At 65.9% G+C, this 457,027-nt stretch carries 418 protein-coding genes, 2 tRNA genes, 2 pseudogenes, 3 riboswitches and 1 other annotated feature (2 of these 426 cut by a window edge); of the genes and pseudogenes, 205 read left to right on the top strand and 217 right to left on the bottom strand.

Annotated elements, in window-relative coordinates; translation table 11 throughout:
• The 4 genes in view from QTH91_RS15835 to QTH91_RS15850 are tightly spaced (at most 24 nt apart) and all read left to right on the top strand, a layout consistent with a single transcriptional unit that may run on beyond the window.
• Positions 1–508, top strand: the 3' portion of a protein-coding gene (locus tag QTH91_RS15835) for a CDP-alcohol phosphatidyltransferase family protein (protein ID WP_286661062.1). The gene continues 134 nt to the left of window position 1, outside the view; only the last 508 of its 642 coding nucleotides appear in the window; the start codon falls outside the window, past its left edge; the stop codon is at positions 506–508.
• Positions 509–513: 5 nt separating this feature from the next.
• Positions 514–1,137, top strand: a complete 624-nt coding sequence (locus tag QTH91_RS15840; RefSeq protein WP_286661063.1) for a histidine phosphatase family protein — start codon at positions 514–516, stop codon at positions 1,135–1,137.
• Positions 1,138–1,161: 24 nt separating this feature from the next.
• Entirely contained in the window at positions 1,162–2,136 is a 975-nt protein-coding gene (locus QTH91_RS15845) for a DnaJ C-terminal domain-containing protein (RefSeq protein WP_286661064.1), read from the top strand.
• An 18-nt stretch (positions 2,137–2,154) separates the two neighbouring features.
• Positions 2,155–2,481: a chaperone modulator CbpM gene (locus tag QTH91_RS15850; RefSeq protein WP_286661065.1), complete on the top strand. Its 327-nt coding sequence runs from the start codon at positions 2,155–2,157 to the stop codon at positions 2,479–2,481.
• 35 nt (positions 2,482–2,516) lie between these two features.
• On the opposite strand, the gene QTH91_RS15855 is transcribed toward QTH91_RS15850, so the two are convergent.
• The 5 genes from QTH91_RS15855 to QTH91_RS15875 all read right to left on the bottom strand — a co-directional run bounded on the left by QTH91_RS15855 (position 2,517) and on the right by QTH91_RS15875 (position 7,936).
• The gene (locus QTH91_RS15855; protein ID WP_286661066.1) at positions 2,517–2,702 is read right to left on the bottom strand and encodes a DUF3606 domain-containing protein; all 186 of its coding nucleotides are present in this window, start codon (positions 2,700–2,702) and stop codon (positions 2,517–2,519) included.
• A 60-nt stretch (positions 2,703–2,762) separates the two neighbouring features.
• Positions 2,763–3,662, bottom strand: a complete 900-nt coding sequence (gene mmsB / locus QTH91_RS15860) for a 3-hydroxyisobutyrate dehydrogenase (RefSeq protein WP_286661067.1) — start codon at positions 3,660–3,662, stop codon at positions 2,763–2,765.
• A gap of 45 nt (positions 3,663–3,707) precedes the next feature.
• Positions 3,708–4,823, bottom strand: coding sequence for an enoyl-CoA hydratase/isomerase family protein (locus QTH91_RS15865; protein WP_286661068.1), 1,116 nt, complete (start codon positions 4,821–4,823; stop codon positions 3,708–3,710).
• A gap of 15 nt (positions 4,824–4,838) precedes the next feature.
• Positions 4,839–5,993: an acyl-CoA dehydrogenase family protein gene (locus QTH91_RS15870; protein WP_286661069.1), complete on the bottom strand. Its 1,155-nt coding sequence runs from the start codon at positions 5,991–5,993 to the stop codon at positions 4,839–4,841.
• Positions 5,994–6,412: 419 nt separating this feature from the next.
• Complete coding sequence (locus tag QTH91_RS15875; RefSeq protein WP_286661070.1) at positions 6,413–7,936, bottom strand: CoA-acylating methylmalonate-semialdehyde dehydrogenase; 1,524 nt, start codon at positions 7,934–7,936, stop codon at positions 6,413–6,415.
• Between the two features lie 144 nt (positions 7,937–8,080).
• Between QTH91_RS15875 and QTH91_RS15880 the strand changes: the two genes are divergently transcribed.
• The 3 genes from QTH91_RS15880 to QTH91_RS15890 all read left to right on the top strand — a co-directional run bounded on the left by QTH91_RS15880 (position 8,081) and on the right by QTH91_RS15890 (position 12,097).
• Positions 8,081–8,971 (top strand): LysR family transcriptional regulator, encoded by an 891-nt coding sequence (locus tag QTH91_RS15880; protein WP_286661071.1) that lies wholly within the window; start codon positions 8,081–8,083, stop codon positions 8,969–8,971.
• A gap of 157 nt (positions 8,972–9,128) precedes the next feature.
• On the top strand, positions 9,129–11,228 hold the full coding sequence (locus tag QTH91_RS15885; RefSeq protein WP_286661072.1) for an AsmA family protein: 2,100 nt from the start codon (positions 9,129–9,131) through the stop codon (positions 11,226–11,228).
• Positions 11,229–11,374: 146 nt separating this feature from the next.
• Positions 11,375–12,097 carry a TIGR04325 family methyltransferase gene (locus tag QTH91_RS15890; RefSeq protein ID WP_286661073.1) on the top strand — a complete coding sequence of 241 codons (723 nt, stop codon included), beginning with the start codon at positions 11,375–11,377 and terminating at the stop codon, positions 12,095–12,097.
• A 28-nt stretch (positions 12,098–12,125) separates the two neighbouring features.
• Here QTH91_RS15890 and QTH91_RS15895 read toward each other — a convergent pair whose 3' ends face one another.
• Together QTH91_RS15895 and QTH91_RS15900 are read right to left on the bottom strand one after the other, a co-directional pair.
• Complete coding sequence (locus tag QTH91_RS15895; protein WP_286661074.1) at positions 12,126–14,144, bottom strand: hybrid sensor histidine kinase/response regulator; 2,019 nt, start codon at positions 14,142–14,144, stop codon at positions 12,126–12,128.
• A gap of 176 nt (positions 14,145–14,320) precedes the next feature.
• The gene (locus tag QTH91_RS15900; RefSeq protein ID WP_286661075.1) at positions 14,321–15,772 is read right to left on the bottom strand and encodes an aminotransferase-like domain-containing protein; all 1,452 of its coding nucleotides are present in this window, start codon (positions 15,770–15,772) and stop codon (positions 14,321–14,323) included.
• A 223-nt stretch (positions 15,773–15,995) separates the two neighbouring features.
• Between QTH91_RS15900 and QTH91_RS15905 the strand changes: the two genes are divergently transcribed.
• The gene (locus tag QTH91_RS15905; protein WP_286661076.1) at positions 15,996–16,415 is read left to right on the top strand and encodes a hypothetical protein; all 420 of its coding nucleotides are present in this window, start codon (positions 15,996–15,998) and stop codon (positions 16,413–16,415) included.
• An 85-nt stretch (positions 16,416–16,500) separates the two neighbouring features.
• Here QTH91_RS15905 and QTH91_RS15910 read toward each other — a convergent pair whose 3' ends face one another.
• Positions 16,501–16,971, bottom strand: coding sequence for a DUF421 domain-containing protein (locus QTH91_RS15910; protein ID WP_286661077.1), 471 nt, complete (start codon positions 16,969–16,971; stop codon positions 16,501–16,503).
• Positions 16,971–17,510 (bottom strand): hypothetical protein, encoded by a 540-nt coding sequence (locus QTH91_RS15915; protein WP_286661078.1) that lies wholly within the window; start codon positions 17,508–17,510, stop codon positions 16,971–16,973. Before QTH91_RS15915 ends, QTH91_RS15910 begins: the two co-directional genes overlap by 1 nt.
• A 173-nt stretch (positions 17,511–17,683) precedes the next feature.
• On the opposite strand from QTH91_RS15915, the gene QTH91_RS15920 reads away from it, so the two are divergent.
• Both QTH91_RS15920 and QTH91_RS15925 read left to right on the top strand, forming a co-directional pair.
• The gene (locus QTH91_RS15920; protein ID WP_286661592.1) at positions 17,684–19,036 is read left to right on the top strand and encodes a putative DNA modification/repair radical SAM protein; all 1,353 of its coding nucleotides are present in this window, start codon (positions 17,684–17,686) and stop codon (positions 19,034–19,036) included.
• Positions 19,037–19,052: 16 nt separating this feature from the next.
• Positions 19,053–20,534: a UdgX family uracil-DNA binding protein gene (locus tag QTH91_RS15925; protein ID WP_286661079.1), complete on the top strand. Its 1,482-nt coding sequence runs from the start codon at positions 19,053–19,055 to the stop codon at positions 20,532–20,534.
• A 38-nt stretch (positions 20,535–20,572) separates the two neighbouring features.
• Here the strand turns inward: QTH91_RS15925 and QTH91_RS15930 are convergent, their stop codons facing one another.
• Entirely contained in the window at positions 20,573–21,304 is a 732-nt protein-coding gene (locus tag QTH91_RS15930) for a Crp/Fnr family transcriptional regulator (RefSeq protein WP_286661080.1), read from the bottom strand.
• Between QTH91_RS15930 and QTH91_RS15935 the strand changes: the two genes are divergently transcribed.
• The 3 genes from QTH91_RS15935 to QTH91_RS15945 are packed head-to-tail and all read left to right on the top strand — an operon-like array spanning position 21,297 to position 22,362.
• Complete coding sequence (locus tag QTH91_RS15935) at positions 21,297–21,452, top strand: hypothetical protein (protein WP_286661081.1); 156 nt, start codon at positions 21,297–21,299, stop codon at positions 21,450–21,452. The genes QTH91_RS15930 and QTH91_RS15935 overlap by 8 nt on opposite strands.
• The gene (locus tag QTH91_RS15940) at positions 21,449–21,676 is read left to right on the top strand and encodes a DUF2934 domain-containing protein (protein WP_286661082.1); all 228 of its coding nucleotides are present in this window, start codon (positions 21,449–21,451) and stop codon (positions 21,674–21,676) included. The genes QTH91_RS15935 and QTH91_RS15940 overlap by 4 nt, the downstream gene beginning before the upstream one ends.
• On the top strand, positions 21,673–22,362 hold the full coding sequence (locus tag QTH91_RS15945) for a glycosyltransferase family 2 protein (RefSeq protein ID WP_286661083.1): 690 nt from the start codon (positions 21,673–21,675) through the stop codon (positions 22,360–22,362). The genes QTH91_RS15940 and QTH91_RS15945 overlap by 4 nt, the downstream gene beginning before the upstream one ends.
• Before the next feature lie 61 nt (positions 22,363–22,423).
• Here QTH91_RS15945 and QTH91_RS23075 read toward each other — a convergent pair.
• A pseudogene (locus QTH91_RS23075) lies at positions 22,424–22,600 on the bottom strand (helix-turn-helix transcriptional regulator); the annotation flags it as partial.
• A 307-nt stretch (positions 22,601–22,907) separates the two neighbouring features.
• Here QTH91_RS23075 and QTH91_RS15950 point away from each other — a divergent pair.
• Both QTH91_RS15950 and QTH91_RS15955 read left to right on the top strand, forming a co-directional pair.
• Positions 22,908–23,138 (top strand): hypothetical protein, encoded by a 231-nt coding sequence (locus QTH91_RS15950; RefSeq protein WP_286661084.1) that lies wholly within the window; start codon positions 22,908–22,910, stop codon positions 23,136–23,138.
• Positions 23,139–23,276: 138 nt separating this feature from the next.
• On the top strand, positions 23,277–23,546 hold the full coding sequence (locus tag QTH91_RS15955) for a hypothetical protein (protein WP_286661085.1): 270 nt from the start codon (positions 23,277–23,279) through the stop codon (positions 23,544–23,546).
• Positions 23,547–24,270: 724 nt separating this feature from the next.
• Here QTH91_RS15955 and QTH91_RS15960 read toward each other — a convergent pair.
• The gene (locus QTH91_RS15960; protein ID WP_286661086.1) at positions 24,271–24,711 is read right to left on the bottom strand and encodes a hypothetical protein; all 441 of its coding nucleotides are present in this window, start codon (positions 24,709–24,711) and stop codon (positions 24,271–24,273) included.
• A gap of 765 nt (positions 24,712–25,476) precedes the next feature.
• Here QTH91_RS15960 and QTH91_RS15965 point away from each other — a divergent pair.
• Positions 25,477–26,391, top strand: a complete 915-nt coding sequence (locus QTH91_RS15965) for a hypothetical protein (RefSeq protein WP_286661087.1) — start codon at positions 25,477–25,479, stop codon at positions 26,389–26,391.
• A 233-nt stretch (positions 26,392–26,624) separates the two neighbouring features.
• Here the strand turns inward: QTH91_RS15965 and QTH91_RS15970 are convergent.
• Positions 26,625–27,856, bottom strand: a protein-coding gene (locus tag QTH91_RS15970) for an IS3 family transposase (RefSeq protein ID WP_390367301.1) whose coding sequence is annotated in 2 segments (ribosomal slippage) — positions 26,625–27,565 and positions 27,565–27,856 — 1,233 coding nt in all. Because the reading frame shifts where the segments join, the coding sequence is not laid out codon by codon here.
• Positions 27,462–27,578: a sequence feature (AL1L pseudoknot), on the bottom strand. (Overlaps the previous gene by 117 nt.)
• A gap of 109 nt (positions 27,857–27,965) precedes the next feature.
• On the opposite strand from QTH91_RS15970, the gene QTH91_RS15975 reads away from it, so the two are divergent.
• Entirely contained in the window at positions 27,966–28,496 is a 531-nt protein-coding gene (locus QTH91_RS15975; protein ID WP_286661089.1) for a hypothetical protein, read from the top strand.
• An 82-nt stretch (positions 28,497–28,578) separates the two neighbouring features.
• Here QTH91_RS15975 and QTH91_RS15980 read toward each other — a convergent pair whose 3' ends face one another.
• Positions 28,579–29,199, bottom strand: coding sequence for a 3'-5' exonuclease (locus tag QTH91_RS15980; RefSeq protein WP_286661090.1), 621 nt, complete (start codon positions 29,197–29,199; stop codon positions 28,579–28,581).
• 53 nt (positions 29,200–29,252) lie between these two features.
• Here QTH91_RS15980 and QTH91_RS15985 point away from each other — a divergent pair, with 53 nt between their 5' ends.
• Positions 29,253–29,387 (top strand): DUF1214 domain-containing protein, encoded by a 135-nt coding sequence (locus QTH91_RS15985; RefSeq protein ID WP_286661593.1) that lies wholly within the window; start codon positions 29,253–29,255, stop codon positions 29,385–29,387.
• A gap of 356 nt (positions 29,388–29,743) precedes the next feature.
• Here the strand turns inward: QTH91_RS15985 and QTH91_RS15990 are convergent, their stop codons facing one another.
• From QTH91_RS15990 to bglX, 4 genes are all read right to left on the bottom strand, one after another.
• Positions 29,744–30,550, bottom strand: a complete 807-nt coding sequence (locus QTH91_RS15990; protein WP_286661091.1) for a metallophosphoesterase family protein — start codon at positions 30,548–30,550, stop codon at positions 29,744–29,746.
• Positions 30,547–31,506: a diacylglycerol/lipid kinase family protein gene (locus tag QTH91_RS15995; RefSeq protein WP_286661092.1), complete on the bottom strand. Its 960-nt coding sequence runs from the start codon at positions 31,504–31,506 to the stop codon at positions 30,547–30,549. The genes QTH91_RS15990 and QTH91_RS15995 overlap by 4 nt, the downstream gene beginning before the upstream one ends.
• Before the next feature lie 213 nt (positions 31,507–31,719).
• Positions 31,720–35,241 carry an autotransporter outer membrane beta-barrel domain-containing protein gene (locus QTH91_RS16000; RefSeq protein WP_286661093.1) on the bottom strand — a complete coding sequence of 1,174 codons (3,522 nt, stop codon included), beginning with the start codon at positions 35,239–35,241 and terminating at the stop codon, positions 31,720–31,722.
• 287 nt (positions 35,242–35,528) lie between these two features.
• The gene (gene bglX / locus QTH91_RS16005; protein ID WP_390367295.1) at positions 35,529–37,838 is read right to left on the bottom strand and encodes a beta-glucosidase BglX; all 2,310 of its coding nucleotides are present in this window, start codon (positions 37,836–37,838) and stop codon (positions 35,529–35,531) included.
• A 121-nt stretch (positions 37,839–37,959) separates the two neighbouring features.
• On the opposite strand from bglX, the gene QTH91_RS16010 reads away from it, so the two are divergent.
• Positions 37,960–39,627: a glucan biosynthesis protein G gene (locus QTH91_RS16010; protein WP_286661094.1), complete on the top strand. Its 1,668-nt coding sequence runs from the start codon at positions 37,960–37,962 to the stop codon at positions 39,625–39,627.
• Positions 39,628–39,666: 39 nt separating this feature from the next.
• Here QTH91_RS16010 and QTH91_RS16015 read toward each other — a convergent pair whose 3' ends face one another.
• The 7 genes from QTH91_RS16015 to QTH91_RS16045 all read right to left on the bottom strand — a co-directional run bounded on the left by QTH91_RS16015 (position 39,667) and on the right by QTH91_RS16045 (position 46,487).
• Entirely contained in the window at positions 39,667–40,218 is a 552-nt protein-coding gene (locus tag QTH91_RS16015) for a cytochrome b/b6 domain-containing protein (protein WP_286661095.1), read from the bottom strand.
• Positions 40,205–40,477: a PepSY domain-containing protein gene (locus QTH91_RS16020; RefSeq protein WP_286661096.1), complete on the bottom strand. Its 273-nt coding sequence runs from the start codon at positions 40,475–40,477 to the stop codon at positions 40,205–40,207. The genes QTH91_RS16015 and QTH91_RS16020 overlap by 14 nt, the downstream gene beginning before the upstream one ends.
• Before the next feature lie 42 nt (positions 40,478–40,519).
• A complete protein-coding gene (locus tag QTH91_RS16025; protein ID WP_286661097.1) occupies positions 40,520–41,203 on the bottom strand; it encodes a Fe2+-dependent dioxygenase in 684 nt (227 codons plus the stop codon).
• The gene (locus QTH91_RS16030) at positions 41,187–42,347 is read right to left on the bottom strand and encodes an alpha-hydroxy acid oxidase (RefSeq protein WP_286661098.1); all 1,161 of its coding nucleotides are present in this window, start codon (positions 42,345–42,347) and stop codon (positions 41,187–41,189) included. The genes QTH91_RS16025 and QTH91_RS16030 overlap by 17 nt, the downstream gene beginning before the upstream one ends.
• 71 nt (positions 42,348–42,418) lie before the next feature.
• Positions 42,419–44,797 carry a TonB-dependent receptor gene (locus QTH91_RS16035; RefSeq protein ID WP_286661099.1) on the bottom strand — a complete coding sequence of 793 codons (2,379 nt, stop codon included), beginning with the start codon at positions 44,795–44,797 and terminating at the stop codon, positions 42,419–42,421.
• A gap of 246 nt (positions 44,798–45,043) precedes the next feature.
• Positions 45,044–45,682 (bottom strand): CoA transferase subunit B, encoded by a 639-nt coding sequence (locus QTH91_RS16040; protein WP_286661100.1) that lies wholly within the window; start codon positions 45,680–45,682, stop codon positions 45,044–45,046.
• Between the two features lies 1 nt (position 45,683).
• Positions 45,684–46,487 carry a CoA transferase subunit A gene (locus tag QTH91_RS16045; RefSeq protein WP_286661101.1) on the bottom strand — a complete coding sequence of 268 codons (804 nt, stop codon included), beginning with the start codon at positions 46,485–46,487 and terminating at the stop codon, positions 45,684–45,686.
• Between the two features lie 91 nt (positions 46,488–46,578).
• Here QTH91_RS16045 and QTH91_RS16050 point away from each other — a divergent pair, with 91 nt between their 5' ends.
• Positions 46,579–47,145 carry a LuxR C-terminal-related transcriptional regulator gene (locus tag QTH91_RS16050; RefSeq protein ID WP_286661102.1) on the top strand — a complete coding sequence of 189 codons (567 nt, stop codon included), beginning with the start codon at positions 46,579–46,581 and terminating at the stop codon, positions 47,143–47,145.
• 21 nt (positions 47,146–47,166) lie between these two features.
• Here QTH91_RS16050 and QTH91_RS16055 read toward each other — a convergent pair whose 3' ends face one another.
• On the bottom strand, positions 47,167–47,568 hold the full coding sequence (locus QTH91_RS16055) for an FKBP-type peptidyl-prolyl cis-trans isomerase (protein ID WP_286661595.1): 402 nt from the start codon (positions 47,566–47,568) through the stop codon (positions 47,167–47,169).
• A 56-nt stretch (positions 47,569–47,624) separates the two neighbouring features.
• On the opposite strand from QTH91_RS16055, the gene QTH91_RS16060 reads away from it, so the two are divergent.
• The 5 genes from QTH91_RS16060 to QTH91_RS16080 all read left to right on the top strand — a co-directional run bounded on the left by QTH91_RS16060 (position 47,625) and on the right by QTH91_RS16080 (position 53,413).
• The gene (locus QTH91_RS16060; protein ID WP_286661103.1) at positions 47,625–49,022 is read left to right on the top strand and encodes an ethanolamine ammonia-lyase subunit EutB; all 1,398 of its coding nucleotides are present in this window, start codon (positions 47,625–47,627) and stop codon (positions 49,020–49,022) included.
• On the top strand, positions 49,019–49,867 hold the full coding sequence (gene eutC, locus QTH91_RS16065) for an ethanolamine ammonia-lyase subunit EutC (protein WP_286661104.1): 849 nt from the start codon (positions 49,019–49,021) through the stop codon (positions 49,865–49,867). Before QTH91_RS16060 ends, eutC begins: the two co-directional genes overlap by 4 nt.
• Positions 49,864–50,448 carry a peroxidase-related enzyme gene (locus QTH91_RS16070; RefSeq protein ID WP_286661105.1) on the top strand — a complete coding sequence of 195 codons (585 nt, stop codon included), beginning with the start codon at positions 49,864–49,866 and terminating at the stop codon, positions 50,446–50,448. The genes eutC and QTH91_RS16070 overlap by 4 nt, the downstream gene beginning before the upstream one ends.
• Positions 50,449–50,579: 131 nt before the next feature.
• Positions 50,580–51,197: a biliverdin-producing heme oxygenase gene (locus QTH91_RS16075; RefSeq protein WP_286661106.1), complete on the top strand. Its 618-nt coding sequence runs from the start codon at positions 50,580–50,582 to the stop codon at positions 51,195–51,197.
• On the top strand, positions 51,194–53,413 hold the full coding sequence (locus QTH91_RS16080; RefSeq protein WP_286661107.1) for an ATP-binding protein: 2,220 nt from the start codon (positions 51,194–51,196) through the stop codon (positions 53,411–53,413). The genes QTH91_RS16075 and QTH91_RS16080 overlap by 4 nt, the downstream gene beginning before the upstream one ends.
• Positions 53,414–53,428: 15 nt before the next feature.
• On the opposite strand, the gene QTH91_RS16085 is transcribed toward QTH91_RS16080, so the two are convergent.
• From QTH91_RS16085 to QTH91_RS16095, 3 genes are all read right to left on the bottom strand, one after another.
• Complete coding sequence (locus QTH91_RS16085; protein ID WP_286661108.1) at positions 53,429–53,974, bottom strand: phosphatase PAP2 family protein; 546 nt, start codon at positions 53,972–53,974, stop codon at positions 53,429–53,431.
• Between the two features lie 86 nt (positions 53,975–54,060).
• Positions 54,061–55,752: a phosphoethanolamine transferase gene (locus QTH91_RS16090; protein ID WP_286661596.1), complete on the bottom strand. Its 1,692-nt coding sequence runs from the start codon at positions 55,750–55,752 to the stop codon at positions 54,061–54,063.
• Between the two features lie 69 nt (positions 55,753–55,821).
• Complete coding sequence (locus QTH91_RS16095) at positions 55,822–56,520, bottom strand: phosphatase PAP2 family protein (protein WP_286661109.1); 699 nt, start codon at positions 56,518–56,520, stop codon at positions 55,822–55,824.
• Between the two features lie 107 nt (positions 56,521–56,627).
• On the opposite strand from QTH91_RS16095, the gene QTH91_RS16100 reads away from it, so the two are divergent.
• The 13 genes from QTH91_RS16100 to QTH91_RS16160 all read left to right on the top strand — a co-directional run bounded on the left by QTH91_RS16100 (position 56,628) and on the right by QTH91_RS16160 (position 70,225).
• Positions 56,628–57,299, top strand: coding sequence for a response regulator transcription factor (locus QTH91_RS16100; RefSeq protein ID WP_286661110.1), 672 nt, complete (start codon positions 56,628–56,630; stop codon positions 57,297–57,299).
• On the top strand, positions 57,299–58,654 hold the full coding sequence (locus QTH91_RS16105; protein WP_286661111.1) for an ATP-binding protein: 1,356 nt from the start codon (positions 57,299–57,301) through the stop codon (positions 58,652–58,654). Before QTH91_RS16100 ends, QTH91_RS16105 begins: the two co-directional genes overlap by 1 nt.
• Before the next feature lie 156 nt (positions 58,655–58,810).
• The gene (locus tag QTH91_RS16110; protein WP_286661112.1) at positions 58,811–60,511 is read left to right on the top strand and encodes an electron transfer flavoprotein-ubiquinone oxidoreductase; all 1,701 of its coding nucleotides are present in this window, start codon (positions 58,811–58,813) and stop codon (positions 60,509–60,511) included.
• Between the two features lie 20 nt (positions 60,512–60,531).
• Positions 60,532–61,917, top strand: coding sequence for a TAXI family TRAP transporter solute-binding subunit (locus QTH91_RS16115; RefSeq protein ID WP_286661113.1), 1,386 nt, complete (start codon positions 60,532–60,534; stop codon positions 61,915–61,917).
• Between the two features lie 120 nt (positions 61,918–62,037).
• Positions 62,038–63,015: a TRAP transporter substrate-binding protein gene (locus tag QTH91_RS16120; protein WP_286661114.1), complete on the top strand. Its 978-nt coding sequence runs from the start codon at positions 62,038–62,040 to the stop codon at positions 63,013–63,015.
• 91 nt (positions 63,016–63,106) lie between these two features.
• On the top strand, positions 63,107–63,601 hold the full coding sequence (locus QTH91_RS16125) for a TRAP transporter small permease (protein WP_286661115.1): 495 nt from the start codon (positions 63,107–63,109) through the stop codon (positions 63,599–63,601).
• The gene (locus QTH91_RS16130) at positions 63,598–64,875 is read left to right on the top strand and encodes a TRAP transporter large permease (protein WP_286661116.1); all 1,278 of its coding nucleotides are present in this window, start codon (positions 63,598–63,600) and stop codon (positions 64,873–64,875) included. The genes QTH91_RS16125 and QTH91_RS16130 overlap by 4 nt, the downstream gene beginning before the upstream one ends.
• A gap of 70 nt (positions 64,876–64,945) precedes the next feature.
• Complete coding sequence (locus tag QTH91_RS16135; protein WP_286661117.1) at positions 64,946–65,800, top strand: 3',5'-nucleoside bisphosphate phosphatase; 855 nt, start codon at positions 64,946–64,948, stop codon at positions 65,798–65,800.
• Positions 65,801–65,873: 73 nt separating this feature from the next.
• Complete coding sequence (locus tag QTH91_RS16140; protein WP_286661118.1) at positions 65,874–66,809, top strand: DMT family transporter; 936 nt, start codon at positions 65,874–65,876, stop codon at positions 66,807–66,809.
• 28 nt (positions 66,810–66,837) lie between these two features.
• Complete coding sequence (locus QTH91_RS16145) at positions 66,838–67,473, top strand: L-threonylcarbamoyladenylate synthase (protein ID WP_286661119.1); 636 nt, start codon at positions 66,838–66,840, stop codon at positions 67,471–67,473.
• Between the two features lie 21 nt (positions 67,474–67,494).
• Positions 67,495–68,166: a site-2 protease family protein gene (locus QTH91_RS16150; RefSeq protein WP_286661120.1), complete on the top strand. Its 672-nt coding sequence runs from the start codon at positions 67,495–67,497 to the stop codon at positions 68,164–68,166.
• A 31-nt stretch (positions 68,167–68,197) separates the two neighbouring features.
• Complete coding sequence (locus tag QTH91_RS16155) at positions 68,198–69,526, top strand: tryptophan--tRNA ligase (protein WP_286661121.1); 1,329 nt, start codon at positions 68,198–68,200, stop codon at positions 69,524–69,526.
• A 96-nt stretch (positions 69,527–69,622) separates the two neighbouring features.
• A complete protein-coding gene (locus tag QTH91_RS16160; protein ID WP_286661122.1) occupies positions 69,623–70,225 on the top strand; it encodes a response regulator transcription factor in 603 nt (200 codons plus the stop codon).
• 70 nt (positions 70,226–70,295) lie between these two features.
• Here the strand turns inward: QTH91_RS16160 and shkS are convergent, their stop codons facing one another.
• On the bottom strand, positions 70,296–71,735 hold the full coding sequence (gene shkS, locus QTH91_RS16165) for a surface-behavior sensor histidine kinase ShkS (protein ID WP_286661123.1): 1,440 nt from the start codon (positions 71,733–71,735) through the stop codon (positions 70,296–70,298).
• Position 71,736: 1 nt separating this feature from the next.
• Positions 71,737–72,999: a formylglycine-generating enzyme family protein gene (locus QTH91_RS16170; protein WP_390367293.1), complete on the bottom strand. Its 1,263-nt coding sequence runs from the start codon at positions 72,997–72,999 to the stop codon at positions 71,737–71,739.
• A gap of 95 nt (positions 73,000–73,094) precedes the next feature.
• On the opposite strand from QTH91_RS16170, the gene QTH91_RS16175 reads away from it, so the two are divergent.
• Genes QTH91_RS16175 through QTH91_RS16185 form a run of 3 tightly spaced genes read left to right on the top strand, consistent with a single transcriptional unit; the run spans position 73,095 to position 74,760 of the window.
• A complete protein-coding gene (locus QTH91_RS16175; protein WP_286661124.1) occupies positions 73,095–73,553 on the top strand; it encodes an ArsR/SmtB family transcription factor in 459 nt (152 codons plus the stop codon).
• Positions 73,445–73,951: an SRPBCC family protein gene (locus QTH91_RS16180; protein ID WP_286661125.1), complete on the top strand. Its 507-nt coding sequence runs from the start codon at positions 73,445–73,447 to the stop codon at positions 73,949–73,951. The genes QTH91_RS16175 and QTH91_RS16180 overlap by 109 nt, the downstream gene beginning before the upstream one ends.
• Positions 73,948–74,760 (top strand): DUF899 domain-containing protein, encoded by an 813-nt coding sequence (locus tag QTH91_RS16185; RefSeq protein WP_286661126.1) that lies wholly within the window; start codon positions 73,948–73,950, stop codon positions 74,758–74,760. The genes QTH91_RS16180 and QTH91_RS16185 overlap by 4 nt, the downstream gene beginning before the upstream one ends.
• Before the next feature lie 16 nt (positions 74,761–74,776).
• Here the strand turns inward: QTH91_RS16185 and QTH91_RS16190 are convergent, their stop codons facing one another.
• Positions 74,777–75,787 carry an aldo/keto reductase gene (locus QTH91_RS16190; protein WP_286661127.1) on the bottom strand — a complete coding sequence of 337 codons (1,011 nt, stop codon included), beginning with the start codon at positions 75,785–75,787 and terminating at the stop codon, positions 74,777–74,779.
• Between the two features lie 222 nt (positions 75,788–76,009).
• On the opposite strand from QTH91_RS16190, the gene QTH91_RS16195 reads away from it, so the two are divergent.
• Complete coding sequence (locus QTH91_RS16195; protein ID WP_286661128.1) at positions 76,010–77,509, top strand: nucleobase:cation symporter-2 family protein; 1,500 nt, start codon at positions 76,010–76,012, stop codon at positions 77,507–77,509.
• Positions 77,510–77,579: 70 nt separating this feature from the next.
• On the opposite strand, the gene QTH91_RS16200 is transcribed toward QTH91_RS16195, so the two are convergent.
• The 5 genes from QTH91_RS16200 to QTH91_RS16220 are packed head-to-tail and all read right to left on the bottom strand — an operon-like array spanning position 77,580 to position 80,096.
• Complete coding sequence (locus QTH91_RS16200) at positions 77,580–77,780, bottom strand: hypothetical protein (RefSeq protein WP_286661129.1); 201 nt, start codon at positions 77,778–77,780, stop codon at positions 77,580–77,582.
• Entirely contained in the window at positions 77,777–77,899 is a 123-nt protein-coding gene (locus tag QTH91_RS16205) for a hypothetical protein (RefSeq protein ID WP_286661130.1), read from the bottom strand. The genes QTH91_RS16200 and QTH91_RS16205 overlap by 4 nt, the downstream gene beginning before the upstream one ends.
• Positions 77,896–78,480, bottom strand: a complete 585-nt coding sequence (locus QTH91_RS16210; RefSeq protein ID WP_286661131.1) for a DNA-3-methyladenine glycosylase I — start codon at positions 78,478–78,480, stop codon at positions 77,896–77,898. Before QTH91_RS16210 ends, QTH91_RS16205 begins: the two co-directional genes overlap by 4 nt.
• Before the next feature lie 19 nt (positions 78,481–78,499).
• Entirely contained in the window at positions 78,500–79,357 is an 858-nt protein-coding gene (locus tag QTH91_RS16215; RefSeq protein WP_286661598.1) for an aldo/keto reductase, read from the bottom strand.
• A gap of 13 nt (positions 79,358–79,370) precedes the next feature.
• Entirely contained in the window at positions 79,371–80,096 is a 726-nt protein-coding gene (locus QTH91_RS16220; protein ID WP_286661132.1) for a transglutaminase-like domain-containing protein, read from the bottom strand.
• A gap of 84 nt (positions 80,097–80,180) precedes the next feature.
• Here QTH91_RS16220 and QTH91_RS16225 point away from each other — a divergent pair, with 84 nt between their 5' ends.
• Positions 80,181–81,332 (top strand): AI-2E family transporter, encoded by a 1,152-nt coding sequence (locus tag QTH91_RS16225; protein ID WP_286661133.1) that lies wholly within the window; start codon positions 80,181–80,183, stop codon positions 81,330–81,332.
• Here the strand turns inward: QTH91_RS16225 and QTH91_RS16230 are convergent.
• Both QTH91_RS16230 and QTH91_RS16235 read right to left on the bottom strand, forming a co-directional pair.
• Positions 81,280–81,675, bottom strand: coding sequence for an I78 family peptidase inhibitor (locus tag QTH91_RS16230; protein WP_286661134.1), 396 nt, complete (start codon positions 81,673–81,675; stop codon positions 81,280–81,282). The two genes, QTH91_RS16225 and QTH91_RS16230, sit on opposite strands and share 53 nt — an antisense overlap.
• A 39-nt stretch (positions 81,676–81,714) precedes the next feature.
• Positions 81,715–82,617 (bottom strand): LysR family transcriptional regulator, encoded by a 903-nt coding sequence (locus QTH91_RS16235; RefSeq protein WP_286661135.1) that lies wholly within the window; start codon positions 82,615–82,617, stop codon positions 81,715–81,717.
• A gap of 106 nt (positions 82,618–82,723) precedes the next feature.
• Between QTH91_RS16235 and hyi the strand changes: the two genes are divergently transcribed.
• The 6 genes from hyi (at position 82,724) to QTH91_RS16265 (ending at position 90,142) form a co-directional block, all read left to right on the top strand.
• Entirely contained in the window at positions 82,724–83,503 is a 780-nt protein-coding gene (hyi, locus tag QTH91_RS16240; protein ID WP_286661136.1) for a hydroxypyruvate isomerase, read from the top strand.
• Between the two features lie 57 nt (positions 83,504–83,560).
• Positions 83,561–84,463 carry a 2-hydroxy-3-oxopropionate reductase gene (locus QTH91_RS16245; RefSeq protein ID WP_286661137.1) on the top strand — a complete coding sequence of 301 codons (903 nt, stop codon included), beginning with the start codon at positions 83,561–83,563 and terminating at the stop codon, positions 84,461–84,463.
• Positions 84,464–84,630: 167 nt separating this feature from the next.
• Positions 84,631–86,943: an NADP-dependent malic enzyme gene (locus QTH91_RS16250; protein WP_286661138.1), complete on the top strand. Its 2,313-nt coding sequence runs from the start codon at positions 84,631–84,633 to the stop codon at positions 86,941–86,943.
• Between the two features lie 381 nt (positions 86,944–87,324).
• The gene (locus QTH91_RS16255; protein WP_286661599.1) at positions 87,325–88,353 is read left to right on the top strand and encodes an ABC transporter substrate-binding protein; all 1,029 of its coding nucleotides are present in this window, start codon (positions 87,325–87,327) and stop codon (positions 88,351–88,353) included.
• Positions 88,354–88,477: 124 nt separating this feature from the next.
• Entirely contained in the window at positions 88,478–89,338 is an 861-nt protein-coding gene (locus QTH91_RS16260; protein ID WP_286661139.1) for an ABC transporter ATP-binding protein, read from the top strand.
• Between the two features lie 36 nt (positions 89,339–89,374).
• Complete coding sequence (locus QTH91_RS16265; protein WP_286661140.1) at positions 89,375–90,142, top strand: ABC transporter permease; 768 nt, start codon at positions 89,375–89,377, stop codon at positions 90,140–90,142.
• 12 nt (positions 90,143–90,154) lie between these two features.
• On the opposite strand, the gene QTH91_RS16270 is transcribed toward QTH91_RS16265, so the two are convergent.
• Together QTH91_RS16270 and QTH91_RS16275 are read right to left on the bottom strand one after the other, a co-directional pair.
• Positions 90,155–92,455: a xanthine dehydrogenase family protein molybdopterin-binding subunit gene (locus QTH91_RS16270; RefSeq protein ID WP_390367292.1), complete on the bottom strand. Its 2,301-nt coding sequence runs from the start codon at positions 92,453–92,455 to the stop codon at positions 90,155–90,157.
• Between the two features lie 13 nt (positions 92,456–92,468).
• Positions 92,469–92,924, bottom strand: a complete 456-nt coding sequence (locus QTH91_RS16275; protein WP_286661141.1) for a (2Fe-2S)-binding protein — start codon at positions 92,922–92,924, stop codon at positions 92,469–92,471.
• Positions 92,925–93,076: 152 nt separating this feature from the next.
• Here QTH91_RS16275 and QTH91_RS16280 point away from each other — a divergent pair, with 152 nt between their 5' ends.
• The 4 genes from QTH91_RS16280 to QTH91_RS16295 all read left to right on the top strand — a co-directional run bounded on the left by QTH91_RS16280 (position 93,077) and on the right by QTH91_RS16295 (position 96,913).
• Positions 93,077–94,114, top strand: a complete 1,038-nt coding sequence (locus QTH91_RS16280; RefSeq protein WP_286661142.1) for a DUF2272 domain-containing protein — start codon at positions 93,077–93,079, stop codon at positions 94,112–94,114.
• 2 nt (positions 94,115–94,116) lie between these two features.
• A complete protein-coding gene (locus tag QTH91_RS16285; RefSeq protein ID WP_286661143.1) occupies positions 94,117–95,076 on the top strand; it encodes a pseudouridine-5'-phosphate glycosidase in 960 nt (319 codons plus the stop codon).
• Positions 95,073–96,281, top strand: coding sequence for a YbfB/YjiJ family MFS transporter (locus QTH91_RS16290; RefSeq protein ID WP_286661144.1), 1,209 nt, complete (start codon positions 95,073–95,075; stop codon positions 96,279–96,281). Before QTH91_RS16285 ends, QTH91_RS16290 begins: the two co-directional genes overlap by 4 nt.
• A 173-nt stretch (positions 96,282–96,454) precedes the next feature.
• Positions 96,455–96,913: a C40 family peptidase gene (locus QTH91_RS16295; RefSeq protein ID WP_286661601.1), complete on the top strand. Its 459-nt coding sequence runs from the start codon at positions 96,455–96,457 to the stop codon at positions 96,911–96,913.
• 30 nt (positions 96,914–96,943) lie between these two features.
• Here the strand turns inward: QTH91_RS16295 and QTH91_RS16300 are convergent, their stop codons facing one another.
• Positions 96,944–97,933, bottom strand: coding sequence for an isopenicillin N synthase family dioxygenase (locus QTH91_RS16300; protein ID WP_286661145.1), 990 nt, complete (start codon positions 97,931–97,933; stop codon positions 96,944–96,946).
• Positions 97,934–98,515: 582 nt separating this feature from the next.
• Here QTH91_RS16300 and QTH91_RS16305 point away from each other — a divergent pair.
• From QTH91_RS16305 to QTH91_RS16330, 6 genes are all read left to right on the top strand, one after another.
• Entirely contained in the window at positions 98,516–99,541 is a 1,026-nt protein-coding gene (locus tag QTH91_RS16305) for an ABC transporter substrate-binding protein (RefSeq protein ID WP_286661146.1), read from the top strand.
• Position 99,542: 1 nt separating this feature from the next.
• Positions 99,543–100,547 (top strand): isopenicillin N synthase family dioxygenase, encoded by a 1,005-nt coding sequence (locus QTH91_RS16310; RefSeq protein WP_286661147.1) that lies wholly within the window; start codon positions 99,543–99,545, stop codon positions 100,545–100,547.
• A gap of 75 nt (positions 100,548–100,622) precedes the next feature.
• A riboswitch (glycine riboswitch) is annotated at positions 100,623–100,724 on the top strand.
• A 16-nt stretch (positions 100,725–100,740) separates the two neighbouring features.
• Positions 100,741–100,856: riboswitch (glycine riboswitch) on the top strand.
• Between the two features lie 47 nt (positions 100,857–100,903).
• The gene (gcvT, locus tag QTH91_RS16315) at positions 100,904–102,067 is read left to right on the top strand and encodes a glycine cleavage system aminomethyltransferase GcvT (RefSeq protein ID WP_438273544.1); all 1,164 of its coding nucleotides are present in this window, start codon (positions 100,904–100,906) and stop codon (positions 102,065–102,067) included.
• An 81-nt stretch (positions 102,068–102,148) separates the two neighbouring features.
• Complete coding sequence (gene gcvH / locus QTH91_RS16320; RefSeq protein ID WP_286661148.1) at positions 102,149–102,517, top strand: glycine cleavage system protein GcvH; 369 nt, start codon at positions 102,149–102,151, stop codon at positions 102,515–102,517.
• Between the two features lie 57 nt (positions 102,518–102,574).
• Positions 102,575–105,475, top strand: coding sequence for an aminomethyl-transferring glycine dehydrogenase (gcvP, locus tag QTH91_RS16325; protein WP_390367451.1), 2,901 nt, complete (start codon positions 102,575–102,577; stop codon positions 105,473–105,475).
• Between the two features lie 111 nt (positions 105,476–105,586).
• Entirely contained in the window at positions 105,587–105,772 is a 186-nt protein-coding gene (locus tag QTH91_RS16330; RefSeq protein ID WP_286661150.1) for a hypothetical protein, read from the top strand.
• Here the strand turns inward: QTH91_RS16330 and QTH91_RS16335 are convergent.
• A complete protein-coding gene (locus tag QTH91_RS16335) occupies positions 105,754–106,938 on the bottom strand; it encodes an amylo-alpha-1,6-glucosidase (protein ID WP_286661151.1) in 1,185 nt (394 codons plus the stop codon). The genes QTH91_RS16330 and QTH91_RS16335 overlap by 19 nt on opposite strands.
• 80 nt (positions 106,939–107,018) lie before the next feature.
• Positions 107,019–108,230, bottom strand: coding sequence for a PQQ-dependent sugar dehydrogenase (locus QTH91_RS16340; RefSeq protein WP_286661152.1), 1,212 nt, complete (start codon positions 108,228–108,230; stop codon positions 107,019–107,021).
• A gap of 153 nt (positions 108,231–108,383) precedes the next feature.
• Between QTH91_RS16340 and QTH91_RS16345 the strand changes: the two genes are divergently transcribed.
• A complete protein-coding gene (locus QTH91_RS16345) occupies positions 108,384–109,295 on the top strand; it encodes a dienelactone hydrolase family protein (protein ID WP_286661153.1) in 912 nt (303 codons plus the stop codon).
• Between the two features lie 14 nt (positions 109,296–109,309).
• Here the strand turns inward: QTH91_RS16345 and QTH91_RS16350 are convergent, their stop codons facing one another.
• Positions 109,310–110,278 carry a Bug family tripartite tricarboxylate transporter substrate binding protein gene (locus QTH91_RS16350; RefSeq protein WP_286661154.1) on the bottom strand — a complete coding sequence of 323 codons (969 nt, stop codon included), beginning with the start codon at positions 110,276–110,278 and terminating at the stop codon, positions 109,310–109,312.
• 81 nt (positions 110,279–110,359) lie between these two features.
• On the opposite strand from QTH91_RS16350, the gene QTH91_RS16355 reads away from it, so the two are divergent.
• Positions 110,360–110,878 carry a MarR family winged helix-turn-helix transcriptional regulator gene (locus tag QTH91_RS16355; protein ID WP_286661155.1) on the top strand — a complete coding sequence of 173 codons (519 nt, stop codon included), beginning with the start codon at positions 110,360–110,362 and terminating at the stop codon, positions 110,876–110,878.
• 28 nt (positions 110,879–110,906) lie between these two features.
• Here the strand turns inward: QTH91_RS16355 and QTH91_RS16360 are convergent, their stop codons facing one another.
• The 5 genes from QTH91_RS16360 to mnmH all read right to left on the bottom strand — a co-directional run bounded on the left by QTH91_RS16360 (position 110,907) and on the right by mnmH (position 116,674).
• Entirely contained in the window at positions 110,907–111,710 is an 804-nt protein-coding gene (locus QTH91_RS16360; RefSeq protein ID WP_286661156.1) for a DUF2894 domain-containing protein, read from the bottom strand.
• Positions 111,703–112,359, bottom strand: a complete 657-nt coding sequence (locus tag QTH91_RS16365; RefSeq protein ID WP_286661157.1) for an OmpA family protein — start codon at positions 112,357–112,359, stop codon at positions 111,703–111,705. The genes QTH91_RS16360 and QTH91_RS16365 overlap by 8 nt, the downstream gene beginning before the upstream one ends.
• A complete protein-coding gene (locus QTH91_RS16370) occupies positions 112,356–114,692 on the bottom strand; it encodes a DUF802 domain-containing protein (RefSeq protein ID WP_286661158.1) in 2,337 nt (778 codons plus the stop codon). Before QTH91_RS16370 ends, QTH91_RS16365 begins: the two co-directional genes overlap by 4 nt.
• Entirely contained in the window at positions 114,689–115,540 is an 852-nt protein-coding gene (locus QTH91_RS16375) for a DUF3348 family protein (RefSeq protein WP_286661159.1), read from the bottom strand. The genes QTH91_RS16370 and QTH91_RS16375 overlap by 4 nt, the downstream gene beginning before the upstream one ends.
• A gap of 81 nt (positions 115,541–115,621) precedes the next feature.
• The gene (gene mnmH, locus QTH91_RS16380; protein WP_286661160.1) at positions 115,622–116,674 is read right to left on the bottom strand and encodes a tRNA 2-selenouridine(34) synthase MnmH; all 1,053 of its coding nucleotides are present in this window, start codon (positions 116,672–116,674) and stop codon (positions 115,622–115,624) included.
• Positions 116,675–116,761: 87 nt separating this feature from the next.
• On the opposite strand from mnmH, the gene selD reads away from it, so the two are divergent.
• Positions 116,762–117,817 (top strand): selenide, water dikinase SelD, encoded by a 1,056-nt coding sequence (gene selD / locus QTH91_RS16385; RefSeq protein WP_286661161.1) that lies wholly within the window; start codon positions 116,762–116,764, stop codon positions 117,815–117,817.
• A 15-nt stretch (positions 117,818–117,832) separates the two neighbouring features.
• Here selD and QTH91_RS16390 read toward each other — a convergent pair whose 3' ends face one another.
• The 4 genes from QTH91_RS16390 to QTH91_RS16405 form a co-directional block, all read right to left on the bottom strand.
• A complete protein-coding gene (locus tag QTH91_RS16390; protein WP_286661162.1) occupies positions 117,833–118,813 on the bottom strand; it encodes a DUF3014 domain-containing protein in 981 nt (326 codons plus the stop codon).
• 81 nt (positions 118,814–118,894) lie between these two features.
• Entirely contained in the window at positions 118,895–119,962 is a 1,068-nt protein-coding gene (locus tag QTH91_RS16395; protein ID WP_286661163.1) for an NAD(P)H-dependent flavin oxidoreductase, read from the bottom strand.
• Positions 119,963–119,966: 4 nt separating this feature from the next.
• Positions 119,967–120,647, bottom strand: coding sequence for a DsbA family oxidoreductase (locus QTH91_RS16400; RefSeq protein WP_286661164.1), 681 nt, complete (start codon positions 120,645–120,647; stop codon positions 119,967–119,969).
• A 45-nt stretch (positions 120,648–120,692) separates the two neighbouring features.
• Positions 120,693–121,904: a multidrug effflux MFS transporter gene (locus tag QTH91_RS16405; RefSeq protein ID WP_286661165.1), complete on the bottom strand. Its 1,212-nt coding sequence runs from the start codon at positions 121,902–121,904 to the stop codon at positions 120,693–120,695.
• Between the two features lie 194 nt (positions 121,905–122,098).
• On the opposite strand from QTH91_RS16405, the gene QTH91_RS16410 reads away from it, so the two are divergent.
• From QTH91_RS16410 to QTH91_RS16420, 3 genes are all read left to right on the top strand, one after another.
• The gene (locus QTH91_RS16410; RefSeq protein ID WP_286661166.1) at positions 122,099–122,605 is read left to right on the top strand and encodes a nucleoside deaminase; all 507 of its coding nucleotides are present in this window, start codon (positions 122,099–122,101) and stop codon (positions 122,603–122,605) included.
• The gene (locus QTH91_RS16415; RefSeq protein WP_286661167.1) at positions 122,605–123,441 is read left to right on the top strand and encodes an urease accessory protein UreD; all 837 of its coding nucleotides are present in this window, start codon (positions 122,605–122,607) and stop codon (positions 123,439–123,441) included. The genes QTH91_RS16410 and QTH91_RS16415 overlap by 1 nt, the downstream gene beginning before the upstream one ends.
• A gap of 125 nt (positions 123,442–123,566) precedes the next feature.
• Positions 123,567–124,082 carry a hypothetical protein gene (locus QTH91_RS16420; RefSeq protein ID WP_286661168.1) on the top strand — a complete coding sequence of 172 codons (516 nt, stop codon included), beginning with the start codon at positions 123,567–123,569 and terminating at the stop codon, positions 124,080–124,082.
• A gap of 21 nt (positions 124,083–124,103) precedes the next feature.
• Here the strand turns inward: QTH91_RS16420 and QTH91_RS16425 are convergent, their stop codons facing one another.
• On the bottom strand, positions 124,104–124,820 hold the full coding sequence (locus QTH91_RS16425; protein ID WP_286661169.1) for a TetR/AcrR family transcriptional regulator: 717 nt from the start codon (positions 124,818–124,820) through the stop codon (positions 124,104–124,106).
• A gap of 214 nt (positions 124,821–125,034) precedes the next feature.
• Between QTH91_RS16425 and QTH91_RS16430 the strand changes: the two genes are divergently transcribed.
• The 5 genes from QTH91_RS16430 (at position 125,035) to QTH91_RS16450 (ending at position 129,970) form a co-directional block, all read left to right on the top strand.
• On the top strand, positions 125,035–126,216 hold the full coding sequence (locus QTH91_RS16430) for a porin (protein WP_286661170.1): 1,182 nt from the start codon (positions 125,035–125,037) through the stop codon (positions 126,214–126,216).
• On the top strand, positions 126,216–126,617 hold the full coding sequence (locus QTH91_RS16435; RefSeq protein ID WP_286661171.1) for a c-type cytochrome: 402 nt from the start codon (positions 126,216–126,218) through the stop codon (positions 126,615–126,617). Before QTH91_RS16430 ends, QTH91_RS16435 begins: the two co-directional genes overlap by 1 nt.
• Positions 126,614–128,083: a D-arabinono-1,4-lactone oxidase gene (locus tag QTH91_RS16440; protein WP_286661172.1), complete on the top strand. Its 1,470-nt coding sequence runs from the start codon at positions 126,614–126,616 to the stop codon at positions 128,081–128,083. The genes QTH91_RS16435 and QTH91_RS16440 overlap by 4 nt, the downstream gene beginning before the upstream one ends.
• Positions 128,084–128,094: 11 nt before the next feature.
• Positions 128,095–129,357, top strand: coding sequence for a DSD1 family PLP-dependent enzyme (locus QTH91_RS16445; RefSeq protein ID WP_286661173.1), 1,263 nt, complete (start codon positions 128,095–128,097; stop codon positions 129,355–129,357).
• A 112-nt stretch (positions 129,358–129,469) separates the two neighbouring features.
• Positions 129,470–129,970 (top strand): Crp/Fnr family transcriptional regulator, encoded by a 501-nt coding sequence (locus QTH91_RS16450; RefSeq protein WP_286661174.1) that lies wholly within the window; start codon positions 129,470–129,472, stop codon positions 129,968–129,970.
• A 4-nt stretch (positions 129,971–129,974) separates the two neighbouring features.
• On the opposite strand, the gene QTH91_RS16455 is transcribed toward QTH91_RS16450, so the two are convergent.
• The 7 genes from QTH91_RS16455 to QTH91_RS16485 form a co-directional block, all read right to left on the bottom strand.
• The gene (locus tag QTH91_RS16455) at positions 129,975–130,229 is read right to left on the bottom strand and encodes an RNA-binding protein (protein WP_286661175.1); all 255 of its coding nucleotides are present in this window, start codon (positions 130,227–130,229) and stop codon (positions 129,975–129,977) included.
• A gap of 79 nt (positions 130,230–130,308) precedes the next feature.
• Positions 130,309–131,001, bottom strand: a complete 693-nt coding sequence (urtE, locus tag QTH91_RS16460) for an urea ABC transporter ATP-binding subunit UrtE (RefSeq protein ID WP_286661176.1) — start codon at positions 130,999–131,001, stop codon at positions 130,309–130,311.
• 6 nt (positions 131,002–131,007) lie between these two features.
• A complete protein-coding gene (urtD, locus tag QTH91_RS16465) occupies positions 131,008–131,883 on the bottom strand; it encodes an urea ABC transporter ATP-binding protein UrtD (RefSeq protein ID WP_286661177.1) in 876 nt (291 codons plus the stop codon).
• On the bottom strand, positions 131,880–133,145 hold the full coding sequence (urtC, locus tag QTH91_RS16470) for an urea ABC transporter permease subunit UrtC (protein ID WP_286661178.1): 1,266 nt from the start codon (positions 133,143–133,145) through the stop codon (positions 131,880–131,882). The genes urtD and urtC overlap by 4 nt, the downstream gene beginning before the upstream one ends.
• Positions 133,146–133,153: 8 nt before the next feature.
• Entirely contained in the window at positions 133,154–134,716 is a 1,563-nt protein-coding gene (gene urtB, locus QTH91_RS16475; RefSeq protein WP_286661603.1) for an urea ABC transporter permease subunit UrtB, read from the bottom strand.
• 243 nt (positions 134,717–134,959) lie between these two features.
• A complete protein-coding gene (gene urtA / locus QTH91_RS16480; RefSeq protein WP_286661179.1) occupies positions 134,960–136,231 on the bottom strand; it encodes an urea ABC transporter substrate-binding protein in 1,272 nt (423 codons plus the stop codon).
• Between the two features lie 128 nt (positions 136,232–136,359).
• Positions 136,360–137,418, bottom strand: coding sequence for an extracellular catalytic domain type 1 short-chain-length polyhydroxyalkanoate depolymerase (locus QTH91_RS16485; protein ID WP_286661180.1), 1,059 nt, complete (start codon positions 137,416–137,418; stop codon positions 136,360–136,362).
• 284 nt (positions 137,419–137,702) lie between these two features.
• On the opposite strand from QTH91_RS16485, the gene QTH91_RS16490 reads away from it, so the two are divergent.
• A complete protein-coding gene (locus QTH91_RS16490) occupies positions 137,703–138,356 on the top strand; it encodes a hypothetical protein (protein WP_286661181.1) in 654 nt (217 codons plus the stop codon).
• Here the strand turns inward: QTH91_RS16490 and ppk2 are convergent.
• Positions 138,353–139,270 carry a polyphosphate kinase 2 gene (ppk2, locus tag QTH91_RS16495; protein ID WP_286661182.1) on the bottom strand — a complete coding sequence of 306 codons (918 nt, stop codon included), beginning with the start codon at positions 139,268–139,270 and terminating at the stop codon, positions 138,353–138,355. The genes QTH91_RS16490 and ppk2 overlap by 4 nt on opposite strands.
• A gap of 120 nt (positions 139,271–139,390) precedes the next feature.
• On the opposite strand from ppk2, the gene arsC reads away from it, so the two are divergent.
• Positions 139,391–139,750 (top strand): arsenate reductase (glutaredoxin), encoded by a 360-nt coding sequence (gene arsC, locus QTH91_RS16500; protein ID WP_286661183.1) that lies wholly within the window; start codon positions 139,391–139,393, stop codon positions 139,748–139,750.
• Here the strand turns inward: arsC and QTH91_RS16505 are convergent.
• Complete coding sequence (locus QTH91_RS16505; RefSeq protein ID WP_286661184.1) at positions 139,747–140,943, bottom strand: MFS transporter; 1,197 nt, start codon at positions 140,941–140,943, stop codon at positions 139,747–139,749. The two genes, arsC and QTH91_RS16505, sit on opposite strands and share 4 nt — an antisense overlap.
• 16 nt (positions 140,944–140,959) lie before the next feature.
• On the bottom strand, positions 140,960–142,063 hold the full coding sequence (gene aroC / locus QTH91_RS16510) for a chorismate synthase (protein ID WP_286661185.1): 1,104 nt from the start codon (positions 142,061–142,063) through the stop codon (positions 140,960–140,962).
• 85 nt (positions 142,064–142,148) lie between these two features.
• On the opposite strand from aroC, the gene QTH91_RS16515 reads away from it, so the two are divergent.
• Positions 142,149–142,415, top strand: a complete 267-nt coding sequence (locus QTH91_RS16515) for a hypothetical protein (RefSeq protein ID WP_286661186.1) — start codon at positions 142,149–142,151, stop codon at positions 142,413–142,415.
• 12 nt (positions 142,416–142,427) lie between these two features.
• Here QTH91_RS16515 and QTH91_RS16520 read toward each other — a convergent pair whose 3' ends face one another.
• The 7 genes from QTH91_RS16520 to cyoA form a co-directional block, all read right to left on the bottom strand.
• Positions 142,428–142,991 (bottom strand): response regulator transcription factor, encoded by a 564-nt coding sequence (locus QTH91_RS16520; RefSeq protein WP_286661187.1) that lies wholly within the window; start codon positions 142,989–142,991, stop codon positions 142,428–142,430.
• Positions 142,975–144,312 (bottom strand): ATP-binding protein, encoded by a 1,338-nt coding sequence (locus QTH91_RS16525; protein ID WP_286661604.1) that lies wholly within the window; start codon positions 144,310–144,312, stop codon positions 142,975–142,977. Before QTH91_RS16525 ends, QTH91_RS16520 begins: the two co-directional genes overlap by 17 nt.
• Before the next feature lie 134 nt (positions 144,313–144,446).
• The gene (locus tag QTH91_RS16530; protein ID WP_390367288.1) at positions 144,447–145,250 is read right to left on the bottom strand and encodes an SURF1 family protein; all 804 of its coding nucleotides are present in this window, start codon (positions 145,248–145,250) and stop codon (positions 144,447–144,449) included.
• Positions 145,247–145,660, bottom strand: a complete 414-nt coding sequence (cyoD, locus tag QTH91_RS16535) for a cytochrome o ubiquinol oxidase subunit IV (RefSeq protein WP_286661188.1) — start codon at positions 145,658–145,660, stop codon at positions 145,247–145,249. Before cyoD ends, QTH91_RS16530 begins: the two co-directional genes overlap by 4 nt.
• Positions 145,661–145,688: 28 nt before the next feature.
• Complete coding sequence (gene cyoC, locus QTH91_RS16540) at positions 145,689–146,342, bottom strand: cytochrome o ubiquinol oxidase subunit III (RefSeq protein WP_286661189.1); 654 nt, start codon at positions 146,340–146,342, stop codon at positions 145,689–145,691.
• On the bottom strand, positions 146,335–148,341 hold the full coding sequence (gene cyoB, locus QTH91_RS16545; protein ID WP_286661190.1) for a cytochrome o ubiquinol oxidase subunit I: 2,007 nt from the start codon (positions 148,339–148,341) through the stop codon (positions 146,335–146,337). The genes cyoC and cyoB overlap by 8 nt, the downstream gene beginning before the upstream one ends.
• 2 nt (positions 148,342–148,343) lie before the next feature.
• Entirely contained in the window at positions 148,344–149,414 is a 1,071-nt protein-coding gene (gene cyoA / locus QTH91_RS16550) for a ubiquinol oxidase subunit II (protein WP_286661191.1), read from the bottom strand.
• A gap of 169 nt (positions 149,415–149,583) precedes the next feature.
• Between cyoA and QTH91_RS16555 the strand changes: the two genes are divergently transcribed.
• Positions 149,584–150,933 carry an MFS transporter gene (locus tag QTH91_RS16555; RefSeq protein ID WP_286661192.1) on the top strand — a complete coding sequence of 450 codons (1,350 nt, stop codon included), beginning with the start codon at positions 149,584–149,586 and terminating at the stop codon, positions 150,931–150,933.
• A gap of 75 nt (positions 150,934–151,008) precedes the next feature.
• Positions 151,009–151,539 (top strand): dihydrofolate reductase family protein, encoded by a 531-nt coding sequence (locus QTH91_RS16560; protein ID WP_286661193.1) that lies wholly within the window; start codon positions 151,009–151,011, stop codon positions 151,537–151,539.
• An 8-nt stretch (positions 151,540–151,547) separates the two neighbouring features.
• On the opposite strand, the gene QTH91_RS16565 is transcribed toward QTH91_RS16560, so the two are convergent.
• A complete protein-coding gene (locus tag QTH91_RS16565; protein WP_286661194.1) occupies positions 151,548–151,895 on the bottom strand; it encodes a hypothetical protein in 348 nt (115 codons plus the stop codon).
• A 109-nt stretch (positions 151,896–152,004) separates the two neighbouring features.
• Between QTH91_RS16565 and QTH91_RS16570 the strand changes: the two genes are divergently transcribed.
• Complete coding sequence (locus QTH91_RS16570) at positions 152,005–152,445, top strand: cupin domain-containing protein (RefSeq protein ID WP_286661195.1); 441 nt, start codon at positions 152,005–152,007, stop codon at positions 152,443–152,445.
• Here the strand turns inward: QTH91_RS16570 and cydX are convergent, their stop codons facing one another.
• The 5 genes from cydX to cydD are packed head-to-tail and all read right to left on the bottom strand — an operon-like array spanning position 152,446 to position 158,813.
• Positions 152,446–152,580: a cytochrome bd-I oxidase subunit CydX gene (cydX, locus tag QTH91_RS16575; RefSeq protein ID WP_286661196.1), complete on the bottom strand. Its 135-nt coding sequence runs from the start codon at positions 152,578–152,580 to the stop codon at positions 152,446–152,448.
• Between the two features lie 19 nt (positions 152,581–152,599).
• Positions 152,600–153,754 (bottom strand): cytochrome d ubiquinol oxidase subunit II, encoded by a 1,155-nt coding sequence (cydB, locus tag QTH91_RS16580; RefSeq protein WP_286661197.1) that lies wholly within the window; start codon positions 153,752–153,754, stop codon positions 152,600–152,602.
• Positions 153,755–153,766: 12 nt separating this feature from the next.
• Positions 153,767–155,365: a cytochrome ubiquinol oxidase subunit I gene (locus QTH91_RS16585; protein ID WP_286661198.1), complete on the bottom strand. Its 1,599-nt coding sequence runs from the start codon at positions 155,363–155,365 to the stop codon at positions 153,767–153,769.
• A gap of 26 nt (positions 155,366–155,391) precedes the next feature.
• Positions 155,392–157,095 carry an amino acid ABC transporter ATP-binding/permease protein gene (locus QTH91_RS16590; RefSeq protein ID WP_390367447.1) on the bottom strand — a complete coding sequence of 568 codons (1,704 nt, stop codon included), beginning with the start codon at positions 157,093–157,095 and terminating at the stop codon, positions 155,392–155,394.
• Positions 157,096–157,103: 8 nt separating this feature from the next.
• On the bottom strand, positions 157,104–158,813 hold the full coding sequence (gene cydD / locus QTH91_RS16595) for a thiol reductant ABC exporter subunit CydD (RefSeq protein ID WP_286661199.1): 1,710 nt from the start codon (positions 158,811–158,813) through the stop codon (positions 157,104–157,106).
• A 116-nt stretch (positions 158,814–158,929) separates the two neighbouring features.
• On the opposite strand from cydD, the gene QTH91_RS16600 reads away from it, so the two are divergent.
• Positions 158,930–159,532, top strand: coding sequence for a HupE/UreJ family protein (locus QTH91_RS16600; RefSeq protein WP_286661200.1), 603 nt, complete (start codon positions 158,930–158,932; stop codon positions 159,530–159,532).
• A gap of 104 nt (positions 159,533–159,636) precedes the next feature.
• Here QTH91_RS16600 and QTH91_RS16605 read toward each other — a convergent pair whose 3' ends face one another.
• The 5 genes from QTH91_RS16605 to QTH91_RS16625 form a co-directional block, all read right to left on the bottom strand.
• The gene (locus QTH91_RS16605) at positions 159,637–160,593 is read right to left on the bottom strand and encodes an NAD(P)H-dependent flavin oxidoreductase (protein WP_286661201.1); all 957 of its coding nucleotides are present in this window, start codon (positions 160,591–160,593) and stop codon (positions 159,637–159,639) included.
• Positions 160,594–160,647: 54 nt separating this feature from the next.
• A complete protein-coding gene (locus tag QTH91_RS16610; RefSeq protein ID WP_286661202.1) occupies positions 160,648–162,438 on the bottom strand; it encodes an acyl-CoA dehydrogenase in 1,791 nt (596 codons plus the stop codon).
• A 131-nt stretch (positions 162,439–162,569) separates the two neighbouring features.
• Positions 162,570–163,505, bottom strand: coding sequence for an electron transfer flavoprotein subunit alpha/FixB family protein (locus tag QTH91_RS16615; RefSeq protein WP_286661203.1), 936 nt, complete (start codon positions 163,503–163,505; stop codon positions 162,570–162,572).
• Between the two features lie 25 nt (positions 163,506–163,530).
• Positions 163,531–164,280: an electron transfer flavoprotein subunit beta/FixA family protein gene (locus tag QTH91_RS16620; RefSeq protein ID WP_286661204.1), complete on the bottom strand. Its 750-nt coding sequence runs from the start codon at positions 164,278–164,280 to the stop codon at positions 163,531–163,533.
• Between the two features lie 249 nt (positions 164,281–164,529).
• Positions 164,530–165,486 (bottom strand): histone deacetylase family protein, encoded by a 957-nt coding sequence (locus tag QTH91_RS16625; protein ID WP_286661205.1) that lies wholly within the window; start codon positions 165,484–165,486, stop codon positions 164,530–164,532.
• Between the two features lie 83 nt (positions 165,487–165,569).
• Between QTH91_RS16625 and QTH91_RS16630 the strand changes: the two genes are divergently transcribed.
• The 4 genes from QTH91_RS16630 to mltB are packed head-to-tail and all read left to right on the top strand — an operon-like array spanning position 165,570 to position 170,646.
• On the top strand, positions 165,570–166,490 hold the full coding sequence (locus QTH91_RS16630) for an AAA family ATPase (RefSeq protein WP_286661206.1): 921 nt from the start codon (positions 165,570–165,572) through the stop codon (positions 166,488–166,490).
• Positions 166,491–166,521: 31 nt separating this feature from the next.
• The gene (locus QTH91_RS16635; RefSeq protein ID WP_286661207.1) at positions 166,522–167,499 is read left to right on the top strand and encodes a DUF58 domain-containing protein; all 978 of its coding nucleotides are present in this window, start codon (positions 166,522–166,524) and stop codon (positions 167,497–167,499) included.
• Positions 167,493–169,499 carry a transglutaminase TgpA family protein gene (locus tag QTH91_RS16640; protein ID WP_286661208.1) on the top strand — a complete coding sequence of 669 codons (2,007 nt, stop codon included), beginning with the start codon at positions 167,493–167,495 and terminating at the stop codon, positions 169,497–169,499. The genes QTH91_RS16635 and QTH91_RS16640 overlap by 7 nt, the downstream gene beginning before the upstream one ends.
• A gap of 58 nt (positions 169,500–169,557) precedes the next feature.
• Positions 169,558–170,646, top strand: a complete 1,089-nt coding sequence (gene mltB, locus QTH91_RS16645) for a lytic murein transglycosylase B (RefSeq protein ID WP_286661209.1) — start codon at positions 169,558–169,560, stop codon at positions 170,644–170,646.
• Between the two features lie 16 nt (positions 170,647–170,662).
• Here mltB and QTH91_RS16650 read toward each other — a convergent pair whose 3' ends face one another.
• The 8 genes from QTH91_RS16650 to glpD form a co-directional block, all read right to left on the bottom strand.
• Positions 170,663–171,265: a histidine phosphatase family protein gene (locus QTH91_RS16650; RefSeq protein ID WP_286661210.1), complete on the bottom strand. Its 603-nt coding sequence runs from the start codon at positions 171,263–171,265 to the stop codon at positions 170,663–170,665.
• Positions 171,266–171,351: 86 nt separating this feature from the next.
• Positions 171,352–173,082, bottom strand: coding sequence for an ABC transporter substrate-binding protein (locus QTH91_RS16655; RefSeq protein ID WP_286661211.1), 1,731 nt, complete (start codon positions 173,080–173,082; stop codon positions 171,352–171,354).
• Positions 173,083–173,180: 98 nt separating this feature from the next.
• Positions 173,181–173,489: a DUF2160 domain-containing protein gene (locus tag QTH91_RS16660; protein ID WP_286661212.1), complete on the bottom strand. Its 309-nt coding sequence runs from the start codon at positions 173,487–173,489 to the stop codon at positions 173,181–173,183.
• Positions 173,489–174,304, bottom strand: coding sequence for a carbohydrate ABC transporter permease (locus tag QTH91_RS16665; protein ID WP_286661213.1), 816 nt, complete (start codon positions 174,302–174,304; stop codon positions 173,489–173,491). Before QTH91_RS16665 ends, QTH91_RS16660 begins: the two co-directional genes overlap by 1 nt.
• A complete protein-coding gene (locus QTH91_RS16670; RefSeq protein WP_286661214.1) occupies positions 174,301–175,194 on the bottom strand; it encodes a carbohydrate ABC transporter permease in 894 nt (297 codons plus the stop codon). Before QTH91_RS16670 ends, QTH91_RS16665 begins: the two co-directional genes overlap by 4 nt.
• Positions 175,195–175,209: 15 nt before the next feature.
• Positions 175,210–176,280, bottom strand: coding sequence for an ABC transporter ATP-binding protein (locus tag QTH91_RS16675; protein WP_286661215.1), 1,071 nt, complete (start codon positions 176,278–176,280; stop codon positions 175,210–175,212).
• 7 nt (positions 176,281–176,287) lie between these two features.
• Positions 176,288–177,376 (bottom strand): ABC transporter ATP-binding protein, encoded by a 1,089-nt coding sequence (locus QTH91_RS16680; RefSeq protein WP_286661216.1) that lies wholly within the window; start codon positions 177,374–177,376, stop codon positions 176,288–176,290.
• A gap of 30 nt (positions 177,377–177,406) precedes the next feature.
• Positions 177,407–179,017: a glycerol-3-phosphate dehydrogenase gene (glpD, locus tag QTH91_RS16685; protein WP_286661217.1), complete on the bottom strand. Its 1,611-nt coding sequence runs from the start codon at positions 179,015–179,017 to the stop codon at positions 177,407–177,409.
• 187 nt (positions 179,018–179,204) lie between these two features.
• On the opposite strand from glpD, the gene QTH91_RS16690 reads away from it, so the two are divergent.
• From QTH91_RS16690 to QTH91_RS16760, 15 genes are all read left to right on the top strand, one after another.
• Positions 179,205–179,981: a DeoR/GlpR family DNA-binding transcription regulator gene (locus QTH91_RS16690; RefSeq protein ID WP_286661218.1), complete on the top strand. Its 777-nt coding sequence runs from the start codon at positions 179,205–179,207 to the stop codon at positions 179,979–179,981.
• Complete coding sequence (gene glpK / locus QTH91_RS16695; protein ID WP_286661219.1) at positions 179,978–181,471, top strand: glycerol kinase GlpK; 1,494 nt, start codon at positions 179,978–179,980, stop codon at positions 181,469–181,471. The genes QTH91_RS16690 and glpK overlap by 4 nt, the downstream gene beginning before the upstream one ends.
• 13 nt (positions 181,472–181,484) lie before the next feature.
• Positions 181,485–182,417, top strand: coding sequence for an aldo/keto reductase (locus tag QTH91_RS16700; protein ID WP_286661220.1), 933 nt, complete (start codon positions 181,485–181,487; stop codon positions 182,415–182,417).
• Between the two features lie 19 nt (positions 182,418–182,436).
• Positions 182,437–183,081, top strand: coding sequence for a DUF6064 family protein (locus tag QTH91_RS16705; protein WP_286661221.1), 645 nt, complete (start codon positions 182,437–182,439; stop codon positions 183,079–183,081).
• Between the two features lie 149 nt (positions 183,082–183,230).
• Positions 183,231–185,450, top strand: a complete 2,220-nt coding sequence (locus QTH91_RS16710; protein ID WP_286661222.1) for a TonB-dependent hemoglobin/transferrin/lactoferrin family receptor — start codon at positions 183,231–183,233, stop codon at positions 185,448–185,450.
• Positions 185,451–185,462: 12 nt separating this feature from the next.
• Positions 185,463–186,518, top strand: a complete 1,056-nt coding sequence (locus QTH91_RS16715; RefSeq protein WP_286661223.1) for a hemin-degrading factor — start codon at positions 185,463–185,465, stop codon at positions 186,516–186,518.
• The gene (locus QTH91_RS16720; RefSeq protein ID WP_286661224.1) at positions 186,515–186,901 is read left to right on the top strand and encodes a VOC family protein; all 387 of its coding nucleotides are present in this window, start codon (positions 186,515–186,517) and stop codon (positions 186,899–186,901) included. Before QTH91_RS16715 ends, QTH91_RS16720 begins: the two co-directional genes overlap by 4 nt.
• Complete coding sequence (locus QTH91_RS16725; RefSeq protein ID WP_286661225.1) at positions 186,898–187,791, top strand: heme/hemin ABC transporter substrate-binding protein; 894 nt, start codon at positions 186,898–186,900, stop codon at positions 187,789–187,791. Before QTH91_RS16720 ends, QTH91_RS16725 begins: the two co-directional genes overlap by 4 nt.
• Positions 187,792–187,799: 8 nt before the next feature.
• Positions 187,800–188,843 (top strand): FecCD family ABC transporter permease, encoded by a 1,044-nt coding sequence (locus tag QTH91_RS16730; RefSeq protein ID WP_286661226.1) that lies wholly within the window; start codon positions 187,800–187,802, stop codon positions 188,841–188,843.
• Positions 188,840–189,622 (top strand): heme ABC transporter ATP-binding protein, encoded by a 783-nt coding sequence (locus tag QTH91_RS16735; protein WP_286661227.1) that lies wholly within the window; start codon positions 188,840–188,842, stop codon positions 189,620–189,622. Before QTH91_RS16730 ends, QTH91_RS16735 begins: the two co-directional genes overlap by 4 nt.
• A 99-nt stretch (positions 189,623–189,721) precedes the next feature.
• Positions 189,722–191,434, top strand: a complete 1,713-nt coding sequence (gene kdpA, locus QTH91_RS16740; protein ID WP_286661228.1) for a potassium-transporting ATPase subunit KdpA — start codon at positions 189,722–189,724, stop codon at positions 191,432–191,434.
• A gap of 23 nt (positions 191,435–191,457) precedes the next feature.
• Entirely contained in the window at positions 191,458–193,491 is a 2,034-nt protein-coding gene (gene kdpB, locus QTH91_RS16745; RefSeq protein ID WP_286661229.1) for a potassium-transporting ATPase subunit KdpB, read from the top strand.
• A 19-nt stretch (positions 193,492–193,510) separates the two neighbouring features.
• Positions 193,511–194,149: a potassium-transporting ATPase subunit KdpC gene (gene kdpC, locus QTH91_RS16750; protein WP_286661230.1), complete on the top strand. Its 639-nt coding sequence runs from the start codon at positions 193,511–193,513 to the stop codon at positions 194,147–194,149.
• Positions 194,150–194,158: 9 nt separating this feature from the next.
• Positions 194,159–196,894 (top strand): ATP-binding protein, encoded by a 2,736-nt coding sequence (locus QTH91_RS16755; RefSeq protein WP_286661231.1) that lies wholly within the window; start codon positions 194,159–194,161, stop codon positions 196,892–196,894.
• Positions 196,891–197,640, top strand: a complete 750-nt coding sequence (locus tag QTH91_RS16760) for a response regulator (protein WP_286661232.1) — start codon at positions 196,891–196,893, stop codon at positions 197,638–197,640. The genes QTH91_RS16755 and QTH91_RS16760 overlap by 4 nt, the downstream gene beginning before the upstream one ends.
• 18 nt (positions 197,641–197,658) lie before the next feature.
• Here the strand turns inward: QTH91_RS16760 and QTH91_RS16765 are convergent, their stop codons facing one another.
• From QTH91_RS16765 to QTH91_RS16775, 3 genes are read right to left on the bottom strand one after another with little or no spacing between them, the layout of a single operon-like run.
• Complete coding sequence (locus QTH91_RS16765) at positions 197,659–198,375, bottom strand: TFIIB-type zinc ribbon-containing protein (protein ID WP_286661233.1); 717 nt, start codon at positions 198,373–198,375, stop codon at positions 197,659–197,661.
• Positions 198,376–198,432: 57 nt separating this feature from the next.
• Positions 198,433–199,392, bottom strand: a complete 960-nt coding sequence (locus QTH91_RS16770) for an alpha-E domain-containing protein (RefSeq protein WP_286661234.1) — start codon at positions 199,390–199,392, stop codon at positions 198,433–198,435.
• A 24-nt stretch (positions 199,393–199,416) separates the two neighbouring features.
• Positions 199,417–200,934 (bottom strand): circularly permuted type 2 ATP-grasp protein, encoded by a 1,518-nt coding sequence (locus tag QTH91_RS16775; protein ID WP_286661235.1) that lies wholly within the window; start codon positions 200,932–200,934, stop codon positions 199,417–199,419.
• Positions 200,935–201,067: 133 nt separating this feature from the next.
• Between QTH91_RS16775 and QTH91_RS16780 the strand changes: the two genes are divergently transcribed.
• Complete coding sequence (locus QTH91_RS16780) at positions 201,068–207,070, top strand: alpha-2-macroglobulin family protein (RefSeq protein ID WP_286661236.1); 6,003 nt, start codon at positions 201,068–201,070, stop codon at positions 207,068–207,070.
• A gap of 32 nt (positions 207,071–207,102) precedes the next feature.
• Positions 207,103–209,292, top strand: a complete 2,190-nt coding sequence (gene pbpC / locus QTH91_RS16785) for a penicillin-binding protein 1C (protein WP_286661607.1) — start codon at positions 207,103–207,105, stop codon at positions 209,290–209,292.
• A 2-nt stretch (positions 209,293–209,294) separates the two neighbouring features.
• On the opposite strand, the gene QTH91_RS16790 is transcribed toward pbpC, so the two are convergent.
• The 6 genes from QTH91_RS16790 to QTH91_RS16815 form a co-directional block, all read right to left on the bottom strand.
• Positions 209,295–210,218 carry a glycosyltransferase gene (locus tag QTH91_RS16790; RefSeq protein WP_286661237.1) on the bottom strand — a complete coding sequence of 308 codons (924 nt, stop codon included), beginning with the start codon at positions 210,216–210,218 and terminating at the stop codon, positions 209,295–209,297.
• Positions 210,208–211,167, bottom strand: coding sequence for a glycosyltransferase (locus tag QTH91_RS16795; protein ID WP_286661238.1), 960 nt, complete (start codon positions 211,165–211,167; stop codon positions 210,208–210,210). The genes QTH91_RS16790 and QTH91_RS16795 overlap by 11 nt, the downstream gene beginning before the upstream one ends.
• Before the next feature lie 12 nt (positions 211,168–211,179).
• Positions 211,180–211,761 carry an acyltransferase gene (locus QTH91_RS16800; RefSeq protein ID WP_286661239.1) on the bottom strand — a complete coding sequence of 194 codons (582 nt, stop codon included), beginning with the start codon at positions 211,759–211,761 and terminating at the stop codon, positions 211,180–211,182.
• A gap of 72 nt (positions 211,762–211,833) precedes the next feature.
• Complete coding sequence (locus QTH91_RS16805) at positions 211,834–213,138, bottom strand: ABC transporter ATP-binding protein (RefSeq protein WP_286661240.1); 1,305 nt, start codon at positions 213,136–213,138, stop codon at positions 211,834–211,836.
• Positions 213,128–213,967 carry an ABC transporter permease gene (locus QTH91_RS16810; protein ID WP_286661241.1) on the bottom strand — a complete coding sequence of 280 codons (840 nt, stop codon included), beginning with the start codon at positions 213,965–213,967 and terminating at the stop codon, positions 213,128–213,130. The genes QTH91_RS16805 and QTH91_RS16810 overlap by 11 nt, the downstream gene beginning before the upstream one ends.
• Positions 213,968–214,094: 127 nt before the next feature.
• Entirely contained in the window at positions 214,095–216,545 is a 2,451-nt protein-coding gene (locus QTH91_RS16815) for a DNA internalization-related competence protein ComEC/Rec2 (protein ID WP_286661242.1), read from the bottom strand.
• 113 nt (positions 216,546–216,658) lie between these two features.
• Here QTH91_RS16815 and QTH91_RS16820 point away from each other — a divergent pair, with 113 nt between their 5' ends.
• The 4 genes from QTH91_RS16820 to QTH91_RS16835 all read left to right on the top strand — a co-directional run bounded on the left by QTH91_RS16820 (position 216,659) and on the right by QTH91_RS16835 (position 224,538).
• The gene (locus QTH91_RS16820) at positions 216,659–220,174 is read left to right on the top strand and encodes a transglutaminase family protein (RefSeq protein ID WP_286661243.1); all 3,516 of its coding nucleotides are present in this window, start codon (positions 216,659–216,661) and stop codon (positions 220,172–220,174) included.
• Positions 220,175–220,361: 187 nt separating this feature from the next.
• On the top strand, positions 220,362–223,073 hold the full coding sequence (locus QTH91_RS16825; protein ID WP_301334645.1) for a circularly permuted type 2 ATP-grasp protein: 2,712 nt from the start codon (positions 220,362–220,364) through the stop codon (positions 223,071–223,073).
• 10 nt (positions 223,074–223,083) lie between these two features.
• On the top strand, positions 223,084–224,013 hold the full coding sequence (locus QTH91_RS16830; protein ID WP_286661245.1) for a transglutaminase family protein: 930 nt from the start codon (positions 223,084–223,086) through the stop codon (positions 224,011–224,013).
• Positions 224,014–224,082: 69 nt separating this feature from the next.
• Positions 224,083–224,538 carry a RidA family protein gene (locus QTH91_RS16835; protein WP_286661246.1) on the top strand — a complete coding sequence of 152 codons (456 nt, stop codon included), beginning with the start codon at positions 224,083–224,085 and terminating at the stop codon, positions 224,536–224,538.
• Between the two features lie 44 nt (positions 224,539–224,582).
• Here QTH91_RS16835 and QTH91_RS16840 read toward each other — a convergent pair whose 3' ends face one another.
• The 5 genes from QTH91_RS16840 to QTH91_RS16860 all read right to left on the bottom strand — a co-directional run bounded on the left by QTH91_RS16840 (position 224,583) and on the right by QTH91_RS16860 (position 229,870).
• A complete protein-coding gene (locus QTH91_RS16840; RefSeq protein WP_286661247.1) occupies positions 224,583–225,428 on the bottom strand; it encodes a hypothetical protein in 846 nt (281 codons plus the stop codon).
• 77 nt (positions 225,429–225,505) lie between these two features.
• Positions 225,506–227,131 carry a GMC family oxidoreductase gene (locus tag QTH91_RS16845; protein ID WP_286661248.1) on the bottom strand — a complete coding sequence of 542 codons (1,626 nt, stop codon included), beginning with the start codon at positions 227,129–227,131 and terminating at the stop codon, positions 225,506–225,508.
• 49 nt (positions 227,132–227,180) lie between these two features.
• Entirely contained in the window at positions 227,181–228,191 is a 1,011-nt protein-coding gene (locus QTH91_RS16850) for an ABC transporter substrate-binding protein (protein ID WP_286661249.1), read from the bottom strand.
• A gap of 66 nt (positions 228,192–228,257) precedes the next feature.
• Entirely contained in the window at positions 228,258–229,091 is an 834-nt protein-coding gene (locus QTH91_RS16855) for an ABC transporter ATP-binding protein (RefSeq protein ID WP_390367444.1), read from the bottom strand.
• 11 nt (positions 229,092–229,102) lie between these two features.
• Complete coding sequence (locus tag QTH91_RS16860; RefSeq protein ID WP_286661251.1) at positions 229,103–229,870, bottom strand: ABC transporter permease; 768 nt, start codon at positions 229,868–229,870, stop codon at positions 229,103–229,105.
• Positions 229,871–229,971: 101 nt separating this feature from the next.
• Between QTH91_RS16860 and QTH91_RS16865 the strand changes: the two genes are divergently transcribed.
• Complete coding sequence (locus tag QTH91_RS16865) at positions 229,972–230,706, top strand: GntR family transcriptional regulator (RefSeq protein WP_286661252.1); 735 nt, start codon at positions 229,972–229,974, stop codon at positions 230,704–230,706.
• Complete coding sequence (locus QTH91_RS16870; RefSeq protein ID WP_286661253.1) at positions 230,703–231,881, top strand: mandelate racemase/muconate lactonizing enzyme family protein; 1,179 nt, start codon at positions 230,703–230,705, stop codon at positions 231,879–231,881. The genes QTH91_RS16865 and QTH91_RS16870 overlap by 4 nt, the downstream gene beginning before the upstream one ends.
• Before the next feature lie 12 nt (positions 231,882–231,893).
• On the opposite strand, the gene QTH91_RS16875 is transcribed toward QTH91_RS16870, so the two are convergent.
• From QTH91_RS16875 to QTH91_RS16905, 7 genes are all read right to left on the bottom strand, one after another.
• Positions 231,894–232,667, bottom strand: coding sequence for an ABC transporter permease (locus QTH91_RS16875; protein WP_286661254.1), 774 nt, complete (start codon positions 232,665–232,667; stop codon positions 231,894–231,896).
• A complete protein-coding gene (locus tag QTH91_RS16880; RefSeq protein ID WP_286661255.1) occupies positions 232,664–233,491 on the bottom strand; it encodes an ABC transporter ATP-binding protein in 828 nt (275 codons plus the stop codon). Before QTH91_RS16880 ends, QTH91_RS16875 begins: the two co-directional genes overlap by 4 nt.
• A gap of 7 nt (positions 233,492–233,498) precedes the next feature.
• Positions 233,499–234,497: an ABC transporter substrate-binding protein gene (locus tag QTH91_RS16885; RefSeq protein WP_286661256.1), complete on the bottom strand. Its 999-nt coding sequence runs from the start codon at positions 234,495–234,497 to the stop codon at positions 233,499–233,501.
• A 44-nt stretch (positions 234,498–234,541) separates the two neighbouring features.
• On the bottom strand, positions 234,542–235,339 hold the full coding sequence (locus tag QTH91_RS16890) for an alpha/beta fold hydrolase (protein WP_286661257.1): 798 nt from the start codon (positions 235,337–235,339) through the stop codon (positions 234,542–234,544).
• Positions 235,332–236,321 carry an isopenicillin N synthase family dioxygenase gene (locus QTH91_RS16895; RefSeq protein ID WP_286661258.1) on the bottom strand — a complete coding sequence of 330 codons (990 nt, stop codon included), beginning with the start codon at positions 236,319–236,321 and terminating at the stop codon, positions 235,332–235,334. Before QTH91_RS16895 ends, QTH91_RS16890 begins: the two co-directional genes overlap by 8 nt.
• Positions 236,322–236,474: 153 nt before the next feature.
• Positions 236,475–237,392 carry a LysR family transcriptional regulator gene (locus QTH91_RS16900; RefSeq protein WP_286661259.1) on the bottom strand — a complete coding sequence of 306 codons (918 nt, stop codon included), beginning with the start codon at positions 237,390–237,392 and terminating at the stop codon, positions 236,475–236,477.
• 41 nt (positions 237,393–237,433) lie between these two features.
• Positions 237,434–238,345 carry a LysR family transcriptional regulator gene (locus QTH91_RS16905; RefSeq protein ID WP_286661260.1) on the bottom strand — a complete coding sequence of 304 codons (912 nt, stop codon included), beginning with the start codon at positions 238,343–238,345 and terminating at the stop codon, positions 237,434–237,436.
• 353 nt (positions 238,346–238,698) lie between these two features.
• On the opposite strand from QTH91_RS16905, the gene QTH91_RS16910 reads away from it, so the two are divergent.
• Genes QTH91_RS16910 through QTH91_RS16920 form a run of 4 tightly spaced genes read left to right on the top strand, consistent with a single transcriptional unit; the run spans position 238,699 to position 241,151 of the window.
• Complete coding sequence (locus tag QTH91_RS16910; protein ID WP_286661261.1) at positions 238,699–239,721, top strand: porin; 1,023 nt, start codon at positions 238,699–238,701, stop codon at positions 239,719–239,721.
• Positions 239,722–239,771: 50 nt separating this feature from the next.
• The gene (locus QTH91_RS16915; RefSeq protein ID WP_286661262.1) at positions 239,772–240,749 is read left to right on the top strand and encodes an isopenicillin N synthase family dioxygenase; all 978 of its coding nucleotides are present in this window, start codon (positions 239,772–239,774) and stop codon (positions 240,747–240,749) included.
• Positions 240,736–240,981, top strand: coding sequence for a helix-turn-helix domain-containing protein (locus QTH91_RS23080; protein WP_368389470.1), 246 nt, complete (start codon positions 240,736–240,738; stop codon positions 240,979–240,981). The genes QTH91_RS16915 and QTH91_RS23080 overlap by 14 nt, the downstream gene beginning before the upstream one ends.
• On the top strand, positions 240,900–241,151 hold the full coding sequence (locus QTH91_RS16920; RefSeq protein WP_286661263.1) for a type 2 periplasmic-binding domain-containing protein: 252 nt from the start codon (positions 240,900–240,902) through the stop codon (positions 241,149–241,151). Before QTH91_RS23080 ends, QTH91_RS16920 begins: the two co-directional genes overlap by 82 nt.
• Before the next feature lie 10 nt (positions 241,152–241,161).
• Here QTH91_RS16920 and QTH91_RS16925 read toward each other — a convergent pair whose 3' ends face one another.
• Entirely contained in the window at positions 241,162–242,088 is a 927-nt protein-coding gene (locus QTH91_RS16925) for a LysR family transcriptional regulator (RefSeq protein ID WP_286661264.1), read from the bottom strand.
• A gap of 127 nt (positions 242,089–242,215) precedes the next feature.
• Here QTH91_RS16925 and QTH91_RS16930 point away from each other — a divergent pair, with 127 nt between their 5' ends.
• From QTH91_RS16930 to QTH91_RS16955, 6 genes are all read left to right on the top strand, one after another.
• Positions 242,216–243,205: a PDR/VanB family oxidoreductase gene (locus QTH91_RS16930; protein ID WP_286661265.1), complete on the top strand. Its 990-nt coding sequence runs from the start codon at positions 242,216–242,218 to the stop codon at positions 243,203–243,205.
• Between the two features lie 66 nt (positions 243,206–243,271).
• On the top strand, positions 243,272–244,027 hold the full coding sequence (locus QTH91_RS16935) for an SDR family NAD(P)-dependent oxidoreductase (RefSeq protein WP_286661266.1): 756 nt from the start codon (positions 243,272–243,274) through the stop codon (positions 244,025–244,027).
• Between the two features lie 23 nt (positions 244,028–244,050).
• Positions 244,051–245,109 (top strand): aromatic ring-hydroxylating dioxygenase subunit alpha, encoded by a 1,059-nt coding sequence (locus tag QTH91_RS16940; protein WP_286661267.1) that lies wholly within the window; start codon positions 244,051–244,053, stop codon positions 245,107–245,109.
• Entirely contained in the window at positions 245,106–245,948 is an 843-nt protein-coding gene (locus QTH91_RS16945; RefSeq protein WP_286661268.1) for an alpha/beta fold hydrolase, read from the top strand. Before QTH91_RS16940 ends, QTH91_RS16945 begins: the two co-directional genes overlap by 4 nt.
• A gap of 74 nt (positions 245,949–246,022) precedes the next feature.
• Positions 246,023–247,555, top strand: a complete 1,533-nt coding sequence (locus QTH91_RS16950) for a nucleobase:cation symporter-2 family protein (protein ID WP_286661608.1) — start codon at positions 246,023–246,025, stop codon at positions 247,553–247,555.
• A gap of 134 nt (positions 247,556–247,689) precedes the next feature.
• Positions 247,690–248,382: an AroM family protein gene (locus tag QTH91_RS16955; RefSeq protein WP_286661269.1), complete on the top strand. Its 693-nt coding sequence runs from the start codon at positions 247,690–247,692 to the stop codon at positions 248,380–248,382.
• Between the two features lie 18 nt (positions 248,383–248,400).
• On the opposite strand, the gene QTH91_RS16960 is transcribed toward QTH91_RS16955, so the two are convergent.
• Positions 248,401–249,198 (bottom strand): IclR family transcriptional regulator, encoded by a 798-nt coding sequence (locus tag QTH91_RS16960; protein WP_286661270.1) that lies wholly within the window; start codon positions 249,196–249,198, stop codon positions 248,401–248,403.
• 198 nt (positions 249,199–249,396) lie between these two features.
• On the opposite strand from QTH91_RS16960, the gene QTH91_RS16965 reads away from it, so the two are divergent.
• The 10 genes from QTH91_RS16965 (at position 249,397) to QTH91_RS17010 (ending at position 260,490) form a co-directional block, all read left to right on the top strand.
• On the top strand, positions 249,397–251,016 hold the full coding sequence (locus QTH91_RS16965; RefSeq protein ID WP_286661271.1) for an OPT/YSL family transporter: 1,620 nt from the start codon (positions 249,397–249,399) through the stop codon (positions 251,014–251,016).
• A gap of 27 nt (positions 251,017–251,043) precedes the next feature.
• On the top strand, positions 251,044–252,117 hold the full coding sequence (locus QTH91_RS16970; protein ID WP_286661272.1) for an S-methyl thiohydantoin desulfurase domain-containing protein: 1,074 nt from the start codon (positions 251,044–251,046) through the stop codon (positions 252,115–252,117).
• Complete coding sequence (locus tag QTH91_RS16975; protein WP_286661273.1) at positions 252,110–253,582, top strand: M20/M25/M40 family metallo-hydrolase; 1,473 nt, start codon at positions 252,110–252,112, stop codon at positions 253,580–253,582. Before QTH91_RS16970 ends, QTH91_RS16975 begins: the two co-directional genes overlap by 8 nt.
• 268 nt (positions 253,583–253,850) lie before the next feature.
• Positions 253,851–254,672 carry a creatininase family protein gene (locus tag QTH91_RS16980; RefSeq protein ID WP_286661274.1) on the top strand — a complete coding sequence of 274 codons (822 nt, stop codon included), beginning with the start codon at positions 253,851–253,853 and terminating at the stop codon, positions 254,670–254,672.
• 14 nt (positions 254,673–254,686) lie between these two features.
• On the top strand, positions 254,687–255,493 hold the full coding sequence (locus QTH91_RS16985; RefSeq protein ID WP_286661275.1) for an ABC transporter ATP-binding protein: 807 nt from the start codon (positions 254,687–254,689) through the stop codon (positions 255,491–255,493).
• Complete coding sequence (locus QTH91_RS16990; protein WP_286661276.1) at positions 255,471–256,355, top strand: ABC transporter permease; 885 nt, start codon at positions 255,471–255,473, stop codon at positions 256,353–256,355. Before QTH91_RS16985 ends, QTH91_RS16990 begins: the two co-directional genes overlap by 23 nt.
• The gene (locus tag QTH91_RS16995; RefSeq protein ID WP_286661277.1) at positions 256,355–257,746 is read left to right on the top strand and encodes an FAD-binding oxidoreductase; all 1,392 of its coding nucleotides are present in this window, start codon (positions 256,355–256,357) and stop codon (positions 257,744–257,746) included. Before QTH91_RS16990 ends, QTH91_RS16995 begins: the two co-directional genes overlap by 1 nt.
• 42 nt (positions 257,747–257,788) lie before the next feature.
• Positions 257,789–258,811, top strand: a complete 1,023-nt coding sequence (locus QTH91_RS17000; protein WP_286661278.1) for an ABC transporter substrate-binding protein — start codon at positions 257,789–257,791, stop codon at positions 258,809–258,811.
• 9 nt (positions 258,812–258,820) lie between these two features.
• A complete protein-coding gene (locus QTH91_RS17005; RefSeq protein WP_286661279.1) occupies positions 258,821–259,783 on the top strand; it encodes a PDR/VanB family oxidoreductase in 963 nt (320 codons plus the stop codon).
• 26 nt (positions 259,784–259,809) lie between these two features.
• On the top strand, positions 259,810–260,490 hold the full coding sequence (locus tag QTH91_RS17010) for a TetR family transcriptional regulator C-terminal domain-containing protein (RefSeq protein ID WP_286661280.1): 681 nt from the start codon (positions 259,810–259,812) through the stop codon (positions 260,488–260,490).
• Between the two features lie 21 nt (positions 260,491–260,511).
• Here QTH91_RS17010 and QTH91_RS17015 read toward each other — a convergent pair whose 3' ends face one another.
• The 12 genes from QTH91_RS17015 to QTH91_RS17070 form a co-directional block, all read right to left on the bottom strand.
• Positions 260,512–261,711: an amidohydrolase family protein gene (locus QTH91_RS17015; RefSeq protein ID WP_286661281.1), complete on the bottom strand. Its 1,200-nt coding sequence runs from the start codon at positions 261,709–261,711 to the stop codon at positions 260,512–260,514.
• 267 nt (positions 261,712–261,978) lie between these two features.
• On the bottom strand, positions 261,979–262,422 hold the full coding sequence (locus QTH91_RS17020; RefSeq protein ID WP_286661282.1) for a GFA family protein: 444 nt from the start codon (positions 262,420–262,422) through the stop codon (positions 261,979–261,981).
• 13 nt (positions 262,423–262,435) lie between these two features.
• Entirely contained in the window at positions 262,436–263,119 is a 684-nt protein-coding gene (locus QTH91_RS17025; RefSeq protein WP_286661283.1) for a hypothetical protein, read from the bottom strand.
• A 78-nt stretch (positions 263,120–263,197) separates the two neighbouring features.
• Positions 263,198–264,106 carry an NAD(P)-dependent oxidoreductase gene (locus QTH91_RS17030; protein ID WP_286661284.1) on the bottom strand — a complete coding sequence of 303 codons (909 nt, stop codon included), beginning with the start codon at positions 264,104–264,106 and terminating at the stop codon, positions 263,198–263,200.
• A gap of 34 nt (positions 264,107–264,140) precedes the next feature.
• The gene (locus QTH91_RS17035) at positions 264,141–265,205 is read right to left on the bottom strand and encodes a LacI family DNA-binding transcriptional regulator (protein ID WP_286661285.1); all 1,065 of its coding nucleotides are present in this window, start codon (positions 265,203–265,205) and stop codon (positions 264,141–264,143) included.
• A gap of 37 nt (positions 265,206–265,242) precedes the next feature.
• Complete coding sequence (locus QTH91_RS17040; RefSeq protein WP_286661286.1) at positions 265,243–266,223, bottom strand: 2-hydroxyacid dehydrogenase; 981 nt, start codon at positions 266,221–266,223, stop codon at positions 265,243–265,245.
• A gap of 1 nt (position 266,224) precedes the next feature.
• Entirely contained in the window at positions 266,225–267,181 is a 957-nt protein-coding gene (locus QTH91_RS17045) for a sugar kinase (RefSeq protein ID WP_286661287.1), read from the bottom strand.
• Positions 267,178–267,942, bottom strand: coding sequence for a sugar phosphate isomerase/epimerase family protein (locus tag QTH91_RS17050; RefSeq protein WP_286661288.1), 765 nt, complete (start codon positions 267,940–267,942; stop codon positions 267,178–267,180). Before QTH91_RS17050 ends, QTH91_RS17045 begins: the two co-directional genes overlap by 4 nt.
• A 69-nt stretch (positions 267,943–268,011) precedes the next feature.
• Positions 268,012–268,779 carry an amino acid ABC transporter ATP-binding protein gene (locus QTH91_RS17055; protein ID WP_286661289.1) on the bottom strand — a complete coding sequence of 256 codons (768 nt, stop codon included), beginning with the start codon at positions 268,777–268,779 and terminating at the stop codon, positions 268,012–268,014.
• Between the two features lie 19 nt (positions 268,780–268,798).
• Entirely contained in the window at positions 268,799–269,590 is a 792-nt protein-coding gene (locus QTH91_RS17060) for a transporter substrate-binding domain-containing protein (protein ID WP_286661290.1), read from the bottom strand.
• A 58-nt stretch (positions 269,591–269,648) separates the two neighbouring features.
• A complete protein-coding gene (locus QTH91_RS17065) occupies positions 269,649–270,302 on the bottom strand; it encodes an amino acid ABC transporter permease (RefSeq protein ID WP_286661291.1) in 654 nt (217 codons plus the stop codon).
• An 18-nt stretch (positions 270,303–270,320) separates the two neighbouring features.
• On the bottom strand, positions 270,321–270,992 hold the full coding sequence (locus tag QTH91_RS17070) for an amino acid ABC transporter permease (RefSeq protein WP_286661292.1): 672 nt from the start codon (positions 270,990–270,992) through the stop codon (positions 270,321–270,323).
• A 253-nt stretch (positions 270,993–271,245) separates the two neighbouring features.
• Here QTH91_RS17070 and QTH91_RS17075 point away from each other — a divergent pair, with 253 nt between their 5' ends.
• On the top strand, positions 271,246–272,913 hold the full coding sequence (locus tag QTH91_RS17075; RefSeq protein ID WP_286661609.1) for a magnesium transporter CorA family protein: 1,668 nt from the start codon (positions 271,246–271,248) through the stop codon (positions 272,911–272,913).
• Between the two features lie 351 nt (positions 272,914–273,264).
• Here the strand turns inward: QTH91_RS17075 and QTH91_RS17080 are convergent, their stop codons facing one another.
• Together QTH91_RS17080 and QTH91_RS17085 are read right to left on the bottom strand one after the other, a co-directional pair.
• Positions 273,265–273,843: a hypothetical protein gene (locus QTH91_RS17080; protein WP_286661293.1), complete on the bottom strand. Its 579-nt coding sequence runs from the start codon at positions 273,841–273,843 to the stop codon at positions 273,265–273,267.
• A gap of 5 nt (positions 273,844–273,848) precedes the next feature.
• Positions 273,849–274,832: a hypothetical protein gene (locus QTH91_RS17085; RefSeq protein ID WP_286661294.1), complete on the bottom strand. Its 984-nt coding sequence runs from the start codon at positions 274,830–274,832 to the stop codon at positions 273,849–273,851.
• A gap of 297 nt (positions 274,833–275,129) precedes the next feature.
• Between QTH91_RS17085 and QTH91_RS17090 the strand changes: the two genes are divergently transcribed.
• The 5 genes from QTH91_RS17090 to QTH91_RS17110 all read left to right on the top strand — a co-directional run bounded on the left by QTH91_RS17090 (position 275,130) and on the right by QTH91_RS17110 (position 281,030).
• Entirely contained in the window at positions 275,130–275,954 is an 825-nt protein-coding gene (locus QTH91_RS17090) for a hypothetical protein (RefSeq protein WP_286661295.1), read from the top strand.
• 601 nt (positions 275,955–276,555) lie between these two features.
• Complete coding sequence (locus tag QTH91_RS17095; protein WP_286661296.1) at positions 276,556–278,052, top strand: DUF7125 family protein; 1,497 nt, start codon at positions 276,556–276,558, stop codon at positions 278,050–278,052.
• Positions 278,053–278,062: 10 nt separating this feature from the next.
• Positions 278,063–279,796 carry a response regulator gene (locus QTH91_RS17100; protein ID WP_286661297.1) on the top strand — a complete coding sequence of 578 codons (1,734 nt, stop codon included), beginning with the start codon at positions 278,063–278,065 and terminating at the stop codon, positions 279,794–279,796.
• A gap of 97 nt (positions 279,797–279,893) precedes the next feature.
• Positions 279,894–280,697: an exodeoxyribonuclease III gene (locus QTH91_RS17105; RefSeq protein WP_286661298.1), complete on the top strand. Its 804-nt coding sequence runs from the start codon at positions 279,894–279,896 to the stop codon at positions 280,695–280,697.
• A 75-nt stretch (positions 280,698–280,772) separates the two neighbouring features.
• The gene (locus QTH91_RS17110) at positions 280,773–281,030 is read left to right on the top strand and encodes a hypothetical protein (protein ID WP_286661299.1); all 258 of its coding nucleotides are present in this window, start codon (positions 280,773–280,775) and stop codon (positions 281,028–281,030) included.
• A gap of 471 nt (positions 281,031–281,501) precedes the next feature.
• Here QTH91_RS17110 and QTH91_RS17115 read toward each other — a convergent pair whose 3' ends face one another.
• The 3 genes from QTH91_RS17115 to QTH91_RS17125 are packed head-to-tail and all read right to left on the bottom strand — an operon-like array spanning position 281,502 to position 285,453.
• Positions 281,502–282,623, bottom strand: coding sequence for an adenylate/guanylate cyclase domain-containing response regulator (locus tag QTH91_RS17115; RefSeq protein ID WP_286661300.1), 1,122 nt, complete (start codon positions 282,621–282,623; stop codon positions 281,502–281,504).
• Positions 282,620–282,997: a response regulator gene (locus QTH91_RS17120; protein WP_286661301.1), complete on the bottom strand. Its 378-nt coding sequence runs from the start codon at positions 282,995–282,997 to the stop codon at positions 282,620–282,622. The genes QTH91_RS17115 and QTH91_RS17120 overlap by 4 nt, the downstream gene beginning before the upstream one ends.
• Positions 282,994–285,453 carry an ATP-binding protein gene (locus QTH91_RS17125; RefSeq protein WP_286661302.1) on the bottom strand — a complete coding sequence of 820 codons (2,460 nt, stop codon included), beginning with the start codon at positions 285,451–285,453 and terminating at the stop codon, positions 282,994–282,996. Before QTH91_RS17125 ends, QTH91_RS17120 begins: the two co-directional genes overlap by 4 nt.
• Before the next feature lie 123 nt (positions 285,454–285,576).
• Between QTH91_RS17125 and QTH91_RS17130 the strand changes: the two genes are divergently transcribed.
• Positions 285,577–286,599, top strand: a complete 1,023-nt coding sequence (locus QTH91_RS17130) for an ABC transporter substrate-binding protein (RefSeq protein ID WP_286661303.1) — start codon at positions 285,577–285,579, stop codon at positions 286,597–286,599.
• Between the two features lie 46 nt (positions 286,600–286,645).
• Here QTH91_RS17130 and QTH91_RS17135 read toward each other — a convergent pair whose 3' ends face one another.
• The 3 genes from QTH91_RS17135 to QTH91_RS17145 form a co-directional block, all read right to left on the bottom strand.
• A complete protein-coding gene (locus tag QTH91_RS17135; RefSeq protein ID WP_286661304.1) occupies positions 286,646–286,918 on the bottom strand; it encodes a VF530 family protein in 273 nt (90 codons plus the stop codon).
• Between the two features lie 88 nt (positions 286,919–287,006).
• On the bottom strand, positions 287,007–287,915 hold the full coding sequence (locus QTH91_RS17140; RefSeq protein ID WP_286661305.1) for a hypothetical protein: 909 nt from the start codon (positions 287,913–287,915) through the stop codon (positions 287,007–287,009).
• Between the two features lie 65 nt (positions 287,916–287,980).
• The gene (locus QTH91_RS17145; protein ID WP_286661306.1) at positions 287,981–288,877 is read right to left on the bottom strand and encodes a LysR substrate-binding domain-containing protein; all 897 of its coding nucleotides are present in this window, start codon (positions 288,875–288,877) and stop codon (positions 287,981–287,983) included.
• 132 nt (positions 288,878–289,009) lie between these two features.
• Here QTH91_RS17145 and QTH91_RS17150 point away from each other — a divergent pair, with 132 nt between their 5' ends.
• The 8 genes from QTH91_RS17150 (at position 289,010) to QTH91_RS17185 (ending at position 295,687) form a co-directional block, all read left to right on the top strand.
• The gene (locus QTH91_RS17150) at positions 289,010–289,699 is read left to right on the top strand and encodes a substrate-binding domain-containing protein (protein WP_286661307.1); all 690 of its coding nucleotides are present in this window, start codon (positions 289,010–289,012) and stop codon (positions 289,697–289,699) included.
• Between the two features lie 32 nt (positions 289,700–289,731).
• Entirely contained in the window at positions 289,732–290,760 is a 1,029-nt protein-coding gene (locus QTH91_RS17155) for an amidohydrolase family protein (protein ID WP_286661308.1), read from the top strand.
• A gap of 2 nt (positions 290,761–290,762) precedes the next feature.
• Entirely contained in the window at positions 290,763–291,458 is a 696-nt protein-coding gene (ligK, locus tag QTH91_RS17160) for a 4-carboxy-4-hydroxy-2-oxoadipate aldolase/oxaloacetate decarboxylase (RefSeq protein WP_286661309.1), read from the top strand.
• A gap of 14 nt (positions 291,459–291,472) precedes the next feature.
• Positions 291,473–292,381, top strand: coding sequence for an amidohydrolase family protein (locus tag QTH91_RS17165; RefSeq protein ID WP_286661310.1), 909 nt, complete (start codon positions 291,473–291,475; stop codon positions 292,379–292,381).
• A 15-nt stretch (positions 292,382–292,396) separates the two neighbouring features.
• Positions 292,397–292,786: a protocatechuate 4,5-dioxygenase subunit alpha gene (gene ligA, locus QTH91_RS17170; RefSeq protein WP_286661311.1), complete on the top strand. Its 390-nt coding sequence runs from the start codon at positions 292,397–292,399 to the stop codon at positions 292,784–292,786.
• A complete protein-coding gene (locus QTH91_RS17175; RefSeq protein WP_286661312.1) occupies positions 292,786–293,640 on the top strand; it encodes a class III extradiol dioxygenase subunit beta in 855 nt (284 codons plus the stop codon). The genes ligA and QTH91_RS17175 overlap by 1 nt, the downstream gene beginning before the upstream one ends.
• On the top strand, positions 293,641–294,597 hold the full coding sequence (locus QTH91_RS17180) for a Gfo/Idh/MocA family oxidoreductase (protein WP_286661313.1): 957 nt from the start codon (positions 293,641–293,643) through the stop codon (positions 294,595–294,597).
• A 91-nt stretch (positions 294,598–294,688) separates the two neighbouring features.
• A complete protein-coding gene (locus tag QTH91_RS17185; RefSeq protein WP_286661314.1) occupies positions 294,689–295,687 on the top strand; it encodes an aldo/keto reductase in 999 nt (332 codons plus the stop codon).
• Between the two features lie 13 nt (positions 295,688–295,700).
• Here QTH91_RS17185 and QTH91_RS17190 read toward each other — a convergent pair whose 3' ends face one another.
• Positions 295,701–299,423 (bottom strand): patatin-like phospholipase domain-containing protein, encoded by a 3,723-nt coding sequence (locus tag QTH91_RS17190; protein WP_286661315.1) that lies wholly within the window; start codon positions 299,421–299,423, stop codon positions 295,701–295,703.
• A gap of 234 nt (positions 299,424–299,657) precedes the next feature.
• Here QTH91_RS17190 and QTH91_RS17195 point away from each other — a divergent pair, with 234 nt between their 5' ends.
• From QTH91_RS17195 to QTH91_RS17205, 3 genes are all read left to right on the top strand, one after another.
• Positions 299,658–301,145 carry a DUF1254 domain-containing protein gene (locus QTH91_RS17195; RefSeq protein ID WP_286661316.1) on the top strand — a complete coding sequence of 496 codons (1,488 nt, stop codon included), beginning with the start codon at positions 299,658–299,660 and terminating at the stop codon, positions 301,143–301,145.
• Between the two features lie 82 nt (positions 301,146–301,227).
• The gene (locus QTH91_RS17200; RefSeq protein ID WP_286661317.1) at positions 301,228–302,748 is read left to right on the top strand and encodes a DUF1254 domain-containing protein; all 1,521 of its coding nucleotides are present in this window, start codon (positions 301,228–301,230) and stop codon (positions 302,746–302,748) included.
• 50 nt (positions 302,749–302,798) lie between these two features.
• The gene (locus QTH91_RS17205; protein ID WP_286661318.1) at positions 302,799–303,845 is read left to right on the top strand and encodes a DUF1254 domain-containing protein; all 1,047 of its coding nucleotides are present in this window, start codon (positions 302,799–302,801) and stop codon (positions 303,843–303,845) included.
• A gap of 40 nt (positions 303,846–303,885) precedes the next feature.
• On the opposite strand, the gene QTH91_RS17210 is transcribed toward QTH91_RS17205, so the two are convergent.
• The 5 genes from QTH91_RS17210 to QTH91_RS17230 all read right to left on the bottom strand — a co-directional run bounded on the left by QTH91_RS17210 (position 303,886) and on the right by QTH91_RS17230 (position 309,073).
• Positions 303,886–305,256, bottom strand: a complete 1,371-nt coding sequence (locus tag QTH91_RS17210; protein ID WP_286661319.1) for a DUF1254 domain-containing protein — start codon at positions 305,254–305,256, stop codon at positions 303,886–303,888.
• 97 nt (positions 305,257–305,353) lie between these two features.
• Entirely contained in the window at positions 305,354–305,746 is a 393-nt protein-coding gene (locus QTH91_RS17215) for a hypothetical protein (protein ID WP_286661320.1), read from the bottom strand.
• A 143-nt stretch (positions 305,747–305,889) separates the two neighbouring features.
• The gene (locus tag QTH91_RS17220) at positions 305,890–307,551 is read right to left on the bottom strand and encodes a DUF6351 family protein (RefSeq protein WP_286661321.1); all 1,662 of its coding nucleotides are present in this window, start codon (positions 307,549–307,551) and stop codon (positions 305,890–305,892) included.
• 45 nt (positions 307,552–307,596) lie between these two features.
• Positions 307,597–308,568: a Bug family tripartite tricarboxylate transporter substrate binding protein gene (locus QTH91_RS17225; RefSeq protein ID WP_286661322.1), complete on the bottom strand. Its 972-nt coding sequence runs from the start codon at positions 308,566–308,568 to the stop codon at positions 307,597–307,599.
• 31 nt (positions 308,569–308,599) lie between these two features.
• A complete protein-coding gene (locus QTH91_RS17230) occupies positions 308,600–309,073 on the bottom strand; it encodes a DUF3237 domain-containing protein (RefSeq protein WP_286661323.1) in 474 nt (157 codons plus the stop codon).
• Positions 309,074–309,175: 102 nt separating this feature from the next.
• On the opposite strand from QTH91_RS17230, the gene QTH91_RS17235 reads away from it, so the two are divergent.
• Complete coding sequence (locus tag QTH91_RS17235) at positions 309,176–310,003, top strand: helix-turn-helix transcriptional regulator (protein ID WP_286661324.1); 828 nt, start codon at positions 309,176–309,178, stop codon at positions 310,001–310,003.
• On the opposite strand, the gene QTH91_RS17240 is transcribed toward QTH91_RS17235, so the two are convergent.
• Positions 310,000–311,298: a flavin-dependent oxidoreductase gene (locus tag QTH91_RS17240; protein WP_286661325.1), complete on the bottom strand. Its 1,299-nt coding sequence runs from the start codon at positions 311,296–311,298 to the stop codon at positions 310,000–310,002. The genes QTH91_RS17235 and QTH91_RS17240 overlap by 4 nt on opposite strands.
• A gap of 58 nt (positions 311,299–311,356) precedes the next feature.
• Between QTH91_RS17240 and QTH91_RS17245 the strand changes: the two genes are divergently transcribed.
• Genes QTH91_RS17245 through QTH91_RS17255 form a run of 3 tightly spaced genes read left to right on the top strand, consistent with a single transcriptional unit; the run spans position 311,357 to position 313,226 of the window.
• Positions 311,357–312,259, top strand: coding sequence for a DMT family transporter (locus QTH91_RS17245; protein ID WP_286661326.1), 903 nt, complete (start codon positions 311,357–311,359; stop codon positions 312,257–312,259).
• A 16-nt stretch (positions 312,260–312,275) separates the two neighbouring features.
• Positions 312,276–312,524 (top strand): oxidoreductase-like domain-containing protein, encoded by a 249-nt coding sequence (locus QTH91_RS17250; RefSeq protein WP_286661327.1) that lies wholly within the window; start codon positions 312,276–312,278, stop codon positions 312,522–312,524.
• 3 nt (positions 312,525–312,527) lie between these two features.
• Positions 312,528–313,226, top strand: coding sequence for a pseudouridine synthase (locus QTH91_RS17255; RefSeq protein WP_286661328.1), 699 nt, complete (start codon positions 312,528–312,530; stop codon positions 313,224–313,226).
• A gap of 43 nt (positions 313,227–313,269) precedes the next feature.
• On the opposite strand, the gene QTH91_RS17260 is transcribed toward QTH91_RS17255, so the two are convergent.
• The 3 genes from QTH91_RS17260 to QTH91_RS17270 all read right to left on the bottom strand — a co-directional run bounded on the left by QTH91_RS17260 (position 313,270) and on the right by QTH91_RS17270 (position 315,656).
• Positions 313,270–314,190 carry a DUF808 domain-containing protein gene (locus tag QTH91_RS17260; protein ID WP_286661329.1) on the bottom strand — a complete coding sequence of 307 codons (921 nt, stop codon included), beginning with the start codon at positions 314,188–314,190 and terminating at the stop codon, positions 313,270–313,272.
• An 18-nt stretch (positions 314,191–314,208) separates the two neighbouring features.
• Positions 314,209–315,027 carry a transporter gene (locus QTH91_RS17265; RefSeq protein ID WP_286661330.1) on the bottom strand — a complete coding sequence of 273 codons (819 nt, stop codon included), beginning with the start codon at positions 315,025–315,027 and terminating at the stop codon, positions 314,209–314,211.
• A gap of 110 nt (positions 315,028–315,137) precedes the next feature.
• Positions 315,138–315,656, bottom strand: coding sequence for a GNAT family N-acetyltransferase (locus QTH91_RS17270; RefSeq protein ID WP_286661331.1), 519 nt, complete (start codon positions 315,654–315,656; stop codon positions 315,138–315,140).
• A gap of 107 nt (positions 315,657–315,763) precedes the next feature.
• Between QTH91_RS17270 and QTH91_RS17275 the strand changes: the two genes are divergently transcribed.
• Positions 315,764–316,054, top strand: a complete 291-nt coding sequence (locus tag QTH91_RS17275) for a 2Fe-2S iron-sulfur cluster-binding protein (RefSeq protein WP_286661332.1) — start codon at positions 315,764–315,766, stop codon at positions 316,052–316,054.
• 5 nt (positions 316,055–316,059) lie between these two features.
• On the opposite strand, the gene QTH91_RS17280 is transcribed toward QTH91_RS17275, so the two are convergent.
• Complete coding sequence (locus QTH91_RS17280; protein WP_286661333.1) at positions 316,060–317,298, bottom strand: MFS transporter; 1,239 nt, start codon at positions 317,296–317,298, stop codon at positions 316,060–316,062.
• A gap of 159 nt (positions 317,299–317,457) precedes the next feature.
• On the opposite strand from QTH91_RS17280, the gene QTH91_RS17285 reads away from it, so the two are divergent.
• Positions 317,458–318,411, top strand: a complete 954-nt coding sequence (locus QTH91_RS17285) for a TAXI family TRAP transporter solute-binding subunit (protein WP_286661334.1) — start codon at positions 317,458–317,460, stop codon at positions 318,409–318,411.
• A 64-nt stretch (positions 318,412–318,475) separates the two neighbouring features.
• A complete protein-coding gene (locus QTH91_RS17290) occupies positions 318,476–320,689 on the top strand; it encodes a TRAP transporter permease (RefSeq protein WP_286661335.1) in 2,214 nt (737 codons plus the stop codon).
• 7 nt (positions 320,690–320,696) lie between these two features.
• Here QTH91_RS17290 and QTH91_RS17295 read toward each other — a convergent pair whose 3' ends face one another.
• Positions 320,697–321,719 (bottom strand): methionine synthase, encoded by a 1,023-nt coding sequence (locus QTH91_RS17295; protein ID WP_286661610.1) that lies wholly within the window; start codon positions 321,717–321,719, stop codon positions 320,697–320,699.
• A gap of 128 nt (positions 321,720–321,847) precedes the next feature.
• Between QTH91_RS17295 and trxC the strand changes: the two genes are divergently transcribed.
• Positions 321,848–322,288 carry a thioredoxin TrxC gene (gene trxC / locus QTH91_RS17300; protein ID WP_286661336.1) on the top strand — a complete coding sequence of 147 codons (441 nt, stop codon included), beginning with the start codon at positions 321,848–321,850 and terminating at the stop codon, positions 322,286–322,288.
• A 24-nt stretch (positions 322,289–322,312) separates the two neighbouring features.
• Here the strand turns inward: trxC and QTH91_RS17305 are convergent, their stop codons facing one another.
• The 6 genes from QTH91_RS17305 to QTH91_RS17330 all read right to left on the bottom strand — a co-directional run bounded on the left by QTH91_RS17305 (position 322,313) and on the right by QTH91_RS17330 (position 328,739).
• Positions 322,313–324,562, bottom strand: a complete 2,250-nt coding sequence (locus tag QTH91_RS17305; RefSeq protein WP_286661337.1) for a lactonase family protein — start codon at positions 324,560–324,562, stop codon at positions 322,313–322,315.
• 267 nt (positions 324,563–324,829) lie between these two features.
• Positions 324,830–326,056, bottom strand: coding sequence for a glycosyltransferase (locus QTH91_RS17310; protein WP_286661338.1), 1,227 nt, complete (start codon positions 326,054–326,056; stop codon positions 324,830–324,832).
• A 10-nt stretch (positions 326,057–326,066) separates the two neighbouring features.
• Positions 326,067–326,936, bottom strand: a complete 870-nt coding sequence (locus QTH91_RS17315; protein WP_286661339.1) for a UDP-2,3-diacylglucosamine diphosphatase — start codon at positions 326,934–326,936, stop codon at positions 326,067–326,069.
• Between the two features lie 75 nt (positions 326,937–327,011).
• Positions 327,012–328,061 carry a transporter gene (locus tag QTH91_RS17320; protein ID WP_390367258.1) on the bottom strand — a complete coding sequence of 350 codons (1,050 nt, stop codon included), beginning with the start codon at positions 328,059–328,061 and terminating at the stop codon, positions 327,012–327,014.
• 114 nt (positions 328,062–328,175) lie between these two features.
• Positions 328,176–328,427, bottom strand: a complete 252-nt coding sequence (locus QTH91_RS17325; protein WP_286661340.1) for a hypothetical protein — start codon at positions 328,425–328,427, stop codon at positions 328,176–328,178.
• Between the two features lie 183 nt (positions 328,428–328,610).
• On the bottom strand, positions 328,611–328,739 hold the full coding sequence (locus QTH91_RS17330; protein ID WP_286661341.1) for a hypothetical protein: 129 nt from the start codon (positions 328,737–328,739) through the stop codon (positions 328,611–328,613).
• A 126-nt stretch (positions 328,740–328,865) separates the two neighbouring features.
• On the opposite strand from QTH91_RS17330, the gene QTH91_RS17335 reads away from it, so the two are divergent.
• Positions 328,866–329,609: an RluA family pseudouridine synthase gene (locus QTH91_RS17335; protein WP_286661342.1), complete on the top strand. Its 744-nt coding sequence runs from the start codon at positions 328,866–328,868 to the stop codon at positions 329,607–329,609.
• Positions 329,610–329,626: 17 nt separating this feature from the next.
• Here QTH91_RS17335 and QTH91_RS17340 read toward each other — a convergent pair whose 3' ends face one another.
• The 3 genes and pseudogenes from QTH91_RS17340 to QTH91_RS23085 all read right to left on the bottom strand — a co-directional run.
• A complete protein-coding gene (locus QTH91_RS17340) occupies positions 329,627–331,042 on the bottom strand; it encodes an NADH:flavin oxidoreductase (protein WP_286661343.1) in 1,416 nt (471 codons plus the stop codon).
• Positions 331,043–331,052: 10 nt separating this feature from the next.
• On the bottom strand, positions 331,053–334,256 hold the full coding sequence (locus tag QTH91_RS17345) for an ATP-binding protein (RefSeq protein ID WP_286661344.1): 3,204 nt from the start codon (positions 334,254–334,256) through the stop codon (positions 331,053–331,055).
• 18 nt (positions 334,257–334,274) lie between these two features.
• A pseudogene (locus QTH91_RS23085) lies at positions 334,275–334,562 on the bottom strand (double zinc ribbon domain-containing protein); the annotation flags it as partial.
• Positions 334,563–334,648: 86 nt separating this feature from the next.
• On the opposite strand from QTH91_RS23085, the gene QTH91_RS17350 reads away from it, so the two are divergent.
• Genes QTH91_RS17350 through QTH91_RS17360 form a run of 3 tightly spaced genes read left to right on the top strand, consistent with a single transcriptional unit; the run spans position 334,649 to position 336,559 of the window.
• Positions 334,649–335,245: a DUF3455 domain-containing protein gene (locus QTH91_RS17350; protein ID WP_390367257.1), complete on the top strand. Its 597-nt coding sequence runs from the start codon at positions 334,649–334,651 to the stop codon at positions 335,243–335,245.
• 55 nt (positions 335,246–335,300) lie between these two features.
• A complete protein-coding gene (locus QTH91_RS17355) occupies positions 335,301–335,852 on the top strand; it encodes a sigma-70 family RNA polymerase sigma factor (protein WP_286661345.1) in 552 nt (183 codons plus the stop codon).
• Positions 335,852–336,559: an anti-sigma factor gene (locus QTH91_RS17360; protein ID WP_286661346.1), complete on the top strand. Its 708-nt coding sequence runs from the start codon at positions 335,852–335,854 to the stop codon at positions 336,557–336,559. Before QTH91_RS17355 ends, QTH91_RS17360 begins: the two co-directional genes overlap by 1 nt.
• A 19-nt stretch (positions 336,560–336,578) precedes the next feature.
• Here the strand turns inward: QTH91_RS17360 and QTH91_RS17365 are convergent, their stop codons facing one another.
• The 5 genes from QTH91_RS17365 to egtB all read right to left on the bottom strand — a co-directional run bounded on the left by QTH91_RS17365 (position 336,579) and on the right by egtB (position 340,502).
• Positions 336,579–337,016, bottom strand: a complete 438-nt coding sequence (locus QTH91_RS17365; protein WP_286661347.1) for a universal stress protein — start codon at positions 337,014–337,016, stop codon at positions 336,579–336,581.
• Between the two features lie 152 nt (positions 337,017–337,168).
• Positions 337,169–337,909, bottom strand: coding sequence for a 2OG-Fe dioxygenase family protein (locus QTH91_RS17370; RefSeq protein WP_286661348.1), 741 nt, complete (start codon positions 337,907–337,909; stop codon positions 337,169–337,171).
• Positions 337,910–337,917: 8 nt separating this feature from the next.
• Positions 337,918–338,199, bottom strand: a complete 282-nt coding sequence (locus QTH91_RS17375; protein WP_286661349.1) for a DUF427 domain-containing protein — start codon at positions 338,197–338,199, stop codon at positions 337,918–337,920.
• Between the two features lie 48 nt (positions 338,200–338,247).
• Positions 338,248–339,237 (bottom strand): L-histidine N(alpha)-methyltransferase, encoded by a 990-nt coding sequence (gene egtD, locus QTH91_RS17380; RefSeq protein WP_286661350.1) that lies wholly within the window; start codon positions 339,235–339,237, stop codon positions 338,248–338,250.
• Complete coding sequence (gene egtB, locus QTH91_RS17385; protein ID WP_286661351.1) at positions 339,234–340,502, bottom strand: ergothioneine biosynthesis protein EgtB; 1,269 nt, start codon at positions 340,500–340,502, stop codon at positions 339,234–339,236. Before egtB ends, egtD begins: the two co-directional genes overlap by 4 nt.
• A 128-nt stretch (positions 340,503–340,630) precedes the next feature.
• Between egtB and QTH91_RS17390 the strand changes: the two genes are divergently transcribed.
• A complete protein-coding gene (locus QTH91_RS17390; RefSeq protein ID WP_286661352.1) occupies positions 340,631–342,025 on the top strand; it encodes an NAD(P)/FAD-dependent oxidoreductase in 1,395 nt (464 codons plus the stop codon).
• A gap of 95 nt (positions 342,026–342,120) precedes the next feature.
• Entirely contained in the window at positions 342,121–342,420 is a 300-nt protein-coding gene (locus tag QTH91_RS17395; RefSeq protein ID WP_286661353.1) for a hypothetical protein, read from the top strand.
• 72 nt (positions 342,421–342,492) lie between these two features.
• Here QTH91_RS17395 and QTH91_RS17400 read toward each other — a convergent pair whose 3' ends face one another.
• The 4 genes from QTH91_RS17400 to QTH91_RS17415 all read right to left on the bottom strand — a co-directional run bounded on the left by QTH91_RS17400 (position 342,493) and on the right by QTH91_RS17415 (position 348,098).
• Positions 342,493–343,800, bottom strand: coding sequence for a TRAP transporter large permease (locus QTH91_RS17400; protein WP_286661354.1), 1,308 nt, complete (start codon positions 343,798–343,800; stop codon positions 342,493–342,495).
• Positions 343,801–343,827: 27 nt separating this feature from the next.
• Complete coding sequence (locus QTH91_RS17405) at positions 343,828–344,385, bottom strand: TRAP transporter small permease subunit (RefSeq protein ID WP_286661355.1); 558 nt, start codon at positions 344,383–344,385, stop codon at positions 343,828–343,830.
• Positions 344,375–345,379 (bottom strand): TRAP transporter substrate-binding protein DctP, encoded by a 1,005-nt coding sequence (gene dctP / locus QTH91_RS17410; RefSeq protein ID WP_286661356.1) that lies wholly within the window; start codon positions 345,377–345,379, stop codon positions 344,375–344,377. The genes QTH91_RS17405 and dctP overlap by 11 nt, the downstream gene beginning before the upstream one ends.
• Positions 345,380–345,560: 181 nt before the next feature.
• Positions 345,561–348,098 (bottom strand): mechanosensitive ion channel family protein, encoded by a 2,538-nt coding sequence (locus QTH91_RS17415; RefSeq protein WP_286661357.1) that lies wholly within the window; start codon positions 348,096–348,098, stop codon positions 345,561–345,563.
• Between the two features lie 115 nt (positions 348,099–348,213).
• On the opposite strand from QTH91_RS17415, the gene QTH91_RS17420 reads away from it, so the two are divergent.
• The gene (locus QTH91_RS17420) at positions 348,214–348,717 is read left to right on the top strand and encodes a flavodoxin family protein (RefSeq protein WP_286661358.1); all 504 of its coding nucleotides are present in this window, start codon (positions 348,214–348,216) and stop codon (positions 348,715–348,717) included.
• Positions 348,718–349,060: 343 nt separating this feature from the next.
• Positions 349,061–350,197: a PKD domain-containing protein gene (locus tag QTH91_RS17425; protein ID WP_286661359.1), complete on the top strand. Its 1,137-nt coding sequence runs from the start codon at positions 349,061–349,063 to the stop codon at positions 350,195–350,197.
• Positions 350,198–350,268: 71 nt separating this feature from the next.
• Here the strand turns inward: QTH91_RS17425 and QTH91_RS17430 are convergent, their stop codons facing one another.
• Positions 350,269–351,963 (bottom strand): long-chain fatty acid--CoA ligase, encoded by a 1,695-nt coding sequence (locus QTH91_RS17430; protein WP_286661360.1) that lies wholly within the window; start codon positions 351,961–351,963, stop codon positions 350,269–350,271.
• Positions 351,964–352,135: 172 nt separating this feature from the next.
• Between QTH91_RS17430 and QTH91_RS17435 the strand changes: the two genes are divergently transcribed.
• Genes QTH91_RS17435 through QTH91_RS17450 form a run of 4 tightly spaced genes read left to right on the top strand, consistent with a single transcriptional unit; the run spans position 352,136 to position 355,041 of the window.
• Complete coding sequence (locus tag QTH91_RS17435) at positions 352,136–352,936, top strand: transporter substrate-binding domain-containing protein (RefSeq protein WP_286661361.1); 801 nt, start codon at positions 352,136–352,138, stop codon at positions 352,934–352,936.
• A gap of 18 nt (positions 352,937–352,954) precedes the next feature.
• A complete protein-coding gene (locus QTH91_RS17440; protein WP_286661362.1) occupies positions 352,955–353,611 on the top strand; it encodes an amino acid ABC transporter permease in 657 nt (218 codons plus the stop codon).
• A 7-nt stretch (positions 353,612–353,618) separates the two neighbouring features.
• Entirely contained in the window at positions 353,619–354,272 is a 654-nt protein-coding gene (locus tag QTH91_RS17445; protein ID WP_286661363.1) for an amino acid ABC transporter permease, read from the top strand.
• Entirely contained in the window at positions 354,256–355,041 is a 786-nt protein-coding gene (locus tag QTH91_RS17450; RefSeq protein WP_286661364.1) for an amino acid ABC transporter ATP-binding protein, read from the top strand. The genes QTH91_RS17445 and QTH91_RS17450 overlap by 17 nt, the downstream gene beginning before the upstream one ends.
• Before the next feature lie 85 nt (positions 355,042–355,126).
• On the opposite strand, the gene QTH91_RS17455 is transcribed toward QTH91_RS17450, so the two are convergent.
• Positions 355,127–363,052: an autotransporter outer membrane beta-barrel domain-containing protein gene (locus QTH91_RS17455; RefSeq protein ID WP_286661365.1), complete on the bottom strand. Its 7,926-nt coding sequence runs from the start codon at positions 363,050–363,052 to the stop codon at positions 355,127–355,129.
• Between the two features lie 290 nt (positions 363,053–363,342).
• On the opposite strand from QTH91_RS17455, the gene QTH91_RS17460 reads away from it, so the two are divergent.
• The 4 genes from QTH91_RS17460 to QTH91_RS17475 all read left to right on the top strand — a co-directional run bounded on the left by QTH91_RS17460 (position 363,343) and on the right by QTH91_RS17475 (position 366,360).
• A complete protein-coding gene (locus tag QTH91_RS17460) occupies positions 363,343–364,380 on the top strand; it encodes a VWA domain-containing protein (protein WP_286661366.1) in 1,038 nt (345 codons plus the stop codon).
• A 69-nt stretch (positions 364,381–364,449) separates the two neighbouring features.
• Complete coding sequence (locus QTH91_RS17465; RefSeq protein ID WP_286661367.1) at positions 364,450–365,049, top strand: DUF1439 domain-containing protein; 600 nt, start codon at positions 364,450–364,452, stop codon at positions 365,047–365,049.
• Between the two features lie 40 nt (positions 365,050–365,089).
• Positions 365,090–366,073: a glycerophosphodiester phosphodiesterase gene (locus QTH91_RS17470; protein WP_286661368.1), complete on the top strand. Its 984-nt coding sequence runs from the start codon at positions 365,090–365,092 to the stop codon at positions 366,071–366,073.
• Entirely contained in the window at positions 366,070–366,360 is a 291-nt protein-coding gene (locus QTH91_RS17475; RefSeq protein WP_286661369.1) for a hypothetical protein, read from the top strand. Before QTH91_RS17470 ends, QTH91_RS17475 begins: the two co-directional genes overlap by 4 nt.
• A 5-nt stretch (positions 366,361–366,365) precedes the next feature.
• Here the strand turns inward: QTH91_RS17475 and QTH91_RS17480 are convergent, their stop codons facing one another.
• A complete protein-coding gene (locus QTH91_RS17480) occupies positions 366,366–366,839 on the bottom strand; it encodes a Cd(II)/Pb(II)-responsive transcriptional regulator (RefSeq protein ID WP_286661370.1) in 474 nt (157 codons plus the stop codon).
• A 66-nt stretch (positions 366,840–366,905) separates the two neighbouring features.
• Between QTH91_RS17480 and QTH91_RS17485 the strand changes: the two genes are divergently transcribed.
• The 6 genes from QTH91_RS17485 (at position 366,906) to QTH91_RS17510 (ending at position 374,328) form a co-directional block, all read left to right on the top strand.
• Positions 366,906–368,978, top strand: coding sequence for a heavy metal translocating P-type ATPase (locus QTH91_RS17485; protein ID WP_286661371.1), 2,073 nt, complete (start codon positions 366,906–366,908; stop codon positions 368,976–368,978).
• 43 nt (positions 368,979–369,021) lie between these two features.
• Complete coding sequence (locus QTH91_RS17490; RefSeq protein WP_286661372.1) at positions 369,022–370,053, top strand: P1 family peptidase; 1,032 nt, start codon at positions 369,022–369,024, stop codon at positions 370,051–370,053.
• Positions 370,054–370,079: 26 nt separating this feature from the next.
• Positions 370,080–371,426, top strand: a complete 1,347-nt coding sequence (locus tag QTH91_RS17495; protein ID WP_286661373.1) for a TAXI family TRAP transporter solute-binding subunit — start codon at positions 370,080–370,082, stop codon at positions 371,424–371,426.
• Complete coding sequence (locus tag QTH91_RS17500) at positions 371,423–372,817, top strand: threonine/serine exporter family protein (RefSeq protein WP_286661374.1); 1,395 nt, start codon at positions 371,423–371,425, stop codon at positions 372,815–372,817. Before QTH91_RS17495 ends, QTH91_RS17500 begins: the two co-directional genes overlap by 4 nt.
• Positions 372,818–372,914: 97 nt before the next feature.
• Positions 372,915–373,088: riboswitch (FMN riboswitch) on the top strand.
• Positions 373,089–373,196: 108 nt separating this feature from the next.
• Positions 373,197–373,706 (top strand): 6,7-dimethyl-8-ribityllumazine synthase, encoded by a 510-nt coding sequence (locus QTH91_RS17505; protein ID WP_286661375.1) that lies wholly within the window; start codon positions 373,197–373,199, stop codon positions 373,704–373,706.
• A gap of 64 nt (positions 373,707–373,770) precedes the next feature.
• A complete protein-coding gene (locus QTH91_RS17510) occupies positions 373,771–374,328 on the top strand; it encodes a DUF924 family protein (RefSeq protein WP_286661376.1) in 558 nt (185 codons plus the stop codon).
• Positions 374,329–374,359: 31 nt separating this feature from the next.
• Here the strand turns inward: QTH91_RS17510 and QTH91_RS17515 are convergent, their stop codons facing one another.
• Both QTH91_RS17515 and QTH91_RS17520 read right to left on the bottom strand, forming a co-directional pair.
• Entirely contained in the window at positions 374,360–374,581 is a 222-nt protein-coding gene (locus QTH91_RS17515) for a hypothetical protein (RefSeq protein ID WP_286661377.1), read from the bottom strand.
• Between the two features lie 184 nt (positions 374,582–374,765).
• Positions 374,766–375,998, bottom strand: a complete 1,233-nt coding sequence (locus QTH91_RS17520; protein WP_286661378.1) for an MFS transporter — start codon at positions 375,996–375,998, stop codon at positions 374,766–374,768.
• A 95-nt stretch (positions 375,999–376,093) separates the two neighbouring features.
• Here QTH91_RS17520 and QTH91_RS17525 point away from each other — a divergent pair, with 95 nt between their 5' ends.
• Positions 376,094–376,975, top strand: coding sequence for an AraC family transcriptional regulator (locus QTH91_RS17525; RefSeq protein WP_286661379.1), 882 nt, complete (start codon positions 376,094–376,096; stop codon positions 376,973–376,975).
• Positions 376,972–378,699: a SulP family inorganic anion transporter gene (locus QTH91_RS17530; protein WP_286661380.1), complete on the top strand. Its 1,728-nt coding sequence runs from the start codon at positions 376,972–376,974 to the stop codon at positions 378,697–378,699. Before QTH91_RS17525 ends, QTH91_RS17530 begins: the two co-directional genes overlap by 4 nt.
• A gap of 31 nt (positions 378,700–378,730) precedes the next feature.
• Here the strand turns inward: QTH91_RS17530 and arfB are convergent, their stop codons facing one another.
• The 3 genes from arfB to QTH91_RS17545 all read right to left on the bottom strand — a co-directional run bounded on the left by arfB (position 378,731) and on the right by QTH91_RS17545 (position 381,912).
• Positions 378,731–379,141 (bottom strand): alternative ribosome rescue aminoacyl-tRNA hydrolase ArfB, encoded by a 411-nt coding sequence (gene arfB / locus QTH91_RS17535; RefSeq protein WP_286661381.1) that lies wholly within the window; start codon positions 379,139–379,141, stop codon positions 378,731–378,733.
• A 15-nt stretch (positions 379,142–379,156) separates the two neighbouring features.
• A complete protein-coding gene (locus QTH91_RS17540) occupies positions 379,157–380,341 on the bottom strand; it encodes an acetyl-CoA C-acyltransferase family protein (protein WP_286661382.1) in 1,185 nt (394 codons plus the stop codon).
• 209 nt (positions 380,342–380,550) lie between these two features.
• Positions 380,551–381,912, bottom strand: a complete 1,362-nt coding sequence (locus QTH91_RS17545) for a sigma-54 interaction domain-containing protein (RefSeq protein WP_286661383.1) — start codon at positions 381,910–381,912, stop codon at positions 380,551–380,553.
• 263 nt (positions 381,913–382,175) lie between these two features.
• On the opposite strand from QTH91_RS17545, the gene QTH91_RS17550 reads away from it, so the two are divergent.
• Genes QTH91_RS17550 through QTH91_RS17565 form a run of 4 tightly spaced genes read left to right on the top strand, consistent with a single transcriptional unit; the run spans position 382,176 to position 385,819 of the window.
• Complete coding sequence (locus QTH91_RS17550; protein WP_286661384.1) at positions 382,176–382,361, top strand: YgaP family membrane protein; 186 nt, start codon at positions 382,176–382,178, stop codon at positions 382,359–382,361.
• 42 nt (positions 382,362–382,403) lie between these two features.
• On the top strand, positions 382,404–383,282 hold the full coding sequence (locus QTH91_RS17555) for an MBL fold metallo-hydrolase (RefSeq protein ID WP_286661613.1): 879 nt from the start codon (positions 382,404–382,406) through the stop codon (positions 383,280–383,282).
• A 37-nt stretch (positions 383,283–383,319) separates the two neighbouring features.
• Complete coding sequence (locus QTH91_RS17560; RefSeq protein WP_286661385.1) at positions 383,320–384,987, top strand: bifunctional protein tyrosine phosphatase family protein/NAD(P)/FAD-dependent oxidoreductase; 1,668 nt, start codon at positions 383,320–383,322, stop codon at positions 384,985–384,987.
• A 4-nt stretch (positions 384,988–384,991) separates the two neighbouring features.
• Positions 384,992–385,819 carry a sulfite exporter TauE/SafE family protein gene (locus QTH91_RS17565; RefSeq protein WP_286661386.1) on the top strand — a complete coding sequence of 276 codons (828 nt, stop codon included), beginning with the start codon at positions 384,992–384,994 and terminating at the stop codon, positions 385,817–385,819.
• A gap of 56 nt (positions 385,820–385,875) precedes the next feature.
• Here the strand turns inward: QTH91_RS17565 and QTH91_RS17570 are convergent, their stop codons facing one another.
• Together QTH91_RS17570 and clpB are read right to left on the bottom strand one after the other, a co-directional pair.
• Positions 385,876–386,217, bottom strand: coding sequence for a hypothetical protein (locus QTH91_RS17570; RefSeq protein ID WP_286661387.1), 342 nt, complete (start codon positions 386,215–386,217; stop codon positions 385,876–385,878).
• A 6-nt stretch (positions 386,218–386,223) separates the two neighbouring features.
• Positions 386,224–388,848 carry an ATP-dependent chaperone ClpB gene (gene clpB / locus QTH91_RS17575; RefSeq protein WP_286661388.1) on the bottom strand — a complete coding sequence of 875 codons (2,625 nt, stop codon included), beginning with the start codon at positions 388,846–388,848 and terminating at the stop codon, positions 386,224–386,226.
• Positions 388,849–389,020: 172 nt separating this feature from the next.
• Between clpB and QTH91_RS17580 the strand changes: the two genes are divergently transcribed.
• A complete protein-coding gene (locus QTH91_RS17580; RefSeq protein ID WP_286661389.1) occupies positions 389,021–390,022 on the top strand; it encodes a Bug family tripartite tricarboxylate transporter substrate binding protein in 1,002 nt (333 codons plus the stop codon).
• Positions 390,023–390,037: 15 nt separating this feature from the next.
• On the opposite strand, the gene QTH91_RS17585 is transcribed toward QTH91_RS17580, so the two are convergent.
• The 7 genes from QTH91_RS17585 to QTH91_RS17615 all read right to left on the bottom strand — a co-directional run bounded on the left by QTH91_RS17585 (position 390,038) and on the right by QTH91_RS17615 (position 396,683).
• Positions 390,038–390,517, bottom strand: a complete 480-nt coding sequence (locus tag QTH91_RS17585) for a molybdenum cofactor biosynthesis protein MoaE (RefSeq protein ID WP_286661390.1) — start codon at positions 390,515–390,517, stop codon at positions 390,038–390,040.
• 75 nt (positions 390,518–390,592) lie between these two features.
• Positions 390,593–390,844: a molybdopterin converting factor subunit 1 gene (gene moaD, locus QTH91_RS17590; protein WP_286661391.1), complete on the bottom strand. Its 252-nt coding sequence runs from the start codon at positions 390,842–390,844 to the stop codon at positions 390,593–390,595.
• A 2-nt stretch (positions 390,845–390,846) separates the two neighbouring features.
• Positions 390,847–392,109, bottom strand: coding sequence for a molybdopterin molybdotransferase MoeA (locus tag QTH91_RS17595; protein ID WP_286661392.1), 1,263 nt, complete (start codon positions 392,107–392,109; stop codon positions 390,847–390,849).
• Positions 392,102–392,647: a molybdopterin-guanine dinucleotide biosynthesis protein B gene (mobB, locus tag QTH91_RS17600; RefSeq protein ID WP_286661393.1), complete on the bottom strand. Its 546-nt coding sequence runs from the start codon at positions 392,645–392,647 to the stop codon at positions 392,102–392,104. The genes QTH91_RS17595 and mobB overlap by 8 nt, the downstream gene beginning before the upstream one ends.
• Positions 392,648–392,661: 14 nt before the next feature.
• A complete protein-coding gene (gene thrC / locus QTH91_RS17605; RefSeq protein WP_286661614.1) occupies positions 392,662–394,077 on the bottom strand; it encodes a threonine synthase in 1,416 nt (471 codons plus the stop codon).
• Positions 394,077–395,399, bottom strand: a complete 1,323-nt coding sequence (locus tag QTH91_RS17610; protein WP_286661394.1) for a homoserine dehydrogenase — start codon at positions 395,397–395,399, stop codon at positions 394,077–394,079. Before QTH91_RS17610 ends, thrC begins: the two co-directional genes overlap by 1 nt.
• A 57-nt stretch (positions 395,400–395,456) precedes the next feature.
• Positions 395,457–396,683 carry a pyridoxal phosphate-dependent aminotransferase gene (locus QTH91_RS17615; protein WP_286661395.1) on the bottom strand — a complete coding sequence of 409 codons (1,227 nt, stop codon included), beginning with the start codon at positions 396,681–396,683 and terminating at the stop codon, positions 395,457–395,459.
• 89 nt (positions 396,684–396,772) lie between these two features.
• Between QTH91_RS17615 and QTH91_RS17620 the strand changes: the two genes are divergently transcribed.
• The 6 genes from QTH91_RS17620 (at position 396,773) to QTH91_RS17645 (ending at position 401,704) form a co-directional block, all read left to right on the top strand.
• Positions 396,773–397,156: an Mth938-like domain-containing protein gene (locus QTH91_RS17620; RefSeq protein WP_286661396.1), complete on the top strand. Its 384-nt coding sequence runs from the start codon at positions 396,773–396,775 to the stop codon at positions 397,154–397,156.
• A gap of 211 nt (positions 397,157–397,367) precedes the next feature.
• Entirely contained in the window at positions 397,368–397,841 is a 474-nt protein-coding gene (locus QTH91_RS17625) for a peroxiredoxin (RefSeq protein WP_286661397.1), read from the top strand.
• Between the two features lie 215 nt (positions 397,842–398,056).
• Positions 398,057–399,868 carry a PhoH family protein gene (locus QTH91_RS17630; RefSeq protein ID WP_286661398.1) on the top strand — a complete coding sequence of 604 codons (1,812 nt, stop codon included), beginning with the start codon at positions 398,057–398,059 and terminating at the stop codon, positions 399,866–399,868.
• A 170-nt stretch (positions 399,869–400,038) separates the two neighbouring features.
• The gene (locus tag QTH91_RS17635) at positions 400,039–400,503 is read left to right on the top strand and encodes a GyrI-like domain-containing protein (RefSeq protein ID WP_286661399.1); all 465 of its coding nucleotides are present in this window, start codon (positions 400,039–400,041) and stop codon (positions 400,501–400,503) included.
• A gap of 29 nt (positions 400,504–400,532) precedes the next feature.
• Positions 400,533–400,907: a VOC family protein gene (locus tag QTH91_RS17640; protein WP_286661400.1), complete on the top strand. Its 375-nt coding sequence runs from the start codon at positions 400,533–400,535 to the stop codon at positions 400,905–400,907.
• 71 nt (positions 400,908–400,978) lie between these two features.
• The gene (locus QTH91_RS17645; RefSeq protein WP_286661401.1) at positions 400,979–401,704 is read left to right on the top strand and encodes a helix-turn-helix transcriptional regulator; all 726 of its coding nucleotides are present in this window, start codon (positions 400,979–400,981) and stop codon (positions 401,702–401,704) included.
• Between the two features lie 18 nt (positions 401,705–401,722).
• On the opposite strand, the gene dnaB is transcribed toward QTH91_RS17645, so the two are convergent.
• From dnaB to ppsA, 7 genes are all read right to left on the bottom strand, one after another.
• Entirely contained in the window at positions 401,723–403,126 is a 1,404-nt protein-coding gene (gene dnaB / locus QTH91_RS17650) for a replicative DNA helicase (protein ID WP_286661402.1), read from the bottom strand.
• 193 nt (positions 403,127–403,319) lie between these two features.
• Positions 403,320–403,772, bottom strand: a complete 453-nt coding sequence (gene rplI / locus QTH91_RS17655) for a 50S ribosomal protein L9 (protein ID WP_286661403.1) — start codon at positions 403,770–403,772, stop codon at positions 403,320–403,322.
• Between the two features lie 19 nt (positions 403,773–403,791).
• A complete protein-coding gene (gene rpsR, locus QTH91_RS17660; protein WP_286661404.1) occupies positions 403,792–404,073 on the bottom strand; it encodes a 30S ribosomal protein S18 in 282 nt (93 codons plus the stop codon).
• Positions 404,074–404,099: 26 nt separating this feature from the next.
• Positions 404,100–404,408, bottom strand: coding sequence for a primosomal replication protein N (gene priB, locus QTH91_RS17665; RefSeq protein WP_286661405.1), 309 nt, complete (start codon positions 404,406–404,408; stop codon positions 404,100–404,102).
• Entirely contained in the window at positions 404,408–404,785 is a 378-nt protein-coding gene (rpsF, locus tag QTH91_RS17670) for a 30S ribosomal protein S6 (RefSeq protein WP_286661406.1), read from the bottom strand. The genes priB and rpsF overlap by 1 nt, the downstream gene beginning before the upstream one ends.
• Positions 404,786–404,938: 153 nt before the next feature.
• Positions 404,939–405,418, bottom strand: coding sequence for a hypothetical protein (locus QTH91_RS17675; protein WP_286661407.1), 480 nt, complete (start codon positions 405,416–405,418; stop codon positions 404,939–404,941).
• 211 nt (positions 405,419–405,629) lie between these two features.
• The gene (gene ppsA, locus QTH91_RS17680; protein WP_286661408.1) at positions 405,630–408,023 is read right to left on the bottom strand and encodes a phosphoenolpyruvate synthase; all 2,394 of its coding nucleotides are present in this window, start codon (positions 408,021–408,023) and stop codon (positions 405,630–405,632) included.
• 215 nt (positions 408,024–408,238) lie between these two features.
• Between ppsA and ppsR the strand changes: the two genes are divergently transcribed.
• The gene (ppsR, locus tag QTH91_RS17685; protein ID WP_286661615.1) at positions 408,239–409,060 is read left to right on the top strand and encodes a posphoenolpyruvate synthetase regulatory kinase/phosphorylase PpsR; all 822 of its coding nucleotides are present in this window, start codon (positions 408,239–408,241) and stop codon (positions 409,058–409,060) included.
• 55 nt (positions 409,061–409,115) lie between these two features.
• Here ppsR and ahpF read toward each other — a convergent pair whose 3' ends face one another.
• Both ahpF and ahpC read right to left on the bottom strand, forming a co-directional pair.
• Positions 409,116–410,672, bottom strand: coding sequence for an alkyl hydroperoxide reductase subunit F (gene ahpF, locus QTH91_RS17690; protein WP_286661409.1), 1,557 nt, complete (start codon positions 410,670–410,672; stop codon positions 409,116–409,118).
• Between the two features lie 199 nt (positions 410,673–410,871).
• Positions 410,872–411,435 (bottom strand): alkyl hydroperoxide reductase subunit C, encoded by a 564-nt coding sequence (gene ahpC / locus QTH91_RS17695; protein ID WP_286661410.1) that lies wholly within the window; start codon positions 411,433–411,435, stop codon positions 410,872–410,874.
• A 268-nt stretch (positions 411,436–411,703) separates the two neighbouring features.
• Between ahpC and bfr the strand changes: the two genes are divergently transcribed.
• The 6 genes from bfr to hemP all read left to right on the top strand — a co-directional run bounded on the left by bfr (position 411,704) and on the right by hemP (position 414,954).
• The gene (bfr, locus tag QTH91_RS17700) at positions 411,704–412,180 is read left to right on the top strand and encodes a bacterioferritin (RefSeq protein ID WP_286661411.1); all 477 of its coding nucleotides are present in this window, start codon (positions 411,704–411,706) and stop codon (positions 412,178–412,180) included.
• 210 nt (positions 412,181–412,390) lie between these two features.
• Positions 412,391–412,660 (top strand): (2Fe-2S)-binding protein, encoded by a 270-nt coding sequence (locus tag QTH91_RS17705; RefSeq protein WP_286661412.1) that lies wholly within the window; start codon positions 412,391–412,393, stop codon positions 412,658–412,660.
• 104 nt (positions 412,661–412,764) lie between these two features.
• Positions 412,765–413,481 (top strand): energy transducer TonB, encoded by a 717-nt coding sequence (locus QTH91_RS17710; RefSeq protein ID WP_286661413.1) that lies wholly within the window; start codon positions 412,765–412,767, stop codon positions 413,479–413,481.
• A 23-nt stretch (positions 413,482–413,504) separates the two neighbouring features.
• Positions 413,505–414,230, top strand: coding sequence for a MotA/TolQ/ExbB proton channel family protein (locus tag QTH91_RS17715; protein WP_286661414.1), 726 nt, complete (start codon positions 413,505–413,507; stop codon positions 414,228–414,230).
• A 3-nt stretch (positions 414,231–414,233) separates the two neighbouring features.
• Complete coding sequence (locus tag QTH91_RS17720) at positions 414,234–414,650, top strand: ExbD/TolR family protein (protein ID WP_286661415.1); 417 nt, start codon at positions 414,234–414,236, stop codon at positions 414,648–414,650.
• A gap of 97 nt (positions 414,651–414,747) precedes the next feature.
• Positions 414,748–414,954: a hemin uptake protein HemP gene (hemP, locus tag QTH91_RS17725; RefSeq protein ID WP_286661416.1), complete on the top strand. Its 207-nt coding sequence runs from the start codon at positions 414,748–414,750 to the stop codon at positions 414,952–414,954.
• A 202-nt stretch (positions 414,955–415,156) separates the two neighbouring features.
• On the opposite strand, the gene QTH91_RS17730 is transcribed toward hemP, so the two are convergent.
• Positions 415,157–415,564 carry a GlcG/HbpS family heme-binding protein gene (locus tag QTH91_RS17730; RefSeq protein ID WP_286661417.1) on the bottom strand — a complete coding sequence of 136 codons (408 nt, stop codon included), beginning with the start codon at positions 415,562–415,564 and terminating at the stop codon, positions 415,157–415,159.
• Positions 415,565–415,762: 198 nt separating this feature from the next.
• Between QTH91_RS17730 and QTH91_RS17735 the strand changes: the two genes are divergently transcribed.
• Entirely contained in the window at positions 415,763–416,464 is a 702-nt protein-coding gene (locus tag QTH91_RS17735) for a Bax inhibitor-1/YccA family protein (RefSeq protein WP_286661418.1), read from the top strand.
• Between the two features lie 84 nt (positions 416,465–416,548).
• On the opposite strand, the gene rlmD is transcribed toward QTH91_RS17735, so the two are convergent.
• The 4 genes from rlmD to surE all read right to left on the bottom strand — a co-directional run bounded on the left by rlmD (position 416,549) and on the right by surE (position 420,617).
• Positions 416,549–418,009: a 23S rRNA (uracil(1939)-C(5))-methyltransferase RlmD gene (rlmD, locus tag QTH91_RS17740; protein WP_286661419.1), complete on the bottom strand. Its 1,461-nt coding sequence runs from the start codon at positions 418,007–418,009 to the stop codon at positions 416,549–416,551.
• A 73-nt stretch (positions 418,010–418,082) separates the two neighbouring features.
• A complete protein-coding gene (locus tag QTH91_RS17745) occupies positions 418,083–418,982 on the bottom strand; it encodes a peptidoglycan DD-metalloendopeptidase family protein (protein WP_286661420.1) in 900 nt (299 codons plus the stop codon).
• 10 nt (positions 418,983–418,992) lie between these two features.
• Positions 418,993–419,841, bottom strand: coding sequence for a protein-L-isoaspartate(D-aspartate) O-methyltransferase (locus QTH91_RS17750; protein WP_390367255.1), 849 nt, complete (start codon positions 419,839–419,841; stop codon positions 418,993–418,995).
• Positions 419,838–420,617 (bottom strand): 5'/3'-nucleotidase SurE, encoded by a 780-nt coding sequence (gene surE / locus QTH91_RS17755; RefSeq protein WP_286661421.1) that lies wholly within the window; start codon positions 420,615–420,617, stop codon positions 419,838–419,840. Before surE ends, QTH91_RS17750 begins: the two co-directional genes overlap by 4 nt.
• Before the next feature lie 126 nt (positions 420,618–420,743).
• Here surE and QTH91_RS17760 point away from each other — a divergent pair, with 126 nt between their 5' ends.
• Positions 420,744–421,730 (top strand): NADPH:quinone oxidoreductase family protein, encoded by a 987-nt coding sequence (locus QTH91_RS17760; RefSeq protein ID WP_286661422.1) that lies wholly within the window; start codon positions 420,744–420,746, stop codon positions 421,728–421,730.
• A 64-nt stretch (positions 421,731–421,794) separates the two neighbouring features.
• On the opposite strand, the gene QTH91_RS17765 is transcribed toward QTH91_RS17760, so the two are convergent.
• The 7 genes from QTH91_RS17765 to QTH91_RS17795 form a co-directional block, all read right to left on the bottom strand.
• Entirely contained in the window at positions 421,795–422,130 is a 336-nt protein-coding gene (locus tag QTH91_RS17765; RefSeq protein ID WP_286661423.1) for an H-NS histone family protein, read from the bottom strand.
• 151 nt (positions 422,131–422,281) lie between these two features.
• A complete protein-coding gene (locus QTH91_RS17770; RefSeq protein WP_286661424.1) occupies positions 422,282–423,718 on the bottom strand; it encodes an amidase in 1,437 nt (478 codons plus the stop codon).
• A gap of 9 nt (positions 423,719–423,727) precedes the next feature.
• Positions 423,728–425,710 carry an acetyl/propionyl/methylcrotonyl-CoA carboxylase subunit alpha gene (locus QTH91_RS17775; protein ID WP_286661425.1) on the bottom strand — a complete coding sequence of 661 codons (1,983 nt, stop codon included), beginning with the start codon at positions 425,708–425,710 and terminating at the stop codon, positions 423,728–423,730.
• Positions 425,711–425,735: 25 nt separating this feature from the next.
• Positions 425,736–427,358 carry an acyl-CoA carboxylase subunit beta gene (locus QTH91_RS17780; RefSeq protein ID WP_286661426.1) on the bottom strand — a complete coding sequence of 541 codons (1,623 nt, stop codon included), beginning with the start codon at positions 427,356–427,358 and terminating at the stop codon, positions 425,736–425,738.
• Positions 427,359–427,430: 72 nt separating this feature from the next.
• Positions 427,431–428,291: a phosphatidylglycerol lysyltransferase domain-containing protein gene (locus QTH91_RS17785; RefSeq protein WP_286661427.1), complete on the bottom strand. Its 861-nt coding sequence runs from the start codon at positions 428,289–428,291 to the stop codon at positions 427,431–427,433.
• A gap of 5 nt (positions 428,292–428,296) precedes the next feature.
• Positions 428,297–429,106 (bottom strand): TIGR03084 family metal-binding protein, encoded by an 810-nt coding sequence (locus QTH91_RS17790; RefSeq protein ID WP_286661428.1) that lies wholly within the window; start codon positions 429,104–429,106, stop codon positions 428,297–428,299.
• 18 nt (positions 429,107–429,124) lie between these two features.
• Positions 429,125–430,300, bottom strand: a complete 1,176-nt coding sequence (locus QTH91_RS17795) for an acyl-CoA dehydrogenase family protein (RefSeq protein ID WP_286661429.1) — start codon at positions 430,298–430,300, stop codon at positions 429,125–429,127.
• A gap of 118 nt (positions 430,301–430,418) precedes the next feature.
• Between QTH91_RS17795 and QTH91_RS17800 the strand changes: the two genes are divergently transcribed.
• From QTH91_RS17800 to mddA, 4 genes are all read left to right on the top strand, one after another.
• Positions 430,419–432,230, top strand: a complete 1,812-nt coding sequence (locus QTH91_RS17800) for an acyclic terpene utilization AtuA family protein (protein WP_286661430.1) — start codon at positions 430,419–430,421, stop codon at positions 432,228–432,230.
• Positions 432,231–432,318: 88 nt separating this feature from the next.
• The gene (locus QTH91_RS17805; RefSeq protein WP_286661431.1) at positions 432,319–433,026 is read left to right on the top strand and encodes a TetR/AcrR family transcriptional regulator; all 708 of its coding nucleotides are present in this window, start codon (positions 432,319–432,321) and stop codon (positions 433,024–433,026) included.
• On the top strand, positions 433,023–435,200 hold the full coding sequence (locus tag QTH91_RS17810; RefSeq protein WP_286661432.1) for an alpha/beta hydrolase: 2,178 nt from the start codon (positions 433,023–433,025) through the stop codon (positions 435,198–435,200). The genes QTH91_RS17805 and QTH91_RS17810 overlap by 4 nt, the downstream gene beginning before the upstream one ends.
• Positions 435,201–435,350: 150 nt before the next feature.
• A complete protein-coding gene (gene mddA, locus QTH91_RS17815; protein ID WP_286661433.1) occupies positions 435,351–436,109 on the top strand; it encodes a methanethiol S-methyltransferase in 759 nt (252 codons plus the stop codon).
• Positions 436,110–436,152: 43 nt separating this feature from the next.
• Here the strand turns inward: mddA and QTH91_RS17820 are convergent.
• The 6 genes from QTH91_RS17820 to QTH91_RS17845 form a co-directional block, all read right to left on the bottom strand.
• Positions 436,153–436,228: transfer RNA gene (locus QTH91_RS17820), tRNA-His, on the bottom strand.
• A gap of 58 nt (positions 436,229–436,286) precedes the next feature.
• Positions 436,287–438,200, bottom strand: a complete 1,914-nt coding sequence (locus tag QTH91_RS17825; protein WP_286661434.1) for a SurA N-terminal domain-containing protein — start codon at positions 438,198–438,200, stop codon at positions 436,287–436,289.
• Between the two features lie 104 nt (positions 438,201–438,304).
• A tRNA-Val gene (locus tag QTH91_RS17830) sits at positions 438,305–438,380 on the bottom strand.
• A gap of 19 nt (positions 438,381–438,399) precedes the next feature.
• The gene (locus QTH91_RS17835) at positions 438,400–438,672 is read right to left on the bottom strand and encodes an HU family DNA-binding protein (RefSeq protein WP_286661617.1); all 273 of its coding nucleotides are present in this window, start codon (positions 438,670–438,672) and stop codon (positions 438,400–438,402) included.
• Between the two features lie 329 nt (positions 438,673–439,001).
• Entirely contained in the window at positions 439,002–440,099 is a 1,098-nt protein-coding gene (locus QTH91_RS17840) for a tartrate dehydrogenase (protein ID WP_286661435.1), read from the bottom strand.
• Entirely contained in the window at positions 440,096–441,004 is a 909-nt protein-coding gene (locus QTH91_RS17845; RefSeq protein ID WP_286661436.1) for an alpha/beta fold hydrolase, read from the bottom strand. The genes QTH91_RS17840 and QTH91_RS17845 overlap by 4 nt, the downstream gene beginning before the upstream one ends.
• Before the next feature lie 59 nt (positions 441,005–441,063).
• Between QTH91_RS17845 and QTH91_RS17850 the strand changes: the two genes are divergently transcribed.
• On the top strand, positions 441,064–441,999 hold the full coding sequence (locus QTH91_RS17850; RefSeq protein WP_286661618.1) for a LysR substrate-binding domain-containing protein: 936 nt from the start codon (positions 441,064–441,066) through the stop codon (positions 441,997–441,999).
• Between the two features lie 20 nt (positions 442,000–442,019).
• Here QTH91_RS17850 and QTH91_RS17855 read toward each other — a convergent pair whose 3' ends face one another.
• From QTH91_RS17855 to uvrC, 3 genes are read right to left on the bottom strand one after another with little or no spacing between them, the layout of a single operon-like run.
• Positions 442,020–442,922, bottom strand: coding sequence for a DMT family transporter (locus QTH91_RS17855; protein ID WP_286661437.1), 903 nt, complete (start codon positions 442,920–442,922; stop codon positions 442,020–442,022).
• Positions 442,919–443,485 (bottom strand): CDP-diacylglycerol--glycerol-3-phosphate 3-phosphatidyltransferase, encoded by a 567-nt coding sequence (gene pgsA, locus QTH91_RS17860; protein WP_286661438.1) that lies wholly within the window; start codon positions 443,483–443,485, stop codon positions 442,919–442,921. Before pgsA ends, QTH91_RS17855 begins: the two co-directional genes overlap by 4 nt.
• A gap of 36 nt (positions 443,486–443,521) precedes the next feature.
• A complete protein-coding gene (uvrC, locus tag QTH91_RS17865; RefSeq protein WP_286661439.1) occupies positions 443,522–445,456 on the bottom strand; it encodes an excinuclease ABC subunit UvrC in 1,935 nt (644 codons plus the stop codon).
• A gap of 70 nt (positions 445,457–445,526) precedes the next feature.
• On the opposite strand from uvrC, the gene earP reads away from it, so the two are divergent.
• The 3 genes from earP to QTH91_RS17880 all read left to right on the top strand — a co-directional run bounded on the left by earP (position 445,527) and on the right by QTH91_RS17880 (position 448,385).
• The gene (gene earP, locus QTH91_RS17870; protein WP_286661440.1) at positions 445,527–446,624 is read left to right on the top strand and encodes an elongation factor P maturation arginine rhamnosyltransferase EarP; all 1,098 of its coding nucleotides are present in this window, start codon (positions 445,527–445,529) and stop codon (positions 446,622–446,624) included.
• Positions 446,625–446,797: 173 nt separating this feature from the next.
• Positions 446,798–447,352, top strand: coding sequence for an elongation factor P (gene efp, locus QTH91_RS17875; RefSeq protein WP_286661441.1), 555 nt, complete (start codon positions 446,798–446,800; stop codon positions 447,350–447,352).
• A gap of 169 nt (positions 447,353–447,521) precedes the next feature.
• Positions 447,522–448,385, top strand: a complete 864-nt coding sequence (locus QTH91_RS17880) for an LOG family protein (protein ID WP_286661619.1) — start codon at positions 447,522–447,524, stop codon at positions 448,383–448,385.
• Here the strand turns inward: QTH91_RS17880 and QTH91_RS17885 are convergent.
• The 5 genes from QTH91_RS17885 to pncB all read right to left on the bottom strand — a co-directional run bounded on the left by QTH91_RS17885 (position 448,373) and on the right by pncB (position 454,876).
• Complete coding sequence (locus QTH91_RS17885; RefSeq protein ID WP_286661442.1) at positions 448,373–449,572, bottom strand: MFS transporter; 1,200 nt, start codon at positions 449,570–449,572, stop codon at positions 448,373–448,375. The genes QTH91_RS17880 and QTH91_RS17885 overlap by 13 nt on opposite strands.
• A 55-nt stretch (positions 449,573–449,627) precedes the next feature.
• Complete coding sequence (locus QTH91_RS17890; RefSeq protein ID WP_286661620.1) at positions 449,628–450,968, bottom strand: DNA recombination protein RmuC; 1,341 nt, start codon at positions 450,966–450,968, stop codon at positions 449,628–449,630.
• Between the two features lie 328 nt (positions 450,969–451,296).
• Positions 451,297–452,292, bottom strand: coding sequence for a 2-hydroxyacid dehydrogenase (locus QTH91_RS17895; RefSeq protein WP_286661443.1), 996 nt, complete (start codon positions 452,290–452,292; stop codon positions 451,297–451,299).
• Between the two features lie 6 nt (positions 452,293–452,298).
• On the bottom strand, positions 452,299–453,636 hold the full coding sequence (locus QTH91_RS17900; RefSeq protein WP_286661444.1) for a sodium:proton antiporter: 1,338 nt from the start codon (positions 453,634–453,636) through the stop codon (positions 452,299–452,301).
• Between the two features lie 19 nt (positions 453,637–453,655).
• On the bottom strand, positions 453,656–454,876 hold the full coding sequence (gene pncB, locus QTH91_RS17905; protein WP_286661445.1) for a nicotinate phosphoribosyltransferase: 1,221 nt from the start codon (positions 454,874–454,876) through the stop codon (positions 453,656–453,658).
• Positions 454,877–455,049: 173 nt separating this feature from the next.
• Here pncB and QTH91_RS17910 point away from each other — a divergent pair, with 173 nt between their 5' ends.
• Positions 455,050–455,271, top strand: coding sequence for a CsbD family protein (locus QTH91_RS17910; protein WP_286661446.1), 222 nt, complete (start codon positions 455,050–455,052; stop codon positions 455,269–455,271).
• Positions 455,272–455,327: 56 nt separating this feature from the next.
• Positions 455,328–455,726: a hypothetical protein gene (locus QTH91_RS17915; RefSeq protein WP_286661447.1), complete on the top strand. Its 399-nt coding sequence runs from the start codon at positions 455,328–455,330 to the stop codon at positions 455,724–455,726.
• 79 nt (positions 455,727–455,805) lie between these two features.
• On the opposite strand, the gene QTH91_RS17920 is transcribed toward QTH91_RS17915, so the two are convergent.
• Positions 455,806–456,246 carry an acyl-CoA thioesterase gene (locus QTH91_RS17920; RefSeq protein ID WP_286661448.1) on the bottom strand — a complete coding sequence of 147 codons (441 nt, stop codon included), beginning with the start codon at positions 456,244–456,246 and terminating at the stop codon, positions 455,806–455,808.
• Positions 456,247–456,568: 322 nt separating this feature from the next.
• Here QTH91_RS17920 and QTH91_RS17925 point away from each other — a divergent pair, with 322 nt between their 5' ends.
• Positions 456,569–457,027, top strand: partial view of a phasin family protein gene (locus tag QTH91_RS17925; RefSeq protein WP_286661621.1) — the 5' portion only. It continues 96 nt past the right edge of the window; only the first 459 of its 555 coding nucleotides appear in the window; its start codon is at positions 456,569–456,571; its stop codon lies off the right edge, out of view.

Below are 457,027 nucleotides of genomic sequence, written 5' to 3' on the forward strand. Positions count from 1 at the left end.
TGCGAATCGCTCGGTCGATCTTTTCCTTTGGGCCGCTGCCCTCGCGCCGGCCGCTTTCGTGTTCGACGTGTTCGATGGCCGCATCGCCCGCTGGCGCCAGACGCACTCGGCGCTCGGGCGTGAGCTCGATTCGCTGGCGGACGTGATCTCCTTCGGCGTGATGCCCGCCGCGCTCGCCTACGCAGCCGGCCTGGACGGTGGCTGGGACGCCGTGGTGCTCATCTATTTCGTCTGCTGCGGCGTGAGCCGCCTGGCGCGCTACAACGTGACGGCGGAGTCGCTCTCCGGTGGCAGCGACAAGGTCAAGTACTTCGAGGGCACGCCCATCCCGACGAGCGTGGTGCTGGTGGGTGTGCTGGCGCTGGCGGCATGGCAGCAGCGCATCGGCGATGCCGTCTGGCTGGGCGCCATGCAGATCGGCCCGTGGGTGCTGCATCCGCTTGTGCTGATGTTCGCGCTTTCGGGAACGCTGATGATCAGCAAGACCTTGCGCATCCCCAAGCTCTGAGCATCATGGCCAACGGACTCGATCAGCTTCTGGCGCTGGGCGCCGGCCTGCCTCTGGCGCCCCAGTGCGAGCGCTTCTACTTTCTGCGCCACGGGCAGACGGCCCGCAATCTGGCGCGCATCTTCCAGGCGCCCGAAGAGCCGCTCAACGACACCGGACTGGCCCAGGCGCGCTCGGCCGCCGAAGCACTCGCCCGTGAAACCATTGCCGCGATCCTGTGCAGCGATGCGGTCCGCGCGCGACAGACGGCGGACATCGTCGCGGCGCCGCACGGCCTGACGCCCGTTGCGAGCGAGGCGCTGCGCGAGCGCAATTTCGGCGCACTCATCGGCACCTCGTCGGCGCAGATCGACTGGGCCTGCATGCCGCAGGACGGCGAGACGCTCGCCGACTTCATGCAGCGCAAGAACATCGCGCTGGCCGATGCGCTCGGGCTGCCCGGCCCGGTGCTGGTGGTGGCCCATGGCGGTTCGCTGTTCGCACTGGCCGCCATGCTGGGCGTGCCGGTCGGCATGGACCTGCTGGCCAATGCACGGCCCTTGCGATTCACACGCTGCGGCCCCACCTGGGAGATCGAGGCCTTGTCGCCTCCTTCGTATCAGGCCGCGGACGGCGCGGCCATCGCCTGACCGATCACACCGGACACACCCACAATGGACTTCAAGGACTACTACCAGGCCTTGGGCGTCGAACGCAGCGCCTCAGAGGACGAGGTTCGCAAGGCTTACCGAAAACTTGCGCGCAAATACCACCCGGACGTCAGCAAGGAGCCGGATGCCGAGGTGCGCATGCGCGAGGTGAACGAAGCCTATGACGTGCTGCGCGACAAGGAAAAGCGCTCGGCCTACGACGCGCTGGCCGACCGCGTTGCGCAGGGCTACGGTGCCGGCGCGCAAGCCGGTGGCTTCCAGCCGCCGCCAGGCTGGGACGAAGGCTTCGAGTTCCATCAGCGATCCGGCAGGGGCGGCCCGGCCGACGATGCCGAGTTCAGCGAGTTCTTCTCCTCGCTGTTCGGCCAGGCCCAGCGTCGCGGCGCAGCCCGCCAGAACTTCCGCGCGCGCGGCGAGGACCACCATGCGGCCATCGAGATCTCGCTGGAAGACGCCCTCAAGGGCGCAGAGCGCGAGATCACGCTGCGCGCCATGGAGCTTGACGCGCAGGGCCAGCCGCAGTTCGTGCCGCGCACGCTGCAGGTCAAGATTCCTCCCGGCGTCGGGCCGGGCCAGTACATCCGGCTGGCCGGACAGGGCATGCCCGGCCACGGCGGCGAGCCGGCCGGCGACCTGTACCTCGAAGTGCGCATCGCGCCGCACAAGCTGTACCGCGTGGAAGGCCGAGACCTGTACATGACGCTGCCGGTGACGCCCAGCGAAGCGGCGCTCGGCGCCCAGGCCAAGGTGCCCACGCCCGCCGGCGGTGTCGTCGAGGTCTCGGTGCCGAAGAACGCCCGCAACGGCCTCAAGCTGCGACTCAAGGGTCGCGGGCTGGCCGGCAAGACGCCGGGCGATCTCTACCTGCTGATCGACATCGTCCTGCCGCCTGCCGACAGCGACGCGGTGCGCCAGGCCTACGAGGCGTTGGCCAGCGCCAGCGCACGCTTCGATCCGCGCAGCCATCTGGGCGTCTGATAAACGCGAGAGCAAGCCATGGTCACCATCAAGCACAGCTTTACCGCCACCGTCGTCGATGACCGGGGCGTCCTGGTCGCCGAAGAACTGGCGCATGCATGCGGCGCCGAGGTCGAATGGGTGGTCGAATTGGTCGAGATCGGACTGCTGCAGGCCGAAAGCGACGCTTCATCGCCCGCGCAATGGCGCTTTGCCAGCAGCGCCTTGCAATGCGCCCTGGAGGCGCGCCGCCTGCAGCGCGACTTCGGCGTCGGCGTCGATGCGGCGGCGCTCATCATCGACCTGCAGCGCGAGATTCGCCGCCTGAAGGCGGTGGTGCACAGCGAAGGAATTCATCTGCGCTGAAGCCGGCGACGGCGTACCGGCTGGCGTCTGCCTGGTCAGGAGCGGGATTCGGCAAGCCACTCCCGCACCGCCGTCACATGGTCGCCCACCTCGGCGAGCGCCTGGTGCAACTGCGAGTCCGTGCAGCCCAGTTGCGCGCACCAGTATTTCAACTCGATCGGGTCCATGCCATTGATTCGCCCCGGGTCGAGCGGGTGGAAGGTCTTCGGGTCCTCGTTCATGGAAGTTCTCCTTCGAGATGGCCGCAGGATACGCCCGCAGCCGGGACCTGACTGTTGACCTTACGCAGGCTTTTGCAGCGACTTCAGCACGCTCGAGAAATCCAGCGCGCCATGTCCCGCAAGGCTGTGCGCCGCATACAGGTTGCGCGCCAGCCCGCCGAGCGGCGTCGCGGCCTTCACGGCCATGGCGTTTTCCTGCGCGAGGCCCAGGTCCTTGAGCATGAGGTCGGTGCCGAAGCCGCCGGCGTAGTTCTTCGATGCGGGCGCAGTCTCCATCACGCCGGGCATGGGGTTGTATTTTTCCAGCGCCCAGTTGCCGCCCGAGCTGCGGCGCATGATCTCCGACAGCACCTTGGGATCGAGCCCGTTGGCCACGCCCAATGCCAGCGCCTCGCTGGTGCCGATCATGAGGATGCCCAGCAGCATGTTGTTGCAGATCTTGGCGGTCTGCCCGGCCCCGGCTTCGCCGGCATGAAAGATGTTGGCGCCCATCTTTTCCAGCACGGGCCGGGCGCGCTCCAGATCGGCCGGGGCGCCGCCCACCATGAAGGTCAGCGTGCCGGCGATGGCACCGCCGGTGCCACCCGAAACCGGCGCATCGATCATCGCGATGCCGCGTGCCGCCGCTGCTTGCGCCACCTTGCGCGACGTGGCCGCGGCGATGGTGCTGCTGTCGATCAGGAGCGCGCCGGCGCGAATGTGCTCCAGCAGTCCGGCCTTGCCTTCGCCGCCCAGGAACAGCGCTTCCACGTGCGCGCTGGCCGGCAGCATGCTCACCACGATCTCGGCATCGGCCACCGCCGCCTGAGCCGACGCCGCGATGGCCACACCGTCGGCCGCCAGCTTTTCGCAGGCGGAAGCCGACAGGTCGAAGGCGGCAACGTGGTGGCCGGCCTTGTGCAGGTTCAGCGCCATCGGGCCACCCATGTTGCCCAGGCCGATGAAGGCGATCTTGCTCATGTCTTTGTCTCCGTTGAAGTCTTTGTCTTGAAGTGAAGGCGCCGCTCAGGGCAGCACGGCCAGTTCGTCCGGCATCTCGCCGCGCACGCGAAGGTGGTCCCGCACGAACTCCGGCGTGATGTCTTCCAGCCGTGCGGGCTTCCATTGCGGATTGCGGTCCTTGTCGATCAGCACCGCGCGGATGCCTTCGGCGAAATCGTGGTGCGCGCAAAAGCCAAGCGACGCCCAGTACTCGAGCCGGAACACTTCGGCCAGCGACATGTGCAGCACGCGCTGCCAGAGCGCGAAGGTGACGGCGGCCGACGAAGGAGCGCCCTTCGAAAAGGCCTGCGCCGCGTTCTGCAGCCATGCGTCTTCACTCTTGAAATCGCGCAGCCTGTGCGCGATGTCGAGCAGGTCTTCGCCGGCCATGAGGGACTGGATGGTGTCGTAGTGCTCGCGCAGCCTGGAAGCCGGCTGCGTCGCGCCCTCGCCCGCACGCGCCAGCAGGCGCGAGAGTTCGGCTCGGTCGGGCGCCGATTCACCCTTCCAGCTTGTCTGGGCAATGGCAGCGAACACGTCGCCCTTGGCTGCCTGCGGCACCAGGTGATCGGCCAGGCCGACGAACAGCGCGTCGGCCGCGTTGATCTGCGCCGCCGTCAGCGCCAGGAAGAGGCCCGTACGGCCAGGCATGCGGCGCAGGAACCAACTGCCGCCCACGTCGGGGTACAGGCCGATGTTGATCTCGGGCATGGCCACGCGGCTGCCTTCGGTCACCACCCGGTGCGAGCAGCCGGCCATCAGCCCCACGCCCCCGCCCATGACGATGCCGTGGCCCCAGCACAGGAGCGGCTTGGGATAGGTGTGGATGAGGTAGTCGAGCTCGTATTCCTCGCGGAAGAAGTCTTCGGCGTAGGTGTTGCGCTCGGCGCCGCATTCGCGCAGCGTGGTGTAGAGCTGGCGCAGGTCGCCGCCCGCGCAGAAGGCTTTTTCGCCCGCGGCCTGCAGCATCACGCCGGCAATGCCGGTGTCGTTGGCCCAGGCGTTGAGCTTGGGCCACAGAAGGCGAACCATGTCGACGGACAGCGCATTGAGCGCGGCCGGCGCATTGAGGGTGGCGATGCCGAAGCGGTGGCCGCTGGCGGTGTGGATTTCTTCGAAGAGAACGACGGATTCAGTCATTGAGAAAGCATTGGGTCATCGGATGTCGGCATCGCCTTCGAGCAGCTTGCGCGCGACGATGACGCGCATGATCTCGTTGGTGCCTTCCAGGATCTGGTGCACCCGAGTGTCGCGCACCAGTCGTTCGAGCGGGAACTCGCCCAGGTAGCCATAGCCGCCGTGCAGTTGCAGCGCGTCGTTGCACACACCAAAGCCCGCATCGGTGGCGAAGCGCTTGGCCATGGCGCAATAGGTGCTGGCGTCGGCATGGCCGGCGTCGAGCTTGCTGGCGGCCAGCCGCACCATTTGGCGCGCGGCCACGAGCTCGGTGGCCATGTCGGCCAGCTTGAACTGCAGGGCCTGGAAGCTGGCGAGCGGTTTGCCGAATTGCTGGCGCTCGTGCAGATAGCGGCGAGCGGCGTCGAGCGCGCCCTGCGCCGCGCCGACCGAGCAGGTCGCGATGTTGATGCGCCCCCCGTCCAAGCCCTTCATGGCGATCTTGAAGCCTTCGCCTTCGCTGCCCAGCAGGTGATCGGCCGGCACACGCACGTTGTCGAAGCTGATGGTGCGGGTGGGCTGGCTGTTCCAGCCCATCTTGTGTTCCTTCTTGCCGTAGCTGATTCCGGGCGCATCGGCAGGCACCGCGAAGGCCGAGATGCCGCCCGCGCCGCCCCCACCGGTTCGGGCCATGAGCACGAGCACGTCGGTGGAGCCGGCGCCGGAGATGAAAGCCTTGCCGCCGTTGATGACGTATTCGGCGCCTTGCAGTTCGGCGCGGGTCTTGAGCGAACCGGCGTCGGAGCCCGCGCCGGGCTCGGTCAGGCAGTAGGAGGCGAGCTTGCGGCCGCTGGTGAGGTCTTCGCCCCAGCGCTCTGCCACCGCGTCGGTCGCCCAGGTGCCGAGCATCCAGGTGGCCATGTTGTGGATGGTGATGAAGGCGGTGGTGGAAGGATCGACCGCGGCCATCTCCTCGAACACCAGCGCGGAATCCAGTCTTGGCAAGCCGAGCCCGCCGATGCGCTCGGGGGCATAGAGGCCGCAGAAGCCGAGTTCGCCGGCCTTGGCGATGGCATCCTTGGGGAAGATGGCCTCGGCATCCCACTGCGCGGCATGCGGGGCGAACTCCTGTTGTGCGAAGGCCCTGGCGGTGTCGGCGAAGGCGCGTTGGTCTTCGGTGAGTTCAAAGTCCATGTCTTGTTGTCTTCGGTTGGCGAGTGGCTTGGGCTCTAGCGTGGCGCGTGCGTGGCGCGTGCGTGGCGCGTGCGTGGCGCGTGCGTGGCAGGGGATTGCCGTGGCGGGCTCATACGCGGGTGGTCGATGCCGAAAGCATCGACGCCGCTGCGGTGCTCGGCTTCGGGGGCTGCATCGCGGAACTCACTCCGCGAGCTGCGCCCGCTGCGTTCAGACATGAGTCAGAGGTTGAAGCGCGCAAGATGCTCTTGCACGCATGCCCCCGAAGCCTGCGCTTCTCGCCACCCGCGAAATCACCCACCACGGCAATCCCCTGCCACGCGTCAAGCGAGTGTCGCATCCGGCCGCCGAGCGACCGAGGCGCGTACAGCGGAAGCAGGCCTGGGCTTTCCCGCACAACGCAGCTCCCGCAACGAGCCTTACTTCAGGCTGATCGTCGTGTTCACCCCGTGCGACACGGTCGAATCGTCGAACCAGCGCTGCGTGACCGTCTTGGTCTGCGTGTAGAACAGCACCACCTGCTTGCCGTAGGGGCCCAGGTCGCCCAGCTTGGAGGCCCGCGAACCGGTGAACGAGAACATGGGCACCGGCACCGGGATCGGCACGTTGATCCCCACCTGGCCCACGTCGATGTCTTCCTGGAACTTGCGCGCCGCCGCGCCCGACTGCGTGAAGATCGCCGTGCCGTTGCCGTTGGGGTTGGCGTTGATGAGTTCGATCGCTTCGTCGATGTGCTCGGCGCCCACCAGGCACAGCACCGGCCCGAAGATCTCCTGCTCGTAGATCGACATGCCCGGCTTCACGTCGGCGAAGATGGTCGGTCCGACAAAGTTGCCCTTCTCGTAGCCCGGCACGGTCGGCTTGCGGCCATCGAGGGCCAGGGTCGCACCTTCGCTCACGCCGCGATCGATGAAGCCCGAAACCCGATCGTGGGCCGCGCAAGAAACCAGCGGCCCCACGTCCACGCCCTTGTCCACGCCCGCGCCCACCTTCAGCGTCTTGGCCTTGGCCACCAGGTCGGGCACCCAGTTGCGCGCCTCACCCACCAGCACCGCCACCGACACCGCCATGCAGCGCTGCCCCGCCGCGCCGAAGGCCGCACCGGCCAATGCATTGAGCGTCTGCTCCTTGTTGGCGTCGGGCATCACGATGGCGTGGTTCTTGGCGCCCATCATGCATTGCACCCGCTTGCCGGCCAGCGACGCGCGGTTGTAGACCAGCGTGCCGACCTTGGTCGAACCCACGAAACTGATCGCCTTGATGTCCTGGTGATCGCAGATCGCGTTGACCACCGACTCGCCGCCGTGCACGACGTTGAGCACGCCCGGCGGAATGCCGGCTTCGAGCGCGAGCTCGCAAAGGCGCATGGTCACCATCGGGTCCTGCTCGGAAGGCTTGAGCACGAAGGTGTTGCCGCAGGCGATCGCCATCGGGAACATCCACAGCGGAATCATGGCCGGGAAGTTGAACGGCGTGATGCCCGCGCACACGCCCAGCGGCTGCAGCACGGAATAGGTGTCGACGCCGTTGGCCACGTTGTTGGCCAGCTCGCCCAGTTGCAGGTTGCCGATGCCGGCGGCGTGCTCCACCACTTCCAGGCCGCGGAACACGTCGCCTTCGGCGTCAGGCAAGGTCTTGCCCTGTTCTGCGGTGAGGATCGCGGCCAGCTCACTCATGTTTTCGCGGATGAGCTGCTGGTACTTGAGGAACACGCGCGAGCGCGCGCCGATGGGCGTCTTGCGCCAGGTCTTGAAGGCCTCCTTGGCGCTGGCGACGGCGGCGTTCACCTCGTCCTCGGTGGCAAAGGGCACACGGGCCAGCACTTCCTGCGTGGCCGGGTTGACGATGTCGCGCCATTCGCTGGTCTTCGACTCGACGAACTGGCCGCCGATCAAGAGCTTGACGGTGGCGACCTGCGCCTTGGGGGTGGTGGTGGCGTCCATGAAATTTGTCTCCGGAACAGTTCGGTGTGATGCGTGCGCGCAAAGAGGGAAAGCACACGGCAGGCAAGCATCGTAGCTTTGCAGATTTGCCATAACAATACCCAAATGTGCATCATTGATCTGCAAATTTGCAGACACTCGACCATGGACTGGGACAACCTGCGGTACTTCCTCGAACTCGCGCGCGCGGGCACGCTTGTGAGCGCGGCACGCCGGCTTGGGGTGGACCACACCACCGTGGCGCGGCGAATCCAGGCGCTGGAAAAGGAAATGGACAGCGCCCTCTTCTCGCGCGAAGCCGGCGGCCACCGGCTGACCGAAGCCGGCCGCCGGCTGCAGCCGCAGGTGGAAGCCATGGAGCAGGCGTTTCGCGCGGTCGAAAGCGCCGCGCCGCACACCCCCGATGCGGGCCTGTCGGGTCTGGTGCGCATCGGTGCGACCGAGGGCTTCGGGACGGCGATCCTCGCGCCGCACCTGGCGCGCTTCGCGCAGGCGCATCCCAAGCTGGTGATCGACCTGCTTGCCATGCCCCGGCTGGTGCACCTGTCTCGGCGCGAGGCCGACATCGTCATCTCGCTCGAACGTCCGGCGCGCGGGCCGGTGCTCGTCACGCGGCTGACCGACTACACGCTGCGTCTCTACGCCGCGCACGAGTACCTGGCGGAGCGCCCGCCCATCGCAAGCCGCGAAGACCTGCGCGGCCACAGCTTCATCAGCTACGTCGACGACCTGCTGTTCAGCAAGGAACTGCAATACCTGGACGAACTGCATCGCCCCGACGCCTTTGCGCTGCGCAGCACCAGCGTGCTTGCGCAGCACCGGGCCGTGGCAGCCGGTGCGGGCATTGCGGTCCTGCCCGCCTTCCTGGGCGACGAGGACCCTCGCCTGCAGACCCTGCTGCCCGAGCAGGCGCATTTCACGCGCACCTTCTGGATGTCCATGCCGGCCGAAGCCAAGCAGTTGAGCCGCATGCAGGCGGTCTGGGCGTTCCTGCGCCAGATCGCCGCCGACGAGCGTGAACGCCTGCTGAAGTAGTGATGGCCGGCGCCTTCAAAAGGCGCACATGCAGGCGGGAAAGTCGCGCCTCGGCCGGCGCGTGAACGTCCTACAGACACCGCCTGGCCCCTCGTGGAGGATCGACCACAAAGGCGAGGAACGCGGGCCGTACAGCTTCACGTTCCGACTCTTCGACATGAACCCAGCCAGCCCAGAAGCCCAGCCGGCGGTCGCCCCCGATCCGGCCGCCCCACCAAAGCCAGCCATGCGTCCCCGCTGGCAGCGGGTCACGCTGGCCGTGATGCTCACGCTGGTGCTGCTTGTTGCCACCTTCTTCGTGGTGGCCGCCACCTTCGATTGGAACCGTGCGCGCCCGTGGATCGAACAGCGGGTGAGCGAGGCCACCGGCCGCAGCCTGAAGATCAACGGCGACCTGCAATTGCAATGGACGCGCGGCGGCAAGGACCAAGGCGGCTGGCGCTCATGGGTGCCATGGCCGCATCTCAAGGCCCATAATCTTCAGTTCGGGAATGCCCAGTGGAGCGAGTCGGGCAAGAACATGGCCGAGCTGAGTTCGCTCAGCATCTCGCTCAATCCGCTGCCCCTCATGCGGCGCACGATCCTGATCACCGAACTGGAGCTGGACGGGCCCCAGGTGGTGTTGGAGCGCCAGGCCGATGGCCGCAACAACTGGACCTTCGATACGCCGCCCAAGGATGCTTCCAAAACGGGCAGTGGCAAGCCCTGGGGATTCGAGGTCGAGCGGTTGATCCTGAAAAAGGGCGGTCTGCGTTACGACGACGACAAGCTCAGGATGGACTTCAACCTCGCGCTCGACACCATCGACGACGCGGGCGCCGGGCCCTACGGCGTTCGCTGGAAGCTGGACGGCACCTATCGCCAGGCCAAGCTCGAAGGCGAAGGCCAGGCCGGGCAGGTGCTGGACCTCACCGACAGGGACACGCCCTTCCCCATTCAGGCCAAGGTTCGCGCCGGCCGCACGCGCGCGCAGGTCGAAGGCACGCTGCTGCGCCCGACTTCGCTCGCCGGCATGGACCTGAAGCTGCAGCTGTCGGGCCAGAGCATGGCCGATCTCTACGAGCTGACCGGCGTCACCCTGCCTAAGACCGCGCCCTACACAACCCAGGGCCGCCTTGTCGGTCGGCTGGCCGACGGCAACCAGAAGAGCTGGACCTATCGCGACTTCACCGGAAAGATGGGTTCCAGCGACATTGCCGGCACGCTCGAATACCTCATGCGTGAGCCGCGGCCGCTGCTGCGCGGCAAGGTGCGATCCAAGCTTCTTCGCTTCGACGACCTGGGTCCGTTGATCGGCGCAGGCCCGTCGAGCACCCAGTCGGAGTTCGAGGAAAAGAAGGAGAAGCAGCCTGGCAACCGCGTGTTGCCGGTGGCCGACTTCGACACCGACAGTTGGGGGGCGATGGACGCGGATGTGGTGGTCGACGGCGATCGCATCGTGCGCGACGAAGACCTGCCGATCAATTCGCTGCATGCCAAGCTCAACCTCGACAACAAGGTGCTTTCGCTCAAGCCGCTCAACTTCGGCGTGGCCGGCGGGACGCTGGGCTCGGACATCCAGCTGGACGCGCGCAGCGGGACCATCGCGGCCGACACGCGCATGCGCATCCGCGCCCTGCAGCTGTCCAAGCTGTTCCCAAAACTGGAGGACACCAAGGGCAGCCTGGGTCAGCTCAACGGCAGCATCGCGCTTTCAGGCAAGGGCAACGACATCGCGACCATGCTCGGCGGTGCCGATGGCGAGGTGAAGGCCCTGGTCAGCAAGGGCACGCTGAGCAAGTTCGTGCTCGAAGCGATGGGCCTGAACATCGGCAGCGTGGTCATGACACGCCTGTTCGGCGACGAGCAGATCCAGCTCAACTGCCTGGCCGCCCGTTTCGACGTGAAGGACGGCTTGATGCGCACCGATGCCTTCGTGCTCGATACGAGCGAGTCGCGCGTGGAGATCAAGGGCACCGTCAGCCTCAAGACCGAGGAAATGAACCTGGACATGGTGCCCACCAACAAGAAGCTGCGCCTGCTTTCGCTGCGCGCGCCACTGCACGTGCGCGGCAACTTCGCCGATCCGGCGGTCAGCATCGACGCGCCCACGGTCGCACTCAAGCTCGGCGCCGCCGCCGCCCTGGCTGCCGCGGCGCCCATTGCGGCGCTCGTGCCGCTGACGAGCCTGAACCTGGGCGACGACGAGGAGTTCACTGGCTGCCGAGACCTGCTGCGCGCGGCCGCCGGTAGCGCCCAGGCGCCCAAGGCACGCTGATCTTCGGGCCGCCTACTCCAAACGACCAGTAGGAACAAAGCGCTACATGTGATTACATTTCTTGACGGCATTTGCCGTTTCGAGGAGTGGTGGTGTTCGCAAGTCTCCAGACAGCCCGCGACAAGGCGGCCTACGAAAAGAAGTTCATGACCAACATTGAAGAGAACCTGTTCATGGGTTCCTTCAAGTCGTTCGACGATGCGCGCCAGAACGTGCCCGCCTCCCACGCGGGCGGCTACGACAACGCGGCGGGCGCCAAGACCATGTACAGCCACCAGATCTACAACTGGGACTACCCGGCCCTGTTCTGGATCGGCGACTCGATTCACCGCGGCATGCGGCGCATCTTCGACCTCGGCGGGCACGTGGGGATCAAGTTCTACGCCTTCGGGCGCGTGCTGGACTTTCCGGCGGACCTGAGCTGGACGGTGTGCGACGTGCCCGGCGTGGCGCAAACCGGCCGCGAGCTGGCGGCCGAGCGTGGGGCGGGCCCCAAGCTGCGCTTCTGTACCGACTGGCGCGAGGCGGACGGCACCGACGTGCTGCTCATCTCGGGCGCCCTGCAGTACCTGCCCACCACCCTGGGCGAAATCCTCCAGGGCCTGGCGCGCAAGCCGCGCCGCGTCATCCTCAACACGACCGCCATGCACGGTCAGCGGACCATCTTCACCCACAACAGCATCGGCATCGGCATCTGCCCCTACCGCATCCAGTTGCAGGACGAGATCCAGCAGGACCTGGTGCAGGCCGGCTACCGGCGCAAGGATTCCTGGATCAACGAAGGCAAGCCGATCCAGGTGCCCTTCGTCGAAGGTGGAGATGGCGCCTATTACGGCGGCATGTGCTTCGACCTGAAAGCGCCGGACTGATCGGCGCGAGCCACCGCACCGCCGGGCATCACGAGGTCGGGGGCACGGGCGCAGCGGAGGGTGTGCGCGCCTCCAGCACCCGCTCGAGGGTGCGATGGATCTCTTCCGGGTCCGCCGGCTTGATCAGGTGGCCCGAGAATCCTGCGCGCATGGTGCGCTGCATGTCCGCCACCGAGCCGTAGCCGCTGAGCGCGACGACCGGCAGTCGCGGGCTCAACGCCCGCCCGATTTCCACGCCGCTGCCGTCCGGCAGGCCGAGGTCCGTGAGCACCACATCGAACGGATGCTCGTCGGCCAGCGCCAGCGCCGCACCCACGCTGCCGGCATGCCTGACCCGGTAGCCATAGTCTTCCAGCGCCATGATCATCAGCGGTGCCGCGTCCATGTTGTCTTCCACCAGCAGCACCCGGGCGCCTGGCCCGGCGGAACGGGGCGCGGCGGTGGCCGGCGCCGTGATGGCCGGCAGCTGCTCCACGCTCAACAACGGCAGCTCGAGCGTGAAGGTGGCGCCGCGCCCGATGCCTTCGCTGGCGACGCGCAGATCGCCGCCATGCTCGGCCACAAGCAGACGCGAGACCGAAAGCCCCAGCCCAAGCCCGCCGTAGCGCTTGGTGACCGACGAGTCGGCCTGCTCGAAGGCGTCGAAGATGCGATCGAGCGCCTCAGGATCGATGCCGATGCCCTTGTCCACACATTCGAGGCGGTAGCGCTGGCCATCGATGTTCGAGCGCAGTTCGATGCTTCCGCCGGTCTCGCTGAACTTGTGGGCGTTGCGCAGCAGCGCCAGCACCACCTGCCGGATGCGCACCGGATCGGCGCGCACCGTTGCCGGCTGCGCGCACAGGGCCACCTTCAGGCGCATGCCCTTGGCGTCGATCTGCTCGCGCATGTCTTCGACCACGTCACGCACGCAGTCGTTGACATCGATCGGCGCGAGACGCAGCCGCAGCTTGCCGCTGGAGATGTCGGACAGGTCGAGCAGGTCGTCGACCAGCCGCGTCTCCAGCGCAACACTGCGGCGAATCTTCGGCACCAGGTCGGCATAGCGCTGAGGCACCTTGGCGACGTTGGACAGGAGCTGCGCCGCCACCGAAATCGCCGTGAGCGGGTTGCGCAGCTCGTGCGAGAGCACCGCCATGAACCGATCCTTGGCGGCATTGGCGCGCTCGGATTCCTCGCGCGCACGGTCGGCAGCGATCTTGGCCTGGCGCAGCCGCTGCTGGTCCTCGTACCTCGCCGTGGTGTCGCGGGCGATGTGGCAATAGCCGCGCAGCGCCGCGCCGTCTGGATCGAAAAGCGGCGTCAGCAGACATTCGATCCAGGCCGGCTCTCCGCTCTTGCGGAAGACCCAGCCCTCGCGTTCCACGCGCCCATCGGTCCGGGCCTTGTGCAGCAGCCCGTCGAAGTCGATGCCCAGGGGTTCGCCCTCCAGAAGCAGATCGAGCCGGCGCCCCAGCGCCTCCGGGGCGGCATGGCCGAACATCTGCACGGCGCCCTGGTTCCAGCTGGTGGCGCAGCCGCCGGCGTCGAGCAGGATGACGGCGTACTCCTGCAGCGACTCGATCACGCGCGCGAACACGGTGTTGACCTCGTGCAGCTCGCGCTGCGCGTCTAGGCGGGAGTGCCGCTCGCCGGCTTCTTGCAAAGCGCGGCGCACGGCGGGTGCAAGGCGATGCAGCCGCTGCTTGCTGACGTAATCCGTGGCGCCCGCTTTCAGCAGATCGACCACGCTCTCTTCCTCGACCATGGAGGCGGAAAGAAAGATGAAGGGCAGTTGCGGGTCGTGCTCGCGCACGATGCGCAGCACCTCCTCCCCCGAGCCACCCCGCAGTTGCAATGCCGAAAGCACCAGGGACCATGGCCCCTGCCGATGCAACGCGTCGTGCAGTGCCACGCAATCCTCCACCACGGTGGATTGAGCGGACGGAAATTCCAGATTGAGTGACTGAAGCACCAGTGCGGTATCCGCGGCGGCAGGATCGTCGAGCACCAGTACGCGGTGCGCAGCGCTTTCGCGCGGACGGGGGGCGGCAAGCGCTTCAGACATTGCCGCACCGTATGCGCCGCAAGCGCTGCAAAGCGGAAGTCGGCATGACCCCTGAGACGTGTTGGACGCAGCTGATGTTTCGCACCGTTTTATTGTGTTTCACCTCCCTGCGCCGCTGCGTCAGCGCTGCGCGCCAACAGTGACAGCGCAGGCACTACGACGGCGTAGTCTGGTTCCTACGCTGTTGCGGTGGTTTCATTCATCGCGCAGGTCGTCGTCAAGGCTGTCGCGAGTTGGCCCACAGTCTGCATCGCCGACGCAAAGCGCGGATCGCCAGCGTGGCCATAGTTCAGGCGCAGGCAATGCCTGGCGCGATGGTCAGTGAAAAAGAGCGGTCCCGGTGCCAAGCTGATGCAGCGCTCGCGCGCCAGCGCATGCAGCTTGATGGTGTCCACGCTCTCGGGCAGTTCGAGCCAGAGCAGATAGCCGCCCTGAGGCACTGACACGCGCGTTCCGGGGGGAAAGTGGGTCTGCACCGCCTCCATGGCGATGGCCAGATAGCGCGTCAGCGCCGCGCGAAGGCGCCGCAGATGTCGATCGTAGCCACCACGGTCAAGATAGGCGGCGATGGCCGCCTCTGACGGAATCGCCGGCGAGAGGGTATACATGAGGCGCATCTGCTCGATCTTCCCGGCGAAGCGCCCGCCGGCAACCCAGCCCACGCGGTAGCCTGGTGCCAAGCACTTGGAGAAGGAGCCGCAATGGATCACGAGTCCTTTGCTGTCCAAAGCCTTGGCCGGCAGCGGCTTCTTTGCGCCGAAGTAGAGCTCGGCATAGACGTCGTCTTCGATCAGCGGGATCTCGTGCTCTGCGAGGAGTGCAACCAGTGCCTTCTTGCGGTCATCGGGCATAAGACTTCCCAGGGGATTCTGGAAATTCGTCATGAGCCAACAGGCCGCCACGCGCTGACATTTCAATGCTTCGGACAGGGCATCGATGTCGATGCCCCAGGTCGGAGAGGTCGCGACCTCGAGCGCGCGCAATCGCAGTCGATCGAGCGCCTGCAGCGCGGCGTAGAAGGTGGGTGACTCCACCACCACCATGTCGCCCGGCTTCGTGACCGCCTGCAGACTCAGGTTCAGCCCCTCCATCGCCCCGTTGGTCAGTACCACTTCAGTGGGAGCGACGACCATGCCATCCATCGCGTAGCGCAATACGATGTGGCGGCGCAGCGACTCGTTGCCCGGCGCGAGATCCTCCACCAGGCGCCATGGATCAAAGTCACGCATTTCGGTCCCGAGGTGTGCCGCCAATCGTGTAAGCGGGCACAGCGTCGGGCTCAGGAAGGCCGAGCCGAGCGGCACGAACTCGCGGCGGCTCAGCGAACCGACCAGCTCGAAGACCAACTGGCCAATGTCCACGAACTTTGCCTTTCCGTTGGGCTTTGAATCGTCGGGCGCTTCCAGTCCAGCCTTGGCAGGATCTCCTTTGACGTAGTAGCCGGAGCGCGGGCGCGCCTCGATGAGGCCCCGTGTCTCGAGTAGGTAATAGGCTTCGAAAATGGTGGTCCGGCTGAGTCCGCGGGCCGCACTCGCGGCCCGCACCGAGGACAGTCGATCGCCAGGCCGCAGCATTCCCGAGCGGATCAGCTCGGCAATCTCGTCCGCATAGCGCTCATAGAGGTTCATGGCGTCACGGACGCGAGGGCCAGGGAGCCAGCTCCATGCACAAGGCGCCGGCTAAATGCGCCCAACGTGTTCCGGTTCGGGCAACGGTACTCCAATTCGCACTGAGTGCCACCGATGACCCTGGTGGCGACGCATCTGGCCCGGTCGATTTCGTCCCGATCTGACTCTGTTCGGTGAGCGCGCGTTTGCGAACAATGGTGGGCACAACCGAACTCTTGGCCAGATGAATACAAACGAAGCGCTGGAGCTCGAACGGGCTATCCACCAGATCCAACTGATCCTCCAATCCCGGTACCGTGACCACGAATACACGCCATGGGCCGGACCCACGGGGCTCGGCGAACTTCCGCCGACGGACAAAGAGATGGCCATCCACATGGTCGAAGCAGCCAACGAGGCATCTCGGGAGCGAGTCGCGACCCACTTTGTTCTGACGTCCTCCACCATCCTCCTCGGAGTGGCCCAGCGCCTCATGAGCGCGCCGAGCTATCTTTCGCCGAAGGACCGCGCGGCGCGCATGCGGCAACTGACCGACGATCTCCGCACCGGAGCACGGACCGCGTATCGCGCCGGGCTGATGCTGCTCGACGTGGATCCGTGCCTGCCGCCATCCGCCGATGGAGCGAAGTCGTCCAACGCCTGACGATTCGGCCGATCGGCTCCTTTGGGGAACGTGCCGGACGCGCAATCGGCGCGTCCCCGGTCATGGTCGGCTCCTGCCCGACGCGTCAATCTTTTTCAGCAAGCTCGCCCCGCGGCGGATCGCGCTTGATGAAGCTGATCTTGCCGTTGGGTTCGAGCATCGCCCACGCCACATCTTCGAGCCGCGCGATGCCCGCCAACCGCATCTCGGACTCGATCTCCATGCGCGTCAATCGATCGCGGCGACGGTTGTCATCGAGCACCTTGCCGTGGCGCACGATGACGCGCGGCTCTCCTTCAAGCACCCTGGCGGCCCTGGGCGACAGGTACGACAGCCAACTGAGCACCAGGCCCCACAGTGCAAAGGTGCCCACGGCCAGGGTGGCGCCCGTCAGGCTGAAGTCGTTTTGCGTCACCCCCTGCTGGATCAGGTCTCCGATGACGACCATCACGATGAACTCGAACGGCGTCATCTGACCAAGCTCGCGCTTGCCCAGCAGCCGCACCAGCAGATAGAGCACGGCAAACATCGCTGTGGCGCGCAGGACGATTTCCATCAGGGCATCACCCTCAGTTCGCGACGGCTGGCGGCGATCAAGCGGCCGTCGTCGAGCACTCGTATGTCGCCGGCCAAGCGTCCGAAGAAGCGTGGGTTGATCTGCGCGTCCACCTTGAAGATCAACGCTTCACCCTGGGCGAGCGCATCGAAGCCGAATCGGATGCGCCCGTCCTTGAAGGTCTCGCTGTCGGCAGCTGGCACCATCGAATTGATCGTGGTCTCGGTCCACAGGTGCGGATCCACCTCGATCTGCAGCCGCGAGATGTCCGTATTGGCATGCACCTCGATGAGCGCTTCGTACAGGTCGCCAGTGCTGACGACTGTCGGCATCGCCACGCTCAAGTCCACGGCGCCCGTGGCGTGACTGCGCTCGGGCCAGGGCTTGCCCAGCCATCCCGAAGCGCCGAGGCCCACCACCGCAAGCAGGACAAGCAGCGACAGCGGGCTGGCGTGGCGTGCAATGGCGCTGCCGGTCCGCAGATGGGCCGGATCGATGCCGTCCGGCATGGCGCCGGGAGTTTCGTTGGGAGCAGACACGTTTCTTCTCTGGCGAAGAGATGCACAGCACAAGCGTTGTGCAGTTTCGGCACGACCGCTTGGCGGCGCATGTCGTCCGTTGTCGCCGGCACGTGTCCGCTGCTGGCGACAGGCTGACTTCGCCGTCTAAGGCGCCAGAGAAAGATACTGTATATACTTACAGTACCATGGCGTTGTCGATCCTTCGCAAGCTGTCCATCCTGGCGGACGCCGCCAAATACGACGCGTCGTGTGCATCGTCGGGCGCCCAACCGCGCAACTCCCGTGATCAGAAGGGCATTGGCTCCACCAACGGTTGCGGCATCTGCCACAGCTATGCGCCCGACGGCCGGTGCATTTCGCTGCTGAAGGTGCTGCTGACCAACTGGTGCATCTACGACTGCCTCTATTGCGTGAATCGCGAGTCCAGCAACGTGGAGCGCGCCCGCTTTTCCGTGGAAGAGGTGGTGCAGCTCACCTTGGACTTCTATCGCCGCAATCTCATCGAGGGCCTGTTCCTGAGTTCGGGAATCATCCAGACGCCCGACTACACGATGGAGCAACTGATCGAAGTCGCGCGCCGACTGCGCGAGGACCATCAGTTCCGTGGCTATATCCACCTCAAGACCATTCCCGACGCGAGCGCTGATCTGATCGCGCGCGCCGGCCTTCACGCGGACCGCCTGAGCATCAACATCGAGCTGCCGACGCAGGCCTCGCTCGTGCAGTTGGCTCCGCAAAAAGATGTGGGCGGCATCAAGCGCTCCATGGCGCGCATCCGCCTTCAGCTCGACGACGCCAAAGAGGCACAAAAGAACGCCCGGCATACCCGTTCCATGCCCGGGGCACCCGCCGCGCGACCGGCGCCTGCTCGCTTCGCCCCCGCTGGGCAAAGCACGCAGATGATCGTGGGCGCCGACGCGTCGGACGACCGCGTCATTCTTCGCACCAGCGTGACCCTCTATCGAAGCTATGGGCTCCGACGCGTCTACTACAGCGCCTTCAGCCCCATTCCGCATGCGAGCGCGCTGCTGCCCGGCCGCGCCGCGCCGTTGATGCGCGAGCACCGCCTCTACCAGGCCGACTGGCTCATGCGCCACTACGGATTTCAAGAGCAAGAGCTGGTCACCGACGCGGGCCTGCTGCCTCTGAACATGGACCCGAAGCTGGCCTGGGCGCTCGCTCATCCCGAGTGGTTTCCGGTCGACCTGAACCGCGCGCCGAGAGAAACGCTGCTGCGCGTGCCCGGGCTGGGCACACGCTCGGTCGAGCGCTTGCTGAAAGCGCGCAGCCTGCGCCAGGTGCGCAAGTCGGACGTCTTGCGCCTGGGTGCTCCGGGCGCGCGCATCCTGGCCTTCGTCGCGCTGCCCGATCACCGACCTGGCAATGACGCAGCCCGCCTGCTCGAAGCGGCCATGCGCAGCAAGGCGCCGGGGCCATCGTCGCGGGTCGCAGCGGCCGCGCAGCAGGGCGATCTTTTCGAGACGGCCGCCCCTGCGGACATGCCTGCCCCGGCCGCGCTTGCGGGCGAGCCTGTCCTGGCGTGACTTCGGTTGCGGCACCATGACCGAAAGCTGCTCGCCCGTGCAGGGGCACGACGATTTCGAAGTCTTCCTCGCACGCTTGCGCGATGCCTTGCATCGCGGGCTGGAACCTGGCGAAGTGTCTTGGGAACGGTCTGCGCAGACCTCCTTGCTGGACGAAGCCGACAGCGCGCCGGCCGCCATCGACGCTGCTGCCGAACGAGCACGGCCGGTGCTGCGACTGCCGCGCGGATTCATCGAGCTGCTGCGCGTGGCGATGCTTCACGAAGGCGCTGACCGCTTCCATGCGGCTCACACACTGGCTGTAGCCATCCTTCAGGACCGCCGCGCATGGAGCGACGTATTGCGGGGCGATCGCCTGCAACTCGAGCGCATGGCGCGAGAGGTTCGCCGCGAGATTCACAAGATGCACGCCTTCGTCCGATTTCGGCCGATGAACGACGACGACGGCGAATGCTTCGTCGCCTGGTTCGAGCCCACGCATCGCATCGTGCGGGCGGCCGCGCCCTTCTTCGTCGACCGCTTCGCTGCCATGAGGTGGGCGATCCTCACTCCGCAAGAGAGCGTGCATTGGGACCGGCGCGAATTGCGCTTCGGCCCAGCGGCAAGGCGTGCCGATGCGCCCGGGCCGGATGGTGGAGAGGCTTTGTGGATCGAGTACTACCGCAGCATCTTCAATCCCGCACGCGCCAACCTGACGATGATGCGCCGCGAGATGCCCGTGCGCTTCTGGCGCAACCTGCCGGAAGCCGCGCAGATTTCTTCACTTCTTCGTGAAGCCCAATCGCGCGCGACGGACATGCAATCACAGGTCACACCGCCGCGCGAACGACGAGCCGGCCAGCGCGGCTGCGGCCAAGACGATCCTGCACTGCTGCAAGCACCTGCCGGCGACGGCCCGACCGAGCGGCTGGCCGTGCTGGCCCGTCGTGCAGCCGGCTGCGAAGCGTGCCCTTTTTCTGCGGATGCAACGCAGACCGTCTGGGGCGAAGGCGCGGCTCATGCGGCACTCATGCTCGTGGGCGAACAGCCCGGCGACCAGGAAGACCTGGCCGGCCGGCCCTTCGTCGGACCGGCCGGGCAACTTCTTCGGCGCGCCATTGCGCAGTTGGGGTGGCCGGCCGACCAGATCTACCTGACCAACGCCGTCAAGCACTTCAAGTACGAATGGCGCGGCAAGCGGCGCATCCACAAGACGGCCGCGCAACGCGAGGCGCTGGCGTGTGCGGATTGGTTGGAAGCCGAGATCGACGCCGTCCGACCACGTGCGCTGGTGGCACTGGGTCGCACCGCGTTGACCAGCCTGATGGGGCGCCCCCTCAGCATCGAGGAACATGCAGGGCAATGGCTGAGACGCAGGGTCGATGGGCTGCCGGTCTACGTCATGCCGCATCCGGCGGCGGTCCTGCGTGCGGGCGATGCCGACTCAGGCACGCGGGAGGCCGAGTGGACCCGCCTTCTCGCAGGCGCCGGCCAGGCCCTGCGAGCCGACGGCGACTGAGCAGTTCGCACCACCCCGCCGAATCGAACGGCAGCGAATCAGGCGCATGCGCGCGATGCGATCTCGGGCGCAAGGTAGAGATAAGCCGGATCGAATTTGGCGACCCTGACCAGTTCCTTGAGATTGAGTATCCGCACCCGCGAGGCACGAACCTCGCACAGTTGCGCCTCGCGCAACTCCCTCAGCACACGATTCACATGCACATTGGTCAGCGCGCAGACCTGCCCCAAGTCCGCCTGAGTCATTGGTAGCGCGAACTCGGCTCCATCGGAAGCGCCGATGGCCAGCAGGCGCGCATTGGTTTCGCACAGGAAATGCGCGACCCGTTCGACGGCGGTGAGGCTTGCCAGCCGATAGATCCACTGTCGATGCATGGCCGCGTCGAGCAGGGTCAGGAACCAGAGTCGGCGTGCGAGCGTTGCATCTTCTACCTGGATCTGTTTAAGCGCCGCATGCGTGAACAGGGCGATCTTCACGTCCGTCAGCGCGCCGACATCGTGATCGAGGCGCTTCAGGACGTAGGCGTGCAGGTCCACGAAGTCGCCGGGCACGTGCATCGCAACCAGATGGCGCTTGCCATCGACTGCATCCACATGCCGCGTCATCAGGCCCTCTACGAGCAAGGTGCTCACTTCGACCGGTGAGCCCTGGCGCACCACGATCTGCCCGGCTGCATAGGTGCGCGTGAACGAGATGCTGCTTTCGAGGGTGTCGCGCTCGGCGTCCGAGAGCTCGGTGTTTCGAAGACGAAGCACATTGCGAGTGAGCATGGTCGAGCCCTTGCTTGGGATGGTGCGCGAGAAGTGCGCCGCCCGCATTAATGTGAATCAAAGTCTGAAAGATATTTCGCTCTGCCATCGCAAAGGGATCGTGTCCTACGTGGCGGCCGCCACGGCCATCCCAATCTTCGATGCATGAAGACACCTCAAGAAACGCCGAGCGAGCCTCGCACAGATACAGCGTCGACCCACGAGGATCGCGTCCGTCGCGCGGCCTACGAGTTGGCTGAACGCCGCGGCTTCGCGCCGGGGTACGAGCTTGAGGATTGGCTTGCGGCAGAAAAGCAAGTTCTCGGCGATTCGGCCGTGGACGAAACCGGAGTGCCGACGCAAGGCAGCGGCGAGCAAAAGGGCAATCCGTGATCGGGGTCGTCGTCCCCGCCCACAACGAGGCAGCGCTGGTGATCGATTGCATCGACGCGGTCGTTGCTGCGGCCCGGCATCCCGACCTGGGCGGCGAGCCCGTTGAAATCGTTGTCGTGCTCGACGCCTGTTCAGACGGCACGGCGGACATCGTGGCTAGCATGCCGGTGAGCGCGATCGAGGTGCAGGTGCGCAACGTCGGTGCCGCACGTGCGCAAGGGGCGATGCGCCTGCTTGAGCGCGGCGCTCGTTGGCTTGCCTTCACGGATGCGGATACGCAGGTTGCGCCCGATTGGCTCGTGCAGCAACTTCAACTCGACGCCGAAGTCGTTTGCGGAACGGTGGCCGTCAATGACTGGTCGGAGCACGCGCCCCACGAACGGCGGATGGAAGAGCACTTTCGGGCGACCTACTCCGATGCGGATGGTCATCGCCATGTGCATGGGGCCAATCTGGGCATCAGTGCCGCTGCCTATCGACTGGTGGGCGGATTTTCTGCGCTTGCATCCAGCGAAGATGTGGCACTGGTCCAGGCATTGCAGGCCGCCGGGGTCCAAGTCGCCTGGAGTGCCGCGCCGCGCGTGTACACCAGCGCGAGGCGCCGCGCACGTGCGCCTTCCGGCTTTGCCGCGGCACTTTGCGCAGCAGCCGAGGCGTTCGCCATTCCGGCGATGGCCGTGAAGTAGCGGGCTCTGGCTGCGGCGAAAGTCCGGAATCCGGTTGCATCGACCTCCCACGGCGCCTGAAGGAACCGGGGCCGAGGCCAGCATGCCGCGTGAACGCACGATTGAAAGCCGCCTCGGATTGGTATCCGACGTCCTCCGCGATTTCGCCGATGCTCCCGTCGACTTGAATCAGTAGGGTGGCGGCGCGCTCCATGCGCAGCCGCGTGAGCAGGAGGATAGGCGTCGTACCGCTCAATCTTGCGAACGCGCGCCAAGGGAATTGCGCTGCGCACCCGCAGCACCCAGCACCGACTGAACACCGATCCGGTGCCGGTGCGAAGGCTGATTGGCAATATCGTCTCCAATGCCATCAAGTTCCATCTCGATTCTGAATCGCTGAGCCAGAACGCCCAACTGCGCGGGCTCAACTCACTGGCAGCTCACGGCCATGAGCGGACGTTAACTTTGGTGACGAAGCCCACATGTACAACGTCAGGATGTATTTGGCAGAAGCGGTTGCGAGCTTGGAGGTAGAGGGGCCATACAAGCCCCACGACAAGCACGCCATGCTGATCTTCATTCGCCAAGCGGTTGAGTCGGAGCATGACTGGAAACTTGCGGAGGCTGGTGCAGCCAGCGCCGGATGGGTGGACGTTGTGCTAAAGAGGGCGGGCACGCTTGAGAGCGAGAACCTGAACGGGAGAGATCAACAGTTTCGAGATGCCTTTGAATCCGCTATGCAAGGAAGGTGCGGACTTGTTGTGTATCGCGACCCGATTCCCGAAGGCGACGCCTAGCGGCCAACAGCGGACTTCCAGCGCAAGCACACGTTACACACACCCTTCGGTATCGTGGTTCGCTACCTGGTTAGTTCTCGCTTCCAGAGGCAAGGCCCCCAGGTTACTTTCGCGGGCAGCAACCCTCTACGGACCTCGATGCTACTCTTCAACTATTCGACCGCCGTGCTGTTCTGGGTACTGCTTGCGCTAGTGCCCTTGGGGGTCACCGTCGCGTATGTGAGTGCAGCACCCCGCGACCTGTCCGTCGTGCAGCGGTTCACTACATCCACGCATGGCGCTGCACTATCTGCGCTCGGGCTCGCAGCACTGCTCGTCAGCATCCTCGGAACTCCGCAGCAATCGAACTGGGACGTCTTCGGTCCGATGTGCTTTCTCCCTCTCGTTCTGATGGCCTATTCGCTTTGATTGCCAGCCGCATGCTTCGCGCCGCTAGGAATTTCGAAGACGGGCCAATCACGTAGTCGCACTGGCAGGTCACCCGGCTCGGGGCCTGCGAAGGTAGGCACATCGGGAATGTCTAGAGGGGCTCAACCTACGGACGCAGTCCCGTCAAACTCTGCCTGTCCTCAGTGCGCAAGGGCGCCTCTTCCGTGCATGCAGAGCGATTTGCTTCCAGGTGGGTTAGCAAACTAGCGTCATCTGCTGCGCTATCAGGAAGCAGCAAACGAGTCCACGCCTAGAAAACCGACCGAGGACTCACGCAAACGCGCGCCTACCTATTGCTTCGAAGGGGGCCTCGGCGGCTGAATGAGGCAAACAGCGTAGGTAACTAGAAAGCAGACCCCGGCTGCGAACATGCCGTAGCTCGCTGCCGCCATGTAAAGGACAAAAGGCGAAGGCAAGGCCCCCATTACCGTTCTAGTCAGAACGACAACGTAGAAGGCAGTGGCTGCTAAGAACAGACCCGCAGCACTTCGACACAGCCACGGCGCATTCCTGTAGAGGGTTCGCGGATTCGGCGGGTCAACAATCATCAACAGAAACGTGACTACCACAGCCATCACTCCTGCAGTTAGGCCTATCTGTGTGAGAGGGCCCTCAAACCGCTTTATTGGGGGCATGAGTACGGGGATGAGGGCTGATGCCAACGACACAACCCCCTTGATACCCTTTAGTACCACTGCGGCTCCTACTTCGTGTCGGATGTTGTGACGTACCGAAAGCCTTGCACTATCGCCCCGTCTTTGTCTAGGGCAAGGACGGACCGGTATTGAATTAACTTCTCTTTCGCGGGGTTCAAGAGCTCATACTGCACTTCGCGCGCATACTTCGCACTCGAGCGAATCAGGATGAAGGCTTCATCCGAACTACCTTTGAGCCTGAGGAATTCCTGGGCACGTTTGGCGTCCTCTTTGGCAATTTTCACTCGGCTCATCAGTGCGGCTCCAGAGACGATTTCGACCTGATTCGGCAGCTTATTAGCCTTTGCGTGGAAGTCCTTGACTAAGGCCTCCCGAGTTGCTTGGCTGTACTTTGCGAGCTCGAGAATCAAGCTGCCAACGGACTCCTCCCATTTGACGCTGTAGTACTCCGTAGGCCCTTCGCCTTTGAGCACAACTTCAACGGTCACGACCTCGTCGGGAAGGTCACGCTCTGTGGGCAGTGTGGCTTCGTTAGCGTCAACAAGTGCCTTGTATATTTTGCTAGTGAACGTCCCTGCGGGAGCCGGGTACTGGCCTTGCGCCCAATAGGTGGACGGGAGCTTGGTCCATCCCGATGGGAGAGCAATGTCCGATGACGCAGTCCGCCACTGCCCCGGGCCTTCCAGCCGAGCCCTGTCGCAAGTGGTAGGCCTTTGGGGCTTGAGGATGCTGTTCAACAAGAACTGCTCCCACCCATATGCGAGGTTCACTTTGCCGCGATTGCAGATTTCGTACACCAGCGCTGGTTGTCCTCTACTCAGGTCAACCGCTGAGAGATAAGCGAACTTTTGGTCTTTGCTCGCGCCCTCAGACTCGCCGCTGTACGGCTTTGGGTCAGAGGAAGCCGCCGGCGCTTGGTTCGGAGGCTCGGCTGCCGGGGAATGCAGGGCAATGAGTGCCAGGGCAGACAAGAGCACGCCAAGTCGAAGCATCCCGAACCTCCAGTCCCGCAAAGTTGGACCGATACGATTGTCGTACAGCGATTGACTTTCAACCAGCGGCGCAGTGAATCCGTCTGGTTCTGGAAGCGGCCCCCCGGCCCAAAGCTATCCGTGCGGGTGAGCACGTACCTTGTGCTTCTGCTTAGGTCATCAACTAGGGGGATGACGACACCGAAATCAGGCAAAACACTCGAAACCGTTTGCGGGTTAGCAGGCTCATGCCTCACGGCTACTTGACCGCGAAGGAGAAGAATGAAGTTTCGAGTCCCCCTCTACCTCGTTCTCGTCGCCATACTGGTTACCGCAGCAGGATGCAGCGCGCCGAGACCGAAACTGACTTACGCCGCGCTACCCGACGGTGGAACGCCCGGCGCCGGCTTTCCGTTCGTTGTTCCTCGTACCGCAGTGAGAGTTGCTCCAAGCTTTGATAAGGGTGGCGCATTGGAAGGCGTGAATCTCACCCCGGTGCCCATGGCGGGCGCAGATGACGGGAAGACACCCCTTCCGGCTTTCGTTGCGACGGATAGCAGCACCGGCGGTTGGGCTTTTGCCCCCACGACACTAAGTTCAGTCAAGTACGTGGACGAACTTATAGTGAGCGAGATTGGCACGCAGGTCACCGACAACCGAAAGGATGTACTTGGCGTGCTGGTTACCGCCGCTAGCCTGGGAGGCGCATTTGCACTCACGAAAGATTCGAAGAAGTGCGATGGCACTACACCACTGAAGCCATTCGTCATTGAGGCAACGCATACTGAAGCAGGTGCTCCAGCCAAGGATGTCGAATGCTGGGGCTACTCGGTCACGTTGGCCAAGTTCAATCCCGTGGCTCGCAAGCGGTTCGACGTCAAGGAAATTGCTTCGATAGGAACAGTGGAGTGGTTCCCTATCGCGGCTTGCAAGAGCTACGTTGTCAGCGTGTACCCCTGCGCTGACAAGAGCTGCAAGACGCCAATGTCGGACAAGCAAGTATTCGTGACTACGCTGCCGCTTTCGGATGGAACGCAATATCAACGAGTGCCGTTGCCCGCAAAGGGAAAGATTACGCTGCACACGGACTTTTGCGGCGCAGACACCACCGATGAAGCCGGAGCAACGGACAGCGATTGGAGCTTGCTCAAGCAGTTCCTGAGCGATGTCAAATCCGAGAAGGAAAAGGCGAAGTAGCCAAGAAGGCGTGTTCCAGAGCTTCGGGTCGGCTGAGTGTCACAGCTACCCGAATCTTTGGGCAGAACTCCTGGGCCCCTCAAACTGACCTATGGATGGAGGAAACCATGCAGGCGTCAATGTCTCGGTCGCTTTGTCTTACCGTGACCATGTTGCTCGTCGGATGCAGTACGACAACGGAAATGCCGCAGGACTGAATCGCCCCGGGATTCGCGGAGGCTATTTGGTTTAAGTCAGGCCACCGCCTCGGTGTTCTGACTGGCGAGTTGCCGGTAGTAGTTTGCCTCGGCTTCTGCTGGCGGGATATACCCGATGGGTTCGAGCAGGCGATGATGGTTGAACCACGACACCCATTCGAGCGTTGCGAGCTCCACGGCCTCCTTGGTTTTCCAGGGTGCTCGGCGATGAATGAGCTCGGCCTTGTAGAGCCCGTTGATGGTCTCGGCCAAGGCGTTGTCATAGCTGTCGCCCTTGCTGCCCACTGACGGCTCGATGCCCGCTTCTGCCAGCCGCTCGGTGTAGCGAATGCTGACGTACTGCGAGCCCCTGTCGGAGTGACAAACCAGGCTTCCATCGCGTTCGGGCTGCCGGGCGTATAGAGCTTGCTCCAGCGCATCGAGCACGAAGTCTGTTCGCATCGAACTGCTCACTCGCCAGCCTACGATGCGCCTGGCAAACACATCGATGACGAAGGCCACGTAGAGCCAACCCTGCCAGGTCGAGACGTACGTGAAATCGCTGACCCACAACTGGTTGGGCCGCTCGGCACGGAACTGCCGGTTGACCCGGTCCAGCGGGCACGGTGCCTTGGCATCGCCGACCGTGGTGCGCACGACCTTGCCGCGCACCACACCACGCAGGCCCAGCCTGCGCATCAATCTCTCGACCGTACAGCGGGCCACGACAACGCCTTCGCGCGCCAGTTGCCGCCACACCTTGTCGGCGCCGTAGACCTGCATGTTGGCCTGCCAGACACGTTCAATCTGTGGCATCAGCATCTCGTCGCGATGAGCCCGGGCGCAGCGCTTGTGCGGCTCGCGCAGCAGCGCCGCATGCCTTCGATATGCCGACGGGGCGACCTGCAAGACCTTGCAGAGCGGCTCGACCCCGAAGGCATCGCGATGCTTGTCGATGAAGTCCTTCAGGACTTGAGCCGGCGGTCGAGCTCCGCCTGGGCGAAAAACGCGCTGGCCAGCTTCAATATCTCATTGGCCCGGCGCAGTTCCTTGACCTCGCGCTCCAGCTCCTTCATCCGCTGGGCTTCGCTGGTCGTGATGCCTTCACGCACGCCGGTATCGACCTCGGCACGCTTGACCCATTCGTTCAAGGTCTGCGGCACACATCCAATCTTGGGCGCGATGGACTCGATGGCCGCCCACAGCGACGGGTATTCCCCCCGGTGCTCCTGCACCATCCTCACCGCGCGCTCACGCACCTCGGGTGAGAACATGTTCGACTTGCTCATGGCTCAATCCTCTCAGAGTGTTGAGCCTCCTCAAAACCCGGGGCGATTCAGGATGTATGGGCGGCCCAAGGCCGCATCCCTTTTCATTGGCAAAGAAGTATGGGCGCAGATGACCATGGATTCCCCTCTTCGTATGCAGGTAGGTAGCCTGCCCGTGACGAGCGGCGGCTCCGCTGCCTTCAAGGAGTCTGTTAGCACGCAGATTGCGGCATTTCAGGAACGCTGGAACTGGCTCATCAGTCCTCTCGTGGTGCCGGTCGGGCTTGAAGTCATCGTTCGCCCTGCCCCAAGAACGCCTGCAGCGGTGCTTCATGACCTCGACAACATTGTTCGCGACTACCTTATTCCCGGAATCGTTCCCTCATTCGGAACGGTGACCGACCATCGGTGGACCACGGATACTGAAAAGCTGAAGTTGAGTGGTTCAAAGCTAGCCAAGTCCTGGGAGCCGATGCCTCCCGCGGGAACGAGAGTTGGCGTTACTCGCTATGAAGTTTGGCGGCTTCCAGCAATCGAAGATGCGCCAGGTTTCGTGAGTGTGGCGCTTGTCGCCGACGTCGACGCGGCAGGCGACATGATGGAGGCGGCCGACCGAAGAATTGCTGAGTGGAGAGAGACCATCCTCCGCAAAGCACGCTGACAGCACTAGGAACGACATGGCACCGCGCGAATAGGGGCAGTCAGGTCCTTTTTATCGCCATCGACCGAGGCAGCGCAGAACCTTAAGCACGTAGCTCGGCAGTCTTTGCAATCTTCCTCGTGAAATCACATCGAGGAAAAGTACTGCAACCATAGAAGCGTCCGTAGCGCCCCTTGCGCGGGACGAGAAAGCCCTTGCCGCAAGTCGGGCAGACTTCGCTGCTGCTCATTGAGCCATCAGCAGTCAACACCTCCAGTTGCTGGTCCTTCACCAGCTCAGTGATGAAAGCAGACTCCTTGTGCTCAATCGAAATGAGTGTGGCCGTTGCGCGTGCGCGAGTGAGAGCGACATAGAACAGACGACGTTCTTCGGCGTACTCGTACGAATCACCACCTGGCATTGAAAGTTGAAGCACAGGGTCGTCGGCGACCCGACTGGGAAAGCCGAGCGTCTCCGAGGTCATTCGCGGGACGATGACGTGGTCTGCCTCCAAACCTTTCGACGAGTGCACAGTGATGAACTCTACGTCGACCCACTGCTGCTTTGGGGTCGAAGGCAGGTATGCAGAATCCTTGCGGTATCGCCCAAGGAGGTAGACCTTCGAGCGCCTGCCGCGCTCAATCGCCTCCTGCGCAATCTCATTGACGCGGCGCTCGACAGCGGCGCGAATGTGGTACTCGCTTTGGACACTGACGATGCGCACTGGCTTGTCTATGTCCGGTTGGACCGAGCGCACGTTCTTCGCAGAACGAAGACCTGGTCAAGAACGCCGACGGTACCGTCGATGTTTACTTCGGACCAAAAGCACCGGCCGGAAAGGCGTCGAACTGGGTCCAGACCAATCCTGGTGGCAAGTTCGAGGTGCTGTTTCGTCTCTATGGTCCTCAGTAGGCGCTGTTCGACAAAACCTGGCAGTTGCCAGATATTCAGAGGATGGTCGGACGTTGACGTGCGGCTATCACAGAGAGGTCAGGAGAGAGAGCCAAAGGTCAACCGTGGAATGGCTGCTTCGGAGAAAACCGTACAGCCGCTTTGGGCCCAAAGCGGCTGTACCTGAAGCTCCGTTCCGGACATTGAACGAAGGTCCGCTTTCAAGAAGTCCCGATGTCCGCAACGGGCGCGTATCAGCCATTGGCTCCAGCGACGCACAGGTCTGCTGGGCGACGTAGCCCGTGTTCTGCAGCCAGAGTGCCGTCGCCTCTGCATGCGCTGGAGCGGTAACTCAAGCGCACTCAAAGCACACAGGCTCAGGCAGCCAACGCAAGCTCGTGCAGGTCCGCCGCCTTGAAGCTGCGATCAGGAGGCGACCAATCCCAGCGCTCCACGACACAGGGCGCATGAAGCCGGTCGTCGCAGCGCAGGACATTGACCGAATTCGGTGCGTTCCGGCGCACACGCGAAGAGACCGCCGTGCCGGCCTGCACGGCCCACAGCGGACGCGCGCAAGGCGCGAAGACTTCATGAAGCGGCCGCACGAATGGCAGGTGGATGTGCCCGCCCAGCACCAGATCGGCGCCGGCCGCTGACCAACGCGGCACGGCGGCATCGCGGCCATGCAAGCGATTCTTCGCATCTTCGGGCAGGGTCACGGCCAGGGGCTGGTGCACCACCACCACACGCAATTGGCGGGGGGTTGCCGCTTCCAGGCGCGCGGCCACGCGTTCGATTTGCGCCGCCGAAAGCTCGCCGTCTTGATGCCGGTACCAACGCGTGGTGTTGACGGCCACGACCAGGCAGTCGTCCGACTCGAACACCGGCTCGAGGTCTTCGCCGAAGGCCTCGCGGTAGCGGGCGTACGGTGCCAGCAGGCGCGTGCCGAGGGCGAACAGCGGGATGTCGTGGTTGCCCGGGATCGCCACCACAGCCGGGATGCCGAGCCGGTCGACGAAGGCACGCGCCGCGCTGAACTGCGCGCGCGTGGCCCGCTGCGTGATGTCGCCCGACAGCACCACCACATCCGGACGCTGCTGGCCGGCGAAGTGCTCCAACGCCTGCAGCACCGGCGCCTGCTCGGTGCCGAAGTGCGGATCGGAGATGTGCAGCAGCACGCTCATTGGCGCGTCGCCTCCAGTTCCGGAGCGACGGCGGGGCGCACCAGCCACAGCGGTTCGGGCGAAACCCGAAACTCAAGCGGCATGGCGCACCAGCCGATCTCGCCGTCGGTCGCCACCTTCACGCGTCGATGGCCGCGCATGGGCCGCACCGTCATCGACTCGAAGGGAAAGCTCACCACGCTGTCCGCCTCGCCGAGCCGGCCGCGCGCGCCACTGACCAGCAGTCCCAGCATCGACAGCGTACTCAGCGGCTTGAGCGCGATGGCCGCGAGCTGGCCCTGCTCCGGTGCATCGGCTTCGGGCAGGCCCACCTGGTGCAACTGCAGCGCGTTGTTCGCGACAAAGAGGGTCTTGGTGCGGATGTCGCGCTGCACGCCATGCCAGGACAGGTGCAAGTACCACGGCCGGTGCCCGCGCAACGCGGTCAGCAAGGCCGACCAGAGGGCCACCCAGCGGCGCCTGCCAAACTGAGCCTTGTAGGCCTCGCGGTCTTCAAGCAGTTGGGCATACAGGCCCAGGCTGGCATTGACGAGGAACACGCGATCGTTGACCTGCCCCACCTGCACGGCGCGCGGCTGCTCGTTGAGCAGCACGCGCATCGCCTCGTCGGTATCGGTTGGAATGCCGTGTGTGCGGCTGAAGTAGTTGAATGTGCCTTGAGGCAGCACGCCGAAGGCGCAGCCGCTGCCCAGCGTCGCCTGCGCCACCGCGTTGATGGTGCCGTCGCCACCGGCAGCGACGACCACGCCCTGCACCGCCTTGGCCCGCTCTACTGCCTCCTGCACGCAAGGCTGCAGGCGGCGGTGCCTGTCGACCTGGTAGATGTGATGCTCGCGGCCCGCCTGCGCGCAGGCGCTTTCGATGCTGCGCCTGGCATTGTCAGCCTCGCCCCGACCGGAGGCGGGGTTGAGCACGATGAAGAGCGGCGCATGCTCTGCGATGGCCAGCGGCGTCATCCCCAACCTTTCAGCGCGGTGACCGGCAGGCAGATCGAGCCAGCAAACAGCGGCGCCAGCGACGGCGCAGCCAGAGCGACGCCCGCCACATGCGACGCGGCCAAGGCAGCAAAGACGAGAGCGGAACGAGGAAGCACGTTAGACACGAGGCGGCTTGAAGATCCACGAATCAACAGATCCTACCTGCCGCGCTCGCCGCACAGCCCTTAGTGCCTACCAGCTCACCTTCAACCCGATCGCCGCATTCAAGCCGCCATCGATCTCGGCGCTGCTGCCGCCGGAACCCCACATCTGCCCCACTTCGCCATAAACGCTGAGGGCCGGGCTGAGTTGCCACGTGCCGCCGACGGCCAGCTCGGTGCTCAGGCCGCCGGTGCTGCTGTAGAGGTTGGTCGCGGCGGCCGGGCCGACGAAGCGGACCACGTCGGTCCCGCCACTGCTGCGGTAGACGTTCAGTCGCGCATAGGGCTGAAGCACGCCGGCGCCGGTGCTGATCTCGCCCTTCACGCGCATGCCCAGGCGCATCAGCCAGTTGCTGTCCACGTCCTGCTGCACGAGCGCGCCGCCGATGGCCACGTCGTCCAGGTCGATGCGCTGGTGGACCAGCTGGATCTGCGGCTCCAGCGACCAACCCGGCATGAGTGCAAAGGCCCGGCCCATTTCGAGCGAAGCCAGCATGCTGCTGCCCTTGCCGTCGCCGACGCTGCTGGATATCGAGTCCACGTCGTAACGCAGGCGTCCGCCTTGCAGCACGCCATCGACATAGATGCCGCTGGCCGAAGTCCACGTCGCGTAGGCGCCCAGGTACTGCGCGCGCAGGTCGTTGCTGCCCACCGCCAGGTTGCGCACGCCGCGCGCAAAGCCATTGACGTCCATGTCGCCATCGAGCTGACCCACGTACACGCCGGCGCGCCATTGCGCATCGGCCCAAAGGTCGGTGCCGGCCTGGAACCCGTCGAGGCGGCCTTCGCTGTGCGCGTCGAGCGTGCCAGCCTGGGCCATGTCGCGCTCCATCGAGATGACGCGCCCCCAGGCCTGGCGTTGGCGCGGGGCCGTGCCGGTTTCGTCGCCCACCCGCTGATGCAGGTTACCCACCATGGACAAGCCCGTCTCGCGCAGTTGCTGCGGCAAGGCGGCGAACAAGGGCGCTTCGGCGCGATAGGTGGGCACGACGACGGCCGTGCCCGCAGGTGTCGCGGCGCCCGATGGCGCCTGGCCTGCCTGCGTGATCGGCGGCGTTGCAGGCACGGAGGGAACGTCGGAGCGCAGGTACCAGTTCTCGCCAGCGCCAGCTGCGTCAGCCGCATGAAGGCGGTACTCGTAGGCGCCGGCATCCACGTGGCCGCCGGCCAGCGCGAACGCGTCCTTGGTGCTCTGAGCGGTGGTGGTCGCGCCATTGACTGCGCTGATCACCTCGATGCCATTGCCGCTGGTCAATGCGCCCAGCCCATTCAGGTTGGTGATCTGCACGCGGGTGGTGCCACTCGCCACGGCGGAGCCGCCATCGAGGATCAGCCGGTCGCTGGCGCTGCTGCTGTCGCCGAGCGATGTGCCCAGGCGCAGCTCGCCGTTGTTGCCGACCCAAGGTCCGGTGACGGTCAGGGTCGTGCCGGGCGCGCTGCCCAACAGGCTGACCGTGCCGGCGTTGGTCATGCCGTTCACGCGCTGGCTGTAGCCCGCCAGGTCCAGCGTGGCGCCAGCGGACACGGTGTGGGCGGAGTTGGGGCTGAGCGCATTGGCGGCGCCTGCGCTCAGGGTGCCCGCAGCCACGGTCGTAGTGCCCGAAAAACTGTTGGACCCGCTCAGCACCAGCGTGCCAGCGGTGGTCTTGGCCAGCGAGCCGGTGCCGGCGATCTCTCCGGCGAAGTTGCCCTGCTGCACTTCGAGCGCCGTGGCGCCCATCACGCGGCCACCACCTTGCAGATCGAGAATGGCGGCGCTCTGGCCGGCGTAGTCCAGCGCGGCGCCGGCATCGACCGTCGTGCTGGCCAGGCTGCCGGTCAGGTCGCCAAGCGACGCGCCCGTCAGCGTCCCGCCCAGCACATGCAGCGAGCCCGGCGTTCCGTCCATCGCGACCGTGCCTGCCGCCGGCAGGACGACGGTGCCGGCATCCGCCGCGCTGCCGATGCTCAGGTTGGGATTGGCCTGCAGGCCCAGGTTCGACACGGTCAGGGTCGTTCCCGTGGCCGCGCCGATGGTGCCGTCGCCGGAAACGACAAGGCTGGGGTTCGACACGGTGATGTCGGCGGTGCCCGTCAGCGAGCCGCCACCCGTCACCGTGACCGCGCCGGTGCCCAGCGCCTGGCCGTCGGCGATGCGGGCATGGCCGCCCTGAATCGTCGTGCCGCCCGAGTAGGTGCCGGCAGCGTTCATGGCCACCGTGCCGGCGCCGGTGATCGTCAGCCCGGCATTGCCCGAGACGGGGCCCGTCATGTTCAGGCTGGCGCCAGCCGCGGCGTCCAAGGTCGTCGCGCCGCCGACATCCGCACCGTCCAGCGACATGCCGGCAGCACGTGCTTGCAGTGTGGCCGTGGCGGCGCTGCCGACCACGACGCGCCCGCTCAACGTCGAGCCGGTGTCGAGGACCAGGGTGTTGGTGCCGCCGTTGAACTCGACAGCGGCCGCGCGCGTCGAGCCGTCGCCGCCCAGGCCGCCGGAGATGGCGCCGGTATTCAAGATCGACAGGTTGGCCCCGAGCACGCCGACGCCGCCGGCACCGTTCGCGCCGGCGGCCCCGCCGTTCGTGTTGGCGCCGCCCACGCCACCCTGGCCGCCGGAAATCGTGCCGCTGTTCGTGATCGTGGTGGCGATGGCCGATTGCACCTGCAAGCCGACGCCGCCGTCACCCCCTGCACCGGGGGCGCCCACCCCGCCGACGCCGCCGCCGCTCGATCCGCCAGCGCCGCCGGCACCACCGGTGATCAGTCCCGTGTTGGTCACGCTGCCGACATTGCCCGTCAACAGCGCGCCCGAGCCGCCTTCGCCGCCGCCACCGCCCGCTGCGTTGAAGCGCACGGGCGAGATCTCGCCGCCCCCGGCACCGCCTGCGCCGCCAACGGCACTTCCGGCGTTGTTGAATGAGCCTGAGGTGCCACCGATGTGGATGGCGACACCTGCACCGCCGCCGCCTCCGCCACCCGCCTGGGAGTTGGCGTCGCCGCCGGCACCGCCGGCACCGCCCGTCGACATGCCGGAGTTGCCGTAGCCGGAGTCCACCGTGAAGCTGGTGCCGGCGCCGCCAGCACCACCGCCGCCCGCAGCCCAATAGGCTTGTCCTCCGGCACCGCCGGCGCCGCCGGTGTATTGGCCGAAGGCGCTCGCGCTCAGGGCATTGCCCGTCAATGCGTTGGCGCCGCCGCCACCACCGCCGCCAAAGCCTTCGCCCGCCACCTGCGATTCGCCCGCCGAACCGCTGCGGCCGATCAGGACGCCCATCGTCGGGTTGTCGACGCCGGTGGCGGCCGCGCCGCCCTGCCCTTCAGGCGCGATGTCGTAGCTGCCGTTGTCCGCGCTGCTGCCTGCCGTCGGGCCGGCCGCCGTGGTCGAGCCACCGTTGCCGCCGCCCGACATGTAGTTGCTGTCGTTGAAGCCGCCGAAGCCGCCGCTTCCCGCACTGCCTCCCGAGCCTGCGTGCAGAACTGGGTCGGACGCCTGGCCGCCCTCGCCGCCTGCCGCCCAGGTGCAGGCGGGTGACAGGGTCAGGGCCACGGCCGTGGCCACCGCCGTGAGGGACATCCCCCGGCCTGTCTTCACATCCGCCGACTGGCGCGAACGTCGGTCGGATCGGGACATCGCTACCCCGCTGACCGGGGGGTGAAAGTTCAACGCGCTGCGCGGGGCTTGGCTATCCATCTCGGGTCGTCTCCATGAGGAGCGACGGTCGCGCCCCATTGCGCGGTCACGTCACTCGAAGAAAGTACCCGGTGAATTTAATCTAAAGTTTACGTTTTAAACCAACTAGTAACACTTTTGGTTGCCTATTTGCATCGAAACCGGCCTTCTGGCGTAGGTGTTCTTCCCGCTCAATCGACCAAGGCAAACGACGCGACCTGCACATCCTGCGAATCCAGTCCCAGCTGCAACTTGAACTCACCCACCTCGGCGCCGTACTCCAGCTTCGCGTTGAAGAACTTGAGTTGCTCCTCGCGGATGGTGAAGGTCAGTTCGCGGCTTTCGCCGGGCTGCAGCATCACCTTCTGGAAGTCCTTCAGTTCCTTGACCGGGCGCACCACCGAGGCGGCGACGTCCTGCAGGTAGAGCTGCACCACCGTGGCGCCGGCACGATCGCCGGTGTTCTTGACGGTGATGCGCGCCTGCACCTGGCCGCCACGCTTCATGGTCGGGGCGGACAGCTTGATCTCGCCCAGGCTGAAACTCGTGTAGCTCAAGCCGTAGCCGAAGGGATAGAGCGCGCCCTGCGGCTGGTCGAAGTACTGCGAGGTGTAGTTGCCCGGCTTGCCCGGCGTGAACGGCCGGCCCAGGCGCGAGTGGTTGTAGTACGTGGGGATCTGGCCGACCGAGCGCGGCAGCGAGATCGGCAGCTTGCCCGACGGGTTCTCGTCGCCGAACAGCACATCGGCGATCGCGTGGCCGCCTTCGGTGCCGGCGAACCAGGTTTCGAGCATGGCGTCGGCGTTCTCGCGTTCCCAGTTGAGGGTGAGCGGTCGGCCGTTCATCAGCACCAGCACCAACGGCTTGCCGGTGGCCTTCAGGGCCTTGAGCAGCGCCTGCTGGCTTTCTGGCAGGTCGAGCTCGGTGCGGCTGGACGATTCGTGCGACATGCCCCGCGCCTCTCCCACGGCCGCGACGATCACGTCGGCCTGCTTGGCGGTGGCCACGGCCTCGTCGATCATGGCCTGCGGCGAACGCGGGTCCTGCGTGACCTCGGGCTCGTCCCAGTTCAGGAAGTTGAGGTACTTGACGATGTCCTCGCGGTTGGTGATGTTGGCGCCGCGCGCATGCAGCAGCTTGCCGCGTTGCCCGGCCATGGCGGCTTCCAGGCCCGACTTGAGCGTGACGGTCTGCTTGGCCACGCCCTGCCCCGACCAGACGCCCAGCATGTCGACCTGCGAATCGGCCAGCGGCCCGACCAGCGCGATGGTGGCGCCCTTGTTCAGCGGCAGGGTCTTGTTGCGGTTTTCCAGAAGCACCATCGACTCGCGCGCGACCTCGCGGGCGGGTGGACGGTGCAGGCGGCTGTCGGCCTTGAGGTCGACCGGATCGTCCTCGGGCTTGCCGATGCGCAGGAACGGCTCCTTGAACAGGCCCATGTCGAACTTGGCGCCCAGCACTTCGCGCACGGCGTTGTCGATCTCGGCCATGCTCACTTCGCCGGACTTGACCAGCCCCGGAAGCTCCTTGATGTAGACCTTGTCGGCCATGCTCATGTCCACGCCCGCCTTGATGGCGAGCTTGGCCGCTTCGGTGTCGTTGCTTGCCACGCCGTGGTTGACAAGTTCCGTGATGGCGCCGTGGTCGCTGACCGTCACGCCCTTGAAGCCCCAGTCCTTGCGCAGCAGGTCCTGCAGAAGCCAGGTGTTGGCCGAGGCGGGCACACCGTTGACGGTGTTGAGCGCGATCATCACGCCGCCCGCACCCGCATCGATGGCCGCCTTGTAGGGCGGCAGGTAGTCGTTGTACATGCGCATGGGGCTCATGTCGACGATGTTGTAGTCGCGCCCGCCCTCGACCGCGCCATAGAGCGCGAAGTGCTTGACCGAAGCCATGATGCTGTCGCGCTTGGCGGGCGATCCGTTCTGGAAGCCCTCGACCATCGCGCGCGCCAGTTGCGAAACGAGGAACGTGTCTTCGCCAAATCCCTCGGAGGTGCGGCCCCAGCGCGGGTCGCGCGCAATGTCCACCGTCGGCGCGAAGGTCAGGTCGATGCCGTCGGCGCTGGCCTCCTGGGCGGCAATGCGCGCCACCTTCCTCACCGCATCAAGGTTCCAGCTCGACGCCAGGCCGAGGCCGATCGGGAACGAGGTGCGATGGCCATGCACCACGTCGTAGGCGAACAGCATGGGGATCTTCAGGCGGCTGCGCTGCACGGCAGCCTCCTGCAGCGGTCGCTGTTCCTTGTGATTGACCGAATTGAAGGTGCCGCCCACCCTTCCCGCCGCGACCTCTTCCGCCAGTTGCGGCGCCGGCATTTCGGGGCCGATGCTGATGAGGCGCAACTGCCCCACTTTCTCATCGAGCGTCATCTGGCGCATGAGGTCGTCGATGAAGGCTTTCTTGTCGCCCATCAGCGCGGGGTTGGGTTGCGCGAACGCAAAAGGGCAGCCAAGGGCAAGCGCGGCAACGGCCGCGTAGGACAACTTCGACGACAGCAAGAGGGGCTCCTAGGGAGTGCAGGCAGGACAGCGTATGAATCGGCGGCGAATCTTAACGTTCGCCTGTCAAGCGTCCGGATATACCCGGATATCACGCGGGCCGATGCTAAGCTCGCCCGCCATGTTCCTTCGACATGCAGCCCTGCGATCGCTTCTGTTGTCTTGCGCCGTCGTCATGACGGCACTGCCTTCGGCAGCCCAGAAGCCCTTTTCGATCGACGACGTCGTCGTCCGCGCACGCGAGTTGGCGGCCGCGCCGTACCAGGCGCCGGTGAGCAACCTGCCGCCGGCATTTGCCAACATGCAGTTCGACGACTACATGAAGATTCGCCCGCGGCCCGAGCGTTTCGAATGGCATGACCAGTCGACGCCGTTCCGCCTGAACTTCTACCACCAGGGCATGCAATTCAACGCACCCGTTCGCATCAGCGAGATCGTGGACGGCAAGGCACAGGAAATCCGATACGAGAGCGAGCGCTTCGACTTCGGCGACCTGAAGTTCGACAAGCAATCCACGAGCCAACTGGGCTACGCGGGCTTTCGGGTGCTCTACCCGATCAATCAGGCGGGCAAGCTCGACGAGGTCATGAGCCTGCTGGGCGCGAGCTACTTCCGCGTGATCGGCAAGGACCAGGTGTACGGGCTTTCGAGCCGGGGCCTGGCCATCGACACGGCACCGCCCGGGGGCGAGGAGTTCCCACGCTTTCGCGAATACTGGGTGCAGCGCCCTGCCCCGCAGGATCGCGAGCTGGTGCTCTACGCCTTGCTCGATTCGCCCCGCGCCACAGGCGCCTACCGCTTCGTGCTCAAGCCCGGCGCCGACACCGTGCTCGACGTCCAGGCCCATGTGTTCGTGCGCGGCGACATCGGCATGCTGGGCATCGCGCCGCTCACCAGCATGTTCCTCTACGGGCCCAACCAGCGGTGGCCGGAGCACCAGAACAATTTCCGGCCCGCCATTCATGATTCCAACGGGCTGGCCATCCATGCCGGCAATGACGAATGGATCTGGCGCCCGCTCAACAACCCGCGCGCGGTTGCCATCAGCAGCTTCCAGGTCGAGAACCCCAAGGGCTTCGGCCTGCTCCAGCGCAGCCACGACTTTCACGACTATGAAGATCTGAAAGACCGCTACGACCTGCGGCCCAGCGCCTGGATCGAGCCGCAAGGCAACTGGGGCAAGGGGCACGTGACGCTGATGGAAATTCCCACCGCGGACGAGACCAACGACAACATCGTCGCCTTCTGGGTGCCCGAGGCACCCGCCAAGAAGGGCCAGGCGCTGCAGTTGAACTACCGCATGCACTGGACCAAGAACGAGCCAGCCCTGCACGCCGGCAACAACGCCTGGGTGCGCCAGACCTTCCAGACGCCGGGCGAACGCTATCAACCCAACCTGATCCGGCAGCCCGACGGCAGCACCGCGCTGATGATCGACTTCGAAGGCCCGGCGATGGCCGATCTGCCCGCCAATGCCGCGGTGCAGACGCAGCTGAGCACCAGCCCCAACGCCGAACTGCTCGAGAGCTCGTTGCAACCCAATCCGCCCATTCGCGGATGGCGCCTGACGATGCGCGTGAAGGTGAAGGATCCGACCCAGGTCAGCGAAATGCGCGCCGCGCTGGCCCTGAATGGCAAGCCGATCAGCGAGACCTGGAGCTTCCAGATTCCGCCTGTGCCGGCGCCCCCGAAGCCGGCAGCGGCGCCTACACCGGCACCCGCGGCTGCGGCTCAACCGGCCGCCTCGCCACCGCAGCAGGCGCCTGCCGCTCCAGGCGTAAAGCCGTAAGAGCATCGCGGCGACGGTCGGGTCGCAGCCCGATGCGGCTCACTCGACGTCGTCGCCCGACGGTGCCGCCTTGCGGCCGGTGACCATGGCGCGAACCAGGTTCTCGCCGTGCTTCCAGCCGGTGACCAGCACGCCGGCCAGGTGCAGCGCCACCAGCGCGACCAGGAGCCAGCCCAGGACGAAGTGAATGTCGTACAGCCATTCATAGCCCCACAGCCACTCGGTGGTGTAGAGCCAGCCGCTGAGCGCCAGCCCGGCAACGCACGACAGCAGCGCCACCACCATCCACCCGCCCAGCGGGTTGTGGCCCAGGTAGCGAGGTGCATGGCCCCGCCATGCGGCCCGCGCGTATTCGATCGTGCTGCGCGGCGACCTGACGAACTGGCCGAACCGCGCGTGACGACGGCCCAGGAAGCCCCAGGCGAGCCGCAATGCCACCACGCCGCCGGCCGACAGGCCGAGCCATTCATGCCACTCGCCCAGCGTGTCGCTGGAGCCGCCCAGGATCCAGGCACTGATGACCGCGAGCGCGAGCAGCCAGTGCAACGCGCGCACTGGCCAGTCCCAGATCAGAAGCTCACTTTTCTTCAACGCGCTCGAAAGTCTTGGGGTCGAAGAAGGCTTCGATGCGCTTGCCCTCGGGGGTCTTGGCGTAGACCTCGTAGCAGGTGTCCGTCTTTTCCATGCGGCGCACGACCCAGCCTTCCTTGGTGAGCTTCTCGGCCAGTTCGGTGTGCGGACGCCATTCTTCCTTCGGATGCTTGGGGCACTGCACGTTGCCATGCGCCCATGCGCCGCCGGCGGCCAGGGTGAGTGAAGCAAAGACGAGTCGAATGCGAAGCGAAGCCATCGATGTTGTTCCTTTCGTTGGATGTGATGCAGCGGGCCAGGCTCAGGTCGAAGCCCAGCCGCGCAGGAGGTTGTGATAGATGCCGGTGAGCTTGAGCACCTGCGCATCGCCTTCAGGCAAGGCAGCGGTCAGCGACTGGATGGATTGGTCCAGATCGAACAGCAGCGTGCGATTGGCTTCGTCGCCGACCAGGCTCTCGATCCAGAAGAAGGACGCGATGCGCGCGCCGCGCGTCACCGGCGTCACCCGATGCAGGCTGGTGGCGGGATACAGGATCATGTCGCCGGCATCGAGCTTGACGCTCTGCAGGCCCAGCGCCCCTTCGATCTCGAGCTCGCCGCCTTCGTATTCGTCGGGCTCCGAGAGGAACAACGTGGCCGACAGATCGCTGCGCAGCGCGGTGCTCGTGCCGGGGATGGGCATCACGGCGTTGTCGATGTGCGCCGCGTAGTTGCCACCGCCTTCGTACTTGTTGAACTTGGGCGGGTAGATCTTGCGCGGCAGCGCCGCCGAGATGAACAGCGGGTTCACGCCCAGTTTGCGCAGGATGTGCCGCCCGAGGCTCAGTGCGGGCTCTTCGCCATCGGGCAACTGGAGGTTGTGCTTGCCCAGGCGGGCCAGGCTTCCCGCCGTGCGGGCTCCGTCGGCCCATGGGGCCTGGTCAAGGTGCTGGCGGAACTGCCGCACCTCGTCCTTGTCGAGGACGTTCTCAATGGAGATCAGCATCGGCGGCTCTTTGTGGCGATTCGGCGTTCGCCGGTTTTGGCAGGAGGCAGTCTGGGCCGATGTCGGCCAGGGTGGCGCAACCCGCCAGGGCCATGCAGGCTTCGAGTTCTTCACGCAACAGCTTGAGCATGTGCGCCACGCCCAATGCACCCGCCACCGCGAGCGCATAGACCTGCAGCCGCCCGATCAGCACGGCATCGGCACCCAGGGCCATCGCCTTGAACACGTCTTCGCCGCAGCGGATGCCGCCGTCGAACAGCACCGGAGTGCCCTTGCCCACACGCGCGCGAACCGCCGGCAAGGCACGCAGGCTGGCCGGTGCGCCGTCGAGGCTGCGGCCACCGTGGTTGGAGACCACCAACCCCGCCGCGCCGCGCTGCACGAACTGGGCAGCGTCGTCCGGATGCATCACGCCCTTGACCCATACCGGCAAGCGCGTCTGGGCGCGCAGCCAATCGAAGTCGTCCCAACCCGGCGCTGTCCGCATCATCCCCTGGAAGATGCGGCTGTCGCCGGGCTCGGCGGTCGCAGGCGCGGCTGGCAGTCCCGCGAGATTGGCGGGCACGCAATCGGCAGGCATGCGAAAGCCCGCCCGAAGAGCGCGCAGGCTGGCCGGCTGGATCGGCGCGTCGAGCGTCACGACCAAGGCGCCGTAGCCGGCTGCCTCGGCGCGACGCACCAGGGCCAGCGTGGCATCGCGGCTTGGCTGGAAGTAAAGCTGAAACCAGCGCGTCGGGCCGCCGGCGCTCGCGATGTCCTCCAACCGGAAGCTCGACAGCGTGCTGGCGAGCATGCAGGTCTCGGTGGCATGGGCTGCTCGCGCGGTTTCGATTTCGCCGCGCGGATGCACCAGCGTCTGAAAGGCCACCGGTGCCAGCAGCAACGGGTGCGCCAGTGCCGGGCCGCCGAGCGACAGGCGGGTGTGGCCCGCACCGACATCGCGCAACAGGCGCGGCCAGATCGACCACTGGCCGAAGGCCGCACGGTTGGCATCGAGCGTCTGGTCGCGCCCCGCGCCGCCGGCGATGTAGGCCATCGTTGCCCCCGCGAGCGCCTTGGCTGCCAGCGCTTCGTAGTCCTGCGCACAGAAGACACCCGCTGGAATCCCAGTTGCGGCTTCGGCGGGTGTGGGCTGCGCGTTCATCGGCTTCACAAATGCAGATGCCGGGGCGAGCCCCGGCATGGTGGTGGTCTACCTCAGGAGTTTGAGCGAAATCAGAACTCGATGTCCATCGTCACGCGGAACGCGCGGCCATCACCCTTGTACAGGAACGAACCCGACCGGTAGGCGGCCGTGTAGTACTCCTTGTCGAACAGGTTCAGCACGGCGGCACGCAACTCGAGGTTCTTGTTGATGCGATAGCCGGCGAAGAGGTCGTACACGGTGAAAGGCTGGACACGCTGCGAGCAGTAGCCATCGGCCGTGTAGCCCGCGCCGGTGTCGGGCTGGCCCGCGCACATCTCGCTCTGATAGGTGAAGCCGCCGCCGAAGTAGAAGGCCGGGGTGGCCTGGTACTTCAACTGGCCCGAGATCGAGTTGTTCGCGAAGTTGGCAAGTTCACGACCGACGTTCGCCGCCACGGCCGACTCCAGCACCTCGGACTTCATGAACGCAGCGCCGATCTGGCCTTGCAGTCGCTTGGTGAAGTTGCCGGTGACGCCGAACTCGACGCCACGCACGCGGTTCTTGCCGGAGTTGGCGCTGCCCGTGGACTCGTAGCCGTTGCCCTCCATCACGTCGCTCTTGGTGGTCTGGAACAGCGCGGCGGTGGCCAGCAGCTTGTCGTCCATGATGTTCCACTTGGTGCCCAACTCCCAGTTGAGCGACTTCTCTGGCTTGGCGCCGATGTTGCCGTTCGGGTCGATGATCAGGCCGCCGTAGCCAGCGCTCGTGCCGGTGTCGGCCTCGCCGCCATTGATGTCGGCAGCCGAGCCGACCGCGCCATAGACCATGCCCATCGGGTTGATCTTGTAGGTCAGGCCCAGTTGGCCGTTCGTGAGCGTGTCGCTGTAGCTGTAGTTGTTCTGGATGCCGGTGTTGAGGTTGCGCGTGCCCAGTTCGTATTCATAGCGGTCGAAGCGAATGCCGCCGAAAGCGCTCAGGCGCTCGGTGAAGTCGATGGTGTCCATGACGCCGCCCGACCAGGTCTTGACGCGCCAGTCGTTGCTCCACGGGTTCTCGGCAATGCTGCGGTTCATCAGCGTGTTCAAGCCGTTGACCGATGCGCCGCCGGGCACCTGGGTGCAGTATCCGGTCGCTGCGCCCGTGGCCGCGGTACGGCAATTGGTCGCGCCCAGGTTGCTGATGTTGTAGTTGCCGCGCACGGACTGGTTGTCCGAATACTCGAGCGTGAAGACGAACTGGTTCTTCATGCCGCCCAGCGTCGTGTCCCAGCGCAGGTTGGTCTGGTTGGCGAAGTAGTCGATGTCCTGCCAGCCGTTGTGCGTGGACAGCGTGCCCGACTGGTAAGCGGTCGCGGCGTTGCGTGGGCCGGTCAGCGGATAGACGGTGGATTCACGCGCGCCGGTCACCACGTAGCCATTGTTGGCCTGGCCGTAGCGCGTCAGGTTCTGCAGCTTCACCGTTGGCGAGAACGCGTACATCACGCGTGCGGTGAAGGTGTCGACGTCCGATTCCTGGAAATCCTGTGCCTGCGCATAGACCGGCGGCACGGGGTTCTTCGGCCAGCGGTTGGGCGCGGTGCCCACGAGGTAGCTGCCCAGGTCGGGGTAGGAATCCTTGGCGCGCAGACCGTAGTAGTCGAGCGTGACCGACAGGTCCTTGTTGACTTCCCACAGACCCGACAACGCCAGGCCCTTGCGGCTGCGCTCCGACGGGTCGCGGTCCGGCACGCCCTCGTCGCCATACAGCGCATTCGCACGCAGCGCGAACGAATCGCTGAACGCCTTGTTCATGTCGATCGTGACGCGCTTGTAGTCGTCCGTGCCCAGGCCCACCGAAGCGTGGGTGAAGTCGTAGTCCAGCGTGGCCTGCTTGGTGATGGCGTTGATGGCGCCGCCTGCCGAGCCGCGACCGGCAAAGGTCGAGTTGGGGCCTTTAGAGATTTCGAGCTGCTCGATCGCGAAGGTCTCGCGCGTCGTCATGCCGGGGTCGCGCAGCCCGTCGACGAACACGTCGCTGCGAGCCTCCTGGCCGCGGATGATGTAGCGGTCACCGAAGGAATTGCCGTTCTCGCCCGTGCCCAGAGTGATGCCGGGAACCGCGTCGAGGATTTGCTTGAGGTCGGTCAGGCCCGAATCCTTGATCGCCTCGCCGGTGATGACCTCGATGGTCTGGGGTGTTTCAGCCAACGGCTTGGTGTGGCGGAAGTCGCCCGAGGTCTTGGCCTTGTAAGGCGCGCCGACTTCGGCGTTGGGATTGGGATCGATGCGTTGCGCCTCGACCGTCACGGCTTCCATCGTGCCCACGGCACTGGGGGCTGCCGGTGCCTGAGCCTGCGCGAACGCCGCGAGCGGCGCCAGCATCATCGTCGAGATGCCGAGCGCCACGCTGCCCTTGGCAACGTGGTTCGGGCTGATGGGCTGCTCGGCGCGCAGGCTGCGAACTCGGCGTTTGCCGATCTGGTTCTTCACGGTCACTCTCTTCTCTCCGGTTGAATTCTGTGTCGGTCGACATTATTGCGAATCATTCCCATTTGTCTTCTATTTTTTAATGACGCTTTGGAAGATGTTTCAAGAATGCGACACACATGGCGAACGAAAAGCGACACAGCCCCCGCTGGAGGCGCGAGTTCGCAGCCCCGGAAACGAGAAAGGGCGCGGTATCGACCGCGCCCTTGCACAAGAGATGGGGCAAGACCGGCTTGCCCGCCGTCGACGTCAGCGAATGAGCTTCACGCCCGTCTTTTCCTGCAGTTCCTCGAAGCTGACACCGTCGGCCAGTTCCACCAGCTTCAGGCCCTCGGGCGTCACGTCCATCACGGCCAGGTCGGTGATGATGCGGTCGACCACGCCAACGCCGGTCAGCGGCAGCGTGCATTCGGGAAGGATCTTGAGGTCGGTGGTGCCGTCCTTCTTCCTGGCCACGTGCTCCATGAGCACGATCACGCGCGGCACGCCGGCCACCAGGTCCATGGCGCCGCCCATGCCCTTGACCATCTTGCCGGGGATCATCCAGTTGGCCAGGTCGCCCTTCGCGCTCACCTGCATGGCGCCCAGAATGGACAGGTTGATCTTGCCGCCGCGGATCATGGCGAAGCTGTCGTGGCTGCCGAAAATCGCGCTGCCCGGCAAGGTGGTGACGGTCTGCTTGCCAGCGTTGATGAGGTCGGCGTCGACCTCGTCTTCGGTCGGGAACGGGCCGATGCCCAGCATGCCGTTTTCGCTTTGCAGCCAGACCTCCTTGTCGCCGACGAAGTTGGCCACCAGCGTGGGAATGCCGATGCCGAGGTTGACGTAGAAGCCGTCTTGGAGTTCCTGCGCCGCGCGGGCGGCCATTTGGTCTTGCGTCCAGGGCATCTCAATCTCCCTTGCTGTTCTTGATGGGGGCCGGCACTTCACTGCCGACAGCAGCCTGGGCAATCGCGGCCTGGGCTTCGACCTTGGCGGCGACCGGATCGACCGGTGCGGCGGCGCTCAGGGTGCGCTTCTCGATGCGCTTCTCGGGCTTGCTGTTGACCACGATGCGATGCACGTAGATGCCCGGCAGGTGGATGTCGTCCGGCGCGATCTCGCCCACTTCGACGAGCTTTTCGACCTCGACGATGCAGATCTTGCCGGCCATGGCGGCAGCCGGATTGAAGTTGCGCGCCGTCAGGCGAAAGCGCAGGTTGCCGGCCTTGTCGGCCACGTCGGCCTTGACCAGTGCGACGTCGGGGACCAGCGAGCGTTCCATCACGTAGGTCTGGCCGTCGAATTCGCGCAGTTCCTTGCCCTCGGCCACCTGCGTGCCGACGCCCGTCTTGGTGAAGAAGGCCGGAATGCCAGCGCCGCCAGCGCGCAGCTTCTCGGCCAGCGTGCCCTGGGGCGTGAACTCCAGGGCCAGTTCGTCGGCCAGGTACTGGCGCTCGAACTCCTTGTTCTCGCCCACGTAGCTGGCGATCATCTTCTTGATCTGCCGCGTTTCCAGCAACTTGCCCAGGCCGAAACCGTCGACGCCTGCGTTGTTGGAAATGACCGTGAGGTTCTGGACCTTCGAATCCTTGAGCGCCTCGATCAGCGCCTCGGGAATGCCGCACAGGCCGAAGCCGCCCACGGCCATCAGTTGTCCGTCCGCGACCACGCCCTTGAGCGCATCGGCGGCGGTGGGATAAAGCTTGTTCACGCGTGCTCCTAAGAGAACAAATGTCGGTGTTTGACAGCCATGGACGATACTACGTATTCATCTACGTAGTAATTCGTAATGGTGCGCCCCGATGACGGAAGAAATCGACTACCGCCTGGCCTTCGAACTCGCGCCCGTGGGCATGGTGGTGTCGCGCCACCGCGCCATCGTCGCATGCAATGCGCAGTTGTGCGACATGTTCGGGGCAACCGCACCGGAGCTGGTCGGGCAATCGTTCAGCGTGCTCTACCCGAGCGTGGCCGAGTTCGAGCGCATCGGCCAGCGGATGACGCCCATCCTGAACGCCAGCGGCCACTACGCCGACAACCGCATGATGAAGCGCGTGGGCGGGCCGCACCGCGGCGAGACCTTCTGGTGCCACGTGACCGGCCGCGCGCTCAATCGCGAGGCGCCTCACGAGGCCGGCATCTGGACTTTCGAAGACCTGGGAGCCCGGCGCCACGCCGGTACGACCGATTCACTCACGCCGCGCGAGCGCGAAGTGGCGGCCCAGGTGATGCGCGGACTGACCAGCAAGGAGATCGGCAAGGCGCTAGACATCAGCCACCGCACCGTGGAGATTCACCGTGCCCGTCTGATGCGCAAGTACGCGGCAGCGACGACGGCGGAGCTCGTGCAGAAGCTGATTGCCGGATAGCGGGCCCGAGGGGCCGCGCCCTCAGCGCCCCTTGACCGCGATCAGCTCCACCTCGAACTCGAGGGTCGCGTTGGGCGGAATGATTTCGCCGACACCCTTGGGGCCGTAGGCGATGCTCGCCGGGCAGGTCAGCTTGGCCTTGCCGCCGACCTTCATCTTCTGCAGACCCTCGGTCCAGCAAGGAATGACGCGGTTGAGCGGGAATTCCGCCGGTTCGCCGCGCGAATACGAGCTGTCGAACTCCTTGCCATTGTTGGGCAAGGTGCCCCGGTAATGCACGCGCACCGTGTCGCTCGCCGCGGGCGAGGCGCCGGCGCCATCCTTGAGCGACTGGTACACCAGCCCGCTCGACGTGGTCACCGGGGCGCTGCCGCCCTGGGCCCAAGCTGGCGCGGCGAAGGCAGCAATGACAGTGGCGCACATCAGGAATTTCACGGCGGGTCCTTGGGGTTGACGTCGAAGGCGGTCATTATTACCGGATGCGCTACGCCACACGCATCGGCCACGAACAGTTCCCTTTCGACGATCTGCGCCATGTGCTGGCCACGGCCAGTCCGCCCCGCTCCGGCGACGAACTCGCTGGCGTGGCCGCCACCAGCGCGCAACAGCGCATGGCTGCGCGCTTCGTGCTGGCCGAGGTACCGCTCGCACGCTTTCTGCAAGAGGCGCTGGTGCCCTACGAGAGCGACAACATCACGCGGCTGATCATCGACACGCATGACGCCGCCGCGTTCGCGCCGGTGGCGGCGCTCTCGGTGGGCGAGTTCCGCGACTGGCTGTTGTCGGAACACGCGACGCCCGAGGCGCTGGCCGCCCTCGCCCCGGGCCTCACGCCCGAGATGGTGGCGGCCGTGTCCAAGCTGATGCGCAATCAGGACCTGGTGGCGGTGGCGCGCAAGTGCCGGGTCGTCACGGCGTTTCGCGACACGCTCGGCCTGCCCGGACGCATCGCCGTTCGCCTGCAGCCCAATCATCCGACGGACGATCTGCGCGGCATTGCGGCCTCCATGCTCGACGGGCTCATGCTGGGTGCCGGCGATGCGGTGATCGGCGTCAACCCCGCATCCGACAGCCTGCCTGCGCTCGGCCGCCTGGCGCGCATGCTCGACGAGGTCATCGGCCGCTTCGAGATACCCACCCAGGCCTGCGTGCTCACCCATGTGAGCAACACGCTGCGACTGATCGAGACCGGCGTGCCCATCGACCTGGTGTTCCAGTCCATCGGCGGCACCGAGGGCACCAATCGCAGCTTCGGCGTCACGCTCGACCTGCTCGACGAAGCCCACGCAGCAGCCCAGTCGCTGTCGCGCGGCACGGTGGGTCAGAACTGCATGTACTTCGAGACCGGGCAAGGCAGTGCGCTCTCGGCCAATGCGCACCATGGCGTCGACCAGCAGACCTGCGAAGCGCGGGCCTACGCGCTGGCACGGCGCTATTCGCCGCTGCTGGTCAACACGGTGGTGGGCTTCATCGGCCCGGAATACCTCTACGACGGCAAGCAGATCATCCGCGCCGGCCTGGAAGACCACTTCTGCGGCAAGCTGCTGGGGCTGCCGATGGGCTGCGACATCTGCTACACCAACCATGCCGAGGCCGACCAGGACGACATGGACAACCTGCTGGTCATGCTCGGCACGGCGGGCCTGAACTTCCTGATGGGCGTGCCCGGCGCCGATGATGTGATGCTGGGCTACCAGAGCACCTCCTTTCACGACGCGCTGTTCCTGCGACGCACGCTGGGCCTGGCCCGGGCGCCGGAGTTCGAGCAATGGCTGGCACGCATGCAGATCTCCGACGCGGCGGGCCAACTGCTGCCACCCTCCAGCAGCCACCAGCTCTCGGGCATGGAAGCGCTGAAAGCACTGGCTGCGCCATGACGACGAACGAACGTTCTCCTGCCGCGCCTGACAAGGAGTCCCCGGCCTGGACGACGCCCAGTCCATGGACCGCCTGGCGCGACGCTACCCCGGCGCGCATTGCACTCGGCCGCAGCGGCGACGCGCTGCCAACAGGTGAACTGCTGCGCTTCGGCTGGGCTCACGCCGGCGCGCGCGATGCCATCCATGCCCAGGCGGACTTCGACGCGCTGCAAGCTCAGCTGCAAGACCAGCACTGGCCCGCGCCACCGCTTTGCGTGCGCAGCCAGGCCCCCGACCGGGCGACCTATCTGCGCCGGCCCGACCTCGGCCGCGCATTGGCGCCGGAAGATGCGCAGCGCCTGGACGAACTGGGCCGCGCAAGCGCCGATGGCTTCGACCTGTGCCTGGTGATCGGCGACGGGCTGTCCGCGCTGGCGATCGAGCGGCACGCGGTGCCGTTACTGTCTGCGCTTCGCTCCCTGCTACCAGCCACGCTCGCCATCGCACCGCTGGTGTTGGCCGAGCAGGCGCGAGTGGCCCTGGCGGACGACATCGGGCAGCGCCTGCGCGCCCGTCTGTCGGTCATTGCGCTGGGCGAGCGGCCCGGCCTGAGCGCGCCAGACAGCCTGGGCGTCTACCTGACCTTCTCGCCACGCGTGGGCAATACCGATGCGCAGCGCAACTGCATCTCGAACGTCCGCACCGAAGGGCAGACCCCGGCCCAGGCGGCGGCGCGACTCGCCTGGCTCATTCGCATGGCTCTGAAGCGCGGCGAGTCCGGTGTCGCGCTCAAGGACGAAAGCGAGTACGCGGTGCTCGATGATGCAAGCCCGAATCCCAGACAACATGGAGACGACGAATGAAACAGCGCTACCCGATGGCCGAACTGGCCGACCTGCCCGAAGACATCCGCAAGAGCATTCTCGAAGTGCAAGAGAAGGCCGGCTTCGTGCCCAACGTGTTCCTGGCGCTGGCACGCCGCCCGGCCGAATGGCGCGCCTTCTTCGCCTATCACGATGCACTCATGCTGAAGGAAGAAGGCTCGCTCACCAAGGGCGACCGCGAGATGATCGTCACCGCCACCAGCGCAGCCAACCAGTGCCTGTACTGCGTGGTGGCGCATGGCGCGCTCCTTCGGATTTACGAGAAGAAGCCGCTCGTCGCCGACCAGGTGGCGGTCAACTGGCGCAAGGCCGACATCACGCCGCGCCAGCGCGCCATGCTGGCCTTTGCCATGAAGGTGTGCAACAGCGCCCACGAGATCGGTGAAGACGACTTCCCGCCCTTGCATGAGCATGGTTTTTCGGACGAGGACATCTGGGACATTGCCGCCATCACGGCCTTTTTCGGCCTGTCCAATCGCATGGCGAATTTCGCGGGCATGCAGCCCAATCCCGAGTTCTTCCTGCTGGGCCGCGTGCCGCGCGAGGCCAAGCCGAAGTAAGGGCAGGTGGTCCGGCTTGACCTGGCTCGGCGCGGCAAAAAAGGTTGAGGAGCCCCTATGCCAGCAATGTCTTAAGACACAACCGGATACGGACGGCCTCCCCTATCATCAGGGACCCCTCTCCCCGCGACATGCCCGCCATCCCGACACACTTCCCCACCGATCCACGCGACAGCCTGCGGCGCGCCACCGCAGCGCTGCACGATCGGGTGGATGCCTGCATGCCGCTCGCGCGCCCCACCGTCACGCTGGCCGACTACCAGGAACACCTGACGCTGCTTCGAGCCTGGGTCGACGCATTGCGCCTTCGCCGGCCTAGCCTGTCGCGGCGGCTGGCACAGGAAGCCGACGTTCTCGATGCCGACCTCGAGCTTTGCCTGCAATGGCTCGGCGAGGCCACGCCCGCCCCAGCTCTTTCGCATGGCGGCGAAGCTTCACTGACTGTCGAGCCGATCACCGCCGATGCCGACTTCGACTGGGGCATTGCCTACGTGCTCGAAGGCTCACGTCTGGGCGGGCAGGTGCTGTACCGCCGGCTGTCCGACGCATTGGCTCCGCATCCCTTGAACTACCTGCGCGGCGCCGGCGCGGACACCGGCGCGCATTGGAAAGCCTTCCTGGCCGAATTGACGGCGGCGCTGCCCACGGCGCCGCGCATCCAGACCGCCTGCGACGGCGCCGTCATGGCCTTCGATCTGCTGCTGCAATGCCATGCCGAGCGGGAGTCCCTTGCCGAGGCCGTTCGATGAGCCGACCGATGGCGCCGGGCGACGAGGTCACGCTCGACAACTGCGATCAGGAGCCCATCCACATCCCGGGGCTGGTGCAGCCGCACGGGGCGCTGCTGGCCTTCGATGCCTCCGGCTGCCTGAGGTACGTGAGCGCACAGGCCGCGACCCTGCTGCCTACCGCATTGCCAGTGCTGGGCGAACCGCTGGCTCCCCAGCACTTCGACGCCCTGCCCGAAGTGCATGCCGCCCTTGCCGACGGCCAACGCGAGCCGATTGCCGGCCAGCCCGCGCACCTCGAGGTGCAGTTGGGCGGACGCCCCTACGACCTCATCGTCCACGCCATCGGCACGACGGTGGTGGCGGAATTCGAGCCACGCCCGCAGGACGCTCAAGCCCATGCCGATTTCGCGATCGCCGCGCACCGCGCCATGGGCAAGCTCAAGCGCCAGACCGATCTGGACGCGCTGCTGCGCGTGGCCACATCGGCGGTGCGCGAACTGACCGGCTTCGACCGCGTGATGGCCTATCGCTTTCGTCACGATGACAGTGGCGAGGTGGTGGCCGAGGTCAAGGCCGAAGACCTGGAGCCCTTCGAGGGTCGCCGCTATCCGGCCAGCGACATCCCGGCGCAGGCCCGGCGTCTGTACGTGATCAACACGCTGAGGTTGATCGCGGACGTGAGCGCCACGCCCCAGCCCGTGCTGGAAGCGGCCCGCACATCGAGCCCGCTGGACATGAGCCACTGCGTGCTGCGCAGTGTCTCGCCGGTGCACATCGAATACCTGCGAAACATGGGCGTGGGCGCATCGATGAGCATCTCCATCGTGATCGACGGCGCGCTGTGGGGCATGCTCGCCTGCCACCATCGCAGCGCCCTTCAGGTTCCCTATACCGTTCGAATGGCCTGCGACGTCGTTGCGCAGGTGCTGGCGGCCAACGTGCAAAGCCTTCTTGCGCGCGATCGCGCCCGAGAGGCCGAGGCCGCCGTCGAACTGCGGGCCAGCGTGATCAACGCTGCCGTCCATGCCGATGACCTGGTCACCGCCCTGGCGCCGCTGGCGCCTGCGCTGGCCAGCGCCTTCGACGCGCCCGCCTTGCTGCTGGCTCAGGAGGGCCGACTGCTGGTGCACGGGGCCATCTCTCGCGACGACGCGGCGGATCTCATCCAGGGCCTGCGCGAGCTGCCCGAACCGCACGACGACGTGCTGTCGACGCAGGCGATCGGCCGGCATCTGCTGGCTAACGCGTCGGCGGCGACGGCAGGCTGGTGCGGACTGCTGGGCCTGCGCTTCGATTCGATGCTCGGGGGGTGGCTGGTTCTCCTCAGGCGCGAACAGATCGAGACCATCCACTGGGGCGGCCGACCCGAGAAGGAATACACCTCCGGACCGCGCGGACCGCGACTGACGCCGCGCGGGTCCTTCGAGGTCTGGAAGGAAGAGGTGCGTGGCACCAGTGCGCCGTGGAACGACGCGCAGCTCGCCTTGGCGCGACAGCTGCTCGACGAACTGGCACGCGCCACGACCGCGCGCATGGCCGACCTGAGCCGCGCACGCACCGAGCTGCTGGCCATGCTGGGCCACGACCTGCGCGACCCGTTGCAATCGATCTCGATGGCGGCCAGGGTCCTGGAAAGTGGCGTGGGCGATGCGCAAGGCAAGCATGGCACGCGCATCGGCCAGCGTATCCAGTCATCGAGCAACCGCATGGCGCGGCTGATCTCGCAGGTTCTCGACGCTTCGCGCATGCAAACCGGACTGGGCCTGGAGATCCGGCCCCGCGCTGTCGACCTGGCGCGCCTGCTCGAAGACCTGCTGGACGAAGGCGCAGTGGCGTATCCGGGCGTCCTGATGCAAAAGCATCTGCCCGAATCATTGCCGGCCCACGCCGATCCCGACCGAATGGGCCAGTTGTTCGGCAACCTGCTGAGCAATGCGCGCCACCATGGCCAGCCCGGCGAGCCGGTGACGGTCGTGCTGCGGCAGGACGGCGACCGCGTGCTGTTCCAGGTGACGAACCGGGCATCGCCCATACCGCCAGACCTCGTTCCCAACTTGTACAGTGCCTTCAAGCGGCACACCGGCTCGGGCAACGAACGCAACAAGGGCGGGCTGGGCCTGGGCCTGCACATTGCGCAGGCAATCCTTCGCGAGCACGGCGGCGAGATCGAATACACCTACGACGAAGGCCACGTCGTGTTCAGCGCCCGATTCCCGGTCCAGCCGCCAGCCTGAACGCGGACGCCGGCTTCAGGATGGCGCGGCAGCGCGACGCAGTACGCGCCACTGACGCGCAACAAGCGCCCGCTCGACCACCAACGCGATCAAGGCGCCCAGCATCGCGCCGACAACGATGTCGGTCGGAAAGTGCAAGCCCAGGAACACCCTGCTGAGCGCCACCAAGGCCGCGGCCACCACATATGCCGCGCCCCAACGATCGAAGTGCAGGCGCAGCACCATCACTGCCACCGCGAAGGCGCCTGTCGCATGCAGGCTCGGAAAGCCGGGCCGCTCCCCTTGCGGCAGCCATTGGGTTCCGATGTCAAGCGCCGCCGGTCTGGGCATGGGCAGGTATTCGCGGAACACGCGAACGGAAACCCACGCGATCAGGAGGCTCACCAATGCCGCCCACAAGGTGCGACGCCAGGCAGGCCGACCTGCCGCCATGGCTGCCAGCAGCAAAACAAGCAATGCCGGCAGCCAGTTGGAGATGGCGGCGGCCAGGGCAATTCGCCAGGCGGGCGTTCCCGGCACGGCGTTGAGCCAGACGAACAGCTGAATGTCCAAGAGCGTCATGTGTGCGCCTGATCTTCATTCAGCCCGATGACCGCTTGGCGACGGTCGTGTGAAAGTTCGAAGCGAGCGCGCAAAAGAGCTCGACGCTAGGCGTCCGATGGGCTGCGACATTCGTTCAGCACATCCATCGAAGGCTTGTAGGTCCGCGTCTGGACGTCCATCAACCCCAGCACCGTGTGGTAGAGGTTGTCGTGGCTGATGGGCTCGTCGTGCGACTTGCCCAGGCATGCTGCAGCCAGTTTGCCGCGCTTGCGCATGTCGTCGCTGATCCACATCACCCAGGGGATGTGCTTTTGCACATCGGGCGCGAAGCTGTAGGGCACGCCGTGCAGGAACAGCCCATATTCCCCCAGCGACTCGCCGTGATCGCTCATGTAGAGCATGGCAGGCTCATAGCTCTTCTGCTGCGCCTTGAGCCAGTCGATGCTCTTGCCGAGGAAACGGTCGGTGTAGGCGATCGAATTGTCGAAGGCGTTGATCAGCTCCGCATGGCTGCAGTCGGCCAGCGAGTTGTTGGTGCACTCCGGCTTGAAGCGCTTGGCATCCGGCGACGAGCGCAAATGGTAGGCAGGGCCATGGCTGCCCATCTGGTGCATCACCAGCACCACGCCCTTGGCGCGCCGCTCTGGCGGCAACGCGGCGATGCGCTCGTCGAGGCCCCGCAGCATCACATCGTCAAGGCACTCGTCGCCGTCGCAGTTCTGCTTGCGCGTGGCGGCGTCCAGGCCCTTGAAAGCCGACGCATGCGGAATGCGATCGCACACGCCCTTGCAGCCGCCGGGCTGGTTGTCGAGCCAGAAGACGGCCAGGCCCGACGCCTGCAGCACATCCATCAGGTTCTCGTAGTCGTCGCTGCGGGCCTCGAACGCGGCCTTGCCCAGGGGAGAGAACATGCAGGGCACCGAAGCGAGCGTGCTCGTTCCGCAGGACGTGGCATGGGTCCAGTTGCTGACGTGCCGGGCCGCCAGTTCGGGCGTGGTGTCGCGCGGATAGCCGTTGAGCGAGAAGTGATCGGCCCGCGCCGTTTCGCCCACCACCAGCAAAAGCATCGGTGGCTTGGCCTGGCCCGCGTAGCTCGCGCCCAGGTGGACGCCGGCAGTCATCGGCACCAGCTTGCGATTGCGGGTGAGCAAGGGCTTGGCCGCGGCCTTGCCCGCCGAGTAGAGGCTGGCCACGGGGTTCATCGTGTAGCGCAGACCGACGTGGTTGCGCATCAGCGGAGCCAGCGTGCGGTTGCTGGCAACGATCGTGACCGCAGCGACGACAGCCAGCACGACGAGCATCGCCAGGTTGCGCCAGGCGTTGGAGAGCACACCCATCCGCAGCACGGGAATGCGCCACATGGCCCATGCCGCCGGGAGGACGACGATGGCCAGCCGGGAAAGCATGGTGGTGCTCAGCAGGTCGCGCACTTCGCCAGCGTCGGTCTGCAGGGCATTGGCCAGCATGCCCGGGTCCATGACCACGCGGTATTCGAGCATGTAGTGCTGCGCCAGCGCCGCCGCCACAACCACCAGCAGCCAGATCAGCTTGCTCCAGCGCGACCATGCGAAGAGCAGCAGGACTGCCGTGTTGGCGCACATCACCAGGATTGCCATCAGCAGCACGGAAGGCATGTAAAGGCTCGGGGCTCCGCCGCCGATGTGGGCCAGTTGTCGCCACAGTGGCCAGTTGGCCGCCAGCAGCAGATAGACCGACAGCCAGACGGCCAGCGTCCGGGGAGAACGCGGGGTGTCCAGCCAATGCGCCAGACCTGCAAGCGGGGGCAGGCCCGCCACGCCGTCGGCGCGTGCCGTGCCGCCATGCTGGGGGGAGAAGATGGGAAGGGAGCTCACGGTAGAAAGACCTCAGACAGAAGGAGAGAACCGCAAGACGCGCCGCGCCTGTCGGGCCTGGAACAACGCGTCCAGCGCCATCGACACGCTCCAGCAGATCCAGGCCGTCCAGAGGGTGTGACTGGCGTAGTGCGCACCGCGCAACTGCTGGCTCACACCAAAAGTGAAGCCGGCGACCAGTGCCACCCAGAGCCAGCGGCGGGCAGCGCGCGGCGCGACACTGCGCAGGACGAAATAGCCGCCCAGCCAGGCAAAGCCTGCGGACGCATGCCCTGCGGGAAAGCAACGGCCCGGCCCCCCGTCTCGAACGCCCCATGCCCAGTGCGACACGTGATGCGCTGCGCCGCCGAACTGCTCCAGATCCCAGGGGCAGCTGGTGGTGCTGCCATGCTTGACGAGCGTCACGGCGATCACCGACAGGATGAGCGACAGCACGAGCTGCAGGCGCCCCGCGCGGTCGAGTTGGCGCAGCACCCCGAATGGCCTGAACAGCGCCACCAGCATCAGGCCGAGGCCGGCCCAACTCAGGAAGCGCCCGCCTTCATGCAGGACGCGCACGAGAAAGACGTTGTCGCGCAGGGCAAAGCCGGCGCCATCGGCGGAAAGGGATGCAAGAGGGAGGTCCAGCCCGGAGGCGTCCCATGCGAGCAGCAGGAAGAGCGCCATGACGGTCCAGGCCACGTCACGACGCCAGGAAGCAGATTCATTCATCGGCGCCGATGTTGCGAAACGGCCCTGAACAACGCATGAACCCGCCTGAACGGAATCTGAACGGTTCTCCCCCTAGACTGGAGGGACTTTCAAGGAGCAATGCTGTCGTGCGAATCCTGCTGGTCGAAGACGACGCCGATCTGGCAGACGCCGTCCGTGGCTACCTCAGCGCCAAGGCGTTCGTGGTGGACGTGGCACCCGACCTGAGCAGTGCCCGGGCCGCCTTGGCCGGCGCCCACCACGCCGCCGTCCTGCTCGACCTGCACCTGCCCGATGGCGAGGGGCTTAGCCTCCTGCCGGCCATCCGCGCATTGGCTGAGCGCCCCATCGTGATCGTCCTCACCGCGCGCGACCAGGTCAGCGACCGCATCCGCGGCCTGGATGCCGGCGCCGACGACTACCTGACCAAGCCCTACGACCCGGCCGAATTGCTGGCGCGCCTTCGTGCCGTGGAGCGCCGCCGCAGCACCGGCAGTGCGCCAGTGCTGCGCCTGGGCACGCTGGAGATCGACCTGGGCAACGAGACGGTCCGCAAGGACGGCCTGGCCGTGCAGCTCACCCAGAAGGAATGGGCGGTCCTGCGCGCCATGGCCTCCCGGCCGGAGCGCATCCATACGCGCGAGCTGCTTCAGGACGCGCTCTACGGCTTCGACGGCGAGGCCGACAGCAACACCCTCGAGGTCTTCATCAGCCGGCTGCGCCGCAAGCTGGGCCGAGGCCACATCCTGACGCTGCGCGGGCTGGGCTGGCGACTGGGCGACTCGGGGGAGCCCGATTGATGGCGCATTCGGTGGCGGGGCGATCCAAGCCCCAATCCCTCGCCAGCCGCCTGACCCGGTCCCTCATCCTGTGGGTCGCCGGCGTCTGGCTGCTGGTGGTGCTCGCGGTGGTCTGGTACGTGGACAGCGAGATCAACCACAACTTCGACAGCGAACTGGTCGAAGTCACGCACCGCCTGTTCGACATCGCCGTCAACGAACTGGACGAGGCGGGCGACCTCTCGGGCAAGCATCTGCCGATCCTGGCCAAGCGCCCCCTCTTCCCGCAGGACGAAGTCGTCTTCCAGTTGATCGACGGCCAAGGCCGCTTGCTGATGCACTCCGAAAAGGCCCCGGCGATGGGCTTCGACGTGCCCAATTCGCAAGGCTTTGCCGACACGGGCCCGTGGCGGGTCTACACCGCCCGGCATCCCGAGCGCGACCTGTTCATGCGGGTGGCCGATCCGCTGGAAGAACGGCGCGAAGCACTCAACCGCACGCTGTTCGGGCTGATCCTCGTCCTTGTGGCCGTCTTGCCGATCCTGGCACTGCTGTTGCGCGGCGTGGCCCGCCAGGAGCTCCATCCCCTGGAGTGGCTTGCCAACCAGATCGGCCAGCGCAGCGGCAGCGACCTGCGACCGATCGCCCTGCCCGCTCTCCCGCGCGAACTGCTGGCCGTGGGCGACGACGTCAACCGCCTGCTCGATCGCCTGGCTCAGGCCCTGGACGTCGAACGCGCGCTGGCCGCCAATGCCGCCCACGAGCTGCGCACGCCGCTGGCCTCCGCGCGCCTGCGGCTGCAGACCGCGCTCGACCACGGCCTGCAGCGCGAGGAGGTCCAGGCGGCCCTCGATGCGCTGCGTGTGCTGAGCAACCGCGCCGAGAAGCTCCTGCAACTGTCACGCGCCGAATCGGGTGCGACCTTGACGCGAGAGCCCGTCGACCTGCCTCAGTTGGCCGCCCAGCTGGCTCAGGAGTACTGGCGCGACGCGCAGACCCTCCAGCGCCTGCATCTGGTCGTGCCGGACGACGAAAGCCTGCATCCCGCACTCGGCGACGTCGATTCGCTGGCCATCGCCCTGCGCAACCTGATCGAGAACGCGCTGCGCTACAGCGACACGCGGGTGGTCGTCGAGCTGGTGGCGCCGAGCACGTTGGTCGTCCGCGACGACGGGCCGGGCGTCGATCCTGCGCATCTGCAGAGCCTCGCGCGCCGGCACGTGCGCCAGAGCTCGGACCGTGCCGGCTACGGGCTTGGCCTGTCGATCGTCAGCACCATCGCTGCGCGGCACGGCGGCCGGCTCGAACTGTATTCGCCGCCGCCGGGCCGGCCGCGCGGCTTCGAGGCTCGGCTGGTGCTGCCCAACGCCAGCTAGGCCGGCGCATCGGCGCGCAGCGGCCTGTGCCGTGGGGCCTACGGCGCCTGCCGGCCCGCGCCCGCACGGCTGCAAAAATGTCACGAATAGAATCGAAGTCTGACCGCCGCGGGGGCGTCGCGCGCCTGCTCGAAGAATCACTATCCAGACCACCCCATGACCCAAGACGAAATCCTCGCCCAGTTCGGCCCCAGAGAAGCCATGGAGTACGACGTCGTGATCGTCGGTGCCGGCCCTGCCGGGCTGTCGACCGCGATCCGCCTCAAGCAGCTTGCCGCCCAGCATGACAAGGAAATCTCGGTGGTGGTGCTCGAGAAGGGCTCCGAGCCCGGCGCGCACATCCTGTCGGGCGCGATCATGGATCCGCGTGCCCTCAACGAACTGCTGCCCGACTGGCGCGAACAGGGCGCACCGCTGAACCAGCCGGTGACGGAAGACGCCTTCCTGTTCCTGTCCGAGACCGGCGCCACCCGCACCCCGAACTTTCTGCTGCCCAAGAATTTCCACAACGAGGGCAACTACATCATCAGCCTGGGCAACGTGGTGAAGTGGCTGGCGCAGCAGGCCGAAGGCCTCGGCGTCGAGATCTTCCCGGGCTTCCCTGCCGCAGAAGTGCTCTACAACGAAGACGGTTCCGTCAAGGGCGTGGCCACCGGCAACATGGGCATCGGCAAGGACGGCGAGCCTACCGAGAACTTCCAGCTGGGCATGGAGCTGCACGGCAAGTACACCGTGTTCGCCGAAGGCGCGCGCGGCCACCTGGGCCGCCAGCTCATCGCCAAGTACAAGCTGGCCGATGGCAAGGATCCGCAAAGCTACGGCATCGGCATCAAGGAGCTGTGGGAGATCGACCCGGCCCGCCACCAGCCCGGTCTGGCCGTGCACACCTCCGGCTGGCCACTGCCGTCCGACACCTACGGCGGCTCGTTCCTCTATCACGCCGAAGACAACAAGATCGTGATCGGCTTCGTGGTGGGCCTGGACTACCAGAACCCGCACATGAGCCCGTTCGAAGAGTTCCAGCGCTTCAAGACGCACCCGAACATCCGCTGGTACTTCGAAGGCCAGGACAAGGGGCTGAAGCCGGCCAAGCGCCTCTCCTACGGCGCCCGTGCCATCACCGCCGGCGGCCTGCTGTCGCTCCCCAAGACGGTGTTCCCGGGTGGCGCGCTGGTCGGTTGCGAGGCCGGCTACATGAATGCCAGCCGCATCAAGGGCAGCCATGCCGCCATCAAGACCGGCATGCTGTGCGCCGAAGCCGCCTACGACGCGGTCATGGCCGGCCGTCAGCATGACGAACTGGCCGCCTACCCCGCCTCGTTCGAGAAAAGCTGGCTGCACACCGAGCTGAACAAGGCACGCAACTTCAAGCAGTGGTTCAAGAAGGGCCTGACCACCGCCACGATCATGACGGGCATCGAGCAATTCGTGCTCAAGGGCAACATCCCTTGGACGATCCACCGCACCGAAGCCGACCATGCCCGCCTGAAGCCAGCCGCCGACTGCAAGCCGATCGAGTATCCGAAGCCGGACGGCAAGCTCACCTTCGACAAGCTTTCGTCGGTGTTCATCAGCAACACCAATCACGAAGAGAACCAGCCCGCGCACCTGACGCTGAAGGACCCGACGGTCCCCACGCGCATCAACCTGCCCAAGTTCGACGGGCCGGAGGCACGCTTCTGCCCGGCCGGCGTGTACGAATTCGTGCCCGACGAAACCAATGCCGGCCAGCGCCGCCTGCAGATCAACGCCCAGAACTGCGTGCATTGCAAAACCTGCGACATCAAGGACCCGACGCAGAACATCGTCTGGGTCACCCCCGAAGGCGGCGGCGGCCCGAACTACGTGGGCATGTGATCGCCTTCGAGGCCGACTGAATGGTCCGGCGCGCCCTCGAGCTTGCGCCCCATTGGCTCCGCTGGCTGCGCTGGATCGTCTTCGCGGCACTGCTGTCGATGCTCTTATGGCTGGTGGTGCGCCATGTCAGCCCGGTGCCTCCGCGCACGCTGGTCATGACAACAGGCGCCCCCGATGGCGCCTATCAGCGTTTCGGTGAGCGCTACCGGCAGATCCTGCGCAGCAACGGCGTCGATCTGGTGCTGCAGCCATCCGCGGGTGGCCTGGAAAACATCGAGCGGCTCAATGCCGGCTCGGCCATGGTCGGCTTCGTTCAGGGCGGGACCGGCATCCTGGCGACCAACCCCGAGGCAACCGGCGATGCGTCGCCGCTGCGTGCGCTGGCCACAGTGGCCTACGAGCCGGCGTGGATCTTCTCGCGCGGGCTGAACCTCGACGACGGCCTCGACGCACTGGCCGGGCGTCGCGTGGCGGTCGGCATCAACGGCAGCGGCAACCTGTACGTTGCGCGTGAACTGCTGGCAGCCTACGGCATCCGTCAGGGCGGGTCGGAGGGCACGACCTTCGTGCGCGAAGGCGGCACTGCGGCGGCAAAGCTCCTGATCGAAGGCCAGGTCGATGCGGTGATCATGATCGCTGCGGCCCAGGCGCCGGCCGTGCAGCTGCTGTTGTCCGAGCCGGGCGTGCGCCTGGCCTCGCTGGCGCAGGCGTCTGGCCTGGCCCAGCGCCATCGCTACTTCGAGCCCATTGTTCTGGGCCGCGGCGCAGCGGATCCCGCCAGAGATCTGCCTCAGGAAAACGTGACCTTGCTGGCGACCACGGCCAACCTGGTCGTGCGCGACGACATTCATCCCGCACTGGCCTACCTGCTGCTCGACGCCGCGCGGCAGGTCCACGGCCAAGGCACGTTGCTCAGCCGACCCGGCAGCTTCCCGAGCGCCAAGGGCGCGGACTACATGCTCTCCGACGCGGCCGACCGCTTCTTCAACAACGGCAGGCCGTTCCTGCAGAACTACCTGCCGTTCTGGGTCGCCATCTGGGTGCAGCGCCTGCTGCTCCTGCTCGTTCCGCTTGCCGCGATCATGGTGCCGCTCGCGCGAGTGCTGCCAGGCATCGTCACATGGCGGCGGCTGAGCAAGCTGTATCGCCGCTACGGCGAGCTCAAGTACCTGGAACAGGATCTGGCGTCGCACAAGCTCGACGATGCAGAACGCCGCGCCGCGCACGCGCAGCTCGACCGCATCCAGGACGAGATCGTCCACACGCAGTTTCCGCTGGAGCTCTACGACCGCGTCTACACGCTGCGCCAGCACGTGGACTATGTGCGCACCCAGCTCGATCGGCAGGCCGGGCGGAGCCAGCACGCCGGCGACAAAGGCAGCTTCCCAGCCGACGGATCGTCGTAACCGGTTTCATGGAAATCCCGCTCCTTGGGGCGAGTTCGGCCGTGGCATAGTCCATTGCTTGCCTTGTTTGCATGCAGCGCGCGTGCCAGTCACGCTTGTTATTCCCCAGGAGACATTGAAATGAAATTGAGCCAGTTGGCCGCAGGCCTGGTTCTCGGCTTCGGTATTGCAGGCGCCGCCATGGCGCAGACGGTGATGAAGATCAACATCTCCACCGCGCAGAACTCGCACCAGGGCGTGGCCATCGACACCTTCGCCAAGGAAGTCGCCGCACGCACCAACAACCGCTTCAAGATCGAGACCTTCTACAACGGCTCGCTGGGCGGCGAACGCGAGTCGATCGAAGCGGTGCAACTGGGCACGCAGGCCCTGACGTTCAGCTCGACCGGTCCGGTGCCGAACTTCGTGCCCGAAGCCAAGATCCTCGACGTGCCTTTCCTGTTCCGCGACAAGGCGCATGCGCGCGCTGTGCTCGACGGCCCGATCGGCCAGGAAATGCTGGGCAAGTTCGACTCCAAAGGCTTCAAGGCACTGGCCTGGGCGGAGAACGGCTTCCGCCACATGACCAACAGCAAGCGCGAAGTGCACGCGCCGGGCGACCTCAAGGGCCTGAAGATGCGCACGATGGAAAACCCCGTGCACATCGCCGCCTACAAGCAGTTCGGCATCGTCACGACGCCGATGGCCTTCCCGGAAGTGTTCACCGCCCTGCAGCAGGGCACGGTGGACGGCCAGGAGAACCCGCTGTCGGTGATCATCTCGGCCAAGTTCGACCAGGTGCAGAAGTACCTCTCGCTGACCGGCCACGTCTATTCGCCCTGCATTCTTCTGATGAACAAGGCTGAATACGACAAGCTCAGCGCCGACGACAAGAAGGCCTTCCTCGAAGCGGCCAAGGTGGCCGTCAAGGCCAACCGCGACCGCGTGGATGCCGACGACGCCAAGGGCGTGGCCTACCTGCGCGAAAAGGGCATGGACGTGACCACCGACGTCGACAAGTCGAAGTTCGTTTCGGCCCTGGCACCCGTCGAGTCCCAGTTCGAGAAGCAGTTCGGCAAGGAAAACCTGGACCGCATCCGCAACTACAAGGCGCAGTAAGGCTCAGGCTTCTTTCTGCCCGCGCCCGCCAAATGGCGGGCGCGTTTTCGTTTTGGAGAGATGCGCGGCGCCTGGGTGCCGCACCGCAGCCATGAAAAACGTCATCCTCAAGATCGACCGCGCCACCACCGCGCTGTCCCTGGCCATCGCCTGCTTCATGCTGGTGGTGGCATCGTGCCTCGGCATGTTCCAGATCATCACCCGCTTCGTGCTCGAAACGCCGGCCGAATGGACCGAGATCCTCATCCGCGTGAGCCTGATCTGGATGGTCTTCATGGGCATCCCCACGGCGTTCCGGCAAGGCGCCATGGTCAGCGTCGACGTGCTGCGCCGCTGGAGTCCGCCGGCCGTGCGACGCCTGCTCGACGTGGTCGTCTGTGTGGCGGCGCTGGCGCTCATCGCCGTCATCATCTGGTGGGGCGCCGACTACGCCTGGCGTGGCCGCGTGCAGACCATGGCCGGCCTCGAATCGATCTCGATGCTGTGGGCCTACCTGGCCATGCCCGTGGGCGGCGTTTTTTGCGTCATCGGCATCCTGGCCAACCTGGCCGATCCCCGCTACAACGAACTCGAGACCGCGCAATGACTCCCGTCATGATCCTCACGATGGTGGTGTGCTTTGCGCTCACCATCTCGGTGGCCGTTTCCATCGGCCTGGCCTCGGTGCTGGGCATCCAGGTGAGCAATGCCAACATGCTCATCTCGGTCAAGGAGATGTTCAACGCCATCAACAAGTTTCCGCTGGCGGCCATCCCCTTCTTCATCCTGGCAGGCAACCTGATGGAGGCCGGCGGCATCTCGCGGCGCCTGGTCGAATTCGCCAAGTCGCTGGTGGGCGGCGTGCAGGGTGGCCTGCCCATGACCTGCGTGCTGACCTGCATGATCTTTGCGGCGGTGTCGGGCTCGTCGGTGGCCACCACCTTCGCCATCGGCGCCATCCTGATCCCGGCGCTGATCAAGCACGGCTACCCGACCACGTGGGCCGCGTCGCTGCAGGCCACCAGCGCGGAGCTGGGCGTGATCATTCCGCCTTCGATTCCGTTGATCCTCTACGGCGTCAGCGCGGAAGTCTCGATCGGCGAACTGTTCATCGCCGGCTTCGGCCCCGGCTTGCTCATCAGCCTGTGCCTGATGCTCTTCGTTTGGGTCTATTGCAAATTCAAGGGCCTGGGCAAGAACGATGGCGACGGGCGCCTGGGCGTCTTTGCGGCAACCAGGCAGGCCGGATGGGCGCTGCTGATGCCGGTGATCATCCTGGGCGGCATCTACGGCGGCGTGTTCACGCCGACCGAAGCTTCGGCCGTCGCGGTGTTCTACGCATTGCTGGTGGGACTGGTCGTCTACCGCGAGATCCGGCCTGCGCAGTTGGTCGAGGTGCTCAAGAAGTCGGTGATCTCGTCGTCGGTGATCATGTTCATCATCGCCAACGCCGGCCTCTTCGCCTTCCTGATCACCCGCGCCGGCGTGCCCGAGGCCATCGGCCATTGGCTCGAACAGGTGCTCCAGTCGCCTGCCTGGTTCCTGCTGGGTGTGAATGCGGCGCTATTCCTGATCGGCATGTTCATCGAGACCAGCGCCGCCATCATCGTGCTCGCTCCCATCCTCGCGCCCGTGGCGGTCCACTTCGGCATCGACCCGGTTCATTTCGGGCTGATCATGGTGGTCAACCTGGCGCTGGGCATGATCACCCCGCCATTCGGCGTCAACCTGTTCGCAGCGTGCACGGTGGCGCGAATATCGCTCGACCGGATGATCAAGGACCTGATCCCCTTCGTGCTGGTCATCCTCGCCTGCCTGATGGTGATCACCTATGTGCCCTCGCTGTCGCTGACGTTGCGCGACCTCGTCTACGCGCGCTAGACAACGAGCCGCGTCCGGCCCGCGAGAGCAGCCCGCTGCAAGGGGAAAGCAGAACGAATAAGATCGGCCAGTGACCCCGATCCGCAACGCCGACCTGCACTGCCACTCCGTGGTATCAGACGGCACGCTCACGCCAGAGGAACTGGCCGTGCGCGCGGCGGCCAACGGGGTCGACCTGTGGTCGCTCACCGATCACGACGAGGTCGGCGGCCAGCACCGCGCTGCGGCCGCTGCCCGAGCCAGCGGCATGCGATACCTCACCGGCACCGAGATCTCGGTCACCTTTGCCGGTGAAACCGTCCACATCGTCGGCCTGGGGTTCGATCCCGATGACGCCGCCATGTCCCAAGGCCTCTACGACACGCGCAATGGCCGCGGTCGACGCGCGCAGGAGATGTCCGAAGGCTTGGCCAAGGTCGGCATTCATGGCGCCTACGAGGGCGCGCTCAAATTCGTCGGCAATCCCGAACTCATCTCGCGGACCCACTTCGCCCGCTTTCTGGTCGAAGCGGGTCATTGCCGCGACACGAACGAGGTGTTTCGCAAGTTCCTGACCGAAGGCAAACCCGGCTTTGTGCCGCACCGCTGGGCTTCGCTCAAGGACGCGATCCATTGGATCAACGAGGCCGGCGGCCTGGCCGTGATTGCCCACCCTGGGCGCTATCGCTTCACGGCCAACGAGGAATACGCCCTCTTCCTTGAATTCAAGGCGCACGGCGGACGCGCCATCGAAGTGGTCACCGGCAGTCACACGCCGGCCGAGTACGACGAATACGCCGCCAAGGCGCTCGAATTCGGCTTTGCCGCCTCGCGCGGCAGCGATTTCCACAGCCCAGACGAAAGCCACTGCGACCTCGGTTCCTTGCCCGCCCTGCCCGGCGCGCTAGAGCCAGTGTGGGACCTGCTGGAAAGCCGCATTCAGTGATTGCCTGTCTGCCGCGCCGCGACGGCGCCGGCCAGTCCCACCCACTTCAGAAAGAGCGCCGGTCGGCGACCCGATGAGCGCTGTATCACCCCAGAAAGCACCGCGCGGTGCGCGCGACCTGAACGCCGAACGCGTGCTGGCCGGCATCGGCCTCGTCATCCTCGCGACCGCCTGCTTCGCGACGCTGGACACGGCCACGAAGGTATCGACCGCCGCCGTCCCCGTCGTCATGGGCGTGTGGTTCCGCTACACCTTCCAGGCCGTCGCCATGGCGGCGGTGCTGCTGCCCAAGCACGGCCTGTCGGTGTTGCGCACCGCGCACCCCAAGTACCAGGCGCTGCGCGGCGCGCTTCTGCTGGGCTCGAGCGTGTTCGCGTTTCTGAGCCTTCGCTACATGCCGATGGCCGAATTCACCGCCATCGTCCTCATCACGCCGCTGGCCGTCACATTGCTGGCCGCCGTTGTGCTCAAGGAGCAGGTTTCAGCGCTGCGCTGGAGCCTTGTGGCTGGCGGCTTCGTCGGCACGCTGGTCATCCTGCGGCCGGGTGGCGATGCCTTTTCCTGGGCCATGCTGCTGCCCATCGGCCTGGTGGTCACCAATGCGTCGTTCCAGTTGCTGACGAGCAAGCTGGTACAGACCGAGAACCCGCTGACGATGAACTTCTACACCGGCTGGGTCGGCGCGCTGCTGGCCTCGCTGGCCCTGCCGTTTGCCTGGACCGCGCTGCCATCGTGGGAATGGTGGGCGCTGCTGTGCCTGATGGGCTTCATGGGTACGGTTGGGCACTTCATGCTCATCCTGGCCTTTCAGCGGGCACCGGCCTCCACGCTGACGCCCTACCTCTACGCGCAGATCGCCTTTGCGATGCTGGGTGGCTGGCTCATCTTCTCGCGTGTGCCCGATGTTGTCTCGCTGCTGGGCATCGGCCTGATCGCCGTGTGCGGAGCGGCCGGCGCATGGCTCACGGTCAAGGAACGGCGCGTGCCGATCCAGCCAGCCGAGTCGTAGGGCCCGATCGTTCTAGACTTCCTGTTCCATGGCCCAGTACTTCGAAGTCCACCCGGACAACCCACAGCAACGCCTGCTCAAACAGGCTGCCGCGCTTCTGGCGCGAGGCGAGATCATCGCCGTGCCGACCGACTCCAGCTATGCGCTGGCTTGCCGGCTGGACGACAAGGACGCGGTGGAAAAGCTGCGGCGCATTCGCCAGGTCGATGAAAAGCATCACCTGACACTGTTGTGCCGCGACCTGAGCGAGCTGGCGAACTACGCCATCGTCGACAACCGGCAATACCGCCTGCTGAAGGCCGCGACCCCGGGCCCCTACACCTTCCTGCTCGAGGCGACGAAAGAAGTGCCGCGTCGCGTGAGCCATCCGCAGCGCAAGACGATCGGCCTGCGCGTGCCCGAACACAACGCCCTGCTCGAACTGCTGATGCTCCACGGCGAGCCGTTGCTGGCCACGACCCTGATTCCCCCCGGCGAGACCGAGCCGATGAACGACGCGCAAGCCATTCGCGAACGCTTCGAAAAGCAGGTCGGTGGCGTCATCGATGCTGGCGCCTGCCCCTCGCAGCCGACCACCGTGGTGGACCTGGTTCCGATGGGCGCCGGCGGCGATCCGGAACTCGTGCGCCAGGGTCGCGGTCCACTGGGACCGCTGGGGCTCTAGCTCGTCTGAGACAATGGCCCGGTGGACATCAATCAACTCGTTCAAACCGTACTCATCTACGCATTGCCGGTGATCTTCGCGATCACGGTGCACGAAGCCGCCCACGGCTACGTGGCGCGCTACCTGGGTGACAACACCGCCTACGTGCAGGGGCGCGTGACGCTCAATCCCGTCAAGCACATCGATCCGTTCGGCACCATCCTGATGCCGATACTGCTGTATTTCGCCACTTCCGGCGCCTTCCTTTTCGGCTACGCCAAGCCCGTGCCAGTGGACTTCGGCCGACTTCGCCATCCCAAGCGCGACATGGTGTGGGTGGCGTTGGCGGGGCCGGCATCCAACTTCGCACAGGCGATCCTGTGGGCAGTGATGCTGGTCGTGCTCCTGGGCATGGGCGTCTCCGAGACCTTCTTCATCCAGATGTGCCGCGCGGGCATCCTGGTCAATCTCGTGATGTGGGCGTTCAACCTTTTCCCACTGCCGCCGCTCGACGGCGGACGGGTGCTGGCCGGCCTGTTGCCGCGCGGCCGGGCGCAGATGCTGTTGGCCCGCATCGAGCCCTTCGGGTTCTTCATCGTGATGGGCCTGGTGATCGTCGGGGTGGTCGGCAACCTTTGGCTGCGTCCGCTCATGGACCTGGGCAGCCAGGTGATCGGCTTTCTCATCACGCCCCTGACCGCACTCCTGCGCTGAGCGACCTCACTCTTTCCCGTTCGACCTCATCATGGCTGAGTCTTCTTCCATCACCCGATACCTGACCGGCATCACGACCACCGGCACGCCGCACCTGGGCAACTACGTCGGTTCGGTGCGCCCGTCGGTGGCCGCCAGCCGTCGCACCGACGTGCAAAGCTTCTATTTCCTGGCCGACTACCACGCGCTCATCAAGTGCGACGAGCCGTCGCGCATCCAGCGCTCCACCATGGAAATTGCCGCGACTTGGATGGCTTGCGGGCTCGACCCCGAGCGCGTGACCTTCTATCGCCAGTCCGACATTCCCGAGATTCCCGAACTGACCTGGATGCTCACCTGCGTGAGCGCCAAAGGCATGCTCAACCGCGCTCATGCGTACAAGGCGGCGGTCGACAAGAACGTCGCGCGTGGCGAAGACCCGGACGGCGACGTGAGCGCAGGCCTTTTCATGTACCCGGTATTGATGGCGGCCGACATCGTGATGTTCAACGCGCACAAGGTACCGGTGGGCCGCGACCAGGCTCAGCACCTCGAGATGACGCGCGACATCGCCCAACGCTTCAATCACCTTTACGGAGAGCACTTCACGTTGCCCGAGGCGGAAATCGACGACGCCGTGGCTTTGCTGCCTGGCCTGGACGGCCGCAAGATGAGCAAGAGCTATGACAACACGATTCCGCTGTTCACGCCGCGGGCGCAATTGCAAAAGCTCATCGCCGGCATCCTGACCGATTCGCGCGCACCCGGCGAGCCCAAGGACACCGAAGGCTCGGCGCTCTTTCAGATCTATCAGGCATTTGCCAGCGCCGACGAGACCGAGACGCTGCGCCGCGCGTATGCCGAAGGCATTGCTTGGGGCGACGCCAAGCAACTGCTGTTCGAGCGCATCGACCGCGAGATCGCACCACTGCGCGAGCACTACGAAGCATTAATGGCCGATCCGGCTCAGATCGAGCGCACGCTGCTGGCCGGCGCCGAGAAGGCGCGTGCGCAGTCACGTCCCTTCATGGCGCGCTTGCGCCATGCAGTGGGCCTGCGCGGCCTGGCTGAAAATACCGGGGCAAAAACCAATAAACCTTCAAAACCGGTCAAGTCCAATTCGAAAGCCGGTTTCAAACAGTATCGCGAAAGAGATGGCCTTTTTTATTTCAAGCTTCAAGATGAAAAAGGAAGTACTCTTTTGCAAAGCCGCGGTTTCAAAAGTCCACAAGATGCGGGCCGAGTTATTGGGGCAATGCAACAAAACCCGTTGGATTTTGTGAATTCCTTCGCGGATCAACTAGAACCCGTCGACAATCAGACAGCGCTCGCTGCGTCCAAAGTGCTGGAGACTCTGTCCCAAGCGGCAGCCGAGTCGTGAGGGAGTGAAGTCCATCTATCCCGGTTCCCCGGAGTGACATGGGGACGAGGCTCGATACAAGAGCCATGCAGCCGGTGAACATTTTCTGAAACCAGCATGAGTATCTACGTCATCGACGATCACCCCTTGATGCGCGACGCCATCGTCATGGTGCTGCGCCGCCTTCGGCCCGCCGAGAACATCGTCGAACTCGAACGCCTGGACCGCCTGCCAGCCGCAGTGCGCCAACACGGCACGCCCGACCTCTTCTGCCTCGACCTGAAGCTGCCTGACACCACTGGCGTCTCCGGCGTCATCTCGGTCAAGACCAGCTATCCCGGCATTCCGGTCGCTGTGTACTCCGCATCGCCGGCCGCCGACATGGAAGAAGCCTGCGTCGAAGCCGGTGCCGACATCTACATCGAGAAATCAGCCGGCTCGGCCGAACTGACCGCGGCCCTGCGCGGCCTGCTGCAGGCCGACGACGAGCGCGAAGAAGCCACCGCTGCCGCCCCTGGCAAGCTCTCCAAGCGCCAGACCCAGCTGATCGCCATGCTGGACCGCGGCATGAGCAATCGCGAGATCGCCACCCAACTCGAGATCAGCGAGCACACGGTGAAGGTGCATCTGTGGCGCCTGTTCCGGCGCCTGGGCGTGAAGAGCCGCACGCAGGCCCTGCATCACGCTCGCAGCCACGGTCTGCTGTCCAGCTCGAACTGAAAACGCCGGGCTCAGGCCCTGGATCGTTTGCAAGGGGGCTTCGGCCCCTTTGGTTTTTCCGGATGCGCCCTCAGCCCACCGCGCCAGAGATGCGCGTTTGCGCGCGCGCCTCGTCGGCATCGTGCAAGGCCACGCGGAAGACGCTGCCCCGGCCAAGGCGCGAGCGCACGCTGACCGGATGGCCGAGCGCATGCGACAGGCGCGCGACGATCGCCAGGCCGAGGCCGAAACCGTCGGAAGTGCCTGCGTGGTCGGCCACCTTGTAGAACTCCAGGAAGACGTCGCGAAGGTGTTCGCGCGCGATGCCGATCCCGGTGTCCCAGACTTCCACGCGCAAGCCTTCGCTGGTCTGGCGCGAAGCGAGCAGCACGCCGCCCTCGGGCGTGTACTTGATGGCATTGGCAATGAGGTTACCCACCATGCGGCGCACGCGGATCGGGTCGGTGAGCACCGTTCCCGGGCAACTGTGCACCCGGAAGCTGAGCCCCTTGGCTTCGGCCACCGGGCGGTACTGCAGTTCCAGATCGTGCAGTAGTTGTTGAACGTCAACCCGCTCGATGTGCAGCCGCACCTGGCCCGAGTCGATGCGGGCCAGATCGAAGAGCGAATCGAACAGCGCGTTGACCGCATGAGTGGCGCGCACGATCTTCGGCGCGATCTCTTGCACCAGTTCGGGCTCGTTGCGTAGCCAGTCGGCGTACAGCGACAAGGCCAGCACCGGCTGGCGCATGTCGTGCGCCGCGCTGGCCAGGAAGCGGTTCTTCATCGCCACCGCCGAAACCGCCGCCTGCCGCTGCTGGGTGAGCGAGTTGATCAGGATGTGGTTGTGATAGAGCAGCTCGAAGCTGTTGTGGGCCGTCTCGTGGATGCGCTGGCCGGCGCGCAGCAGCATCCACCAGTGCAGCAGCGGCAGCGCCAGAAAGCCGCCGTAATTGAAGTCCACATCGTTCAGGTCCATCTGCAACACGCGCAGCGCCACGCCGGCGAGCATGGTGACGAACAGGGTATTGACGTAGCGCTTGAGCAGCGGCGGGTGCAGGGCCAGTCCGCTAAGCGGGAACGTGGCGACGCCTGCCACGATGAGCCAGCTCATGAACTCGTTCATGAGCGGCGTGCGCCCGAAGAAGATCAGGATCGACAGGCCCCACACGAAGGCGCTGCTGGTCCACAGGAAGTGGTAGCGCGCCATGTAGGCCTGCTGCGCCGCCGAGTCGCGCGCGGCGTAGCGCGTGGCATACACGCGCTCGCCCCAGACTCGCAAGCCCGTGGCCGCGCCACCGAGCGCCAGCCACAGAATGAGTTGCCACGACGGAATGTGCCCCCAGCTCAGCCCCGCCAGCGCCGGCATCAGCGCGGCGGACAGCAGGTACGAGCCCCGCGCCGCGCGCATGAGGCTGCGGATGAGCTCACCCCGGACCCAGGGTTCCGCCTCGTCGACCGTGACCGGTGCCGGCGACAGGTTGGCGAAGGAGGAATTGCCCAGCCCCGCGAAGGCCGAGCTGCCTCGCATCTCAGCCGCCACGCGCTGCACCCGATGCGTTGCCGGCGGGCACCTTGGCTTGCTGCCGTGCCTTCCAGAGTTGATCGTCCATCACGAGCCGGAAGCCCAGGTGCGACATGCTGGTGTAAGGGTCGGTGCCTCGACGTGCGCTGGGGCGGTAGCTCATGCAGTAGTCCTCGTTGCAAAGGAAGGAGCCGCCGCGAGTGACCCGCTTGGGCGCATTGACCGGCACGCCGGGTTCCGAGGGATCGAAACTGTCGGTGGGCCCCAGCGGATTGTCGGCCACCTTGCCGGCCTTAATCCGGGCCTCGCGTGCGAACTGGTCGGCGCGGTACCAATCGGACACCCACTGCCAGGCATTGCCCGTCATGTCGACGAGGCCGTAGGCGTTCGGCGGAAAGCTGCCGACCGGGCTCGTTCCGACCGCCCCGCCCGCTTTCGCGCTGACGACCGGGAATGGCCGTTCCTGCTGGCCCTGCCACACGTTGGCCATCTGCTTTTGCCCGGGCGCGAAGTCGTTGCCCCAGACGTAAGTGGCTTGCTCGAGTCCGCCGCGCGCCGCGTATTCCCATTCGGCCTCGGTGGGCAGACGCTTGCCGGCCCACTCGGCGTAGGCCTTCGCGTCGGCGTAGCTCACCTGCACCACGGGATGGTCGTCCTTGCCGTCGATGTTGCTGTCCGGCCCGGTGGGGTGGCGCCAATCGGCACCCGGCACGTAGCGCCACCAACGCGAAAAATCGCTGTAGTCGACCACCGCCGGCGTGCCCACGAACACCATCGCGCCCGGCACCAGCGCGCTTTCGGGCGGCTTGGGTGTGCCTGGCGGCAGTTGCGGCTTGAGGGTTTCCCAGTCGGGCGGAAGTTCGGCGGTCGTCTTGTAGCCGGTCGCCTGGACAAATTGGCGGAACTGCGCGTTGGTGACGTGATGGCGGTCCATCCAGAATCCGCTCACGCTCGCCGGGTGCGCCGGGCGTTCATTGGCCTGCGCGACCTTGCTCTCGCTGCCCATCATGAACTGGCCGCCCTCGATCCAGACCATCTCCGCAGGCCCGCTCTTGCCGTCGCCCAACACCACTTTGGGGCCAGCGGGCTTGGCGGTCATCCAATGGACTGCGCCATACCCGCCCGCCGCGCAGGCGACGACGACCAGCCCCGCCAGCAGGCCTTGGCGCCGCGTGCTCTTGGCCGGCGCCGGCGCGTTGGCATCTGCAGGCTTGGCATTTGCCGGCACTTGGCCTTGCTGACCGGAAGATGAAGGGTTGCGACGACTCATCCGCGCACTGTAGCAAGAGTGGGCATCAGCGCCACGCTTGTGGACGTATGCAAGGACGCTTGACATGCCTTCCGATCGGCTCAATACTGAACCTTATGGTTGAGTTTAACGATGTTGTCGACGAGGCCGATCTGGACCGTGTGTTCGCCGCCCTGGCCGATCGCACCCGGCGCGGCGTGCTGCAGGCGCTCGGCACCGGCGAGCACACCGTCTCCGAACTGGCCGAGCCTCATGGCATGTCGCTGACGGGATTCATGAAGCACCTGCGCGTTCTCGAAGACGCGGGCCTCGTGGCGCGCACCAAGCAAGGCCGCGTCGTCAGTTGTGTGCTGTCGCCTGCGCCGCTGCAAGAGGCCGCCGTATGGCTGTCGCGCTACGAGCAGTTCTGGACCGAGCGTTTCGACGCCCTCGGCCGTTACCTGGACCAGCAAAAGGAGTTGCAAGCATGCCCGACACCGCCACCGACGAGCGCCCCGTCCTCCGGCTCCAGCGCGAGTTCGAAGGCGTCGACCCGGCCCAGGTCTGGCGCGCGTGGACAGACACGCAAGCGCTGAGCGCCTGGTTTTGCCCGGCCCATCCGAAAGACATCTACCGGGTGGAATGCGACGTGCACGTGGGCGGCCGGTTTTGCATTGGCTTTCGCATGCCCGACGGGCAGGCGCATGAGGCGAGCGGCAAATATCTCGAAGTGGCACCGCCGCATCTGCTGATGTTCACCTGGGCCTGGCGCGATGCACCGGAGCGCGAGTCGCTGGTCACCATACGCCTTTCCGATAGCGCGAGCGGCACCCGCATGGATTTCGAGCACGCGCAGTTCCTCGACGAGGCGGAGCGTGATTCGCACGAAGGCGGTTGGCGCCCGGCGTTCGACAACCTGGCCAACTTTCTGGTGGAGCTGCGCACTGTCGCAGCGCCCTTGTCCAACAAAGGCCGAAAAGGAGCCCCGTCATGATCATCAGCACGCCAGCACGTCGCATCGCTTCGCGAGACGAATGGATCGAGGCCAGCCGCCGCCTGGTGGCCAAGGAAAAGGAGCTCACCCGTGCCCATGACGCCCTGGCACGCGAGCGCCAAGCCCTGCCTTGGGTACGCGTCAGCGAACCCTACGGCTTCGACACCCTCGAAGGTCGACGCACGCTCGCAGAATTGTTCGGCGACGACAGCCAGTTGATCGTCTATCACTTCATGCTGGCGCCCGGCGATGAAGCCGGCTGCATCGGATGCTCGTTTCTCGTCGACCAGATCCAGGGCGCGCTGGTTCATCTGCGCAACCACGGCGTTCGTTTGGTGTGCGTGTCGCGCGCTCCCCTGGCGCAGATCGAGCGCTACCGCCAACGCATGGGCTGGACGGTCGATTGGGCCTCGTCCAACGGCAGCGACTTCAACTACGACTTCGGTGTTTCTTTCCGTCCCGCGCAGATCAAGCGTGGAGAAGTCATCTACAACTTCGCAAGCCAGGCACCGTGGGGCGAGGAAGCATCGGGCGTCAGCGTGTTCTTCAAGGACGAGCAAGGCACGGTGTTCCACACCTATTCGTCGTTCGGACGCGGCGGCGAAGCCTTGCTGCCGGCCTATGCCTTGCTCGACATGACGCCACTCGGCCGGCGCGAGCCCGAGGACGGGCCCAAGATGACCAGCTGGGTGCGCCGGCACGATGAATATCCGGCGCCGGCATCGCAAGCGACATCACAACCGGCGTCGAAGCCCGCATCGAGCCTCATGGCGGCCTTCGCCCAGGCGCCGAGCGGATGCTGCGGGTGAGGCGGCGCTGCCGGCATCAGCGTGGCGCGTCGCCCTTTCGGTAGTCGGCCGTCAGGGCGTCGAGACGCTGCTTCAGCGCAGGATCCAACGTGTAGCTCGCGGCGGCAATCGTGGCATCGAGCTGATCGGGCCGACTGGCTCCGAGCAAAGGCGCCGTCACCCCTGGGTTGGCCATGACCCAGGCGACCGCCAGCGTGGCCAGCGGCACGCCCGCCTCGTCGGCCATCGCGCCCAATTCGGCCACGGTGTCGAAACTGCGCTCGTTCCAATAGCGGTCCTGGTACATGCCGCCGGCTGTGCCGAGCGTAAAGCGCGTGTGATCCTGCGGCTTGTCCCCGCGCCGGTACTTGCCGGTGAGCAGCCCGCCCGCCAGCGGGTTGTAGGGAATCACGCCCAGGTCTTCTTCGGCGGCAAGCGGAAGCAGCTCGCGCTCGATCTCCCGAAACAACAGGCTGTAGCGCGGCTGCACGCACACGTAGCGCGTGAGCCCGCGCAAGTCCGCCCGGCCGAGCGCACGGGCCAATCGATAGGCGAGGAAGTTCGACACCCCGATGTAGCGGGCGCGGCCCGACTTGACGATGACGTCCAGCGCTTCGAGGCTTTCGTCCAGCGGCGTCTCGCGATCGTCGCTGTGCAGTTGGTACAGATCGACGTAGTCGGTCTGCAGGCGCTGGAGCGACGCGTCGATCGCATCGAGCAGGTGCTTGCGCGAAGCGCCCTGGTTCCACGGATGCGGCCCCATCTTCCCGACGGCCTTGGTGGCAATGATGTAGTCGCCCCGCGCGCCGGCGCCCTTGGCCTTGAGCCAGCGACCGATGATCTCTTCGGTGCGTCCGGCGGTCTCGAGCGTGCCGCCCAGCGGATAGACATCGGCCGTGTCCAGGAAGTTGATGCCGGCGCCGGTCGCCTTGTCGAGGATCTGACCCGACACCGCTTCGTCGGTCTGCAGACCGAAGGTCATGGTGCCCAGCGCCAGCCGGGAGACGATGAGGCCGGTCCGGCCCAGGCGTGTGGTGGGGATGCTCATGCGGCGTTCGCTCCTGCCAGAAGGTTCACCGGCATCATAAGCAGCCGGGCTGCAAGCCGCAGGGGCGCCCTCTGCCCAGAGGCTTTGCAGCGACCCGGTCCACTCCGATAATTCGGGTTTTCCGCCATACAAAGTGCATTCTGTCGTGTATACAGTTTTGGGTACAGACACTGTTCACACCTGAATCCTGGCACCCGCCCGCCACTCCGAGGAGTTCACGCCATGTCGGTCAACCACGCAGCCACCGCATCAAGTGGCGTCCACCCCGTCGACCAGCACCTGCCGCTGGGCAAGGTCACGGCCCTGGGTCTGCAGCACGTCCTGGTGATGTATGCCGGCGCCGTGGCGGTGCCGCTCATCGTTGGCCGGGCGCTCAAGCTCAGCCCGGAAGAAGTCGCGCTGCTGATCTCTGCCGATCTGTTCTGCTGCGGCATCGCCACGCTGATCCAGTCGCTGGGATTCACGCAGTGGTTCGGCATCCGCCTGCCGGTGATGATGGGCGTCACCTTTGCCTCCGTCGCGCCGATGGTCGCCATCGCGAATGCCAACGGGGGGCACAGCGGCGCACAGCTTCTGTTCGGCTCCATCATCGGGGCCGGCATCATCTCGATCCTGATCGCGCCGATCGTCAGTCGGATGCTGAGGTTCTTCCCGCCCGTCGTGACCGGAACCATCATCACGGTCATCGGCATTTCGCTGATGCGCGTGGGCATCAACTGGGTCTTCGGCAATCCGGTAGGCCCGACGGCGCCCGCCATCGTGGACCCGGTCTATTCGAAGTGGCTGGCCGAGGTCACCTCCCCTGGCTCGGCGCTGCCCCCGGTGCCCAAGGGCCTGGCACTCATGCCCACAGTGCCCAACCCGAAGTACGCCGATCTCGGCGGTCTCGGCATCTCCGCGCTGGTGCTGATCTCGATCCTGTTCATCATCAAGTACGCACGCGGCTTCATCGCCAACATCTCCGTGCTTCTGGGCATCGTGATCGGCGCGGTGGTGGCTGCGGCCATGGGCCTCATGACCTTCGAGAAGGTGGCTCGCGCCAAATGGTTCGACGTTGTGCTGCCGTTCCACTTCGGCATGCCGCAGTTCGATCCCGTGCTGATCCTCACCATGACGCTGATCATGATCGTGGTCATGATCGAATCGACCGGCATGTTCCTGGCGCTGGGCGAGATGACCGACCGCAAGGTCAGCCAGCAGGACCTGGCGCGCGGCCTGCGCACCGACGGCCTGGGCACGCTCATCGGCGGCATCTTCAACACCTTCCCCTACACCAGCTTCTCGCAGAACGTCGGGCTGGTCGCCGTGACGGGGATCCGCAGCCGCTTCGTCTGCGTGGCCGGCGGCATCATCCTGGTGGTGCTGGGCCTGCTGCCGAAGATGGCCGCATTGGTCGAATCCGTTCCGACGGTGGTGCTCGGCGGCGCGGGCCTGGTGATGTTCGGCATGGTCGCCGCCACCGGCATCCGAATCCTGGCCGGCGTGGACTTCAAGACCAATCGCTACAACCCGATGATCGTGGCCGTGTCGATCGGCGTGGGCATGATTCCGCTCATCGCGCCCAACTTCAAGCAGTGGATGCCGCACGCCATCCATTCGCTGATCGAATCAGGCATCTTGCTGGCGTCGATCTGCGCCGTGCTGCTCAACCTGTTCCTCAACGGCGCCAAGCAGGACAACGAAGCCATCGTCAACGCCGCCAAGCAGGCCGAAGCGCATTGAAGGCACATTGAAGGCGCATTGAGCGCCTGACGCTATGCAAAAGGCCCGGCGGGCAACCACCGGGCCTTTTTCATTCGTCCAGGAATCCGCCCCGGAAAAAGCACCACGCCGTGCCATCGTGCAGATAGAAGTGGCCGTCGGCGCAGAAGTCCTTGCCGGGGAAGAATTCGCGATAGGCCTTGGGCACCAAACGGGCCAGTTGCTCGTCATCGAGCTCTTCGAATTCCTCGGGCGTGATGGGCTGCCCGACCCGCAGTCTTCGGCCTGTCATTGGCGGCCTCCGGCTTCGGCCTTCGCATTGAGCGCTACCGCCCGTTGATAACCGTCCGGGCCCTGCAATGTGCCTGCATCGCCGACCCCGAAAGCGCTGCGTGCGACGCGCGCCTTCATGAACGTGCCTTCTGCCTGGTGGTGCGCCACGCGCATCCTGCCGCGTGATCGTCGACGATGCCGACCGCCTGCAGCCAGGCGTAGACGATGGTCGGACCGACGAACTTGAAGCCGCGCCGCTTCAGTTCCTTGGACACGCGTTCCGACAATTCAGTGCTCGCCGGCAACGTCACGCCGTCGCCCTGCAGCACCTTGCCGCCGGTGAACGACCAGCAGAAGCCCGAAAAATCTTCGCCACGGGCCGTCATGTCGTTGTAGATGCGCGCTCCCTGGATGGTGGCCTCGATCTTGGCGCGCGAGCGGATGATGCCTGCGTCCTGCAGCAGGCGTTCGATGTCTTGCTCGCCCATGCGCGCCACGCGAACCGGGTCGAACCCGTGAAAGGCCGTGCGAAAGGCTTCGCGCTTGCGCAATACGGTGATCCAGGACAGGCCGGCCTGGAAGCCCTCGAGCATGAGGCACTCCCAGAGCGCCCGGGAATCGCGCTCGGGCCGACCCCACTCCTCGTCGTGATAGGCCTGCATCTGCGTGTCGTTGCTGGCCCAGGCGCAGCGCGGCGTGTTCGTCTTGCTCTCGGTCATCGGGTCGTGTTCGTTGTCTTCAGATCATGGCGAGCGGGCCTTTGCGCCGCGGTGGCGGATGCAGGCGATCGATCTGCGCCAGCACATCGTCACCAAGCACGAGCGAAGCCGCCGCCAGGTTGTCGGCCAGATGGGATTCACGCACCGCCTTCGGAATGGCCAGCACGCCCGGGCGGGAGAGCACCCAGGCCAGCGCCAGTTGCGCAGAACTCACACCGAGCCCCTGCGCGATCTGCGCCAGGCCCTTGTCGCTCGCCAACGCGCCTTGGTCGATGGGGCTGTAGGCCATCAAGGGCATGTTGCGCTGTCGCTGCCAAGGCAGCAGGCTGTGCTCGAGCCCGCGCTCGGTCACCGAAAAATAGACCTGGTTGGCGACGCAATCGAACTCGGCGCCGCAGGCCTCAGCCAGTTCCTGCAGATCATCCACATCGAAGTTGCTCACGCCCCAGCGCCGGATGCGACCGGCAGCCACCAGTTCGCGCATGGCATCCACCGTTTCGGACAGCGGCACGCTGCCGCGCCAGTGCAGCAGGTACAGGTCGATGTGGTCGAGCCCGAGCCTTTGCAGGCTCTGCGTACAGGCTTGCGGCAGGCTCTTGCGCCCGGCGTGATGCGGGTAGGCCTTGCTGACGACAAAAAGGTTCTCCCGAGCAACGTCGCCAGCACGCATGGCGGCAGCCAGCGCCTCGCCGATCACTTGTTCGGCGCCACCTTCGCCATACATCTCGGCGGTATCGATCAGGCGATAGCCCAGGTCAAGGGCGCAGCGCAATGCGGCCAGTTCGGCGGCGCGCTGTGAGCGGCTTTCTCCCATGCGCCATGTGCCCAGTCCCAGCGAGGGCATCGTGCTGCCATCGAGCAGGCGAATCGTCGGTATCGTCGCCACGGCCTCAACCCGCCCGGGCCTCGGCCGCGAAATCGGCGGCCGCGTCCTGCTGATGCCACATGCTCGTCGGGTAGTAGCCGGCAAACTCCGAAACGATGCGCGCATGCGGCAGGTCTGACCACAGCCCATGGTCCTTCAGATAGCTCATGTGGCGAGTGCCTGCCGCGTCGAACTGCTGCAGCAGCGCATCGTCCCGTCCGTTGAACTCGGTCGGCGGCACCTTCAGCAATGCGCACAGTTCAGCGTTGAACGCCGGTGAGGCCTTGACCCAGCGGTCCTCCAGCCACAGCGCGACCCAGCCATGGTGCAGAAAGACTTCGCGCCCTCCCATTGCTGCCTTCATGCGCGGCGAATTAAAGTGGTTCACCACGTCCGACAGGCCCATCGCGCTGGGAATGCCAACGCTTCGAGCGGCCGCGGCAAGCAATACCGCCTTGGGGATGCAGTAGCTTCTGCGGCTTCGCAACACTTCGCTGGCCGAGAAGGCTTCGGGCTCCAGGCGGATGCAGTAGGGGTCGTAGCGAATCTGGTCGCGCACCGCATAGAACAGGCGCACGGCCTTGTCGGTCGGCGTCGACCCCCCGACAGTGGCATCGTGGGCAAACTGCGCCACGGCGTCATCGTCGAAGTCCAGGAAGCGGGTGGGTGCCAGGTACAGCGGGCCCGGCGTCGGCCAGTCGTAGGGCGTGAACTCGATCCGTGCGGGGCGCTGCGATTCGGGATTCGTCATGCGCAGCATGTTAGTGCGCCTTGGGCCGATGTGCCGGCGCTCTCCCACACGCGCGCGAAGTCCAGTGGGCTACAGTCGCCCCCCATGAGAAACGCCCGGCTCCAGCGCAACTGCTTTCTACTGCTGCTTGCCGCAGTCACCATCGCCTTCGGCTGGATCCTGTTGCCCTTCTTCGGCGCAGTAATGTGGGCAGTGGCACTGGCCATCCTGTTCACGCCGGTCTATCGGCGTTTGACCCGCATGCTCAAGGGCCGCAGCAACCTCGCCGCACTGATCACGTTGACGGCGGCGCTGGTGATCGTGGTCCTTCCCCTTGTAGGCATCGCCATCTCGCTGGCGGGTGAGCTGACGAAGTTCTCGCAGCAGTTGCGAACCGGCGAGATCAGCATCAGCAACTACTTCCAGCAGATCACGGCCATCATCCCGCGATGGGCACTGGATCTGCTCAACCGCTTCGGCCTGGGGAATTTCGAGGCGCTCACTTCCAAGGTGGCCGCGGGTGCGGCGGCTGCCAGCCAGCGCATCGCCACGCAGGCCGTCAACCTCGGGCAGAACGCATTCGAGTTCCTGGTGAGCGTCGGCCTGATGCTCTACATGCTGTTCTTCCTGCTGCGCGACGGCGCGCAGCTTTCGGTGACACTGCGCGACGCCCTGCCCTTGGCCAAGCCGCACACGCGCTTTCTCGGCCACAAGTTCGCAACGGTCATTCGCGCCACCATCAAGGGCAACATCGTGGTGGCCATCGTGCAGGGTGCGATCGGTGGGCTTGCTCTGTGGGGCCTTGGCGTACAAGGTGCGCTGCTGCTGGCCGTTCTGATGGCAGTTCTGTCGCTGCTGCCGGCGGTGGGCGCCGGCCTGGTCTGGTTGCCCGTGGCCATCTATTTCCTGGCGACGGGCGCCATCTGGCAGGGCGTGACGCTGATCCTGATCGGCGTGTTCGTCATCGGCCTGGTCGACAACGTGCTGCGTCCATTGCTGGTGGGCAAGGACACGCAGATGCCCGACTACATCGTGCTCATGTCCACGGTGGGCGGCATCGCCCTCTTCGGCATCAACGGATTCGTGATCGGGCCGGTCATCGCCGCGATGTTCATGGCAGCCTGGCAGGTGTTCGCCTCCTGGGACAACGACACCGTGGCGCCGGCGCTCGAAGATGCCAATGTTGCGCCTGCGCCAGTCGTCGTTACCCGCAGCGAGCTCCCACCATCTTCCCCTGCGGATCCACCTCGAGGATGAGACGCAGCGGGTCGGGCGGCGTCGGCATGGCCTGGCCGCTTCGGACGGTGACGGCCTGATCGGCGCCCGTGCGGTCGCGCGCCTGCTCGAGCATCTGGTTGTCGATCGCCTGGCCCAACGCAAAGCGCGCCTGCGTCGCATCGCAGCGCCGCTCGACCTTGACCATCTCGGGGGGCGGCGGAAGTTGAGGACCCAGGGGGCGTTCAGAGGGCGGCGGTGCGGCGCACCCAGCCAGCATGGTCATGCCGACAAGCGCGGCCATCCCCGCCAAGTGCGCGACCACAAAGCTGCAAGGCCCCTCCTGCGCAGGCACATCGACGGCGGAATTCGGACTTCTTCTCATGGCTACCTCCTTCTTTGTCTCTGGCTCCGGAGCCACAGCCTAGCGCGTCCACCAAGGTCCGTCGAATTGCCCTTGCAGGAACGCAACAAAGCTTGACACTTTGCCGGGCACCAGTTTCGGCGAGGGGAAGACCGCGTGAATCTCCTGTTCGGCCAGGCCATGGTCGGGCAAGACCTCGACCACGGCGCCGGCACTGATCGATTCGCTGGCCACGTAGCGCGGCATCAGCGCGATCCCCAGGCCGGCGCGCGTGGCAGCGAGCACGGCGGAGAGATTGTTCGAACGCAGGCGTCCCGACACGGGAACGGTCACGCGCTCGCCCTTGGGTGTCTGCATGAGCCAGACGTCGTCGCCCACCACGCTGCTGTAGATCAGCGCCACGTGGCTGCTCAGGTCTTGCGCACGGCGCGGTGTGCCGTGCTTCTTCAGGTAGTCCGGCGCGGCCACCATGACCCAGGGGTTCATGCCCAGGAAGCGCGCGCCAAGCGACGAGTCGGCCAGCTTGCCCATCCGCACGGCCACGTCGATGCCTTGCGCCACCAGATCGACATAGCGATCGTCGAAGCTCAGGTCCACCTGAACTTGAGGATGGCGCGCCATGTATTCGAGCGCCAGCGGCACCACCACACGACGGCCGAAAGCCACCGAGGTGCCGATGCGCAGCAGCCCCTGTGCCTGCGATTGACGCAGTCGCACGATGCTGTCCGCATCCTGAGCATCGCGCACGATGGCCTTGCACTTGTCGTAGTAGAGCGCGCCCGCCTCGGTCAGGCTGACGCCACGCGTGTTGCGGTTGAGCAGGCGCACCTTCAGCCGCGACTCGGTGGCCGCGACCTGCTTGGTCACCGTGGGTTGTGTGGTGTTGAATTCGCGCGCGGCCTTGGAGAAGCTGCCGGTCTCCACCACGCGCACGAACATTTCCATCGCAAGCAGTCGATCCATGCCCGGATGCTAGAGCATTTATTCCAATGCGGAATAGCTTTTATGGCCGAGCGTCGTCTTCTGTTGCAAGGCGACCCTGCATACATTGGCCGGCGAAGGAGTCAACATGCCAAAGTTCGCAGCCAATCTCACCATGCTCTTCACCGAGCTGCCTTTCATGCAGCGCTTCGAGGCAGCCGCCAAGGCCGGCTTCAAGGCGGTGGAATACCTCTTTCCCTATCCCTTCCCCAAAGAAGAACTGGCCGCGGCGCTGAAGGCCAATGGCCTGGTGCAGGTGCTGCACAACCTGCCAGCCGGAGACTGGGACGCCGGCGAGCGCGGCATCGCGTGCCATCCGGATCGCGTCGACGAGTTCCGACAAGGTGTGCCTCGCGCCATCGAATACGCCACGGCCCTGGGCTGTGCGCAGGTCAACTGCCTGGCCGGCAAGCTGCCCGCGGGCGTGAGCGAGGCACAGGCGCGCAAGACGCTGGTCGACAACCTGCGCTTTGCCGCCGAGGCGCTGCGCGGCGCCAACATCCGCCTGCTCATCGAGCCGATCAATGTGTTCGACATCCCCGGCTTCTTCGTCAATCGCACCGATCAGGCGCTGGCCATTCTGGACGAAGTCGATTCGAGCAACCTCTTCGTCCAATACGACATCTACCACGCGCAGCGCATGGAAGGCGAACTGGGCAACACGCTTTCCAAGCACCTGGCGCGCATCGGCCACATCCAGCTGGCCGACAACCCGGGACGCGGCGAGCCGGGTACGGGCGAGATCAACTATGCGTGGCTGTTCAAGCACATCGACGCCATCGGCTACACCGGCTGGATCGGCTGCGAATACAAGCCGCGCACAACCACTGCCGAAGGGCTGGGCTGGCTCCAGACAGCGTCGGCCTGAGGGGCTCCGGCCGCGCATCCGTCACGACTTCAATTCCATAGAGACACAAGGAACGCAATGACTCAAAGCAACCAGAAGATCGGCTTCATCGGTCTGGGCATCATGGGTGCGCCGATGGCCGGCCACCTGGTGGACGCCGGACACCAGCTCTTCGTCAACACGCATGGCGCCGTCCCGGACACGCTGGCCAGCCGGGTGACCACGTGCAAGAGCGGGGCCGAAGTGGCCCAACAGGCCGACATCGTCTTCCTGATGCTGCCCGACACGCCCGACGTGCAACTGGTGCTGTTCGGCGATGGCGGCGTGGCCGCAGGCCTGTCCAAGGGCAAGGTGGTGGTGGACATGAGCTCCATCGATCCGATCGCCACCAAGGGCTTCGCGGCCAGGATTCGTGAATTGGGCTGCGACTACATCGACGCACCCGTCTCCGGCGGCGAGGTGGGTGCCAAGGCGGCCAGCCTCACCATCATGTGCGGCGGTGACGAAGGCGTCTTCGGCCGGGTGCGTCCGCTGCTCGAGAAGATGGGCAAGAACATCACCCTGGTGGGCGGCAACGGCGACGGCCAAACCACCAAGGTAGCCAACCAGATCATCGTGGCGCTGAACATCGCGGCCGTGGGCGAGGCGCTGGTGTTCGCCTCCAAGGCCGGTGCCGATCCGGCCAAGGTGCGCCAGGCGCTGATGGGCGGCTTTGCCTCCAGCCGCATTCTCGAAGTGCATGGCGAGCGCATGATCAAGCGCACCTTCGAACCTGGTTTCCGCATCTCGCTGCACCAGAAGGACTTGAATCTCGCGATGACCGGCGCGCGCGCCCTAGGCGTGGCCCTGCCCCAGACCGCCAGCGCCGCCCAACTGATGAACGCGTGCGCCGCGCTGGGCCACGGCCAGGCCGACCACAGCGCGCTGGTCCGCGCGCTCGAAGCGATGGCGCAGCACCCGGTGATGCCCGACGCCACCTGAGCGAGCGCTTCCGAGGCGGTCCCACGGACCGCCCACGCGGACAGGCATTTCGTTTCATTCGCGTGTAACCCCACTCGAAAGAGAGGCACCGCTTGCGGTAGCCTCTCTTTTCGCGTTTTCGAATCCCGATTTCAATTTCAACCACAACAAGGACCCAAGGAGAGACCATGGCCCAAAATGAACTGTCACCGGCCGAGCAAGCCCTGCGCGAAGCCGCCCGCGACTATCACCGCAGCCCCACGCGCGGCAAGATCTCCATCACGCCCACCAAGGCGCTGCTGAACCAGCGCGACCTGTCCCTGGCCTACTCGCCCGGCGTCGCCTATCCGTGCCTGGACATCGAGGCCGACCCGGCCAAGGCCTATGAGTTCACCTCGCGCGGCAACCTTGTGGGCGTGGTCACCAACGGCACCGCCGTCCTTGGCCTGGGCGACATCGGACCGATGGCGGCCAAGCCGGTGATGGAGGGAAAGGGTTGCCTGTTCAAGAAATTCGCCGGCATCGACGTGTTCGACATCGAACTGGCGGAGCGCGACCCGGACAAGCTCGTCGAGATCATCGCCGCGCTCGAACCCACGCTGGGCGGCGTGAACCTCGAGGACATCAAGGCGCCAGAGTGCTTCTACATCGAACGCAAGCTGCGCGACCGCATGAACATTCCGGTGTTCCACGACGACCAGCACGGCACGGCCATCATCTCGGCAGCGGCGCTCATCAACGGGCTGGAACTGCAGGGCAAGAAGATCGAGTCGGTGAAGATCGCCGTTTCCGGTGCCGGCGCCGCCGCCATTGCCTGCCTCGATGTCATGGTGGGCCTGGGCGCGAAGGTCGCCAACATCTACGCCTGCGATTCGAAGGGCCTGATCTACGAAGGCCGCGCCGGCGGCTTCGACGAGTCAAAGGCGCGCTTTGCGCAAAAGAGCACCGACGCGCGCACCCTGGCCGACGTGGTCAAGGGCGCCGATGTGTTCCTGGGCTGCTCCGCAGCCGGCGTGTTGAGCGCGGACATGGTCAAGTCGATGGCCGACAAGCCGATCATCCTGGCCCTGGCCAACCCCGAGCCCGAGATCCGCCCCGAACTGGCCAAGGCCGCGCGCCCGGACTGCATCATCGCGACCGGCCGCTCGGACTATCCGAACCAGGTCAACAACGTGCTGTGCTTTCCCTACATCTTCCGCGGTGCGCTCGATTGCGGCGCCACGAAGATCACCGAGGAAATGAAGCTCGCCTGCGTGCGCGAGATCGCCGAACTGGCCAAGGCCGATATCAGCGAAGAAGTGGCCAATGCCTACGCCGGCAAGGAACTGTCCTTCGGGCCAGACTACATCATCCCCACGCCCTTCGATTCGCGCCTGATCCTGCGCATCGCGCCGGCGGTGGCGAAGGCGGCGCAAGCCTCGGGCGTGGCCACCCGCCCCATCGAAGACCTGGCCGCCTACCGCGACCAGTTGACCCGCTTCGTCTATCACACGGGCATGTTCATGCGTCCGGTGTTCGCCGCCGCCAAGCTGGCCACGTCCAAGCGCCTGGCCTATGCGGACGGCGAGGACGAACGCGCACTGCGCGCCGCCCAGTGGGCAGTGGACGAAGGTATTGCAACGCCGATCCTGGTGGGCCGACCGGCGGTGATCGAGGCGCGCATCAAGAAGGCCGGCCTGCACATCAAGCCCGGCGTCGACGTCGAGGTCACCAACCCTGAGGACGATCCGCGCTTCCGCATCTACTGGGAGGCCTTCCACAAGCTGATGGCGCGCAACGGCGTCACGCCTGAAGCGGCCAAGGTGATGGTGCGGCGGTCCAACACCACCATCGCTGCGCTGATGGTGCACCTGGGCGATGCCGACGCCATGCTGTGCGGGTTGGTGGGCCGCTTCGACGCGCACCTGGAACACATCCGCAACATCATCGGCCTCAAGCGCGGCGCGCCGGGCTTCGCCACGCTCAATGCGCTCACGCTGGACAGCCACACCCTCTTCGTGGCCGACACCAACGTCCATGAAGACCCGAGCGCCGAGATGCTGGCGGGCATCGCCGGCATGGCCGCCGAGGAAATCCGCCGCTTCGGCCTGCCACCGAAGGTGGCGTTCCTGTCGCACTCCAACTTCGGCACCTCGACGCGGGCCTCGGCCAAGAAGATGCGCCTGGCGCGCGACCTGTTCGCGCAGATGGAGCCCGACGTGGAATGCGACGGTGAGATGCACGGCGACTCGGCGCTGTCGGCGAGCGTGCGGCGCAATGCATTGCCCGAAACCTCGCTCACCGGTGACGCCAACCTGCTCATGTGCCCCAACCTCGACGCAGCGCACATCCTCTACAACGTCTTGAAGATGACGGGCGGGCACGGCGTGACGGTTGGCCCGGTACTGCTGGGTGCGGCACGGTCGGCCCACGTGCTGACCCCCTCATCCACCGTGCGCCGGGTGATCAACATGACGGCGCTGGCGGTGGCGAACGCACAGGTGCCGGCGAGCCATCGCTGATGGCTTGGCGCGGTCGCGCGGTGCCGCGACCGCGGTCTACTGGTACGAAAGGGTGATCGTCGAGCGCGCGGTCACGCTGCCGGGAACACCTATTTCGGCCAAATCTAAAAACTCACGAACTGGCCTCTCACATCGCTGACGCAGCATCGGTGAATTGGCGCTTGCCGGATGAGGCGCGATGACCGGCTAGCGCTGCTGCGAATCCCTCTCGCGCAGCAATCTCCAACTTGGTGCATGCCCCGATCACGATGCACCAATCCTGACCGCGACATCTTCGACTCGGCACTCCAATGGTTCCCCCTTACGGGCTGGCACCAATACCGTGCAGGCATTCTTATTGCTTGAATTGGTCACCGTCATTAACAAGCTTCAACACAAATGATCAACAAGCGCCAGCTGCTTCAGTCCTTCCTCGCCGCTTCTGCCCTGGGCCTCGGTGTCAGCGCCGCTCATGCACAGACGCCGATCAAGTTTCAGCTGGACTGGCGCTTCGAAGGCCCCGCCGCCCTGTTCCTGCATCCCGCCGCCAAGGGCTACTTCAAGGACGCTGGCCTGGACGTGAGCGTGGACGCCGGCAACGGCTCCGGCGGAACGGTCACGCGGGTCGCCTCGGGCGCTTACGACATGGGCTTCGCCGACATGGCGGCGCTGATGGAATTCCACGCCAACAACCCCGACAGCCCCAACAAGCCGGTCGCGGTGATGATGGTCTACAACAACACACCCGCTTCGGCCATGGCGCTCAAGAAGAGCGGCATCACCAAGCCCACCGACCTCACCGGAAAGAAGCTGGGCGCCCCGGTGTTCGACGCCGGTCGCCGCGCTTTCCCGATCTTCGCCAAGGCCAACGGCATCGGCGCGGTCAACTGGACCGCGATGGATCCGACGCTGCGCGAAACCATGCTCGTGCGCGGCGATATCGACGCCATCACCGGCTTCACCTTCACGTCGCTGCTCAACCTGGAAGCCCGCGGCGCCAAGGCATCGGACATCGTGGTGCTGCAATACCCCGACTACGGCGTGAAGCTGTATGGCAACGCCATCATCGCCTCGCCCAAGCTGCTCAAGGAAAAGCCAGAGGCGGTCAAGGCTTTCCTCGGCGCGTTCCTCAAGGGCACCAAGGAAGTCCTGGCCAACCCGGCCGAGGCCATCAAGTCGGTCAAGGCGCGCGACGGCATCATCGACACCAACCTCGAGACGCGTCGCCTGAAGCTGGCCATCGACACCGTGATCAACAGCCCCGATGCGCGCTCCGAAGGCTTCGGCGTGGTCGAGCCTGCCCGCCTGTCGCTGATGGCATCGCAAGTGTCGGATGCCTTCAACACCAAGACCCGCGTGAGTGCCAACGACGTCTGGACCTCGGCCATGCTGCCGTCGAAGGCTGCGCTGGACATCCTGCCCAAGAAGTGACGTGGTCGGCGCACCAGGCGCCGCACGCCATGTTCTGAATCGATGACTCTCTCGCATGCGCCGGTACGCGGATGGCCGCGGCCGGCGCTTTTGACAAACGCCGCCCACTACTTCGCTTTGCACCATGCCAGCCAATGACAACCCCGCACCCGGCGAAGAGCCCTTCGTGCATTTCGACGATGTCTGGCTCGCCTACAACGAACAACTGCTGCGCGAGAACCACTTCGCGGTCGAAGCCATCGACCTGAAGGTGAACCGCGGCGAATTCATTGCCATCGTCGGGCCTTCGGGCTGCGGCAAGTCCACCTTCATGAAGCTGACGACCGGCCTGCGCATGCCCTCGATGGGCCGCATCCGTGTCGACGGCAAACCGGTCACCGGCCCGCTGAAGATCTCGGGCATGGCCTTCCAGTCGTCATCGCTGCTGCCCTGGCGCACGACGCTGGACAACGTCCTGCTGCCGCTGGAGATCGTGGAGCCCTATCGCTCCAGCTTCAAGGCCAAGCGCAAGGAGTACGAGGACCGCGCGCGACGCCTGCTGGCCAAGGTCGGCCTTGGCGGCTACGAGGACAAGTTTCCGTGGCAGCTTTCCGGCGGCATGCAGCAGCGCGCCAGCATCTGCCGCGCGCTCATCCACGAACCCAAGATGCTGTTGCTCGACGAGCCGTTCGGCGCGCTCGACGCCTTCACGCGCGAGGAGCTGTGGTGCATCCTGCGCGACCTGTGGACCGAGCAGCGCTTCAACGTCATCCTGGTCACCCACGACCTGCGCGAATCGGTGTTCCTGGCCGACACGGTCTACGTGATGAGCAAGAGCCCGGGCCGCTTCGTCGTGCGCCGCGAGATCGAGCTGCCGCGCCCGCGCGAGCTGGACGTGACCTACACCAAGGAATTCACCGACATCGTGCTGGAGCTGCGCGGCCACATCGGCGCCATCCGCTCGGGCGCCGCCGGCGGGCAGGTTTCGCCAGCCATCGCCCAATAACTTCGCCGCCTCGCGTTCACACCTTTTCTCCTGCTCATGACCTACAACAAACGCATCGAACGCTGGTCGCCCTGGCTGCTGCTGGTCGCGGTGATCGCGCTGTGGCAGATCATCTGCTCGGCCTTCGAAGTCTCGGAGTTCATCTTCCCGAGTCCCTGGCGCATCTGGACGCAGTTCTGGGAGTTCAAGACCATCATCGCCGGTCATGCCTGGCGCACCTTCTGGGTGACGATGGCCGGCTTCGGCCTGGCCATCGTGGTGGGCGTGCTGCTGGGCTTCGTGATCGGCAGTTCGCGCATTGCGTATGCGGCCGTGTATCCGCTGATGACGGCCTTCAACGCGCTGCCCAAGGCCGCCTTCGTGCCGATCCTGGTCGTGTGGTTCGGCATCGGCGTCGGCCCGGCCATCCTCACCGCGTTCCTGATCAGCTTCTTTCCAATCATGGTGAACATCGCCACCGGCCTGGCCACGCTGGAGCCCGAACTCGAAGACGTGCTGCGCGTGCTGGGCGCCAAGCGATGGGACGTGCTGATCAAGATCGGCCTGCCGCGCTCCATGCCCTACTTCTACGGTTCGCTCAAGGTGGCGATCACGCTGGCCTTCGTGGGGACGACGGTGTCGGAGATGACCGCCGCGAACGAAGGCATCGGCTACCTGCTGATCTCCGCCGGCTCGGCCATGCAGATGGGCCTGGCCTTCGCCGGCCTGGTGGTGGTGGGCGCGATGGCCATGCTGATGTACGAAGTCTTCAGCGCCATCGAGCGCCACACCACCGGCTGGGCGCACCGAGGCACCCAGGGCTGAAGCCGGGCCCGCTCAGGCCTTCATCTGATCGCGGATCGGCAGGTTGCGGATGCGCTTGCCGGTCGCCGCGTGGATCGCATTGCACAGCGCCGGAGCGATCGGCGGCACGCCCGGCTCACCCACCCCACCCAAGGGTGCGTCGTAGTCACCAGGCACCATGTGGACGCGGATCTCGCGCGGCGCCGCACTCATGCGCAGCACCTCGTACTGATGGAAGTTGTCCTGCATGGGCCGGCCGTCCTTGAAGCTGATCTCGCCCGCCAGCGCATTGCCGATGCCCATCACGCAAGCGCCTTCCATCTGCGCCCGCACACGCTCCGGATTGACGATGCCGCCGCAATCGATGGCGATGTCCACGCGCGGGATGACCAGCTCGCCCTTGTCGCCCACCGCCACTTCGACGACGGACGCCACGTAGGTGGTGAAGCTGTAGTGCGCGGCAATGCCCAGGCCGTGTCCCTTGTCCATCTTCCGTCCCCAGCCGGCTTCCTTGGCCGCCAGTTCGGCCACGCGGCGCAGGCGACCGGTGTCGATCGGGTAGAGCGCCGGATCCTCGCCATGGTTCCAGGTGTCGTTGACGTCGCGCGGATCGATCTTGCGCGGCGGCCCCAGCAGCTCCAGCAGGAAGTCCTTCGGATCGCGGCCCGCGGCCACCGCCAGTTCGTCCACGAACGACTGGATGGCAAAGGCATGCGGGATGTTCGAGACGGCCCGATACCAGCCCACGCGCGTGTGGGCCGCCGCTTCCGGGTTCTCCAGGCGCAGGTTGCTCACGGCGAACGGGACGTTGGCCAGGCCCATGCCCAGCTCGATCGGCGATTCGAGCTTCGGATCGGGCATGAACAACGCCATCAGCGTCGGCCCGACGCTGCGATGCAGCCACGCCACCGGCTTGCCCGACTTGTCCAGGCCGGCCTCGAGGTGTTCCACCGACACCGTGTGATAGAAGCCGTGATGCAGGTCGTCCTCGCGCGTCCAGATCACCTTGACCGGCTTGCCTTCGGTCTGCCCCGCCAGCAGGGCGGCCTCGGTCGCGAAATCGCCCTTGCTCTTGCGGCCGAAGCCGCCGCCCAGCAGAGTGACGTTGACGGTCACGTCCTTGGCATCCATGCCCAGTCGCTTGGCCACGTCACCGCGCACGGCCTGCGGGCTCTGGAACGGCCCCCATAGCTCGCAGCGGCCGTTGGCCACGCGTGCGGTGGCGCTGGGCGGCTCCATCGGCGCCTGCGCCAGATGCGGGATGTAGTAGCTCGCCTTCACCACCTTGTCGGCCGACTTCATGGCCGCGTCCACGTCACCGGCGGTGCGGACCACCTTGCCAGGCTTGGCCGCCGCGGCTTCGAGTTCGGCCCGGTACGCGGTCGAGTCGTAGTTGCCGTTGGGGCCGCCCTCCCATTCGAGCTTGAGCGCCTTGCGGCCCTGCATCGCCGCCCAGGTGTTCGTCGCGATCACGGCCACGCCGGGCAACGGCAGGTAGGCCGCGGGCACAGGAGACCCCTTGATCTCCACCACCTTGACCACGCCCGGCACCTTCATCGCCTCGGCCGCGTCGAAGCGCTTGAGGCTGCCGCCGTAGCTCGGGCTGCGCGCCACCACCGCGAAGAGCATGTCGGGCTGCAGCACATCGATGCCGAACTGAGCGCGCCCTGTGGTGATGTCGAAACCATCGACGATCGGCACCTTGCCCGTGCCGATGTAGCGAAAGTCGGCCGGCTTCTTCAGCCGCAGATCGGCCGTGGCGGGCACCGGCAGCTTGGCGGCGTCTGCGGCCACCTCGCCGAAGCCCAGCGTGCGCCCGCTCGGCCCGTGCACCAGTTGGTGATTGCGCGCGCTCACCTCCGCTACCGGTACGCCCCAGCGCGCAGCGGCGGCCGATTCCAGCATCTGCCGTGCCGCCGCGCCGCAGCGGCGCATGGGCATGAAGAAGTGGCGCGTGGTGCGTGAGCCGTCGGTGTCCTGGTTGCCATAGCGCGCCTCGTCGCCGGGCGCCTGCGTGACGCGGACCTTGGCCCAATCGGCCTCCAGTTCGTCGGCCAGGATCATCGGCACGCCGGTGCGAACGCCCTGGCCCATCTCGGCGCGGTGGCAGGTGATGGCGACGATGCCGTCCGCGGCAATGGCGACGAAGACGGTCGGGTCTTCCACCACGCCGTTGGGCATGCCTGCGCCGCCGTATTTCTTGGCCTCGCCCTGCGCGCCGGCGCCAGGGTGCCAACCCAGGCCGAAGACGAAGGCGCCGGCAGCGCCCGCACCAAGGAGGGCGCGGCGGGTCAGGCCGGACGTGGAAGCAACGGAGTTGACTGATGTGTTCATGTCGTTCTCCCTGTCATGCCTGTGTGCCCGCGGCTTGCTTGATGGCCGCCTTGATGCGCGTGTAGGTGCCGCAGCGGCAGATGTTGCCGGACATGGCGGCATCGATCTCCGCGTCGCTCGGGTTCTTCTTGTCCTTGAGCAGCGCGGCCGCCTGCATGATCTGGCCGCCCTGGCAATAGCCGCATTGCGGCACGCCGGCTTCGCGCCAGGCCACCTGCAAGGGATGCTGGCCCTTGGCATCCAGCCCTTCGATGGTGGTCACCTGGTGGCCCAGCGCGGCGCTCATCGGCACGCTGCACGATCGCACCGCGGCGCCATCCAGATGCACTGTGCATGCGCCGCACAGCGCCATGCCGCATCCGAACTTGGTGCCGGTCATGCGCAGTTCATCGCGCAGGAACCAAAGCAGGGGCATGTTGGCATCGCCCTCGAAATTGTGCGACTTGCCATTCACCGTCAACGCAGCCATGGATGTCTCCTTCGGTTGTTCGATCCAGTGACCGCCCAGGTGGCGCGGCCTGTGGGGGCGCCCAATCTATTCCTCGGCGGCGGCCTTCGCAAGCGCGGCCGGACCGGTGGTGCGCCTGCCCCGGGGCGCCGGCTCGTTCTATGCTCGGACCAATGACGCTTTTTCCCGGCGCGATCGCCGCCTGCCTCTGCCTGCCGCTGTTGACCCTGATGCCCGCCCAAGCGAGCCCGGCGCCGGCGCCCATGCCTGCCGATGCAGCAGCAGCCGCCTGCATGGCGGGCGCCAGCGCGCCGGCTCGCCCCCGCGCCCTTCGGATGGCGCAACTGGCCATGCTGGAACACCAGGCCTTCGGCGGCCAGGCCCTCGACGCCGAAGGCCGGCTCATCACTTCGGGGCGAGCCGAAGCCGAGGACACGCGCGCGTCCTGGCTCGACGCCGCGCCGTGGCAGCGCGTCGTGGCCTACTGGCGCGCGGTCGAGCCCGAAGGTGATCGTTTGCCCTCTCAATTGCGCTTCGGCGGACTGCGCCCGGCGCAGCGCTGGCTCGTCGCGCAGGCGCTCGATCAGGCAAGCTCGGATCGGCTTCAGGGACTCGGCGTCGGGCCGGACCAGGGCCTCAGCAGCAGCGAGTTGCGAGCCGCGCAGGTGGCGCTCACCCGCGTGGCGGTGATCGACACGCCCTGGTCCGCCGCTTTCATCTCGTGGGCGGCGCGCGAGGCGGGCTTGGCGCAAGACGAGTTCACTTTCTCGGCCGCCCACGTCGACTACGCGGCGGCAGCCTGGAAGGCGGGTGCCGAAGAGTCGAACGGACACGGCACGCGCTACGCCCTGCGCGCCTGCGAACTCGCCACCACGTCGCCACGCGTCGGCGACCTGATGTGCCAGACGCGCGCCGGCGCTGCCGAGCTCGACCGCTTCGACGACCTGGGACGTGCATTGCAGGCCCACGTCACAGGCCGTGGCGGTCTGCCGATGCATTGCGACGTTGTCGTGGACGTCGACGGCCAGGGCTTCGACACCATCGGCGGCAACGTGCTGCAATCGGTGACGCGAAGACGCATCGTCTTTGCGCCGGGCACCGGGCACCTCGACCCAAGCTATCTCCCGCAGGGGTGCGGCGCAGGCAGCACAGGCTGTGTCGACCGGCACATGAGCCGCCAGCCGTGGTCCCTGCTTCTTCAATGGCGATGAACATGAATGCTGTGCCGATCTCCTCCACGCACGCGCACCGCTGGCTGCGCTTCAGTCCGGCCGCGGCGGCCGCGCGCGCCGAAGGCCGTCCGCTGGTCGCACTTGAATCGACCTTGATCGCGCACGGCATGCCCTACCCGCAGAACCTGCAGACGGCACATGCGCTGGAAGCCGAGATCCGCGCCCAGGGCGCCGAGCCCGCCACCATCGCGTTGATGGACGGACGCATCCGCATCGGCCTGGACGACGAGGCGCTGGAGCGACTGGCACGCGACGGCAACGCGCGCAAGGTCAGCCGGCGCGATCTGCCCGGCGTGCTCGCGGACGGCAGCCTCGGCGCCACCACCGTGGCCGCCACGATGATCTGCGCCCACCTGGCGAGCATCGAGGTCTTCGTCACCGGCGGCATCGGCGGCGTGCACCGGGGCGCGGCCGCCAGCTTCGACATCTCGGCCGACCTGCAGGAACTGGCGCGCACGCCGGTGGCCGTGGTGTGTGCCGGTGCCAAGTCGATCCTGGACATCGGGCTGACGCTCGAATACCTCGAAACGCACGGCGTGCCAGTGCTCAGTTGCGAGCAGGACAACTTCGCCGCGTTCTGGCAGCGCGACAGCGGCCATCGGGCCGACCTGCGGCTGGACGAGCCGGCCGCGCAGGCACGCTTCATTCGCACACAGTGGGAACTGGGGCTGGGCGGCGGCGTGCTGCTGAGCACCCCCGTGCCCGAAGCCGACGCACTGCCCGCGGCCGAAGCCGATGCGCTCACGCGTCAGGCCCTGGACGAAGCGCAGGCCCAAGGCATCCGCGGCAAGGCGATCACGCCCTTCCTGCTTTCACGCATCGTCGCGCTGTCGGGCGGCCGCAGCCTTGCGGCCAACATCGCGCTGGCCCGCCACAACGCGCAGGTGGGCGCGCGGCTGGCAGTGGCGCTGTCTAAGCTGCCGATCGCCTTCAGCGAATGAGTCCGCGTCAACGCTTGGTGGAAAACCACCCGGTGCTGGTGGCGCTGGCCCTCTCGCTGGCCGCCGCCTGCGCGTTGGGTTTCTCGCGGTTTTCCTACGGCCTGCTGCTGCCGCCCATGCGGGAGGATCTGGGCTGGTCCTATCTGTTGGCCGGCACCATGAACACCGCCAACGCATTGGGCTACTTTCTGGGGGCGCTGGCCACGCCGGCGCTGATGCGACGCCTGGGCGTCTGGCGACTGCTGATCGCGGGGGCAGTGCTCGCCGGTGTCTTCATGCTGATGTCGGGCACGGTGACCGACACCGCCGCCCTGCTGGTGCAGCGCGTGTGCGCGGGCATGGCAAGCGCGTTCACGTTCATCGCAGGCGGCGTGCTCTCGGCGCGCCTGGGCTCCATGCACAGCTCGCGCGCGGGATTTCTGATCGGCCTGTACTACGGCGGCACGGGCATCGGCATTGCGCTGTCAGCCCTGTTCGTTCCGCCGGCGTTGCATGCGGCCGAGGCGCACGGCGCGGCGCATGCCTGGCAATGGCCGTGGTTCGCGCTGGGTTCCGCCTGCCTGTTGGCCACGGTGTTGATGGCCACGCCTTCGAAGGCGATTGGCGAAGCGCCGGCGGCGCGGGGGGCCGAGAGCCATTTTCCGATCGGCCGATTCGCGTTCGGGCTGGCCGGTTACTTCATGTTCGGCGTGGGCTACATCGGCTACATGACTTTCGTGGTCGCGCTGCTCAAGCAGCAAGGCATGAGCGCGGTGTTGATCACCACCTTCTACACGTTGCTGGGCCTGGCGGTGGTGGCTTCATCTCGCATCTGGGCGCGCATGCTGGACCGCTTCAAGGGCGGCGAATCGCTGGCCATCCTCAATGCGCTGCTGGGTGCGGTCTGCATCCTGCCGGCGCTGACGAGCGCGGTGCCGGTGGTCTTCGCGTCGGGCATCGTGTTCGGTGCGGTGTTCCTGTCGGTGGTGGCCTCGACGACGGCGTTGGTGCGGCACAACCTGCCGCAGCAGTCCTGGTCGGCCGGCATCAGCGCGTTCACCGTGGCTTTCGCCTTCGGCCAGATCATCGGCCCGATCGCCGTCGGCTGGGTCTCCGACGGCCCCGGCGGACTGGAGCGCGGCCTCATCGTCTCGGCACTGGCGCTGTTCATCGGTGCGGCGCTCGCATCGCGGCAGAAGGCATTGCACATGGCCGATCCAAGCTGAGCCGAGGACCCAGACCGGGCCACGCGTTCCCTTCACGCAACAGATTCGGGCCGGCAAGACCCCACAAGCGCCTCGCCAGCTGGCATTGCGGGGCGTTGCCGCTATAGGATTCATAGCAACCGAAGCCAGCAGAGACCGCCTTGCCCGCCCTTCGATGGCCCGCCGCCGCTTTCATGATCGCCGCCAGCGCACTGTTGGCGGCCTGCGGCAGCGCCCCCACGCGCACGTCCGCCCCGTCTTCCTGGAACTACGTGCCGCTGAGCTCGGAGCAATCCGAGGACATCGCCATCCACGCCCTGGGCCTGGTGGGCACACCTTACCGCTACGGCGGCAACACGCCTGACAGCGGCTTCGACTGCAGCGGCCTGATCGGCTACGTCTACCGCAGCCGCGCCGGCCTCGCACCGCCGCGTACCGTGGCGCAGTTGTCCAGCTTTGGCGAGCCCGTGAGCCGCGACGACATCCGCACCGGCGACCTGGTCATCTTCGGCCGCGGCCGCCCCACCCACGCCGGCATCTACGTGGGCGACGGCCGCTTCGTGCATGCGCCCTCCACCGGCGGCACCGTGCGGCTCGATCAACTCGCCGGCGTGTATTGGGGCAAGCAGCCGCTGGAAGTGCGGCGCCCCTAACCGGCAAGGCATCCCCCGAGGGGGACTCGCTCAATACCCCTTCTTGAAGTTCGCCGCGATGCGCTGCTTGAGGTAGTCACCCGCCGTGATCGGGGCGTACTTGCCGGTGGGCGACTCGATCAGTGCATCGGTGTTGGCCTGGCAGAAGAAAGCCAGGCTGTAGCGCGGCCCCATGTATTCGCCGGGCAGCGGGTTCTTCACGCGGTGGAAGTTGCTGGGCAGCTTGTCGTCGCTCCAGCGCATGAGCATGTCGCCGATGTTGCAGGTGATGAGGTCTTCCTCGGGCGGGATCGGCGTCCATGCCTGGTTCTCGGCTTCCTTGCCCGGCAGCACTTGCAGGCCGCCCTGACCCTGGCGCTGATAGAGCAGCGTGAGGCAGTCGAAATCGGTGTGCGCGCCGGCGCGCCACAGCGAGAGCTTGTCCTGCATCTCGGGCGGGATGGCGTAGTAGTGCAGCAGGCGCAGCGTGCTCTGATAGGTGCTGCTGTCCATGTCGTGGGCACGGCGGAAGAAGTCTTCGTCAAAGCCCAGCTTGAGCGCAAAGCACGACAGCACCTTCATCCCCACCTCCCAGCTCTTGAGCTCGAAATCGTGCATGGCCTTCTTGAAGCCGGGCAGTTCTTCCTCGGTGGGATACAGGCCTTCCATGCGGGTGCGCGTGATCTGGTAGCTCTCCTTCTGGTCGGCCGTGCCGGTCGAAGGACGCACCTGCGCCCGGCTTTCCCAGCCGGCATTGGCCTTGAGCGGGTATTGGCCCTTCACTTCGTCGGGCAGTGCGAAGAAACGCTCGGCCATCTCGAAGGCTGCGCGGATCTCCGACAGGTCGATGCCGTGGTTCGCGATCTGGAAGAAGCCGACGTCGACGGCAGCGTCCCAGAGTTGGTCTGCGATCTCGGCCTTGCGGTTCTCGAAATCGGAAATGTCGATGCGGCGAATCTCGCGGGTGGTGGTTTCCGAACCGATCGCGCCCATGCGCGATTCCTTTTGCAGTTCGGCCATGTCGTAGGTGGCGTTGCTCATGACGGTTGCTCCTGAATCAATGACAGACAAGTGGGTGCCTGCGAGCGGCCGGTCGGAGCACGGGAGCAAATGCCAGGCCGGGATGGGCGGGGCTGCATCTGCAACGAAGCTCTTGGTGACCGTCCGCTCGCTGGCGGCGTCCAAGAGCAATTCCCGGCCGGCTCGTGATGGGCCTTGCACGTGCGGCAAGGTCACAAGCGGTGAACGCTTCTACTCTTGCGTGCATTTTCACATTGATTCGCCCTCGGACGCCAGCAATTTTTGATGCCCCGATGCGATGCCACCACGCATTGCGAAGGTGGTGCGGGCCATGCACCAACTGCAGGCGCAAATGACCATCCGATGCACTCCAGACGTGCATCGAGCGCGTGGCTGCCGCGGTGCGGACGGGCCCTGCGCGTGGCACGGATGCTGCAACCTTCGATGCACGAGTAGAAGCGTTCAGCCGCCTTCGCATCTTGCCCCGATGCGCCCTGGCCGCCCGGAAATTGCTCTGAACGCGCAGCGTCGTGCTGCGCGATCCGCGGTCCATGCCATCGAGCTGGCCGGGGAGATTGCCTTCGTCTGATTCCGGAGTTCGCCATGCAACGTCGTTCCCTTCTTCGCGCCACCGGCGCCGCAGCCCTTCTTGCCGCCACGCCGCTGGTGCGCGCCCAGGGCAACCTCAAGCCCTTCAAGTTCAACCTCGGCTGGAAGGTCGAAGCCACCGCAGCGGGCTTCCTGGTCGCGCAGCAGCGCGGCTACTACAAGGACGCGGGGCTGGACGTGACCATCGACACCGGCAACGGCTCGGCTGCCGCCATCAGCCTGGTGGCGGGCGGCGCCTACGACTGCGCCTCGGCCGACCTGTCGACGATGATCGAATTCAATGTGAAGAATGCCGGCGCGGCGCTGAAGGCGGTGGCGATCCAGTACGACCTCAACCCCAACGCGATCCTCGTGCGCAAGGATGGCCCGATCCAGAAGCCGGCAGACTTTGCCGGCAAGACGCTGCTGGGCCAGCCGTTCAATGCCTCGCGCAAGCTCTTCCCGGCATTCGCGCGCGCCCAGAACTTCGACGCCTCGGGCGTGAAGTGGGAGAACGTCGCACCAGACATCGGCGACACGCGCTTCGTGCGCGGCGACTTCGACGGCGCGGCCTACTTCTACTTCACCGGCCTGCTCAACCTGAAGGCGCGCGGCATGTCTCTCGACCAGATCCGCATGTTCCGCTTCTCCGACTACGGCATGAAGTCGTACGGCAACGGCCTGGTGGCCAACGCCAAGAGCATGGAGCAGGCCGAGGCGATGAAGGCGTTTGTCGCGGCCACCACGCGCGGCTGGATCGACGCCATTGCCGACGTGAAAGCCGGCGCCGCAGCCATCAAGACGCGCGAGCCGCTGGCCAACGAGCCGATCGAACTCGAACGCCTGCAGTTGATCGTGGACGGCAGCATGGTCACGCCCGGCACGCGATCCCATGGCTGGGGCGCTGCGACGACCGAACGCCTGCAGGCCACGATCGACGAGACGGTGGCGGCGTTCGCCCTGCCCAGCGCACCCAAGCCGGCGGACATCTGGACCGACGGCTTCCTGCCGGCCGCCAAGGCGCGCCAGTTGAAGGCTTGAGATGGCCGCGGACAACATCGCGGCGATTCCGCTCATCGACCTGGGCGATGCCTTGATGCCGGGCGCCCCCGGCAGCGCCGAGGCTGCACGGCTGATGCGCCATGCCGCCACGATTTCAGGGTTCTTCTATGTGCGCAATCACGGTATCGACGCCAACAGGGTGGACGCACAGTTCAAGCTTGCAGCAAAGCTTCTCGACGTGCCGCCACAGCGTCGCGCCGCCATGGACATGCGCCATTCGCCAACGATGCGAGGCTACGAGAACCTGGGTGCGCAAACCCTCGATGCGACCGCACGCCCGGACCTGAAGGAAAGCTTTTATTGCGGCATGGCGTATCCGGCCGACCATCCCTACGTGCTGGCCGGCTACCAGACCTACGGCCACAACCAGTGGCCCGAAGAGGTGCCCGAGGCGCCGGCGCAGTGCGAGGCCTACATCCAGTCGATGCTGGGCCTGTCTCGTCGATTGATGCAGCTGCTCGCCTTGTCGCTCGACCTGCCCGAGGGCTTTTTCGACGACACCGCAGAAAGCCCCATGGTGACGCTTCGCATGATCCGCTACCCCGCGCATCCTGAAGGGGCGGACGAGCGCACCTTCGGCGCAGGCGCGCACACCGACTGGGGCGCGATCACGATCCTGGCCCAGGATTCGCACGGAGGGCTGGAGGTGCAGATGCCCGACGGCCGCTGGGTGCCGGCCACGCCGATGGAAGGCTGCTTCGTGGTGAACCTGGGCGACATGATTCCCCGCTGGACGAACGGCCTGTACCACTCGAACCCGCATCGCGTGCGCAACCTGCATTCGGGCGGCGCGCCGCGCTATTCGATCCCCTTCTTCTACGAGCCCGACTATTTCGCGCGCATCGAGCCGGTGCCGGGAACGGTGGCCGAAGGCGAGTCGCCCCGGTTCTCGGCCTGCACGGCGGGCGAACACTTGCGCGAGATGTACCTCAAGACCTACGGCATGGCGGCGAAGGACGATGCGCCCAAGGCGGCCATGGCATGACGCGCAAGCCGCCAGGCAGGCAATTGCAAAAAATCAATCGCCGGGAACCGGAAAACCATCGGCACGCCGTATAAACTCTCTTCGTCAGGAGAGAGCCCCGCACTGGCAGGGGCCGCCGAAGGCGCAGGCACCGTTCAGGCAAGCCGAACGCTCAGGCAAAAGGACTGACAAGGCGCCCCCGTTTCGTTGGGGCGTTTTCCCGGCTGGAGAGAGATGACAGGCCGCGTCATGCGCGCCAAATCATCCACCGAAGGAGCAAACCCCGATCGTGGGGTGAATCTCTCAGGTAAAGCGGACAGCAGGGGTAGCACATGGCCTGGGCCATGGATTTCGACTGCCCCTTCAAGGAGACTCCCTTGACCACCGCTGCCACCGCCGACCTGCTCAAGACCCCGCTGTACAACCTCCACGTCGAGCTCGGTGCGCGCATGGTGCCCTTCGCCGGCTACAGCATGCCCGTGCAGTATCCCGCCGGGCTCATGGGCGAGCACAAGCACACCCGCACGGCAGCCGGCCTGTTCGACATCTCGCACATGGGCCAGCTGCGCCTGGTCGGGCCGGACGCCGCAGCGGCCTTCGAAACCCTGATGCCCGTCGACGTCATCGGCCTGGCGCCCGGCAAGCAGCGCTACGGCCTGCTGCTCAATGACGATGGCGGCATCCTCGACGACCTGATGTTCTTCAACGAGGGCAACGACGCGCTCTTCGTCGTCGTCAACGGCGCCTGCAAGGCGGCGGACATCGCCCACATCCAGGCAAAGATCGGCCATCGCTGCCGCGTCGAGCCAATGCCCGACCACGCACTGCTCGCACTGCAGGGGCCGCAGGCCGCCGAAGTGCTGGCGCGCCTGTCGCCCGGCATCGAGCGCTTCGTGTTCATGACGGGCGGTGCCGTGGAGATCGGCGGCATCCCCGCCTTCGCCACCCGCAGCGGCTACACCGGCGAGGACGGCTTCGAGATCTCCGTCGCCGCCGACCAGGCCGAAGCCTTGGCCCGCCTGCTGCTCGCACAGCCCGAAGTGCAGCCCATCGGCCTGGGCGCGCGCAACTCGCTGCGCCTGGAGGCCGGACTCTGCCTCTACGGCAACGACATCGACACCACCACCACGCCGGCCGAAGCCGCGCTGGGTTGGGCCATCCAGAAAGTGCGTCGCACCGGCGGCGCCCGCGCCGGCGGCTTCCCGGGGGCCGAAAAGATCCTGGCCCAGCTGGCCGTCGCCGCCGATCTGGCCGGGCACGCCGACCAGGACGTGCTCCTGCGTCGCCGCGTGGGCCTGGTCGCGCTCGAACGCGTTCCGGTGCGCGAAGGCTGCGAGCTTCAATCGTTCGAGGGCCAACCCATCGGCACCGTCACCAGCGGCCTGCTCGGCCCCACCGCCGACCGGCCGATCGCCATGGGCTATGTGGCCACGGCCTTCTCGCAGCCGGGCTCGCGCATCCAGGCCATCGTGCGCGGCAAGGCCGTCCCGATGGAAGTGAGCAAGATGCCCTTCGTCCCCAACCGCTATTTCCGGGGCTGAGCTTCTCGCCGGCACGGCACTCCACTACGCTTGGCCCTTCTCCCCCTTTTCTTTCACTCTTCCCTTACCCCGGAGCGCACCATGCCCCTCAAGTACACCAAGGAACACGAATGGATCGCCACGGAAGGCGACATCGCCACCGTCGGTATCACCCTGCACGCGCAGGACGCGCTGGGTGACGTGGTCTTCGTCGACCTGCCCGAGGTCGGCCAGGGCTACGCCCCGGGCGAAGTGGCGGGCGTCGTCGAATCCGTGAAGGCCGCGGCCGATGTCTACATGCCCATCGCCGGCGAAGTCACCGAAGTCAACGAGGCGCTTCGCGCCGACCCGTCGCTGGCCAACAGCGATCCGCTGGGCGCCGGCTGGTTCTTCAAGGTCAAGATGACCGAGCCGGCCCAGCTCGACGCGCTGATGGACGAGACCAGCTACGAGGCCTTCTCCAAGGGCTGATCCGCCCGCGCACCCTAGCGCCCTTCTCCGATTCGCTCCTTCCCTTCTTCACCCGCCATTCCCATGCCCACGCCGTCGCTCGCCGCTCTTGAAAATCACGAGGAATTCATTGCCCGCCACATCGGCGTCAGTGCCGAGGACGAGGCCAGGATGCTCGAGGTGGTGGGATCGGCCACCCGCGCGGAACTGATCGACGGCATCGTGCCCAAGGCCATCCGTCGCAGCCGGCCGATGCAGTTGCCCCAGCCCGTCACCGAGGCCGAGGCATTGGCGGAACTGAAGACGCTGGCGGGCAAGAACAAGGTGCTCAAGAGCTTCATCGGACAGGGCTACTACGGAACGCGCACGCCCGGCGTCATCCTGCGCAACATCCTCGAGAACCCGGCCTGGTACACGGCCTACACGCCCTATCAGGCCGAGATCTCGCAAGGCCGCATGGAGGCGCTGGTCAACTTCCAGACGATGGTGTGCGACCTCACGGGCATGGCCATCGCCAACGCGTCCATGCTCGACGAGGCCACCGCCGCCGCCGAGGCCATGACGCTGGCGCGCCGCTCGGTCAAGGCCAAGGGAAACCTGCTCATCGTCTCGGGCGACACGCATCCCCAGACCATCGAGGTGCTGCGCACGCGTGCGGCGCCGCTGGGCCTGTCGCTCAAGGTCGTCATGAGCGAGCCCGACTGGAACGATGCCCTGGCACAAGGCGACTACTTCGCCGCCCTGGCGCAATATCCCGCCTCCAGCGGCTGGCTGCGCGACTGGACCGCCGACGCCGACACCGTGCACGGCAAGCATGCCGCGTTCATCGTCTGCGCCGACCTGCTCGCGCTCACGCTCATCAAGCCGCCGGGCGAGATGGGCGCGGACATCGTGGTCGGCAATACCCAGCGCTTGGGCATGCCCATGGGCGCCGGCGGCCCGCACGCCGCCTACATGGCCTGCCGCGACGAATACAAGCGATCGCTGCCCGGCCGGCTGGTGGGCGTGAGCGTCGATACGCATGGTGCGCCGGCCTATCGCCTGGCGCTGCAGACGCGCGAACAGCACATCCGCCGCGAGAAGGCCACCAGCAACATCTGCACGGCGCAGGTGCTGCCCGCCGTCATCGCCAGCATGTACGCGGTCTATCACGGGCCCGACGGCCTCAAGCGCATCGCCAGCCGCGTCGCGCGCCTGACGGCCATCCTCAAGGCCGGCCTGGTGCAACTGGGCTTCACGCACGAGCACCACGACACCGCTTTCGACACGCTCGGGTTCAAGACCGGCGACGCCACCGACGCCATCGCCGCCCGAGCCGTCGCACTGGGCGCCAACCTGCGCAAGGACTGGGACGTCTACCTCTACGTCTCGCTCGACGAAACCACCACGCGCGACGACGTCAAGCTGCTGTGGCGCATCTTCGCCGGCGAAGGCAAAGCGCTGCCCGACTTCGACGCATTGGCCGAATCGGCGCCCGAGCTCGTTCCCGAGAACCTGCGCCGCACCAGCGATTTCCTGTCGCACCCGGTGTTCAACACCCACAAGAGCGAGACGGCCATGCTGCGCTACATCCGCAGCCTGTCCGACAAGGACCTCGCGCTCGACCGCAGCATGATCCCGCTGGGCAGCTGCACCATGAAGCTCAATGCCACGAGCGAGATGATCCCGATCACCTGGCCCGAGTTCGCGCACGTGCATCCCTTCGCGCCGGCCGACCAGTTGCAGGGCTACGCGCTGCTCGACCAGCAACTGCGCGACTGGCTGTGCCAGGCCACCGGCTATGCCGGCATCAGCCTGCAGCCCAACGCCGGATCGCAGGGCGAATACGCGGGCCTGCTGGCCATCATGGCGTGGCAGGAGGCGCGCGGCCAAGGCCATCGCAAGGTGTGCCTGATCCCCTCGTCCGCGCACGGCACCAACCCGGCGAGCGCCCAGATGGCCGGCATGAAGGTCGTGGTGACGGCCTGCGACGCGCAGGGCAACGTCGACATCGACGACCTGCGCCGGGCCTGCGAGGCCCACAAGGACGATCTGGCCTGCGTGATGATCACCTACCCCAGCACGCATGGCGTGTTCGAGACGCGCGTCAAGGAGCTGTGCGAGATCGTGCATGCCCATGGCGGCCGCGTCTACGTCGACGGCGCCAATATGAACGCGCTGGTGGGCGTGGCGGCCCCCGGCGAATTCGGCGGGGACGTGAGTCACCTGAACCTGCACAAGACCTTCTGCATACCGCACGGCGGCGGCGGGCCGGGCGTCGGTCCGGTCTGCGTCGTCGAAGACCTGGTGCCCTATCTCCCAGGCCATGCGACAGCCGGCGGCAAGCCTCATGTGGGAGCCGTCTCGGCAGCGCCGCTGGGCAACGCCGCGGTGCTGCCCATCAGCTGGATGTACTGCCGGATGATGGGTGCCCAGGGCCTGAAGGCCGCAACCGAAGTCGCCATCCTCTCGGCCAACTACATCAGTGCGCGCCTGGCCGACCACTATCCCACGCTGTACGCAAGCGCTAACGGCCATGTGGCCCACGAGTGCATCCTCGACCTGCGGCCCATGAAGGAAAGCAGCGGCGTCACGGCCGAGGACGTGGCCAAGCGGCTGATCGACTACGGCTTCCATGCGCCGACGCTGAGCTTCCCGGTGGCCGGCACGCTGATGGTGGAGCCCACCGAAAGCGAGCCCCTGGCCGAACTGGACCGCTTCATCGACGCCATGATCGCCATCCGCGGAGAGATCCGCCGCGTGGAAGAAGGCGTCTGGCCCAAGGACGACAACCCACTGAAGAACGCTCCGCACACCGCCGCCACGCTGATGGGCGCGGAATGGGCGCATCCCTACTCGCGCGAACTGGCCGCCTTTCCGCTGGCTGCACTCAAGCAGGGCAAGTACTGGTCGCCCGTCGGCCGGGTCGACAACGTGTACGGCGACCGCAACCTGTTCTGCTCCTGCGTGCCGATCGAGGACTACGCGGCCCAGGAATAGGCCAGCGCGCAGCCCCATCGCATCGATTTGCTTCACAGCCGACCGAAGAACCCACCTTCGTCCGACGATACCGATGGCGCTGCATCACCCGCCGATGCTATGGTGCCGACCATGCCTCACCTGCTCGCATCTCTCGGTGCCATTGCCGCGGCCTTGATCGCGGCCCCGTTCATGCTGTTCATCTCCCTGAGCGTGCTGCTGCTGATGACCTTCGTCTACATCGGCTTTGCGGCGAGGGCCATCAGCAAGGGGCAGCCCTTTTCGCTGCACGACTTCTTCTACAAATCCTGGAACTGAGCGCCAGCGTCCACGGCGCGCTGCGCGAGCAAGAACGTCGCAGCATTCCAGCTTTGGCCGGCCATGCCCATGGGCACGAGGGTCTTGCCATGGAACCATTCGGTGAAGCGCCAGTCGTCCTGCGCGTTTGCCTGCGCCAGGCGCTCCAGCGCCGCCCTCGCCTCGTCCTTGAGGCCGAGTTGCGCCAGCGCCATCACCCAGAAGCCGCCGACGAAAGGCCAGAGGCCGCCATTGTGGTACTGGTGCACCAAGTTCTGACGATGGCGGCCCATGTACGCTCGCCACAGGCCGTGCGTCGGAGCCATCGGATGCAGTGTCACGCGCACCGGCCACGGATCGGCGGCGTTCGCCGCATCGATGGCGTGAGCGATGCTGTGCGACATCGACTCGTCGGCCAGCCCCGTCAGCACCGCCAGGACATTGCCGAACACATCGCCCTCGTCACCCACGAACGATAGGTTGACGAAGCTGAGGAACATGCCGGGGTCGCGCCGGCCCCGGCGCGCGTAGTGGCGCAGCAGCCGGGCACGGTGGTATTGCGGCAAGTCGCGCTGGAACGGGTTGAACAGGTGGTTGAAGTGATGCAGCGTCTCTTGCGCATGCGCCAGCCCGAACCTGCGCTTGACGTCGAACCACAACGCATTGGTGTAGAGCACGTAGCCACTGCGCGGCATGATGTCGGCCCAGTCGCTGGCCTCGTTCTGCTGCAGCAGCCGAAAGTGCTGATGCTCCTGCGCCAGCAGCCAGGCGATCGCGCGCTGGATGTTGTCGTCCCATCGCGTCGCGTCCACCCCGCCGCGGCGGCGCACATGATCCACCGCGATCAGCCACCACAAGGTCGCATCGATGCAGCCCAGGTACCAGAAATCGGCATCCTGCCCTTCGGGGTCCACGTACTTCGGGATCTGTCCGTTGGCCGCCTGTTGCGAAGCGAGCGCATCCAGGCTGGCAACGGCGCCGTCTTCGAGCGCCGGCACGCCGCTGCCGCTCATCGCCAGCACGCAGATGGCCGCATCGCGCCCGAAGATTCGCGTGTAGCGACGGGCGATGGCCGCATCGGTGCGGCTCGCCGCCAGGATGCCATGCGGCGTGAGATTGGCTTCGAGCAGCGCCAGCGACGCCTGGGCACAGCGGGCAACGAAAGAGGAATCGGCTTGGTCAGGCATGCGGCGTCACTCTACCTGCACATGCGGTGCCACACGAGGCCCGCGCACCGAGCCGACCAAGCCGACCGCGCCGAGTACGCCTAGTGCGCCGAGTCCGGCCTGGCCACGCGCACCACGCGTCCTCGCTCCCCGTCGGTCAGCAGATACAAGCCGCCGTCCGGGCCCTGGCGGATGTCGCGGATGCGCTCGTTCAATTCGGTGAACATCTGCTGGCGGCGCTTGACCTGCGGCGCTTCATCGTCGCCACCGAGTTCGATGCGCCAGACCGACCGGTCTGCCAGCGCGCCGACGAACACGTTGCCCTCCCATTGCGGAAACTGCCCGCCGCTGTACAGGATGAGATTGGACGGCGCGATGCCCGGCCGCCCCCAGAAGGTGAACGGCTGCTCCATGCCCGCCATGTGCGTGCCCGAGCCGATCTGCTCGCACGTCACGTATTCGCAGCCATAGGTGATGACCGGCCACCCATAGTTCGCGCCCTTGCGAACGATGTTGATCTCGTCGCCGCCCTGTGGCCCGTGCTCCGAGACCCACAACTGCCGCGTGCGCGGATGCACGAAGGCACCGCCCGGGTTGCGGTGGCCCAGGCTCCAGATCTCCGGCCGCGCGCCCGGCGTCTGCACGAAGGGGTTGTCCGCAGGCGTCGAACCGTCCGTGCGCACTCGGACGGTCTTGCCCTCGTAGTACGCCGGCGACTGCGCGCGCATGCGGTCCTTGGCGGCGTAGCGGTCTCCGACAGTGAGGTAGAGATAGCCGTCGTCCGACGTGGCCATGCGGCCACCGAGGTTCTCGCCGTTCTCGACCCCGGGCATCTGCCTGAAGAGGATCTGGTAGCGATCCAGGTACGTTGCATCTTCGCTCAGCCGGGCGCGCGCCACCGTCAGGCTGTTGCGGGCCGGGCCCGTGCCGCGTCCCACCTTGCGCGTGAAGCTCAGGTAGATCCATCGGTTCTCGGCAAAGCGAGGATCGATGGCCACGTCCAGCAGGCCGCCCAGATCGCGGTAGTCCACCTGCGGCACGCCCACCACGGCGGGCGAAATCTGATGCCCGTCAGCGCTGACCACTCGCAGTCGGCCTGGACGCTCGGTGATGAGGAGCCGGCCATCGGGCAGGAACTCCATGCCCCAAGGTCGCTCCAGTTCGTCGGTGTAGTAGCTCAGCTGCGGCGCGTTGGCACGCGCCTCGTCCACCGAATCGAGCGAAGACGCACAGGCATGCCACGCCATGAACGTGCCGCAGCAGCCGACAAGGCACAGACGCGCTGCCGCACGCCGAACCATGAACAGGACCATGACGATGCTCCTTTCGATCCGCGCAGCATCGCCGCAACGCGACGCCCCCACGCTGCGATGGGTCAACGGCAACGTCCTGTTGCTTTGTAAAGCGCGGAACTTCAAGGATCATCCGGCCGTCGACGTTCCACGTTCCAACGAGGAGTGCCCTGCATGCAGCCCACGCCCACGCGGTTGACCGCCCACGACTTCGACCAGGAGTTGCTCGTCCTTTTCGATGCCTACGTGCATGGCGACATCGACCGGCGAAGCTTTCTCGGCGGCGCCAGCAAGTTCGCCAAGGCGGGCATGACGGCCGCAGGATTGCTGGCCGCGCTCAGTCCGGACTTCGCCATGGGCCAGCAGATCAAGCCCGACGACCCGCGCCTGAGCATCGAGCGCGTGAGCTACCCCTCCAGCGGCGGCAGCGGCACCATGAAGGGCTATCTCGTCCGCCCGGCCAATGCCGGTGCCCGCAAGCTGCCCACGGTGCTCGTCATCCACGAGAACCGCGGGCTCAATCCGCACATCGAGGACATCGCGCGCCGCCTGGCATTGGACGGCTTCATGGCCTTCGCACCCGATGCGCTCACGCCGCTGGGCGGCTATCCCGGTGACGAAGACAAGGCCCGCGCCGAGTTCGCCAAGCTCGACCAGGGCAAGGCGCGCGAGGACTTCGTGGCCGCCGTCACCTGGCTCAAGACTCGACCCGACACCACGGGCAAGATCGGCGCCGTGGGCTTCTGCTGGGGCGGTGGCATGGTCCACCAGTTGACGCTTCGCGTGCCGACACTGGCGGCCGGCGTGGCCTTCTACGGCAACACGCCCGACCCGTCCGAAGCGACGAAAGTGAAGACGCCGCTGCTGGTCCAGCGCGCCGAGACGGACGAACGCATCAATGCCGCCTGGCCCGCGTACGAAGCAGCGCTCAAGGCGGCCGGTGCGCGCTTCACCGAGTACCAGTATCCCGGCACACAGCACGGATTCAACAACGACACGACACCGCGCTACGACGCGAAGGCGGCTGAACTCGCCTGGTCACGCACGGTGGCGTTCTTGAAGGAGCACCTGGGCGGGCCGGGCTGACGGCCGCAGCCGTTTCAATCCAGCGCGGGAATGCCGGCGTCCTTGATCGTGCGGCCCCAGAGTTCGAGGTCGGCTTTCTGCTGCGCGGCCAATGCGGCGGAGCCTTCGCCCACGGGCTCGAAACCGAGCTTGACCAGCTTGTCGCGCGTCGCGCTGCGCTGCAACGCCGCGTTCACCGCCGTTTCGAGTCGCTGGCGAACAGCCTCGGGCAGGCCTGCGGGCGCATACATCGCGAACCAGGCGGTGGCCTGCATGTCCACGCCCGCTTCGCGAAGCGTGGGCACGTCGGGGACCTGCGGATCGCGCTTCGGCCCGGTGACGGCCAGGATGCGGACCTTGCCGGTGCGGTGCAGTTCGGCTGTCTCGGCCACGACGTCGAACTTGTAGCGGATGTGCCCGCCCAGCAGCGCGGTGTTGGCCGGCGCACTGCCCTGGAAAGGAATATGCCGCATCTGAATGCCCGCCGCCTTCGCGAACATGGTGCCCAGCAGGTGCGGCACCGTGCCGGTTCCGGCCGAGCCGTAGGTCGCGCTGTCGGGATCGGCCTTGGCCTTGGCGACGAGTTCCGCGATCGAGCCGGCGTCGGCCGCCGGCCCCGATACCACCCCGAACTGGAAGCGCGCCAATTCCGAGATGGGCGTGAAGTCCCTGGTCGGATCGTAGGGCAGCGACTTGTAGAGGTGGGGGAACAGCACCATCGGCCCGTTGGGCAGGATGATGACGGTGTGCCCGTCCGGCGGCGAATTCTTGAGCGCGGTGAGCGCGATGCGGCCGGCCGCGCCGGGACGGTTCTCGACGACGATGGCGGAAAAGTCGTCCTTCATGCCGTCGGCCACAATGCGGGCGATGGTGTCCGCCGAGCCTCCGGGAGGAAAGCCCACCAGGATCTTCAAGGGGGTGTCGGCGCGGGCGGCCAGCGGCAGGGCCATGGTCGACCCGAGCGCCGAGATGGCCAGCAGCTTCAGCAGGATTCTCTTTGACATGGTGTGTCTCCGTGTGCGCCGTGTCGCCCGGCTGCTGCTGCCATGCTAGGAGATGCAGGCCCGTTGATCTAAACATCGGACATGATGCAAAACCCTAACTCCCCTGCCCTCGAAGACGCGGGCAGCCCGCGCAGCATCGAGTCGCTGGTGCTGTTCCGGATGAGCAAGATCCTGTCGATCGGCGGCAGCCTGGTCACCCGACTTTGCGAAGGCCGATTCGGCATCGCCCGGCGCGAATGGGCGGTGCTGTCCATCCTGGCCACGCAGCCGCAGATGCCGTGGCCGGAGCTGGCGCGCAGGATGGAACTGGACAGTCCTCGCCTTTCGCGCGCGGTGTCGGCGCTGGCAAGCAAGGGCCTGGCCATCAAGTCCGGCACCGGCCGGCAATTGCGCGTGAGCCTGACGGACTCAGGGCGCGCGCTCTATGCCGAGATCTTTCCGCTCGCCAGTTCGATCAACCAGGCCATCGTGCAGGACCTGGACGCCGAGTCGCTGCAGACGCTCGACCGCGCCCTCTGCCAGATGCACGAGCGGGCCGGCGAGCTTTCGCAGGCGATGGACATGCCCAAGGCCGCGCGGCGCCTGGGCAAGCGGCGCTGAAACGCCGCGCCGGCGGGCGAGCCGTCTATCAGCGCTTTGTTCGCCCGGTCTTGCGGACCGGGCCGTTGCCGCGAGCAGCCTCCGTCGGCGCGGCCGCGGCGGCTGCTGCTGCGGCTACGGCCGCAGGCTGGAACGGCTCCAGTGCGGACAGCGCGTCCACATACGACATCAACTGATGCAGATAGCCGGGCGCCGCGCCTTGCATGAGCGTCAACGCGCGGTGCACGAGCTGCTGCGAATTGAGCGGACCGGCATTCGCCGGCAGGCTGGCCTGACTCTGGGCCAGGCGCCGACGCGCATCCAGCCGCGTCCAGGTGCGGCGGAAGTAGGTCAGCGCCTCCTGGGCCTGACCTGGGCGCGGCTCCGGTGAGGCAGGGGCCACCTGCCCAGCCTGCCCAACCTGTCCCGATGGCCGCTTCGCGCTGCCGGATGCGATGACCTGGGCGGCCGACGCCGCACTCGCGACGCCGCCTTGGCGCGACACGTCGACCTGCGCGAGCAATTGCGCCAGCGCGCCCGGTGCCGCGGGTGCCGCGTTCGCGCGGCGCGCCGATGGCGGCGGCTGCTGGTCCGGCGCATCGCCATCGAGCACGCAACCGGCCTGCTCGCAAGCCTCGCGATAGCGGGACATGGCCTGGCCGAGCTTGTCGTCGAGCAGAGGCCGAGCCGCGCCTTCGCAAGCCGCGGTTCGCCGAGCCAGCGCCTGCAGGAAATCGAACCGGAGCGGATCGACGCGACGAGCGCCTCGTTCTTGCCAAACCCTCAGCGTGACGAGCGCGTCGTGCTGTGGCACCGTCGTCGCGGTGCCTTCAGAGACGTCCTGTTCAGCCACCCTTGACGTCCTTGCCCGCAACCCGCCGGGGCGTGGGCGCGATCTCGACGCGCCGATTCCGCGCACGACCTTGATCGTCGGCATTCGAAGCCACCGGCTGCTCGGCGCCGAAAGCCGCGGCAAAGACCGACGACGGCGACACGCCCGCTTCGATCAGCGAGCGCGTGACCGTCAAAGCCCGCTGCGCGGACAACTCCCAGTTGTCGGCGAACTGGCGGTTGTTGCCGTGCACCTGCAGATCGTCGGTGAAGCCGCTGACCATCAGCACTTCGTTGCGCTCGGCCAGGTACACCGACAGCGGGCCCGCCAGGCTCTTGAGCAGCTGCTGGCCTTCGGCCTGCAACTGTGCCGAGTTGAGCTTGAACAGCACGTTGCCGCTGATGCCGATCCGGCCATCCGCCAGCGTGACCCGGCCTGCCGCGAGCGGTCCGGCCAGGGCTTGCTCGAGCGCCTGCCGCCGCTGTAGTTCGGCCTGGTGCTGCTGCGCCTCGGCCTTCAGCTTGGCGGTCAGGTCGAACTGCATCGCCACCACGCACACCAGGATAAGCACGAAGGCGCCAAGAAGCCCGGCCATGAGGTCGCCGAACACGGCCCAGACGGGCGCGTTGGTTTCGCCACCGGCGTCCGAATGATCGTCCAGCGTCGTCATGCGTCGGCGGCGGCCGGTTGGCGCTGATGCGCCAGTTGCTGAAGGTCTTCGACGATCTGCTTTTGCGACAGGATGCTCAGGTCGATCACCTCGCGCGCCTGGGCCACGTAGTAGGCCAGTTGTTCATCGCTGCGGGCCATCGATTGCGTGAGCGCCGTCTCGATGCGCTGCAACTGCGCGGCCAGCTTCTCGTTGGACTGGCCGAACTGCTGCACCGCGGCGCCGAAGGCATCGCCGAGGCTCGCCATCTCGACCGCGCTGCTGCCCACCTGCGCCGCCACGTCGGCCAGCTTGCCGGACTGCGCATCGGCTTCCTGCGCAAAGCGCTGGCCCACGCGCTCCATCAGGTCGGCGGAGGTGCTGACCAGCGCATCGATGGCCTCGCGCTGGCCGACGCTGGCATGGTTGACGGCGTCCAGCAGCGTCTGCAGTGTCTCGAGCATGCGGCTGCGCTCCTCGAGCATGGCGTTGTCGCGCACCATGCTGTCGGAGAGCTTGGTGCGCAGCTCGGCCACCACGTCGGCGGCGGCACGAGGCGCTTCGGATGCGGCGTCCACCAGCCTGCCGATCTCGGCCAGCGTGTCCTGCGCCTGCGCTTGCGATTGCCGGGTGATGTCGCTCGCGGTGCGTTCGAGCGTCTGGCAGATGGCTTGCTGCTGCGCGTTGCTGTTCGTGATGGCCTGTTGCCATTGTTCCTGCAGCGCGCCGGACATGTCCTGCAGTGCCTGCGACCACGCGGCCAGGCGCGCTTCATCGCGCTCGGCCAGCCGCGCCTGCAAGGCTTGCTGCATGTCGCTCGCCTGCGCGTGCTGGGCGCTTGCATGATCGGCCAGCGTTTTCGAATGCTCGGCCAGCGCTTCGTTCCAGCGCTGGGCCACGCCCTGTGTGGCGCGATCGGCCTGCTCGGCCAGGCCCTGCATCTGACGCTCGACGCCTTCCTGAACCAATGCCCGAAGCGCAGCGGCTTCCCGGGTCACAGCTGCCATGGCCGACTCGACCGCCGGCTGGATGGCATCGCCTGCGGCGCGCGCGCCATCGACCAGGCTCTTTTGCAGGCTCTGGTCCACCGAGGCGGCCAGCGCGGCATACGCGGCTTCGGTGCGCGCCTGGAACTCCGCCTGGCTGGCCAGCAGATGTTCGTGGGTGGCGCGCTGCTGTTCGGCCAGGGTTCGGGCGATCGCCTCCTGCTGCTCGCCGATCGATTGCGCCAACACGCGCTGCTCCTGCGCCAGCGATTCGGCGACGGCGCCTTGCTGCCGGTCGATGACGGCCTGGAGGCTGCGCTGTTGCTCGTCGATGGAAGCGTGCATGCTGCGCTGCTGCGCATCGGTGGCCTCGCGTGCTTCGCGCTGCTGGCGGTCGATCGCGTCGCGCGTGGAGTCCAGCCGCTCGATCAGCGCGGGCAACGCTTCGCCCTGTCGGCGCAGCAATTCGGACGAAGCCTCGATGGCCGGCTGCATGGCGGCGCCGGCCGCGCGTGCGCCGTCCTCGAGGCTCTTGTGCAGCGTCTGCGCCACCGCGGCGGCGAGGTCGGTGTAGGCGCTGCCGGCCTGCGACTGGAAGCGATCCTGCGTGGCCAGCAGTTGGGCATGGGTGGCCCGATGCTGTTCGGCCATGGCACTCATGGCCGCCTCCAGCCGTTCGACCAGCGCCGGCAGGGCTTCGCCCTGGCGGCGCATGAGTTCGAACGATTCCTCGCGCCGCTGGGCGCGCGAGAAGGGGCGCAGCGTGCTGGCAATCTGCGCGTCGAGCAGGCGGGCGGCCTCGATGCGATCGCGCCGGCACAGGCTGGAGACCAGGCCCAGCATGGCCGAAGCGGCCACGCCGGCAATGGACGTGCCGAAAGCCAGTCCGAGGCCCTTCACGGGTTCGGCCAGCACCGCGCGGATGGCGTCGAGGTCGGTCGCATGTTCGAGCGCGAGGCCGGTGCCGCGCAGCGTGACCACCATGCCCAGGAAGGTACCCAGCATGCCCAGCAGCACCAGCAAGCCCGCGAGATAGGGCGTGAGCGACGGCCCCGGCAGGCCGACGCGCTCGCCTTCGATGCGCAGGCGAACGGCGCCTTGCAGCGATGGGTGTACGCGGGCAAGCCAATCGCCCAGGTTGGCGGGCGCCTGGGCGGCGTCGCGCTCCAGGGCTTCGCGCAGCGTGCTGGTGGCGCGATCGAAAGCGAACAGCTCCAGGGCGCCCGACACGTAGAAGACCAGAATCAGCAAGCTGATCCCCAATGCGATGGTGTTGGTGCCGATGTAGCCAAAGCCGATCCAGCACACCGTGGCCAACCCAGCCACAAATGCCAGGCGTTGTGCCAGGCGTTCAATCAATCTGTTCATGTTCTCGTCGTAGTCGGGGGTACGGCAGCGCCGTGCCCCTGGCGAAGGGCTTCCACGAGCCCCTGCACCGGATGAAAGCGGATCTCGAGTTCGGCCATCAGCAAGGCCTGCATGTCCTGGCTGAAAGCCGGCAACCAACGTCGGCCTCGCACCGGCGCGGCACCGGGCCTTGCGGCGGGCGCTTCGTCGCCGGGCGCCTCACCCTCGGCAGCCTCCGCAGCCTCCGCAGCTTCGGCAGCTTCGGCAGCGGCCTTCAGCGCCGCCGCGTCGTCCGCGCGCTGCAGCCGCTCGAAGTAGCGACCGAGCATGCCGGGCAACGGCGCAAGCAGGCGCTGCTCCTGGTGGCCCAGCACCTGCTCCATCACCGTGTCGACAGCGGCCAGGCGCGCCAGTTCGGGCGAGACCTGGGCCATCCGGGCACGCAACCGCTCACGCAGCCGCTCGATGCTCTGCGACATCGCCAGTTGCCGCGACAGGTAGCGCTGCCGGCAGACAGCGGCATCGGCCGCCCGGTCCTTGGGGTCCTGTGGCGGCGTCACCGCCGGCATGGCGGCCATGGCGCGCACGTCTTCGGCGATGGCGGCGACCAGCGATTCATGCACGCGCCTTGCCTGCGCCGCATCGAGCTCGGCGGATTCCACCTGTGCAGGCGCCGACGCCTGCGGCTGCGCATCGAGCGCCGCCGAAAGCGGAATGGCGTCCGTCCAGCGCAGCCATTGGCTCATTTGCTGGGCGAAATCCTGCCGGGGGGGATGGGATATGGCGTCGTGGGGACCGGCCTCCGAGCCAGCCAGACGATGCAGCAAGCGAAGGAGGGCCGAGCCGGTGACACCCGTGCGACCTGTCACGTGCTCGAAAGGGGCAATTGTGAAAAACCTGGCAGTCTAGCCGATGGGTGTATCCGGACCTGTAACGCAGCCGAGCCGGTTCTAGCCCAGCGCCAGCACCTGCCGGGCGAGGGTTTCGATGCCGACTTCGTCCAGCACATCCGCCGGCACGGTCTGCCGGTCGCTCCACGCCGAAAAGTGCCGCGCCTGAGAGCGCTCGTAGAGCGGGTCGTAGTGCTCGGTCATCAGTTCGGCGAGCAGCGGCTCGAATTCGCCGTCCCGTGCCCATTGCTGCCAGCGCTGGACGTTCTCCTTGCCTTGCAAGTCCTTGAGCGGCGCGAGTTGGCCGGCGAGCCTCTCGCGGTCCTGCGTCAGGTAGACGTAGTCGCGCAGCAGGTAGGCAAGGCGTGCCGGCAGCCCGGCTTTCAGCTCGATCAGCCGCGGCGCGGCGCGCATTCGCGCCACCAGCGGCAGTGGCAGCGACAGCCGCCCGATGCGCGCGCTTTCGGCTTCGACGTACAGCGGCCTGGCCAGGTCGATGCCTGCCAGCGCGCCGTGCAGCAGCGTCTCGAAATGCTTTTGCGTGGGCTGCGGCTGGCCGGGCATGCCACCCAGCAACGAGCCCTTGTGGCTGGCCAGTTCCTCCAGGTCGACCACCTGCGCGCCCTGCCGCGACAACGCCTGCAACACACGCGTCTTGGCGCTGCCGGTGGCGCCGCAGATCACGCGCAGGTCGAGCCCGGGGCAGATCGTGTCGAGCTGCTCCACCACGTGACGGCGAAAAGCCTTGTAGCCGCCGGCGAGTTGCTGCGCATCCCAGCCGACCAGACGCATCACCGTCACCATCGAGCCGCTGCGCATGCCTCCGCGCCAGCAATACACCAGCGGGCGCCAGTTGGCGGGCTGCTCGGGAAAGCGTTCGCGCAGGTGGCGGGCGATGTTCTGCGCCACCATGGCCGCGCCCACGCGCCGGGCCTCGAAGGCGCCGGTCTGCACGTAGATCGTGCCGACGACGTGGCGCTCCTCGTCGTCCAGCACGGGGCAGTTGATGGCCCCGGGTATGTGGTCTTGCGCGAACTCGGCTGGAGAACGCGCGTCGATGATGGTGTCGAACGCGTGCATGTCGGGCACGCGCACAGGGACGTTGTGGCTCACCGCGCGAGCCCCTCGGGGCGCTGCGCCCATGCACAATCGTCGTTCTCGGCCTGCGATGGCCGAACCCACTCTTGACGCCAGATGACGATGACGGACCGAATTGCGCTCACTTCCTTCTCTCACGGTGGCGGCTGCGGCTGCAAGATCGCGCCGGGCCTGCTCGCGCAGATTCTGGCACGCGCACCGCAGGGCCTGGTGCCGCCGCAGTTGCTGGTCGGCACCGAGACGGCCGACGATGCCGCCGTCTACCAGTTCAACGATACGCAGGCGCTGGTGGCCACCACCGACTTCTTCACGCCGATCGTGGACGATCCGTTCGACTTCGGACGCATCGCCGCGACCAACGCCCTGTCCGACATTTACGCCATGGGCGGCACGCCCATCCTGGCCCTCGCGCTGGTGGGCATGCCCATTGCCCAGCTGCCGCCGGAAGTCATCGGCCGCGTGCTCGAAGGCGGCGCCGCCGTTTGCCGCGATGCCGGCATTCCGATCGCGGGCGGGCACAGCATCGACGTGCTCGAACCCATCTATGGTTTGGTGGGACTGGGGCTCGTGCATCCGGACCGTGTGCGCCGCAACAGCGATGCCCGCGCCGGCGACGCCCTGGTGCTGGGCAAGCCATTGGGCGTCGGCATTCTTTCGGCCGCGCTGAAGAAAGGCGTGCTGGGAGACGACGGCTATGCGCAGATGCTGCGCCATACCACCCAACTCAATCGGGTCGGCAGCCAACTGGCCCAGCTCGAAGGCGTTCACGCCATGACCGACGTGACGGGCTTCGGCCTCGCCGGCCATCTGCTGGAGATGTGCCGGGGCGCAAAGTTGTCGGCCCAGGTGCGGCTGCCCGATCTGCCGCTGATCGACATCGCCGCACGCTTTGCCGAGCAGGGCATGGCCACCGGCGCATCGGCCCGGAACTGGACGGGCTATGGCGCCGAAGTCGACTGGCCCCTGGACGCGCCTGAATGGCAGCGCGCGATCGTCTCCGATCCGCAGACCAGCGGCGGCCTGCTGGTGAGCTGCGCCGCCGAATCGGCCGATGCGGTGCGAGCGGCGTTCGTCGACGCCGGCTTCGAGCAGGCTTCGATCATCGGGCGCATGGAAGAAAGCGCAGACACGCCGCGCCTGCGCTTCGTGCGGGACTGAGCGGCCTACTGCGCCCTACTGCTTGGCGGTCGTCGGCGCAGTGGCTGGCGAAGAGGCCGGTGCCGCCGCCGGGGCGCCGCCAGCCAGGATCTGCGCGCGGAAGGCCCTGAGCCGCGCCTTCATGCGGCGTTCGTTCACGAGGCCCATGCGCACCATGATCTTCTGTCCGGCGGACATCGACTCCAGGCGCGGGTCGGCAAACTCGTAGTGCGCCCACGGGCGGGACATCGGGACGTCGCTCTTGACCTCGACGCGGGTCACGCGAACGGGCTCGGTCGGCTCGGGGGCCGACAGCAGGTGGTCGATGACGGCCACAAGCCGATCGTTGAAGTAGCGGCTGCCATAGCCCAGTTCTTCGTACGCCTCCTGGAACAGCGGGTACAGCCGGAAATACAGGCGCGCGGCACTCGCGGCATCGACCGACTCGGCCAGCAGCACCATGGGGGTGTAGCGCCCGGCGTTGTCGGCCGCGATGACCTGCGAATCACCCTCGCCGCTCACCATGAACTGCGGCGCGGTGGTCTGCACCGGCCACATGCGAGAAGGCGCATATTCGCGCGGCAGGTTGTCCACCGTGGCCACGAAGCGGCGGATGAAGCCATCCACCTGCAACATGCCGCCCACGCTCTTCTTGCCGATCAGCTCGTTGAGCGCAGACGTGACGCGCGGATCGGACTCGCCCACGCGCGGCAGGTTGGCATCGGGCGGCGTCTGGATCGGGTGCAGCGGCGGCGTCCCGGCCTGCTGCTGCCCAGGCAGCGGCATGTCCGACGGCGGCGCGGCAGGTGCCTGCGGCGGCATGTCCGGCGGCGCGGCCGGTAGCGTGGATGACTGCTGCTCGCGCTGGGAAGGCGATGTGATTCCCGGAATGTTCAGATCCGGCCAACGCCACCAGATGAAGGCGCCGATGAGCAACAGAAGAATGAGGACCACGTAGATCCAGATCGAAGGCTCCTGCCGGTGTCGACGGGCCTGGCGGGGGTCGCGTTCTGCCATGTGGTCGATCCTATCGTGTGCCAGCCATCGGCGGCATCAGGGCCGTTGCTGTGGCGTAACGTCCGGTGACAATCGCGTGCGTCAAGCCGGACGGTGCGCGCGGAGCGCCGCGGCCAGTTCGCGCGTGAGTTGCGCGGCCGGGATCGGCTTGCATCCGCTGGCGTTCTGGCCAGACCAGAGCGGCGAGAAATCGCCGCTTCCCTGCGCCTCGGCCGCGGCGCGCAGTGGCGCGATGGCGGCCGTGGCCAACGGAAACTCGGGCGGCGCATCGCTCATCGCGCCGACTTCGCGAATGATGCGGTTGACGATGCCGCGCGCAGGCCGGCCGGTGAACAGCCGCGTCAGGGCCGTGTGGCGCGCCCCTTCGCCGGCCAGTGCCGCCCGGTGTGCGGCGCTGATCGTCGATTCCGGGCACAGCAGGTAGGCCGTGCCCACCTGCGCGCCGGCTGCGCCCACGTCGAGCGCGGCGGCAATCCCCTGCGAGTCAGCGATGCCGCCAGCTGCAATGACGGGCTTGTCGATGGCGCGCACGATCTGCGGCACCAGCGCCAGCGTGCCCATCTGCCGCGTCAAGTCGTCGGACATGAAATGCCCCCTGTGGCCGCCGGCCTCCAACCCCTGCGCGATGATCACATCGGCGCCCTGCTCGGCCAGCCAGCAGGCCTCTTCGACAGTCGTCGCCGACGCGATCACCTTGGCGCCCCAGGCGCGCACGCGTTGCAGCAGCGCCGGCACCGGCAGCCCGAAATGGAAGCTCACGACCGGCGGACGGTACTGTGCAAGAAGATCGGCCGCCTGCTCGCTGAACGGCAGGCGCCCCGCACCCGCGCCGATGCCGGCGGGGTCGATGCCCAACTCCGCGTAATACGGGCCGAGCGTCTCGCGCCAGCGGGCTTCGCGTGAAGCATCCGGCTCAGGCGGCACGTGGCAGAAGAAATTGACGTTGAACGGCCTGGACGAGGCATCGCGGATGGCCTGCAGTTCGCTGCGCAGAGCATCGGGCCCGAGCATCGCGCACGGCAGAGAACCCAGCGCGCCCGCGCTGCTGACGGCAATGGCCATCGCACTGCCCTGCGCACCGGCCATCGGCGCCTGGATGAGGGGCAGCTCGATGCCCAACAGTTCGCACAGACGATCGGTCGCCGCCATCGTCTCAGGCCTCCTGCGTGTCGCGAGGAGCCGCACCGGCGATCTGCCGGAGTGCGCGCTCGAAGAGTTCGGCCGGTTGGCCGCCCGAGATCAGATGCTGGTTGTTGAAGATGATCGCGGGCACCGAATGAATGCCGGCGCCGGTGTACATGTGCTCGCGTTCGCGCGTCTCGGCCGCGAACTCGTCGCTCGCCAGAATCTCGGCGGCGCGCTGCGTGTCGAGCCCGGCCTCACCGGCCAGGCGGACCAGCAGGTCGTGGTCGGAGGGGCTCAGGCCATCGCTGAAGTAAGCCTTGAACAGCGCCTTCTTCAACGCGTGCTGCTTGGCCAGATCGACCTCTTCGGCCCAATGCAACAGGCGATGCGCGTCGAAGGTGTTCCACACGCGCTTGCGCCGCCCCAGGTCGAAATCGAAGCCGACGGTCGCGCCGCGCCGGCGAAGGTGCTCGCCATTGGCACGCACCTGCTCTTCGCTGATGCCGTATTTCTCGGTCAGGTGCTCGATGGAGTCCTGCCCCTCGGGCGCCATGTGCGGATTGAGTTCGAAGGGCTGGAAGTGCAGCTCGGCGCGAATGTCCGGCGCTACGCGGCCCAGCGCCTGCTCCAGCGCGCCCAGGCCGACGGCGCACCATGGGCAGGAAACGTCGGACACGAAATCGATGCGAAGGGTGGTCGGTGTGCTCATGCGTCCATTCTCCACCCGCCGGGCCATGGCTTAGGGCGAGCGGGGTTACTGCGACCTGGGCACGACGCGCTCGGTTTCGCGCTGAAGCGCAGGCAGCCATGCAAACGCGATCAGCATCAGGATCACCCCTGCGACCACCATCGGAGCGACCATCGGCCAGGCGCCGTGGGTGTAGGCGGCATCGACGAAGCTGGCTGCGATCTGCCCGGTGCAGAAAGCCACCAGCATCATGACGAACCCCGACCACGAAACGGCCCGGCCCGCCAGGTGCGGCAGATCGCCCACTGCTCCGGCCTGCCCGCATGGCTGATGAATGCCGTGGCCCATGCAGAACACGGCGTGGCCCAGCAGCAGCGGCCACGCGCTGTGCGGCAGAAGCAGGCAGCCCAGCGCCTGGATGACGGCGCCGCAAAGACTCAGCGTCGCGCCGATGCGCACCGTGACGTAGGGCCCCTTCGCTCTCAGCAGTCGACGACACAGCGTGGTGCTGCAGATGTAGATGGCCGAGCCACCGGCCGGGATCCATCCATACAGCGCCGGCGAGAAGCCCAGGTAGCCGATGTAGACCATCGGCGAGAGCAACAGAAAGCAGAACAGTCCGCCATACGTGGCCGCGGCCAGACTGCTCCACACGCGAAAGCTGCGGCTTGCGAACACCTCGCGCAGGCCGCCCTTGGGCATCGGCTGCCGATCGTCCCGGACGGGCAGCGTCTCGCCGAAGGAATGCCAACACATGGCGAGCAACACGACCGCATACAGCGCCATGGTCGCCAGAACCCAGCGCCAGCCTGCCCATTGCACGATGGCGGCACCGAGAATCGGCGCCATCAGCGCGACCACGCCGAGCCCCGTCAGGCCGCGCGCCATGACGTGCGGCCCTTCGTGGGCCGGATAAAGGTCGCGCACCGCCGCGCGGGCACACACGAGGATGCTCGCCATCGCCACGCCCTGCAGCGCACGCAATGCGGCCAGCACTTCGACGTTGGGTGCGAGAGCACCCGCGAGCGCCGCGATCACATACAGGATCAGTCCGCCGATCAAGACCGGCCGCCGCCCGGCGCGGTCCGCCAGCAGGCCCACCGGAATCTGCGCGATGCCGAAGGCGAGCACGAACACCGTCAGGCTGCTGCTGGCCGACCCGAGGTCGCGAGCGATCTCGGGCAATGCCGGCAGATAGCTGTCGGTGGCCACCGGCTGCGCCGCCAGCAGCAACGGCAACAGCCAGACGAAGTCGATGCCGTTCGGCGAGCGCTTCACGAAGGCACCCGCTTCGTGGCCAGCGCACGGCGAATCAACGCCACCTGCTCTTCATGTTGCATCGCCGCCTTGTTCCTTCCCTGTCCCGATGAGCATCTCGATCACAGGCACACCTTGCCCGCTTGGCCCGCATCTTACTTTTCGGACCGCGCACGGCGCTGGTGCATGGCACGCCTCGTGCATGATCGGGGTGCATGAGTCCTCCCACAGAAAATACATTGGATGAACGCGATGGCCGCTACTTGCGCAAGGCCATCGTCTGGTCGCACGCGGGGCGCCGCCGCGGCAATCGCCCCTTCGGCGCGGTGATCGTCTCGAGCACCGGCGAAGTGCTCTCCGAAGCCTATTGCGATACCGCCGAAACCGGCGACTGCACCGGCCATGCCGAAGTCAACGCCATCCGCCGCCTGGCGGGCCGCGGCCTGTCGCGCGAGCAACTGGCCGGCGCCACGATCTATTCGTCGGCCGAGCCATGCGTGATGTGCGCCGGCGCCATCTTCTGGTCGGCCATCGGGCGGGTGGTGTACGGCATCGATGCCGAGCGGCTGAGGGCCTTCCGCGGCGAGCGGGCAGACCAGGTGGATGCCGAGTTGTCCTGCCGCGACGTGTTCCGCGCATCCCCCAACCCCATCGAGTGCATCGGCCCGGCCTTGATCGACGAGGCCGCTGCCGCACACATGGGCGCCTGGAAGACGGATTGATGGGCTGGCACGCGAAGCTCGCACTCGACTACCGCTTCGATCCGCAACGCCAGCGCACGGTGGCCCGCTCGAGCCACAGCGGGCCGCTGCGCGTCTTGCAAAGCCTGTATCCCGAAGGCGACGCGGTCTGCCACAACGTGCTGATCCACCCGCCCGGTGGCTTGGTGGGCGGCGACGTGCTGGACATCGAACTGCACGCCGGCGCAAGTAGCCACGCCCTCGTCACCACGCCGGGGGCTACGCGCTTCTATCGCACCGAAGGCCAGGTCGCCGTGCAGCGCACGCACCTGGTGCTCGAACCTGGCGCGCGACTCGACTGGCTGCCGCTCGAAGCCATCTGCTTCAACGCCTGCCGCGCCGAGAACCACCTGCGCATCGACCTCGCCCCTGGCGCGCAGATGCTGGGCTGGGACGTGATCGCACTGGGCCTGCCCGGAGCAGGCCAAGCCTTCGAAGCAGGCAGTCTGCTGCAGCACATCGAGATGCCGGGTATCTGGCTGGAACGCGGCCGCATCGACGCCACCGACACGCGACTGCTCGAAAGCCCGCTGGGGCTGGCCGGCCAGCGCAGCCTGGCGACGCTGTTCCTGCTCAGCGGCGAGCCCCTGCCCCCCACGCAGCGCGATGCCCTGCTCGACTCCGCCCGCGCGCTTTGCGACGCCAGCCCGCTGCAGGGCAGCAGCGGAGCCACCAGCCCTCACGCGCAGGTGGTGGTGCTGCGGGCGCTGGCGCCGGTGGTGGAGCCGGCGATGAATCTGCTGCGCGAAGTCTGGCAGGCCTGGCGCGCACAACTTTGGCAAATGCCTCGCGGCATGCCCCGAATCTGGGCAACCTAGCGACTCGCCGACGGCGGCAGGGAGGTCGCAATCCGTCACATCTTCAATGCACCAAGCGGCCCGGCCACTGAGAAAATCAGGCCAAAAATGTGAACTTCCATTTGCGTTTCTGGCCGATTGGACCCATGGTGCTCAACCCCGCCCTCGATGCCTTGAACGAACGATTGAGTTTCGCCGAGATGCTGGTGACCCTCGTTCGACAACGTTGCGCTGAAACGGGCGCCACGCGCACCTCGCGCACCGGCCTGCAACTGCGCGTGCCGGTGGATGAGCGCCCGTCGGTACGGCGGGGCCTGGATGCGCTGATCGACCTGGGCGTGCTGGGCACTAACGGCGAGGACATCGGCCTGACGATGCAGGGCCGAACCTTCCTGGCTTATTGCCGTCGCCTGCGCGGCGAACCCACCGGACCCAACGAATTGCGCGACCTCAACGTCGTGCATCGCATCGTCACGTCCATCGAGGACGACGCCCGGCTCGATTCGGACCAGTCGCCCGACGAGGTGCGTACGCTACCGGGCCGGCTGGAAGAAGAGTTCCGTGAACGCCACAAGTCTGGCTCTTCGTCCAAGTTGTGGATCGTCATTGCGCTGGTGCTGGCACTGGTGGGCGTCATCCTGCTCGCGCTGCCACCGCACTGATCCTGATCTGCGCGCGCGGCGCTAGTTGCGCGACCCGACGCCGGCGGCCCGGGCGCTCTTGGACAGCAGCTTGATCGCATCGGCCGAGCGCGGACCGGGAAAGCGCTGCACCACACCGAGCAAGAGCACGTCGAGCAGGAGCTCGAGGTGGGCCTCGGCGTCCAGGCGCTCGATCCAGGGGTCGTCGCCCGATGCGATGCGCAGCGAGGTCATGCCATGCACGCCTTCCCAGATCATCTGGGTCATCAGGGCCTGTTGCATCTGATCGCCGGCCACGTGGCCTTCCTTTGCGAGCTGTGCGATCAGGTCGCAGACGAAGGCATACGGGTCGTGCTGCGGGTCACCGAACGTCAGCGTCGATGTCTCGATGGGCGGCGCGGGGCGCGGCTCCATGAAGAGCAGGAAGTACACGTCAGGATGCTGCAACCCGTTGCGCACGTGCGCGCGGCACACGAGGCGGATGCGCTCCAGCGCTGTCTTGCCGCCAGAAGCCGCATCCATCATCAGCTTGTGCAGGCGGATCAGGTCGTCGTCGAGCGCGGTCGTGATCATGGTGGCCTTGTCGCCGAACAATGCGTAGACCACCGTATTGGAAAAGCCGGACTCCTCTGCGACCTTGCGCATGGTGATGTCGCGCGCACCGCTCCTGGCGATCATCTTGCGCACGACCTTCAGGATGTCCTTGCGCCGCTTGGCCAGCTCTCGCTGCTTGCGTTCCTCGAGCTTGCTGCTGGGCATTCAATCCTCTGAATTGCAAACCGCTTGATCTTATTCGCCCATCCACCATCCGGAGGCGGGGCGTCGTCGCTTTGACGACACGCGTTTCAAAAGATACATCGTTTCTTTTCAGAACAACGTTCTAGAATCTCGCTCGCTGTCACTGCCCCGGTTGGCCGATCACCATCGGACAGGTCGAGGCTCGAACGGCAAAGCAAAACAGGGAGACAAAACGATGAGAAGAAACAGCACCCGGCTGGCGGCAGCGCTCGCCTGGCCATTTCTGTGCGCGACAGCGAGCGCCCAGAGCACATTGCAGATCTACGGCGCCGTCGACGCCGGCCTGCGGCACGAGACCAATGCCGCCGACTACGGACCCGATGGCACACCACAAGGCACCGGCGTTCGCACCGGCTTTGCCCGGGGCGGCGGCGGGCTGACCCAGAGCTACTGGGGCATCAAGGGCACCGAGGATCTTGGCGGCGGGAGTCAGGCGCTCATGGCGCTCGAGAGCCGCTTCGACCTTGCCAAAGGCCAGATCGAGCGCAACTCGCCCTTCTTCGAACTGTCCTATGTGGGCCTGCAGCTGCCCAATCTCGGCCAGTTCACGCTCGGTCGCCAATACAACGTGGCGCTCGAGGCTGCCTCGATGGTTTGGGGCTCCAACCTGTGGGTCGACTACTTCAACGCCTTCAAGCCCGAGCACACGATGCTCGCCGTCGGCCGGGCCAACAACATGCTCCACTACGGCGCGCAGCTTGGCGACGTTGTGGCCTTGGCCCAATACACCTTCGGTGAGGCCGAGGGCAGCATGCGCCGCGGCGCGCAGTACGGCGGAGCCATCGCCTACGTGCCCGAGAAAGGGCCGCTCAAGCTCAGCGGCTCGTGGCTTCGCAGCACCGACGACTCCACCGGTGGCAAGTTCGACGCTTACAACGCCGGTGCGCAAGTCAGTCTGGGCGAGAAGACCTCGCTGCAGGCCGGCTACCTCGTCAACAAGCGCGACAACAACTTCCAGTCGTTCAGGAACGCGGGCGTCGGGCCGATCGAACTGGCCGCACTGGCCATCATCTCGCCCGCCCAGGTGCTTTATCCGGACATGCCAGGCGGCATCAAGCGGCGCCAGATGGTGATGGGCGGGGTGACCTACAAAGCCACCCCGCTCCTGACCTTCGCGGCCAACTTCTGGCTGACGCGCCAGAGCGGCTACACGCAGGACTTCGACGGCTCGGCCAGCCAGTTCCAGCTGGTGGCGGGTTACGCGCTGTCCAAGCGGACGCTGCTCTACCTGGAGCTTGACCGCTCGATCTATCGCGATGGCATGGTCGGCACCCAGCTCACCGGCCTGAGCGAACAAAGTCCCACCCTCGAACGTTCTCAGACCGGTACGACGGTCGGCATCCGGCACATCTTCTGATGAAGGCCGACGTCATGCCTCGCTGCCTGCGCAAGGCAGCCCGTTGGGTGGCTTGCGTAGGCATGTTTGCCGCAGCGGTTGTGGCCGGCCCGGTCGCCTTGGCGAACACGCTCGAAGAGGTGCGGCAAGCCGAGGCGCTCCTGCCCGACGACGCCGCCCTGCGCGAGCGCTACCTGCGCTCCTGCGTCATCTGCCACACATCGATGGAGGCCGGCGCGCCGCTGACGGGTTCGATCGAACAGTGGCGGCCTCGCCTCACCAAGGGGATGGACACCCTCGTCAAACATGCAATGCAGGGCTTGCGCGCCATGCCACCCAAAGGCCTGTGTGCCGATTGCTCCGAAGCCGACATGCAGGCATTGATCAAATTCATGAGCCAAGGGAAGGAGAAAAACAGATGAAGAAATCGACAAGCGCGCATCGCGACGAACGCCGTGCGGTGCTGAAAGCGGGCACAGGCATGGCGGTCGGTGCGGCACTCACCGGCCTTGGTCTGGACGCCGCCGCCGCGCCGGCGGCCGATGCGCCCGCAGGCGCAGGCGCAGGCGGATCGGCTTCTGCGGATCGCGCGATCACCGTCGCGGCCGATGCGCGGGACGCATGGTCCAACTGGTCCGGGATCCAGTTCTGCTCGCCGCAGGTGATGGCCACGCCAGGCAGCGAGACCGAACTGGCCGACGTGCTGGCCGATGCTGGCGGCGGCATACGTTGTGTCGGCGCCGGGCACTCGTTCACGGGGCTGGTGCCGACGGACGCCACGCTGATCTCGCTCGACCGCCTGTCCAAGCTCCAGTCGGTCAGCGCAACAGCGCAAACCGCGACGATCCAGGCGGGCATCCGGCTCGCCGCCTTGTCCCGCCAGTTGGACATCCAAGGCTGCGCACTGCGCAACTTGCCGGACATCGATACCCAGTCCTATGCAGGTGCCATCGCCACCGGCACCCATGGCACCGGCAAGGCACTGCCGGCGTTGCATGCCGATACGGTAGGCCTGCGGATCATGACTTCCACGGGGCAACCCATCGAATGCAGCGAGACGGACCAACCCGATCTGCTCGCAGCCGCCCGCGTTTCGCTGGGGTGCCTCGGCGTGGTCACGCAAGCCACCGTTCGTGTGGTGCCGGCGTACAACCTGCACCGGCGCGTCTACCTGCTTCCCGTGCAGGACATGCTCGACCAGGCGCCTGCCCTGGCTGACAAGCATCGGAACTTCGAGTTCTATTACCTGCCCCACACCGGCTTCGCGGCGAGCATCGTGCACGACGTCTATGAAGGCGACGACGTGGCGCAATCGCCTTCGGCCGCTGAAGACGTGCTGACCGACCTGCGGCGTTTGCGCGACTGGTTCAGCTGGTTCCCAAGCTTGCGCAGGATGGTCGCCGGGTGGGCGATCGATGCCGACCAGACCGAGGAAGCACGCAACCGATCCTGGAAGCTCTTGTCCACGCAACGCCCCACCAAGTTCAACGAGTCGGAGTTCCACGTGCCCCAAGCCCTCGGCATTGCCTGCGTGCGCGAGGTGATCGCCGCACTCGAGCAGCGCGCCGACACGTACTTCCCCATGGAATTACGGTTCGTCAAGGCCGACGACGCATGGCTGAGCCCCTTCTACCAGCGCGACAGCTGTTCGATCGCCGTGCATGCCGCGCAAGGCGAGCCCTACGACTACCTCGTCTCGCAGATCGGGCCCATCTTCCGCAAGCACGAAGGACGTCCTCATTGGGGCAAGCTGCACGACCTGAGCGCCTCCGACCTGGCTGGGCTCTATCCGCGCTGGAAGGACTTCCTGTCGGTGCGAGAGCAACTCGATCCCCAGGGTCGCATGCTCAACCCGTACACGCGACGATTGTTCGGGCTGGCCACATGAAGCGCCGGAACATGCTTTTGGCTGCTCTGGGCACGGCGACCGCATCGGCGCTCGTGCTCCGTCCGTCCGACCGAGGCGCGCCCTACGACGACTACTTCCGGGCGCTCAACCTGCAGCTGAAGGAAAGCGGCCCGATGCGACCATGCATGGTGATCGACCTCGACCGGCTGGACTTCAACCTAGACCTTGTCCTGAAGAGCCTGAAGGAATCCGGCCGGCACTACCGCATCGTCGAGAAATCCCTGCCCTGCGAGGGCCTGATCAACTACGTCATGCAGCGTTCGGGAAGCCAGCGCCTCATGTCGTTTCACCAGCCCTTTCTCAACAACGACGCGCGTGTATTTCCGGGCAGCGACATCCTTCTGGGCAAGCCCTTGCCGGCCGCGTCGGCGGCGCTGTTCTACGAGCAGCTCAAGCCACCGTTCGATCCGAAGCGGCAGCTGCAATGGTTGATCGACACGCCTGCGCGCCTATCGCAGTACCTCGAGCTGGCCCGCGGCATCGGCACGCGGATGCGGATCAACATCGAGATCGACGTGGGCCTGCACCGCGGGGGAGTCGCCAAAGACGCCACCCTGGCATGCATGCTCGACCTGATCGAGGACAACCAGGCCCATCTGGAGTTTTCGGGGTTCATGGGCTACGACGCGCATGTGGGCTTTGGCGTGCCGAGCGTGCTCGGCACGCCCGAAGAATTGCTGGCGCGCGCGATGGCGATCTACCAGTGCCACGTTGACCATGTCCGAAGCCGCTATCCCGCGCTGTGGAACGACAGGCTCACGCTCAACACCGGCGGAAGCCCGAGCTACAAGCTGCACAAGGCCGAGTCCTTGAGCACCGAGGTCAGCGTGGGCACCGCGCTGCTCAAGCCCACGCACTACGACATCCCCACGCTCGCCGACCATGTGCCCGCGGCTTTCATCGCCACGCCGGTGCTCAAGGCCACCGGCCCCGTCAGGCTTCCCGCCCTGGACGAGCGATCGAAGGTATTTTCGTGGTGGGACGTGAACCAGCGCGAGACGTTCTACATCTACGGCGGCTACTGGCTGGCGGAATACGAATCGCCCAAGGGCCTGCAGACCAACCAACTCCTTGGCCGCAGCGCCAACCAGGAGAACGTCATGGCATCGCCCTCTGTCGGGCTCATGGTGGACGACCATGTCTTCCTGCGGCCGACCATCACCGAGGGTGTGCTCCTGCAGTTCGGCGACCTTCTCGCCATCCGCAGGGGAAGAATCGAACACCGCTGGCCGGTGTACGGGCAATCGGGCTGAAGGCACGCGGAAAACGTATCGCCCTGCCGCCCGAAATGGCACCTTGCAGGATGCCGCCACGGGCCTAAACTGTTCCCTCACAAGCCAATCGAAGCGGACCAGAGACAACCGCATGCAGCTCCCCACGGTCGAACATCTGCAGCAGATGGCGCTCTTCGGCGGCGTCGGCGCGGGCGCGTTGCACCTGCTGCTCGACAACGCCCGCGTCGTCGAGCGTCAGCCCACCGGCTTCTTCCTGCGTGAAGGCGATACGTCGGGCAGCTTCTACGTGCTGCTCCAGGGACGGGCGGCCGTCTGCCGGCACTGGGGCAACCGCGAAGTGCAGTTGGGGGTGCTGAGCGCCGGCGATGTGTTCGGCGAGATGGCTCCGCTCGACCTTCGCCCGCGCAGCGCTTCGGTGCAGGCGCTGGAGCCCAGTCGCGCTGTGGAGATCGGCGCCGACCGCTTGCTGAGCCTGTTCGAAAGCGAACCCCGCGAGTTCGCGATCATCCAGATGAACCTCGCTCGCGAGCTGAGCCGTCGGCTGCGCCGCATCCATGACCAGTTGTTCGGCTCCACCAGCGAGGAGGAGCGCGACCTGGTCCAGCGCATCCTGCAGCGCGACGTGGACTGAAGGCTCAGTCGTATTTCTCGATCACCGTGTCGGCGGTGAGTTTTCGGTGGTTCCAGAACATGCCGTGGATGCGCTCGCGCAGACGGTGCAGCGTCTCGGGCGGCAGGTCGTCGTAGTGGAGCATCACCGAAAGCTGGCTGCCGTCGCCCGGCATCTCCTCGAAGCTGGCAAATGGCGGAAAGCCGTACTTGGCAAGAAATTGCGCCAGGGTTTCCTCGGAAGTGCCGGGCTCGATGTTGCCCAGGATCAGACAGGTCATGCGTGGGTTCTCCGACTAAGCGCCCACTCTCTCATCATGCGGCGCGCGCTGCAAGCGCGACGCGCCTTGCCCCGCAGTTTCAGATGGCCACCAGCTGGCGCACGCCCTGGGCTTCCATGTCCTTGCCCAAACCGCGGGCGAGCACTTCGCCGCGCTCCATGACGATGTAGTCGTCGGCCAGCTCCTGCGCGAAGTCGTAGTACTGCTCGCACAGAAGAATGGCCATGTCGCCTCGCTGCGCCAGCATCTGGATGACGCGGCCGATGTCCTTGATGATCGACGGCTGGATGCCCTCCGTCGGCTCGTCGAGGATGAGCAGCTTGGGCCCGGGCGCCAGCGCTCGCGCAATCGCCAGTTGCTGCTGCTGGCCGCCCGACAGATCGCCGCCGCGCCGATGCAGCATCTGCTTGAGCACCGGGAACAGCTCGAACAGTTCGGGCGGGATGGGGGTGCCGGCACTGCGGTAGGCCAAGCCCATACGCAGATTCTCCTCGACCGTCAGCCGCGCGAAGATCTCGCGGCCTTGCGGCACGAAGCCCATGCCGGCGCGTGCGCGCTCGTAGGGCGTTCGCTTCTGCACCGGCTGGCCGTCGAACTCGATGCTGCCGCTCTTGATGGGCACCAGGCCCATGATCGACTTGAGCAGCGTGGTCTTGCCCACGCCGTTGCGGCCCAGCAGCACGGTCACCCTGCCCGCCTGCGCCGTCAGGCTCACGTCCCGAAGGATGTGCGAACCGCCGTAGTACTGGTGGATGTTCTTGACTTCAAGCATCGGTCTTCAGCGCCCCAGATAAACCTCGATCACACGCTCGTCGGCCTGCACCTCGTCCAGCGTGCCCTGTGCCAGCACCGAGCCGTCGCACAGCACCGTCACGATCTCGGATATGGTCTTGATGAAGCTCATGTCGTGCTCCACCACCATGAGCGAATGCTGGCCCTTGAGCCTGAGGAAGAGTTCGGCCGTGCGTTCGGTCTCTTCGTCCGTCATGCCGGCCACGGGCTCGTCGAGCAACAGCAGCTTCGGGTCCTGCATGAGCAGCATGCCGATCTCCAGCCACTGCTTTTGTCCATGGCTGAGATTGCCCGACATGCGCGACACGCTGGCCGACAGGTGGATGGTTTCCAGCACCTCGGCCAGGCGGTCGCTCTGCGCCGAGTCGAGCTTGAACATCATCGACGACTTCACGCCCTTGTCGGTCTTGAGTGCGAGTTCGAGGTTCTCGAACACGGTCAGCTGCTCGAACACCGTGGGCTTCTGGAACTTGCGGCCGATGCCCAGCTGGGCGATCTCCGATTCCTTGTGGCGCAACAGGTCGATGGTGCTGCCGAAGTACACGGTGCCTTCGTCGGGCCGCGTCTTTCCGGTGATGATGTCCATCATCGTGGTCTTGCCCGCGCCGTTGGGCCCGATGATGCAGCGCAACTCGCCCGGCGCAATGTCCAGGCTGAGCTTGTTGATCGCCTTGAAGCCGTCGAAGCTCACGCTCACGTCTTCGAGGTAGAGGATGCGGCCATGCGTCACGTCCACTTCGCCGGCCGTGACCGGTCGGGCGAAGCCGGCCTTGCGGCCACCGGACTCGGTCTGCGGCTCGATCGGCAGGTGCTTGTAGTGGGCGATGCGCTCGGCACCGGCTTCCATCTGGTCGGGGGTCATGCCCGTGCTCCCTTCGGATCTGTGGACAGCGGCGCCAGCACCTCGGACTCCATGCCCTCTTCCGCCGCGGTCGAGCGGCGCGCCGAGGCGGCCGCGCCTTCGCCGGCGGCGGCGACGGGCGTGAAGCCCGAACTGTCGGTGCCCGGCGCCGGGGCCTCCTTGGCGCCGCGCTTGAAGATGCGGCGGGCCAGGCCCACCACGCCATCGGGCAGGAACAGCGTCACCGCGATGAAGAGCGCGCCCAGGAAGTAGAGCCAGAACTCCGGATACGCGACCGTGAGCCAGCTCTTGGCGCCATTGACGATGAAGGCCCCCACGATCGGCCCGACCAGCGTGGCACGCCCGCCCACGGCCGTCCAGATGGCGATCTCGATCGAAGCGGCCGCACTCATCTCGCTCGGGTTGATGATGCCCACCTGCGGCACGTACAGCGCCCCGGCCACGCCGCACATCATGGCCGAGATGACCCAGATGGTGAGCTTGTAGGGCAGCGGGTTGTAGCCGGAGAACATGACGCGCGACTCGGCATCGCGAATGGCCTGCAGCACGCGCCCGAACTTGCTGCGCACCAGCCAGCGCGAGAAGAGGAAAAAGGCCAGCAGCACCGAACCGGTGATGACGAACAGCGTCATGCGCATGCCTTGCGTGGCGATGGGAACGCCCAGGATGCGCTTGAAATCGGTAAAGCCGTTGTTGCCGCCGAAGCCCGTCTCGTTGCGGAAGAACAGCAGCATCGCCGCGAAGGTCAGTGCCTGCGTGATGATCGAGAAGTACACGCCCTTGATGCGCGAGCGGAAGGCGAAGAAGCCGAACACGAAGGCCAGCAGGCCCGGCACCAGCAGCACCAGCAGCATCTGCAGAACGAAGGAATCGCTGGCCAGCCAGTGCCAGGGCAGTTCCTTCCAGTCGAGGAACACCATGAAGTCCGGCAGGTCGCTCTTGTAGTTGCCGTCGCGGCCGATCTGGCGCATGAGGTACATGCCCATCATGTAGCCGCCCAGCGCGAAGAACAGGCCATGCCCGAGCGAAAGGATGCCGGTGTAGCCCCAGATCAGGTCCATCGCCAGCGCACAGATGGCGTAGCACATGATCTTGCCGACGAGCGCCACCATGTAGTCGCTCATGTAGAGCGCGCTGTCCGGCGACACCCAGAGGTTGAGTGCGGGTGCCACTGCGCACACCGCGATCAGCGCCACGAAGAACGCGGTCCAGCCCGTGCCGGTGAGCAGCGGACCCTTGGAAGGAAGTTGAATCTTGGCCATGGAGTGACTCACGCTTCGGCGCTGCGGCCCTTGACTGCAAAGATGCCCTGGGGCCGCTTCTGGATGAAGACGATGAGGAAGACCAGCACCGCGATCTTGGCCAGCACCGCGCCAGCCCAGCCCTCGATGAACTTGTTGAGAATGCCCAGCCCCAGCGCCGCGTAGACGGTGCCAGCGAGCTGCCCCACGCCGCCCATCACGACCACCATGAAGGAATCGACGATGTAGCTCTGGCCCAGGTCGGGTCCGACGTTGCCGATCTGCGAAAGCGCGCAGCCGGCCAGTCCGGCGATGCCCGAACCCAGCGCGAAGGCATAGGTGTCGATGCGCGCGGTGTTCACGCCCATGCAGGACGCGATCGGCCGGTTCTGCGTCACACCGCGCACGAACAAGCCCAGCCGCGTGCGGCCGATCAGCCAGCCCATGGCCAGCAGTACCAGCACAGCGAAGATGACGATGCAGATGCGGTTCCACGGAAGCGTGAGGTTGTTCATCAACTGCACGCCGCCGCTCATCCACGAAGGATTCTCCACGCCCACGTTCTGCGCGCCGAAGAAGCTGCGCACCAGTTGCTGCAACACCAGGCTGATGCCCCAGGTGGCCAGCAAGGTCTCGAGCGGACGGCCGTAGAGGAAGCGGATGACGCCGCGCTCCAGGATGGCGCCCACCAGTGCCGAGGCGCAGAAGGCCACCGGGATCGCCGCCACCAGGTAGAAGCTGAACCAGGCTTCGGGCAGGTAGCTGCGGAACACGCCCTGCATGACATAGGTCGCATAGGCGCCGATCATCATCAGCTCCCCATGCGCCATGTTGATCACGCCCATCAGGCCGTAGGTGATCGCCAGCCCCAGCGCCGCCAGCAGCAGCACCGAGCCCAGGCTGACGCCGCTGAAGATGGCGGCCAGCCGCTCGCCCCAGACCAGCGATGCGTCGATGTCGGCGATGGCGGTCTTCAGCGCCGCCTTGACCTGCGGGTCATCCTCCGTCGACAGGCGCTCGTTGAGCAGCAGCTTGGTGTCGGGGCTCTTGCTTTCTGCCAGCAGCTTGGCCGCCTGCAGCCGGCGCGACTTGTCCTGGCTGCTGATGAGCGATGCGGCGCGCGCCATCTCGAGCTTGGCCTTCACGGCGTCGCTCTTCTCGGCGGCCAGCGCCTTCTCGACCAGCGCCAGGCGCGATTCGTCCGGATCCTTGAACAAGGCATCCGCCGCTTCGGCGCGCACCTTCTCGTCCGGACTGGTCAGGCGCAGCGCGGCCTGGGCCGCGTCGAGCGCGCTGCGCATGTAGTTGTTGTTGACGACGTCTTCCGCCGTCTCGGGCACCGTCACCTCGGCGCCCGTCACCGGGTCATAGCCCTTGTCGTCCTTGATGATGAAGACCTTGTCCTCGGTGAACTTCACCGAGTCGTCGGCCAGTGCCTGGATGAAGGCCTGCGTTTTTGCGTCGGCGTCCAGCACCGCCTGGTTCAGCGCCTGCACGCGCGATTCGGAATCCCCACTGGCGATGGCCAGCGCCTGCTGCGACGTGAGCGCCTGCGCTTGGCCCACCAAGGCCCAGAGCACCGCCACCCCCATCACCCGCCAAAGTCGCCCCAGCAACATCGTCAACCCTTCCAAGAACCTGGCACAAAACACCAATGAGCCATCAACCTAAAAACAAGGGGAGCCCCAGCTCCCCCAAAACACCCCGAAGCCACACCCCCAGGTGAGCGCAGCGAAACCTCGTTCGGGGCCGCCGCGGAACCGGCTTCGCCGGGGCCGCAGGCGGCACCCCTTGAGGTCAAGGCGGACCTGCGAAGCAGGCCAGCCTGGGGGGTCCTACATCTTCGTCTTGCCGTCCGGCTCGTCCTTCTTCTTGTCGTTGCCTTCGATGAACGGGCTCCACGGTTGTGCCCTGACCGGCGCCGGGGTCTTCCACACGACGCTGAACTGGCCGTCGGCCTTCACTTCACCGATGAACACCGGCTTGTGCAGGTGGTGGTTCTTCTCGTCCATCTTCACGGTGAAACCATCGGGGGCCTTGAAGGTCTGGCCGGCCATGGCGGCGATGACCTTGTCGGTGTCCGTGCTCTTGGCCTTCTCGACCGCCTGCTTCCACATGTGCATGCCGATGTAGGTGGCTTCCATCGGATCGTTGGTGAGCGGCTTGTCGGCCTGGCCGGGCAACTTCTTGGCCTTGGCGTAGTCGCTCCACTGCTTGATCCAGGCAGCGTTGGTCGGGTTCTTGATGGACATGAAGTAGTTCCATGCAGCAAGGTGGCCCACCAGCGGCTTGGTATCCACGCCGCGCAGTTCTTCCTCACCCACCGAGAAGGCGACGACCGGCACGTCCTTGGCCTTCAGGCCCGCATTGCCCAGTTCCTTGTAGAAGGGCACGTTGGAGTCGCCGTTGATCGTCGAGATCACCGCCGTCTTGCCACCCTGGCTGAACTTCTTGATGTCGGCCACGATGGTCTGGTAGTCGCTGTGGCCGAATGGGGTGTACTTCTCGTCGATGTCCGAATCCTTCACGCCCTTGCTCTTGAGGAAGGCGCGCAGGATCTTGTTGGTGGTGCGCGGGTACACGTAGTCGGTGCCCAGCAGCACGAAGCGCTTGGCGCCGCCGCCTTCCTTGCTCATCAGGTATTCCACGGCGGGAATGGCCTGCTGGTTGGGCGCGGCACCGGTGTAGAACACGTTCTTGGAAAGCTCCTCGCCCTCGTACTGCACGGGGTAGAACAGCAGGCCGTTCATCTCTTCGACCACCGGCAGCACCGACTTGCGCGACACGCTGGTCCAGCAGCCGAAGATCACCGCCACCTTGTCCTGGCCGAGCAGCTGCTTGGTCTTCTCTGCGAACAGCGGCCAGTTCGAGGCGGGGTCGACCACCACCGGCTCGAGCTTCTTGCCCATCACGCCACCCTTGGCGTTGATCTCCTCGATGGTCATCAGCGCCATGTCCTTGAGCGCCGTTTCCGAGATGGCCATCGTGCCCGACAGCGAATGCAGGATGCCGACCTTGATGGTGTCGGCGGCATGGGCGCTGATGCCCACGGACGCGAGCGCGACCGCGGCGGTGAGCGCCTTGAGGGTGAAACGACGTTGTTGCATGAGTCCTTCTCCGTGGTTGTGAACAAACGATGCGATGGGAAGGAGTCTGCGCAGCAGCGCCCGAGCTGCAAATACGCCCCCTGGCGTACAGGCTTGGTGCATGGGCGCATCGACGCCCGGCGGCGCAGCTAGGCGCCGTGGCGCTCGCGGAAAGCGCGCTGGGCGAAGGCCCAGATCATCCGCGTGGCGTCGGGGCCGCGCGGGTCGCTGAAGGCCTGGCTGCCCAAACCGCCGCTCCAGGCGTGCCCCAGACCTTCGACATCGACCAGGCGCACCATGGTCCGCTTGTCGCGCCGGAATTCGGTGACGAGCGCAGGACGTCGCTGGCCCCTTTGCAGGGCACGCGGCGCCAGCGGCCGCGCGCCGGTCGCGGTGGCCCACACGCTGGCGAGATTGCCCGCATTGGCGTGTGCCACCACATGGTCCGCATCGCCATGCAGCACCAGCAGCGGCGGCAGCAGGGTGAAGTGGGCCGCGGCGCCGATGGCCTTGCCCACTGCCGTGGGCAGCACCGCAGGCAGGTTGCGGCCGCGCATCGCGCCGATGGCACCGCCCGCCGAGCCTGCCGCGCCGGGCGCTACACCCGAATGCGCCGCCACCGCATGAAAACGCAGCGGATGCCGCGTGGCCATCAGCACCGCCATGCTGGCGCCGGCCGACAGCCCCGCCAGGGCGACGCGGTCGCGATCCACCGGGTAGAGCATCTGCACCTGATCGAGCGCGGCCATCAGCGTGGCGAGTTCGGCCTCGGCCTTGCCCGAGCGGCGTTCGAACCAGTTCCAGCAACCGTGGGCATTGGCCATGCGGTCCTGCTCCGGATAGAGCACCAGGAAGCGCTCGCGCGCAGCGAGCCGGTTCATGCGCGTGCTGATGGCCAGGGCGCGGCCGGTCTGGCCGCAGCCGTGCAACATCATCACCAGCGGAAGCTTCTCGCCGAGAAACTTGAGCCCTGGCGGCCGATACAGGTGATAGGTCCGAGCACCCGCAGGCCCGAGCGCCACCCCGGTGAGCCAATCGCCAGGGCCTGGTGGCGGTGCGTGCAACTGCTCGGTGGCACGGCGCACCTGCCCTGCCAGGCGCTTGCCGCCGGCCAAGGTCGCACGCGTCATGGCCTTGAGGTTTCGCTCGTAGACCTTGGCCAGGATGGAGGCGGCATTGGCGCCGGAGCGACCGATTCGACGAACCATGGTGCTTTCTGGTGGTTTGAGTTGCACGCCAAGGGCGCGTCAGAGCATTGCGTCATGCAAGAACATGACCAGAGCAGGCGGCATCGGAAATGGCCAGGCGCCTGGCCATCGGCATAGGCCGCCTCCACCCTACTGCGGATTCTCGGTTCACCCTCGATGTGCTACGTTTGTACACACTAAAGAGCACATCGAGCGAGGGGTACCGATGTCCAACGCCAGGTTCGCCCTTCTCGCACGATCACGTTCATCCACTGGGCCTGTCGATCGAGGAAACCTTTCGGCGGATGGAGGAGCCCGGTTCCTGGCTGGCCCTCTACAACGTGCAGACCGACGCCCGATATGCAGAAGCACTGCAGCGAATCGTCGACGACTTGCGGCCGGTGATCGAGCCGGAACAGCCAGGCATCTTCCTGGTCACCGGCTTCGTCTTCATCTCCGCGCCGCCCTCCGTGACGCCGTTCCACATCGACCGCGAGAACAACTTCTGGCTGCAGCTCAAAGGCCGCAAGACGATGTACGTCTGGGACAGCGAAGACCGCGAGGTGATCCCCGCGCGAACGGTCGAGGACTTCATCGCCGGCGGCGGCCAGGAGCCGTTCCGCGAGGCGTTTATTGCGCGTGGCCGCGCCTTCGACGTGGGCCCGGGCGATGGGGTCTACTTCCCGAGCACGTCGCCGCACATGACACGCACCGATACCTCGTGGGTCCGACCGAGCGACGGCATCTCGATATCGCTCGGGGTGAACTTCTACACCTCCGTAACTCGCCGGACGGCGCGGGTCCACCAGTTCAACCGCCTGCTTCGCGGCATGGGCACGGAGCCGACCTACCCCGGGCGCTCGCCCCTTCTCGATGCCATCAAGGCGCCGATGGGGCATCTGCTTGCAGCCGCGCGCTACAAGCGGCTGGGAACCACGCCGCCGCCCGGCGCCTACTAGTAGACCTCGGGCACCATCATCGACTGCGGCACCGGCTGGCGCAGGTAGTCGGGGTGGCGCTCCCGCTGCGGCAGCGCGATGGGCGGATGCTCGACTTCGGCATAGGGCATCTGGCCGAGCAGGTGATGGATGCAATTCAGGCGCGCCTTCTTCTTGTCGACGGCCTGCACCACCCACCACGGGGCCTCGGGAATGTGCGTCCGGTCGAGCATGATTTCCTTGGCGCGGGTGTATTCCTCCCAGCGCCTGCGGCTTTCCAGGTCCATCGGGCTGAGCTTCCATTGCTTGAGCGGATCGTGGATGCGCGCCAGGAAGCGGTTGTGCTGCTCGTCATCGGTGATCGAGAACCAGTACTTGATGAGCCGGATGCCCGAGCGCACCAGCATGCGCTCGAACTCGGGCACGCTGCGAAAGAACTCTTCGTACTGCTCGTTCGTGCAAAAGCCCATGACACGTTCAACGCCGGCGCGGTTGTACCAGCTGCGATCGAACAGCACCATCTCGCCGGCCGCAGGCAGATGGGCGACATAGCGCTGGAAGTACCACTGGGTCCGTTCGCGGTCGTTCGGCGCGGGCAGTGCGGCCACGCGCGCCACGCGCGGATTCAGCCGCTGGGTGATGCGCTTGATGACGCCGCCCTTGCCGGCCGCATCCCGCCCCTCGAACAGGATCACGACCCGCTCGCCGGTGTTCTGCACCCAGTCCTGCAGCTTGACCAATTCGCCCTGCAGACGGAACAGTTCCTGAAAGTAGGCGCGGCGCGCGGCCTTGTCGTCGTGACCGATCAGCTGGCCATCGGCATCGAACTCGCGGTCCTCGAACTCCAGTTCGAGTTCCTCGTCATAGCTGTCGATCAGGTCGCGCGAGATCTGCTCCAGCGCGTCGGCATGTTCATTGGGAAGGTTCGGGATCATGGCCTCAATCGTCCAGTGGCGTCATGCCCATGATGTTGCAAGGCGGTGACCGGTACGTGACAGGCCGTTGCGGCGATGTCCGTCAGACGGCACACCACATCGCCCGCGCACAATGGGCGGATGAGCGACTACACCATCTATCACAACCCATCCTGCAGCAACTCGCGCAAGGCACTGTCGCTGCTGCGCGAACACGGCATCGAGCCGGCGATCGTCCAATACCTCGACAACCCGCCGGATGCGGACACGCTCCGCAAGCTTCTGGCGCAGATGGGCCTGCCCGCCCGCGAGCTGCTGCGCAGCAAGGAGGCCATGTTCGACACGCTGGGCCTGCACGACCCGGCATTGACCGACGACGCCTTGATCGACGCGATGGCGCAGCATCCCATCCTGATGAACCGGCCGATCGTTGTGTCGCCGAAGGGCACCCGCCTGTGCCGCCCGGGTGAAACCGTGCTCGAACTGCTGCCAAGCGCCTAGGAAGCCTGCATCGGCCCGGGCGACTGGTTCAGCAGGCGGTGCCGCCTCACCACGCTCCAGGCGCACAGCGTGCCGGCCAGCGACAGGCAGGTGGCCGCGACGTACATCGGCACGTAGCCGACCTGCTGCGCCACCGCGCCGCCGGCCAGGATGCCGAACACGCCACCGAATCCGTAGCCGATGACGGTGAAGAGGGCCTGCCCCCGACCCCGCAGCCCGCCGGGGAAATGTTGCGAGACCAGCGCCACGCAGGTCGTGTGGTGCGCCGCGAAGCTCAGCCCGTGCAACAGTTGGGCGAGCACCAGCGCAGCCAGCCAACCGCCCAGGCCCGCCGTGAGGCCCATCCGGGCCACGGCCGCCAGGCCGCACAGCCAAAGCCATCGCGGCATCGGCAGGCGTGCCATCCAGCGGCCCTGGGCGAAGAACCACACGATCTCGGCGGCGACCGACAGGCCCCAGAGAAAGCCGATCATCGCCTTGTCGTAGCCCAGCGAGTCGAGGTAGAGCGAGAGGAATCCGTAGATCGCGAAATGCGCGCTCACGTGGAAGAAAAGCGCGGCGAAGAACCAGCGCACCTCCGGTTTGCGAAGCACTGGCCAGACGGGCTCGCGCACCCGCTCCCGCGTTGTGGCCGGCTCGCGCGTGTCGGGCAACCGGAGCGTGGCCCACAGCACCAGCAGCAGCGTGATGACGGTCCAGGCGGGAAAGTCGCCCATGCCGAAGCGGTCGAACCAGGCACCGGCCACGAACACGGTGAGCAGGAAGCCCGCCGAGCCCCACAGCCGTATGCGCCCATAGCGGCCCCAGTCGCCGGCCACCAGATGCGCCATGGCCGCCTCGGTGAGCGACATCATCGAACTGGTGTGCGTGAACATCAGCAGCAGCACCGCGGCCAGCCACCATGCGCCGCCGTCCGACCACCAAAGGCCCAGCGCCGCGCAGCATGCCACCGCCGCGCTGATGCGCAGCAGGCGCACCCGCTCGCCGGTGTGGTCGCTCAGCGCGCCCCAGGCATAAGGCGCGAACACCCGCGTGACCGACTGCACCGAAGTCAGCAAGCTGATGGTGAAGATCGGCAGGCCCAGTTCCTTCAGCCAGAGCGGCAGGTAAGGATTGAAAAAGCCGATGTGTGCGAAGTAGCTCGCCGACAGCGCGGCGAAGGCCAGCAGCGGGCGTGGCCCGGCGGAACTCACACCAAGCCGTGTGTGATCACAGGAACGACGACTCCGGCGACGCTGCACGCGCCAAGGCCGCCTTGTCACCGCACTGGGCGCGGTGCCGCAATGCGTGGTCCATCACGACCAGCGCGAGCATGGCCTCGGCGATGGGCGTGGCACGGATGCCCACGCAAGGGTCGTGGCGGCCCTTGGTGACCACTTCGACGGGATTGCCCGCCACGTCGATGGACTGGCGCGGCGTGATGATGGAGCTGGTGGGCTTGATCGCAATGCCCACTTCCAGGTCCTGCCCGGTGCTGATGCCGCCCAGCACGCCGCCGGCGTTGTTGCTGGCAAAGCCCGCCGGCGTCATCGAATCGCCGTGCGTGCTGCCGCGCTGCGCCACGCTGGCGAAGCCGGCGCCGATCTCCACGCCCTTGACCGCATTGATGCCCATCATCACGTAGGCGATGTCGGCATCGAGCTTGTCGAACAGCGGCTCGCCCAGGCCCACGGGCACGTTCTGCGCCGTGACGCGAAGGCGCGCACCGCACGAATCGCCGGATTTGCGCAGCGCGTCCATGTACGCCTCGAGCGCCGAGACATCGGCCACCGGGGCGAAGAAGGGGTTGTCGGGCACGTGGTCCCAGCTTTCGAAGGCAATGGGCATCTCGCCGATCTGCGTCATGCAGCCACGAAAGCGCGTGCCGTACTGTTCGCCCAGCCATTTCTTGGCGACCGCGCCGGCCGCCACCATGGGCGCCGTGAGCCGGGCCGACGAGCGACCGCCACCGCGCGGATCGCGGATGCCGTACTTCATCCAATATGTGTAGTCCGCATGGCCCGGGCGGAACTGCCGGGCGATCTCGCCGTAGTCCTTGCTGCGCTGGTCGGTGTTGCGGATCAGCAGGGCGATGGGGGTGCCGGTGGTGCGGCCTTCGTACACACCGCTGAGGATCTGCACCTCGTCGGCTTCGTTGCGCTGCGTGACGTGGCGGCTGGTGCCTGGGCGACGGCGATCCAGGTCGGGCTGGATGTCGGCCTCGGACAAGGCCATGCCCGGCGGGCAGCCGTCGATGACGCATCCGATGGCCGGCCCATGCGACTCGCCGAAGTTCGTCACCGTGAAAAGAGTACCGAGTGTGTTGCCGCTCATGGCCGCGATTATCACGTCTGCCAAATGGCGTATGGACGCTTCGTCGGCACGGACGTACGGTACCGCCTGTTACAGGACATACAAAATGCAGCCGCACCTCGACATCCGCCGAATTGCGCCGGACTTCTTCACGTACAGCGTGCACGCGGGCGCTGCGCCCACCTCCTTCACCGAAGACTCCACCGATTCGCTGGCCGGCTGCCTCGGCGACGCGGGCGATTCGCTGGTCGGCTACTTCCCCGAAGTTCGCGTCAGCATCGACGGCCAGGTGCTGGGCAGCTATGCCGTCGCGCGGCTGATGAACAACCCGGTCGACCTTGCGGCCGAGCTGATGATGAAAAAGCGCAGCTAGGGCCCGCGCGCCTTATTTGACCCGCTGCTTTTCGAGCTTTCGCGCCAGAGTGCGCCGGTGCATGCCCAGGCGCCGCGCGGTCTCCGAGATGTTGAAGCCCGTCTCGGCCAGCATTTCGTGAATGCGCTCCCATTCCAGCGTCTTGATCGAGGTCGGGCGGTTCGTCAGGCCGACCTCGGTGGTGCCCTCGGCGCGCCCGAAGGCCGCCTCGATGTCGTCCGTGTTCGATGGCTTGGCCAGGTAGTGACAGGCGCCCAGCTTGATCGCCTCCACCGCGGTGGCAATGCTGGCGAAGCCCGTCAGGACGACGATCAGCATGTCTTCGTCATGCGCGTGCAGCGCCTGCACGCAGGCCAGGCCCGATGCCTCGCCATTGAGCTTGAGATCCACCACCGCGAATCCCGGCGTGCGGTGCTCGAGATGCATGCGCATCTCGTCGATCGTGGCCGCCAGATCGACGCTGTAGCCTCGCCGCTCGAAGGAACGCTTGAGCGTGCGTGCGAACGCCGCGTCGTCTTCCACGATGAGCAGGTGGCGCTGATCTGGCGCGGGCGTGTCTTCATTCGTCGTCGTCATCTTCGAGACTCTCGTCTTCGTCGTCGCTCAGCACCAGGGCGGCCAGCGGCAGGTTGATCGTCAGCAGCGCGCCACCCTCGGTCTTGTTGCGCGCCTGCACGCTGCCTCCCAGGGTGCGCGCCACATTCACCACCAGGAACAGCCCCAGCCCGCCCCCGGGACGCCCCTTGGTGGACTGGTAGGGCTTGCCGAACTGCGCCAGGATGCGCGGCTCGAAGCCCGGGCCGGCGTCGGTACAGGTGAGCACCAGGTCATGGCCATGCCGGGTGACTTCGAACATCAGCCAGTCGGGCGATGCTTCCAGGGCATTGTCCAGAACGTTGTGGATCATCTGCTTGATGGCAGCGTCCGAAACGATGGGCAGGTCCTGCCCGAATCGATTCTCGTAGATCATGCTGGTGACCGGCCGCGTGCTCTGCCATTGCCCCACCACCTGGTCCAGGAATTTGACGACGCTGGTGCGCTCGGAAGACTCCCCCCTCGCCTCCCCGGCCGACAGCAGGATGCCACTGACGATCGCCTTGCAGCGGTGCACCTGCGCCTGCATCTCCGTCACTTCGGCACGAATGTCGGCATTGCGCTTGACCAGCGGCATGTGCTGCCAATCGCCCAGGATCACCGACATCGTGGCCAGCGGCGTGCCCAGCTCGTGCGCGGCGCCAGTGGCCAGCAGCCCCATGCGGACGATGTGTTCCTCCTCGGCATCGCGCTGGCGCAGCTCGGCCAGCCGGGCGTCGCGCCTGCGCAGGTTGCGCTCGATGCGCGTGATGAACACGACCACGAGCGATGCCAGCAGGGCGAAACACACCAGCAGCCCCAGCACGTAAGGTCCGGTCAGCCCCTGCCCCGCTGCAAGCGGCAGTCGCAACGGCGGCGCAAAGAGGGCCAGCAACGCGAAACAGACGCTGGTGACGCCGGCGATGGTCCAGGTGGACCAGGAATCGAGCAGCACGGCGGCCAGAATGACCTGCAACAGGTAGACGAAGACGAATGGATTGGTGGCGCCGCCGCTCAGGTACAGCTGCCCCGTCAGCATGCCGACGTCGACCAGCAAGGCGATGAACAACTCGGCGTTGGTGACGGCATGATGGGCGCGCCAACGCAGCTGGCTGGCCGCATTGAACGCCGCCAGGCAGGCGAGCACCACCAGCATCTGGTGCAGTGGCAAGGGCACGCGAAGCAGGTAGTACGCCACCAGGATCGTCACCACCTGGCCGAACACCGCGATCCAGCGCAATTGGATCAACTGCTGCATGTTGCGCATGCCAGCGGCCACCTGCAGCCGGCCGCCCTGCACGGCGCCGGTGGGCGCATGCGGCATGGCGGCAGCGTTCGGGTTGGTCTTTGGCGCGGCGGGATCGCCGCCGGTTTTCGCTGTGCTGTCCATCCCCCGAGTCTGCCTTGAGTCGGACGGCCGCAGCCGAGGTGCCCCGAGCCGTGCCGGCGCCGCCGGGATCAGGCTTCGCCGCGGCGTGCCTTGCGCCGATCGCCCAGGAACAGCCACCAGGCGGCAAAGGCCGTTCCGAGCGCCATCGCGAACCACGTCAGGGCGTAGCTCATGTGCGTGTTGCGGAACTGGATGACCGTCAACCCGCCTTCGGGCTGATCGGGTGTCGCGCCGGCCTGCGCACCGGCGTCGACGAAATAAGGCGCCACAGGCCCGACAGACTGCAGCGAACGCGCGGCCGCGATGGCGGCAACGTCGCGCGAATACCAACGGTTGGCCGCGGGGTCATTGCGCCGCAGGAAGCCACCGCCAGGTTCGCTCAGGCGCAGCAGGCCGACGATGTCGACATCACCCTTGGGTTCGTCTGCCGCCCGGGCCGCGCGCTCGCGCAGCGCAGGCGTGACGAATCCGCGATTGACCAGCACCACCGTGCCGTCGGCCTGTACGAGAGGTGTCAGCACCCAGAAGCCGGCGCCGCGATCGGAAAGCGCCTGCACCAGCGATTCGCGGTCATGAAGAAAGCGGCCGCGCAGAGACACGCGGCGGTATTCGTCGTTGGCCGCATTCACCTGCGGCCAGGCGGCCTTGGCGGGCGCGGGGACCGGTGCGGCGTGCACTCGCGCGTCGACCCGGGCGATGAGATCGAGCTTCCAGGCCCGCCGCTCGAGCTGCCAGACGCCCAATGCGCAGAATGCGACGAAGGCCAGCAGCAGCAGTGCGCCGAGCGCCAACAGCCAGCCGGTGCGCGGCGCGGCAGCCTGCGGCTCTGCGCCCGCGGGGCGCGACGTGCCGGGTGCCGCCCCGTCGGTCAAGGCGAGACGCGCGCTTCCGCTGGCGTCATCGAGTGCGGCATCATGTTCTCGTTGAGGTGGAACATGACCCACAGCGAGCCCGTCAGCGTGATGGCCACCAGCACCACCGTGAAGATGAGCGCCAACAGGTTCCAGCCGCCCTCGGCCTTGGCGTCCATGTGCAGGAAATAGACCATGTGCACGATGATCTGCACCAGGCCAAAAGCCAGGATCACCATGATCGTGGTGCTGGGCTTCTCGAAAACCTTGCCCATGACGAGCGCGAACGGGATCGCCGTGAGGATCACCGACAGGAAGAAGCCCGTCATGTAGCCGCCGAAGGTGGCGTGCGGGCCACTTTCGTCGTGCTCGTCGTCATGGCCATGATGGTCGTGGCCGTGTGCGTGGGGGTCGTTGACGTGCGTGGTCATTGAATTGCTCCGGAGTGCGCCGCCGACATCAAGGCAGCGAACCCATCAGGTAGACGAAGGTGAAGACGCCGATCCAGACCACGTCCAGAAAGTGCCAGAACATCGACAGGCACATCAGGCGGCGGCGGTTGGCCGGGATGAGGCCATGCTTGCTCACCTGCACCATCAGGGTGACGAGCCAGACAATGCCGAACGTGACGTGCAAGCCGTGCGTACCCACCAGCGTGAAGAACGACGAGAGGAAGGCGCTGCGCTGCGGACCCGCGCCTTCGTGGATCAGGTGGGCGAATTCGTAGATTTCGACGCCCAGGAACCCCAGGCCGAACAGGCCGGTGATCGCCAGCCAGAACAGCACCGCGCCCTGGCGGCGGCGCTGCATTTCCAGCATCGCGAAGCCATAGGTGATGGACGAGAACAGCAGCAGCGCCGTGTTGAAAGCCACCAGCGACAGGTCGAACAGCTCGGCGCCCGAGGGGCCAGCCGCGTAGCTGCGCCCCAGCACACCGTAGCAGGCGAACAGCACGGCGAAGATGAGGCAGTCGCTCATCAGGTAGAGCCAGAAGCCCAGCAGCGTGCCGTTCTCCGGATGATGCTCGCGCGTCAGGTAGAAGTGGTTGGCCGAGCCGCCTTCGGCAGTCGGCGCCGCGCCTGCGGCAGCGGGATTGAGCGTGAGATCAGACATGGGCAGCCGCCAGCGCACGGGTGCGCGCTTCTTCGGTGCGCGTCACTTCATTCGCAGGAATGTGGAAGTCGCGCTTGTAGTTGAAGGTATGGATCAGGGTGGCGATGATGGTGGCCGCGAAGCCGACCACCACCACGCCCCAGGCCTGCCAGATCAGGCCGAAGGCACACAGGGCCGACAGCGCGGCGATGACGAAGCCGGCCGCCGTGTTCTTCGGCATGTGGATCGGAATGAACCCGCCAGTGGGCCGCGCATAGTGGCGACGCTTCATGTCGTACCAGGCGTCACGGTCATGCACGATGGGCGTGAACGCGAAGTTGTAGTCCGGCGGCGGCGACGAAGTCGACCATTCCAGCGTGCGGCCATCCCACGGGTCGCCCGTGGTATCGCGCAACTGTTCGCGGCGCATGTAGCTCACCACCAGCTGGATCAGGAAGCAGCCGATGCCGGCGGCGATCAGCAATGCGCCCAGGGCAGCGGCGATGAACCAGGGTTGCAGCGAGCCATCCTCGAAGTGGCTGACGCGGCGCGTGACGCCCATCAGGCCGAGCACGTAGAGCGGCATGAAGGCCAGGTAGAAGCCGACCACCCAGAACCAGAAGGACAGCGTGCCCCAGAACTTGTCGAGCTTGTAGCCGAAAGCCTTCGGGAACCAGAAGTTGATGCCGGCCAGCAAGCCGAACAGCACGCCGCCGATGATCACATTGTGGAAGTGGGCGATCAGGAACAGGCTGTTGTGCAGCACGAAGTCGGCCGGCGGCACGGCCAGCAGAACACCCGTCATGCCGCCGATCACGAAGGTCAGCATGAAGGCCACGGTCCACATCATGGGCAGCTCGAAGCGGATGCGGCCCTTGTACATGGTGAACAGCCAGTTGAAGATCTTCGCGCCCGTCGGGATCGAGATGATCATCGTGGTGATCCCGAAGAAGCTGTTCACGCTGGCGCCCGAGCCCATGGTGAAGAAGTGGTGCAGCCACACCACGTACGACAGGATCGTGATCACCACCGTGGCGTACACCATCGAGGTGTAGCCGAACAGCCGCTTGCCGCAGAAGGTGGACACCACTTCCGAGAAGATGCCGAACACCGGCAGGACCAGGATGTACACCTCGGGGTGGCCCCAGATCCAGATCAGGTTCACGTACATCATGGCGTTGCCGCCAAGGTCGTTGGTGAAGAAGTTGGTGCCGACGTAGCGGTCGAGCGAGAGCAGCGCGAGCACGGCGGTGAGCACCGGGAAGGCGGCGACGATCAACACGTTGGTGCACAGCGCGGTCCAGGTGAAGACGGGCATCTTCATCATCGTCATGCCCGGTGCGCGCATCTTCACGATGGTGGCGATCAGGTTCACGCCCGAAAGCAATGTCCCGACCCCGGCGATCTGCAACGACCAGATGTAGTAGTCGACCCCGACATCAGGACTGTGCAGGATGCCCGACAGCGGCGGATAGGCCAGCCAGCCCGTCTTGGCAAACTCGCCCACGAACAGGGAAGCCATGACCAGCACGGCGCCGAACGTGGTCATCCAGAAGCTGAAGTTGTTCAGGAACGGGAACGCCACGTCGCGCGCACCGATCTGCAGCGGCACCACGTAGTTCATGAACCCGGTCACCAGCGGCATCGCCACGAAGAAGATCATGATCACGCCGTGGGCGGTGAAGACCTGGTCGTAGTGGTGCGGAGGCAGGTAGCCCATGTTGTCGCCGAAGGCGATGGCCTGCTGGCCGCGCATCATCAGCGCATCGGCGAAACCGCGCAGCAGCATCACGATGCCCAGCACGATGTACATGATGCCGATCTTCTTGTGGTCGATGCTGGTGATCCAGTTGTTCCACAACGGCGACCACCACCGCATGTAGGTGATGAAGCCCAGCAGCGCGATGCCGCCCAGGCACACGGCCGCGAAGGTCACAAGAAGGATGGGCTCGTGGAAGGGGATCGCCTCCCAGCTCAGGCGGCCCAGGAAGAGCCGGGCAAGGTCAAGGTGTTCTGACATCTCTATTCTCGGAAAGTCTCAGCCTGGGCAGCCGGGGCGCCAGCCACGTCGATCGTGCCGTCGACGCGGCAAAGGCCGGCAACGAAGGTGCGCACCGGCGAATTCGGGTTCTTGGGATCGAGCGCGCGCTTCTCGATGTCGTAGACGCTGGGCAGGCCCATGCCGCCTTGCGCATCGATGGCCATCATCTGGTGCATGCACATCTTGCCGGCCTCGACGCAGCGATTGAGGATGGCGTGGTACAGGTCCGGAGCGACGGTGGCCCAGCGGCGCACCGGCTCGCGCTCGCTCGGCTTTTCGAGCGTGAGGTAGCCGCCGCGGTCGAGCGAGCCGCCAGCGGCCTTGGCCTGCGCGACCCACTTGTCGAAGTCGGCGTCGGTCGTACCGTGGAAGGTGAAGCGCATGTGCGAGAAGCCCGCGCCGCTGTAGTTGGCCGAGAAGCCCTCGTACGAGCCGGGCTTGTTGATCACTGCGTGCAGCTTGGTCTCCATGCCTGGCATGGCGTAGATCATGCCGGCCAGGGCGGGCACGTAGAACGAGTTCATGACCGTCGAAGCGGTGATCTTGAAGCGGATCGGCCGATCGACCGGCGCTGCGACATCGTTGACCGTGGCGATGCCCTGCTCGGGATAGATGAACAGCCACTTCCAGTCGAGTGCGACGACCTCGATCTCGAGCGGCTTGACGCCCTCGGGAACCGGGCGCTTGGCATCGATGCGGCGCAGGTCGCGGTAGGGATCGAGCGTGTGGGTGCTGATCCAGGTCACCGCGCCCAGGGCGATGATGATCAGCAGCGGCGCGGCCCAGATCGCCAGTTCGAGCTGAGTGGAGTGGTCCCACTCGGGCTGGTAGTCGGCGCCGCGATTGGAAGAACGGTATTTCCAGGCGAAGAACACCGTCAGCGCCATCACCGGCACGATGATCAGCAGCATCAGGACCGTGGAGACCACGATCAGCCTGCCTTGCTGCATGGCGACGTCGCCGGAGGGGTTGAGCAGAACGGTCCCGCAGCCACCCAGCATGAGCAAGGGCACCAACAGGAGCAGCCGACGGAGTTTATGGAGGTGTGCCATGCCTGGAAAATGTGCAAGTGTGCGCAAAACCCCGGGAATCTAGTCGTTTTCCCCCTCTTTCGCGAGTGGACGTTTTGTCCTATGGCGAAACGTCCGAGATGGTGACATGCTCGCGGGGTTTCAAAAAGGCACCTTCCGCAAGGTCCCTCTTTCCATACAGCACCAGAAGATGTCGAGCACCCACCTGCCCACCGCCGATTCCGAAACCCCCGCCGAGCGGGCTCGTGAACTCCAGCAGATCCATGAGGAGCGCTCGCATGTCACGCCCGGCGAGATCGCCGTGGGCGTGGTGATCGGCCGCGCTTCTGAGTATTTCGACTTTTTCGTCTACGGCATCGCGTCCGTGCTGGTCTTTCCGACCCTGTTCTTCCCGTTCAAGGATCCGCTGCAGGCCACGCTCTGGTCCTTCGTCATCTTTTCGTTTGCCTTCATCGCGCGCCCGTTGGGCACCGTGATCTCAATGAAGATCCAGACCCGCTTCAACCGCGAAGTCAAGCTCACCGTGGCCCTGTTCCTCCTGGGCATCTGCACCGTGGGGATCGCCTTCCTGCCCGGCTACGCCACGCTGGGCTTCGGCGCGGTGATCGTCCTCTCGCTACTTCGCACCGGCCAGGGGCTGGCACTTGGCGGTTCGTGGGACGGCCTGCCTTCGCTGCTCGCGCTCAACGCACCTGCCGGCAAGCGCGGCTGGTACGCCATGATCGGCCAACTGGGCGCACCGCTCGGCTTCGTGCTGGCCAGTTCGCTTTTCGCCTATCTCTATTCGAGTCTGCCGCAGGAAGACTTCCTGTCCTTCGGATGGCGCTATGCCTTCTTCGTCGCGTTTGCGATCAACGTGGTGGCGCTTTTCGCCCGTCTGCGGCTGGTGGCCACCGACGAGTACCGCCACATGCTCGAAGAGCGCGAGCTGGCCCCCGTCCCGGTGTCGGAACTGGCAGGCACGCAAGGCCACAACATCCTGATCGGCGCCTTCGCAGCATTGGCGAGTTACGCACTGTTTCACCTGATCACGGTTTTCCCGCTGTCCTGGATCCGCCTGAACAACCCGGAGTTGCTCACCCGATTCCTGGTCGTGCAGGTGGTGGGGGCATTCCTCTGCGGCGCCGGTGTGGTGGGCTCAGGATGGCTGGCCGATCGGTTCGGACGCCGTAGCACCCTCGGCTCGTTGGCCATTGCCATCGGCGTCTTCAGCCTGGCGATGCCCTGGCTGCTGAGCACGTCCAGCGGATACATCGGCAAGGACCTCTTCCTTCTGGTGGGCTTCGTGCTCCTGGGCCTTTCTTACGGACAGGCCGCCGGCGCCGTGACGGCCAATTTCGAACTGCGCTATCGGTACATGGGCGCGGCACTGACCTCCGATGTCGCCTGGCTGATCGGCGCCGCCTTCGCACCGCTGGTGGCACTGGGCCTGGCCGCACATTTCGGCTTGCCTTACGTCAGCATCTACCTCTTGTCGGGCGTGGTGTGCACGTTGGTCGCACTGCGGTTGAACAAGGCGCTGACGGCGCGCTCCGACTGAGGTCGGCAACCCCGAAAACACGTACGAAGGGCGCCCGAGGGCGCCCTTTTTTGTCTGGGCAGAAAGAGAAGTCGCATGGCCAAGCTCGTCTTCGGAATGAATCAGTCCCTCGACGGTTACGTCGACCACACGGCCTTTGCGCCCGGGCGCACCCTCTTTCGCCACTTCATCGAGGAAGCACGGCAGCAAACGGGCAGCATCTACGGTCGCGGAATCTACGAATTGATGCGCTACTGGGACGACGAGCATCCCGAATGGGATGAAGACGAGCGCGCCTTTGCGGCGGCCTGGCGCCGGCAGCCCAAGTGGGTCGCCTCGCGAACCCTGGAATCGGTCGGCGCGAACGCAAGCCTGCTGGGAGAAGATCTGGAAGGTGCGATCCGCGCCTTGAAGGACGAGCGCGACGGTGAAATCGAGGTGGCTGGTCCTCGTTTGGCGCACAGCCTCACCGAGATGGGTTTGATCGATGAATACCGCATCTACCTGCACCCCGTCGTGCTGGGGAGGGGCTCACCCTATTTCGCCGGCCCCCGGCCGCGCCTGCGACTGGTGAGCTCCGATCGGGTGGACGAGGATGTGATCCGACTGGTCTATCGCCCGGCGTAGCGCCCAGCCTAGCGGGCCATTGCCGGCTCGCGCATCGGCCAGAAGAATGTGATGCCTTCGCGTGCGCACAGGGCCCGCGCTTCCAGTTCCGACAATTCGCTGACCGTCACGCCGTCGTCGAGTTCGGCCCGCGTCATCGGATGCGAGATGGCCGCGGCCTGCGGCATCGGGCGGGCGGCCTGCACGGGTTTGGCGGCTGCGGGCTCACGGTGGCGGGACTGAAACAAGCTGCGCATGTCGGACTTAGTGATCGAGTCGGTGTGTAACGCATTGTGATTACTTTTCTGCACCCGGGACAGGTAAAAATGCACACCTAAGTACGAACGTTCTGCTTTCGTCTCAGAAATTTCGCACACGATCCCCGCTTGACGCCGAGCTCCCGTCTCCGTGGGTGCACCGTCGGCGGGCGGAACGCTTTATGCATGCTGCGGCGCACCATCCCAAAGGTAGATCCAGGAGCGCCCCATGTTGGACAAGACCCAGACCCAGTTTTCGCATGTCAAGCCCGGTGACACGAAATTCGTCGGCGGCGGACTGCGCGATTTCTTCCTCTACCGCGATCTGGGCATTGCCCAGGCTACGAATGGCAAGGTCATCGCCCACCTGGTCAAGGCCAACCTGCCCCCAGAGGAGGGCACGGGTTGGCACCGCCATGAGGCGGACTTTCAGATCGTGATCATGATGAAGGGCTGGGCCCGCTTCATGTACGAGGACAAGGAAACGCTGGTCGAAGCGGGCGATGTGGTTCACCAGCGACCGGGTATCCGGCACTACCTGTTCGACTATTCACCGGACATGGAGTACCTGGAGATCGTGTCGCCGGCAGACTTCAAGAGCATCGACGTCGAGCCTGCGGCGCAAATCCCCAAGCCCACGCCCTGGCCCGCGCAGCGGACCGAAGACTAGCTAGTGGGGCCGCTTGGGCGCGTCCAGTTTGTCGTGCCGCAAGGCCTCGTCTTCCATCAGTTCGAACCACATCGCGTTGAGCACAGCAAAGGCGGCCGCCAGGGGCAGGCCGAGAATCCAGGCGAAGTACCACATGTGAAGGCTCCCTTGGGTTTCAGTAGGCGTGGTCGCGCCCTTCGGCGATGTCGTCGGCACTCACCTTGCCGCGCATGATCGAATAGACCCAGCTGGTGTAAGCCAGGATCAACGGCAGGAAGATCAGCACGCACACGAGCATGATGAACAGCGTGGTGTGGCTGGACGAAGAATCCCACACCGTCATGCTCATTCGCGGATCGACCGTCGAGGGCAGGATGATGGGGAACATCGACACCCCCACGCTGAGGATGATGCCGGCGATCCCCACGCCGCTCATGATCAGCGCCAGCAATGGCCTGCTTGCCAGCATCAGCACCCAGGCAAGTGCAGCGCCGGCCAGGCCCAGCACCGGCACCACGTAGAGCATGGGCTGCGCCGCGTAGTTGGCGAACCATGCACCAGCCACCGGCTCGACCGTCTTGGCCAGCGGGTTGGAAGGGCCAGTGGTCGAGATGTCGCTGGTGATCTGGAAGCCGCCGATGAACATGAACAGCAGCACCCCGCCCAGCAGGAACAACACGACGGTCAACAGCGCCGCCATGCTGCCGATGCGGCGCGCACGCGCCGCCACCTCACCATCCGTCTTGAGTTGCAGCCAGGCGGCGCCATGCATCGCGATCATCGCCACGGACACCAGCCCGCACAGCAAGGCGTAGGGATTGAGCAGGCCGAAGAAGCTGCCCAGGTAGTGGATCTGCATGTCGTCTTCGAGCTTGAACGGCACACCCTGCAGCACGTTGCCCATCGCCACGCCGCAGATCAGTGCGGGCACGATGCCGCAGAAGAACAGGATCCAGTCCCAGCGTGTGCGCCATGCGGCGTCCTCGTTCTTGCTCCGGAACTTGATGGCCACCGGTCGCAGGATCAGCGCGAACAGGATGATGAACATCGCCAGATAGAACCCCGAGAACGACACGGCGTACAAATGCGGCCAGGCGGCGAAGATCGCGCCTCCGCCGAGCAGCAGCCAGACCTGGTTGCCTTCCCAGACCGGACCGAAGGCGTTGATCACCACCCGTCGCTCCAGGTCCGTCTTGCCGACGAACGGCAAGAGCATGCCGGCGCCCAGGTCGAAGCCGTCCGTCACGGCAAAGCCGACCAGCACCACGCCCATCAGCAGCCACCAGATGACGCGCAGGACGTCGTAGGAAATCAGTTCATGCAAGATCATGTCGTGCCCTCCTCATTCGGCACCGGCCGGAGAGACCGGCGGTGTCCAGTTTCCGCGCCGGCGTGCGTCGGCGATCGTCTCGGCCCTGAGCTCCGGCCCCTTGCGGATGGCCTTGAGCAGAAGCTTCCATTCGATGATGAGCAGTACCGTGTAGAGCAAGGTGTAGATCACCAGTGTCAGCAGCACGGTACTGGCGCCCAGGTTGGACACGGCCACCGCGGTGGGCAGCACCCCTTCGATCACCCAGGGCTGGCGCCCCAGCTCGGCAACGATCCAGCCGCATTCGGCGGCCAGGAATGGCAGGGGAATGCTCCACACCGCCACATGCAGCAGCCAGCGGTGCTTGTCCAGGCTGCGCCGGGCGGACAGCACGAAGAAGGTGCCGGTCAGCAGAATGAAGAAGATGCCAAGTCCGACCATGACGCGGAAGGACCAGTAGAGCGGCGCGACGGGCGGCACGGTGTCCCACGCGGCCTTGGTGATCTGCTCTGGCGTGGCCTTGCGCGGGTCGTCCACATAGCGCTTGAGCAGGAGCGCATAGCCCAGGTTGCCGCCGTGGGCCTGGAAGGTGAGCTTCGCGTCCTGGGGGATGTTGGCTGTGCTGCCGGCCGCGCGGATCTTCTGCAGCGCGTCGTAGGCATTGATGCCGCTGGCAATGCGCTGCTCGGCCTTCTTCTGCAATTCGATGATGCCGGGGATCTCGGTGGTCAGCGATCGCGTGCCGATGAGGCCCATCACCCAGGGGATGTGCACGGCGAAGTGCGTCTCGCGCGCCTCCTGATCGGGAAAGCCGAAGGCGGTGAACGCCGCGGGCGCGGGCTCCGTCTCCCACATGGCTTCAATGGCGGCGAGCTTCATCTTCTGGTGCTCGGTCGACAGGTAGCCGCTTTCGTCGCCCAGAACCACGACGGACAGCGACGCAGCCAGGCCGAAAGAAGCCGCCACCGTCATCGAACGCTTGGCCAACTCGATATGCCGCCCCTTGAGCAGGTACCAGGCCGACACGCCCAGCACGAACAGCGCCGCCACTGTGTAGCCGGCCGAGACGGTGTGCACGAACTTGGCTTGCGCCACGGGGTTGGTCAGCACCTCGAAGAAGTTGTCCACCTCCATGCGCATGGTCTGCGGATTGAAGGCCGAACCGACCGGGTTCTGCATCCAGCCGTTGGCAATGAGGATCCAGAGCGCCGAGAAGTTCGAGCCCAGCGCCACCGCCCAGGTGGCGACCAGGTGGCCCACCTTCGACATGCGCTCCCAGCCGAAGAAGAACAGGCCGACGAAGGTGGCCTCGAGGAAGAAGGCCATCAGTGCCTCGATGGCCAGCGGCGCACCGAAGATGTCGCCCACGTAGTGGCTGTAGTAGGACCAGTTCATGCCGAACTGGAACTCCATGACCACGCCCGTGGCAACGCCCATCGCGAAGTTGATCCCGAAAAGAATGCCCCAGAACTTCGTCATGTCGCGCCAGATGGGCCGACCGGTCATGACATACACGGTCTCCATGATCGCCAGCAGGATCGACAAGCCCAGCGTCAACGGCACGAACAGGAAGTGATAGAGCGCCGTGAGTGCGAACTGCAATCGCGACAGCGCAACGATGTCCAAGTCCATGTGGATTCCCTTCTCTTTGAATCTTCTCAATCCGGCCTGAGCGTGCGGAGCATCGCGTCGAACGCGGGCGTGCCCCGAGCCGCTTCTTCGGTCAGGCGGCCGTGCTCGATGCGCAGCAGCCGGTCCGCCAATTCCGCCTCGCGCCGCAGGTGCGTTGCCAGCACGAGGGTTCGTTCTCCCAAGCGCTCCTTCATCCGGGAAAGGACGTCGTGCGCAGCGCGAGTGTCCATGCCTTCGGTCGGCTCGTCCAGTAGCCACAGGGGGGAGTCGCGCAGCAGCAGGCGCGCCAGGGCAAGGCGCCGCGACTGGCCTCCCGACAGGCCCAGTCCACCTTCGCCCAATGGCGTATCGAGGCCGTCTGCCATTGCGCAGACTTGCCCGGCCAGGCCGGCCGATTCGAGCGCTGACCACAACCGTGCGTCGTCGGACGCGGGCGCGGCCAGAAGAAGGTTGTCGCGAAGCGAGTCGCTGAACAGCTCGGTGCGCTGAGTGAGCCAGCTCGCGGGCAACGCCTGGGCCGAGCCGAGGCTGGGCTTCAGCTCTCCGGCGATGGCATTGAGCAGGGTGGACTTTCCCGAGCCGCTGGCACCGATCAAGGCCACGCGTTCGCCGACATGCACTTGCAGATCCACGGCACGAATGGCCGGCAGTCCACTGCCCGGATAGGAGATGGACAGCCCCTGCAGCACCACCGCAGAGCCGGTGGCCGGCGCAGGCATTGGCACAGTCGCCGCGTGGCCGTCGTACTGTCCGTCTTCCAAGCTCGGTGCAATGCGGCGCACGGCCAGCAGGGAACGCCCCAGTTCGACGGCGCCGCGCCGCATGGCGGCAAAAGGCTCCACCGCGCCCAGTGCGAGCAGCAACAGCAGCGCCGCCATCGGCGCTTCGATGGCCTTCGACTCCGCAAGCCACGCGGCAGCCAGCAACACGCCCGCAAGCAGCAGGCTGCCGAGCGCGCCATAGGCGAGGCCGGCACGCGTCTCCAGACGATGCAGCGCACCCTCGCTGAGGCCCATCCGCTGATCGACGCGCACAAGCCGATCGCACTGCGACTGCAAGCGCCCCGCCATCAGCAACTCGGCCTGTCCTGCGACGAGGTCCACGGTGCTTGAGCGAAGCCGTTCCAACCGCAATCCGCGGGCCATCGACGGCCGCATGGCCTTCATGCCGGTGGCCACCGCAATGCCCCAGCCACCAACGAGAAGCGCCACCGCCAGGCATGCGCCAAGCCACGCGTCGAAGAATCCGGCAACGATGCCCATCAGCATCGCAGCGCCCAAAGCCGCGAGCCCGGGAACGACGCCCCGCAGGTACAGCGACTCGAGCGCGTCGACATCTCCCGTCAGCCGATGAAGCGCCCGCGCCGGTCTCGCCAGCAGGCGGCGCGCAGACAGCGGCGTCGCCAGGCCCAGGAACAGGCGCTCGCGCAATGCGGCGCTGACCGCCAGCGTCGCATCGTGCGTGACCAGCCGTTCGCCGTAGCGGGAAGCCGTGCGTCCGACTGCCAGCAAGCGAATGGCCGCCGAAGGCGCGAACACATCGAAGGCCAAGGCGCTGGCCGCCTGAAGCCCGGCCAGAGCCGTGGCGGTGATGAACCACCCCGCCACACCGAGCAAGGCCATGCCCATGAGCACGGTCAATGCAGACAGAGCCGCACCCAAGGCGAGCAAGCCGGGCTGCGATTGCATGTGCAGGCGGGCGACGGTCCGCAGTTGACGCCGCAGTCGCATGATCGGACTCATGCGCAGGCCTGCGCGAGCTCGCGCGCTTCTGGTTGAAGATGAATGACGCGATCCATCCGGGCCGCCAGCAGTGGATCGTGCGTGGCGACGATCAGGGTGCGTCCGGCAGCCAACTCCAGCAGACCCAAGCGCACACGTTCGGCGGTCTCGCCATCCAGATGGGCAGTGGGCTCGTCGACCAGCAGCAGGTCTGCAGCACGCGCTCGCACCGCCAGCCGCGCCAAGGCCAGACGAGCCAGCTCGCCCCCTGACAATCCCGCACCGCCCTCGCCCACCGCCGCGGCCGGATGCGCCTGCGCAACCTCGTCGAGCGCAGCGAATCTCAAGGCATGCGAAACGACTGCGTCCGCAGGCGGCTGATCGCCCGGGCTCAGATTGGCCTGCACCGAACCGGCAAAGACATGCGGCCTCTGCCCCATCCAACCGATGCGCTTGCGGATGACCTGCACCGTGGCTTCGCGAAGCGCAACACCACCGACCTCGATCTGCCCGGCCAGCAGTGGCAACTGACCCGACAGCAGCGCCAGCAGCGTGCTCTTGCCACTGCCGCTCGGGCCGAAGAGCGCAATGCGCTCTCCGGGCGCCACGTCCAGCTCGAAGTCGGCGCCGACATGCAGGCGCGGCCCGTTGCCCATCTGCAGCTGGAGCGCGCGCATCTTCACGGCGGGAGGGCCATCACACATCGACGCCTCGCCGCACGTCCCCTGGCCCGAAGACATGGCACCTGGCAAGTCCAGGCCCGGCACCGTGAGTGGACGCATGGCCTTCAATGCCGCCTCTCCGGCCGCGCGGTCGTGCCATGCGGCCGAGAGCTCCCGCAGCGGTTCGAAGAATGCCGGCGCGAGCATCAACACGAACAGACCCTGCCCTAGCGAAAGACGTTCGCCCCAGGCCCCGAACTCGAGTTGGCCCAGCAGATGAAAGCCGACGTAGACGGCAACCATCGCCACGCCCAAGGCGGAGAACAACTCGAGCACGGCCGACGAGAGAAAGGCGATGCGCAGGACGGACATGGTGCGCTGGCGCAGGGCCTGCGCGCTGGCTCGCAGGCGCAGAGCACTGGCCGACACGGCCCCCAGGCCGCGCAGCGTTGCAAGCCCGCGAAGTCGATCGAGCAGGAACGCGTTCATGCCGCCCTGCTCCAGCAATTGCGCCTCGCTGGCCGCCTGGGCGCGCCAGCCCACGAACGCCATGAACAACGGAATGAGCGGCGCCGCCAGCAACAGCACAAGCGCCGCAACCCAGCTGTGTGCCGCAACCGCCACCAGGATGAGTGGCGGCACCAGCATCACTCGCCAGCGCGCGGGCTGATAGCGCAGCAGGAAGGGCATGATGAGCTCGGCCTGCTCACCGAGCAAGCTGGCCGCCTGGCCCGATGCAGCACGCGTCCGGTCGAGCGGCGAGCGCGATGCCAATGCCTGCGCGGCCTGCGCACGCAGTTCGCCAAGTGCCGCTCGCGCCTCGGCAAACATGCGATGTGCACCCTCGGCTTCGCACCATGCGCGAACCAGGCCGACTGCCAACACGGCGACAGCAAGCCATGCGATGTCACGCACGCCGCGTCCGTCGGCGATACGCTGCACGGCCAACGCCATGGCAGCAGCCTGCGCGATCCACAGCAGCGACGCCACCACCTGCAGCGCCACGCCGGGCCGGGGACGCTTGCTCAGTTCGCGGATGCGCTGAACCGCAGGTAGGTCATGCATTGTTTTGATTCGAGAGCAGTCGTGGGCGTCATCCCTCACAATGCCGTCCCGATGCGCCCCGATCATGCTCCCGAACGGGCGACCCGCAAATCCAAGCCCCATCATCCCACTCGCCTATGACGAAGATCAATGTTCGCGTCGCCTGCGCGCTGTCCCTGCTCCTGCTGGCCCGTGCGGCACAAGCCCACACGGGCGTTCATCCGGCGGGCCTCGAAGGCGGTTTGCTCCACCCCCTGCTCGGACCCGACCACCTGCTGGCCATGGTCTGCGTAGGCGTGGTCAGCATGCAGCTCGGCGGCAGCAGCGTCTGGCGGGTGCCGGCTGCATTCGTGCTGGCCATGATCGTCGGCGGCGCGACCGGCATGGCTCGCCCGGGCGCCGGCTTCGCCGAGGCGGGCATCGCCATCTCGCTGGTCGCACTTGGCTCAGCCATCGTGTTTCGCCAACGCATGCCGCATGCGCTGGTGATGGCGTGCGTGGGCGTGTTCGGTTTCTGCCATGGCTACGCGCACGGCGTCGAGATTCCGCAAGCGGCCAGCCCATGGCTGTACACGGTGGGCTTCGTGACCAGCACCACGCTACTGCATGTCTGCGGGGTCGGGCTGGGTTGGCTCGGTGCGCGCGGGCGCACGCAGGCCATGGCGCTGCGAGCCGGTGGCCTGGCGGTTGGCGTGATGGGGCTGGCCTACCTCGGAGGCTTCGCCGGCCTCGCGGCCTGAAAACAAAAATGCCCGTGCGCTTCCTTAAGAAACGCACAGGCATGTCGGGTGCCTGACCGGCCGAACCTCGGCGACTCGGCGGGTCGGCCCGGGTAAAGGCGGCCTTAGAGCGCCAGGCGCTGCCGAGCTTCCTGGTACTCGCGCTTGAGCTTCTCGACGAAGGCCGCAGCGCCCGTCACTTCAGTGATGGCACCAATGCCCTGGCCCGAACCCCAGATGTCCTTCCAGGCCTTCTTGGCACCGTCGCCGCCGAAGTTCATCGTCTTGACATCGCCTTGCGGCAGGTTTTCCGGGTCCATGCCCGCGGCGCGGATCGAGGGCGCCAGGTAGTTGCCGTGCACGCCGGTGAACAGGTTCGAATAGACGATGTCGTCGGACGTTCCTTCCACGATGGCCCGCTTGTACTCTTCAGCAGCGCGCGCCTCGTGCGTGGCGATGAAGGCCGTGCCGATGTAGGCGAAGTCGGCGCCCATGGCTTGCGCCGCGAGCACCGCACCGCCGGTGGCGATGGCCCCCGACAGCGCCACCGGGCCGTCGAACCACTGGCGGATCTCGTGGATCAGCGCGAACGGGCTCTTCACGCCCGCATGGCCGCCGGCACCTGCTGCCACGGCGATGATGCCGTCGGCACCTTTCTCGATCGCCTTGCTGGCGAACTTGTCGTTGATCACGTCATGCAGCGTCACGCCGCCGTAACTGTGCACGGCCTGGTTGACGTCCTCGCGCGCGCCCAGCGACGTGATGATGATCGGCACCTTGTACTTCATCACCATCTCCATGTCGTGCTCGAGCCGGTCGTTGCTCTTGTGCACGATCTGGTTGATGGCAAACGGCGCAGCCGGGTTGTCCGGGTTGGCCTTGTTGTGGGCGGCCAGTTCCTCGGTGATCTCGGCCAGCCATTCGTCGAGCTGCGATGCCGGACGCGCATTGAGCGCGGGCATCGAACCCACCACGCCCGCCTTGCATTGCGCGATGACGAGCTTGGGGTTGCTGATGATGAACAGCGGCGAGCCGATGACGGGCATCGGCAGGTTCTGCAGGGCGGGTGGCAACTTGGACAAGATGAGTCTCCGGGGTGCTTGGAACTTGCTTTGTGATTCGATGAGGCGTGCGCTTCAGAAGGCGTCGAGCGCCATGGCGGTGGCGCTGTCGGCGCCCTCGACGATGCTGTGCGCGGTCGCAGGCACGCCGTTGAGCACATGGTCGGCGAAGAAGCGTGCGGTGACGATCTTGGCCTGCATGAACGGCACATCCTGCCCCTTGGCCGCAAGCTCGGTTGCCACCAGCAGCGAACGCGCCAGTTGCCAGCCCGCCACGAGGCGGCCGGCCATCAGCAGATAGGGCACGCTGCCAGCGAACACCGCGTTGGGCGATGCCTTCATCGATCCGACGACGAACTCGACCACACGCACGAAGGATTCGCGCGCAGCCTTCAGCCGATCGGCCACGGCGAGCGCCTCGGCGCTGCCCAGCTTGGCGAGTTCGGCCTCGGTCTTCTCGATCTGCGCGGCAATCGCCTTGGCGACCTGCCCACCATCGCGCAGCGTCTTGCGGCCGACCAGATCGTTCGCCTGGATGGCGGTGGTGCCTTCGTAGATGGTCAGGATCTTGGCATCGCGCAGGTATTGCGCCGCGCCCGTTTCCTCGATGAAGCCCATGCCGCCGTGCACCTGCACGCCCAGCGAAGCCACATCGAGGCTCATTTCGGTGCTGTATCCCTTGACCAGCGGCACCATGAATTCGTAGAAGGCCTGGTTCTGCTTGCGCACTTCAGCATCGGGATGGTGGTGCGCCGCGTCGTAGGCTGCGGCAGCCACGGTGGCCATGGCGCGGCAGCCTTCGGTCTGCGCGCGCATGGTCATGAGCATGCGGCGGATGTCGGGGTGATGGATGATGGGTGCGCTGCCCGCCACCGAACCATCCACCGGTCGGCTCTGGACGCGCTCGCGCGCATAGCCCACGGCCTTCTGGTAGGCGCGCTCGGCGATCGCGATGCCCTGCATCCCCACTGCGAAGCGGGCCGAGTTCATCATGATGAACATGTACTCGAGGCCACGGTTCTCTTCGCCGACCAGATAGCCCTTTGCGCCGCCGTGGTCGCCGTATTGCAGCACCGCGGTGGGCGATGCCTTGATGCCCAGCTTGTGCTCGATGCTCACGCAGAACACGTCGTTGCGCTCGCCGAGGCTGCCATCGGCATTGACCAGGAACTTCGGCACCACGAACAGGCTGATGCCCTTCACGCCTTCCGGCGCGCCCGGCACGCGAGCGAGCACCAGATGCACGATGTTCTCGGCCATGTCGTGCTCGCCGTAAGTGATGAAGATCTTCGTACCGAAGACCTTGTAGGTGCCGTCGGGCTGGCGCTCGGCGCGGCTGCGAACCAGCGCGAGGTCGCTGCCGGCTTGCGGCTCGGTCAGGTTCATGGTGCCGGTCCATTGGCCGGTCACCAACTTCTCCAGGTACGTGGCTTTCAGCTCGTCGGAGCCGGCGGTCAGCAGTGCCTCGATGGCGCCGTCCGACAGCAGCGGGCACAGCGCGAAGCTCATGTTGGCCGAGTTGATCATCTCGGTGCAGGACGCGCCGATGGTCTTCGGCAGGCCCTGTCCGCCGAACTCGGTGGGCTGCTGCAGGCCCTGCCAGCCCCCTTCGGCATATTGCACGTAGGCGGCCTTGAAGCCGGGCGTGGTGGTGACGACGGTGTCCTTGAGCGAAGAGGGATTGCGGTCGCCTTCGACATTCAGCGGAGCGATCACATCCTGGTTGAGCTTGGCGCACTCCTCCAGCACCGCCTGAGCCGTTTCGAGGCCGGCGTCTTCGAACAGCGGCAGCTTGGCCACTTCATGGATGTTGGCCAGGTGCTCGATGTCGAACAGCATGTCCTTGAGGGGGGCGATGTAACTCATGATGTGCTCTCTCCTGAATGCACGGTCGGTGCGCTATCGAATGTCTGTCTTGTGTCTTGTCTTGCGTGATCCACGCGAAAAAAAGGGCATCGACGACAGGCGATGCCCTTTTTTCGAGGAAGGCGCGTGGATCAGAGTGCCTTGACCAGTTCCGGCACGGCCGTGAACAGATCGGCCACCAGGCCGTAGTCGGCCACCGAGAAGATCGGCGCCTCTTCGTCCTTGTTGATCGCCACGATCACCTTGGAGTCCTTCATGCCGGCCAAGTGCTGGATCGCGCCCGAGATGCCCGCTGCGATGTACAGCTGCGGCGCCACGATCTTGCCGGTCTGGCCCACTTGCCAGTCGTTGGGTGCATAGCCCGCATCGACGGCAGCGCGGCTGGCGCCCAGGCCCGCGCCGAGCTTGTCGGCCAGCGGCGCCATCACTTCCTGGAACTTCTCGGCGCTGCCCAGGGCGCGACCGCCGGAGACGATGATCTTGGCGGCCGTCAGTTCGGGGCGCTCGCTCTTGGTCACTTCGCGACCCACGAAGGCGCTCTTGCCGCTGTCGGCCACGCCTTCGGCGTTCTCGACCGAGGCGCTGCCTCCTTCGGCCGGCGCGGCGTCGAAGCCGGTCGTGCGCACGGTGATCACCTTGGTGCCGTCGCTGCTCTGCACGGTGGCGATGGCGTTGCCGGCGTAGATCGGACGCTCGAAGGTGTCGGCGCTCACCACCTTGGTGATGTCGCTGATCTGCGCGACGTCCAGCTTGGCGGCCACGCGAGGCGCGACGTTCTTGCCGTTTGCAGTGGCAGGGAACAGGATGTGGCTGTAGTTGCCGGCGATGGCCAGCACTTGCGCGGCCACGTTTTCGGCCAGGTTCTCGGCCAGCGAGGCGCTGTCGGCGGCGATCACCTTGGAAACGCCGGCGATCTTGGCAGCAGCGGCAGCGGCTTCGGCAGCATTGGCGCCAGCCACCAGCACGTGCACGTCGCCCGACTGGCAGGCCACGGCGGCGGTCACGGTGTTCAGGGTCGACGCCTTGACGGCGGCGTGGTCGTGTTCAGCAATAACGAGTACGGTCATTTGTCTTTACCTCTTTCCCTGATCCTCAGATCACCTTGGCTTCGTTCTTGAGCTTGTCCACCAGCGTGGCGACGTCGGGCACTTTGATGCCGGCACCGCGCTTGGGCGGCTCGGACACCTTCAGCGTCTTCAGGCGAGGCGCAACGTCGACGCCCAGCTCTTCGGGCTTGAGCGTGTCCAGCTGCTTCTTCTTGGCCTTCATGATGTTGGGCAGCGTGACGTAGCGCGGCTCGTTCAGGCGCAGGTCGGTGGTGATGACTGCGGGCAGCGAGAGGCTGAGCGTCTCGAGGCCGCCGTCCACTTCACGGGTGACGCTGACCTTGTCGCCGGCCACTTCGACCTTGGAAGCGAACGTGGCTTGCGGCAGGTCGGCCAGGGCGGCGAGCATCTGGCCGGTCTGGTTGGCGTCGTCGTCGATGGCCTGCTTGCCCAGGATGACGAGTTGGGGCTGTTCCTTGTCGACCAGCGCCTTCAGCAGCTTTGCGACGGCCAGGGGCTGCAGCTCTTCGGTCGTCTCGACCAGGATGCCGCGGTCGGCGCCGATGGCCATTGCGGTGCGCAGGGTCTCCTGGCACTTGGCTTCGCCGCAGGACACGGCGATCACTTCGGTGACGACGCCCTTTTCCTTCAGTCGCACAGCTTCTTCGACGGCAATTTCGTCAAAGGGGTTCATGCTCATCTTGACGTTGGCGATGTCGACGCCCGTGCCGTCACTCTTGACGCGGACCTTGACGTTGTAATCGACGACCCGCTTGACGGGAACAAGAACCTTCATTGCGATGACTCCGTTGAATAGGGAAACCTGAGAGAAGAAAGCGAACCGACGATTTTAGGTCGGTGCCTGCGGAGCACCTGTTCATTTCGATCAGCCCGTGAGCCAGGCCTTGGGAACGAAAAACGAACGGTCGTGCTTTTTTGTTAACGATTATAGGCGAGCGTGCGAGCGGGGCGCCGAAACCACCAAGGCGCGGCGTAAGAAAACGATACGTCCAATCGCACGGCGATCCGCAATTGCCTGGATCAATCAGACGTCGGCCAGCGCGCGCAGATGCTGCTCCACGCTTTCGGCCAGGGCGTCGAGGTTGTAGCCGCCTTCGAGCACCGAGACGATGCGGCCTTCGCTGTGACGCCGGGCCACGTCTCGGATGCGGCTGGTGATCCAGTAGTAGTCGTTGCCTGTCATGCCCAGTTGGCCCAGGTCGTCTTCGCGGTGGCCGTCGAAGCCTGCGCTGACGAAGATCATCTGGGGCTTGAAGTCCTCCAGGCGCGGCATCCACAGCATCTCGACGATCTCGCGGATCTCCATGCCTCGCGTGTAGGCCGGCAGCGGAACGTTCAGCATGTTGGGCGCCGGATGGTCGGTGCCGCTGAACGGATAGAACGGGTGCTGGAAGATGCTGACCATCAACACGCGCGGGTCGTTGGCAAGAATGTCTTCCGTGCCATTGCCGTGATGAACATCGAAATCGACGACGGCCACGCGCGACAGCCCATGCTGGTCCAGCGCATGCCGTGCGGCGATCGCGACGTTGTTGAAGAAGCAAAAGCCCATCGCCTTGTCGCGGCAGGCATGGTGCCCCGGCGGACGCGCCGCGCAGAAGGCGTTTTCCATCTCGCCAGACATCACCGCGTCGGTCGCGGCGACGGCCGCGCCCGCTGCGCGACGCGCCGCCAGCATGGTGAAGCCGTTCATCGAGGTGTCGGGGTCGATCTGGGCATGGGACGGGCCGCCGGCGGGCGCGTCTGCGACCAGCCGCTGACTCAGTTCCTGCAGGTGCTCCACATGCTCGGGCGAGTGCGCGAGCAGCAACTGGTCCATGGTGGCCAGGGGGATGTCGTCGCGACGCTCGAGCGCGTCGCCGACACCGCTGGTCAGAAGGCGGTCTTCGATCGCGTCCAGCCTTTGAGGGCACTCCGGATGCCCGCGACCCATCTCGTGCTTCCAGAAGTCGCGATGAATGAACAAGCCCGTCTTACCCATGGTGTCTCTTTTTCGAAAGGGCGCGGAACGAAGGCACGTGGGGTTATTGAGCCTTCAGTTATCGTTTGCAGATGGATACAAAAATGGACGTCGCAGCCAAGCTCGCGAGCCTCTTGAATCAGCTTAACACGGTGATCGTGGGCAAGCCGTCGCAGGTGCGCGATTGCGTGGCCTGCCTCCTGGCTGGCGGCCATCTGCTGATCGAAGACGTGCCGGGCGTGGGCAAGACCACGTTGGCCCATGCCCTGGCCCACACCTTCGGACTGCAGTTCTCGCGGGTGCAGTTCACGGCCGACCTGATGCCCGGCGATCTCTCCGGCGTCGCGCTGTACGACCGGACGCAGCAGACTTTCGTCTTCCATCCCGGCCCGGTCTTCACCCAGGTGCTGCTGGCCGATGAGATCAACCGGGCCAGCCCCAAGACGCAAAGCGCGCTTCTGGAGGCGATGGAAGAGCGCCAGGTGAGCATCGAGGGCGAGACCCGCCCCCTGCCCTCGCCCTTCTTCGTGATTGCCACGCAGAACCCGCACGACCAACTCGGCACCTTTGCGCTGCCGGAGTCGCAGCTCGACCGCTTCCTGATGCGCATTTCGCTCGGCTACCCCGATCGCGCGGCCGAACGCGAACTGCTCGCCGGCGCCGACCGGCGCGAAATGCTCACCAAGCTGCCCGCCCTCCTGACCGCCGGCGAACTGCTGGCGCTGCAGCAGCGCGTGCAGCAGGTGCATGCGGCCGAGCCGCTCCTGAACTATGTGCAGGACCTCTTGACCGCGACGCGCTCCGGCCGCTGGTTCCTGCAGGGCCTGTCGCCGCGCGCGGGCATCGCATTGCTGCGGGCGGCCAAGGCGCAGGCGCTGCTGGCCAACCGCGACTACGTCGCCCCCGATGATGTGCAGGCGGTGCTGCCGCAGACCATCGCGCACCGGCTCACGCCCGTCGGCGACGCGGGTCGAGGGGCGGTCGAACAGGTCCGCGCCATGATGGCGGCGACCCCGTTGCCTTGATCCCGCCCCGCACCTTCGCGAAAGCAAGGCGATGAGCATCACGCTGCGACAACGGATCGACGGATGGTTCCTGTCGCGCCGGCCCCCTTCGGACCGCCTGCAGTTGATGCAGAACAACGTCTACATCGTCCCCACACGGGCGGGCTGGATGCTGGCCGCCACCGTGCTGGTGCTGCTCGTCGCATCGATCAACTATCAGCTCAACCTCGGCTATCTGCTGACCTTCCTGCTGGCCGGCAGCGTGGCGGCAGGCATGCACATCTGCCATGGCACGTTGCGCGGGCTGGCGCTGCACCTGCTGCCGCCGGAGCCGCAGTTCGCCGGCGCGGCGGCCATCTTGCGGGTCGTGCTGGACAACGACCGGCGCTCGCCACGCTGGGGCATCGGCGTGGCCGTCCGCCAAGGCGACGCGCGCCAATGGGCATGGTGCGACGTGCCCGCGTTGGGCAGCGCGACGATCGAGGTGGCCTTTCGACCCGAGCGTCGCGGCCTGCACCCAGTGCCGCCGCTGGTGGTGGAAACGCGTTTTCCGCTCGGAACGTTTCGCGTGTGGACGGTCTGGCGCCCTGCGGCCAAGGTGCTGGTGTACCCGGCGCCCGAGGCTCATCCGCCGCCGCTGCCGCCCGGTGAACCCCGCACCGACACGCAGGTCGGCGCAAATGCCCGCATCAATTCGCAAGCCGGCGAGTTCGATGGCGTGCGCGCCTATCGGCGTGGCGACCCGCTCAAGATGTTGGCATGGAAGCAGGTCGCGCGCGCCATGGCGGCCGGCTCCGACGATCTCTACAGCCGCGACGCGCAGCAAGTCCGACAAAGCGAGCTTTGGCTGGACGCGCAGCATGCCGGCCTGCCTTCGCACGAGGCGCGGCTGTCTCGGCTGACGGCATGGGTCCTGATGGCTGACCGCCTGGGCACCGACTACGGACTGCGCGTGGCGGGCCGGCAGGTCTCGCCCAGCCAGGGCGAGGCGCACAAGCGCCAATGCCTCGAGATGCTCGCCACATGCTGAAGCTGCCACGCCCATCGAGCCTGCCCCGGGAAGCGCGGGACACGCTCTTCCTGCTGGCGGTCATTGGCGTCATCGTCATGCCGCAGGTGCCCAATCTGCCGATCTGGTGCAGCGTGCTCACGGGGCTGATTTTGTTGTGGCGGGCGCGCCTGGCCCTGCGTGGCCAGCCGCTGCCTGGGCGCATCGTGCGCATCACCCTGCTGCTGGCTGCGCTGGGCGCCACCGCGCTGACCTTCCGGACCCTGCTCGGGCGGGACGCGGGTGTGACGCTGGTGGTGCTGCTGCTGGCCATGAAGACGCTGGAGATGCGTGCGCGGCGCGATGCCTTCGTCATCTTCTTCCTGGGCTTCTTCGCGATGCTCACGAACTTCTTCTACTCGCAGTCGCTGCCGACGGCACTGGCCATGCTGGTCGCGTTGCTCGGCCTGCTGACGGCACTCGTCAATGCCCACATGCCGGTGGGGCGTCCGCCGCTGATGCTGGCGGCTCGGATGGCCGGACGGATGGCATTGCTGGGGGCCCCGATCATGTTCGCGCTGTTCGTCCTGTTTCCGCGCGTCGCGCCGCTCTGGGGCATGCCCAGCGATGCGATGGCCGGGCGATCCGGCCTGGGCGGCGAGATGCGCGTCGGCTCAGTCACCGAACTGGCGCTGGACGACGGGATCGCCGCGCGGGTGAAATTCGCCGACGACCGCGTTCCACCGCAGCGAGACCTGTACTTTCGCGGCCCCGTGCTCAGCCGGTTCGACGGACGCGAGTGGCGCGCCCTGCCCGATTACCTGGCCAGCCGCGTGCCGGCAAACATTCAAGTCCAGGGGGCACCGATCGATTACGAAGTGACGCTGGAACCCAGCCACCGGCCTTGGCTGCTCACCCTGGACGTCACGCCCGCCAGGCCGGAAGGTCCGCCCGACCTGCAGGTCCGCCAGACCAGCGAACTGCAATGGGTGTCGCTGCAGCCAGTGCGCGAACTGCTGCGCTACAGCGTGCGCAGCTATCCCCAGTTTCGCAGCGGCCCCATCGGCTTCGACCCCAACCTCGGCATCTACACGCAACTGCCGCCACAGGCCGACCCGCGAACGCGCGAGATGGCACAGCAGATGCGCGCCGAGCCGGGCCTGGCCCAGGACAACGCGGCCTTCGTCCGCGCCGCGCTCGCGCGCCTGCGCACCGGCGGCTACAGCTACACGCTCGAGCCTGGCGTCTACGGCCAGCACACGGCCGACGAGTTCTGGTTCGACCGCAAGGCGGGCTTTTGCGAACACATCGCCTCCGCGTTCGCGGTCCTGATGCGCTCGGCCGGCATTCCGGCGCGCATCGTCACCGGCTACCAGGGCGGCGACCGCAACCCCATGGACGGCGTCTGGACCCTGCGTCACCGCGACGCCCACGCCTGGACCGAGGTCTGGCTGGCTGGCCAGGGCTGGGTGCGCGTCGACCCGACCGGCGCCATCTCGCCCGACCGTGTCGGCGCCTTCAGGCGCCTGAGCGCGCCCGAAGGCGTGTTCGCCGGCGCGGTCAATGCCATCGATCCCGGCCTGATGCTGAACCTGCGCGGCGCCTGGGAGGCCGTGAACAATCGCTGGAACCAGTGGGTGCTCAACTACACCCAAGGCCGCCAGATGGACCTGATGCGCAAGCTCGGCATTTCGGCCCCCAGCATGCAGGACCTGATGGTGCTGCTGCTTTCGCTCGTCGTTCTCGCCAGCCTGGCCGGAGCCCTATGGACGCTGTGGGAGCGCCACCGCCAGGACCCGTGGCTGCGCCTCCTGGCGCGCGCCCGCCGGCAACTGCAGCGCGCCGGCCTCGATACGACCGATGCGACGACGCCGCGCGAAATGGCTGCCCTCGTCAGACAGCGGTTCGGCGATGGCGACGCCAGGGCCATCGCGCTGTCCGACTGGCTGCTGCAGCTCGAAGCGCAGCGCTACGCGCCGGTCTCCCATGGCTCGCTGGCGATGTTGCGGGCCCAATGGCGCGGGTTGCCTTCGCTGGCTTGAGTGCAACGGGCTGTCACGCCGGGCGCGGCCATGGCGCCGGGAACGGCACAATGAAACGATGCGTCGTCGCGATCTCAATTTCCTTCCCCTCGCCCTGGCCGCGCTCGAGCTGACCAGCCCCGTCAGCGCCTGGGCACAGGGCAAACGTTCACCCAACCGCTCGCGCGCCGAAGCCGCGCCCATCTACTACGCCGGCCGCGCCGATGCCATGGATCTGGCCGACCAGATCGCCATCCGCAATCGCCTCGACCGCATGTGGGTGCGCGACATGATCGGCCAGGCGCGTTTCCTGACCAACGTGCCCCGGCTCATGCTGCCGCGCGGGGGCGGCGGTGGGGGGCGTCGCCGCAACTGGCAAGCCTATCGGCAGCGCTTCGTCGAGCCCATCCGCATCAATGCCGGCGCCGAGTTCTGGCGCACCCACGCTGCGACGCTCTCGCGCGCCGAGCGCGACTTCGGCGTGCCGCCCGAGATCGTGGTGGGCATCATCGGCGTGGAGACTATCTACGGCCGCATCATGGGCAACTTCCGCGTGATCGATGCCCTGGCCACCCTGTCCTTCGACTTTCCCCTGGAGCACCCACGCGCCGACCAGCGCATCGCCTATTTTCGCGGCGAGCTCGAAAGCTTCCTGACGGCCGCCAGCCGCCAGGGCGACAGCCCGCTCGATCCCCTGGGCAGCTACGCGGGCGCCATGGGCATGCCGCAGTTCATGCCGAGCAGCATCGACAAGTACGCGGTGGACTACGACGGCAACGGGCACATCGACCTCGCCGGCAGCCCGGTGGACGCCATCGGCTCGGTGGCCAACTACTTCAAGGGCTATGGCTGGCAGGCCGGGCAGCCGTCGTTCTTTCCCGCCAGCGTGGACGAGACCAACCCGCTGATGCCGACGCTCCTCGCGCCGGACATCGTCCCCAGCTTCAGCGCCGACAGCATCAGCGCCGCCGGCGTCGAACTGCCGCCGGTCGCCAAGCGCTACGGCGGTCTGCTGGCGCTGATCGAATTGCAGAACGGAAGCGCGCCCACCACCTTCGTGGCCGGCACGCAGAATTTCTACGTCATCACCCGCTACAACTGGAGCAGCTTCTACGCGATGTCGGTGCTGGATCTGGGGCAGGAAGTGAAGGCGGCGCTGTCGCTCTAGGCACCGCCGCGGCCGTTCAGGCCACGCCGAAGCTCGACCTCCCCACCACCTTCGCCGACGCATCCAGCACCACGGCCTCGCCCATCGAGGTCGACTCACCCGTCAAGGCGGTGATGTTGACCTGGTGCGTGACCCACACTTCGAAACGACCGGGCGCGATTGACCGCAGGCGCGCCAGCAATTGCGGCCTGGCCTGCTGCGCCTGCTCGCCCCGACCGAAGCTGGAGTCCAGCGCGGGCCAGGGCTCCTGTTGGCCGAACGCCAGCGTGGCGGTGTCGATGCAGCGGCACCACGCGCTGGAAAGCACGGCAGAAGGCTTCAGCGCCCTCGTCTCGAACCACCGACCGATCGCGGCGGACTGCTCGCGACCTGCGGCACTCAGGTTGCGTTGCGTCCGGCATTGGCCGATGACGAACTCCGGCGGGTCGCCCACGCCGGGGTCGGTTCGTGAATGGCGCAGCATGACGGCGCATCCGCCGGCCCGAAGACGCGCAGCCAGCTCGGCGTCGGTGGTCGGCGCCTGCGCCGCCGCGCCTTGCGCAGACAGCAAGCCCAGCATCAACCCGCCGAAGCGACGGCGATCCAGGCGGTGCAGTGCGATATGGTGTGGGTCGTTCATCGGCGCAGCGTAACAACGCCGCGCCGACCTCCATGGCAACAGGGGCGCTCGGGTCCGGGCACTCGGCCCCGAGCTGCTTCATGCCGTCAGCGCACGCGGCCTTCCTTCCACGCCGTCAGCAGCTTGTTGTAGTCCACGGTCTCGCCCTTGGGCTTTTCGTTGGCCAGCTTCTTCCAGGGCGCGTGCTGGTCGCTCAGCCACTTGGCCGGGTCGCTCTTCGGGTTGAGCTTGGGCGGGCACTTGGCCATGCCGGCGCGTTCGAGCCGCGCCATCACCTGGTCCATCTCCTCGGCGAGGTTGTCCATGGCCTTCTGCGGTGTCTTCTCGCCGGTGACCGCCTCGGCCACGTTCTTCCACCACAGCTGCGCCAGCTTGGGATAGTCGGGCACGTTGGTGCCGGTGGGCGACCAGGCCACGCGCGCCGGGCTGCGGTAGAACTCGACCAGGCCGCCCAGCTTGGGCGCCAGGTCGGTCATCGCCTTGCTCTGGATGTCCGATTCGCGGATCGGCGTGAGGCCGACGATGGTCTTCTTCAGCGAGGTGGTCTTGGCGGTGATGAACTGGGCGTACAGCCAGGCGGCCGCTGTCTTGTTCTCGTCATGCGCAGCGAAGAAGGTCCACGAGCCGACGTCCTGGTAGCCGTTCTGCATGCCCTGCTTCCAGTAGGGCCCGTTGGGGCCGGGCGCCATGCGCCACTTGGGCGTTCCGTCGCTGTTGACCACCGGCAGGCCAGGCTTGGTCATGTCGGCCGTGAAGGCGGTGTACCAGAAGATCTGCTGCGCGATCTGCCCCTGCGCCGGCACCGGGCCGGCCTCGCCGAAAGTCATCCCGGTGGCTTCCTTGGGCGCGTACTTCTTCATCCAGTCGACGTACTTCGTGAGCGCGTAAACGGCCGCTGGCGAGTTGGTGCCGCCCCCGCGCGAGACCGAGGCGCCCACCGGCGTGCACTTGTCGTCCGCCACGCGGATGCCCCACTCGTCCACCGGCAGTCCGTTGGGGTTGCCGATGTCGGCCTCGCCGGCCATCGAGAGCCACGCATCGGTGAAGCGCCAGCCCAGCGACGGGTCTTTCTTGCCGTAGTCCATGTGGCCGTAGATGGGCTTGCCATCGAGCGTCTTCACGTCGTTGGTGAAGAACTCGGCGATGTCCTCGTAGGCGCTCCAGTTCAGCGGCACGCCCAGCTCATAGCCGTACTTGGCCTTGAACTTGTCCTTCAGGTCCTGGCGGGCGAACAGGTCGGCACGGAACCAGTAGAGGTTGGCGAACTGCTGGTCCGGCAACTGGTAGAGCTTGCCGTCGGGCGCGGTGGTGAACTTGGTGCCAATGAAGTCCGCGAGATCGAGCCCCGGATTGGTGTACTCCTTGCCCTTGCCTGCCATGTAGTCGGTCAGGCTCATGATCTTGCCGTAGCGGTAGTGCGTGCCGATCAGGTCGGAATCGGAGATCCACCCGTCGTAGATCGAGCGGCCCGACTGCATCGAGGTCTGCAGCTTCTCGACCACGTCGCCTTCCTGGATCAGGTCGTGCTTGACCTTGATGCCGGTGATCTCCTCGAATGCCCTGGCGAGCGTCTTCGATTCGTACTCATGGGTGGTGATGGTTTCGGAGACCACCGAGATCTCGTTGACGCCCTTGGCCTTGAGCTTGGCCGCGGCGTCGATGAACCATTTCATTTCCGCCGCCTGCTGCTCCTTGGACAGGGTGGATGGCTGGAACTCGCTGTCGATCCACTTCTTGGCCTCGGCCTCGCCGGCCGATGCCGCCTGGGCGGCGCACAGGGCCGCGGCCAAGGCCAGTGCGTTGTAACGCATCCTCATCGCTTGTCTCCTCTTTGCGCACCGCCCCGATTTCGTGGCATTCGACCGCGGCCCAGGGGCGGCATAAGGGCCGGATTGGAAAGAACCTTGCAGGGGAGTCAGCCCTTGCGCATGACCAGCACCAGCACCGCCATCGAGATGACGAAGCTGATCCAGACCGACGGCTCGGCATCGAGCGAAAGCATGTCCTGCAGCCATCCGCCCATGCCGACGAAGGCGAGATTGATGTAGGCGGCCAGCAGCAGGCCGATGAAGAGGCGATCGCCACGCGTGGTGGCGATGGGCAGCCAACCACGACGCAAGGTCGTCGGCGAGCGAAGCTCCCAGATCGTCATGCCGACCAGCAGCAAGGCGATGCAGCAGAAGAACACGGCCACCGGGGTGGTCCAGACCATCCAGTTGAACATCACACCCTCCCCATGGCAAAGCCCTTGGCGATGTAGTGCCGCACGAACCAGATGACGATGGCGCCCGGCACGATGGTGAGCACGCCCGCAGCGGCGAGCGTGGCCCAGTCCATGCCCGATGCGCTCACCGTGCGCGTCATGGTGGCGACGATGGGCTTGGCATCCACGCTGGTCAGCGTGCGCGCCAGAAGCAGTTCGACCCAGCTGAACATGAAGCAGAAGAAAGCCGCCACGCCCACCCCCGCCTTGATGAGCGGCAGGAAGATGGTGACGAAGAAGCGCGGGAAGGAGTAGCCGTCGATGTAGGCCGTCTCGTCGATCTCGCGCGGGATGCCGCTCATGAAGCCTTCGAGAATCCACACCGCCAGCGGCACGTTGAACACCAGATGCGCCAGCGCCACGCCCAGGTGCGTGTCCATCAGGCCCACGGTCGCGTAGAGCTGGAAGAACGGCAGCAGGAACACCGCGGGCGGCGTCATTCGGTTCGTCAGCAGCCAGAAGAACACATGCTTGTCGCCCAGGAAGGTGTAGCGCGAGAACGCATAGGCGGCCGGCAGGGCGACGGTCAGCGAGATCACGGTGTTGATCGCCACGTAGATCAGGCTGTTGATGTAGCCCGAGTACCACGACTCATCGGTGAAGATGCGCGCGTAGTTCTCCCAGGTGAACTCGGCCGGAAAGAACGAGAAGCTCGACAGGATCTCGCTGTTGGTCTTGAAGCTCATGTTGACCATCCAGTAGATGGGCAGCAGCGCGAAGACAAGGTAGAGCAGCAGGAAGATGCTGCGCTTGCGAAAGCGGCGTGCGTCGTTCATTCCCGTGGCTCCTTCGCATCGTGGGTGCCGACCCGCTGCATCCAGTTGTAGAGCACGAAGCACAGCAGCAGGATGATGAGAAAGTAGATGAGCGAGAAGGCAGCCGCAGGCCCCAGGTCGAACTGGCCGACGGCCTTCTGGGTGAGGTACTGGCTCAGGAAGGTGGTGGCATTGCCAGGCCCGCCACCGGTGAGCACGAAGGGCTCGGTGTAGATCATGAAGCTGTCCATGAAGCGCAGCAACACGGCGATCATCAGCACGCCGCGCAGCTTGGGCAGCTGGATGTAGCGGAACATGGCGAAGCGGCTCGCACCGTCGATGCGCGCGGCCTGGTAGTACGCATCGGGGATCGAGCGCAGCCCGGCAAAGCACAGCAGCGCGACCAGCGGCGTCCAATGCCACACGTCCATCACCAGCACGGTGAGCCAGGCATCGCGCGCATTGCCGGTGTAGTTGTATTCGATGCCCATGCTTTGCAGCGCATAGCCGAGCAGCCCGATGTCGGCGCGGCCGTAGATCTGCCAGATGGTGCCCACGACGTTCCACGGAATGAGCAGCGAAAGCGCCACGATGACCAGCACCGCCGACGCCTTCCACCCCGTTGCCGGCATCGACAGCGCCAGACCGATGCCCAGCGGAATCTCGACGGCCAGCACCGCCAGGGAGAAGCCCAGTTGCCGCAGAAGAGCGGCATGCAGCTCGTCGTCGCGCATCACCGAAGCGAACCATTCGGTGCCGACGAACACGCGGCGCTCGGGCGAGATGATGTCCTGCACCGAATAGTTCACCACCGTCATCAGCGGCAGCACCGCCGAGAAGGCCACGCAGATGAGCACCGGCAGCACCAGCAGCCACGCTTTCTGGTTGACTGGCTTGTAGGTCGTGTTCATGTCTTGCTCCCTCCTTCAGGCCACCAGCTTCTCGTCCTGGTAGAAGCAGGTATTGAGATCGATCACCCGCAGCCAGACCGTCTCCCCCACCGCCGGCTGCGCGGTGCCGTTGGGCAGCCGCGCCTTGAGGGTCGCGCCTTGCGCCTGTGCGGTCAGCAGGATGCAGGTGCCGATGTCCTGCTCGGCCAGCACGGTGGCAGGCACTGCGCCGGGATCGCCCTCGTCGACCAGCTTCAGGTGCTCGGGCCGGATGCCCACCTTCAGCTCGCCTTCGGGCAGCGATTGCGGTGTTGTCAGGTCCACCCCGCCCAGGTGAAGATGACCGCGCCGGCTGTCGGCGGGCATGAAGTTCATGCCCGGCGAGCCGATGAAGTGGCCCACGAAGGTGTGCTCCGGCCGCTGGAACAAGGCCTCGGCGGTGCCCACCTGCACCGCGCGGCCGCGCGACATCACCACCACCTCGTCGGCGAAGGTGAGCGCCTCGACCTGGTCGTGCGTCACGTAGATCAGCGTGAGCTTGAGCTCGCGATGGATCTCCTTGAGCTTGCGCCGAAGCTGCCACTTGAGATGCGGATCGATCACCGTCAGCGGTTCGTCGAACAGCACTGCCGAGACGTCTTCGCGCACCAGGCCGCGCCCGAGCGAGATCTTCTGCTTCGCATCGGCCGACAACCCGGCCGCGCGCTGATCGAGCTGCCCCGTGAGTTCGAGCATGTCGGCGATGCGCGCAACGCGCTCTCGAATGCGTGCCGCCGGCACCCCGCGATTGCGCAGCGGGAACGCCAGGTTCTGCGCCACCGTCATCGTGTCGTAGATCACCGGAAACTGGAACACCTGCGCGATGTTGCGCTGCTGCGGCGTCTGGCGCGTCACGTCCTGCCCATCGAACTTCACGCTGCCCTGCGACGGCGTGAGCAAGCCGGAGATGATGTTGAGCATCGTCGTCTTGCCGCAGCCCGACGGCCCCAGCAGCGCGTAGGCGCCGCCGTCGGAAAAGCTCATCTTCAAGGGCAGCAGCGCGTAGTCGCTGTCGGCTTTCGGGTCGGACCGATAAGCATGCGCGAGATCGAGGTCGATGCGGGCCATGGCTTGTTCATCCTTGCGTTTTGCGCGAGTGCGGCGCGAGCACCAGATCGCCCGCCGCGTCGAACACATGAAGCTGGGACAGGTTGAATCGCAGCACGAGCAGTTCGCCCAGCGCGAAGCGATGCACGCCTGTCAACTGGGCGACCAGCTCACCCGCCGGGCTCTCCAGGTGGACGAAGGTGTCGGAGCCGGCGATCTCCGCCAGCACGATGCGCGCAGCCAACTCGACACCCCCGGGTTCGGCGGCATGCCCCGCGCCGACGGTCAACGCGCTCGCGCGCAGCCCCACCGTCACGTCGCCCTGCACTTCGGGCGGCAAGTCCAAGGGCAGCGCCAGTCCGCCGCCAAGCTGCACGCCGGCGCTGCTGGCCTTGCCGGGCAGCAGGTTCATCGGCGGGTCGCTGAACGCGCGTGCCACCCGCAGCGAGCGCGGCGCATGAAAGACCTCGGCCGTCGGCCCGTACTGCAGCAGTTCGCCCGCGTCGAGCACCGCCGTGTGTCCGCCCAGCAGCAAGGCTTCGCCCGGCTCGGTGGTCGCATAGATGACCGTCGATTCGCCCGCGGCGAAGATCTGTGCCAGCTCCTCGCGAAGCTCTTCGCGAAGCTTGTAGTCGAGGTTGACCAGCGGCTCGTCGAGCAGCATCAGGGGCGCGTTCTTCGCCAGAGCGCGCGCCAGGGCAACGCGCTGCTGCTGGCCGCCCGACAGCTCGGACGGATAGCGGTCGAGAAAGGCGCTGATGTGCAGCTTGTCGGCAAGTTCATTGACCTGCTCGTCCACATGCCTGGCGCCCCGCAGGCGCAGCGGCGAGGCGATGTTGCGCGCCACCGTGAGCGATGGGTAGTTGATGAACTGCTGATACACCATGGCCACGTTGCGCTCGCGCACGGGCACGCCGGTCACGTCCTTGCCGTCGACGAGCACGCGACCGCTGCTGGGCGCATCGAGCCCCGCCATCAGCCGCATCAGGCTGGTCTTGCCCGACTGCGTGGCGCCCAGCAAAACGGTCACCGCGCCGGGTCGCGGCGCGATGCTCATCTCGTACAACCAGGTCTGGGCACCCACTTTCTTCGTGACGCGCTCTAGGCTCAGCTGCAAGGCGGACCTCCTTGTGTCGTTGTTGACTACCTACCGTGGCGCCGGATGCGCCTCCATCCATCGTTCGATCTGACCGCAGGCTTCGCGGGGCAGGCTCAGGCCCAGCTTGGAGCGGCGCCACAGCACGTCCTGGCCGCTCACCGCCCATTCTTCATCTTGCAGATAGCGCAGTTCGCGCTCGTAGACGCCGGGCGCCACTTGCTCACCCAGGTCCTGCAGCGACTGCGCGTCGCCCAGCACCCGCTCGATGCGCGCACCATAGGCCCGCGCCAGGCGCCGCGCCAGCGCTTCGCCCAGCCACGGGTGGCGCGCGTGCAGCGCTTCGACGAAACGGTCGAAGTCGGTATCGGGCCGATCGGCGGCGCCGATCCAGCCGGACAGGTCGCCCCCGGCCAGGAAAGCGCCTTCGGTCCAGGCCGGGCGCGCTTCGCCGAGCATGCGACCCACCTCGTCGGCCGCATCCTCGGCCAGCTTGCGGAAGGTGGTGATCTTGCCGCCCCACACCGACAGCAGCGGGGCACCGTCGCGCTGGCTTTCGAGCATGTAGTCGCGCGTGACGGCGGATGGGTCGCCCGACGCATCGTCGAGCAAGGGGCGCACGCCCGAATAGGTCCACACCACGTCCTCGGGCCGGATGGGCTTTTCGAAGTAGCGGCTGGCCTGCGTGCACAGGTATTGCACTTCCTCTTCGGCGATGCGCGCCGCGCCCGGGTCGTCGCCTTCCAGCTCGATGTCGGTGGTGCCGATCAGGGTGAACTTTTCCTGGTACGGAATGGCAAAGATGATTCGCTTGTCCGGGTTCTGGAAGATGTAGGCGTGGTCATGCTCGAACACGCGCGGCACGACGATGTGGCTGCCCTTGACGAGCCGAAGGCTGCGCGTCGCCAGCGTCTCGGCCGCCGACGGGCGCGCGACCTGGCGCAGGAACGACTCGGCCCACGGCCCCGCGGCATTGACCAGCGCGCGGGCGCGCACCGCCTGGCGCACGCCGTCCGGTCCTTCGAGCACTGCGCTCCAGCCCTGCGCGTCGCGCCGCGCCTCCACGCAGCGCGTGCGCGTGAGCACCTGCGCACCGCGCTCGCGTGCGTCGATGGCATTGAGCACCACCAGGCGCGCATCGTCCACCCAGCCATCCGAATAGACGAAACCCCGCCGGTACTGCCCCTTGAGCGGCACGCCCGCTTCATGCGCACGCAGGTCGATGCCGCGCGAACCCGGCAGCACCTCGCGCCGGGCCAGGTGGTCGTACATGAACAGGCCGATGCGGATCATCCAGGCCGGCCGCATGGCCGGGTCGTGCGGCATGACGAAGCGCAGCGGCCACATGATGTGCGGGGCGCTCTTGAGCAGCACCTCGCGCTCCTGCAACGCCTTGCGCACCAGCGAGAACTCGTAGTACTCCAGATAGCGCAGCCCGCCGTGGATCAGCTTGGTGGACGACGAGGACGTGTGCGACGCCAGATCGTCCTTCTCGGCCAACAGCACCCGCCAGCCGCGCCCGGCCAGGTCGCGAGCGATGCCGCAGCCGTTGATGCCACCGCCCACCACCAGCACGTCCACCTCCTGCACTGCCGAGGATTGCGGCACCTGCGAGGCGGGCGAAGGGTTCGAAGAAATGGTCGTTATGGGAACTGCGCTCATTGCGTGAAAGCCTAGCTGCCGAACATTTCAAGGCGACGCATCGGCCGTCTTGGTTCGCTCTGATTCATTTTGATTCGCTCATTTTCCATTTTGCATGGCGTTTTCCCTCGGTTGCATTCGGTTTCTTTCGTTTTAAAGTTTCCACCATTGACGCGGCCGCCCCAGGCCGCTACCCACGCGCCGCCTCATGGCCCTTGCGAATTCGAATCCTCGACAGATCAACCTGCTCGACACGGTGCGCCAGCGCGGCGCCATCAGCGTCGAGGAGCTGGCCGACATGCTCGGCGTGACGCTGCAGACCGTGCGGCGCGATGTTCAGCGCCTGGCCGACGCCGGCCTGCTCACCCGCTTCCATGGCGGCGTGCGCGTGCCCTCCTCCACCACCGAGAACATCGGCTACCAGCAGCGCGAGACGCTGCACGCCGAGGGCAAGGCCCGGATCGCGCAAGCGGTGGCGGCCAAGGTGCCCGACGGCAGCTCGCTGATCCTCAACATCGGCACCACCACCGAAGCGGTGGCCAAGGCGCTGCTGCGCCACCGGGGCCTGCGCGTGATCACCAACAACCTGAACGTCGCCAACATCCTGTGCGCCAACGCGCAGTGCGAGGTGATCGTGGCCGGCGGCACCGTGCGGGCGCGCGACCGCGCCATCGTCGGCGAGCCGACGGTGGACTTCATGCGGCAGTTCAAGGTCGACATCGCGGTGATCGGCATCTCGGGCATCGAGGCGGACGGCTCGCTGCGCGACTTCGACCTGCGCGAGGTGAAGGTGGCCCAGACCATCATTTCGCAGGCGCGCGAGGTCTGGCTCGCCGCCGACGCGAGCAAGTTCAACCGACCGGCGATGGTGCAACTGGCCGAGCTGTCGCAGATCGACTGCCTGTTCACCGACGCGCCGCCGCCACCGCCTTTTCCGGAACTTCTGGAGCAGGCCCAAGTCCGTCTTGAAATCGCCAATCCATGACCTATCTCCTCGCCCTCGACCAAGGCACCTCCAGTTCGCGCAGCATCGTCTTCGATGCCGACGGCCGCATCGTGGCCATGGCCCAGCGCGAGCTGACGCAGCATTACCCCCAACCCGGCTGGGTCGAGCACGATCCGATCGAGATCTGGGAAAGCCAGCTCGCCACCGCGCGCGAAGCGCTGGCCAACGCCAAGCTCGAGACCAAGGACATCCGCGCCATCGGCATCACCAACCAGCGCGAAACCACGCTGGTCTGGAACCGCAAGACCGGCAGGCCGGTGCACCATGCCATCGTCTGGCAGGACCGCCGCGCCGAGCCGCTTTGCGCCCAGCTGCGCGCGGAAGGCCTGGCCGACACCATCCGCGACAAGACGGGGTTGGTGGTCGACGCCTACTTCTCGGCCACCAAGCTGCGCTGGCTGCTCGACAACGTGCCTGGCGTGCGCGCCCAGGCAGAGGCCGGCGAGCTGGCCTTCGGCACGGTGGACAGCTGGCTCATCTGGCAATTCACGGCCGGCAAGGTGCACGTGACCGACGTGACCAACGCATCGCGCACCATGCTCTTCAACGTGCATGACAACCGCTGGGACGAAGAGCTGCTGGAGGCGCTTCGCATTCCCGCCGCGCTGATGCCGCAGGTGCAGCCGTCGAGCAGCCACTTTGCCGACATCGATGCCCATCTGCTGGGCGGTTCTCTGCCCATTGGCGGCGTGGCCGGCGACCAGCAGAGCGCGATGGTGGGCCAGGCCTGCCTGAAGGCCGGCATGGCCAAGAACACCTACGGCACCGGCTGCTTCCTGCTGCTGCACACGGGCGCGGAGTTCCAGCCCTCGAACAACGGCCTGCTCGTCACCAGCGCGGCGCAGTTCGACGCCACGCCGCAATACGCGATGGAAGGCAGCGTCTTCGTCGGCGGCGCGGTCGTTCAGTGGCTGCGCGACGGGCTCAAGGCCATTCCCGGCAGCGCGCAGGTGCAAGGCCTGGCCGAAAGCGTGCCCGATGCCGGCGGCGTGATGATGGTGCCGGCCTTCACCGGCCTGGGCGCGCCTTACTGGAATGCCGAGGCACGCGGCACCATCACCGGTCTGACGCGCGGCACCACGGTGGCCCACATCGCCCGCGCGGCGCTGGAAAGCATTGCCTACCAGAGCGCCGCCCTGCTCGGTGCGATGAGCCGCGACACCCTGGCCGCTGGCGGCACGCCGGTGTCCGAACTGCGTGTGGACGGCGGCGCCAGTGTCAACGACATGCTGATGCAGTTCCAGGCCGACCTGCTGGGCATTCCGGTGGTGCGGCCGCAGGTCACCGAAACCACCGCGCTGGGCGCCGCCTACCTCGCCGGCCTGTTCTGCGGCGTGTACAAGAGCACGGCGCAACTGGCTTCGCAGTGGCAGGAGGAACGTCGCTTCGTGCCCACCTGGAGCAAGGCCCGGTCGGACGAAGCCATGGCGCGCTGGGAGCGCGCGGTGCGACAGGCCACGGCCACCTGACCGAAGCGGCGCCATGCAGGCTGATCGACCGCCACGCCTTGCGCGCCGAACCTTCCTCCAGATGCTGGCGGCCGGCGTCGTGCCCGCCGCTACGGCGCCCGTGCTGGCACAGACAAGCGCGCCGCTGACACGCGCCATTCCCGCCAGCGGCGAACGCGTGCCGCTCATCGGCCTGGGCACCTGGATCACTTTCAACGTCGGCGCCGATCCGGCGGCGCGCCAGTCGTGCGCCGACGTGATGCGCGCCTTCTTCGATGCCGGCGGACGCATGATCGATTCGTCGCCCATGTACGGCTCGTCGCAGTCCGTCGTCGGCGAAGGCCTGTCGCGCATCGGGCGCACGGGCGATGTGTTCTCCGCCGACAAGGTGTGGATCGGCGACGGGCGACGCGGCCCCGCGCAGATCGAAGAGTCGCGCAGCAACTGGCAAGTGCCGCGCTTCGACCTGCTCCAGGTGCACAACCTGCTCGCGTGGGAAGACCACCTGCCGCAACTCTTCGCGATGAAGGCAGCGGGCCGGCTGCGCTACGTGGGCATCACCACGTCGGAGGGCCGACGGCATCGCGAGTTCGAATCGGTGATGGCCGGCCACCCCATCGACTTCGTGCAGGTCAGCTACAACCTGCTCGATCGCGAGGTGGAGTCGCGCATCCTTCCGCTGGCGCGCGAGCGGCGCATTGCGGTCATCGTCAATCGGCCGTTTCGCCAAGGCGCCCTGCTGCGCGCCTTGCAGCGCCAACCGTTGCCGGCGTGGGCGGCAGAGATCGGCTGCGACAGCTGGGCGCAGGTGGCGCTGAAGTTCGTCGTTTCGCACCCCGACGTGACCTGCGCCATTCCCGCGACCAGCCGCGTGGACCATGTGCGGCAGAACATGGCCGCCGCGCGCGGCCCGCTGCCGGATGCGGCAATGCGAAAACGCATGGCCGACCACGTGCGTTCGCTCTGACCGGCGCAAGGAATACGCAATGGGCGAGTGGTGGAGCGAATGGTCCAGCTACCGGCCTTCGGACTTCCTGCTGTTCTCGGCACGCACCTACCAGCGCATGTTCGAGTCGTACAACGCGCAGGTCTGGCCGGTGCATGTGCTGGCCCTGGCACTGGGGCTCGGCGTGTTGACGGCGCTGGCACTGCGCAGGCCGTCCGTCTCGCTCACGGCGCGAGTGGCATTCGCGTCGCTCGGGGTAGCCTGGCTCTGGATGGCCTGGGCCTTCCATTGGCAGCGCTATGCGCAGATCAACTGGGCCGCCACCTGGTTTGCGGCGGGCTTTGCGGTGCAAGGCGCGTTGATGCTCGTGGCCGCATCGTTCGAATGGCAGCGGCACGACGGGGCGCGAGGCTGGGCCGGCTTGATGCTGCTCGGCTTCGCGATCGTGGTCCAGCCGTGGTTGACGCTCGCCTTGACCGACCGTCCCTGGACCGAAGCCGAGCTCTTCGGGCTCGCGCCCGATCCGACGGCAATCGGCACGGTGGGCTTGTTGCTGGCGATGCGGCTTTCGGCGCGGTCAGCAGGGGTTCGCATGGTGGGCCTGCTGCTCTGGCCCATGGCGCTGACGTGGTGCCTGATCGGCGGCATGACTCGATGGACGCTGTGCGCGGCTTGTCACGCATAGGCAACGCGCCAGCAGGCCTTTTGTAAATAAGAATTCCTCTCATATACTCCATCGCTGGCCGTGACGGCCAATGAACGAGCCAGCGAGATCGCCGCGCCGCGCGCGCCGAATCCAGCGAGCAGTCGAACAACTGTTACCTGGATTCACACGTGACCCTTTCCCGACCTTGCTTGCCGGAGTTCCGGCTTCGACTCCTAGCTGGCCTCATCGGCAGCGTCTTTGCCACCGGCGCCGTTGCGCAGGAAAGCGTCCGCACGGCCGCGCTCGACACCATCGTGGTCAGCGGCTCGCGCTCCGAGCAGAAGCGCGACGACGTGCCCGCCAGCATGGAAGTGCTCGACCGCGAGACGATGGAAGCAGAGCAGGTCAACGACATCCGCGATGCGGTGCGCGACATGCCCAACGTTTCGGTCAAGCGCGCGCCTGCCCGCTTCGGCCTGGCCGCCGGCAACACCGGGCGGGACGGCAACGCGGGCTTCAACATCCGCGGCCTGGACGGCAACCGGGTGCTGCTGCTCACCGACGGCATTCGCACGCCGCGCAGCTATGTGTTCTCGGCCAACGCCTTCGGCCGCGACTACTTCGACATCGGCCTGATCGAGCGCATCGAGGTGCTCAAGGGCCCGGCCTCGGCGCTGTATGGCTCGGATGGCATGGCCGGCCTGGTCAACCTCATCACGCGTGAGCCGCAGTCCTTCCTGCAAGGCGACACCACCTTCGGCGGCAGCGCCAGCGTCGGCTACAGCGGCGAGGACGACGGCTGGCACACCGGACTGTCCTTGGCAGGCAAGGCTTCGGACACGGTGCAGTGGCTGCTTTCCGCCAGCGGCAGCAAGACCGAGGGGCTGAAGAACATGGGCACCAACGATTCGGCCAACAGCGATCGCACCACGCCCAACCCGCAGGACGACACCAACCGGGCCCTGCTGGCCAAGGTGATCCTGACGCCGACAGCCGACCAGCGCCACGCCCTGACCTACGAGCACATCGACAAGACCTCCGACTACGACATGCTCAGCGGGCGTTCGAAGCCGCCCTACACCTCCACATCGGTGATTGACTTGCAGTCGGAGACGACGATGAAGCGCGACCGCTTCACCTACGATGGCCGCATCAAGGTCGACAGCGCCATGGCCGATTCGATCCAGGCGGTGCTGAGCTACCAGAAGGCCGGTTCGAACGAATACGCCTACGAGAACCGCTACACCGCCGCCGACCGCGTGCGCGACGTCGACTACGACGAGGACACCTGGCAAGCCATATTGCAGGCCAACAAGGTGGTGCGCGTGAGCCCGGACTGGGCGCACAGCCTCACCTACGGCTTCGACTTCACGCGCACCGACGTGACCAACCTGCAGACCGGCCTGGTCCCGCCCGCCGGCGAGACTTATCCGCTCAAACGCTTCCCGGACACGCGCGAAACAAGCTCGGCCTTCTACATCCAGGACGAGATCATCCACGACCGCTGGAGCATCACCCCCGGGCTGCGTTTCGACCAGTACGACATCGATGCCGACCAGACCGGCTTCAACGCCACCGCGGCATCGACCTCGGGATCGGCCGTTTCGCCCAAGCTGGGTGTGCTGTTCCGCGCCACGCCTTCCTACAGCCTCTACGGCAATTACGCCACCGGCTTCAAGGCGCCCAACGCCTTCCAGGTGAACAACTTCTTCGAGAACGTCCAGGCCGGCTACAAGACCATCCCCAACCCGGACCTCAAGCCCGAGAAGAGCCAGAACTTCGAGATCGGCGTTCGTGGACGAACCGGCATCGTCAACTTCGACGTGGCCGCCTTCACCGGCAACTACAAGGACCTGATCGAGGAAAACCGCCTGGTGGGCGGACGCGGCATTCCGCGCATCGATCCGCTCGTGTTCCAGTCGGTCAACATCGGCGAGGCACGCATCAGCGGCTTCGAGTTCAAGGGCGATGTGGACTTCACCGAGCAGGGCCGAGGCTTCTCCGTGCCCTTCGCCTACGGCCACACCGAGGGCACCAACAAGACCGACGACCGCCCGCTCAACTCGGTCGATCCCGACAAGGGCAGCGTGGGCCTGAAATACAACGCCGGCGCCTGGAGCGCCCGCCTCGACGTCGTCTACTACGCCGGCAAGAAGCGCGGCGATGTCGACCCGAGCGAAGTGACCACCGGCCAGCAGTTCCTGCCGCCTTCGGCCACCACGCTGGACATCAGCGCCCAATGGCGCATCAATCCCAGGTTGCGACTGAACGTGGGCATCGTGAACGTCACCGACAAGAAATACTGGCGCTGGTCCGACGTGCGCGGCCTGGCCAGCAACTCGACGGTGCTGGACGCCTACAGCCAGCCCGGCCGCACTTTCAACGCGACCCTGGTCGCAGACTTCTGATTCGAGCCAACCATGAACACATCGACCCACGATCTGCTGGACCGCTTCGCCCAGACGCGCGAAGCGGGCAAGCGCCACAAGGACGCCGCCAAGGCCATCGGCATCAGCGAAGGCCAGGCCATTGCGTTGCACGCGGGCACGAGTGGCCGAGCCATCCAGGCAACGCCGCTGCGCGGCCCCTGGCTGGAACTTCTGCAAGGCCTGGAGGCCTGCGGCCCGGTGCTCGCCCTGACCCGCAACGAAAGCACGGTGCACGAGAAGACGGGGACGTATCGCAACCTTTCGGGCAGCGGGCACGTCGCGCTGGCGCTGGGCGAAGAGATCGACCTGCGCCTGTTCTTCAACCATTGGCATGCCGGCTTCGCGGTCAGCGAGGGTGCGAGCCAGAGCCTGCAGTTCTTCGACAAGTCCGGCGTGGCCGTGCACAAGGTGTTCGCACGCGACGCGACGGACAGGGCTGCCTTCCAGGCGCTGATCGACAAGCATGCCGATCATGGCCAGGTGGTGGCATTCGTGGCGTCCGAGTCCAAGCCGCAACCGCGCCCCGACGGCGCCATCGATGCCAGCGCCCTGTCGGGCGCGTGGGCCGAGATGAAGGACACGCACGAATTCTTCAGCCTGCTGAAGAAGTTCGACGTCGAGCGCCAGCAGAGCTTTCGCCTGACCGAAGGCGCCTTCACCCATCGAGCGGCCAAGAGCACGTTGCGCGACCTGCTGCACGAAGCCGCATTCGACGGTACGCCCATCATGGTCTTCGTCGGCAGCCCCGGTTGCATCCAGATCCACAGCGGGCCGGTGCAGCGCATCGAGCCGATGGAGATGCATGGCATGCGGTGGCTCAACGTGCTCGACCCGGGATTCAACCTGCATCTGCGCGAAGACCTTGTCGAATCGGTCTGGGTCGTGCGCAAACCGACCAGCGATGGCGTGGTCACCTCGGTCGAGGCCTTCGACGTCGACGGCACCCTCATGGCCATGTTCTTCGGCGTGCGCAAGCCCGGCAAGCCGGAGCTGGACGCCTGGCGCGCCATCGTCGAGAAGGTTGCACCGCAAGGGGCCGCGGCATGACGTTGAAAAGCATCGAGCTCAAGGCCTTCGTGCCTGCGCAGGACTTCGAGCTGTCCAAGCGCTTCTATCGCGAAATCGGCTTCACCATGGCGTCGGAGGGTGGCGGCATTGCCTACTTCCACCACCAGGGCAGCTGCCCTTTCCTGCTGCAAAGCTACTACGTGAAGGAGTTTGCCGAGAACCTGCAACTCCACTTGCTGGTGGAGGACGTACAGGCCTGGTGGTCGCATCTGAAGGCCATCGACATCACCGGACGCTACGGCGTTCGCATGACGGACCCCGTCGAGCAGCCCTGGGTCATGATCGACTTCAGCTTGACCGACCCGTGCGGCGTCTGCTGGCGCATCGGGCAGAACATCCCGCGCAAGGACGCAACGCCATGAGCCCGACCCCCAACCTGGCGAAGTCTGCCGGTCGGCGAACCGTGTTGCGCATGATCGCGGCCGCCGCAGCCGGCGCGCTGGCGCTGCCTGCCACGCGCGCCGCCAGCCGACCCGAGGCCCGCATCATCACCATCAGCGGCGCCGTCACCGAAGTGGCGTACGCGCTCGGCGCGGAGGGGCAAGTGGTGGGCACCGATACCACCAGCATCTTCCCGGCTGCGGCCCTCAAGACGCCCAAGGTGGGCTACATGCGCCAGTTGTCGGCCGAGGGCCTTCTGTCGCTGCGCCCCAATGCCGTCATCGCGACCACCGAGGCCGGTCCGCCTGTGGTCCTCGATCAGTTGCGCAGCGCCGGCGTCAAGCTCGAACTGATCGAAGCCGATCACACCTGGGGCGAAGTCCAGCGCAAGGTGCATGCGGTGGGCCGCGCCGCCGGACGCGAGACGCAAGCCGCCGATCTGCAGCGCAATCTCGATGCGCGATGGGCCGAGGTCCAATCCCGCGTGGCCTCGGCCAGCGGAAGGCGCAAGCCGCGCGTGCTGTTCGTTCTTTCGCACAGCGCGAGTCCGCAGGTTTCCGGCGAGAAGACCGCCGCCAACGCGGTGATCGGCTTCGCCGGCGGCGTCAATTGCCTGTCGGGCTTCCAGGGCTACCGACCGATGACGGCAGAGGCCATGGCCAGCGCTGCGCCCGACGTGATCCTGACCAGCACGCAGAGCATCGAGGCACATGGTGGCGCAGACCGCTTCTGGCAGCGTCCCGAACTTGCGTTGACGCCCGCCTTTGCCAGGCGCGCGCTCATCACGCAGGACGCGCTGCTTCTGCTCGGATTCGGCCCGCGCCTGCCGCAGGCCGTCGACGAACTGCACCGGCAGCTTCAGGCGCTATGAGCCTGGCCATGGAAACGCGGCACCGTCTGCCGACGCGCACGGTGCTGGTCGCCGGCGGCGCCCTGCTGCTCGTGGCGTTTGCAGTCGCCGCGTCGAGCGGCGCCTACGCCATCAGCACCGGACAACTCTGGGGCGTGCTGCGCGATGCGTGGCAAGGCGTGGCGTCGCCCTCGCCGGAACATCTGGTCTTCATGAACATCCGGCTGCCGCGCCTTCTGCTGGGCGTGGCCGCCGGCTGCGGGCTCGGCATGGCCGGCGCATTGATGCAGGGGCTGTTTCGCAACCCGCTGGCCGACCCGGGGCTGATCGGCATCAGCAGCGGCGCTGCATTGGCGGCCGGCATCACCATCGTCATGGGCGCCTGGTTGTGGCCGGTGCTGCCGCGCACGCTGGGCAGCTGGACGCTGGTGGCCACCGCCTTCTGCGGCGGCTTCGCCGTCACCTTTCTGATCTACGTGCTCTCGCGCAGCGAAGGCGGCACGCGCATGGCGCTGATGCTGCTGGCCGGCATCGCCGTCAATGCGCTGGCCGGCGCCGGCCTGGGGCTGCTGAGCGTGCTGGCCACCGACGAACAGTTGCGCAGCCTGCAGTTCTGGTTGCTCGGAAGCCTGGGCGGCGCGCGTTGGAGCGCCGTGATGCTGGTCGGCGTGGTCGTGGCGCTGGCCTGCGCTGTCGCACTCACGCTGGCGCCAGCGCTCAACGCGATGGCGCTGGGCGAGCCGCAGGCGCGCCTGCTCGGCATCGACGTCGAGCGCGTCAAGCGTCGTGCCATCGTGGTCACAGCCTTCGCGGTCGGCGCCGTCACGGCCACGACGGGCGTCATCGGATTCATCGGCCTGATCGCGCCGCACTGGGTGCGCATGGTGGCGGGGCCAGACCACCGCATCGTGCTGCCCGCCTCCGGCCTGCTGGGCGCTGCACTGGTGCTGGCGGCCGACACCGTGGCGCGCACCATCCTCGCGCCGGCCGAGCTACCTCTGGGCGTGCTCACCGCTTTCATCGGCGTGCCCATGTTCCTGCTGATGCTGCGCCACTACCGCAACCGCCTATGAGCATCGCCTGCACCGATGCCGGCCTGTCGGTCGGCCACAAGACCTTGCTGGAAGGCGTGGACGCCCGGTTCTTGCCGGGGCGCGTTTGCGCCATCCTCGGCCCGAACGGCGCGGGCAAATCGACATTGCTGTCGTTGCTCTGCGCCCAGCGGCCGCCCACTCGCGGACGCGTGATGCTCGATGACCGAGACATCGGCTCGCATTCGCCGGCAGCGCTGGCGCTGCGACGCGCGGTGATGCCGCAGGAAAGCAGCGTCGCCTTCGACTTCAACGCCGAGGAGATCGTCGCCCTGGGTCGCCTGCCGCATCGCCTTGCGCCCGAACCGCAAGAGCATCGCATCGTTCCGGAAGCGATGACGCTCACCGGCGTGGCAGGCCTGGCGCATCGCGTCCTCAACACCCTCTCGGGCGGCGAGAAGGCCCGTGTGCACCTGGCCCGCGCGCTTGCGCAACTGTGGCACCCCCGCCCGGACGGCACGACGCGCTGGCTGATGCTCGACGAGCCTACCGCTGCGCTGGACGTTGCGCATCAGCATTCGGTGATGGCGCTAGCTCGGCGATGGGCCGGGCAAGGCGTCGGCGTGGTCGCCGTGCTGCACGACCTGAACCTGGCGCTGCGCTATGCCGACGAAGTGATCGTGCTCAGCCAGGGCCGCAAGGTGGCGCAGGGCGAGACCGCGCAGGTGCTGCAGCCCGCATTGGTCAGCGAGATCTGGCGGACCCCCTGCGAGCTGGTCAGCGGTCGGGACGGCGCGCCGCAGTTTCTTTTCGGCGGCTGATTCTTTACGCATTCTTGACGCCTCACCCCCGGCGTCGAATGGATTGTTTACGCCCTTCGGGAGAACACTGCCAGCGATTCGACAACGATTCCTGCTGGCATGACCGAAACCATCCTCGTCTTCGCCCTGGCCCTGCTTCTAGGCTGGCCATTGGGCAACTACCTCGCGGCCGTGATGCGCGGCGCGCCAATGCGCGGCGACGCGTTCTTCCGTTACATCGAGCAGCCCATCTACCGGCTGCTGGGCACGAAGCCCGAACACGGCATGGACTGGAAGGGCTACGCCCTTGCCTTCCTGGCCAGCAACCTGGTGCTGGCCATTCTGGTCTGGCTCATCTTCATGACGCAGGCCTGGTTGCCGCTCAACCCCAACGACGCGCCCAACATGCGCTGGGATCTGGCGCTGCACACCATGGTGTCGTTCCTGACGAACACCAACCAGCAGCACTATTCCGGCCAGGCCCAGCTGTCCTACCTGGCGCAGATGACCGGCATCGTCGGCCTGCAAGTGGTGACGCCCATGATGGGGCTGGCCATCGTCGCCGCGACGCTGCGCGGCATCTTCGGCGGGCGCAACGCCAGCCGTTCGACGGGCGCCAATACCCCGACATCCGGCCAGGTCTACGTGGGCAACTACTGGGCCGACGTGATCCGCCCCACCGTGCGCTTCATGCTGCCGCTGTGCCTCGTGTTCTCCCTGGCGCTCACACAGCAGGGTGTTCCGGCCACGCTGCTTGGCGGACCGGTGGTCGCGCCGGTGGATTCGAGCGTGCAAATGAAGGAGCAGAAGATCCCGCTCGGCCCGGTGGCGCCCATGGTGGCCATCAAGCAACTCGGCACCAACGGCGGCGGCTGGTACGGCCCCAACAGTGCGGCGCCGCTGGAGAATCCGACGCCTTTGACCAACCTGCTGGAAACGCTGGCCATCATCCTGGTGCCGGTGGCCGTGGCCTTCATGGTCGGGCCTTTTACCGGCCGACGTCGCTTCGCCGCGCTGGTGGTGGGCTGCATGCTGCTGATGTCGGTGGCGTCGAGCGGCCTCGCCATCTGGTCCGAAGGCCACTCCGTCACCTCGGCCGACATCGCGCTGATGGAAGGCAAGGAAGTGCGCCTGGGCGCGGATGCGTCGGCCTTGTGGGCTTCGCTGACCACGCAGACTTCCAACGGCTCGGTCAACGCCATGCACGACTCGCTCGCGCCGCTGACCGGCCTCGTCACGATCAGCGACATGCTGGTCAATGCCGTGTGGGGCGGCATCGGCTGCGGACTGCAGCAGTTCCTGGTCTACCTGATGCTGAGCGTGTTCATCGCCGGCCTCATGACCGGACGCACGCCCGAACTCTTCGGCCGCAAGATCGAGGCGTCCGAGGTGCGCCTGCTGGCCGTGCTGGTGCTGCTGCAGCCGCTCGTGCTGCTCGGCCTGACGGCGCTCACGCTGTCGTGGCCCGGATTGGCGGGCACGTCGAACCCGGGCTTCCATGGCATCAGCCAGGTCTTCTATGAGTTCACCTCGGCCTTCGCCAACAACGGCTCGGGCTTCGAAGGCCTGGGCGACGCCACCTACTGGTGGAACCTGAGCTGCGCGGTCGTGCTGGCGCTGGGCCGCTACCCCGCACTGATCATCCCGCTGGCCATCGCCGCGATGCTCGCCAGCAAGCGCCGTGCGCCCGAAGGCGCTGGCAGCCTGCAGATCGAGACGCCGACCTTCGCACTCACCTTGATCGCCGTGATCGTGATCCTCACGCTGCTGCAGTTCATGCCCGTGCTCGTGCTGGGCCCGGTGGCCGACCACCTGTCGCTGGCCGTGCGATGAATACGAAAGAGAAAGCCACTGTCATGACCCGAACCACTGAAAAAGATACCGGCCGGAGGGCTTCGCCAATGGGCGCAGCGCTGGTCGACGCTTTCGTCAAGCTTTCGCCCCAACATGCCCTTCGCAACCCCGTCATGGCGGTCGTCTGGCTGGGCACGCTCGTGACCGCCGTGATCACCGCCACCGGCCACACGGAGCTGGGCTTCGGCATCGCCGTGACGGCGCTGCTGCTGATCACCGTGCTGTTCGCCAACTTCGCCGAAGCCATCGCCGAAGCGCGCGGACGCGGCCAGACCGCATCGCTGCGCCGGGCCCGCCAGGACCTGATGGCGCGCCGCATCGACCGTTCGGGCGGCAGCCTCGCCGAAAGCCGCATTCCCGCGGCCGAGCTGCGGCCCGGCGACGAAGTGGTGGTGGAGGCCGGCCAATGGATTCCCGCCGACGGCGAGATCGTCGAAGGCCTGGCCACCGTCAACGAAGCAGCCGTCACCGGCGAGTCCGCGCCGGTGCTGCGCGAAGCCGGAACCGACCGCTCGGGCGTCATCGGCGGCACGCAGGTGCTGTCCGACCGCATCGTCGTGCGCATCACTGCCGAGCCGGGGCACAGCTTCCTGGACCGGATGATCGCGCTGGTCGAAGGCGCCAACCGCCAGAAGACGCCGAACGAGATCGCCCTGGGCATTCTGCTGGCGGTGATGACACTGACCTTCGTGATCGTCGTCGTCACGCTGCCGTTCATCTCCGGCGCGGTCGGCGTGGACATCAATCCCGTGCTGCTCGTGGCCCTGCTGGTGTGTCTGATCCCGACCACCATCGGCGGCTTGCTGCCGGCGATCGGCATCTCCGGCATGAACCGGGCACTGCGCGCCAATGTGCTGGCCAAGTCCGGCAAGTCGGTGGAGGTGGCCGGCGACGTGGACGTGCTGCTGCTGGACAAGACCGGCACCATCACCCACGGCGACCGTCAGGCCACGGCGTTCCACGCGCTGGCCGGTGTGGATGCCGCGACGCTGCGCGAAGCCGCCCTGCTCGCCTCGCTGGCCGACCCCACGCCCGAAGGCAAGTCGATCGTGAAGCTGGCTCGCGAAAAGGGCGTGGCGCCCACCGAGCCGGCCGAGGCCCACTTCATCGCCTTCACCGCCCAGACGCGCATGTCCGGTGTCGACCTGCCGGACGGCCGCATGATCCGCAAGGGCGCGCTCGATGCCGTCATGCGGCACGTGCAGCAGATGGACGGCCGCGTGCCGGCCGAACTGGTGGCGCGCGTGGAGCAGGTCGCGCGTGGCGGCGCGACGCCGCTGGTGGTGGCCGACGGGCGTCATCTCCTGGGCGTGATCGAGCTGTCCGACGTGGTCAAGCATGGCATCAAGGAGCGCTTTGCACGCCTGCGGGCCATGGGCATCCGCACCGTGATGATCACCGGCGACAACCGGCTCACCGCCGCCAGCATCGCCGCCGAGGCGGGCGTGGACGACTACATCGCCGAGGCTCGCCCCGAGGACAAGCTGGCCCGCATCCGCGAAGAGCAGGCACAGGGCAGGCTCGTGGCCATGGTGGGCGACGGCACGAACGATGCCCCCGCCCTGGCGCAGGCCGACATCGGCCTGGCGATGAATTCCGGCACGCAGGCCGCCAAGGAGGCCGGCAACATGATCGACCTGGACTCCGACCCCGCCAAGCTTCTGGCCGTGGTGGAGATCGGCAAGCAGCAGCTCATCACGCGCGGCGCGCTCACCACCTTTTCGCTGGCCAACGACGTGTCGAAGTACTTCGCGATCCTGCCGGCCCTGTTCGCCGCGGCCATCCCGCAGATGGCGGCGCTGGACGTGATGAACCTTTCCAGCCCGACCGGCGCGGTGCTGTCGGCGCTGGTGTTCAACGCCATCATCATCCCGCTGCTGATTCCGCTTGCGCTGCGCGGCGTTCGCTTCCGGCCCGCCAGCGCCACCGAGCTGCTGCGCAACAACATGCTGGTCTACGGCGTGGGTGGCGTGCTCCTGCCCTTTGTGGCCATCAAGCTCATCGACGTGGTGCTGTCCAGCGCCTTCCCGATCTGAAAACATCCGAAAGCAAATCATGGCAACGAATGAACGATCCGTCGCGCTGACAGCCCCGCGCGAGCCGGCCCAGGCCAGCATCACTGGCAGCGCGCCCTGGCGCGGCGCCATCGGCCTGGCGGTGCTCGCGCTCGGCGGCTTCGGCTTTCTCTACTCGCTGGCCGGCGTCGGCCTGGGGCAGGCGCTGTTTCCGGCCAGCGCGCAAGGCAACCTGATCGAGCAAGGGGGCAAGGTCGTCGGGTCTGAATGGGTGGCGCAGCCCTTCGCGGATGCGCGCTACTTCTCGCCGCGACCCTCCGCGGTGGACTGGCAGCCGATGTCGGCCGGCGGCAGCAACCAGGCCCGCACCAATCCGCAGATGCGTGAACGCGTCGAGGCGGCACGCGCCGAGGTCGCGAAGCGCGAGAACGTCGATCCCGCGCAGGTTCCATCCGACCTCGTGACGCAGTCGGGCGGCGGCTTCGATCCGCACATCAGCCTGGAGGCCGCACGCATCCAGGTGCCGCGCGTCGCCCAGGCGCGCGGGCTCGATCCAGCGGTGGTGCAGCGCCTGATCGACGGCACCGCCGAGGGCGCACAGTTCGGCATCCTCGGGCAGCCGCGGGTGAACGTGCTGGCCCTCAATCTCGCCCTCGACCGGTCGGCAGGTGCGCGATGATCGGGGCCGATGGGATCTGAACAGCAACACGAGCGGGCCGACGCCCTCGCCGGCGAACTGCGCCGGCAGGCCGCCGGCCGGCTCACCGTCTTCCTGGGCGCCGCGCCCGGCGTCGGCAAGACCTACGCCATGCTGGCGCGGGCGCGCGAACTGCATCGGCAGGGCGAAGACGTCGTCATCGGCATCGTCGAGACCCACGGCCGCAGCGAGACGCAGGCCATGGTCGACGGCCTGCCGGCCGTGCCCCGGCGCAGGGTGGAGTACCAAGGCCGCTCGCTCGAGGAGATGGACCTCGACGCCCTGCTCGCGCGCAAGCCCGCCATCGTCCTCGTCGACGAGCTGGCCCATCGCAACGCTCCCGGCAGCCGGCACGAGCGCCGTTGGCAGGACGTGCAGGAACTGCTGGACGCCGGCATCGACGTCTACACCACCGTCAACGTCCAGCACCTGGAGAGCCTGAACGACGAGGTGCACCACATCACCGGCGTTCGCGTGAGCGAGACGGTGCCAGACGCCGTGTTCGACCGCCTGCGCGACATCCGACTGGTCGACCTTCCACCGCGCGAACTGATCGAGCGGCTGAACCAGGGCAAGGTGTACCTGCCCACGCAAGCCGCCCAGGCGCTACAGGCCTTCTTCTCGCCCTCGAACCTCACCGCCTTGCGCGAACTGGCGATGCAGACCGTGGCCGAGCAGGTGGACGCCGACCTGCGCGAAGCTCGGGCGGCGCGCGGCCTGCCTGGGCTGCCGATCCAGCGCCACGTGATCATCGCCATCGACGGCCAGGGCGAATCCGAATATCTCGTGCGCGCCGGCGCCCGCCTGGCCGAGCGGCGCGGGGCGCCCTGGTCGGTGGTGACGGTCGACACCGGCCGCTCCGCCTCGGCCACGTCGCAGGCCGACACCGCCCGGCGCGGCGCCGCGCGGCTGCAAGGCTCGGCGGCCGCCGAGCAGGCGCGCCAGCTCGAGATCGATCGTGCCTTCGCGCTCGCGCGCAAGCTGGGCGGCGCCACCGAGGTCCTGCATGGCGGCGACGTGGCCGGCGCACTGCTCGACGCGGCAGCGGCCCGCGGCGCGCGCGCCATCGTCATCGGCCGCACGCGCGAGCGCCCGCTGGCGCGTGCCTTCAACCGCACGCTGACGCAGCAACTGCTCCAACGCGGGGCACGTTACGAACTGACCATCGTCAGCACGCCGCGCGAGCGCGTCCGCGAACGCCGCGTGCCGTGGCTCAACGGCACCCGGCTGACGCCACGCGAAGCCATGCTCACCGTCGCTGCCACCGCGCTGGCCGTGGGCGCGGCCATGGTGGGCGAGAAGTTCATCGGGCTGCAGGACCTGTCGATGGTGTTCATCGTCGCCGTGATCGGCGTGGCCGCGCGCACGCGCATGTCGGCCGCCGTCGCCACCGCGACCTTCTGCTTCCTGGCCTACAACTACTTCTTCATCGAGCCGCGCTTCACCTTCCTCATCACCGGCAACCAGGGCGTGGCCACGGTGATGATCTTCCTGGCGGCGGCACTCATCGCCGGCCGGCTCGCGTCGCGGCTGCGCATGCAGGTGATTGCGCTGCGCGCGGCCAACGCGCATGCCACGGCCATCCAGGACTTGGGACGCCGGCTGGCCAGTGCGGCCGACCTGGGCCAGGTGGTGGCCGCCGGCACCACGGCGCTCGAATCCACGCTGCAGGCGCAAGCCTGGATCAGCATCGGCGACCTGCAGGCGCCCTCGGCGCCGGGTGCATCGCCGGACGACAAGGACCGGGTGGCCGCCGACTGGACGAAGCGGCGCGGACTGGCCAGCGGCCGCTTCACCGACACGCTCACCCAGTGCCCTTGGTGGTTTCTGCCGGTACGCCTGGACGACGAGACCGTGGGCGTCGTCGGCTTGCGCTTTTCGGACAAGGTGTCGCGCCTGGCCTTTGAACAGCGCCGCCTCGCCGAAAGCATGGTCGAGGACATCGCCCTGGCGGTGCAGCGTGCCCGGCTGGTGGAAGACCTCGAAACCGCGCGCGTCGGCGGCGAGACGGAGCGCCTGCGCTCCGCGCTCCTGTCGTCGGTCTCGCACGACTTGCGCTCGCCGCTGTCGTCGATGATCGGCGCGGCCGGCAGCCTGTCGAGCTACGGCGCGGACATGAGCGAGGACGATCGGCGCGAACTGCTGCAAACCATCCGCCAGGAAGGCGAACGCCTCGATCGCTACATCCAGAACCTGCTGGACATGACCCGGCTGGGGCACCAGGGCCTGACGCTCGCGCGCGACTGGATCGGCGTGGACGAACTCATCGGCTCGGCCGCCCGGCGCTTGCAGCGCTATCTGCCTGCCTCGCGCGTGGAGGCCGACGTGCCGCCCGGCCTCGCGCCCCTGCACGTGCACCCCGCCCTCATCGAGCAAGCGCTGTTCAACGTGATGGAAAATGCCGCCAAGTTCTCGCCCCCGGGCGAGCCGATTCGCGTCGCGGTGAGCCGCATGCAGGGCGACACCTTGTGCATCGACATCAGCGACCGGGGCCCGGGCATCCCCGAGGACGAACGCAAGAGGATCTTTGACATGTTCTACAGCGTGGAGCGCGGCGACCGCGGCAAGCAGGGCACCGGCCTCGGGCTGGCCATCGTCCAGGGCATCGTCGGCGCGCACATGGGCAAGGTAGAGGCGCTGCCGGGGCCGCAGGGCGCCGGAACCACCATCCGCATCACGCTGCCCTGGGGCGAAGCGCCCGCGGCGCCCGACAAGGCCGGCGCGTGACGAGTCCGGCCAGCTCCGGCGATGCCTCCCAGGCCAACGCGCTGTCGCCGCGTGTGCTCGTCATCGACGACGAGCCGCAGATCCGCAAGTTCGTCGACATCAGCCTGCGCTCGCAGGGCTACCGCACGCTCTTGGCCGAGACCGGTGAGCAGGGGCTGATGCTGATGGCCACCCAGGGCGCCGACCTGGTCGTGCTCGACCTGGGCCTGCCCGACCGCGATGGTCGGGACGTTTTAAAGGAACTGCGCGGCTGGTCGCGCGCGCCCGTCATCGTGCTCACCGTGCGCGCCGACGAAGCGCAGAAAGTGGCTTTGCTGGACGCGGGCGCCAACGACTACGTGACCAAGCCTTTCGGCATCGAGGAGCTGATGGCGCGCATCCGCGTTCTGCTGCGCAACGCCAGGCAGGCCCAGGGCGAGGCGGCGGCGCCGGTCTACGACGATGGCGTGCTGCGCATCGACCTCGCCGCACGCGACGTGCAGGTTCATGGCGAGCCGGTGTCGCTCACCCGCAAGGAGTTCGCGCTGCTGTCGATGCTCGCGCGCCAGCCGGGCAGGCTCGTCACGCAGACGCAGCTGTTGCGCGAGATGTGGGGGCCGACCCATCAGGACGACGCGCACTACCTGCGCGTGCTGGTCGGCAAGCTGCGCGGCAAGCTGGGCGACAACGCCGCTGCGCCGCGATACATCGTGACGGAGCCGGGGGTGGGGTTGCGGTTCTTGCCGCACGACCGGGCCGCGTCCTGACGGGCCGGCCACTTTCGCTCAGCGCGCCAACACCCGCCACACCATCTCGATCCCCGCCGACCACAGGTCGGTCGTCAGGTCCAGGCGCTCCTTGCGCTCCTCGCGCTGTGCGTTGGCGCGATCGCGCTCGATGGCCATCAGCGCATCGGCCAGGTCAGCGCTGCGCGAAGGCTGCGCACCCGGCTTTGCAGCGGCGCTGGAATGGCGCTGCAGCGCCTGTTCCACCGCGGCCGGATCAAGCAGCGAAAACGGCGCGCGGCAATGCGGGCACGCATGGTCCTTGCGGATGTCCACCGGCGCGCCGCAGCCGGTGCAGAAGATGGCGTCCACGCGCCGAGCCAGGTCTTCGATCTCGGGCCGAGTCATCTGCCGCACGAATCCCTTCTCGACCATGAACGACGAGAAGGTGGCGAAGCGGCCGTGGGCCTTCGCACAGCGGTAGGTGACGTAGCGGCCGCTCTTGACCACGTCGAAGCCGCGCGACAGGACCGACCTGCAGCGCGGGCAGCGCAGCGTGTCGCTCAACGGCGCATGGGCGTCGGCGCGGTGGCGGTGCAGCAGTTCGAACAGCTCGAGCACCGCATCGGGCGCGAGCTGCGTGTTCTCGTTGGGATCGAACCACAGCCCCTGGCAGCCGAAGCAGATGTCCAGTTCGACGTGGCCGCCGTTTCGAGTGGCGAAACGGTGCGCCTCCATGGGGTGGAGGCAGGAGGGGCAGTTCGACGTTGCAAGCACGCGGCGAGTATCGCGCAGGCGGCGGCCGGTCCGGACGGGCCGGCGATCAACGCATGCTCAATGCGTCGCCGGCATCAAAAAGTCTTGGCTGATGCGTCCGCCCAGGTCGTTGACCCGGTCGAGGAACTGCGTCAGGTACGCGTGCAGGCCCGTGGCCAGGATCTCCTCGACCTTGCTGTACTGCAAGTCGGCCAGCAACTTGCCGGCGCGCCGCTGCGTCTCGCTGCTCTGCTGGTTCTTCACCTTCTCCAGGTTCATCACCACCTCGTGCATGCAGGCGTGCAGCGAGCGCGGCATGTCGGCGCGAAGGATGAGCAGATCGGCCACGCGCTCGGGGCGGATCACGTCGCGGTAGACCTTGCGGTAGATCTCGAAGGCCGAGACCGATCGCAGGATGGAACTCCAGTGGTAGAAGTCGTATTCCTGGTCTTCCTCGGTGGCAGCGCCGAAGAACTCGGTGTTGAGGGCGTGGAACTTCACGTCCACTAGGCGCGCCGTGTTGTCGGCACGCTCCAGGAACGTGCCCAGGCGCGCGAAGTAGAAGGCATCGTCCTGCAGCATGGTGCCCAGCACCACACCGCGCGAGAGGTGCGAGCGGAACTTCACCCACTCGAACACGTTGGCCGGATCGCGCTCGAAGTCGCCGGAACGCAGCATGCGGTTGATGTCCAGCCACGTGGTGTTCATCGTCTCCCACGCCTCGGTGGTGAGCGCACCGCGAACCGCACGCGCGTTCTCGCGCGCCGCGCGCAGGCACGAGACGATCGACGACGGGTTGTCCTCGTCGCACACCATGAAGTGCATGGTGGCCTCGGGCGTGATCTGCTCGTGCTTGCTGTTGAAGTTGGGCAGCAGTTCGCTGATCGACAGCAGGCCCTGCCAGCCGTACTTGGCCACTTCGGCCGACTGCGGCAGCAGCGAGGTCTGGTAGTTGACGTCCAGCAGGCGGGCCGTGTTCTCGGCGCGCTCGGTATAGCGGGCCATCCAGTAGAGGTGATCGGCGGTGCGCGACAGCATCTTCGTGTGCTCCTGTTCTTTTTGTCAGAGGCCAGGTGCCGTCTGGGTTTGGGACTGCGTGCCTTGCAACTGGCTCTGCGACATGGTCCGGGTGCGCGGGCCTTCGAGGATCCAGGTGTCCTTGGTGCCGCCGCCTTGCGACGAGTTGACGACGAGCGAGCCTTCCTTGAGCGCCACGCGGGTGAGGCCACCAGGCACCATCTGCACTTCCTTGCCCGTGAGCACGAAGGGGCGCAGGTCGATGTGGCGTGGGGCAATGCCCGCTTCCACGAAGGTGGGCGACGACGACAGGCTCAACGTCGGTTGCGCGATGTAGCCGTCGGGCTTGGCAATGACCGCGGCGCGGAATTCCTCGATCTCCGCCTGCGTGGCGGCCGGGCCGATCAGCATGCCGTAGCCGCCCGCGCCGTGCACTTCCTTGACGACCAGGTCCTTCAGGTGCGCGAGGGTGTAGTCCAGGTCTTCCTTGTTGCGGCACATCCAGGTCGGCACGTTCTTCAGGATGGGTTGCTCGCCCAGGTAGAACTCGATCATCTTGGGCACGTAGGGGTAGATGGACTTGTCGTCCGCCACGCCGGTGCCCACCGCATTGCAGATCGCCACGTTGCCGGCGCTGTAGGCGCGCATGAGGCCGGCGCAGCCCAGCGTGGAATTGGGCCGGAACACATCGGGGTCGAGGAAGTCGTCGTCCACGCGGCGGTAGATCACGTCGATCTTCATCGGGCCCTGCGTGGTGCGCATGTAGACGAAGTCGTCCTTGACGAACAGGTCCTGCCCCTCGACCAACTCCACGCCCATCTGCTGCGCCAGGAACGCATGCTCGAAGTAGGCGCTGTTGTACATGCCGGGCGTGAGCACGACCACCGTCGGGTCGGCGCTGGCCGGCGGCGCGCTGGCGCGCAGGGTCTCGAGCAGCAGGTCGGGATAGTGGGCCACCGGCGCGACCCGGTTCTGGCTGAACAGCTCGGGAAACAGCCGCATCATCATCTTGCGGTTTTCCAGCATGTAGCTCACGCCGCTGGGCACGCGCAGGTTGTCTTCGAGCACGTAGTACTCGCCGTTGCCGCCGGAATCCGCCGCCCGGATGATGTCGATGCCCGCGATGTTGGAGTAGACGTTGTTGGGCACCGTCACGCCCATCATCTGTGGCCGGAACTGCGCGTTCTTCGTGATCTGCTCGGCCGGCACGATGCCCGCCTTGATGATCTCCTGGTCGTGATAGACGTCGTGGATGAATCGGTTGAGGGCCGTCACACGCTGGACCAGGCCTTTTTCCATGCTCGCCCATTCGTGGGGCGGGATGATGCGCGGCAACAGGTCGAAGGGAATGAGCCGCTCGGTGCCGGCGCCGTCTTCGTCCTTGGCGCCATAGACCGCGAAGGTGATGCCAACCCGCCGGAAGATGACTTCGGCCTCTTCGCGCCGGCTGCGCATCAGGTCCTCGGGCTGACGCGCCAACCACTGCGCGTACCGCTGATAGTGGTCCCGAACCGGTGCACCTTCGTAGGGCAGCCTGTCGTACATCTCGTCGAATTTCTGCATACAGCCTCGTTCCTCTGCAAGGTAGCAAAGCAATTTCAGGACCAACCTGGTGCACAGCCCGAAAAAGTGCGGGTCGGGATGCCTTGTCCGTGCTCTAAGCTCGACATCCTGCCATCAGGGGAATAAGAAACAAATGAGTAACTTCAAGGACATCGTAGGCGAGTTTGCATCGCATGGTACGCGGCAGACGCGTCCCTATCCTCGCCTGACGGTCCGCCGCGGGGCGGGGAAATGTCTGCTGGCCACGCTGGCGCTGCTCGCCGGCCAGGGGGCACTGGCGCTCAAGTTGACGCAGGTGTCGCCGCGCGGCGAGGTCGCGCAGGTCAACCAGGTCGTCGCCACGTTCGACGCCGCTGCGGTTCGCCTGGGCAATGCGAAGGCGCCCGATCCCCTGGAAGTGACCTGCGACAACGCCGAGGCCGCCCGAGGCACAGGGCGCTGGACCAGCGAGCGCCGCTGGGTCTTCGATTTCGAACGCCCCCTGCCCCCCGGCGTGCGCTGCACCGTCTCGACACGCGCCGATTTCCGGGCCACCGGCGGCGAGGCGCTGCCCGCGGCCACCAGCCGCTTCCAGACGGGCGGCCCCGCCGTCGTCAACCGCTGGCCCTACGGCGGCCAGATCGAGGAAGACCAGGCCTTCCTGCTCGAACTCAATGGCCCGGCCACGCCCGAGAGCCTGGACAGCGGCGTCTGGTGCGCGGTAGAAGGCATCGGCGAGCAGGTGCCCGTGCGGCGCCTGGACGACGCCACCCGCAAGGCGCTGGCCGATGCGCGCGGCATCGACGCCAAGCGCCAGACCATCGCCCTGCAATGCAAGCGCACCTTGCCTGCGGGCGCCAAGGTGCAATTGGTCTGGGGCAGCGGCGTGCAGACGCCATCGGGCGTGCCCAACAAGGTGGAGCGGCGCTTCGACTACAAGGTGCGCGAACCGTTTGCCGCCGAGTTCAGCTGCGAGCGCGAGAACGCGCGCGCCGGCTGCCTGCCGATCCGGCCGATGACGCTGCGCTTCAACGCGCCGGTGCCGCGCGCCATGGCCGAGCAGGCGCGCCTGGCCGGTGGCGACAAGGCGCGCGAGCCGAAGATCGACGAAGGCGGCGGCCCTGACGACCTCGTTTCGTCCCTGCAGTTCGCGCCGCCCTTTGCCGAAAAGACCAACTACCGCATCGAGCTACCCGCCGACTTCAAGGACGCCTCCGGGCGTTCGCTGGCCAGCGCACAGTCCTTCCCGATGACCGTTGCCACCGGGGCGATGCCGCCGTTGGCCAAGTTTTCCGCCGCGCCTTTCGGCGTGATCGAGCGACTGGCCGAGCCCGATGGCCAGGCCTACATGCCCATCACCGTGCGGCGGGTCGAGAACGACCTGCAGGTTCGCCAATTGGCCGACCTGCAAGTGAAGGACGACGCCGAGATCATCCGGTGGAGCCGCCTGCTGCCGCGCTACGACAGCGGCACCATCGCCCGCACCGACGCGCGGCGCGACAGTCCCAAGCCCTTGCCGCCGCCTCGCGACAAAGACGACCGCAACGACGTCGAAACGCGCGTGGTGTCGCTGCTGGACGGCCGCGCCGGCGTGCGCCAGGCATCGTTGCCCAAGCTCGACGGCAATGCCGAACGCCCGTTTGAAGTCATCGGTGTGCCGCTTGCGCCGGGCTTTCACGTGCTGGAAGTCGCCTCGCCCTTGCTGGGCCAATCGCTGCTCGATCCGCGCTACGGCGAGCAGCGCACGATGTACGTCCGCACGAGCGCGCTCGTCACCAATCTGGCGGTTCACTTCAAGCAAGGCCGGGAGAACGCGATGGCCTGGGTGACCAGCCTGGACCGTGGTGCGCCGGTGGCTGGCGCGCAGGTGCGGGTGCTCGGTTGCGACGGCAAGGAAGCAGCCGCCGGCCGGACCGACGAGCAGGGCCGAGCGATGTTCGCCAGCCTTTCCGGGCGGCCGCCGGCCTGCCCGGGCGCCGATGAGTGGGAAGAGCGCGCCTGGTTCGTCAGCGCCCGCGCCGCCGACGACAAGGGCGTGCAGGACATGGCCTTCGTGTGGAGCAACTGGCAGCGCGGCATCGAAAGCTGGCGCTTCAACTTCCCGACCAGCACTTCGCCACAGGCCGATGTGGTGGCGCACACGGTGTTTGATCGCTCGCTCTTGCGCGCTGGCCAGACCGTGTCGATGAAGCACTTCCTGCGCAGCCAGACCGCCGCCGGTTTCGGCCTGCCTTCGGACCGTCCGCAAACGCTGGCCATCATCCACGAGGGCAGCGACCAGGAGTTCACCCAGCCGCTGAAGTGGCGCAAGACCGGCAGCGGCGGGCTGAGCGCGGAAAGCAGCTTCACGCTGCCCGCTTCCGCCAAGCTGGGCAGCTACCGCGTCGAGCTTCGCCCCGCCGAGGAAGGCGAGGGCGAGGACGATGGCATGCGCACCTTCCAGAGCGGCAGCTTTCGGGTCGAGGACTTCCGCCTTCCCGTGCTGTCCGGCCGCATCGGCGCCGGTGGCGACGCGCCGCTGATCGCGCCGGAAAGCATCGATGCGGACGTGCATCTGCAATACGTCGCGGGTGGCGCCGCCGGCAACATGCCGGTCAAGGTTTCGGCGATGGTGCGCCCGCGCATGCTGCAGTTCGCGGACTACGAGGCCTACAGCTTCAGCCCGCCCCGCAAAGTGCGCGGCGGCGAAGAGGCGGACTCGCAGGACAGCAACGAAGCCCGCGTGATTGCCGATGCGCTGGCACTCGACCTCAACGCGGAGGGCGACGGACGTACCCGCATCGCGCCCCTGCCCAAGCTCGAGCAGACGCCGCGCGAGCTGGTGCTCGAAGCCACCTACGCCGACCCCAGCGGCGAGATCCAGACCCTTCGCAGCAACAAGACCCTGTGGCCCGCCGAAGTGATTGCCGGCGTGCGCGCGGAAAGCTGGATCTCGGTGGACAAGGCCCTGCCCTTCCAGGCACTTGCGCTCGATCTGAGCGGCAAGCCGCGCGCCGATGTGCCGATCGAAGTCAAGGCCGTGGCGCGCATCACCACCAGCAGCCGCAAGCGCCTGGTGGGCGGCTTCTACAGCTACGACAACCACACCGAGGTGCGTCAGCTGGGAACCGTGTGCAGCGGGCGCAGCAATGCCCTGGGCCTCCTCGAATGCAAGGCCAAGCTGGAGACGGCGGGTGAAGTGGAACTCGTGGCAATCGCCAAGGACGGCCAGGGCCGCACCAGCGCCGCGTCCACCGGCGTTTACGTCACGCGCCAGGGCGAACTCTGGTTCGGCGGCGAAGACCACGACCGCATGGACGTGCTGCCCGAAAAGAAGAGCTACAAGCCCGGCGAGACGGCACGCTTTCAGGTGCGCAGCCCCTATCGCCATGCCACCGCGCTGGTCACGGTGGAACGCGAAGGCGTGCTCGACACGCAGGTGGTCCACATCGACGGCGACGACCCCACCGTCTCGCTGAAGATCAAGCCCGAGTGGGGGCCCAACGTCTACGTGGGCGTGCTGGCGCTGCGCGGCCGGCTGTACGAAGTGCCGTGGTACTCCTTCTTCACCTGGGGCTGGCGCAAGCCGCTGTCGTGGTGGCAGGCGTATCGGGAAGCCGGCAAGGACTACACGCCACCAACGGCGATGGTCGACCTGAGCAAGCCCAGCTTCCGCTTCGGCGCGGCAGAGATCAATGTGGGCACCGACGCCAACCGCATCCAGCTTGCGCTGTCGACCGACCAGGCGCGCTACCAGGTCCGCGGGCAGGCCGTGCTGCGCATCCGAGGCACGCTGCCCGGCGGCGCACCGGCGGCCGGTGCCGAAGTGGCCGTGGCGGCCGTGGACGAAGCCCTGCTCGAACTGCAGCCCAACACGAGTTGGAACCTGCTCGATGCCCTGATGCAGCGCCGCAGTTGGGGCGTCGAGACGTCCACCGCGCAGATGGAGATCGTCGGCCGTCGCCACTATGGCAAGAAGGCCGCTCCGCCCGGCGGAGGCGGCGGCAAGAAGCCCACCCGCGAGTTGCTCGACACGCTGCTGCTCTGGCAGCCGCGCATCGTGCTCGACGCACAGGGCCAGGCCGAAGTGCGCGTGCCGCTCAACGACGCGCTGACCAGCTTCCGCCTGGTGGCGATCGCCGATTCGGGCGCCAGCCTGTTCGGCACCGGCCAGACCAGCATCCAGACCACGCAGGACCTGCAGATCATCAGCGGCCTGCCGCCGCTGGTGCGCGAAGAAGACCGCTTCCGCGCCCAGTTCACGCTGCGCAACACGACCGACAAGCCGATGAAGGTCAAGCTCGCGCCTCGGGCCACGCTGCTCACGCTGTCGCCGCAGACCATCGACCTCGGCGCCGGCCAGTCGCAGGAGGTGGCCTGGGAAGTCACCGCGCCGGCTCAACTGGCACGCACCCGCGCCGAGTCGATCCTGTGGGAGATCGAGGCCGAAGACACGCTGGGCAAGGCGCGCGACGCGCTCAAGATCATCCAGCGCATCCTGCCCTCGCTGCCGCTGACGGTCCAGCAGGGCACGCTGGTGCAGTTGGCCAACGCGCTGGGTGCGCCATTCCAGGTGGATGTTGCGCCGCCACCCGGCGCACTGGCGGACAACGGCCAGCCCCGTGGCGGCCTGCAGATGTCTCTGCAGCCGCGCCTGGCCGACGGACTGCCCGGCGTGCGCGACTGGTTCCTGCGCTACCCCTACAGCTGCCTGGAGCAAAAGAGCAGCATCGCATTCGGGCTGCAGGACGTGCAGCGCTGGCAGAAGGTCGTCGCCGACATGCCGGCCTACCTCGACCGCGACGGCCTGCCCAACTACTTCCCGCCACGCGACGGTGACAGCAGCAGCGGCAGCGACACACTCGCCGCCTACCTGCTTTCGGCCAGCGACCAGGCCGCCAAGCTCGATGCGCGATTTGCATTGCCGCCCGAGTTGCGCCGTCGGCTGGAAGACGGCCTGGTCGCCTTCGTCGAAGGCCGGCTGGAACGCAAGTTCTGGAGCCCGCGCAGCGACCTCGACGTGCGCAAGCTGGCGGCGATTGAAGCGCTGTCCCGCCACGGCCGCGCTTCGGGCGCCATGATCACGTCGATCACCATCGCGCCCAACCAATGGCCCACCGGCGCCGTCATCGACTGGCTGCAGGTGCTGCAGCGTGTGAAGGACGTTCCGAGGCGCACAGAGCGGCTGGAAGAAGTGCAGCAGATCCTGCGTGCCCGTCTGTCCTACCAGGGCACGCGGCTGCTCTTCGCCGACGAGCGCGGCGACGACTGGTGGTGGCTGATGACCGGCGCCGACGTCAATGCCGCACGCCTGCTGCTGGCGGTGATGGACGATCCGGCCTGGCGTGATGATGTGGGCCGCCTGGCCACCGGCCTGATCGGCCGCCAGACCCGCGGGGCCTGGCAGACCACCACCGCCAACGTGTGGGGCAGCCTGGCGCTGGCACGGTTCAGCGCGCTCTTCGAACGCGAGCCGGTCGAAGGCCGAACGCTGGCCGAACTGCGGCCCGCCGGTGGCGGCAATGCGCAGGAAGCGATGGTGGACTGGCGCCAGCTCGGCAAGCCGGCTGCTTCGCCTGTCGCCGGCACCACGAGCGGGCCGACCGACCCTGGCATGTTCCTGCCCTGGCCCAAGGGCGGCGACGCCACATTGCAGGTCCGGCACAACGGCGGCGGCCAGCCCTGGCTGACCCTGCAGGCCACGGCCGCCGTGCCGCTCGCCGGGCCGCTGGATGCCGGCCTGCGCGTTCGCCGCAGCGTCACACCCGTGCAGCAGGCGCGCACCGACCTGCCGCCGGGCCGCTACAGCCGTGGCGACGTGCTGCGCGTGACGCTCGATGTGACCTCCAGCACCGACCTCACCTGGGTCGTGCTGAGCGACCCGGTGCCCGGCGGCGCCACCGTGCTGGGCGGCGGGCTGGGGCGCGATTCGCAGATCGCGACGCAGGGCGAGAAATCGCCACGCGGCGCCTGGCCGGTCTACGAGGAGCGCAGCTTCGAGGCCTATCGCGCCTACTACGACTACTTCCCCAAGGGCAGCATGAAAGTCGAATACACCCTGCGCCTGAACAACGCCGGCGACTTCGCCCTGCCGCCCACGCGCATCGAGGCCATGTACGCGCCCGAGATCTTCGGCATGTCGCCCAACGCCCGCGTGCAGGTGGAGGCCGGCAAGTGACGCCTTGGCGCAGCGCCGTCTCGGCCGCCCTGATGCTGGCGTGCGCGGCTGCGTGTGCCACCGGCACCTCTTTCGAGGAAGTGCGCGCCGGATGGCGCCCCTCGTACACCATGGTGCAAGACCGCAACGGCGAGCCATTGCAGCGCGTGCGCACCGATTTCGGCGCCAGGCGCGGGGCCTGGGTGTCGCTGGCCGAAGTCTCTCCCGCCCTGCGCGCGGCCCTGCTCTACAGCGAGGACCGCCGCTTCTGGGAACACAGCGGCGTCGATTGGCAGGCCGTGCCGGCCGCGGCCTGGGGCAACCTGTGGCACACCCGCACGCGCGGCGCGTCGACCATCACGATGCAGCTGGTGGGCCTGCTCGACGACAACGACGCACCCGGGCGGCGCGACATTGGCCAGAAGCTCGACCAGGCCATCGGTGCCTTGCAACTGGAGCGCAGCTGGCGCAAGGACCAGATCCTCGAGGCCTACCTGAATCTGCTGCCGCTGCGCGGCGAACTGGTGGGCATCGACGCGCTTTCGCGGCAGCTCTTCGGCAAGGCGCCGCACGGATTGAATGCGCGCGAGTCTGCCGTCACCGCGGCACTGGTTCGCGCGCCCAATGCCGCGCCGACGGTCGTGGCGCGGCGCGCCTGCGAGATCTGGCGCACGGCCGACGCGGAGCATGCGGACTGCGCCGCCCTCGCCTTCTACGCCGAGGCGGTGCTGCGGCGACGCGAGTTCGCACCCAGCGCCGGCGACGCGCCGCATGCCGCACGCCAGGGGCTGCGCGTCTGGCGCGAAGCACATCCCGATACGCAGCAGGCACCAGAGCAGCTGCGCACCACGCTCAGTGCGCCGCTGCAGCGCATGGCGGTCGCGCTGCTCGATCGACAGCTGCGCGAACTGCGCGATCGCAACGTGCGCGATGGCGCCGTGGTCGTGCTCGACAACGCCAGCGGCAACGTGCTCGCCTGGGTGGGATCGTCGGGCAAGGCCAGTCGCGCGCCGGAAGTCGATACCGTCCTCGCCCGCCGCCAGCCGGGCTCCACGCTCAAGCCCTTTCTCTACGAACAGGCCATCGAGCAGCAACGGCTGACGGCGGCGTCGCTGCTGGACGATTCATCGGCGCAGATTCCCACGCCGGGCGGCCTCTACATCCCGCAGAACTACGACCGCCAGTTCAAGGGCCTGGTCAGCGTACGGACCGCGCTGGCCGCTTCGCTCAACGTGCCTGCGGTGCGCACCCTGGTCGCCGTCACGCCCGACGCCTTTGCGCGCAGGCTCGTCGCGCTGGGACTGCCCCTTGACCGGCCGGGCGACCACTACGGATACAGCCTGGCACTGGGCAGCGCCGAAGTCACCCTGCTGTCGCTGACCAACGCGTTTCGCACGCTGGCCAATGGCGGCCGATACGCACCGACGCGACTGCTGCCCGGCGACCCGTCCGCCGCGCCGACCCAGGTCATGGACGAACGCGCCGCCTTCATCGTCGGCGACATCCTCTCCGACCCGAATGCACGCATCCGCACCTTCGGCCTCGACAGCCTCCTGGCCACGCCGTTCTGGAGCGCGGTGAAGACCGGCACCAGCAAGGACATGCGCGACAACTGGGCCGTGGGATTCTCCGAGCGCTACACCATCGGCGTGTGGGTAGGCAACGCCAACGGCGAGCCGATGTGGGATGTGAGCGGCGTGAGTGGCGCCGCGCCGGTCTGGAGCGAGCTGATGCGCGCCCTGCATCGCGAACTGCCCAGCCATGCGCCCGCGCGGCCGCAGGGCGTCGTCCGCAGCCAGGTGAAGTTCGGCCCAGTGCTGGACGGGACTGGCGCGCCCATCGAAGCCGCTCGCGGCGAGTGGTTCGTCGCGGGCACGGAGCAGGCCGAATTCATCGCGCAGCGCGATCGCCCAACGGCCCCGGATGGCGCCACCGAGACGGCGCGCATTGCGCGGCCTGCGCCCGGCACGTTGCTGGCGCTGGACCCCGACATCCCGCCCAGCCACCAGCGCCTGCGGCTGGAGGCCATCGGCCTGGCACGCGATGCGAGCAGCGCCCAGCAGGTGCAATGGCGCATCGGCGGACGCACCATTGCGAGCGGTGCGCAAGCACAGTGGCTGCCCTGGCCGGGAAGGCACACGCTCGAACTGGCCGACGCGCAGGGCCGCGTGCTGGATCAGGTGCAGTTCGAGGTGCGTGGGGCCGGCGTCGTGGCGGGTGCTGCCATGCCGGCGGCTCGATGAAGTCAGGCGGCCGACCGGCGCCCTGACACGCGGCTGCGCAACGAACCCATCACCGCATAGCGCAGTGCCATCGGCCAGAAGCGCGGGGGCAGATGCATCACGTCGCGCAAGGCGCCGGCGATGGAATCGCCCGCCCGCCTGCGCAGCGGCGAATCGATGGCGATCCAGTAGAGCCACTCCTGATAAGCCGCGAGGATCCGCCGGGCCGCCGCGCGGCGCGGGCCGGGCTCGCCCACCGGCAAGCGCGATGCGCTCGCCACCACGCGACGCACGCCGCGCCACATGGCCGGCCCGTTCTTGCTGAGCGATCCGCTGCGCTGCCGGTACACCGCCAGCGTGTGATCCATGCGGACCCAGCGCGGTGAGGCGACCGCCAGGCGCAGCCAAAGGTCGAGGTCTTCGGCGTGCGTCAGGTCCGGCCGGAACAGGCCGCAGCGCGCGAACAGTTCGCGCCGCACGATGATCCCGTTGGTCGGCACCGTCTCGGCGTTCAGCACGCTCAGGAACGGGGTCGGCTGCAGGCTCGGCGCATCGTGGTGGCCGACGTGCCGCCCGGCTTCGTCGATGAGCTGCATGCCGCAGATGAACACGTCGGCATCGGGGTTGGCGGCCCAGGCCTTCTCGAAGGCCTCGCGATAACCGGGCCGCAGCAGGTCGTCGCTGTCCAGGAAGAGCACGAAGTCGGCACGGCTTTCCAGAATGGCCCGGTTGCGCGCCACCGAAGGTCCGGCGTTGCGCTGACGGATCACCCGCACGCCTTCGTGTCGCTCCGCGTCGTCGGCCGAGCCGTCGGTGGAGCCGTCGTCCACCAGCAATACGGGAATGCGGTTGTCGTTCCAGGACGAATCGAGCGTCTGGCCCAGCGTGGCCTTCGCGTTGTACGAGGCCGTCAGGGCTTCGAGGCTGGGGCGCTTGTCATCGGCCACTGGCGACTCCCGAGATCGGCCTGCCCTGGCGCCAGTCCGCGACGATGCGTGCGCCAAGCTCTCGCCCCTTGATCTCGGCCAGGTAGAAGCGTCCGATGGGCTCCGGAAGCCGAAACGCGCGCCAGCGCTGCGCGAGCTTTTGCAGGGCGCCCAGGCGACGTGGCGGCGGCCTTTCGAAACGGATCTGGTCGACCAGCACCATGCCCAGGTAGATGCTGGTCAGCAGCTCTTCCATGTAGGGCGCGGTCAGCCGCCCCGCCGGCATGATGTGCTCCAGCTTGAGCGCCGCGAAGCGGCCGAAGCCGAGGCCGACGTCGAGCGACGTCAGCATCAGGTCCATGTCTTCGCCGCCGATGCGAACGGTCCCTCTCGGCCCAAGGATCTGGCGCAGCGGATGCGTGCCATAGATCGCCAGGTATTTTTCCCAGACGGCACGGCGCACGAAGGCGCCGGCAGAAGGCGGAATGCCGTCGTGCGACCCGACTTCCGTGCAGACGATGTCGCCGGCAAGCGGGAAGATGGCCAGGTACTTCTGGTAGTTGGGCAGCCACTCGGGCGGCGGCGCGAGGAAGCGCGCGATCAGCTGTCCGCCCCAGCAGCCAAGCTCGGGATGCTCGGTGGCGATGCGCAGTCCTTGCGCCAGGTAGTCGGGCGCAAGGATGTTGTCGTCGTCCACGAAGAGCAGCAGCGATGCACCCTGCGCCGATGCTTCTTGCAAGGCGCGCGCGCGGGCGGCCGAAATGCCCAGCGACGCTTCGACGACGATCCGCGCGCGCGGGTGCCAGTCCAGGTCGAGGCGGTCCGACAAGGCGGGCGTCGACGCGTTGTCGATGACCAGCAACGACCATTCGGTGACCGGCACCGTCTGGGCACGCAGCGCGGCGAGCGTTTCGTCGATGAATTCCTTGCGCGGGTTGTGCGCGCAAATGGCAACCGTCAGTTCGGACATGTGCCGCGCCAGCTAGGTCCGCCGCCAGTCGTCCGGGCACTCGAACGTTCCCAGCGGCCGTGCGGGATTGCCGCCAACCATGGTGCGTGCGGGAACGTCCTTGGTCACGACGGCGCCGGCACCGATCACGGCATGATCGCCCACGCTCACGCCGGCAAGCACGATGGCGCGGTGGCCGATCCACACGTTGCGCCCGATGCGCACCGGCGCGGTCTTGACCGGCTGGTCGGGCGAAACGCAATGGAAATGGGTGTCATGGATCGCGACGAACTCGCCGATGTGGCAATGCTCGCCAATCTCGACCGAGCAGGCCGCGGCCATCGTGGTGCCCTGGTTGATGAAGGTGCCCGCGCCGATGGCCATGCCAGCGCCATCGCCGACGAAGACCTCCACCGGATGAACCGGCGAATAGAAGTCGACGCCGTGGCTCAACTGGAGCCGCCCGTGATTGACGATGCGCGGCAAAACGCCGGAGGCAAACACTTCACCCTCGGCAACGACGCCTTGCCGGCGCAGGAACCTGGCAACGCTCTTGCTGCGCACGCCCTGCCGCCATTTGTCCAGGCGCCCGCCGATGCGCGACAACAGCCTCATGGCGCCGCTCCCACCAAGCGATTGCGATCCGGCGCCGGCCTGGGGAATGGGTGCGTGGGAGTTGCCCATGGCTTACCCCCTTGCAAGGGGCGTCTTGAACGGGCTCTGGTTCGCGCCTTCCGGGCCGAGGCCGGATGTCGGATCCGCCTCGCTGCGCGTGGTCAGGCTGGAGGCCATCCGCAGCAGTCCGTGGCGGCCTTCATGCACGTTGGGATAGGCGCGCGGCGCGCCCGGCAACGCCAGCGGATGCAGTTCGAGCTCGACGCACTCGGGCGCGGAAAAAACTTCGTTGACCGGATCGAAGAGATAGAAGTCGACGAAATAGCGCCCAGGCAGCACGGTCATCGAGTTGAGCTTCAGGCGAAACGAGAAGCGGCCTTCGTAGCGCTGGAAGTCCACGCCCTCTTCAGGGCCCCAGACGTCCGACAGCTTGAGCCCATTGGCATCGTGCCAGCGAAACAGCGGCACGCATGAAGGCGTGGGCGTGGGCGTTTCCAGCACCACTTCGATCTCGACGGGCTCCAGGAAGTCGATCGCGCTCATGTTCGTCGCAACGCCGTTGACCTTGATCTCCACCAGGTCCACGCCGATCGAACTCTTGTACTGCACTTCCGATACCGACGGCGTGCGCCTGGCGTACTCCTCCAGCACTTCCTGCGCCGTGCCCTGCAAGGCGAGGCGGCCGTTGGCCAGCAGCAGGCCCTTGTTGCACAAGGACTTGACCACCGCCATGTTGTGGCTGACGAACAGCACCGTCTTGCCGCCCTCGGTGCTGACTTCGCGCATCTTGCCCAGGCACTTGTTCTGGAACTGCGTGTCACCGACGGCCAGCACCTCGTCGATGATGAGGATCTCCGGATTCAGGTGCGCGGCCACCGCGAAGGCCAGGCGCACGTGCATGCCGCTTGAATAGCGCTTGACCGGCGTATCCAGGAAGCGCTCGACCTCCGAGAAATCGACGATGGCGTCGAACTGCCGGTCGATCTCGCGCTTGCGCATGCCCAGGATCGAGCCATTGAGGTAGATGTTCTCGCGCCCGGTCAGCTCGGGGTGGAACCCTGTTCCCACTTCGAGCAGCGAGCCCACCTTGCCATACAGGCGCACTTCTCCCGCGGTCGGCTCGGTGATGCGGCTGAGCACCTTCAGCAAGGTGCTCTTGCCGGCGCCGTTGCGGCCCACGACGCCGACCACGTCGCCCTTCTTGATATCGAAGGAAACGTCATCCAGCGCGCGGAAATCCTCGAACTGCTGCGGACGGAAAAGATTCTTCACCGCGGCGAAGGCAGCATCCGTCACCTTGTCGTGGCGCTGGGCCAGGTGCGAGATGCGGTATTCCTTGGTCAGGCCGCGAACGGAAAGCGCGAGATCAGACGACATCGGCGAACCTCCGCTCGGACCGCTGGAAAATGGCCAGCCCCACCACGAACATCAGCACCGAAGCTACCCCGCTCCAGGCCACAGCGCCCCAACTGGTCACAGGAGTTCCAAGGACCGCCCAGCGGAAGGAATCGAGGATGCCCACCAGTGGGTTGAGCGCCACCAGCCACTGCACCGACTGAGGAATGGCCGAAGCCGCGTACGCCACCGGGCTGGCCCAAAGCAGGAACTGGGTGAGCACAGGCATCAGGTGACGCACATCGCGGTAGCTCACGTTGAGCGCCGCCGCCCACAGGCCCATCCCCAGGGCGAGCAGGATGGCCATGACCAGGGCCACCGGAAGAAACAGCAGCTCCAGCCCCGGAACGATGCGGTAGACGAACATCAGCGCCACCATCACCGCGGCGCCGATGCTGAAGTCCAGCATCACGCCGTAGATCGAGGACAAGGGCAGCACCATGCGCGGGAAGTAGATCTTGCTGATCAGCCCCGCGTTGACCACCATCGAATCATTGGTCTTGGTGAACACCTGCAGAAAGGCGTTCCAGATCAGCAGCCCGGCATAGCCGAACACGAAATACGGCACGCGGTCGTCGCCCGTGGGCAGCTTGGCGATCACGCCGAACACGAAGGTGAACAGGCCCGCTCCGATCAGCGGCTGCAGCAGCACCCAGGCCACGCCCACCACCGTCTGGCGATAGCGCAGCTTGATGTCGCGCTGCGCCATGATGTGCAGCAGGTCGCGGTATTCCAGCAGGTCGCGCCAGGGCAGCAGTGCGCCGCGCCGTCGCGGCTTGATGATGAGCAAGGGTTCGCCGGCGGTAGTCATCGATCAGACAGCTCCAAATCCAAGCCACGCTGGCCGATCAGCCGACAGCGTTTATAAGACATTAGTTTCACTATCTTACACATGGATGACCCAAGGTTAATCAGCCAGACAGCCATCTGACGGACGGCTAGGGCTCGGCGGCCGTCTGGCGCGCCTCATGATTCCAGTAGCGGCCCCGGGCCTGTCGCTCGCACGTCCACGCTCCGGGATCGAGGCTGCGCCAATGCAGGGCGCCGCAGCCTGGCGAGTCGAGCGTCTGGACTCCGGCGTGCACATAGCGTGCCCGCACCGCGGCCGCAGGATGGCCGAACCGATTCCGATAACCCGCCTGGAACACAACGATGGACGGGTCCACCGCTGCCACGAAGGGCGGCGACGACGAGGTCCGGCTGCCGTGGTGCGGCGCCAGGAGCAGGTCGGCTCGCAGCCCCTGCGGCCCGACCCGGCGCAGCAATTCGGCTTCTTGCGCGGACTCGATGTCGCCGGTCAGGAGTGCGGCGGCGCCGTCGGCCGCGACGATGCGCAGGACGCACGATTGCCCGTTCGGGCGGGTTCTGGGCGTCGCCTCGGGCGGCTCCAGCGGATGCAGGATCTCGAAGCGCACGCCGTCCCACATCCAGCCGCGCTCCGCCACGCACGGCGTGAAGGGGCGCCCGGTTCGCAGGGCATGGCCTTCGGGCAGCGAACCCATCCATCGGGCCTGCGGGAGCGCTCGCATCAGCGCCGGTGCGCCGCCGATGTGGTCCAGGTCGCTGTGGCTCAACACCACCAGATCCGGCGAATCGCCCAGCGCCCGCAGCAAGGGCACCAGCACCTGCTGGCCTGCATCCTGGCCCGTCAGTCCGAAACGCGGGCCGGCGTCGAAAAGAAGGCTGTGGCCAGCCGTGCGGACCAGGATCGCGCTGCCCTGCCCCACGTCGGCGGCGAGCACCTCGAAGCCGCCAGGCTCGGGCCTCGACGGCTGCCAGAGCAACGCCGGCAGCAGGAGCGGCAAGCCGAGAAGCCGCATCGGCCACGGCCAGCGCATCGCCAGCACCAGTCCGCCCGCCACGCCGGCCGCCGCCGCCCACAGGGGCGGCGCCGCCATGCCCACCTGTGCCATCGGCCAGGCCGCGAGCACTTCCAGCAGGCTCATCAGCCCCTGCAGCGACCAGGCCGCGATCGACCAGAGCGGCGGCGCCGCGACCCCCAGCAATGCCAGGGGAAGCACGCCGAGCGTGACCCACGGAATCGAGACCAGATTGGCCAGCAGACCCACGAGCGAAGCCTGCTGGAAAAGCAGCAGCGTCAGCGGCGTGAGGGCCAGCGTCACCGAGGCCTGTTCGCGCAGCAGCCGAAGCGGTGCGGTCCACCAGGCGGAGCGCGTGTCCCGCGACTTGCCGGCATCGGCGGCGAACAGGACGCCCACCGCCACGAAGCTCAACCAGAATCCCGCCTGGGTGAGGGCCCACGGATCGAGCGCCACGACGGTCGCGCAGGTCAGCAGCCAAGCCATGGGCCAAGGCCAGCGTAAACCGCTGCCGCGCAGCAGCGCCATGACGGCCAGCATGCACACCGTGCGCTGCGACGGCACACCCCAGCCGCTGAAAAGCGCATAGGCGGCAGCAAGCACCACGCCCCCGAAGGCAGCCGCATGCTGGGCCGGCCAGCGCAGCATCAGACGACGGCTGCGCCGCCAAAGCCAACCGACCGCGCCGCCCGCCATCCATGCGAAGAGCGTGACGTGCAAGCCCGAGATGCTCATCAAGTGGGCAACGCCGGTGGCACGGAACAGGTCCCAGTCGGCGCGATCGATGGCCGCCTGGTCGCCCACCGCGAGCGCGGAAAGCACGCCGGCCATGCGCGCGTCGCTCACACGGGCGGCAATGGCATCGCGGACGTGTTCGCGCGCCTGCTCGACCGGATGCGACCAGCCGGCCGATGACAGGCGTTCCGGCGCGGCGCCCGCGGCAGAGCGCACGTAGCCGCTGGCCTGCAGCCCCTGCACCCAGGCCCAGAGTTCGACGTCGAAGCCATAGGGGTTGAAGCTGCCGTGCGGCGCCTTCAGGCGCACCGGCAATCGCCATCGTTCGCCGGCGCGCGGCATGTCGACGGGCGGTGCGGCCGCCATGCCGGTGGGCGCTGCCTCTTCATCGGAACCCCATCGACGGTCCTGCGACGCATACCAGGAAAGGGCAATGCGCGGCGGCACGCCGGCCGGCCCGTCATCCACGTCGAGCCTGAAGCGCAGGCCGCCTTCGAAGGGCGTCGGCATCTGCACGACCACGCCGGTCAGGAGCAGATCGCGACCCTGAAGTGCCGGATCGAGCGCCGTGGCCACGAAGGCGCAGCCTCTGACCCCGGCCAGGCCCGCACCCAGGGCGGCGCCCCCGATCAATGCCACCAACCACGCGCGGCGTGTGGCGAGCCGTCTTGCGCGGATCACCGTGCCGATGCACGTCGCGCCGGCCAGGACCAACGCCACATAGGCGGCCCAGTGCCAAAGCGCTGCCTGCTGCAATTGCAGCGCACTTCCCGCCACGAAGCCGCCCAAACCCACGAAGGGCCAGGCCGCGCGTGCGGCATGCCGATCCCTCATCCACTCCCCCTGCCGGCGCCTTGCTGGCGCACTACTTGCATCCTTCTCCGCTAGTATGCGCCGGACCACGGCATCGCCGCGGCCAGCCTGCAGCACCAACGCCCGGGAGAACCATGTCCATTCACGCAGCGCTTCACCACGTCACGCATTACAAGTACGACCGTCCGGTGCAACTCGGTCCGCAGGTTGTCAGGCTCCGTCCGGCACCGCACTGCCGAAGCAATGTCATCTCCTATTCGCTGCGGATCGAACCCGCGCAGCACTTCATCAACTGGCAGCAGGACCCCTTCGCCAACTACCAGGCCAGGCTGGTGTTTCCCGAGAAGACGCGCGAATTCAAGGTCACGGTGGACCTGGTCGTGGAGATGGCGGTCTACAACCCCTTCGACTTCTTCCTGGAGCCAGAGGCCGAGAACTTCCCCTTCCGATACGCGCCCGCCGTCAAGGAAGAACTGACGCCCTACCTGGCCACCGAGCCGATGACGCCGCTGGTGGAGCAGTACCTGTCGAAGGTCGACCGCAGCGAACAGCGCACCATCGACTTCCTGGTCAAGATCAACCAGCAGGTCCAGCAGGACGTGCGCTACCTGATCCGCATGGAGCCCGGCGTTCAAACGCCCGAAGAAACGCTCAGCGCCGGCAGCGGCTCCTGCCGCGACTCGGGCTGGCTGCTGGTGCAGCTGCTGCGCCACTTGGGGCTGGCCGCCCGCTTCGTCTCGGGCTACCTGATCCAGCTCACGCCCGACGTCAAGGCGCTGGACGGGCCGAGCGGCACCGAAGTCGACTTCACCGACCTGCACGCCTGGTGCGAGGTTTACCTTCCAGGCGCCGGCTGGATCGGCCTGGACGCCACCTCGGGCCTGCTCGCCGGCGAAGGCCACATTCCGCTCGCATGCACGCCGCAGCCTTCCGGCGCCGCGCCAATCGAAGGCCTGGTGGACGACGCCGAAGTGGAGTTCGGCCATGACATGAAGGTCAGCCGCATCTACGAGGCACCGCGCGTCACCAAACCCTATACCGACGACCAATGGGACGCCGTGCTCGCCCTTGGGGACAAGGTCGACCAACAACTCGTGGCCGGCGACGTGCGCCTGACCATGGGCGGCGAACCCACCTTCGTGGCCACCAGCGACCGTGACGCGGCCGAGTGGAACACCGATGCGCTCGGCCCCACGAAGCGCGGCTATGCCACGGAGCTGGTGCACCGCCTGCGTGCACGCTACGGCGACGGCGGCTTCCTGCACTTCGGCCAAGGCAAGTGGTACCCCGGCGAGCAACTGCCGCGCTGGGCCCTGTCGATCTACTGGCGTGCCGACGGCCAGCGAATCTGGAGCAATCCCGCGCTGTTCGCCGACGAACGCCATCCGACCCACTACACCAGCGACGACGCCCAGCGCTTCATCCGCACACTGGCCGGCAAGCTGGGCATCACCGAGCGCTACATCCAGCCCGGCTACGAAGACGTCTACTACTACCTCTGGCGCGAGCGCCGCCTGCCGGTCAACGTCGACCCCTTCGACTCGCGCCTGGACGACGAGATGGAGCGTGCCCGCCTGCGCCGCGTGTTCACGCAAAAGCTCGACGCCGTCATCGGCTACATGTTGCCGCTGGCACCCGCCAACGCGGAGGCCGGGCTGCCGGCCCTTTCCGGCCCGGGCTGGCAGACCGGCCCCTGGTTCCTGCGCGACGACCGCCTCTACCTCGTGCCGGGCGATTCGCCGATGGGCTGGCGGCTGCCGCTCGATTCGCAGCCCTGGACCTCCAAAGGCGACTTTCCCTATCTGGTCGAACGCGACCCCATGGCCCCGACCGGGGAACTGCCGGACGCCGAGACCCTTCGCGCCCGCTATGCCGAAGCCGGCGGCATGGCCACCGACCTGCGCGACCTGCCCTACGACATGACCGCCCCCCCGGCGACGGCCGCCGCGCTGCGCATGCAGACCGCGCTCGACCTGGGCACCGGCGCAGGCGCGGGCGATGCCGGCTTGCCGCCCGCCAAGTCGGCCGCCGCGAGCAACACCCGTTCGCCCCAGCGCTTCGAATCGGCCCACTGGATCACCCGCACCGCGCTTTGCGTGGAAGTGCGCGATCCGCGTCGTGCCAACGGCCCCGCGGCCGAGAAGGTGGGCGCGGCATCTGGTGTGCTGTATGTCTTCATGCCGCCGCTGGCGCGGCTGGAGGACTACCTCGACCTGCTCACCGCCGTCGAGGCCTCCGCGGCCGAACTGGGCGTGCAGATCGTGCTGGAGGGCTATCCGCCGCCGCGAGATCCGCGCCTGAAGCTGCTGCAGGTCACGCCCGACCCCGGCGTGATCGAGGTGAACATCCACCCCGCGCACAACTGGGGCGAACTGGTCGAGCACACCGAATTTCTCTACGAGGCCGCCTTCGAGACGCGCCTTTCGGCCGAGAAATTCATGACCGACGGCCGCCACACCGGCACCGGCGGCGGCAACCACTTCGTGCTGGGCGGCGCCACGCCCGCCGACAGCCCCTTCCTGCGCCGTCCCGAGGTGCTCGCCAGCCTGCTGCTTTACTGGCACAACCATCCATCGCTGAGCTACCTCTTCTCGGGCATGTTCATCGGCCCGACCAGCCAGGCCCCGCGTGTGGACGAGGCGCGCAACGACCAGCTCTACGAACTGGAGATCGCCCTCAAGCAGATCGCCCGCAATCGCGAGATCTACGGCGAGAGCATGCCGCCCTGGCTGGTCGACCGCACCCTGCGCAACATCCTGATCGACGTGACGGGCAACACCCATCGCAGCGAGTTCTGCATCGACAAGATGTATTCGCCCGATTCCACCACCGGCCGCCTCGGCCTGCTGGAACTGCGCGCCTTCGAGATGCCGCCGCATGCCCGCATGAGCGTGGCCCAGCAACTGCTGATGCGCGCCCTCATCGCCCGCTTCTGGGACACGCCCTATCAGGCACCCGCCACGCGCTGGGGCACCGAGCTGCACGACCGCTTCCTGCTGCACACCTTCGTCAAGGCCGACTTCGAGGATGTGATCGCCGAGATGAACCTGGCGGGCTTCGCCTTCGATGCCGCCTGGTTCGCACCGCACCTGGAATTCCGCTTCCCCCTGGTGGGCCAAGTCAGTGCGATGGGCATGGAACTGACCGTGCGCAATGCGCTAGAGCCGTGGCACGTAATGGGCGAGGAAACCGTGTCTGGCGGTACCGCGCGCTATGTCGATTCGTCGCTGGAGCGCATCGAGGTGCGCGCCACCGGGCTGAACGAAAGCCGCTACGTCGTCACCGTCAACGGTCGCGCGCTGCCGCTGCAGCCCACGGGCACGGTGGGCGAGTTCGTGGCCGGCGTGCGCTACAAGGCATGGAACCCGCCTTCGTCGCTGCATCCGAGCATCGGCGTGCACGCACCGCTCACCTTCGACCTGGTCGACACCTGGATGAAGCGATCGGTGGGCGGCTGCCAATACCACGTGGCCCATCCGGGCGGACGCAACTACGACACCTTCCCGGTCAATGCCTACGAGGCCGAAAGCCGCCGCCTGGCGCGCTTCTCGCGCATGGGCCACACGCCGGGCACGATGGCCACGCCGCCAGCGAACATCGAGGTGACCGGCAGCCGCGAATTTCCGTTCACGCTGGATTTGCGGCGCTAGCCCCGCCGGGTTGGCACCGGCGCGCTGGCCGCGCCGGGCGTCAATCTTGCTTGCACCGCTCGGTGGCGGCAGGGCCGCCAATCTGCGGCCCAATCTGCGCAGAACTTGCCAGATGCGCCTTGCCTCGCGTCCCCCGAATTGATGGGAATGTGAAAATCGACCGGTTGTGGATTCACTAAACCCCTCCTTGTTCGACGTCAATTCGCCGCAGGCGCTGGCTGCCCTGGCCGCCAACCTTGCGCCGCCGGCTGCGCCCGGCCATTTCGACGAACTGCGCGGCCGCTTCACGCCACCGCCCCCCCCATCCAACGCCGTCAGCACCTCCGCCAGCGCCACGGGCGCATCGGCCGGCGCTCCGTTGCGCGACGCCGCTGCACCCGCCATCGCGCCACCAACCATCGACGACGCGGCGGCTGGCTCCTCCAGGCTGGCCGAAGCCGCCCCGTTGTCGCCCGCCTGGACGCAATTCTTCGAAGAACTCGGCACCGACGGCTTCGACAGCCTGTCCGAAAGGGCTCGCAGCCTGGCGCATCAGATCCGCGACAACGGCGTCACCTACAACGTCTATGCCGACCAGAACGGTCCGCAGCGCCCCTGGTCGCTCGACCTGTTCCCGCTCATCCTCTCGCCCGAGACCTGGGCCACGATCGAAGCCGGCGTGCTGCAGCGGGTCAAGCTGCTCGACCGCATCCTGGCCGACGTGTACGGCCCGCAGACGCTGCTGTCGAAGGGCTTGCTGCCCAGTGCCCTCGTACAGGGTCACCCGAGCTACCTGCGCGGCATGCACGGCGTGCGGCCGCCGGGTGACACCTGGCTGCACATCGCCGCCTTCGACCTGGGCCGCGGCCCCCACGGCAACTGGCGCGTGCTTTCGCAGCGCACGCAGGCGCCCTCGGGCCTGGGCTACCTGCTCGAAAACCGCATCGCGGTCTCGCGCCAGTTCCCGCAGGCCTTCGAGTCGCTGCACGTGCAGCGACTGGCCTCCACCTACATCGCGCTGATGGACGCCCTGCAGCGCATGTGCCCCACCGAGGCCCAACCGCACATCGCGCTGCTCACACCGGGCCCGTACAACGAGACCTACTTCGAGCACGCCTACCTGGCGCGCTACCTGGGCATCACGCTGGTCGAAGGCAGCGACCTCACCGTGCGCGACTCGCACCTGTTCCTCAAGACGCTCGAAGGCCTGCGACCGGTGCATGGGCTCATCAAGCGCCTGGACGATCAGTTCCTCGACCCGCTCGAACTGCGCCCCGACTCCACGCTGGGCGTGCCCGGCCTGCTGCAAGCCATCCGAGCCGGCAACGTGCTGGTGGCGAACATGCCGGGCTCGGGCTTCCTGGAGTCGCCCGCGCTGCTGGGCTTCCTGCCCGGAATCGCACAGGCCTTGACGGGCGAGAGCCTGCAGCTGCCCTCGCTGCCGACGTGGTGGTGTGGCGAGCACGCGGCCATGGAAGCCGTGCTGCCGCAACTGAGCGAAAGCGTCATCAAGTCCACCTACCCGGACTCGAACGGGCAGTTCCAGGTCGTGCTGGGCAGCCAGATGGATCGCCGCACGCGCGAGGAGTGGGCGGGGCGCATCGCCCTGGCCGGCGAAGCGCATACGGTGCAGGGCTACCTGCCGCTGTCGCAGATGCCGACCTGGGCGGGCGGCGACGCGCGCAGCGGCCAGATCGCGCCACGCGCCGTGGTGCTGCGCGTGTTCGCCATCAGCGACGGCCCGGGCAGCTGGCGCATGCTGCCCGGCGGCATGGCGCGCATCGCCGGACCCGACACCAAGATCGCCTCGATGCAGCGCGGCGGCAGCAGCGCCGACACCTGGGTGCAGACCCATGACGTCATCGACCGCACCACCTTGCTGGCCACGCATGCCAGCATGCATGCACTCACCCGCAACCGCGCGCCGGTCACCAGCCGGGCGGCCGAAAACCTTTTCTGGTTCGGCCGCTACACCGAGCGCGCCGAAAACACCGTCCGCCTGGCCCGCCTGGCGCTCAACCTGCTGCCGGGCGAAGACCAGGCGTCGCCGGCGCTGCTCGACTGGCTCTACCAACTGGCGCGTCACAACGGCCTGGTGCCGCGCGACGCCCAGACGCTGCCGCGATCGCGCCGCGTGTTCGAGCGCACCCTCATCGCCGAGCTGGGCAACCCCGACGGCGGCAGCGTCTCCTTTTCGTTGCGCTGCATCCGCGATGCAGCCAGCGCCGTGCGAGAACGCCTGTCTGTGGACCATTGGAACCAGATCGAGCGCACCAACGCCGACTTCGCCGAAGCCGCCGCCGAGCTCGTCGGTGGCATAGGCAACGGCCCAAACGCCACATATGCCGCCCTCGGCGCGCTCGAACGCGCCACGCAGGCGCTGGCCGCGCTGACCGGCGCGCAGACCGACCGCATGACGCGCGACGACGGCTGGCGCCTGCTGTCCATCGGCCGTCACATCGAGCGCCTGGCCTTTCTGACCGACGCGCTGATGGTGGGCATCGCCAACGGCGCCGTGCATGAACTGCCGGGCTTCGAGGCCATCCTGGCCCTGTTCGACAGCACCATCACCTTCCATGCCCGCTACCAGCAGCGGCGCGACGTGGCGCCGCTGGTCGACCTGCTCGTGCTCGACCGCGACAACCCGCGTTCCCTGGCCTGGGTCACGCACACCCTGCGCGGCCGCATCGCGCGGCTGGCGGGCAGCGCGCCGGGCGAACTGGCCGAGTTGTCGCACCGCTTGCCGGACCCGGCCGAATGGTCGCTCGCTCGCCTTTGCGCGCCCGAGGAATCGCCCGACCATCCCACGCTGATGGCCCTGATCGATTCGCTCGAGACCGCGACCTACCAGGTGTCCGACGAGATCGGTGCCCGCTACTTCACCCTGACGGCCGAGTCCCTGCGTTCCGTGGGCGCCTGACGAGATCACCATGCTCCTGCGCGTCACCCACGAAACCCGCTATGCGTATTCGCCGGCCGTCGAGACGGCGCAGCACATGGCGCACCTCAAGCCGCTGGACGACCGGCATCAGACCCTCCTCACGCATTCGCTCGAGATCTCGCCGCAGCCCACGCAGCGCAGCGAATCGGTCGATGTCTACGGCAACACCCGCGCGTTCTTCGCGTTCGATTCGACGCACGACGCGCTCTCGGTGGTGGCAAGCAGCCTGGTGCGCACCTGCGCGCCACCCGCACCAGCTTCCGCCTCACTCCTGCCCTGGGAAGACGTGCGCCGCCGCTACACCTACCGCAAGCACGCCGCCTACGATCCCGCATGGGAATTCGTCTTCGCATCCACCTACGTGCCGCGCCATGACGACTTCGCCGCCTACGCACGGCCCAGTTTCGTCCCCGGCCGCCCGCTGTTCGAGGCGGCCATGGACCTCACTCGGCGCATGTATGCCGAATTCATCTACGACGGCGACAGCACCCAGATCAACACGCCGGCGGTCGAGGCGCTCGCGCAGCGCCGCGGCGTGTGCCAGGACTTCGCCCACATCATGATCGGCTGCCTGCGCACGCTGGGCTTGCCGGCGCGCTATGTCAGCGGCTACATGCTCACGCAGCCGCCTCCGGGACAGGATCGGCTGATCGGCGCCGATGCCTCGCATGCGTGGGCTTCGGTGTACCTGCCGGGCGCCGACGGCGCACCGGGCATGTGGACCGACTTCGATCCCACCAACGGCCGCCAGCCCGGCGAAGACTATGTGGTGCTGGCCGTGGGCCGCGACTTTGCCGACGTCTCGCCGATGCGCGGCGTACTGCACGGCGGCGCCCGCCACACGCTGGGCGTCGCGGTGACGGTGGAGCCGGTGGACGAGCCCGAGGACGACGCCGTCGAAGCCGACGACGCGGCCTGAACCGGGCCGCCAGGGCGCGGTCCGGCAACCAGTCAAAATGGGCGTTTTGCACCCAAGGAGCGAACACCCATGAACGTCTACGACAAGATCAAGCAACTCGGCTTCGAACTGCCGCCGGTGGCGGTGCCTGCGGCCGCCTACGTGCCTTTCATGCGCACCGGCAACCTGGTGTTCCTGTCGGGTCACATCGCGAAGAAGGACGGCAAGGTCTGGGCTGGCCAACTGGGCGGCGGCATCGGCACCGAAGAAGGCCAGCAAGCCGCGCGCGCCGTCGGCATCGACCTGCTGGGCACGCTGCATGCGGCCGTGGGCGACCTGAACAAGGTGCGCCGCATCGTCAAGCTGATGAGCCTGGTCAACTCCACGCCGACCTACACCGAGCAGCACCTGGTGACCAATGGCGCCAGCCAACTCATGGCCGAAGTGTTCGGCGACAAGGGCGCGCATGCGCGCAGCGCCTTCGGCGTGGCGCAATTGCCGATGGGCGCCTGCGTCGAGATCGAACTGATCGCCGAAGTCGAGTAACCGGCACGCATGCGATGCGCCGGCCCATCAAGCCCGGCGCATGGCTACCAGCGCAAGGTGGCGCCGACCATCGGCCCGTTGAAGTTCAGGTCTTGCAGCATGCCGCCGGACTTCATGTCGTACGACACGTAGCGCCACATGCCGGTGATCTCGCCCCACGAAAAGCCGTAGCTCACGCCGAGCGCGGCCTGCCACGTGAGTTTGGATTCGCCGGTGCCCAGGTCCAAGTAGAAGGGCACGCTCCAGGGCCCGCTGCCACCGGGCGTCCAGCGCCCCTTGGCGCCGACAATGCCGTCCCACAGCGTCTCGCTGGTTTGCACCTGGCCGGTTCGCGAGCCCGACGCAATGCCTTGCAGATCGCCCTGGATGCTCCAACCCAAGCTGGGCTTGAGCCAGAACGCGCGCACGCCGCCCAGCAGGTCGAGGCGCAGGCTCGGGTCGGTCGGCACGCGGTACTGGCCCGCCACTGTCCAGAGAATGCCCTTCAGATCCCATTTCAGATTGGCCGAGGTGCTGCCCGAAACCGGCGTGTCGCCGATTGAAAAGTCGCGGCTGTTGGCCTTGCTGCCGCCCAGGTCGAGGTAGATGAAGTCGGTGAACACCCCGTATCGGCCGTTGTGGGCATCGAAGCTCGTCATGAAGGCGAACTTGAGCGCGTCGATCACCTTGCCGGCATCCACATTCAGCGAAGGGCCGCCGGCCGACGTCGGTGCGCTGGTGCTTCCGCCCACGCTTGGAAAGTAGCCATAGACCGACAGGCCGTAGCGCCAGGCGCCGGTGTCCTGCATCGAGGACTGGGCCTGGGCCGCGCAAGGCGCCAGGGCTGCCAGCAAGGCCGGGGCGGCCCACCGGCCGGGTGACATCGACATGCGAGAGATACTGAATGGCACTGTGAGCACTCCTCCAGGCGACAAGGCCGCCAGCATAGTTCACCCGTGCGCGAAGCCGCTGTCTGCCCGCCTGGCATTCAAGGCGAAAGCAACAGCTCGGCCCCCTTCTCGCCGATGACGATCGCGGCGGCGTTGGTGTTGGCCGAAGTCATCGTCGGCATGACGGCTGCGTCGATCACCCGCAGCCGCTCCACGCCGCGAACGCGCAGCGCGGGGTCGACCACCGAAAGCGCATCCCCGCCCATGCGGCACGTGCCTACGGGATGGAACACCGTGCCGCCGCGCGCGCGCGCAAATGCTTCGAGGTCGACCTCGGTGGCCACGGCGTTGCCCGGCATGTATTCCACGCCGGTGACCAGATCGCGGAAAGCGGGTTGGGCATAAATCTGGCGCAGGATCTTCAGGCCTTCGACCAGCACCTTCACGTCGTGCGGCGCGGTCAGGTAGTTGGTGACGATGCGCGGCGGGGCCAGTGGATCGGCACTGGCCAGCGACACGCTGCCGCGCGACTCGGGCCGACATTGCGCGGCCGATGCGGAAAAGCCGGAGAAGCCGTGCAGCGCATCGCCCGGCTTGTCGACCGACAACGGCATCACGTTGAACAGCACGTCGGCGCGCTCGTCCTTGGCCACGTGCGTTCGGACCATGCCCCCGACCTGCCCTGCGCCGACCGTGAGCGGACCGCGCTGCTGGAAGAGCCACTGCGCGCCCATCCTGGCAAGGCCCAACGGGCTGCGCACCTGGTCGTTGAGCGACATGCGCTCGCGCAGCTTGACGATGACGCGCGCCTGGTAGTGGTCTTGAAGGTTCTGGCCCACCTCGGGCGCATCGGCATGAACGCGGATGCCATGCGCCTGCAAGGCGGCCGCGGGCCCGATGCCCGAAAGCTGCAGCAGTTGCGGGCTCTGCAACGCGCCCGCGGCAAGGACGACTTCGGCGTCGGCGCGCGCGCTCTGGAGCTGGCCGCCTTCGTCCAACCATTCGACGCCGACCGCGCGGCCTTGTTCGATCAACACGCGCGTCACGCGCACGCCGCAGGTCACCTGCAGGTTGGGGCGATGCCGCACCGGCGCGAGAAAGGCCGTGGCCGCGTCGCAGCGCCAGCGTCCGCCCAGCGTGAGCTGGTAGGCGCCCAGGCCTTCGTCATGCTCGCCGTTGAAGTCGTCGCTGGTCGGATAGCCCGCCTCCGCGCCGGCCTGCAGCCACGCCGCGCAGTAGGGATGATCGTTGCGAAGGTCGGACACGCGCAGTTCGCCCGAACCGCCGTGGAAGGCCGTCTCGCCGCCGTCGTAGCGCTCGGACTTCTTGAACAAGGGCAGCAGGTCGCGATAGCCCCACCCGCCGCCATCGGTGGAGCCAGCGGCACGCGCCCAATCGTCGAAATCGGCGCGCTGCCCACGGATGTAGATCAGGCCGTTGATGGCGCTGGAGCCCCCCACCACCTTGCCGCGTGGCCAGACGATGCGACGGTCGGCCGTCTCGGGCTGCGGCTCGGTCTCGAACTGCCAGGAAAAGCGCGTGTCGTAGATCGAGCGAAAGTAGCCGACCGGCAGCCGCAACCAGAAGTGGCGGCTGTCGCGCCCCGCTTCCAGCAGCAACACGCGGCGACGCGGATCGGCGCTCAAGCGATTGGCCAGCACGCAGCCGGCCGAGCCGGCCCCGACGATGATGTAGTCGAAGCCGGCGCCTTGCGAAGCAATCACGATGCGCGCCCTTTTGCTCGCCCGCTGGGCGCCAACGCCGGCATGCGCATCAAGCCTTCACCAGGCCGGTGAACAGCGACGGATCGAAATACTGCTTGGCCGTCAGCGCGTTCTGGATGTTCGCATTGCTCACGAAGAAGTCGGTCACCTGCTGAAGCCAGCCGGTCACCGTGCCGTCGGCATACTTGGCGCGCCACTCGGCCGACGAGTAGTACTTGCTTGCCTTGAACTGTTCCTTGAACTGGTCCAGCGGCACTTCCTTGTACTGCGACTTCTGCAGTGCGGTGGCGGCGCCGTCCGGGTCGTTGATCATCCGCTCGTTGGCCGGCAGCCAGCCGGCGATGAGCTTTTGAAGCACCGGCTTGTTCTTCTCGTAGAAGTCGTTGCGCGCGGCCCAGCCGCCCACGATGGCCGCCTGCGGGAAGAAGGCCGACGCATCGATGAGCTTCTTGGCGCCGGGCACCTTCTGCCGCACCGTGGTGTCGAAGGGCGACCACAAGGCCACAGCCGGCACCGCGCCCGAGATGAAAGACGTGACCGCCTCCGACATCCGCTGGTTGACGATGTTCACGTCCTTGGCCGGATCGAGCTTGGCCGAGCGCAGTGCGCGATCGAGGAACACGTGCGCCGTCGTGCCGGTGGTGGTCGAGATCTGCTTGCCCTTGAGGTCCGCCAGCGTTTTGATGCCCGAGTCCTCGCGCACCCACAGTTGGGCGGTCGCGTACTCGATGTTGTTGATCAGGAAGACCTTGCCCTGCCCGCGCGCGGGAAAGTTCGACAGCACCGCGCCGGTGGCCAGCACGTCCAGGCTTCCACCGACCATCGCCTGGAAGATCTCCAGCCCGGTGGTGAACTGGCGCAGTTGCAGATCGAGCCCCTGCTTGGCAAAGGTGCCCATCTCCTGGCCGAGCCAGATCTGGCCGTCGACCGCGGGCGTGTGCAGATAGCCCACGTTGACCTTGGTGCGCGCCTGCGCCCAGGCTGGCAGCGACAGGCTGGATGCGGCGGTGGCGGCCAGTGCGGCGCCGCCGGTGATGAAGCTTCTGCGTTGAATCGTCATGTCTACTCCTTTGAAGCAAGAAACCCGAAACCATGCCCAGGCCGCGAGGGCCGAGCGCCCACACGATCAATCCGACAGGCGCACCTGCTGCCGTGACTGGGCCGCGTACTCCTGCATCACGAGTTCGCGGATCTGCGCTCGCAGCGCGGCAAAGCGCGGGTCTTCGTGCACCGATTCGCCGCGCGGATAACCGAAAGGCACGTCGATCACGGTGCGGATGCGCGCCGGCCGGGCGGTGACCACGACGATGCGGGACGAGAGGTAGATCGCCTCGTCCACCGAATGGGTGATGAGCATGACCGTCTTGCCTTCGGCCTGCAGCACGTCGAGCAGCAGGTCTTGCATGGCGCTGCGCGTCTGCGCATCGAGCGCGCCGAAGGGCTCGTCCATCAGCAGGAACTCGGGTCGCACGGCATAGGCCCGCGCAAGGGCCAGGCGCTGGCGCATGCCGCCGGAAAGATGCTTGGGATGGTGGTCGGCAAAGTCCGCCAGCCCCATCAGCCGCATGTAGCGATCGACGATGCCGGCATGCCCCGACTTGGGTGTCTTGTTGGCTGAAAGGCGCAGGCCGAAGGCGATGTTCTGCCGCACGGTCAGCCACGGGAACACGCCGTATTCCTGAAAGATCACGCCGCGGTCCGGCCCCGGCTCGGTGACGGGCTTGCCGTCGAGCAGCACCCGCCCCTGGGTGGGCTGCACGAAGCCGGCCAGCATGTTCATCAGCGTGGTCTTGCCGCAGCCCGACGGGCCGATGATCGACACGAACTCGCCCTGGTGGATGTCGAGCGAAAGCCCGTCGAGCACGCGCATCGGCCCCTGGGCGGTGGGGAACTCGACCACCACATCCTCGAAGCGCACGCGTGGCGTGCCGGTGGTGGCATGGGTCGAAGGGTTATCCATGGTGGCGGTGTTCATGCGAGCCTGTCTTGCCAGGCCACCATGCGCCGCGTGGCGGCGCGCAGCAGCAGGTCCATCGACAGCGCGATGAAGCCGATGCAGATGATCCCGACATAGATGATGTCGAGCTGGAAGAAGGCCGATGCGTTCTGGATGAGCGCGCCAAGACCCTGCTGCGCCGCGATCAACTCCGACGCCACCAGCGTGGCCCAGGCCACACCGAGCGCCACGCGCACCGCCGTGAGGATGTGCGGCACCGTCAGCGGCACGATCACGCGGCCGAAGATTTCCAGGTCGCTCGCGCCCAGCGTGCGGGCCACGCGAACATAGATCGGGCTGATCTGCGCAATGCCTTCGTACATGACGATCACGCCGGCGAAGAAAGATGCATAGAACAGGATCACCGTCTTGGCGATCTCGCCGATGCCGAAGTAGACGATCACCAGCGGAATGAGCGCGATCGGCGGCAGCGCGCGAAAGAAGTTGATGACCGGGTCGATGAACACCCGCACGCCCCGATACCAGCCCAGGCAGAAGCCCACCGGCACGGCCACCAGCGTGCCCAGCGCCACGCCGATGAACACGCGCTGGGTGGACATGAAGATGTCCATCGGCAGGCGGTCGCCCATCAGGGAAACGAAGCGCTGTGCCACCTCGTGCGGGGCCGGCACCAGCGCGGGATTGACCAGGCCGCTGTAGCGAAGGGCATACCAGATCGCCAGCATGAGCAGCCAGGGCAGGAGGATCAGAACCACGCGGCGCGCGGCCGAGCTGGAAGGCATGGGCTTGCTTGTCTCTCTATCGAAAAGAGGTGGCGCGCGGCCGGCCCCTTCTGCTATATTGGTTTAAACGTACTATAGACCATACCTTTAGAACACCGAAGATGGCAAGTGCGGATTCCCCCCGCTTCTCCGACAGCCCGATTCCCCGCTATCTGCAGCTGGCCGAATTGATGCGCCAGCGCGTTTCGCGCGGCATCTGGCCGCAGGGGCATCGCCTTCCTTCGCTCGACGAGCTCGGGCAGGAATTCGGCGTGGCGCGCGTCACGGTGCGCCAGGCAGTCGACCTGCTGGCGCGCGACGGACTGCTGTCGCCGCAACAGGGTCGCGGCACCTTCGTCACCGGCCAGGCCAGCGAGCGCTGGCTGAGCGTGCAGACTTCGCTCGAATCGTTAGCGCGCATGTATGCCGACACCGAGCCGCAGATCGTCAACATCGACGAGTCGACCAACGCGCCCGCGCTGAGACCCGGCGAAGGCCATGCGGCCAGCCGCTACGTGTTCATGCGCCGCGTGCATTCGCGCCAGGGCGAGCCGTATTGCGTCATCAACATCCACCTGGCCGAACAGGTGTTCCGCCGATCGCCCAAGCGCTTTCGGGACGAGCCGGTCATACCCATCCTGGTCGCCCAGAAAAGCCTGCGTATCACCAAGGCGCACCAGGTGCTGACCATCGGAACGGCCGACATCGAAGTGGCTCGCCTGCTCGGCGTGCCCGTCAACTCGCCCGTGGCCGAAGTGCGCCGCGTGTTCCGCGACGACAAGGACTGCGTCGTCTACCTGGGCGAAGTCACCTACCGCGGCGATGCGGTGCATGTGGAGATGAACCTGCTGCCATGACCACCCACGCCACGCCCGCCCTCCCCCGCGACCGCTTGCGCATTGCCAGCGTCGAGGCGCATGTGTTCCGCTATCCGATCCAGGTGCCGGTGCGAACATCGTTCGGCACCATGACCGACCGGCCCGCCGTGTTCGTCAAGATCACCGACGACGAAGGCGCCACCGGCTGGGGCGAGGTGTGGTGCAACTTTCCGGCATGCGGGGCAGAACACCGTGCACGACTGGTGCACACCGTGATGGCGCCGCTGCTGCAGGGCCGCAGCTTCGACGGACCGCAAGCCGCCTGGGAGGCGCTGACGGCGCAGACCGCCGTGCTCGCCATTCAATCCGGCGAACCCGGTCCGATGGCGCAAGCCATCTCGGGCATCGACCTCGCCCTGTGGGACCTGGCCGCACGTCGCGCCGGCCAGCCCTTGTGGCGCTACCTGAGCTGCAACACCGCCGGCACCGAGCCCGCCCGCATTCCCGTGTACGCCAGCGGCATCAACCCCGATGGCGCGGTCGAGAGAGCGCAGCAGATGCGCCAAGCCGGCCATCGCGCCTTCAAGCTCAAGGTGGGCTTTGGCGCCGAACGCGACACCGCCAACCTGCAGGCGCTGCGCGCCGAGTTGGGTGACGCCACGCTGCTGATGGCCGATGCCAACCAGGCATGGACGCTGAACGACGCCATCGCCATGACGCCGCGCCTTGCGCCGCTGCGCCTGGCGTGGCTGGAAGAGCCTTTGCGCGCCGACACCCCCTGGGCCGAGTGGCAGTCACTGAAGGCCCGCGCGCCGATGCCGCTGGCCGGCGGCGAGAACCTGGCGGGCGAGGACGCCTTCGACGCCGCCGTGCATGCGCGCGTGTTCAGCATCCTTCAGCCGGATGTGGCCAAGTGGGGCGGCATCTCGGCCTGCTGGGGCGTGGTCCACCGGGCCCGCGCCGCGGGGCTGCGCTATTGCCCTCACTACCTGGGCGGCGGACTGGGCCTGCTGGCCTCCGCGCACCTGCTGGCTGCGGTGGGCGGCGATGGGCTGCTTGAGATCGATTCGAACGACAACCCGCTGCGCAGCGCGCTGAGCCCGGCCCTGTCGCGCATCGATGCGGGTTGGGTCGCTCTGGATGAGGTGCCTGGGATCGGGGCGCCGGAGGATGTGTTGGGCGTGGGGCAGTCAGTGGCGGGGCAGGCTGCTTGAAGTTGCGCTGAGTTAGCTCGCGCTGCTGCCCAGGCTCCATGGAAACAGACGGCGCTGCAGCCACACGATCAGCGAATACAGCGCCAGGCTGCAGCAGACCAGGATGGCCAGCGACGCAAATGCCACGGGCACCTTGAACGACGAAGTTGCAAAAAGGATCATGTAGCCCAGCCCCAATTCGGCGGCGACGAATTCGGCCACCACGGCGCCGATGACCGCCAGCGTGATCGCCACCTTCAGCGCCGAGAAAATGTAGGGAATGGCAAAAGGTAGCCTGATCTGCGTGTACTCGCGGGTGCGCGGAGCGCGCAGCGAGCGCGACAGTTCGATCATCTCCGGCGGCACCGAGGCCAGCCCTGTGGCAGTGGAGATCACGAGCGGAAAGAATGAGATGAGCGTGGTGATGACGATGCGCGGCAGGTTGCCGGCGCCCAGGGTCACGACGATGATCGGTGCAATCGCCACGATGGGCGTGGACTGCACCACCACCAGCCAGGGCATGACGGTCCGCGACAGCAGCGCGGAGTTGGTCAGCCCGATCGCCAGCGGCAGGGCAATGGCGATCGCGACCAGGTAGCCGGACACTGCCACCTGCAGCGTGGCGAGCAGGTGCTCCAGCCAGCGCGCGCCACCCACTTCCATCGCCGAAGTCACGATGGCGCTGGGGGACGGCAGCACGAACACCGGCAACGGAATGGCTCGGCAGGCAACCTCCCACAGCACCAGCACGGCAATGAAGGACAGCAGCGACGCGTGCCGGTTGGCGAAACTCTTGAGTGCATTCATTCGGGCTTGCGCGTGAAGACCTTCACGCGAATCTCGTTGGCCAATTGGGTGAAAACCGGGTCCGACAAAGTCGCCAGGTTGCGCGGGCGCGCCAGCGGCACGTCGATGATCTCGGACACGCGGCCCGGGCGCGCGCTCATCACGACGATGCGGTCGGACAGCAGCAGAGCCTCCTGGATGGAGTGCGTGACGAACACCACCGTCTTGGGCCGCTCGGCCCAGATGCGCAACAGCTCGAAACTCATCTCGTCGCGCGTGAGCGCATCGAGCGCCGAAAAGGGCTCGTCCATCAGCAGGATGTCCGGGTCGTGCAGCAAGGCACGCGCAATGGCCACGCGCTGCTGCATGCCGCCAGACAGTTCGTTAGGCCGCTTGCGCGCGAAGTCGCGCAGACCGATGGTCTCCAGCAACTCGTTGGCGCGCTTGACGTCGCGCTGTTCGACACGGCCGTACTTGTGGCGCATGGGGAACGTGATGTTGTCGATCACGTCCAGCCACGGCAGCAAGGTGGGCCGCTGGAAGGCAAAGCCGATCTCGTCGCGCGGCGCGGTCACCGGCACGCCGAAGATCGACACCGTGCCGCTGCTCGGCATGAGCAGCCCCGCAGCCAACCGCAGCAACGTGGACTTGCCACAACCCGAGGGGCCGATGACCGACACGAACTCGTGCCGGCGCAAGCTGAGGTTCACGCCCTGCAACGCTTCGACGCGACTGCCGTCGCTTGAGACGAAGGTCTGACCGACGGACTGGAAATCGATCACGGGCGGCGAGATCGCCGTGCCCGATGCGGCTACGGGGGTGGGCAAGGCGGTCACTGCGCTCATCGGTGGCTTACTTGGGCAGGAAGTTGCGGTCGACCAGCGTTTCCGGGTTGACCTTGTCCGGCGCGTAGTTCATCGACTTGGCGACCCAGCCCCAAGTGGTGGCCAGCAGCTTGGGCTCGAACGTGCCCATGCCGTCCTTCTTGGAGACTTCGTTCTGCAGCAATGGGAGCGAGGCGCGGAACTCCGCGGCCGCCACGGCCTCGTCCGCCTCGGGCACCATGGCCTTGAGTGCGGCAGCCGATTTGTCCGGATTGGCAATCGCGAAATCGAGCGACTTCTTGAGCGCACGCAGGTAGCGCTTGAGCACTTCCGGGCGCTCCTTGATGGTCTTGTCGCTCGCCATCACCGACCAGCCATAGCCGTCCAGGCCGTAGGCGCTCCACGGCAGCACGCTCAGGTCCTTGCCCGCTTGCTTGAGCACCGGCTGCACGCCCGGCGCCACCGTGACCCAGTTGATCGTGGCGTCGACCTTGCCTTGGGCCAGCATCGGCGCGAGCGTGGCGGGGTCGACCTTCAGCAGCTTGATCTTCGACGCGTCGATGTTGTTCTTCTGCAGCACGACCGGCCACAACTGGTTGGACGAAGAGAAGGTCGAGGTGGCAACGGTCTTGCCTTCGAGGTCCTTGAGCGATTCGATGCCGCTGCCCTTGGTGGTGAAGATGGCGTCAGGCTGCTTCGAGTAGAGCGACATCACCGCCTTGACCGGCACGCCGTTCTCGGCGGCCGCCATCATCAGCGCCGAGATGCCGCCGAAGCCGACGTCGGCGACACCGGTGCCCACCTTGGTGATGGCATCCGATGAGCCACGGCCCAGCGAGATCTTCACGTCCAGCCCTTCGGCGGCGAAGAAGCCTTCCTTCACGCCGGCATAGACAAAGCTCTTGTCGCCACCGGGCAGCCAGTCGAGCTGCACCTTGACGACGTCAGCCGCGTGGGCGGCCAAACCGAGGACAGAGCAGCCCGCAAAAAGAAGCGAGGCAACGAGGGGTTTGATACGTGTGTTCATGGGTATGGAAAGATGAGGAAACTCGGAGGGAACGAAAGCAGAAATCAGATGCTGGCCGGCTCGCCGCGCGCCGCATTGACCAGCGGTTCAAGGTGTGGGAGCAGCAGCGCCGTCAGCCGCTCGGGCTGCGCAAGCTGCGGCACGTGGCCGCAATCGAGCACCACGCGCACCGCGCCCGGGCTCAACTTCTGCATGTGCTGCTGGATCGGCAGCAGCACTGACTGGTCATGGCTGCATTCGACATAGATGCGAGGCACGCGGCCGAAGTGCTCGGCACTGAGCGTGTTGCGCATGGCGCGCCCGCTTTCGGGCTGCGCGCGCAGCAACGTCGCTACTTTGCGCGCCGCGTCGATTTCGCAGTCCTGCACGAAGCAAAGCAGCGCGCCCTCTTCGCGCACCGTGCTGGCGGTGCGTCCCTCGTCCCAGTCGAGCCAGGACCCGACGCCGCGCAGATCCACGCCGGGGTGTTCGAGCGCTACCTGGCCCAGCAGTTCGCCATAGCTCATTGCGCTGGGCAGCATCATCCCGGCCAGGTAGACCAGCGCTGCGACGCGATCGGGCATGCGCTCCGCCACCTGCGAGATGGTGACGCCACCACCGCTGTGCCCGACGAGCACGACGGGCGCGTCGATCGCGGAGATGATGTCGGCCACGTGCGCCGTGTAGGTGTCCAGGCTGGCGGGCGCGGCGCCTTGTTCGCCCCAGCCGTTGCCAGGCAGGTCCACCGCATGAACCGTCCAGCCGGCCGCTTCCAGGAACGGCCGCCAAGTGGCGAACGACCAGCTGCCCTGCCACGCGCCGTGAACCAGCACCATGTGCCGAGCGTTGCGCACTTCAGGCATACGTCCTCCGATAGCACTCGCGCAGGTGTTCTTCCACCGTCACAGCCGCATACCGGGGCGCTTCACCAGGGGCCGCGCAGCCCGGCAGGCACTCGACAAGGTGCGTCGGGTTGCCGGTGAAGAAGAAGGCCACCGAGAGTCGCTCGCGGCCGGAGCTGTTGATGACCCGGTGCAGCGTCGAGTGGTAGCGTCCGTTCGTCCAGCGCTCGAACAGGTCGCCGATGTTGACCACGAACGTGTCGGCCACGGGAGGCGCGTCGATCCAGCTCTCGTCGAGGGCGTCGCGCACTTGCAGGCCGCCAGACTGGTCCTGCAGCAGCAGGGTCACGCCACCGAAATCCGTATGGGCGCCACAGCCTTTTTCGCCAGGAGACGGGTTCGGTGGCTGCGGCGGGTAGTGCAGCAGCCGCAAGGTGGAGGCAGCGTCCGTCAGGTAGTCGTCGAAGTGGCTGGCAGGAAGGTCGAGCGAGGCGGCCAGAGCGCGCACGATGAGCACACCCAGTTCATGGGCCTGCGCGAAGTACGCGTCCATCGTCTCCCGGAAGGCTGGCAGTCCGCTCGGCCATTGGTTGGGGCCGGTGTTGAAACGGCCGGCCAGCACGCGCGGGTCATCGGCGCCGATCTCCTCGCCGATGTAGAAGCTCTCCTTCAGATCGGGCGGCGCTCCCGCCTCCAGGGTTTGCGCACGCAACGGCTCGTAGCCACGGTTGCACGGCGAGAACGACTTGTCCAGCGCCAGCTTCGTCTCGGGCGGCAGGTCGAAGAAGCCTTCAGAAGCATCGAAGACGCGGCTGATCAGCTCCTTCGAGACGCCGTGATTGCGGATGTAGAAGAAGCCGCGGTTCTCGCATGCGCTGCGCAACTGCGCAGCCACCTCGGCTTTTTGCGCCGCGTCGCCGCCGCGCAGAGGCCCGACATCAATCACCGGGAGGCCTTTCGTGGCGGCGGGAGACGCGGGTTCGGGTCGATGGAGGGCGTTCATGTCTGGCTCTTGGCGTTGCAATGTGGGCCAGTCTATGGAAGGCCTCGTGATTGCGATAGCGCAGACTTTTGCTCGGGGTGATGCCGAAACGGCATCACCTACTCCAAAGCGCGGCGACTGGGCGCAAGTGCGCCGGCAGCACCGACAGGAAAATCAGGCCGGCTCTTCGGTCTCGCGGCGCTCGATTTCTTCGGCCAGGATGCGGATGAAGGCGTCGACGGCTGGCGGCAAGGTGCGGCCAGCCCGCACGTAGACACCGAGTTCGGTCGCCAGCCGTACCTGCGCCTTGAGCGGTACGTGCACCAGTTGTCCCGATGCAATATCGGGCTCCAGCCCGAGCCGAGTCTGAAAGGCGATCCCCACGCCGCGCCCCACCATTCGCTTGGCCAATTCGATCGATGCGGTTTCAAGAAGCACGGTCAACGCACGCTTGTGGTGCGACAGCAGCGGCTTCATGACGGCATGGATCGACAACTGTGCACTGGCCAGGATCAGCGGATAGCGCGCGCATTCTGCAAAGGTCACCTGCTTCTCGGCGGCCAGAGCATGATCGGCGCGCACGACCGCGCCCAGGCCGAAGCGCCCTACTGCGCACTGACGAAGCCCTTCGCGCCGCTCCAGCGAAAAGCCGATCGCAATGTCGGCATCGCCGCTTTCCACCGCTCGGCCGGTCTGCTCCGAGCCGGTGGAGGCGACGTGGATGCGGATCATCGGATAGCGCGTCATCATCCGTTCCAGGCAGGCCGGCAGCAGGTCGGCGTTGAGCCCTTCGACAGCCGCGATGCTGATCGACCCTCGCCGGATACCGCGCAGCATGTCGAGTTCGCTGGCCATGCGGCGCTCGTCCTGCAGCACGGTGATGACGTGCCTCGAGAACACCTCCCCCGCCGCCGTCAGGCGCAGGCCTGTGGTCATCCGCTCGAACAGCGGCGAACCCACTTCCGACTCCAGTTGAAGCAGTTGCCGGTTGACCGCCGAAGACGCGACGTGCAGTTGGCGGGCCGCCTCGCGGATCGAACCACAGCGGCGGATCATCTCGAAATACTGGAGGGAGCGAGCGTGAATGTGCATGTGCGTATGGATGCTGTTTGGCTGCAAGACCCTGAGGCGCGCTATTCCAGGGAACTTTGCCTTTCCAACTCCTCGTCGGCAAAGCGCAGGAATGCGTCGACTGCCGGTGGCAGTGATCGCCCGGCCCGCACGTATATACCCACCTCGGAATAGAGCTTGCCTGGCGCCCGCAGAGGCAGGAACACCAACTTCTTCTGGGCCAGATCCGCATCCATCCCGATGCGAGTTTGAAACGCAACACCAGCGCCAGTTGCCGCAAGCACCTTCATCAATTCGATAGATCCGGTGCGCAGCGCCACCTTGTAGGGCCGCTTGAAGTTTCTCAAGATAGGCTCCAGGACCGCATACGTCGACAATTGCTCGTTCGCCAGGATGAGTGGGTATTTGGCGCAGTCGGCCAAAGTCACTTGGGCTTGGTTCGCCAAGGCATGATCCGGCGACACCACGGCGCCGAATGCGTATCGGCCGACGCCGACCTGACGCAGATCGGTTCGTCGTCTCAGCGCAAAACCGATGGCGACATCCGCCTCGCCATTGGCCACTGCCGAGGCCATGCGTTCAGCGTCACCCGCGCCTACGGTGATGTCGACCATGGGGTACTTTGCCAGCATCCGCCCGACAAGGGTGGAAACCATGTTCGGCATGAGCCCCTCGGCCGTCATCAGGTGCACGCTGCCTCGACGTATTCCACGCAGTGCATCCAGGTCGTTGGCGAGACGATGGGAATCCTGCAACACGGTGATGACATGGCGGGCAAACGATTCACCGGCCGATGTCAGTTGCAAGCCGCTCGGCAAGCGTTCGAAAAGCGGAGTTCCCACTTCCTGCTCGAGTTGAAGCAACTGGCGGTTGATCGCCGAGGCAGTGACATGCAGGTGCTTGGCCGCTCCTCTGATCGAGCCGACCCTGCGAATCATGTCGAAGTAGACGACCGATCGGGAATGAATGTGCATGGGCAGGCCGCTCAAACGGGGGGTGCTGACTTTTTCGAAGCACCTCTGTTCGAATTATGCGCTATTCGAATCGCCCACCCGGGCCTACATTTCGCTCAACAGTACTCGCGATCCATTGCCCATCTTGAAGGTCACCACCATGAAGCACCAACGATCAGACGCAGCGGCGGCCGACCTGGCGCAGTTCCCGCTGACGACCTCGCGCTAGCCCTCTGACGGGGCACCCGCGCCCCGTTCTTCCCCGACACGCATTGCAGATGCTGCTTCCCCGCGGCAGGGAGAACTCACGTCAGTTCCTGAGCCGCGGTCGGCCAACAAATATTCCAACCCCCACGCCTCAGAAGGCTATCGCCATGAAGTTTCATAGAGTTTCGCCTGCGCTCTTCCGTCCATCTGGCACCTTGAGCGCCTTGGCGCTGACGAGTGCCATTGCCTTGGCTTCGTTCAGCCCACTGGCCAACGCACAGTCGGCTTCAAGTGTGCGCATGTACGGCTTGGTCGACATGTCGATCGGTCGCTTCCAAGCTCCTGGTGCTCGTCCCATCTACGGAACGGAGAGCGGAAAGATGACGACCAGCTACTTCGGCTTTGCTGGCACCGAAGACCTGGGAGGCGGCGTCTCCGCCATCTTCGCCCTCGAGTCATTCTTCCTGGCCGATACGGGGGGCATCGGTCGCTTCGTGGGCGACGTCTTCTTCTCGCGCGCCTCCTACGTCGGACTCAACAGCGGCTTTGGCCGCGTGACCGTGGGCCGCCAAGCCACCGCCCTGTTCAATTCGACGTTGCTCTTCAACTCCTTCGGCAGTTCGTTCGGCTTTTCACCGAGCATCCGCCACTACTTCACCAGCGGCACCGTCACTGGCGACTCGGTCTGGAATGACGCCGTCCAGTACGCCACGCCCAAGTTCGCCGGCTTTACGGCATCCGTGATGGTGGCCCCCGGAGAAAGCAACGGAGGCAACAACGTCGGCGGGAACGTGATCTATGGGGCTGGCCCGTTCGCCGCGACGGCCGTCTACCAGAAGGTTGCGAAAGGTGCCACGGTCGACGACAGCACGACCTGGCAGCTTGGCGCGTCGTACGCATTCGAGAAGGTCAAGCTGTTCGGCCAGCACGGACGCGTGCAGAACGAAACCACCACGCGGGACTACAACCTCACGGAAGCAGGACTCAGCGTCACGTTTGCCAGCAGTCGCGCGATGCTTTCCTACGGAACGATCAATCCTGATGTCGGGCCGACGCGCGACACCATCAGCCTGGGCTACAGCTACCTGCTGTCGAAGCGGACCGATGTCTACGCCGTGGTGATGAGCGACAAGATCGAAGGCCTGTCTGCAGGGAACAACTACGCAGTCGGAATGCGTCACTCGTTCTGATCGATCTCATCCGTGCATCTTCATTGCGAATCGAATTACCGGAGCTTTCCATGACAGCCCAGAACATCCCTGAATCGCTTCCCGTGATCGATGTCAGCGCCCTCTTTGGCGACGATCTTGATGCTCGGCAGGCGATCGCCACGCAACTGCGCGACGCCTGCGAGAACCGCGGATTCTTCTACATCCGGGGCCACGGCATCGAACCGGCACTCATCGACGAAGTGTTTGGCCAGTCCGTCCGCTTCTTCAGTCAGCAGACTGACGACAAGATGCTGCTCGACAAGGCAAAGTCGAACTGCCACCGCGGCTACGAGCCCATGCGCAACCAGACCCTGCAAGCAGGCTCGCCGCCTGACCTGAAAGAGGGGTACTACATCGGCGTCGATCTGCCCGCTGACGATCCTCGGGTCATCGCCGGAAAGTTCAATCACGGCCCGAACCAATGGCCGGCCGACCTGCCCGGCTTTCAAGAGACGATGAATCGCTACATTGCGCAGGCGACTCGACTGGGGACGACGCTGATGCGTGCCTTGGCACTGTCGCTGGATCTTCCGGAGCGCCACTTCGACAGCTTCCTTGAAGGGGCAATGCTGACGCTGCGACCGTTGCACTACCCGCCCCAGCCACCAAATCCACAGCCCGGAGAGAAGGGCTGCGGCGAACACACCGACTTCGGAAGCCTGACCATCCTGTTGCAGGACCATGTCGGTGGCCTGCAGGTGTGGGACGCCGAGTCGAATGGCTGGATCGATGCGCCGCCGGTGCCCGGAACCTTCGTGGTGAACATCGGCGATCTGATCCAGCGCTGGACCAATGGTCGCTACCACTCGACCATGCATCGGGTGGTCAACATCTCCGGTCGCGAGCGCTATTCGGTGCCGTTCTTCCTCACTGGCGCCCCGGACTACGAAGTGTCTTGCCTGCCCACATGCCTTGGCGAAGGCGAAGCGCCTCGTTGGCCATCGATCACCGTGGCCGAGCATCTTTCGGAATGCTACCGGCGGACCTATGGCGATGGGAAGGCCTGAGCTCGGTTGTGCCTCGCAAGCAGCGGCCAAGCTGGGAATCGCTCAATCCGCAATGAGCCGGCACATGTCTGTGCTGCGCACGTTGAGCGGTGATGAACTGCTTGTACGGGTAGGCAATCAGATGGTGCCGACCGAGCGCGCCACGGCGTCATGGACGAGAAGGCCTCCCCCGCCATGCCCGAGGCGTTACCACTCGGCCAAGGCGTGCCTGTGTGGAAGAAGGCGGATGTGACCGTGTGGCAGGGGATCTTCGCACCGAAGGGAACACCGCCTTCGGTGATTGCAGAGGAAGCTGGCGTCACGCCCATCGGCGCGGGCCCCGAAGAGTTCTCTCGGTTCATCAAGAGCGAGCATGCCAAGTTCGCCGAGGTGGTCGCCAGAGGCAACGTGAAGGCAGAGTGATCCGAGCCCGCTATCCTGGCACCGACGACGGGGCGAGCGTCGCAAGATTTTCCTTGCCCCATGCCAGCAGCATGTCGTGAAACAGTTGGGCTGCCGGTGACAGGCCCCTCAGCTTCTGGCGAAAGGTCACGACCAGACGCTTGGGGACGGGCGGGGTGAGCGGTCTGAATGTCAGGCCCTGGACTTCCGGCATCTGCTGTGCATTGGCCGGCAACACCGATACACCCATTCGCTGTCTGATCATCGCGAACACGGTGCTCGGGAAAGATACCTCGTAGGCCACTTTGGGATTGATCCCGAGTATCTTGATGTGGGCGTCGATCTCGCGGCGTATCGGGCTCAGAGGCGACAACGCAATCCAGGGCTCGTCCTCCAGCAATCGCCAAGGTACGGCACGCTTGCCGGCCATGGCGTGGCCAGCGGGCAGCACGGCCCGATAAACGTCGCGAAAGAGCAAGGTGGCGACGATCTCCGGGTCTGTCTGAATCTGCGTGCCGATGCCGAAATCCGCAATGCCGTCGAGCACCGCACGCTGGATGCCCTGCTCGGCAACGTCGATGAGTTCCAGCCGCACGCCCGGATGCTTGGTGTTGAACACCTTCATGAACGGAACCACCAGCGTGGTCGAAAGCACAGTGGCACAGGCAACGGAAACACGTCCGCGATTGAATGTCGCCACCTCGCGGGTGACGTGAAGGGCCTGATCCAGTTCTTGCAGAACCCTTCGGGCTCGGTCCAGAAAATCTACCCCGGACGTGGTCAGCCGCACGCTTCGAGTGTGTCGATCGAAAAGGCGAACGCCCAGCTCGCCTTCAAGCTCCTTGACCAGGGCGCTGAGCGCCGACTGGCTGATGTGAATTCGACTCGCTGCCAGCGTGAACTGCCCGACTTCGGCGACAGCCACAAAAGCGCGCAATTGCCTCAAGGTGATGTTCATAGGACTTCCCGGCGCACCGCATTTAGACGCTTATCAGGTTAATCGATCGTAATTTGCTGATTGTCATATCGATCGGACGGGAGTTCAATCGCTCACTGCCATCCGACCCCACTTCCTTTCGCCTGACATGAGCGACCTCAACCCGAATCTGATCTCCGTCTACGTACGCGGAATCCGCCTCGAAGCCGAGGGGATCCGGTCTTTCGAGTTGTGGCCGCACGAGAACATCAAGCTTCCGGTCGCGCGGGCCGGTGACCATATCGACGTTCATCTGCCTGCTGGTTTGATCCGTCAGTACTCGCTCATCAACACGGGCGACGACCGGCGCTACATCATCGGTGTGAACCAAGACCTGAAGAGCCGGGGTGGTTCGCGCCACATGCACGAAGGGGTCCGCGTCGGCGATCGGCTGCAGATCAGCGCGCCGCGCAATCACTTCGAGTTGGAAGAACGCGCAACGGAAACCGTGCTCGTCGCGGGCGGCATCGGGATCACGCCGCTGTACGCCATGGCCAGGCGTCTGATCGAACTCGATCGCCGCTTCACGCTGTATTACAGCGCCCGCTCGCGCAACCGCGCCGCATTCCTCGACGATCTGCGCCACCTGGTCAGAGGCAAGCCCGATGCCGCGCTTCAGACGGTGTTCGACGATGAATCCGGCGTGGCATCGCTCGACCCGAACGCGGTGGTTGCGCGTCACCCCGGCGCGCATCTCTATTGCTGCGGGCCGGTTCCGCTGATGGATGCATTTGTTCGAGCCTGCGAATCGGTCGAGCCCGCCCGTGTTCACCTCGAATACTTCGGCGGCACGCCTTTGCCAGCAGCACCGGCTGACGCGGCCAACCCCGCGAAGGGCTTCGTCGTGCGCCTGGCACGCTCCGGGCGCGAACTGGAAGTCACACCCGACGTGTCGATCCTCGGTACCTTGCTGAACAACGGTGTGACGGTACTCAACTCCTGTCGGGAGGGCGTCTGCGGCTCCTGTGAAACGGCGGTGCTCGAAGGCACGCCAGAGCATCGCGACTGCGTGCTCAGCCCCGCGGAACGTGCTGCCAACAACACCATGATGGTCTGCGTCTCACGTTGCCAGGGTGCGTCTCTCACCCTCGATATCTAGTCGTCGGAGACACATCGCCAACGAACGGCCTGCGTCTTCAATCTTTCATCTCTGCATCGAACTGACATGTCCCAACTTCTGAATGGTCGCACCATCATCCTGACCGGCGCCGGCGGCAACATTGGCCGTGCCTTTGCCATTGGCCTCGCCCGCGAGGAAGCCAACTTGGTGCTTGCCGACCGCGTCCCCCTGCCCGACCTCGTCGGCGAGATCGAGGCGATGGGTCGCAAGGCCATCTCGGTCGTCGTCGATGTGGCTGATGACGCATCGACGCAAGCCATGGCACGCACAGCGTTCGAGCGCTTCGGCCGCATCGACGGACTGATCAACAACGCCGGCTTCTTCAAGGGCTGCACCTTCGGTTCGTTCATGGACATTCCCGCCGAAGAATGGGATCTTTGCTACGCCATCAATGTTCGAGGCGTCTGGCAGTGCTGCAAGGCGGTCGTTCCGTTCATGCGCGAAGGTGGTGGCGGCAAGATCGTCAACATCTCGTCCAACACGCCGTACAAGGGCGTGCCGAATTTCCTTCACTACGTCTCGTCGAAGGCCGCCGTCCTCGGCTTGTCCCGCGCCATGGCACGCGAGGTTGGCGACGATGGAATCTGCGTCAACAGCCTGTGCCCTGACCTCATCCCCGATCCGGACATCATCGCCAAGCAAGGGTCTGCGGCGGACGAGAAGACCGTCGCACAGCGCTGCCTGAAGCGCACCCAGTTGCCCAGCGACATGGTGGGTGCTGCGGTGTTCCTGGTCGGACCAGGCTCGGACTTCGTCACCGGACAAAGCCTGCTGGTCAACGGCGGTGCCTACTTCAACTGAACGCCATAGCGAGGATCCGGACCATGAGCGCACTTCCCAGCAACAGCATCCCGATTCACCGGCACGATAGCGCCACACCGGCCCTGTACTCGGCGCTGCGAAAGTTCTGGCATCCCGTCGCCTATGCGTCGGACGTGCTGGACGATCCCGTTGGCGTGACCTTGCTCGGCGAGCAGATCGTCCTGGCCCGGCTGAATGGAGAGTTGCGGGCCATGCATTCGCGCTGCCCGCACAAGGGCACCAATCTGGCGCTGGGACGGGTCGTCGACGGCACGATCGAGTGCCCCTATCACGGCTGGCGCTTCGACGGCGAAGGCCAGTGCAAGCGGGTGCCGGCACGCGAGGAACTGAATGATGCAATCCGCGCGGCCTTGCCAACGTACCACGCCGTCGAGCAGGCCGGCATCGTCTGGGTGGCACTGGAAGAGCCCAGCATGGCCGCACCGGAGTTTGCCGAACTCAACGATCGCGACTACCGGGTACTGCAGGGTCGACCCTATGACTGGCACACCAGTTCGCCACGACGGCTCGAGAACTTCGTCGACTTTGCTCACTTCTCGTTCGTGCACGATGGCTCTATCGGCAGCCGGGACAATCCACGCGTCGAGCCGGTCAAGGTCTGGCGTGAGAACAATGTGCTGCGGTTCGATCGAAGCGGCATCAAGGAACCCGGTGTCGGACTGAAGAAGCAACTGCTGGGCATCACGGAGGAGTGGATCGAGCCGGTCAACGAGTACCACGTGACCATGCCGCACACCGTGCATCTCAAGCGCACGTTCCCGAACGGCAAGCGCTACGTGCTGTTCATGGCCGCCTGCCCGATCGACGAACACACGACGCGGAGCTTCTGGTGGCAGGCACGGGATTTCGGCACCGAGCCAACCTGGGACAAGTTCTTCATGGACTTCGAGGACGAGGTGCTGGCCCAGGACAAGCCCATCATCGAATCGCAGCGACCGCTTTGGTTCCACCTTACCGGCGCACCCGCCGGCGAGCGTGAGATCCCGGTGCGGCATGCCGACGTCGTGACCATCGAATACAGAAAATGGCTGGCCGAGATTGTCGCGGCGGCGGCCCAATGAAGCACGCTGTCACCGGACCGGTGCGACACCATTTCATTCCGGCTGCAGGTGTACTGCTGCATGCACTGGAGTTCGGCAAAGACACCAGTGACATGCCGCCGCTGGTCCTGTTGCATGGGGTCACCGGCCACGCCTGGCTGTGGCACGACGTCGCTGCCCGGCTGGCGGCGAACCGCCGCGTCATTGCCTACGATCTGCGCGGACACGGCGACAGCCAGTGGTCCGCCGAAGCACGCTACGACAGCGAAGACCACATCGCGGATCTGCAAGCGCTGTCGAATTCGCTGTCTCTAGAGCGGTTCTCGATCGCGGGCCTGTCCTGGGGTGCGCTGATCGGCATCGGCTTTGCCGCCCGCCATCCGGAGCGCGTCGATCGCATGGCCATCGTCGATGTCGAAGCCTCGTTCTCGGTTGACCAGGATGCGGTAGCCCCCCGACCGGAGACTTTCGCCTCGATCGAAGAAGCCATGGCGTGGGAGCGCAAAGCCAATCCGCACGCACCTTCAGACCTGCTCGAACTGTTCGCACGGCAATCGGTGCGGCCGGCGCAGGCCGGGGGTTGGGTTCGCAAGCACGATCCGTTCTTCTTCCGGCGCTGGCCCTTCAGGCGTGATGACCGCTGGAGCGAACTGCGCAGCCTGCGCATGCCACTGGTACTGGTCAACGGCGGGCGCAGTTTCGTACGCACGGAGGTCATGCAAGACATGGCCGCCAGCGTGCCCGGCGCGCAGTTCGAGATCGTGGCCGACAGCGGCCATCTGATTCCACTCGAAGCGCCAGACGTCCTGGCGCAACAGCTGGTGCGCTTCTTCGACGCCCCGCTATCCGGATCAAAGTAGCAAAAAGCGGCCCCACCAACCACGACAGTGCCAATTCAACAATGGCCGAGGAGACAACGATGAATGACACGTCCATGCAGGCTGATCGTCTGACGCCTGCGACTCCGGTTCGCTCTGGGTCGACATCGAGGGCACACTCAGTGAATGAACGCCTTCCGACCGGCAAGTTGACGGTCCTGGGCTTGCAGCACGTGCTCGTCATGTACGCGGGGGCCGTCGCTGTCCCGCTGATCATCGGTCGCGCGCTCAACCTGACGCCGGAGCACGTGGCGTTGCTGATCTCGGCCGATCTGTTTTGCTGCGGCGTCGTCAGCATCATCCAGTCGATGGGCGTCACGCAATGGTTCGGGCTTCGCCTGCCGACCATGATGGGCGTGAGCTTCGTGTCGGTCGGGCCAATGCTGGGCATAGCACACGCGTACCCGGGGCATACGGGAGCGCAGTTGCTGTTCGGATCGATCATTGGCGCCGGCATCATCGCGATGTTCCTGGTCCCGGTGATCAGCCGCCTTCTGCGCTTTTTTCCGCCGGTGGTCACCGGCACCATCATTCTGGTGGTCGGCATCAACCTGATGCGTATCGGAATCAACTGGATCTTTGGCAACCCCTTTGGCCCGACGGCGCCGAAGCTCGTCAACCCTGAGCACGCCAAATGGCTGCAGGATGTGTCTGCCTTGGCGCAGGCCGGTGGCCATGGTGTGCCGGCACCGCCGAAGGGGCTCAGCCTCGGCGCCAGCGTGCCCAACCCCTCCTACGCAAGCTTGGGCGGCATCGGCATCTCGGCACTGGTAATGGTGTCAATCCTGCTCTTCGCCAAATTTGCCAAGGGGTTCCTTGGCAACATCGCGGTCTTGCTGGGGCTGATCATCGGCGGCGCGGTGGCCACCGCTTTCGGCATGATGAACTTCGACCGGGTGGCCAAGGCGCCCATGTTCGATGTCGTGTTGCCCTTCGCTTTCGGCACGCCCATCTTCGACCCGGTACTGATCCTCACCTTCACGCTGGTGATGATCGTGATCATGGTCGAGTCGGTCGGCCTGTTCTACGCGCTGGGCGAGATCTGCGACACCCCGGTCGACCGCAGGACCATGGCGAATGGCCTGCGCACGGATGCCCTTGGCACCATCATCGGGGGCGTCTTCAATACCTTCCCGTACACCAGTTTCAGCCAGAACATCGGGCTCATTGCCGTCACGGGCATCCGCAGCCGATTCGTGTGCGTCATGGGCGGTGCGATCCTGATTGTCCTGAGCTTCCTGCCCAAGATGGCAGCCGCGGTGGAATCGGTTCCGACCTTTGTGCTCGGTGGCGCCGGGCTCGTGATGTTCGGCATGGTGGTTGCAACTGGAGTGCGAATGCTGTCGACGGTCGACTTCAGGGGCAGTCGCAACAATCTCTTCATCGTGGCAATCGCAGTTGGCATGGGCATGATTCCATTGATCGCGCCCAACTTCCATCAATGGACGCCCAAGAGCATGCACTTGCTGATCGACTCGGGGATCTTGCTGTCCGCGGTCACCGCCTTGGCGCTCAACCTGTATTTCAACGGGAGCAAGGGCGACATGGCTGGTTCGATCAACGCAGCAAAGCAGGCAGACTCGCATTGATGCTTCCGGCAAGCGCTCGGAGCGACGCCGAGTTGCGGCCAGAAAGACCGAGCCAAGCGCTGACGCGAGGTGACAACGGTTGAATATCCAAAGCGAGTTCAGTATTATCGAACTGAGTTCGTGATATTTGAACCATGCTTGCACCTCCTCCACGCCAGCTCGCCTTTCTCACCATTGGCCAGGCTCCCCGACACGATCTCTCGGATGCCATCGAGCAAGGTCTGCCGGCGCATATCGAGGTTCGGCATGCCGGTGTACTGGACGGCCTCGACCGCATAGGGGTCGAGGCAAACTTCGCCCCCACCACCGGCCGGGCACAACTGATCAGCCGGCTCGCCGATGGCAGCATCGTCACGCTTTGCGCCGACGCCATCGGCAGGGAACTGCAGCACTGCATCGATCGCTTGGAAGACGATGGCGTCGATGTGGTGGTGCTGCTGTGCACGGGAGAATTTCCCGGGCTGCGGACGCGCCGCGCCTGGCTGGTCGAGCCCGATGCCGTGGTCTGCGGCACAGTCGCAAGCTTGCTGCGCGACGTGCAAGCCGGCGTGATCGTGCCGATGCCGGGCCAGGAGCACGAGGCGCGGGACAAGTGGCGCATTCTGGACAAGCAGCCGCTGTTTGCAGCGGGCTCTCCGTACGCAAGCACCGCCCAACCGCTGGTCGATGCAGCGAAGACGCTGCAGGCTCAGGGCGCACATGCACTGGTGCTCGATTGCATGGGTTATTCGCCGCAGCACAAGCAGGCGCTTCGCGATGCCGGCTGCAACCTGCCCGTGCTCGTGTCCGGCAGCGTCCTGGGCGGCGCGCTCGGCGCCTTCCTCTAGGCGCCGGTCAATGTGGGCTCATGCCCGCTTCGACGAAGCGGGCTCCGCTTCGGCTGCGAAGTCCAGCCAATAGGCATCGCCAATACGCTTGCCCACCGTCATGGCGGCATCGCGCACGCGGCGGCCGAATCGACGAATGAGATCCTCGGTCAGGTCTTGCGCGGGCAGGCCGATGCCGATGCCGTAGACCTTGCGGCTGCCGGCGTCGACAACCGCGGCGGAGATGCCAGCGACGTTAGGCACGAACTCGCCGCGCGACAGCGCCCAGCCCTGGGTGCGGATGGTCGCCAGTCGCTCCAGCAAGTCTTTCCGGGTTCGAGGAATGTCGCCGCGGCGCACGTCCAGGCGGCTGCCGATCAGTTGGTTCACCTCGTCGTCGGTCAGCCGCGCAAGGATCGCGCGGCCCATCGAGGTGGAATACGCAGGCGCTCGCGTGCCGACCGGCGTGTACACCTGAAGCGCGCCACCGGTGCCGGTGCGCATCTGCACCACCATCGAGTCGGCACCGTCCAGCACGTTGATGTAGCCGGTGTAGCCCGTATCGCGGACCAGCACGTCCAATTCGTCTTCCAGCAGGGACGACGCATTTCGCGATGCGCGGAAGTGGTAAGAGGCCTCCATGATCAGACCGCCGGGGCGGTACGCGCGCGTGACCGGGTCGCGATCGAGAAAGCCGTACTCGGCCATCATGCTCAGCGTGCGGGATACCGAACTCTTGGGCAAGCCGAGTTCGGTGGCCACGTCCGTCACGGTGATGTCGCGCCGCAGCCGCGCCATCAGCTTCAGCACGTCCATGGCGTTGGCGAGTGTGCTCATCGTTCCTGAATCTCCTTTTCGATCATAAACCGCCCCCTCTTGCACTCGGCTTGCCTGGCGGGCCGGCAAGCGCCGTTCCGCCGTCTGGGCTTGACAACGCCCCCTCGTTGAATACCATAATATCGCACTTGGTTCTATATTTTAGAACTCGCGCAAGATCCTAATGCGGCAAAGCAAGACATCCACAGGAGACAGACCATGACCCGCGATGCCACTGCCGGAGAAATTCCGGCCTCTCCCGATCCGGCCGGCAGCCATCCGCGCGCGCTCGCCCCAGGCAACTTCATCCTGACGGTGGTGTTGAGCGTGTTCGGCGCCATCGTGGGCATTCAGCTCCTGGCCAGCCTTGGCATCACGCCAAGCACTTCGCTCATCGGCGCACTGGCCGCCATGTCCCTGGCGCGCATTCCGCTGGCCATGTTCAAGGGCTTCCGCTCGGTTCACTCGCAGAACCTGGCGCAGACCAGCATCTCGTCGGCCACCTTCGGTGCGGCCAACAGCCTCTTCCTCCCCATCGGCATCCCCTTCCTATTTGGTCTGCCGGACATGGTCCTGCCCATGTTGGTGGGCGTCTCGCTGGCCATGCTGCTGGACGCCTGGCTGCTCTATCGCATGTTCGACACGCCTGCCTTCCCGGCCAGGAATCCGTGGCCGCTGGGCATTGCCGCTGCCGAAGCCATCAAGGCTGGCGACACGGGCGGCAAGCAGGCCAGGCTGCTGCTCGGCGGCCTCGCCACCGGCGTGGCGGGTGCGGTGTTCGCACTGCCCATGTCGGCGTTCGGTGTGGCACTCATCGGTGGCCTCGGAGCCATGACCGCGTTCGGCATCGGCCTGCTGCTGCGCGGCTACACGATGCCGCTGTTCGGCCTGGACATCGCCAAGCTCTACATCCCGCACGGCATGATGATCGGCGCTGGCCTGGTGGCGCTGGTGCAGGTTGGGCGCGTGGTGATCAAGCGCGGCAGCGAAGCGCAAGGCGCTGCGTCGGCCACCGACAGCAACGGTGCTGCCCGCTTGGGCCGTTCGCTGCGCCTGGGCACCGTGGGGTACCTGGCCATTACGCTGCTGCTCACAGTGGGCACCGGCATCTACACGGGCATGTCGTTCGGCATGCTTGTCGCCTTCGTCGTCTACGGCACCTTCGCCGCCTTCGTCCATGAACTGATCGTTGGCATCGCGGCCATGCACTCGGGCTGGTTCCCCGCGTTCGCGGTGGCGTTGATCACGCTGCTGGTGGGTATCCTGATCGGCTTCCCGCCCGAGGCGCTGGTGGTGCTGGCGGGCTTCTCGGCGGCCACCGGCCCGGCGTTTGCCGACATGGGCTACGACCTGAAGGCCGGCCACCTGCTGCGTGGCGAAGGCGCCGACCCGGCTTTCGAAATGGAAGGCCGCCGCCAGCAGTTGATCGCCGGAATGATCGGATTCGTCGTCGCCATCGTGGTGGTGCTGGCGACCTATCACATCTTCTTCGCCAACAAGATGACGGCGCCCATCAACGCCGCCTACGTGGCGGCCATCAAGGCAGGCATCTCGATGGAGACCGCACACAGCCTGGCACTGTGGGCCATCCCCGGCGCGCTGCTGCAACTGCTGGGCGGTTCGCGCCAGCAACTCGGCGTTCTGTTCGCCACCGGCCTGCTCATCAACTTCCCTGCCGCGGGCTGGATGGTGGCGGTGGGCATTGCCTGCCGGCTGGTGGTGCAACGCATTGGCGGCCCCGCCGTTCGCGAGCGCATGGAGGTGTTTGCCGGCGGCGTGATCGCTGGCGACGCGCTCTATTCCTTCTTCTCTGGCGCATTCAAGGCATTGCGCAAGTAAATCACCCGCCAAAACGGAGACCCTGACATGAAACGCAAACTGACGATCGACGACGTGAAGGCAGCCGTGATGGGCGGCGCCATCCTGGGCGGTGGTGGCGGCGGCATCATCGAAGCCGGCGAGCGCGCTGCCAGCCTGGCGCTGCAGGTCGGAACGCCCGAGCTTTGGAGTGTGGATGAATTCGATCCGCAAGGCCTTTCGGTGACGGTCGCGCTGGTCGGCGCACCGGCCGCGCCGCATCCCTTCGTGCAACCACGCCATCTCATGCGCACGCTGGAGTTGCTGCAGCGCGAGCTGCCGCAAGGCCAGCGCCTGGTCGCCATGCACACCAACGAGAACGGCGCCGAAACCACGGTCAACGGCTGGCTCCACGCCGCCCTGTGCGGCCTGCCCGTGATCGACCTGGCGTGCAATGGGCGCGCCCATCCTTCGAGCATCATGGGTGCCCTGGGCCTGCACACCGAAGACGACTACGTCTCGATCCAGGGCTATGCCGGCGGTGCGCCGGAGCGCTACATCGAAGGCGCGGCCCGCGGACGCCTGGAGGCCACGTCGGCCGTCGTGCGCCGCGCATCCATCGACGCCGGTGGACTCGTGGCGGTGGCCCGCAATCCGGTCACCGTCGAATACGCGCAGCAGCACGGCGCACCCGGCGCCATCAGTTTTGCCATCGCGCTGGGCAAGGCCTACCTGGAAGGCGGCATGGAAGCCGCTGCGCGCCACTTGAAGGGCCGCGTCGTTGCAGAGGGCACCGTACGCCGCTACCGCTGCGAGCAGCGTGAAGGCTTGGACGTCGGCATCGTCGAACTCGACGACGACGACGGCGCCACCACACTGCATTTCGTCAACGAATACATGGTGCTCGAACAACAAGGCCGCGCCATTGCGCGCTTCCCTGACCTGGTCATGACCTTTGCCGAAGATGGCTACCCGCTCGTCTCCGCGCGCGTGGTGGAAGGCCAGCGCATCCGCGTCCTGCATGCACCCGGCTCGAACCTGCTGCTTTCGCGGACCATGTTCATGCCGGAGCTGTACCTTCCGCTGGAACAGGCCATCGGCCAAGCCTTTGCGCCCAAGGCCAGCGTCGCTGCCCATGCCTGAACTGGGCACGATTGCGCTCGATCTGGCGCGTGCGCAGGACTTCTGCAACCGCCAATGGGACGACGAGCTGATCGGGCTGCTCTCGGACTACATCCGCGTCCCGGCAAAGAGCCCTGCGTTCGACCCGGATTGGGAAACACGCGGCTTGCTCGACCAGGTTGTGAACGAAGCTGCCGCCTGGGCAAGGCGCCAGCCCCTGCCCGGCCTGCGCGTCGAAGTGCTTCGCACGCCCGGCCGAACGCCGCTCATCTATTTCGAACTGCCCGCGCGCGGCTGCGATACGGATGAAGCTGTCTTCTTCTACGGCCACCTGGACAAGCAGCCGGAGTTCGAAGGCTGGCGCCCCGGCCTCGGCCCGTGGGAGCCGGTGTACGACGGCACTCGGCTCTATGGGCGCGGAGGTGCCGACGATGGCTATGCCATCTACGCCGCCATCACTGCACTGCAGGCGCTCCACGACCAGGGCGCGACGCACCCGCGCTGCGTCGGTGTGATCGAGACCTGCGAGGAATCGGGCAGCTACGACCTGCCGCACTACCTGGAGGTGCTGCAACCGCGCATCGGCAAGGTCGGACTGGTGGTGTGCCTCGACTCCGGCGCGGGCGACTACGAACGTCTCTGGCTGGTGAGCTCGCTGCGCGGCTATTGCGGAGGCACCCTCGAAGTGCAGGTACTCGACGAAGGCGCGCATTCGGGGGATGCCGGCGGCATCGTGCCTTCGAGCTTTCGCGTGCTGCGCGGCATGCTCGACCGGCTGGAAGATAGCGCCACTGGCCGCCTGCTGCCTGCAACCCTGCATTGCGAAGTACCGGCCGACCGGCTCGCGCAAACGCGAGAGGCCGCGCGCATCCTGGGCGAACAGGCGTGGAAGCGCTTTCGATGGCACTGCGGCGAAGACGGGCAACCGGCGCTGCCGGTTACCACCGATCCGGAACAGGCCCTGCTCAACCGCGCATGGCGACCGTCGCTGGCCGTGATCGGTGCCGAAGGATTGCCGGCGCTGCAGGGTGCAGGCAACGTTCTGCGCCCACGCACGGCCTTCCGGCTTTCGCTGCGTTTGCCGCCGCTGGTCGACAGCGCATCGGCACTGGCGGAAGTGAAGCGCGTTCTGGAAGACTCGCCCCCCTACCGCGCCGGCGTGCGCTTCGTGCCGGATCGCGGCCACGCAAAGGGCTGGAATGCACCCGCGTATGCGCCCTGGCTCGAAGAAACGCTCGACCTCGCCAGCCGCGCCTGCTTCGACGGCAGGGGATTTGCCAGCATCGGCCAGGGTGGAACCATTCCACTGATGGGCCTGCTCGGGTCCACCTATCCAGCGGCGCAGTTCATGGCCTGCGGCGTGTTGGGCCCCAACGCCAATGCGCATGGGCCCAACGAGTTCCTGCACGTGCCATACGCCAAGCGCCTGACGGCCTGCCTGGCGATGACGTTGTCTGCATCTGTCCACGCTCCAAGGCGCTCGTGAGGGCCGCACAGATGTCTTCGATGCCCTGTTGACAGCAAGCCCATGGCTCAGCGGTCCCCCGGCTGCTGCGGCTTCCCATCGATGCCATGGAGCGCGGCACTCACCCGCGCCGATCGAAAGCTTTTTTCCATTCGATCAAATCACAGCAGCAGGTTGCGTCCTGCAAAACATTAAATTACACGAAGGTCTTGGGTAAACCCCAGGACCTTTTTTTTGACCGTATGGATAATTTAGGCTTGCCATCCGCCAACGCGAAAGGTCAGCCACGATGAATCCGCCCCGCATCCGTAGCCGCTTCTGGTCGGACCTGACCAGCGAAGAGTTCTCCCGCCTCGACCGCTCGCGACTTGTTGCCGTGTTACCCGTGGGCGCCACCGAACAGCACGGGCCGCACCTGCCCATGTCCACCGACACCGCCACCATCGACGGCATGGTGGCCGCCAGCCTGCCGCACATCCCCGAAGACCTGCCCGTGCTTTTCTTGCCCACCGTTCCCTACGGCAAGAGCAACGAGCATTCGCGCTACCCCGGTACGCTCACCGTCTCGGCCCGTACGCTCATCTCCATGTGGACGGACATCGGCAACTGCGTGGCCCGCGCTGGCGTGAGGAAGCTGGTGCTCTACAACAGCCACGGCGGCCAGATGAGCGTGATGGACATCGTCGCGCGCGACCTGCGCGAGGCGCACGGAATGATGGTCGTGTCCGCCAACTGGTACACCCTGGGCCTGCCCGAGGGCATGTTCACCGCGCACGAAGGCAAGCACGGCGTGCATGCCGGCGACCTCGAAAGCTCCGTCATGCTGCATCTGACGCCTGACTACGTGCGGCGCGACCAGTTCCAAAACTTTCGCTCGATGACCGAAGACCTCTCGGCGGAGAACAAGTACTTGTCGATCGGCCCCAGCGGCAAGCTGAGCTGGCAGATGCATGACATCAATCCCAACGGTGCAGCGGGCGACGCCACCCGCGCCACGCCCGAAAAGGGCAAGGCGGTGCTGGACCTCGTTGGCCGGCGCTTCGTCGAGCTGCTGCGCGAAGTCGATCGTTTTCCGATCGAGCGCTTGGCCAACGAGCCGGCTTGGCATTGACACCAGGAGACGCGGTGACTCCACACGATCTTGTCGCTCCCCCGCTGGTCAGTCTGCGCAATGTCAGCAAGCGCTTTGCCAACGGCACCCTCGCCCTGCAGGGCATGTCTCTGGACGTCGGCGAGCATGACTTCATCAGCTTCCTGGGCCCCTCGGGCTGCGGCAAGAGCACCGCGCTGCGCCTGGTCGCCGGGCTCACGCGCCTGAGCTCGGGCGACATGCGCTGGTCGGCCACCCCGGCCGGCACCGTTGCCGGAAAAATCGACCGCGACCTGGGCTTCGTCTTCCAGGAGCCTACGCTCATGCCGTGGGCCAAAGTGTTCGACAACGTTTGGCTACCCCTCAAGCTCACCGGCGTATCGCGCGATGCCGCCGCGCCGGTGGTGCACCAAGCGCTGGAGATGGTGGGCCTGTCACGCTTTGCCGACGTGTACCCGCGCGAACTGTCGGGCGGCATGAAGATGCGCGTATCCATCGCCCGCGCCCTGGTCACGCGCCCTCGGCTGCTGCTGATGGACGAGCCCTTTGCCGCGCTCGACGAAATGACGCGCATCAAGCTCAACAACGACTTGCTGTCCATCTGGCGCGAGCACCGCTTCTCCGTCATCTTCGTCACGCACAGCGTGTACGAGTCGGTGTACCTCTCCAACCGCATCGTGGTGATGGCCGCGCGCCCGGGCCGCGTGATCGACGAGATCCGCATCGAGGAGCCCTATCCGCGCGGCGAAGCCTTCCGCACATCCACCCGCTACAACGCACACTGCACCGCGGTATCTCAAGCCCTGCACGGAGCCCTCCATGGCGTCGACATCGATCACTGAAGCCGGCCTCGTCATGCAAGACGCCGAACGCGCCCCCACCACAGAAGAACTCAAGGCGCGCGACGACGCCATCCGCAGGCGCGAGGCCATGCTGCGCATCGCTGTGCCGGTGATCGTGGTGGGCGGCCTGCTGCTGCTGTGGGAGGCCGTGGTGCGCATCAACCAGATCCCGCACTACATCCTGCCGGCGCCCTCCCTCATTTTCACCACGCTGATCGAGAACTGGGACACGCTTTCGGCCGCACTGTGGTTTACCGTCAAGCTCACGCTGCTGGCCCTTGCGGCGGCCATCGTGGGCGGGGTGCTGCTGGCAGTGGCGTTCGCGCTGTTCAAGTGGGTGGAGATCGGTCTGTTCCCGATCGCGGTGATCCTTCAGGTCACGCCGATCATCGCGATCGCGCCGCTGATCCTGATCTACGTCTCGAGCACCACGGCGGCGCTGCTGCTGTGTGCCTGGATCGTGGCCTTCTTCCCGATCCTGTCGAACACGGTCATCGGTCTCAAGAGCGCAGACAGCAACCTGCGCGACCTGTTCACGCTTTACAAGGCCTCGCCCTGGCAGACCTTTCGCTACCTGCTGGTACCCAGTGCTCTGCCCTATTTCATGGCGGGCCTGAAGATCGCCGGCGGCCTGAGCCTGATCGGCGCGGTGGTGGCCGAGTTCACCGCGGGCACCGCGGGCCGCGAAACAGGCCTCGCATCGCGCATTCTCGAATCGAGCTTCCGCACCGAGATCCCGATGATGTTCGCGGCGCTGTTCCTGGTGTCGCTCCTGGGCATCGTCATCTTCCTCGTGTTTGCCGGCCTGTCGCGCGCAGCGCTCGGGCACTGGCACGAGAGCGAAATGAAGAGGGACGGCTGATGAGCGCCGTGCCGAACACCGAAGGCCAGCAACGGGCCATCGACTGGGACGCGGTCCAGCGCGACCTCGCGGGGCTGAACATCATCGACGCCCGCGGCCAGCGCAAGCAGCTTTCGCGCGACTTCTACTGGTACAGCCCCATCCTCAGCGCGCAGTTGGACAACTGCATCGCCGAATTGGTGGTGAAGGTCTCCACCGAAGACGACGTGCGGCAGGTGGCCGCAACCGCCGCCAAGTGGAAGCTGCCGCTCACGGTGCGCGGCGGCGGCACCGGCAACTACGGCCAGTGCGTGCCGCTGGAAGGCGGCATCGTGATGGACGTCACCGGCATGAGCCGCGTGCTCGACGTCGCCGATGGCCGCATTCGCGTGCAGGCCGGTGCGCGCATGCACGACATCGACCTGGCCGCGCGCGAAACTGGCCAGGCGCTGCGCATGTGGCCTTCCACCTGGCATGTGGCCACCATCGGCGGCTTCGTCGCGGGCGGCTTCGGCGGCATCGGCTCGTTCCGGCACGGCATCCTGCGCGACACCGGCAACTTGCTCAACGCGCGCGTCATGACCGTGGAGCGCGAGCCGCGCATCATCGAACTGCGGGGCGACGACATCCAGCAGGTGCAGCACGCTTTCGGTACCAATGGCGTGATCCTCGACGTGGAAGTGGCGCTATCGCCTGCCGTGGATTGGGTGCATTGCACGGTGCTCTTTCCAAAGTACCGGCAGGCTTTGGATTTCGGCATCGACGCGGCGTCGCCCGACCTCGACCTGTTCCTATTCACCACGGTGGAAGCGCGCTTCGCGCCCTACTACACAGCGATGGGCGACCGCTTTCCGACAGACCGCCACGCCGCGTTCGCGATGGTCGCGCCCGAGTCCATGGACGACTTCCGAAAGGCAGCCGCCGGGCACGGCGGCATCATTTCGGTGGCAGGCACCGAAGACCAGCTTCTGGCGTTGGGCCTACCGCCCGCCTACGAGTGCGCCTTCAACCACACCACACTGCAAGCCCTCAAGCTCGACCGTAGCTGGACCTACCTGCAGATCTCCTACGCGCAGCCCTTCGACCCTGCGGTCGTCGAACGACATCTGGCCATCTTCGGCGACGAGGTCCTGCAGCACCAGGACTTCGCCCGCGCCGGTGGCGAAGCCGGCACCTTCGGCATCCTGCTCGTGCGCTGGAAGGGCGAGGCGCACCAGTACGAGGTGATCCGCGAGATCGAGTCGCAAGGCGGCTGCCAGGTCTTCAACCCGCATGTGTTCACCATCGAGGACGGCGGCATGAAGACCATCGACGACGCGCAGATCCAGTTCAAGAAGCGCAGCGACCCGTTGGGACTGATGAACCCCGGCAAGACGCGAGGCTGGACGAGCGATATGGCCAGGCAAGTCTGACCTGCGAAGCAAGCACACAACCCCACCCAAGGAAGACAAGCGATGAAAACCAACGCACCCTTCTCCGCCCGCTGCCTTCTGGCCGCCGTGCTGGCCACCACGACATTCGCCGCCATCGCGCAGGACAAGGTCGTGCTCGCCACCAACTGGCGCGCACAGCCTGGTCATGGCGGCTTCTACCAGGCGCTGGCCGACGGCACCTACAAGAAGTACGGCCTGGACGTCGACATCCAGCAGGGCGGCCCGCAGGTCAACAACCGGCCGATGCTGCCGGCCGGCAAGGTCGACTTCCTCATGACCGGCAACATGCTGATGGCCTTCGACAACATCAAGCAGAAGGTTCCGACCGTGGTCGTGGCGGCATACTTCCAGCGCGACCCGCAGGCCATCATTGCGCATCCGGGCCAGGGCATCGACAAGTTCGCCGACATCGCCAAGGCCAAGACGGTGCTGCTGGCCAAGGACGGGCAGATCAGCTACTGGCAATGGATGAAGAAGGCCTATGGCGTGCGCGACGAGCAGGTTCGCCCCTACAACTACAGCCTGTCGCAGTTCCTGGCCGACAAGCAGGCGGTTCAGCAGGCCTATGCCACCTCGGAGCCGTTGGCGGTGGAGAAGCAAGCCGGCTTCAAGCCGGTGGTGCTGAGCTTGGCGGACGCGGGCTGGTCCACCTACGGCATGGTCATCGAGACGCGCCAGGACCTGGTCAAGAGCAAGCCGGACGTGGTTCGCCGATTCGTCGAGGCGACCAACATTGGCTGGGTGAACTACTTGTATGGCGACCACAAGGCGGCCGACGACATCATCAAGAAGACCAATCCGGACATCACCGACGAGTACATCGAGAAGTCGATCCCGATCCTGCGCGCGCACATCGACGTGGGCGATGCCAAGACGCAAGGCATTGGCGCCATGAGCGACGCACGCATGAAGGACTTCTACGACAAGGCCGTCGAAGCCGGCCTGTACAAGCCCACCGACTTCGACTACCGCCAGGCCTACACGCTTCAGTTCGTGAACAAGGGCGCCGGGCTGGATCTGCGCAAGTCGCTGGCCAAGGACTGAGGTCACCCCATGGTGGAGCGCACCCTGACCGTGCGCGTCGAGCGCATCCGGCGCGAGACGCCGGAAATCCTGTCCTTCGAACTGGCGCATCCGTGGGGCCGCGAGCTGCCGGGCTTCGAGCCTGGCGCGCACATCGACGTGCGCATGCCCGGCGGCTTCTCGCGCCAGTATTCGCTGGCGCGCGCCCCGGACGCTCAAGACCGCGGCCGCTACCTGATCGGCGTGAAGCGCGAGGCCGCGAGCCGGGGCGGCTCTGCCAGCATGCACGAACGCGTGCGCGAAGGCGACCTGCTGCCCATCAGCGCTCCGCGCAACACCTTTCCGGTGCATGCCGATGGCCGCCGGCACCTGCTGCTGGCCGGCGGCATCGGCATGACGCCATTGCTGGCCATGGCGCAGGCCCTGGCACGCCGGGGTGCTGACTTCGAACTGTGCGTGTTCGCGCGCAGCCGAGAACACCTGGCCTTTGCCGATGCGCTGGCGGCGCCGGACCTTGCCCCGCAGGTGCGTGTCCATTTCGACGATTCCGCCGCGCCCGAGAAGATCGATCTCGCCGCGATGCTGCAGACCCACGAAGCCGGCATGCACCTGTACATGTGCGGCCCGGCCGGCTTCATGAGCGCGGTGCGCAAGGCGGCGGCACACTGGCCCGAAGACGCGGTGCATGCCGAATACTTCGCTGCCCCTGGCGAGAGCAGCGTGCCGGCCGGGCGGGCCTTCAGCCTGCGCCTCACGCAACGTGGCTTCACCGTGCCGGTGGCCGCCGACCAGAGCGCAGTAGACGCGCTACACGATTTCGGCATCGACGTTCCCGTTTCTTGCGAGCAGGGCCTTTGCGGCACCTGCGTGGTGCCGGCACAAGGCGAGGGCGCAGAGCACCGAGACTTCTGTCTGACCGGCGCCGAGCGCCGCCACAAGGTGGCCCTGTGTTGTTCGCGCGCACGGGAGCGGGAGCTGGTGATCCATCTCTGAGCTGGCTCTGGCACCATGCGCTTTCGATGAACACCAGCAACCCCGCGTCAACCGCAGAAGCAGCCGATTTCGAGTCCAAGTCCTCGTCAACGCGTGGCCGCTCGCGCAAATACGCTCAGGTGTTGGCTGTCATCAACCAGGCGGCGATCGAGGTATTTGCCGCCGACGGACCGCAGGGTGCGACCACGCAGGCCATCGCAGACAAGGCGGGCCTCTCGAAGGCGCAACTGCACTACTACATCGGGAGCAAGGACGCGCTGTATCGCCAGGTGTTGCAGGACATCATCGACGACTGGATCAGCGTGTTCGGCTTTGCAGACGAGGCCTACGGCGCGCGGCGGGTGCTGTCGGACCTCATCCGGCGCAAGATGATCTTCTCCTTCGAACAGCCGCTGCGCTCGCGCATCTTCGCCGCTGAAATGATGCGCGGCGCGCCGGTGCTGCGTCCGATGATGGAAGTACAGAGCAAGCGCCGCACCGAGCAGGCCGCGGCCGTCATTACCAACTGGACGAGCCAAGGTCAGATGGGCCCGGTGGATCCAGTGCTCTTTCTATTCCACCTGTGGGCGGTGACGCAGTTCTACGCAGACCACGCGGAGCAAGTGCACTTCTTCCGCGGAGGCGCCACCGCCGATGATCCGAAAGAGCGCGAGTACCTGATCGCGCAGGTTACGGCGTTCTTGCTTCGCGGTGCAGGTGTGAAGTAACGGGATGCGTTGCTCCGTTCTTCATCTTCTTTCGAGAATGCGGCCAGCACGAACGACGGTGCGCGCGTGGCCTCGCACGTCCAGCAGCTCAAATTCGTCCGCGGCGTCCAGCACAAGAAGGTCGGCGGGGCAGTCGGGCGCGATGAGGCCGTCCCATGCCAGGCCGAGTGCGGCAGCGGCATGCGTGGTGATTGCTCCAAGCCAATCTTGCGCAGGTGCGAGGTGCGCCATCTGGACACCAAGTCCAAAGGTCTGCATCAGGTCGTAGCTGCCGTAGGGATAGAAGGCATCCTGCACGTTGTCCGTGGCCAGCACTGGCCGCAGGCCGATGGCCTGGGCTTCCCGAACACGCGTTATGCCACGCTCCAGCGGCGTGGCGCTCCATGCGCCTTGCAAGTACAGATTGGTGGTGGGCAGCGCGATCAGGTGAATGCCTGCCAGAACGCATAGCCGCAGCGTTTCGTTGGCTTCTTCGGCCGCTTGCATTGAGAGCGAGCACGCATGTCCGCAGACCACACGCAGCCCGGGCAAGCCGCCACGCTCGATCACAAGCTGTGCGATGGTTCTCAGTCCAGTGGCATCTGCGTCCAGCCCTTCGTCGACGTGGAAGTCCAGCGAGAGGTGATGTTCTTGAGCAAGGTCAAGTACCCGACCCAGCTTGTGGACCAGATCGTCGTTGCGATAGATGAAAGCGCCCAGCACGCCCCCCGAACGCTGAACTTGTTGTGCGATGCATCGGCCTGCGTTCACGTCGGCAAAAACGTCCAGCGGCGTGAGCGAGACGAATTGCAGCTCGAGCCGTCCCTGCCAACGGTGGCGGGCCTGCTCGAAGGCTGCCAGCGCGAGCGGCGGCTCAGCGCCCTTCCAATCAAGGTGAGTGCGCAAGGCGCGCGTGCCGGCGTGCCACGCGTCGTGAAGGGCTTTCTCCATTCGAGTGGTGATGTGCGCCTCGGTCCAGAGCGCGCTGTGCCTGTCCATGCGGGAGATGGCGGCGAACAGATCGCCATTGGCCGGACCGACCTCCCTCACCGTGTAGCTCTTGTCGATGTGCACATGCGCGTCTACCGGCGAACTGATCACCGTGCCACGGGAACGCTGATCGGCAGCACCTTCTACCGCGACCACCTTCCCCGATTCGATCGTGATGTCGAAGACCTCGCAATCCGCATCCAGCCCGTTGCCGCGCAGCGGGCGAGGAATTCGAAGTGAACGCAGTTTCATGGAAGTTCCGCCCTTTTTCGGATCTGGATCGACAAGCGATGGCGCGTGGAGATGGTCGTGCGAAGTCAGGGCATTCATCGGAGCACTTTAGGCCTCGAAGGCTGGAATCTGATGCCGAACATGTTCGTCGAACATCGTTCGTTCAGCACAATCAGCCGCGCTTCTCGAATGCACAGCATGAAAATTGACGCCAGGATTCCGCTCGAGCTTCGCACTCAAGCAGGCCCGCTGAAAGACGGCCCTTCCCTTGCCCGGCTACAGCCGCCCCTACCCGCCCCCATTCCCCCGATAGCTCACCCACCCCGCCACCACCGCCTTGCCATCCCCATCCTTCGGATGGTTCCGCCCTTCCGACACCGGCACCTCGTCGAAGTCGAAGGGGCTCAGGCCGTCGATGCACGCGGCGTTCACGCCGTATTGGTTCGGGTTCGAGCGCCGCGAGTGGAAGGTGTAGATGCCGCACACCGAGCAGAAGTAGTGCTTGGCCTGTCCGGTGTTGAACTGGTAGAGCGTCAGCTTGTCGGCGCCTTCGACCACATGCAGGTCGTCCAGGTTGGCCGACAAGGCCACGGCGCCGCGCATGCGGCAGTAAGAGCAGTTGCAGCGCCGCGCGCTGCGCAGCCCATCGGCGAGCAGCACACGAAAGCGCACCGCGCCGCAATGGCACGCCGCCTGAAGCTCGCGGCGCCCGTCGAAGTCGGCGGGGTTCATGCGTGCGACGGCGTCAGTTGGCCGCAAAGCAATACATCAGGCCCGCGCTGCCGCTCATCTTGAGCTGATCCACGCTGCAGCCACGCGTGCCGTGCGACGAGTTCCACGAAGCATTGGCCACCGGGTCGGGGTTGGTGCCCTTGTGGTCGTGGTGGCCCACGATGGCGGAGCCGCCCTCGCTCCGGGTCCAGTTGCCGCAGGTGGTGTCCTTGCCCGCATCGGGAACGGCCACGGTACCGTCAGGGCGCGAGCCGGTCAGGATGTCGTGCCGGTTCACCGGGTCGCCGTAGCCGGAGACGACTTCGCCTTTTTCGGTGAGCGAGGTGTCCTTGCCGACCTTGGCGTTGGGGCTGTGCAGGTCGGCCACGCTGGTGGCAACGACGACGCCCTTGGCGTTGGTCCAAGGCCCGGTGCCGATCCGGTCGCGCGCATTGACGGCAGGCTGCCCACTCTGCGCGACGGTGCTCAGGTAGGCGCGCCAGGTCTTGTTGCCGGCCCCCACGCTGGATGCCAGCGACTGGCAGTAGCGATCGGCGCCGGCCAGCCCGCCCAGGTCGCCGCCCTTGCCGGGGTTGGTGCTGGTGATGAAGAAGCTCATGGGTTTCTTGTCCGAAGAACCCATGGCACCGCAACCGACGATCAATGCGGCAACTGCCAGGGCGGCACCACTGGCAGAGAGAATGAAGCGACGAGGCATCGAATGGCTCCTTTGGACGATTGGAGCCGGGAGGCTATCTCACCGCAGACCGCCTGTGAAGCTCAATGCCTGTGAAGCTCAATTCTTGCCAGCCGGCGCGCCGCCCTTTGCCAGCACGGCCACCAGTTCCGGCACGAAGCGTTGTGCCCCGCCCTGCGCCACCGCGCCGGCATAGGTGGCCAGCACCGCGTCCGCAATGCCTTGGGCCGCTGTCGCGCCTTGCGCCATCTCGGTGTAGTACCCCAGGTCTTTCTGCGCGTTGCTCATGGCAAAGCGCAGCCCGCTCGGGTCTTGCTGGGTGATGAAGGACTTGAGCCGCTCCAATGCCACGCCGCCGCCGCCGCCCTTGGCCAGCACGTCGACGAACACGTCGGGGTTGACGCCCGCGCGCTGCGCGCAGGCGGCCGCCTCGGCGATCAGCGCCACAGTGCCGAGCGACACGTAGTTGTGCAGCAGCTTCATGCCGTGGCCGGTGCCCACCGCTCCGCAATGGGTGATGTTCTCGGCAAAGCACGACAGGATGGGCCGGCATTGCTCCAGCAACGCCGCATCGCCGCCCACCAGCAGGTTGAGCCGGCCTTCGGCCGCTTCCTTCGGGGTGCGCGTCATGGGCGTGTCGAGAAACTGCCCGCCCGCCGCACGTACCGCCTGCGCCACGCGCTCGGTCGACGTGGGAATGGCGGTCGAACAGTCGATGACGATGGTGCCGGGCTTCATGCTTTCGACAAGCCCGCCCGCGCCGAGGACGATGGCCTCCACCTGCGGCGAGCCCGTCACGCAAAGCACAATGACCTGCGCATTGGCCGCCAGCGCGGCCAGGCTGTCGACCGACTTCACGCCGGCTGCCTTGAGCGCATCCAGCGGCTGGTTGCCCGGGTGCTCGAGCACCGTGAGCGGATAGCCGTGCTTGGCGATGTTGCTGGCAATGCCGTGGCCCATGAGGCCAATGCCGACCATGCCGATTGAAGGCTTGATGTCGTTGCTCATTGGAATGCTGTCTCCTGAAATGGTTGGATGGGCTTCAGCCCTTGGCCGCGACCGACGACCCTCGCACCAGCAACTGTCCGGGCAGCAGCAGTTGGCGCGGCGGGCCTTCAAAGCCGCGCAGGCGTTCGATGAGGCAAGTGGCCGCCGCATGGCCGATGGCGTCGGTGGGCTGTGCCATGGTGCTCAGGCCGCTGCCGATGAGCGATGCCCATTCCGTGTCGTCGAAGCCGACAAAACCCAGTTCCTGGCCAAACTGCCAGCCCAGCCGTGTCATGGCCGCGGCCACGCGCAGCGTGACCACCGAGTTGCCTGCCACCACCGCCGCGCGCCGGCCGCGACCGGCCCGGCGCTTGAGCGCCTTCAGCGCGCCATCGAGTTCTTCATGCGCCTGCGGATCCGCGTCGTCGTGGCTTTCGAAAACCTGGGCTGCCACGTTGGCGCCCTGTGCCTTGGCGCAATCGCCAAATGCGGCAATGCGCTCGCGCCGCGAGCTCACGCCCTTCGACGGTTCGCTGATGTAGAGCAACTCGGTAAAGCCGCCCGCCACCAGATGCGCGCAAACGGTCTGCATGGCTTCGCCGTTGTCCAGCGAAACGAAGTCGGCACGCATGCCCGGGTGGCGCCGGTCCACCAGCACCGCGGGCTTGCCATGCAGCGTGTCGGCATCGACCGCCGATGCACCGCGCCCCAAGGTGTTGAGGATGAAGCCGTCCACCTGGTAGCGCACCAGCGCGTCGATGGCCTCGCGCTCGCGGCTGCCTTCGTTGCCCAGGTTGAACAGCATCAGCAGGTAGCCGGCCTCCTGGCAGGCTTTTTCCGCGCCCCGCAGCACCGCCACCGAAAAAGGATTGCTCACGTCGGCCACCACGAGGCCGATGAGGCGCGATCGCCCCCGGCTGAGTGCCTGCGCCATCGGGCTGGGCGAATACTGCAGCTTGGCCACTGCGGCTTCGACCCGCGCGGCAATGTCCGGGCTGAGCAGCCGTTCGCGATGGTTCAGAAAGCGCGAGACCGTGGCCTTGGAAACGCCGGCGGCCTCGGCCACGTCGCCGATCGTGGCCCGCCCCGGCGCGCGGCCGACAGACTTGCGCGTACTCATGAATCAGAAGCAGCGCGGGACCTGGGCATGTGCCGGCTCATGCGGCGCTCAGGTCGTATTGCGCCGGCACCGGCCGGCCGGCAAGCGCGGCCAGCAGGTTGTCCACGGCCAGTCGCGCCATGTCGTGGCGCGTCTCGTGCGTGGCCGAGCCGATGTGCGGCAGCGGCGTCACGCGCGGATGAGTGCGCAGCGGCGAATCGAGCGGCAGTGGCTCCTTGGCGAACACGTCCAGGCCGGCGGCGCGCAAGTGGCCGCTGTCGAGCGCGGCCAGCAGCGCTGCCTCGTCCACCGTGGCGCCTCGCCCACCATTGATGAACACCGCGCCCGGCTTCATCTGCGACAGCAGCTGCGCGTTGATCATGCCGCGCGTGCTGTCGGACAACGGCAGCATCGCCACCACGAAATCGGATTGCGAGAGCAGGTTGGGCAACGGCGTGTGCAGCGCATGGCCTTGCAGTTGCGGGGCCTGCGAAGCCAGGTCGACCGGCCGGCGCGAGTGGTAGAGCACCGGCATGCCAAAGCCCAGCGCGGCCCGGCGCGCAATGGCCTGGCCGATGCGCCCAAAGCCCAGCAGGCCCAGCGTCTTGCCATGCACGTCGAAGCCGAAATGCTCGTCGTCGATGTTCTTGGCCCAGCGGCCCTCGCGAACCATGTTGGCCAGTTCCACCACGCGGCGGCTGGTGGCCATCAAGAGCGCGAAGACGGTGTCGGCCACCGTCTCGTCCAGCACGCCGGGCGTGTGGCAAAGCATGATGCCGCGCCGATGCAGTTCGCCCAGCGCATAGTTGTCCACGCCCACCGAGACGCTGGAAATCGCCTCCAGCTTGGGCGCACGGTCGAGCACCGCGGCGTCGATCGTGAAGCTTGATCCGATCAGGCCCTGGGCCGTGGGCAGTGCGGCGTCGAACGCGGCGCGGTCGGTCTTGGCGTCGGCCACCGTCACCGAATGCTCGGCTTGCAGGCGGGACAGCTGATCGGCGGGGATCTCCCGGAATACGAGGATGTTCTTGCGTGTCATGTCAAAGCCCTGCGGCCTCCAGTTCGGCCCGTGTGGGCAGCCCCTCAGTATCGCCCAGCACTTGCACCGCACGCGCGCCGATCCAGGCGCCGCGCCGCACCGCCTCTGGCACCGTGCGGCCTTCCAGCAAGGCGCTGACAAGGCCGGCTGCAAAGCCGTCGCCAGCACCGACGGTGTCGATCACTTCCTTGACCGGAAAGGCCTCGACCCAGCCGATGCCCGCCACGTCGCTGTCGAAGTACGCTCCGCGCGAACCGAGCTTGATCGCCACCAGCCGGGCGCCGCGTTCGCGGTAGTAGCGCGCGATGGCTTCGGGCGTGTCGTGCCCGGTGAGGAAGCGCCCTTCCTCGATGCCCGGCAACACCCAGTCGGCCTGCGCGGCCAGCTCGTTGAGCGTGTCGCGCATCAGTTCGGGCGTGGCCCACAGCGTGGGGCGCAGGTTGGGGTCGAAGGAGATGGTGCGGCCCGCCTCGCGCATCACGGCCAGCGTCTTGCGCGCGGCCGCGAGCGTGGTGGCCGACAAGGCCGGGAACACGCCGGTGGCGTGCAGGTGGCGGGCCGAGCGCAGCCAGGCCTCGTCCACATCCTGCGGCCCCATCTGGCTGGCGGCCGATCCCTTGCGGTGGTATTCGACCGGCGGGTCGCTGCCGTCGGTCACGCGGCCCTTGAACTGGAAGCCCGTCTTCTGCTGCGCGTCGCACACCACGTGCGAGCAATCGATGCCCTCGCCGCGCATGCTGGCGATGAGCGAACGGCCCATCGAATCAGTGCCCAGGCGACTGGCCCAGCCCACCTTCAGGCCCAGGCGCGACAGGCCGATGGCCACGTTGGTCTCGGCGCCGGCCGTGCGCTTGTGGAAGGACTGGGCATCCTCGATGGGACCCGGACGGTCGGCCACCAGCAGCATCATGGCCTCGCCGAACACGGCGACATCGAGGGAGGAAGCGGGAGCAGTCATGCGAGTGCGCGAACAGATTTGACGAGCGCGATTTCATCACGCGTGGTGGCCAGCAGGTCGTTGCCGGCCAGCGGGTATTCGATGGCATGCGGCACGTCGCCCGGCAACGCGCGCAGCACGGCGCGCCAGGGCGCGATGGAGTCGCCCAGCGGCACCGCGATCCATTTGTTGGGCAGGCGCTGCGCGCCCTTGCAGTGCACGTAGCGCACGCGCGGCGCCAGGGCCTTGGCAGCTTCGAGCGGCGATTCGCCCTGATGGTGCCAGTTGCCCATGTCGAAGGTCATGCCCAGGCTCAGGCCGACGTCGTCGGCGGCCGCGAAGAAGGCTTGCAGCGCGCCCAGCGTGCCACCGGTCTCGGTCTGGTCGTTCTCGATCAGCAGTTGCGCCTTGGCGTCGGCCAGCAGGATGGACAGGTCGTTGAGCGAATCGCGCCGCTCGATCCGAAAACCGCCGATCGACATCTTGAGCACCGGCGCACCCAGCACGGCCGCGCGCTTGAAGCCGCGCTGCAGAGCGCCGCCGTCGAGCTCGCCATCGGCCGTCCACAAGCCCATCGGCTCCGAATAGACGGCCGTGAAAGGCGCGAGCAGGCCCAGCTCGGCATGCAGGTGGTCGTCGGCAGGCGTGTCGTGCAGCAGCTCGCCGCGCACTTCGACACCATCGGCGCCGGCCTCGCTGGCCAGCCGCGCGAACCAGGGCTGGCCGTGCCGGCCCACTTCGGCGGCGCCAAAGGCGCCCAGAGAGATGTAGACGGGGAACATTGGCAACCTCCTGGGGCACGAGGCCCGTTTTGTCGACGCTCGATGGTTCTTGATTCTTGCGTGTGCCGGTCAGTGCGCGTGCGCGGAGCTCAGGATCTGGCCGAGGAACTGGCGCGTGCGCTCGTCCTTCGGCTGGCGGAAGAACTCTTCCGGCGGCGCCTGTTCCACGATGCGCCCGTCGGCCATGAAGATCACGCGGTCGGCCACGCTGCGGGCAAAGCCCATTTCGTGCGTCACGCACAGCATGGTCATGCCGTCTTCGGCCAGCCCGATCATGGTGTCGAGCACTTCCTTGACCATTTCGGGGTCGAGCGCCGAGGTGGGCTCGTCGAACAGCATGATCTTGGGCGACATGCACAGCGCGCGGGCAATGGCCACGCGCTGCTGCTGCCCACCGGAAAGCTGGCTCGGGTACTTGCCGGCCTGCTCCGGAATGCGCACGCGGGTGAGGTACTTCATGGCCACCTCTTCCGCCTGCGCCTTGGACATGCCGCGCGAGCGCATCGGCGCCAGCGTGCAGTTCTGCAGGATGGTCAGGTGCGGGAACAGGTTGAACTGCTGGAACACCATGCCCACTTCGGCACGCACGGCGTCCACGTTCTTGCCGCCGGCCGTCAGCTCGATGCCGTCGACGACGATCCTGCCCTTTTGCACCTGCTCCAGCCGGTTGATGCATCGGATCAGCGTGGACTTGCCCGAGCCCGAAGGCCCGCAGATCACGATGCGTTCGCCGGCACGCACCGTCAGGTCGATGTCCGTCAGCACCTGGAAGCTGCCGTACCACTTATTGACACCTTCCATGCTGATGATGGTGTCACCCGTTGCGTGCGTGCTCATGCCAATGCTCCGCGTCGGCTCAGAACTTCGGGAAGTCGGCGCCGAGCCACTTCTGGTAGAGCTTGCCCAGCTCGCCATTGGCGGTGTTCTTCTGCACGAAGGCGTCGACATTCTTGAGCAGGTCTTCCTGGCCCGGGCGCATCGCGATGCCCATGGCCTGCTGCTTCAGGGTGAACTTGTTCTCGAAGGTGTTGGCCGGCACGCGCTTGGCGATCTGGGCCGCCACCGTCACCGAGCAGCCGATGGCGTCCACCTGGCCGGAGATCAGCGCCTGCATGGCCGAAGCGTCGTCGTCGAAGCGGCGGATCTCGGTGCCTTCAGGGGCCGACTGCGTCACCACCACGTCCTGCGTGCTGGCGCGGGCCACGCCCACGCGCACGCCCTTCAAGTCGGCGGCGGCCTTGATCGGCAGGCCGGTCTTGGCATACAGCACGATGGTCGCGGCGGCGTAGGGCTGCGAGAACTGCACCTGCTTGGCACGCTCGGGCGTGATGGCCAGCGATGCGACGAGCAGGTCGACCTTGTTGGTCAGCAGGAAGGGAATGCGGTTCGGGCCCGTCACGGGCACGATGTTGGCCTTCACGCCCCAGTCCTTGGCCAGGAGCTTGGCCACGTCGGCGTCGTAGCCGTCAGGCTGGTTCTGCGCGTTGGTGGTGCCGTAGGGCGGGAAGTCCACCAGCATGCCGATGGTGACTTCGCCCTTCTTCTTGATGTCGGCCAGCGACTGGGCCGAGGCCTGCACGGCACCGATGGTCAGCGAGACACCGGCAATGGCGGCCAGGACGGTGCGGCGGTTGAAGTTCAAGCTCATTCGAATCTCCTGGAGTGAGGATGGGTGAACAAAACAAAAAAGGAAACTGACGGGGCCTTCAGCGGGCCAGGGTGCGTGCGCGCTTTTTTTCCATGCGCGCGGCCAGCAGCGACAGCGGCCAGCAGATGAAGAAGTAGATGGCCGCCACGGTGGTGAACACTTCCAGCGGCTGGAAGGTGGCGTTGTTGATGATCTGGCCGGCGCGCGTCACTTCGGTAAAGCCGATGATGGCCGCCAGCGACGTGCCCTTGATGATCTGCACCATGTAGCCCACCGTGGGCGGCAGAGCGATCTTGAAAGCCTGCGGCAGCACCACGTCGCGCATGCGGTCGATGTAGCTCAGGTTGAGCGCGTGCGCCGCCTCGGACTGCCCGTGCGGAATGGCCTGGATGCAGCCGCGCCAGATCTCGCCCAGGAAGGCGCCCGTGTTGAGGATGAGCGCAATGCCGGCCGCGATCCAGGGGTTGATGTCCAGCCCGATGACCGGCGCACCGAAGAAGATCAGGAACAGCTGCAGCAGCAGCGGCGTGCCCTGAAAGATCTGGATGTACACCGCCGCCACCCATTGCGCTGTGCGGCTCTCAGAGGTGCGCGCCAACGCCACCAACAGGCCCAGGATCGAGCCGCCGACGAAGGCGATGGCCGACAGCGCCAGCGTCCAGCGCGCGGCGTCGAGGATGAACAGGAACTCGGCAAATCCGAAGGTACGCATCGTGTGGCTCCCTGTTCCTTACCGGCGGTCCGGGTAGTCCAGCATGTGCCGGTAGATGGTCTTGAACAGCAGCGAGAAGGCCAGCGCCAGCGCCAGGTAGATGGCGGTCACGACGATGTAGATCTCGAAGCTGCGGAAGGTCTGCGACTGCAGCGTGGCCGCCACCGAGGTGAGGTCGTCCGCCGAGATGACCGACACCACCGCCGAGCTGAGCATGAGCAGGATGAACTGGCTCGTCAGCGCCGGGTAGATGGCCTTGAGCGCCGGCTTGATGATGATGAAGCGGAAGATCTCCCAACCCTTGAGGTTGAGTGCGCGGCCGGCCTCGATCTGCCCCTTGGGGATCGATTCGATGCCGGCGCGGATGATCTCGGTGGCGTAGGCGCCCAGGTTGACCACCATGGCCGTGAGCGCGGCCGTGTAGGGCGACCAGCGCAGGCCGATCACCGGCAGCGCGAAGAAGAAAAAGAACAACTGCACCAGAAACGGCGTGTTGCGGATGACCTCGATGTAGGCGTTGATCGGGAAACGCAACCATGCCGGCCCCGAGGTCTTGCCCCAGGCGCAAAACACGGCCACGATGAGGCCGAGTGCGGTGGCCGCCAGGGACAGCTGGATCGTGATCCAGGTGCCCTTGAGCAGCAGCGGCCAGGCGGCGAACACCGCGTCGAACTGGAACTGGTAGTTCATTGGCGTTGGGAAGAATGCATGGCGAAGCGGCGGGCAAGGCCCTTGGCAGCGTCGACGTTGTCTCCGATCCGTGAAGGCGCCGTTGGCGGCGCATGAGGCCAACTTTATCTGAAACCGGTTTCAGGACACCTGGGGTTTGTACGTATCGGACCGCACGGCCCGAGCCGGTGCCTAAACTGCCTCCATGGCGCCCACGACAACATCCGAGACCAGCCACCCTTCCCCATTCGCACACGCAGGCGCGGACGCGTCGATGGCGCGCGCGGCGCAGCCGCCCACCGTGCGCCATCTGCGGCAGATCCTGCTTTGGCCGCTTCGGCTCATGCATCCGGAAGACAGCGCGCCGGGCCGGGCCTCGGGTTCGCTGCTCGACCAGCTCGTCGCCGGAGGAACGCCATGGCACGAGGTCCACGACGAATACACCGGCGGCAGCGACGACTTCCACGAGCGGCACTACAACGAGTTCGTGAGCTTCCTGCCCTACGTGCAGCAGTTCATCTACGGCGAGGGCCGGGACCGGAGCAGCGCAGGCGGCGCGGCAGACGCGTCGCGCGAATCGCCCATGCGCGTGTTCCGACGCAATGACATCGCGGCACTGCGCGTGGTGCCGCGCGAAGGCGACGCGCCCATCACGCTCGACGTGGTGCACATCGACCTTTACTTCTTCTTCGACGTCGACGTCGTCATCCTTAACGTCGAGGTGGGCGCGAACGACCTGACGCTGCCGCAGGCGCACGAGATGCTCTACCGCTTCGGCCGCGCCTATCCGGCCGGCTGGGATGCGCAAGGCCAGGCACTGCACTGCATGGCCGAGGCCGAATGGCTCGATGCGGATGGCGGCGTGCTGGCCAGTTCTGATGCGCAGGAGCGCGAGCTGTTTCTGTCACACGTGGCAACTCACCGCGCGCCGCGCACCTCGGCGCACTGGGCCTTCGTCATGCAGCCGCTGGTGGCCCAGAACAGCCAAGAGGCCGGCGAGTTGCGCTACCGCCAGATCGAGTACTACCGCATGCCGATGATGGCCTACCTGGCCCTGGACGACCCGCGCCGTCTCACGCGTGCCGACTTCATCCGCTTGGGGCTGGTGACCGGTGCAGGCGCCGACACCAGCGAAGACGCCCTGCCCTACGGCGAGCAGCACCTGGCCGATTTCGAGCGCAACTACTGCTACGACCGCTTCTGGTCGGAAGCCGGCGCAGCGCCCAACACACGCTATCTCTGCAACGGGCATGCGCTGATCGTGGTGGGCGATGCAGGCTCGCAATTCTTCGGGTGCCGGGACCGGGGCGTGCTCGCGCAGTTCAGGCACCAGCACTTCCTGCTGTTCCTGATCGCGCATTTCCAGAAGGCGTCTCTGCTGATGTTCTCCGACCAATTGGTGGAGGCACTCAAGCGGCTGGACATTCGCAGCGTCGAGAGCGTCAAGCGATTCAAGCGCGCCATCCGCGCCAGCTTCGAGCGCTTCCTGCGCTTTACGCACCGCTACTGGTTCCACGAGATTTCTCAGCAGGCGCAGGTCAAGGCCCTGTCGCGGCTGTGCGCCAGGCACCTCGGCCTGGACGAGCTCTACGACGAGGTGCGCGTGCGCATCGACGACATGAACGCCTACCTCGAAGCCGACAGCCTGCGCCGCCAGGCCAACACGGTGGTGCGGCTGACGGTGGTCACGCTGTTTGGCCTGATCGGCACCGTCACCACGGGCTTCCTGGGCATGAACCTGCTGGCCGAAGCGGACGCCCCGCTCTCCACCAAGCTCGCGTACTTCGGCGTGGTCTTCGTCTTCACGACATGGCTGACGGTCTACACGATGATCAAGTCCAAGCGGCTGTCGGACTTCCTCGATGCGCTGTCGAACGACCGCATGCCGCTCAAGGGCAAGTTGGCAGCGTTCCTGAACGTCTGGCGGGCGGGCGCGGAATAGCGCTGCCATGAGGAGTCGTAGTTGCTGCGTGCGCTGGGCCTGAGACGATGGGGCAGGTGCGTATCAACTTTGATCCTTGGCCTGGCCGATCTGGTCAAGGTTGCTGCGCGAGTTCGCGCTGAAAAGGCAGAGTTGGTGAATTACGGCTTTGTGCCGCCGGTGATGTCGGCTTTGCGCCCGCTGCGGTCGTTGGGCTGCGCGACGCTTATGACCGGTTCAGACTGGTTGCAGTCCTTCGACGTGCCTAGGCGTTAAGACCGCTTAGGATGAGATTGCCGTCATAGTCGGCGCCATGACGCAAAGGTCGGGGCATCCTTGGCCTGTGTGTCCCTTCTTCGTCGCAAAGAACTGCTAGGTGGCGCTGCGCGCCAATTGAGCTCCAAGTTCATGAGCCAACTGCAGCATGCCTTCTGGAATCCTAACGATGTCTCTATTCATGGAGCGCGCGAGTGGGACCGCGATTGGACGAGTAAAGAAGTCTCCTTGCATATTCCGAGACTGATAGATGCTGAGATGCACGTTATACGTGTGAATCACGAAATCCTGCTCAAGTAAGAAATCTCGAACTTTACGAGCAGCATTCCAGCTGGACGACTCGAAAACAGTAATGTGCGGTTGAATATGCTTGCGCGGGACCCTGAAATCAGGTTTGTCCCACAGGTTGGGAAACACTGAGCATTCCGCGCGGAGGAACACCGCGAATCCCTTGGGAGTATCGAAGGAGCCGCCACTGCCTATTCTTACACCGAGGCCTTTCAGTTGCTCCGCGTATCCATCCAATTGACTCAAGGTTGGAGGTTTCTTGTAGGGCCCCCTGAGCGTGACATGTATCGGAGAGACGTCTGACTTCGCCTGAAGAGCCCTCCGCAACGCCGTCAGAAAGTTGACGACACCGTCGTTGCCGAACTCGGCGAATACAAAGTACGCCATGTCAGCTAGATCATGACGTATCGCACCAGGTCACGGTCGAGATTCAGGCTTCCCAGTGCATCGTGCAAGAAATCGTTGAGGTGCTCGGCTTTCACGCTGAAGTCGGCCACTGGAGCGGGCTTCGATTGGCCCTCGAGCTCTCGATGAGACTTCACTGCGAGGAACTCTTCATAGTTGTCGAGGACCTCGGCAAATCGATCCAAGAGGGAGTGGTCGTTCATGGTGTCTAGAGCGAAAGCGAGCCGCTCCATCGGAGTCATTCGAGCGATGGGCAGGAACGCGTCTTCTGTCGTGAGACGGGTGGCGATAACTGCCAGGACGGTCGAGAAAACCGTAAGCTTGCGGGGAAACTTCAAGTTCAAGTTGACCTTCCACCACGGCTTCCCCAGATCTTGGCGCGCCCTTTCGTAGTTTAAGCATAGCGTTCGCCAATAGCGCAGGATGTCATTGAGAAGAAACAGTGGCCGGTAGCCGCGTCGACCTCGTCCATCCCTGAAGTACATCTCTAGTACTTTTGCGACCGCTCTGTCATACACCGCATCCCCTGCTATCGGTTTGCTCTCAAGTAGCAGGAGCAGACGTGTGGTGAAAAGATTCTCGCTGTCGTCTTCGGCAGTGCCGGTACCGTCGATGATGTCCGATAGTTCGTGAATCTTTAGATACCTACCGTCCCCGCTGAACGGTTCGAGATCCAGTTCAGCATTCAGTCGCACTAGATCAGCGAACGCTTCAATCTCTTGGAGCCTAGAGATGCTGCGCTCATTGGAAGACCTGCCATTTCGATCACCTATGAAGAATAGATCCAGGTCAGAGCTCCGTCCTGTTTCATAGCGTGCCAGGCTTCCAGCCGCAAAGATGCATAGATCCGAGCGGGTGCAGGCGGGTCGCGCCAGCAAGTGCGACCGAATTCTTGCGACCGTGTCCTTGCTGAACACCATGCGCTCTTGGAGCGCTTTGTGTTCAGACAACAGCTTTCGGAACTGCGACATCTGTGTCCTCCAAATCGACGGGCGTATCCAGTTTGACTTGCGGCCTTTTCGCTCGCGACGCCGCCCGCCGGATGAAACCGCAAATTTAGTGCAGTTGCTACGTCTGGGCTCTCCTCAATCTGGAGGGCTTCCGCCCAAGTCAGTGACTCTCGACGCGTATTTAGCCGTTGATCGCGAACTCTTTACGCGCTCGCACAAGGCAAGTCTGCGGCTGGCGGCCTGGTATTTGCGGCCGAGGGCATAACATGTCGCACAGAAAAGAGATGTTCGCCGCGAAGAAATAGAGGCTCAGCACCAGTGATTACTATCGAAGTTCCGAAGGACGGGTCCAGGCTTCCTCTAAGCCGCGCCCCAAGACTTCAAAAGATTCTCTTTACCCTCACGCTTCTTGGAACGATCTACGCGGGAGTAACCCGACACTGGTCGGATTTCCTTTTATACGTTCCTCTCTGCGCGGCGCCTGCGATCCTGGGACTTTCCATTGCGATCGGGCGGCGCCTTTGGCTGGGCGAGCGGTCGAAGAATTTAAGGCTCGGAGTCACGATGCTGGGGATAGTGTTCCTATTCGTGGGATTGTTCTACTACGGCCTGATCGTGTCGGGGAAGGACTTCTTCCGCTGGATCGATCCGAAGCTTACGTCACCCGTGTCGCGCGCAGCCTTCTTCAGTATTGTTGCTCTCGTAGTCGGCTCGGTCCTGTTCTTCGTTAGATCCTTTGCCCGCGCCTTCTATGGATTTCACGAGGCGCTCGTCGGCATTTTCATAGCCGGCTACAACGCCTACAAGGCCGTCGGCTTCCCTTCGAGTTGGGATTCAGGCGTGTACCTCGCATTGGTAACGGCGGGGGTGTATCTCGTCGTTCGTGGGCTCGACAACATTCAAGTTGGCATCACGAAGGAGCCCTATGACCCATTCGGGCGTGATCTCTTCCGGGACTATTTCGACAAGAAGGACGACCCCAGGATGGTCAAGCTCTCTATGTACCTATCCGACGTGTTCTTTGCACGGTTCCCCGAGTTTCCTACGGGCTCGGAAGAGCCGCCGGGTCCGCGCGTGCGCTACACCTTCAAGTGGACGGGGCCGTACTTCAATCCGAACCCTCGACGGCCACAGGCGTCCTAAGCATCGCCGCGCAGCACGCCGTCTTGGATGAGGGGGCGAATCTCCGGCGGCGTCTGGTGATCAATGCGCTCGCGGCACGCCGAATCACGTCGGCCAAGTCTGAAAGCTTGAGTCGACGGCTTTGAGCCCAAAGCGAGAGTTCCCAGGCGGAACGACAGGAAAGCGCCAGACTCCGGCCGCTAGAGCCGCGAAAAGGGAGGACCGCTCTCGCCTCCTTAGCCGACATTGTCCGGGCCGCTTCGAAAGACCGCAAACGCTGCACTGCCGACCCAGCCGGATCGACCTCTCTGGCTGCACCGCCCTAACGAGAGGTACCGACCGCCAGAAGGCAGACAGTCTGAAGCAAGCCTGGGGCGCTCGGATAGCGCACGGAGCTCGACGCCCCGGGCAAGTTCTGAGCCAGCCGCCGCTCGCCCGGCCTCTCACTCATGGTCTGGGCCTGAGACCCAGGTGACCACTGCGCGGCCCGGCCCATGACGCGTCAAGCGCAGGCCACGACACGAATTGACGCCATTCGCCTACACGGCGCTCGGACGCTGCGAGGTCCTGCCGCGCAGGCGCGCCGCTAAATTGTCAGGGTGCCACAACAGCATCCGTGACTATGACAACTCATCCTGCCTCGTTCCAAACGCCGACGCTGGAGCCCACCGGCGTGACCGGTCTGGACGACGTTCTGGCGGGCGGGCTGCCCGCGGGCCACCTGTATCTGGTGGAGGGAACGCCCGGTTCCGGCAAGACCACCCTGGGACTGCAGTTCCTGCTGCAGGGCCGCCAGCTCGGCCAGCGCTGCCTGTACGTCACCCTGTCCGAGACGTCCGAAGAATTGGCCCAGGCGGCTCAGTCCCACGGGTGGACCCTGGACGGCCTGGAAGTCTGCGACCTGGTGAGTGACGAGGGCCTGAGCCCTGAAGCTGAGCAAAGCATCCTGCACCCCTCCGACTTCGAACTGGGCGAGACGATCAGCAGCGTGATGGCGCTGGTGGAGCGCGTGCGCCCGCAGCGCGTGGTGTTCGACAGCCTGTCGGAGCTGCGCCTGCTGTCGCAGAATCCGCTGCGATATCGCCGCCAGATCCTGGCGCTCAAGCGCTTCTTTCATACCTTGCGCAGCACGGTGCTGATGCTGGACGACAAGTCCAGCAGCGCGGGTGATCTTCATCTGCACAGCATTGCGCATGGCGTGATCCACCTGGAGCAGAACACGTGGACCTACGGACCGGACAAGCGCCGGTTGCGCGTGGTCAAGCTGCGCGGCGTGAAGTTCCGCGAAGGGGAGCACGACTTCAACCTCAACCGTGGAGGCCTGCACGTGTTCTCGCGGCTGGTCGCCAACGAACACGGGCGCGCCCATTCCAGCACACCAGTCAGCTCGGGCAATGCGCGGCTCGATGGCCTGCTCGGGGGCGGGCTCATTCCCGGGAGCAACCTGCTGTTTTCGGGTCCGGCGGGTGTGGGCAAGACTTCCACGGCGGTGTGCTGTGCGCTCGCCAGCATTCAACGTGGCGAAAAGGCGGCCATGTTCCTGTTCGACGAAGGCATCAAGACGCTGTTCTCGCGCTCGCGCGCGCTGGGCATGGACATCGAGAGCCATGTCGCGTCCGGCCAATTGGTCCTGCACGCCATCGATCCGGCCGAGATCTCCGCCGGACAGTTTTCCCACCATGTGCGCGACGTGGTGGAGAGGCAGGGCGTGAGCACCGTCGTGATCGATACGCTCAACGCCTACCTGATCGCCATGCCGGGCAGCAACTTCCTGCTGTTGCAGATGCACGAGTTGCTCACTTACCTCAACCTGCAGGGCGTCACCACCATCCTGGTGCTGTCGCAGCACGGCCTTGCCGGCGAATTGCCCAACGACGTGGACCTGAGCTACCTGAGCGATTCCCTGCTGCAGTTCCGCTACTTCGAGGCGCGCGGCCAGATCTTCAAGGCGGTCTCGGTCATCAAGAGCCGGGTGAGTGCGCACGCATCCACCATCCATCAGTTCCGCCTGAGTGCCGGCGGCATCGAGGTGGGCGAGGCACTCACGGATTTCCAAGGGGTCATGGCAGGCCTGCCGCGCTACAGCGGGCGCTCTGCGCTGCTGGGCGACGTCGACTAGGACGCAGCGCGTGCACAACCGAATACTCGTGCTGGCGCCTTTCGGGCGGGATGCCAAGGTGATCAAGGAGGTGCTTGCACCCCGGCAGATCGAGATCCATATCTGTGCCGACGCCGCCTCCCTGGTCGAGGAACTCGGCAAGGAGTCGGCAGGGACGATCATCACCGAAGAGACACTCGCCCAGGACTTGGTCGATTCGCTTCGCCTGCTGCTCGGGCGCCAGCCACCGTGGTCGGACTACCCCTTCGTGGTGCTCGCTGCGCGCCAGACCGTGCGCCGCTCCGATCGTGCCAGGCTGGCGTTGCAAGAGCTGAGCAACCTGGTGCTGCTGGAGCGCCCCGTCAACCCGGACACGCTGGCCAGCGCTGTGCAGTCCGCATTGCGCGCGCGGCGCCGCCAGTACCTCACCCGGGAGCACCTGGCCGAGTTGCAGCAATCCAAGCACTCGGTCGAGCGGCTCAACAACGACCTAGAAACCCGGATTGCCGAACGCACCGTCGATCTGGCCTCTGCAAATGATCGGCTCATGCACGAGATGGTGGAGCGCGAGCGGGTGGAAAACTCACGCGTGCAGAACCAGAAGATGGAAGCCCTGGGCCGCCTGACTGGCGGCATCGCGCATGACTTCAACAACCTCCTTCATGTGGTCACCCTGAACCTGCAGCTGATCGAGCGCATGGCCCCCAAGGAGGACCGGATACGCAACTTCGCGCGCCAGGCCAAGGAGGCGGTCGAGCGGGGCTCGCGACTGACCGGCCAGCTGCTCTCGTTTGCGCGCACCCAAAGCCTGGTGCCCAAGCTGCACGATGCGAACGAGCTGATCCGCAACATGGCCGACCTGATCGCCATCTCGGTGGGGGCGCAGGTCAAGCTCTCGCTGGCACTGAGTTCCGGCCCCGCGCATGTGGTGGTGGATGCGGCACAGATGGAGATGGCCATCCTCAACCTGGCGGTCAATTCGCGCGACGCCATGCCCAAGGGCGGCAGCCTGGAAATCCGCACGGACATCGACGCCGGGTATACCGGCCATGACGAATCGGGCGGACGGGCCTACCCGCTGGGCGCGGTGCATGTCACCGTGCGCGATACCGGCGAGGGCATCGCGCCCAACCTGCTGAGCAAGGTCTTCGATCCCTTCTTCACCACCAAGCAGCACGGCGGCACCGGCCTGGGGCTCAGCCAGGTCTACGGCTTTGCGCGGCAGTCCGGCGGGCGGGCGCAGGTGAACAGCGAACTGGGGCGGGGAACGAGCGTGCGCATGAGCTTCCCGCTCTCGCCTTCGCAGGAGCACGAAGTGGCCGGGCGGGAGATGCAGGCGCAGCAGCCGATGGCGAGCGGCCAACCCGCCGAGATCCTGGTGGTGGAGGACGACCCGGCCGTGCGGCGCAGCATGGTGGAGAGCCTGCAGGTGCTGGGCTTTCGTGTCCGCGAGGCCGCCGATGGCATGGCAGGCCTGCTCGAGCTGGAAAACGGCCGGCCCGATCTGCTGCTGGTGGATTACCTCATGCCCCGCATGAATGGCGCCGAACTGATTGCGCAGGCGCGCGGCATGTACGGCGACCTTCCTGTGCTGATGGCCACGGGCTATGCGGACATGAACGACGTGGAGCGTCTCATCGGGCCGCAGTCCGTGCTGCCCAAGCCCTTCGACCTGGACACGCTTGCCAAGGCCGTGGCGACGGAGCTGCGCCAGGCGCGTCCGGCGTCCGACGAGGTCTTGCAGCCCCCATGTCAAAAGACATGAGCCGACTCTGCTGCTCGGCCACCGGGCCAAGCCCTCCTCCCAAGCGTTGGCGACTAGACTCATCAAAGGGCCCTCGTGCCCACGTTCACCAAGCGTCATGCTCGTTGCGACCTGGAACATCAACAACATCGTCAAGCGCTTGGACCTGCTTTGCGACTGGCTGGCCGCGACGCAGCCCGATGTCGTTGCCCTGCAGGAACTGAAGACGCAGACCTCAGATTTTCCGGAGGAGCGACTGCGCGAACTTGGGTATCACAGCCTGGTCGTCGGCCAACGTACATGGAACGGCGTGGCCATTCTGTCGCGGGGGCACAAGCCGCTGAAGGTCGCCACGGCGCTCCCGGGTGACCCCGACGACAAACAGGCTCGGTACATGGAAGCTGCCATTGATGGTGTGCTGTTCGCGTGCCTCTATCTCCCGAACGGCAACCCTCAGCCTGGCCCGAAATTCGACTACAAGCTGCAATGGTTCGAACGGATGCGCATGCGCGCCGAAGCCCTTTGGGCGTCCGGCCATCCCGTCGTGCTTCTGGGCGATTGGAATGTGGTACCTACCGACGAGGACATCTACAAGCCAGATACCTGGCGCGACAACGCGCTGTTGCAGCCGCAAGCCAGAAAGGCATTTGCCGACATCCTGGACCAAGGCTGGACAGATGCCCTCAAGGCGGCGTGTCCGCAGGACAAGCTGTTCACGTTCTGGGACTATCGCCGCAAGCGCTGGGAGCGCGATGCAGGGCTGCGCATCGACCACGTCCTCATCAGTCAATCCCTGAGAGTCGTCGACGCAGGCGTTGACCGCGAGGAGCGCGGAAAGGACGGAGCGAGCGACCACGCCCCGGTGTGGGCGCTGCTCGAACCTGCCAAAGTGTCGAAGCCGAGGAAGGCGCGTCGCCAGTGAGGTCCGAACTGGCAGTGTCTGCCGACGCTGCTGAACTCACTAGGATGGCATTGTTGAAGTTGATTGGAGTTTGGGATGAAAGTCTGGGACCGGCACGCAAAGATGGACGAAATGGAAACGCTCGAATTAGGCGGCCACGAGTTCCTGTGCAGTGCAGAGCAACTTCCAAGTGGGGACTTTCACGCGGTCGTGCGCTATCGAGCCTCGCCCAGCGACGACATTCGAACGCTCATCCTGGACCAACAGCGCCTCGGAAGTTCCGCCGCCGCGCTCGAGCTCGCGAAGGATCTGGCCAGAACCTGGGCTCGCGAGCACGGCCAACTGGCGCAGTAGCGGCCTCGAAGGCAATTCGACGTACGCCGGCAGTCCGAGGCACGCCCTCGTGACGTGCGCAAGGTGCGAGGTCCGAGACTTCGTCATCGATGGACATCAACAAGAATGTCTTTTGACATTTCCAAACGGTGCCTCCTACGTATGGAAGCGATGCGCGGCTACCCGCTGGTCGCCACGTGTGCAATAGATTGAAGACGGAGCGCTCTTGCTCCGCTTACCAGGAGACACTCATGGCCAATCAACCAGGACAAAGCAATCCGAACCAGCCGGGCAATCAGCCAAACCAGCCCGGGCAACAGGAGCAAAACAATCCGGGCAGACAACAGCCCGGCCAGGGCAGCCCGAGCTCGCCCCAGCAGCAGCCGGGTCAGGGCCAAAAGCCCTGACACCGCTTCACGGCCGCCACGCGTGGCGGCCGGCGCCGGCGCGGCGGTAGCGGCGCCGGCCTAGATCGTGCTCTGCCGCGACTGTTCAAGGCAGCACCACACGCCAAGCCGAAACCTGCTTCTGGAAGCCCTTCAGAACCAGGTCGCCCGCGTGCTCAATCCGCCCTTCACACTCGATCGGCGCCTGCAAGGCCCCGCGCACGCGCTGCGAAATGAGGATCTCTCCGCCGGCCGCGTCGCCGCACAGGCGCGCTGCGAGGTTGGTGACCGTGCCGATCGCCGCGTAATCGATGCGCCCGTCGAATCCGATGCTGCCCATCGTCGCGAAGCCCTGCGCGATGCCGATGCCCATGCTGAGCTCGTAGCCGCGCTGGCACCACTGCGTGCGCAGCGCACGCACGTCCTGTTGCATGCGCACCGCCATGCGAACGGCACGGTCGGGTGCGTCGGCAATGGGCTGCGGGTCGTTGAAGAAGATCATCATCCCGTCGCCCGAGAAACGCTCCAGCGTGCCTTCGTGCGCCAGCACCTGCCTTCCCATCGCCTCGTGGTATTGGGCGAGCACGGCCATCACTTCCTCCGGCTCGGCCGTCTCGGTGAAGGCGGTAAAGCCGCGCAGATCCAGGAACACCACCGTGATTTCCCGGCGATGGCTTTGCAGCGGATGGCTGCCGTTGGCATCCGCATCCAGGATGGCTCGGGCCAGGTGCGGCGAAAAGAAGCGCTTGAGCTGGCCGAGTCGTTCAAGCTGGCGGACGCCCTCGGCCACGCGCTGTTCCAACGTCTGATTCCATGCCTGCAGTTCCAGGCGCTGGCGAGCCACCTCGTCGTAGAGCGTCTTCACGCGAAGCAGGGAGCGAACGCGAGCCAGCAGCTCCGCCTGATGGATGGGCTTGGCCAGGAAGTCGTCGGCGCCGGCGTTCAGACCTGTCACTCGCTCACGGTCCGGGTCCAGCGCCGTCACCAGCACCACCGGCAGCACTGCATGCGCGGGGTCCGCACGGATGGCGCGGCACACGTCGTAGCCGGTCATGCCGGGCATCATCACGTCGAGAAGGACGAGATCGGGCGGCTCGGCCGCGATGCGCGCCAACGCCTCCTCGCCGCTCGACGCCGGTGTGACGCGATAGCCCTGAATGGCGAGGATGTCCGAGAGCAGCCTCACGTTCTTCTCGACGTCATCCACCACGAGGATGTGCGCGCTCATGGCGATCGCCCTTCTCGCAGGACCCGTTCCACCGTTTCGATGAAGGGCTTGATCGAGATGGGCTTGGTCAGGAAAGCGTCGAAGCCCGAGCTGGCGATGTGGCGGCGGTCATCGGGCATCACCGAGGCCGACACCGCAATGATGGGCACCGCGTCCAGCGCGCGCACCTCTCGGATGCGCTGAAGGGCGGCGATACCGTCGATACCGCCAAGGTGGATGTCCATGAGGATGAGGTCCGGACGATTCGCTATGGCCAAGACCACGCCCTCTTCACCCGTCCTGGCTTCCAGCGTGGCATGACCCTCATGTTGAAGCAGGTCCCGCGCCAGCTTCATGTTCTTGTCGTTGTCTTCGATGATGAGGATGGTGCTCATGGCAAGGCCTCCATGTTCTGCCTGGGCAGCAACAGCGTGAAGGTGGCGCCAGCGCCCAGTTCGCTTTGCACGGCCAAGGTGCCGCCGTGCAGCTGGGCAAAGCGCCGGGCGAGCGAGAGGCCCAGGCCCGTTCCCTCGGCCTTGCGCAAGGGGTCCTGCCCGCCCTGGCGGAACTCGTCGAAAACCACGGCCTGGTCCTCCTGCGAAATACCGATGCCGGTATCGGAAACGCTGATCTCGGCCAGCTCGGCGCCGTCGCGCTCGATGCGTCGCGCAGACAGGTTGACCCGACCACCGGCTCGCGTGAATTTCACGGCGTTGGACAGCAGGTTCACCACCACCTGCTTGATCTTGCGCGCATCGCCCACCCAGTCCTCGAGGCCCTCGCCCACGTCGATCGACAGGGTCTGGCCGCTGCGCTGCGCGCGTTCGCGCACCAGCGTCATCGTGTTGTGCAAAAGCAAGCCGAGGTCGAAACAGCTCAGGTCCAGCTCCATGCGGCCCGCCTCGATCTTGGTGAGGTCGAGCACATCGTTGATGAGCGACAGCAGATGCTGTCCGGAGGAATGGATGTCGCGCAGGTATTCCTTCTGCTTGTCGTTCACCTCGCCGAACATCTGCTCGGCCAGCACTTCGGAAAAGCCGATGATGGCGTTCAGCGGCGTACGAAGCTCGTGCGACATGTTGGCCAGGAAGTCGGACTTGTGCTGGTTCGCCACCTCCAGCTGCCGGCTCTTCTCGGCAATCTCGCGGAACAGCCGCGTATTCTCGATCGCGATCACGGCCTGGTCGGCAAAGGTCTCCACCAGGCGTATCTCCGCGGGCGAGAAGGGTTGCGCCTGCTTTCGGATGACCGCAATGCAACCGTGCGAGGCACCTTCGCGAACCATCGGCACGGCCAACACCGTCCGAAAGCCGTGGCGCGCCTGGGCGGCCCTGGAGTCTGGGTATTCCGTGGCGAGCAGTCGGGTGACGTCTTCCACGTGCACACTGCGCCGATCGAGAAAGGCACGGCCCACCACCGAGCCGCGTGTGAGCGGAAGTTCCTCGTCGCGGCCAATGGCATCGTTGCCGCCATGTCCCAGGTAGCCCGTCATCGACTGCAGATGGTCGCCCTGCGGCAACCAGATGCGGCAACCATAGGCGTGGCAGAGCACCGCCGAACGTTCAGCCACGGCCAGCAGCACCGGTTGCAGGTCAGCGGGGAATCGACCGATGACGCGTAGTACTTCGGCGGTCGCGGTCTGGCGTTCCAGCGCTACGGTGAGTTCAGCGGTGCGTTGCTGCACCTTGCGCTCCAGTTCGCCATACGACTCCTGCAGCTTGGCAGACATTCGGTTGAACTGTTCGGCCAGTCCTTCGAGTTCGTCGCCCGTGTTGACCACGATCTTCTGGTTCAGCTCGCCGCGCCCGATGTGCCGGGCGCCTCGCGCAAGCGTTCGGATGGGCCGCACCATGCTTCGCGCAAGCACCCAGGCCGCAATGGCCGACACGACCAGGCCCGCCAGCAACTGCAGCGCGGCTCGCAGCATGGACGCGTTGAGCTTGGCGTAGACCTCGCCGATCGGCTGCTCGACGAACACGCGCCAGCCCAGCGGCTGGATGGGCGCCGTCGATGTCAGCACGACTGCGCCCTTCAGGTTGCGCGAGGTCATCGCTTGCGAGGCCTCGCTTCCCCCTGCCGCCTGCACGTGCGGCAGGTGCGCGACGCTGGTCTTGCGCAGCACGAGGCCGATGTCGGGATCAGCCACCAGAAGGCCGTTGGCGTCGACGACGTAGGCCTTGCCCATTTCGCCGATGTGAATGCGCGATACGACGCCCCAGATGAACTTGAGGTTCAGCTCGGCTACCGTGACCGGTCCCTTGTCGCCGCCGGCGCGAACGGCGACCACCATGTACGGCTCCGTGTCGCGGTTGAAGTACACCGGGCCGAGCCAGGGCACGTCTGGAGTGGGTTTGCGAAACGCCGGTTGCGCCGACAGGTCGATGCCGGAGCCCAGTACATCCAGTCCCAGTCGCGATACCTTGATCTGCTCGCGGCCCTGGCGGTCTAGCCAGGCGATGTCGGTCACCTCGGGCGCCTGCCTTAACAGTCGCCAGAACTCGGTGCGGCGCCACTCTGGGTCGGCGACGTCGAGCTGCGCCAGCGAGGCATAGTTCAATTGCTCGATCAGCTGGCGCATGTACTGCTCGATGCGCGACGCAGCGCCTATGGCCTTTTCCTGCTGGAGGCTGGCCAGTGCATCCTTGTTCTCCCCGTACGAAAAGTACAGGCTGGTGGCGCTGGACACCAACAGCACCGATGTGACAAGCGAGAGGATGAGCAGCAGGTATTTGCGAAACAGGCGTCCGCGGTGCGCCTCCAGCGCGCTTTGGGCCGCTTCTGCGCGAGGGGCAAGGCCGGGCGACCCGCCTGCTTCGAGCGGCGCCGGGGTCGATGTGTCCGGAGGCGACATGGCGCGTCAATTGGACATCGGCATGGGAAGGATGTGAAGGCTGCGGAAGTCGGCCTCATGGCCGATGCCCATCCGACTTTCCGGTGAGTGGCAGCAGCGCCCGGAGGCGCGCACAATCGCGCCGTGAAAGCGCTGGACCTGCTCCTGGCCACTTCGAAGACGCGTCTTAGGTGGCGCCATGCGGCACTTTGCGCGGCGATGTTTTCATCGCTTAACGCCGTGCATGCGCAGCAGCCCACGGGCAAGACGCCTCGCCTTGGCTATCTCGCTGCCGTTTCAACCGCGGCCGATACCCCGCGGCTGGAAGCCTTCCGCCAGGGACTGCGCGAGCTGGGCTACGTCGAAGGCAAGAACATCCTCATCACCTACCGTCACGAGAGCCAGGATCTCTCTCGGCTACCCGAGCATGCCGCCGAGCTGCTGCGCGGGAACATCGACGTGCTGGTCGCAGTGACGAGCAACGCAGCGCAGGCGGCAAAGAAGAGCACGTCGACAGTTCCCATCGTGTTCATGGGCGTGACGGATCCGATCGCGATCGGCCTGGCACAAAGCCTGGCGCGTCCGGGCGGGAACAGCACCGGCATCACCAACGTGGCCGCCATCCTCACTGGAAAGCGCCTGGAGATCCTCAAGGAAAGCCGCCCTGCCATACGACGGGTGGCCGTCCTGTGGGACCCCAAGGCGCCCGGCTCCATTCCCCAATGGGAAGCCAGCCAGGCGCCGGCCCGGAAACTGGGGCTGGAACTCATCTCGATGGTAGCGAGCAGCCCGGCGAGCTACGACGCAGCTTTCAAGGAGGCGATCAAGGCACGGGCCGATGCGGTGTGGGTCACGCTCAACCCGGTCGCCAATTCCAATCAGGCACTGATCGCCCGATTGGCCATCGAGCATGGGCTCCCGTCGATCTGCGCGCGGGGCGACTATGCGCAAAACGGCTGCCTGATGGCCTATGGGCCCGGCTACGACACCGAGGGCCGGGATGGCGCGCGCTACGTCGATCGCATCCTCAAGGGCGCCAAGCCGGCGGACCTGCCGATCGAGCAGCCGACCAAGTTCGAATTGCTGATCAACCTGCAGACGGCGCAACGCCTTGGCTACACCATTCCGCGCGCCGTGCTCAATCGCGCAGACAAGGTGATTCAATAGTTGAAGCTTCGTGTCGAGCGTTCATGCTGCCCGTAGCGGACCTGGACTAGCGACTCTCGTTCAAGGAGCGCTGCATCCGCTTTTCTTCGCGCAGCATGAACAGATAGAGCCCTTCCACCTTCTCTCGTGCCCAGGGCGTCTTGCGCAGAAACTTCAGGCTGGACTTGACGCTCGGGTCATGCGAGAAGCAGCGTACCGGTATCCGCTGCGCGAGCTCGGCCCATCCATAACGGGCTTCCAGCGCTCGAACAATTGTCTCCAGCGTCAGGCCGTGTAGAGGGTTTCGCGGCTGGGCGGCGGGAGGCGGGGCTTCGTGCATTCAGAGATTCTGCACCCGGATGTCCGACGTGATTCGTGAGCGCAGGGCTTGGTGGGCACCGAGGTCGAGAGGCGGCTCCTGGCCGGCCTCAGGCGTCGGGCAGGACCTGCGCGACCTCGTCCGCCTTGTAGATCTTGTGCTTGGCCGCGCCGGTGAGCGCATCGGCCACCACGAACAGCCGCCACAGCTTCTCACCCTTGGCGCTGGCTTGCTCCTGGGGGGAGAGCTTTCGGGTCTGCACGCCGACAGACGCGCCCCGAACGCACACGCGCAGCAGCAACCCGCCCTTCTTGTCCTTCACCTCGACGTCGTAGCCCAGGGCCTGGCTCGAAACGTCTTCGGCCTGATAGCCGTAGCTGGAGAAGTGCCGAATGATGTAGCCCTTGGCGGCTTCATCGACATCCTGGGCCGACGCGCCCTGCGCGGCGTCGCCGTCGGCGGCTGCGCCACCCGGCAAGGCGTGCGATCGTCGGGCCGACTTCAGCTCATCGACCGTCGGTTGCCAGCCGCGCGCGCCGCGCACGAGCACGGCCAGCTGCAGCTCTTCGGACCACGAGGCGACGTGCCATTCTTCGTCGTCGCGCACGCGGATCGAGATCTTGGCGCTCCTGTTGCTTTCCGCCTCGACGATGCCCAGGCGGTTGGTCTGCAGCACGGCCCGAAAACCCTGGCCGGCCTCGAATGCACGCTTGAGCTGCGCCAGTCGGAACTCCGCGCGCTGCGCCTGCGTGGCATTGCGCTCGCGGCCATCGGCCCGCACTTCGGCATTGAGCGACTCGACGATGTACCACTGGCCGTTTGCGGCCACGTTGACGTATTCGGCCCAGATGGCGGCCACGACGCTGTCGCCGGTGGCCAGCCATGCGCTTTCGAAGGGCTTGCTGCGGGCTTCGAGCACGCCCAGCTTGGAGAGCACCTCCACGGGCGTGAGCGGCGGCCCCGACAGGCGCTCCTCTTCGATGACGGCTAGAACTTTGGGGTCGACTTCGCTTTCCATGGCGCGGGCTGGCAGGTTGGGTGGAGTTTGGAAACGGGGGCGCGAGTATGCCGCATGGGGCCGAATCAGCCCAGTTCGCGCGCCACCTCGCGGATCAGATCCAGCATCGCCTTCTGCGTGAGCGTGGCCGGCCGCTGCGAACTCATCGCCAGCATCAGCTTGCTCTTCAGCGGCGGCGTGCCGATAGGCCGCAGCGCGAAAGCTTCGGGCCGCGACGAGGTGGCGACCGCGTTGCGCGAAAGAATGGCGCTGCCGGCGCCTTCCTGGACGAGATCGAGGATGGTGGCGACGCCATCGATCTCCAGGGCCACCTGCGGCCGCAGGCCTTGGTTGGCCATTTCGGTCTCGACCAGCATGCGGATGGCGTTGGGGCGCGTGGGGATGACGAGCGGGACGGCGGCCAGTTCGGCCAGCGAGATCGGCCGCGGCCGCCCTGCCGTCCCCGCCCCGCGCTGCTGCACCAGGAACAGCGGCTCCTCCAGCAGCGGCGCAAGCTCGATGTCGGGCGACGGGCTGGCGTTGTAGAGCAGCGCGATGTCCAGCCGGCCGTGAGCCAGCGCTTCGTGCATGGCCTGGGTCAGGCCTTCGCTGACCGACAGGCTGGCATCGGGCATGCGCTGGCGAAACTCGCGGATCAGCGGCACGCTGAGCGCCCTGGCGACGCTGGGCGGCAACCCGACCGCCACCCGGCCAGCCAGGGCGCCGCGCAGGCGCCCCAGTTCCTCGCGCGCCCGTTCGACCTGGTGCAGGATGCCGCGCCCATGCTCGAGCAGCAGCTTGCCGGCTTCGGTGGGGGCGGCACCGCGCCCGTTGCGGGTGAGCAGGTTCTGGCGCAGCTCCACTTCCAGCAGCCGAACCTGCCGGCTCAGCGCGGGCTGAGCCACGTCCAACGCGATGGCGGCACGGGTAAAGCTGCCCATTTCGGCCACCCGCACGAAATATTCGAGCTGCTTCAGGTCCATGCCAATATTTCTTGAATACCGAGCGTTCGATTATGCCGAATTGATATAGCTGATAGCGGTGAGGGCCGCTTGCCGGGATCGGCGCAGTTCGCAAAATCGGAGCATGCTTTCCACACACTCCGAGTGCGCTTCATGAGCGACGCGATCAAGGGCATTTCTTCCATGGCCACCCGCCAGGTGCTGGCCGAGCTGATCGAGGCATGGCAGGCGAAATCGGGCCGCCAGGTTTCGATGGAATCGGTGGGCGGCGTCGATGCGGCCAAGCGGGTGCAGGCCGGAGAGGCTTTCGACGTGGTCGTGCTGGCCGCCAACGCCATCGACAAGCTCATCGCAGACGGCAAGGCCGTGGCCGGCAGCCGCGTCGACCTGGTCAACTCCGGCGTGGCGGTGGCGGTGCGTGCCGGCAGCGCGCGCCCCGACATCGGCAGCGAAGAGGCCCTGCGCCGCGCGGTGATGGCAGCGCCGAGCATCGGCTATTCCACCGGCCCAAGCGGCGTGGCGCTGCAAAAGCTGTTCGAACGCTGGGGCATCGCGCAAGACGTCGCGGCGCGCACCGTGCAAGCGCCGCCCGGCGTACCGGTCGGCTCGCTGGTCGCCAAGGGCGAAGTTGCGCTGGGCTTTCAGCAATTGAGCGAACTGTTGCACCTCGAAGGCATCGAACTGCTCGGGCCCCTGCCCGACGAGATCCAGATCACCACCACATTCTCCGGCGCGCTGTGCGCCACCTCGTCGCAGGCCGACGCGGTGGCCGACATGCTCGCCTTCATGGCCAGCGAAGCGGCCACGGCGGTCAAGCAGCGCCATGGCATGACGCCGGCCTGAAGTTCCCGATCTCATCCAAGGAAGACAAACCCATGATCATCGATTGCCACGGCCACTACACCACGGCACCCAAGGCGCTGGAGAACTGGCGCAACCAGCAGATCGCCGGCATCAAGGATCCGTCCGTGATGCCCAAGGCTTCCGACCTGAAGATCAGCGACGACGAGCTGCGCGAGAGCATCGAGCAGAACCAGCTGCGCCTGATGAAGGAACGCGGCAGCGACCTGACGCTGTTCTCGCCGCGCGCGAGCTTCATGGCGCACCACATCGGCGACTTCAACGTCTCGTCGACCTGGGCGGCCATCTGCAACGAGCTGTGCTTTCGCGTGAGCAAGCTGTTCCCCGACCACTTCGTGCCGGTGGCGATGCTGCCGCAGTCGCCGGGCGTGGACCCCAAGACCTGCATTCCCGAACTGGAGAAGTGCATCAACGAATACGGCAACGTCGGCATCAACCTGAACCCCGACCCGTCGGGCGGCCACTGGAACTCGCCGCCGCTGTCGGACAAGCACTGGTATCCCATCTACGAGAAGATGGTGGAGTACGACATCCCCGCGATGATCCACGTCAGCACCAGCTGCAACCCGTGCTTCCACACCACCGGCGCGCACTACCTCAATGCCGACACCACGGCATTCATGCAGTGCCTGACCTCGGACCTGTTCAAGGACTTCCCGACGCTGCGTTTCCTGATTCCGCACGGCGGCGGCGCGGTGCCCTACCACTGGGGCCGCTTCCGCGGACTGGCGCAGGAGCTGAAGAAGCCGCTCCTGTCCGAGCACCTGCTCAACAACATCTACTTCGACACCTGCGTCTACCACCAGCCGGGCATCGATCTGCTCAATACCGTGATCCCGGTCAAGAACGTGTTGTTTGCTTCGGAGATGATCGGTGCCGTGCGCGGCATCGACCCGGAGACCGGCAACTACTACGACGACACCAAGCGCTACATCGAGGCCTCGAAGATCCTCAGCGCCGAAGACCGTCAGCAGATCTACGAAGGCAACGCCCGCCGCGTGTTCCCCCGCCTGGACGCGCTGCTCAAGCAGAAAGGACACTGAACATGACCAACGTTGGAACCACCCTGGGCATCGTCAAGCGCAACATCGTGCGCGCCGACCGTGCCGCCACCGACCAACTCGCCAAGTACGGCGCAGCCACGGTGCATGAAGCCATGGGCCGCGTCGGCCTGATGAAGCCCTACATGCGGCCCATCTACCCGGGCGCGCAGGTGTCGGGCACCGCCGTCACCGTGCTGCTGCATCCGGGCGACAACTGGATGCTGCACGTCGCCGCCGAGCAGATCCAGCCCGGCGACATCGTCGTAGCCGCCATCAGCGCCGACTGCACCGACGGCTACTTCGGCGACCTGCTGGCCACCAGCTTCAAGGCGCGCGGCGCGCGCGGCCTCATCATCGACGGCGGCTGCCGCGACGTGAAGACGCTCAAGGAGATGGACTTCCCGGTGTGGAGCAAGGCCATCAGCGCCAAGGGCTGCATCAAGGCAACCCTGGGCTCGGTCAATATTCCCGTGGTGTGCGCCGGCGTCAACGTGAACCCCGGCGATGCCGTGGTGGCCGATGACGACGGCGTGACCGTGGTGCCCGCCGAGTGGGTCACGCGCGTGGCCGAGGCCGCCGCCGCCCGCGAGGCCAACGAAGGCGCCAAGCGCGACAAGCTGGCCTCCGGCGTGCTCGGCCTGGACATGTACAGCATGCGCGAGCCGCTGGAAAAGCTGGGCCTGAAATACATCGATTGATCGAGCCACCTGACATGACCGAATTCACCAAGACCCCTGGCTGGCTCGACTGGTACGCCGGCCCCAGCAAGCCCGCCTTCAAGCTGCCGCCCGGTGCGGTGGACGCACACTGCCACGTCTTCGGCCCCGGCGCGCAGTTCCCCTATGCGCCCGAGCGCAAGTACACGCCGTGCGACGCCAGCAAGGACCAGCTGTTCGCCCTGCGCGACCACCTGGGCTTCGACAAGAACGTCATCGTGCAGGCCACCTGCCACGGCGCCGACAACAGCGCGCTGCTCGATGCGCTGGCCCATTCCAACGACAAGGCGCGCGGCGTCGTCACCGTTCGGCGCGACGTGACGGACGAGCAGCTGCAGTCCATGCACAAGGCCGGCGTGCGCGGCGTGCGCTTCAACTTCGTCAAGCGCCTGGTCGACTTCACGCCCAAGGACGAGCTGATGGAGATTGCCGCGCGCATCGCCCCGCTGGGCTGGCACGTGGTCATCTACTTCGAGGCGGTCGATCTGCCCGAGTTGTGGGACTTCTTCACCGCCCTGCCCACCACCGTGGTCGTGGACCACATGGGCCGCCCCGATGTGACCAAGCCGGTGGACGGCGAGGAGTTCGAGCTGTTCATCAAGTTCATGCGCGAATATCCCAACGTCTGGTCGAAGGTCAGCTGCCCCGAGCGGCTGAGCGTCTCCGGCCCGCCGGCGCTCGATGGTGAGCGCAATGCCTACCGCGACGTGGTGCCCTTTGCGCGCCGCATCGTCGAAACCTTCCCCGATCGCGTGCTCTGGGGCACCGACTGGCCACACCCCAACCTCAAGAACCACATGCCCGACGACGGGCTCTTGGTCGATTTCATCCCGCACATCGCGCCGACGGCCGAGCTGCAGCAGAAGTTGCTGGTCGACAACCCGACGCGCCTGTACTGGGGCTGAAGAAGGAGAAACATCATGTCGCTCGACAAGCCCTACCTGGACGTGCCCGGCACGACCATCTTCGATGCCGAGCAGTCGCGCATCGGCTATCACCTCAACCAGTTCTGCATGTCGCTCATGAAGGCCGCCAACCGCGAGCGCTTCAAGGCGAACGAGCGCGCCTACCTCGATGAATGGCCGATGAGCGAGGAGCAGAAGCAGGCCGTGCTCGACCGCGACCTGAACCGCTGCATCAAGCTCGGCGGCAACATCTACTTCCTGGCCAAGATCGGCGCCACCGATGGCAAGAGCTTCCAGCAGATGGCCGGAAGCATGACCGGGATGTCCGAAGAGGAATACCGCAACATGATGGTGGCCGGCGGACGCTCGGCCGACGGCAACCGATACATCGGGGAGAAGAAGTAATGGCCCGCATCACCGCCAGCGTCTACACGTCGCATGTGCCCGCCATCGGCGCGGCCATGGACCTGGGCAAGACGCAAGAGGCGTACTGGCAACCCCTGTTTGCCGGCTACGACTTTTCCAAGCAATGGATGAAGGACAACAAGCCGGACGTGATCTTCCTGGTCTACAACGACCATGCGACGGCCTTCAGCCTGGACCTGATACCGACCTTCGCCATCGGCACCGCTGCCGAATACACACCCGCCGACGAAGGCTGGGGCCCGCGCCCTGTGCCCAAGGTGTATGGGCATCCGCAACTGGCGTCGCACATCGCGCAGTCGGTGATCCAGCAGGACTTCGACCTCACCATCGTCAACAAGATGGACGTGGACCACGGCCTGACCGTGCCCTTGAGCCTGATGTGCGGCCAGCCCGACGCATGGCCCTGCCCCGTGATTCCCTTCGCGGTGAACGTGGTTCAGTACCCGGTGCCAAGCGGCCAGCGCTGCTACAACCTGGGCAAGGCCATCCGCAAGGCCGTCGAGAGCTACGACGAAGACCTGAACGTCCACATCTGGGGCACCGGCGGCATGAGCCACCAGCTGCAGGGCCCGCGCGCCGGCCTCATCAACAAGGAATTCGACAACGCATTCCTCGACGAGCTGATCGCGGACCCTGGCTCGTTGGCGCTCAAGCCGCACATCGACTACGTGCGCGAGGCCGGCAGCGAAGGCATCGAATTGGTGATGTGGCTGATCGCCCGTGGCGCCATGGCCGATGCCAACGGCGGCCCCAAGCCCACGGTCAAGCACCGCTTCTATCACGTGCCCGCGTCGAACACGGCGGTGGGCCATCTCATCCTGGAGAACGCATAAATGACCAAGCCCATCAAGGTCGCGCTGGCCGGCGCCGGCGCATTCGGCATCAAGCACCTGGACGGCATCAAGCTGATCGACGGCGTGGAAGTCGTGTCCATCGTCAGCCGCGACATCGAGAACACGAAGAAGGTGGCCGAGAAGTACGGCATTGCCCACGCCACCACCGACCTGGCCGAAAGCCTGGCGATGAAGGAAGTGGACGCCGTCATCCTGTGCACCCCCACCCAGATGCATGCCGACCAGGCCATGCAGTGCATGAAGGCCGGCAAGCACGTCCAGGTGGAGATTCCCCTGGCCGACAGCCTCAAGGCCGCACAGGACGTGGTGGCCATGCAGAAGCAGACCGGGCTGGTCGCCATGTGCGGGCACACGCGCCGCTTCAACCCCAGCCACCAGTTCGTGCACAAGAAGATCGCCGCGGGCGAGTTCAACATCCAGCAGATGGATGTGCAGACCTACTTCTTCCGCCGCACCAACATGAACGCGCTGGGCCAGCCGCGCAGCTGGACCGATCACCTGCTGTGGCACCACGCCGCGCACACGGTCGACCTGTTCGCCTACCAGTGCGGCAGCCCGATCGTGAAGGCCAATGCCGTGCAAGGCCCGATCCATCCGACGCTGGGCATCGCGATGGACATGAGCATCCAGCTCAAGGCCGCCAACGGCGCCATCTGCACGCTGAGCCTGAGCTTCAACAACGAAGGCCCGCTGGGCACCTTCTTCCGCTACATCGGCGACACGGCGACCTACATCGCGCGCTATGACGACCTGTTCAACGGCAAGGAAGAAAAGATCGACGTGAGCAAGGTCGACGTGAGCATGAACGGCATCGAGCTGCAGGACCGCGAGTTCTTCGCCGCCATCCGCGAAGGCCGCGAGCCCAACTCCAGCGTGGCCAAGGTGCTGCCCTGCTACCAGGTGCTGCACGATCTGGAGCAGCAGCTGGCAGACTGACGCTCGATTGCCGGCGCGACGTCGAAGGCGCGCCGGCGAACCACCCCGTCGAACGTCCCGCACTGCGGGACTTTTTCATTCAGGAGCTCGCATGAAGACACGACAGATCGGCCCGTTCGAGGTCAGCGCCATCAGCCTCGGCTGCATGAACCTCAGCCACGCCTACGGCACGCCGCCCAGCGCCGAGCAGGGCGAGCGCGTGCTGCTGGCCGCGCTCGATGCCGGCGTGACGATGTTCGACACCGCCGCGCTCTACGGCTTCGGCGCCAACGAGACACTGGTGGGCCGCGTGCTCAAGAAGCACCGCAACCAGTTCACGCTCGCCAGCAAGGGCGGCATGGCGGGCGTGCAGTTCGACGATGGCATCAAGCGCGTCATCGACGGGCGCCCCGAGACGATCCGCAAGAACTGCGAAGACAGCCTGCGCCGCCTGCAGACCGAGGTGATCGACCTGTACTACCTGCACCGCTGGGACAAGAAGGTGCCCATCGAGGACAGCGTGGGCGCCATGAGCGACCTCGTCCGCGCCGGCAAGGTGCAGGCGTTGGGCTTGTCGGAAGTCTCCGCCGCCACGCTGCGCAAGGCACACGCGGTGCATCCCATCAGCGCGGTGCAGACCGAGTATTCGCTGTGGACCCGCAACCCCGAGATCGCCGTGCTCGACGCATGCAAGGAGCTGGGTACGGCCTTCGTGGCCTTCAGCCCGGTCGCGCGCGGCTTTCTTTGCGACGCGCTGCAGGACGTGAGCACGCTCGATGCCAAGGACATCCGGCGCAGCATGCCGCGCTTCGCGCCCGACGCCTACGCGGCCAACCTCAAGCTGCTGGCACCCTACAAGGCATTGGCGCAAGAAGCCGGCTGCACGCCCGCGCAACTGGCATTGGCATGGCTGCTGCACAAGGCGCCGCACATCGTGCCGATTCCGGGCACCACCAGCGTCGACCACCTGCACGAAGACCTCGCGGCCGCGGATGTGAAGCTGTCGCCCGAACTCATCGCCAAGGTGGAAGACCTGATCAACCAGCAGACGGTGACCGGCCATCGCTACAGCGCGCAGAGCGCGAGCGAGGTGGATACCGAGACGTTTTGAGCCGGGACCGTACTCAGTAGCCCGGCGTCCGCGTGCTCGCGCTCGGCGTCGGCCGGGGCAGCCACACGTCGATCGTTCCGTAGGCGGCGGTCTGAGTGCTCGGCAACGGACGCACGACCCATTTGCCGGTGGGCGGCGGCGCGGCCCGGGCCATGGCCTTGGCGCATTCGGCCTGCGTCTCGTAGTGATAGAGGATGGTCGGCTGGCGTTGCCCTGATGGCGCCGAGCGGCCCGCGATGCGAGAGCTTTCGAGCACGTCCTCGGTGCGCGGCACGGTGGCGCCCAGGGCGCGCCACGGCGCCCTGAAGTCCCTGGCCTGTTCGCGCGACTCCTGGCCGTAGACCTTCACGTAGACCAGGTTGCCTGCGCAGACGTTGGGGCTCGGCGGCGGCACGCTCCTGGCAGGTTCGGCGGGCGCGGCAGGTGCGGCCGGGGCAGCAGCGACGTCGGACGCCGGCGGTGTCGCCACCGCACCAGCTGCAGCACCGGCGCCAGCACCTGTACCTGCACCAGCACCAGCACCGACGTCGCTCGAAGGCGTTGCGCCATCCGCACCAGCAGCCCCCGCAGCGGGCGCCTCGCCCTCCGCTGCAGCAGCGACGACCGGCGGCGACGGTAGCGGCTCGGCGGGCGCGGGTGCGGCACTCGACGCCGCGCGAGTTGCCGACGCATCCACCGTCTGCGCCGGGGGCTCCCTGAACCGGATGCGGAACGACTCGTCCGCACGCGCCATCAGCGCAGTCACGAACGACGTGGAACTGCTGCCCAGGCCACTGCAGTTCTCCTGCGGCGGCGTGCGGCCCGAATAGTCGCGCGCCCAATAGCGCGGCTTGCAGGCGGGTTCGCTCGCGGGCTGCAGGCAATCGATGCCGTTGCCGCGATCCAGCAGGCGCTGGCAGGCCGGCGTGCGACTGTTGGGCGATTGAGATGCGCAGGCGGACTTGGCGTCGTCCACGATACGCACCGACAGCCTGAAGTTCGCCATGAAGTTCTGGCGCCCCTGCCGACACAGCAGGTCGCCGGTGCGCAGCAGTTCCGCGGCGAGCAAGGACGTCGCCTCGTTCGAACTGCTGCCCGCGCGCAACCGCGCCCAACGCTCGCTCAAGTCCTTGAAGGCGGCGTTCTCGGCCGCGTCCTGCTTCTGCTCCTCGGTACGCACCGCGTCGATGCTCTGCCACAGCGCCACGCCGATGGTCGCTGCCGTGCCGATGCCCAGCGAAGCCGTCACCGCGCCGGTCTGGATCACCCGCGCCTGAAGCCGGCTCATCGAGGCGACGGCGCCCGAGACGCGCGCCGCGCCTTCGCCATTCGTCTCGGCCGCCGGCACGCTGGTGGGCCGACCGTCATCCAGGTCGAACAGGCCGCTCGTGTCGCGCGCCACGCGGTCCAGCACCTCGGCGTCCACCCGCTCGCCAATGGCCGCGCCCAGTCGGAAGTAGCACTCCCACTGGGCTTCGTCGAAGAACTGGTCGGTGGTGGGCTGCTGCGGAAAGTTGGGGTTGGCCGCCTTGAAGTTGACCAGGTCCACCGCGAGATCGGACGACACGTTGGGCTTGACCAGCAGCAGATGCCCGCGCTGCCCGCTGGCGTAGTTGATGCGCGCCAGCGCCAGGCAGGCCTGGCTGGTGCTCGAAGCCAGATCGTTGAGCGAACCGAACAGGCCCAGCCGGTCCCAGTTCGCCGTGGTCGGGCAAGGCTTGAGAAAGTCGATGTCCGCATTGAGATCGATGCGTGCGCGGCGCACCAGGTTCTCGACATCGTGGAAGCGGTAATCAGGATCTGCGCCGCAATCGGCCACCACGATCAACTCGGCCTCTTCGCGCAGCAGCGCGTAGGCGCCGGTGTTCTCGAAGTGCCCGCCATCGCTCAGGTACCAGAACGGCGAACCGCTGCCGGGAAACGCGCCGAAGCATTCCAGCAGGATGAAGCGCGACTTCATCAACAACGTGCTCACGCGCCGAGCCGCGCCCAGCTGGGTCAGGCCGGCCTCCTTGCTGTCCCACCAATAGCCCAGCCGAAGCCCTGCGAACACCGACAGGGCCGCCAGGCCACGCCGCGTCAGGCGCCCGAGGCCGGGCGCAAAAGCCGCGCCCGAGATGGCCGCCCAGGCGCCGAGCGTGAGCGCACCCTTGGGCATGGCCTGCGTCCACTGCGAGCCCGCCACCTGCATCCAGCCCTGCGGCCCGACGGTCAACGGCAGGCTCTTGCGATCGCGGTTGAACAGCTGCTGCTTCGGGTCGTGCGTCTGATTGATGCACACGTTGACCAGATGCACCGGCCCGCCGACGCGGTGCGGCGCATATTGCGAGATCGCGATGTCGTCGTGCTCGTCCACTTGGCCGACCGGCACCCTGGGCGGCGACAGGCCCGACAGCGCATCCAACGGATCGGCGCCCAGCCGGCTGGCATTGGCCGCGCCCAGGTAGCCGCGGACGATGCGCGCCTTGTAGAACATGTGCAGCGACGAGGCATTGAGAAAGCCGAAGTTGCGGCCCGTCACCAGCGCATAGCTCACGATGATCACGCCGATGGTGCCCAGCCAGATCCAGCCGCGCGAAAAGTCGAGGCCCGTCGGCGTGAAGACGGGCAGCAGCACCGCCGCATAAAGCACGCCGATCCACCACGCCGCCAGGCAGAAGGCGACGATCAGCCCGAAGACGCTGGCCAGCGTCATCAGCAGGCTCTTGCCCAGCCCGGGCGCCTCGCGCTTGCCGGAAAAGAACATGGGCAGCAGCGCACGCATCGCGCCGGCCACCACCAGGAGCACCCCGCCGTACGACGCCCGCAACTCGCGCGTGTGCGCCGCCAGCCACCAGGCGGCCCAGTCGAGCATGCCGAGCAACACGACGATCAGCGCCGCATAGAGCACGGACGCCAGCGCATCGGTCAACTGGTTGCGCAGAATGTTGGGCGGCCGGCCACGGCCGCGCTGCACCAGCACCCACGAAAGCGCCAGCACCCAGCAGGTGGCAAACACGAGGAAGGCCGGCGCCAGCCACAAGGGGCCGCCGAAGCGATCTTCCAGGATGGGCCCGACCCACCACGCACCCGCGCCCAGCACCACCCACAGCAGCACCTGCCGCAGCATGCTGGCGCTGGTTGATTTGTCGCGCACCGCCCAGTAGCAGTCGGCCACGACGATCGAACACAGCCAGGGTATGAGAAGCAGCAGCCACAGCGTGGGCAGTTGCGTGGCCCAGCGCACGGGCGCGACGGGCGGAAGGTCGGCGTTGTCCAGGTCGACCAGCACCGCCATCAGTTCCCAGGCGCCCAGGTTGATTGCCGCCAGCACCATGCCCACCAGCGTGGCGGCAATGGCCAGTTCGATGTGGGTGCCCAGGAGGTTGCGCAGATACAGCGCCACCGCGAACAGCGTGTCGCGCATGCCGCCGGGAATGAGGTAGCGGCCATTGCTGCGAAGCCACCAGCCGAAGCGCAGCTTGTCCAGTTCGGCGAATGCGCCTTCCACGGCGCGCACGCCGTCGGCATCGCTGGCGTGGGTGCACAGGCGGCCGAACATCGAGCCCACGTAGCCTCCGCCCGAGACGGTGGATAGCAGGTCGAAGCGCAGCAACTGCCGGTTCGAGGCCAGCGACTTCATCAGCCCCAGGCAGAAGGTCGCGCTGCGGATGCCGCCGCCGGAAAGCGCGAGCCCCCACGGCCGGCGACCATCGTCGCTGCCCGTGAGCGCCTTTCGGCGCATGCTGACCAACTCGCGCATGGCGTTGTCTTCCATCTCGCGTCCCTCGGTCCGTGCTTGTCGCCGGAGCAGGCGCAATGTGTCACGCTCCGGCGGGGCGCGGCAATTTGGCGAATGGTCTATGCCGCGTGGTGGCACATCCGCCCAGCCATGGGGGACTTGGGATCCGGCCATGCATGGCAGTCGCAAGACTGTCACGAGATGAAGTTGGGCGCATCGAGAATGTGCGCTAGGCTGAGGTCTTTGCCAGTGCGGCAAGAGGAGTTGCCAGTGAGCGTTCGCCGAGTCTTTTCTCCCTGCCATGTGGCCGCCCAAACGGTCGCCGCTTCAGCGCTTGCCGCTTCAGCGCTCGCAGTCGCCTCTGCGGCCTATGCGGCCACCACGGCCGCGCCGACATCGCCGAGCGCATCGTCTCTTTCCAAGATGCCGGACAGCTATCTGGAGATGGCGGCCAAGGACATCTACTTCTGGGCGTGGCCCATGACGAACCTGTACAACCGCAGGCTCACCTTCAAGGACTTGCCGCACGCAGGGCTGATGGGCGGCACGGTGCCCGTGGGCCCGTCCAATCGCCTGTCCATGCTGAGTGACTACATCACGCCGGACGAGCGCCTGGTGGCCTGTCCGAACCAGGATGTGGTCTACGGCTTCATGTCTCTGGCGCTGGACCAAAGCCCCGTCGTCATCCAGGTTCCGGACTTCGGCAACCGTTTCTGGGTCTACCAGGTGGTCGACCTGCGCACCGACAGCTTTGCCGACATGGGCAAGATGTACGGCACCAAGCCCGGCTTCTACCTGCTGGTCGGCCCGGATTGGAAGGGAACCGTGCCGAAGGGCATCACCAAGGTCTTCAGGGCCCGAAGCAATACGGGGGCCGTCATTCCCCGCGTCTTCCAGGACGACACGCCGCAGGACAAGAAGGCGGTTCAGGCGCCGCTGACCGGCATCAACGCCTACCCGCTCTCGGAGTTCACCGGCAAGATGCAGCTTGTCGACTGGACCAAGTCGCCGAAATTCCCGGCCCAGGCGAGCAGCGGCGACGCAGAAACCAAGTGGGTCGTCCCCGAGAAGTTCTGGGACACGCTGGGCGCCGTGCTCAAGGACGCCAAGCCCCTGCCCGGCGAGGAAGCGATCTATGCGCGGGCCAACACCCTGGTGGCAGTCGCCGCAGCAGACCCGAAGGCCAAGGAGGTCCTGGTCAAGGCAGCGGCCGATGCGGACAAGCAGATCGTCGATCCGTTGTTCCAGTTCCGGAACTACGGCCTGCAGTTGCCGGCCAACTGGAGCACGGTGAAGAACGGCGCCAATTTCGGCAGCGACTACTTCACGCGCACCGCCGCGGCGAAGTCCAACATCTTCATCAACAAGGTCAACGAGACCCAGTACTTCTATCAGGACCTGGATGCCGACGGCATTCGTCTCAACGGGGCGAACAAGTACACCGTGACGTTTCCGAAGGGGGCGCTGCCGCCGGTCCGGGGCTTCTGGTCGCTCACGCTGTACAACCAGCACCACTTCTTTGCCGACAACGCGCTCAAGCGCTACTCCCTGGGCACGAAGAACAAGAACCTTCAGCCCAACGCCGACGGCTCGATGACGCTGTACGTGCAGTCCGACTCACCCGGCGCCGACAAGGAGAGCAACTGGCTGCCTGCGCCGAAGGCCGAGGAGTTTTCGCTGTACATCCGCACCTACTGGCCGCAGGAGCAGATCCTGTCGGGAGCCTGGACGCCACCGCCCGTGAACAAGGCGCCGTGACCGCGCGCGCCCCCGAAGCAGCGCCCGCCCCTGCCCGTTTCCGGGCGGCCTGCGCAAATTCCATTCACAAGGAGCTATTCGCATGAGTGCAAGCCGCATTGCCGTGGCCATGGCCACGGCGCTCGTCGCCATGGGCGCGACCGCCGCATCTTCGAGATTCGACGAACTTGCCAACGTCCCGTTCAAGCAGGGCTATCCCACGCAGAACGACGTCAATCGCCTGAAGGACGAACTGCTATTTCAGCGTGCGGTTCAGAGCTACATCTGGGCCCAGCCGGCGCTGAACATGTACGCCATGAAGGAGGGCTCTGAAAAGCAATTCGGCAAGGGCTACAACGTCCTGCCCATCTGGAAGGACCGACTCAATGCCAAGACCTTGGTGACCACGCCGAATTCGGACGTCATCTATGCGATGGGCTACCTCGACCTCAAGCAGGACGGCCCCATGGTCATCGAGGTGCCGCCGGGCATGCAGGGCATCTTGGATGACTTCTTCCAGCGGCCCATCTGCAGCGAAGGCGAGATCGAGGGCCGCCGGTGGTGCGGCGACGTCGGGCTGCCTGGACCGGACCAGGGCAAGGGAGGCAAGTACCTGGTGCTGCCGCCGGACTTCAAGGGCGAAGTCCCGGCCGGCTACATCACGATGCGCTCGCGCACTTACGGCGTGTTCGTGTTCTGGCGGGGCTTCTTCTCCGACCCCAAGCAGCTGGCTGAGCCGGTCGAGGTCATGGAACAGACCAGGATCTATCCGCTGGGCAAGGAGGCGCAGGCCAAGCCGATGGAGTTTCCGAATGCCTCCAACGTGCCGGTCAACATGCTGTATCCGCGCGACGGCTCGGCCTTCAAAATGCTCTCGCGCTTCATCGAGAACGAATACGTCGACCCTGCTGACATGGAGATGCGCGGCATGCTCGCGAGCCTGGGCATCATCAAGGGCAAGCCATTCGAGCCCGATGCGCGCACGGCCAAGATCCTGGACCAGGCCGCGCGCACCGCCACCAACATCGGTCATGCGGTCGCTTACTCGCCGTCTCCCATCGTGCCCAATGGCGTCTGGTACCCCGACCGCAAGTGGCTCAATGTCTTCCCGGGCAACGCCACATTCACGGCAGACACTTTCAACTACATCGATCCGAGAACGGGGTTCTTCACCTTCGCGTATTCGGCCAGTCCGGGCATGGCGGTCAACATGGAGAACGTCGGCGCCAAATACCCGGCGACCTATGTCGACTCGAAAGGCGAGTTCCTCAACGGCTCACGCCGCTACAAGCTCAATCTTCCCAAGGACATCCCCGCCAAGCTCTTCTGGTCGGTGACCATCTACGACTCCATCACCGCAGCCGGTGTCGACAACGGCCAGCCCTTTCCTTCCATCAACACGATGGACAAGCCCGTCCAGAACGCCGACGGCTCGACCGACATCTACTTCGGTCCGAGTTCCCCGGGCAACGGAAAGAACTGGTTGAAGACGCTGCCGGGCAAAGGCTACTTCGTCCTTCTTCGGCTCTACGGACCGGAGAAGGCGTTCTTCGACAAGGCGTGGAAACCTGGCGACCTGCAACGCTTGTCCACTGCCGAACGCGGGCAGCCGGCCGCGCGCTAGGATCTTCATGCGTGGCCAGTCGGCCACGCCTGCTTTAAGCTAAGGATGTCATGAGCAACATACACACTCGCGCCTGCCTGATGAGCGCCGCTCTCGCCATCGCCGGCACCACCCATGCCCAGCCCCCCTCCCCTCAGCCGACCGCCGGCGCCTTGCCCGTCACGGTCGACAATTTCGTGCGCGCGGAATCCGACAGGTACGTTGGCGCATTGGCCCAGCAAGGCGGGCTGGGCAAACTGCTCCATCGTCGCGAGCCGGCCTCGATCGAGCACCAGACGGTGATCCGCCTGAATCGCGACACCTTCTACACCTCGGGCGTCTTTGACCTAGACGCCGGCCCGGTGACCATCACCATGCCCGATCCGGGCAAGCGCTACATGGCTCTGCAGGTGATCAACGAGGATCACTACGTTCCCAAGGTGTACTACGGCGCGGGCACCTACACGTTGACGAAGGAGAACGTCGGCACGCGGTATGTCGTGGCGGCGATCCGAACGCTGGTGGACCCCTCCAGTCAGGAGGACATCAAGCAGGTCCATGCCCTGCAGGACGCGATCAAGGTCACCCAGAGCGATGTCGGCAAGCTCGAGTTGCCCAACTGGGACCCGGTGAGCCAGAAGAAGGTGCGCGACGCGCTGATCGTGCTGTCGACCACCATCCCGGATTTCAAGAAGGCCTTTGGCACGCCGGCCGAGGTGGACCCGGTTCGCCGGCTCGTGGGCGCCGCCGCGGCCTGGGGCGGCAACCCTGACAAGGATGCGACCTACCTCAACGTGACTCCGCCGAAGAATGACGGCAAGACGGTGTACCGCCTCACGGCCAAGGACGTCCCGGTCGACGGCTTCTGGTCGGTCAGCGTCTACAACGCGCAGGGCTACTTCGAGAAGAACGCGGCAAACGCGTACACCCTGAACAACCTCACGGCCAAGAAGAGCGACGACGGCTCGATCGTGATGCAGTTCGGCGGCTGCGACAGCGGCGCGGCGAACTGCCTGCCGATCGTCGAGGGATGGAACTACACCGTCCGCCTGTATCGTCCACGCGCCGAGGTCCTGAGCGGCGCCTGGAGCTTCCCGCAGCCACAGCCGGTGAACTGACGCCCGGGGCCGCGTGCAGTCACGCGGCCACCTGGCATGCTCACTTCGACGCCACCGGCGTCAAAGGCGGAAGCTTCCAGGTGCCATCCATCGCAGCTTTGCTCGGCCCGTAGATGCGCGCGACGGCGCTGTATTTGCCATCGGGTGCAGGAAGCCAGTTGGATTCCTTGTCCGGACCGGGCGACTTGTGGCCGACGTACAGCGTCAGGCCACCATCTGCATCGCGCTTCAAGCCCTTGGTGCGATCGCCGATCGAGTAGCGCTTGAGGTCATTCGCATACAAGAAGCGGTCGGTCAGCGTGTAGAGCGTGATCGACCAGAAGAACCTGGCGGGGGGCAACTGCCCTTTTGCGAAGTGGATCGTCTGCAGCTGCGTGCCGTCGCCCACGTAGCCGCCGTACCAGGCCTCGACCAGCGAGTTGCCGTACAGCCCCTTCTGCGCCGCAATGGCGCGCGTGAGGTAGTCGTTCTTCATGTCGGCGCGGCTGCCGAACAGGCCGTTGGACGACAGCGTGACCTTGGCCTTTTCTGCGAGCGCTTCCTGCGCGTCCTTGACGCCCAGGTCGATCGCTGCCAGCGTCTCGGGCGGCAGGCTCGCCGCGTCGAAAGGCTTGCCCGGAGCGATGCCGATCGAGGCAAAGCGCTTCATCAGTGCCACTTCACTCGGATGCGGCGGCTGGGTGAACTGCAGCAGAAAGTTGAAGTAGCCGATGAAGTCGTGCGAGCGCGCCTTGGCCGGATCGTAGGGCGGGAACGTGATGGCCGGCGCCGCTGGAGGTGGCGCCTTGTGCACGTAGCTGCTGAGCGGCTGCAGCTTCATGCCCTGTTGCACCGCCTTGACCGCCTCGATGTCCTCGGGGCCATTGAGCGCAGTGCGCGTGAGCGTCATGACGATGTCCGTTTCCGAGCGGAACACCTTCTTGATGCCGGGCGGCGTCTTGCCCTTCCACTTGGGGCCGGCGATCATGTAAGTGCCCGCGCCGTTGCCGGTGGCGCGCGAGCCGATGTATGCAAAGTTGTAGGTGAACAGGTCCACCCACTGCTGAACGTAGTAGCGTTTGTCCGCGACGGCGGGCACGCTGACGACCCAGGGTTCGGCGCGAAGGTCGAGCCACGCCCATGAATAGGGCGTGTCGTTGTTGGGGGTGACGACGTCGTGGTTGTCCGGCGTGTAAGCCTCGGCGTAGTGGCGGAACTGCCCGAAGCCGCCCACGTATTCCTTGCCGCCCGGCGTGCCCACCTGCTTGTACATCGTGTTGTAGTTCTCGAGCATCGAGAAGGAATAGATGTACGCCTCCTTCGCGATGGCCCGCGTCTCGGCTGGCGTGGGTGCAGCGTGCGCCAGTGCGGCCGAGGCGACCAGCGGCAGGGCAAGCACCCAGCCAAAAAGCTTCAGGGGAGATCGATTCATGGTGCTGCCAACCCGTGCAGAAAGAATGGAGCACCGAGCATACCGAAGGGTCCCCCGCTGAATGAGCGGTGCCGGATGCGCACCGCGTTGCTCCAAATTACTTGGCGGGTACCGGCGTCACCGTTTCGCGGATCACGCCTCCTCCCATTACGCTGCCGCTGCTGGAACTCGCGCCGCTCCCACGCACGCGTGCTTCGCAGTCGGCGCGATCGGCGGCCGGTTGCATCTGGCAGCGGGCCAGCGCATTGGCGTCGACCTTCGCATCAGCAGGATTCGTCAGCCCGCCGCGGCTGGCTTCTTCCTTGGCCGCACCGGCTTCGCGCAGGCAGGCGGCCTTGTCTTGCTGGACACCGTCGCACGTGGCGCGCTCCTGCTGCACGCGTGCAGCCGTGCCTGGCGCAGCGCTGGTCTGCGCGAATGCGCCGTCAGATCCGATGATCGCCGCCAGGATGAAGGCGACGGCAAGAAGAAGCGGAAGCGGGATGGGCATGGTCTCTCCTCTACGCGGCAAGGGGGTGCCGCAATGGAGTGTCATTGTGGGCAGCCGCCATGCCCGCGCCGTCATCCCCCGCCGTCAGCCCCGGTAGGACGCCACGCATCGCCGCCCGCCATTCCCGCGCGTCTGCCAGCGTCTCAGCCGGCCACGCAACTGAAGTTGGCCGCGTCTTCGATGCTGCCCGATCCCTTGTAGCGAGCGAAGGTCGGATAGGGGCACAGCGGCCGTGTGCGATTCGGGAAGTAAGCGTTGCTGGCGCTGGCCTTTGCCGCGATCACGTCCGGCGCCACGCCCCTCTCCACCCAATCCACCATGGCCTGCAGCGAATCGAAGTTGTCTGTGGCGGGCCCGCCAGAGCAATGCGTCATGCCGGGCACGAGGAAGGTTCGCGCGAACGAACGCGTGGCGTCGATGCCGCCGTTGTTGGCTGCAAGCCGCTCGTAGTACTCGACCACTTCATCGGCCGAGAAGATGGGGTCGGACATGCCATGGATGAACAGCAGCTTGCCGCCCCGGCCCTTGAATGCCGAAAGCCGGTCGTCGCGGTAGGTGTCGTAGATGGCCGAGAAGGCCTGCATCCGCGCCGGGTCGGTGTCGAAGTTGAACGCCAGCGGGTTGAAGGTCGGATCGGGCGGAGTAAAGAACTCGTTGACCAGCGCATCGACCATCAGCACGTTGTAGCGGGAGTTGGGTGTGCCGGTCGTGGACGTGCCCAGCGTCCAGGCACGCCAGCCCGCATCGCGGATGCCGGCGTCCCACGGCTGGGTCACGTACAAGGCCTGCCCTGCGGAATTGACCGGGCCGCCGAACACGGACTTGAGCGCGCCCACCTGCGGTGCGCTCAGGCACTGGTCGGTCTTGGGGCCCGCACACTGCAACACGGCCGGATCGAACTTGCAGGCACGCGTGTTCTGCACCATGCCGTCGGTGGCGCCGTCGCCCGCGTCGCAGGCAGCGAGCACGGCGTTGGAGACCAGGTTCAGGTCGCCGTTCGAGAAGGCTTGCGACAGCACGGGCTTGCCATCGGCACCGGCCGGGGCGATGTCGGTGAACTTGCGGTTGTTCCACATGGCAGCCACCGTGGCGCCGCTGGACACGCGCATCGCGGGAGCACCTGCGGTGATGCCATCGAAGTAATCGGGAAAGCGCTGCGAGAACATCATGCCCTGGCGTCCGCCGCCCGAGCAGCCCGAGAAGTACGAGTAGTTGGGCTTTCTGCCATAGCGCCATGCGATCAGGCTCTTGGCCGTCTGCGCGGTCTTGTCGTGCGCGTTGTAGGCATGATCGATGCGCGCCTGCGGGTCGGCGCCGAAGCTTGCGCTGGTGCCCTGATGCCCTGCGTCCGTCGAGACCACGGCATACCCTTGGCCCAGCGGCGAGGGTGTGCCGATCGAGATGCTGGAGCTGAGCGAGGTGTCTCGCAAGGTGCCGTCGTTGCCGCCGCCGCCCAGGTACAGGAAGCGCCCGTTCCAGTGATCCGGCAGGCTCAGTTCGAAGCCGATCGCGTAGGGCTTGCCATCGACGCCGGTACGCGGGTCGACGCTGCCCGTCACGACGCAATGGCCGGGCAGGAAGTCGCCCGATGTCTGCGTGCCCGGCCGGCGCGTGCCCGCCGCCACGTAGCGCGTCTTGAGTGTCGTGGACTGCAGTCCGGACTTGGTCGCGATATCGGCGCAGCGCGCCTCCGAGGCCTGCGCGTCCAGATTCGTCAACGCCACCACGTTGCCGCCACCGCCGCCGCACCCGGCCAGCACGGCCAGGATCGGCACCGTCAATGCATTGGATGTGAAAGTCCGCATGGTTTGTCTCCGGTTGATGTGTCTTCGATCGGCGCCCGTGATGTTCTAGTCGGCCCTGAAGCCGGTGGCCTTCACGGCCTTGCTCCAAGTGGCGGTGTCGGCCGCGATGATCCGCGCGAATTCCTGCTGGCTCGTTCCCGTCACCTGGAACCCCGCGTCTTCCATCTTCTTGCGGCCATCGGGCGACTGCATCGCCCGAACGATGTCGGCATTGAGCTTCGCCACGATCTCGGGCGGCGTCTTGGCCGGCGCGACGATGCCGAACCAGGAGTTGAATTCCAGGCCAGAGAAACCCTGTTCCTTGAAGGTGGGCACGTCGGGGAGGATGGGCGTGCGCTGCGCGCCGGTGCTCGCGAGCGCCACCAGCTTGCCCGACTTGACGTTGGGCGCCGACAGCCCCGCGCTGGCAAAGACGCCCTGCACGTCGCCGCCGAAGATGCCGCTCAAGGCGTCGCCGGTCGACTTGTAGTGCACGGCCTCGGGCTTGAGCTTGACCGCATCGCCGAACATGAAGGCGCCGAAGTGGCCGGGCGTGCCTGCGCCGAAGGTGGCCATGAACAACCCGTTCTGCTTCGCGGACCAGGCGACGAATTCCTTCACGTTGCGCGCCGGCACCTTCTGCGGATTGACCAGAAGCATGAAGTCCGAAGTCACCACCTGCGACACCGGCACGAAGTCCTTGGCCGGGTCGTAGGGCAGCTTGGCATAGCTGCTCGGCGCAATGCTGAGCTGGCCGGTTTCGCCAAGCATGAGTGTGTAGCCGTCGGGCGCGGCACGGGCGGCCTCCGAAGCCGCGATCAGCCCGGCCGCGCCGGGCTTGTTGTCGACGATGACCCCGAGATTGCCCCAGCCTTCCGAAAGCTTCTGCGCCAGCAGGCGCGCGACGATGTCCGGGCCAGTGCCGGCCGGGAAGCCGACGATGATCCGCACCGGCTTGTCGGGATACGCGGCCTGGGCGTGAACGGCAAAGGGCGCCAGTGCGGCGAGGCACAACGCCAGGCGTCGGCTCAAATTCATGTCATGTCTCCGATTCATGGGTAAGAAAAAGTCAGTCGAGCGCGAACAGGCGCATCGCGACGCGATCCGGCAAGCGAGCGCCGGCGCCGACGAACAGGCGCTCGTTGATCCAAGCCAGCGCCTGCGATGCCGTCTCGAAGCGAGGCTGGCAGCGAAAGTAGATCTGCGACGGATCGACCGCCTCGCCGCGCGCGATCTGCTGCATCAGCGCCGGCGGGCCGCTGCGCACCGCCTGGTTCTTCACGAACACCAGATCGCCGCCATCGGCCTCGATGACGTAGCGGGCATCGAGCTCCACGTAGCCAGGATGCACGATCAGCTGGAAGTCGGCGCCACCGGGCAGCACACGGCCACGCCAGCCTTCGCCTTGCACGGTGCCGCCGATGATGGGGATCACACGGCGCATGCCGTACACGGCCTCGCCCACTTCCTGTGGCCGGGCCACCTCCACCGACAGGTCGCAGAAGGACCTCAATGTCGGTGGGGCAATCGATTCGAATTCCATGGCGGTGCAAAATCAGCTTCAGTGCCGCCGAGCGTAGGTGGACCCACGGGCGAAGACTGTCATCCCAGAAGATGACAAGGCACGCAATCACGGAGACAAGACATGCGCAAATGGACCCCCGCCAGCTGGCGCCCGGCCGGGACGCCGGCCGAAGACTCGGCCGCAATGGGCGCTGCAATGGCCGCCATGGGCGCGATGGTCGGGCACCTGGGCGACGAGGCATTCGAGAACCAGCTCCTTGCGCAACTGCATCCGGTGCTGCCCGCCGCTTCCTGGTCGGTCTACCAATTCGGCCCGGCCAGTGCGCCGCAACTGCACATGTCGGCAAGCCTGGGCGTTCCCGATACCACGCGCTCGTGCTGGAACGCTTATCTGTCCGGCCCCTGCCGCGCGGACCGCAGCCTGCGTTTCGACGATTCGCCGGTGCAGCGCACGCACTTGTGTCACATCACGGCTGCCGAGGTGGCCGACGACCATCGTGCGCGAGTCTATGAAGCGCACGGCATGCTGGAGCGGCTGTCCATCGTGCAGCACGATGACGACGACTCGCTCTTCGCGGTCAACTTCTATCGGCACGCGCACCAGCACGAACTCAGCGATGCGCAGATCGGCGCTTTCGAGCAGTTGGCGCCGGCATTGCTGGCGCTGGCTCGCAAGCAGGTGTCTCTGCGTGCCAAGACCGTGAGGCGCCCGCCCTCGCCCGAATCGCTACGCGAGCGGCTTGCGAGCCTCAGCCCCGAACTCACTGCGCGCGAACTGGACGTCTGCGCCCGCCTGCTGGTGGGCATGACGCAAGACGGCATTGCCGAAGACTTGCGCCTGTCGGTGCCGACCGTCAAGACCTACCGCAACCGAGCCTTCGCCCGGTTGGGCATCCACTTTCGCAACGAGTTGTTCGCGCTGGTGCTGCCGCAGGGCGGCGCGCGCTAGGCCTTGGCCTTCGCACCCGGCGCGATGGTCGGCGGCGCCTGGTTGAGCGCGTCGATGGCAAAGCCTGCCGCCTGCTTGTAGCGCGCCATGAAGGCGTTGCGCTCTTCGGGCGGGATGACGTCGTCGATGTTGTCGAACACGCCGCCACAGCGGTCGTCGACCAGGCCGAGGATGCCGAAGGGGCCTGCGCCGCGGTTGCGCAGCACCAGCGCGGAGATGTCCGCGCACAGTCGTTCGTCATAGGCCTGCAGCGCCTGCGGCGTCATGCCACGCTCGACGATCGATGCGCCCAGCACGCGTGCATCGACGATGGCCTGGCTGGCACCGTTGGAGCCCACCGGATACATCACGTGCGCGGCGTCGCCCAAGAGCGCCACGCGCCCGTCGACCCAGGTCGGCACCGGGTCGCGGTCGATCATCGGGTATTCGAACACTTCCTTGGCACCTCGCAGCATGGCCGGCACGTCGAGCCAGCTGTAGTTCCAGCCATCGAAGTGATGCGCGAAGTCCTCGAGCTTGACGCGGCGGTTCCAGTCGCCCTGCGTCCAGCCCTTGGAGTTGTCGACGGTGATCTCGGCAATCCAGTTGATGGTGGCCAGGCCGGTCGCCGCATCGGGCGGCGAGATCGGATAGAGCACGACGCGATGGCGCAGCGACCCTACCCCTACGAACGACGCTCCGGTGCGGATCGGCACCCCCGGCGTCGTGCCGCGCCAGAGAATGGCGCCGCCCCATTGGATCGGCGGCTGGTCGGGATGCATCTGCGCGCGGATGGCCGAGTGCAGTCCATCGGCCGCCACCAGCAGCCGCCCTTGCACCTCGCGGCGCTGGCCATCGGCCTGCTCGACGAAGGCGGTCACGCCATCCGCATCGTTGCGGTAGCCGCTCACCCGCTGACCCAGCCGCACTGCATCCGGCCCCAGCCGTTCCAGCGCGGTGCGATACAGCAGCATCTGCAACTGGCCACGATGCACCGAATACTGGGGCCACCGGTAGCCCGCCAGCAGACCGCGCGGCTCGGCGTACACGTCGTTGCCGTTGCGCCCCACCAGCGCCCATTCGCGCGCCTGGATGCCGATGGTGTCGAGCAGGCGCTCGTCGATGCCCAGGTCGTACAACTCGCGCACGGCGTTGGGCTGCAGGTTGATGCCCACCCCCAGCGGCTGCAGCTGCGGCACCGCCTCGAACACGATGCAGGGCACGCCGATCTGATGCAGCGTGAGGGCAAGCGACATCCCTCCGATGCCGCCTCCGGCGATCAGGATGGGGCGTTGGTCTTGGCTTGAGTCGGTCATGGGCGCGCATTGTCCCCGATGGCACGCACGTTCCCCACTGCTGCAACAATCGGTCGCCATGCCGTCGCTCACCCGCCAACAACTCGCCCTGCTCATTCCACTCACGCTTTTCTGGGGTCTCAACTGGCCGGTGATGAAACTGGGGGTGACCGACTACCCGCCGCTCACCTTCCGCGCGCTGTCGATCTGGCTGGGCGTTCCGGTGCTGGGTCTGGCCCTGGTGTGGATGAAGGTGCCATTTCGGGTGCCGCGCCAGCACTGGCTCCAGCTGCTGTGGCTGGCCGCGACCAACATGTTCGTCTGGCACGCCTGCATCATCGTCGCGCTCAAGCACTTGCCCAGCGGCCGTTCGGCCATCCTGGGCTACAGCATGCCGATCTTCTCGGCACTGCTCGGCGCGCTGCTGTTCAAGTCGCCCATGGCGCGCCGAGGCTGGCTGGGCGTGGGCGCCGCGGCGCTGGGCGTCTTGCTGTTGCTGTGGCATGAGTTCACGCACCTGGCGGGCCATCCGGGCTATGTGGTGATGGCGCTGGTGGCTGCCTGCACCTGGGCGCTGGGCACGCAGCTGCTGCGCCGCACCACCATTCCGCTGCCGACGCTCACGCTGTCGTTCTGGATGACGACGCTCACCGCCATCGTCATGACGCTGCTGTGCATCGTGCTGGAGCGGCCGCAGTGGCACGCACCCGGGCCGGCGACATGGGGTGCCGTGCTCTACAACGCGGTGCTGATCTTCGGCTTTGCCCATGCCGCCTGGTTCGTGCTCGCGCGCAGCCTGCCGCCCGTGGCCTCCACGCTGAGCGTGATGCTGATCCCGGTGATCGGCGTGTTCAGCAGCGCGCTATGGCTGGGCGAAACGGTGCATTGGCAGGACTGGGTCGCGGTCGTGTTGATGGTGCTGGCCATCGCGTCGGTGCTGTGGCCCGCGCGTCAGGGCAGCGCCGCGACAACGGCCGCCTGACACTGGCACGCGCGCCATGCTCCCCTTGCCGACCCTCCCGCAAGTGGTGGACGCCACATCGGCCCTGGCGCTGATCGACGTTCTGCAAGCCGCGCTTCGCGATGCGGGTCACACGGACCGGATGCGAGCACCGCCCCCGCAGCCCACCACCTGCTGCGGACGGGGCTGCAACGGCTGCGTGTGGGAAGGCTATTTCGACGCCCTCGTCTTCTGGCGCGAAGACGCGCTGGCCTTGCTTGTCGAAGCCCCGGCGCCTTCGGCCTGAACCGTGCTCCGCATCCTCTACCAGGACGAGGCGATCGTCGCCATCGACAAGCCAGCCGGCCTGCTGGTGCATCGCACCGGCCTGGATGCCGGCGAGACGCGCTTTGCGGTGCAGTTGCTGCGTGACCAGATCGGCCGGCCGGTATGGCCAGCGCACCGGCTGGACAAGGGGACGAGCGGCGTGCTGCTGTTCGCGCTCGGTGCCGAACATGCGCGCACCTTGGGCCAGGTCTTCGAGGCGCCGGATGCCGTGCGCAAGCACTACGTGGCGGTGGTGCGCGGCTGGCCGCCGGAATCCGGCCTGATCGACCATCCGCTGCGCCGCATGGAAGACGATGCACGCGCCGGCCGACTGGAAGAGCAACCTGCGCAGACGCGCTACCGCACGCTCGAACGGTACGAACTTCCGCTGCCCTACGGCAGCTTTCCGAGTACGCGCTGCGCCCTGCTCGCACTCGAGCCGCTGACCGGCCGGCGCCACCAGTTGCGCCGGCACATGAAGCACATCGCGCATCCGATCATCGGCGACGCCACGCACGGCAAGGGGGCGCTCAACCGCGCAATCGCCGAACGCCTGGGCCTGCAAAGGCTGTGGCTGCATGCCACGCAGCTGGAACTTCCGCATCCGCAAAGCGCGTTGCCGATGCGCATCGAGGCGCCGCCCGGCCGCGAATGGGCAACCTGGCACGACTGGCGAGCCTGACTCGGCGTGCCCGGCCAGCGCTGCGCCGGCAAGACGGAAGTGTTCAGGTCGCGGCGCGCTTGCCGCTGCCCAGCATCTTCTTGACGCCTTCCACCACCAGCAGCACCACCGCGCCGGCGACGATTCCGATGACCGCATTGGCGAGCATGTTGCCCACCACCGCGCCCACGCCGCCCCAGCCGGCCAGCACCTCTTCGATGGCGTGCGCGACGGACGGCACGCCATGCACCAGGATGCCGCCGCCCACCAGGAACATGGCCGCCGTGCCGGCGACAGAAAGCGCCTTCATGAGCCACGGCGCGGCGAAGAGGATGCCGCGGCCGATGGCCTGGGCAACGCTGCCGGCCTTGCGGCTGAGGTACAGGCCCAGGTCGTCCAGCTTGACGATGCCGGCCACGAGGCCATACACCCCCACCGTCATCGCCAGCGCGATGCCCACCAGCACCGTCAGCTGCGTGGTGAAGTTCTGGGCGCTCACCACGCCCAGCGAGATCACGATGATCTCGGCCGAGAGAATGAAGTCGGTGCGGATCGCGCCCTTGACCTTGTCCTTCTCGACCTTCATCAGGTCGGCCTCGCCGGTCTCCAGCGCCTTCTTGAGTTCGGCGCGCTCGGCATTCGCCTCTTCCTTGTGCAGGAAGCGGTGCGCCAGCTTTTCGACGCCCTCGAAGCACAGGAAGGCGCCGCCCACCATGAGCAACGGTGTGACCAGCTGAGGCACGAAATGCGCGATGAGCAAGGCGGCCGGCACCAGGATCGCCTTGTTGATCAGCGAGCCCTTGGCCACCGCCCACACGACGGGCAGTTCGCGATCCGCCTTGACGCCGGCCACCTGCTGCGCGTTGAGCGCCAGGTCGTCGCCGAGCACACCGGCAGTCTTCTTGGCAGCGACCTTGGTCAGGACCGACACATCGTCCAGAACGGTGGCGATGTCGTCGAGGAGGAGAAGAAGGCTGGATGCCATTGCGTTCCGATGGTTGGATTACTTGGGAAAAAGGAAGACCGCGATCGCGCGTGCGCCCCATCCGTGCGGGCCGTTCTCAGGGCTGTCGGCCCAGTAGCGCGCACCCACGCCGAGGCTCACCGGCTGCTGGCCGAACTTGACCAGCTTGGAGACCATCGCGTTGACCGGAACCGTCCATTCCTTGTTCTTCCAGTCGTAGCTCGATTCGCTGTTGACCGTGAAGGTCCAGGCCGTCGGCGTGGTGTAGGACAGGAAGGGTTGCAGGAAGGTGTTGCTCACGTCCTGGCGCGTCTCGACACCGCCGAAGCCCCAGATGTGGTTGGCCAGTGCGCCGTAGGTCCAGGGCCCGTCCTGCTTGAGCACCACGGCGGTCGGGCCCGCGCCCCACTTGCGCGCGCTCAGCAGCGGATCGGAACCCGTAGGCAGCAGCAAGGCCGGTCCGACGCCCCAGATGAGACCGCCGGCTGTCGGCTCCTTGGGGGAAAAGAAAAAGCTCTGCGTGATGTCGCCAATGCCCGACTGGCTGGTGCCCGGCACCACGTTGCTCTGGTCGACCAGCGGCAGGATGGTTCGCGAGATGACGTTCCATTCGCTGTTGAGCGAAATGGGCACCACCGGCTGAAAGTTCATGTAGGTCTTGTGCCCCTCGCGGTTGGGACCGAAACCTTCGTCGTAGTTGAACTGCAGCGGCACGCTGATCAGCGCGGCCACCGGGTTGCTCAGCTTCTTGGCGAGGTCTTGCGAATCCTGCGCCATTGCTGGCGCCATGCCCGATGCAGAGGCAGCCATGTACAAGGCAAGGTTGCGGACACTGCGGGCACGACGGTCGAGTTGCATGAAAGGTTCCAGTCGAAGGGAGGCGGTAATGGCAGACGATCTTGGGCACATACGCCGGCAAAAAGCAAGAAGCCAACGGCGCATTTGCATGCCGCCCCCGACTTGCCCTGTCAGCTCACGTCGCGCTTGAGGCGGATCTGCTCGATGCGCGCGGTGCCGACGGCCGTGGTGCCGGCGGTCTTCATCTCGCGCTTGAATCCGGCCAGTTCCATGAAGCGCATGGCGCGGTCGTTGCGCAGCGGCACCCAGATGGTGACGGTGGTGCAGCCCTCTTCGTCCAGGCCTTCGCGCGCGGCGTCCCAAAGCGCGACGCCCACGCCCTTGCCCCAGTGTTCGGGCTTGATGTAGATGGCCCAGATCTCGCCGGCGGTGGCCGGTGTCTTGGGGTCGCGCGAGCGATCGAAGCCGACGAAGCCGACCACTTCACCGTCGAGCATGGCCACGTGGACCTGCGGCTCGGCGTATTCGATCGCTTCGCGCCATTTCGATTCGCGCGAGGCAGGCGCCAGCGCGGACAGCTGGTCGTCGGGAAGGATGCCTGCGTAGGCAGCCTTCAGGGCAATGGCATGGACTTCGGCAACGGCCTTCGCGTCACGCAGGGTGGCGGGCCGGACTTGGTATTCGGACATGGCAAACGTGTGGCGGCCCCGGGGACCGCGCCTTCAGCGGAAAACCCGCTATTGTCGCCCGAGGCGAGAATCGACCCCCGACCAGGGTCGGCAGCCAGACCACCGACATGAAGATTCGCATCGAACCCGCTGGCCTTGAATTCGCCGCCCTGCCCGGCCAGACCGTGCTTCGGGCCGCGCAAGACGCGGGCATCGACTTGCCCACCTCATGCCGAAACGGCACATGCCGCACCTGCATGTGCCGCATGCACGAAGGCGGCGCGGTGCGCTATGCGATCGAATGGCCGGGCCTGCTGCGCGAAGAGAAGGAAGAAGGCTGGATCCTGCCGTGCGTGGCCGAGCCGCTGACGGATCTGCGCCTGCACATCCCCCAGGCGATCGATCTGTTCGGTGATTGAGCGGCTCAGGCCTTCGATCCGCCAACGTCCGCCTGCAAGCGATCGCGCCGCGCCAGCGTCGGGAACAGCCACACCCACGACAGCGCCACCAGCACCGTGCCCACGCCGCCCAGCACCACCGAACCCACCGGTCCGAGCCATGCGGCGGTCGCGCCCGATTCGAATTCGCCCAACTGGTTGCTCGCACCGATGAAGATCGAGTTGACCGAACTCACGCGCCCCCGCATCTCGTCCGGCGTCTCCAGCTGGACCAGCGTCTGCCGGATCACGACGTTGACCATGTCCGCCGCGCCGGAAATCGCCAGCACCGTCAGCGACAGCCAGAAGCTGCGCGACAGGCCGAACACGATCATGCACAGGCCGAACACGCCGATGGCCACCAGCAAGGTGCGCCCCACGTGCCGGTCCGGTGGTCGACGCGTGAGCACGACCGACATGGCCAGCGCGCCGATGGCCGGCGCACTGCGCAGCAGGCCCAGCCCCCATGGCCCCGTGTGCAGGATGTCCTTGGCATAGATGGGCAGTAGCGCCACGGCGCCGCCGAGCAGCACCGCGAACAGATCCAGCGAGATGGCGCCCAGCACGCTCTTGCGCTGCCAGATGAAGGTCACGCCCGCCAGCAGGGTCTGCAGGGTGACCGCCTCCTTCTGCCGCTGCGGCTGCTGGTAGCGCACCTTCACGATGACGAAGGCGGCCAGCGCGAAGAGCAGCAGGCATGCGCCGTACACCGTGCTGGCCCCGGCCACGAAGAGCAGGCCACCCAGCGCGGGGCCACCGATCACCGCCCCTTGCGTGCCCGCGGAGCTGAAGGCCATGGCGCGCGGCAACATCAAGGGCGGCACCAGCAGCGGCACCAACGCCTGCTGCGCCGGCATCTGGAACGCGCGCACACCGCCCAACGCCAGCGACAAGGCCAGCAGGAGTCCGCGCGAGGCAAAGTCGCCCACCTGCGCAAAAAGCAGCACCGCGGCCACCGCGCCCTGCACCGCCAGGCAGGCCGCCAGGATGCGCCCGCGATGGTGCCGGTCCACCACGTGGCCGGCCCACAACGCCAGGGCGAGTGCAGGCACGAACTGATAAAGGCCCACCAGACCCAGGTCCCAGGCGCTTCCGGTGAGGTCGTACATGTGCCATCCGATGGCGACCATCAGCATCTGCTGGCCGGCAGTGCCGAAGATCCGCGCGAGCCACAGATGCATGAAGGAACGCACGCGCGTCAGCTCTGCAAAGCTGGGCTGCTGCATGAATGGCTCGGGCGACGGCATCGCGCCGAGCATAGCCCGGCATGAAAGCTGCTCGTCCCATCTGCGGGCAATCCCGCTGGACCGGGCCGCATGGGCTGGCTAGGGTCAGCGGTTCAAGCCATCACAACTCACTCTTTCTTTTCCCGAGGAGCATTCCAGATGAAGTTCAAGCACATGGCCGTCGCCCTGCTGGCCACCGCAGCCCTGGTAGGCACGGCCGGCGCGCAGCAGTTCTTCCGCATTGGCACCGGCGGCACCGCCGGCACCTACTACCCGGTGGGCGGCATGATCGCGAACGCCGTCTCGCAGCCGGGCAAGATCGTGGTGACGGCACAGGCCAGCAACGGCTCGCTGGCCAACGTGAACGCCATCGCCGGCGGATCGCTGGAGTCGGGCTTCTCGCAGGCCGACGTGGCCACCTGGGCCTACACCGGCACCGGCGCCTTCGAGGGCAAGCCCAAGGTGACGGACATCCGCATGATCGCCAACCTCTACCCCGAAAGCATCCACCTGGTGGTCAAGAAGGGCTCGGGCATCAAGAGCGTGGCGGACCTCAAGGGCAAGCGCGTGGCGCTGGACGAGCCGGGCTCGGGCACGCTCATCAACGCCCGCATGGTGCTGGCCGCATTCGGCGTGAAGGAGTCCGACATCAAGCCCGAATACATCAAGCCCAACCAGGCCGGCGACAAGCTCAAGGATGGTGCGCTGGACGCCTTCTTCTTCGTTGGCGGCGCACCGGCCGGCGCCATCGCCGAGCTGGCATCGAGCGGTGCCGGCATCGAGCTTCTGCCCATCAGCGGCGCACCGGCGGACAAGCTGCGTGCCGACAGCCCCTACTTCTCGGTGGACGACATCCCGGCCGGCACCTACAAGGATGTTCCGGAAGTCAAGACGCTGGCCGTCGGCGCGCAATGGGTGACCAGTGCCAAGGCCGACACCGACACGGTCTACCAGATCACCAAGGCGCTCTATGGCGATGCCGCGCAGAAGGCGCTGGCGGCGGGCCATGCCAAGGGCAAGTACATCACCAAGGAAAACGCGGTGAAGGGCGTGGCGATTCCGTTCCACCCCGGCGCCGAGAAGTTCTACAAAGAAGCCGGCCTGATCAAGTAAGCACGCCGATGTTCTTGCGAGCAGTGCAACCCGCACGGCTCTTTTTGTTTTCGACACCGCCCCCATGACCCAAGCCGCCGCAGCGAACCTGCCCGACGAAACCGCGCTCCAGGAACTGGAACGCAAGTACGACCCAGAGATGCGCTTTCGGCCGACGGTGCCGCCAGCCACCTGGATCATCGCGGCGCTCCTGCTGCTGCTTTCGCTGTTCCACTACTACACGGCGGGCTTTGGCCTGCTGCAGGAGATCACGCATCGGGGCGTGCACCTGGCCTTCGTGCTGGGGTTGATCTTCCTGGTGTTTCCCATGCGCAAGAAGATGCTGGAGGCGCCCGCGCGCTCCGGCATCCTTGCGCCGGGCGGCGTTCCACTCATCGACTGGCTGCTGGCGCTGGCCATTGCCGCCAGCGTGCTCTACATCCCGATCGTGTTCGACGATCTGGCGTTCCGGGTGGGCAACCCGAGCCTCACGGACGTGGTGTTCGGCTCCATCCTCATCGTCACGCTGCTGGAAGCCACGCGCCGCAGCATGGGCTGGCCGCTGCCGGTGATCGCCATCCTGTTCATGACCTACGCGCTGGCCGGTCCGGCGTTCCCCGGGCTGCTCAAGCATGCGGGCGCCAGCTGGTCGCAGCTGGTGAATCACCAGTACCTCACCAGCCAGGGCATCTATGGCGTGGCAGTGGGCGTGGTGGCGACCTACGTCTTTCACTTCGTGCTCTTCGGCGTGATGGCCACGCGCATCGGCCTGGGGCAACTGTTCCTCGACATCGCCTCCAGCGTGGCGGGGCGCTACGCGGGCGGGCCGGCCAAGGTGAGCGTCTTCGGCTCGGCGATGTTCGGCATGTTGTCGGGCTCGTCGGTGGCCAACGCGGTGACGGTGGGCTCGCTCACCATCCCGGCGATGATCCGCGTGGGCTATCGGCGCGAGTTTGCCGGCGCGGTGGAGGCAGCGTCTTCGACCGGCGGGCAGATCACGCCACCGGTGCTGGGCGCGGCAGCGTTCCTCATGATCGAGTTTCTCAACCTGCCCTACCAGACGATCATCGCGGCGGCGGTGGTGCCGGCCTTCATGCACTTCTTCGGCGTGTTCATGCAGGTCCACTTCGAGGCCAAGCGGCATGGTCTGCGGGGCCTGACCGATGAAGAGATGCCGCGCCTTCGCGCGTCGCTCGCCGAGCGCTGGCCAACACTCGTGCCGCTGGTGCTGCTGATCTGGATCCTGGTGAGCGGGCGCACGCCGTACCTGGCGGCCTTCGTCGGCATCAGCTCCTGCATGATCGTCGGCCTGAGCCTGCGCACCACCGGCAACGTGGCGCTCAACTGGGCGGTGGCCGTGCTGGCGCACGTGGCGCTGGCGCTGCTGGCCTTTGTCGACTGGGGCCCGATGTCGATGCAGATCCGCATGGGGCTCTTCGTGGCCGCCGCCGTGCTGATGTGGGCCGCGCACCGCTTCGGCGGCATGCAGGGGCGCATCGAATGGCCGGTGATTCCCGAGGCTTTCGCGACCGGGGCCAAGTACGCGCTGGCGGTAGGCGCCGCGGCGGCCACGGTGGGGCTGGTGATCGGCGTCGTCACGCTCACGGGCGTGGGCTTCAAGGTGAGCTACATCATCACGAGCGCGGCGCAGACGCTGGCGCAAGCGGCCTCGGTGGTCGTGCCCGCCTGGCTCGCCAGCACGCAGGGCATGAGCCTGTTCGCGGCCCTGCTCATGACCGGCATGGTCTGCATCCTGATGGGCTGCGGCATTCCCACCACGGCCAACTACATCATCATGGTCACGGTGGCCGCGCCCACGCTCGTGCAGATGGGCGTGGAGCCGCTGGTGGCGCACTTCTTCGTCTTCTACTACGGCGTGCTGGCCGACATCACGCCACCAGTGGCGCTGGCGGCCTATGCGGCGGCGGGCATGTCCGGCGGCGATCCGTTCAAGACCGGCAACACGGCGTTCCGGCTCGGCCTCGCCAAGGTGCTGGTGCCCTTCGTGTTCGTGTTCTCGCCCAGCCTGCTGCTGGTGGCCAAGGGCTTCACCTGGGGCGACTTCATCGTCACCTTTGCCGGCTGCGTGCTGGGCATCACCGCGCTTGCGGCGTCGCTCAGCGGCTATTTCCTGACGCAGATGAAGCGCTGGGAGCAGGTCCTGTTCGCGCTGGCCGCAGTGCTGCTGATCTTTCCGGGCCTGGTGCCGACGCTGGCCGGCGCCGCGCTGGCCGTGCCGGTGGTGGCGCGGCAATGGACAGCCTGGCGGGCCGCGCGAGCGTCGATCGCCCTGGCGTAGCCGCGCTTCAGGCCGCGTGGCGCTCGCGTGCGAGTGCCGCGCCCAGGCCGAGTGCCTGCAGCTTTGCCAGCGCCACTTCGCGGCTCATCGGCGCGAGGCCACAGTTGGTGCAGGGCAGCAGGCGATCGGCGGGTACGTACTTCAGCGCTTCGCCGATGGTCTGCGCGACCTGCTCGGGCGTCTCGATTTCTTCGCTGGCCACGTCGATCACGCCCACCATCACGTCCTTGCCGGCCAGCAGCTTCATCAGCTCGGGCGGCACGTGCGAATGAAAGCATTCCAGGCTCACCTGGTCGATACGGCTGGCCGCAAGGGCCGGGAACACCTGCTCGTACTGGCGCCACTGGTCGCCCAGCGTGGCCTTCCAGTCCGTGTTGGCCTTGATGCCGTAGCCATAGCAGATGTGGACCGCGGTGGTGCACGTCAGGCCCTGGGCGGCGCGCTCCAGCGCCTTGACGCCCCAGTCGGCGGCATCCTTCATGTAGACATTGAAGGCCGGCTCGTCGAACTGGATGATGTCCACCCCATCGGCCTGCAGGGCCAGCGCTTCCTGGTTGAGCAGTTCGGCAAAGGCCATCGCCATCTTCACGCGATCGCCGTAGAAGCGGTCGGCGACGGTGTCGACGATGGTCATCGGACCAGGCAGCGTGAACTTGATCTTGCGGGTGGTGTGCGCACGCAGCAACTGCGCCTCGGTCGCATGCACCCGGCCCTTGAGCCGGAGCGCCGACACCACTTGCGGGACCATCGCGTCATAGCGGTTGTCGCGGATGCCCATCTTCACCTTGTGCTCGAAGTCGATGCCCTCGACCTGCTCCAGAAAGCCGTGCACGAAATGCTGGCGCGACTGCTCGCCGTCGCCGATGACGTCGAGCCCGGCGTCTTCCTGGGCCTTGATCCACAGCAGCGTGGCGTCGGCCTTGGCCTGGGCCAGCTCGGCACCATCGGCCTTCCACTGAGGCCAGAGTTTCTGCGTCTCGGCCAGCCAGGCCGGCTTGGGCAGGCTGCCGGCAATGGTGGCGGAAAACAGGGGGCGGTCCATGCGTATCTCCTTCGGTGCGTTGGCGGGCGATGCTACGGCAAAGTCCAGGGCCGCACCTGCAAGGCTTGCGCAGAGGCCCCCTTGCATTCGGGCCCGAGCGGCCGCATCTGCGCCGCATGACCACCGCCGAATCCATCCACGTCGTCTGCCCGCATTGCCACACCACCAACCGTGTGCGCACCGACCAGCTTGGCGCCGCGCCCGATTGCGGCCATTGCCATCGGCCGCTGTTCGCAGACCATTCGGTGGCGCTCGACACTGCGAGCTTCGACAAGCACCTTGCACGCAGCCAGTTGCCGCTGCTGGTCGACTTCTGGGCGCCATGGTGCGGCCCCTGCCGGCAGATGGCACCGGGCTTCGAGCAAGCCGCCGCCCAGTTGGAACCGGGCATGCGCCTGGCCAAGGTGGACACCGAAGCGGTGCCCGCACTGGCCGCCCGCTACGGCATCCGCAGCATCCCCACCTTGATCCTGTTCAAGGGTGGCCGCGAGGTGGCGCGGCAGGCCGGCGCGATGGGCGCGGCGGACATCGTGCGTTGGGCGCGCGGGGCAGGCTGATCCGGCCAGCCCGCCGCCCTTCCGTCACTGACCCAACGCCGCGGCAGTGAGCGCCGTGTTTCTGGGTGCCGACAGCACCGGACCCTGCGGCACGAGCGCGCCGGTGGCGTGGTCGATGGCGGCCATCTGCATGCCCTGGGTCGCCGTCAGCGCGTAGGCATAGCGGCCCGCGGGATCGATCTGCGCGGCCAGCAGAGGTTCGCCGAGTGCGTCCGTGTGGCTCGTTTCGTTCAGGGCGCCGCTGTTTGCATCGACCGTGAAGGTGCGCACGGCGCCATTGGCCATCAGCGCGTAGACGAATCGTCCGTTCGGATGCACCTTCAGGCCGACAGCGCTGCCCACGCTCAGGGGCATGCCCGATGCGGTCAGGCTGCCGTCACCCTGGTCGATGTCGAAGCTCTGCAGCTGGATGCGATCCTGGGTGCACGACGTCAGCCCGTCACCGGAGCCGCGACGCAGGATCCAGTCCGACACGCAGCCCTTGACGCCTTCGGTGTCGGTCGTGAGGGCATAGACCTTCCGCCCATCCGGATTGGCCGCCAGCGCAAGGACGAACGCATTCACGTTGGCGCTGGAGGTTGCGCCGGCCAGGCCGTCTTCACCGACCGGATGCACGCCGATGTACTTGCCGTTGTTGGCGACGTACATGTAGCGGCCGGTGGGATCGGCGGCATAGGCAATCGGTGCAACACCCACGTCGACGCGGGGCTTGGCGCTCAGCGTGCCGTCCTGGCCAATGGCCAACGCGGTCAATCGGCCCTGGTTGCCGCTGCCCTGGAACATGTCGATCGCGTAGACGAATCGGCCCTTGGGGTCGAGCACCAGCGCGCTCGAGGTGGCACTGACACTGACCCTGGCGGGGCTGAGCGCCGTGGCAGCGCCGCTGGACGCCACGGCGAACTGGTCGAGCTTGCCGCCAGCGCTGAGCACCCATGCGAACTTGCCGCTGTCGGCCACCGCCACACTGAGCGGAGCGAAATCGGTCGGGGCCGGGTCAGCAGCCGGTGCCGCGCCAGGAAGTCCGGTGACGGGGTCGATCGAATAGGCGGACAAGGCGCCCTTGAGCGAAATGCCCTGCGATGCCACATGCATGAAGCTCGCAATTCGGCTCAGGCAATCCACCGTCACATCGGACACATCGGCATTCGTGATGCTGCCCGAGCCGTTGATCACCGAACAAGTCTGCGAGACCAGCGTCGGCTGGGTCTTCACCTTCACCGCGTAGCTGGTGCCGCTGGCCACGGGTGCGGTGAACATGTGGTCGCCATTGGCGGACACGGGCAGGTCGTCGCCGTCGTTGTTCTGAAGCACGAGGCCGACGCCGTCCAGACCGCTGACCTTCAGCTTCACGCTGTAGCTGTTGATCGAGCAGTTCACCGACACGTTGTTCACCGCGCCGGCGCCGATGGTGCCCGCGCCGTTGTTGACGGTGCAGGTCTGGCTGGGCGACGTCGGTTGCTGGGCCACCGTCACGGCGAACCCGGCGCCGCTGGCCACGGTCTGGCTGAAGGCGAAGTTGCCATTGCCGTTCACGGCGATGTCGTCGCCCGCGTTGTTCTGCAGCTTCAGGCCGCTACCCACGAGGCCGCTGACCGAGCCGCCCACCGCGAAGCTTTCGGTCGAGCAGACGATGTTCACATCGTCGATCGCGGCGTCCACCATGCGGCCACTACCCTTCGAGACGCTGCAGACCTGCGTCGGGTTCTGCGGCTGGCTCTTCACGGTGACGGCGTAGTTGGCGCCGCTGGCCACCGCATCGGCAAAGCGGAAGCTGCCGTCCGCAGGCACGGTGACGTCGCCACCGCTGTTGTTCTGGATCACCAGGCCGCTGCCCTTCAGGCCCGACACCGATCCGCCGACAGCGAAACTGCGCGTCGCGCACACGACCGCGACATTGCTCACGTCGGCATCGCCGATGCTGCCGCTGCCCATGTTGACCGTGCAAGTCTGGACCGGATCGGCCGGCTGCGTCTTGACGGTCACGGCATAGGCCGCGCCCTGCTGCAAGCTCGCCGGGAACACGAAGCCGCCATCCGCGTTGACCGACAGATCGTCGCCGGCATTGTTCTGAAGCACCAAACCCTTGCCGGCCAGGCCGCTCACCGAACCGCCCACAGCGTGCCCGGCTGGCGTGTTGGACGGGGACTGCGACTGGGCTGGCGTAGAGGGTGTGGTCGTCGACCCTCCCGAGCCCCCGCTGCCGCCGCCACCACCGCCGCAGGCCGAAAGGCCGAGGAGGAGCGCAGAGGCTGCTGCCGTAGCCAGCAGGCGCATCGAGGAATTGGTATCGCGGGCAGAAGATTCGCCGGCGGCCAAAGGAAGTTTGACTGTTGTAATCATATGTTACTCATAGTAACTAACGATTACACCCAAATGGTTTAGTGCAAACCCCGGCGTGCGCGTCTAACGTGAGATGGCTGGCTAGGTTGAGAAAAACTTCTCACAGAAACTTGGGCAAAGGCCGCTTGCCGACGTTGTTCGTTGGCGACAAGAGGATTTCAAGCTGCTCGCACGCGATCGCCGGCGCGACGGCGGGACCGATCAGGCCACGCTGCGAAACGTGCGAGAGGGCCGCCAGGCTGGTCCGCCGCCCGTCTGCCCACTCTCGGCAAGGATTCGCGCCAGCAACTGCGGCAGCTCGAAGGCCGCGCGATTGTTCACCCGCGCCGTGGCCGCGCGGTGCTCGGGCAGATCGGCCAGCAGGCGCGCCACGGCCGGACGCAGCGCAGCGGCGCCGAAGCCCCGGCACACCACGCCCACGCCGCATTCCTGCACCCACTGGGCGTTGTAGCGCTCCTGCGGCAGCGTCGAGCGGTTGCACGAGACGATGACCGGCAAACGCATCTGCACCGCCTCGCTGATGCTCCCCGGCCCTGGCTTGCCGATGAAGAAATCCGCCAGGCGCATGTAGTGGGCCACGTCGGGGGTGAAGCCCAGCACCACACGCGGGGCACGCTGTCCGTGCGGCTGGCGCAGGGCCTGTGCCAGCCGCTCGTTGCGCCCGCAAGCCAGGATGAGTGCGGTATCCGGCAGATGACGCGCAATGTCGAGCATGGCCCGTGAGCCTTGTCCCCCGAACAGCACCAGGCCGGTCGGCTGCACCGGATCGAGCCCCAGCCGAACCCGCAGCGCCGCGCGTTCGTCCGCCGGCAGCGATGGCGCCTCATGGAACTCGGCGCGCAGCAGCATGCCCGAGGCGGCATGCGCGTTGCGGTCGTCGTAGCCCGCCGCACGCGCCTGCGCCAACGCACGATCCGAACCGCACACGATGTGCTGAGCCAAGCCCGGCTCGATCCAGAAGTTCGGGGGATGGTCCGCCAGGTCGGTCAGCACCGTCACGTAGGGCACGCCGGGCAGGCTGGTCGCCAGCGACTCGCACAGCGCGCGGTTGAAATTGGGGATGAGCGAGACCACGAGATCAGGCTCGCGCCGCAGCCACGCCCGCTGCAACCTGCGCACCAGGGGCGTGTGGCCCCAGCGGATCAGCCCCTGCAGCAGCTTGAGTTCCTGCGCCAGCCCCACGGTCCAGCCGCGGGCCAGTCGCTGGTTGTAGAAGTCTTCTGGGTCCATCCCCGTCACGCGACGGAAGGCGCCACGCGGATCGAGCATCTCGCGCAGGTTCACCAGCCGCACGGTCCATGGAAGTCCCGCTCGCTCAATGGCCGCCTGCAAGGCCAATGCGGACGCGCGGTGGCCGCCGCCGGCATCGATGTAGACCAGATCGACCACCGTCGGATGACTGCGCGCCGCGGGCGTCGGCGACCTCATGCCGGAGCCTTCATGCCGGCGCCGTCTCGCCACGCGCGCGCACCGGCCTGGCTTTTCGCTGCGCGGGCAACTGGGATTCCCAGTGCAGGATCTCGAGCCGGCCATCGGCATGTTCGGCCAGTGCGGTCAGGCTTTCGACCCAGTCGCCGTCGTTGGCGTACAGCGTGCCCTCGATGTCGCGCAGTTCGGCCTGGTGAATGTGGCCGCACACGACGCCCTGCAGCCCGCGCTTGCGCGCCTCGCGCGCCACGGCGCTTTCGAAGTCGCTCACGTAGTTGACGGCCCGCTTGACCTTGCCCTTGAGGTAGCGCGACAGCGACCAGTAAGGCAGACCGACGCGCGCGCGCAGCGAGTTCAAATGGCGGTTGAGCTTGAGCGTGAACTCGTAGAGCGAATCGCCCACATAGGCGAGCCACTTGGCGCACTGGATCACGCCATCGAACAGGTCGCCGTGGATGACCCAGAGCCGACGGCCGTCGGCCGTCTCGTGCACCCACTCGTCGGCCACTTCCACGCCGCCGAAGTTGTGGCCGAGATACTTGCGCGCGAACTCGTCATGGTTGCCAGGCACGAAGATCACGCGCGTGCCGTGCCGCGCCTTGCGCAGCAGCTTCTGGATCACGTCGTTGTGTTCCTGCGGCCAGTACCACTGTCGGCGCAGTTGCCAGCCGTCGATGATGTCGCCGACCAGGAACAGCGTCTCGCACTCGGTGTGCTTCAGGAAGTCGAGCAACGCCCTTGCCTGGCAGCCCGGCGTGCCCAGGTGCAGGTCGGAGATCCACAGGGTGCGAAAGCGCTGCACGGGCCGCTGCGGCGGCTCTTCGCTGGCCTCACCCACCGGGTCCCGCCATGCGGCGAGAAATGCGTCGTCGCGTTGCATGGAGGCGAATGGTTGTCGCGTTCGATGTCGCGGCAATGTCCAAGCAGTGAACGCACCATGACAGCCCGGCTTCGGCTATCGATCCTTTCGTTGGCGCCTCAGCGCGAGCCAGCCGGCAACGATGGTGAAGGCGCCGACCAGCGCCACCACGATCCAGAAGCCATGTCCGCTTTCCGCCAGCGGGATGCCACCCACGTTCATGCCGAAGAGGCCCGCCAGGATGTTGATGGGCAGCGCCAGCACGGTAACCACCGTCAGCACGTACAGGCTGCGGTTGTTGTCCTCGTTCACGCTGGCGGCGATCTCTTCCTGCAGGAGCTTGATCCGCTCTTGCAGCAGTTGCATGTCGTGCAGCACGACCGAGAACTCCTCGGCCGCCGCACGCAGCTCCTGCACGTCGGTCGGCGCCATCCAGCCCGGCGGGTTCTGCAGCAGCCGGAACAGCGTGGCCGGCTCGGGCGCCAGCAGGCGCTGCAACCGGACCAGCACCCGGCGCAGGCTGCCCAGGCGGGCTCGCCGGGCCACGCGGCGGTCGGCCAGCAGGTCGTCTTCCACCCGATCGACGCGCTCGGTGGCCGACCGCACGATGGCCACCAGCACATCGGCCTGCGTGCGCATGAGCCGTTCGAGCAGATCGGTGGTGGAGCGGATCTGATCGCCGCGCGCGATCGCCGTGCGCAGGCGATCGGCCGTACGCAGCGGTTGGCGCCGCGCGGTCAGCACCAGCCGCCGGTCGACGCTGATCCACAAGGTGGAGATGTCGGAGGCATCCAGCGCGAAATCGAAATGCACGTCGTTGATGACGGCGAAGAGCGACTGCTCCACCCGCTCGATGCGCGTGGAGGCCACCCCGTCGTGCAGCATCTCGTAGAACTCGGGCGCCAGCCCTGCATGGCGCGACAGCCAGCGTTCTGCCGCGACGTGCGCCAGGTTGAAGTGCAGCCAGGCAAACTGCCGGCCATCGGCCTGCCCACCGGTAGCGCCGGCATCGAGCCACTGGGCGGCCGCGGACGAATCCAGCGGACGGCCCTGACCCTCGGCACCGAAGAGAAAGCCGCAGATCAGGCCTGCCTCGTCGCCACCGTAGTTGCCTGCGACCGAGACGCTCGCGTCCAACAGGCTCACAGTCGCCTCACCCGGTCGGTAACCGCATCGGTGGAGCGGTCCGGCGTGCTCTTGCCCGGGCCTACCCGCATGAAGTGATGGATGTCCAAATCGGACAGGACGACCGGCTTGCGGTCAGGGCTGCATCTGCGACAGTTGCAGCGACAAATCGAAGAGCTTGGCCTTGCCGGCGTAGTAGCGGTCGAGCCGCCATTCCTTGAGGATCTCGATGGCCAGGTCGAATTGGGCGAGGTCGAGCTCGTACAGCTCGGACAACTCGAAGCCGTGTTCGGTCTCCAGTGCCAGCACCAGCCGTGACAGGATCTGGGCCGAAGGCTCCATAGGGTACTGCTCGATGTATCGGCGGGCACGCTTGATCGCGTTCATGACTTTCCTCTTGGATCAACGTTCGAGGTTGCGCGCGGTATATGACGGATTGATGACAACCCGAGCGCGACGCTCGGGTGGTGAGTCTGCGCCTCGAACGTTCCGAAAGGCAAATGGCCTTGCCGCCCATGCGGCCGACTTCGCCCTCGCCCTCGCCCTCGCGGCGCGACCGGCGTCGTTGTCTCAGGCCGCAGCAGCCGCCGACTGCGCTTTTGGCTCGGCGCGCGGCACCAGGAGCCAGGCCTGGGCAGTGGTGCTGAGTACTTTCTTGATGACGGCGGACGGATTCATGACGAAGGACGGAACTTGCATTGGCGTTTGACCTGAGGGGCATCTTGCCGCCCTGACGTGGCTGAACGATGACAGCCTGCTCAGATCAACGATGATCATGACCGACTCCCGCCGCAAGAGCATCCCCCGGCGAAGGGAGCCTTGCCCATGCTTCCCGACGAACCACCCTACCTCCCGCCCCCTGGCCTCGATCTCATTCACGAGGACGCCGACCTGCTCGTCTTCGACAAGCCTTCCGGCCTTCTGTGCGTGCCCGGCCGAGGCGCCCACAAGGCCGACTGTCTGGCGGCGCGCGCCCAGGCGCGATGGCCGGACGCGCTCGTGGTTCACCGCCTCGACCTTGCCACCAGCGGCCTGGTACTGATGGCCCGCGGCGCTGAAATGCAGCGCCTGCTGAGCGAAGCGTTTGCCACCCGGGCGATGGACAAGCGCTACGAGGCCGTCGTCGATGGCCTGCCCGAATACGCATCCGCGCCCTCCTCCGATGACGACGAAGCGCACGCCTGGCAAAGCATCGACGCACCACTGATGGCCGACTGGCCCCGCCGACCGCTGCAGAAGGTGGACCCGGCCGGCAAGCCGAGCCTCACGCGCTGGCGCGTGAAGAGGGCATATCCGGAACACGGCGCCGCCTGGCTCCTGCTTTCGCCGCACACCGGGCGATCGCACCAGCTTCGGCTCCATCTGGCGCACATCGGCCACGCGATCCTGGGCGATCCGCTGTATGCCGGCGCCGCGGTGCAGCAGCGTGCCCCGAGGTTGATGCTGCATGCGAGCGAATTGTCCTTCGCGCATCCGCGCACCGGCGAGACGGTGCGCTTCGAATCACCCGCGCCATTCGTACCGCCTGCGGCCGCAGGCCGCATGGCGCCCTGGCGCGTCGCGCCTTGAAGGCGCCCGCGGGCTGATCACGCCTGCGGCAGCGCCGCTTCGGACGGCTGGGCATCGCTGCCCGAAGGCGCCCCGTCCGGACGATTGAAGGCCATGATGGCCTCGAACATCGCCTGCTGGGATGGAAAGCGGCTCTGGTCGTAGCAACCCAGCGGACTCGTCGCCGTGCGGCCGACGCACTTGTTGCAGCGCGTGCAGCGCGGCACTTGCGAGGCCTCGCGGCGGATCAGGCGGCGGGGAAGATCGGGGTCGGCCATCAACGCGCGTGCCATCGAGACCATGTCGCAAGCCTGGAGAGCACGCTCGATGTCGGGCCGATCCTGGAACCCGCCGTTGACGATGACCGGGATTCGCACGGCGGCCTTGATGATGTTGGCACTGTCCAGGTTGACCGCATTGGCCTCTTTCCATCCGATGTTGGTCAGCCAGTCGAGCCACGCCGTGGGCGCGACATGCGTCAGCGCGGCCCGCGCCGACGCCTTGGCGCTCAAGTGCCGAACCGAGTCGAAGAACATCCGAACTTCCTCGAAGGGAAAGCGCCCGGGCACATCGTGTGGATTCGGAAATCCATAGCCCGCGGTGATGTGCAGGAAATCGACGCCCAGGTCCTGCAGGGCGAGCGCGTGCTTGCGCATCTGGTCGATGCCGCTGCCGCTGCGGCGCTCCTCCGGCTTGAAGTGCCAGGGCAGCCGCCCCCACCAGAGCAGGCGCGGATCCTGGTTGTGATCGGCCGCAGAAAGGCGCACGCCCACCAGAAAGTCCTTGCCCACGGCGGCACGCACCGCATCGACGACGCAGGCCAGGAACCGGAATCGCTTGTCCGCAGAGCCTCCCCAATCGTCGTCTCGGGCGTTGATCCCCGGATTGAGAAACTGATGGATCAGGTAACCCTTGGCCGCGGTGATCTCGACACCGTCCGCGCCCGCCTCGCGCACACGGGCAGCCGCACTCGCATAGTTGGAAATGGCCTCCTGGATCTGCGCCTGCGACATGGCACGCCGCCGATTCGTGTAGCCGAATGCGAAGTCGAAGCCGTCGGACGCGCTCAGCCCATCCGTGTCTTCGGGGAACAGGCTGGAGTAGGTGGCATAGCCCGGATCGCCGATCTGGACGATGTAGCGGGTGCCATGCTCTTCCCGGATTTCGGGCAGGAACTTCTTGAGCGCGAAGACGTGGCGTTGCAGCGCGATCGACGGATATTGCAGCGGCGCCAGGCGAGACTGGTTGACATGAAACGTGGTGGAAATGATCCCGCCCACGCCACCTTGCGCAAAGCGCTTCTCGAAGTTCTTCCACACGTCCGTGACGCTGCCGTCGTAGTTGCAGTTGCGTCCGCCAACGCTCGATCGCAGCAAGCGGTTCTTGAAGTTGACGTTGCCGATCGTCAGCGCTTGCCCAAGCACCTCGGCCGGCATGGGATGCAGATCGCTCATGTTGTGCTCCTCACCGAAGGGCCGACATCAGTTCGTCCGCCGCGCGCAGATCCGCCGTGCCCTCTCCTTCCGTGATCTGCGCGCGTACCGGCAGCAGGATCGCGCTTGCGGCAGCGCCTTCGCCCTGGCGCGCCAGCAGCGCCGCCAGGCTGGTTGCGGAACGCAGCGCCAGCGAGCCTGCTTTCTGCGCCAAAGCCATCGAGAACGAGGTCTGCAGTGCGGCCCTTGCTTCGGCCACGCGATCCGGGCCGCCCATCAGCAGCACCTTCGCCTTGATTCGCCAGACCTCGGGCGCCCACTGACGTTCGCCCTTGCGCTCCATCGCCTGCAGCGCTGCCTCGATCGCTTCCATGGCCTGGGCCGTACGCCCGACCCCGGCATGTCCGAGCGCCATGATGGAAAGCAACCAGGGCAGGCCCAACTGTGCCTGCTGTGCCTGGAACTCGTGCCACGCCAACTCCACCTGCGCCAAGCCTTCGGCGTGGTGGTCGGTCTCGATCCAATGTTGTCCTCGCAGGACCTTGGCGCAACTGCCCAGGTAGACCAACCCGTGCTCGCTGGTGACGGCGAGCAACTCACCCAGCGGCTCGTCCAGCGCGTCGTATCGGCCGCAGCAGGCCAGCGTGGCGCAATGGAAGAACTGGGCCATGGCGAGCGCGAGCGGCTGGTTCAAGGTACGGGCGGTGGCCACCGCGCGCGCACCACACGCCAGGGCCGATCCCGGTCGCCCCAGGATCCAGAGTCCCCAGGTCAGGTGACTCCACGCATTGACGGCCGGATCGATCTGCAAGGCCAAGGTCGTCGCGCCGTCGGCATGAGGTGAATAGAGAGAAGCCGCGCGCTCCAGTCGTTCGCAAGCGTCGCCGAACTCGCCACGCCAGAAGGCCATGACGCCGAGCATCCACTCGGCAAGGACGCGGGTATCGCGGTCGCCCGGATGGTGCTCGGCAAGTTGCATCACCTGCTCGCCCTGGTGCCGCGCCAGGTCGAGTTCCCCACGTGCGTAGTAGAAGGAAAACAGCCCCCGACGAACGTCCACCACGTGCTGGGCATCGCCCAGCCGCTCGCACAGCACCAGCGCGCGCGCAAAGCTCTCCATTACGTGAGCGGATGCAAAACCGTGCACCGCACGATGCGCCGTGCCTTCGATCATGCGAAGGGCAAGCTCGACCTGGTCTCGCGCCTCGCCTTCCTGAACGTGTTCGAGTTGCTCCAGCCCCAAGGCCGTGTGCCCCAGGGCCTCCAGGTTGGCCCATCGGTCGAGGCTGCGCTTGCCCGCCAGCGCCGAATAGCGCGCGGCGGCCAGCGCCTGTCCGGCGAGCGCATAGTGGTGAGCGACGAGCTCGGGCTCCACGGCGGCACCACCGGGCTGGACGTTGGCGAGTATCGTGCCCGCGCGCCCATGCAGTTCCTGGCGGCGATGGCGCAGCAGGCTGGCATAGGCCGCCTCCTGAACCAGCGCGTGCTTGAATGCGAACGCCGGGTGCGGCGGCGAGCCCCGCCCGAACACCACCTGGGATTCCATGAGCACGCCCAGTGCCGCGTCGAGCGCTTCGTGATCCAACCCGCACAGACCGGCCAGGCCGTCGCGTGTGAATTCCCGGCCAAGCACCGCCGCCATCTGCGCGACCTGCTTCGCGCTGCCCAGCCGATCCAGGCGTGCCATGAGCGAATCCTGCAAAGTCAGCGGAACGCCGAAGGCACCGTTGTCCGGCATCGACCCCAGGTTGGAAAGCCGTTCGCCGCCGGCGTTGCTCTGCACCGGCATCCGGGATTCGACCGCCTTGGTGAATTCCTCGATGAAGAGCGGCACACCATCGGTCAGGCGCACGATCTGCGCCACCAGCTTCGCGGAAGGCGCTTCGTCCGCCAACAGGCTGCACGCCATGGCCCCCGCTTCGTCCGCGCCAAGGCGATCGAGCAGGATGACGTTCACATGGCCGAGCGCAACCCAGGGGACGTCCAAGGTTGTGCGCGAGGTGATGACGATGCCGGCCGGCGCATCGGCGGCGCGGCGCACCAGCAGGTCGAGCAGCTGCAGCGACGTCGGATCGATCCAGTGCGCGTCCTCGACCAGCACGAGGCACGGCCCACTGCCGGACGGGGCCAGCAGCCAGTCGGCCGCCACCTCGAGCGTGCGCGCCTTCAGTTGCTGGGCGGTGAGTTGGGGCGGTGGATAGCGCGGATCCTCGGGCAGCGATAGCAAGGCCGCCAGCACCGCGACGCGACGCGCAAGGTCGCCGGGTTCAGGCTCATCGGCGCTCGCCGAGGCGAGCAACTGGCACAGCCTGTCGTGGGCCTGCCCCGGCGCCTCGCAACCGTCCAGCCCGGCTTCGTGCCTGAGGCGCTGGATCAAGGGATGCAACGCACTGTGCGGATGGTAGGGCGAGCACTGGAGCCGCACGATACGCGCAGCCCTCTGCTTCGAGCCGTCCAGCAGCGTTTCCGCAAGTCGCGACTTGCCGATGCCCGCCTCACCCAGCAGCAGGAGCACCTGGCCCGCGCCATCTTCGACACGACGCAGCAGAGCCTGTCCTCGGGCGACTTCTTCTTCGCGCCCGATGAATGGCGTCATGCCCCGATCGCGCAGCGCGTGGAAGCGGCTCTCGGCCACTGCGCCGCGAACCACTTGCCAGGCGCGCACGGGTTCGTCGAAGCCCTTGATGTCGTGCAACCCGTGATCGCGGAACTCGAATCGCCCCTGCGTCAGCTCGCGCGTGCGATCGCTGATCACCAGGCAGCCCGACGGCGCGAGCGACTGAAGCCGCGCAGCCAGGTTGATCGATTCGCCGACCGCCGCTGCCTCCTGCGACGCTCCAGCGCCAATACGGTCACCGACCACGACGAGCCCGGTGGCGATCCCGACTCTCACCTCCAGGCGCGCGCCAGACGGCAACGATGCGTCCGCCGTGTAGGGCGCGGCCACGATGTCCAGGCCCGCCAGCACCGCGCGTGCCGGATCGTCCTCGTGCGCGGTGGGATAGCCGAAATAGGCCAGGATGCCGTCGCCCATGTAGCGGGCGATGTCGCCTTCGTAGCGCTCGATCAGGCTCCGGGCGGTGCGCTGGTAGCGAAGGATGATGTCCCGCACGTCCTCGGGATCGAGATGGTGCGACAGCGCCGTGGAGCCGACGAGATCGCAGAACAGCACGGTCAGCTGCCGCCGCTCGGGCCCAGCGGACGCTGCCTCGGTCTCGCCGTGCGGCCCCGCCATCGGCGCACCGCAATGTCCACAGAACCGCTGATCCGGCAGGCAAGAGGCGTGGCAGGCCGGACAGCGCCGGGCCAGGACTTGCCCGCAAGCCGAACAGAAGCGCCTACCCTCGGGATTGGAGAGTCGACAACGCGAGCATTCCATGCAGCCCCCTCTTCGGTCGGCATCCGAACGGTCGGCAAAAGCGCATGGTAGCCATAACCCGTCGCCAGAAGAAGCGCCAACACGCGGGGCTGCATGGCGTCCTGCGCGCCGGCCGATGCGGTCGCTCGCACCTTCAGAAAATATATTTGCACGGTGCTGCATCCAGATGCGGGCCTCGCGGCTAGTGGCATGTGTGAGCGTCGGCCAATGCCGGCGAAGTCACGCATCTCAACCTCAGGAGAATCGCCATGCTCAAGCCCGATACGCTTTCGTCCCTCTTCACCCGTCGCTCGGTGCGACTGGCTCTTGTCGCGCCGACCCTGGCTGCTGCCGGTGTGCTTTCGGCCTGCGCCGACATGTCGTCGATGCCCGCATCCAGCTTCAGCCAGAACGACCTGCCCGATGCGGTCAAGGTGCCGGCGGGTCATCGCGTGGCCATGGAAACCGTGGGCGTGGGCGAGATCGCCTATGAATGCCGGGCCAAGACCGGCGCCGCCGGATCCTTCGAATGGGTGTTCGTCGGACCGAAGGCGCAGCTCAACAACCGGGCCGGCCAGACCGTGGGTCGCTACTTCGGACCGCCGGCCACCTGGGCCGCGCAAGATGGCTCTGCCGTTACCGGAACTCAACTGGCCGTGGCGCCGAGCGGAAACGGCAACATCCCCATGCAGTTGGTCAAGGCCAATCCGGCCAGCGGCATGGGCGCGATGAACGGTGTGTCGTACATCCAGCGCGTGGCCACGCGCGGCGGTGTGGCTCCGGCCACCGCCTGCAACGCGGCCACCACCGGACGCCAGGAGATCGTGCGCTACCAGGCCGACTACATCTTCTGGAAGGCCGCCTGACCGGACACCGGCGGCGCGCCGCTGCTACAGTCGCGCCGCCCCCTGGCCCTATTGCATGGACAACGCCGTTCCGTTCGACTATGAAGCCGCCGTGCTCGCCTGCGCGCGCGGCGAGCGCTTTGCGCTACGCGCCCTGTATCTTCGCGAGGCACGTTGGCTGCTTGGCGTGGCGCTGCGCATCGTGCGCGACCGTGAACAGGCGCAGGACGTTCTGCAAGACGCCTTCCTGCAGATCTGGCAGAACGCCCACACGTTCCGGCCGGAGCTGGGGTCCGCACGCGGCTGGATCTACACCATCGTGCGGCATCAGGCCATCAAGGAGGCCCGAAACCGCAGCCGCATGGAAAGCCTCGATCCGGACGATCTGGCCGGACTTTCGGATGCACAGCAGCACCAGGACGCCAGCGATGCGCAGCGCGCGCTCGACGGCGAAAGCCTGGAGCGCTGCCTGCAGCGCCTCGAGGCCTCGCGGCGCACCTGCGTCATGCTCGCCTTCGTCGATGGCATGACGCACGAACAGATCGCCCAGCGGCTGGACACGCCGCTGGGCACGATCAAGTCCTGGATCCGGCGCGGACTCTCCAGCCTGCGGGAGTGCCTGGCGTGATGGACCTGTCGACCCCTCAAGACCGCGACGCGGCCGCCGCCGAATTCGTGCTCGGCACCCTGAACGCCGAAGAGCGCGCCGGGTTCAGCGCCGCCATGGCGCAAGACCGCGCGCTGCAGGCGGCCGTGTACGCCTGGCAGGACCGGCTGCTGCCGCTGTCTGCTCGCGTGGCACCCGCGCAGCCCGATGCCGTGCTGTGGCAACGCATCGAAGTGGCGCTCGAAGGCGCGTCGATGCCCGCCGCCCGCGCGCGCCCACGCCAGGGCCCGTGGTCGAGGCTGCGCCTGTGGCAGGGCCTGAGCGCAGCATGCCTGGCCATGGCGGTGGCGCTCGGCACCGTGCTGCTTCAGCAACCGGATATGCCAGCGGGACCGCGCTATGTGGCGGTCTTGAACAGCCCCGACGGCACGAATGCCGGCTGGGTGGTGGAGCTCGACCAGGACCGATTGCGCCTGGTGCCTACCGGCGAAACACCCCCCGTGCCATCGGGCCGCTCGCTTCAGTTCTGGACGAAGGCGCAAGGCGCGGCGCAGCCCAGCTCGCTGGGCCTGGTGCAGGCTGGCCAGACGGTGGAGATGCCGGTGTCGCGGCTGCCCAGCGTCGGGCCGCAGCAGTTGTTCGAGATCACCCTCGAACCCGAAGGCGGATCCACCATCGGTCGGCCGACGGGGCCGATCCTGTTCGTGGGCCGCAGCGTGGCGTTGTAGCGGTGTTGCGCGCAGCCCTTCAGCTGCGCACCACCAGCACCGGCACGCGCGACTCCTGAAGCACGCGCTGGGTCACGCTGCCCAGCAGCAGTTTCTCGATGCCGTGCCGGCCATGCGAGCCCATCACGATCAGGTCGCAGCCCAACGAATTGGCGGTGTCGACGATGCCCTCGTGCACCACATGGCCGTCGATCACCCGCTGGTCGCTGTGCAGGCCTTCGGCCGCGAGCGCGGCGACACCGCGCGCCAGCGCCGCGTTGGCACTGGCGGTGGCGGCGGCCAGGTATTCGTTCTGGCCCAGCGCATAGTCGGCGCCCACGCCGATGAAGGGATAGTTGTCGATCACGTGAATGAGCGTGATGCGGCTGCCAAAGGCAATCGCCAAGCCGCTGGCCTTGCTCACGGCCGTCATGGATGCCTCGGAGCCGTCGATGGGGACCAGGATGTGGTTGAACATGGCGGACCTCGCTTTCTCATTCATGAACACGTCTTAGACGGGGGCCACTGTACAGGCTCGGCGCGCAAGCTCCATGTAGGAATCACCCGGCCCGGCCCGCGACGGGACCGCGCCTGCACCGCCGCAAGCTTCATGCCGAAGCCCCGGCGACCTCAGCCGCCCTGGAAGGCGCCCTGCCGGCAGGTGATGACCAAGGTGTCGCGCCAGCCCGGCGTGTGTTCGGCCAACGGCTGGATGGGGGTCGATTCGTGGATCACGCGGGCATCGTCCAGCAACATGAGCGTCCACGGCTCGCTCATGGTGAAGCGCTCGCCGCGCCGGCCTTCGGCCTCGAACACGCGTGTCTCGCCGCCCTTGACGTTGTGCCGGCCGACGAGGGCCACCGCCACCAGGTCGACACCATCGCGGTGCGCGCCCTCGGGCGTTGGCCGCCCGATGCCGCCGGCGGTGTCGATGCGGAACTGGTGCGCCTCGATGTACCAGCGCTGCGGGCCACGCAGGGCGCTGGCCGCATCGGCCAGACGCAGCAACAGCCGTTGCCAGGCCGGCCTCACAACCGTGGACGCCATCATCGGTGCGAACCAGCGCTGCATGCCGCCATGCAAGGCGTTGTATTCCACGGGCTGCCAGTGCGCGCGGTGCGGAACCTGCTCGACCTCGCCGCCATGCACCACGAAGCAGGCGTGTCGACGGGTGCGATATCGGCCGCCGTCCTTGAGGTATTCGTCGGGCGGCAGGCCGTTCCAGTCGTCGTGCATCGCCTCGAGGTCGGACAAGGGCACGTCGAGCCATTGGGCCGTGGCGGCGGGCTCCAGGATGGCGTAGCCGTCTTCGGCCAGCGCGGTCAGCAGGCGCTCGGGCGTCGTGCCCGGCGCGGAGAATTCGCGGGTCATGCGCCGGCCTAGGTTTCGACCTTCACGCCCTTCCAGAAGGCGACACGGTCGCGCACCATGTCGGCTTCGGGCTTGGGGTCGGGGTAATACCAGACGGCGTCGGTGTTCATCTCGCCATTGACCAGCAGCGAGTAGTAGCTGGCCTGCCCCTTCCACGCGCACATGGTGCGGTGATTGCTGAAGGTGACGAATTCGCGCTTGAGCGAATCGGCAGGAAAGTAGTGGTTGCCTTCAACCAGCACAGTGTCATCGCTCTCTGCGATGGTCACGCCATTCCAGGTGGCTTTCATTGGGCTTGCTCCGGTCGGGCCCGCGCAAGCGGCGGGCATTCACGGGAGCTATTGTGCCGCCGGCAGCCAGTGCACGCTGAACAGGCGCTGCGGATCGGTCCACACCGGGCCGATGCCGAAACCCGCACGCAAGGCCAGCGCCCGCAGCGCTTCCACGGTGAACTTGTGGGAGTTCTCCGTGTGGATGGTCTCGCCCTCTGCAAACTCGACTTGCTGGCCAAGCAGACGGACAACCTGCGCACGGCGGCTCAACAGATGCATCTCGATGCGCTTGAGGGGCGCGTTGTAGAAGGCAGCGTGGCCGAAGCCCCGCGCCACGTCGAAATCGGCGCCAAGCTCCCTGTTCGCGCGATGCAGCAGGTTGAGGTTGAACTGCGCCGTCACGCCCTGCGCGTCGTTGTAGGCCGCATGTAGCAGCGCCGGGTCTTTCACCAGATCGACCCCGAGCAGAAGGCCGCCGCCACGCAGCACGTGCGCCGCGCCTTGCAGGAACGCCAGCGCCTCTTCGGGCGTGAAATTGCCCAGCGTCGAGCCAGGGAAGAAGCCCACACGGCGCCTGCTTCCCGCAAGCAGCGGCGGCAGGTCGAAGGGGCGCGTGTAGTCGGCCACGACCGGATGCACCGGCAAATCGGGGTACTCCGCCTGCAACGCGGCGGCGGCACCTTGCAGGTGCTCGCCGGAGATGTCGATCGGCACGAAGCGGCGCGGCGATTCGAGCGCGTCCAGCAGCAGGCGGACCTTGCGCAAGGAGCCGGCGCCGAATTCGACGATCTCGGCATCCGGGCCGATGCGTTGCGCGATGTCCGCGGCGTTGGCGCTCAAGATGGCCAGTTCGGTGCGCGTGGGGTAGTACTCGGGCAGCTCGCAGATGGCGTCGAACAGGCGCGAGCCTTCGGCGTCGTAGAAATACTTGGGCGAGATGCTGCGCTGCTTGCGCGACAGGCCCTCCAGCAGTTCACGACCGAACTCGGCATCGGCGCTGGCTGGGTCGGAACGGGTTGCGGCAACGGGAAAGCGCAGCGGGGCTGGGCGCGTCATTGGATCTCCTTGGCGAGCCGAAGCCCGGAAAACTGCCAGCGCGCGGCTGGCGGGAAGAAGTTTCGATAGCTCGGCCGCGAATGGCCTTCGGGCGTGGCCAGGCTGCCACCGCGCAGCACCAGCTGGCCCACCATGAACTTGCCGTTGTATTCGGCGGCCACACCAGGCAGAGGCCTGAAGCCGGGATAGGGGTCGTACGACGAGCGCGTCCATTGCCAGACGTGCCCGGTGGCCTGCTGCATTTGCGCGCTGGCCGCCTCCCACTCGAACTCGGTGGGCAAGCGCGCGCCGGCCCATTCGGCATAGGCAGCGGCCTCATAAAAGCTCAACTGCATGACAGGCGCCGTGGGGTCCATCGGCCGGACACCTTGCAGGCCGAACACTTGCCAACCGTCGGCAGCGGGCCGGTCGCGCGTCAAGCGCGGGTCATCCGGCGCAAGCCAATACGCAGGTGCCTGCCATCCTTGCGCCTGCACCGCGGCCCAGCCATCGGACAACCAGAGCGACGCAGTGCGATAGCCACCGTCCTCGATGAACTGCGCGTACTCGCCGCACGTGACCAGTCGACGCGCAATGCGACAGGGGGCCAGCAGCGCGGCATGCCTGGGCGTTTCGTTGTCGAACGCAAAGCCGGCCCCCGAATGCCCCACCTCGACCACGCCGCCATGGAGATCCACCCAAGGCGATTCCGCCGGTGGCGCAGCAGCCAGACGCAGCGACGGCCCCGCAGGCGCCTCGTAGGCCGGCAAAAGCGGATTGCACCAGAACGCATGCAGGATGTCGGTGAGCAGAAGCTCCTGATGCTGTTGCTCGTGATTCAACCCCAGCGTGACGATCGGCTCGACCACGCGCCAACGCGCTTCATCGTCCAGTTGCGCCAGCAGTTGCTGCACGGCAGCGTCCACATGCGCGCGATAGGCATGCACCTCTTCGATACCCGGGCGAGTGAGCAGGCCGCGCTGCGGCCTCGGATGACGCGGCCCGAGCGCCTCGTAGTACGAGTTGAAAAGGAAGTGCCAGCGCGCGTCGAACACGCGGTAGCCTGGCAGGTGGGGCTGCAGCAGCACGGTCTCGAAGAACCAGGTGGTGTGTGCAAGGTGCCACTTGGTCGGGCTGGCGTCGGGCATGGACTGCACGCACTGGTCTTCTGCGGACAGCGGCGCGGCAAGCGCCATGCTGTGCTGTCTCACGCGCTGGAAGTGTTCGTGCAGTGCGCCAGCCTGGGCCTGAAGGCCGGCCCGTGATGGGGCGCTCGATAGCGGCATCGGAGCTTTCTCCTGGTCGTCGCGGACCTGACTTTCTAGCCGATTTCAGGGAAATGCGTAGGTAGGACAAGGGCGCCTACTGACAGGACGGTGTCAGTAGGGTGCCGTTGCTTCGTATCATCCGGACCATGAATCCAGCGTCCAAGCCCGCCGCATCGCGGCCTCACATCGTCGTGGTGGGCTGCGGCTTCGGCGGCCTCGAAGCCACCCGTTCGCTGCGCAAGGCGGACGTCGATGTGACCGTCATCGAACGCACCAACCACCACCTGTTCCAGCCCCTGCTCTACCAGGTGGCGACCGCGGGGTTGGCGGCGCCATCCATTGCCGCGCCAGTGCGCGTGCTGTTCCGTCGCTATGCCAACGTGACCACGCTGCTCGGCGAAGTGACGGGGATCGAGCCGGCCACTCGCGAAGTCGTGCTGGCCGATGGCGCTCGCATCGGCTATGACCACCTGATCGTGGCCGCGGGCGCCACCCACAGCTACTTCGGCCACGACGAATGGGCGCCGCATGCGCCCGGCCTCAAGACACTGGCCGACGCATTCGACATCCGAAGGCGCATGCTGCTCTCGTTCGAGGCGGCCGAGCGCGAATCCGATCCGCAGCGCCGGCGCGCCCTGCTCACCTTCGCGGTGATCGGCGCGGGCCCCACCGGCGTGGAGATGGCCGGCACGATGGCCGAGATCGCGCGCCACACGCTGTCCGGCGAGTTCCGCCGCATCGACCCGGCCAGCGCCGAAGTGCTGCTGATCGAAGGCGGCAGCCGCGTGCTCCAGGCCATGCCGGAGAGCCTGAGCGCCAAGGCACTGGTGCAGTTGAGCAAGCTGGGCGTGCAGGTGCGCCTGAATTCGCGCGTCACCAGCATCGACGCCACCGGGCTCGACACCAGCCAGGCCGATGGCAGCGTTTCGCGCATCGACAGCCATTGCATCGTGTGGGCGGCGGGCGTGGCCGCTTCGCCGCTGGGCAAACTGCTTGCACAGGCCACTGGCGCCACGCTCGACCGCGCGGGGCGCATCCATGTCGAGCCCGATCTGAGCCTGGCCGGCCATCCGGAAATCAGCGTCGTCGGCGATCTGGCAGCCGCGCAGAGCCACGTGCCGGGCAAGCCGCCAACGCCGGTGCCGGGTGTGTCACCCGCGGCCAAGCAGATGGGCCGAACTGCTGCAGCCAACATCCTGGCGCGGCTGAGCCAGCAAAGCGCCAAAGCTTTTCGATATGCGGACTACGGCAACCTGGCCACCATCGGTCGCAACTCGGCAGTGGTCGACCTGGCAACCCCTTTCGGCCCGTTTCGCATGAGCGGCCGGCTCGCGTGGCAGTTCTGGCTGTTTGCCCACGTCTATTTCCTGATCGGCTTTCGCAACCGGCTCGTGGTCTTGATGGACTGGGCGAGCGCCTATTGGAGCTTCCAGCGTTATGCGCGAGTTGTGCCGGATACCGAGGCTCCACTTGCCAGCACCGCAGGTCGCCCGGTTCCGAACGCGCCAAATGACGCGGATGTCATCTTGCAGAAAGAGTAGGCATAGGGTGCCTTCCTATACTTGGAGGCCATTGCAAGTCGCTGCCAAGCGAAGCAATGGTCACACAAGGTAAACAACAGGAAGGAAAACATCCAATGAAACGCACGCTTATCGCACTAGGAACACTCGCACTCGTCTCCACCGCATTCGCTCAGCAGCACGTCCACAACCCTGAAGCTGCGCCCGACCACGACACCAAGCCACAAGTCGCCGCCGACAGCAAGGCCCAGGCCAAACAGCCTGGCGTGACGAAGATCAAGGATGGCAGCACGGCCCGCGGCCAGGGCTCTGGCGTCGCGAAGGCGAGCAAGGCGGAAGAGCACGGCCAGAGCCATGCCGATGCGCGCGAAGCCAAGCCCCACACCGTTCCCGAGCAAGGCGGCACGCCGAAGTGATACCAGCCTGATCCAGGCATGGAAAAAAAAAGGGCGCATGGCATCGAGGCCATGCGCCCTTTTTCGTTGGGTTCAGCCCATCACCTTGGACGGCAGCCAGGTGGCGATTTCAGGGAAGATGCAAAGGATCACGATCGCCAGCACCATGCAGCCCATGAAGGGCAGCGCCCCCTTGAGGATGGTGGGCAGGCTCACATCGGGCGTGATGCCGTTGATGACGAACAGGTTCAGCCCCACGGGCGGCGTGATCAGGCCCAGTTCCATATTGATGGTGAGGATCACGCCGAACCAGATCGGATCGAAGCCGGCCGCCGTGATGACGGGCATCAGGATCGGCGTGGTCATCAGGATGATGGCCGCCGGCGGCAGGAAGCAGCCGGCCACCAGGAGCATCAGGTTGATCGCCGCCAGGATGACCCAGCGATTGACCTGCATGTCGGCAATGGCCTCGGCCACCGACTGAGTGACCTGCAGCGAACTCATCATGTAGCCGAACAGGATCGACGTGCCGATGATGAGCAGCAGCATGCCCGACTCGCGCAGACCGTCGCGCAGGATGGCCCACAGGTCGGCCGGCTTCCACACGCGGTAGATCACGATCACCATCAACAGGCACAGCGCGGCGCCAACGCCGGCCGCTTCCGAAGGCGTGGCAATGCCGCCGTACAGCGCATAGACCACCCCGACGATCACCGCGAGGAAGGGCAGCAGGCGCGGCATCAGCTCGAGCTTTTCCTTCATCGTGTAGATGCGATCCTGATCGACGATGCGCGTGCCACGCTTCCAGCTCAGGAAGATCGACCACGCCATGAACAGCGCCACCAGCAAGAGCCCCGGCAGGATGCCCGCGATGAACAGGCGCCCGATCGAGGTTTCGGAAGCGATGCCGTAGAGGATCATCGTGACGCTGGGCGGAATCAGGATGCCCAGCGTGCCGCCGGCGGCAATGGCGCCGGTGGCCAGGTCGGCGTCGTAGCCGCGCTTGCGCATTTCCGGAATGCCCATCTTGCCGATGGCCGCGCAGGTGGCCGGCGAAGAGCCGGTCAGCGCCGAGAACAACGCGCAGGCCCCGATGTTCGACACGACCAGCGAGCCAGGAATGCGATGCAGCCAGCGCGCCAGGGCTTCGTACAGGTCGCTGCCCGCGCGTGACGATGCAACCGCCGCGCCCATGATGACGAACATCGGCAGCGAGACCAGCGTGAAATCCGTGAGGCCGGCGAACACGGTCTCCGGCACGAAGTGCACGCTGTTCCAGCCTTCGAAGAAGACCATGAAGGCCAGGGCCACGGCACCCAGTCCGAAGGCGATCGGCATGCCGGTGGCCAACATGAGCGTGGTGATGAAAAAGATCAGAAGCCCGATCAGCAGAGGACTCATGGGAAGAATCGATTCAGTTCACGGGTCCTACAGCCGGGCATCGCGTGCAAGGCCGAAGGGCAGTTCCAGCCCGCGCAGCACCAGCACGATCTGGGTGAGCAATTGCAGGCAAAGCAGGCCCAGGCCCACCGGCACGGACAGATAAGGAATCCACAGGCGCGCGCGCCACATCGACGAGGTGGTCTGGCCTTTTTCCCAGACTTCCCACCACCAGGGAATGGCGCCGTAGAGAAACGCCGCGCAGAACGCCAGCGATACCAGGTAGCCGAAGGCAAACAGCACGCAGCGCGCGCGGTGGCTCACCATCAGCGGCACCACGTCCACCGCCACATGTCCGCGCGTGAGCAGGATGTAGGGGGCGCCCAGAAAGGTGGCAGCCACCAGCGAGAAGGTGACGAACTCGGTCTGCCAGATCGACGACTGTCCGAGCACCGCGCGAATGAAGACCATGTGGCACACGACCACGATGGAGATCACGATCAGCGCCGCCGCCGCAACGCCGAACAGGCGCGAGACGGCATTGACCGCACGCGCCCATCCCGGCAGCGCGGCCTCGTGTGCCGCGTTGCCGACGCTACTTGACACTCAGCGCCTTCTCGATGAGTTCCTTCCCGCCCGGCACCTTCTCGGCGAATTCCTTGTACGAAGTCTTCTGTGCGACGGCACGCCATGCGTCGGCCTCGGCCTCGGTCATCGTGACGACCTCGGAGCCGCCCTTCTTGAAGGCCTCGATCATCTTGTCGTCGAGCTTCTTGGATTCGGCGGTGAAGTAGGCCTGCGCCTTCTTGGAGGCTGCCGTCAGCGCGGCCTTCTGCTTGTCGTCAAGCTTGTCCCAAGAGCGCTTGGAGATCAGCACCGGCTCGTACATGAACCACAGCGCGTTGTCGCCAGGCGCGGTCACGCACTTGAGCTGCTCGTACAGGCGGAACGATGTCATCGAACCGGTCGACGTATCGGTGGCCTGGGCCACGCCCTGCTGCAACGCGTTGTAGACCTCGTTGGACGGGATCGCGACGATGGAGGCACCCGCGCCCGCCCACATCTGCGAGAAGGTGGCGCCGGCGGAGCGCACTTTCAGGCCAGCGGCGTCCTCGGGCTTCCTGATGCACTTTTCCTTGCCGCCGAATGCGCCGGCCAGCCAGGCGTCGGCCAGCACCTTGGCACCGCCGTCCTCGATCACCTTGCGGATGTCGTCCATGAACGGCGACTTGTTCAGCCGCTCGGCGTGCTCATGGCTCTTGACCAGGCCAGGCATGAGCGTGGCGCCGAACTGCGGATGAAAGCCCGACGCATAGTCCAGCGGGAACGAGGTCATGTCGATCTGGCCCGTCTGCATGGCCTTCCACTGTTCCTGCGCCTTGACAAGGCTGGAGCCCGGATAGACCTTGATCTCCAGACCGACCTTGGCCGCATTCACGTCGCGCGCGATCATCTGCACCATTTCGTCGCGCACATCGCCCTTGCCACCCGGGAACTGGTGCGAAGCCTTGAGCACGATGTCGGCGGCATGAGAGGCGAGCGGCGCGGCAAGCAGCGCGAGGCTGCCGAGGATGTGGGCCAGTGTCTTGCGACGGAACATCAGGGGAACTCCTTGCATGTCGATGGAGGAAACCGATTTCGGGCGCGATGAAAAAAAGCGCCCGAATTTCGGCCGATCGCCGAATGTAGGCAATTAATGGTTACAAGTGCATAGTGGATTCCATGAGCACGGATGGACCGGGCCAGGGCTTGCAGCCCCGGCTTGATACCAAGGTGTTCGCTCAGGAAGGGTCGGGGGCCGCAGCGCCATCCGGCGCCACGGGCGGCCGTCCGTCCGGCCGCACGCGCCCGAGCGCTGCCTCGGCATCCGGCGACACGCTGCGCACATGCAGGTCACGCTGCGGATACGGCACTTCGATGCCCGCATCTGCCAGCGCGTGGTAGACGCGGGTGGCCAGGTCGCTGCGAATCGCATACCAGTTGTCGAAGTCGAAGGTCCAGGCTCGCAGGCTGAATTGCAGTGCGCTTTCGCCGAATGCGGTGAAGAAGGCCGTGGCTTCGGGGCGCTTGACCACGCCCTTGGTCTGCTGCGCGGTGCTGACGAGCAGCGCGATGACCTGCGCCGGATCGGCCTTGTAGCTCACACCCACGCTCAGTTCGATGCGGCGGCTCTGGTCGCGCAGTGTCCAGTTCACCAGGTTGCCCGCCAGCAGCGGGCCATTGGGCACCACCACGTCCGCGCCGTCGAAGGTACGCACGGTGGTGGCGCGAAGGCCGATCTCCGAGACCGTGCCGGTCAGCGTGCCAATTTCAATGGTGTCGCCCGGCTGCACGGGGCGCTCGAACATCAGCACCAGTCCGGAGACGAAGTTGTTGACCACGTTCTGCAAGCCAAAGCCGATGCCGACCCCGAGCGCGCCGAAGACCAGCGTCAACTGGCTGACCTTGAAGCCCGCCGCGGACAGCGCCAGCAGCAGACCCAGCAGCAGGACCGCGTAGTAGGTCAGCGATGCCACGCTGTTGCCGACGCCGCGAGACACATGCATGCGGCCCAGCACTTCGTCATGCACCAGCGCGCGCACGGCCCGGGCGGCCCAGAAGGCAATGAGCACGGCGATCACGAACACCAGCACGTTGCCCAGGCTGATCGAGATTTCTCCAAGCGCAAACTCGGCCGTCAACACCCGCGACAGCCATGCGTAGGTCGGTCGAAGCGCACGCAGCTCGCTCAACGTGTAGGCCACCCAGCCAATGACCGCTGCCAGCCGAAGCAGACGCGAGACGATCGATGCCAGCGAAGACGCGCGCTGCGGCGCGCGAACGAAGCGCTGGGCCACCGGCCGCCCCAGCGCCCAGTGCAGCAGCGTCGACAGCACCGAAATGCCCACGTAGAGCAGCAGGCCCACATAAGCGCTGTCATTGACGCCGAACACCAGCGTCTCCGCCAGCGACACGTTGCCCGCCACGTTGGCCACCGTCGCGATGACCAGCAACGCCACACCGACCCACGAAGCGATGATCAGCGCACGCCCGGGCATCCATGCCGGCGGCCGGCCGTCTGGCGCAGGCTTGGCGCGGTAGAGCATCCAAAGCGTGACGCCCAGCCCCAGCAGGCCCAGCACGAGCAGGAACAGCCGGTAGAGCAGTTCGCTGCCCAGCACCATGATTCCCAGCCGCGCGAGCAGGAACAGCGCAGTGACGATGTACGGCCAATGGCCCAGCCACTGTCCGGCCCGCAGCGGCAGAAGGCGCAGCACCGGCACCAGCGCCAGCACGAGCACGATCTGGTGCACCAGCAGCGGCGCATCGGGTTCGATCGCGAACACGGCCATCGCCGCCAACAGCACCCACAGCGAGAACGGCCGCGTGAGCGCACGCACGGAATCCGAAGGCACGTCGCCCGATGGCAATTGACGGCTGCGCCACGACATCCACAGCAGCACCGGCAGGAGCCCGAACTGCATCACGTTGAGCAGCAGGACGCGATCCCTGGATGCTTCGCGGAACTCGGTGGCGAAGCGCGTCTCGATGTCCAGTCCGGAGCGAACGTTGGCCACCGTCTTTCCCTCGCCCTGCGCAGCCCACAGCGGCGGCGAGTCAAGTCGCAGAAGTCGGCGGTCGACCGCCTGGATCGCCTTCTCCACCGAGGTTTGCCCCTGCCGGATGCGCGCCTCGACATTGATCGCCCTGCGGCGCAATTCGAGTTGGCTGGCCAGCGTGTGGGCGAGCGTCTGTTCGGTCTGCGCCAGGCGCGTTTGCAGCGCGTCGAAACGCTCGCCCAGCACGGACGGTAGTTCATGCGCGCGCAGCCCCTCGCGCGTGAGCGCCCATTCGGCGCGCCGGCGGGCCAGCAGCGCGGCGTCGTCCAGGTAGGGTTGCGTGGACGCCTCCATTTCCTCGCGCCAGTTGCCAAAGCGCCGCTGGTTGAAGCGCCAGTGCCGCTCCAGGCTTTCAAGGCGCATCACCGGCAGGCGGCGCAACTCCTGGGGCGTGTAGGCATGGAGCATGTCCTCGACCGAGACTTCGATGGCATCCAGACGAGCGCCGAGCTCGATGGCAGGGTCCGGGGCCTCGACACGCTGCTCGATCCGATCGGCCATGCGCTCGTCGTCATCCGCGCGGTCCGCAACCTGCTGAACCGGTATCGGCGCAACCGGGCCAGTGGCGGTCGGCGACCCGGCGGCAGCGCTCGCCGGACTCTGCGTGCCGGCCGCACTGCCGGTAGCGGCACCTGGCGTTGACTGGGCCACGGCCGCGAGCGGCATCGCAGCAAGCACCAGGCTCATCAGCAAGGTTCGCCACTGAACGAATGGGATCATCTGACCTGCGGGCATTGACCTGAACGTCTTGCGGGGTTTCCCCGAGGAGGGCCATTGTGGGGCAGATCAGGCCGGGCGATGGACAAGCGCCGCACCCTCGCTATGCTCGGTCCACATGGCCTTACGAGCACTCCTCATCGTCCATCACACGATGACCGGCGGCACGGCGCAGATGGCGCAGGCCGCCGCCGAAGGCGCACGGGCCGAAGGCGGCGAAGCCCTCAAGGTCGACCTGCTGCGCGCGCATGAAGCACAGCCCGAGCATGTGCTGGCGGCTGACGGCTTCCTGTTCTGCACGCCCGAGAACCTGGCAGCGATGTCGGGGATCATGAAAGACTTCTTCGACCGCTGCTACTACCCCGCCCTCGACCGTTTGAACGGGCGGCCCTATGCGGCCTTGGTGTGTGCCGGCAGCGACGGCAGCAATGCGGTGCGGCAGATCGAACGCATCGCCACGGGTTGGCGCCTGCGTGCGGTGGCGCCTGCGGTGATCGTCTGCACGCACGCGCAGACGCCCGAACGCATCCTCGCACCCAAGGTCATTGGCGAAGACGACCTGGCACGTTGCCGCGAACTGGGCGCGGCCATGGCGGCCGGCTTGACGCTCGGCGTGTTCTGATCTGAGCGATCGCCTTGCGTCGATTCGGGCGCCGTCACGCGCTTCGTCTCACTGTTCGAGACCCCCTTCGTCTTGAATGCTGGAACGTTCGCGAAAAAGTGTGGGTTTCACGCGAATATTTCTACCTTTGTATTCGTCGATAAGAGGCCCGAACACCACTTTGTTCACACGTTTGCCGCCAAACGTTACTAACTGTGTCCGGTGCCGACTGAGACTTGATGGGTCCGACGGCTCGCACTTTCGTTTGCGCTTTTGAGCCGCCGGCTATCGATCCACGCTCGCGCCCTGGCGTCCTCGTTCGAGCGCTTCGACGGTGTGGCGAATCAACTCAGTCAAACGTTAGATGAAAAAAACATCAATTGCATTGGTGGCAGTCGCGGCCTTGTTGGCCGCTTGTGGTGGCGGCGGCGGAAGCGACACCACCGCCACCTCGACCACCGTCCAGGCCCCTTCGCAGCCCGCGGAATCGGTCACGCCGAACGTTCCCGTCAACACAGCGCCCGTCGCGAAGATCGCCGACGTCCAGAGCGTGATCACCGGCCGGGCCTTCATGCTCGACGGCAGCGGCAGCACCGATGTGGACGGCGATACGCTGAGCTTCGAATGGAGCCTTCAAAGCGTTCCAGCCGGTAGCACGGCGAACTTGGGCGACAAGGCCATCGCCAAGCCATCGTTCACCGCCGACCTCGCGGGTGACTATGTCTTCGGACTCGTCGTGAACGACGGCAAGTCCAACAGCGCGCAAGTTTCGATCACGGTTTCCGTGGCCAAGGCAACCTGGAAAGACGCCGACTGCTCGCACTCGGGCACCGCCCTGCCCGCTTGCGGCACCCATTTCTCGGACAACGGTTCGTCCGTCACCGTCCAGCAGGACGGCAGCATCACCGCGCTGAAGTTCGAAACCCTGGCCACCCCGCTGGCCGCAATGCCTAGCCAGAACACCGGCATCAAGGGCAATCGCGCCACCCTCGGCCTGGACTTCCTGCACGGCGTCAAGCTCTCGGAGTTCGAAGGCATTTCGTTCAAGGCCAAGGATGACGGCACCGGCGAGACCGGTGCGGGCCTGCCCTACGTCACCTATTCGATCAGCAAGGAATGCGACGGCACCGTCTGGAACAACCTGATCACCAACCTGACGGACATGACGGCTTCGGGGCCGGATGCCGACGGCTACTTCAGCTACTCGGCCGCCGTGAGCAGCCCGAGCTGGAAGTCGACCAGTTGGAGCACTTCGATCAAGGCCAAGGATGGCAACACAGCGGTCCTGCCGCCCAACGGTTCCGCAACGGCTGCAAGCCTGGACGCGCTCATCGCGGAATACCCGAACGCCTGCATCTACAACTGGCCCAACCCTTCCGCGGCTGATCCGACGACGGCCAAGACGCCTGCCGTCATGCTGATGCTGGGCAACAGCACCAACGTCACGGCCAAGTTCGTCTGGATCCGCGACCTGATGATCGGCACGAAGTCGATCTTCTGATTGCGCGCCAGCGAGTCGCATGAAAGAAAAACGGGCCCTCGGGCCCGTTTTTCTTTGGCTCGGCCGTCGCTCTACTTGGCGCCGTCCTCCGCCTCCTGTAGCAGCCGCCACATCACCTTGCCGCTGCCGCTCTTGGGCAAAGCGTCGACGAACTGCACCGTGCGCGGCACCTTGTAGACCGCCATGTTCTCGCGGCACCAGTCGATGATCTCCTGCTCGGTGGTGTTCTTGTGCGTGGCGCGAAGCACCACCACCGCCTTGACCGATTCACCGCGATAGGCGTCCTTGGTCGCGATGACACAGGCTTCCTGGATGGCCGGGTTCTTGAACATGAGCAGTTCCACCTCGGCCGGCCAGACCTTGAAGCCGCTGGCGTTGATCATGCGCTTGAGGCGGTCGGTGATGAAGAAGTAGCCGTCCTCGTCCATGCGGCCCATGTCGCCGGTGCGGAAGAAGCGGCGGCCATCCCATTCGATGAAGGCCGAGGCATCGGCATCGGGCCGCTTCCAGTAGCCGGCGAAGACGCCGGGGCCGCAGGTGATGATCTCGCCCGATTCGCCCACCGGCATCTCCTGCAGCGTGTCGGGGTCGACGACCCGCGAATCGGTGCTCATGAAGGGAATGCCCAGGCACTGCTGCTTGGGGTTCTCGAACGGGTTGGCATGCGAGGGCGCCGCCGTCTCGGTCAGGCCGTAGCCTTCCTGGTAACGCAGCCCGTACTGGTCGAAAAGGCGCTGCGCCACGGCCTGCGGCATGGCGGCCCCGCCGCCGCCGATGTAGCTCAGGCTCGACAGGTCGAAGTTCGCGAAGTTGGGGCTGCCCATCAGGTCGATGACCATGGTGGGGATGTTGGTCCAGCTCGTGACCTTCCATGACGAGATCAGGCGGCCCGCGAGCTCCCGGTCCCAGCGCGGCATGATCACCAGCGATGCGCCCACCGAGATGGCCGTGTGCAGCATGCTCACCGTGCCGGTGATGTGGAACATGGGCACCACCGCCAGCGCCACCATCTCCGGCGAGCCCAGGCCCCAGATCTGGCTGGCGAAGACGTTGTGCTGAATGCTCGAGTGCTTGTGGATGCAGCCCTTGGGCAGGCCGGTCGTGCCGCTGGTGTAGGGCAGCAGCGCCATGTCTTCGGCGCCCACCACGTGCTCGGGCGCGGCATGGCCCGCGGCCAGGGCGTCGGTCCAGGCGGTCACGCGGCCGCCGTCGAGTTCAGGCAGCGCATGGCGCGTGAGCAGCCAGTCGCGCCACGCGGCGGGCATGGTGCTGTCGTCCTGTGCAGCGGCGTCGAAGCTGTCGGTGAATTGGGTGACGACCAGATGCGCCAGCCGTTGGCCCGCGGGCAAGGCGTTGCTGGCCTTGACCAGTTCGGGCGCGAGATCGGCCGTGGTGATCGCCACCTTCGCATCCGGGTCGGTGATGTAGTGCTTGAGCTCCTCGGCCCGATTCATCGGGTTGACCGGCACGACCACCGCATTCGCACGCAGGATGGCGTAGTGCGCCACGATCAGCTGGGGGCTGTTCTGCATGTTCAGCACCACGCGATCGCCGCGCCGCACGCCCATCTCGTGCAGGGCGCCGGCAAGCTTTTCGACCTGGTCCGCCAGGCTGCGGTAGGTGATCACGTTGCCGAAGAACACCAGCGCCGGCTTGTCCGGGTAGCGGGTGGCACTGACGTGCAGGTTGTGCCAGACCGAGGTCGCAGGCACGGTGATGGATTTGGGCAGGCGCTTTGGCCAGAACTTGTAGTGCGGTCGGTCCATGGTGTCTCCGAGAAGGCTCGCAGGGTACATGGCCGCCGCCAACTCGGGAAATCGGGGAATGCCGGGTACGGTCACCTTCGCGACGCATCCCGGGCAGCAGGCGCCGGACGCCACAAAGGCACGGCTCTTGCTTCAAGGCTTCGACCCTCTTTTATCGCGAGACAAGGAAGCCATGTCCGTCATCACCACCCGCCGCGCCGCCCTGGGCCTGTCCCTGGCGTGCGCCCTTTTCAGCGCCGGCGGCATCGCCCACGCCCAGGCCGCACTAGACAACATCACCAAGAGCAAGACCGTCAAGATCGCCGTGCCGACCGACTACCCGCCCTATGGCTCGGTGGACAAGTCGATGCAGCCGGTCGGACTCGACGTCGACATGGCCAGGCTCATCGCCACCAAGCTGGGCGCCAAGCTCGAACTGGTGCCGGTGACCAGCGCGAACCGCATCCCCTACCTGCAGACCAAGAAGGCCGACCTCGTCATCTCCACGCTGGGCAAGAACGCCGAGCGCGAGAAGGTGATCGACTTCAGCGCGGCGTATGCACCGTTCTTCCAGGGCGTGTTCGCCGCCAAGAGCCTGCCGATCAAGGCCTTCACGGACATGGCCGGCAAGTCGGTGGGCGTGACCCGCGGCGCGATGGAAGACCAGGAACTGCAGAAGGTCGCGCCGCCGGGCGTGGACTTCCGCCGCTTCGAGGACAACAACGCCACCGTGGCCGCCTTTGTCTCCGGCCAGGTGCAGACCGTTGCCATGAGCGGCGCGGTGGCGGCCGAGATGATCAGCCGCAACCCGCAGCTGGGCGCCGAATACAAGCTGTTGCTGAAGGACAGCCCCTGCTTCGTCGGTATCGCCAAGGGCGAAGACGCGCTGAAGGCCAAGGTCAACGAGATCATCGCCGCCGCCAAGGCCGACGGTACGCTCGATGCCATGTCCAAGAAGTGGCTGGGCCGCGCCGCTGGCGACCTGCCGGTGTAAATCAGCGACGTCGACGCGATGCAACTGGACTTCTCCGCCGTCCTGGTCGACTGGCGCCTGCTGGGCGTGGGCGTGCTGTGGACGCTGGGCCTGACGGCGATCGCCACCGTGCTGGGCATGCTGCTGGGCGTGGCCTGCGCCTGGGCCCGCGCGAATGGCCCCGGCTGGCTGCGCTGGGTGGTGGGCAGCTATGTGGAGCTGATTCGCAACACGCCCTTCATCGTCCAGTTGTTCTTCATCTTCTTCGGCCTGCCCGCGGCCGGCGTGAAGCTGACGCCCGAGTTGGCCTCAGTCATCGCGATGGTGCTCAACCTGGCGGCCTATGCCACCGAGATCATCCGCGCCGGCATCGAAGCCACGCCGCGCGGACAGATCGAAGCCGCGATGAGCCTTGCGATGACGCGCGCGCAGGTTTTTCTGCGCGTGGTGCTGCCGCCCTCGCTCAAGCGGGTGTGGCCGTCCATGGTGAGCCAGATCATCATCGTGATGCTGGGATCGGCCGTGTGCAGCCAGATTTCGGTCGAAGAGCTCAGCTACGCCGCCAACCTCATCCAGAGCCGCAACTTCCGCGCGTTCGAGGCCTTCATCGTCGCCACGCTGGTCTACCTGTGCCTGTCGGTGCTGCTGCGCAAGCTGCTCAACTGGGCCGGCCCGCGCTTCTTCTTCGGACGCTAGGTCATCGATGAACCAGTTCACCCTCTGGGACATCCTTCGCAACCTGCTGATGGCGCTGCAGTGGACGGTGGCGCTTTCGCTCATCGCGTTTGTCGGCGGCGGCATCGTGGGGGCGCTGCTTCTGCTGCTGCGCCTGCGCGCGGGGCGGCTGACCGACCACGCGATCGGGCTGTATGTCCAGCTCTTCCAGGGCACGCCGCTGCTGATGCAGCTCTTCCTGGCCTACTTCGGCATTGCCTTGCTGGGCGTGGAAGTCTCGGCCTGGACGGCCGCCGCGCTGGCCCTCACGCTCTACACCAGCGCCTTTCTCACCGAGATCTGGCGCGGCTGCGTCGCCGCCGTGCCCAAAGGCCAGTGGGAAGCCGCAGGCAGCCTGGCGCTGGGGTTTGGCGAGATGCTTCGCCACGTGATCCTGCCGCAGGCCACCCGCCTGGCCATACCGCCCACCGTCGGCTTCCTGGTGCAGGTGGTCAAAGGTACGGCGCTCGCCTCGGTGATCGGCTTTGTTGAACTCACCAAGGCCGGCAGCATGATTTCCAACGCCACGTTCAAGCCGTTTCTCGTGTTCGGCTGCGTGGCGCTGATGTACTTCGCGTTGTGCTTCCCGGTCAGCCTGCTGGCCCGCCACCTGGAAAGAAGAACCCATGGCCGCCGTGCCTGAATCCCTGCTGACCGTGAACGTCGAAGCCGCGGGTGCGCCCATCGTGCGCATCACGGCACTTCGCAAGTCCTACGGCAACAACGAGGTGCTCAAGGGCATCGACCTGGACGTCAAGCGTGGCGAGGTGATCGCCATCATCGGCAAGAGCGGCTCTGGCAAGAGCACGCTGCTTCGCTGCGTCAATGGGTTGGAAGTCTTCCAGGAAGGCTCGCTCACCGTCGACGGCAAGCCATTGCTGCACGAAAGCGCGATGGCCATGCGCGAGCTTCGCCAGCGCGTGGGCATGATCTTCCAGAGCTTCAACCTCTTTCCGCACCTGTCGGTGGGGCGCAACATCATGCTGGCCCCCACGCTCGTCAAGAAGCGCGGTAAGGCCGAAGCGGCGTCTCAGGCGCGCAAGTTGCTCGCGCGCGTGGGCCTGGCCGAGAAGTTCGATGCCATGCCCGAGCAACTCTCGGGCGGACAGCAGCAGCGCGTGGCGATCGCCCGTGCATTGGCCACGGAGCCGGCGGTGCTGCTGTGCGACGAGATCACCTCCGCGCTCGACCCCGAACTCGTCGGCGAAGTGCTGCGGGTGGTGGAGTCGCTGGCCGTCGAGGGCATGACGCTGCTCATGGTCACCCACGAGATGAACTTCGCTCGCAAGGTGGCCGACCGCGTCATCTTCATGCACCAGGGCCGCGTGCACGAGATGGGCCCGCCGGACGAGCTGTTCAGCCAGCCCCGCACGCCCGAGCTCAAGCAATTCCTGTCATCGTTGCACGACTGAGTCGCCACGGGCCGCAACGGCCCGCTCTTCGCGCAGCGGCCCCAGGGGCAGTGCCCCCGAAGCCGCGCTGGACGCACTGGACTCGCTACCAGCTGTACTTCAAGCCCGCCTGGATCTTGCCCGCGCGGTAGCCCTGACCACCGACTTCGCCGCCAAGCGCGCCCCAGGCGCTCACGTTCTTCGACAGGTTGCCCTGCAGGCCCACTTTCGCCTCGATGCGATTCGACGGCAGCCGATCGGCCACGACATCGCCGTTGAAGCGCATCGTTGCGTCGGCCGTGCCGTGCCACCAGTTGAGCTCCGCAAAGGGTCGCAACTGGCGGTTGCCGCCATCGTCTTGCACGTTGCCGTGCAGGCGCACCCCGACGCGGGTGGTGACCTGCGTGTCGTTCAAGCCGGAGACCACGGTGCCGGACCGCTCCGCGTAGTTGCCGGCGTTGTAGTTCGACACGATCACCTGGGCTTGGGGCTCGAGATAGACCGTCGACTTTCCGTCGTCATTCAACTTGAACGAGTAGCCGGCTTCGATGGACGCGGTGACGCCGGTGGCGCTGTACGACTCCTTCGCGAGGCCTTGGCCCTGCACCGAGTTGCGGTAGCGCCCGCCCATCACCCAGGCATCCACGTAGGGTCCCGAGAGGATGTCCTGATTGCCATACCAGGTGCCGTAGACGCCTGCGCTGTAGCCATCGAGCTGGCCCTGGGCAACGCCGCGCTTGTTCTGGTAGGTGCTGTTGGTGTGGCCATACATGCCCATCGCCCCGATGCGGACACTGCCGTCACCGCCATCGCCGAAGCGCAACAGGTCGGCACCGCCATGCAGCAGGTACGAACTGCCATCGACCGTGCTCATCGGATCGACGCCGTTGCGCTGGCTGTTGGTGCCAGCCACGCGCAGCCAGCCGTTGGCATCGCTTTCGGCGCCCTTGCCGGGCAATCGACCGTCCAGATCCAGGCCCGGCGCCTCGCCCTGCCGCTCATGCAACGTGTGGAACGTCATCTGCATGGCAGCGGCGCGGTTGGCCAGGTAGGCCCCGACTTCCGGGCGATAGCTGCGGGACGGCGCGGCGGCGCCGGGGGTCATGTTGGGATTGGTGCCCGTGTCGGTACCGGTACCCTTGCCCGAGCCATTGGCGCCATCCTTCGTCTCCGAGGTCAGGTACCAGTCCTCGGCCTGGCCGCCGTTGCCACCACGCACCAGGCTGTAGTCGTAGGCACCGGCCACCAGCGTGCCCCTACCCTGGCGGTAGCCGGTCGAAGAGGCATCGAGTCGGAACGCATCGGCTGCGGTCGTGCCGCCGTTGCGCGTCTCGACCACGCGAATGCCCTCCATCGTCTGTGCGCCCCGGCCACCGGCGCCTTGCACGATGACGGCCGTGTCTCCCGAAGCCCGGCCGCCGTCGATCACCAGTTTGTCGGTGGCCGATGCGTCGTCCCCCATCACGGTTCGGATCTGCAGGCGGCCGCCTGCGCCGACGTAGTCGCCCTTGACGTGCAGGACATTGCCCGGCGTGCTGCCATCGGGCCCTGCCAGCATCACCAGGCCGCGGTTGACCAGGCCGTGATTCAGCGTCAAGGTGCTGTTCGCCACCCGCACGCCCAGGACCTGCAACTTGGACGGTTGCGCGGTGTTCTGCGTCTCGGTCCCAGGCTTCGCGGGCACAGCGTTGAGGGCGCTGATGACGCCATCGTTGGTCACATGTCCGCTGACCGTGCCGCGACCCGAGAGCGTGGCGCCTTGCGCCACCGTCACTTCACCCGCATCGGCAGCACCCAGCACGCGATTGGGATGCGCCGCATCGCCCACGACCAGGGTGCCTGCCTCGATCCGCGTGGCGCCACTGTGATGCACCGCGTCGCCGATATTCAGGACACCGCTGCCGCTCTTGACGAAGTCTCCAGCGCCGGCGACGACATTGGCGAGCGTCCAGTCGGTGGTGTTGTTCACGACCAGTTGGCCGTCGACGGCGACGGTCGCGTTGCCCAGGTGCTTGGCCTCCTGCACGCGCACAATGGCGTCGCCGTCGATGGCAAGGCGACCGCCGAACGCCTGGTTGTTGCCCGCCAGGGCCACGTCCGCACCGTTGCTGGCGACCAGGTTGCCGCTGCCGCTGACTGCGTTGACCAGTTCGCCTTGCGCGCCGTCGAGCCTCAACGTGCCTGCATTGGCGATCGCGCCAGAGCCCAGGCCCGCCACGTCGTTCATGCGAACCTGCGCGGCTGCAGCGATCGAGGTGGCGGCGCTCAGCGCGCCGTTGGCACCTTGTACGTCCAGAAAGCCGCCGGCGACGTTCAGTTGACCCGCGCCCTCCAACATGCCAGCGGAAGTTCCGCCGTTCTCGATGGTCAGCTTGCCGCCGTTGAAGTCGAGGGTGGAGCCGAGCTCGCCGTTCAGTGCGCCGATGGTCTGCGCCTTGCCGTTCAGGTCGGTCTTCGCGCCGTTGGCGATGTTGAGCTTGCTGGTCTGGCCAAGTGCGTTGTTCGCATCGAGGCGCAGCGTGCCCGTCGCGGCCGTTGTCTCGCCGGTGTAGTCGTTGCCTTCGTTGGACAGGGAGATGACGCCTGCCCCCGCATCGGCCACCAGGTTCCCCATGCCGGTGATCTTGGCCGACATGTCCGCCGCCGCGCCCATGGCGCCGCTATCTTGGCTGAATGTCAGGCTCTGGCCTTGCTGCAGGTCCAGTTGCTTGAGTCCCCAGTTGACGTACAGACCATCGCCGGGCGCAGTGGTCAGGCGATAGTCGTAGGTGCCCTTGGCCACGATGGTCCCACCCTGGCTGATGTCCACCATGCGGCCGTCGCTGATGGCCTGGCCATTCTGGTCCTGCAGCGTCAGGTTGCCACCCAGCCCGGTGATGCTGGCGGCACTGACCAGCTGGGTGCCGATGTTGCCGTCGTCCTGTGCCAGCAGGTTGACGCTGGAGGGCGTGTCCTTCGGGCTGGCTTCGTAGGCAACCGGCAAGCTGACCTGCACGATCCCCGCGTGCGTGACATCCAGGGTTTCGGCCTTGATGGTGGTGGAAGCGTGGACCTGGTCCGGCACATTGGCCGCGAAGCGCAGCGTGCCGCCTTCGATGTCCAGCCCCCCAATGCGCTGCTCGCCGAGGCCGACCGTCGTCACGCTGCCCGAACCGGCACGCAAGGTGGCGTTGCGCAGCGCGGTCGTGTTCTGGTCCTGCAGCGCAAAGCGGGTGTCGCCCAGGAACAGCGAGCCGGTGAAGTCCGCGCCGGTCTTGTCGGCGTTGGCGGAGCCGAAGTCGAAGGACTGGCCACCGCTGGAGGTGGTGACCATGCCTGCGCCCTGCAGTGGGTTGTTCAGCACAAAGGCACCCGCGCTGGCCGCAACCGCCAAGGTGCTGCCGTCATCGATGACGATGGTGCTGCTGTCGGTGCCATCGTCCGCCGCGACCAGGGCCTGCTTGAGCGTGACGGTCGAGTTGTTCGACAACTGCACCGTGTCGATGTGTCGCATGGCTGCGCCGTCGTCGTAGGTGTATTGCGCACCGTCGAACACGACCCTGTCATTGCCTGCAATGCCATCGATCGCGCCGAAGCTGGCGTTGCCCTTCACGGTGACAAGGTCGTCGGCTGCGCCGCCCCGCACGGTACCCGACAGCGTCGAGTCCTGGTCGAGGGACGCCGTGTTGGTGCCTTCGCCGAGGTTCACGTCACCGGCGATGGTGCCCCGGTTGACGAACTCGGAATCGTTGTCGCCCATGACCACGGCTTTGCCGGTCCCGCTCGCGGCGATGAAAGCCCCGGCGGCGTTGACGAAGCGTTGGGCATCGCCCGCGTCCACCGTCGGCGCCGCAATGCTGACCGACGTCAAGGAACCACGGTTGATCGCTTCGGTGACGCCGTCGCCCAGCACGAGCGCCGAGCCGCCAGCGGCGTGGCTCACATCGACGTTCACCGCCGTGTCGACCCGGCCGGTGGCGTTGGCCACGATGCCACGCCCGTCCGCGCCGGTCACGTTCACGGTCAAACCGGATGATGCGGACAGGTCCAGTGCGTTCGCGCTCTGGCCGCCATCGGCGTTCTGGAAGGCAATCCCGATGCCGCTGCCGGCCACGTTGATCGTGCCGCTGTTGTCCTTGGCGATGCTCGCCGCGGTGCGCAGCCCGATGCCGTCGGCCACGTCGATCGTCGTGTCGTTCAGGCGCAGATTGGCAATCTCGGCCGCGTTCTCGACGCCATGCCCGGTGGCGCCGGCGGCATTGACGACGATGTGCGCGCCATCGACGTTCAGCCCCGTCGCTCCCTCGCCGATCAAGACCCCATGCGCCGTGCCTCTGCCTTCGATGGTTCCCGCGCCTGAGCCTGTCAGGTCGAGGTGGGCGCCCTGCCCCAACGCGATGGCGGCCTTGCCGTCGGTGGCAAGGATCCGGCCGGTGTTGGCGACTTTCGAGTCGGCGCCCTGCACTTCCACCGCCGTGCCGTTTGCCACGATGTCACCCGAGTTGTCCAACTGCCCGGACAGGATGCGCACGCCCTGCGAGTCGGCGCCGCCGAGTGCGATGTCGCCCCGGTTGACCAGCTTGCCCTGGTTCTGGGCGACAAAGCCGATGGCGCCGGCTTGGGAGGTGCTCAGGTCCGCCGAATTGGTCAACGTCGAGGTGGTGTTTGAAGCTTGTTCGCTGCCATCGAGGCCGTAGCGCTTGCCATCGACCACGCCAGCGGTCGCACCGGCGCCGTCCAGGTTGACCTGGACCCCATTCGTCAACTCGACCTGGGCACCGCCAGTCACGTACAGACCTCGCGCGTTGGTCCCCGTGACCGACAGCGTGCTGCCCGCCTCCACGCTGCCGACCGTCTGTTCGCCGTTGAAGTGAAGGGCCGTCGACTCGTTGCCGCTGGCCGTCGCATGCACTTTGCCGGCAATGGCGGCGCCGTCGTCCAGGCGATAGATCGTGCTGCGCTCGCTCGGCGCGTACAGACTGACGGTCGATGCCGAATCCACGTTGATCTTCGAGCCCGCGCCACTGAGGTGGAACAGGATCTGGTCGCTCGACGCGGCACCGAACCCTGGCACGGCCGAGTTCGCGAGATTGACGGTGGCGCCATTGGTGGCCTGCACGCCGATCGCGCCGTCGCCATTGAGCATGATCGTCCCGCCGGTCATGTTGACCGACGTGTTCGCGCCGCTGGCGCTGATGCCCACGGTTCGCCCAGCCATCGTTCCGCCATTGAGCACGAGGTCGCCGGAGTTGTTGACGACCGTCCGCTGCGCTCCGCTCGCGTCGCGGGCGACGATGCCCGTGCCTCCCGCGCCCACCTCGATGCTGCCGGAGTTGGTGCCGCGCGCACCTGCCTCGACGCGGATGCCGGTTGTGCCTTCGCCGGTGAAGACGATGCGGCCGGTGTTCGCAATCTCGGCGCCGTTGCGCGCGATGTAGCCAGTGACGCCATCCAGCGTCGATCCAAGCGCTGCCTCGCTGACCAGCACCGTTCCGCTGCCAAAGCCCTGCGCGCCAGCTGCTTGGCTGGCGTCGGACAACGTACCCGCCACGGGCAGGCCTTCGTCCGAGCCATCGATGTCGCGCTTCTGCCCGTCCGCGATGCCGGCCACGGCGCCGACTGCCGCGAGGTCGATGACGGTCGGATTGGTGATCTTGCCCTGCGCGCCGCCTTCGACCCGTACGCCCGTGGCGCCCTGGCCGACGAGGTGCACGTTGATCGAGCCCGAGTTGAAGGCGGACACGTCGCTGCCGCTGGTGCCAGTCACCAGCACGGCCGTGCTGTCCGCGCCCGATGCCGTCAGCAGGCTGCCCGTCCCCACGCCGCCGAGGAAGTCTGCGCCGTCTTCCATCCGGAACAACGTCGACCCCTGCGTGGTGACGTCCTGCGGGGCCGTACCGGAATTGGTGATGATCGAACCCGGCCCATGAGCGAAGAAGCCGATCTGTCCCTTGCCATCCGACATGTTGACCGCGCCGTCGCCGGCAATGGCCACGGCGCCGCCGTTGCGCGCATGCACGCCGATCGCACCGTCCCCGGTGACGTTGACCGCCCCTGCGATGTCGACACTTGCACCGGCGCCCTCGGCCCAGGCACCGTAGTTGCGCAGGCCGGTCTGCGGGTCGACCGCTCCGGCCACGTTGATGACGCCTGAAGACTGGACGCGGGCGGAACCGCCGTCGGAGGCCTGCGCCTTCAGGCCCACGCCGTTGACGCCCTGCAGGTTGATCGTGCCCGTGTTGATCACGACGCTCGCGCCGCTGTTGACCGCATGCATGCCCGCGTTGATCAACGGGGTGCTGCGACTGCGGCCGTAGATGTCGATGACGCCGCTGTTGCGCGCGTCGGCGCCAGTGGCCCCCTGGACCAGGAAGCCGGCGGAGTTCTGGGTCAACGAGCCGATGGTGATCCGGCCCGCGCTTTCCGCCTTGGCGTTGCCGCTCAGCCTGATTGCCACGCTCTGCACGGTGCTGTCGGTATCGGCCACCGACTCCGGCGAGAAGACGTCGTACTGGGCGGCACGGCCGATGTACATGTACCCTGATGCCGAGTTGGTAAAGCGCGTGTCGTCGTGCGCGATCACCCCGTTCACGGAGCCGTTCGTGGCCGAATTGGTGTCGCCGATGTTGATGGTGCCGTTGTTGGTGCCTTCGGCGCCGTCCCTGAGCTGGATCGCGTACTGGTCGAAGGGGTTGGTGCTGAGGTTCCAGCCGGCAACGTTCATGATCCCGTTGTTGGTGAACGTGCTGCCCGCATTGGCCGCGTTGACCAGCATGGCTTCCGCGTACTTTCCGTTGAAGTTGCCCTCGCCCGTGGTGTCCCATCCGTTCTCGGCGTAGTTGCCCCCGGTGATGACGCCATTGTTGGTGGCCGATCCGCCGGTGCGGACCCTGACGGCCACGTTGCCCGAGGAAGACACCGAGCCCCCCTTCTCCACTTCGAACGCGCCGCCGTTGACGACGCCGATGGAGACGGCCCGCTGGTCGATCTGTGCGCCAGCGCGCACCTTGCCGCGGGCGCCCGCGCCGTCGACGTACATGGAGTAGCTCTGGCCTTTCGGGACCGTGAGTTCGTCGCCCGCGTTGATGTTCTGGTCGTAGGTGTATTGCTCTTGCTGGAACGTCACCGCCTGCTTGAACGCGGCGTCGTATTGCTCTTGGGACTCGAGCCGGCCGGCACGCAAGGCGGCCACCAGCGCATCGTTGTATGCGGCGAGCTCCGCGACGTTGGTCACCGTGTAGGTGCGCCCGTCAAAGCCGGTGAACGTGCCGGCGTAGGTAGGCACAGAAACGTTCACGCTCGCGGGGCCGGTACTGCTGGCGAGATGCCCCGCCACGAAGATGACCAGGTTGCGCGATGCCCATTCGACCGAACTGCCGGCGCCTTTCGCCACGGCAATCTTCGTGTCCTTGGCGGCCATCGTGATCGCGTTGACCTTGGCGGACGGCGCCTGCCGGGCATCGCCGACGTTGAACACGGCGGTGCCGCCGTTTTGCGCGGACAGCATCGTCGAGCCGATGTATTGACCATCCCCCACGTTCTTGTACTGGTCGGCCCTGGCGTCTGCCCAGTCGACCGACTCGAACTGCGTGCTGTCGAAAGTCGCCACCGTGCGGGTTCCACCGGTGATGGCGTCCGGCGTGGTCACGCCCTGCACCTGCGCGCCGAACGAGAGCTTCTGTTGCCCCTTGAGTTCGGGAATCAGTTCGCCATAGGTGGGATAGACGAGCCCGCTGTCGCCCAGCGCGATCTTGTCCGCCGTGCCGAGCAGCGTCACCGTCTGCCCGGCGCCGTCAGCGACGGTGGTTCCGGCCGAGCCGTCGTTGTCGATCGGGTTGTAGTTGACCTGGCACTCGCCCGCCATCGGCATCGAGCCGTCACCGCAGGTCGTCGCGGCCGATGCCGCGCTTGCTCCACCCATCGCCAGCGCGACCGTGCAAACCACGGCAGCGAGCAACTTGTTGCCTGTTTTGCCTCTTCCCTTGCTGGCCTCCGAAGCCGCAACCCACCCGCCGACGGCGGCACTCCAGACATTTCGATAGATCTTGTTCATTTTTCGTCCTGGTACCTAAAAAACTTCCGCAATGGGCGAAAGCGCCAGAATTGCAAACGAAAGGTTTGATCCGGGTTGTGCGAGTTTTCTTGGCTCGCGCATGCGAAATTTCCCAACACGTCATGGGAAATGGATGCGCAGGAAGGCTTGGTTGGACGAATGGCGTTGCGCCACATGGCGTCAACAATCCGCCGTCGGCACGGACGGTTGCGGGTTCGGCGACCCTGGCGCACGATACGGCGAGCGTGCGGGGATTTGCCCTTGTCGCGGTCCAACGCGAGGCGCAGTCGATGTTCTTCCTCTGGCCCAAACTGCTCTGGCTGCTGACGGCGCTGGCTTTGCCGGTGGCCGCATACGTCTGGCTGCAGCGGCGTCGCGCCCAGACGGCAATTCGCTTCAGCAACCTTGGCGTCGCGCGCGCGGCCAACGTGCACAGGGCGTGGCGCCGCCACGTGCCACCGGCGCTGTTCCTGCTCGCCGTGGCCGCCATGCTGTTCGCCTCTGCGCGGCCGGTCGCCCGGGTTCAGTTGCCCTGGGTGCGCTCGACCATCCTGCTGGCGATCGACGTGTCGCTGAGCATGAGCGTGTCGGACGTCAAGCCCAGCCGGCTTGTGGCCGCGCAGGATGCGGCCAAGTCCTTCCTGCGTGAAGTGCCCAGGCAGATCGAGGTGGGGCTGGTCACCTTCGCCGGCAGCAGTCAGGTCGCGCAGCGCCCGACGCTGGACCGCGAATCGCTGGCCGCCGGGATCGACCTGTTCCAGATGCAGATCGGCACGGCCGTCGGCAACGCCATCGTGCTGTGCCTGGCAGAACTGTTCCCCGAGCAGAACATCGCGCTGGGCGACATGACCTTTTCGAGCATGAAGCTGTCGCCGAGCCTGGACGACAAGGCCCGGCGCAAGCCCAAGGAGGTCGCCCCCGTCGCGCCGGGCTCCTACAAGTCGGCCGCGATCATCCTGCTCAGCGACGGGCGGCGCACCACCGGCATCGACACGCTGGAGGCCGCCAAGATGGCCGCCGATCGCGGCGTGCGCATCTACACCGTCGGGCTGGGCACGGTCAACGGCGAAGCCGCTTCGCCCGAGGGCATGGCGCTGTACCTGCAACTGGACGAGCCGACCCTCAAGGAGGTGGCGCGCATGACCGGCGGCGAGTACCACTATGCCGGCACGGCCGAGTCGCTGCGCACGGTCTACGAGCAGTTGGGATCGCGCGTGCAGGTCGAAACGCGCGAGACCGAAGTGACCGGCATCGCATTGCTCGCCGGCGCACTGCTGGCGCTGCTCGCGGCTGCGCTCTCGGTGTCGTGGGTGGGCCGCATCGTCTAGGCGGGTGGCGCCTTTTTGCGTTGACGGCCGACAGCCGGAACCAGGGCCCCGTGGCAAGCTCCAAGGGCCATGCCGAAACATCTGCCGAAAATCGTACCCAGCGCCCTGCACGCGCGGCGCCAAGTGCTGCGCATCGCCGCCGCCGGCACCTTGCTGCCGTTGATCTCGACCGCCGCACGTGCAGGTTTCAATTTCTTCCTGAACGAATACACCGCCACGCGCGAGGAATTGCAGGCGCAGATCACCCGCCGCTTTCCGATCACCGAGCGCTATGCCGAGATCTTCAGCGTGACGCTGCTCGAACCGCGCCTGTCGCTCGATGGCGCGTCGAACCGGGCCACGCTGGCCGCGCAGCTTTCCATTTCCAGTCCGCTGCTGCAGCCTTCGACCGTGCCCGGCCGGGTCGCAGTGAGCAGCGCGCTGCGCTGGGACGCCGCTTCGCTGGCGCTACGCCTGCAGGACCCGCGCGCCGAAAAGGTCGAGCTCGACGGCGTACGTGGGCGCGATGCGCAGCAGTTGCAGCGCGTCGGCGCCGCCGTCGCGGAGCAATTGCTGCAGGGCTATGCGTTGCACACCTTCAAGCCGGAAGAACTGCGTGTGGGCAACAAGACCTATCAGGTGCAAGGCATCACCATCGGCAATGATGCCGTGCAGGTGGCGCTCAAGTAGCCCGCGAAGGCGTCTTGCGCTTGTGGCAAGCTGCGCGGCCATGTTCCTACGCTTCATCCCCACCTTTCGCGTCGCCGTCTGCACGCTGGCGGCGCTGGCTGCCAGCGCGGCCCATGCTTTCGATCTGCAGGCGCACCGCGGCGGCCGAGGCCTGGCGCCCGAGAACACGCTGGCAGCCTTCGCCAATGCCGTCGCGCTGGGCGTCGATACCCTGGAGCTCGACGTCGGCCTCAGTGCCGACGCTCAGGTGGTCATCTCGCACGACCTTGCGCTCAACCCCGAACACACGCGCGACGCGCAGGGCCAGTGGCTTTCCCAGCGCGGCCCGCTGATCCACGATCTGACCGCCGCGCAGCTTCAGGGCTACGACATCGGTCGTCTGCAGCCCGACTCGGCCTATGGCCGCCAGTTCCCAGAGCAACGGCCGGCCGACGGCCAGCACATTCCAACGCTGGCAGCACTGTTTGCCGAAATGAAGCGCCTGGGCGCCACGCATGTGCGCTTCAACATCGAGACCAAGATCGACCCCGCTCGCCCGGGCGACACCGCACCGCCCGAAGCCATGGTCGACGCCTTGCTGGCCGAGATCGACCGCGCGGGCGTGGCGTCGCGCACGACCGTCCAGAGCTTCGACTGGCGCACGCTGGCCCGGGTGGGTGAACGCGCTCCGAAGATGGCGCGCGCCTATCTCAGCAGCCCGCGCACGCTGTCCGATCCGCGGTGGACCGCCGGGCTCGCTCTGGCCGAGCATGCCTCACCGGCGCGCCTGGTCAAGGCCGCGGCCGGTGGCTCGCCCACGGCGCCAGTCATCTGGTCGCCGGCCTTCAAGGACCTGACGGCCGATCAGGTGAAGGAAGCCCACGCGCTCGGGCTCCTGGTGCTGCCCTGGACCGTGAATCAGCCTTCCGAAATGACACAACTGCTCGACATGGGGGTGGACGGCATCATCACCGACTATCCCGATCGCCTGCGCAAGGTCATGCAATCGCGCGGCATGCCATTGCCGGAGCAGGTCAAACCATGAGCGCGTCTGCCCATCAACAGCAATGGCAGCGCATTCAAGACGCGCTCCAGGATCTGCGCTCCGGCCATGGCTCGATCGATGCCCTGTCGGCCTGCGCGAACGACGCGCGCGACCTGCTCGCTGCCCTGCCACCGCGGTTCCAGACCGTGCTCGACGATCTGCTCGATCGCCTGAATGCCAGCGTGCTGTTTTCCGAGGAGAGCTGCTCCTTCAGCCAAAAGGACCTGCTGGACGGCCTGCAGGGCTGGCTGGATCACGCCCACGCGCGAATGGGGCCGGCCGACTGAGCGACTCAGACATGGCGGTGCGCGGGGCTCGCGCCCAGCGGCTCCAATGGCTGCACGTCTGCGCGCCGGTGCAGCGCCTCGATGATCCGGCAATGCGGTCCATTGCCGTCGCAACCGTTGCGCAGCGCGACCAGATCGGCCTCGAGTGCCCGCAGTTCCTCCAATCGCTGGCGAACATGCGAAAGATGCTCGTCCAGCGTCACGCAGGCGGCTTCGCAGTCGGCCTTGCTGCGCAGGTCGAGCGCCAACAGCGTGCGTACTTCGTCCAGAGACATGTCCATCGCCCGGCACAGACGGATGAAGCGCAGTTGGTGCACGTCAGCCTCCGAATAGAGGCGATAGCTGCTTTCGCTGCGCTCTGCCGGCGCGATCAGGCCCTGGGCCTCGTAATAGCGGATGTTGGCTGCGCTGACGCCGCTGCGCGCCGCCGCCTGGCCGATGCGGTAATCCTGCACGGCGTGCGGTTTCGATGCATTCATGGCTTGACCTTCAAGGGACTTTAGGCTTTTCAATGGTGGCACAACCTAACCAGAAGAAGCCTTGTCATGGAGAGAAACCTCAATACCCAAGCGGCCGCCGCACAGGGCAGCCAACCGCCCATGGGCGCGCCGCGCATCAAGATCGACTGCTGCGGTTCAGCGTCGTGTTCGTCCGCGCCAACGCATGCGCACGCCGATGGCCATGATCACGGGCGCGCGGATGGCAACCATGCGCAAACCGAAGAGGCCGGGCACGACCACGGTCCCCTGCCCAGCACCGCGCGACTGATCGCGGCGCTGTGCCTCGCACTCGGCGCCGAAGGCATCAATTGGTTCGCCGCAGACCGCCTACCCTGGGAGATCGCCGGCATGGTCGTGGCGGCCGTCGCCATCGTGCTGGCCGGCCTGGGCATCTACGTCAGCGGACTTCGATCGCTGCGCCGCGGCAAGCTGGGTATCGACACGCTCATGTCAGTGGCCGTGACTGGCGCCTTCGTCATTGGCCAGTGGCCCGAGGCGGCGATGGTGATGGCGCTCTACGCGCTGGCCGAACTCATCGAGCACCGCGCGGCCGATCGGGCGCGCAACGCCATTGCCGGACTCATGGCCCTGGCCCCGCAAGAGGCTGAATGGCAGCGCGCGGATGGGCGCTGGGAACGCGGCCCCAGCAGCGAAGTCCCCATGAGCGCCCGAGTGCGCGTGCGCCCCGGCGAGCGACTGCCCTTCGACGGCGAAGTGGTGCTCGGTCACGGCGCCATCGACCAGTCGCCGATCACTGGCGAGAGCATTCCGGTGGACAAGGGCGTGGGCGACAAGGTCTTCGCGGGCACCATCAACCAGAGCGGAGAACTGCAGTTCACCGTCACCGCCTCGGCTGGCAGCACGACACTCGACCGCATCATTCACGCGGTGGAGCAGGCCCAAGGTTCGCGTTCGCCCACCCAGCGCATGGTCGATCGCTTTGCCGCCGTCTACACACCGGCGGTGTTCGCCCTGGCGGTAGCTCTGGTACTGGTGATGCCGCTCGCGTTCGGCTGGACCTGGCTCGATGCCATCTACCGCGCGCTGGTGCTGCTGGTGATCGCCTGCCCTTGCGCACTGGTCCTGGCCACGCCGGTGACGGTGGTGAGCGCGCTCACCTCGGCCGCACGCCGCGGCATCCTGATCAAGGGCGGCGTGCACCTGGAGGCCGCGCGCACGCTGAAGGCCATTGCGCTGGACAAGACGGGCACCCTCACCGAAGGCAAGCCTTCGCTGGTCCACTGGCAGGCCTGGGCCGGCGCGGACGCACAACAGGTTGAACGGGCGGCTGCGGCGCTCACGACTCGCTCGGACCATCCGGTCTCCAAGGCCATCCTGGCGGGACTGCAGCCCGCCGGCGAACTGCCGGACGTCGAGAGCTTCCGCGCATTGCCCGGCCGCGGCACCGAAGGGCGCGTTCAGGGCCGCGCATTGGCGCTGGGCAATCACCGCCTGATCGAGGAACGCGGCCAATGCGGACCCGAACTCGAAGCCCTGCTGGCCGAACAGGAGCAGCAAGGCCGCAGCGTGAGCCTGCTGGCCGACGAAAGCGGCGTGATCGGCATCTTCGCGGTGGCCGACACGCTCAAGCCCCACGCTCAGGAAGCCGTCGCGGCGCTGCAAGCGCTGGGCGTCACACCCGTGATGCTCAGTGGCGACAACCAGACCACCGCCACCGCCGTCGCCGCGCAAGCCGGCATCCAGGAGGTTCGAGGCAACCTGCTTCCCGAGGAAAAGCAGCAAGCGCTGCTCGAATTGCAGGCCAGGCACGGCCCCACCGGCATGACCGGTGACGGCATCAACGACGCGCCCGCATTGGCTCAAGCCAGGCTGGGCTTCGCAATGGGCCGCGCCGGCACGGACATCGCCATGGAGACCGCCGACGTGGTCATCATGAACGACGACCTGCGCCGACTGCCCGAGACCGTGGCCCTGTCGCGCCGCACGCATGCGGTGCTCTGGCAGAACATCGTCATCGCGCTGGGCATCAAGGCGGTGTTCATGGTCCTGGCCGTTGCCGGCAGCGCCACGCTGTGGATGGCGGTTTTCGCCGATGTGGGCGCAAGCCTGCTGGTGATCGCCAACGGACTTCGCCTGCTGCGCATGGGCGAGCGCTGACACCTGGGGCGCATGGCGCGTGCGGCCCGCATAATGCGCCGCCATGTCCAGTGCTCCAAGTTCCCGTGACGCCGGTGCAGGCGCCATCACCGACGTTGCCGGCATCGAGGTCGGCCACTTCAGCGACACGCGCCGCCCGACCGGTTGCACCGTGATCCTGGCGCGCGAAGGCGCGGTGGCGGGCGTCGATGTGCGGGGCGCCGCACCCGGCACGCGCGAGACCGACCTGCTCGACGACGGCAACCTCGTGCAACAGGTCCATGCCGTCATGCTCGCCGGTGGCAGCGCCTGGGGTCTGGCCGCGGCCGACGGCGTCGTCCGATTTCTCGAAGAACAAGGCGTCGGCATGGATGTGCGCTACGGCCGTCTGCCCATCGTCCCCGCCGCGGTGCTGTTCGACCTGCCCGCGGGTGATGCGCGCATCCGGCCCGACGCCGCTGCCGGCTTTGCCGCCTGCCAGGCCGCCAGCAGCCAGCCGCCTGCCGAAGGCAATGTGGGCGCAGGCAGCGGAGCGCTCGTGGGCAAGCTCTTCGGCATCGACCGCGCGATGAAGGGCGGCATCGGTACGGCGTCGGTCAAGGTCGGCGGCATCACCATCGGCGCGCTCATCGCCTGCAATGCGCTGGGCGACGTGATCGATCCGGACACCGCGCGGGTGGTGGCCGGCGCACGCACCGCCGATGGCCGCTCGCTGCTCGACACGCGACGCGCGCTGCTGCGCGGCGATCTTCCGAGGCCGCTCCTGGCCGGCACCAACACCACGCTGGGTGTCGTCGCGACCGACGCGCGGCTCACCAAGGTGCAGGCCAACCGCCTGGCTTCGGTGGCCCACGACGGTCTGGCGCGCGCCATCAACCCGGTGCACACCATGAGCGACGGCGACACGCTGTTCGCGCTGGCCACCGGGCAGGTGACGCTTGACGAAAACACGCCCGGCATGACCGTTCTGGGCGCGCTGGCCGCCGAGGTCGTGGCTCGCGCCACGCTGCGCGCGGTGCAGGCGGCGCGCACGCTGGAAGCGACGGCACCCGACGGCGCGCGGCTTCGCTTCCCCGCGGCCGCGGACCTCGGCTGAGCGCCGTCCCACCCGATTTGCGAACCGTGGTGATGCCCAAGACGCTGCGCCTTGTCCTGCTTTCGTTGCGCGACCTGCTGGTATCGGCCGGCCCCGTATTGCTGCTGGTTTGCGGCTTGCTGGTGCTGGCCTACTGGTGGCTCGATCCGCAGCCGCCCACGAAAGTCACGTTGGCCACCGGACCGGCCGACAGCGCCTATGCCAACTTCGGCCATCGCTACGCGCAGGCTCTGGGGGCCAACGGCATCGAAGTCATCCAGAAGAGCACCGATGGCTCGCTCGACAACCTCGCGCTGCTGCGAAGCGGCGAGGCCGATGTGGCCTTCGTGCGCGGTGGCAGCGCCGATCCGCAGGCCGACGAGGAGGCCGGCCTGCTCTCGCTCGGTGCCCTGTTCTACGAGCCGCTGTGGATCTTCGTGCGCAAGGATGCCTTGAAGCGCGTCCTGCGAAAGGGCGAGGAGCCCGGCGCGCTCGCGCAGATCAAGGGCTTGCGCCTGAACGTCGACAAGCCCGGCAGCGGCGTGCCTGAAATCGTGGACCAGTTGCTGCGCGCCAACCAGCTCGACCCGTCGGCGATGACGCTGTCTCACCTGGAGCCGGCGCCAGCGGTCGAAGCCCTGCTCGGCGGCATGCTCGACGCCGTGGTGCTCGCATCGGCCCCGCAGTCCCGCCTGGTGCAGCAGTTGCTGCGCAGCACCGACGTCACGCTGATGGACATGCAGCAAGCCGAAGCCTACGTACGGCGCTTTGCCTATCTTTCGGCCGTGACCCTGCCGCGCGGCGTGGTCGATCTTGCAGCCGACCTGCCGCCGCACGACGTAACGCTGCTGGCCACCACCACGTCGCTGCTGTCACGCGAAAAGACCCATCCGGCCTTGCGCCAGTTGTTCGCCCAAAGCGCGCAGACCATCCACAGTGCCGGCGGCTGGTTCAACCGGGCGCGCGACTTTCCCAACACGCGCACCAGCGAACTGCCCGTCAGCCCCGAAGGTGATCGCGCCATCAACGGCACGCCGCCCTTCTGGCAACGCTACCTGCCCTTCTGGGCGAGCAATCTGTTCGAGCGCATGTGGCTGGTGATCGGCGGTTTGCTGGTGCTGATGCTGCCGCTGTCGCGCGTGGTGCCGCCGCTCTACCAGTTCCGGGTACGCTCGCGGGTGTTCCGCTGGTATGCACGACTGCGCGACATCGAGCAGCGTGCGGACGACGCCGCCGAGCCAGGCGCGCCACTGCTGGCCGAGCTGGATACGTTGGAGGAGCATGTGAACAAGGTCACCGTGCCACTGTCCTATGCCAACGAGCTCTACGAGCTGCGCGGGCACATCCACGCCGTGCGCCTGCGCTTGCGGGCGCGCACCACGCCCGGAACATGACCGAAGACGGAGCGCCTGCCGCCGGCCAAGGCGCCATGCCGGCTGCTGCGGCGGGCGACGTCCGGGCGGACGAGGCCATCCTGCTCAGCGAGGGCGAGCGAGAACGCATCTCGCGCGAACGAAGGCGCTTGCTGCGATTCCTGTTGCGGCTGGGCCATCTGCTGCTGGCCACCGGCTCGCCCGTGCGTCTGGTCGAGACCACGCTGCAGCGCGTGGCCTCTGTGCATCAGATCGCGCAGTTCAACGCGCTGGCCCTGCCGACCGTGCTCTTCGTCAACTTCGCCGAGGAAGACGACGTCCTGCAAATCGAATTCACCGCCGAGCAGGGACTGGTGCTGCGCTTCGACCAGATCGAGGCCACCTTCGAACTGGCCCGCGATGCCGAGCGCGCACCGCTGGACCCCACCGAGGGGTTGCGCCGCATCAACGCCATCCTCGCCATGCCGCCGCGCTATCGCTGGCAATGGGACCTGCTGGGCCACGTGCTGGCCACCGTGGGCATTGCGCTGGTGCTGCAGCCGTCGATCGACCTGGTGGGGGTCGTCGCTTTCTTCGGACTGCTGGTGGGCGGCCTGCGACTGGTGGCGCGCCAGCGCAGCATCCTGACCACCCTGCTGCCGACCTTCTCGGCCTTCGTGGTGGTGCTGGTGTCCCTGCTCGGGGCACAGCACGGGCTGCAGGCCAGCCCCACGTACGTCTTGATCGCGTCGCTGCTGACCTTTCTTCCCGGCGGCATGCTGGCCATCGCGACGGTCGAACTCGCCTACGGCGACATGGTTTCCGGCGCCACCCGATTCATTTCAGGGCTGCTGCAACTGGTGTTCCTCATCCTGGGCATGCTGGCCGCGGCTTCGCTGGTGGGCCTGCCCGCCAACGACCTGCTCAAGCCCGCGACGGACAGCTACGTCCGCGCCTGGGCGCCCTGGCTGGCCGCCGTGCTGTTCGGTGTCGGACATTGGCTGCACTACTCGGCCACGCCACGCGCCCTGCCCTGGATGGTGCTGGTGCTGCTGATCGCCCAGGCCGGGCAGATGCTGGGCAATGCCGTGTTCGGGGGCTACATGAGCGGCTTCATCGCCGCGGTGCTGATCACGCCCGCGTCGTACGCGGTGCAGTATCGACTCGGCGGGCCGCCGGCCACGGTCACTTTCACGCCCGCGTTGTGGATCCTGGTCCCAGGGTCGCTGGGGCTCATCGGCATGGCCGAACTGGCCAGCGACAACAAGCTGGCGGGGCTCGAGAACTTCGTGACGACGCTCTTTTCCATCGTCGCCATCGGCCTGGGCACCGTGGTGGGCACGGCCTTGTACAACCTGCTGTTCGACCCGGTGTTCGTGCGCGCCGGGAACATGGCCAACCTGATGCTGCGCTACCTGCGCCTTCGACGTTGACGGTCGCGCCGAAGGGTCTTTGTCCGGGCAGCGACAGACCTCACGCCGGGCGCACGGCACAATCGCCCGGCCGGCGCGCGTTCATGCATGCCGGCAAAAGCGTTCTCAGGGCGGGGTGAAATTCCCCACCGGCGGTAAAGGCAGGCGGCGAAAGTCGCAGCACGAGCCCGCGAGCGCCCGCACTTCGTCCCCAAAGGCTGCAGGTGCGGGGTCAGCAGACCCGGTTGGATTCCGGGGCCGACGGTCACAGTCCGGATGAAAGAGAGCGCGTAGCCGCCGCATGGCGTCGCACGTGGCCCCCTGGGGCATGCGCGCGTCTGCCGTGCGTTGGCTCCGTGCGCCCTGATTCAGGCCAACCTGCAATGCATTGAGGTGCACCATGAGTCAGATCAACGACCTTCCCCTTTCCGCCATTCCGGCTGCCAACGGCGGCCCCCAACGAATCGCCTTCGTCCAGGCGCTCTGGCATCGCGACATCGTCGACCAGGCGCGCGACGCATTCCTCGAAGAAATGCAGCGCCTGGGCGTCGATAGATCCCTGATCGACCTGATCGAAGTCCCCGGGGCATTCGAGATTCCGCTGCATGCCAAGCGCCTGGCGCGCTCGGGCCGCTACGCCGCCATCATCGGATGCGCGCTGGTGGTCGATGGCGGCATCTATCGCCATGAATTCGTCGCCAACACCGTCGTGTCCAGCCTCATGAGCCTGCAGCTTGAATGCGATGTTCCGATGCTGTCTGCCGTGCTCACGCCGCACCATTTCCACGAGCATGTGGAGCATCGCAAGTACTTCCATCGGCACTTTGCGATCAAGGGCACCGAAGTGGCGCAGGCCTGCGTGGGCACGCTGGCATCGCTGCGGCAGGTGGGCGAACTGGCCTCGGCCTGAGCACTGGCGTCGGCACTGACACGGCTTTGCCCGGGGGCGCCGGATGCGGTGGCATCATGGGCAGATGCCAGACACCCAAACGCAGCGCGACCCGCAGGCCATCCTCGATTTCTGGCGCCAAGCCGGTCCGGAGAAATGGTTCCGCAAGGACGATGCCTTCGACGCCGATTTCAAGTCCCGCTTCGAGGCGGCCCACCATGCGGCCGCGCGGGGCGAACTCGACGCGTGGATGAACGAGCCAAATGGCGCGTTGGCGCTGGTGCTGCTTCTGGATCAATTGCCCCGCAACGCATGGCGCGGCAGCGGCCACATGTTCGCCACGGATGGCAAGGCGCGCCAGGTGGCGCGTCATGCGGTGGAATCAGGATTGGACAGACAGATCGAGGACGTGCAACTGCGCGCCTTCTTCTACCTGCCCTTCATGCATTCGGAAGAACTGTCGGATCTGGATCGTTGCGTGGCGCTGTGCGGAACGATTCCCACCGACAACCTGAAATTCGCCGAGCACCACCGGGACATCATTCGGCGTTTCGGTCGCTTTCCGCATCGCAATGCGGCATTGGGGCGCGAGAGTACGCCGGAAGAACAGCGCTTTCTGGCCGAGGGCGGCTTTTCAGGCTGAGGCGCAAGCGCCTCATGCCGCTCGAGATCGATCAGGCGTAGGCGCGCATCGAAGCCAGGGCTCGCAGACGTTCCATCTGGCGGGCCTCTTCAGCTTCACGCAGGCTGCGAGCAGCGCGCGCCGCCACATAGGTGACGTAGAGATTCTCGATCTGCCGCGTCCATGCTTCTTGCGCGGCACCGTCGCCGGGATGTGCCGGAACGGTGTAGCCGGCCTTCGTCAGGATCTTGGATTTTTGCAGTGTGTCGAGCATCTTTGCCCCCTACGGAAAACGTTGGAGACAAGATTAGCCACATCGTCTGCAGGTATCCATCAGCTAAAAAGCGTATGCGCTTGTAAGACGCTGCCCACTATTCCCGCTTTGGGCGGAAATGTTGATCAAAGGTCAAACGGCTGGCTGATCGCCTCGGGCAAAAAGGCACTGCCAATCGCACGCCTCAGGCACTCACCAACGTCGTGCGCCGCGCCTTCTGCACATTGAAGGCGCCGGCAATCAGCGCCGCCTGCACCACGGCCAGGCCGAGGATGACGCTGCGGAACTGTCCGTGGTCCATCAGCGTGCCGAAGATCAGCGGCGCCAGGGCCTGCCCAATGTCCAGTCCGGCATACACCACGCCATAAACGCGGCCCGATGCATTGGCAGGCGTCGCCCGCTTGACGATCAGGTCGCGTGAAGGGCCGGCCAGACCGCTGGCGAACCCCATGGCGCCGAACAGCACCGGCACCAGCCCTGCTCTGAAATCGCCGAAGGCAAGCACCAGCGCCATCAGCGCGGCCAGGCCGAATCCGATCGCCACGATCCGCTCGCAGCGCGAAGCATCGGCGACCAGGAAGCCGCCGACCAGCATGCCGCCTGCGCTGGCCACCATGTAGGCTGTCAGGCATACCGCGATCAGTGCCACCGGCACGTCGTGCAGGTGCGAAGCCGCCGTCGGAGCGAAAGTCTGCACCACGCTGATGACCACCGCATAGAGGAAAAAGAACCCGAAGCACATCCACACGGCGGGAATGCGAAGGAAGTCGAGTTCGCCACCGGCATGCGAGCCGCCGGTGGCCTTGCGCACGTCCTTGACGTCCAACTCGAGCACGTGGCGCCAGAGCCAAAGCACGAGCATCACGGCCAGCGCCACGGCACCCGCCGCCGCGATGGCAACGCGCCAGGAAAAAGCCAGCGCCAAGGGAACCACGAAAGCCGGCGCCAGAGCCCAACCCAGACTACCGGTGATGCCGTGCACGCTGTAGGCGTGCCCCAGGCGGGTCGGCGCCACCTTGCGGTTGAAGAGCGTGTAGTCCACCGGATGGAACACGCCGTTGCCAATGCCGGCCAGCGTCGCTCCGAGGAAGAGCATCCAGTAGCCCTGCGCGCTGGCATAGACAAAGCCGGACAGCCCCAGCAGCGCCAGGCCGCCGAAGAGCACAGGCCGCGGTCCCATGCGATCCACCAGGAAGCCCGACGCGGCCTGCACCACGCACGAGACCACGAAGAACACCGTCAGCACCGCGCCCAACTGGGTATAGCTCAGGCCGAAGTCGTCCTTGATCCAGGGAAAGAGCGGCGCCAGCACGAGCTGGCTGAAATGGCTGATGGCGTGGGCAAGGCCCACCAGTCCGATCAGCTGTGCATCTGCGCCGACGGTGCGTTGCGAAGATGCGGAGGCAGGGGCGGTCATGGCGTTCTTGGAGTGGTTCTTTTTTGAAGGAATGTTGATCCTATCTGCGGACTTCGCGTCAGAATGGCGATACCGCGACAAGATTTGTCGAAACCATGACAAACACTGAAACGCCCCCGCACCGCCGGCCGCGGCCGCCGTCCAGGCAGCCGCTCACGCCGGTGAACAGCGTCAGTTCGCTCACGCCGCATCTGTTTGCGCCCGATGCCGTGCGACCGCTCCGGGCCAAGGAGCACTTCCTCAAGGCGGACACGCTGGTGGAACTGCACACGCATCCGTGGCCGCAGCTGACGTTCTCCACCCGGGGCGTGATCCGCCTTTCGACCGAAGACGGCAGCTACATCGTGCCGCCCTCACGCGCGCTGTGGGTACCGGCCAACATGCCGCACAGCATCACCCTGATCGAAGACGCCGAACTGCGCACCGTGTACGTCCATGCCTGGATGGCGCCGGCCTGGGAGAAATGCGAAGTGCTGGAGATCAGCCCCCTGCTGCGCGCACTCATGCTCGCGCTGGACACCACCGCCGACGGCCAAGGGCCCGTCGACTCGCATGCTGCGCAGCGCGAGCGCTGGATCGCGCCGCTGCTCATCGACGAGGTCGAGCGCGCCACGCAGATCCGCATCGACGTGCCCCTGCCGTCGGACAAGCGGCTGCGCCAGTTGTGCGAAGCGGTGCTGCGCGCGCCCGACAACCGCGCCACGCTGGCCGAACGCGCCCAGGAGATCGGCGCCAGCGAGCGGACCGTGGCGCGCCTGTTTCGCAACCAGATGGGCATGAGCTGGCAGCAATGGCGCCAGCAGGCCGTGCTGGCCCATGCGCTGCCCCTGCTGGCGCGCGGCATGCCCGTCAGCCAGGTCGCGGCCGCCAGCGGCTACGCCACCGACAGCGCCTTCTGCGCCATGTTCAAGGCCGCTACGGGACAATCACCCACTTCCTTCCAACACAAGCGAAAGTCCGCCACCGCCGCCACATGACCGCCCGCCAGCTCGACGACAACAACAAGATGAGACAACGCCTGCAACGCTGGCTCCCTTTCCTTTCCTGGCCGCGGCCCGATCGCGCGCTGCTGATCAACGAGGCGTCCGCCGGCGTGACCGTGGCGCTGATGGTGATCCCCCAGGGCGTGGCCTATGCGGCGCTGGCGGGCATGCCCCTCGTCACCGGCATCTACGCCGCGCTGTTTCCGGCGTTGATCGCCGTGCTGTTCAGTTCCTCGGCGCGGCTTTCGGTGGGTCCGACGGCATTGACCAGCCTGCTGGTGGGCGCCTCGCTTGCGCCCCTGGCACGGCCCGGCAGCGACGAATGGGTGGCCTTGGCCGTCTGGCTCACGCTCTTGTCTGGCGCGATGCAGATTCTGCTGGGAGCGGTGCGCTTCGGCTGGCTGCTGCGCCTGGTCAATTCGCCGGTGCTGATGGGCTTCACCCAGGGCGCGGCGGTGCTGATCACGCTGTCGCAATTGCCGGCGCTGCTCGGCTTCATGGGGCGCAGCTACGGTTCGCTGCTCAATGGGCCGCCACCGGACCTGTTGGCCATCGGCTTCGGACTGGGCGGCATGGCCATGTTGTGGCTGGGCAAGAAGTGGCTGCCCAAGTTTCCGACCACCATGGCGCTCATGGTGGTGGCCGGCGGACTCAGCTATCTGCTGGACTACGCACTGCGCGGCGGCGCAGTGATCGGCGCACTGCCCTCGGGCCTGCCTTCTCTGTACCTGCCGCACCTGGTCACGGGCAATGAATTCGCCAGCCTGCTGCTGCCGGCCTTCCTGATCACGCTGGTGAGCTTTCTGGAAACCGCCTCCAGCGCCAAGGTGGACAACGCGCGGGCCGGCACGCTCTGGAACGAAAACCAGGACCTGATCGGCCAGGGGCTGGGCAAGATCGCCTCGGGCCTGACCGGCTCGTTTCCCACCAGTTCGTCGTTCTCGCGCTCGGCCATCACGCTCTACGCGGGCGCCAAGTCGCAGTGGTCGACGCTGTTCTCGGTGCTGGTGGTCGCGGCGGCGCTGCTGTGGGCCATGCCCCTGCTCTACGGCGTGCCGCAGGCGGTCCTGGCCTCGGTGGTGGTCACGGCCACGCTGGGGCTCATCAAGCCGCGCGCGTTCGTGGCGCTTTGGCGCATCTCGCGCATCGAGGCAGCCATCTCGGCGGGCACCTTTGCGCTGACCATCGCCACCGCACCTTCGATCTACTGGGGCGTGCTGGGCGGCCTGCTGGCCTCGCTGGCGCACTACATGTACCGGCACCTGCACCCGCGCATCATCGAAGTCGGACTGCACCCTGACGGCAGCCTGCGGGACCGCCACCTGTGGCAGTTGCCGCCACTGTCGCCGCAGGTGTATGCGCTGCGTATGGATGCCGATCTGGACTTCGCCACCGCCAACCCGCTGGAGCGCAACATCAACGAAGTGCTTGCGCAACGGCCTGAACTGCGGGACGTCTGCCTGTTCGCGCAACCCGTCAGCCGCGTGGACCTGACCGGCGTCGAAGTGCTGGGCAGCATCCGCCGGTTGCTGGAGTCCAAAGGCGTGCGCCTTCACCTGAGCGGACTGAAGCTGCCGGCGCAGCAGATCCTGGAGCGGGCCGACCTGCTGGCTCCCGGCCCTCTGCTGGCCTGCTACCGCACCGATGCCGAAGCACTGGCTGCACTCAAGGCCATGGCAGAGCTGGACCAGGCGGGCAACCCCAAACCGAAGGAATAGGCCGCGCCGTTTCGCCAGCGCACCGTCACGCTCAATCGAGCGGCCGGGCGCGCAGGCGTTTGACGTCCGAGCGCTCGCGCTTCGCGTCCAGGCGGCGCCGCCGCGAAGCCATCGTGGGCTGCGTGGCTCGTCGCACGCGCGGCGCGACAGCGGCTGCATCGATGATGGCCTGCAGGCGCGCCAGCGCGTCGGCGCGGTTCATGTCCTGACTGCGGTACTGCTGGGCCTTGAGCACCAGCACGCCTTCGTCGGTCAGGCGGCTGTCGCGGCTGGCCAGCAGCCGCGCCTTGACGGCATCCGGCAGCGACGACGCCGGCACATCGAAGCGCAGATGCACCGCGCTCGACACCTTGTTGACGTTCTGCCCGCCCGCACCCTGGGCCCGGATGGCGGTCAGCACCACCTCTTCGGACAGGAACGTGATGCGCGGGCGCGGATGCATCGTGCCGGATCGACTTCAGACGCGTTCGAAGATCGCCGCGATGCCCTGGCCGCCGCCGATGCACATCGTGACCAGCGCATAGCGACCCTGCACGCGCTGCAGTTCGGCCAAGGCCTTGACCGTGATGATCGCGCCGGTCGCGCCCACCGGATGGCCCAGCGAAATGCCCGAGCCGTTGGGGTTCACCTTGGCGGGATCGAAGCCGAGCTCCTTGATCACCGCGCAGGCCTGTGCGGCAAAGGCTTCGTTGGATTCGATCACGTCCAGGTCGCTGACCTTCAGGCCGGTGCGTTCCAGCACCTTGCGGGTGGCGGGGACCGGGCCGATGCCCATGTAGGCCGGCTCCACGCCCGCGTGCGCATAGCCCACCAGTCGGGCGATCGGCTTCAGTCCCAGCGCCTTGGCGCGCTGCCCTTCCGCCAGCACCACGGCACCAGCGCCGTCGTTGATGCCGGAGGCATTGCCCGCCGTCACCATGCCGTCCTTCTTGAAGGCGGGGCGCATGGCGGCGAGGGTCTCGAGACTGGTGTCGGCGCGCACATGTTCGTCGGTGTCGAAAAGCACCACGCCCTTGCGCGTCTTGACCTCCACCGGAACGATCTGCTCCTTGAACCGGCCGGCGGCGATGGCCGCGGCGGCGCGCTGCTGGCTCGTCACCGCCAACTGGTCCTGCTGCTCGCGCGAGATGCCGTAGCGGGCCGCGACGTTCTCGGCCGTGATGCCCATGTGCATCTTCTCCCACGGGTCATGCAGGATGCCGAGCATGTAGTCGATCAGTAGCGCATCACCCATGCGCGCGCCGAAGCGGGCGGCGGTGTCGAAATAGGGGCCGCGGCTCATCGACTCGGAGCCGGCGCCGATGGCGATATCGCAATCGCCCAGGGCCACCGCCTGCGCGGCCGAGACGATGGCCTGCAGGCCGGAGCCGCAAAGGCGGTTGACGTTGAAGGCCGGTGTCTCGATCGGGCAGCCGGCATCGACTGCGGCCACGCGGCTGAGATACGCATCGCGCGTGTCGGTGGGAATCACGTTGCCCATCACCAGATGGCCCACCTCCTTGGCGTCGACGCCGCTGCGGCTGATGGCGGCCTTGACGGCCGTGGTGGCCAGCTGGGTGTTGGGCACGTCCTTGAGCGATCCGCCGAAGGTGCCGATGGCGGTGCGGGCGGTGCCGACGACGAAGATGTCTCTCTGTGTCATGGGTGGGATTCCTTCAGTATGGACTTGGCGAATGATGACGAACCGTGCAACGCCAGGAGCGGCTCCGGCCCGGTTGAAGACCGCTTCGGCCCGCCGCGCCGTCAGCCAGGGCGACCGGCTGTTTTTGCCCGAGGCGCCAGCGGGAAACAGGAGCAGGCATTCTAGAGAACGCGCTCTGCCACGGCGCGGCGGGCGTCGGCGGCCCGCTTCTAGTTTCCGCCAAGCCCCAGCGCCTTGAGCCGTCGATAGAAGGTGCGTTCGCTCAACCCCGCCATGGCGGCCATCTCCTTGCGGCTCAGGCGACCGTCGGCAACCAGGCGGCGAATGGCTTCGTCGGACTGCGCTGCCGCCGACATGTCGGCGCGAGACACGGCACTTGGCTGCGTGTGCGGACCATGCGGTGCACGCAGCCATTCGGGCAGGTGTTCGGCACGAACCACACCATCGTCGGCAAACAGGCGCGCCCGCTCCAGGACGTTGCGCAGTTCCCGGATGTTGCCGGGCCAATCGTGAGCCTGCAGCAGCGCCATTGCCGCCGGCTGAACGACCACCCTTTGGCCCGACCTGCTGCCGCGCTGCAGGAAGGAATCGACCAGGAGCGGAATGTCCGAACGACGTTCGCGCAGCGGCGGCAGGACGATGGGGAATGCGGCGATGCGGTAGTAGAGGTCTTGGCGAAACGCGCCTTCGGCCATCATCTGCTGCAGGGGCTTGTGCGTGGCGGCCACCAACCTGAAGTCGGCCTGCTGGGTCTCGGTGGCGCCAACGCGCCGGAAGGTGCCGGACTCGATCAATCGCAGCAGCTTGACCTGCATGGCCAGTGGCACATCACCGATCTCGTCGAGGAACAGGGTGCCGCCGGCAGCCGTCTCGATCAGACCCTTCTTGCGGTTCTGCGCGCCCGTGAAGGCGCCCTTCTCGTGGCCGAACAGCTCGCTTTCGAACAAGGTCTCGGGCAGGCCGGAACAGTCGACGACCACGAAGGGTCCGCGATGCCGCTCGCTGGCCTCGTGGACCGCGCGCGCGAACAGTTCCTTCCCCGTGCCTGATTCGCCCAGCAGCAGCACCGGCAGGTTGGACCGGGACACCCGCTGCACCGCTTCCAGCGCCGCATTGAAGGCGGCCGAGCTGCCCACCAGCCCTTCCTTGCTGGGCCGGGCGGAGGCGTGGCGGACCGTCGTCAGCCGTTCCACGTAGGCGACCACACGGCGCTCGCCGTCGAGGATGGGGCGCAACTCCACATCCACATGCTCGGGCCCTCGCGGCGTGTGATGGATGTGCAGCACGCGGTCCGGCCCCTTGAGTTCGAACGCGTGCTTCATCGGACAGTGCTCTCCTGCCTGGTCGCACGGCACGTCGTAGTGGTGGGAGATCCGATAGCACTTGTGCCCGATGTAGGGGCGATCCGCCGTGCCGAACTGACGCTCGTAGGCCGTATTGGCCGCCAGGATGTTGTAGTCGGGGTCCAGGACGATCATGGGCTGGGCCTCGTGCTCCAGGTACGAGATCAGCGACTGGACCTGGGGCGGGTGGTTCGTTTCGCTGGCGGCGAGCGTCGGGGTTGGTGTCATGAGGTCGATCCTTTTCGCGTCGACTGCCATTTTCTGCCAATGGCAGCGCTTTGGCAGATCTTTGGCATTCGAACGGCAGTCGAGCGACGCTGGACTGCATGCCGACCAGGCGAGCCATCTCGACAATCTTCTTTGGCATCAACAACTTGCATTCTTTTGGGAGGAAGTGCAAGCGCTGGCACGGCTTTTGATCTATCAGTAGCGCAAAGCCATCGCCACTGCCATCTGGCGGCGATCGCTTCAACCGCCACCTGGAGATCGTCATGAAGCTGAACGAAGGAACCCTCGACCGTGCCCTGCGTGTCGTTGTCGGCCTGACCCTGATCGGACTCACCGTCGCCGGAACGGTGGGCGTCTGGGGGTGGATCGGTGTCGTGCTGCTGCTGACGGGCCTGGTGGGCATCTGCCCGCTGTACTCGCTGCTGGGCATCAACACCTGCCCGCGCTGAGCGGACTGCTCACCGGAGAACCACGTGCACCCACCCTCCACGATGCAGATCGAACCCTTCTTCGACGCCGCCACCTGGACCATCAGCTACCTGGTGCTGGACCGCGCCAGCCTGCAATGCGCCATCGTCGACAGCGTGCTCGACTACGACCCCAAGTCCGGCCGCACCGCGACCACCAGCGCCGACCGGCTGATCGCGCGTGTGCACCAGCTGGGCGCCGAAGTGCAATGGATTCTCGAAACCCACGTGCATGCCGACCACCTCTCGGCCGCGCCCTATCTGCGCAAGGCACTGGGGGGCAAGCTGGGCATCGGCGCGCAGATCACCACGGTGCAGAAGGTCTTCGGCAGCTTGTTCAACGCGGGGCCGGAATTCGCGCGCGACGGCGCCCAATTCGATCACCTGTTCCAAGACGGCGAAATTTTCTCCATCGGCGGCCTGCAGGCGCGCGCGATGCACACGCCGGGCCACACGCCGGCCTGCATGACGTACGTGGTGAGTTCCGGCGAAGGGGTCGATGCCGATATGGCCGCTTTTGTCGGCGACACCCTGTTCATGCCCGACTACGGAACGGCACGCTGCGACTTTCCGGGCGGCGATGCCCGCACGCTGTACCGATCCATCAGCAAGGTGCTGAGCCTGCCCTTGCACACACGCCTGTACATGTGCCACGACTACCAGCCGGGCGGTCGCGAGGTCCAGTTCAGCAGCACGGTGGCAGAAGAGCGCGCGCACAACATCCACGTCCGCGACGGCATCAGCGAAGACGCCTTCGTGACCATGCGCCAGGGACGCGACGCGACGCTCGATATGCCGACGCTGATCCTGCCTTCGGTGCAAGTGAACATGCGCGCCGGCGAACTCCCGCCCGCCGAGGACAACGGCATGCGCTATCTGAAGATCCCGTTGAACGCGCTCTAGCTTTCGGCCACGGCCCCGCGACATCCAGGAGACAACCATGGAATTCAAGACGCTGACGCCGGAGCTGTCGGTCTCCGCGCAGATCACCGCTGTCGATCTGCCAGCCATCGCCCAGGCCGGCTTTCGGGCGGTGGTCTGCAACCGTCCCGACGGAGAGGGCGGCGACCAGCCGGTGTTCGACGAACTGGCCCAGGCGGCGCTGGCCCTTGGACTGCAGACGCGCTATCTGCCCGCCGAATCCGGGAAGGTCAGCGATGAACAAGGCCGGCAGTTCGGCGAGTTGCTCGCGCAATTGCCCAAGCCGGTGCTGGCCTTCTGCCGCACCGGCATGCGCTCGACCACCATGTGGGCGCTGTCGCAATCGGGCACGCTGCCGCTGCCACAGATCATCGAGCGCTCGGCCGGCGCCGGGTTCGACCTCAAGGGCGTAGTGCGCCGACTGGTCAACGGCGGCAAGACGCCGGTCGAGGTGGCCGATGCCACGCACGAGGTCGTCATCGTCGGTGGCGGCGCCGCTGGCATCGCCGTCGCCGCGAGCCTGCTGGCTCGCCAGCCCGGCTTGGACATCGCCGTCATCGACCCGGCCGACATCCACTACTACCAGCCCGGCTGGACACTCGTCGGCGGCGGCGTCTTCGATGCGTCGACAACGGCCCGCACCATGGCGTCCGTGCTGCCGCGCGGCGTGCACTGGATCAAGTCGGCGGTGGCCGCTTTCGAACCCGAGCGCAATGCGGTCATCCTGGACGGCTGCCGCGTTGTCAAGTACAAGCAACTGGTCGTCTGCCCTGGACTCAAGCTCGACTGGCATGGCGTCGAGGGCCTGCCCGAAACCTTGGGCCGCAACGGCGTCACCTCCAACTACCGGTACGACCTGGCCCCCTACACCTGGAAGCTGGTGCAAGGCCTGCGTCATGGGCGCGCGGTGTTCACGCAGCCACCGATGCCCATCAAGTGCGCCGGTGCGCCGCAAAAGGCGATGTACCTCTCGGCCGATCAATGGCGCCGCGCCGGCGTGCTGCGCGACGTCGACATCCAGTTCTTCAACGCGGGCGCCGTTCTTTTCGGCGTGGCCGACTACGTGCCGGCGCTGATGCAGTACGTGCGCGACTACGGCATCCATCTGAATTTCAACCAGACGCTGGTGTCCATCGACGGCCCGGCTCGACGGGCCGTCTTTTGCCAAACCCTGCCCGACGGAAGCAAGAGCCTGTCGACCCGCGAGTTCGACATGATCCACGTCGTGCCTCCCCAGAAGGCGCCCGACTTCATTCGGGTGAGTCCGCTCAGCGATGCCGCTGGATGGATCGACGTCGATGCCGCGACGCTGCGCCACAAGCACTTCGACAACATCTTCGCGCTGGGCGATGCAGCCAACACCGCAAATGCCAAGACCGCCGCCGCGGCGCGAAAGCAGGCGCCGGTCGTGGCGTACAACGTGCTGTCAACGCGAGGCCAGGCAAAGGGCGAAGCGCGGTACGACGGCTATGGCTCCTGCCCACTGACGGTCGAGCGCGGCAAGATCGTGCTGGCCGAGTTCGGCTACGGAGGCAAGCTCGCGCCGAGCTTTCCGAGCTGGCTGATCGACGGCACCCGACCCTCGCGCCTGGCCTGGTATCTGAAGGAGCGCATCCTGCCGCCACTGTATTGGCAAGGCATGCTCAAGGGCCGCGAATGGCTGGCCCATCCCGAGATGGTGGGTTGAACTCATGGCCCTTTTCGACACGTACGGACTGAGCCTCCTGATGGGTGCGGCGGTCGGGTTCGTGTTGGCACTCACCGGGGCTGGCGGCGGCATCCTGGCCGTGCCGCTGCTGGTGTTCGGACTGCACTTGCAGATGGCCGATGCGGCGCCGATCGGCTTGCTCGCAGTCGGCTTGGCCGCTGCCATCGGCGCCCTGTTGGGATTGCGCGATGGCATCGTGAGATACCGGGCGGCCTTGCTGATCGGGACGACAGGCATGCTGCTCGCTCCACTCGGCGTGCGGCTCGGGCGCTCGCTGCCCAATGCGCCGCTGATGGCGGCATTCGCGCTGGTGCTGGCCTGGGTCGCCTGGCGCAGCTTTCACCAGAGCGGCAAGGCTGCGTGCGCGTCGCCGACCGGCCAACCCCATCTGTGCGCCATGAACGCGGCGACAGGTCGCTTGACGCTTCGCGCGCCGTGTGTGCTGGCGCTGGCAGGCACGGGGGCACTTTCAGGCTTGCTGAGCGGGCTGCTTGGGGTGGGCGGCGGCTTTGTCATCGTGCCCATGTTGTCCCGCATCAGCGATGTGACGATGCGCGGCATCGTCGCCACGTCGCTGGCTGTCATCGCATTGGTGTCGGTGGGCGGGGTGGCGGGAGCCGCGACGCAGGGCGGCATGGCCTGGTCGGTAGCATTGCCGTTCGCGGCCGGAGCCGTGCTTGCATTGCTCGCCGGACGACGGGTCAGCGCACGTCTGGCCGGGCCGCGCCTGCAGCAGGCCTTTGGGGCAGTCGCCGGCGGCGTGGCCCTGCTTCTTCTGCTGCGCGCGGTGCGGATGCTGGCCGGCGGTTGATCTGCGAACTCGCTCGATGCAGGCACATCCGCACCTGCTGACGAGAGACTCCAGGACTAGTCTGAAGACGGCCCGGCAGGCCGTGCGCGCACGTCGGTCACGTCCTGAGCGCCGCCGCCCAGGTTCAACGGGCTGCGCGTCGATTCACCGCGCGCACGGGCGTTCATCACGTCCGCGGCAGTCGGCTCCTGCGCGCGACGGGTCGCAGCGCGGTAGGCCTCGAAGCCAGAACCCGGGTTGAAGCGCATGACCCAAGGAGTGACCGGCTTGCCCGTCAACCGCGCCCACGCGTAACGCAGGCCCCAGGCCGCCGCCAGAATCAGGACCGCGACGGCGAGGCTGGCGGCGAACACCAGCCCCAGCATGAACAGGACAAGTCTTAGTACGAAATTGAGCATCTGGTCTTAGGCCACGCGCGCGTCCGCAGGTTCCCCGGCCCGGGTAAAACCGAACTGGCCAGGGTTGTGAATCGGGTCGGTATCGACGCGAATCGTGTCCTTCGGTCCGAAGGTACCGTCCAGCAGCAGCTTCGACAAGGGATTCTCGATCCGATGCTGGATGGCCCGCTTGAGCGGACGCGCCCCGAACGTCGGATCGAAGCCCACCTTGGCAATCTCCGCAAGCGCAGCCGGCGTGACGTCGAGCCCCAGTTCGAGCTTGGCCAGGCGCTGACGCAGCACCTTGAGCTGGATCTCGGCAATCGCCTCGATGTTCTTCGCGTCGAGCGCATGGAAGACCACCGTCTCGTCGATGCGGTTGAGGAATTCGGGCCTGAAGTGATTCTTCAGCTCGTCCCAGACCGCGTCCTTGATCTCTTCGGCCGGCCGTCCGACCATGGCCTGGATCAGCGGCGAGCCGATGTTGCTGGTCATCACGATCACCGAGTTCTTGAAGTCCACGGTGCGGCCCTGGCCGTCCGTCAGGCGGCCGTCGTCCAGCACTTGCAGCAGCACGTTGAACACGTCGGGGTGCGCCTTCTCGACTTCGTCGAGCAGCACCACGCTGTAGGGCTTGCGGCGCACTGCCTCGGTCAGGTAGCCGCCCTCTTCGTAACCCACGTAGCCGGGCGGCGCGCCGATCAGGCGGGCGACCGAGTGCTTCTCCATGAACTCGCTCATGTCGATGCGGATGAGGTGGTCCTCGCTGTCGAACAGGAAGCCTGCCAGTGTCTTGCACAGCTCGGTCTTGCCCACACCGGTGGGGCCGAGGAACAGGAAGGAGCCCGTCGGGCGGTTGGGATCGGAAAGGCCCGAGCGCGAGCGGCGGATGGCATTGGCCACCGCACCGATGGCCTCGTCCTGGCCCACCACGCGTTCATGCAGCTTGTCTTCCATCTGCAGGAGCTTTTCGCGCTCGCCCTGCATCAGCTTGGACACCGGGATGCCGGTGGCGCGTGCCACCACTTCGGCGATCTCTTCGGCACCGACCTGAGTGCGCAGCAGCCTCGGCGCGCCGGCGGTGCCGGTCTTGCGCTCTTCGCTGTCCAGCGCCTCCTTGAGGCGCTTTTCAAGCCCGGGCAGTTGCCCATATTGAAGCTCGGCGACCTTGTTGAAATCGCCCTTGCGGGTGAATTCCTCGATCTGGAACTTGAGCTTGTCGATCTCTTCGCGCACTTGCGCGCTGCCCTGTGCCTGGGCCTTCTCGGCCTGCCAGATTTCGTTGAGATCGGCGTATTCCTTCTGCAGCTGCGTGATCTGCTCTTCGAGCAAGGCCAGGCGACGCTGCGACGCCTCGTCCTTTTCCTTCTTGACCGCTTCGCGCTCAATCTGCAGCTGGATGATGCGGCGGTCGAGCCGGTCCATGACCTCGGGCTTGGAATCCATCTCGATCTTGATGCGGGCGGCCGCCTCGTCGATCAGGTCGATGGCCTTGTCGGGCAGGAAGCGGTCGGTGACGTAGCGGTCGGACAGCTCGGCCGCGGCCACGATGGCCGGGTCGGTGATCTCCACGCCGTGGTGCACTTCGTACTTCTCCTGCAACCCGCGCAGGATGGCGATGGTGGCCTCCACGCTCGGCTCGCCGACGAGGATCTTCTGGAAGCGGCGTTCCAGCGCGGCGTCCTTCTCGATGTACTTGCGATATTCGTCCAAGGTGGTGGCGCCCACGCAATGCAGCTCGCCGCGCGCCAGCGCCGGCTTGAGCATGTTGCCGGCATCCATCGCGCCTTCGGCCTTGCCGGCGCCCACCATCGTGTGCAGCTCGTCGATGAAGACGATGGTCTGGCCTTCTTCCTTGGCCAGTTCGTTGAGGACGTTCTTCAGGCGCTCCTCGAACTCGCCGCGGTACTTGGCGCCTGCCAGCAGGGCCGCCATGTCGAGCGACAGCACGCGCTTGCCCTTGAGCGAATCGGGCACTTCGCCGGCGACGATGCGCTGGGCCAGGCCCTCTACGATCGCGGTTTTGCCCACGCCGGGCTCGCCGATCAGCACCGGGTTGTTCTTGGTGCGACGCTGCAGCACCTGGATGGCGCGGCGAATCTCCTCGTCGCGGCCGATGACCGGGTCGAGCTTGCCGTTGCGAGCACGCTCGGTGAGATCGAGGCAGTACTTCTTGAGGGCCTCGCGCTTGCCTTCGGCATCGGCGCTGTTCACGCCCTCGCCGCCTCGCACGGCATCGATGGCCGCTTCGAGCGACTTGCGGGTGAGGCCGTTTTCCTTGGCGATCCTTCCAACGTCGGACTTGCTGTCGGCCACGGCCAGCAGGAAAAGTTCGCCTGCAATGAACTGGTCATTGCGCTTGATGGATTCCTTTTCGGTGGCCTGCAGCAGCTTGGCCAACTCGGGGCCGACCTGGACCACATCGTGGCCCTGGACCTGGGGCAGGTTCTTGATGGCTGCTTCGGCCGCCTTCGACAAGCCTTGCACATTGGCGCCAGCGCGCTCGAGCAGCGCGCGCGGGCCTTCGTCCTGGCGCAGCATGGCCAGAAGCAGGTGGGCAGGCTCGATGTAGGCGTTGTCATGGCCCAGGGCGAGCGACTGCGCGTCGGCCAGGGCTTCTTGGAACTTGGTGGTGAGTTTGTCTTGTCGCATGGGGTGAAAACCTCCGAAACTGTCAGGCATATAAGGTCGCCACCCTGCGATTCAAGCGGCGAATGGCAGATCCCGCCTCCGGCCGACCCACATTCTTTTCATGCCTGTACGGCAGGCGGGTACGCATCCTGCATCATCATGCGCACCCATCGAATACCGGAGTTGACGCTACATGTGCCCTGAAATCCCGAAGTCCGCAACCCTTTCTCGCCGCCGATTCACCGCCGGCGCTGCCGGCGCCGCCCTGCTCGGCGCCGCCGGCCTGGCCCAGGCTCAGTCCGGCAGCGCCATCCGCCTGCTGGTGGGGTTTCCCGCCGGCGCCGGCAGCGATGCCATCGCGCGCCTGCTGGCCGAGCATCTGAAGGACGAACTGAAGGCGCCCGTGGTGGTCGAGAACCGCGCCGGCGCCGGCGGGCAGATCGCCGCGCAGGCCCTCAAGGCCGCCGCGCCGGACGGCCGGACGCTGTTCCTGACGCACGACCACTCGATCTCGATCCTGCCGCAGGTGGTCAAGACCCCTGGCTTCGACCCAGCCGTCGACTTCACGCCCGTGGCGGGCTTCGCGACCTTCTCGAATGTGCTGGCCGTTTCGGGCGGCACCCCGGCCAAGTCGATCGACGAGTACGTGAACTGGGTGCGCAACCAGCGAGGCGGCAAGGAGACCATCGGCGTGCCCGCTCCTGGATCGATTCCCGAGTTCCTGGTCAAGCTGATGGCACAGAAGTACAAGCTCGACCTGCAGGCCGCGCCCTACCGCGGCAGCGCGCCCATGACGGCCGACATGCTGGGCAACCAGATCACCGCAGGCATCGCTTCGGTGCCCGATTTCATCGAATTGCAGAAGGCCGGCAAGGTGCGCATCGTGGCGGTGATCGGCGCCAAGCGCCAGCCGCTGCTGCCAGCGGTTCCGACCTTCAGCGAACTCGGCTTCGCCAATCTGGACGACTACCCGTACTACGGGATCTTCGCGCCGGTCGGCACGCCCCAGCCGGTGGTCGACCGCTTCGGCGCTGCGCTGCAGAAGGTGCTGGCGATGCCCGAAGTGAAAAGCAAACTCACGGCGCTGGGCCTGAACGTGGCTTACGAGCCTCAGGGCCAATTTGCCGGGCGGGTGCGGACCTACACGGCGACCTGGACCAACATCATCCGCGCCACCGGCTTCGTGCCGCAATGAAGCGCGGCGGGCGCTTCAGCTGTTGCTGCCCGCCTCGATCCCCCAACGCGCCAGCGCAGCGTCGTCGCTGGAGCGTGCGTCCACCCATCGGCCGCCTTCTGGCGTCTGCTCCTTCTTCCAGAACGGCGCCTGGGTCTTGAGGTAGTCCATCAGGAATTCGCAGGCCTGGAAACTCTGGCCACGGTGGGCGGAAGTGACCGCCACCATCATGATCTGATCGGCCGGCGCCAAAAGCCCAACGCGGTGGATGACACGCGCACCCAGGATGTCGAAGCGCCGGTGCGCCTCGTCGATCATGGCTTCGATGGCCTTCTCGGTCATGCCGGGGTAGTGCTCCAGTTCCATCGAGGCCACCTCGCTGCCGTCGTTGCGGTCGCGCACCGTGCCGATGAAGCTGCACACGGCGCCAACGCGGCCGTCATTGCCGCGCAAAGCGGCCACTTCGGCCTTGAGGTCGAAATCCTGGGTCTGGATGAAAACGCGCTGCTGGCTCATGAGCGGATTGTTGCACTTCGCATGGCAAGAGACCGCCGCGACAGTGCGCCGCCGCAAGCCCCTGGTAAGCCGCGCTCAGCCGCCCGTGACGGGCGGGAAGAACGCCACTTCGCAGCCGTCTCGCAGGACAGCGTCTTCGCCGCTCATTTCCTGATCGAGGGCCATGCGCACCGCGCGTCCTCTCGCAAGCACCTGGGCGTAGACGCCACCACGTGCGATCAATTCGTCGCGCAGCTGCGCCAGGGTGGTGGCGGACGTGCTCAGCGTCTCGGCGCCGGTGGCCAGTGCCTCGCGCACCGAGGCGAAGTAGCGCAAGTGAATCTGCATGGTCATGCCAGCAAGGCGGCGAAAGGGATGAACTGCACGTCGTCACCCACGCCGAAGGCATGGCCTGCCGGCGTGTCGATGACACCGTCCGCCCACACCGTCGAAGTGAGGACGCCCGAACTCTGGTTGGGAAAGAGATCGAGTCCGCCTTGATCGTTTCGGCGCGCACGCAGAAATTCGCGGCGGCGATCGGGACGAGGCCAATCGAAATTGGCGCGCATTGCGATCGTTGGCAGCGCCAGGTTGCTGGCGCCCTGCAGCTTGAGCAGGAATGGCCGCACCAGCAACAGGAAGGTCATGAAGCTGGACACCGGATTGCCCGGCAGGCCGGTGATATGGGCATTGCCAATCCGGCCATGCGCAAACGGCTTGCCCGGCTTCATGGCCACCGACCACAAGTCGAGCGAACCGAGCGCCTGAACGGCGGCGCGGATGTGGTCTTCTTCCCCTACCGACACGCCGCCCGTGGTGACGATGACGTCATTCGACTCGGCAGCACGGCGCAGGGCCTCGATGGTCGCTTCGCGTGTATCTGCCACGATGCCGAGGTCGTTCACCTCGCAGCCCAGACGACGCAAGAGCGCACGCATGAAGAAGCGGTTGGAGTTGTAGATGGCCCCAGGCTTCATGTCCTGCGGTGCGACTTCGCCCGGCATCGCCAATTCGTCACCGGTGGACAGCAGTGCCACGCGCGGGCGCCTGGAAACCTCCAGCGCATCCATGCCAACGCTGGCGGCCAGCCCCAGCGCCTGCGGGGTCAGTCGTTCGCCGCGCTTGAGCACGACATCGCCCAGCGCGACGTCTTCGCCGGCGCGGCGGATCCAGCGGCCAGGCGCTGGCGGCAGTTCGATGCGCACGCGGCCGAATGCCTCGCCGTCGGCATCGAGCGCCGTCGTGTCTTCCTGCATCACGATCGCGTCGGCGCCCTCGGGCACCTGCGCGCCGGTGAAGATGCGTGCCGCCGTGCCTGCCACCAACGCCGATCCCACCGTGCCAGCCGGAACGCGTTGCGACACCGGCAGGACGGTACCTGGCTTGACGCAATCGGCGACGCGGACCGCATAGCCGTCCATCGCGCTGTTGTCGGCAGGCGGCACGGTCAGGGGCGAGACCACGTCCTGCGCCAGCACACGTCCATCGGCCTCGAAGGTCGAGACCCTCTCGCTGCCCAAGCCCGCGCCGGCGCTTTCCAGCAGACGCGCGAGCGCCTCATCCAGCGACATCAGCGGCGGACGGGCGCGAGTGCCTGAAGGCCGGTCAGACATAGAGATCGGCGTTGTATTCGAACCGGTGCCCATTGCGAAGCAACCAGTCGACGATGCCGTCCACGTGGTTCAGATCGAGCAGCGGCAGGCCGGTGGCGTGAGGCAAGTGCTCAGGGGCGTCTGTGGCGATCGCACAGACGAAGTCATCTTCTGGATAAAGCACGGCACGCTGCTCTTCACCCGGGGGCGATGGGCGCCACACTTCGATCTTGTGCAAGTCGCAGTCCCGAAAGCCTTCCACCAAGACCCAGTCGACGCCCTCGTACAGCTCGGCGATGAGGTGATGAACGCTCAGTTGCGCGGGCTGCTCGAACTCGCGCATCAACACAAGGCGCTGGTCTGACGCGGCGACCACTTCGAAGGCTCCTGCCTGACGATGGCGCCAGGTGTCCTTGCCCGGATGGTCGACATCGAAGCGGTGATGCGCATGCTTGACCACCGACACGCGCTGCCCTTGCAGCTTGAGCGCGGGAATGAGCCGCTCCACCAGCGTGGTCTTGCCCGCACCGGAGTAGCCCGCAAAGGCGATCACGTTCATCGGAACTTGCCTGTTCAGTCGCAGTGTTCGGAAATGTAGCGCTTGACTGCCTCGACGTCGGACGGGAGCCGGGTGACCCGCTTGGGCAGATCCTCGATGCCGACGAATCGCTCCGGCCGATCGGGCTCATGGCCGAGCGCCTCGACGATGCTGGCCGCAAACTTGATCGGCAAGGCCGTCTCGAGCACCACCATCGGAACACCGGGGGTCAGGTGCTCGCGCGCAGCCTTGAGGCCGTCTGCGGTGTGCGTGTCGATCAGCGTGGCAAAGCGCTTGTCGGTGTCGCGGATGGTGGCGATGCGGTCCTCGTGCGTGCTGCGGCTGCTGCGAAAGCCAAATCGCGTCGCGGCTTGCGCGAAGGCCGGATCGGTCCCGAGGTCGAAACGCCCCGCGCGCCCCAGTTCGTCCTGGAACAGCGTGCGGACCCGGTCGGTATCGCGGCCCAGCAGGTCGAACACGAAGCGCTCGAAATTGCTGGCCTTGCTGATGTCCATCGAAGGGCTCGAAGTCTCGTGCGTGTCGGCCGCGCCGCGCACGCGGTAGACGCCGGTGCGGAAGAACTCGTCGAGCACGTCGTTCTCGTTGGTGGCCACCACCAGCGTGTGGATGGGCAGGCCCATCTGGCGCGCCACGTGGCCGGCGCAGACGTTGCCAAAGTTGCCCGAAGGCACAGCAAAGCTCACCTGCCGGTTACTGCCTGCGGTCGCCTGGAAGTAGCCGGCGAAGTAGTACACCACCTGCGCCAGCAATCGCGCCCAGTTGATCGAGTTGACCGTGCCGATCTTGTACTTGCGCTTGAAGGCCAGGTCGTTGCTGACGGCCTTGACGATGTCCTGGCAGTCGTCGAACACGCCAGCAACGGCGATGTTGTGGATGTTGGCGTCCTGAAGGCTGAACATCTGGGCCTGCTGGAATGGGCTCATGCGGCCATCCGGCGAAGTCATGAAGACGCGCACGCCCTTTTTGCCGCGCATCGCGTACTCGGCCGCGCTGCCCGTGTCGCCGCTGGTCGCGCCCAGGATGTTCAACTCTTCGCCGCGCCGCCCCAGTTCGTATTCGAAGAGATTGCCCAGCAACTGCATGGCCATGTCCTTGAAGGCCAGCGTCGGGCCATTGGACAAGGCTTCGAGGTACACGCCGTCTTCCAGTTCGCGCAGCGGGACGATCTCCTCGGATCCGAACACCTCGGGGGTGTACGTCTTTGCACACAGCGCCCGCAGGTCGTCGGCCGGGATGTCGTCGATGTAAAGCGACAGGATCTCGAAGGCAAGTTCAGCGTAGGGCAATGCGCGCCAGCGTTCGAGCGTGGCAGCATCCACCTGCGGATAGCTCTCGGGCATGTAGAGGCCGCCATCGGGCGCGAGCCCCTCGAGCAGGATCTCGCAGAAGCGCCGGCGCTCCGGGTGACCGCGGGTCGACAGGTAGCGCATCACGACAACTCTTCCTTGCGGATGCGAACGATGGGCGCCAGCACCGTTGGCAGGCCCTGCAGTTGCGCCAGCGCGTCGTCCAACGTGCCTTCGCGCGTATCGTGGGTCAGGATGATGAGATCGGTCTGCGTCGAGCCTTCGCCACCGACTTCATCAGCCTCGCGCTGCAGCACGGCGTCGATGCTGATCCCGGCGCCTGCCAGCAGGCCGGTCACCTTGGCCAGCACGCCGGCCTCGTCCGCGACGCGCAGGCGCAGGTAGTAGCTGGTCACGACCTCGCGCATCGGCACGACTTGCAGATCGCTCATCGAATCGGGGTGGAAGGCGAGGTGCGGCACTCGGTGTTCCGCGTCGGCCGTATGCAGGCGGGTGATGTCCACCAGGTCGGCGATCACCGCGCTCGCGGTGGGCTCGCTGCCTGCGCCCTTTCCGTAGTAGAGCGTGGTGCCCACGGCGTCGCCCTGCACCACCACCGCGTTCATCGCGCCTTCGACGTTGGCCAACAGGCGCTTGGACGGCACCAGTGCGGGATGCACGCGCAGCTCGATGCCCGTGGCGCTGCGTCGCGTGATGCCGAGCAACTTGATGCGATAGCCCAGTTGTTCGGCGTACTTGATGTCCTGAGAGGCAAGCTTGGTGATGCCTTCGACGTGGGCACGATCGAACTGCACCGGCGTGCCGAACGCGATCGCGCTCATCAGCGTGACCTTGTGGGCGGCGTCCACGCCCTCGATGTCGAAGGTGGGGTCCGCCTCGGCGTAGCCCAGTCGCTGCGCCTCCTTGAGGACGGTGTCGAAGTCCAGGCCCTTGTCCCGCATCTCCGACAGGATGAAGTTCGTCGTGCCGTTGATGATGCCGGCGATCCACTGGATGCTGTTGGCCGTCAGGCCTTCGCGCAACGCCTTGATGATCGGAATGCCGCCCGCAACGGCAGCCTCGAATGCGACCATCACGCCCTTGGCATGGGCAGCCGCGAAGATCTCGGTGCCGTGCACCGCCAGCAGGGCCTTGTTGGCCGTGACCACATGCTTTCCGGCTTCGATGGCCTCCAGCACCAGTTGCTTGGCGATGCCATAGCCGCCGATCAACTCGATGACGATGTCGATTTCCGGATTGGCAATGACAGCGCGCGCATCGTTCACGACCTGCACGGCGTCGCCCACGATCGACTTGGCACGCACGGTGTCGAGATCGGCAACCATGGTGATCTCGATGCCGCGGCCCGCGCGGCGCTTGATCTCTTCCTGGTTGCGCGCCAGCACCTTGAAGGTGCCGCTGCCGACGGTGCCGATGCCTAGCAGGCCGACCTGAATGGGTTTCATGTTTCTCTCACTGGTTGCCGGGTGCCACAGGCGCCCGAAAAATTCTGATGGCCGGGCTCAGGTGCCGAATCGCTTGCGCTGCCGTTCCAGAAAGCGCGCGATGCGACCGATGGCCTCGCGAAGGTCTTCCTCATGCGGCAGGAACACGATGCGGAAGTGATCGGGCGTGGCCCAGTTGAAGCCGGTGCCCTGCACCAACATCACCTTCGTCTCCTTGAGCAACTCCAGGAAGAACAGCCGGTCGTCCTCGATCGGATAGACCTTCGGGTCGAGCCTGGGGAACATGTACAGCGCCGCGGTCGGCCTGACGCAGGTCACGCCCGGAATCGCGGTGATCAGTTCGTAGGCCAGGTCGCGCTGACGGCGAAGGCGACCGCCTTCTCGCGTCAGGTCGTTGATGCTCTGGTAGCCACCCAGGGCAGTCTGGATCGCCCACTGGCCCGGCACGTTGGCGCACAGCTTCATGTTCGAGAGCATGTTCAGGCCCTCGATGTAGTCCGCTGCAGAAGACTTGTCGCCCGACACCACGAGCCAACCCGCCCGGTAGCCGCAGGAGCGATAGCTCTTGGACAGCGAATTGAAGGTGAGCGTCAGGACATCGGTCGACAGGCTTCCCAACGCGATGTGCTGCATGTCGTCGTACAGCACCTTGTCGTACACCTCGTCGGCCAGGATCACGAGGCCGTGTTCGCGCGCGATCTGCACGATGCCGCGCAAGAGGCTTTCCGGGTAGATCACCCCGGTCGGGTTGTTCGGGTTGATGACCACGATGCCCTTGGTACGCGGCGTGATCTTGGCGCGGATGTCGTCGAGGTCCGGCAGCCACCCCTTGGATTCGTCGCAGAGGTAGTGCACCGGGCGACCTCCGGACAGGCTCGTGACGGCCGTCCACAGCGGATAGTCGGGTGCCGGGAGCAGGAGTTCGTCGCCGTCGTCGAGCAACGCGTTGGTGGCCATGGCGATCAGCTCGCTGGCGCCGTTTCCGAGATAGATGTCTTCCAGCGTGACGCCCGAGATGCCTTGCTGCTGCGTGTAGTGCATCACCGCCTTGCGCGCCGCGAAGATGCCCTTGCTGTCGGAGTAGCCGGCCGAGTTGGGCAGGTTGCGGATCATGTCCTGCTGGACTTCTTCCGGCGCATCGAAACCGAACACCGCGAGGTTGCCGATGTTGAGCTTGATGATCTTGTGCCCGTCCTCCTCCATCTGTTTGGCGGCTTCCATGATGGGGCCGCGGATGTCGTAGAGCACATTGGCCAGCTTGGCCGATTTCTGGATGGTTTTCAAAGTCCCTCCGCGTTTTGCGGCACTGGCCCGGGCGAGCCGTCTTCTCACTGGGGAAAACCTATAATTTGACCACAGATCGGATCCTCCGAATGAAGCTCCAACCAGACAAATCCGACGCCCCGACCCTCACAGCACACGGCCCCGGCTGGGTCGCCATCAACAACGAGAAGGTGACCCGCAGCGTGGTCGTCGGCTCGCATGGGGAGCGCATGGACTGGCAATGCAGCCGCTTCGAAGACCTTGAGGCACGGCATTTCGAGCAATTGGCGGGTCTTGACGCCGAGTTGATCATCTTCGGAAGCGGCAGTCGCATCCGATTTCCTCGGCCGGCTTGGTTGCGCGCGCTGATCGAGCGACGCACTGGTGTCGAAACCATGGACACGCCTGCGGCTTGTCGCACCTACAACATCCTCGCGTCCGAGGGGCGACACGTCGTCGTCGCCCTCTTGATTGAGGATGCCAATCAAGGCTGAGCAAGCGGTTTCGCGGTACAATCGCAGGTTGCAAACTGCTTGACCGGCCCCACTTTCTCATAAGACTCTTTGAGTCCATCGAGTGAGTGAATTACCGGCCGCGCAGATCGCCTTTTTCTGGGTTCGCGGTTTTTTCGTTCGTGCCCAGGCTTCAACGGCGAGCAACGACCAACCTTCCTTGCGGGGAATCTAAGCGGAGATACACAGATTCATGGCGATCGTTGTCAATAAACCAATTCCAGAGTTCGAAGCCACTGCAACGGGCGGAATCAAGGTCACCAATACCTCGCACCTGGGCCAAGTTCTGGTGATGTACTTTTACCCGAAGGACAATACGCCGGGTTGTACCACCGAAGCCATGCAATTTCGCGATCGCTTCAAGGACTTTGAAAAGGCGGGCGCTACCGTCTTCGGCGTTTCGCGTGACAACATGAAGTCGCACGAGGAATTCAAGACCAAGCTTGAATTGCCGTTCGAACTCATCGCCGATACCGAAGAGAAGATGTGCCACATGTTCGGCGTGGTCAAGAACAAGATCATGTACGGCAAGAAGGTGAAGGGCATCGAGCGCAGCACCTTCCTGATCGGTGCCGACGGCATCCTGAAGGCAGAGTGGCGCGGCCTCAAGGTGCCTGGCCACGTCGACGACGTGCTCAAGGCCGTCAAGACGCTCAAGAAGGCCTGAGCGTTCGTCGGAAATCGACGCACCTGCAGGTGCGTCGTTGTCCGACGTTGGCAGTGTGCAACGCCGACGTTTTGCAGTCTCGCCTGGGGTGTATAGTGGCCTCATGCAGTTGACGCCCGCGTCCGCATCCACCTCGAAAAGCCGCCAGGGTCTTCCGGCGGCTTTTTTGTTTTCTGCAACTGCCCCCGGGTTATTTCCAGCGAGCTCAAGACCACATGCCCTTGCCTCCCGCCCCCATGAAGCGCGCGTCCTTTCTTTCTCCGGACGCCATCGACGCACCTGCTCGCGGCGCCCATAGAGGCAGCCCGCGCACCGGTGATCGAAGCTCAGATCGCCGAACTGCGGGCAAAGACGGAACATTGGAACTACTCGACCGCCACGCCTCTGAAGTTGGGGCTGGCCAGAAGGCCCGCGCCAAGATCCTGCAAGCGCCTGTGCCGGTGCAGCAGGAAGAGGTTCGACTTCCGGCAACGGCTCGTGTCGATGTCCCAGCTTCCGAGCCTTCGCTTCGGCAGCCTGCCAAGTCCGCACGCAAGCGCTCCACGACGACCGGCGATGCCGATCCGATCGTTGAACCGCAGTCGTCGCAGCGCCAAAAGCGGACCCGCTCCGGCGGACCCGTGAAGCTTTTCGTGCTCGACACCAATGTGCTTCTGCACGATCCGATGTGCCTCTTCCGATTCGAGGAGCACGACATCTTCCTGCCGATGATCGTGCTGGAGGAGCTCGACGCACACAAGAAAGGCACCACCGAAGTCGCTCGCAATGGCCGCCAGAGCAGCCGCATGCTTGACGCGCTGGCTGCCGCACAAGGCGCGGACATTGGCAAGGGGTTGAAGCTCGACAGCACGGGGCACAAGGAAGCGGGCGGTCGACTGTTCTTCCAGACTTCTCCGCTCGATTACTCGCTGCCCACTAGCCTGCCTCAAGGCAAGGCCGACAACCAGATCCTTGGCGTGGTGCAGGCTTTGCGCGATCGCCATGCCGTCGAGGCACCCGGACATCCCAAGCGCCAGGTGGTTCTGGTGTCGAAGGACATCAACATGCGGGTCAAGGCACGGGCGCTGGGCCTGGACGCCGATGACTATCAAAACGACAAGACGCTCGAAGACGGGGACCTGCTCTACGCCGGCTCGCTGGCCCTCCCCCCCGACTTCTGGACCCGACAAAGCAAGACGGTCGAGAGTTGGCAGAGTGGGAGCAACACCTTCTATCGCATCAGCGGCCCGCTCGTTCCGGGGCTCTACATCAACCAGTTCGTTTATTTCGAGGCACCGGGCGAGCCGAGCATGTACGCCCGCGTGACTGAAATTCGCGAGAGCACCGCCGTTCTCAAGACGCTGAAGGACTACTCGTCGGCCAAGAATGCGGTCTGGGGGGTCACCACGCGCAACCGGGAGCAGAACTTCGCGATGAACTTGCTCATGGACCCTGAAGTCGACTTCGTCACCCTGACGGGCACGGCGGGAACCGGTAAGACGTTGATGGCCTTGGCATCCGGCCTGACGCAGGTGCTGGATGACCGGCGCTATACCGAGATCATCATGACCCGCGCCACTGTGAGCGTGGGCGAGGACATCGGGTTCCTGCCCGGCACCGAGGAAGAAAAGATGGGCCCGTGGATGGGCGCACTGGACGACAACCTCGAGTTCCTGGCCAAGGGGGATGGCGGTGGCGCCGGCGAGTGGGGCCGCGCAGCTACGAACGAACTGATCCGATCGAAGATCAAGATCAAGAGCATGAACTTCATGCGCGGACGCACGTTCATGAACAAGTACGTGATCATCGATGAGGCGCAGAATCTCACCCCCAAGCAGATGAAGACGTTGATCACGCGCGCGGGTCCCGGTACCAAGATCATCTGCATGGGCAACATCGCGCAGATCGACACACCCTACCTCACGGAAGGTTCGTCTGGCCTGACCTACGCGGTCGACCGTTTCAAGGGCTGGCCGCATGGCGGGCATATCACCTTGGCGCGCGGCGAGCGCTCACGCCTGGCTGATTTCGCGAGCGACGTCTTGTAAGCGACGCCGCCAAGCTCCGCGAAAGACAAAGGCCCACGGTCGCCTCGCGGCGTCGTGGGCCTTGCCTATTTCGGCCCTGAAGGCTGTCAGGCAACCGGCTCGCCACTGCTGACAACACGCTGTCAGCAGGCTCGTCGCAACATCGTGCCCCTGAATCAGAGGAGCATGAGATGTCACCCCAGATCGAACACGTGGAGAGTTTTTTCGTCGCCGGCTTGACCGAGCGAACCTGCATTGCGGCCGAATTGGACCCCGCTTCGAGCCGCATCGGCCCGCTCTGGGCGCGCTTCTTCGATGAAGACGCCTACGAGCGCCCCGAGCGAACGGATGACTTTCGCCTGTTCGGCGTCTACACCGGTTATCGACTCGACCAGACGACCAGTTTTGACATCACCGCCGGGGTTGCGGTCACCGGAGGATCGCCGCTCGTGCGCATAGAGGGCGGCGAGTACTTGGTGTTCCAGGGGCGCGGACCCATGCCCGCTCTGGTCCATGCACTGTGGGAACAGGTCGATGCCTTCTTTGAGCTTCACCCGAATCTGCGTCGCCGCTATCGCAGCGACTTCGAGGCCTATACCGGTCCCGCAGAAGTTGCGCTGCACATCGGTGTGCAGCGCAACGCGTTCGCCAATTGAATTTTGTCCACCCAAGAAGGAGATATGCCATGCAAGCCGCCATCAACTGGTTCGAAATTCCTGTCATCAATCTCGACCGTGCGCAGGATTTCTACGAGAAGGTCCTTGACCGAAAGCTGCAACGCGCGGAATTCGGCGACGGGCTGGTACATGCCGTCTTCCCGCACGGCGACAACGCGACTGGCGGCTGCCTGCAGACAGGCCCTCGCCCCGCTGCGAACCTGACGAGCGGCGTGCGCGTATATCTCGATTGCTCGCCGAGCCTGGGCGCGGCGCTCGATCGGGCGATGACCGCGGGCGCAAAGGTGCTGCAGCCGCGCACCGACCTGCCCGGCGACCTGGGTTGCTATGCGGTGATCGCCGACACCGAAGGGAATGAAGTCGGCCTTCACGCGCTGCAATGAAGCACCGGTCGGCACTGCCATCGTGCTCCCCGTGGACGACTGTACCTCCAACACGGGGACAATAGCCGCCCATGCGACGTGCCGATCGTTTGTTTCAGATCGTCCAACTGGTGCGGGGCCGACGGCTGACCACCGCCGCTTTTCTCGCCGAACGGCTGGAAGTGTCCGAGCGCACCGTCTACCGCGACATCGCCGATCTGCAGCGGCAAGGGGTGCCCCTGGAAGGCGAGGCGGGCGTGGGCTACCGACTGGGCGCTGGATTCGAACTGCCGCCATTGATGTTCACGCAGGATGAGGCAACCGCGCTGGTGGCCGCCGCACGGCTGGCACAGAGCTGGGTCGACGGTGCCATGGCCCGCGACATCGAAAGCGCGCTGGGAAAGATCCTGTCGGTGCTTCCTCCGGCGGCGCGCACCGCCGCGGAAAGTCTGGCCGTCTATGCGCCGGCATACGTGATGGACGAACGCATGCGCGAACGCCTCCAGCTCTTGCGTGAGGCCGTGCAATCACGCAACAAGCTGCGCATGGACTATCGGGACGTCAATGGCGCGGCCAGCCAGCGCATCGTGCGCCCCCTTGGCTGCTTCTACTGGGGCAAGGTGTGGACGTTCTCGGCCTGGTGCGAGTTGCGCGATGACTTCCGCGACTTTCGCATCGACCGGATCGACACCGTGGATGTGCTGCAGGACCGATTTCGGGACGAGCCGGGTCGGACGCTGGCCGATCGGCTGCGTCGACTCAGGCAAGAGGCTCAAGACGCCAAAGAAACTGAAGCGCCATCACCTCACGGCGGCTAAAGCGCGCTTCCTGCCGGCTCAGTATTCGTACTCGCCCGTGGCCAGATTCTCGAACTTCGTGAGCGGCTTGAGGAAGGCGAGCTTTACCGTTCCTGTCGGGCCATTGCGGTGCTTGCTGATGATCACTTCCGCAACACCCGGCTCCTTGCTTTCCTTGTTGTAGTAGTCGTCGCGGTAGATGAACATGATGAGGTCGGCATCTTGTTCGATGGCGCCGGACTCACGGAGGTCACTCATCATCGGACGCTTGTCGGTGCGACTTTCAACCCCGCGCGACAACTGCGACAAGGCAATGACTGGGCACTTCAGTTCCTTGGCCAGCATCTTCAGGCCCCGCGAGATTTCACCAACCGCCGTCGCGCGATTCTCGTCGCTCATGCTCGACGACGTGCTCATCAGTTGCAGGTAGTCCACGACGATCAAGCCGAGGCGTCCGTATTGGCGCGCAAGCCTTCGGGCATTGGCACGAAGTTCGCTCGTCGTCAGGCCCGGCGTCTCATCAATGTGAAGTGAAACCGTCCGAAGCTTCTCGATGGCCTCGGTCAGTCTCGGCCACTCTTCGTCCGTGAGCTTGCCAGTGCGCAGGTGCCCTTGATCGATGCGTCCGATCGAGCCAACGATACGCACCGCCAACTGCGAAGCACCCATTTCCATCGAGAACACCGCCACCGGGAGACCCTCTTCGAGCGCCACATGCTCGGCGATGTTGATGGCCAGCGAGGTCTTGCCCATCGAAGGACGCGCAGCGAGCACGATCATGTCGCCCGGCTGCAAGCCCGATGTCATCCTGTCGAATTCGTAGAAGCCAGTGCGCACACCCGTGATGTCGTTCGGGTTGTCGGCCATCTCGGTCACCCGATCAAGCAGTTCGACGACCAGGGAATCCATGCTCTGGAAACCCTGCTTCATCCGCGTACCTTCTTCGCCGATGTTGAAGATCTTCTGCTCGGCTTCGTCGAGGATCTTGTCAACGGCCTTGCCTTGCGGATTGAAGGCATTCGTCGCGATCTCATCGCTGGCGGCCACCAGCTTGCGCAGGATGGAGCGCTCGCGGACGATCTCGGCGTAGCGGCGGATGTTGCCGGCGCTGGGTACGTACTGCGCCAGCGAGTTCAGATACGTCAGCCCCCCTACCTCGTCGGCCTGTCCGAGGTTCTGGAGATGCTCGTAGACGGTGATGACGTCGGCCGGCTTGTTAGCGTTGATCAGCACGCCCATGGCTGCATAGATCAGCCGATGCTCGTGTCGGTAGAAGTCGTTGTCTACCAGTAGATCGCCCACCCGATCCCAGGCGCCGTTGTCCAGCAGCAAGCCGCCCAGCACACTGGATTCGGCCTCCACGGAATGCGGCGGCACCCGCAGTTGGGCAACCTGTCGGTCGGAAGTGGGATCGTTGTCCGCTTTGGAAAAAACTGCTGACATTGTGTTGTCGATGGCAACCGCACATCCTAAGCCGCTCGGGGGCTCAGGTCACGGGACAAAGCTGTGGATATCCGGTGATCTTCCGGTGACTGTCGCGGGACAACCGCAAACGCGATACGCAAAAAGCAAAGGCCGCCCGAAGGCGGCCTTTTGATTTCCGGCGATCTCGCCTAAAGCGGTGCCGGACGCGCGATCAGGCGCTCTCGCCGTAGACGGTGACGCCGATTTCGACAACCACGTCCGTGTGCAGTGCCACCGACACGGTGCTGTCGCCAACAACCTTGATCGGACCGTTGGGCATGCGCACTTGCGACTTGGCAACCTTGTAGCCGAGCTTGTTCAGCTCTTCGGCCACGTCGTGGTTGGTGACCGAGCCGAACAGACGGCCGTCAACGCCAGCCTTCTGGGTCAGCTTGATGCTGGTGCCAGAGAGCTTCTCGCCCTGAGCCTGAGCTTCCGCCAGCTTGGCAGCGGCGGCCTTCTCGAGTTCAGCGCGCTTGGCGGCGAATTCAGCCTTGTTGGCTTCGGTTGCGCGACGGGCGCGGCCAGAAGGGATCAGGAAGTTGCGGGCGTAGCCGTCCTTGACCTTCACCACATCACCCAGCGTGCCGAGGTTCAGGATCTTATCCAGAAGAATGATTTGCATGAATTGCTCCTTGCCTTGATCAGACGCGATGCTGATCGCTGTACGGCACCAGGGCGAGGAAGCGGGCACGCTTGATCGCGGTGTTGAGTTGGCGCTGGTAGATGGCGCGCGTGCCGGTCAGGCGCGCGGGAATGATCTTGCCGTTCTCGCTGATGAAATCACGCAGCGTGTCGATGTCCTTGTAGTCGATTTCTTCGACGCCAGCGACGGTGAAGCGGCAGAAGCGCTTGCGCTTGAACAGCAACGATTGGGTGTTGCGGCGCGGACGCTTGTCCTTGTTGAATTTCTTGAACGTGGCCATTTGCGGACCTCTTTCTTCTAGAAAACTTAATCTTGCTGAAAATTCTGGATGTGCAAAACGGGATGCTTCGCCGAGCCCGGGGTAGCCAGAAAGCCCTGAAATCGCCAGAGACTTCCCAATGCTTGTACCGCCAGCCGCTCGGCCTGCGCGCCGAAGGCCACTGCCTTCAGCACCGCCTTGACCTGCCTTCGTTGCCCCGCATCTTCAAGGGTCGACTCATGTTCGAGCCGAAGATCGAGTGCCGGCAGACCAGCAGGCGTGTAGCGCAAGGATCCGCGTTCGGCGATCACGGCAGTCAGCATGAGCTGATTGGCCGTCACGCCGGCGACTTCCATCAACCGTTGTTGTTGGCGGCGTATTCCGCTTGCTGGGCCTTGCGGGCCTCTTCACGCTCGACGGTCTTCATCATCGAGGAAGGCGCGGTGTCGGCCTTCTTCTTCTGGACCGTCAAGTGGCGCAGGACAGCGTCGTTGAACTTGAAGGCATGCTCCAGCTCAGCCATCACAGCCTGATCGGCTTCGATGTTGATGCACAGGTAGTGCGCCTTGTTCAGCTTGTTGATCTGGTAGGCCAGTTGACGACGGCCCCAGTCTTCCTGGCGATGGATCTGACCGCCGCCGGCGGTGATCATGCCCTTGTAACGCTCCAGCATTGCCGGAACCTGCTCGCTCTGATCCGGATGGATCAGCAAAATGATCTCGTAGTGACGCATGGCACTCCTTTTGGGTGGGGCCGGCTCAAGGCTCGCAGCTTGTCTGCGGCTTTTGCCGGCAACTGTGATCAGCCACCTACAGCGTCAGCGTAGTGTGGCAAGGCAAAGCCGAGCATTATAGCCCGCTTTCCAAAAGGATTGAACCGCTTGGGTCTAGACGTCCAAAGCGCGATCGAGTTCCGCCGACGCGTCCGGCCCGACTGCTGCCCTGATCTTCGGCGCCAACGCGACCAAGTCTTCATAGCGCGTCGCGCCTTCCACCTGTAAATTGAGCTTGAATCCGCGCAATCCCAGTCCGGCTGTCAGCCGAGTGGCAATCGGATAAGCGTCTTGATACCGCTGCTGAGGCGTGCGGCGTTCCTCCGTGGCTGCGTCCGAACCAACCGCGGCCTGCGGCTTGCTCGGCGCTTCGGCCGCTGCAGCGCGTGCGGGCATACCGTCAGCGGATGCCAGGAGGCCGGCGAGCACCAGTTGATCCACATCCTGCTCACTCACACCGAGTCCCGCGCCGACCACGTCGGCCACCGACCGTTTGCCATCGAAGAGGATGAACGCCGAGCGTTGACGCGGCGTCAGCCCCAGCGAGCGATCCTTGAGGGCCAATTGCCCAGCGTCAGTCTTCACCAAGATCATGTGCGCTTCCCCTGTTCACGATCTGTCGGCCCCGCGTCTTGGTGATCTTTTGGTATTGAAGCCGCGCCGACACCGTCCCCTGTGCCAAAGTCTGACACCGAAGACGCTTTTTGTTTCAACAATATCCGGCTGACGGCGGGATTACGCGCAATGAATGTGGAATTTTGTGTCGCACGACAGCAACAGCCGTCGCGCGACACGGGCGTTCAGCTCAGCGCGAAGCCAGCAACTGCCAGGTTTCGATCACACTGTCCGGGTTCAGCGAGATCGATTCAATACCCTGCTCGGCCAGCCATTGGGCGAAATCCGGGTGATCGCTGGGCCCCTGACCGCAGATTCCGACGTAGGCGCCCTTGGCCTTGCAAGCCTTGATGGCACGCGAAAGCATTGCCTTCACGGCCGGATCGCGCTCATCGAAGTCCTCGGCCAGCAGTTCCAGCCCCGAATCGCGGTCGAGGCCCAGCGTCAACTGGGTCAAGTCGTTCGAGCCGATCGAGAAGCCATCGAAGTATTCGAGGAACTCGTCTGCCAGGATGGCGTTGCTCGGCACCTCGCACATCATGATCAGCTTCAGGTCGTTCTTGCCGCGCTCCAGGCCTTGTTGCGCCAGCAACTGCGTCACGCGGGCCGCCTGCCCGAGCGTGCGCACGAAGGGCACCATGATCTGCACGTTGGTCAGGCCCATCTCGTTGCGAACGCGCTTGAGGGCTTCGCACTCCATGGCGAATGCTTCGCCAAAGTCCCTGCTGAGGTAGCGCGCGGCACCACGGAAGCCCAGCATGGGGTTTTCTTCTTCAGGCTCGTAGCGCGAGCCGCCGATCAGCTTGCGGTACTCGTTGCTCTTGAAGTCCGACAGCCGCACGATGACCTTCTTGGGCCAGAACGCCGCAGCGATGGTCGCAATGCCTTCGGTCACCTTGTCCACATAGAACGCGCGCGGCGACGCATGCCCCCGGGCCACCGACTCCACGGCCTTCTTGAGATCGTTGTCGACGTTCGGATAGTCCAGGATCGCCTTGGGGTGGACACCGATGTTGTTGTTGATGATGAACTCAAGCCTGGCCAGGCCCACGCCTCTGTTGGGCAATTGGGCGAAGTCGAAGGCCAACTGAGGATTGCCGATATTCATCATCAGATCGATGTCGATCTCGGGCATCTCGCCGCGCTGCACTTCGGTCACTTCGGTTTCGAGCAACCCGTCGTAGATGAAGCCGGTGTCGCCCTCGGAGCAACTCACCGTGACCAGGGTTCCATCCTTCAGCAAGTCGGTGGCATTGCCGCAGCCCACCACCGCCGGGATTCCCAGCTCCCGCGCAATGATGGCAGCGTGGCAGGTGCGTCCACCCCGGTTGGTCACGATCGCGGCGGCGCGCTTCATGACCGGTTCCCAGTTGGGGTCCGTCATGTCGGTGACGAGGACGTCACCGGCCTGGACCTTGTCCATCTCGCTGATGTGGTGCACCAGGCGAACCGGGCCGGTGCCGATCTTCTGCCCGATGGCGCGGCCTTCGGCGAGCACGCTGCTGCGCCCCTTGAGCTTGTAGCGCTGCTCGGCCTTGCCTTGCTGCTGGCTCTTCACCGTCTCGGGGCGAGCCTGCAGGATATAGAGCTGACCGTCCGTGCCGTCCTTGCCCCATTCGATATCCATCGGGCGGCCGTAGTGCTGCTCGATCACCAATGCATAGCGGGCCAGTTCTTCGACCTCGGCTTCGGTCAGCGAATAGCGGTTACGCAGCTCGGTCGGCACGTCGATGGTCTGCACCAGTTTGCCGCTGGCAGCCTTTTCCTGGGCAGAAGCAAACACCATCTGGATAAGCTTGGAGCCAAGGCTGCGTCGGATAACCGCCTTCTTGCCCGCATTCAGCGTCGGCTTGTGGACGTAGAACTCGTCAGGGTTGACGGCGCCCTGCACCACGGTCTCACCCAAGCCGTAGCTCGAAGTGATGAACACCACGTCAGCAAAGCCCGATTCGGTATCGATGGTGAACATGACGCCGGCGGCGCCCTGGTCCGAGCGAACCATGCGCTGTACGCCAGCAGACAGGGCCACGACGTCGTGCGCGAACCCCTTGTGGACGCGATAGCTGATGGCGCGATCGTTGTAGAGGGAGGCAAACACCTCCTTCATCTTGTGAAGGACGTCCTCGATGCCCACCACGTTCAGGAAGGTTTCCTGCTGGCCCGCGAAGGATGCGTCTGGCAAGTCTTCGGCGGTCGCCGAAGAACGGACGGCGAAGCTGGCCTGCGCATTGCCCTCGGACAGCTTGGCAAACGACTCGCGCACGGCCTTTTCAAGGTCAGCCGGGAACGGCTGGGCCTCGATCCACCCCCGGATTTCGGCGCCGGCGGCAGCCAATGCGCGGACGTCATCCACGTCCAGCGAAGCGAGACGCTGGTGGATTCGATCCGTCAGGCCTTCATGCGCCAGGAATTGGCGGAAAGCGTGGGCCGTGGTCGCGAATCCAGTGGGAACGCGAACACCTTGAGGGAGTTGGGAAATCATCTCGCCCAGGCTGGCGTTCTTGCCACCGACCGCTTCGACATCGGTCATCCTGAGGTTTTCGAACGGAACGACCAAGGCGGTCGGCGCGAAGAGTTGAGACATGCAAGGCTCCGGAAGTTAAAAAACGGGGGCTGCCTTGCCGGCGTGCGCGCGCGATCGTTCTGGTTGCTTTGGGCGGGCGCTCATCGGCGTGGGCGACAGAAATCTCAGGGGCGGTGCGGAATATCCGCCTGCGATGGGCAGCGGGATATCTCCATAATCCGTGGAATTGTAGGCGCCAGCCGCTTGGCGCATCGCAGGACAAGGCCTCGCCCCCTATGACCATTCGTACTGTCTTCTTCGTTTCCGACGGCACCGGCATCACTGCCGAGACGTTCGGCAATGCCGTGCTGGCGCAATTCGAAATCAAGCCCAGACATGTGCGCCTGCCCTTCACGGATACGGTGGACAAGGCCCATCAGGCCGTGCGACAGATCAACCACACCGCCGAACTCGAGGGCGTGAGGCCGATCGTCTTCACGACCCTGGCCAATTCAGACGTTCTTGCGGTCATCGAGACCGACTGCAAAGGGATGCTGCTGGACATGTTCGGCACATTCGTGCGGCCGCTTGAAATCGAACTGGGTATCAAGTCGAACCACCGCATCGGACGCTTCTCCGACGTGAGCAAGAGCAAGGAGTACAACGACCGCATTGCGGCCATCGACTTCAGCCTCGCTCACGATGATGGGCAAAGCAACCGCGATCTCGAGTCGGCCGATGTGATCCTTGTCGGCGTGAGCCGGAGCGGCAAGACGCCGACCTCACTCTATCTGGCCATGCAGCACGGCTTGAAGGCAGCGAACTACCCGCTGATTCCAGAGGACTTCGACCGCCGCCAATTGCCGCCCGCGCTGGTGCCGCATCGAAAGAAAATCTTCGGCCTGACCATCCAGCCCGAACGACTCGCCGAGATCCGCAACGAGCGGCGGCCGGGTTCGCGATACGCCAGTCTCGAGAACTGCCGCGCCGAGGTCGGCGAGGCCGAAGCCATGATGCGTCGCGCAGGCATCCGCTGGCTTTCGACCACGACGAAGTCGATCGAAGAGATCGCCACCACCATCTTGCAAGAAGTACGTCCAGAACGCTTGACCTACTGAGGCCTGGGCACTTTTTCGGCACGTCCAGGCCGGATGGCGGGGGGCGAAATGGCAATCAGGCCGGTGCCGAGGTGCGGATCAGGTGATCGAACGCACCAAGCGCAGCTTTGGCCCCATCGCCGGCGGCGATGATGATCTGCTTGAACGGTACGGTCGTCGCGTCGCCGGCGGCGAACACGCCTGGCACAGAGGTCTGGCCGCGTTCGTCAACGACGATCTCGCCGTGCCTGGACAGTTCCAGCGCTCCCTTGAGCCACTCGGTGTTGGGCACCAGACCGATCTGCACGAAGACCCCTTCGAGCTCGACGCGGTGTTCCTCGCCACTCGAACGGTCCTTGTAGGTCAGGCCGTTGACCTTGTCGGTGCCGGTGATCTCGGTGGTCTGCGCGTTCATGATCACGGTCACGTTGGCCAAGCTGCGCAGCTTGCGCTGCAGCACTTCGTCGGCACGCAGCTTGGTGTCGAACTCCACCAGGGTCACATGCTTGACGATGCCGGCCAGGTCAATGGCAGCCTCGACACCCGAGTTGCCGCCCCCGATCACCGCGACGCGCTTGCCCTTGTAGAGGGGACCGTCGCAATGCGGGCAATAGGCGACGCCCTTGTTCTTGAACTCGTTCTCACCAGGAACATTCACGTTGCGCCAGCGCGCCCCGGTCGAGAGGATGACGGTCTTGGCCTTGAGCGACGCACCGCTTTCAAGCCGCACCTCGACGAGATCCTTCCCCGGCACCAGCGCCTTGGCACGCTGCAGGTTCATGATGTCCACGTCGTAGTGCCGCACGTGCTCCTCCAGGGCCAGCGCGAACTTGGGGCCTTCGGTTTCCTTGACGGAGACGAAGTTCTCGATGCCCAGCGTGTCCAGCACCTGCCCACCAAACCGCTCTGAGGCAATACCCGTGCGGATGCCCTTGCGGGCCGCATAGACGGCAGCCGCGGCGCCAGCAGGTCCGCCGCCAACGATCAGCACGTCGAACGGCTCCTTGGCGTCGATCTTTTTGGCTTCGCGCTCCACGCCGCCGACGTCGATCTTCGCCAGGATCTCCTCAAGGCTCATGCGGCCGCTGCCGAACATGGTGCCGTTCAGGAAGATCGTGGGCACGCCCATGATCTGGCGCTCCTTGATCTCGTCCTGGAAGGTACCGCCCTCGATCATCGTCGTCTTGATGCGCGGATTCTGGATCGCCATCAGATTGAGCGCCTGCACCACGTCCGGGCAGTTGTGGCAGGTCAGCGAGACGTAAACCTCGAATTCGAAGTCACCATCCAAAGCGCGGATCTGCTCCAGAATCGCCTGCTCTACCTTTGGCGGATAGCCGCCCACCTGCAGCAGAGCCAGCACCAAAGACGTGAACTCGTGGCCCATTGGGAGGCCAGCGAATCGCGGACCGTGGCTCTCGCCCGGCTTGTTGACCGAGAAAGAAGGCTTGCGGTGCGAATCGTCGCGACTTTCGATGAGGGTGACGAGCTTCGAGGATTCCGCCACGTCCTTGAGCATGGAAAGCATCTCGGCCGAAGCGGTCGAGTCGTCGAGTGAAACGACGATCTCGATCGGGTTCGAAGTGCGCTCCAGATAGCTGGCGAGTTGGGCTTTGGTACTGGCGTCGAGCATGAGCGTTCTCTTTCTTTCCGTGGATGGGGCGTCTGCACAAATGCAAAAGCCCGAGGCCTTGTGGGCGCCCGGGCTTTGGTTCGGCGTCGGGGGCCGACGATCGCCGGCCCCTGACGGGCAGCGTCAGCCGCCGTGCCCTCCCCCAAGGGAAGTGAGCACGGCAGACCAAGCGGCCAGCCGGGCGGGGAGCATGTCGGTTTTAGATCTTGCCGACGAGGTCGAACGAAGGCTTCAGCGTCGAAGCGCCTTCTTCCCACTTGGCGGGGCAGACTTCACCGGGGTGAGCGGCAACGTATTGAGCAGCCTTGACCTTGCGCAGCAGTTCCTTCGCGTCGCGGCCGATGCCTTCAGCGGTGATTTCGACAGCCTGGATCACGCCCTGCGGGTCGACGATGAAGGTGCCGCGGTTGGCCAGACCTTGATCTTCACGCAGGACTTCGAAGTTGCGGCTGATCGCCAGTGTCGGGTCGCCCAGCATGAAGTACTTGACCTTGCCGATGGTTTCCGACGAATCGTGCCAAGCCTTGTGGGTGAAGTGCGTGTCGGTCGAAACAGCGAAGATCTCGACGCCCATCTTTTGGAACTCGGCGTAATGGTCGGCCACGTCGCCCAGTTCGGTCGGGCAAACGAAGGTGAAGTCGGCGGGGTAGAAGAAGAAGACGCCCCACTTGCCCTTGACGTCGGCGTCCGAGACTTGGACGAATTCGCCGTCCTTGAAGGCGGTGGTCGCAAAGGGCTTGATTTCGGTGTTGATCACGGACACGTTCGGTTCCTTGAAAGTTGTGGGTGAAACGAAAGGGTGGAAACCCGAGTATATATATTGCAGCGCAATATTCGATAGAGTTTGTCTATTGCCCCTTGCGTCAAAGGCAATCGATTGAGCGTTCTGTCGTTGCCCCCTCGGTTGAGAACGGCAATCACCCTCAAACGCATGCAGAGCGTCGCTGTACGGATAACGGAACGGAAATTTGCAGCCAGCGTGCTCAGCCCGGAGAATCCCTCGATTCGCAACTACAACTAGAAGGAATTCCATGAAGGGCGACCCGAAAGTCATCGAGCATCTGCAGGCCCAACTCAAGAACGAGTTGACGGCGATCAACCAGTATTTCTTGCACTACCGGATGCTCAAGCACTGGGGCTTGGACAAGCTGGCAAAGAAGGAATACGAAGAATCCATTGGCGAAATGAAGCACGCAGACATCCTGATGGATCGCATCTTCATGCTCGATGGACTGCCAAACCTGCAGGATCTGGGCAAGCTCAATGTCGGCGAGGACGTGCCAGAAATCCTCGCGTGCGACCTCAAGAGCGAGCAAGGTGCGCAGGCCACCATCAAGGAAGGCATTGCGCATTGCGAGTCCGTGCGCGACTACGTATCCCGCGATCTGCTCCAGGGCATTTTGGACGACACCGAGGAGCACATCGATTTCCTGGAAACGCAGATCGACCTTCTCGGCAAAGTGGGCCTTCAGAACTATCTTCAGTCCCAGATGGGCGAGGTCTCTTGAGCTGACTTGAGCACGGGACCGAGGCGCACCAGGAACCTGGTGGCGAGCCAAGGAACGCCAAGACGAGACAAGCGGGGCAATGACCCCGCTTTTTTGTTTCTGCGCCGCCCTCCAGACCCTACCGGTAGCTCACGATTGCAAATGCGATGAATTCGTATTTATAATCGCTCCAATTGTTCATCACTCAGCCAGCCTCTTCGCTGTCTCGCCATGATCGTCTGTGTGTGCCGCCGAATCTCTGACCGCGAAATTGCGCGCCATGCGCGTGCCGGCATGAGCTTTGACGAAGTTCAGCTCGAACTTGGCGTGGCCACCCAATGCGGCCAATGCGAAGGATGCGCGCGCGAGGTCGTCGCCCAGTGCGCCGCCTCGGGGTCGGTGGCCGCGTGCCATCGCGACGGCGCCAGCGCAGTCATCGAGCTCGCCACGTCCATTGTTGAAAGCAGGGCATGGCACTCTTCGCGATCGGTTGCAGTCTGATCCTCGTACTCGGGTCTGCTTGGTGGGTCTTTCGTAAGTAGCGGCGCGCCATTGCGGCGGCCGGCGGACACTTTGGGTGGCCGTCTCTGGTCATAGGTTCCAACGTGTCTGACAGATTCAGTTCGACGTCAACCGGCGTCTCGCGCAATACGCTCATTGCCGCTGGCGTCGTTTTGTTTCACCTCGGCGCTCTCTGGGCCTTGCAGAGCGGCCTGCTGCGCCGGACCGCCGAAGTGATCGTCCCCGTGCAACTCCTTGCCCAGATGATCGACCCACCCAAGCCGGTGGAACCCCCTCCTCCTCCGCCTCCCCCGCCGCCGCCAGCGCCCAAGCCGCCGGTGGTCGAGCCGCCGCCACCGCCACCAGAGCCGCTTGCGGTCAAGTCGCCGGCGCCGGCGCCCAAGAAAGCCCCCGTCGTCAAGCCGAAGCCGCCGGCCCCTCCGCCGCCTGTGCCGGTCCAGGCTGCGCCAGTGCCGCCCGCACCGCCGGCTCCGCCTGCGCCGCCCACCCCACCCGCGCCACCGGCACCGCCCAAGGTGCAATTGCCCACCACCAATGCAGACTACGCACAGGGCTGCAGGCCGGTTTATCCGTCCATCAGTCGGCGCCTTGGCGAACAAGGCCATGTCATGCTGAGGGTGACGGTAGGCGCCGACGGCCAGCCGCGTGACGTGCAGGTCAAGAAGTCCAGCGGCTTCGAACGCCTGGACCAGGCGGCGCGCGATGCGATGCTGCGCTGCCGCTTCATACCCGGCAAAGTCGATGGTGTGGCCCAATCCATGGCCTACGACGCGCCGATCAACTTCGTACTGAACCAGTAATCCGCCTTTTGGAGTCGCTACCTATGGAATCGCAATTCGGCATCTTGAACCTCTGGCAGCAGGGCGACTTCGTCACCAAGGCGGTGGCCGTCATCCTGCTGGTCATGTCGCTCGCATCTTGGATCGTCATCCTGACCAAGGCTCTCGATGTGATCCGCTACAAGCGCCTCGCGCGCCGTGCTTCCGACTTCTGGCACAGCGAAGACTTCGCAACGGCGCTCGAGAAGCTTGGTCGCAACGAGACCAACCCATTCCGCGTCCTCGCGCTCGAGGGGCGTGAAGCGACGGCGCACCATCGCAACACCAAGGCTCATCTGCACGATTCGCTGGACGTGAGCGACTGGGTGACGCGCTCGTTGCGCAATGCCATCGATGAGTTCACGGCCCGGCTGCAAAGCGGCTTGGCCATCCTGGCTTCGGTGGGGTCTACCGCCCCGTTCATCGGGCTCTTCGGGACCGTCTGGGGCATCTACCATGCACTCATGAGCATCAGCGGCGCGGGCCAGGCGACGATCGACAAGGTTGCCGGCCCCATCGGCGAGGCGCTGGTGATGACGGCCCTTGGCCTGGCTGTGGCGATTCCCGCAGTGCTTGGCTACAACGCGCTCGTTCGTGGCAACAAGTTCGTACTTGGCAAGCTCAACAGCTTCGCGCACGACTTGCACGCCTACTTCGTCACCGGCGCACGCGTGCAAGCCAGCAATGCCAGTGCCGACGCGCCCGTGGTGGTTTCGCTCAAGAAGGGTTGAACCATGGCCTTCGGAACCCAGGACGATACCGACGACGTCATGAACGAGATCAACATGACGCCGCTGGTCGACGTCATGCTGGTGCTGCTGATCATCTTCATCATCACCGTCCCGGTCATGAAGCACGCGGTCAATATCGACTTGCCGCGCGCCAGCAGTGAACGCGAATTGACCAAGCCAGAGACGATCCAGTTCAGCGTCGCAGCCGACGGCACCTACTACTGGAACGAGCGCACCATCAGCGACGCAGAACTGCCTACGCTGTTGGCTGCGGCGGCCGCCCAAGACCCGCAGCCTGAACTGCACATCCGTGGCGACAAGGCGGTCCGCTACGAACGCATTGCACTGGCCATGTCGGCCGCGCGCGAAGCGGGCGTCAGCAAGATCGGCTTCATCACCGAGCCCAAAGCCGACCGCTGAAGTTCGTGGCGAATGGCAATAGCGTCGAAATGGCCATTGACCACGCAAATGATAACGATTATCATTTGATCATCGACAACGCCAAGCAAACCTTGCTATGTCCTCTACGACGATTGCCTCCTCGCTGCTTCGCCAAAACCCCAGCATTGACGCGCGCCTTGCTGCGGCATCGAACGAGCGCCCTGCCGCGCTGGTCGAGAGCACCGACCTGCTGCGTGGCCAGAAAGCAGTGGGCATCCTGCACAACGGCGCCCTCTATCGACTGCAAGCCACCAAACTCGGCAAGCTGATCCTGACCAAGTAAGGACTCAGCCGCCTACCTCGCAAGTTTCATCGTGGGGCGACTCAAGGAGCATGGCTCCAAAGGGTCGTTTTTTGCTAGCCAACGGTTCGCCTCAGCCAAGCATTTTTTCCCCGCGCAACTGGATCTCCCAATAAAAAAGCCGCAGGTTCGAACCTGCGGCTTTTTTATTGGGGCGAAGCGCCCCGTGCCTCGCCTCGGCGAATCAAAGACCGAGGGCCGCGATGCCTGCGCGCGCGACTTGCGCGTCTTCGTTGGACTTCACCCCGCTGACGCCTACGGCGCCGATGACATGGCCATCCTTGACGATCGGCACCCCGCCTTCGAGCATGCCTTGCAAAGTGGGCGCCGACAGAAAGGACGTGCGGCCTCCGTTGATGACATCCTCGTAGCCCTTGCTTTCGCGGCGCCCCAGTGCGGCCGTATTTGCCTTGGCCGGGGCAATGTGGGCGGATACCGCCGCCGCCCCATCCAGGCGCTGAAGCCAGAGCAGATGGCCGCCGTCGTCGACGATGGCGATGGTGACGGCCCAGTTGTTCTTCAATGCCTCCGCCTCGGCTGCGGCGGCGATCGCCTTCACGTCGGACAGTTCCAGGAATTGCTTGCTTTTCATGATGTTGACTCTCGCTTCGATCGAAACCGTCGAGGATAACTTGCGGCTCGCCGTGCCTGCCCCTCATGAGTAGCCCTACAGACTGTATGAACATGCCGTGTCGGGTATTTGCGCCCCTGGCTCTTGCAGCGGCCTAGAATCGTCCTCAACTGTCCGGGGAACACCCTTCGGGGCAGCAACCACAAGGAGAACTCATTGATGAATGACCGTGTCAGCACTGTCGATACCGCCCGCGGCTATGGGCTGAGCGTCGATCAGGCGCAGCGCCAGCGTGTGCTGCGCAACACCTACTGGCTGTTGGCACTGAGCCTGCTGCCCACGGTTTTGGGGGCTTGGCTGGGCGTGGCCACCGGCATCACCCGTTCGCTTCACGGCGGCCTGGGCTTGATTGTTTTCCTGGGCGGCGCCTTCGGATTCATGTTCGCGATCGAGAAGACCAAGAACTCTGCGGCGGGCGTGCCGGTGCTGTTGGGCTTCACGTTCTTCATGGGCCTGATGCTCTCGCGGCTGATCGCAGCCGTGCTCGGCTTCCAGAACGGCAGCGAGTTGGTCATGACGGCGTTTGCCGGAACGGCCGGCGTGTTCCTGGTCATGGCCAGCCTGGCGACCGTCATCAAACGCGATCTGTCGGGCATGGGCAAATGGCTGTTCGTCGGCGCACTGGTGCTGATGGTCGGCGCCGTCATCAACGTCTTCGTGGGTTCGACCGCCGGCATGGCGGCCATCTCGGTGGCGGCCATTGGCATCTTCTCGGCTTACATGCTGTATGACCTGAAGCAGATCATCGACGGCGGCGAAACCAACTACATCAGCGCCACGCTTGCGCTGTACCTCGACCTGTTCAACGTGTTCCAGAGTCTGCTTGCGCTGCTGGGCATCTTCGGCGGCGAGCGCGACTGACGCAAACCCTCATCAGACCACCACCCAAAAAAGGGCCCCAGTCGGGGCCCTTTTTCTTGAAGCCTGCCTTCGCAGGCGAGTCGCTCAGGCGAGGTCGAACACCGCCATGGATTCGACGTGAGCGGTGTGGGGGAACATGTTGACCACGCCTGCGTGCGTGCAGCGATACCCAGCCTGATGCACCAGCAGCCCAGCGTCGCGGGCCAGAGTGGCCGGATTGCAGCTCACATACACGATGCGTCGAGGCGGCGTCCAGCCATGCGGCGCGGGCGTGGCGGCGAGTTGCTGCTGGTGCAGTTCCGCCAGAGCCTTGGCCAATGCGAAGGCGCCTTCGCGTGGCGGATCCACAAGCCAGCGGTCCGCCGCGCCATCCTGGACGAGTTGCTCGGGAGTCATCTCGAACAGGTTGCGTGTGACGAAGGCGACGTCGTCGGAGAAGTACCGACCTGATTCCTTCGCCACACGCCGATTGGCCTCGCAGTTCTCGGTCGCGCGCGCCACCAGCGTGTCGCTGCCCTCTATGCCCAGAACCGCCGCAGCGCGCGTGGCCAGCGGCAGCGTGAAGTTGCCCAGTCCGCAGAACCAGTCGATCACACGTTCGCCGGTGCGCACGTCCAGCAGCCTTAGTGCTCGCGAAACCAGCACACGATTGATGCTCGGGTTGACTTGCGTGAAGTCGGTCGGCTTGAACGGCATGCGGACGCCGAAATCGGGCAGTTCGTAGGCCAGGGCTGCACTTTGAGCGTCGAGCAAGTGTGCCGTGTCCGGCCCCTTGGGCTGAAGCCACCACTGAACGCCTGCATGTTCTGCCGCAAACGCAGTGAGCCGATCGATGTCCGCCGCGGACAGCGGCTCGAGATGACGCAGGACCAGCGCAATCACGCCCAACTCGGTCGAGCCTGGCGCATCACCGCAAGCCAATTCGATCTGCGGGCAGGTGTCCCGAGCGTCCATTGATGCAATCAGCCCACGCAGTGGCAGCAGCATGTCGCTGACGCGGCTTGGCAGCACCGGGCAGGTTTTCATGTCGGCGATGTAGCGGCTCTTTCTCTCGTGAAAGCCGATCAGCACCGCGCCCTTCTTCACCACGTGCCGCACCGACAGTCGGGCCCGATATCGGTAGTGCCATGCCGGCCCCTGGAGCGGACGCAGCAGGCTTTCGGCCTTGACCTTACCCAGGTGCCAGAGCTGATCCTCGAGTGCCCGTTGCTTGACGGCCACCTGCGCGGTCGCGTCGAGATGCTGCATCTTGCAGCCGCCACAGGCGCCGGAATGAAGGCCGAAGTGCTGGCAACCGGGGCGCACGCGCTGGGAAGACTCGCTCCGAAGCTCGGTCAGTTCGCCTTGTTCCCAGTTGTTCTTGGCGCGCAGGCGCTTGTAGCGCACCTCTTCGAAGGGAAGCGCCCCCTCGATGAAAATCACCTTGCCGTCCGCGCGGTGGGTGACGCCTTGTGCCTCGAGATCGAGCGATTCGACGCGCAGCCAACCGTCGTCGGCCTGGGGCGGCGTCGGTGCGACGCCTTCTTTCTGAATGGATTCCGTCATCTCCCGATTTTCTCAGGCCGCGACAGCCGGAATTCCGAACACCCCAACATAAGGGGCATGAGCCCCAAGCCGATCAACGCGGCGGAAGGTAGCGCGCCGGGTCCACCGGCTTGCCTTGGCGCCGAATCTCGAAGTGCAGTTTCGTGCGATCGGCGTCGCTGCTGCCCATCTCGGCGATCTTCTGGCCCTTCTGGACCGATTGATCTTCCTTCACCAGTAGCGTCTGGTTGTGCGCGTAGGCCGTGAGATAGGTGTTGTTGTGCTTGAGGATGATCAGGTTGCCGTAGCCGCGCAAGCCGGCGCCGGCATAGACCACCTTGCCATCCGCCGATGCGTAGATGGGGTCGCCGGCGCGGCCGCCGATGTCGAGTCCCTTGTTCTTGGCATCGTCGAACCCCGCGAGCAGTTGGCCGCGCGCTGGCCACATCCATCCCAGGTCGTCATCGGCAGCCAAAGGCTGAGACGGCTTGGCCGCTGCCACGACTGCCGGAGCCGATGCGGCCGCAGCCGCGGCTGCCGCTGCAGGCGCCGCTGCCGTCGAAGGCGTGGCAGGCGTTGTCGCCACCACGGCGGGGACAACAGGAGCCGCCGCAACGGCCGTCGCACCATTGGTCGGCGGGATGATGCGCAGCACCTCGCCCACTTCGATCACATTTGGATTGTCGAGATTGTTCCAGCGAACAAGGTCGCGCCAGCTCTGTCCCGACTCGAGCCCGATGCGGATGAGCGTGTCACCCGGGCGCACGGCGTAGTAGCCGGGCTTGCCGTAGTTCTCGATGCCTCGCAGCGGCTTTCCTGAAGCGTCGGTCGTGATGGGTGGGACCGGCATACCGGGCACACCTGCGCTCGCGGCGCTGCGGTCCTCGACAGGTGCTTGCGACGGCGGCGAAGTCGAGCACCCTGCCAACACCAGCAACGATGCGTACGTGAAAACCGTGCCGGCAACACGTGCTCGACGACCTAGACCCTGCATGCAACCTCCTTCAAGCAATCCCGGATTTTAGGGGGACAAAGTTGACCGCCTCAAGAACGCTGCGCTGCACGCCCGCGTTACTGCGATCGATGACCACCAGCGCCTGCCCGCCCTGTGCCGAACGAATGGGCGCAACGATGCGTCCACCCACGGCCAGTTGGTCGATCCAAGTCTGGGGCAAGACGTCGCCACCCGCGGCGGCGATGATGCCGGCATAGGGCGCCCCCTTGGCGTAGCCCTGCATGCCGTCGCCAAGCAAGAGATGCACGTTCGCCAGGCGAAAGTGGCGCAAGTTGGCGCGAGCGCGTTCGTTCAGCCCGCGCAGCCGCTCGATGCTGTAGACCTCGTCAGCCACACGGCCGAGCACCGCGGCTTGATAGCCGCAGCCCGTACCGACTTCGAGCACACGCCCCAGACGCGCGCCGCTGCGTCCCGCCATGGCAGGCGCAGCCAGCAGCAGTTCGATCATTCGCGCGACGACACTGGGCTTGGAGATGGTCTGTCCCAGGCCAATCGGCAGGCTGGTGTCTTCGTACGCCTGGTTCATCAATGCGCTATCGACGAAGCGGTGGCGTTCTACCGTCCCCATGGCGCTCAGCACTCGGGCGTCGGTGATGCCTTGGCCTGCCAGTTTCTGCACCATGCGCGCCCTGACCGCCTCGTAGGCCGTCGAAGGCGCTGTAGGGCTTGTCGGATTCGGGCGGGTCGCGACGGATTGCTGGCTGGCAGGACGCACAGACGGCTCGAGTGCAGGCGCCGGTCGGGCCGGCATGCTCGCAGGAACGCGTGCAGTCCGGCCGGCGTTGCCTTGCGCTCCGCCCGTGTTGATTCGCGCCGGAAAGCTGGGACGTTCCTTCACGCTCCGCGGCCCTGCGCCTTGCCGGTCAGGCGATCCACTGCATCGCGCCATTCGCCGAGCCGACCATGGTCGGTCAGGTCGATCTGCAAAGGCGTGAGTGCCACGTGGCCAGAGGCCGTCGCATGAAAGTCGGTGCCTTCGCCGCTGTCCTTGGCGCCGCCCGCACCGGCGATCCAGTACATGGTTTCGCCGCGCGGATTGTCCTGCGTGATGACCCGCTCGCCAGCATGCCGCCGGCCCAGGCGACAAACGCGCACCGGCTTGAGTTGGTCCAGGGGAAGATTCGGAATGTTGACGTTGAGCAGCCAGGCTTCCTCGCCCAGCATGCCCTCCTGTTCGACACGCTGCACCAGACTGCGCGCCACCTGGGCCGCTGCGTCCACATGCGCCCAGCCCTTCTCGATCTGCGAAAACGCAATGGCCGGAATGCCGAACAGGTAGGCTTCCATGGCCGCGCCTACCGTGCCCGAATAGATCGTGTCATCGCCCATGTTCGCACCGTTGTTGATGCCTGAGACAACCAGGTCCGGCCGATAGTCCAGCAGGCCCTTGAGCGCAATGTGCACGCAGTCGGCAGGCGTGCCGGTGACGTACCTGAACCCGTTGTGCGCCTCGCGCACATACAAAGGTGCAGCCAGCGTCAGTGCATTGGATTTGGCGCTGTTGTTGTGCTCCGGCGCGATCACCTCGACATCGGCCACGTCACGCAATGCCTCGTACAGCGCCACGATGCCCGGCGCCTGATACCCGTCATCGTTTGAGATCAGTATTTTCATATCGTCGAATTGAAACTCGATTCTAGGTGGCTGCGCCCCTGCCCCGCCACGCCGTCACCGCAGGGACATTCGCGTGCCAAGGCGACTCTTATCATGATCGGCTGCCCCAACGAGGAGACTGCCCCTATGCATGCATGGCTTTGTGAAAACCCGGTCGGCGTCGATGCGCTGACCTGGAAGGAAATTCCGACTCCCCAGCCCGGTCCCGGCCAGGTGCTGGTGGAAATCAAGGCGGCCAGCCTGAATTTCCCCGATCTGCTCATTGTCCAGAACAAATACCAGATCAAGCCGCCTTTGCCTTTTGTACCTGGCTCCGAATACGCCGGCGTGATTCAGGCGGTCGGCGAAGGCGTCGAGGGGCTCAAGGTCGGCCAGAACATTGCGTGTCTTTCGGGCACAGGCGGATTTGGAACGCATACCTTGGCGCCCGCAGCGCTTTGCATGCCATTGCCCGACGGCTTCAATCACGTGGATGCTGCCGCCTTCATCATGATCTACGCCACTTCCTGGCATGCATTGATCGATCGCGCGCAACTCAAGGCTGGCGAGACCGTTCTGGTGCTGGGCGCAGCCGGCGGCGTCGGCACCTCGGCCATCCAGATTGCCAAGGCCGCGGGCGCAAAGGTCATCGCAGCTGCATCGACCGACGAGAAGTGCGCACTGTGCAAATCCATTGGCGCGGACGAGACCATCAATTACACCGCGCATGCGCTCCCCAATGATTTCCGCGAAGCCGTCAAGCAAGCCACCGGCGGCAAAGGCCCCGATGTGATCTACGACCCCGTTGGCGGCGATTTTGCGGAACCCGCATTTCGCGCCATCGGTTGGCGTGGTCGCTATCTGGTGGTCGGATTTGCCTCCGGTCCCATTCCCTCGCTGCCGCTCAACCTTGCATTGCTCAAGGGGGCTTCCATCGTGGGTGTGTTCTGGGGCGATTTTGCAAGGCGCGAACCGAAGGCCAATGCTCAAATGATGCAGCAATTGGCGCAGTGGTATGGACAGGGCAAGGTCAAGCCGGTGATCGACCGGGCATTGCCCATGGCGCAATTGAAGGAAGCGTACGCTCTGATGGGATCTCGCAGCGTCAAGGGCAAGTTGGTGATGACGAACTGAGATTGCCGAAAACAAGAAAGGCCCGCAATGCGGGCCTTTTTCGTTGATACGTCCAGCGCCGAGGTCAGACCTCGAAATCAGTCAAGGACTTGCCAGCGGCCAATGCTTCCGTGACCCAGCGCGGCTTGCGGCCGCGGCCGCCCGACCAGGTCTCGCCCGTCGGGCTGCGGTATTTGACGGCGCGCACCGCCGGACTGGCAGCAGCACGGCGACCTGCGGGAGCGCGGCCGCTCAACTTGAGGTCGGAGGCGGAAATGCCGTACTCCGCAATCTGCTTGCGGATCTGCTCGATCACTCCGGCACGTTCTTGATTGCGCAATGTCTCAGCCTGGCGGCGCAATTGCGAAATCTGTTCGTCGTGCTTTTTGATCTGGGAATTGATTTCTTCAAGTGTTGCCATTCCGAATCCTGCGAGGGGTTTGAGAAACGTCGCAAATTCTATTTCAATGCCTTCTCACCAACCAACAATTTTTATCAAAGCCCCTTGAAGTCAGAAAAAAGCAACAGTTCGTTTCGAATGTCTTTGGGAGCGCACGTGTGTGGGCGCAAGTTCAATCAGCCGGCGGTTTTCGCTGCAGAAGCGGCGAGGCCAGTTGTTCATAGACGGCGGCCAATCGCAAAAGCTCGGCGTCGGCGCCCGGGCGGCCGATCAATTGAAGGCCCATTGGCCAACGGCCACTGGGATCAAAACCAGCGGGAACGCAGACGGCTGGCAATCCCGCGAAAGTCGCATAGAGCGTGACTTCCATCCAGCGGTGATACGTGTCCATTTTCCGACCTGCAATTTCGCGCGGCCAATGCATCTCGCGCTCAAATGGCCAAAGCTGCGCGGAAGGGAGCGCGAGTGCATCGAAATCTTTCAGCAGGCTCAGCATCTGCGCATGAAATCCGGTTCGCGCCACGCTGGCACGCATGAATTCATCAAAGCTCAGGCCCTGTTCACTGTCATGTTCCCACAATGCCTCGGGCTTGATCTTTTCCCGCGCGCCCGGGACGGCCAGCGCAGCAGCCACATTGGGCGCCACCAATGCGCGGCGCCAGACCAGCCAGCTTTGCCAGACAGAGCCGGCGTCGAAGCCGTGAGCCACTGAATCGACCTGAGCCCCCGCTTGTGCAAAGAGATTCAGCGCACCGCTGCAAACATCGAGAATTCCTGGCTCCATCGCCAGATGGCCGTCCAGATTGCCCAGCCAGCCAATGCGAAATTCGCTCGCCGCTGGCAATTGCGTCGGCACGTAATCTCGCGGCCCTTCAGCGATGGACAACGGCGCCCGCGGATCATGCCCGGCCTGAATGGAAAGCAGCCGCGCCAGATCGCGCACGTTGCGCGCCATCGGGCCGTCGGTCCCCAACTGGCTCACCCACACATCCGGTCGCGGCCAGCCCGGCACCCGACCCTGGCTCGGCCGCATGCCGAACACGTGGTTCCAGCCGGCGGGGTTGCGCAACGAGCCCATGAAGTCAGACCCGTCTGCCACCGGCAGCAGCCGCTGTGCCAATGCCACGGCAGCGCCACCGCTGCTGCCGCCAGCCGAGCGATCGGGGTCCCACGCGTTGCGGGTGGTTCCGAACAGGTCGTTGTAGGTGTGCGAGCCCAGGCCGAACTCGGGCATGTTGGTCTTGCCGATGACGATGCAGCCCGCCGCCTTCATGCGCGACACATACAGGCTGTCGACCTTGGGCATGAGTTCCCTGTAGACCGTGCTGCCCAGTGTGGAAGGGAAGCCCACCGCATGCCCCGTGTCCTTGATGGCTTGCGGCATGCCGTGCATCCAGCCGCGCGAATGACCTCGACTCAACTCGGCATCGCATTCATCGGCCTGCCTGAGGAGCGCTTCGGGCGGCGCCAGATTCACGATGGCGTTGTAGCGCGGATTAACTTGCTCGATGCGGGCCAGATAGGCCTGCATGACCTCTCGGCAGGAAGCGTCGCGTGAATGAATGGTGCGCGAGAGCGCGTCGGCGTCCAGGTCGGTCAGATTTCCCATCTGCCAATGCTACGGCTTCGTTTCGATCTCCGCGATGACTTGCCCGGCGACCACCTGTTCGCCGCCAGCCACGTGAACCGCGATGACCCGGCCGCCCAGCGGCGCCGAATGGACATGCTCCATCTTCATGGCTTCCAGCGTGATGATGGGTTGTCCCGCCTCGACCAGTTGCCCCTGGCTCGCCACCACGCTGACCACGCGGCCCGTCATCGAAGCACGCAACTTGCCATCGCCGCCTGCGTCACCCTGACGTGCCGACGCGGCCCGGGTCTGGTCGTCCACGCGCAGTGCCAACGCACGGTAGTGGATGTACAACGCCGCGCCATCGACGCAGTACGCAGCGTGCTCCATCAGGTCATCGCACACGAACCGCACGGCGTTTGGTTCCATCGCGACGAGTTCGACGTTCAAGCGTCGATCCTGAAAGCGCACTTCGAACAGGCTGGAGCCTTGCGCAATGACCTCGGCGCTGTGCAGTTGGCCGTCGAGCTTGAAGCGCGGCGACATCGGCAACCGACGCGAAAGATGGATAGCCGGTGCACGCGGCCGATCCTCGACCAGATCCACGCACAGCAACACGGCGGCGAGCGCGGCGGCTCGTTCGAGCGCCTCTGAATCCGGCGCCAGCAATTCGCCCAGATGGTCTGCAATGAAAGCGGTGGTGGCACCGCCGCTCTCGAACTCGGGATGCAGCAGGCAACGACGCAGGAAGGCCAGGTTCGTCTTCACCCCCAGAGCCACGGCATCTTCAAGCCCGGCAATGAGCTTGCGGCGCGCTTCTTCGCGTGTAGGGCCGTGGCCGATGATCTTGGCGATCATCGAGTCGTAGTACGGCGCGATGGCGGCGCCGGAAGCCTGCGCATCTTCCACACGCAGTTGCGTCGGCATCTGCCAGAGCGCCAGCGTGCCGCTTTGCGGCAGAAAGCCCTGGTCCGCATCCTCTGCGCAAAGTCGCACTTCGATGGCATGACCGCTGAAGCGCACGTCTTGCTGCGTCAGCGGCAGGGCCTCGCCGGCTGCCACGCGCAGCTGCAGTTCGACCAGATCGAGTCCAGAGATCGCCTCGGTCACCGGATGCTCGACCTGCAGGCGCGTGTTCATCTCCATGAAGAAGAAATTGCCCTGGCCGTCGAGCAGAAATTCGAGCGTGCCGGCCCCTTCGTAGCCGATCGCCTTGACGGCGGCAACCGCAGTGGAGCCCATGCGCTCGCGCAAGTCGGCATCGACGGCCGGCGACGGTGCCTCCTCGATCAGCTTCTGATGACGACGCTGGACCGAACAGTCGCGCTCGCCCAGATGAATGACGTTGCCGTGCCGGTCTGCAAAGACCTGGATCTCGATGTGTCGCGGCCGTACGATCGCGCGCTCGAGAATCACCTCGGGATTGCCGAAGGCGCTCTGCGCTTCCGATCGTGCGCTGCTCAGCAATTCCCCGAACTCATTGGCCGATGACACGAGCCGCATGCCGCGCCCACCCCCGCCCGCCGTGGCCTTGATCATCACCGGAAAGCCGATGCGCGCCGCCTCCAGCGCCAGGCGCTCCTGGCTCTGGTCTTCGCCCTGGTAGCCCGCCATACACGGCACGCCGGCCGCCTGCATCAAGGCCTTGGCGCCAGCCTTGTTGCCCATCGACGCGATGGCCTGCGAGGAAGGTCCGATGAACACGAGGCCGGCATCCTCGCAGGCCTGTGCGAAGTGTTCGTTCTCCGCCAGGAACCCGTAGCCGGGATGCACGGCGTCGGCTCCGCTGAGTCTGGCTGCGTCGATGATGCTTTCGATGCGCAGGTAGGACTGCGAGGGCATCGCATCGCCGATGCACACGGCCTGGTTGGCCTCGCGCACATGCTGCGCCTTCGCGTCGGCCGTCGAGTAGACGGCCACGGTGCGATACCCGAGCGATCGAGCGCTGCGCATGATGCGCAGGGCGATCTCCCCGCGGTTGGCAATCAGGATCTTGCGAAACGGCGTCTCGCGGTGGCTCGAAGCGGTCATGCGAAGCGGCCCGGTGGTAGTTCGTTCACGGACGCGCGACTGCGAACTGCATGCGCTGCGGCTGCCGAAGCTCGGCATCGCGGCAGATCGACAGCACGTTCAGCAGCACGGCCCGCGTGTCGCGCGGATCGATCACGCCATCATCCAGCACGCGCGCACTGGTGGTGAACACGCTCATCTGGCTGTCGAAGCGGTCGATGATGCGGCGCTCCAGTTCCTGGAGCTTCTCTCGGTCGACGTCGCCGCCCTTGCGTTTCATGGCGGCTTCGGTCACGTTGACCATGGTCTGGGCCGCCTGCTCGCCGCCCATGACGGCAGTCTTCGCATTGGGCCAGGAGAAGCAGAAGCGCGGATGAAAGCCCCAGCCGCACATCCCGTAGTTGCCAGCACCGAACGACGCGCCGCAGTAGATGGTGATCTGCGGCACCGTGGCGTTGGTGACGGCCTGGATCATCTTGGAGCCGTGCTTGATCATGCCCGCCTCTTCGTACGCCTTGCCAACCATGAAGCCGGTCGTGTTGTTGAGGTAGAGGATGGGCGTCCTGGACTGGCAGCAGGCCTGGATGAAGTGCGTGGCCTTGGTCGCCCCGGCGGGGTCGATGGGCCCGTTGTTGGTCACAACGCCAAGTGGCTGGCCTTCGAGCTTGATATGACCGACCACGGTGGCGCTGCCGTAGTTTTCGCCGAACTCGAGGAATTCCGAATCGTCGGCGATGCGGGCAATCACCTGCTTCATGTCGACGGGGCGCTTGTGGTCCATCGGCATGATGCCCAGCAGTTCTTGCGCGTCATGGCGCGGCGGCTTGAAGCTTCGATCGGTAGGCGCCGGCATGTCTCGATGCCAATCGATCTGGTCGACGATCTCGCGGGCAATGCGGATGGCATCGCGATCGTCTTCGGCCAGGTAGTCGCCCAAGCCGGAGATGGCGGTGTGCATCTCAGCACCGCCCAGTTCCTCTTCGGTGGCAATCTCTCCCGTGGCCGCCTTGAGCAATGGCGGGCCAGCCAGGAACGCCCGTGAGCGCCCGCGCACCATGACGATGTAGTCGGACAGGCCGGTCTGATAGGCACCACCCGCGGTCGAAGATCCATGCGTGACGGTGATCACCGGCAGTCCCGCCGCCGACATGCGCGCGAGGTTGCGAAACAGGCTGCCGCCGGTGACGAACTCCTCGACCTTGTAGGTCATGAGATTGGCGCCCGCACTCTCGACCAGCTGGATGTAGGGCAGCTTGTTCTCCAGCGCCAGTTCCTGCAGGCGCAGTTGCTTGGGAATGCCCATGGGCTGCAACGCGCCGGCGTCGATGCCGGAATCGGAGACATTGACCATCACCCGAACACCCGACACCCAGCCGATGCCGCCGATCACGCCACCGCCGGGCACGCTCTTTTCCATGTCGGGATTGTCCAGGCCCAGGCCGGCCAGGGAGCCGATCTCCAGGAACGGCGTGCCGGGATCGAGCAGCAGCGACAACCGCTCGCGCGGCAGCAACTGTCCGCGCTTTTCGAAGCGCTCGCGCGAATTGGCTGAGACGGCGGCACTGCGCGCTTCGTAGCCCCGCACGCGTTCGAGCAAGGCCAGCATGCCTGCGCGACGAGCCTTGAAGGCATCACTGCCAGTGGAAATGGTCGATTCGATGATTGCCATGTGCCGTGCGTCAACTGACTGGCGGCGAGCTTAGCCGTCGCCCTTGGCACGGTCTTGCGCGAATTGGCTGAGTCAGCGACGCAGGCTGGCGCGAAACTTGGGAATGAGGGCAGCCGGACCGTAGGAGCGCTTGCTGCGCCTGAAGCCGGGCAGCCCCATGTCCTGCTCGAAGTTGAGCCAATCGACCGGCCGCGCGAAGCTGCGACAGAAGTGCTGGAACATGTGCGGGTAGATGCCAACGTGGCTGTCGAGGCCCTTGGCAAAGCGCATGACGAACACGCGCGGTTGAAGCTCCTGGGCGAGAACGAAACCCACGGGCAGGCCATCGGCGAAGTGCACAAACCCTTCAAGGCCGAAGCGGCCCGCGTTCTCCAGAGCCTCGATGCAGGCGCTTTCGTCGGCTTCGCCCGCGACCTTGGACTTCTGAGACATCCAGCCTTCCAGCACCTGTCGAGCGGCACCGAGCCCGTCTTCGTCAAACGCCTGCGCCGAGAGCACGTGCGCGCCTTGCAGATCGCGCACCTGGCCACGCTTGTCGCTCATCACCCGCCCCGAGTACTCCAGGAACTGGCTGGCCGCATAGAGGTAGTCGGCATCGTCCGCAGACTCGGCAAGGGCGAACAAGGAGGATGGCAACGCGTCTGCATCGCGCCGCGCCAACGGGTAGAGCGCATCGTGCGCTTCCATCAGCGAACAAAGCAGATCGATCGGTGCATCGGACAGCGCGAACAAGGGCATCAGGTGCCGCATGCCGTCGTAGGTGCGCCCGGTGATGCAGGGCCACGGCCCAGGCAGGTAGCGGTAGTCGTGCGCGGCCCTGAACAGATACAAGTTGGAGAACGCGTGATCCGACAGGCAATGCTCGCCGCTTCCGTCGCGCAGGATCGCGAGCGCAGCCTCGATCGGCGCCTGCATGTCCAGAGAGAGGGGCAAGCCCGTCATTCGTCGTCGTAGTCCACCTGTCGAACACCGGGGGCGGGCGGGTCGGCCGGCGGGCCTGCGAAGCATTGCGCCATCTGCAGCCATTCCTTGGCGCTGCCTGAGGTGTAGCGCAACGCGGTGTCGACCAGGTTGCGCCGCTGCGTGACCAAAAGACAGAAGTCGGAGGCGCTGCCGCGCACGTATTCCTCGGACGTCGGATCGCCCCAACGCCAGGTTTCGCCACCCGGCGCCTCGAGTTCAACGAATGGCACGATGGGCGGCACCGGCAAGCCGCGATTGACGAAGGTCCAGCCATAGGTGGTCACGCCGATGTGCGCAATGTGCTTGAGCCTGGCCGAGGCGGGCCGGCGGCGGCGCACCACGTCCCAGATGTCTTGCCCGTGGGCCCAGGTCTCCATGAGCCGAGCCGATGCAAACGATCGCGCGCTCATGGTCGGGCCGTACCAGGGCAGTCGTGCCTTGGGGTCGAGGGGCGCCAGCAGGTCTGTCAGGCGAACTGCGATCGGCTCCCAATGTGCCAGCAAGGCAGGGCCGTCCAGGTGCCCATATTTTTCCCGCGCGATGGCGCTGATCTCGCGGCCCGCCGCCCATGCGTCGTTGAGTGCCGCGGCGTCCCTCGCGAAGGCCGGAGCATCGAGGATCGCCATCGTGGCCGTTTCGTCGAAGAAGCACAGGTGCGCCACCTCGTCCCACGGCGTCCAGCCGAAGAAGACGCTGTGCAGGCGCCACTGCTGCGGCGTCAACGTTCGGCAAAGGCTTGCCAGCTCCTGGTATTCGGCGCGCAGATCGTTCGCAGTGTCTTGCATCGTGGGCTCAGGCTCCGATCAAAGGCCAAGTTGGCGGGCAGCGAGGTCCTTCATGATTTCTTCGGAGCCGCCGCCGATCATCATGACCTTGACTTCGCGGTAGATGCGTTCACTTCGCAGGCCCCGCATGAAGCCCATGCCACCGAGCAGTTGCACCGCCTGGTCGGCGCAGAACTGCATCGCCTGCGTCGCCTGCACCTTGGCCAGACACACGCGTGCCACCAGCTTCGCAGGGTCAGCCAACTGATGCTCGACACGATAGGCCAGGTCGTAGACGAGCGTTCGCGCGGCATCGATGCGCATCACCATGTCCATGATCTTGTGGCGCACCACCTGCCGCTCGGAAAGCGGCGTACCGAAGGTGGTGCGCTGGCGCGTCCAGTCCACGGCCTCTTCGAGGCACACCTCGGCAAAGGTGCAAGCCTGCGCCGCCATGTAAAGGCGCTCGGCATTGAAGTTGTTCATGATGAGCTTGAAGCCTTCGTTCTCTACCCCTACGAGATTCCCGACAGGGACGCGGCAGTTCTCGAAGCGAAGATGGGCGGTGTCGGAACTCCACCAGCCCATTTTCTTGAGCGCTGTTCGCGTGAGTCCGGGTGTGTCGCCTTCGACCACGAGCACCGAGATGCCGCCCGCACCCCGCTTGGAAGGATCGGTGCGGACCGCAGCGGTGATGAAGTCCGCGCGCATGCCTGAAGTGATGAAGGTCTTCTCGCCGTTGACGACGTAGTGGTCGCCTTCGCGCACCGCAGTTGTCTTCAGGCTTGCCACATCGGAGCCCCCGGACGGCTCGGTAACGGCCAGGGCAGCGATCTTCTTGCCGGCCAAGACCGGCGGGATCACGCGCTGCTTGAGTGCCTCTGTGCCGGCCTTCAGGATCGGGGGCAGCGCAATGGAGTGCGAGCCCAGCGATGCCTGGATGCCGCCGCTGCCACAACGGGCCAATTCTTCGGCAACGATGATCTGAAAGAACACGTCTGACGGGGTGCCTCCCAGAGCCTCGGGATAGCCCAGCCCCTGCACGCCCAGATCTGCCAGGCGCTGGTACAGGGCGAGCGGAAAGGTTTCTGCCTCATCCCATGCGGCAGCATGGGGCGTGATCTCGCGCGCCACGAAGTCGCGCAGCGTGTGGCGGAACTGCTCGTGCTCCGGCGTGAAGTGGAACGAGAGCGGCGGCGCCTCCAGAAATTCCATGAACCGATGTCTCCTGTGGCGGGCAGCTTAGCCAGGCCGGCATCGCCCGTCTTGCGCCGACTGGCTGTCCAGCGAGTAGACACAAGCACGATGCCCCCGCGCCCACTAAGCTGCCGGCATGAACACTTCCGCGACCAAGCAGAAGGTGGTGCGCATTGGCGGCGCGTCAGGCTTCTGGGGCGACAGCATGGTGGCAGCACCCCAGCTGGTCAAGCTCGGCCGGCTCGACTACCTGGTGTTCGACTACCTGGCCGAGACGACGATGGCCATCCTGGCGTCGGCGCGTGCCAGGAAACCAGAGATGGGCTACGCCACCGACTTCGTCGATATTGCGATGAAGCCCGTGCTGCGCGAGATCAAGCGACAAGGCATCAAGGTGGTGAGCAATGCCGGCGGCATCAATCCCAGGGCCTGCGCGGCGGCGCTCCAGACACTGGCCGATTCCGAAGGCGTGCCCCTGCGCATTGCGGTCGTCGAAGGCGACGACGTGAGCGCGCAGATGCCTGCCTTGCGTGAAAGCGGTGCGCGCGACATGTACACCACCGAGCCACTTCCCGACAAAGTGCTCAGCGCCAACGCCTACCTGGGTGCGCTTCCGATCGCCGCCGCGCTCGAGGCCGGTGCCGATGTCGTCATCACCGGCCGTTGCGTGGACAGTGCCGTCACGCTCGGGCCGTTGATGCACGAGTTCGGCTGGCGCAGCGACGACTACGATCTGCTCGCCTCCGGCAGCCTGGCGGGCCACATCATCGAATGCGGGTGCCAGGCCACCGGCGGCTTGCACACCGATTGGGAAGACATTCCCGACTGGGCAAACATCGGCTATCCGATCGTCGAATGCCATGCCGATGGCAGCTTCATCGTGACCAAGCCCGCAGGCACGGGCGGCAAGGTGATCCGTGCTGCAGTGGCGGAGCAACTCCTCTACGAGATCGGCGACCCGGCCGCCTACGCGTTGCCCGACGTGATCTGCGACTTCCGCGCCGTCGCGATCGAGCAGGCTGGCGAAGACCGCGTTACCGTCACTCGAGCGCGTGGGCGTGCGCCCTCGCCCGACTACAAGGTTTCGGCGACCCAACTCGACGGCTTTCGCTGTTCTGGCAGCCTGGTGATTGTCGGGATCGACGCCGAGAAAAAGGCAGTGCGTACGGCCAGGTCGATCATCGAGCGCACCAGCGAGATCCTCGCCCAGATGGGCTTGCCGCCATTCACTGCGGCCTACTTCGAGGCCATTGGCTCCGAGTGGATCTACGGACCGCATGCACGCACGAGGCAAGTTCGAGAAGTCATGATGCGTGTGGTGGCCAACCATCCGCAGAAGGCCGCGCTCGAGATGTTCGCCCGTGAAATTGCGCCCGCCGGCACCTCCTGGGCACCCGGCACCACCGGCCCGGGCGGCGGTCGCGTGGCGGTTTCTCCATTGATCAAGCCCTTTGCCTTCACGCTCGCCAAGAGCGCGGTGCCCGTTTCATTCGAGTTGGACGGTGCCTCCCATCCCGTTCCGGTGCCCGGTTTCGGTGTCGCCGCAACGAATGCGGAACCCTCGTCCGAGCCTCCGGCGTGGGCGGAAGATTCCGGAGAGCAGGCGGAGGTACGCCTCATCGATCTGGCCTGGGCGCGCAGCGGCGACAAAGGCAACCTGTCGAACATCGGTCTGGTTGCTCGGCGCCCTGAGTGGCTGCCGCTGATGTGGGAACGGATCACGCCGGAGGTCGTGCGCAACCATTTCGCGCACCTGGTGATGGGCAAGGTCGAGCGCTTCTACTTGCCCGGCATCGCGGCGATGAACCTGCTGCTGCACGATGCGCTCGACGGCGGCGGCCCCTCCTCCATGCGCATGGACCCGCTCGGCAAGGGCATGGGGCAGATGCTCCTCGACATGCCTTTGCAAGTGCCCGCCTCGGTGGCAGCCGCCATTCGTCGCCAATAGCCTCGCCGCCGCGCCCGCTCGCGCACCGTTGACAAGCGGTCCCGCAAGGCCTAGCATTTGAACGACTGTTTAAAACGTGTGGTGAGCGATGGCCCTGAACCCTGTTTCCGGCCGCCGGCCGCGAAAAGCCACGGCCCTGAAGCTTCGCGAGGGCGATGCAACGCTGACGCGCGAGCGCATTCTGGATGCAGCCTTTCGCCGTCTCGTGACCGAAGGCTACGCTGCACTGAGCGTGCGCGAAATCGCCAAGGACGCCGGCGTCAATCACGCGTTGATCAACTATCACTTCCGAAGCAAGGACCAGCTCGTCATCGAGGTCCTTGACGCGGCGAACGAGCGGTTGCTGGCACGCCAGGCTTCGATGTACGCCAGCAAGGAGAGCCTCGCGCAGAAGTGGGCGAGTGCGCGTCGCTTCTACGAGGAAGACCTGAAGTCGGGATTCGTGCGCCTGCAGGCGGAGCTGTGGGCGGCCAGCCTGGCCAACGAAGCCTTGCGCGAGAAGTTCCTGCCGCGTCTGCTGGCCTGGAAGAAGCTCGTGCTCGTCGGGGTTCGCGAGGCCATTGCCGCGTTGGAGGCCAACGGCACCCCGCTTCCACCGCCGCTCACACCCGAGGTCATCGCGTGCTGGATCTCCGAGTTCTGGCTGGGCATGGAGTTCACTGACTTGTTGGGCGTTGCGGAAGAGCAGGCACAACACCATGCAGCGCTTGATGGTGTCCAGTGGTTGCTGGAATCGCTGGATGCCAAGGCTGCGCGAGCATCGCATGCCGCGCCCCGAAGCAGGAGGCGCGCATGAACGACGATGCCAATCGCAGCAAGCCACCGGAGCGCCTGGCACTCATCGCAGGTCCGCTGCCCGAGCCTGGGGCATTGCCCGATCCCGGTGGCTCCCCGTACGACACCGTGGTGCCCTCCCACACCGGCTTCGTCGATCGCGATGGCGTGAAGATCTGGTACGCAACATGGGGCGACCGCGGTCCGTGGATCGCGTTTGCCCCACCCTTCCAGATCGTGCACAGCCAGATGCTCAAGTGCACCGTGCCCTATCTCTCGCGGCATTTCCGTGTGATCACGATGGATGGTCGTGGCAACGGGCGCTCCGACCGGCCCTTCGGCCAGGCGGCCTACAGCTTTGACCATTTCTATGCCGACTTCGTGGCGGTAGTAGATGCAGTGGGCGCCGAACGCGTGGCCCTGGTCGGCATCTCGGCAGCCGCGATGACGGTGCTGCGCTTTGCTGCCGAACAGCCGCAACGTGTCACACACGTGGTCACCGCTGGCGGCTTCGCAGATTCGATCGCCACCGACGAGAAGATCGCCCAGCGCATGAAGCTGGAATCCGAGATGCTGCAAGGCGACTGGCCCGGCTACATCGACTGGTTCATGAGAACCATCTTCAACGAGCCGCATTCGACCAAGCCCTATGAGGACGGCGCGCACTACGCCTGGGCCACGCAGGCCGAGTGGCTGGGCTGGTGCCGCAATGCCTGGCTAGGCAACGACGTGCGCGAACTGGCGCGTCGAGTGACCTGCCCGACGCTCGTCATCCACGGCGCAGAAGACCACCGCGTTCCCTACGCGAAAGGCGCCGAAATCCACGCAATGGTGGAAGGCGCCTCCATGCTCACCGTTGGCGGCGGCGGCCATGTCACGGCGGCACGTGACCCAGTGGCCTTCAATCTTGCGTTGCGCACCTTCATCGGCGGCATGCCCCGACAGCTCACCTGGACGCGCGCCATGAAGCGCCCTCGCCGTGCGTTGTTCATCTCCAGCCCGATCGGCCTCGGCCACGTCCAGCGCGACCTGGCCATCGCACGCGAGCTTCGAAACGTGCAGCCAGACCTGGCGATCGACTGGTTCACCACGGACCCTGCAGCAGGCTATCTGGAGCGCGAAGGCGAGCGCCTCCATCCGATCACCCAGCGTTTGGCCAACGAAAGCCGACATTTCGAGCAAGTCGCCGGCGAACACGATCTGTCGGCCTTCTTCGCGATGCGCACGATGGACGAAACCATGAGCCATAACTTCATGGCCTTCGTCGATCTCGTCTCCACAGAGCACTACGACATGGTGATCGGAGACGAGGCCTGGGATGTGGACTACTACTATCACGAGAACCCAGAACTCAAGCGCCAGCCATTCGTCTTTCTCACCGACTTCGTCGGCTGCCTGCCCATGGAGCCGGGCAACGAGCGAGAAGCCATGCTGTGCGCCGATCGCAATGCCGACGACATCGAGCATGTGGCGCGGTACCCTTATCTTCGCGACGCGGCCATCTTCGTCGGAAACCGGGAAGACGTGACGGAGCGGCCCTTCGGCCCCGGCCTGCCGGGAATCCGGGACTGGACCGACCGCAATTTCTGCTACTGCGGCTACTGCCTGCCTTTCGACCCAAAGGCTTTGGCCGATACGGAACGCCTGCGCGTACGCCACGGCTATCGCAGCGACGAAAAGATTGCCATCGCCGCGGTGGGCGGCACAGCCGCGGGTCGACACCTGCTGCACCGGATTGCTGCCGCGTTTCCACGCATGAAACGCGAAGTGCCCGAGTTGCGGCTCATCCTCGTCACGGGGCCGCGCCTATCCACCGACGAGTTCGAGCCTCAGCCTGGCCTCAAGTTGCGGCCTTACGTCCACAACCTGTTCGAGCACCTGGCGTGCTGCGATCTCGCGCTCGTGCAAGGCGGACTCTCGACCACCATGGAATTGGTGGCCACGCGCCGCCCGTTCCTGAGCTTTCCGCTGCAACGCCATTTCGAGCAGTGCGTGCATGTACGCCAGCGACTCGCCAACTACGCGGCCGACCGCTCGATGGACTATTCAGCGACGCTGGACCCGGACGCACTCGCGCGACGGGCCTTGGCCGCCATGCATGAACCTGTTCGATACAAACCGGTGGAAGCAGACGGAGCTGCGCGAGCCGCCTTGCGCATAGCGCAAGTGCTCGAGAACCGTGGGTGGGCAAGATGAGGCAGCACAAGGCCCACGGCTGCGAAGTGCCCTAGCGCTGGCGGCACCCGCAATCGCGCCCTCTTGGCGCGCCAACCATGTCTTTCGATGCCTGTACCGCACAGGCACGCGGGCAGGCTCGTTCTCGATCATCGCCAAAGGAGAGTCATCATGGCAATCTTTACTGCACTGTATGGGCTGGTGGCATACCTGTTCTTTCTCGCCACCTTTATCTACGCCATCGGGTTTGTAGGCAACCTTCCCCTGCTGCCCAAGACACTCGACAGCGGCTCCTCCGCCCCACTGGCCGAGGCCATTGCCGTCAACATCGTGCTTCTAGGGGTCTTTGCAGCCCAGCACAGCGTCATGGCCCGGCGCGGATTCAAGCGCTGGTGGACCCGGCTGATTCCCGAAAGCATGGAGCGCAGCACCTACGTTCTCGCGGCAACCGCGGCGCTGGCCCTGCTGCTGTGGCAATGGCGGCCAATCGCCGAACCGGTGCTATGGGAAGTGAGCGACCCGGCAGGACGTTTTGCCGTGCACATCGTGTTCTGGTCGGGTTGGGCCATCCTCCTGATCAGCACATTCCTGATCAACCATTTCGAGCTATTCGGCCTGCGGCAGGTGTGGGCCAGGCTGCGAGGAAAAACGCTTCCGGCCGCGGAGTTCCGGACGCCGCTGTTCTACCGCCATGTGCGGCACCCGATCTACCTCGGCTTCATCCTTGCGTTCTGGGCCACACCGACCATGACGGCTGGCCACCTGATGTTCGCCGCCGCCACGACGGGCTACATCCTGATTGGAATCTGGTTCGAAGAGCGTGACCTGATCGCGCAGTTCGGCCAGCGCTACGAGGCCTACCGGCAGCAGGTTGGCATGCTGTTGCCAAGGCTCAATCCGCGCGACCGTAAGGGACACACCCGGCCGTAAAAGCAAAAAAGCCCGGCACATGGCCGGGCTTTTTGCATTTATTTGGGGTGGCTGATGGGGCTCGAACCCACGACAACAGGAATCACAATCCTGGACTCTACCAACTGAGCTACAGCCACCGTAGAAGCAAGCTCGAAATTATAGCCGGAAAATTCGGCCCTCGGTCGCTTGGCGCGCTCAGCCGCCAAGCACCGGCGCTGCGGCCGGACGCGGCACCAGGATCTCGGTCTTGTAACGCGCCTTTAGCAAGTTGTAGTAAGCCTGGTCCTCGGCCTGCGAGATGGCCTGCGAATACTGTGCCACCTCGCTTTCGGCGACCTGTGGCGTCGGCGGATCGCGCGGCACAGCCTTGTTGACCTTGACCACCGCGTAGCCCTGGCCGCCCAGATCCACGCCGACCCAGCCGGGCAGCTTGCTGTCGTCGGTACGCAAGGCCGCCTCCACCACCGCCCCTGGCTGGTTCTGCGCGTCCGCTCGCGAGACCAGCAGGGGTGCCGACAGGCTTGCACCCTTGGCATCCGACTTCCACGCGGCCAACTTGGCCTCGCCATCCTGCTTGGCCAATTGGGCAGCGCGCGAATCGATCAACGCCTTCCGGACCTCGGCCTTGACTTCGTCCAGGGTGCGGGTGTGCGCAGCGGTGTACGAGGAGACGCGGCCCGCCGCCAGTTGGTTGCTGCCCAGGTCGATCGCTTCGGTGTTGTTCTTGCGCTCCAGCGAGTCGGGCGAGAACAGCGCCGACAGGAAGTTGCTGCTGGCCAGGGCGCCCGTTGCGTCCTTGGAGGGTTGGCGCGTCACCTTGGCAGTCTGGATCTTGAGCTTGAACTTGTCGGCCACCGGCTGCAGCGTGTCCGACTGCTGATAGACCATGTCGCTGAAGCTCTCGGCCGCCTTCGCGAACTCGGTGGCGGCTTGTTGCGCGCGCAGATCCGCCTCGATGCGCGAACGAGCCTCTTCAAAGGAAGGCGCCGCGCCCGGCTTGATGTCGTCGAGGCGAATGATGTGGAAACCGAACTCGGACTCCACCAGCTTGGGATCGATCTCGCCCTTCTTCAGCGAGAACATGGCGTCGTCGAAAGGCTTGACCATGGATCCGCGCGTGACAAAGTCGAGATCGCCACCCTTCTCTGCCGAGCCGGGGTCTTGCGAGTTCTTGCGCGCCACGTCCGCAAAACTGTCGGGCTTGGCCAGCACCTGCTTGAGCAGGGCCTCGGCCTTGTCCTTGGCCTGCTTTTTCTGCTCGGCACTGGCTCCGGCCGGTACCGTGATCAGGATATGGCTCGCGCGCCGCTCTTCGGGCTTGCCCATCCGATCCTTGTTCTGGTCGTAATAGGTGCGCACGTCCGCGTCGTTCACGGCAATCTGCTTCTTGACCGCATCCATGTCGAGCACGACGTATTGGACGGTCGCCTCTTCCGGCGCCTGGTACTGCGCGATGTGTTCCTTGTAGTAGGCCTCGACTTCGGCGTCCGTCGGCTTGACCTTGGCGGCGAAGTCCTCGGTCTTGAAACGGGCCACCTGAACTTCGCGACGAGCATAGATGCTGCCGAGCGTTGCCTCGGCCTGTGCCGGTGTCGCAAACGCACCGTTGTGCAGCCCGTCCATCACCTGCTGGGTGGCCAGGCTGGCCCGCACGCTCGCTTCGTATTGCTGGGGGGTCTGCCCGGTCGCGCGCTGGAAAAGCTCGCGGTCGAACTTGCCATCGGCAGTGCGGAAGCTCGCCAGGCCGGGATCGCTCGTAAAGATGCGGGCCAGGCGATCTTCGGTGGTGGTCAGGTGGGACTTGGCTGCCGCCGCGCCGAGCACGCGCTCGCGCACCATGCGCTCCAGGGTCGCGTAGCGTGCGGCCTCCGAATCGAGCATGGCGAGGTCGACGCTGGGCATGCGCTGGCGGATGCGATCGATCTCGTTGCGATGGCGAAAGTCCCATTCCTGGCGTGTGATCTCCTGACCATCGACCTTGGCGACCGCTTCACCGCGACTGCTCGAATCGAAGAAGCGCTCCACGCCAAAAAGGGCGAACGAAGGGATGATCAGCAAGAACAAGATCGCCATCATGAACTTGTTGTACTTGCGGAAAAAATCAAACATGGTCTTTCATCTCCTTCGAGGTGCGCGGCCGTGAGCTGGGCGGCTCGCGCGGCGACGCGCAACAAAAAAGGCGAACAATCGTTCGCCTTGGTTTGCCCGGGTGGTGGTGGGTGCTGAGGGGTTCGAACCCCCGACCTACGCCTTGTAAGGGCGCCGCTCTACCAGCTGAGCTAAGCACCCCACCGAGAAGATCCGCCTTTCAGTTCAGCGCGTCCTTGAGCGCCTTGCCGGGACGGAACTTCGGGATCTTGGCGGCCTTGATTTTAATCGCAGCGCCGGTGCGCGGGTTGCGACCCGTGCGTGCGGCGCGCTTGCCGACGGCGAATGTACCAAAACCGACGAGCGAAACGGAGTTTCCTTTCTTCAGCGTGGTGCGAATCGCGCCAAGCGTGGACTCGAGCGCGCGGGTCGCTGCGGCCTTGGAGATGTCTGCGTTTTTTGCGATGTGCTCAATCAGTTCGGTCTTGTTCACAAGGGCCCCTTGTTGAAATAAGTTGATCGGTGATTCGTCGACTGCATGGCCATCCGCGTGCAGCATGGCCGCACCGTGCTAGGCGATGGAGGAGGTTAATCAGGCAGGTCGGCAGCGCACTGCCGGCAATGATTAAAGCCACTGGCCTACGGGGTGTCAATAAGACGGCGCCCGCTTGTTGACCAGTCGTGCATGCAATTCTAAGACGATTGCCCGATTCGAGAATTGATGGCGAGTCATCTGCCTTGCTCCAGGTGGCCCGCCACTCGCAGTCGATGGCCCTGAATGTCCGCCGCTGGCGGCGCCTGGCCCGACGCCGCTCGGCGCGATCAGAGCGCCTCTGCGATCGCGCGGCCCAGGTCCGACGTGTTGGCAGTGCCGCCGATGTCGGGCGTGCGCGGCGCTCCACTTTGGGGCATCAGCACTTTTTCGATGGACGACAGGATGGCATCGTGCGCTTCCTTGTGGCCCAGAAACTCCAGCATCATGGCGCCGCACCAGATCTGCCCGATCGGGTTGGCAACGCCCTTGCCTGCGATGTCCGGCGCCGAGCCGTGCACCGGCTCGAACAGGGAAGGATGCGTGCGATCCGGATTGAGGTTGGCGCTCGGTGCGATGCCGATGGTTCCGGTGCACGCCGGTCCCAGGTCGGACAGGATGTCGCCGAACAGGTTGCTGGCGACCACCACGTCGAAGAAGTCGGGCCTTTGCACGAAGTGGGCGGTCAGGATGTCGATGTGGAACTTGTCGAGCCTGACGTCCGGGTACTTCTTGGCCATCTCGGCCACGCGCTCGTCCCAGTAAGGCATGGTGATGGCAATGCCGTTGCTCTTGGTCGCGCTGGTGAGGTGCTTCTTGGGGCGCGATTGCGCCAGTTCGAATGCGAACTTCAGAACGCGATCAACGCCCACTCGCGACATCACCGTCTCCTGCATGACGATCTCGCGCTCGGTGCCTGGAAACATGCGCCCGCCGATGCTGGAGTATTCGCCTTCGGTGTTCTCGCGCACGATGTACATGTCGATCTCGCCCGGCTCGCGTGGCTTGCCGTCCTTGCGCACCACCGGCGCGATGATGCCCGGCATGAGCCGCGCCGGACGCAGGTTGACGTATTGGTCGAACTCGCGGCGAAACAGCAGCAGGGAACCCCAGAGCGAGACATGGTCTGCGATCTTTTCGGGCCAACCTACGGCGCCGAAATAGATGGCGTCATGACCGCCGATCAGATCTTTCCAGTTGTCCGGCATCATCTGCCCGTGCTTCTCGTAGTAGTCCCAGCTCGAGAAGTCGAAGTGGTCGAAAGCAAGGTCGATACCGAACTTGCGCGCCGCCTCGTCGACCACGCGCAGGCCCTCGGGCATGGTTTCCTTCCCGATGCCGTCGCCGGCGATGACGGCAATGCGCTTCTTGGTCTTGCTGGTGTTCATGGCTTGTCTTCCTTGAAAAATGAAACGGCCTCGCGGGCCAGGAGGTCGGGCGCTTCCTCGGGAATGTAGTGCCCGCATGGCAGCGACTGTCCGCTCACGACGTCTGCACGCTCGCGCCACAGCGCGAGCACATCGAAGCAGCGACCGACGACGCCGTGTTCGCCCCAAAGCACGCGGAGCGGCTGCTGCAGGCGCAAGCCGGCCGCGATGTCGGCGCGATCGTGCTCGAGATCGATGCTCGCGGACGCCCGGTAGTCCTCGCAAAGCGCACGTGCGGATCCGGGAAGCCCCAGGCAACGCTCGTACTCGGCCAGCGCCTCGGGCGCAAATGGCGCCAGGCCGGCATGACGCCCACCCATCACACTGCGCACATAGCGTGAAGGATCGGACTCGATCAGGGCCTCGGGGAGTGGCGGCGGCTGGATCAGGAAGAACCAGTGCCAATAGGCGCTGGCGAATTCCCGGTCGGTCTGCTCGTACATGGAAAGCGTGGGGGCGATGTCGAGAAACATCAGGCGCTCTGCACGATCGGGATGATCGGCAGCCAGTCGATGCGCCACGCGCGCACCGCGGTCATGCGCCAGCACATTGAAGCGATCGAAGCGCAGGTGCTGCATCGCTGCCACGGCATCGAGCGCCATCTCGCGTTTGCTGTAGGCCCCATGGCGCTCGTCTGCCGGCGGTCGGCCCGAGTCGCCATAGCCGCGAAGGTCGAGCATGACGAGCGTGAAGTGCCTCGCCAACAACGGCGCGATGCGATGCCAGATCACGTGCGTCTGCGGATGGCCGTGCAGGAGGAGCAAGGGCTGCCCCTGCCCTCCGGTTCGTCCGTGAATGCGAACGCCGTCGCGTTGGAGGTCAAAGGCTTTGAAATCGTCGAGCACGAGCTGGATTCTGCGTTGCATCGAACGTCGGATCAAGAAACAATCAGCCAATCCACTATTTCCTCATTGGCAAGAATATGTTGGAGCGATCCGACCTCGACCTGGTGCTCAAGGTGCGCGACGGCGGCAGCCTGGCTGCCGCGGCGGACGCGTTGGGCGTCGTCCCTTCGGTAGTGACCAAGCGCCTGTCCGCGCTCGAGTCGCGGCTTGGCCAGCGCTTGTTCGAACGCACAACGCGCCGTCTGGTCCTCACGCGCGAAGGCGAATCGCTCTGCGGGCATGCACGCGATCTGCTCGACCGCTTCACTGCGGTGGAGGCGGAAATGAGCGAGCGCCAGCAATCGCTGTCGGGCACCGTCAAACTCGCGGCGACGCTCGGCTTCGGACGCCTGTGGGTCGGGCCGACGCTGGCGGAATTCCAACGGGCGCATCCGCAATTGCGAATCGACCTCCGCTTGGGCGAGGAATTGCCAGACCTGTCTGCCGAGGGCTTCGACGGGGCCGTGTGGCTGTGGTCGGTGCAATCGCGCCACGCGGCGGACTGGCTCACGCGGCGATTGGCGCGCAACCAACGCGTCCTTGTGGCTTCGCCGGCCTACCTGGCCTCGCGAAGTTCGCCGCAAGTGCCGGCAGACCTGGAACGACACGCTTGCCTGCGCGTCAACGAACACGAAGATGCCAGCCGGCCCGCCGTTGCGGCCACCTTCTGGAACCTGCGGCACGAGCGTGACGGCACCCAGAGCAGGGTTCGCGTGGAAGGCCCCTTGAGCAGCAATTCGGGCGAACTCGTCCGCGACTGGTGCCTGAGCGGCCACGGCATCATGCTGCGCAGCTTGTGGGACGTGGCTCCGCACCTGGCCGCCGGCACGCTGGTACGCGTGCTGCCGCGCCACGTCATGAGCGATGCCGACATCCATTGGATCGCGCCGCGGCAGCCGCGCACGCCCCGCCGGGTCCAACTGCTGGTCGAAGCGCTGGCCGCGCGCTTTCGCAGCGAGCCGTGGAAGTCAGCATGACGACGGCCGAGGCGCGCCGTTCAGCCGTTCTGCTCGCGCACCACCAGGCTCACGCCGATGGCGGTGATGGCGGTGCCTGCCAGCGTCAGCACCGTGATCGGTTCGCCGAACAGCAGCCAGGCCATCAACGCCGTGCAAGGCGGCACCAGGTAAAGCAGGCTGGTCACCGACGTGGCGCTTCCCCGCTGGATGAGCATGTAAAGCAATGAACTGCCGCCCAGCGTGAGCGCCAGCACTGACCAGGCCATCGCCCCGATCGAATGAGCGTTCCATTGCATGGCGTCAGTCTCCAACAGCGCGAAGGGCAGGCTCACGAGCAGCGCGGCCGTCAGTTGCGCGAGGCTGGCGGTGCGCACATCGCACGGCTTGACAAAGCGCTTCTGATAGAGCGTTCCAGCCGTGATGCTGAGCAGCGCCAACAAGGCCAGCGACATCGTTTGCCACGTCACTTCCGCACCGGGGCCGGCCAGCACCAGCTTTCGCCAGACCACCATGACGAGGCCGCCGAACCCCAGCGCCAAGCCGAGCCACTGGCGGCCTGAAACCCTGCCGCCCAAGGCCGACAGCCAGATGGCCGTCAGAACCGGCTGGATGCTCACGAGTAACGCGGAAAGGCCGGAACCCATGCCCGCCTTGACGGCACCCCAGACGCCACCCAGGTACCCCGCCTGGATCAGCATGCCGGTGACCGCCAGATGCATCCACTGGGCGCGGCTCGAAGGGCCCGGCACGCGAGCCACCGCGACCCAGACGCCGAAACAAAGAATCGAAAGCGCGAAGCGCACGGCCAGGAACTTCATCGGCGGGGCATACGGCATGCCGTAGCGAGCCACGATGAAGCCTGTGCTCCAGATCAGGACGAAGACCGCCGGCATCGCGCGCAGCCAGCGTGAGCTGTCGGCAGGCACAGCCGTGCCGATCATTCTGTGCGGGCGCGGATCTCGGGGATCGCCTTCTGCAGGTAATAAACCATCGACCAGACCGTGAGCACCGCAGCCGCCCAGATGAGCCAAGTGCCCCACAAGCCGGTGTCGATCACGCCGAACAGCATGCCATCGAACAGCAGGAAGGGAATGGCCACCATCTGCACCGTCGTCTTGACCTTGCCGAGCATGTGCACAGCGACACTGCGGCCCGCGCCGATCTGCGCCATCCACTCGCGCAGCGCGGAGATCGCGATCTCGCGGCCGATGATGATCAGCGCGACGAAAACGTTGGCGCGATCAAGATGCACCAGCACCAGCAGCGAAGCGCAGACGAGGAACTTGTCGGCCACCGGATCGAGGAACGCGCCAAAGGCCGATGTCTGGTTGAGCCGGCGCGCCAGGAAGCCATCGAGCCAGTCGGTGGCGGCGAACACGACGAACATCACCGTGGCGATGAGATTGCGGGTCGGCGCGTCCAGTGGCAGGTAGAACACTCCGACGATCAAGGGAATCGCGACGATGCGCGTCCAGGTCATGATGGTGGGGAGCGTCCAGAACATGGGGTGATTGTGGCATGCGCCTGTGACAGGCCTCGCTCAATGAAGCGCGCGGTAGATCTCTTCGGCCAGCTCGAACGCGATGCCCTCGACGGATGCCAGTTCTTCCACGCTGGCGGCTGCCACGCCGCGAATGCCGCCAAAGCGCTGCAGCAGGCGTGCCCGCCGCTTCGGTCCGATGCCCGGAATGTCTTCGAGCTGGCTGCCACCCACGCGAACCTTGGCGCGGCGCGCGCGCATGCCGGTGATGGCGAAACGGTGCGCTTCATCCCGAATCTGCGCCACCAGCATCAGCGCCGCCGAGTCGCGGCCCAGATAGACCTTCTCGCGGCCGTCGGCAAAGACCAGCTCTTCAAGACCTACTTTTCGTCCTTCGCCCTTTTCCACGCCGACGATCAGCGACAGCGGCAGACCCAGTTCGCTGAACACCTCGCGCGCCATCGAGACCTGCCCCTTGCCGCCATCGACCAGTACCAGGTCGGGCATGCGGGCGCCCGCCGTGCCGGGGCGCGCATCGGCGCCCGACGCGTCGCCTGCAGTCGGTGCGTCGACTTCCGCTGCCATTGCCTCGGCCAGCTTGCCGTATCGGCGCGTCAGAACCTGTCGCATGGCGGCATAGTCGTCGCCCGGGGTGATGCCCTCGATGTTGTAGCGACGGTATTCGCGGTTCTGCATCGCGTGATTCTCGAAGACGACGCACGAAGCCTGAGTCGCTTCGCCAGCCGTGTGCGAGATGTCGAAGCACTCGATGCGGAACGTATCCAGCTCATCCGGCTCGAGTTCCAGTGCCTCGATGAGCGCGCGTGTTCGCGCCTGCTGGGACCCCTCTTCCGCCAGCAGCCTGGCCAGCTGGATGTCGGCGTTCTTCTGCGCCATTTCGAGCCACAGCCGCCGCTGCTCCCGCGGCTGGAACACGGCCGTGATACGGCTGCCCGCCTGGGTCGAGATCGCCTCGATCAGCTCGCGTCCCACGGGCTCGCCGAGCACCAGCGTCGGTGGCACCGGGACGTCGATGTAGTGCTGGGCGATGAACGCCTCGAGCACCTGCTGTTCGATCGATGCGGTGGCGGCCGCCTCCTCTTCGGCCTGCAGGCCCGCAGCATCTTCGACGTGCACGGGGAAATAGGCGCGATCGCCCAGATGGCGGCCGCCGCGCACCATCGCCAGGTTGACGCACGCCTTTCCGCCCTGCACCTTCACGACCAGGATGTCGACGTCCTTGTCGGATGTGCTTTCCACCGACTGCTGGTGCAAGACGCGCGAGAGCGCCGAGATCTTGTTTCTAAGCTCAGCCGCCTGCTCGAACTCGAGCCGCTCGGCATGCGCGGTCATGCGCGACTCCAACTGCCTGAGCACAAGCTGCGAGTCGCCAAGCAGGAACGACTCAGCGTTGGCCACGTCGGCCGCGTAGTCTTGCGCAGTGACCAGGTCGACGCAGGGACCGCTGCAACGCTTGATCTGGTAGAGAAGGCAAGGCCGCGTGCGGTTGCTGAAGACGGTGTCTTCGCAGGTACGGATCCGGAACACCTTCTGCAAGAGCTGGATCGACTCTTTCACCGCCCATGCGCTGGGATAGGGGCCGAAGTAGCGATGCCTGCGGTCGATCGAGCCGCGGTAGTAGGCCATGCGCGGAAACGCATGCGAGGCGATCTTGAGGTACGGGTAGCTCTTGTCGTCGCGAAACAGGATGTTGTACCTGGGCTTGAGCGACTTGATGAGGTTGTTCTCGAGCAAGAGCGCCTCGGCCTCGGTGCGCACCACGGTCGTCTCCATGCGCACGATCTTCCCCACCATGTGGCCGATGCGCGTTCCTCCGTGGTTCTTCTGGAAGTAGCTGCTGACGCGCTTCTTCAGATTGCGCGCCTTGCCCACGTACAGAACGCCGCCTGCAGCGTCGAAATAGCGGTACACGCCCGGCAGCGACGGCAAGGCAAGGGATTGGGCAAGCAGGGCTTCGAACGGACTTTCCGACATGTCTCGAAATGGTTGGCCGAACAGGTCGGCCGGGTGCGGGCAGCGCGATGGGCTTAGAGTATCTCCCGCCATGCGCTGGGACATTTTCTGCAAGGTCATCGACAACCACGGGGACGCCGGCGTGTGCTGGCGCCTGGCGCGCGAGCTCGCGGGCGAGGGCGAACAGGTCCGCCTTTGGATCGACGATCCGTCGGCGCTGTCCTGGATGGCGCCCGTCGGCGCCCCGGGCGTGGACGTGATCCATTGGCGCGACGCGCATGACATCGACGCCGCAAGGCTTGCGCCGGCGCAGGCTCCGGACGTTCTGATCGAAGCCTTCGGCTGCGAACCAGCCGAGGCCGTCATCGCCCAGCTCGCGCGAGCCATCTCTGAAGACGGCGTTCCGCGGCACTGGATCAACCTCGAATACCTGTCGGCCGAACCCTATGTGGAGCGCCTGCACGGTTTGCCCTCCCCCGTCTTTCGCGGCGCGGGCGCGGGCCTGACCAAACGATTCTTCTATCCGGGCTTCACCCCCGCCACCGGCGGTCTGCTGCGCGAACACGGCTTGATGGCCGAACGGGACGCCTTCGATCGCCCGGCATGGCTGGCGGCGCAAGCCATCCCTTGGGGCGGCGAGCGGCTGGTGTCCCTGTTCTGCTACGAACCGCCTGGCCTGCCCGCCCTGCTGGATGCCTGGCGCCGCGGCCCGGAGCCGACGCTGCTCGTGGTCACCGCCGGTCGGTCCAGTGCAGCGGTGCGATCACTGCTGTCCGAGTCAGAAGTCGGGGCAGGCGCCACTGGCGCGCTTCGCCTGCATTGGCTGCCTCATGTCCCGCAGCCGGATTTCGATCGCCTCCTCTGGTCATGCGACCTCAATTTCGTTCGGGGCGAGGATTCGCTGGTGCGCGGCCTTTGGGCGGGCGCGCCCCTCGTGTGGCAGATCTATCCGCAGGATGACGACGCCCACCACGTCAAGCTGGGCGCGTTTCTCGAATGGATGGATTCGCCGGCTTCCCTCGTCCGCTTTCACCACGCCTGGAATGGTTTTTCCGACGCGACGCCGCATTTGCCGACGCCAGAAGAACTCGTGCAATGGGGAGCGGTGGCCGCCGGCGCCCGGACAAAACTTCTGGCCCAGGAAAGCCTCGCGCAACGGCTTTACCGCTTTGTCGGCCGAAAAAGCTAAAATAGGGGGCTTTGCGGACGAAGGGGCGGCACGATGCCGCTGCAAGCAGCAACCACCTTCGAGCCGCCGAACCCGCCGCGGGTCATGCGCGCTGGGCCGGATTGCATCCTCAACCGATGCCGTTTTGTGCCCTGCCGATGCGCCAAGCGGCACATCATGCCCAGAGACTCGCTATGAAAATCGCTCAAGAAATCCGCGCCGGCAACGTCATCATGCACGGCAAGGACCCGATGGTCGTCCTCAAGACCGAATACAGCCGCGGCGGCCGCAACTCCGCCACCGTGCGCATGAAGCTCAAGAGCCTGATCGCCAACTTCAACACCGAAGTGGTCTTCAAGGCCGATGACAAGATGGACCAGATCGTGCTCGACAAGAAGGAGTGCACCTACTCCTACTTCGCCGACCCGATGTACGTCTGCATGGACTCGGAGTACAACCAGTACGAAGTCGAGGCCGAAAACATGGGCGACGCCCTGAACTACCTGGAAGACGGCATGCCCGTCGAAGTGGTGTTCTACGACGGCAAGGCGATCTCGGTCGAATTGCCCACCAGCGTCGAGCGCGAGATCACCTGGACCGAACCTGCCGTCAAGGGCGACACGTCGGGCAAGGTGCTCAAGCCTGCCAAGATTTCTACCGGCTTCGAAGTGCCCGTGCCGCTGTTCGTCAGCCAGGGCGACCGCATCGAAATCGACACGCGGACCGGCGAATACCGCAAGCGCGTCTGATCGCCTTGCCTTCCAATCCACGCCCGCATGCGGCGCCTGAACCAGGCGCACGGCGGGTGCAAGGCTCCCGCGGGAGCCTTTTCTTTTTTGCGGCCGCGCGGCCCGATTCATGCTTGATGCCTGCCTGTGCGGCGGCTTCGTCATCGATCTGCGCACGCACGAGGACATCATGAACAACAAGCACGATCTACACGACAAGCGCCTGGCCGATGCCTGGGCCACGCTGCAGGCGCACGCCGACAAGGGCCTGCCCCTGGACAATGATCCGTCCCGCCTGGCCTTTGCCGATCCCGAGTTCCTGCTTCGCCGCGAAACCCGGGGCCTGCGCATGCAGCTCGAGCTGATGAAGCCAGACCTGGAAATGCGCGCGCACGGCATCGAGAACACGGTGGTCGTCTTCGGCAGCGCGCGTTTTCGCAGCCAGGAAGAGTCCGGCGCCCTGATCGCGCAGGCCGAGGCCGCGAACGATCAGGCCGCCGCCTCACGCTGGAAGCGCCTCGCACGCGGCAGCCACTACTACGAGCAGGCCCGCGCCTTCGGCGCGCTGGTGGCTCGCTACAGCAACGACAAGGATCCCGAGGACAAGCTGTTCGTCTGCACCGGCGGCGGCCCCGGCATCATGCAGGCGGCCAATCGCGGTGCCTACGAGGCAGGCGGTTTGAGCGTGGGCCTGTCGATCGCGCTGCCGATGGAAGAGCAGCCCAATCCCTACGTCACGCCGGCGCTGAGCTTCAAGTTCCACTACTTCGCCATCCGCAAGATGCACTTCATGATGCGGGCGAAGGCGCTGGTGGCATTTCCGGGCGGATTCGGGACCCTGGACGAACTGTTCGAGGTCATGACCCTGGTCCAGACGAAGAAGTCCAAGCAGGTGCCGATCGTCCTGTTCGGCTCCGATTACTGGCGTCGGTTGCTCGACGTCGACTTCCTGGTCGAGGAAGGCGTGATCTCGGAAGGCGACCTCAAGCTGTTCGAATACGTCGACACCGTCGAGGACGCGTGGGCGGCCATCGCACGCTTCTACCGGCTCTGATCCGAAGGCGGGCTTGATGGCGCCGATGGCGCTGCCAGCCCGCGCACGGCTGGCGTGCCCAACGCCACGACCGCGCCAACGACCCAGAACAGCCCCGCCACGCCGATCAGGGCGCCGGCTGCGCCGAACATCATCGGCATCGCCACGCTGGATGCATTGAGCGTCATCACGCGCAGCGCCAGGGCCTCACCGTAACGCGCCGCCGGCGTGATCTGGTGCAACATGCTCATCACCATCGGCTGCACCGCGCCCAGCGCCACGCCCAACAGGACGGAGCATGCACCCATCGCCCAGGCGCCGGGCATCAGGGGATAGGCGGCGAACACGGCCGCGGTCAGCACGTTGGCCGCGGCAATCACCTGACGCTCGGTCCATCGCCCGGCAAGCATTGGCAGGATCAGCCGGATCCCAGCCGCCGCGACGGCGAAGGCGCCAAGCAAGGTGCCGATGACCGAAGCGCTCAGTCCCCGCTCATGACCCAGGAGCGGCAGGACGAAGGTGTGCACGTCCCATGCCGCCGACTGCATCCAGTTGATGAACAGCAGGCGCCGGAACATCGGGGCGGCCAACAGGTCGAGCGCACGCGGCTTGGAGCCACCAGGCATCGGCGCATGGCCCGGCGCGTCCTGCGTGCGCCTTGCCAATGCCCAGCAAACCAGCGGAAGCAGGGCCAGCACCAGCAACGCCACGCGGAATCCCGGCATGTCGCCCGGTGTACGACCTGCATGATCGATCAGCAGGCCTGCGCCGAAGGGTCCCAGGAAGTTGGCCGCAGCCGGGGCGATGGCCAGCCAGCTGAAGACCTTGCGCAGCTCGGCCGGTCCAGTCGCGGCTTGGCCCACATGCCGCTGCAATGCGATCACCGCCACGCCGGTCGCGCCACCGGTCAGCAAGGCGGCCACGCACAAGGTGACGAATGCCGGGTGGATGGCCGCGATGGCGGCACCACTGCAAGCCGCCATCACCGCCATGCCCAACGGCCGCTTGAGGCCGTGGCGATCGGCGAAACGCCCGGCCGGCAATGCCAAAAAGACCTGGGTCAGCGCGAACAGCGACAGGAGCACCCCGACCGCGGCCGGGCTGTAGCCCAATTGCAAGGCCAGGAGCGGAGCGGCCATGCGCGTGCCTGTCATCGCCGCATGCAGGCAGACCTGCGCGACGATCAGACGTAGCAGTTCGGGCGGCATCAGGCTCGTGCAATGACGACCGCGCGCGCCCTCTCCTCCGCATCGCAGCGCATGCTCATGCCTCTTCCTCGTCGCCCATATCGCCGACGGGCGCATCCAGGCCGGCGAGCAGGCCTTGGGAATTCGCCTCGGGCAAGGCTTCCACCTCGCGCAGCTTGCGGTTCAGCACGTTGGTGCGGGTCTGCGCCTTGTCGAGGGTGTTGAGCACGGTTTGCGTTTGGCGCCGCACGTCCGCCAGCACGCCGCCGAACTTGAGGAACTCGGACTTGACCGCGCCCAGCACTTGCCAGACTTCGCTGCTTCGCTTCTCGAGTGCCAAGGTGCGAAAGCCCATCTGCAAGGAGTTCAGCAGGGCCAACAGAGTCGTCGGCCCCGCCAGGGCCACGCGGCTTTCGCGCTGCAGGGACTCGACCAGACCGGGCCGGCGCAGGACTTCAGCGTAGAGGCCTTCGGTCGGAAGAAAGAGGATGGCGAAATCGGTCGTGTGCGGCGGCTCGAGGTATTTGTCGGCGATGCCGCGGGCTTCGAGACGAATGCGCGTCTCAAGCGCTTTCGCGGCGGTCGCCGCACCCTCGGCATCGGCGCGCTGCTGGGCATCGAGCAGTCGCTCGTAATCTTCGTTGGGGAACTTGGCGTCGATCGGCAACCAGACCGGCTTGCCGTCGTCGCCCCGACCCGGAAGGCGGATGGCGAAGTCCACCACCGCGCGTGAACCGGGCCGTGTCGCGACCTGCTCGGCGTATTGCTCGGGCGACAGTACCTGTTCCAGCAATGCTCCCAACTGCGCCTCGCCGAACATGCCTCGCGTCTTGACGTTGGTGAGCAGGTGCTTGAGGTCGCCCACGCCTTGCGCCAGCGTCTGCATCTCGCCCAAGCCCCGGTACACCTGCTCCAGGCGCTCGGCCACCTGACGGAAGCTTTCGCCCAGGCGCGCTTCCAGCGTGCTCTGCAGCTTCTGGTCGACGACCTGACGCATCTCGTCGAGCTTGGTGGCATTGCTGGCCTGCAATTGGGCCAGTTGCGCTTCCATGGTGCCGCGCACTTCGGTCATGCGCCGCGCGTTGGATTCGCCCAGGCTTTGCAGTTGGCTCGCCAGCGTCTGCGCCATTGATTCCCGCAGTGCCTCGATCTGGCGTGCAAAGGCATCCAATCGCTCGCTCTGGGTCCTGGCGGCTTCCGCGCCTTGCTGCACCAGCGCGTTCTGAAAATTGGCCAGGCCGGTGCCCTGCTCTCGCCGCGCGGCAGACGTGGACTGCGTCACCTCTTCCAGCTTGGTCGCGTGCGCCTGGTGCAGCGCCGCCAGCTGCGCCTCCATCGTGCTGCGCACTTCGGCCAGGCGCCGCGAGTTGGCCTCGATCAGATCCTGCAACTGGGTATGCAGGGTATCGGCCAGCATCTTCTGCAGGTTCGCAAGCTGGTGGGCAAAGGCGTCGATCTGCGCGTTCTGCGTCCGCGTGGCTTCGGCGCCTTGCGCCAAAACCGCCTGCTGGAAATGCGCCAGCGCCTGCGTGCTTTCCTGCCGGCTGCCGCGTGCGCTGTCGGTGATCTCGCGGCGAAGTTCGCGTTGGGTTCGATCGGCCTGCTCCGCAACGGCTTGCAGGATTTCGTGATGGTCGGCTGCCGGCGGTTTGCGAAGCAGCAGCCAGAGCAGAAGAACGAAGTTCAGCCCGGCCAACGCGCCCAGGCCGACGAGGATCCAGAAAATGTCCAAGTTCGCCGCCGCTTCAGGATGCCTTGGCTGCGCCGATGACGGCCGGGTTGAGCGGCGTGAGCGCTTCACCCCGCGTCAGGTAGGCAATCAGGTTGTCGGCCGCCAGGTCGGCCATGGCCCGGCGAGTGGGCACCGTCGCGCTGGCGATGTGCGGCGTCAGCACCACGTTGGGCACGGTCAGCAGATCGGGATGGACCTTGGGCTCGCCTTCGAAGACGTCCAGGCCGGCGGCCGCGATGCGCTTGTCCTTGAGGGCCTTGGCGAGGGCGGCATCGTCGACGATGCCACCGCGCGCAATGTTGACCAGCGTGGCCGTCGGCTTCATCAATGCGAGCTCCGCCTCACCGATTGTGTGGTGCGAGGCGGCGCTGTAAGGAACGACCAGCACCACATGATCGGCGGTGCGCAGCAGCTCTTCCTTGCTCACGTAGGTGGCGCCGCATTGCGCCTCGATCGCAGCGTCGAGGCGCGAGCGATTGTGATAGACCACCTTCATGCCGAAGCCCATGGCTCCGCGGCGTGCGATGCCCTGCCCGATACGGCCCATGCCGATGATGCCCAGCGTGCTGCCATGGATGTCGCTGCCCGCGAACATGTCGTAGGACCACTTGGTCCACTTGCCCGCGCGCAGAAAGTGCTCGCTCTCTGTGACACGTCGGGCGGTGGCCATGAGCAGCGCAAAGCCGAAGTCGGCCGTCGTCTCGGTCAGCACGTCTGGCGCGTTGGTGGCCAGCACGCCATGCGCGGTCATGGCGTCGACGTCGAAGTTGTTGTAGCCCACGGCCATGTTCGCGCAGATGCGCAGATGCGGGCAGCCATCGAGCAAGGCGCCGTCGATGCGCTCGGTGCCGGTGGTGAAGGCACCCGCCTTGTCCTTGAGCCTGTCGGCCAGTTGCGACGGCGACCAGGTTTCGTCCGCCTGATTGCTCTCGACCTCGAAGTGCGTTTTCAGCTTTTCGATGGTCTCGGGAAAGATGGCGCGCGCGACAAGGATCTTGGCTCGGGTCATGGCAGATCAGATGAAGAAGATGTAGGTCTGGATGGCGAACAGCGGCAGCAGGATGCACGACGACCACAGCATGTAGCCGAAGAAACTGGGCATGCGCACCTTGCGGTCTTCTGCGATGGCCTTGACCATCAGGTTGGGCGCATTGCCGATGTAGCTGTTCGCGCCCATGAAGACCGCACCGGCCGAAATGGCGGCCAGGGTGGCGGCATGCGTGGTCATGAGAAGCGCGGCGTCTCCGCCAGCGCTGTTGAAGAACACCAGGTAGGTCGGCGCGTTGTCGAGGAACGAACTCAGGATGCCGGTCGCCCAGAAATACATCGCCGGATTGGGCGAACCATCGGGCCGCGTCACCGCGCTCACGATCGCTCCGAACGGGCCGTCGACGCCGGCGCGCAGCATGGCGATCACGGGCACGATCGTCAGGAAGATGCCGGCGAAGAGCTTGGCCACCTCGGCCATCGGGCCCCAGTTGAACTGGTTGTCGTCGTGCACTTTGCTCGGCGTGATCCACAGTGAAACCAGCACGATGGCGATCAGCCCGACGTCGCGCACGATGCCCTGCAGGTCCATCGGCGTGCCGTAGACGTCGATGGTCACGCCCGACTTCCACACGCCGCTCATCAGGACGAGGCCGACCACGCACAGCAGCAGGATGAAGTTGACGGAGCCGTCGAAGCCCAGCCGCTCGGTGTCTGGCGTCGGGTCGACGGGCAGCACGCCTTCCTTGCGATAGAAGTGGCTGTCGATCACCCAGAACAGCGCAAGCAGCGCACCGACGATGAACAGCGTCTCGGGAAAGATGTGCTTGGCCGTCCAGAAGAACTCGACGCCCTTCAGGAAGCCCAGGAAAAGCGGTGGATCGCCCAGCGGCGTGAGCGACCCACCGACGTTGGAGACGATGAAGATGAAGAAGATCACCACATGCGCCTTGTGCTGGCGGTTGTCGTTGGCGCGGATGAGCGGTCGGATGAGCAACATCGAGGCGCCCGTCGTCCCCATCAACGATGCGAGCACGGCGCCGATGGCCAGCAACCCGACATTGAGCGCCGGGCTGCCATGCAGGTTGCCCCGGATATAGATGCCCCCGGCCACAGTGAACAGAGCCGTCAGGAGAAGGATGAAAGGCACGTACTCGGCCAACGCCACATGCACCAGTTCATGCACGGTTTCCGACGGGCCGAACTGCATGGCGAACGGAACCAGGAAAGCCAGTGCCCAGGCGGCGGCCACCTTCCCATAGTGGTGATGCCAGAGTTTGGGTGCCACCAGAGGAAGGATGGCGATCGACAGCAGCAGGCCGGCAAAGGGCACGCCCCAGAGGGGCGAAAGGGTGGCTCCGTTCATCAGTCTCTTTTTTCTTGGGTCAGGCAGGTTGGGCGATGTCGAAGACCTGGCGCAGGTAGGCAAGGTAACGCTCGTCCTCGCACATGTTCTTCGACGGCGTGTCCGAAAGCTTGGCCACGGGCTGGTCGTTGCATCGGATCATCTTGATGACGATCTGCAGGGGCTCATAGCCCAGATCGTTGGTGAGATTGGTGCCGATGCCGAATGCCAGCTGGCATCGCCCGCGGAAGCGCTCGTACAGCTCGATGGTACGCGGCACCGTGAGGGCATCGCTAAATATCAGAGTCTTCGTACGGGGATCGACCCGGTTGACCGCATAGTGTGCAAGCATCCTTTCGCCCCACTGGAAGGGGTCGCCGCTGTCATGGCGCGCGCCGTCGAAGAGCTTGCAGAAATACATGTCGAAGTCGCGCAGGAAGGCCGTCATGCCGTAGACGTCGGACAGCGCAATGCCCAGGTCGCCGCGATATTCACGCGCCCAGCACTCGAACCCGAAGACCTGGCTGTCGCGCAGGCGCGGTCCGAGCGACTGGCACGCCTGCAGGTATTCATGCGCCATCGTTCCCAACGGGATCAGCCCCTGCTTCATGGCGAACAGCACATTGCTGGTGCCGGCGAACTGCGGAGGATGCTGCGAGGTCGGTGCACCCGCGGCACCGGGCGGAATGACGGCGCCCAGCCGTGCCGTGAGGGTGCGCAGCACTTCTTCGTGCCACACCTTGGAGAAGCGCCTGCGCGTGCCGTAGTCGGCGATCTTCAGGTCATCGAGGCCATCCGCTTTCAGCAGGGCGATCTTGGCTTCGAGACGGCGGCGGCCTTCAGCCAGGTCGGGCTGCGGCTGCGTATTGCGGAAGTACACCTCGTTGACGATCGCCAGCACCGGGATCTCGAACAGGATGGTGTGGAGCCAAGGTCCTTCGATTCGGATGTCGAGCTCGCCGGAAGGCAACGCGGCGATGTGGATGTATTTCTCGTTGAGCTGAAACAGCCCGAGGAAATCGACGAAGTCGCTCTTGATGAAGCGCATCGAGCGCAGGTAGGCCAGCTCGGCCTCCTTGAAGCGCAGGCTGCAAAGGGCCCGCACCTCTTCCCTGATCTGGCCCGCGAAACGCGCAAGGTCGACGCCGGGGTTCCGGCACTTGAAGCGGTATTCCACCCGCGCGCCTGGGAATCGATGCAGCACCACCTGCATCATCGTGAACTTGTAAAGGTCGGTGTCGAGCAGGCTCTGGATGATCATCTTCGAAGGTGCAGTCGCGCAGTGTCGTGCGCTCGATTATCACGGCGCGCGTCGGCGGGTGCCTACGGGGCGTTCCCGGGCGGTCCTACCGGCTCGGCGAAGCTTGCCGCCTAAAGTTTCTTCACCCCGGAACACATCGCTCCGGTCGATCATTCAACTCAAGGAGATCAGTGATGAACAAGGACACCATCGAAGGCAACTGGAAGCAGGTCAAGGGCAAGGTCCGCGAGCAATGGGGCAAGCTCACCGATGACGACTTCGACGTCATTGCCGGCAAGCGCGATCAGCTGCTGGGCCGCATCCAGGAACGCCACGGCATCAGCCGCGACGAAGCCGAAAAGCAGGTCAAGGACTGGGAATCGCGCAACCCCGACTTCAATTTCGAGAAGTACTGAGAAGACGTTCAACCGCCAGCCATCCGCCTCCCTACAAGAACATACAGGAACCCAATATGAAGAAGCAACTGCTCGCCATCGCCCTCGTTTCCATGTTTGCCGCCGGCCACGCCAGCGCCATGACGCAGGACGAATACAAGGTCGCCAAGGAACGAATCGAAGCCGATCACAAGGTTGACAAGACCAAGTGCGACACGCTGGAAGGCAACGCGAAGGACGTGTGCAACAAGCAAGCCGACGGCAAGCAAAAGATTGCCAAGGCCGAGCTTGAGAACCAGTACAAGCCCAGCGCTTCCCATGCCCGCAACGTCGAGCAGCAGAAGGTCGAGACGGCTTACGACGTCGCGATGGAAAAGTGCGAAGACCAGAAGGGCGACGCCAAGAACGCATGTGAGAAGCAAGCCAAGGCCGACCAGGCTCAAGGCAAGGCTCACGTCAACGCGATGAAGATGTAAGCACCATCTTCTCGACGACAAGAAGGGCCAGCCGCAGTTGATGCGGCTGGCCTTTTTTTATGACGCCTGTGCGGGCGCCTCAGGTGGTTTGAAGCGACAACGCCGCGTCCCGCAATGTCTCAGGCAAGGGCACCGGCCGTTGACTGGCGCGATCGACGTACACATGCACGAAGTGGCCTTGGGCCGCGGCTGTCTCCGCGCCTTCGGCAAACAGGCCCACTTCGTAGCGGATGCTCGAGGTGCCCATATGCGCCACTCGGATGCCCGCCTGCACCAGTTGAGGAAAGGCCAACGGCGCAAAGTAGTTGCATTGGGTTTCGACCACGAACCCCACGACCGCACCCCGGTGGATGTCCAGCGCGCCCTGCTCGATCAGGTGGGCGTTGACGGCCGTATCGAACCAGCTGTAGTAGACGACGTTGTTGACATGCCCATAGAGATCGTTGTCCATCCAGCGCGTCGAGATGTCCCTGAATACCGAATAGTGGCTGCGCGGATGGGGCGTTGGGCGGGTGCTCAAGGGTTTCTCCGTCGTTCAAATTGGCGTTGGTGATGGGCGCTCGTGGCGGAGCTAAGGACAGGCCCGAGTCTGGCGCCGCATTCTGCCAGTGGCACCGAATCAGGCAGTCGCACGCAGGACGCCAGCCGCCCCTACATACAGACCGACACCGGCCGTGAAGGGTTTCGATACGGTTTTTGCTGCAATGCAGCAAAAATTTCTTGATTCCTTGCCAGACATCGCCCATACTTCGTTCCATGCTGCACCGCAACATGAATTCGCCGGTTTGCAGTTGACCTCAAGAGCAAGCTTTCTTTCTTCAATCTCGACTGGAGCATTCAACATGGCCCTGACCGCCGACCAACTCATCGCAGCCCAAAAAGCCAACCTGGAAACCCTCTTCGGCCTGACCACCAAGGCATTTGAAGGCGTCGAGAAGATCGTCGAACTGAACGTCACCGCGTCCAAGGCCGCGCTGACCGAAGCCGCTGGCACCGCCCAAGCCGCGCTGGAAGTCAAGGACATGCAAGAGCTGCTGGCTCTGCAAGCCAGCCTGCTGCAGCCGATGGCCGAAAAGACCGCCGCTTACAGCCGCCACCTCTACGAAATCGCCCAAGGCACCAGCACCGAGTTCGGCAAGGCTTTCGAAGCCAAGGCCAGCGAAGCCCAGCAAACCTTCGTGAACCTGGTCGACAGCGCCTCGAAGAACGCACCGGCCGGCTCGGAAACCGCCGTCGCCGTGATGAAGAGCGCCGTGGCTGCGGCCAACAACGCCTTCGAATCGGTCCAGAAGGCCGTCAAG

Origin of the sequence: Variovorax dokdonensis (assembly GCF_030316895.1) — a bacterium.
GTDB lineage: Bacteria > Pseudomonadota > Gammaproteobacteria > Burkholderiales > Burkholderiaceae_C > Variovorax > Variovorax dokdonensis.

Coding starts and splice junctions, on each gene's coding strand:
- QTH91_RS15840 (WP_286661063.1), top strand. CDS start 514: ATGGCCAACGGACTCGATCAGCTTCTGGCGCTGGGCGCCGGCCTGCCT.
- QTH91_RS15845 (WP_286661064.1), top strand. CDS start 1,162: ATGGACTTCAAGGACTACTACCAGGCCTTGGGCGTCGAACGCAGCGCC.
- QTH91_RS15850 (WP_286661065.1), top strand. CDS start 2,155: ATGGTCACCATCAAGCACAGCTTTACCGCCACCGTCGTCGATGACCGG.
- QTH91_RS15855 (WP_286661066.1), bottom strand. CDS start 2,702: ATGAACGAGGACCCGAAGACCTTCCACCCGCTCGACCCGGGGCGAATC.
- mmsB (WP_286661067.1), bottom strand. CDS start 3,662: ATGAGCAAGATCGCCTTCATCGGCCTGGGCAACATGGGTGGCCCGATG.
- QTH91_RS15865 (WP_286661068.1), bottom strand. CDS start 4,823: ATGACTGAATCCGTCGTTCTCTTCGAAGAAATCCACACCGCCAGCGGC.
- QTH91_RS15870 (WP_286661069.1), bottom strand. CDS start 5,993: ATGGACTTTGAACTCACCGAAGACCAACGCGCCTTCGCCGACACCGCC.
- QTH91_RS15875 (WP_286661070.1), bottom strand. CDS start 7,936: ATGGACGCCACCACCACCCCCAAGGCGCAGGTCGCCACCGTCAAGCTC.
- QTH91_RS15880 (WP_286661071.1), top strand. CDS start 8,081: ATGGACTGGGACAACCTGCGGTACTTCCTCGAACTCGCGCGCGCGGGC.
- QTH91_RS15885 (WP_286661072.1), top strand. CDS start 9,129: ATGAACCCAGCCAGCCCAGAAGCCCAGCCGGCGGTCGCCCCCGATCCG.
- QTH91_RS15890 (WP_286661073.1), top strand. CDS start 11,375: ATGACCAACATTGAAGAGAACCTGTTCATGGGTTCCTTCAAGTCGTTC.
- QTH91_RS15895 (WP_286661074.1), bottom strand. CDS start 14,144: ATGTCTGAAGCGCTTGCCGCCCCCCGTCCGCGCGAAAGCGCTGCGCAC.
- QTH91_RS15900 (WP_286661075.1), bottom strand. CDS start 15,772: ATGAACCTCTATGAGCGCTATGCGGACGAGATTGCCGAGCTGATCCGC.
- QTH91_RS15905 (WP_286661076.1), top strand. CDS start 15,996: ATGAATACAAACGAAGCGCTGGAGCTCGAACGGGCTATCCACCAGATC.
- QTH91_RS15910 (WP_286661077.1), bottom strand. CDS start 16,971: ATGGAAATCGTCCTGCGCGCCACAGCGATGTTTGCCGTGCTCTATCTG.
- QTH91_RS15925 (WP_286661079.1), top strand. CDS start 19,053: ATGACCGAAAGCTGCTCGCCCGTGCAGGGGCACGACGATTTCGAAGTC.
- QTH91_RS15930 (WP_286661080.1), bottom strand. CDS start 21,304: ATGCTCACTCGCAATGTGCTTCGTCTTCGAAACACCGAGCTCTCGGAC.
- QTH91_RS15940 (WP_286661082.1), top strand. CDS start 21,449: ATGAAGACACCTCAAGAAACGCCGAGCGAGCCTCGCACAGATACAGCG.
- QTH91_RS15950 (WP_286661084.1), top strand. CDS start 22,908: ATGCTGATCTTCATTCGCCAAGCGGTTGAGTCGGAGCATGACTGGAAA.
- QTH91_RS15955 (WP_286661085.1), top strand. CDS start 23,277: ATGCTACTCTTCAACTATTCGACCGCCGTGCTGTTCTGGGTACTGCTT.
- QTH91_RS15965 (WP_286661087.1), top strand. CDS start 25,477: ATGAAGTTTCGAGTCCCCCTCTACCTCGTTCTCGTCGCCATACTGGTT.
- QTH91_RS15975 (WP_286661089.1), top strand. CDS start 27,966: ATGACCATGGATTCCCCTCTTCGTATGCAGGTAGGTAGCCTGCCCGTG.
- QTH91_RS15990 (WP_286661091.1), bottom strand. CDS start 30,550: ATGAGCGTGCTGCTGCACATCTCCGATCCGCACTTCGGCACCGAGCAG.
- QTH91_RS15995 (WP_286661092.1), bottom strand. CDS start 31,506: ATGACGCCGCTGGCCATCGCAGAGCATGCGCCGCTCTTCATCGTGCTC.
- QTH91_RS16000 (WP_286661093.1), bottom strand. CDS start 35,241: ATGTCCCTCACGGCGGTGGCCACGGCCGTGGCCCTGACCCTGTCACCC.
- QTH91_RS16010 (WP_286661094.1), top strand. CDS start 37,960: ATGTTCCTTCGACATGCAGCCCTGCGATCGCTTCTGTTGTCTTGCGCC.
- QTH91_RS16020 (WP_286661096.1), bottom strand. CDS start 40,477: ATGGCTTCGCTTCGCATTCGACTCGTCTTTGCTTCACTCACCCTGGCC.
- QTH91_RS16025 (WP_286661097.1), bottom strand. CDS start 41,203: ATGCTGATCTCCATTGAGAACGTCCTCGACAAGGACGAGGTGCGGCAG.
- QTH91_RS16030 (WP_286661098.1), bottom strand. CDS start 42,347: ATGAACGCGCAGCCCACACCCGCCGAAGCCGCAACTGGGATTCCAGCG.
- QTH91_RS16040 (WP_286661100.1), bottom strand. CDS start 45,682: ATGCCCTGGACGCAAGACCAAATGGCCGCCCGCGCGGCGCAGGAACTC.
- QTH91_RS16050 (WP_286661102.1), top strand. CDS start 46,579: ATGACGGAAGAAATCGACTACCGCCTGGCCTTCGAACTCGCGCCCGTG.
- QTH91_RS16055 (WP_286661595.1), bottom strand. CDS start 47,568: ATGTGCGCCACTGTCATTGCTGCCTTCGCCGCGCCAGCTTGGGCCCAG.
- QTH91_RS16060 (WP_286661103.1), top strand. CDS start 47,625: ATGCGCTACGCCACACGCATCGGCCACGAACAGTTCCCTTTCGACGAT.
- eutC (WP_286661104.1), top strand. CDS start 49,019: ATGACGACGAACGAACGTTCTCCTGCCGCGCCTGACAAGGAGTCCCCG.
- QTH91_RS16070 (WP_286661105.1), top strand. CDS start 49,864: ATGAAACAGCGCTACCCGATGGCCGAACTGGCCGACCTGCCCGAAGAC.
- QTH91_RS16075 (WP_286661106.1), top strand. CDS start 50,580: ATGCCCGCCATCCCGACACACTTCCCCACCGATCCACGCGACAGCCTG.
- QTH91_RS16080 (WP_286661107.1), top strand. CDS start 51,194: ATGAGCCGACCGATGGCGCCGGGCGACGAGGTCACGCTCGACAACTGC.
- QTH91_RS16085 (WP_286661108.1), bottom strand. CDS start 53,974: ATGACGCTCTTGGACATTCAGCTGTTCGTCTGGCTCAACGCCGTGCCG.
- QTH91_RS16095 (WP_286661109.1), bottom strand. CDS start 56,520: ATGAATGAATCTGCTTCCTGGCGTCGTGACGTGGCCTGGACCGTCATG.
- QTH91_RS16105 (WP_286661111.1), top strand. CDS start 57,299: ATGGCGCATTCGGTGGCGGGGCGATCCAAGCCCCAATCCCTCGCCAGC.
- QTH91_RS16110 (WP_286661112.1), top strand. CDS start 58,811: ATGACCCAAGACGAAATCCTCGCCCAGTTCGGCCCCAGAGAAGCCATG.
- QTH91_RS16115 (WP_286661113.1), top strand. CDS start 60,532: ATGGTCCGGCGCGCCCTCGAGCTTGCGCCCCATTGGCTCCGCTGGCTG.
- QTH91_RS16120 (WP_286661114.1), top strand. CDS start 62,038: ATGAAATTGAGCCAGTTGGCCGCAGGCCTGGTTCTCGGCTTCGGTATT.
- QTH91_RS16125 (WP_286661115.1), top strand. CDS start 63,107: ATGAAAAACGTCATCCTCAAGATCGACCGCGCCACCACCGCGCTGTCC.
- QTH91_RS16130 (WP_286661116.1), top strand. CDS start 63,598: ATGACTCCCGTCATGATCCTCACGATGGTGGTGTGCTTTGCGCTCACC.
- QTH91_RS16140 (WP_286661118.1), top strand. CDS start 65,874: ATGAGCGCTGTATCACCCCAGAAAGCACCGCGCGGTGCGCGCGACCTG.
- QTH91_RS16145 (WP_286661119.1), top strand. CDS start 66,838: ATGGCCCAGTACTTCGAAGTCCACCCGGACAACCCACAGCAACGCCTG.
- QTH91_RS16155 (WP_286661121.1), top strand. CDS start 68,198: ATGGCTGAGTCTTCTTCCATCACCCGATACCTGACCGGCATCACGACC.
- QTH91_RS16160 (WP_286661122.1), top strand. CDS start 69,623: ATGAGTATCTACGTCATCGACGATCACCCCTTGATGCGCGACGCCATC.
- shkS (WP_286661123.1), bottom strand. CDS start 71,735: ATGCGAGGCAGCTCGGCCTTCGCGGGGCTGGGCAATTCCTCCTTCGCC.
- QTH91_RS16170 (WP_390367293.1), bottom strand. CDS start 72,999: ATGAGTCGTCGCAACCCTTCATCTTCCGGTCAGCAAGGCCAAGTGCCG.
- QTH91_RS16175 (WP_286661124.1), top strand. CDS start 73,095: ATGGTTGAGTTTAACGATGTTGTCGACGAGGCCGATCTGGACCGTGTG.
- QTH91_RS16180 (WP_286661125.1), top strand. CDS start 73,445: ATGCCCGACACCGCCACCGACGAGCGCCCCGTCCTCCGGCTCCAGCGC.
- QTH91_RS16185 (WP_286661126.1), top strand. CDS start 73,948: ATGATCATCAGCACGCCAGCACGTCGCATCGCTTCGCGAGACGAATGG.
- QTH91_RS16190 (WP_286661127.1), bottom strand. CDS start 75,787: ATGAGCATCCCCACCACACGCCTGGGCCGGACCGGCCTCATCGTCTCC.
- QTH91_RS16195 (WP_286661128.1), top strand. CDS start 76,010: ATGTCGGTCAACCACGCAGCCACCGCATCAAGTGGCGTCCACCCCGTC.
- QTH91_RS16200 (WP_286661129.1), bottom strand. CDS start 77,780: ATGACAGGCCGAAGACTGCGGGTCGGGCAGCCCATCACGCCCGAGGAA.
- QTH91_RS16205 (WP_286661130.1), bottom strand. CDS start 77,899: ATGAAGGCGCGCGTCGCACGCAGCGCTTTCGGGGTCGGCGATGCAGGC.
- QTH91_RS16210 (WP_286661131.1), bottom strand. CDS start 78,480: ATGACCGAGAGCAAGACGAACACGCCGCGCTGCGCCTGGGCCAGCAAC.
- QTH91_RS16220 (WP_286661132.1), bottom strand. CDS start 80,096: ATGACGAATCCCGAATCGCAGCGCCCCGCACGGATCGAGTTCACGCCC.
- QTH91_RS16225 (WP_286661133.1), top strand. CDS start 80,181: ATGAGAAACGCCCGGCTCCAGCGCAACTGCTTTCTACTGCTGCTTGCC.
- QTH91_RS16230 (WP_286661134.1), bottom strand. CDS start 81,675: ATGAGAAGAAGTCCGAATTCCGCCGTCGATGTGCCTGCGCAGGAGGGG.
- QTH91_RS16235 (WP_286661135.1), bottom strand. CDS start 82,617: ATGGATCGACTGCTTGCGATGGAAATGTTCGTGCGCGTGGTGGAGACC.
- hyi (WP_286661136.1), top strand. CDS start 82,724: ATGCCAAAGTTCGCAGCCAATCTCACCATGCTCTTCACCGAGCTGCCT.
- QTH91_RS16245 (WP_286661137.1), top strand. CDS start 83,561: ATGACTCAAAGCAACCAGAAGATCGGCTTCATCGGTCTGGGCATCATG.
- QTH91_RS16250 (WP_286661138.1), top strand. CDS start 84,631: ATGGCCCAAAATGAACTGTCACCGGCCGAGCAAGCCCTGCGCGAAGCC.
- QTH91_RS16260 (WP_286661139.1), top strand. CDS start 88,478: ATGCCAGCCAATGACAACCCCGCACCCGGCGAAGAGCCCTTCGTGCAT.
- QTH91_RS16265 (WP_286661140.1), top strand. CDS start 89,375: ATGACCTACAACAAACGCATCGAACGCTGGTCGCCCTGGCTGCTGCTG.
- QTH91_RS16270 (WP_390367292.1), bottom strand. CDS start 92,455: ATGAACACATCAGTCAACTCCGTTGCTTCCACGTCCGGCCTGACCCGC.
- QTH91_RS16275 (WP_286661141.1), bottom strand. CDS start 92,924: ATGGCTGCGTTGACGGTGAATGGCAAGTCGCACAATTTCGAGGGCGAT.
- QTH91_RS16280 (WP_286661142.1), top strand. CDS start 93,077: ATGACGCTTTTTCCCGGCGCGATCGCCGCCTGCCTCTGCCTGCCGCTG.
- QTH91_RS16285 (WP_286661143.1), top strand. CDS start 94,117: ATGAATGCTGTGCCGATCTCCTCCACGCACGCGCACCGCTGGCTGCGC.
- QTH91_RS16290 (WP_286661144.1), top strand. CDS start 95,073: ATGAGTCCGCGTCAACGCTTGGTGGAAAACCACCCGGTGCTGGTGGCG.
- QTH91_RS16295 (WP_286661601.1), top strand. CDS start 96,455: ATGATCGCCGCCAGCGCACTGTTGGCGGCCTGCGGCAGCGCCCCCACG.
- QTH91_RS16300 (WP_286661145.1), bottom strand. CDS start 97,933: ATGAGCAACGCCACCTACGACATGGCCGAACTGCAAAAGGAATCGCGC.
- QTH91_RS16305 (WP_286661146.1), top strand. CDS start 98,516: ATGCAACGTCGTTCCCTTCTTCGCGCCACCGGCGCCGCAGCCCTTCTT.
- QTH91_RS16310 (WP_286661147.1), top strand. CDS start 99,543: ATGGCCGCGGACAACATCGCGGCGATTCCGCTCATCGACCTGGGCGAT.
- gcvH (WP_286661148.1), top strand. CDS start 102,149: ATGCCCCTCAAGTACACCAAGGAACACGAATGGATCGCCACGGAAGGC.
- QTH91_RS16330 (WP_286661150.1), top strand. CDS start 105,587: ATGCCTCACCTGCTCGCATCTCTCGGTGCCATTGCCGCGGCCTTGATC.
- QTH91_RS16335 (WP_286661151.1), bottom strand. CDS start 106,938: ATGCCTGACCAAGCCGATTCCTCTTTCGTTGCCCGCTGTGCCCAGGCG.
- QTH91_RS16340 (WP_286661152.1), bottom strand. CDS start 108,230: ATGGTCCTGTTCATGGTTCGGCGTGCGGCAGCGCGTCTGTGCCTTGTC.
- QTH91_RS16345 (WP_286661153.1), top strand. CDS start 108,384: ATGCAGCCCACGCCCACGCGGTTGACCGCCCACGACTTCGACCAGGAG.
- QTH91_RS16350 (WP_286661154.1), bottom strand. CDS start 110,278: ATGTCAAAGAGAATCCTGCTGAAGCTGCTGGCCATCTCGGCGCTCGGG.
- QTH91_RS16355 (WP_286661155.1), top strand. CDS start 110,360: ATGATGCAAAACCCTAACTCCCCTGCCCTCGAAGACGCGGGCAGCCCG.
- QTH91_RS16365 (WP_286661157.1), bottom strand. CDS start 112,359: ATGACGACGCTGGACGATCATTCGGACGCCGGTGGCGAAACCAACGCG.
- QTH91_RS16370 (WP_286661158.1), bottom strand. CDS start 114,692: ATGAACAGATTGATTGAACGCCTGGCACAACGCCTGGCATTTGTGGCT.
- selD (WP_286661161.1), top strand. CDS start 116,762: ATGACGGACCGAATTGCGCTCACTTCCTTCTCTCACGGTGGCGGCTGC.
- QTH91_RS16390 (WP_286661162.1), bottom strand. CDS start 118,813: ATGGCAGAACGCGACCCCCGCCAGGCCCGTCGACACCGGCAGGAGCCT.
- QTH91_RS16395 (WP_286661163.1), bottom strand. CDS start 119,962: ATGGCGGCGACCGATCGTCTGTGCGAACTGTTGGGCATCGAGCTGCCC.
- QTH91_RS16400 (WP_286661164.1), bottom strand. CDS start 120,647: ATGAGCACACCGACCACCCTTCGCATCGATTTCGTGTCCGACGTTTCC.
- QTH91_RS16410 (WP_286661166.1), top strand. CDS start 122,099: ATGAGTCCTCCCACAGAAAATACATTGGATGAACGCGATGGCCGCTAC.
- QTH91_RS16415 (WP_286661167.1), top strand. CDS start 122,605: ATGGGCTGGCACGCGAAGCTCGCACTCGACTACCGCTTCGATCCGCAA.
- QTH91_RS16420 (WP_286661168.1), top strand. CDS start 123,567: ATGGTGCTCAACCCCGCCCTCGATGCCTTGAACGAACGATTGAGTTTC.
- QTH91_RS16425 (WP_286661169.1), bottom strand. CDS start 124,820: ATGCCCAGCAGCAAGCTCGAGGAACGCAAGCAGCGAGAGCTGGCCAAG.
- QTH91_RS16430 (WP_286661170.1), top strand. CDS start 125,035: ATGAGAAGAAACAGCACCCGGCTGGCGGCAGCGCTCGCCTGGCCATTT.
- QTH91_RS16435 (WP_286661171.1), top strand. CDS start 126,216: ATGAAGGCCGACGTCATGCCTCGCTGCCTGCGCAAGGCAGCCCGTTGG.
- QTH91_RS16440 (WP_286661172.1), top strand. CDS start 126,614: ATGAAGAAATCGACAAGCGCGCATCGCGACGAACGCCGTGCGGTGCTG.
- QTH91_RS16445 (WP_286661173.1), top strand. CDS start 128,095: ATGCTTTTGGCTGCTCTGGGCACGGCGACCGCATCGGCGCTCGTGCTC.
- QTH91_RS16450 (WP_286661174.1), top strand. CDS start 129,470: ATGCAGCTCCCCACGGTCGAACATCTGCAGCAGATGGCGCTCTTCGGC.
- QTH91_RS16455 (WP_286661175.1), bottom strand. CDS start 130,229: ATGACCTGTCTGATCCTGGGCAACATCGAGCCCGGCACTTCCGAGGAA.
- urtE (WP_286661176.1), bottom strand. CDS start 131,001: ATGCTTGAAGTCAAGAACATCCACCAGTACTACGGCGGTTCGCACATC.
- urtD (WP_286661177.1), bottom strand. CDS start 131,883: ATGACCCCCGACCAGATGGAAGCCGGTGCCGAGCGCATCGCCCACTAC.
- urtC (WP_286661178.1), bottom strand. CDS start 133,145: ATGGCCAAGATTCAACTTCCTTCCAAGGGTCCGCTGCTCACCGGCACG.
- urtB (WP_286661603.1), bottom strand. CDS start 134,716: ATGGGGGTGGCGGTGCTCTGGGCCTTGGTGGGCCAAGCGCAGGCGCTC.
- urtA (WP_286661179.1), bottom strand. CDS start 136,231: ATGCAACAACGTCGTTTCACCCTCAAGGCGCTCACCGCCGCGGTCGCG.
- QTH91_RS16485 (WP_286661180.1), bottom strand. CDS start 137,418: ATGGTTCGTCGAATCGGTCGCTCCGGCGCCAATGCCGCCTCCATCCTG.
- QTH91_RS16490 (WP_286661181.1), top strand. CDS start 137,703: ATGGAGGAGCCCGGTTCCTGGCTGGCCCTCTACAACGTGCAGACCGAC.
- ppk2 (WP_286661182.1), bottom strand. CDS start 139,270: ATGATCCCGAACCTTCCCAATGAACATGCCGACGCGCTGGAGCAGATC.
- arsC (WP_286661183.1), top strand. CDS start 139,391: ATGAGCGACTACACCATCTATCACAACCCATCCTGCAGCAACTCGCGC.
- aroC (WP_286661185.1), bottom strand. CDS start 142,063: ATGAGCGGCAACACACTCGGTACTCTTTTCACGGTGACGAACTTCGGC.
- QTH91_RS16515 (WP_286661186.1), top strand. CDS start 142,149: ATGCAGCCGCACCTCGACATCCGCCGAATTGCGCCGGACTTCTTCACG.
- QTH91_RS16520 (WP_286661187.1), bottom strand. CDS start 142,991: ATGACGACGACGAATGAAGACACGCCCGCGCCAGATCAGCGCCACCTG.
- QTH91_RS16525 (WP_286661604.1), bottom strand. CDS start 144,312: ATGCCGCATGCGCCCACCGGCGCCGTGCAGGGCGGCCGGCTGCAGGTG.
- cyoD (WP_286661188.1), bottom strand. CDS start 145,660: ATGACCACGCACGTCAACGACCCCCACGCACACGGCCACGACCATCAT.
- cyoC (WP_286661189.1), bottom strand. CDS start 146,342: ATGTCTGATCTCACGCTCAATCCCGCTGCCGCAGGCGCGGCGCCGACT.
- cyoB (WP_286661190.1), bottom strand. CDS start 148,341: ATGTCAGAACACCTTGACCTTGCCCGGCTCTTCCTGGGCCGCCTGAGC.
- cyoA (WP_286661191.1), bottom strand. CDS start 149,414: ATGGCACACCTCCATAAACTCCGTCGGCTGCTCCTGTTGGTGCCCTTG.
- QTH91_RS16555 (WP_286661192.1), top strand. CDS start 149,584: ATGTCGAGCACCCACCTGCCCACCGCCGATTCCGAAACCCCCGCCGAG.
- QTH91_RS16560 (WP_286661193.1), top strand. CDS start 151,009: ATGGCCAAGCTCGTCTTCGGAATGAATCAGTCCCTCGACGGTTACGTC.
- QTH91_RS16570 (WP_286661195.1), top strand. CDS start 152,005: ATGTTGGACAAGACCCAGACCCAGTTTTCGCATGTCAAGCCCGGTGAC.
- cydX (WP_286661196.1), bottom strand. CDS start 152,580: ATGTGGTACTTCGCCTGGATTCTCGGCCTGCCCCTGGCGGCCGCCTTT.
- cydB (WP_286661197.1), bottom strand. CDS start 153,754: ATGATCTTGCATGAACTGATTTCCTACGACGTCCTGCGCGTCATCTGG.
- QTH91_RS16585 (WP_286661198.1), bottom strand. CDS start 155,365: ATGGACTTGGACATCGTTGCGCTGTCGCGATTGCAGTTCGCACTCACG.
- QTH91_RS16590 (WP_390367447.1), bottom strand. CDS start 157,095: ATGCGACTGCGGCGTCAACTGCGGACCGTCGCCCGCCTGCACATGCAA.
- cydD (WP_286661199.1), bottom strand. CDS start 158,813: ATGCATGACCTACCTGCGGTTCAGCGCATCCGCGAACTGAGCAAGCGT.
- QTH91_RS16600 (WP_286661200.1), top strand. CDS start 158,930: ATGACGAAGATCAATGTTCGCGTCGCCTGCGCGCTGTCCCTGCTCCTG.
- QTH91_RS16610 (WP_286661202.1), bottom strand. CDS start 162,438: ATGAGTTACATCGCCCCCCTCAAGGACATGCTGTTCGACATCGAGCAC.
- QTH91_RS16615 (WP_286661203.1), bottom strand. CDS start 163,505: ATGACCGTACTCGTTATTGCTGAACACGACCACGCCGCCGTCAAGGCG.
- QTH91_RS16620 (WP_286661204.1), bottom strand. CDS start 164,280: ATGAAGGTTCTTGTTCCCGTCAAGCGGGTCGTCGATTACAACGTCAAG.
- QTH91_RS16625 (WP_286661205.1), bottom strand. CDS start 165,486: ATGGGTAAGACGGGCTTGTTCATTCATCGCGACTTCTGGAAGCACGAG.
- QTH91_RS16630 (WP_286661206.1), top strand. CDS start 165,570: ATGGACGTCGCAGCCAAGCTCGCGAGCCTCTTGAATCAGCTTAACACG.
- QTH91_RS16635 (WP_286661207.1), top strand. CDS start 166,522: ATGAGCATCACGCTGCGACAACGGATCGACGGATGGTTCCTGTCGCGC.
- QTH91_RS16640 (WP_286661208.1), top strand. CDS start 167,493: ATGCTGAAGCTGCCACGCCCATCGAGCCTGCCCCGGGAAGCGCGGGAC.
- mltB (WP_286661209.1), top strand. CDS start 169,558: ATGCGTCGTCGCGATCTCAATTTCCTTCCCCTCGCCCTGGCCGCGCTC.
- QTH91_RS16650 (WP_286661210.1), bottom strand. CDS start 171,265: ATGAACGACCCACACCATATCGCACTGCACCGCCTGGATCGCCGTCGC.
- QTH91_RS16655 (WP_286661211.1), bottom strand. CDS start 173,082: ATGAGGATGCGTTACAACGCACTGGCCTTGGCCGCGGCCCTGTGCGCC.
- QTH91_RS16660 (WP_286661212.1), bottom strand. CDS start 173,489: ATGTTCAACTGGATGGTCTGGACCACCCCGGTGGCCGTGTTCTTCTGC.
- QTH91_RS16665 (WP_286661213.1), bottom strand. CDS start 174,304: ATGAACGACGCACGCCGCTTTCGCAAGCGCAGCATCTTCCTGCTGCTC.
- QTH91_RS16670 (WP_286661214.1), bottom strand. CDS start 175,194: ATGAACACGACCTACAAGCCAGTCAACCAGAAAGCGTGGCTGCTGGTG.
- QTH91_RS16675 (WP_286661215.1), bottom strand. CDS start 176,280: ATGGCCCGCATCGACCTCGATCTCGCGCATGCTTATCGGTCCGACCCG.
- glpD (WP_286661217.1), bottom strand. CDS start 179,017: ATGAGCGCAGTTCCCATAACGACCATTTCTTCGAACCCTTCGCCCGCC.
- QTH91_RS16690 (WP_286661218.1), top strand. CDS start 179,205: ATGGCCCTTGCGAATTCGAATCCTCGACAGATCAACCTGCTCGACACG.
- glpK (WP_286661219.1), top strand. CDS start 179,978: ATGACCTATCTCCTCGCCCTCGACCAAGGCACCTCCAGTTCGCGCAGC.
- QTH91_RS16700 (WP_286661220.1), top strand. CDS start 181,485: ATGCAGGCTGATCGACCGCCACGCCTTGCGCGCCGAACCTTCCTCCAG.
- QTH91_RS16705 (WP_286661221.1), top strand. CDS start 182,437: ATGGGCGAGTGGTGGAGCGAATGGTCCAGCTACCGGCCTTCGGACTTC.
- QTH91_RS16715 (WP_286661223.1), top strand. CDS start 185,463: ATGAACACATCGACCCACGATCTGCTGGACCGCTTCGCCCAGACGCGC.
- QTH91_RS16720 (WP_286661224.1), top strand. CDS start 186,515: ATGACGTTGAAAAGCATCGAGCTCAAGGCCTTCGTGCCTGCGCAGGAC.
- QTH91_RS16725 (WP_286661225.1), top strand. CDS start 186,898: ATGAGCCCGACCCCCAACCTGGCGAAGTCTGCCGGTCGGCGAACCGTG.
- QTH91_RS16730 (WP_286661226.1), top strand. CDS start 187,800: ATGGAAACGCGGCACCGTCTGCCGACGCGCACGGTGCTGGTCGCCGGC.
- QTH91_RS16735 (WP_286661227.1), top strand. CDS start 188,840: ATGAGCATCGCCTGCACCGATGCCGGCCTGTCGGTCGGCCACAAGACC.
- kdpA (WP_286661228.1), top strand. CDS start 189,722: ATGACCGAAACCATCCTCGTCTTCGCCCTGGCCCTGCTTCTAGGCTGG.
- kdpB (WP_286661229.1), top strand. CDS start 191,458: ATGACCCGAACCACTGAAAAAGATACCGGCCGGAGGGCTTCGCCAATG.
- kdpC (WP_286661230.1), top strand. CDS start 193,511: ATGGCAACGAATGAACGATCCGTCGCGCTGACAGCCCCGCGCGAGCCG.
- QTH91_RS16755 (WP_286661231.1), top strand. CDS start 194,159: ATGGGATCTGAACAGCAACACGAGCGGGCCGACGCCCTCGCCGGCGAA.
- QTH91_RS16770 (WP_286661234.1), bottom strand. CDS start 199,392: ATGCTGTCGCGCACCGCCGATCACCTCTACTGGATGGCCCGCTATACC.
- QTH91_RS16775 (WP_286661235.1), bottom strand. CDS start 200,934: ATGCAGAAATTCGACGAGATGTACGACAGGCTGCCCTACGAAGGTGCA.
- QTH91_RS16780 (WP_286661236.1), top strand. CDS start 201,068: ATGAGTAACTTCAAGGACATCGTAGGCGAGTTTGCATCGCATGGTACG.
- pbpC (WP_286661607.1), top strand. CDS start 207,103: ATGCTGGCGTGCGCGGCTGCGTGTGCCACCGGCACCTCTTTCGAGGAA.
- QTH91_RS16795 (WP_286661238.1), bottom strand. CDS start 211,167: ATGTCCGAACTGACGGTTGCCATTTGCGCGCACAACCCGCGCAAGGAA.
- QTH91_RS16800 (WP_286661239.1), bottom strand. CDS start 211,761: ATGAGGCTGTTGTCGCGCATCGGCGGGCGCCTGGACAAATGGCGGCAG.
- QTH91_RS16805 (WP_286661240.1), bottom strand. CDS start 213,138: ATGTCGTCTGATCTCGCGCTTTCCGTTCGCGGCCTGACCAAGGAATAC.
- QTH91_RS16810 (WP_286661241.1), bottom strand. CDS start 213,967: ATGACTACCGCCGGCGAACCCTTGCTCATCATCAAGCCGCGACGGCGC.
- QTH91_RS16815 (WP_286661242.1), bottom strand. CDS start 216,545: ATGAGGGATCGGCATGCCGCACGCGCGGCCTGGCCCTTCGTGGGTTTG.
- QTH91_RS16820 (WP_286661243.1), top strand. CDS start 216,659: ATGTCCATTCACGCAGCGCTTCACCACGTCACGCATTACAAGTACGAC.
- QTH91_RS16830 (WP_286661245.1), top strand. CDS start 223,084: ATGCTCCTGCGCGTCACCCACGAAACCCGCTATGCGTATTCGCCGGCC.
- QTH91_RS16835 (WP_286661246.1), top strand. CDS start 224,083: ATGAACGTCTACGACAAGATCAAGCAACTCGGCTTCGAACTGCCGCCG.
- QTH91_RS16850 (WP_286661249.1), bottom strand. CDS start 228,191: ATGACGATTCAACGCAGAAGCTTCATCACCGGCGGCGCCGCACTGGCC.
- QTH91_RS16855 (WP_390367444.1), bottom strand. CDS start 229,091: ATGGATAACCCTTCGACCCATGCCACCACCGGCACGCCACGCGTGCGC.
- QTH91_RS16860 (WP_286661251.1), bottom strand. CDS start 229,870: ATGCCTTCCAGCTCGGCCGCGCGCCGCGTGGTTCTGATCCTCCTGCCC.
- QTH91_RS16865 (WP_286661252.1), top strand. CDS start 229,972: ATGGCAAGTGCGGATTCCCCCCGCTTCTCCGACAGCCCGATTCCCCGC.
- QTH91_RS16870 (WP_286661253.1), top strand. CDS start 230,703: ATGACCACCCACGCCACGCCCGCCCTCCCCCGCGACCGCTTGCGCATT.
- QTH91_RS16875 (WP_286661254.1), bottom strand. CDS start 232,667: ATGAATGCACTCAAGAGTTTCGCCAACCGGCACGCGTCGCTGCTGTCC.
- QTH91_RS16880 (WP_286661255.1), bottom strand. CDS start 233,491: ATGAGCGCAGTGACCGCCTTGCCCACCCCCGTAGCCGCATCGGGCACG.
- QTH91_RS16885 (WP_286661256.1), bottom strand. CDS start 234,497: ATGAACACACGTATCAAACCCCTCGTTGCCTCGCTTCTTTTTGCGGGC.
- QTH91_RS16890 (WP_286661257.1), bottom strand. CDS start 235,339: ATGCCTGAAGTGCGCAACGCTCGGCACATGGTGCTGGTTCACGGCGCG.
- QTH91_RS16895 (WP_286661258.1), bottom strand. CDS start 236,321: ATGAACGCCCTCCATCGACCCGAACCCGCGTCTCCCGCCGCCACGAAA.
- QTH91_RS16900 (WP_286661259.1), bottom strand. CDS start 237,392: ATGCACATTCACGCTCGCTCCCTCCAGTATTTCGAGATGATCCGCCGC.
- QTH91_RS16905 (WP_286661260.1), bottom strand. CDS start 238,345: ATGCACATTCATTCCCGATCGGTCGTCTACTTCGACATGATTCGCAGG.
- QTH91_RS16910 (WP_286661261.1), top strand. CDS start 238,699: ATGAAGTTTCATAGAGTTTCGCCTGCGCTCTTCCGTCCATCTGGCACC.
- QTH91_RS16915 (WP_286661262.1), top strand. CDS start 239,772: ATGACAGCCCAGAACATCCCTGAATCGCTTCCCGTGATCGATGTCAGC.
- QTH91_RS23080 (WP_368389470.1), top strand. CDS start 240,736: ATGGGAAGGCCTGAGCTCGGTTGTGCCTCGCAAGCAGCGGCCAAGCTG.
- QTH91_RS16920 (WP_286661263.1), top strand. CDS start 240,900: ATGGACGAGAAGGCCTCCCCCGCCATGCCCGAGGCGTTACCACTCGGC.
- QTH91_RS16925 (WP_286661264.1), bottom strand. CDS start 242,088: ATGAACATCACCTTGAGGCAATTGCGCGCTTTTGTGGCTGTCGCCGAA.
- QTH91_RS16930 (WP_286661265.1), top strand. CDS start 242,216: ATGAGCGACCTCAACCCGAATCTGATCTCCGTCTACGTACGCGGAATC.
- QTH91_RS16935 (WP_286661266.1), top strand. CDS start 243,272: ATGTCCCAACTTCTGAATGGTCGCACCATCATCCTGACCGGCGCCGGC.
- QTH91_RS16940 (WP_286661267.1), top strand. CDS start 244,051: ATGAGCGCACTTCCCAGCAACAGCATCCCGATTCACCGGCACGATAGC.
- QTH91_RS16945 (WP_286661268.1), top strand. CDS start 245,106: ATGAAGCACGCTGTCACCGGACCGGTGCGACACCATTTCATTCCGGCT.
- QTH91_RS16950 (WP_286661608.1), top strand. CDS start 246,023: ATGCAGGCTGATCGTCTGACGCCTGCGACTCCGGTTCGCTCTGGGTCG.
- QTH91_RS16955 (WP_286661269.1), top strand. CDS start 247,690: ATGCTTGCACCTCCTCCACGCCAGCTCGCCTTTCTCACCATTGGCCAG.
- QTH91_RS16960 (WP_286661270.1), bottom strand. CDS start 249,198: ATGAGCACACTCGCCAACGCCATGGACGTGCTGAAGCTGATGGCGCGG.
- QTH91_RS16965 (WP_286661271.1), top strand. CDS start 249,397: ATGACCCGCGATGCCACTGCCGGAGAAATTCCGGCCTCTCCCGATCCG.
- QTH91_RS16970 (WP_286661272.1), top strand. CDS start 251,044: ATGAAACGCAAACTGACGATCGACGACGTGAAGGCAGCCGTGATGGGC.
- QTH91_RS16975 (WP_286661273.1), top strand. CDS start 252,110: ATGCCTGAACTGGGCACGATTGCGCTCGATCTGGCGCGTGCGCAGGAC.
- QTH91_RS16980 (WP_286661274.1), top strand. CDS start 253,851: ATGAATCCGCCCCGCATCCGTAGCCGCTTCTGGTCGGACCTGACCAGC.
- QTH91_RS16990 (WP_286661276.1), top strand. CDS start 255,471: ATGGCGTCGACATCGATCACTGAAGCCGGCCTCGTCATGCAAGACGCC.
- QTH91_RS16995 (WP_286661277.1), top strand. CDS start 256,355: ATGAGCGCCGTGCCGAACACCGAAGGCCAGCAACGGGCCATCGACTGG.
- QTH91_RS17000 (WP_286661278.1), top strand. CDS start 257,789: ATGAAAACCAACGCACCCTTCTCCGCCCGCTGCCTTCTGGCCGCCGTG.
- QTH91_RS17005 (WP_286661279.1), top strand. CDS start 258,821: ATGGTGGAGCGCACCCTGACCGTGCGCGTCGAGCGCATCCGGCGCGAG.
- QTH91_RS17010 (WP_286661280.1), top strand. CDS start 259,810: ATGAACACCAGCAACCCCGCGTCAACCGCAGAAGCAGCCGATTTCGAG.
- QTH91_RS17015 (WP_286661281.1), bottom strand. CDS start 261,711: ATGAAACTGCGTTCACTTCGAATTCCTCGCCCGCTGCGCGGCAACGGG.
- QTH91_RS17020 (WP_286661282.1), bottom strand. CDS start 262,422: ATGAACCCCGCCGACTTCGACGGGCGCCGCGAGCTTCAGGCGGCGTGC.
- QTH91_RS17025 (WP_286661283.1), bottom strand. CDS start 263,119: ATGCCTCGTCGCTTCATTCTCTCTGCCAGTGGTGCCGCCCTGGCAGTT.
- QTH91_RS17030 (WP_286661284.1), bottom strand. CDS start 264,106: ATGAGCAACGACATCAAGCCTTCAATCGGCATGGTCGGCATTGGCCTC.
- QTH91_RS17035 (WP_286661285.1), bottom strand. CDS start 265,205: ATGAGTACGCGCAAGTCTGTCGGCCGCGCGCCGGGGCGGGCCACGATC.
- QTH91_RS17040 (WP_286661286.1), bottom strand. CDS start 266,223: ATGACACGCAAGAACATCCTCGTATTCCGGGAGATCCCCGCCGATCAG.
- QTH91_RS17045 (WP_286661287.1), bottom strand. CDS start 267,181: ATGACTGCTCCCGCTTCCTCCCTCGATGTCGCCGTGTTCGGCGAGGCC.
- QTH91_RS17050 (WP_286661288.1), bottom strand. CDS start 267,942: ATGTTCCCCGTCTACATCTCTCTGGGCGCCTTTGGCGCCGCCGAAGTG.
- QTH91_RS17055 (WP_286661289.1), bottom strand. CDS start 268,779: ATGAGCACGCACGCAACGGGTGACACCATCATCAGCATGGAAGGTGTC.
- QTH91_RS17060 (WP_286661290.1), bottom strand. CDS start 269,590: ATGAGCTTGAACTTCAACCGCCGCACCGTCCTGGCCGCCATTGCCGGT.
- QTH91_RS17065 (WP_286661291.1), bottom strand. CDS start 270,302: ATGCGTACCTTCGGATTTGCCGAGTTCCTGTTCATCCTCGACGCCGCG.
- QTH91_RS17070 (WP_286661292.1), bottom strand. CDS start 270,992: ATGAACTACCAGTTCCAGTTCGACGCGGTGTTCGCCGCCTGGCCGCTG.
- QTH91_RS17075 (WP_286661609.1), top strand. CDS start 271,246: ATGGCGCGCGCGGCGCAGCCGCCCACCGTGCGCCATCTGCGGCAGATC.
- QTH91_RS17080 (WP_286661293.1), bottom strand. CDS start 273,843: ATGGCGTACTTTGTATTCGCCGAGTTCGGCAACGACGGTGTCGTCAAC.
- QTH91_RS17085 (WP_286661294.1), bottom strand. CDS start 274,832: ATGTCGCAGTTCCGAAAGCTGTTGTCTGAACACAAAGCGCTCCAAGAG.
- QTH91_RS17095 (WP_286661296.1), top strand. CDS start 276,556: ATGACAACTCATCCTGCCTCGTTCCAAACGCCGACGCTGGAGCCCACC.
- QTH91_RS17105 (WP_286661298.1), top strand. CDS start 279,894: ATGCTCGTTGCGACCTGGAACATCAACAACATCGTCAAGCGCTTGGAC.
- QTH91_RS17110 (WP_286661299.1), top strand. CDS start 280,773: ATGAAAGTCTGGGACCGGCACGCAAAGATGGACGAAATGGAAACGCTC.
- QTH91_RS17115 (WP_286661300.1), bottom strand. CDS start 282,623: ATGAGCGCGCACATCCTCGTGGTGGATGACGTCGAGAAGAACGTGAGG.
- QTH91_RS17120 (WP_286661301.1), bottom strand. CDS start 282,997: ATGAGCACCATCCTCATCATCGAAGACAACGACAAGAACATGAAGCTG.
- QTH91_RS17125 (WP_286661302.1), bottom strand. CDS start 285,453: ATGTCGCCTCCGGACACATCGACCCCGGCGCCGCTCGAAGCAGGCGGG.
- QTH91_RS17135 (WP_286661304.1), bottom strand. CDS start 286,918: ATGCACGAAGCCCCGCCTCCCGCCGCCCAGCCGCGAAACCCTCTACAC.
- QTH91_RS17140 (WP_286661305.1), bottom strand. CDS start 287,915: ATGGAAAGCGAAGTCGACCCCAAAGTTCTAGCCGTCATCGAAGAGGAG.
- QTH91_RS17145 (WP_286661306.1), bottom strand. CDS start 288,877: ATGGACCTGAAGCAGCTCGAATATTTCGTGCGGGTGGCCGAAATGGGC.
- QTH91_RS17150 (WP_286661307.1), top strand. CDS start 289,010: ATGAGCGACGCGATCAAGGGCATTTCTTCCATGGCCACCCGCCAGGTG.
- QTH91_RS17155 (WP_286661308.1), top strand. CDS start 289,732: ATGATCATCGATTGCCACGGCCACTACACCACGGCACCCAAGGCGCTG.
- ligK (WP_286661309.1), top strand. CDS start 290,763: ATGACCAACGTTGGAACCACCCTGGGCATCGTCAAGCGCAACATCGTG.
- QTH91_RS17165 (WP_286661310.1), top strand. CDS start 291,473: ATGACCGAATTCACCAAGACCCCTGGCTGGCTCGACTGGTACGCCGGC.
- ligA (WP_286661311.1), top strand. CDS start 292,397: ATGTCGCTCGACAAGCCCTACCTGGACGTGCCCGGCACGACCATCTTC.
- QTH91_RS17175 (WP_286661312.1), top strand. CDS start 292,786: ATGGCCCGCATCACCGCCAGCGTCTACACGTCGCATGTGCCCGCCATC.
- QTH91_RS17180 (WP_286661313.1), top strand. CDS start 293,641: ATGACCAAGCCCATCAAGGTCGCGCTGGCCGGCGCCGGCGCATTCGGC.
- QTH91_RS17185 (WP_286661314.1), top strand. CDS start 294,689: ATGAAGACACGACAGATCGGCCCGTTCGAGGTCAGCGCCATCAGCCTC.
- QTH91_RS17190 (WP_286661315.1), bottom strand. CDS start 299,423: ATGGAAGACAACGCCATGCGCGAGTTGGTCAGCATGCGCCGAAAGGCG.
- QTH91_RS17200 (WP_286661317.1), top strand. CDS start 301,228: ATGAGTGCAAGCCGCATTGCCGTGGCCATGGCCACGGCGCTCGTCGCC.
- QTH91_RS17205 (WP_286661318.1), top strand. CDS start 302,799: ATGAGCAACATACACACTCGCGCCTGCCTGATGAGCGCCGCTCTCGCC.
- QTH91_RS17210 (WP_286661319.1), bottom strand. CDS start 305,256: ATGAATCGATCTCCCCTGAAGCTTTTTGGCTGGGTGCTTGCCCTGCCG.
- QTH91_RS17215 (WP_286661320.1), bottom strand. CDS start 305,746: ATGCCCATCCCGCTTCCGCTTCTTCTTGCCGTCGCCTTCATCCTGGCG.
- QTH91_RS17220 (WP_286661321.1), bottom strand. CDS start 307,551: ATGCGGACTTTCACATCCAATGCATTGACGGTGCCGATCCTGGCCGTG.
- QTH91_RS17225 (WP_286661322.1), bottom strand. CDS start 308,568: ATGAATTTGAGCCGACGCCTGGCGTTGTGCCTCGCCGCACTGGCGCCC.
- QTH91_RS17230 (WP_286661323.1), bottom strand. CDS start 309,073: ATGGAATTCGAATCGATTGCCCCACCGACATTGAGGTCCTTCTGCGAC.
- QTH91_RS17235 (WP_286661324.1), top strand. CDS start 309,176: ATGCGCAAATGGACCCCCGCCAGCTGGCGCCCGGCCGGGACGCCGGCC.
- QTH91_RS17240 (WP_286661325.1), bottom strand. CDS start 311,298: ATGACCGACTCAAGCCAAGACCAACGCCCCATCCTGATCGCCGGAGGC.
- QTH91_RS17245 (WP_286661326.1), top strand. CDS start 311,357: ATGCCGTCGCTCACCCGCCAACAACTCGCCCTGCTCATTCCACTCACG.
- QTH91_RS17250 (WP_286661327.1), top strand. CDS start 312,276: ATGCTCCCCTTGCCGACCCTCCCGCAAGTGGTGGACGCCACATCGGCC.
- QTH91_RS17260 (WP_286661329.1), bottom strand. CDS start 314,190: ATGGCATCCAGCCTTCTTCTCCTCCTCGACGACATCGCCACCGTTCTG.
- QTH91_RS17265 (WP_286661330.1), bottom strand. CDS start 315,027: ATGCAACTCGACCGTCGTGCCCGCAGTGTCCGCAACCTTGCCTTGTAC.
- QTH91_RS17270 (WP_286661331.1), bottom strand. CDS start 315,656: ATGTCCGAATACCAAGTCCGGCCCGCCACCCTGCGTGACGCGAAGGCC.
- QTH91_RS17275 (WP_286661332.1), top strand. CDS start 315,764: ATGAAGATTCGCATCGAACCCGCTGGCCTTGAATTCGCCGCCCTGCCC.
- QTH91_RS17280 (WP_286661333.1), bottom strand. CDS start 317,298: ATGCAGCAGCCCAGCTTTGCAGAGCTGACGCGCGTGCGTTCCTTCATG.
- QTH91_RS17285 (WP_286661334.1), top strand. CDS start 317,458: ATGAAGTTCAAGCACATGGCCGTCGCCCTGCTGGCCACCGCAGCCCTG.
- QTH91_RS17290 (WP_286661335.1), top strand. CDS start 318,476: ATGACCCAAGCCGCCGCAGCGAACCTGCCCGACGAAACCGCGCTCCAG.
- trxC (WP_286661336.1), top strand. CDS start 321,848: ATGACCACCGCCGAATCCATCCACGTCGTCTGCCCGCATTGCCACACC.
- QTH91_RS17305 (WP_286661337.1), bottom strand. CDS start 324,562: ATGCGCCTGCTGGCTACGGCAGCAGCCTCTGCGCTCCTCCTCGGCCTT.
- QTH91_RS17310 (WP_286661338.1), bottom strand. CDS start 326,056: ATGAGGTCGCCGACGCCCGCGGCGCGCAGTCATCCGACGGTGGTCGAT.
- QTH91_RS17315 (WP_286661339.1), bottom strand. CDS start 326,936: ATGCAACGCGACGACGCATTTCTCGCCGCATGGCGGGACCCGGTGGGT.
- QTH91_RS17325 (WP_286661340.1), bottom strand. CDS start 328,427: ATGAACGCGATCAAGCGTGCCCGCCGATACATCGAGCAGTACCCTATG.
- QTH91_RS17330 (WP_286661341.1), bottom strand. CDS start 328,739: ATGCAAGTTCCGTCCTTCGTCATGAATCCGTCCGCCGTCATCAAGAAA.
- QTH91_RS17335 (WP_286661342.1), top strand. CDS start 328,866: ATGCTTCCCGACGAACCACCCTACCTCCCGCCCCCTGGCCTCGATCTC.
- QTH91_RS17340 (WP_286661343.1), bottom strand. CDS start 331,042: ATGAGCGATCTGCATCCCATGCCGGCCGAGGTGCTTGGGCAAGCGCTG.
- QTH91_RS17345 (WP_286661344.1), bottom strand. CDS start 334,256: ATGGCGGGGCCGCACGGCGAGACCGAGGCAGCGTCCGCTGGGCCCGAG.
- QTH91_RS17350 (WP_390367257.1), top strand. CDS start 334,649: ATGCTCAAGCCCGATACGCTTTCGTCCCTCTTCACCCGTCGCTCGGTG.
- QTH91_RS17355 (WP_286661345.1), top strand. CDS start 335,301: ATGGACAACGCCGTTCCGTTCGACTATGAAGCCGCCGTGCTCGCCTGC.
- QTH91_RS17360 (WP_286661346.1), top strand. CDS start 335,852: ATGGACCTGTCGACCCCTCAAGACCGCGACGCGGCCGCCGCCGAATTC.
- QTH91_RS17365 (WP_286661347.1), bottom strand. CDS start 337,016: ATGTTCAACCACATCCTGGTCCCCATCGACGGCTCCGAGGCATCCATG.
- QTH91_RS17370 (WP_286661348.1), bottom strand. CDS start 337,909: ATGACCCGCGAATTCTCCGCGCCGGGCACGACGCCCGAGCGCCTGCTG.
- QTH91_RS17375 (WP_286661349.1), bottom strand. CDS start 338,199: ATGAAAGCCACCTGGAATGGCGTGACCATCGCAGAGAGCGATGACACT.
- egtD (WP_286661350.1), bottom strand. CDS start 339,237: ATGACGCGCCCAGCCCCGCTGCGCTTTCCCGTTGCCGCAACCCGTTCC.
- egtB (WP_286661351.1), bottom strand. CDS start 340,502: ATGCCGCTATCGAGCGCCCCATCACGGGCCGGCCTTCAGGCCCAGGCT.
- QTH91_RS17390 (WP_286661352.1), top strand. CDS start 340,631: ATGAATCCAGCGTCCAAGCCCGCCGCATCGCGGCCTCACATCGTCGTG.
- QTH91_RS17395 (WP_286661353.1), top strand. CDS start 342,121: ATGAAACGCACGCTTATCGCACTAGGAACACTCGCACTCGTCTCCACC.
- QTH91_RS17400 (WP_286661354.1), bottom strand. CDS start 343,800: ATGAGTCCTCTGCTGATCGGGCTTCTGATCTTTTTCATCACCACGCTC.
- dctP (WP_286661356.1), bottom strand. CDS start 345,379: ATGTTCCGTCGCAAGACACTGGCCCACATCCTCGGCAGCCTCGCGCTG.
- QTH91_RS17415 (WP_286661357.1), bottom strand. CDS start 348,098: ATGATCCCATTCGTTCAGTGGCGAACCTTGCTGATGAGCCTGGTGCTT.
- QTH91_RS17420 (WP_286661358.1), top strand. CDS start 348,214: ATGGCCTTACGAGCACTCCTCATCGTCCATCACACGATGACCGGCGGC.
- QTH91_RS17425 (WP_286661359.1), top strand. CDS start 349,061: ATGAAAAAAACATCAATTGCATTGGTGGCAGTCGCGGCCTTGTTGGCC.
- QTH91_RS17430 (WP_286661360.1), bottom strand. CDS start 351,963: ATGGACCGACCGCACTACAAGTTCTGGCCAAAGCGCCTGCCCAAATCC.
- QTH91_RS17435 (WP_286661361.1), top strand. CDS start 352,136: ATGTCCGTCATCACCACCCGCCGCGCCGCCCTGGGCCTGTCCCTGGCG.
- QTH91_RS17440 (WP_286661362.1), top strand. CDS start 352,955: ATGCAACTGGACTTCTCCGCCGTCCTGGTCGACTGGCGCCTGCTGGGC.
- QTH91_RS17445 (WP_286661363.1), top strand. CDS start 353,619: ATGAACCAGTTCACCCTCTGGGACATCCTTCGCAACCTGCTGATGGCG.
- QTH91_RS17450 (WP_286661364.1), top strand. CDS start 354,256: ATGGCCGCCGTGCCTGAATCCCTGCTGACCGTGAACGTCGAAGCCGCG.
- QTH91_RS17455 (WP_286661365.1), bottom strand. CDS start 363,052: ATGAACAAGATCTATCGAAATGTCTGGAGTGCCGCCGTCGGCGGGTGG.
- QTH91_RS17460 (WP_286661366.1), top strand. CDS start 363,343: ATGTTCTTCCTCTGGCCCAAACTGCTCTGGCTGCTGACGGCGCTGGCT.
- QTH91_RS17465 (WP_286661367.1), top strand. CDS start 364,450: ATGCCGAAACATCTGCCGAAAATCGTACCCAGCGCCCTGCACGCGCGG.
- QTH91_RS17470 (WP_286661368.1), top strand. CDS start 365,090: ATGTTCCTACGCTTCATCCCCACCTTTCGCGTCGCCGTCTGCACGCTG.
- QTH91_RS17475 (WP_286661369.1), top strand. CDS start 366,070: ATGAGCGCGTCTGCCCATCAACAGCAATGGCAGCGCATTCAAGACGCG.
- QTH91_RS17480 (WP_286661370.1), bottom strand. CDS start 366,839: ATGAATGCATCGAAACCGCACGCCGTGCAGGATTACCGCATCGGCCAG.
- QTH91_RS17485 (WP_286661371.1), top strand. CDS start 366,906: ATGGAGAGAAACCTCAATACCCAAGCGGCCGCCGCACAGGGCAGCCAA.
- QTH91_RS17490 (WP_286661372.1), top strand. CDS start 369,022: ATGTCCAGTGCTCCAAGTTCCCGTGACGCCGGTGCAGGCGCCATCACC.
- QTH91_RS17500 (WP_286661374.1), top strand. CDS start 371,423: ATGACCGAAGACGGAGCGCCTGCCGCCGGCCAAGGCGCCATGCCGGCT.
- QTH91_RS17505 (WP_286661375.1), top strand. CDS start 373,197: ATGAGTCAGATCAACGACCTTCCCCTTTCCGCCATTCCGGCTGCCAAC.
- QTH91_RS17510 (WP_286661376.1), top strand. CDS start 373,771: ATGCCAGACACCCAAACGCAGCGCGACCCGCAGGCCATCCTCGATTTC.
- QTH91_RS17515 (WP_286661377.1), bottom strand. CDS start 374,581: ATGCTCGACACACTGCAAAAATCCAAGATCCTGACGAAGGCCGGCTAC.
- QTH91_RS17520 (WP_286661378.1), bottom strand. CDS start 375,998: ATGACCGCCCCTGCCTCCGCATCTTCGCAACGCACCGTCGGCGCAGAT.
- QTH91_RS17525 (WP_286661379.1), top strand. CDS start 376,094: ATGACAAACACTGAAACGCCCCCGCACCGCCGGCCGCGGCCGCCGTCC.
- QTH91_RS17530 (WP_286661380.1), top strand. CDS start 376,972: ATGACCGCCCGCCAGCTCGACGACAACAACAAGATGAGACAACGCCTG.
- arfB (WP_286661381.1), bottom strand. CDS start 379,141: ATGCATCCGCGCCCGCGCATCACGTTCCTGTCCGAAGAGGTGGTGCTG.
- QTH91_RS17540 (WP_286661382.1), bottom strand. CDS start 380,341: ATGACACAGAGAGACATCTTCGTCGTCGGCACCGCCCGCACCGCCATC.
- QTH91_RS17545 (WP_286661383.1), bottom strand. CDS start 381,912: ATGACACCAACCCCGACGCTCGCCGCCAGCGAAACGAACCACCCGCCC.
- QTH91_RS17550 (WP_286661384.1), top strand. CDS start 382,176: ATGAAGCTGAACGAAGGAACCCTCGACCGTGCCCTGCGTGTCGTTGTC.
- QTH91_RS17555 (WP_286661613.1), top strand. CDS start 382,404: ATGCAGATCGAACCCTTCTTCGACGCCGCCACCTGGACCATCAGCTAC.
- QTH91_RS17560 (WP_286661385.1), top strand. CDS start 383,320: ATGGAATTCAAGACGCTGACGCCGGAGCTGTCGGTCTCCGCGCAGATC.
- QTH91_RS17565 (WP_286661386.1), top strand. CDS start 384,992: ATGGCCCTTTTCGACACGTACGGACTGAGCCTCCTGATGGGTGCGGCG.
- QTH91_RS17570 (WP_286661387.1), bottom strand. CDS start 386,217: ATGCTCAATTTCGTACTAAGACTTGTCCTGTTCATGCTGGGGCTGGTG.
- clpB (WP_286661388.1), bottom strand. CDS start 388,848: ATGCGACAAGACAAACTCACCACCAAGTTCCAAGAAGCCCTGGCCGAC.
- QTH91_RS17580 (WP_286661389.1), top strand. CDS start 389,021: ATGTGCCCTGAAATCCCGAAGTCCGCAACCCTTTCTCGCCGCCGATTC.
- QTH91_RS17585 (WP_286661390.1), bottom strand. CDS start 390,517: ATGAGCCAGCAGCGCGTTTTCATCCAGACCCAGGATTTCGACCTCAAG.
- moaD (WP_286661391.1), bottom strand. CDS start 390,844: ATGCAGATTCACTTGCGCTACTTCGCCTCGGTGCGCGAGGCACTGGCC.
- QTH91_RS17595 (WP_286661392.1), bottom strand. CDS start 392,109: ATGTCTGACCGGCCTTCAGGCACTCGCGCCCGTCCGCCGCTGATGTCG.
- mobB (WP_286661393.1), bottom strand. CDS start 392,647: ATGAACGTGATCGCCTTTGCGGGCTACTCCGGTGCGGGCAAGACCACG.
- thrC (WP_286661614.1), bottom strand. CDS start 394,077: ATGCGCTACCTGTCGACCCGCGGTCACCCGGAGCGCCGGCGCTTCTGC.
- QTH91_RS17610 (WP_286661394.1), bottom strand. CDS start 395,399: ATGAAACCCATTCAGGTCGGCCTGCTAGGCATCGGCACCGTCGGCAGC.
- QTH91_RS17620 (WP_286661396.1), top strand. CDS start 396,773: ATGAAGCTCCAACCAGACAAATCCGACGCCCCGACCCTCACAGCACAC.
- QTH91_RS17625 (WP_286661397.1), top strand. CDS start 397,368: ATGGCGATCGTTGTCAATAAACCAATTCCAGAGTTCGAAGCCACTGCA.
- QTH91_RS17630 (WP_286661398.1), top strand. CDS start 398,057: ATGCCCTTGCCTCCCGCCCCCATGAAGCGCGCGTCCTTTCTTTCTCCG.
- QTH91_RS17635 (WP_286661399.1), top strand. CDS start 400,039: ATGTCACCCCAGATCGAACACGTGGAGAGTTTTTTCGTCGCCGGCTTG.
- QTH91_RS17640 (WP_286661400.1), top strand. CDS start 400,533: ATGCAAGCCGCCATCAACTGGTTCGAAATTCCTGTCATCAATCTCGAC.
- QTH91_RS17645 (WP_286661401.1), top strand. CDS start 400,979: ATGCGACGTGCCGATCGTTTGTTTCAGATCGTCCAACTGGTGCGGGGC.
- dnaB (WP_286661402.1), bottom strand. CDS start 403,126: ATGTCAGCAGTTTTTTCCAAAGCGGACAACGATCCCACTTCCGACCGA.
- rplI (WP_286661403.1), bottom strand. CDS start 403,772: ATGCAAATCATTCTTCTGGATAAGATCCTGAACCTCGGCACGCTGGGT.
- rpsR (WP_286661404.1), bottom strand. CDS start 404,073: ATGGCCACGTTCAAGAAATTCAACAAGGACAAGCGTCCGCGCCGCAAC.
- priB (WP_286661405.1), bottom strand. CDS start 404,408: ATGGAAGTCGCCGGCGTGACGGCCAATCAGCTCATGCTGACTGCCGTG.
- rpsF (WP_286661406.1), bottom strand. CDS start 404,785: ATGCGTCACTACGAGATCATTTTGCTGATCCATCCGGATCAGAGCGAG.
- QTH91_RS17675 (WP_286661407.1), bottom strand. CDS start 405,418: ATGATCTTGGTGAAGACTGACGCTGGGCAATTGGCCCTCAAGGATCGC.
- ppsA (WP_286661408.1), bottom strand. CDS start 408,023: ATGTCTCAACTCTTCGCGCCGACCGCCTTGGTCGTTCCGTTCGAAAAC.
- ppsR (WP_286661615.1), top strand. CDS start 408,239: ATGACCATTCGTACTGTCTTCTTCGTTTCCGACGGCACCGGCATCACT.
- ahpF (WP_286661409.1), bottom strand. CDS start 410,672: ATGCTCGACGCCAGTACCAAAGCCCAACTCGCCAGCTATCTGGAGCGC.
- bfr (WP_286661411.1), top strand. CDS start 411,704: ATGAAGGGCGACCCGAAAGTCATCGAGCATCTGCAGGCCCAACTCAAG.
- QTH91_RS17705 (WP_286661412.1), top strand. CDS start 412,391: ATGATCGTCTGTGTGTGCCGCCGAATCTCTGACCGCGAAATTGCGCGC.
- QTH91_RS17715 (WP_286661414.1), top strand. CDS start 413,505: ATGGAATCGCAATTCGGCATCTTGAACCTCTGGCAGCAGGGCGACTTC.
- QTH91_RS17720 (WP_286661415.1), top strand. CDS start 414,234: ATGGCCTTCGGAACCCAGGACGATACCGACGACGTCATGAACGAGATC.
- hemP (WP_286661416.1), top strand. CDS start 414,748: ATGTCCTCTACGACGATTGCCTCCTCGCTGCTTCGCCAAAACCCCAGC.
- QTH91_RS17730 (WP_286661417.1), bottom strand. CDS start 415,564: ATGAAAAGCAAGCAATTCCTGGAACTGTCCGACGTGAAGGCGATCGCC.
- QTH91_RS17735 (WP_286661418.1), top strand. CDS start 415,763: ATGAATGACCGTGTCAGCACTGTCGATACCGCCCGCGGCTATGGGCTG.
- rlmD (WP_286661419.1), bottom strand. CDS start 418,009: ATGACGGAATCCATTCAGAAAGAAGGCGTCGCACCGACGCCGCCCCAG.
- QTH91_RS17745 (WP_286661420.1), bottom strand. CDS start 418,982: ATGCAGGGTCTAGGTCGTCGAGCACGTGTTGCCGGCACGGTTTTCACG.
- surE (WP_286661421.1), bottom strand. CDS start 420,617: ATGAAAATACTGATCTCAAACGATGACGGGTATCAGGCGCCGGGCATC.
- QTH91_RS17760 (WP_286661422.1), top strand. CDS start 420,744: ATGCATGCATGGCTTTGTGAAAACCCGGTCGGCGTCGATGCGCTGACC.
- QTH91_RS17765 (WP_286661423.1), bottom strand. CDS start 422,130: ATGGCAACACTTGAAGAAATCAATTCCCAGATCAAAAAGCACGACGAA.
- QTH91_RS17770 (WP_286661424.1), bottom strand. CDS start 423,718: ATGGGAAATCTGACCGACCTGGACGCCGACGCGCTCTCGCGCACCATT.
- QTH91_RS17775 (WP_286661425.1), bottom strand. CDS start 425,710: ATGACCGCTTCGAGCCACCGCGAGACGCCGTTTCGCAAGATCCTGATT.
- QTH91_RS17780 (WP_286661426.1), bottom strand. CDS start 427,358: ATGGCAATCATCGAATCGACCATTTCCACTGGCAGTGATGCCTTCAAG.
- QTH91_RS17790 (WP_286661428.1), bottom strand. CDS start 429,106: ATGCAAGACACTGCGAACGATCTGCGCGCCGAATACCAGGAGCTGGCA.
- QTH91_RS17795 (WP_286661429.1), bottom strand. CDS start 430,300: ATGGAATTTCTGGAGGCGCCGCCGCTCTCGTTCCACTTCACGCCGGAG.
- QTH91_RS17800 (WP_286661430.1), top strand. CDS start 430,419: ATGAACACTTCCGCGACCAAGCAGAAGGTGGTGCGCATTGGCGGCGCG.
- QTH91_RS17805 (WP_286661431.1), top strand. CDS start 432,319: ATGGCCCTGAACCCTGTTTCCGGCCGCCGGCCGCGAAAAGCCACGGCC.
- QTH91_RS17810 (WP_286661432.1), top strand. CDS start 433,023: ATGAACGACGATGCCAATCGCAGCAAGCCACCGGAGCGCCTGGCACTC.
- mddA (WP_286661433.1), top strand. CDS start 435,351: ATGGCAATCTTTACTGCACTGTATGGGCTGGTGGCATACCTGTTCTTT.
- QTH91_RS17825 (WP_286661434.1), bottom strand. CDS start 438,200: ATGTTTGATTTTTTCCGCAAGTACAACAAGTTCATGATGGCGATCTTG.
- QTH91_RS17840 (WP_286661435.1), bottom strand. CDS start 440,099: ATGAACACCAGCAAGACCAAGAAGCGCATTGCCGTCATCGCCGGCGAC.
- QTH91_RS17845 (WP_286661436.1), bottom strand. CDS start 441,004: ATGCAACGCAGAATCCAGCTCGTGCTCGACGATTTCAAAGCCTTTGAC.
- QTH91_RS17855 (WP_286661437.1), bottom strand. CDS start 442,922: ATGATCGGCACGGCTGTGCCTGCCGACAGCTCACGCTGGCTGCGCGCG.
- pgsA (WP_286661438.1), bottom strand. CDS start 443,485: ATGTTCTGGACGCTCCCCACCATCATGACCTGGACGCGCATCGTCGCG.
- uvrC (WP_286661439.1), bottom strand. CDS start 445,456: ATGTCGGAAAGTCCGTTCGAAGCCCTGCTTGCCCAATCCCTTGCCTTG.
- earP (WP_286661440.1), top strand. CDS start 445,527: ATGCGCTGGGACATTTTCTGCAAGGTCATCGACAACCACGGGGACGCC.
- efp (WP_286661441.1), top strand. CDS start 446,798: ATGAAAATCGCTCAAGAAATCCGCGCCGGCAACGTCATCATGCACGGC.
- QTH91_RS17880 (WP_286661619.1), top strand. CDS start 447,522: ATGAACAACAAGCACGATCTACACGACAAGCGCCTGGCCGATGCCTGG.
- QTH91_RS17885 (WP_286661442.1), bottom strand. CDS start 449,572: ATGCCGCCCGAACTGCTACGTCTGATCGTCGCGCAGGTCTGCCTGCAT.
- QTH91_RS17890 (WP_286661620.1), bottom strand. CDS start 450,968: ATGCTGGCCGATACCCTGCATACCCAGTTGCAGGATCTGATCGAGGCC.
- QTH91_RS17895 (WP_286661443.1), bottom strand. CDS start 452,292: ATGACCCGAGCCAAGATCCTTGTCGCGCGCGCCATCTTTCCCGAGACC.
- QTH91_RS17900 (WP_286661444.1), bottom strand. CDS start 453,636: ATGAACGGAGCCACCCTTTCGCCCCTCTGGGGCGTGCCCTTTGCCGGC.
- pncB (WP_286661445.1), bottom strand. CDS start 454,876: ATGATCATCCAGAGCCTGCTCGACACCGACCTTTACAAGTTCACGATG.
- QTH91_RS17910 (WP_286661446.1), top strand. CDS start 455,050: ATGAACAAGGACACCATCGAAGGCAACTGGAAGCAGGTCAAGGGCAAG.
- QTH91_RS17915 (WP_286661447.1), top strand. CDS start 455,328: ATGAAGAAGCAACTGCTCGCCATCGCCCTCGTTTCCATGTTTGCCGCC.